The organism is Corynebacterium antarcticum (genome assembly GCF_016595285.2).
Taxonomy (GTDB): Bacteria; Actinomycetota; Actinomycetes; order Mycobacteriales; family Mycobacteriaceae; genus Corynebacterium; species Corynebacterium antarcticum.
The window spans coordinates 230,686-692,058 of record NZ_JAENIP020000001.1 but is presented as its reverse complement, the minus strand read 5'-3'; the positions used below and the strand labels follow the sequence as shown (position 1 = coordinate 692,058).

Sequence of the window (461,373 nt, the reverse complement as noted above, 5' to 3'; positions counted from 1 at the left end):
ACCGAGCATCAACGAACCGTACATCTTCCCTTTAGGAGTACTGAAGAATCGTGGCACAGAAAACCACCATCGAAACCGTCGTGAACCTCTGTAAACGACGCGGACTGGTCTACCCCTGCGGCGAGATCTACGGCGGTACCCGCTCCGCGTGGGACTACGGCCCGCTCGGTGTCGAGCTGAAGGAGAACATCAAGAAGCAGTGGTGGCGGTCCATGGTGACCTCGCGTCCCGACGTCGTCGGCCTGGATTCCTCGGTCATCCTGCCCCGTCAGGTCTGGGTCTCCTCCGGCCACCTCGAGGTGTTCACCGACCCGCTCGTGGAGTCACTCCACACCCACAAGCGCTACCGCGCCGACCACCTGCTGGAGGCCTACGAGGAGAAGCACGGTCACCCGCCGGCAAACGGTCTCGCCGACATCAACGACCCTGAGACCGGTCAGCCCGGCAACTGGACCGAACCCCGTGAGTTCTCCGGCATGCTCAAGACGTTCCTCGGCCCCGTGGATGACGAGGAGGGGCTGCACTACCTGCGCCCGGAGACCGCACAGGGCATCTTCGTCAACTTCAAGAACGTCATGACCTCGGCCCGGATGAAGCCGCCGTTCGGTATCGCGCAGATCGGCAAGTCCTTCCGCAACGAGATCACCCCGGGCAACTTCATCTTCCGGACCCGCGAGTTCGAGCAGATGGAGATGGAGTTCTTCGTCAAGCCCGGCGAGGACGAGGAGTGGCACCAGTACTGGATCGACCACCGGTTCAACTGGTACGTCGATCTCGGCATCGATCCGGAGAACCTGCGCCTCTACGAGCACCCGCAGGAGAAGCTGTCGCACTACTCCAAGCGCACCGTCGACGTGGAGTACGCGTTCCACTTCGCCAACGGCAAGTGGGGTGAGCTCGAGGGTGTGGCCAACCGCACCGACTTCGACCTGTCCACCCACGCGAAGGGTTCCGGCGAGGACCTCTCCTTCTTCGACCAGGAGTCCGGTGAGCGCTGGATCCCCTATGTCATCGAGCCCGCGGCCGGTCTCGGTCGGTCCATGATGGCGTTCCTCGTCGACGCCTACCACGAGGATGAGGCCCCGAACTCGAAGGGCGGCGTGGACAAGCGCGTCGTGCTGAAGCTCGACCGCCGCCTCGCGCCGGTCAAGGTCGCGGTTCTGCCGCTGTCCAAGAAGGACACGCTCACCCCGACCGCGGAGAAGGTCGCCGAGACCCTCCGTCAGCACTGGAACATCGAGTACGACACCTCCGGCGCCATCGGCCGCCGCTACCGTCGCCAGGACGAGATCGGCACCCCGTTCTGCGTGACCGTCGACTTCGACACGCTCGAGGACAATGCGGTCACCGTGCGCGAGCGTGACACGATGGAGCAGGAGCGGGTCGCCATCGATGAGCTGGAGAGCTACCTCGCCGCACGACTGATCGGCTGCTGACCCCGCCGAGGGCACCGGGCCCCGGATCCGGGGCCCGTTCACCGGAAGAAAGGCTGACACACCGCCATGGAGAACCTGACCTGGGGACCACGGGAAACGAACGACGGGCAGACGACCCTGTCCCTCGCGCTGGGGGACCGGGACGTCGCCGTGTTCGGCACCGAGCCCGTGGACGACCACCGCGCCACGGTCGAGGGTGAGGAATGGCGGTTGTCGGCCCCGAGATCCGGCCCGCTGCGCGCGACCCTCGCCGACGGCCGGGTGTTCACCGCGACGCCCGACCGACCCCGACTGGCCCGCGCGAAGAAGATCACGGTCGACTTCGCCGGCGACGGGGAGGCCGTGTTCGTGAACGAGGCCCGCACCGACTGGGTCATCGAGGCCGCCGACGGCACCAAGCTGGGCCAGTTCTCCGGCGCGAACCACGGGGTCCGGAAGGTCATCGTGGAGATGGAGCCCGACGCGGATCTACCGCTCGACCGTGCGGTGTTCAACGCGTGGGTGTCCCGGATGGCGCTCGAGGCGAAGATGATCAGCTCCACCGTGGTGCTCACGGTGAGCCTGCTGATCCTGACCCCGCTGATCATCTGGTTCTTCCTGAATTGAGCGCCGGAGGAACGATGCCTGCCGGGGACGAGGACAAGGCGGGACTGTTCGCCGACGAGTCACCCGACCGCTGGGTCTGGGCGGACGGGTACCTGAGGGACGGTCACGGGGACGTCATCGCGATGATGTCCGCCGGCGTGATACACACCGCGGACGACCGGATCCTGGTGGAGCGTTCCGCTCCCGGACTCCGTTTCCGCTGTCGGGCTACGCTGTCCGGCGGTGACGTCTACACCGTGGCCCAGCAGGGCCTCACCGTCCGCCGGCTGACGGGCTACTGCGCGGGTACCCGGTACACCCTGCGCCGGCGTTCCCTGTTCGGCACCCACCGCGACATCATCGGACCCACGGGGATCGTCGCCTCGACGCATCCGGACCTCCGGGGAGGGCTGGAGATCTTCGACGGCCCCCGGCACACCGACCTGCCCACGGTCCACGGCGTCGTGCTGTCCTGGGCGTGCGTCCTCGTGGACGCCGCGGAACGGAACACCAGGGTCTGAACCCCGCGGGGCGGGGTCAGAACTTGCCGCCGAAGGACCCACCGAGGTTCCCGCCGCCACCGCCGCCGCCGAATCCGCCGCCACCGAAACCACCGCCGAATCCGCCACCGCGGCCACCGTTGCTGAGGATCGAGTTGAGCACCATACCCGCGATGAACGCACCGTTCCCGCCGCCGCTGCGGCGATTCATCCGTCGCTCGTAGTCGCGGATGTCCCGCTGCGCGGCGGAGAGGGCCGCATTCGACGCGGTGACGCACTGCCCGGCGGCCCGGGTCGCGGCCCGGAGATCCCCGTCCCGTTCATTGAGCGCCGTGGCGTGCAGCCGCTTGGCTGCGGCGAGGTGGGTCCGTGCGGTCCCCCCGATGACCCTGCCGCGGGTGGAGATGAGGTCCTCCGCGGCCTGCAGGGTCGTGCTCGCGGTTCCCATCGCCCGGTTGAACAGCTCCCGCCGCCGGCCGGCGTCGGCCGCCTCGGTGCGGAAGGAGTCGAGGTGGTCGTCGAGCTCGGCGTCGAGGGCGAGCAGCGCCTCCCAGGTGCCCAGCGGGTCACTGTCGGCCCGGGACATTGCCTCGGAGGTCTCCCGCTCCGCTCGTGCGGTGATGTCGGCGAGCGCGGAGTGATCGACGCGGAGGTTGTCCCTCTCGGCGGCGGAGATGATCTGCCTCGCCTCAGCGATCTCCGCCCGGATCTCCTCGGCGAGGGGGCCGAGATTGGCGCGGGCGGCGCGGATGTTCGATTCCCCGTGCTCCACGCCGTCGAGGAGCTTCTCCGCCTGCTGGAGAGCGGACTCGATGTGCCGGATGTCGTCCACGAGGCCGCCCTGCTGTCCGGCCGGTTTCGCGGCCAGGGAACGGGCCCGGTCCATGGTGGACTCGGCCTCGTCCAGGTGCGCCTCGGCCAGATCCGGGTTGTCGTCCAGCGTGGACACCCACCCGGCGTCGAAGCGGTCGTGCAACTGGGTGAGGGATCCGCGGGCCAGCGGGAGACGGGTGCGGAGACCGATGGTCTTCTGCGTGAGCTCGTCCAGGCGGCTGTCCGCGTTGATCAGCAGGTTCCGCATGGAACTGAACTCGTCGGCTCGGGCCTCGAGTGCCTGATCGGCCTTCTTGCAGCTGGTGATGATGTCGATCAGCATCCCCCGGCGGGTCCCGGTGTCCTCGGGCACCGCGTCATCGAGACGCCGCTTCATCGTGAAGGCCCGTTGCAGCGTCCCCGTCGAGTCGTTCATCGCGCGGGTGAACGGGCGCGTGCGTTCCGCACCGAACTCGGCCACCGCTAGATCGAGCTCCTCACGGGCCCCCCGGATCGACTCGTCGGTGCTCACGAGTTCCTCCTGCGCCAGCTCCTCGAGGACGTCGAGGGGCATGTCCTCCAGCCGGTCCGACTGCTCCGGCGGCAGTTCCCGGGCACCGGTGACCAGGGCGGCGCGCTTCTTCCGGGAGTTCTTCTTCGCGGATCGCTTCACACCGACGAACGTCGCCGCGGCAGCGCCACCGCCACCGAGGAGGAACAGCCAGCCCGTGCCCGACATCCCGCCTCCGGAGCCGGAGGCCGCGTCGACGAGCGCGAAGGCGGAACCCGGGAAGTCGGAGTCCACCAGGTGGTCGTACGCCGCGTCGCGCATGCGCTCGACCTCGGAGGAGGAGAACTCCTTCCCGTAGCTCAGTCCGTAATCCCGGGACTCCACCGCCACCGCGTACACGAGCACATTGGCGCCGTCATTCGCGCGGAACTCCCTCTCGGCCCATTCGGAGCCCTCGGTGCCGCCGAAGTCGCGCTCGAAGACGATGTAGATCTTCTTCGCCGAGGACTTCTGGTAGTCCCGGATCCTCGCCTCCAAGTCGGCGATCTGCCCGGCATCCAGGACCCCGGCGTTGTCGGTCACCGTCGAGGTCAGCACCCCCGGCTGCTGCGCGACGACGGAGACCGCCTGATCAGCCCATGCGGCCGGCGCGCCGGTACCGAGGAGCGCCAGCATCCCGATGGCGCCAGCCCCCGCCAGACGGACGGGGAGCCTGCTGAACAGCGGTGGGTGCGCCGGTCGGGCGGCGCGGCGCGGACGGGGGAACGGTGCTGCGGTACTCATGGCCCAAGAGTACCGCGACGACGTACCGGAGGGATGGCAGACTGACATCCATGAAGCACGTGAACACCATCTGGATCGCCGCCGCCATGGTGATGATCTGGCCGGCGCGGGTGATCCTGCAGGCCGCCTGCCCGGCACCCGATCCGCGGTCGGCGCAGACCCTCATCGTCCCGGGAACCGCCCAGTACGACGGTCGCCCCAGCGCCCAGTTCGCGGCCCGGCTCGATCAGGCTGCGGATCTCTGGCGGGCCAATCCGTCCCTCCGCGTCATCACCGTGGGTGGGAATCTGCCGGGGGACCGGTTCACGGAGGCGGGCGTCGGGGCGGACCAGCTCCGCCGCGCGGGAGTCGACCCCGGGGCGATCACCGCGGTGGCGCAGGGCAACGACACCAGGGGTTCCCTCGCCGCCGCGTTGGCCGCCTGCCCGGATCCGGGCAGGGTCATCATCGTCACCGACCCGAACCACCGGTCCCGTGCCCGGTTGATCGCCCGGGAGGTCGGATTCTCCGGAGTGGACACCGTCGGGGCGGCCGGGACTCCGACCCGGTTCCCCGGGACGCACTGGGCGTGGACACTCCTCCACGAATCCGCGGGACTCGCCGTAGCTGACCTGCGCCGCCTACCCGCACCGGCCGGGGTGGCCGATATGCTGGAAAAGGCACTGCGCACCGCCGCGGGCCGACTGAGGCCGTCGAGAAGCACCCGCTACCGTCACCTCGACCGCGACGGAGCCTGAGACCCTGAGACACAGCGAGCCAGAGCCCGACCGACCACACCCGACCAGGAGACGCCGACCAACCGTGGAGAGCCCCGCCCGATACCGCTACACCGCCGAAGACAGGGCGCGCTTCTGCGACGAGACCCCGAAGGGCAGCCGGATGGACGCCACATCGGTGGACAACCGCAGTGCCTTCTCACGCGACCGGGCCCGGGTCCTCCACTCCGCGGCACTCCGCCGACTCGCCGACAAGACCCAGGTCGTCGGGCCGCGGGACGGGGACACCCCCAGGACCCGGCTCACGCACTCCCTCGAGGTGGCCCAGATCGCCCGCGGCATCGCCTCCGGCATCGGCGTGAACCCGGATCTGGCGGATCTCGCGGGACTCTGCCACGACATCGGACACCCGCCCTACGGGCACAACGGTGAGGTGGCCCTCGACGAGCTGGCCGCCGACTGCGGGGGCTTCGAGGGAAACGCCCAGACGCTGCGGATCATCTCGCGCCTGGAACCGAAGATCCTCGCACCGGACGGGTCCCCCCACGGCCTCAACCTGACACGCGCCTCGCTCGACGCCGCCTGCAAGTACCCGTGGACACGGATCGCACCCGACGGCACACCGCGCCGCAAGTACGGAGCCTACGACGAGGAGGCGGAGCTGCTCGCCTGGATCCGCGAGGGTCACGACCCACAGGACACCAGGCCCTCCATCGAGGGGCAGGTGATGGACTGGTCCGATGACGTCGCCTACTCGGTGCACGACGTCGAGGACGGGATCTGCTCGGGACGCATCAGCCTGCGGGTCCTGTGGGATCTCTTCGAGCTCGCGGAACTCGCGGAGAAGGGGGCCGAGGCCTTCGGCGGCGACCCGGAGGAGATGATCGCCGCGGCGGATTCCCTGCGCCAGCTCCCCGTCGTCGCGGCGGCGGCGGACTACGACGGTTCACTCTCGTCCCTCGTCGCGCTCAAGGCGCTGACCAGTGAACTGGTCGGCCGTTACGTGGGGGCCACCGTCGGTGCGACCCTCGAGGCCGCTGGGGACGAGTGGTTGGGCAGGATGCACGGGCGTCTCGTCGTCCCACCGGCCGCAGCCGCTGAGGTTCAGATGCTCAAGACCATCGCCGTTCTCTACGTCATGGAGGAGACCCGCCACCAGCAACGGCAGAACCGGCAGCGGGAGCGAATTGCGCGGGTCCACGACTACCTGACCTTCGGCGCCCCCGGCACGCTGGACCCGATCTTCGCGGCCTGGTGGGCCGACGCCGACAGTGACGCCGCACGGGCCCGGGTGATCATCGACCAGATCGCCTCGATGACGGAGTCCCGACTCGAGCGCACCGCGAAACAGGCCAGCGGAGTGGCGGGGTACTACATCTGACGTTTTCACCCGGCCCGGGGGAGTGCGTGGTTGCGGAGACCCGTGAAGGCAGCCTAATCTGCATACACGTGCGCACCTGTGCACATGTATGCAGATTTCCGCGACGACAGAAACGAGCCCGGAGTGTCCGCACCCGCCGCCCCACCACTGCTGAGTGTCCTCCGGCATCGGACCTACCGCAGGCTCTTCACCGCCCAGGTCGTAGCACTGGTGGGCACAGGTCTGCTCACGGTCGCCCTCGGGCTCCTCGCCTACGACATCGCGGGCGGTGACGCCGGGCTCGTGCTCGGCACCGCGTTGACCATCAAGATCCTCGTCTACGTGGTCGGGGCCCCGACCGTCACGGCGGTCGCGGCGAAGCTGCCCGTCAAGCCCGTCCTGATCACCGCGGACCTCGTCCGCGCCTCCATCGCGGTCTGCCTGCCGTTCGTCCACTCCGAGTGGCAGCTCTACGTCGCGATCTTCCTGCTGCAGGCCGCGTCGGCCACCTTCACCCCGACCTTCCAGTCGGTCATACCGCAGGTGCTCCCAGACGAGGACGAGTACACCAACGCCCTGTCCCTGTCCCGGATGGCGTACGACGTCGAGCAGATCACCAGTCCCGCCGTCGCGGCGCTGTTCCTCGCGGTGATGAGCTACCACAACCTGTTCATCGGGACGATGCTCGGTTTCCTCGTCTCCGCGGCGCTGGTGATCGGGACGCGGCTGCCGGCCCGTCCCGAACCGGAGTCGGAACAGTCCGGGTTCCTGTCCCGGGTGTTCCGTGGGGCGAGGATCATGGCGGCGGAACCGGAACTCCGGGGAGTTCTCTGGCTCAACCTCGCGGTGGCCGCACCGATGGCGACGGTCATGATCAACACCGTCGTGATCGTCCGCGGGGAGATGGACAGGAACGACACCGCGCTCGCGATCACCCTCGCCGGATTCGGCCTCGGGTCGATGCTGACCGCTCTCGCCCTTCCCCGGATCCTCACCCTGGTGTCCGACCTCGCCGTGATGACGGCCGGCGCCCTCGCGGGAGCCGCGGCGCTCGCGGGACTCATCCTGCTGCTGACCGTCGGCGACCGGCTCGACGGTGCCGGCGCCTGGTTCACGCTCATCGTCCTGTGGCTCGTCCTCGGTTCCGCGACGTCGGCGCTGCAGACCCCCATGTCCCGGGTGCTGCGGCGGAACGTCGAACCCGAGAGCTACAGCTACATATTCGCGGCCCAGTTCTCACTGTCCCACGCCTGCTATCTCGCGACGTATCCGGCGGCCGGATTCCTCGGGGTCTGGTTCGGGCTGCCCGCGGCCACAGGGGTACTTCTTGCGATGACCATCCTGGCGGTCGGCGCGGGATTCAGGGCATTCAGCTTCCGGCAGCCGGTAGCGTGAGGGATCATGAAGATCAAACCGCGTGATCCCGCCGCCTCCCTGGTGCACGATCCGCCGGTGTCGGCCGAGCTTCTGGACACCGGCGCCGCCACCCTGAAACTCCTGGCTGAACCGACGCGTCTCCACCTCCTGTGGTTGCTCAGTGGTGCCGAGTACTCGGTCGGTGATCTGGTGGAGGCCACGGGAATCTCCCGGACGGCCGTCTCCCAGCACCTGGCCAAGCTCCGGTCCGGAAACCTGGTGCAGACCCGGAGGGACGGGCGCCGCGTGATCTACCGGATGGACGACGGGCACCTGGTACGGCTCGTGACCGAGGCCGTCAACCACGCTGATCACGTCATCAGCGGTGAGCCCCGACACTCCTAGGTCAGTTGGTCCCCGGCACCGGGGGAAGAATGCAGCTGCAGATCGACCCGGGCGCCGAGGAACACCCGGCACAGCAGGATCCGCCGTTCCCGGGGCCAGTGCGACAGGTCGGGGCTCACCACCTTCCGTAGCCTGGTCCGCTCGCCGAGGAAGTCCGCGAGAGCATCGAGATTCTTCGGGACGGGGCTCTCGGGGTCTGCGTCGCAGGCGTGGAACAGGGCGGCGAACCACGTGGTCTCGTTGGCCGCGGCGGCCGCTCCGAGAGTCACCGTTCGTGCGGTCATCGGTTCTCCTCCGCATCCGGGATCAGGCAGAAACTGTCGTAGTGGTCGTCCGTGTAGTACCAGACGTCCGGGTCCCGGTCGGAGCCGCCGCCGGTGATGATGCGGCGTTCACCGCGGTGTCTGAGGCCCGGTGTCTCCACCGTGTACTCGCGGTAGTAGCTGTTGTTCTCCCGTGGCAGTCGGCGTTCGTAGTTTCCGAAGTGCTTTCCGTCGTGCGCGGGATGGTCGAACGGGCCACCGGCGAGGATGTCCTCCACCACCAGTTCGGCCTGCTCCGGGAGGGTGTCGAGGGGACAGGTCCGCTCCGTTTCCGCGGACGGGGTCCGGGTCGTCGATCGCGCGGGCGGGGACTGTGTCGTCGATGGGCGGGTGGATTCCCGAGTCGGGGCCGAAGGTGGTGCGGGATCCCCGCTCAGATCGATACCGAACCACGCCGCACCGAGCAGAAGAACGGCTCCGGCGACGGCACCCAGCAGGCGGCGATTGTCCATTGCCCCATGATCGCATGAACACCGCGGCCTACCGGGACCCGGGTGGTGCGACGGCCCGTGGTCACTCCTCCGGTCCGCTGCTCCGGCACTACAGTGGTGGGCATGGCTAAGGGACGTATTCCGGAGAGTGACATCGCGGCGATCCGTGAGCGCACCCCGATCGAGGAGATCGTCGGGGAGTACGTCCAGCTCAAGCCCGCCGGCAGCGACTCCATGAAGGGCCTTTCCCCATTCAAGGACGAGAAGACCCCGTCGTTCCACGTCCGGCCGAACCGGGGCTACTTCCACTGCTTCTCCACCGGCGAGGGAGGGGACGTATTCAGCTTCCTGATGAAGATGGAGCAGATCCCCTTCCCGGAGGCCGTGGAGATCTGCGCCGAGAAGATCGGCTACCACATCAACTACGAGGGGGGCGGCCCCGGGCGCCGTGAGGAGCCCGGAACCAGACAACGGCTCGTCGCCGCGAACAAGGCCGCCCACGCCTTCTACCGGGAACAGCTCGAGACCCCGGAGGCAGCGACCGCCCGCGCGTTCCTCACCGACCGGGGTTTCTCCGCCGAGCACGCCCGGAGCTTCGGCTGCGGCTACGCGCCCGGCGGATGGGACACCACGACGAAGCATCTGCTGCGGAAGGGCTTCGACGTCAAGGAGCTGACCGCGGCGGGAGTGACCACGATGGGCAAACGCGGCCCCATCGACCGGTTCCACCGCCGGCTGCTCTGGCCCATCCGCAACCTCGCGGGCGACGTCATCGGCTTCGGTGCGCGCAAGCTCTTCGACGACGACCAGATGGGCAAGTACATGAACACCCCCGACACGCTGCTCTACCACAAGTCGAAGGTGCTGTTCGGGCTCGACCACGCGAAGAAGGCCATCGCCTCCGGACACCAGGCCGTCGTCGTCGAGGGATACACCGACGTCATGGCCATGCACGCGGCCGGGGTGACGACGGCCGTCGCGGCCTGCGGCACCGCGTTCGGTGAGGAGCACCTGCAGATACTGCGTCGCCTGATGCTGGACGACAACTACTTCCGCGGCGAGTTGATCTACACCTTCGACGGGGACGAGGCCGGACAGAAGGCCGCCATGCGCGCCTTCGAGGGGGATCAGCAGTTCACCGGCCAGTCCTACGTCTCGGTGGCACCCGACGGCATGGACCCGTGCGATCTCCGCCTGGAGCGCGGCGATGCCGCGGTCCGCGATCTCGTCGCCAGGCGGGTGCCCATGTTCGAGTTCGTCGTCCGGACGATGATCGCCGATTACCCGCTCGATTCCGCGGACGGGCGGCTCCAGGCACTCCGACGGGGGGTACCCGTCGTGGCGGGGATCAGGGACGAGACGCTCCGCAACGAGTACGCCCGACAACTCGCCGGATGGGTCGGCTGGGCGGATCCGACCGAGGTGCTCGAGCAGGTCCGTGCGGAGGCCAGGCGGCCGAAGAAGAAGCAGGAACCACGGCGGGCCCGCCGGTTCGACAACGCGGAGACGCCCTCCGCCACCGCCCCGGTGACACCGGCACTCGAGCTACCGGATCAGCGCACGCCCCGGCTCTGGCCGGAACGCGAGAGCCTCAAACTCGCCCTGCAGTACCCGGAGCATGCGGGGGAGTACTTCGACGGTCTGCCCGTGGACGCGTTCACGCATCCCACCTATCAGGCGATCAGGCGCGCCATCAGCGAGGCCGGCGGTTGCGCAAACGCCCACGACGGTGTCGACTGGTTGTCGAGGGTCGCCGGGGAAATGGACGATCTGGTCGGGCAGCATCTGGTCTCCGGGCTGGCGGTGGAGCCGATCCACTGCGATGACGGGGAACTGGGCCGGTACACCGACAGCGTGCTCTCCAGGCTGCAGGAGGTCCGTGTCGGAAACCAGATCGCGCAGCTCAAGGGACAGCTGCAGCGGATGCGTCCGTCGGATGACGAGCTGGCGTACAACTCGATGTTCGCCGATCTCGTCGCGCTCGAGCAGGCGCGCCGAGAGCTCCTGGACCGGGCATTCAGGACCGGCTGATCCCGCCACCTGCCCGCTGCCTCATCCGTGGTTCGGCAACTCGATGGTCTTGATCCCGTAGAGGACACCACCGCGGAGCATCCGGAACACTCCGGACGCGATCCTCATGCCGAATCCGATCGGGCTGCATGTGTCGTCGTCCCCGACCGCCCGCCAGCCCGGTGCCAGCGCGGCCAGATGGCGGGAGTCCTCGATACCGAAGGTGTAGACGGCGCCGGTTCGTCTGGTGATCTGGGACCTGGTCGGACGCCGGATGATGCTCGCGTGGTGGGAGTCGCAGATGAACCGCGCCGGGGCGGACATGTGCCGCCCGATGTCGGTGAGGATCTGTGTGACATCGTCGAGGGTCAGGTACATGAGCAACCCTTCCGCGACGAACACGGTGGGTACCGCGGCGTCGACACCGTCGATCCACCCGGGTTCGGTGACGGAGGCGTCGATGAGCCGTGTGTCGTCCTCCGGGATCAGCCTGGACCGGAGCTCCAGGACCTTCGTCCTGTCGATCCCGAGCCACCACGCGTCGAGGTCCGCTAGCCGGGAGGCGCGGTTGCACAGCCCGATGCCGAGCGTGACCACCTGGATCTCCGTACCCTCGTGCTCGGCGGCGAACTGCCGGACGCGGGCGTCCATGGCCATCGACCGCCACACGGTTCCCGCGACGTTCGATTTACCGGTCAGCACGAGTTCGTTGGGGTCGGACCCGGCGGCGCGCCCGACCTCGACCAGCCTCTCCCACACCTCCCGGGCCTGATCGTCGTGCCACCCGGGTATGCGGTAGCGTTCACCCGCCGTGGCGCGCGAGTACACCGTGGTCGCCAGCGTGGCTCCGACGTTGTCCCCGTAGAGGTCAGCTGTCGAGGTCATTTTCGTCCGCCTCTCACCTGGTTCCGACGGCCCCGGGCCCGGGGCCGCCACAGGAAAAAAGCCACCGTGGCCGCATCCTGCACCAGCGAGAATACGCCGTTTTGCAGCAGTGCGGAACGGTGGCTCGAATGATTTTTTCGGGCGGCCGAAGCCCGGGTCAGTCCTCGTCGGGCTCGAGGATCGTCTGACCGGAACCCGTGGTGCCCCTGCGGAGGTCCTTGACCTCCTTCATCCGGGGCTCCGGATCGAGTTTGTTGGCGACGGCCTTCCGGGTCGCGGTGACGGCGGCTCGGGCAACCGGAGACTCGACCGCCATGGTGTACCCCTTCTTGAGCTGATGGTACCGCTTCCGGCCGGCCTTCGTGCCGAAGACGTAACCTGCGGCCGCACCGACGACGAACTGGATCATGTGAGGGGGATACTCCTTGATTGGGGGGCTGGGGTCGTTGTCCTCACTCTACCGAAGGTGTCGACCATGGGCATCGGCCCGGGCCGGCGGTCCACCGCAGCCGGAGGGCGGCTCCGGGCGGCCACCGGTCGCCACGGGGAATGTTGTTAGTCTGGGGTCGGTTCCGTGCCCCGGGGACCGGTGGAGCGTCGGGGCGGTGCACGGCACACGATCCTCCACCGCTACCACGAGGAGGACATGTGGCACCGTCCCGTACCATCTGGTTCGACGCCGAGCAGCTGCGCGCGGCCGTCGACATGGGCACCGTCGTCGACCGGGTCCGTGAGGCCCTGATCGGCCTGCACCGGGGTGAATTCGAGATCCCGTTGCGTTTCGCCCCGGGCGAGGGGAACTTCCTCGTCATGCCGGTCCGGCACATCGCGAGTGAGACGCTCGCGGTGAAGTCGTTGTCGGCCAATTTCACGGGACGACGCCCGGCGCTGTCCGGGACGCTGACGTGGGAGGAGTGGCACACCGAACGGCACGTCGGGGCGGACGCCGCGGAGGCCACCGCGATGCGCACCGGGGCCGTCAGCGGTGTCGCGGCGGATCTGCTCGCGGCACCCGACGCCGATGCCCTGACGGTCATCGGTGCCGGGGGACAGGCCCCCGACCAGATCCGCGCGGTGCTCGCGGTCCGCGCCGTCAGCTCGGTCACCGTGGCCTCACTGACCCGGGAATCGGCGGAGGCGTGCATCGCACGCGTCGCCGGTGAATTCCCGGACGTGCGGTTCACCGCCTCCGACGATCCGCGCGCCGCCGTCGCCGGCGCGGACATCATCTGCTGCGTCACACCCTCGACCGGGGAACTGTTCTCCCTCGGAGACCTCAAGCCAGGAGCGCACGTCAATCTCATCGGGTCCTACCGCCCGGAGATGCGGGAGATGTCGGGATCGGACGTCGCCCGCACGGTGCTGTTCGTCGACGATGTCGAGGCCGTGACCGCTGAAGCGGGGGAGATCATCGAGGCGGTGGAGAATGGCGAACTGGACCCGGGGGAGCTGCGTACCCTCGGCTCCGCTCTCGCCACCGGAGACGTGTCCCACGATCCGGAGAGGATCACCGTCTTCAAATCCGTGGGCGTCGCCGTCCAGGACTGGGCCGTGATGCGCGCACTCGTGGACACGGTGGACATCGACGGATCCGACTGAGACCCGGACGGTGGACACAAGAAAGGCCGGGCGGTGGAAACCGTCCGGCCTTCTCTGTGGCTCCCCCAACTGGACTCGAACCAGTAACCCTTCGATTAACAGTCGAATGCTCTGCCAATTGAGCTATGGGGGAATGATCTCATTGCGTCCCGGAGCGCGCCCCGGGCAACGGAAAGTTACTATATCGGCGCCTGTGGGGGATGGCAAATTGCCACTTCAGACATCTTTTCCGGGGGTCGACCCAGGGTCGGTGACGCCGGTGTGACCGGGAGGTGGCGCCGCGGTTATACTGTGAAACGGTCGACGGTCACCGAGCGTCGGCGCGGGGCTGTAGCTCAGTCGGTTAGAGCCGCGGACTCATAATCCGCTGGTCCCGGGTTCGAGCCCCGGCGGCCCCACCGTGATGCCCCGCTGCGCGCGCAGCGGGGCATCACGCATTCTCCGGGGGCCCCGGGATGCGGATGTGAGCTCCCGCGGTTCCGTGATGTCGGGTGGGTGTGCCCGGTTGTCGGGGGTGATTGCCCGACCGCCCCCGGTGGGTGGGATGACATGCGGGGTGGATTCGTGGTCCGATAAGGCACATGCTCACTGTCGACCCCTCCATCCTGGGGATCTACCGCAGTCTCGACCTGATCGGCGTCCTGCTCAACGGGGCCATCGGCGGGACGATAGCCCGGCAACGGAACTTCGACATCATCGGGTTCTCCGTGCTGGCGCTGCTGTCCGCGCTCGGCGGCGGCATGGTCCGGGACACCCTGCTCCAGCAGGGACCGCCGGCGGCGATCGCCGAACCGATGTACATGGGTGTCGCCGTCGCCGGTGGCGTGCTGGCCATGGTCATCCACCTGAAGGGGCGCGCGTGGGAGCTGTTCCGGGTGCACGGGGACGCGGTGATCCTCGGGGTGTGGGCGGTCACCGGGTCGACCAAGGCGCTCAGCTACGGGCTCCCGGCGGCCTCCGCCGTATTCATGGGCGTTCTGACTGCGGTCGGCGGGGGGATGATCCGGGATGTGGCCTGCGGGGACATCCCGTCGATCTTCGGGGGGAACACGCTGTACGCCACCCCGGCCATCACCGCCGCGACGACGATGGTCGTCTTCAACTGGGCGGGCCATGACGGTGTGGGCATGATCGCGGCGACGGTCTGTGGCGCCGGCTTCGCGATCCTCGCCTACTGGCGTGGCTGGGTGCTGCCCGCCAACCCGGAGTGGGCGCCGGTCAACATGACGGCGGCGCAGCTGATGAAGGCGTTGAAGCGTGCCGAGCGTCGCGGGGAGCGCGACGGTATCGCTGAGGGACGTCGCGAGGGGCACGCTGAAGGCGTCGCCGAGGAGCGCAGGAGATGGCGGGCTTCGGGCGCTGAGGATCCCGACCTGCCGGACTGACGTTCCATCGAAAAGTGTCGTGAGCTGGATTCACCCACTCTTCTGAAAATAGACAGAGTGGTATGTATTGACCGAACAGATCGGTTCGGAGTAGGGTCTTCGGCATGAGCCTCCGCCAGTCCGCGAACATCACCCCCGGAACCGTGACCTGTCCGGTCGCCGGCTGCTGTCCGGGCATGTGGATGTCGCGCCACTGTCGCTGACCCACCTCATGGAGCGTGGCGGGCGAGCCGTCACCACGACCGGCCCCGCTGCCCTGCGCCGGCACACCGTGAAGCCACGGAACGCAGGCCACGCGCCGGCGTGCAGGGGAAACTGCGCCCCTCGAATCAACGCACTCATCTTCAGCTAAGGACTATTTGACGTGTCTACTTCCATATCCGGTTCCCGGACCCGCTCCGACGATATCCGGGACCCCGACGCGGCGGCGAAGCCCGGGAAGCGGGCCAACCCGCTGACGAGTTTCGGCGCCCAGATCATCTACGGCCTGATCATCGGTCTCATTCTCGGCCTCGTCTCCCGTTCCCTGGGGGGCGAGAACTGGCTCGCCGCGACGCTCACCGCCGTCGGTTCGGCCTATGTCGGACTGCTCAAGGTGCTCATTCCGCCGCTCGTCATCACCGCGGTGGTGACCTCGATCGCGAACCTCCGACAGGTCACCGATGCGGCTCGTCTCGCCTGGCAGACCCTGCTGTGGTTCGCCGTCACGGCGCTCGCCGCCGTCCTCGTCGGCATCGGGGTCGGGCTCCTGATCCATCCGGGACGGGGCGCCAGCATCGACGTCGCCTCAGCGGCCGATCCCGGATTCGTGGGAAGCTGGTCCGCCTTCATCCAGTCCCTGGTGCCAAGCAACATTCTCGGACTCGATGTCCGTCTCTACGGCTCCGGAGATGCGCTGGAGGCCAGCCCCAACTTCAACGTGCTGCAGCTGCTGCTCATCTCGATCGCATTCGGCATCGCCGCGGTCAAGGTCGGCAAGGACGCGGAGCCGGTGATCGGCTTCGCCCGCTCCCTGCTCGCGATCGTGCAGAAGGTCCTCTGGTGGATCATCCGCCTCGCCCCGATCGGCACCGCCGCGCTCATCGGTAAGGCCGTCGCGGTCTACGGCTGGGAGGCCATCGGTTCCCTCGGCAGCTTCGTGCTCGCGATCTACATCGGACTGGCCATAGTCATCGGCGTCATCTACCCGCTGGTACTGAAGTTCAACGGGCTGTCCATCGCGCAGTTCTACCGCAAGGTCTGGCCCGCGACCTCGCTGGGCTTCGCCACCCGTTCCTCGATGGGCACCATGCCGGTCACGGAGCGCACCGCCGTCGGTGCACTCGGTGTCCCCCGCGCCTACGGTTCCTTCGCGGTCCCGCTCGGTGCCACGACGAAGATGGACGGCTGTGCCTCGATCTACCCCGCCATCGCGGCGATCTTCGTCGCCGAGTTCTACGGCATCGATCTCCAGCTGACCGACTACCTCCTCATCGTCTTCGTCTCTGTCATCGGCTCCGCCGCAACGGCGGGAACCACGGGAGCCATCGTCATGCTGACGCTGACGCTCTCCACTCTCGGCCTTCCGCTCGAGGGCGTCGGACTGCTCCTCGCGGTCGATCCGATCCTCGACATGGGCCGCACCGCGGTCAACGTCACCGGCCAGGCGCTCGTTCCGACCGTCGTGTCGAAGCGCGAGGGAATCCTCGACGAGGAACTGTTCGCCTCGGACCGCACTGCGGCCAGCGCCGAGCGCTGACCGGTGGTCCCGGCCCCGGCGGCAACCGGGGGAGAAACGGCCGATCCGACGGACATCACGTGTCCGTCGGATCGGCCGTTCGCCGTGGGAGCCGGCCCGACGCCCGGGGGCCCGCCGGTGCAACGGTCTGCCTGGCTCCGCACCGGGACGGGGTGCGGACCGGCACCCGATAGAATCCCGTGCATGGACCTCAACGCTCTCGCTTCCCTGGATTCCTGGCCCGTCGACAACGCCGCTGCCGCGGTCGTGTCGGGCGGAGAGCTGACGACCGTGGGGGACACCGGGCGGTGCTACCAGCTGGCCAGCGTCACCAAGCTGCTGTCGGCGTGGGGGGTCCTTCTCGCGGTGGAGGAGGGTGTGTTCGACCTTGGTTCCGGGGTCGGTCCCCACGGGGCGACGGTCCGACAGCTCCTCTCCCACGCGGGTGGTGTGGGATTCGCCTCCCGGGAGCCGGAGCGGGATCCGGGCACGAGGCGCATCTACTCCTCGGCGGGCTTCGAGATTCTCGCCGATGTGGTGGCGGGGGAGGCGGAGATGGAGTTCTCCGAGTATCTCCGGGAGGGGGTCCTTGAACCCCTCGGGATGAGCCGCACTCGATTGACCGGATCCGCCGGGCACGGCGCGGAATCGACCGTCCGTGATCTGACGGTCTTCGCCCGGGAGGTGCTCAGTCCGACCCTGCTGCACCCGGAGACCGTTGACGCCGCCATGCAGGTGCAGTTCCCGGATCTCGACGGGGTGGTTCCCGGGTACGGGATGCAGAAGCCCTGTCCGTGGGGACTCGGATTCGAGATCCGTGGACGGAAGGACCCGCACTGGACCGGGGCCGGGATGCCCGCCGACACGGTGGGGCATTTCGGGCAGTCGGGCACGTATCTCTGGGTGCACCGCCCCACGGAACGGGCGATGGTGGTACTGACGGACAGGAACTTCGGCGAATGGGCGAAGCCGCTCTGGTCGGAAACGAACGATGCGGTCTGGGCGGAGCTGGCCACCTTCTGATCCTCAAGTTGAGGTTCAGAAAATGGGGGGATCAAGTTGTCGTCGAGAGTTGCCGGTGTGATCTGTGTTGCCTGACACTTGGGTCAGGATAGCCCGCCGTTACCTTTCTGTTATCGCCCGCCGTCACCTGATCGATGATCACCGTGACCGGGGAGACGGACAGGGGCGGGGGAGCGCAGACCGAGGCCGTTGGGGAAGACGACCCTCGTCTTGCACCGTCCACCGTGGGCGCACGGACGATGGAGACATCGTGCGACCGCTCACGCTGGGATGGTGTTCACAGTGCTGCCCATTGCGAGGACATCCGTGACACAGCGATCAACATGCTCCACCGCGCCTGCCCTGCGCGACGGTTCCGGCGCCGGACAACCGGACCGTGCCGCTGGCGCGCGCACGAACACCACCCACGCACGCCTGACCATCACCGGACTTCCGGTGGCCCTCCGTCCAGTGGTGGAGACCGCCATGGCCGTGTGCCTGCCGACTCCGGGCCTCCAGGCCCCGCCCGGTACCGATCCGCTGACCGCGGACTGGTGCACCGGCTGGAGCCGGTCGTGCGCCGTTCCGCGCGGAGTCGACTGCAACCAGCCCCTCAGCGGGGCACGGAACGAACTGCTCCGGCTGGCCAGGCTCCTGGACGGTCTGGGCGACACCCACGGCTTCGACGTCGAACTGACCGTGTTCGACGGCACTCCAGCGGATGACCGGTGGACGGCGGGGTGGGTCTGAGTCCCGCGGCGGGATACCGGAACGGGGAATCCCGCTACTGACCGGAGGCGTCCTCCGCGGCGCGTTCGTCGACCAGCGCCACGATGTCGGCGACCGTGCCGAAACGGTCCATGTCGGTGTCGACGATACGGATGCCGAAGGCATCCTCGAGGCGCACGGCGATCTCCACCAGAGACAGTGAATCGATGGCCAGATCCGAGATCCGGGAGTCGCCCGAGATCTCCTCCGGTTCGAGCCCCGAGGCGGTGCCGATGACGTCCACGACGGTTGTCAGTGTGCCGGTACCCGGTTCGGCGGCGTGGGTGATGGGTTCGGTGAGCGACATCTCGGGCGGTGTCCTTCGCTGTTGATCGGACGGTTCGGGGGCGGCGGTGCCACTGTCCAGGCTACCGGCACGCGACCGTGTCATACCAACGGGCGCCGAGACGGTATTGTGTGATCGATCGAAAGCGTCAACCCCTCAATCAGGAAGGCCACCATGGTCCTGGATCCCGGCCGCGCGGCCAACGCACTGCGCCGCATCTCCCACCGGATCACCCCGTGGGGGCGCTCCGGTCTGCGCACCGTCCGTGCCGGCATCCAGACGGAGGGGATCCGTCCCGGACTCACCGACATCGACCGTCGCGGGACCGTGACCAACGACGGGATCGACCTCCACTACTACGAGGTCGGCCCGGAACACGCGGACACCACCGTCGTCTTCGTGCACGGGTTCACACTGACCGCGGAAGCCTGGTTCTTCCAGGTGGATCACCTGCGCCACAGTCACCCCGACATCCGGTCCGTGCTGCTCGATCTCCGCGGGCACGGCGCCACCGGAATGGTCGCACCCGAACGGTGCACGATCGACGGCGCGGCGGACGACGTCCTCGCCGTGATCGCCGCGCGGGTCCCCACCGGTCGGATCATCCTCGTCGGACACTCCATGGGGGGAATGATCCTGATGAGCCTCGTGCGCCGCTGCGGCGACACCCTACGCGACCGGATCTCCGCCGTGATCACGGTCTCCACCGCGATGGAACCGATGGCCTCCGGGGGGATCGCCCAGATCATCGACAATCCTGTCGCGGACCGGGTCCACGGGGTGATCTCCCGGAACCCCGAGGAATCCGACCGGATCCGGAAGGAACTGATGGAGATGCTCGCGCCGGTGCTGGCGGTGACGATCTTCCAGCGTAACGGCACCGACTACGACGTCATCGAGTTCCACGCCGACCAGATCCACGAGACCCCGGCCGAGACGTACATCGGCTTCTTCCCGGAACTGCAGAGCCACCAGGAACTCGCCGCCGTCGCCTACCTGAGTGAGATCCCCGGCTACGTCGTCGTCGGGGACAAGGACAACGTCACGCCGGTAGAGCAGGCGGAGCGCACCGTCGAACTGTGGCCGCGGGCGAAACTGCGGGTCATCCCCGACGCGGGGCACATGGTGGTGCTGGAGGCCCCGGACGCGGTCAACGCGATCATCGACGAGGCGATTCTCGCCACCCGCCCGGCGGTTCCGCACGCGAACTGACGGTCATCGGCGAACGCTGAATCAGAGGCCCGTGACCGAAGTCCACCCCGGAGTCGTGGTCACCACGTTGAGATCACCGCAGAAACTGAACCCCCGATCTCGATCTCGGGGCCGGTGGGCCTGCCCGCAGCTGCGGTGCGGAAATTCCCGAGGACCGTCGTCGCGGTCACCGTCACAGACACCCCCTCCGGGATGATCAGGGTGCAGTCCCCGAGCAGGCTCATCAACGTGATCCGACAGCGGTCCGATGCCATCGTGGCTTCCCGCAGATCGAGTGTGACATCACCGGTGAGCGAATGGATGCGCAGCTCCCGGGGCAGGTGCCAGACGCCCCGGCTGGAGATGTCCCCGAGCACCATGTTCATGGTTCTCCGGTCGGGGTCCGGGACAGCGGCGCGGTTCGGGACCGGGGCCGGAACCCGCTGCACCGTCTCACGGAATTCGTCGGGGGTCTCAGCCACCCAGACCGCCGTGGACAACTCACTGAACATACCGAGATCGAGCTGACCCCGTCCCACGGCCCTGATCAGTTCCGCCTCGGTCTCCTCGCGCAACCGGCGGTGCGGGATCCCGACCGGCTCCCCGGTTTCTCCTGGCCCGCCAGATGTTGAGTCCATGGTCCCGATACTAGCGGGAAGCTCCCCGTGTCGATCCTGCAGGCCGGTCGGGGGACGTACCGTAGGTCGACGGAATAAACGGGCTGTGTGCCCCGGAAACCAGGTTTCCGGGGCACACAGCCCGTGAGTGAGAAGCGTCGACGATCCGGTCAGACCACCGTCGGATCCGTGATCTCGAACTTCGTGGCGGCGTTGTCCGCCACGGAGACGTCGATCTTCCCTTCACGGGCGAGACCGGCGAGAACCGCCACAACGACGGACTCGGCGTCCGTGTTGAAGAAACGGCGGGCGGCCGGACGCGTGTCGGAGAAACCGAAGCCGTCGGTACCGAGGGTGGTGTAGTCACCGGGCACCCACTTGCGGATCTGTTCCGGCAGCGCGGTGGCGAAGTCTGAGACCGCGACGAACGGGCCGGAGACGTCAGCCAGCTTGCGCTGGACGTACGGGTCCTCGATCTCCTCCGCGGGGTGGCGGAGCTGCTCGAGATCGCGGGCCTGGCCGTCACGGGCGAGCTCGTTCCACGAGGTGACGGAGAAGATGTTGGACCGGACGCCGTACTCCTCGGCCAGGATCCCCTTCGCCTTGAGCGCCGCCTGCATCCCGATGCCGGAGGCGAGGATGGAGGCCTCGTGGCCCTCGCCCTCACCGGCCGGATCGTAGAGGTAGATGCCCTTGTGCAGACCCTCCACATCGAGGTTCTCCGGCTCCTTCGGCTGCGGGGTCGGCTCGTTGTAGATGGTGAGGTAGTAGATCACGTTCTCACCGCGACCCGGGCCGTACATGCGGTCGATGCCTTCCCGGATGAGGTGCGCGAGCTCGAACGCGAACGCCGGGTCGTAGGTGACGACGGCGGGGTTGGTCGAGGCCAGGATCGGCGAGTGGCCGTCCATGTGCTGCAGACCCTCACCGGTCAGTGTGGTGCGACCCGCGGTCGCACCGAGGAGGAAGCCACGGGCCATCTGGTCCGCTGCGGCCCAGATGGAGTCACCGGTGCGCTGGAACCCGAACATCGAGTAGAAGATGTAGAGCGGGATCATCGGTTCGCCGTGCGTGGCGTACGAGGTGCCGGCGGCCATGAACTCGCCCATGGAACCGGCCTCGTTGATGCCCTCGTGCATGATCTGCCCGTCGACGGCCTCCCGGTAGGAGAGCATCAGGTCGTGGTCGACAGGGGTGTAGTTCTGGCCGTGCGGGTTGTAGATCTTCAGGGTCGGGAACCAGGAGTCCATGCCGAAGGTGCGTGCCTCGTCCGGGATGATCGGGACGAAGCGGCGGCGCAGTTCCTTGTCGCGCATGAGTTCCTTGAAGGTGCGCACGAGCGCCATGGTGGTGGCGACCTCCTGCTTGCCGGAACCCTTGCGCAGGGACTTCAGCGCGTCGATGTCCGGGACCTCGAGCGGCGTGTATGAGGAACGGCGTTCGGGCACGAAGCCGCCGAGCTCGTGCCGGCGCTCCAACATGTACCGGATCTCCTCGGAATCCTCGCCGGGGTGGTAGTACGGCGGCAGGTAGGGGTCCTTCTCGAGCTCCTCGTCGGAGATCGGGATCTGCTGCTTGTCGCGGAACAGCTTCAGGTCGTCGAGGGTGAGCTTCTTCATCTGGTGGGTCGCGTTACGGCCCTCGAAGTTGTGGCCCAGCCCGTAGCCCTTGATGGTGTGGGCCAGGATGACCGTCGGGCGGTCCTTGGTCTCCATCGCACGCTGGTAGGCGGCGTAGATCTTGCGGTAGTCGTGGCCACCGCGCTTCAGCTTCCAGATCTCCTCGTCGGTCATGTCCTCGACGAGCTTCTTCGTCTCCGGCGTCCGGTTGAAGAACTCCTCCCGGACGAACTTCCCGTCGTTCGCACGGAACGTCTGGAAGTCGCCGTCCGGGGTGGTGTTCATCAGGTGGACGAGCTCGCCGGTCTTGTCGCGCTCGAACAGGTCGTCCCATTCGCGGCCCCACACGACCTTGATGACGGACCAGCCGGCACCCCGGAAGAAGGACTCGAGCTCCTGGATGATCTTGGTGTTGCCGCGGACGGGCCCGTCGAGACGCTGCAGGTTGCAGTTGATCACGAAGGTCAGGTTGTCCAGGTTATTCAGCGCGGCGAGCTGGATCAGGCCACGGGATTCCGGCTCGTCCATCTCACCGTCACCGAGGAACGCCCACACGTGCTGCTGGGAGGTGTCCTTGATTCCGCGGTTGTGCAGGTAGCGGTTGAACCGGGCCTGGTAGATGGCGTCCATCGGGCCGAGCCCCATGGACACGGTGGGGAACTCCCAGAAATCGGGCATGCCGTGCGGGTGCGGGTAGCTGGGCATACCCCCCTGGGGGCGGGAGACCTCCTGACGGAAACCGTCCATGTCGTCCTCGCTGAGTCGACCTTCGAGGAACGCGCGGGCGTACATGCCGGGGGAGGCGTGGCCCTGGAAGAAGACCTGGTCGCCGCCACCGGGGTGGTCCTTGCCGCGGAAGAAGTAGTTGAAGCCGACCTCGTACAGCGGGGCCGAGGAGGCGTACGTGGAGATGTGGCCGCCCACACCGATGCCCGGCCGCTGGGCGCGGTGCACCATGATCGCCGCGTTCCAGCGCATCCACTTGCGGTAGCGGCGCTCGATGGCCTCGTCGCCGGGGAACTCGGGTTCCATCTCCGTCGGGATGGTGTTGACGTAGTCCGTGGAGGTGAGCGGCGGAAGGGGGACACGCTTGGCCGTGGCGCGTTCCAGGAGCCGGAGCATGAGGAATCGTGCCCGATCGGGGGTGGCTTCCTTGAGGAGGCCGTCCAGCGACTCCATCCACTCGCGGGTCTCCTCGGGGTCCGAGTCGTTCAGATACGACGCGACACCGTCCCGGATCAGCGCGAAGTTGCTGTCATCGGGTGGCGTGGCAGTGGTGTCCTGGTTCTGGGACATACCGAATCCTCCTGTGGATCAATCATCTGGTGCCTGTGTTCGGGCTGCCCGGCTCGGGAGCCCCTGTTCGGGGTTTTCCTCCGGAAGGTGTGCCCGTTCCCACGATCAGTGGGAAACGCACGTGTGTACACAAGGATACGGGTCCGACGGCGGTATGGGTGCCCCGGGCGATATCCCCGCGGAATGCACCCGCCGCGAGCACGGCTTTTGGCCGGGGCGGCGTGGCGGACAACGACCGGGATATTGTTTCGGGGGCGACACCGGTGTGGTTTGTGGCTGAAATACCCCGGGTGATGGACCACTGCGACGAGAAACCCGGTAGCGTGTACTAGCGAGATCACATCACCCGGGTAGTCTCCGGACTCCCAGCATCCGGTCCCACGGGCCGGGAGTGGAGAACGGTGCACGTTCCCGGATCTATTTTAGGAGGAAACACACAGTGAGCGACGCTCCGGGCGCGGCCAAGGAAAGCGCCCAGGATTACGCCATGCTTCTCGGGGTCGAGCCGGACCACATCGTTCAGGAGGTCGGCTGGGACGAGGACTGCGACACCGACATCAGTGAAGCGGTCGAGGACGTCATCGGGGAGGCCCTTCTCGAGGAAGACACCGACGAAATCTGCGACATCGTTCTGCTGTGGTGGCGCGAGGAAGACGGCGATCTGGTGGACGGCCTGGTCGATTCGATCCGCCCCATCGCCGAGAACGGTCGCATCTGGCTGTTGACCCCCGGCGCCGGTAGGCCGGGCCATGTCGAACCCGGCCTGATCGCGGAATCCGCGCAGCTCGCGGGTCTCGTCCAGACCTCCGCCGAGCGTCTCGGGACATGGCAGGGCTCCTGCCTGGTGCAGAGCGGAAAGAAGCGTTAGCTTCGGTGTTCCGACGGCGCTCGTGCTAGAGTGACCGTCGTTGTTGACCGTGTCCGCGAGCGCTCGCGAGTGGACCCGGTGCGCGCGCCTTTAGCTCAGCTGGAAGAGCAGCTGGTTTACACCCAGCAGGTCGGCGGTTCGAGCCCGTCAGGGCGCACCACGACGGGAGGGGCCCTGACGGCGGGAGCCGGACGGGCCCCTCCCGCCTCTCTTCTGTGCGTCAAATGTGCAGGTTGTGGGGTGTTTTCACGGGCGGTGAAAAGGGTGGTGGAGCAGCGCTACGATGGCGGATATGTTCCTCGATGTTCCTCCGGTCTCCGGTCTCAGTGCCCCGTTCCCGATCCGTGTCTCGGACGTGTCGCCGGGTGCGGTGGTGCGGATCGGGGTCCGGGCCACCGATGCAGCTGGGGTCGTGTGGTCCTCGACGACCGAGTTCACGGCGGACGGGGAGGGGCGGGTCGACACCGGCTCTTCCCTGCCCGGGGCCGCTGAATGGGGGCCCGCGAACAGTATGGGGCCCTTGTGGACGCTGCGGTCGGAACACGCGACCCCCGGCCACGGATTCGCGCTCGAGCCTTCCGGCGCGGTCAGCCTGGATGTCCGGGTCAGGAGCACGGATGCGGCCCTCGGTGCCGGCGCGTCGCGCACGATCGGACGCCGCGCCCACGAGGTCGACGCACCGCCGGTGCCGGGGATCAGGTCGGCGCGTCTCTTCGTTCCCGACGATGCCGCCCCACATCCCGGAGTGGTGCTGCTCGGCGGTGCCGAGGGCGGCGTCCCGGCCGCTGCGGCGGCGGAGCTCGCGGACGGTGGCTGGTCCACCGTCGCCTGGGACTGGTTCCCCGGGGAATCCGGTGGGGTCGACGTGGGTGAACTCCGTGCGGCTCTCCGCGCGTTCGTGGACCACCCACTGGTCGCCGGCGACCACGTCGCACTGATCGGTCGGGGACGGGGGGCGGAACTCGCGTTGCTCCTCGCGGTGGCGGAACCGGATCTCGTCGGCCCCGTCGTCGCGCACTCGCCCACCGACGTCCGCACGAACGATCCCCACGCGGACCCCTCGGCCACGACGTACCTCGGGGACGCCGGCCCGGCTGTGGATCTGCCCGCCCCGGAACTCGGTTCAGCCTTCGCGCGCTTCCGGTCGAGGCTTCGGCCGGCACTGGCCCACAAGCCAACGGAACTGGCCGGCTACTACGCGGACGCGCGCCGGAAGGCGGGGGAGGAGGCCGTGGCCGCGGCCCGGATTCCGGTCGAGAACATCCGCGGTCCGCTGCTCGTGACCGCCGGGACCGATGACGCGGTGTGGGACTCGGAGACCATGGCCGGAGCACTGGCCCAGCGGGCCGCCGAGGCCGGGATCGACGCCTACGCTGTCGTGTATCCCGGCGCCGGGCACGGGGTCGGGTGGCCGTTCACCCCGGCGGGACTGCCCGTCCCCGACACGATCACCGCCTACGGTTCCATGGTGGCCCTCGGCGGGAACCGGACCTCATCGGGCGCAGCGGCCGCCGGGTCACGGGACGTCGTTCTCGAGTTTCTGGGCGAATTCCACGGCGGGGAGGCGCCGTGATCTCCGGGATCCTCGCCGGAGTGGTCGCAGACCGGGTGATCCCGGATCCCCGGCGTGGACACCCCGTTGCGCTGTTCGGGAGCTGGGCCGCCCGGCTGGAGGACCTCTGCTACCGGGACACCAGGGTCGCCGGCTGTCTGCACCTCGTGCTTTCTGTGGCTCCGCCGGTCGCGGCGACGGTTGTCGCGGCGCACCGCGCGCCCCGGTTGACCACCGCGGTGTGCCTGTGGGCGGCTCTCGGTGGCACGATGCTGGAGCGGACCGGGACCCGCATGGGGGATGCTCTCGAAACCGGGGACACGACCGCGGCCCGGGCACTGGTGCCGTGGCTGTGCTCCCGGGATCCGGAGCTTCTCGACGCCGCCGGGATGGCCAGGGCCGCGGTTGAGTCGCTCGCGGAGAACACCTCCGACGCGGCCATCGCGCCGCTCGTGTGGGCGGCGGTCGGCGGAGCTCCGGCGGTGGTCGCCCACCGCGCTGTCAACACGCTCGACGCGATGGTCGGGTACCGCAACGACCGCTACGGCAACTTCGGGTGGGCGGCCGCCCGAACGGATGACGTACTGGCGTGGTTGCCCGCCCGGGTGACCGCCCTGGTACACACGGGCCTGGCGTGCGCCGTGGGGCGGGGCGGGGACGCCGTGCGCGCCTGGCGGGAGGATGCGCCGTCCCACCCGAGCCCCAATGCAGGCATCGTGGAGGCGACCGCGGCGGCTGCACTGGGCGTGCGGCTCGGGGGGCCCACCGTCTATGCGCACGGCGTCGAGGACCGTCCCGTCCTCGGCACGGGGCGGGCACCGGACGTGGCTGCGATCCGGGACGCCGTCAGGCTGTCCGGAAGGACCCAGGCCATCGCCACCGGCGTCGCCGTCGCCACGGCGGCGGTGCTGTCGCGCTGCGGGTGGGGCGGTCTGTGTACTCCCCGGGAGGACGGCTGAGCCGACCGCTCTACGTCGGCATCCGCAGGACGGCGGTGTAGAAGCCGTCCTCCCGCCTGCCTGAGTGCAGCAGCCCGGTTCCGGGCCCCTCCAGGAAACTGAGCGAGGAATCCCCGGCCACGCGGTCACCCGACATGGCGAGAGCGGCGAGGAGCGACTGCATGGAGTCGACGCCCCCCGACGCGAATTCGACGTCGCCGTCCTTGAGTCCGGTGATGCGCCAGCGGGTCTCCCAGAAATCCTCGCCGCGGTTGACGGGGGCAGCGATCTCCACGGTGACGGAACTTCCGTCCTCGCGGTGCAGGGTGCGACTGACCAGGGGCTGGATGGTGTTGTCCACGGCTAGAACCTCTCTTCATTCTTCTCGGCGATGGTGCGGTAGTGATCGGTGTGCCCGGAACCGTAGCGGGCGCGTCTGCGGCGTCGCTTCCGGGGCGGCCCGGGTGACGGGGCGTTCGAGATCTCCTCGTCCTCCCGTGTGCCGCCGGCGTGGCGCGGTGGGTCGGGATCGTCCCCTGGCCCGTTAGGACCTCCGGCCGGTGCCGGGGTGGTCGCCACGGCGGCCGCCTCCTCTTCCCGTTCCCGGCGGCGTTCCCGGATCTCGGCCCAGATGAAGTAGCCGAGTCCCAGTGGAGCCATGATCCCGAAGGCGATCCACTGGACCCCGTACGAGAGATAGGGGCCGGCGTCGAGTTTCGGCAGCGGGACGGGATCGAGCTCCCCGGGGGAACCCTCGGAGAGCTGGACGTAGTCCCGCCCGAGCGGAACCCCGGTGAGATCGGCGATCTGCTCGGTGGAGATCCCGTGGACCTGGGTGTGGTCCTGTTCGGTGACGGGGGCACGCTCGGGGACCGACTCGTTCCGGCGGAGATACCCCGAGATGGTGACCTCCCGGGTGGGTGGCGGGGGAACCTCCGGGATCTGTCCGGCCTCGACCGGGAGCCAGCCGCGGTTGACCAGGAGGACGCTACCGTCGTCCAGTTCGAAGGGGACGAGCCCCTGAACCGCCGGCCGGTGATCGACGGGCCGCAGCCGCAGGAGCACTTCGGAGTCCGGCAGGTAGTGCCCGTCGAGGGTCACCCGGCGCCACTCCAGGTCGGGGTCGACAACCCCGTCGCGTCCCACGAGGGTGCCTACGGGGACCGGGTCTGTGTTGAAGGCCTGCTCGATGCGCTGGTTCCGGGCGCTGGTGGCCTCATTCTTCCCGAGCTGCCAGGGGGCGAGAACGGTGAAGGCGGTGTAGGCGAAGATGATCACCACGACCGCGGTGATGACCCAGCCGGGGGTGAGAAACACCCGGAGCAGCGACAGGGGACCCTTGGATCCTCCGGGGCGTGCTGCGTCGGCGTTCACACCGGCCAGTCTAGTGCCCGGCGGCTGGACTACCGAAAATCACCGTTCCGACATATCCGCGCAGGTCTCGCGCACCCAGTCGATCAGTCCGGGAACGGCGGCGTCGATCTGCTCGCGGACCACGGTGAAATCGTCGGAGGTTCCGTAGTAGGGGTCGGCGCAGTCGACCTCGCCGGCGGCGGGGTCGAAGCTGCGCAGCAACCTGATCCGCTCGCGGGGCACGCCTGCGCCCCGGAGTGCACGCACGTGCCCGGAATCGAGGGCGATGAGCAGATCGGCGTCGCGGTGCTCGTCACCGAACTGGCTGGCGCGGTGGTCCGCGCCATCGTGGCCCGCAGCCTTCAGCTCGGCGAGTGCCCGCTCATCGGCGGGTTGGCCGACGTGCCAACCGCCCATTCCGCAGGACCGGAGGAGAACCCGGTCGCCGAGACCGGCGTCCTCCACGGCGTCGCGCACGATGACCTCGGCCATGGGGGAGCGGCAGATGTTGCCGGTGCACACGAAGACGACGTACACGTCCTCGGTGCGTTCACTGACTCTGCTCGTTCCACTCATCGACTATGTCCTCCAGGTGTCGGGTGCTGGTCGCGGTCCAGCGGGCCTTCGCGTGTTCCTCGGCGTCACCGTACCCCCAGGCACAGGCCACTGCATCGATTCCGAAAGTGGCCGCACCGTCGAAATCATGGATGCGGTCGCCGATCATGAGGATATCGGACTCTGTCCCCCGCAGGTCCAGGGAGTCGAGGACGTACGCGATGACCGACTCCTTGGAACGACGCGGACCGTTCTCCTCCGCCGCGCCGAGAAAATCGATGGAATCGTACATCCCGTACCGTTCGAGGGATTTCCGGGCGAAGTGCTCGCCCTTCGAGGTGGCGGTGCAGACCCGGTAGCCCTTCTCCCGCCAGCGGGCGAGGAGCTCCCGCATGCCGGGATAGGGCTCCGCATTCGCCCAGGACCCCTCACCGTAGTGACGGAGGTAGACGCGCACCCCCTCCCGCGCCTCCTCGGGGGTCATGCCGATGGAGCGCATCGTCAGCTCCATCGGGGGCCCGGCGATCCGGGAGAGCACCTCCTCGCCCGGACGCGGGTGCCCCATGGCGTCGAGGGCGTGCAGGAAGCTGGCCCGGATCCCCGGGTAGGAGTCGATGAGTGTGCCGTCCACGTCAATCAGCAGAGTTTTCACGCCCTCCAGTGTGGCAGAACGTAATCTGGTCCGTGTGAATGAGGACGACCTGCTGCGCTACCACGGCGATCTCGCGACCGCCGGTGTGGTGGACCCCGGCTCCGGGATCGTGGACTTCGCCGTGAACGTGCGTGCCCCGGGGCCCCCGGAGTGGCTGGCCGCAGCACTGCGGGAGGAGATTCCGGGCCTCGGGTCCTATCCGCCGGAGGCGGTCATCGACTCCGCGAGGGCCGCCGTGGCGGAGCACCACGGGGTCGATCCGGGGTGTGTTCTGCTGCTGGCCGGCGCCGCCGAGGGATTCTCCCTCATCGCCGGACTCGGTGCCCGGCACCCGGTCATGGTGCATCCCGGATTCACCGAACCGGAGGCGGCCCTGCGGGCCGCCGGTGCACGGGTGGAACGCATCGTGCTGGACGCGCCGTTCACCCTGGCCGGCCGCACGCCACCCGAGGCCGCCGACCTGGTTGTCATCGGCAACCCGACCAACCCGACCGGGGTGCTGCACCCGCCGGCGGCCATCCGCGGATGGTGCAGACCCGGGCGGACCACCGTCGTCGACGAGGCCTTCATGGATCTGACGGACGAGAGCCGTTCCCTCGTCGCCGAGGTCGCACGGCACCCGGGTCTGGTGGTGCTGCGCAGCCTCACCAAGACCTTCTCCCTCGCCGGGCTCCGGTGCGGCTATCTGCTGGCCGCACCGGAGCTGGTGCACGAACTCGCCGCCCGCCGACCCCACTGGCCGCTGGGGACACTCCAGGCGGTCGCGATCCGCACCGCCCTCCGGGAGGGCGCCGGATTCGTCGCCGCGGAGACACGGACCGTCGCCCGCCAGCGCGCGGAGATGATCGGCGCGTTGCGCGCCGCGGGCTTCACGGTGCACACCCGGTCGCAGGCGCCGTACCTCCTCGTCTCGCCCCCCGTCGACGATCCGGAGGCCACCCGTGTCGCCCTCGCGCGGCGGGGGATCGCCGTCCGCCGCTGCGACACATTCCCGGGCCTGGACCGAAGCTACTGGCGGCTCGCCGTGCGCGGTGCACGGGAAGTTGCCACACTGGTGGAGGCAGTCACCGGACACACCCCGAACAACGTCAAGGAAAGAGAACGACAATGACCAGCACCGTCGCCGAGATCCGCCGGATCATGGATACCGCCTACCCGCCGTACCTCGCGGAGAGCTGGGACAGCGTCGGACTGATCTGCGGGGATCCCGACGCCCCCGTGGACAGGGTCGTGTTCGCCCTCGACTGCACCGACGAGGTCGCCCGTGCCGCGGTCGACGCCGGCGCCGACATGCTCATCGTCCACCACCCGCTCCTCCTGCGCGGCGTGGACAGCGTCGCGGCCGACACCCCGAAGGGCCGCGTCCTCCACACCCTGATCCGCGGGGGAGTGGCTCTGTTCGCCGCGCACACCAACGCTGACTCCGCCCGCCCCGGCGTCAACGACGCCCTCGCCGAGACCATCGGCATCACCCCGGACCGCGCGGTCGCCCCGAAACACGGCGCAGGCCCCGACAAGTGGGGCGTCCACATTCCCGCCCCCGACGCCGAGACCGTCAAGCAGGCGTTGTTCGACGCCGGCGCCGGGGCGATCGGGGACTACCGCGAATGCTCGTTCCAGTTCCCGGGGAAGGGCCAGTTCCGGCCCGTCGACGGGGCGAATCCGACACTCGGCTCCGTCGGAGAACTCGAACACGTCGACGAGGTCCGGGTGGAGTTCGTCGCACCGCGGTCACGCCGCGGAGCGATCACCGCCGCGTTGCGCGCCGCCCACCCGTACGAGGAACCCGCCTTCGACATCACCACCACCGAGGACGCCGGTGACCCGGACACCGCGCCGGGTCTCGGACGGATCGGGGATCTGCCGGAGCCGATGCGCTTCGCCGACTTCGTGCAGCAGGTCGCCGACCGGCTCCCGGTCACCGAATGGGGCGTCCGCGCCGCCGGCGACCCGGACCGGATGGTCCGGAGGGTCGCGGTGTGCTCGGGTTCCGGTGACAGCTTCCTCGACACTGTCGCGGCGATGGGGGACATCGACGTGTTCCTCACCTCGGATCTCAGGCACCACCCCGTGGACGAGCACCTGCGCGCCGGTGGCCCCGCCGTGATCGACACCGCCCACTGGGCGAGCGAATCGCCCTGGTGCGCCCGCGCCGCGGAACTCATCGCCGACGAGGCCGGTGTCGACACCCGTGTCCTCGACATCCGCACCGATCCGTGGACCATCTCCCGGCACGCCCGCGATGCCCGGCACGCCCTCGATGAAGGGTAACGTGAACTCTCCCGTACCGTGATCACGGCCCGGCACCGTGAAAATCCGGGAAACCACCGCACCGACCGAAGAACAGAAAGCACCACCGTGAAACTCGCCCCCGACCACCAGCGTCTCCTCCTCGAGCTCGCCGACACCGACGCGGCACTCACCGTCGACCGCGCGGAACCGACCCTCGAGGAACAGAAGGAGCTCGACGCCCTCATCGCGGAGCGGGCGAAGCTCCGGGACGGCGCGGCGGTGTCCAAGATGGGTGTCGAGGATCTGCGCCGCGATCTCGGCCGCCTCGACCATGACCTGGCGAAACTCGAGCGCAGACAGAAGGCCGACCTCGACGGCCTCGGTGCCGCCACCGACATGGAGGACCGGCGCGATCTGGAGCACGATCTCGCGTCAACCCGCCGCCGGATCCGGAAGATCACGGAGGAGCGGGAGAACATGCGCCTCCGGATCGAGGCGACCGACCTCAACCACGACTCCGACGGCGCGCTGTTCGACGAGATCGAGGAGAGGATCGCCGCCGCCACCCGCGCCCGCGATGCTGCCCTGGATGGACGCCGCTCCTCGCGTGCCGACCTCGAGGTGAAACGCGACAATCTCCGGTCCCGCCTCGCCGAGACCGCCCCTGACGCCCTCGACGCCTACGACGAACAGTACGAGTCCTTCGGCGTGGGAGCAGCCCGTTTCACCGGAAACTCGTGCACCGCCTGCTACCTCGTTCTGCCCGCCGCGGGGATCTCCCGGATCCGGGCGACCGCCGGGGACACCGTCCCCCGGTGCCCGGAGTGCGGGACCTGGCTGATCCGAGGCTGACCCGGTACCGGAAGAGACGTGGAGGACATGACGTGAAGGTGATCATCGAAGCCGACGGAGGTTCCCGCGGCAACCCCGGAATCGCGGGCAGCGGAACCCTGCTGCTCGACGAACGGGGCGAGAGGATCCTCCGCAGGATCTCCGAGTTCGTGGGCAAGACGACCAACAACGTCGCCGAGTACCGCGGCCTGATCAACGGGCTGGTCGCCGCCCACGAACTCGGGGCCACGCGCGTCGAGGTCCGGCTGGACTCCAAACTCGTCGTCGAACAGATGTCGGGGCGCTGGAAGGTCAAGCACCCCGACATGAAGAGACTCGCCCTCGAAGCTCGCGACCTCGCGTCCCGGTTCGAGGAGATCAACTACACCTGGATCCCGCGGAAGAAGAACAGCCGGGCCGACGAACTGGCGAACATCGCGATGGACGCCGGCGCCGACGGTGCGGCACCCGGGAAGATCGACCTCGGGGAGCGCGCCGGCGGGACACCGGAGCCCATCTCCGGGCCCGGGGAGCCCGACACGAAGGACAGTGCCGCCACGCCCACCGCGGCACCCACCTCCTGGACCGGCGCGGTCTCCCGCCCCACCCGCATGATCCTGCTCCGCCACGGGCAGACGGAGATGTCGGCGGAGCGCCGCTACTCCGGGCGGGGCAACCCGCCCCTCACCGCCGTGGGACGACGGCAGGCGGAGCTCGCCGCAGCCATGCTCTCGGCACGCGGCGGTATCGACGCGATCGTGTCCTCCCCGCTGGCGCGCACGCGCGAAACCGCGGAGTCGTGTGCCGCGGCCCTCGGGCTCGACGTCGACATCCTCGACGACCTCACCGAGCTCGACTTCGGCGACTGGGACGGCCTGACCTTCGCGCAGGCGCGGGAGGCGGACCCGGAGCTGCACGCCAAATGGCTGGCCGACACCTCGGTGTCGCCACCCGGCGGGGAGTCGCTCCAGGCGGCGTACCGCCGCATCAGGCGTGCGAAGAAGCACATCGTGGACACCTACGGTGAGGCCAACATCCTCGTCGTCAGTCACGTCACCCCGATCAAGGGCATCCTCCGGCTCGCCCTCGACGCCGGTCCCGGTATCTTCCACCGCATGCACCTGGATCTCGCGTCCCTGTCCGTCGCCGAGTTCTACGCCGACGGGCCGACGACCGTCCGGCTCGTCAACGAGACCGCCCACCTGCGCTGATCCTCCCCGGAAACCGGGCGGATCATGCGGCCGGGCCGGGGCACGGTACAGTGACGGATGCGAATGAGTCGACCGGGCGGTCGCGGCCGGTGAAACGGCGGGCGGGTTCATCCCGCCCGTGCAGACACCGTGCCGAGGAAAGTCCGGACTCCACAGTGGCAGGGTGGTTGTCAACGGCAACCCAGGGTGACCTGCGGGACAGTGCCACAGAAAACAAACCGCCCCGCACCCCGGGAGACCGGGTGCGCGGGGTAAGGGTGAAACGGTGCGGTAAGAGCGCACCAGCACCGCAGGTGACTGCGGTGGCTAGGTAAACCCCACCCGGAGCAAGGTAAGAGGGCGCACCGGCGGATCCTCACGGAGACACCGGTGTGCCTGCGCGGACGATCGAGGGCTGCCCGCCCGAGTCCGCGGGTCAACCGCTCGAGGCGCCCAGCGATGGTGCGTCCAGATGGATGACCGCCACCGCGCCGGTCACACGGCGCGGTACAGAATCCGGCTTACAGGTCGGCTCATTCGCCCCCAAACCTCCCCGGTCACGGGACCACGTGTGAATCCCCGGGTGCCGCGCAGACCTCGGAACGACTCGTCGACCACGACCGGCTCACCGCGTGCGCGGAGACATTCGGGGTGCACCGGCACACCGTCCGCACCCGACTGACCCGGATCAGCGAGGTCACCGGGGTGGATCGGCCGGATCCGGTGACGTGCGCGGAGCCGCTGCCGGTTATCGTCACGCGAACAGGTGGTGAATGACCGTATCCATGATCGCCGGATGTGCCAGAATCGGACCCCATGAGACTCTATGCGGCAGCACTGGACTTCAGCGGTATCGCCGAGGAGTTCGGGATCATCCGCGACTTCGACGGGGAGGTCAGCCGGGAGGCCGCCACCGCCCGTGACCGGTACGCGGAACAGCGCGTCGACAGGCGGGACATCGAACTGGTCACCATCGATCCCGAGGGATCCATGGACCTCGACCAGGCGGTGTGCATCCTGCCCGACGGCGAGGGATACCTCGTGCACTACGCGATCGCCGATGTCGCCGCGTTCGTCGACCCCGCCGGGTCGGTCGCCGCGGAATCACTGCGCCGGGGGCAGACCATCTACCTGCCGGACGGTCCCGCACGCCTGCACCCGCCGGCACTGTCCGAGGGATCCGCGAGCCTCCTGCCCGGGGTCGACCGCCCGGCGGTGCTGTGGAGCATGCACCTCGACGCCCGCGGCGAGGTGACGGGCCATGAGCTCACCCGCGCACTGGTGCGGAGCCGGGCCCGGTTCAACTACGTCGAGACCACGACCGACATGGAGAACGGGACGCTGCACCCGGCGATCCGACTGCTCCCCGACGTCGGTGAGCTGCGGTCCCGGACGGCGCTGCGCCGCAGGGCGGTCTCCCTGAGCACACCCGCCCAGAGCGTCGGCAGGCAACCCGACGGCCGCTACCGGCTCGATGTCGAGCCGCGACTGGCGATGATGGAGTACAACTCCGAGATCTCGCTGCTCACGGGGATGATCGCCGGACGGATGATGGCCTCCGCGGGCATCGGAATTCTCCGCACCCTCGCACCGGCGGACCCCGCCGATCTCTGGGAATTCGCCGCCGAGGTCGCCGCCCTCGGCTACGACTACGACCCGGCCGATCCGATCGGCACATTCCTCGACGGGGTCGACGTCACCGGGCCGAAGGGAATGGCCGTCATGCGTGAGGCCCAGAAACTCCTGCGCGGCGCCGGATACGAGATCCTCACCGGCGAGGACGGAGAGACTCCCGAGGGGTTCACCCACGCCGGTGTCGGAGGCCACTACGCCCACGTCACCGCGCCGCTGCGCCGTCTGGTCGACCGCTACGCCACCGAGTTCTGCCTCGCGATCCACAACGGCACGCCGGTCCCGGACTGGACCGAGGACGGCGCCGCCGACGTCCTGGAGACGATGCACAGGACGGCCCCGCTGGCCAATGGGGTGGACCGGGCGTGCCTCAACCTCGTGGAGGCCACCGTCCTCGAACCGTGGGTGGGGGAGACCTTCAGCGCCGTCGTCCTCGCGACGTCGGAATCCTCGGGAAGCGCGCGGATATTCATCGCCGAACCACCCGTGGTCGCCCGCTGCACCGGGACACCGGAGCAGGGAACGCGGGTCACCGTCCGTCTCGACGGCGTCGACACCGCCAAACGTGAGGTCTCGTTCTCCTGGCTTCCCTGACCGTCAGGGAGGCCCGGTCAGCTCCAGTTGTCCGGATCGTCGGCGACCTCCGCCGGTCGGCCACCGGCCAGCGGGATGACCAACAGACCGTCGTCGGCCAGCCGCAGCGCCGCATCTTCGGCACCCCGCCCCTCCGCTCCGGCCGGGAACCAGGCGATCACCGCGCCGGACGCGCCCGCGTGCGCGGCTCTGGCCGCGGTCGCCCCGCGGCTCCGGCACAGCTTCACCAGGGCGTCCGTGTCGGAGCCGAGCCCGAACGCGGCGCAGGTCTGCACCTGTGAATCGGTCAGTCGGGCGAGTGCCTCGGCGGTCCGGCGCGACCGCAGGAGGGCCGCGCAGTCGGACGCCCTCCGGGTCTCGGCGGTGAGATAGGACATCCATCCGGAGGCTTCAGCGACCGGGGGGTGCGCACCGTCCCCCTTCACCTCGTGCACGGTCTCCAGCCAGTCGATCACCCGCTCCTCGGAATCGGGCAGCAGGCGGAGTGACGGAACCCCGTAGGTCCGTGAGGCGAGCGCGATGAAGTCACCCCGTCGACGGAGCTCCGGGATCGCGTTGTCCGGGAGATCGGTGGTACGGCCCGGAACCGCGACGAGATAGGGGCGGTGGCTGCGGGGAGCGGGCGAGGGGGCCTGGGTGACGGACCCGTCCGAGTAGTCGATGACCGACAGGTTCCTCTCGGTGCCACCCCGGAGCGCCGTGGTGTGCCTGGCCCGCAGCGGGGGAGTGGCTCCGAAGAGGGCCGTGGCCTGGGTGCAGATGTCCGCCACCCGGGTCCGTAGCGGGGCATCCGGCTGATGGCCCGCGAGATCCGCCAGGCCGAGCGCGAACGCCGCTTCCGCGGACGATCGGCCCCCGAGACCACAGTGCGGGGGAATGTCCGAGGCCACCGTGATGTCGAAGCCCGGGGTCTCACGGCTGATCAGCTGCCGGTGGATCATCATCCAGGCCACGCCCCCGAGCCGGTTCGCCCAGTCGGAACCGCCGTCTCCGCCGCCGGGCGGCGGTGACGGGCACGCCCCGTCGCCGGGATCGTCCTGCTCGGCCTGGTGCCGGGTCGCGTGGGCCGCGAGCTGCGCCATCGTCACCTCACCCGTGACCGGCACGGTCCGCCCGTCGGCGTCGGTACGCAGCACCCGGATCCGGACCCGGTCGTCGGTCCGTCTGGACGCCGTGACGACGACCTGCCTGGCGGAGACACCGGTCAGGACGACCCCCCCGTAGGCGTCGGTGTGTTCACCGATCACCGGGAAGGTGGCGGGCGCTGCGGCGACGAGACCCGGTTCGGTCCCGTAGCTGCTCCGGTGCTCGTCGAGCGCGGTGTTCCGGACGGAATCGTCCGCGATCGGCCACATCAGGTTGGTCAAGAAATCGGCTCCTCGGATCGGTGACGGACACTCCCACTGTAGTCGGCGGGCGGTTCACCGGCGGGTCGGGTGCGTCCCGCACCCGACGGCGGGCCCGCCGGTAATCTTGGGATACGTCACCGCCGCGCTGACGGGTCCCGCCCGTCACCGGTGCAGCGTACCCCCGGCGGACCGTCGGGGGCTGGACAACCGCGCCGGCATCCCGCCGGACCGATGTGAGGAGTGACCGACCATGGATCCCGTGACCCCCGAGGACCGGAAGTGGTACTACAACCCCGAGACAGGCGAGGTGTCGGCCGGTAAGCAGGGCAGCTGGGCCAGCCGCATGGGCCCCTACGACTCCGAGGAGGAGGCCCGGCACGCCATGGACATCGCGAGGCGACGCAACCGCGAGGCGGACTCCCTCGACCGGGAGGACGACTCGTGGGGCGAGGCTCCCTCCTGGGAGCGGGGCACGGGCGACTGACCGGCGGGAGGGGAAGGGGATCAGTGCTTCCTCTTCCCTTCCTTCTTCCCTGATTTACCCGATTTCCCCGACTTGCCCTCGGCCTTCCGGCGGGCCTTCCTGCGCTGGTTGTCCAGCTCCGAATACGCGTCGACGACGCTGTCCATCGTCTTCCGGTACCCGGCCAGAGCCTGCTCGCCGTTGCTCATCTCCCGCTGGTACAGAAGTCCGTGGAGGAAGGTGTCCGCACCACCCTCGGCACGTGCCTGCTCCGCCTTGGCCAGGAGCATGTCGCGTGAGGTGACCGCGTCCTGGAAATCACCCAGGACGGACTGCATCCTGCTGCACGCCTTGTACAGGTGCTTCGTCCTGAGCCCCGTGGCCGCACCGACGGCCTCGGCCGAGTAGCGCAGCTTCTTCGCCGCCTTCCGGATCCGGTGGATGTTCTCCTCCCTTTCACGCAGCGGGACGGACGGGTCCTCCCAGACCGACATCGCGTGGTCGTGGCGGGCGAGCAGCTTCCGGTACGCACGTCCGAGATGATCCAGCAGCACCTCCGCCGCCGGGTCCGTGGCCCCGCGGTTCTTCTTCGCGCCGACGTCTCCGCGGAACGGTGGATCGGCGAGCAGATCCTCCAGCTCGCCGAGCAGACGCAGGTAGTCCGGGGAGTTCAGGTACTCCACCACCCGGGCGTGCGCGTCGCGATAGTCGGCGTGGACGGAGTCGACGAGAGCGGCCGCCGCTTCGGGGGCCATGACCTCCGGCTCCCCGTCGGAGGTCAGCTCCCGGAAACGCTCGGCGACGACCTCCGCATCGCGGGCGACGCCGAGCACCGAGGCCAGTTCCCGGAGCCCACGTGCGGTACCCCGGTAGATCTCACCGTCCATCACCCCGTCGAAGGTCTCGAGATGGCTGCGGAGTTCCCGTGTGGCGATGCGCATCTGGTGCACCGAGTCCCACTCGTCCCCCCGGACCCGGGGGTCGTAGTCCAGCAGTCTGCGGTAGTTGTGCTCCAGTGCCGCGAGTACACCGGCCTCCGCCGAATTCGGGGCCAGCTCCGCGACGCCCGGCAGGCGTGGGGCGTCGTCGATGGAGTCGCCGAGCGCTGCGACCAGCTTCGACGGGCTCCCGGAGGGATCCGCACCGGCGGCCCCGAACAGCTCGGTCGCGGATTCGATCAGTTGCGCTCCGGCGTCGGTGCCGGCGTAGTCGTCCGAGAGCTCGATCTCCCATTCCCGCCAGGTCGTCCTGTCCCCGCCGGGGAGCAGTGACCACGCGGTGACGTGGTCGTCGCAGAACTCGGCGCACACGGTCCCCCCGGCGTCCGTCAACGTCGACTCGTGGCGTTCGTTGTCCACCCGCGCGATCGGGATGAGCGGCAGATCCCGGACGATCGCCCGCACCGGATCGATGAGCGGCTCCGGAACGGTGTTCGCGTCAGCGTCATCGTCGGTCAGATCGTGGTGGAGCTCCCGGCGGCCGCCGTCCCCCGGAAGTTTCGCGTGCCACCCGGCGTCGGTTCCCCCGGTCCGGCGGCGCAGGGTGATCCTCGAACGGGTGAGCCGCAGGTCCCCGGTGTCGTAGTAGACGGCGGACAGTTCGTGTACCGCGGTATCCGCGACCCCCTCCACACCGGAGACACCGGTCAGATCCGGGACCTCCGTGTCGTCGGCGACGGCGAATTTCGCTTCGACCTCAAAAAACTCACGAGTGGACATGTGTCCGTTTCTACCAGCTTTACCTCCCCTGCATAGGGGAGCGGAAGGAGCGGGGGCGGCGCAGATCAGCAGCCCTCCGGCGCGGCGTCCGCGAATCGGTCCGTGGCGGCGGTGAGAGCACGGGATATCTCCCGCTCCATCTGCGAGTGACCGGAGGTCGGGCAGATGGTCAGATCCGCCTCCGGCCAGGCCCGGTGCAGGTCCCAGGCGCTCCGTGCGGGGCACACCACGTCGTAGCGTCCCTGGACGATCACCGCCGGGATGTGCCGGATCCGGTCGATGTTGGCTTTCTCCAGCAGCTGCCCGTCCCGCATGAACGCACCGTTGACGAAGTAGTGGTTCTCGATCCGCGCGAAGGCGAGCGCGTAGTCGTCGGGCAGGTTCCCGTCGACGTCCTCCGGGACCACCAGCGCGGAGGTCGACTTCTCCCAGGTCGTCCAGGCGCGGGCCGCCCGAAGTGCGGTCTCCCGGTCCGGATCGGACAGCAGCCGGTGATACTCCGCGATCAGGTCGAGGCCCGCGACATCGCCACCGCCGTGGGCACGCCGCACCGGCTCGAGATACCCCTCCCAGAGATCCGGGAAGAGGTGGTCCGCACCGCCGTTGTAGAACCAGTCCAGTTCGCTGCGCCGGAGCAGGAAGACACCCCGCAGGACGAGTTCCCGGACCCGGTCCGGGTGCGCCTGGGCGTAGGCCAGTGAGAGCGTCGATCCCCAGGACCCGCCGAACACCTGCCACCCGGACACCCCGAGGTGCTCGCGCAGCTTCTCCATGTCCGCGATGAGGTGCGCGGTGGTGTTCGTCGCCAGGGCACGGTCCAGGTCGGTGGCCGGATCCGCGAGATGCGGCGTCGATCGCCCGCAGCCCCGCTGATCGAACATGATCACGCGGTAGCGTTCCGGGTCGAAGAACCGGGACACGGCGGGATCACTCGCCCCGCCGGGTCCGCCGTGCACGACGACCACGGGGCGGCCCTCCGGATTGCCGTGCACCTCGTAGTGGATCAGCTGTCCGTCCCCGACGTCGAGACGCCCGGTCTCGTGGGCTTCGGTCACAGGGTGAAATTCGGTGGGCACCGGTGTCCTCCTGGCGGTGTTCTCGCGGTGTTCTCGGGTGGTGCTCCGCCCCGGATCCGGCAGGGACCCCGGGTGGTCGGCGAGTATACCCCTGCCCCGCGGAAGTCCGACCGCTACAGTTGGATGTCATGAACAGCCAACAGGAATTCGTCCTGCGCACCGTCGAAGAGCGGGAGATCCGCTTCGTCCGGCTCTGGTTCACCGACGTCCTCGGCTACCTGAAGTCCGTCGCGGTCGCGCCCGCCGAGCTCGAGACCGCGTTCGCGGACGGCATCGGATTCGACGGTTCGGCCATCGAGGGATTCTCCCGCGTCAGCGAGGCAGACACCATCGCCCGCCCGGACCCCTCGACGTTCCAGGTGCTGCCGTTCGACCGGGACGAGAGTTCCCCCAAGCAGGCGCGGATGTTCTGCGACATCACGATGCCCGACGGTCAGCCGTCGTGGGCCGACCCGCGGCAGGTGCTGCGCCGCCAGATGACCGCCGCGGCCGATGACGGATTCGTGTGCAACATCCACCCGGAGATCGAGTTCTTCCTGGTCAAATCCCTCGACACCGACGGTCAGCCACCGGTGCCGACCGACAACGGCGGCTATTTCGACCAGGCGGTGCACGATGACGCCCCGAACTTCCGCCGCGACGCGATCGAGGCCCTGGAATACATGGGCATCTCCGTGGAGTTCTCCCACCACGAGACCGCCCCGGGCCAGCAGGAGATCGACCTCCGGTACGCCGATGCGCTGACGATGAGCGACAACATCATGAGCTTCCGCTACCTGATCAAGCAGGTCGCACTGCTCAACAACGTGCGCGCCACGTTCATGCCGAAACCCTTCACCGACCACGCCGGTTCCGGAATGCACACCCACATGTCCCTCTTCGAGGGGGACACCAACGCCTTCCACGATCCGGACGACCCGTACAACCTCTCCCGGACCGCGCGCAGCTTCATCGCGGGAATCATCGAACACGCACCCGAACTCTCCGCCGTCACCAACCAGTGGGTGAATTCCTACAAGCGGATCGTCTTCGGATCCGAGGCGCCCACCTCCGCCACCTGGGGCCTGTCCAACCGGTCCGCGCTGATCCGCGTCCCGAACTACCGGCCCGGCAACGTGGAATCCAGGCGCGTCGAGGTCCGCAACCTCGACTCCGGGTGCAACCCGTACCTCGCCTACTCGGTGCTTCTGGCGGCCGGGCTCAAGGGCATCCGCGAAGGCTATGAGCTCGGGGAGCCCGCGGAGGACGACATCTCCTCACTGACCCGCCGCGAACGCCGCGCCCTGGGCTACAAGGACCTGCCCACCTCACTCGACCAGGCGTTGCGGCTCATGGAGCAGTCGGAACTCGTCGCCGAGACCCTCGGGGAGCACGTCTTCGAGTTCTTCCTGCGCAACAAGTGGCGGGAATGGCACGAATACCAGGCGCAGATCACCCAGTGGGAGCTGCGCACCAACCTCGACTACTGACCCGCCGATGTCTCCGGGGGCCAGGGACAGGCCCCCAGTCAGGATCCTGACCCAGCATGAAACACGCCCGATCGACCCGCAGAACACTGCCCACCCCGGCGGGCCTCAGCCTCAACGGCCCCGGTGCCGCGCGGGACCTCGACTGGCTCGGGTGGATGAACCCCGAGTCCGTCGACCTCCTCTGGGCTCTCTCCGGCGCAGGTGACCCGGACCTCGCGTTGAACACCCTGATCCGGCTCATGGAGGCCCTCGACGCCGCCGACGGGACGCCGAAAGGGGAGATGGGGGCATCCCGCCGCGAACTCGACCGGCAACTGCGTGAGGACATCCCCCTCCGCGTGCGGCTGATCTCCCTGCTCGGCGCGTCCACTGCACTCGGTGACCACCTCGTCGCCAATCCCGGTCTCTGGTGCCTCCTCGCGAAACCGGCACCTGACCGCGCCGAGATGATGCAGGCGATGCTCGGCTGTGTCGATGCCACCCCGGCCGTCTTCGATCTCCCCGACGGCGCGGAATCCGATGACGCGGCCAACGGGTACCTCTCTGCGGCGGGCACCTACCGGGCGCGGATGACCGGGAGGGAGGCCGAGCAGGAACTGCGCCGCACCTACCGGACACTGCTCATGCGGATCGCCGCCCACGACCTCGCGGGAACCTACCCCGAATCACCCCGCCGCGTCGGACAACCCGAGGTCCCCTTCACGGTCGTCGCGGGCCTGCTCACCGACCTCGCCGACGCTGCTCTGACAGCCGCGCTCGCCGTCGCCGTCGGTGGGGTCTACGACGACAGACCCCTCGACACCCGCATCTCCGTCATGGCGATGGGCAAGTGCGGTGCCCGCGAGCTGAACTACATCTCCGACGTCGACGTCATCTTCATCGCCGAACCGGCGCACAGCCGCGCGACCCGTCTCGCCGGCGAGTTCATCCGCATAGGCTGCCGCGCCTTCTTCGAGGTCGACGCGGCCCTCCGGCCGGAAGGCAAGCACGGAGCTCTCGTCCGCACCCTCGAATCCCACATCGCGTACTACAAACGGTGGGCCCACACCTGGGAGTTCCAGGCGCTGCTCAAGGCCCGCCCCATGACCGGTGACCGGGGACTCGGCCACGCCTACCTCGATGCGCTGAACCCGATGGTCTGGGACGCCAGTCGACGCGAGAGCTTCGTCGATGATGTCCAGGCGATGCGCCGTCGCGTGATCGACAACGTCCCGGAGAACCTCCGCGACCGCGAACTCAAACTCGGACGCGGTGGACTCCGGGACGTGGAATTCGCCGTGCAACTGCTGCAGATGGTGCACGGCAGGTCCGACGAGACACTCCGGGTCACCTCCACCGTCGATGCACTCGGTGCACTCATCGAGGCCGGCTACATCGGCCGTGAGGACGGACAGACCCTGATCGGCGCATATGAATTCATGCGGCTGCTCGAGCACAGGCTCCAGCTGCAGCGTGTGCGACGCACGCACACCATGCCCGAACCCGATGACGAAGCGGCCCTGCGCTGGCTCGCACGCACCTCCGGGATCCGTGGATCCGGGCACACATCGCTCCCGGTCGCCATGCTCGAGGAGCACCGCCGCGTCGTCCGCCAGATCTCGTCGTTGCACGCCAAACTGTTCTACCGGCCGCTGCTCAACTCCGTGGTCAATCTGCCCGTCGAGACCCTCCGGCTCTCCGCGGAATCCGCGAGACTCCAGCTCGCCGCTCTCCGTTACAAGTTCCCCGACCGCGCCTACGAACATCTGCAGGCACTGGCGTCCGGGGGCTCGCGCCGGGCGAAGATCCAGGCGATGCTGTTGCCCACCCTCATGGAGTGGCTGTCGACCACCGCGGATCCGGATGCGGGGCTCCTCAACTACCGGAAGTTGTCCGAGGCCGTCACCGACAGGCAGTGGTTCCTGCGCATGCTGCGGGATGAGGGGATCGTCGGTCAGCGGCTGATGAGGATTCTCGGTAACTCCCCCTACGTCTCCGATCTGATCCTGTCGACCCCGGACACCGTCAAACGGCTGGGGGACGGCGCGAACGGGCCGAAACTCCTGGACACCAACCCGGACACGGTGTCCAGGTCACTCGTCAGCGCGGCCTGCCGGCACTCCAACCCCGACAAGGCGATCGCGACCGCCCGCTCCCTCCGTCGCGCCGAACTCGCCCGCGTGGCCGCCGCCGACCTGCTCGGCATGATGGACGTCAAGGAGGTCTGCCGGAGCCTGTCCCTCGTCTGGGACGCAGTTCTGGAAGCTGCATTGCGGGTCGAGGTGGCCGCGGCTGACGCCGACTCCGGCGACGGACCCCTCGCGCGGATCGCCGTCATCGGAATGGGACGTCTCGGCGGTGCCGAACTCGGATACGGATCCGACGCGGACGTGATGTTCGTGTGCGAACCGACGGACGGGGTGAGTGACTCCGACGCGGTCAAATGGTCCATCGGGATCTGCGACCGCCTCCGGAGACGCCTGTCGAAGCCGAGTGACGATCCGCCACTGGAGGTAGACCTGGGCCTCCGCCCGGAGGGGCGGTCCGGGGCGATCGTCCGCACCATCGAGTCCTACGAGAGGTACTACGGGAAGTGGGGGGAGACCTGGGAGATCCAGGCGCTCCTGCGCGCCACCGCCATCGCCGGTGACCCCGACGTCGGGAAGCGGTTCCTGACCACCATCGACCGGTTCCGCTACCCACCGGAGGGCATCAGCGCGGACACCGTCCGTGAGGTCCGCCGGATGAAGGCCAGGGTGGACAACGAACGGCTCCCACGTGGTGCGGACCGGAAGACCCACACCAAGCTCGGCCGTGGGGCCCTCACGGACATCGAGTGGACCGTCCAGCTCCTCACGATGCTGCACTCACACGAGGTCCCGGAGCTGCACAACACCTCGACCCTCGAGGTCCTCGACGTCATCGAGGACCACGACATCCTCGATGACGTGAAGGTGGAACGGCTCCGGACCGCGTGGCTGACGGCCACCCGTGCCCGCAACGCACTGGTCCTCGTGCGCGGGAAACGGACCGATCAGCTTCCCCCGGCGGGGCCGCAGCTGGCGCAGGTGGCCGGGGCCGCGGGCTGGGAACCGAGCCGCTACCAGGAGTTCCTCGAGTACTACCTGAAGGTCACCCGCCGGGCCCGGCAGGTCGTCGACGAGGTGTTCTGGGGTGAACCCACCTTCGAACCGTAGAATCCCGGTCGGACACGGATCCCCGACATCGGGGTCACCGTGGCGGGCTGCCTGCCCGGTTGCCCGGACCAGGGCCTCTCACCGTCGGTCGCCCGACCCGGAGCGAGGTGGTGGAGGAACGCTCCAGCCGTTGGGGAGACCCCGGGCCACTGAATGATCAGGCATGGTGAATGAACCGGACCGTTGACCCGGTCGCGGTCGAGGTGGGGAACGATCAAGCCCGATCCGCCATGCGGATGCAACCCGGGGCTCCAGCCGCGGACGGCGGGGGTATCCGGGACACAGATCCGGAAGGACGGCGGATGCACAGATGGCGCCGGTGCAGATTTCGCCACGGGACCCCGGCGAAACCCCGCTCCGGACATCACCGGAGGGAGAATGCACCGGTGATGTTCCGGGGGGCGAGATCCCGGGCGTGGTGAGAGGCCGGTCATCCGGACACCGGCGACGACTCCCGTGAGAAACACCGATGCGCCCCTGATCCGTCCGCCCATCGTGGCACAGCGACAGGATCGTCGGTGGACGCTGGTTCCCCGCACGGATGGAACTTCGGGAGTCTGTTAGTCAGCTGGGGACGGAGCGACGGAATACCCACGGACGTGACCGCCACAACCCTGGTGCAGCGGTCGTGCACCGGAAGCAGTGTCCGGAGATCATCCCTGACCGTGTGCCAGGCGGCTCCATCACGGTTCCCCTGGTGAGCAGGAGTGACAGTGAGATGAGCAGGACGGCGTGGATCGGGGCCGGCACACCACGGAAGACGGTCGGGAATGCCATTCATGTCGGTGGTGGAGCTACGCCGGAGCATAAGCGACATCGACGGGATGTCCGGGAAAACCGGAGTGGATTCCCTGCGGCTGATCATCTGACTGATCATCCGGACCGGAATATCCGTGGCTACTCGAGCGTCCCAGGGCACGGAACCGACACCGATGTCCGAGGGACGTGGGTGACCGTGGCAGTCGGTGGGGAACCGTCACGGATCCGGGAGCAGGGAAGATGCCCGTCCCCGATGTCCCGGCAGCCGATGCCGGGGGTCACGCCACGTTCGGAGCACCGTTTCTCGGTCCGGCGGCGGGCGAACGGGCGAAGACCCCGCCTCAACGGTGGGACGGGGCCGGCGGACAGTGGCGGGGTCCGGTGAGCCGGCTCCCGGGGCATGGATCCAACGCGGGTTATTCCTTCGCGGTCTCCCGGACGTACATCCGACGTGCGACCCAGATGGAGGGCATCAGCATGACGAGGAGAATCGCCGCTGTGAGGAGCGGCATGTCGGGAGTGGGGCCGGACGGAGGATTCGTGAACAACGCACTGACACCGCCCAGCATGTTGAACCCGGCGTGGAGCAGAATCACCGTCACCAGATCACGTGTGAAGTAGTAGATGACACCCAGCAGCAGCCCGATCGCGAACGCGTAGAGAACCTGGGTTGTCGTGGTCACCACGAGGTGCGGATCGGTGATGAGGCGTACGAAGTGCATCACGGCGAAAATCGCTGATGACGCGACGATCGACCACCATGTCCGACGCCGGTCGGTTCCGAAGGCGTCGACGAGGGTGTTCTGGATCAGTCCCCGGCACAGGAGTTCCTCCCAGATACCGGTCATGAGGCAACCCAGCACGAAGAACACCACCGGCCCCACCGAGGGCGTCATGATTCCTTCGGAAGTGGGGAAGATGAAGAACACGGAACTGAGGATCACTCCGGCGAACAGCAGATAGCCGCCACGTCGGATGTTCGCGACGCGAAAGGTGGCGTCCCGGAGCACGGAGACCCGCCCGAGGATGACATACAGCAGACCGGTGACAAGGAGCGGAATGCCATAAGTGGCCACTGCATTTGGTGAGGTGGGTTGTTTGCTTCCGAATAGAAGGGAAGACACCCAGAGGCTCGCCAGGCCTACCACCGTGATGAGGACGGCCAGTGGTGCCGCCCAGCGGTGCTGCCAGTGAGTTTGACGCAACATCGTTCCTTTCTCTTGAACGGCACCGGTTTGGTGCCGCAGAAAATGCTAACCGGGCATACCTGACAGAAACGTGTCGCCGGGGGTTCCGCCGGACAGCTCGCCGCGAACTCGCAGGTTCCGCACAGGCGGTGTCGAGGGGTCGTCCGTCGGGGCGGAGCCGAGAGGTGGGACGGGGTGCGAACGGCGGGGCCATCGCCCACCGGCGGAAAAACTGGGGACCTCCGTCGGTGGAGATATCCCGAGGTGGAGGGCCGGCGGGGTTAGTAGGTTCGATACGACATCAACAATTCGTACTATAGATCGATCAGGGTGCCCTTAGTTACAGTTGAGCCATCGAACGGAGCGCGGTACGGCGCACGTGATCCGCAGAAGAGACACAGTCGGAGTGCACGACGCTCCACAACCGAGAAGGCGAACGACATGACCACAGCAATCCAGTCGCGACAGGAATCAGACTTCCTCCCGCTCTCCAAGGCCCTCAAGTCATCCACCGCGGATGCCCACAAGTCGGCGGAGTACTCCACCTTCACGCAGGATCTGATGGCGGGCAAGCTCACGGTGGCGGACTTCATCGCCCTGCAGGAGCAGTCCTGGTTATTCTACCGGGCACTCGAGAACGCTGCCCGCGCGGTCGCAGATGATCCCATCGCCGCAGCCATCGTGGATCCCGCGCTCGAGCGTGTTCCCTCCATCGAGGCCGACCTCGATGCCCTCCACGGAACCACGGACTGGAGGGAGAAGGTCACCGCGCTGCCCGCGACCGAGGCATACGTCGCCAGGCTCAACGAGATCGCCGATGACGCCGACGCCCCCGGGCTGATCGCGCACCACTACGTCCGCTACCTCGGGGACCTCTCCGGGGGACAGGTCATCGCCCGCATGATGCAGCGCCACTACGGTCTCGGGCCCGAGGTGCTCTCCTTCTACCGCTTCGCCGGGATCCCGAAGGTCAAGCCGTACAAGGACAGCTACCGTGCGGCGCTAGATTCCCTGCCTCTCGAAGCGAGCGACCGCGAGCGTCTGCTCGATGAGGCGTGCGCGGCGTTCCTGTTCAACTTCAACCTCTTCGCCGACCTCGGGCGCACCAGCCGGTAAACAGGTCCGGGCAGGTAGCTCAGTTCCTTCTCACCCAGCATGACCCCGGCCCGTCACCGGTCCCGAATCCGCATTGATCCCGCTTCAGCCCGGCGGCAGTCTCAGCGGCACCGGGGACATCGCACGGCGGCACACGGGAGTGGATATCCAGAGTCACCGAAGTGGTTGCACGCCCCAACCGCTTCGCCATGGTGGACACGGCAGCACCGGACCGCAGCGGTTTCACCGCGCGGAAGCGCCGGAAGGTGTGGACGTGCCCCCCCGTCGGCGGGGATCCCACCCTTGACCCCGTGGGTGTGCACCGACGCGTATTAGGCCGCGTCGCCCGCACCATGCACCCGGAAGATCCGCGACGCTCACCCGCCGCATAATCAACCGGTCAACGCGCCAGCCCGTGTTGACTGAAACGGTCCGGCGGACATCCCCGTCTTTCAACGGCGCACCGCCGGCCTGCCGGGCCGGCCCGGTGCCTGCCGACCAGCGGTGTGAAGGTCCACTGGGACGGTGACGAACACGCTGCCGTCATCCCCGCGAACGTGTTTCGACCTGCGCTCATCGACGCCGGGCGTCCGCACACCTTTCGAGGTGACGCCCGCCGCCGTAGACCGGGGCCAGCACGGCGCTGACTGCGAGGTCGTCGACCGGGGTCCAACCCACGCCGGGTGTTGCCGCGACCGTGGAAAACTCTGGCGCGGTCGACCACCGAACCGCTGCAGGATCCACTTCGTGCACCGGCGGGTGGTCGTGGTCCTCGGTTCGGCCGGAGGCGGTGACTGCTGTCGGATGATCCTCGTGCCGCGGTCGTGGTTGCTGCAGGCGGACCGGGGTAACCGTGCGTGCCGGGTGGGCTGTCCGACAATCGGTGAATCGGGGAGCGTGCGCTGGAGGTGATCACACAACCGGCCCGCGACCTTGTGATCCGGGAATGCCGGGTCGACGGTGAGCGGGGCACAGAAACGGGTGCGTCCGGTCGTCGTCGGCCGCGGCATCGGTGATCGTCGTCCCGCAACTCCACGGTGCGGCACACCGTCTCAGTGGGCAGACCGGCGGTGGCGTTCGGGGCAGGTCCCGGTGGTGTGGGATACAGGCGTGGACAACCTCCATCTTCACACTCCGAGATCGCCTCCCCGCACCGCGGTCACCACCATGGCCCTTCCGCCCATGACGCACTCTCAGCTTGGGTCAGTTGTATGAGTTCCTCTTGCTCATGTGTCAGTACCGAGATTGTCTCTCGAATAGAGAAGAGTGAGGTTATGCACAAAAAGACGGTTCCGTCTCTGTGTGATCAAGGACATGCTCTCAGGGTCGGATCGTGAGCTTATTCATCGACTCGTGCGGGAAGGACTGCCTGGCAGTCGCTGTCTTGGGCGACGCCGCAACCCGCAGGCGATGGGAGGGCCGGCAGGTTGTCGGTGATGACGCACCTGCGGGGAGCTGCGGGTCGCGATCGTGATCTGGATCGGGGAGACCGACCACCGCCGGCGACGGCACGAGGTGACCCGGACGGTTGTTCGCCGTCGGATTCGAGATGGTCACGGGGTGGACAGTCACCGGGGCTGGACAACCACTGTCAGCGGATCCTGAGAAGGGACTCCGACCGCAGGTCAACCTCGGTTGCCCAGTGATCCCGGTCCCACGGGAACGTGCCACCGGCGATGAGCCGGCCCTCCGTCATCGATGTCGGGCCGGCCCACGGATGATCGGGCGCCCCGGGCGCACGCGTCGACGACGGGAACATCCGACAGGGACCCGGTGCATCCGGTCGCCGGGCCCGGGATCGTGGGTAGCGGGCAAGTGTGTGCCCTGTCTCCGGGTGCGGAACCGGACGGAGGCGTGAGCGATGTCTCTTTCCCGGAACTTTGGGGCGGTGGATGTCCTCGCCGGTGTCGGCTCGGCCGGGTGCCGCCGCCACAACGGATGGGGTCCGCAGCCGCTCGCGCGTGCTGGGCAATCGCAGATCTATCGAGGGTGGACGAGTGGCCCTATGGTCCATATATTGTGCCTGTGACCCATTCTGTGTGTGCATATCGTGTTTCTCACAATGGCGTTCGAATAATGACACCAGTGTCATTACAGGCTTAGAGTGACGGGCATGAGCACACTTCTCCCTCCCAACGTGAGCCACGCCGCCGACATGGTCGATCCCGTGAGCACCGTCACCGAGTACCTCTCCCGCGCTGACTGGCGGGTGAACGCGAACGCCAACCAGGACTACTCCCTGGGCGGGCTGATGCTGAATGCCACCGGGAAGGTGGTGGCGAACTACTGGCTGAGCGAGGTGTTCAGCACCGATGCCGCAGCGGCGCACCGCGACGGCGACATCCACATCCACGACCTCGACATGCTCGCCGGTTACTGCGCGGGATGGTCGCTCCGGCAGCTGCTGGAACAGGGGTTCGGGGGAGTACCCGGCTCGGTGAGCTCCGCACCGCCGAAGCACTTCTCATCGGCCTGTGGACAGATCGTCAACTTCCTCGGCACGCTCCAGAATGAGTGGGCCGGTGCCCAGGCGTTCAGTTCCTTCGACACCTACATGGCACCGTTCGTGCGGATCGACGGCCTCGATTACCCGCAGCTGAAGCAACTCCTGCAGGAGTTCGTCTTCAACCTCAACGTGCCGAGCCGGTGGGGGATGCAGACCCCTTTCACCAACCTCACCTTCGACTGGACCTGCCCCGGAGATCTCGCCGAGGACCATCCGTTCATCGGTGGAGAGGTCATGGACTTCACCTACGGTGAACTCGGTGCGGAGATGGATCTGATCAACCGCGCCTTCGTCGAGGTGATGGCGGAGGGGGACGCCGACGACCGGGTGTTCACTTTCCCGATCCCCACCTACAACATCACCCGCGACTTCGACTGGGACAGCGACAACGCCCGTCGGCTGTTCGACATGACCGCGCGTTACGGCCTGCCCTACTTCCAGAACTTCATCAACTCCGAGCTTGATCCCGGCCAGATCCGCTCCATGTGCTGTCGGCTCCAACTGGATCTGCGCGAGCTCCTCGCCCGTGGCAACGGACTCTTCGGATCCGCCGAGCAGACGGGGTCCATCGGCGTGGTCACCCTCAACTGCGCGCGCCTCGGACACCGGTTTGCCGGCGACGAGGAAGCACTCCTCACCGAGGTGGAGCGCCTGGTCGATCTCGGCGTCGACACGCTCGAGCGGCGCCGCGCGACGATCGCGGAGCTCATCGACGCCGGCCTGTACCCCCACACCCGACGCTGGCTGCCGAGCCTGGACAACCACTTCTCGACCATCGGCGTCAACGGGTGCAACGAGATGATCCGGAACTTCACCGGTGATGCCTACGACATCACCGATCCGCAGGGGCACGCCCAGGTCGCACGCCTCCTCGATCACATCAACTCCCTTCTGGTGAAGGCGCAGGAGGCGACCGGGCACCTCTACAACCTCGAGGCCACGCCCGCGGAAGGGGCGACCCACCGGTTCGCACGGGAGGACATCCGGCGGTTCGGCGACGGGATCATCCACGCCGGAACAGCCGCCGAGCCCTACTACACCAACTCATCCCAACTGCCGGTCGATCACACACCGGACCCGTTCGCCGCCCTCTCCCAGCAGGAGGATCTGCAGGTCAAGTACACCGGAGGCACCGTCCTGCACCTCTACATGGGGGCCGAGATGAGCTCCGGGGACGCCTGCTCCACCCTTGTACGGCGGGCGCTGGAGACGTTCCGGCTGCCGTACATCACCATCACGCCGACCTTCTCCATCTGCCCGAACGACGGCTACCTGTCCGGTGAACACCCGACGTGTGGGCACTGCGGGGAGACAACCGAGATGTGGACCCGCGTCATGGGCTACTTCCGCCCGGTGTCGAGCTTCAACACGGGGAAGAAGGGGGAGTTCCGCGAGCGGACGTACTTCGCGGAACCGGCGCTGTGACCAAGGAGCCGGAGGGCGAGGGGCCAGGGTTGCCGGTCGCGGGGATCATCCCGTTCTCCGCGACGGACTGGCCCGGCCGTCTCACCGCGACGGTGTTCACGCAGGGATGTCCGTGGAGGTGCGTCTACTGCCACAACCCGTCCCTGCAGGACGTGGGCACCGGTTCACATGAGTTCGGGGAGGCACTGGAGTTGATGGAGTGCCGCCGCGGTCTGCTCGACGGTCTGGTCATCAGTGGTGGAGAACCCACCATGCACCGGGCGCTTCCCGGGGCGATCAGGGAGGCACACCGCCGCGGATTTCCGGTCGGGTTGCACACCTGCGGATACGCACCGGCACGACTCGCGGCGCTCCTGGACGATGAGCTGACCCGGCCGGAATGGATCGGACTGGACGTCAAGGCGCTTCCGGCGGATCTGCCTTCCGTCGTCGGCTGCACCTCCGCTGTGGCGGAGCGGTCCGCCACAGCGCTCGGTCTGGTCGCTGAGACGGCGCTCCGAACCGGTATGGAGGTGCAGGTACGTACCACTGTCTGGCGGGGTGGAGTCGTGGACCGGAACCTCGGTGAATTGAGGGAACTGGTCGCGGCACACGGGTTCGATCTGGTTGTGCAGCAGGCCCGGAACGTCGACCCTGAGGGCGTCTACCGGCTGCCGGCGTGACCGATCCTAGAACAGGGAGACGACGAGATTGACCGTCGTCGCAGTGACCGCCGTTCCGAAATAGAAGGAATAGAAGGCGTGAACGAGTGCGGTTCGCCGAATCTCCGGTGCCGTGAATGAGGTGTCTGACGCCGCGTAGGTCATTCCGAATGTGAAGGCGGTGTACGCGAAATCCGTGTACCGGGGAGCCTCGGGCTGATTGAAGTCGATTCCCCGACCGGGTGTCCCCGTCAGCGTGATCCGAGTAGTGCTGAGCGGCATACTGCAGCATGAACAGCAGATGGACGAATGTCCACGTGGAACACACCGCGATCAATCCGAACAGGGACAACAGGATCCGCTCGTCACCGTGAACACGGGTCGAGTCGTAGATCAACAGACCCACGGTCGCCGTGGCGGCGATGGTCGCCGCATTGAGCAGGATCGTGTGGACTCTGTGGGGGACACCTCTGGCTCGGGCATGCTCCCGGGAACCGGCGGGGTCGAGTCGTCCGACCGAGCGCCAGACCATCAGGTCCCAGACCGTCGCTGCGGTGGCCCAGCCTATCGCGGGACCACGCCACGCGGAGGTGAGAACCGTCGCTGCGGCGGTGGCCAGGACGAACACCACCGTGAGAACGATGATCCGGTCGGTTGATTCGCGCTGTCCGAGGGAACCCATGTCACGTACATCCATCCTTCCGCCGCTCCGGGAGACGGCCGGCGTGGGGTCTAGTCCTCCACCGCAGTGACGGTGACCTCGATGTTCCCGCTCGTCGCCCGGGAGTACGGGCAGACCGTGTGCGCGGTGTCGGCGAGCTTCTGAGCGGAGTCGAGGTCCATGTCCGGGATGTGGACCTCGATCTCGACGGCGAGGGCGAACCCCTCGTCGTCCTTGCCGAGGCTGACCCGTGAGCCGACGGAGGACCCGTCTATGGACGCGCCCTCGTTCCCCGCGACGAGCTGGAGGGCACCGTGGAAGCAGGCGGCGTAGCCGGCGGCGAAAAGGAGCTCCGGGTTCGGGGCGTTCTCCGCACCACCCATCGCCCTCGGAAGAGCGAGATCCGTGTCGACGATTCCGTCGGTGGTGCGGACGTGACCGTCGCGCCCGCCACCGGTCGCGAGTGCTTCTGCGGTGTAGATGGTCTCCATGTGATGTCTCCTTGTCGGCGATGAACGGAAAGTACTGCCCACCGTAGAGGAATTGCCGTTGACGTGTTCCCGGGAGTGGAAACGGGGTGCCACCCGGAACACTCACCGGATGCGTGGACCGGACGCACCTGCGGCATCCGGGAAGACGCGGTTCAACGACCCGGGGCGCGACGTTTCTGCAGCTTACGGCGGCTCATGAGGAAACCCCCTATTCCCGCGGTCCACACGATGAGCGCCGCCCAGCCCGCAACCTGAAAATCCGACCACACGTAGTCCGGTTCACCACCCGTGTGGGCGATGTCGAGCAGTACCCCGATACCCTGTGTCGCGATCATTCCCCCGGTGAAACCGCCCATGTTCGCAAGCCCCGTACCCGCCGCCAGTACCCGTCGGTCGACATGCTCACGCACCGTGTCAAAGGCGAAGTTCCCTGCCGGGCTGACTAGCGCCATCGTCAGGTTCACCGCCATCAGTGCGATGTATCCGCGTGGTTCGGAGTGGGAGAGGAACCACACCCAGATACCGGAGAGGATCACCGCGGAGGTCAACACGAGATAATCCCGGCTCCGCCCCGCACGTCCGGAGACAAGCCCGGCCAGGGGGCTGGCGAGCATGATGACCACCATGTTGGCCACCAGGGCGGTGCTGACCTGCGACTGGCTCAGACCGAGCCCCAGGGACATCAACGGAACGCCCCAGATGAGCGTGAACACTATCTGGGGGAAGACGCAGGTGAAGTGGGTGAAGAACCCCTGCCAGCAGGCCGGGTGGGTGACGACGCTACGCAGCGCCGCCGCGAGATGCACGGGAGTGTCCGCCTGCACGGTCCGGGTCGGTTCCGGGACATCGCGGATGACGAGGGAGGCCGCGACCGCAACGATCAGACCGGACGCCCCGAGGGAGACGAACGCCGTCGACCAGCCTCTCGAGTACAGGATCGCGGCGAACGGGACCGCGGACAGCACCTGCCCCAGCTGGCCGAGGGCGGAGGTCAGCTGCATCATCAACGGTGCTCTGCGCAGCGGGAACCAATTCGGCAGCATCCGGAGCACTGAGAGAAACGCCGTCGCGTCACCCGCCCCGATCAACACCCGTGCCGACACCGCGACGGTGAAGGAACCGGTGGAACCGAGGATGATCTGGCCTACGGCCATGATGAGCGCCCCGACCACGAGCATCCGCCGCGGCCCGAAGCGATCGACCGCGAGCCCCATCGGAATCTGCGCCAGGGAGTAGACGCCGATCTGCACCGCGGTGAAGACCGCGACCCGGGACGCATCGATCTGGAAATGCTCCAGGGCGGCGACACCGGCGACCCCGAAGGACGTCCGGCCCGTCGTCGCCGTGATGTAGACGGCGACCGCCGCCAACCAGACCACGAGCGCGCGTCTGGTCACCCGGGTCGTCTCATCTCCGCTGCCAGCCATAGGGAAGACAATAGGACGTGGTGCAGTCGATCACTGATCCCGGACAACCCGGGAGGGGGAGTGTCCGGGGGAAACCGGAACTGCTATCCGACCGCGGCGACCGCGGCGATCACGAGGTCCCAGAACCGCCGGTGGTCTAGCTCCACCGCGACCCTGGTCGAGCAGCCCTCCGGTACCGGTGCCCGGAAATCGGCGACGGTCATGCCGGCGGTCAATGACCCGTTCAACTCCACGTCGACGGGCGCGGTGCGGGTCGTCATCACCCCGGGGTCGATGAGGTACGCGACCGCGCAGGGGTCGTGCACCGGCGGATCATCGAAGCCCTGGTTGTCCCTGTACGCCCGACGGAAGAAGCCGAACAGCCCCAGCAGAAAAGGGCCGCGTCGCTGTCGAGAGCCCGGAGTTCCTCCTCGACCTCCGCGGTGGCGAGCGCCTGGTGGGTGAGATCCAGTCCAACCATCGTCACCGGCCAGTCCTCGTTGAACACGATGTGGGCGGCCTCCGGGTCGGTGTGCACGTTGAACTCGGCGACCGCCGTGCAGTTGCCGGTCCTGTAACCACCACCCATCAGGACCACCTCACGGACACGCTCCACGATGCGGGGCTCCTTGCGTACCGCCAGGGCGATGTTGGTCAGTGGCCCGACGGGGACCAGCGTGATCGTTTTCGGTTCGGCGGACATGACCGTGTCGATGATGAAGTCGACGGCGTGCCCGTCCGCGACCTCGCCCGTGATCTCGGGCAGCTCGACCCCGTCCAGGCCGGATTCACCGTGGACGTGCGCCGCCACCGCACCCTCGCGGACGAGCGGTCGCCCACAGCCTGCGTGGACGGGGATCTCCGGATGCCCTGCCACCCGGAGCACGGCGAGCGCATTCCGGGTCACCTTCTCCAACGTCTGGTTGCCGCCCACCGTCGTCACCCCGACCAGATCAATCTCGGGGTTGCCGGCCGCGAGTATCAGCGCCACCGCGTCATCGTGTCCCGGATCGCAGTCGAGGATGATCTTCCGTGCCATGGTGTTTAGCCCTGCCTGTCCGTGCTCGACGTCGTCGGGGAGTACCCCGGTTCCTTCTCCCGATGGTACGTGGCCCGGATCGCTCAGCGGTCGGAAACCGAGAGGATGCCCCGCTCGTCCTCGGCCCAGGCCGTGACCCGGACCAACTCACCGAGAGGATGGGCCGCAGTCAGATCGAGGGATGCCACGGTGGGCGCGCCGGGCACGTCCGCGAAGACCCGCCACCGCACGCGACCGTTGTCGAGCATCCCGAACGCCACCGCCTGATCGTCGCCGATCTGGGCCAGACAATCGGACAGACGGTCATCGGGAAGCGCCATGGTGACGATGAGTTCACCGTCCCCGGCGGTCGTGGCACCGCGCAGTGCGCGGACCAGATCCCGGTCAGCGGCGAGCGCCTTCGTGAGGCGGGGAACCATGAGGTTCCGCAGATCCAGGTGATCGTCCTCCGGATCGCGGTAGACGCGGACCACCACAGAACCCGAGTCGTCGAGGGGAGTCTCGTCGTGGACCTTGAGAGCCACCTCCGATGGTGCGACACCCCGGGCGGCGGCGGCCGCTGCGGTGGCGTCCCTCAGTGCGGCGGCCCGGTCGCGGGTCTCGGTGGTGAAGTCGAAGTCGATGCCGCGGGTGGCGCATTCTTCCCCGGAAATCCGCTGGGTGACATGCGCTTCGTGGGTGTTCATGTCGTCATCAATCCTTGAACCTGGGGTGTGTGGGTCGGTGCGCCCGTGTCGGGCACACCCCCAGGATACGACACCGTAGGTTAGGTGAGGGTGGTGCAGGGGCGCCAGCCCCTCGAATGAAGCGGACCACCGCCGACCGGTCTCTGAATTCGTGGCTGATGAGTCGGGGATGTCCGGCAGCGTCAGATGACGGACGGAGACCGGAGATCCGTTTCTCCGCGCGGTGCCACGTGGATCCGGGTGGTGTCATTGTCACGGATGTTCAGGGTCGGCTCGCCGGCGGCAGTGGGACGGGCCTCCGCAATGCACGTCTTCGGAGACATGCGGAATGAACGCAGGCTGAAGACCGGTTACAACGGTGGCCATCTCCCGGGTCCGATGATCTACCAGGTCGTGCCGGGCACGCCTACCGCGGCACTCATGTCGTCGCGCCTGGAGAAGCGGGGTAACTTCGCCCCTTCCGGGTCGTCATTTTCCAGTTCATCGATGATCGAGACCAGTTCGTCCCCGGCGCCGGCCTGCACCCGGTCGAAGAGCTCCGGGTAGGTGAGCGCCCCGAGTAGTTCGACGATCCGGCTCATGCCGTCGGTGCACGCGGAGACCCGCGACACCGATCCAGTCGGGAACGTGCGCACCGTGATCCGCGCGGCGATGTCTTCCGCGGGCGTGAAGTCCGAGATGATCCACCGTCCCCCGCGGGTGTTCCGGGCCGCCCTGTCAGCGGCCAGGGGCGGTCGCGCCGACGTGTACGCCCGGGAAGCAGGCAGGCCTTGGTCCAGTGCCTCTCTGACCCGGGTGAGAGCCGCATCCTCGTGGCCGTCATAGGCGGGGTCGGTGATGATCACCGTGGCGTGCTCCCCGGTCGGCTCGATGACGACCGGGCTGTCGCCGATGACCGCCACCGCGAGGTTCTCCGCGTCCCAGACGGCGAGCGCCAGAGTGGCGGTCACCCCGTGGTTGCCGCATCGCTTCTGCGTGTTCTGCAGGGCCGTCGCGATCTGACCGCGGACATGGCCCGGATCCGACACGCTGGCTGCGAGATCCTCCGCGAAGGTAGCCGCGAAATCGGAGACCCGTTCACCGGAGCCATCCGCCGACGAAATGGGGGAGCACCCGTCGATCGCCGCGATCATCCGGTCGGTGGCGATGACGGCATCCTGGTTCCGTGCTTTCCACGAGTGTGTGTAGGTCACCATGCTTTGTCAGGCTACCGGTACCCGGCTCACCGCCGGGAACAACCGGAGTTCACCCGATCGGTCCGGGGCCGCAGCCCACGGGAGCCCACCTCCGCCTCGTCCCGGTGCAGGACCAGACGCAGAAGGCGGGCCAGAGAACAACGCTCTGGCCCACCTTCTGTCCGCATCAATCCGGGGAGACGGGGATGTGAACTACACGGGTGGCCCCTGACCGGCGGAAACGCAACGGTCAGGGGCCACTCAAATCAGCAGTCGTAGTACATCTCGAATTCCTGCGGGGTGGGGCGCAGGCGGACCGGGGTGATCTCGTTGTCGTACTTGAACTTGATGTACGTGTCGATGAGATCCTCGGTGAACACGTCACCCTCGGTGAGGAAGTCGTGGTCTCGCTCCAGCTCCTTCAGGGAGGCCTCGAGGGAGGTCGGTGCCTGCGGGATGCTGGCGGCCTCCTCCGGGGGTAGCTCGTAGAGGTCCTTGTCCACGGGCGCGTGTGGTTCGATGCGGTTCTTGATGCCGTCGAGACCGGCGAGCATCATCGCAGCGAAGCCCAGGTAGGGGTTGCCGGACGGGTCCGGTGCGCGGAACTCGATGCGCTTGGCCTTCGGGTTCGAACCGGTGATCGGGATGCGTACGGCCGCGGAACGGTTGCGCTGCGAGTAGACGAGGTTGATCGGCGCCTCGAATCCCGGTACCAGGCGGTGGTAGGAGTTCAGCGTCGGGTTGGTGAACGCGAGAACCGCGCCGGCGTGGTGCAGGATGCCGCCGATGTAGTAGCGGGCCATGTCCGACAGCCCGGCGTAGCCGGACTCGTCGTGGAACAGCGGCTTGCCGTCCTTCCACAGGGACTGGTGGGCGTGCATGCCGGAGCCGTTGTCGCCGGCGATGGGCTTCGGCATGAAGGTGACCGACTTGCCCTGCTGGAACGCGGTGTTCTTGATGATGTACTTGAAACTCTGCAGGTCGTCCGCGGCGTGCAGCAGGGTGTTGAACTTGTAGTTGATCTCCTGCTGGCCGCCGGTGCCGACCTCGTGGTGCGCACGCTCGAGGGAGAACCCGCAGTTCGCCAGGTTACGGCACATGTCGTCGCGCAGATCCTGTGCGTGATCGTACGGGGCGACGGGGAAGTAGCCGCCCTTCATGCGGTTCTTGTATCCGAGGTTCGGGCTGCCGTCGAGGTTCTCCTCCTCACCGCGGTTCCACCAGCCCTCGACGGAGTCGAGGTGGTAGAAGCCGGAGTTGGTGTCGGTCGCGTAGGAGACCTTGTCGAAGATGTAGAACTCGGCCTCGGCACCGAAGAAGCAGGTGTCGGCGATACCGGTGGAGGTGAGGTACTCCTCCGCCTTGCGGGCGACGTTGCGCGGGTCCCTGGAGAAGGGTTCGCGGGTGAAGGGGTCGTGGACGAAGAACTTCATGTTCAGCGTCTTCGCCTTGCGGAACGGGTCCACCACCGCCGTCGCGAGATCCGGGAGCAGGTTCATGTCGGATTCGTCGATCGTGGTGAAGCCACGGATGGAGGAACCGTCGAATGCGAGCCCCTCCTCGACCGCATCTTCGTCGAACATCGACGCCGGAATGGTGAAGTGCTGTTCAATTCCGGGAACGTCGGTGAATCGGATGTCGACGAACTCGATGTTCTCGTCGGCGATGAACTTGGTGACGTCTTCTGTGGTTTCAAATGCCACGGTGACTCCTAATAGCGGGCCGGTCTCGGGGTGCCGGGTGCATGATCGTCTCGGATGATCTCGGATGCGAACGGAATCCGTTGCGGCTGTCGTGGCGCGCGATGGACGACGGTCCCCGTCGGAAACTGTTCACATATACCAACCACTGTACCCAGTATCTGTCGCGCGACCATAACCCACGCCCCGTGCGCAGGGGCACCGCGCGGACGCTAAGTTAGGGGACATGGCACGCGACAAACACAGTTGGCTCGATGGACCGCAGATCCCCGCCGAGAATGAGGACCCGCTCGCACCCGCGAAATGGCCCGGTGAGCGACTCGGTCTGCCCGAAGAGGGCTACGGTGCGCTGGCCAGCGTCATGCGCCGTGTCGGAGGGATCGCCCTCGACTGGGTCGTGGCCTCGCTCGCCACCGTGACCGTCACCTCGATGACGGATGCGCTCGGAGGATCCGCAGCCGTCAGGCTGCTGATGTTCTTCATCATCAGCGTCATCTCTGTGACGCTGTTCGCCCGCACCCCGGGCCAGGCGATGATGAAGATGGGGGTGGCGCGGATCGACCGTCCCGACCAGCGCGTCGGATTCGTCCGGGCTCTGGTCCGGGCCGTTCTGACCGTATTCATCTTCCCGCCGGTGCTCGTCGATTCCGACGGCCGCGGCCTCCACGACAGGGTGACCGGGACAGCGGTGATTCTCGGCTGACCACGGAGTCCGGAAGATGACAGGAAGGGCGCGTACCCACCCGGGGTACGCGCCCCTCCCGCCACGGGTCGACGACCCGTGACAGGATCACAACAGGGTGAACAGGACAGCCTGGGCGGCGATGATCTTCACCATCATCGACATCGGATACACCGTGGTGTAACCCATTGAGGGCAGCTCGTTCCTGGTCTGGTCGGAGACGTAGCTCAGGATCGCGGGGTGCGTCTGTAGCCCCGCGACGATACCGGCGGCCTGTCCGAACGGTATCCCCATCACACGGTGACCGATGATCAGGGTGAACAGGGAGAGTACGAAGGTCAGGACGGCACCACCGGCGATGATCTTCAGCGTCGCGGGGTCGCCGAGAGCAGCCTTGAATCCGGCCCCCGCTGTGGTGCCGATGCCGGCGAGGAACAGTGTGATCCCGAACTGCCGTAGTGCGAGGTTCGCGCCGTAGGGGACCTGCCAGACGATCCTTCCGGTGCGGCCGAGAGCTCCGAGCGTCAGCGCCACGACGAGCGGGCCGCCTGCGCTGCCGAGGCGGAGCGTGATGCCACCGGGTAGCGGCAGGGGGATCATGCCGACGAGGACACCGATCGCCATTCCGGCGAGCAGCGGGAGGAGGTTGATGTCGGAGAGCCGCTTGTAGGAGTCACCGAACAGCCGGGTCGCCTGGTCGATCCGGTCATGGGTGCTCACGACCCGGACGCGGTCACCGAGCTGGAGCACCGTGTCCGGGGTGGCGACCATGTCGACGTCACCCCGACGCACGCGGGTGACCAGTATTCCGGGAATACGGGAATTCAGTTTCGACAGGGGGATGCCGACCATTGAACTCGTGGAGACGAAGATTCGGCGGTAATCGAGGCGTTCATCGTGGGTCGGATCTCCCGGGAGAAGTTCGCCTATCTCGGCGGCGGCCCGTTCGATCTCCTCGGCCGTTCCCACGATCGAGAGGATGTCCCCGGGTTCCACCGTGTCACCGGGTTCGGGAAGGAAGAGCTTGCCGTTGTGCTCGATCCGGGAGACGATGATCTGGAGGTGGAGACCGTTCCGGAGGTTGACGACCTCGGCGAGATCGTCCCGCTCGACGCGGATCCGGCGGGTGATGAGCTTCTGTGGGGCGACTCCGGCCTTCCGTGCCTCGGCATCGTGGTCTATCTTCCACACCTTGCCCAGGATCGCGACCGACACGATCACCCCGAGAACACCGATGGGGTAGGCGAGGGAGTAGGCGACGACGGGGAGTTCGACGATCTCGGCCAACCGGGCGGGATCATTGACCAGTCCCGGGATGGCGTCGACGACGGCGGCCATGGCGGGCGTGTTGGTCATCGCTCCGGTGAACATGCCGGCACCGGAGGCGCCGCCGATCCCCAGCAGCGGGATGATGACGAGTGCCGTCAGGGTGGCCAGCAGTATCGCGCCGGCGCCGAGGAGGTTGTGGCGGACACCGGTGGTGCGCATCGAGCGGAAGAATCCGGGGCCCGCCTCGAGTCCGATCGTGTACACGAACAGGGAGAGCCCGATGATGAAGACGATCGGAGGGAGCTGGATCTCGGGCTCGGCGGTCGAGAAACCGATGCCGACGAAGAGGACGGCGGCGACACCGAGACTGAATCCGCCGATCCGGAGCCGGCCGATGACCAGACCGATCGACATGATGACGAGGAGGGCCAGGAGCTGATTGTCGACGAGTAGTTGCACATCTCCATGATCCCGCCGGTCACGCCCGGTTTGCAAACGGGTTCACTAGGGGAATCATCACATTAAGGTGCAGGTGGGCGGACATAATGGAGATACCCGGAAAACAGAGATCTCCTGGGGTTGTGCCCGAGGGGGTCCGATCGGGCACATTCAGACAATGGCGATCGGCCACCTGTTGGTCCTGTCTCCTGAAAGAGGGCGGTTTCCGGTGTGTCGTGCGAACGGTGCAGAAATCCGGGAAACGAAAAGCCCTCCCGGGAGGAGTCCGGGAGGGGGCAGCTACGTTGAGGTGCTACTTCTTCTTGCGGTCGGCGGCGCGACGGGCACGTCGGTTGAGACCCGACATGGAACCGCCCTTCGGGATGGGACCCTTCGGCAGACCGGGAGTGCCCTGCTGCGTGTCCATCGCCTCCAGGCGGGCGTACAGCGAGTGGACCTCGTCCTTCTTGATGTTCCTCGGGAGCCGGACCATGGCCCGTTGCAGTTTCGCCACCGGGACCTCGTCCTCCCCGTCGCCGACGTAGATCTCGTACACCGGATACTGGCTGGCGATACGCTGGAGCCGACGGCGCTGCTGCGCCATCAGCGGCTTCAACCGGCGTTGCTCGCCTTCCCCGACCAGGACGATGCCGCAGACGCCGACGACGCGGTGCACGGCATCCATCTGTGTCGTCGCGGCGACTGCGGTGTGGGTCTTCCACACCATCCCGACACCGCTCCGCAGGTTCTCCAGGGCCCAGCCGGCGGCTCCCGGTTGTCCCTCGGCGCGGGTGTAGACCGACTTCTGCAGTCGGTTGGTGAAGATCCACAGGGCGGCCAGCACACCGAAGATGAGCCCGATGGGCAGCATGAACCACTCGCCGCCCCAGAGCAGTCCGATGAGAAATCCGACGAGGCCGAGTCCGAGAATGGCCAGCAGGACCAGTGGCAGGAACATCTTGTCCTGCTTCCGCAGCATGTTGAATGCCTGCCACAGTTGGGTGCGCGTCTCCTTGCGTCGGGCGCGTTTCGCGGCTTTCTCTTCCTTCATCGCGGCCTTTGCGGCCGCCTTCTTCTCGTCTGCCATGGCCTCAACAATAGGCGATGTCGGCGGAAACCCGACCACCGGCCCCGTGGCCCGTCGGACCCTGCGGTCAGCAGCCGGTGCGCTGGAAGGGCGCGAAGCTCTGTACGGGGGTGTCCTGCGAGGCGCCGTACTTGCCGAGGAGACTGGACGCCTCCTGTGCGGTGGTGCCCTCCGTCGTCTCCTTGAGATGCGCGAGATTCTCCGGCAGTTCCTCACCCCGGGCCTCGATGGTCTGGGCGTACAGCCGTCCGGCCCGGTACGAGGACCGGACGAGGGGACCGGACATGACCCCGGTGAAGCCCATCTCCTTGGCGGCCTCGGCGTGCTCCAGGAATTCCTCCGGCTTCACCCAGCGGGCGATGGGGTGGTACATCGGTCCGGGGCGGAGGTACTGGGTGATGGTGAGGATGTCACAGCCCGCGTCGTGCAGGTCGTGCATCGCCTGCGTGATCTCCTCGTAGGTCTCCCCCATACCGAGGATCAGGTTCGACTTGGTCACCAGGCCGAAGTCTCGGGCCTGCCGGATGACGTCCAGGGAACGGTCGTAGCGGAAGGCGGGGCGGATGCGCTTGAAGATCCGGGGCACCGTCTCCACGTTGTGGGCGAACACCTCCGGTCGGGCCTCGAAGACCTCCTGGAGCAGATCCGGCTTTCCGGAGAAGTCCGGGGTGAGGTTCTCGACACCGGTGTTCGGGTTGAGTTCGTGGATCTTGCGCACGACCTCCGCGTACAGCCAGGCACCCTCATCGGCGAGATCGTCACGGGTGACACCGGTGATGGTCGCGTAGTTGAGTTTCATCTCCCGGATGGACTCCGCGACGCGGCGGGGTTCGTCCTTGTCGAGGGGGTCGGGTTTGCCGGACGAGATCTGGCAGAAGTCACACCTCCGGGAGCACTGCGAACCGCCGATGAGGAAGGTGGCCTCGCGGGATTCCCAGCACTCGTGCAGGTTCGGGCAGCCCGCCTCCTGGCACACGGTGTGGAGGGAGGCCCCCGCAACCCGCTTCTTCATGTCCTTGAACTCGGGACCGGTTTTCGCGGTGGTGCGGATCCACCGGGGCTTGGTCTCGATCGGGGTCTGTGCGTTGCGGGCCTCGACCCTGAGCAGCTTGCGTCCTTCTGGTGCGACAGTCACGGCCCCCACCCTACCCGGGGGAGGGGACACGGTGAAAAGTCCCGTCAGCGCTCCGACGATCCGGATGTCGCATTCGGGCTACACGTCGGGGCGCAGGGGTCCGGAGCGCTCCCCAGCGTGTGGTCCGCGACGGTGAGCCTGCCGGAAAAGGCGTCGTCCAGTGCCGCCGCCAGCGGGGAGATCATCTCTTCCGGGGTCACCTCTCTCCCCAGCTCCGCCGTGAGTGTGGTGACGCCCGCATCGGATATGCCGCAGGGGACGATGTGTTCGTAGTACTCGAGCGTGTTGCAGCAGTTGAGGGCGAGTCCGTGCATCGTCACCCCGCGTGTCACGCGGATGCCCAACGCGGCCACCTTCCTGTCCGGGAGATCGTCGGCTGCGGGTAGCCAGACCCCCGACCGGCCGTCGATGCGCCCCGCCTCCGCCAGTCCGATCTGTCGGATGACCTGGATCAACGCCTCCTCGACACGCCGGACGTAGTCGACGACGTCGATGGGTTCGGCGAGTTTGATGATCGGGTAGCAGACGAGCTGCCCCGGGCCGTGCCACGTGATCCGTCCACCCCGGTCCACGTTGACGCAGGGGATCCCGTTTGTCGGGCGGTCTGACGGCTGGGTCCGCTTTCCCGCCGTGTACGTCGACGGATGGGTCAGCATCAGCAGCTGGTCGGGCACTTCGCCGGCCGCCCGCGCAGCGGCGATCTCGGCCTGCTCGTGCCACATCCGCAGGTATTCCACCTCCCCGAGCTCCCTGGTGAGGAGTGGGATTCCGCAATCTCGGATCGGTGCATCGGCCGGGGTGAATGGGGGACGTGGCGCAGTCATAGTGGATTCAACAGTACAACCGCCCCGGGATGCCCGGGTCAGGGGCGGGGAGGCGTCGCAGCCGTCGCGCACTGTCGGGAGCAGTACGGCCCGAAGGTTGCCACCAGGGTCTCCCAGATGGTGTCGGCGACTGCGGGGTCCGGGTAGCGGCCGTCCGTCTCCATGCTGGCGATTCCGTGTGCGGAGGACCAGAGTGTGATCGCGACGAGTTCCGTGTCCGCGATCGAGGTGACCGGGGTGCCCGCCCATTTCTGCATGTCCGCGAGGAGCTGGCGCCAGGGTTCCGAACGGAGGGTCAGACAGTGGGTGGTTCCGGTGGCCACCAGGCGGTAGAGCTCGGGTTGCTCGGTCGCCACCCGCCGGAACGCGGCCATGAGGTCTGACAGGTGAAACTGCCCGTCATCGTCGCGCGTCGCCCAGAGGACGTTGCCGATGATCTCGACCGCGTCAATCGTGAGCATCGCCCGGAGCTCGTCCTTGTTTGCGGTGTGCTTGTAGAGCGACGGTGCCTTGATCCCGATTCTCTCCGCCAGACCCCGCATGGTCAGGGATTCCCACCCCTCGGATTCCGTCATCTCGCGGGCGGTCGCGATGATCTGCTCGGCGCGAGCGGTGCGGGAGGGGAGCGTGGGGGCGGGAATATTCACGGGGCTAAATGTATCACCGTTGAGGTATTTGAGATGCAGAATCGAAGCCTTGTCCGACAGGTCCGTCCGAGTGTCCTCAAACATCGTTCACCGTCACATTTGGCGGTTGCGTCCGTGGACGACCGCTTTCACCTGCTGGAGCTGCTACTGAGGGCAACCTAAAATGGGGGTGAGTCTATGCCGTGAATGGCCGACGTCCCACCGTGCTGCTGGGCGCGGTGGGGCGTCGGTGGTAAGTGTCGGGAACTAGAGTTCCAGATCTTCCACGAAGTTGCCGGTCTCCAGGCGGTCACGGACCGTCGTCATGAAGCGGCCGGCGTCTGCGCCGTCGATGACCTGGTGGTCGTACGTCATCGGGAGGAACACCATCTGTCGGACGGCGATCGCGTCAACACCCTCATCCGTGACGACGACCGGACGCTTGACGATCGCACCGGTGCCGATCATGGCGGCCTGCGGCGGAACGAGGATCGGAGTATCCGTGAGTGCACCCTCGGAGCCGATGTTCGTGATCGTGAAGGTGCCGCCGGTGAGGTCGCTCGGCTTGAGCTTGTTGTCCCGGGCGCGCTCGGCCAGGTCCACGATCGCCTTGGCCAGCTCGGGCAGCGACATGTCCTGGGCCTTGTGGATGACCGGGGAGAGCAGTCCGCGCGGCGTATCCACGGCGATGCCGAGGTTCACGTCCTCGTGGTAGGTCATCTCCTTGGTCTCGGCGTTGTAGCTCGCGTTGACGTTCGGGTGTGACACCAGTGCCTCGACCATCGCCTTCGCGAAGAACGGGAGGTAAGTGAGGTTGATGCCGTGCGCCGACTGGAACGCGGCCTTGTTCGCCTTTCGCAGCTCTGCGACGCGGGACATGTCCACCTCGTGCACCTGCGTCAGCTGGGCAGCCGAGTGCAGGGACTCGAGGGTCTTCTTCGCGGTGATCTCGCGGATCCGGTTGACGCGCTGGGTGGTGCCGCGCAGCTTCGCCTTCTCCGGATCGACGGACTTGGTCGAAGCCCGGGACGCCTTCTCCTGGGGAGCGGAGTCGCCGGATCCGCCTTCCGCGGCGGCCAGGACATCCTGCTTGCGGATACGGCCACCGACGCCGGTGCCCTCGACGGAATTGAGGTCGACCCCGTGCTTGTCCGCGAGCTTCCGCACCAGCGGGGTCACGTAGGGGACGGATTCGTTGCCGGAGGACTTCTTCTCCTGCTTCGGTTCCGGCTTCTTCTCTTCGGCCTTCTCCTGCTTGGGCTCCGGCTTCTTCTCTTCGGCCTTCTCCTGCTTGGGCTCATCCTTCTTACCGGATGACGCGGAGCCGTCGCCGATGCGGACGATGACCTCGCCGACGTCGACGGTGTCGTCCTCTTCGGCGAGGATCTCGATGATGGTGCCCGCGACGGGGGAGGGGACCTCGGTGTCGACCTTGTCGGTGGAGACCTCGAGCAGTGCCTCGTCGACCTCGACGGTGTCGCCGACGGACTTCAGCCAGCGGGTGATGGTGCCTTCGGTGACCGACTCGCCGAGTTCGGGCATCTCGACATCGGTGGACTCACCGGAACCGGAGTCATCGCCGGAAGCGTTGTCCGCGGCCTCATCGACGGTGTCGTCCTCATCCTTGGACTCGGACGCCTCGATCTCCTCCTCGGAGGGGACCTCGTCGTCGGAGCCGGAGTCGTCCCGGTCATCCGAACCACCGGATGACGCGGAGCCGTCGCCGATGCGGACGATGACCTCGCCGACGTCGACGGTGTCGTCCTCTTCGGCGAGGATCTCGATGATGGTGCCCGCGACGGGGGAGGGGACCTCGGTGTCGACCTTGTCGGTGGAGACCTCGAGCAGTGCCTCGTCGACCTCGACGGTGTCGCCGACGGACTTCAGCCAGCGGGTGATGGTGCCTTCGGTGACCGACTCGCCGAGTTCGGGCATCTCGACATCGGTGGACTCACCGGAACCGGAGTTCTTCTCCTCATACTTCCCGGACTCTTCAGCATCGTCAGCGTCAGAATCATCGGAGGAATCGGAGTCGGAATCATCCGCGTCGACGGCGGAGTCGCCGATCTCGGCGATCACCGCACCGACATCCACGGTGTCGTCCTCCTCCGCGAGGATCTTGGTCAGGACACCGGATGTCGGGGACGGGATCTCGGTGTCGACCTTGTCTGTGGAGACTTCCAGCAACGGCTCATCGGTTTCGACCGTGTCACCGACTTCTTTGAGCCAGCGGGTGATTGTGCCCTCGGTGACGGATTCACCAAGCTCGGGCATCTCTACAGAGAACGCCATTGTGTCAGACTCCTCAAAAACGTCGTGTCGGGTAAAGCTCTTAGTAACTTGAGAGTACCGGTTCCACCCGTCAGGTGTGGCCTCCGGGCCACAGAGAATCGGATTTTCCCCCTACAATCGTTGATTGTGTTCAACTTATTCGGTCGCAGCAAGTCAAAACCGGGGCTGAAACCTCCGAGGGCCCCCGGGGACACGATCCGGGACGGCGATCTCACGGATCTCGTGAGATGGGCTGAGGGCAGGACCCTGATCGAGGGATTCGTCGAACCCGAGACCGTCGTCAACGAGATGTCGGTGGTCCTGGTGGACGGGGACGGGGACTTCATCCGCCGGAGCATCGGCGGACCCAAAGGCATCGACGTGGTCGCGAAACGGCTCGGCGTCCCGGTCTACGACGTCGAGGAGACGGGCTATCCCCAACGGATGCGCGAGCGGATCGAACGTGAGCGGCTGCTGCGGAAACGGCGTGAGCAGCAGGAACGGAGGGCCAGGTTCGAGCGGGGGGAGAACCCGCACACCTGAGTCCGACGGTGTCGGACGGCCGTTCCGTCCGCTGACCTCAGGGCCCGATCACACACCGTGGTCGGGCCCTGAGGTATCCCCGGTCAGTGCTCCCGTTCCGGGTCGATGGACTATTCGTCCGCGATCCCGGTGAGCGCGTCCACGATCGTCCGGACGGGAACCCCGGTCGCCCGCTTCGGCGTGCAACCCCAGACCTCGTCGGTGTTGAACGCCGGACCGGCGACATCGATGTGCGCCCACTCCACGCCCCCGGTGACGAAGGTGCTGAGGTAGTGGGCGGCACCGAGCATCCCGCCGTTCCGGGAGGGGTTGACGTTCCGGAGATCGGCCACGGTGGATTTCATGCCGTCGGCCACGTCCTCCGGGATCGGCATCGCCCAGGCCTCCTCGCCCACCGTGCGACCGTGCGCGGCGATCCGGTCCCGGAACTCCGGGGAACCCATGACCCCGGCGGTACGGGCGCCGAGGGCCACCAGCTGTGCGCCGGTGAGGGTCGCGGTCTCGATGAGGTAGTCCGGGTCATCCTCGCAGGCTCGGGCGATGGCGTCCGCCAGGATCATGCGGCCCTCCGCGTCGGTGTTGATGATCTCCGAGGTCGTTCCTCCGTAGTGGGTGACCACGTCACCCGGGCGGTAGGCGCCGCCACCGGGCATGTTCTCCGCCAGCGGGACGGTGGCGGTGACATTGACCCGCAGATTCAGGCGGGCCGCGGCGATGACGGAGGCGATGACGGCCGCTGATCCACCCATGTCGGAGATCATGTGGTCCATGTTCGAGGACGGCTTGATCGAGATGCCACCGGTGTCGAAGGTGATTCCCTTGCCCACCAGCGCCACCGACTTCGAGGCCTTCCGGGTGGACCAGGTCAGACGCAGCAGACGCGGCTTCCGGGTCGAGCCCTGACCGACCGCCATGATGCCGCCGTATCCGTCCTTCAGCAGACGTTTGTCGTCGAGGATCTCAACCTTGACACCGTGCTCCCCGGCCTCCTTCGCGGCGATCTCCGCGTAGGACTCCGGATAGAGGTGCGAGGACGGGGTGTTGACGAGGTCGCGGGCGAGGATGACCGCTTCAGCGGTGATCTGTGCGGCGACGAACTCCTTCTTGTCGCCACCGAGGAACACGACCTCGCCGACGGTCCGCTTTCGTTCGGGCACCTCATCGGTCTTCAATCCCCGGTAGTCGTAGGCACCGAGAGACACCCCCTCGACCGCGGCACGCAGACCGAAGGCACCGATGGTCGTCGCCACGCGGTTGAACCCCCGGAGGCTACGGGCGGCGACACCCGCGGCCCGGCGGAGACGATCGTCGCTCAGGTCGTCCGGATCGCCGAGACCGACGGCGACGACGGTGCCGACACCCGTGGCCTTGAGCCCCGGGACCCTGGTGATCTCCTCCTTCGCGCCGGTGGCACCGACGGCGGCGAGCTGCTGCCACACGGCGATCTCGACCTCATCGTCGAACAGGCCGGTGGCCGCCAGCTCAAGTCCCTCCTCGCCCTCGAAGACAGCGACGAGCAGTGCGTCGGTGTCGTCGGAGATCTTCTTCGCGAGGCTGAGGACAGGGGTGCTGCCCCTGGCGGGAAGCGTGAAAGTGGCACTCACAGTGATATTCCTCCAGAGATAACTCGGTCGTACCTGAACGCCCGGGTGCACCGGAACACACGTTTCCGGTGCCGCTCGGGCTCGGGGACAAGCCTAGTCCGACCGGGACCCGGGTGCCTGGCGGGTAAGGCGCAGGAACGGGGCGGAACACCGCAGGACCCCGGATAACGGAGGTGTAACCTTGGGTCCATGAGTTCCCTGACATTCGAAGTGACCCCGACCGATACCCCGACCAGTGCCGAACGACGTGCCGAGATCCTCGCGGATCCCGGATTCGGCCGCTACTTCACCGACCACATGGTCACCATCGAGTGGACCGCGGACAAGGGCTGGCATGACGCCCGGGTCCGGCCCTACGGCCCCCTGACCCTCGATCCCTCGACCTCGGTGCTGCACTACGGTCAGGCGATCTTCGAGGGACTCAAGGCCTACCGACACGCGGACGGATCGATCCGTACCTTCCGCCCCGACGCCAACGGTGAGCGCATGCAGCAGTCCGCCGCCCGGATGGCCATGCCGGAACTTCCCGTCGACGTGTTCATCGAGTCCATCCGCCAGCTGGTCGACATCGACCGTGACTGGGTTCCCGCCGCCGGGAGCGAGGAGGCCCTCTATCTCCGCCCGTTCATGATCGCGACCGAGAGCACCCTCGGCGTGCATCCCTCGACCAGCTACACCTATGCGGTCATCGCCTCGCCCGCCGGCGCGTACTTCAGCGGCGGCGTCAATCCCGTCTCCGTGTGGCTCTGCGAGGACTTCGTCCGTGCCTGCCCCGGTGGCACCGGTGCTGCGAAGTTCGCCGGAAACTACGCCGCCTCCCTGAAAGCTCAGGCGCAGGCCGCGGAGAAGGGCTGCGACCAGGTCGTGTGGCTCGACGCCATCGAGCATTCCTATGTGGAGGAGATGGGTGGCATGAACCTGTTCTTCGTCTACGGTGACGGCGACCCCGACACCGCGCCCGGTGAGGTGACCGTCGCGACCCCGGCGCTCTCCGGGTCGCTGCTTCCCGGTGTCACCCGCCGGTCCCTGCTGCAGGTCGCCGAGGACCAGGGTTTCCGGACCGAGGAGTTCCGGATCTCCACGGATCAGTGGCGCGAAGATGCGGCCTCCGGCAAGCTCAGGGAGGCCTTCGCCTGCGGCACCGCCGCCGTGATCACCCCGGTCGGGCACGTCAAGAGCCGGCACGGGGACTTCGACATCGCCGACGGCGGTTCCGGTGACATCACGATGAAACTCCGCGGGATCCTCACCGGGATCCAGAAGGGTGAGATCGAGGACACCCACGGCTGGCTGCACACCCTCGTCGACTAGAGGCGCGGCGGTCGGGCGACAGGGCTCCGGGCGCACACCGTTTCTCCGCACGGGGAACGGTGTGCGCCTTTCTGTTCTGCGAACGGTGCCACCGGAAGCCGCAGCGCCCGGACGTCACGGAGCCGGAACGGACCGGACGATGATCAGTGCCGTCAGTGCGCACACAGCCGTCGTCATCTCGATCAGTGCACCCATGCAGTCTCCGTTGAGCCCTCCGAGTCTGTGGTCGAGGTGCCGGGCGATCAGTAGCGCGAATCCCACACCACCGGCCCCACCGGCGGCGACGCCGACCGTGACGGCCACCGCGGTGGGGCCGGACAGGAGAAGTGCTGCGGTACCGCCGGTGGCGACGGTGATCGCCAGCCACCAGAAGCCGACCCAGCGAAGTGGGACCGTCCCGATGATCATCGCGCCGAAGCCACCCGTCGAGAACGGGCGGAACAACCGGCTGCACCCGATCATCGCCGACATCCTGGCCAGCGCCGGCGCCACCCCGACGATCAGGATTCCGGCGGTCGTGGACGGCGACGCGAGGAGATCTGAGAGCGTGGCGACCTGGATCCCCAGCGTGAGGAGGACGGCGCCCATACCGAGCGCGCCCGTGTAGCGGTCCGCGATGATCTCCCGGGCCCTCTCCCGTGCGGCGTAGGAGCCCAGGGCATCGCCGACATCCGCGAGGCCGTCTATGTGCATCATCCGCGTCAGCAACTCCCAGGAGACGACGCAGAGCACGGCCGTGAGCAGCGGGCTGAAGCCCAGGAACACGGCCACCGATGCGATGGCGGCTGCGACGGCCCCCAGGAACAGGCCGGGAACCGGGAGCGCGGCCATGGCGCGGCGACCGGTGGCGCGGTCGAACACGGTCGCCCCGGCGACCGGGAGAACGGTCAGCCAGCTCAGCGCGGTGGACAGACCCTCGCGGAACGCCGGACCGTGTTCCCCGGTCGTCTCGACGGCTTTACCGGACAACGTCAGTGCGCCCCGGAGACGCCGGCGGACTCGAACGTCGTCATGTCCCGCATGATGTCCACGGCGACCCGGACCAGCGGCAGAGCAGCGGCGGCCCCCGACCCCTCGCCGAGGCGCATGCCGAGTTCGACGATCGGTTGCTTGCCGAGGTGCGCGAGCGCGATGCTGTGCGCGGGCTCGACGCTGCGGTGACCAGCCATCCACCATGCCGCGGATCCGGGCGCGAGGCGGTCGGCCCACAGGGCGGCTGCGGTCACGACGACCCCGTCCAGCAGCACCGGCGTACGGCGTACGGCGGCCTGTGCGAGAAACGCCGCCATCGCCGTCATGTCGGGGGAGGAGACCGCACGCAGGACCGCGACCGGGTCATGTCGGAGATCCCGGGCCCGGAACATCGCGTCCCGGACGACCGCCGTCTTCCGCTTCCAGCCTTCATCATCGATACCGCTGCCTCTCCCGACGACGACGACGGGCTCCGTTCCGGTGGCCAGGCCGATCAGGACGGCTGACGGAGTGGTGTTGCCGATGCCGAGATCGCCCGCGATGAGAAGGTCCGCACCGGAATCGACCTCCCGGTCGGCGAGTCGCTTGCCCACCTCGATCGCGCGGAGCGTCTCCTCCTGCGTCATCGCGTCCTCGATGTTGATTGCCCCGCAGCCGCGGCGTACCCGGTCCGGGCCGGTGACGTCATGATCGAGGGAAATGTCGGCGACCTGCACCCGTGCTCCCGCAGCCCGGGCCAGGACGTTCACCCCGGCGCCCCCGACCTCACCGATGTTGTGGGCCATCTGCAGCGACACCTCCGCGGGGAACGCGGAGACGCCGTGGGCCGCGACTCCGTGATCGCCGGCGAAGACGACGACGGACGGGTCCGTGATCCTGTTCGGCGGGCAGCAGCCCTGACACGCGGAGAGCCATGCGCCGATCTCCTCGAGTCGGCCGAGGGAACCTGCGGGCTTGGTGAGGGTCAGCTGGTGGTCGAACGCGGCCCGGTGCACGTCGGCGTCCGGAGGTGTCACGGGCGGGAACAGATCGGTTTCAGACATGAGGCCTTCTCTTTGGTGGTGGTGTCGACCGGGTGGGGCCCGGTGGGGAGTGTGGCTGGGGTGCCCGGGTTCCCGGCGGGTCGGGTGGCCGGTAGCTATCCCAAGCGTAGCGGGAGGCCGGCGACGACCAGGACCGTTTCATCGCAGACCTGGGCGAGGTCCCCGTTGAGTTTCCCGATCTCGTCGCGGAACAGGCGCGCCGAGCGATGCTCCGGGATCACGCCCATGCCCACTTCTGGGGAGACGAGGATGAGGTTGGAGCTCCCGGGGAACTGCGCGACCGCGGAGACCAGCTCCCGGCACCGGGGACCGACGGTACCCCGGGGGCCGTCCCAGGCCTGCGCGGTGTCGATGGTGTGCGTCAACCACGTGCCGAGGTCGTCGACGATGATCCAGCCCGGCGGGGGATCCGCGAGAACCTCGACCGCGTCGACGGTGTCGACGGTGTTCCAGTGGTCGGGGCGCCTGCTGGTGTGCTCCCGGATCCGTTCCGAGAAGTCGTCGTCGCCGGGCCACGGACGTGCGGTCGCTACGTAGGTGACTGCGGTGGCGTCTGCGGGGACCAGCCCCTCGGCGTGGGTCGACTTCCCTGACCTGGCCCCGCCGAGAACGAGTGTGCGCACGGGTGCGACGCCGTCTCTAGATGTCGTCGCCGACGTTGACGCGGGGCTTCGGGGTGCGCAGTTTCCGGGGCTGTGTGGACCGGGAGTACGCGTAGAAGCCGAGCGAGAACCCGGGGGCGGTGCTGCCCGGGAAACGCTCCCGCGTGGCCCGGTTCACCCGACGGCCGATGAGGACACCCTCGATGAAGAACATCAGGATGACGGCCATCGCGATCAGGGTCAGGACGTTGGCCACCACGGGATAGTACTGCGAGGTGAACATCACGACCAGGAGGATGAGGGCCACGGGCATGAACAGGGAGTTGAAGAACCGACGGCTGTCGATCCAGTCCCGGGCGAAACGCCGTTCCTCGCCCTTGTCCCGGTCCTGCAGATAGCGTTCGTCACCGGCGTCGATCCGCTTCTGCGCCTCGCGTCTGCGCGCGGCGCGCTCGTCGCGTTCGCGCTTCTTGTACGCCTTGTATTCCTCTTTCGACATTGACGCCTTCAGCGCCTTCTTCCGCTCCCTCATCTGGCGGAAGGTCTGCGGGGTGTCCGCGGGTTCCCGGATGATCCCCTTCTCGCGTTCGACCTCACGGCGCTTCGGTGTCGGTCGTCCCTTGGGCGGGGTATACCCCTTCGGGAGGGAGGCGTCCCGGGAATCGGACGGGGATGCGTCGTGCCCGTCGGCGGCACCGGCCCCGGTGGGACCGGAGCGCGTCGTGTCGTCGGCGGCGTCGGTACTCGAGGATTTCTGCCAGGGTAGTTTCACGCACTCAAGGGTACAGGGGGCCTCTCTCGAGCGGGAATACCGGGATGGGCCCGTGCGTTGCGCCCGATGTCCCCCGGAAACCGGAATCCGTCGGACGGTGCCGTCCCGGTAACCCCACGCGTGTGACGCCTGCGGCACCCGGTAGGTGCACCACTGCCCGGCGCAGTAGTACGGTGGTGCACACGAGTTCTACGTCACCCGTCAAAGGGTGCCACTTATCAAGGAGAGACACCGACATGACCGCACCCGAGACAAGCACCGGTGTGATCCTCACTGACGCTGCGGCGGCCAAGGCCAAGGCACTGCTCGATCAGGAGGGTCGCGACGACCTGTCCCTGCGCATCGCCGTGCAGCCAGGTGGCTGCGCCGGCCTGCGCTACCAGCTCTACTTCGATGACCGTGACCTCGACGGCGACAAAGTCGACGTCATCGGTGGTGTCCGTCTCGTTGTCGACAAGATGAGTGTCCCGTACCTCAACGGTGCGCGGATCGACTTCGCCGACACCATCGAGTCCCAGGGATTCACCATCGACAATCCGAATGCATCCGGTTCCTGTGCTTGCGGGGACTCTTTCAACTGACACCGAAGATCGGCCCCGGCGCGTCAGTGCCGGGGCCTCCCGGCGGAGAGACGGTCGCTGAACCGCAGAGGTTCAGCGGCCGTCTCATCTGTGCGGGCAGGTTGCTGCAGGGGGGATTTCCCGGGGTCCGCTAGGCTCTGCAGGCGTGTAGCCCACTGGTTGACCGCACGTACGGGTCGTCTGTCCCGGGAAGGATTCCACCGCCATGTCCGTACTGGATCGTCTGCTCGAGTTGTTCAACCGGAAGATGACGTCTCTCCGGGAGCAGCTCGTTGGACGCGAAGAAAGGGAGCGGATCGATGCTCTCGCGGTTGCGGGCCTGTCGGCGGACGGGGTCACCCCGACCACTCCCCGGCGGCGGCCACACTTCGCCCGGGTCGAGGGGCTCCTCGTTCTCGTGGTGTTGATCGTCCCGGGGGTGTTCTCCCGGGACGAAATGATCATGCCGGCATCCTGGCTCGCCGGAACGCTGCTGTGTGCCCTGTTCTGGAACCTCATCCTCGGTCTCTGGCGGGATTTCGCGTCCGTGCACCTGCCGACGGTGCGCAGTGCGTGGTACGAGATCGCCGTTGGAGCATTGTTCACCGTGCTGCTCGGCTATGCCGCGGTCCGGCTCGTCGACGTCACGGAGATGTCGAAGGTGATGACCGTCGCCATGGTCCCCGCGGGTCTCACGGTGACCGCGACGATCAGCCTCCTGCTCCGCAGGTTCGTGCCGTACACCCCCCAGACCAGGTGGTGGCTGTACTCCTAGCACGGTACCGGTGGGGTGCCCCGTGGCGTCAGATCTCCACGGGGTAGTCCCTGTCCTCGATGTCCGGATGGATGCGGTCCTCGACGAAGATCCCGTGCCAGATCATGAATGCCAGGACGGTCCACAGGCGGCGCGAGTGGTCGGATGCGCCCTTGCGGTGTTCCGCGAGCATCTCGCGGATCGCCGGGATGTTGAAGATGTGCTCCGTGCCCGATTCGTTGATCGTCGCGAGCGCCCAGTCGTGGAGTTCCTCTCCGGCGAGCCAGTGCCGCATCGGGACGGGGAAACCGAGCTTCCTCCGGTGGAGGACGTGCGGGGGAACGATCTGTTCGAGAGCTTTGCGCAGGGCGTACTTCGTGGTGCCCTCGGCGATCTTCAGGTCGTACGGGATCGTCTCGGCGACGGCGAACACCTCCCGGTCGAGGAACGGGACGCGGAGTTCCAGCGAATTGGCCATGGTGATCTTGTCTGCCTTGACGAGGATGTCGCCGCGCATCCAGGTGAAGAGATCGAGATGCTGCATCCGCGCGACCGGGTCCATGTCCACGGATTCGGCATAGATGGGTGCGGTCACGTCGGTGTGGTCCCAGTCGCGCCGGGCATCGGGAAGTACGCGCTGCAGTTGTTCCCAGTTGAAAGAACGCGCGTTGCCGTAGTAGCGCTGCTCCATGGGCGTTGTTCCGCGTTCGAGGAGGGACTTCCCCTTCATTCCCTCGGGAAGTGAGCGGGAGAACATCGCCAGAGCCTTCTTGAGCGGATCCGGGATCCGGTTGAAAGGTGCCAGCGACAGCGGTTCCCTGTAGATGGTGTAGCCGCCGAACAACTCGTCCGCGCCTTCGCCCGAGAGGACCACCTTGACGTGTTTTCTGGCTTCGGCGGCGACGAAGTAGAGGGGGACCAGCGACGGATCCGCGACCGGGTCGTCGAGGTACCACATGATCTTGGGGACGGCTTCGACGTACTCCTCCGGGGAGACGATCTTCACTATGTGCTCCGCACCGATCGCCTCGGCGGACTCCGCCGCGACATCGACCTCGGAGTACCCGTCGCGTTCGAAGCCTGTCGTGAAGGTGAGGAGATTCGGGTTGTGGCGCTTCGCCAGGGCGGCGATGGCGGTCGAGTCGATTCCACCGGAGAGGAAGGAACCGACGGTCACGTCGGCGCGCATGTGCTTGGCGACGGAGTCCTCGAGAGCCGCGGCGATCCGGTCGAACAGATCCTGCTCGCGTCCCTTCGTGACGGGGCGGGCCGGGAACCGGGGGCGGAAGTACCGACGCTGGGTGACGTCACCACCGGGGGACACGGTGGCGGTGCACCCCGACTCGAGCCGCCGGATCCCGGAGTGCAGTGTCTCCGGTTCCGGCACGTACTGCAGATCGACGTAGTGCTCGATGGCGCGGTCGTCCAGGGCCGGGTCCAGACCGATCGCGGGCCCCATCTCGAGGATGCACTTCTTCTCGCTGGCGAACACGGTTCCGCGGTCCGTGGTCGCGTAGAAGAGCGGCTTGATCCCGAACGGATCCCTGGCGAGAAAGAGCTGCCGTTCGGTCGTGTCCCAGATCGCGAACGCGAACATCCCCCGCAGGTGTTCCACCACCTCGGCTCCCCAGTGGTGGAATCCGACCAGGATGGGTTCACCGTCCCCGGAGGTGGAGAACGTGTACCCGGCCTCCTCGAGCTCCCCGCGGAGTTCGAGGTAGTTGTAGATCTCGCCGTTGAACGTCATCGTGTAGCGGTCGGGCTCGCCCTCGGGGCCCCAGGAGATGGGCTGGTGGGAGTGGGCGATGTCGATGATCGAGAGCCGGTTGAATCCGAAGACAGCCGAATCATCGTGCCAGGTGCCGTCCTCGTCCGGGCCGCGGTGCCGCATGCAGGGCAGGGCCTGCTCGACAGCTGCCACGTACGACGCGGCGTCACCGCCGGACGTGAGCATTCCTAGTAGACCGCACATTGCCGGGTGTCCTTCTTCCTGTCGGGGTCGGGTACTTGGGACGGTCCGGATCTGAACCGGACTCATTGGGATCACTGTACTTGGGTCGTTCCCGCGGTGGCTCGGGTAGCCGCCCGGCCGTGTCGTCGTCGGGGACCGGGATCCGTACCGTGCCCGTCGGTTGCAGCGGACGGGGGTGACTTCGGGGGCAACGGTAGGAGCCTGCCGGTGGGGGTGACGGAAACGTGATACTCCAAAGCGCCATGCGACTCAATAGACGCTCGGTCGATCCATTCGCCCATTTGAGGGTAGCCACAAGATTGATCTGCTGTGAGTTGCCTAACAGGAGAAGGGGTTCGCGTTGGGTCTGACCATGGCGCATGCAGTAAAATCCTCACTGTTTTATCAGGCGCGCGATGATCGCGCAGGGGCAGCGACAGCGAACGGCGTGGATTACCGTGCCGGATGCGATAGTCTGCGAAGTTAGGAAGGGCGTTAACGTCCTTACATATTTAGTGTGGACAGGAAGGCAGACACACGTGGAACAGCGAAACAAGCGTGGCTTCAGGCGCAAGGCGATGCTCGCCGGCACCATCGGTGCGGGCAGTCTTGCCCTGGCCGGCTGTGATGTCGCGGCACCCGGCGGCACCATCGGTCATCTCCTCCGTTTCGGGTGGCCGGAGGGAATCACCCCCGAAGCGACGGCCATGGGGAACTTCTGGGTCTGGATCTGGGTCGCGGCCTGGATCATTGGCGCCGTGATGTGGGGCCTCATGCTCTACTCGCTCTTCGTGTTCTCCGCGAAGCGTGCCGAGAAGCAGGGCAAGGGTGAGTTCCCGAAGCAGGTCGGGTACAACGTGCCCGTCGAGCTCGTGCTGACGGTCATGCCCATTCTGATCGTGCTGACCATCTTCTTCTTCACCGTCCAGACGCAGGACAAGGTCACCGCCCTGGACAAGGACCCGAAGGTCACCGTCGACGTCACCGCGTTCCAGTGGAACTGGAAGTTCGGTTACGGCGAGGTCGCGCCGGAGCTCTCCCCGACGGGCAGCCTGTACGACGGGACCGACCGGGAGCGCCAGGCTGCCGCCGAGCAGCATGAGGGATTCGACACCACCCGCGGTGCTGAGGGGGAGGCGCACCACGCCACCGAGGCCGGTCCGATCCACGGCAAGCCCGCCTCGGACCTCAGCTACCTCCACTTCAACAAGATCGAGACCATCGGTTCCACCGAGGAGGTCCCGGTGCTGGTTCTGCCCTCGCAGACGGCCATCGAGTTCGATCTCGCTTCGGCGGACGTCGTGCACTCCTTCTGGATCCCCGAGTTCCTGTTCAAGCGTGACGCATTCCCGCATCCGGAGGCCAACCTCTCCGAGCGTCGCTTCCAGGTCGCCGCGATCGAGGAGGAGGGAGCCTTCGTCGGACGCTGCGCCGAGATGTGCGGTACCTACCACGCGATGATGAACCTGGAGATCCGGGTCGTTTCCCCGGAGCGGTTCACCGAGTACCTGAGGTACCGGATGGACAATCCGGACGTCCCGAACTCGGAGGCGCTGAAGGCCATCGGTGAGGCTCCCTACGCCACCAGCACCAGCCCGTTCCTTCCCGGCCGCACGGACACCCGGTCCGTCAGCCCCGGAAGCAACACCGTCGACCTCAACAAGACCGCACTGTAAGGGAGCTGACCAACAATGAGGAACGCCTCCAAGATCTTCTACGGGATCACCGTATTCATGGCGGTCATGGCCATCATCTACACCGTGACCACGATGCACCTCAACGACTCCGGAAACATCCGGGGACTTGAGTGGGCGGGCGCCACCGGACTCGCGCTCTCCGCGGGCCTCGCGCTCATGCTCGGCGCCTACTTCCACTTCACCGAGCGCCGGATGGACATCCTCCCGCAGGACTGGGAGGAGGCCGAGATCGAGGACGGTTCCGGGATGCTCGGCTTCTTCAGCCCGTCGTCGATCTGGCCGTTCGCTATGACCTGCGCGATCGCAGTACTCGGTTACGGAATCGTCTTCATGGCCTACTGGCTCATCGCCATCGGCGCCGTCCTGCTGATCCTCTTCGCGACCCTGCTCAATCTCCAGTACGGAGTTCCGCGCGAGAAGCACTGACGAAGAAGATTTGTCCGGCCCCCAGCCTTCCGGGGGAAAGGTGGTGCCCCGTCCGTCATACGGACGGGGCACCACCTTTTCGGGTGGGTGCCGGAGTCCTGGACTGCTCGGTCCGGCCTCCGGATCGGGGTTTCCTGAGAACCGCGGAACGCCGGAACGGACCGGATTCACGCAGCCGGGGGTCGGGATCCCGGTCCGTCTGTCGTCTCCCGCCGTTGCCACGGGTGTCCGGTGGTGTGTACGTCGAGCCTGTTTCCGGGCGGGAACGGGGGCTCTGTTACGGGGGGAATGCCTGAGCGCGTCAGCTGAAACAACTCCGGCTCCCCGAAGCGGGTTCCGTGGGTGTCGAAGCTGCTCCCCGCGGCCTGTCGGGCCGATCGTGAGGCTCAAAAAGCCAGGTTATCGGGGGTCAAACTAAAGTTGTAGACGGCGCTTTCAGGGGGTCGGCAAAATGTGAGAAGGCACACAGTTGATTTGCGAGACAGGGAGCCGCAACGCGGTCGGGGGTGCCCAGGCTCGTCTGTGATCGGCGCACGGCGGGGGAGGCGTTTCGGGGGGTCGGCCCCACTACCTGCGGAAACCCTGCGTCGGATGAAAGAGCCCTAAAGTTCCACGGGATCGGGAAAATTTCTGAAAATTTAAGGCGCCGCCCGCGACACCTGCATCTTTTTATGTGTAGCTAAATGTACCGGGGGGCGTGAGGTGACTTGAACCTGAAAACCGACCATACTGGTTCACGTGACGAGCGCAGTAGGAAACCCAGGAATGGCAGCAACGCAACGTGTTGCGGCACTGAACCGACCCAACATGGTCAGTGTCGGCACCATTGTGTTCCTGTCGCAGGAATTGATGTTCTTCGCTGGCCTGTTCGCGATGTACTTCGTGTCTCGCGCCAACGGCCAGGGGGAGAGCTGGGACCACTGGACCAGCTTTCTCAACGTCCCGTACGCGTTGGTGTTCACCACCATTCTGGTGGCGTCATCCTTCACCGCGCAGTGGGGCGTCTTCGCCGCTGAAAGGGGTGACGTATTCAGCCTCCGGATCTGGTACACGATCTCGACACTCATGGGTCTGACCTTCCTCGGGGGTCAGATGTACGAGTACACCCACGCGGTGCACGAGGGCATGACCATCCAGAGCAGCGTGTACGGTTCGGTCTTCTACATCACGACCGGATTCCACGCGGCCCACGTTCTCGCCGGTGTTCTCGCCTTCGTGGTGGTTCTCATCCGCGTGAGCAAGTCGAAGTTCACGCCCGCCCAGGCTACCGCTGCGATGGTGGTGTCGTACTACTGGCACTTCGTCGACGTCGTCTGGATCGCGCTGTTCATCACCATTTACTTCATTAAGTAGGCCGTAGCTGCCGACGCGATCACGGACTCACCCCCGGGTATCCGCGCACAGGCCTACAGCCCTTCACTTTCCGAGCACACGTAATAAGGAAAATGATGGAAACCAACCCACAGACCACCGGGAACGCTGCTCCGGCAGCGGACTCGGCCAAGAAGGTCAAGAATCGCCGCAAGGTCCGGCGCACCGTAGCCGGTGCAGTCGCACTGACCGTCGGTCTGACCGGTACCGGCCTCCTGGCCGGCGCTCTGACGCCCGATGTTCAGACCGCCACCGCGGCCAAGGATGAACAGGCCCTGATCCAGGAGGGCAAGGACATCTACGACACCGCCTGCATCACCTGCCACGGAGCCAACCTCCAGGGTGTTAAGGACCGCGGTCCCTCGCTGATCGGTGTCGGTGAAGGCGCCGTCTACTTCCAGGTTCACAGCGGCCGTATGCCGATGATGTCGAACAACGCCCAGGCTGAGCGCAAGCCCGCCCGGTACAACGAGGAACAGACCCTCGCCCTCGCGGCGTACGTCAACGCGAACGGTGGCGGCCCCGGGATCGTGCGGAACGAGGACGGCTCCGTCGCGCTCGAGAGCCTCCGCGGTGCGAACTACAACGGGAACATCGACCCGGCGGACGTCGCCAGGGGCTCGGAGCTCTTCCGCCTGAACTGTGCATCGTGCCACAACTTCACCGGTAAGGGCGGCGCGCTGTCATCCGGTAAGTTCGCGCCCCCGCTGGCTCCGGCGAACGAGCAGGAGATCTACCAGGCCATGCTCACCGGACCCCAGAACATGCCGAAGTTCTCGGACCGGCAGCTCTCTCCGGACGAGAAGAAGGACATCATCGCCTTCCTGAAGTCCGTCAAGGAAACCCCCGACCAGGGTGGTTACGGTCTCGGCGGTGTCGGACCGGTCGCTGAAGGTCTCCTGATGTGGCTGTTCGGCATCGTGGTTCTCGTCGCCGCCGCTCTGTGGATTGGATCGCGCTCATGAGCAATACCGACAAAAAGTACACGACCCAGGAACTCAACGCGATGTCCAACGAGGAGCTCGCGCGTCTGGGCACCGAGCTCGACGACGTCACCGTCGCGTACCGCAAGGAACGGTTCCCGCTCGACAACGACCCGGCCGAGAAGCGCGCGGTGCGCACGGTCGGCTTCTGGTTCGCCCTCGGCGGCATCATGGCGCTCGCCTGCATCGTCATCTACATCGCGTGGCCGTGGGAGTACAAGTACCTGGGCCAGGACGGCCTGTGGCTCTACTCGCTCTACACGCCGCTCGTGGGTCTTACGCTCGGGCTTTCCGTGCTGTCCCTCGGATTCGGTGCGGTCGAGTTCGTCAAGCGCTTCATTCCGGAGGAGGTCGCGGTACAGCGACGTCACGACGGTCCGTCCGACGAGGTCGACCGGAAAACGATCGTCGCTCTGCTGAACGATTCCTGGGAGACCTCGACGCTGGGGCGTCGTAAGGTTCTCATGGGGATCATGGGCGGCAGCGCCGTTCTCGCCGGTATCGCCATGTTCGTCCCGCTCGGTGGGATGATCAAGAACCCGTGGAAGAAGGGCCCGCTCGGGATCCAGGGCGACGGAACCCTGTGGACCTCCGGCTGGACGCTGTTCGACCACGGCGAGAAGCTCTACCTCGGCCGGGACACCGGCGCGATCGCCGAGGAGCACGACGGTCACATGTCGACCCAGGGTGTCACCCGACTGGTGCGGATGCGTCCCGAGGACATGCAGGCCGGCGGCATGGAGACGGTCTACCCGCTGCCCGTGCACTACGTGAACGACGGCGACTCCTACGATCCCAAGCTGGACGTGTACGAGGAGCAGATGCACTCGATCCACGGTCCCCGCAACCCGGTCATGCTCATCCGGCTCCGCAGTGCGGATGCGGCCCGCGCCATCCAGCGGGCGGGCCAGGAGGCCTTCCACTACGGTGACTACTACGCGTACTCCAAGATCTGTACCCACATCGGTTGTCCCACCTCGCTGTACGAACAGCAGACCAACCGCATTCTCTGTCCGTGCCACCAGTCGCAGTTCGACGCTCTGCAGTACGGTAAGCCGGTGTTCGGCCCCGCCGCCCGCGCACTGCCTCAGCTGCCGATCACCGTCGACGACGAGGGCTACCTCGTCGCGGCTGGCAACTTCATCGAGCCGGTTGGTCCGGCCTTCTGGGAGCGTCGCTCATGAGTAACAAGAAAATGGCCCAAGTAGCCGACAACCTCGATTCAAGGCTGACGATCTCGGGTGTCATGCGCACCCAGATCAACAAGGTCTTCCCGACGCACTGGTCCTTCCTCCTCGGTGAGATCGCGCTGTACAGCTTCGTGATCCTGCTGATGTCGGGCATCTACCTCACCCTCTTCTTCGACCCGTCGATCACCAAGGTGATCTACGACGGCACCTACGCGCCGCTCCGCGGAATGGAGATGTCCCGCGCCTACGAGACCGCGCTGAACATCTCCTTCGAGGTCCGGGGCGGCCTGTTCATCCGGCAGCTGCACCACTGGGCCGCGCTGATGTTCGCCGTCTCCATCATGGTCCACATGATGCGCATCTTCTTCACCGGTGCGTTCCGCCGGCCGCGCGAGGCGAACTGGATCATCGGCTGTATCCTGCTGCTCCTCTCCGTGGCCGAGGGCTTCTTCGGATACTCGCTCCCGGACGACCTGCTCTCCGGCGTCGGCCTCCGCATCATGTCCGCCATCGTGATCTCGCTGCCCGTCATCGGCACCTGGATGCACTGGCTGATCTTCGGTGGCGACTTCCCGTCCGATCTGATGCTCGACCGTTTCTACATCGCGCACGTGCTGCTGATCCCGGGCATCCTCCTCGCGCTGATCGCCGCGCACCTCGCACTGGTCTGGTTCCAGAAGCACACCCAGTTCCCCGGACCGGGTCGTGCGGAGAACAATGTCGTCGGCGTCCGGATCCTGCCGGTGTTCGCGGTCAAGTCCGTCGCCTTCGGTCTCATCACCTTCGGCCTGCTCGCGCTGCTCGCCGGTGTCACCCAGATCAACGCGATCTGGAACCTCGGTCCGTACAACCCCTCGCAGGTTTCCGCCGGTTCGCAGCCCGACATCTACATGCTGTGGACGGACGGCGCTGCGCGTGTCATGCCGGCCTGGGAACTCTACTTCGGTAACCACACCATCCCCGCGGTCTTCTGGGTGGCGATCATGCTCGGCATACTCGTGGCACTGCTGTTCACCTACCCGTTCATCGAGAAGAAGATCACCGGCGACGACGCACACCACAACCTCCTGCAGCGTCCCCGCGACGTTCCGGTCCGTACCTCGATCGGTGTCATGGCCATGGTGTTCTACTTCCTCCTGACGCTGTCCGGCGGTAACGACCTCTTCGCCCTCCACTTCCACATCTCGTTGAATGCGATGACGTGGATCGGTCGAATCGGTCTGGTCGTCCTTCCGCCTCTGGCCTACTTCCTCACCTACCGTCTCTGCATCGGCCTCCAGCGTTCGGACCGTGAGGTCCTGGAGCACGGTATCGAGACCGGCGTCATCAACCAGATGCCGAACGGTGCATTCGTCGAGGTCCACCAGCCGCTCGGCCCGGTCGACGAGCACGGTCACCCGATCCCGCTCGAGTACGCCGGCGCGAAGGTACCGAAGCAGATGAACGAGCTCGGCTACGGCGGACAGCCCGGCCGAGGCGGATTCTTCAAGGCGGATCCCGAGGAGCTCGCAGCGAAGGCCCGGGAGATCGAGGAAGCCAACCACCACGAGGAAACCGAGATGTTCCGTCGTCTGCAGGATTCGATCCGTGCAGAGGACAGGGCCCGCGGTTTCGACAACTGACGGCGGTACTCAGACCCCGCGCTCCGTACCCCGCTTCGCCGACCGAAAACCGGTCGGGGAAGCGGGGTACCGCGCATTCAAGGGCGATTCTCCGGCCACCTCCGCTCATCGGGCGAGATGCCAGTGGAGCTTGTTGCACACCTATATATAGGTGTGCAGGCCAGTTCGAACGGCCGCGGGGTGCGGTGGGCGGTCGACCGTGAAGAGAGATCCGGAGAGTCGTGGGGTCTCCGGACGACACGATTGGTTCCCCGGACCTGAATCCGGGCCCGGCGTCCCGCACAGAGGCTTCCCGACCTCGATTCCGGTTGATGCGGGATCGCCGCACACCGCAGGCGGCTTTCCGGCGCGATCCCGCACCGGGGTGTCACTCTCCGGGCGATCCGCGCAGCCGTTGCCGCGTGTGCCGTCGCCCGGGCCGGTGACGGTCCGAGACCAAAGGGGGCCGGAGACGCATGTGATGGGTGATGCGCATGAGAACACGGCACCGGCTTCTGATCCTGTCCGTTTCTGCAGTATTCGGCCTGGTTCGGCAAAGTGTGACGAGGAACACGTTTATGGTCGGTGGCAGATCACCGTCCGCCCGCCCCTGCGGGTCGGGCGATCTTCCGAGATTTGTGGGGGCTGGGGAATGTGCAGGTCAGAATGATTTCTGGGTGGCGGTTGCCATGAAGGAGATTGGTGGGTCCTCCGCGATGTGGATCGGTTCAGGAATGATGTAGAAACGATAACGGACGGATAACGACCCTTGCCCCGGGGTTCGAGTGGACATGTTGTTATCCGTTTCGTAATCTGATCGAGACATTGCGGCAGGCGACGGGAACTTCCCGGGAGCACCGCCAATGAGAACCGAAAAATGCGCCTTTTCGCACCCTCGGTCGGAGACGGAACCACCGTCCGCGACCGGGACCGCGAGCCGGGGACCCGACAACCAAGCTTTCTGGGGTGAGTCCTGCACTAGAACGGCTGCCGTCACACGTGGCGTCCGTGGAGTGGGGTAGGAGCCTTCCGCTTCCGAACCCGACAGCTAACCCGGCAGGTAGACAACACTGGAAGATTTGGAGATTCATTCGTGGGTAAGCACAGCCGCCGTAGTAACAAGACGGTCCAGCGCACAGCAATTGCATCCGTCGTGACTTTTGGTGCCACCGCCGCTCTGGCGGGCCCGGCACAGGCCGCACAGGTTCACGTTCCCAACACCGACATCACGTTCGAGGTCGCGGGACTGGAGAACATCCCCAACATCGCGTCGGTCCCGGGTATCACCGAGTGGGTTCCCTCGCTCGCGGGACAGGCCGCCCAAGCCGATTACTCGGCCATCGCCGCGGCACCCGTCGCTCAGCCGGCGAGCCAGGGTCAGCAGGTCGTCGACGCAGCCCGTTCCAAGATCGGTTCCCCCTACGTCTGGGGTGCAACCGGTCCGAACGCCTTCGACTGCTCCGGCCTGACCTCCTGGGCGTACGCTCAGGTCGGTAAGAGCATCCCCCGCACGTCCTACGCGCAGGCCGCCGGAGGAACCCCGGTCTCCTACAACAACCTGCAGGCCGGCGACATCGTCGCGTTCTACTCGGGTGCCTCCCACGTCGGGATCTACTCCGGTCATGGAACGGTCATCCACGCCATCCAGTCCGGGACCCCGTTGTCCGAGACCTCCCTGGACTACATGCCGTTCCACTCGGCGGTCCGCTACTGATCTTTCAGTGACCATTCTCTGAGGCCGCCATCCGGGTAATCCCCGGATGGCGGCCTCAGTTCTGTCGATCCCCGGAACATCAGAAACAACTGTCACAACCTCCGGTTCTGCCGGAGGAATCAGCGGATCACCCGTTTACCGGATGCCGTTCCACGTTCTATAGTCAAGGGGTGCAGCGCTCCGAGGAGATCTGCCCCTCCCAGTTCGTTCTCCCCGAAGGTGAGTCTTTCCGTGCAACTCCGCAGGTCCCGTCGTCTCCGTCCGGTGCTCGCAGGCATCGCCGTTGTCGGTATCTCGCTCTCGCCGATCTCGCAGGCGACAGCGGACCCGGTGGACACGCGGGTGGCCGCGCCTGGGTCCGATGACCTCGGCTCCCTCATCGATGAGCTCGACCGTCTCTCCCACGAGGCAGAGGCCCACACTGAGGAGGTCAAGGCGCTCGAGGAACAGCTGATCGAACGGGAGCGCGAACTCGACGAGCTCGGGAAACGCGCGGCAGAGGCTCTGGAGCAGGCTGACGCGGCCGATGATGCGGTGGATGACGCCCGTGTGGAGGTGGACCGGATCGCCCAGTCCCGCTACCGCGGAGTGACCGTCGATCCGTTGACCATGCTCATCGATGCCACGGGCCCCCAGGAGGCCATCGACCGGTCCGCGTACATGAATGCGCTGTCCCGCCGGTACTCCGAATCCCTGCGTGTTCTGGAGGATGCCCGGGCCCGGGCCGGAGAGGCACGTGGTGCGGTGTCACGCGCCCAGGCCCAGGCGGAGTTCCAGGCGGGCGACCTCCGCGTACGGCGTGAGAAACTCGAGAAGGAGCGCACGGAGCTGGATCAGCGAACCTCCGAGATCCGCGAACGGGTCGAGAGCATGTCCGCGGCGGAGAAGCTCGCGTGGATCAACAAGAACGGTCCCGTCGACCACTCGCTGGACGGGATCATGGGGCTGAATCCGTCCGGTATGTCGGCGCTCGAGCAGGCCATGACCAAGATCGGCGCCCCCTATGTCTGGGGAGCCACCGGCCCCAACGCCTTCGACTGCTCGGGTCTGGTCGTCTGGGCGTACGCCCAGCAGGGCAAGCATCTCCCGAGGACCTCCCAGGCACAGATGGCCGGGGGTGTTCCGGTGAGCCGGGACCAGCTGCAGCCGGGTGACGTCATCGGGTACTACCCGGGGGCGACACACGTCGGTATCTACGCCGGCGACGGCATGGTCATCCACGCCTCGGATTACGGGATCCCGGTCCAGGTGGTCCCGATGGACTCCATGCCTTTCGTCGGCGCGCGCCGCTACTGACCGCGGGCGACCCTGTCGATGACCCGGACGCTCCTCGTCACCAACGATTTCCCGCCCACCCTCGGAGGCATACAGTCCTACCTCAGGGACTACGTCGACACCCTGGACCCCGGGGAAACGGTCGTCTTCGCCTCGACCCAGGACCGGGTCGCCGCAGCGGAGCACGATGCCGGGGTCCGGTACCGGGTGTACCGGTGGGACCGCAGGGTCATGCTGCCCACCCCGGCGACGTCCCGTGAGATGGAACGGATCATCCGGGAGGAGGGCATAGAGACCGTGTGGTTCGGTGCTGCGGCGCCGCTCGCGCTGATGGCGCCTTCTGCACGGCGTGCGGGTGCGCGGAGGATCGTGGCCTCGACCCACGGACACGAGGTCGGGTGGTCGATGCTCCCGGGGGCCAGATCCGCTCTCCGCAGGATCGGCGCGGGCTGCGATCACGTCACCTACATCTCCGACTACACCCTGGGGAGGTTCCGGAGCGCCTTCGGAGAGGACGTCACCTTCAGCCCGCTGCCCTCCGGAGTGGACACGACGCTGTTCCGGCCCGCCCCGGCGGCGGAGCGAATGGAGACGAGACGCGGGTTCGGGATTCCCCCGGCGGCGTCGCTGATCGTCTGCATCTCCCGCCTTGTCCCGCGGAAAGGACAGGACCAGCTCATCCGTGCGATGCCGGCGGTGGTGTCGCGGCACCCTGACGCGCGGCTGCTCATCGTCGGGGAGGGGAGCTACCGCCGCAGGCTCGCCTCGATGATCCCGGAAGCCATCGCGGACAACGTCCGGTTGACCGGAAAACTCGACTTCTCCGCCATGCGACGGCTTCTCGCCGCAGCGGACGTCTTCGCCATGCCGTGCAGGACCCGGGGCGGCGGTCTCGATGTGGAGGGCCTCGGGATCGTGTACCTCGAAGCCCAGGCGAGCGGCGTGCCGGTCATCGCGGGTGATTCCGGTGGGGCACCCGAGACGGTGACACCGGAGACCGGGATCGTCGTCGGAGGGCGTGACACGGCCGCTCTGGCGGATTCGTTGATCCGGTTGCTGGACGGCGACCGACTGAGGGAACGGATGGCTGAAGCGGGGAGGAGACACGTCCTCGGGAACTGGACATGGGACATCATGGGCGGGCGTCTGCGGAACGTGCTGTCCGGAACTGCATCGATTTAGTGGCCCGGGCGTCGGGCCGCAAGTGGGGAGTTTCGGTTACCTCCCGATATAATGGCCAGGTTGTTGATCAGGACGTCAAAGAAGCAAGGTGCGCACATGCCACTCCCATCGGGTTCGGTCACCGTCGGTTTCGATATCGGTGGGACCAACCTCCGGGGTGCTGCGGTGGACGCCACGGGCCGCATCATCGACTCCGCCCAGGTGCCCACACCGGCCACCGCGGATGAACTCGAATCCGCGGTGGCGGAGATTGTCGCCCACCACGGCCGTCGGTACGAGGTGGGCGGCGTCGGTCTCGCGGTGGCGGGATTCCTCGATCCCGACTGCACCACGGTCCGTTTCGCACCGCACCTACCGTGGCGGGACGCACCGGTCCGGGACACGCTGCAGGAGCAGCTCGGTATTCCGGTGACCCTCGAGCACGACGCGAACGCCGCGGCATGGGGGGAGTACCGCTTCGGGGCGGCACGGGGGGCGCGGGTGTGGACCCTGTTCGCGGTGGGCACCGGGATCGGTGGTGCGCTCATGATCGACGGCAGGCTCTACCGTGGCGCCTACGGAACGGCCCCCGAGTTCGGACACCTGACGGTCGTCCGGGACGGACGACCGTGTTCCTGCGGTAAATCCGGTTGCCTCGAACGCTACTGTTCGGGCACCGCACTCGTCGAGACCGCCAGAGAGATCATCGACCGGGGTGCCGACGGTACATACGGACTGTCGGCCGCCTACCGGGAGAACGGTGGCGGCGAACTCACCGGGCGCGCCATCATGGCTGCCGCCAGGGGTGGAGATCCGGTCGCGACAGCCGCGGTGGCCGACTACACAGGCTGGTTGGGGCAGGGTCTGAGCATCGTCGCGGACATCCTCGATCCGGAGTTGATAGTGATCGGCGGAGGCGTCTCCACCGACTCGGATCTCTGGCTCGAGGAGGCGCGCCTGCGGTTCGAGGAATCCATCGTCGGAGCCGGACACCGTCCGGTGGCACGCCTGGCCACCGCGGAGTTGGGTGCCGACGCAGGTATGATCGGCGTGGCGGATCTCGCCCGTAGCGGTGGCTGCTGAGCCCGGTGGCTTCGGGAGACACCCGTCGCATGCGGACATCGGCCGCAACGGTCGCCGTACAGGTTTCGAGTCATCTCGTTGAAGGAGCGTATGACGCCATGAAGATCAAGTGGTACTGGCTGTTCAAGCAGGTGGTGATCGGGCCGTTCCTGCGGCTCTACAACCGCCCCGAGGTCCGGGGCGTCGAGAACGTCCCCGCCGAGGGAGGCGCCATCATGGCCTCCAACCACCAGACGGTCATGGACTCGTTCTTCCTTCCGCTGCTCATCCCCAGGCGGGTGACCTTCCTCGCCAAACAGGAGTACTTCACCGGCAGGGGAATCGTCGGGAAGCTGCAGCGTGCCTTCTTCCTCTCCGTCGGTCAGGTTCCGATAGACCGAAGTTCGGGTAACGCGGCACGCTCGGCCATCGAGACCGGCATCAAACTCGTCCGCGAGGGAAAGATCCTGGGAATCTACCCGGAGGGCACGCGGTCGCCGGACGGGCGGATCTACCGGGGGAAGACGGGCGTCGCCCGGATGGCCCTGGCCACCGGAGCACCCGTGATACCCGTAGCCATGTTCGGCACACGGCGGGCGAACCCGATCGGGACCTGGATACCCCGGCCCGCGAAAGTCGGTATGCACATCGGTTCGCCCATCGACCCGATGGAGTTCATCACCTCCCGGGGACTCGACAAGAACAGCTACGAAGCAGCGAGAGCCCTGACCGACAGAATCATCGAGGTTCTCGTGGAGATGACCGGCAACGAATACGTCGACTGCTATGCCGCGGACGTCAAGCAGTCGCTGGCTGCAGGACACGGGTATCCCGAGGGCATCGAACCCGTCTACAACCGGGTACGGTGAACATGGTGGACGATACTCGGGAGAGGCCATATCCCCGGAAGATCCACACCCGACCCGCTTGGGCGACTCATCCCGGCCGTGCCGTGGACGTCTTCTTCTTCATCGTCGCCACACTCGCAGCCGTCATGCTGGCGGTCGACATCTTCCGTGCATCGTTCAGTACCCGGATACTCCACCTCGTGCTGCTGCTCCCGTTCTGGGGGGTCGTCGCATACCTGGTGCTTCCGCGCATCCACAGCCTCCTGACCGCGATCTACGTACCGGACTACTTCATCGGTCGAGCGCGTACCTCCGACGGCCTGCTGGGGGATCCGATCAATCTCGCCCTGGACGGGACCGCCCGGGAGATTCACCGGGCCATGACGAAGGCGGGGTGGATTCTCGCCGACGACGTCACGCTGCGCAGTTCACTCGGGATCATCCGCTCGGCGCTGCTCCGGAAGAGCTACCCGCAGGCGCCGGTGAGTCCACTCCTGGTGTTCGGGAGGAAGCAGTGCCTCGCCTATCAGCAGGAGGTCGACGGCAACGCATCACAACGGCACCACGTGCGGTTCTGGCGTTGCCCCGACGGCTGGTACCTGCCAGGTGGCATCCGGGCGCAGTGGGTGGCCGCCGGTACGTACGACCGAGCTGTGGGGCTCTCCCTGTTCACTCTGCAGATCACCCACAAGATCGACGCCGACATCGACGTCGAACGTGATCACATCGTGAGTTCCCTGGAGGGCGCCGACCCCGGGATCCGGCACCGGGTGATCGAGAAATTCTCCACCGGTTACCACTCCCGCAACGGTGGCGGTGACGAGGTGCACACGGACGGAGATCTCCCGGTCATCGATCTGACAGGTTGTGCCTCGGCCACGGATTACGGTGACCTTCCACCTGCGGTGGTCCGGGCCGCGCGCGGATACCCCGACATCCGGGACCCCGCGGCTGGCGCCGCCGCGAGTGCCGATCCCGATCTGCCGGCCCGGTACGCACCGGATTCGGGGGTGAAACGACCATCTTCCGTCATCGCCGGAGTGCTGCTCGCTCTCGTCGGCGTCGTCGCCGACATCATCGTTGACGTCCAGACGCTGGAACAGTTCATCGGAGAAGCCGGGACGGGACCGGGTGTCGCGCTGGAGGTTCTCCGCGGGATCAGTTACCTGGGGCTCCTCTACTGCGCGTGGCGCACCTGGTGGGGAAGCGGCGGTGCGAGAATCTGTCTTCTCGGTTTCGCTCTGTTCAATCTCCTCGTCGACGGCGCGATCATCGAGCTCGCCGGTGATCAGTTCAACGGGTTGGGCGCGGCGACGGCGGTCGGAGCGAACATCGTGCTGCTGCTCGCCCTGTCCGGTGACGCCGCCCGTGTGTGGAGCACCCGGGTGAGCGGCCGTGAGCCGCTGCCCCGGCATCACCGGGGTCCGGAGGTGGGCTGACTCGGAGGCGGTGATGGGGGAGGTTGCGGTGTGACGTGGTTGGATGGACATCATGACCGACACCGCAACACCCCCGTGCCCCGAATGCGCCTGTGAGTACACCTATCCGCTGGACGCCCTGATCATCTGTCCCGAATGCGCCCACGAGTGGGCACCCGGCGAGGAGACCCCGGATCCGGCCGGCGGCGGGGACACGGTGATCGTCGATTCCGTCGGCAACCCGTTGCACGACGGGGACACCGTCACAGTCATCAAGACGATGAAGGTGAAGGGTTCCGCTCAGCCGATCAAAGCCGGGACGAAGGTCAAGGGAATCCGGTTGGTGGATGGGGTCGGTGACCACGACATCGACTGCAGGATCGAAGGATTCGGCGCCATGCAGCTCAAGTCATCGGTCGTCCGGAAGGCGTAACCGGGCGGTGCATCGACGCCCGGTGCCGTCGATCATCGGCGCGGGCGTCAGACCAGGTGCCCGGAGACGATCACGTTGTAGTCCAGGTCGCGGCCGCCGCCCACGGAGCAGGCGATGAGGATGATGCGTCCGGGGATGTCCGTGGAGTTGAGCTCGATGTCGTTGATGGCGTCCGACTTCGGGACGAGCCACGTGTTGTCCACCGACCATTCCCGCGTCCGTCCACCGGCATCGGACATGGTGATCCGGGAGCCGTTGAGGACCGGGGTCGACCAGCGCCGCACGGTTCCGCCACCGTAGGCCGGAACCTGCTGTGGTGGGGCGCCGAGGTCGACCGACCGCGTGGCCAGTTCGGAGAAACCGTTGAAGACGAGCCACTGCTGGGCCCAGGCGTGCCCGAGGACGTAGACGGTGCCCCGGTCCGCCGCTCCGGGGGAGACCCCCATCCCGTCGACCCAGCGGACCATGCTGTTCTGCGGCCCCGGGGGGTTGAGTGGCAGGACGTAGGCCATCGGGCCGTAATCGGCACGGTCGACCGGTGCCGGTCCGGTCATCCGGAACACGCCGTTCGCCCCGAGACCCGAGCCACCGACGACGGCCGCGGGAGAGGCGATCTGCGCTGCGGGAGGCTGCGGAGCGACAGGCTCCCCGGCCGCCGTATCAGCGGGTTCGGGGGCCGCCGGAGGAACCTGCGTCGTGCTCTCTGAAGTGATCGGGTCGGACGTGGCCGGGGAGGTCGACGGCGTCGGCGAGGCTTCCGTTGAGCCGACCATCGTCGTGGACGGCGGATTCGGGTCCGCCTGGCCCCGGGATGACCCGGCGGTACTGGCGGCCACCAGCACGACGGTGGCGATGGTGAGCAGAACCACTCCGAGTACGGAGAGGACTGTACGGAGGTGGGGACGGACACCGGTGGGGGCTTCGTTCATGTTGCCCATGGTACGCAGGCATGACGGGTCTCCACCAGCACCGGGGTGGAGGAGGTCGTGGTACGGCTACGGGTTAGACAGACCGGTCCGTCGAATGGCGCGGCGGTGAGGTGGAGCGCGTGTTTTCCGGGGGTGGGCATCGTGGGGAGAGGGTGATCTCCGACGGGCGCGTGCCGTGGAACGCCGTCAGGTGATCGTCTGTGCAGTTGAACGGCATTTTGCGGCCGCGACGTGATGAACCCCCGGTCTTTCCGGCGTAGCCCGGGACGGGAGTGGGAGCGGTCCCACTTGACAGACAAAGCGGTCTAGTATTGGCTTGTTTTCACGGCCGCAGGCCATCACGGGCCGCCCCCGGCGGTCGAAACCGATCTGTTCAAGACGAACACAAAGGACCCTCCACCCATCATGAGCAACTCGATTACCGCCACCGTCGCAGGTGTGCCCCGCATCGGACCGAAGCGCGAGCTGAAAAAGGCACTGGAAACCTACTGGCGCGACTCCTCGACAGGCACCGCTCTCGCGGAGACCGCCCGTGTTCTGGCCCGCAACTCAGCGGCGGACCTCGTCGACGCCGGTCTCGACTCCGTCCCCACCATCGGACGCAGCTTCTACGACCAGATCCTCGACACCTCGGCGCTGCTCGGAGTGCTCCCCGCCCGGGTCCGCGACATCGCGGACCACGAGAGCACCGGTGACGGCGACGATCTGCCGGCCTACATCGACCGCTACTTCGCCGCGGCGCGCGGAACCGCCGAGCTCCCCGCGTCGGCCATGACCAAGTGGTTCGACACCAACTACCACTACATCGTCCCCGAACTCGCCGCGGACACCCGGTTCGAGCTCGACGACGCGGCGTTCGTCGCCGACGTGAAGGAACTGGCCGCGGGCGGGTTCCCGGTCCGCCCCGTGATCGTCGGTCCGCTGACCTACCTGGCGCTCGCGCGCACCACTGACGGTTCCGACGCGCTGGACCACCTGGACACGGTCACCGAGGCCTACGTCACCCTCATCGGTGACCTCGCCGAGGCGGGCGTCTCCTGGATCCAGTTCGACGAGCCCTGGCTGGTCACCGACATCGCGGGCGATGTCGCCCGCCGTGAGGAACTGCTCGCCCGCACCCGCGCCGCATACGAGCGTCTCGCCGCCGCCGCGGCCGCCGCCCCCGGCGCGCCCGAGCTGCTGGTCCAGACCTACTTCGGTGACGGCGATGTCGCCGTCCGCACCCTCACCGGAACAGGTGTCGCAGCCATCGGCGTCGACCTCGTCACCGGTCGCACCGACGAGCGTCGCTCCGACGCCACCGCCACCCCGGACACGGAACTCCTCCCGTCCTGGAAGGGCGAGGAGCTGCTCGTCGCCGGAGTCGTCGACGGCCGCAACATCTGGCGCACGGACCTCAGCGCCGCGCTGAACACCCTGAAGGCACTGAAGGCCCGTGGTCCCGTCGCCGTGTCCACCTCGAGCTCCCTGCTCCACGTCCCCTACTCCCTCGCCCAGGAGACCTCCCTCGACGACGATGCCGAGCTGCGTTCCTGGCTCGCCTTCGGCGCGGAGAAGGCCGCCGAGGTCGCACTTCTCGCCCGCACCCTGACCGGTGCGGACGACGATGCCGACCGCGCGACGGTCGAGGAATCCGCCAAGGCCGTCGCCTCCCGCCGAGGATCCGCCCGCACCCACAACGAGCAGCTGCGCTCCCGTACCGCGGCCGTCACGGACGCCGACCGCGACCGCGACGACTATGACACCCGTGTCGCCGCCCAGCGCGAGGCGCTCGGCCTGCCGCCGCTGCCCACCACCACCATCGGTTCCTTCCCCCAGACGACCGAGATCCGGCGTGCCCGCGCGGCCCACAAGAAGGGCGAGCTCACCGACGAGCAGTACACGCAGGCGATGAAGGACGAGATCGCCGACGTCATCCGCCGCCAGGAGGAACTGGGTCTCGACGTTCTGGTCCACGGTGAACCGGAGCGCAACGACATGGTGCAGTACTTCTCCGAGCAGCTCGAGGGCTACCACTCCACCGATCTCGCGTGGGTCCAGTCCTACGGTTCCCGCTGCGTCCGCCCGCCGATCCTCTTCGGCGACGTCACGCGCCCGACCGCGATGACCGTCGACTGGTTCCGCGTCGCGCAGGACCTCACCGACAAGCCCGTCAAGGGGATGCTGACCGGCCCGGTCACCATGCTCGCCTGGTCCTTCGTCCGTGACGATCAGCCGCTCGGTGAGACCGCCGACCAGGTGGCGCTCGCGCTCCGCGACGAGATCGACGACCTCGTCGACGCCGGCGCGAAGATCATCCAGGTCGACGAGCCCGCCATCCGCGAGCTCCTCCCGCTGAAGGCCGAGCAGCAGGCCGACTACCTCCGTTGGGCCGTCGGATCCTTCCGGCTCGCAACCTCCGGTGTCGCCGCCGACATCCAGATCCACACCCACATGTGCTACTCGGAGTTCAACGAGCTCATCGGCACCGTCAGCGACCTCAACGCCGACGTCACCTCCATCGAAGCCGCCCGCAACGGCATGCAGGTGCTCTCCGCGCTGAAGGACTCCGGTTTCCACGCCGGCGTCGGCCCCGGCGTCTGGGACATCCACTCGCCGCGCGTCCCCGACCGGGGCGAGGTCGACGAGCTGCTCGCCGCCGCTCTCGACTCCGTCGATCCCCGCCAGCTCTGGGTCAACCCGGACTGTGGTCTGAAGACCCGCGCCTGGCCCGAGACGACCGCGAGCATCGAGGTTCTCGTCGCCGCGGCGAAGAACGCCCGCTCCGCCGTCTGATCCACGGTCGGTACCCCACCCGAACAGACCCCCGTGGCCGTCGACACACACGACGACGACCGCGGGGGTTCCCCTTTCCCGCACACCCTTCCGAGGACACACCATGACCGACAACAATTCCCTCTGGGAACTCGCCACCCGGCTCCGCTCCGGACACCGCTACGTGGATCTCACGCACGCGTTCCACGCCGGACAACCGAAATTCTCCGCGCTACCCGACGAGGAGCGCGCCAGACTGTTCACCGTCACCGATCACGGCTTCACGGTCGACGAGTACCGCTTCGTCGGTCAGTGGGGCACCCACGTCGACCCCCCGATCCACTTCGTCAACGGCGCCCGTACCCTCGACGAGCTGCCCGTCAACGAGATGATCCTTCCGCTGGCCGTCCTCGACGTCACCGAACAGGTCGCCGGAAACCCGGACTACACCCCGACCGTGGACGACGTGCTCGCGTGGGAGGAACGCAACAGCCGCATCCCCGAGGGCGGATTCGTCGCGCTGCGGACCGGTTGGTCGAAACGCTGGCCCGACGCGGACGCCATGTTCAACGCCGACGCCGACGGCGTGTTCCACTACCCGGCCTGGAACATCGAGGTCGTCCGGTTCCTCCTCGAGGAACGCGGCATCACCGCCATCGGTCACGAGACCACGGACACCGACCCCGGCGTGGTGGTCAGTGGGGGAGCACTGCCGACCGAACTGTTCCTGCTCCAGCAGGACCGGTGGCAGATCGAGCTGCTCACCAACCTCGACCAGCTCCCCGAGACAGGGGCACTCGTCGTCGCCACCTGGGCGAAGCCGAAGGACGGCACCGGGTTCCCGGCCCGGGTCTTCGCTATCCTCCCGTGATCCGCCGGGATCCGCGGGACAGCAGAACCAGGGTGACCACGAGGTAGAGCACCGGGGTCAGGGCGAGGAGCTCGGTCAACGGATTCCCGCCCCCGGCGTACCCGGGCAGGGATGATTCGAGTGCGGTGGGCGGCCAGAACGACACCAACAACCAGGCACCGAACGCGGCCGCCCCGGTGATCCGGGCGTCCCCGCTTCCGCGCCCGGACCACACCCTCATCAGCAGCACCACGATCAGTGGTGCCGCGAGGGCCCACCGTTGCACCGGGACCATGGGCAGAACCAGCAGCGGCACGGTCAGCCACGCGGACATCTGTTCGGCCGTCGTGGCACCGGAGTTCCGCAACCGGTGCAGGACCCAGGCCAGGAACACCGCGGCGACCACCGCCGGAACCACCGTCACCAACGGGCTGCCGCTCCCCGTGACACGGGCGAAGAGCCCTGCCGGGGAAGCGTTCAGGGCGGAATCGAGCGGCAGACCCGTCAATCCGGGAAGCGGACCCGCGACAGGCCACGCCGCGACCAGGATGACGGCCCCCGACACCAGCGCCACAGACACGGCACGTCGACCACCCCGGAGCGCCACCGCACCGAGGGCGAGCACCGGCCACCCGGAAAGTCCCACCGCCACCCCGGACAGCACCCCGCGCGGGAGTCTCCCGATCCTGGGCGCGAAGGCGTCCGCGGAGAGCAGTCCCACCGCCAGGAGCGTCAGGGGGGCGGCAGAGAGCCCGAGCCGTACGGGCAGCGCCAGCATGATGACCGGAGCTGCGAACCCGATCACGCGCCACCCCGTCACGGGCACGACCACGAGAAGCCCGAGCAGTGCCAGCACCACGACGACGGCGAGCCCGGGCCACGCGTGTGCGGTCCCCCCGCCCGCCGCGAGCACTGCTTCGATCACCGCCGCCGACTCCTGGCTGACGTCGTTCGGGACGACCCCCGGGGTGGACCCGCCGACGACTCCGGAGGAGATGACGGCGACGACGGCGGCCAGTGCCGCACCCGGCCACGCGGGAAGTCGGGCAGGGGTTGATCCGAGCCGACCCGGGCCGCCCCCGAGAATCTCCGGGGCGACCGTGGCCGCGCCGATCAGGATCACCGCGAGAAGGACGTAGGTCCCGCCGACGAGAAGGGCCACCGGCGACCAGTCCTCCTCGGCGCCCCGGTAGGGGAGGGTCCAGTGCGGTGCTACGACCGCTGCGGTGAAGAAGGACGCCGCCAGCCAGAAGGCCAACCCGCCCGCGCGGGTGCCCCGCAGATCCAGCGCGCGGACCCCGAGGACCACGATCACCGGGGCGATCCACACCCAGTGGTGGGTCCACGACACCGGGGAACACAGCAGCGCCACCGTCGCATTCAGAAGGATCGCGCCGAGGAACGCCCCGTGCGCCACCGCCCGGCGCATGGCCACGATCACCGCGGCGAGGACGGTGAGGACGGCGAGGAACCAGAGCGGCGTCTGGAGTCCCTCCCCGACGATGCGTGCGAGCACTCCGCGGATCGACTGGTTGCCGCTGTAGGACAGTTGCCCGATCCGGTCGGGGTCGGACAGGGTGTGCAGCCAGTACTCGGCGGAGTTGGCCGGGGTGATCAACCACGCGAGGGTGGTGAATCCCACTCCGGAGAGCACACACATCCCCGCGGAGCGCCAGTCCCGCCGCACCAGGAAGTAGAGGCCGAACACCGCGGGGGTCAGTTTGATCGCCGCCGCCAGGCCGATGAGTGTGCCCCGGGGAATCCGGGTGCGCCGCGCCAGGACATCGAGTATGACGGCGGCCATCAGGAGTATGTTGACCTGCGCGAAGTTGAGCGTCTCCGTCACCGGTTCGAGGCGCAGCAGGAGTGCGAGGAGCACGAGCGCCACCGTTCTGCCCGTCGCCGGTCCCCAGTTCGGGCGGAGCCGGTCGAGGACGACGACGAGACACCACCACAGTGCGGCGACGCTCACGACATTCATCAGCGCGGCACCGAGATCCCTGTCCACGAGTGCGGTTGGAGCGAAGAAGATGGCCGCGATCGGCGGATAGGTGAAGGGCAGTTCTATGCCGCCGACCGGAAACGACACGGTGTACAGCGGAACGCCGTCGATCAGCGCACGCCCGCCGCTCCGGTAGACATCGAAGTCTATGTGGTAGCGGAGCAGTCGCCCGTTGTCCGGGCGGGACATGTTGAACACCATCGGAATCACCGAGACGATGACCGCGAGAAGTGCGGTGGCCCGGAGGGCGACAGGTACCGTTTCGAACCTGTGGCCGGAGGAGGTGCCGGGGGCGGAATCAGACATGACCCGGGATTCTATCCGCCCCGGCCCGTCGGCGGAACGGGGCAGCCCGATAGTCTGGGTCGGGTGGCGCTGCGGTCCGGGCGTCGCCGCCGATCCGGCCGGGCCATCGACGAACAGTGAGGTGCTCTCCCGTGCGTTTCTTCTACGACACCGAATTCATCGAGGACGGTCGCACCATAGAACTGGTCTCCATCGGGATCGTCGCGGAGGACGGTCGCGAGTACTACGCGGTGTCGACCGAGTTCGATCCACGGCGCGCGAACGACTGGGTGAAGCGCCACGTGCTGTCGCAACTGCCGAACATCAGCTCCCCGGTGTGGCGGAACCTGGCCACCATCAGGGATGAGGTGGAGGAGTTCCTCACCGGGGGACCGGGGGCGCCGGAGCTCTGGGCGTGGGTGGGCGCCTACGACCACGTCGTTCTGGCGCAGCTGTTCGGGGACATGAGGGCACTGCCCCGCTCGCTGCCCCGATTCACCCATGAACTGCGCCAGTACTGGGAGGCCGCGGGACGGCCCACACTGCCGGATCTCCCCGAGGGGAACCATGACGCCCTCGTCGACGCCCGGCACAACCTGGACAAGTTCCGGCTGTGCGAACGCCATCTCCCGATGGACAACCGGAATCGGGTGCGCTCCGCGTACTGATGCGCTGTCGCGCCCGTCGGATGCGGGTACTTTCAGGGGGCTAAGGCACGGTGGGTGCTGCGTACATGGTATGAATGTAGCGTGAGTTGGACAGTAGACCTCCCAGTAGATGAACTTCCCGATCTTCCCCCGTTGCCTGACGGCATCCGGCAGCGCTTCGACAGCGTTGTCGCGAGGGACGCGAAACAGCAGCCGACCTGGGATCAGCGCCAGGCCGACAATGTTCGCAAGATCCTGGAATCCGTTCCCCCCGTCGTTGTCGCGCCCGAGATCCGCAGGCTGAAGAAGCAGCTCGCCGACGTGGCGCTGGGCAAGGCGTTTCTCCTGCAGGGAGGTGACTGCGCGGAGACGTTCGAATCGAACACCGAGCCGCACATCCGCGCCAACGTCAAGACCCTGCTGCAGATGGCCGTCGTCCTGACCTACGGCGCCTCCACCCCGGTGGTCAAGATGGCCAGGATCGCCGGCCAGTACGCCAAACCCCGGTCCTCCGATCTCGACGAGAACGGGCTGCCGAACTACCGCGGCGACATCGTCAACGCCGTCGAGGCCACCCCCGAGGCCCGTCGCCACGACCCGGCCCGCATGATCCGTGCCTACGCCAACGCGTCCGCCGCGCTGAACCTCGTCCGTGCGCTCGCCGCCTCCGGCACCGCGGACCTGCACAAGCTGCACGAGTGGAACCGTGAGTTCGTCGCGAACTCACCGGCCGGCGCCCGCTACGAGCAGCTCGGTCGCGAGATCGAGGCGGGCCTCAAGTTCATGGCCGCCTGCGGTGTCAACGATCAGAACCTGCATTCCGCGAACATCTACTGCTCCCACGAGGCGCTGCTCGTCGACTACGAGCGCGCGATGCTGCGACTGGCGGAGGACGAGAACGGGCAGACCGAGCTCTACGATCTCTCCGCGCACCAGCTGTGGATCGGCGAGCGCACCCGCGGAATCGACGACTTCCACGTCAATTTCGCCGCTCTGATCGCGAACCCGATCGGCCTGAAGATCGGCCCCGGCTGCACCCCGGAGGAGGCCGTCGCCTACGCCGAGCGCATCGACCCCGACCGCGAGCCAGGTCGCCTCACCCTTGTCGCCCGCATGGGCCACGACAAGGTCCGCACCGTGCTGCCGGACATCATCCGCGCCGTCGAGGAGTCCGGTCACCGGATCATCTGGCAGTGCGACCCCATGCACGGGAACACCACGACCTCATCGAACGGTTACAAGACCCGCCACTTCGACCACGTCATCGACGAGGTCCAAGGGTTCTTCGAGGTGCACCGGGAACTGGGTACCCACCCCGGCGGCATCCACATCGAGCTCACCGGTGAGAACGTCACCGAGTGCCTCGGCGGCGCCGAGGACATCACGGACATCGACCTCCCGGGCCGCTACGAGTCCGCCTGCGACCCGCGCCTGAACACCCAGCAGTCGCTGGAGCTGGCGTTCCTCGTCGCGGAGATGCTCCGTAACCAGTAGCATTCCCCGGCTGAATCGACAGACACGGAGGGCCCGGGCGGGAAACCGCCCGGGCCCTCCGTCTGCGTCTGCGGTCGATCGAGGGGCGGGGAGAGGATTCTCCTCTCCGGCACTACCCGACCGTTCTGACCTTCACCGTCGTCCCGGGGGAGACGTTCCGGTTCCCGGCCGGGGACTGGGTCACGACGCGGGCCCCGTCCGAGGTTCCGTCGAGCCCCGTGTACGGCAACCCCGCGTCCTCCAGCAGCTTGCGGGCCTCGTCCGCGCGCTTGCCGATGACGAACGGAACGTTGACCTTTTTGGCGACCAGGAGGTTCACCCTGGGGTCCGCGGGGTCCACCCGCACGCCCGGTTTCGGGGATACGTCCATGACCGCGTTGGCGGTGGCGCCCACCAGATCGGAGCGGGCGGTCTCGCCCACGGAGAGCCCCGCGTCGGAGAGCTCGCCGAGGGCCTCGTCTTCGGCCATCCCGACGATGTCGGGCACGGTCAGTGCGTTGGAGACGATGAGGGTCACGTCGGACCCGCGCTTCAGGGTCTTCCCCGCGGGTGGGTCCGTCGTGACGGCATCTCCCGCGTCGACCTCGGGATCGAAGCGTTCATCCGTTGCGGACACCGTGAATCCGGCCCGCTCCAGGGCGGTACGTGCCTCGTCCCCGGACATTCCGGTGACCTTGGGGATCTTCACCGGGGCCGGCCCCCTGCTGAGGTGGACCGTGACCGCTCCGTCGACCGGTACGGTCGCGCCCGACGGGGGTTCGGTGTTGACCACACCCCCGGCCGGCACATCATCGGAGTAGACGGATTCGCCGTCCTTCCATCTGAGGGTCCGCTCGCTGAGCGCGGCCCTGAACCGCCCGGGGTCGCGATCGGTGGGGAGCGCCGGTACCGTGGGCGCACCCAGCGAGATCAGGACCGAGACCGGTTCACCCCGGGGGACCCGTTGATCACCCGGGGGATCGGTTCCGACCACCTGATCGAAAGGGACGGTGTCGTCGTAGACGTTGCGGGACACGGGCTCGAATCCGGCTTCGGTGACCGTGGCCGTCGCCGTCGCCGGATCCATCCCGAGGACCTGCGGGACCTCGCCGTACCGGCCGGAGCCGTACCACCACGCACCCACGGCGATCATCACGGTCACGACGGCGACAACCGCCAGCCAGGTGATGAGACCGAGCTTCGATCCACTGGTCACAGCGGGTCTGAAGGAGACGTCGTCGAGGTGATCCGGGTCCCCGCCACCGTAGTGCGGTTCCTCCGCCGCGGCGGCCCGGTTCGTGGCAGGGGGCTCGGCGGGCGGAAGAGGGACCGCGGCGCGCAGCCCGTCCTGCTCCGGAAGGACGGTGGTCTCATCGGCTCCGGTGGGCGTCCCCGGGGTCACAGGGAGCATACGGGTCTCCTCCGTCCCGGACTCCTGTTCCGGGAACCGGGTCGTCTCCGTACCGGAGCCGGATGGCCCGGTGGTCACGGTGGATTCCGCAGCGCCGGGAGCCGGGATGGCTCCGGTGAGCATGTCCGTGGGCATGTCGACGAAACCGGTCGCGCGGTGAGCCGCGGAGTCCCGCGGGGCGGGAACCCGGAAGGCGGCGAGCCCGAGTTCGGCCGCGACGTCCTCCAGTGCCTCGAGGAATTCCCCGGCGTCCGCGAACCGGTCCCCGGGCTCACGGGCGGTGGCCGTGGCCACCAGCTCGTCGAACAACGGCGGAACGCCGTCGATCCAGGCACTCGGCGGCGGGACATCCTCGGTGAGCCGCGCGTAGGCCCGGGCGGTGTCGTCCTCCCCGGTGAACGGGGTGCGTCCGGTCAACAACTCGAACAGGACGATGCCCGCGGAATAGACGTCACTGGCGGGGCCCATGCCGGCGTTCTCCACCTGTTCCGGGGAGAGATAGCTCGCCGTTCCGATGATCCTGTCTCCCGCGGCGGGGGAGGCCGCGGCGGCCCGGACCAGGCCGAAATCGGCGAGTTTCACCTGGCCGTCGACGTTGATGAGGATGTTGTCCGGTTTGATGTCCCGGTGCACCATGCCGGCCTTGTGCGCCACCGACAGTCCGGTCAGCGCACTGCGCATCACCGCGGTCGCCGCGTGCGGCGGCATGGGACCCCGTTCGGCGAGGAGTTCGCGGAGCGTCCCCCCGGTGATGAGTTCCATGATGAGGAACACGTGGCCGCCGTCGGCGCTGGTGTCGTAGACGTTGACGAGACACGGATCGGACAGCTGTGCCATGGAACGTGCTTCCCTCCGGAAGCGGTTCCGGAACACCGGGTCCCCGGCGTAGCGCTCGTCCATCACCTTCGCGGCCACGCTCCGTCCCAGCCGCAGATCCACGCACCGGTAGACGGTGGACATGCCACCTCGGGCGATCGGGGTGTCGATCCGGTAGCGGTCCTCAAGGACCTCGCCGATGTCCAGCTGTGTCATGGCCCCAGTATGGACGATCCGGGTCCCCGGTTCCAGCTGGCGGATCCCGTCTCCGGGCGGGGAGAAGGCCGTTCGTCCGCGAAGGTGCAGCAGACCCCGCCCGTACTCGCGCCGTCACCGGTGTCCCCGACGCGCTAGATTGTGTGGTGTGAGTTACCCAGAATCCCACGAAGTCCCGCCCGCCGATGAACCCCTGCTGAGTGTCCCGGAAGCCGCCGAGAGGATGGGGGTCGTGGTCACCCGCGTCCATGATCTTCTGGGGGAGCACAGACTCATCGCCGTCACCGTGGACGGGCGCCGGATGATCCCCGCCGTGTTCCTCGACGAGGGGGGCCGCGTCAACCGCTTCGTTCCCGGGGTGATCGCGCTCCTGTCCGACGGCGGCTACGACGACCGGGAGATCCTCGACTGGTTGTTCACCCCGGACGAGTCCCTTCCCGGCCGCCCGGTGGACGGCCTCCACGGGCACCTAGCCCGGGAGGTCATGCGCCGGGCGCAGGCCGCCGGGCTCTGACCTGACGGGCTTCGCCACCGGCGTCGTCGGCGGCGCGGTGCGGCGCGGTGTGACCGTCCGCCATCAGCCACCGGGTGAGGTACCAGGCGACCAGTGCCAGCACGCCCATCCAGACGAGGTTGTACATCTGGTGGTTCCCGCTCCCGGTGAATGACATCGCCACGACGACGGAGCACCACACCGTGATCCCGACGATCCTCCGGGTGGGCCCGAACGTCCCGAGGAGCACCACGAGGCTGACGTAGTACCAGGGGAGCGTGACCGTATTGAGGGTTACGACGACGGTGTAGGCCGCGGCGATCCCCATGATGTTTCTGCGGTCATCGCCGCGGAAGACCCACCACGCGACCGCCAGACCGATGAGCATGCCGACCATGCCGATCTCGCGCATGATCGCGAGTACCGCGTTGTAGCTGACCTCCGTCCCGGTCAGCCCGAGAACCGGGGTCACGATTCCCGCGAACAACGACGGAAGCGCCAGCGGGTTGATCACCTTCGAGTTTCCGGACAGCTGGGCTATCCAACCCCATCCCGCACCGGACAACCAGGTGCAGCCGCTGACCACGACGAGGGTCGTGGCGACCGCCCAGAAGCCGGCGGCGATGAATGCGCCCGCCGAGCCCAGGGGCAGGCCCCGTCTCCGGAGGTGGCGGTGCATCATCCAGACCAGGAACGGTAGCGCGATGACCGCGGTCGCCTTGAATGCGACGGACACGGCGACGAGTGCCATCGCGGCGGTGAACCGTCCGTCCAGGGCCAGGAGGATGCCCAGTGACACCAGCGCGACCATCACGGACTCGTTGTGCATGCCTCCGATGAGGTGGAGCACCGTCACCGGATTCGCGACACCCAACCACAGGGCGACGGCGGCATCGCCGTTGATCCGCGCCGCGATCCGGGGCACGCACCAGACGATCCCCCAGAAGCCGACGAGCGAGATGAGTTTGTAGAGGAAGACGCCCAGGGTGACGCTGTCGCCCGCGAGGGTGGTCACCCCGTCACCCAGCCAGAGGTGCAGCGGACCGTACGGGGTTGTGGTGTTGCGCCAGTCGTGGGATACCTCGAGCAGCATCGGTCCGGGGTTGACCGCGGCGCCCTGCGAATAGGGATCGAATCCATCCCGGACCATCGCCCCCTGCATCAGGTAGGAGTAGACGTCCCTGGAGAGGATCGGGGCGGCGAGAATGAGCGGCGAGACCCACCAGACGAGCGTGCGGATGACGTCCCGGTCGCCGACCCCCCCGGCCAGGACCCCGCGACCCAGGAGGACCCAGGCGAGTGTCATCAGGGCGAGCCCGAGCCACATCGCGACATTCGAGATCGCGGCACCGTGACCGTAGGAGAGGAAGGACAGCCCGATCGAGTCGAGGACACCGCCCCGGTAGCGGATCGCGCCGCCGCCGAAGGAGGAGAGGGTGATGATCACGGCAGCCAGAGTTCCGGCCGGTCGGGCGTCCGGGTGACGCGTGGAGAGTCGGTCCAGGGTGCGGAGCGGATGAATGGTCACGGCGTCACATTCGACGTGCGGTGGATCGGACCGCGAGATCGTGGAGCATCGCCCGGACCACGGGTGTGATCTCCACCCTGTCCAGCTCGGCGAGTCCCGCCGCCGTCAGCTCACTTATCCGGTTCTCGACCTGCTCCGGGGCACCCGTGGACCGGATGAGCTCGGTGAGCGCGGCGATCTCCGTGGGAGACGTCACCGTGCCGATACCGCGGCGCAGCTGTTCGGCGCCCTCCGGATCGCGGGCGTCGAGGTGCCGCAGAGCCTCCGCGACGAGAACCGTCCTCTTCCCCTCCCGGAGATCGTCTCCCGCGGGTTTCCCGGTGACCTCGGGGTTCCCGAACACCCCCAGCAGGTCGTCCCGCAGCTGGAACGCGATACCGATCTTGTGGCCGAAGCCGCGGTACGCGGAGATGAGCTCGGGGGCCGCCCCACCCAGGGTTGCCCCGAGGTGGAGCGGGCGTTCGATGGTGTACGCCGCGGACTTGTAGCGGTTGATCTTCTCGGCGACGTCGATACGTTCGTCCCGGGACGACTCGACGTAGATGTCGAGCATCTGGCCCGCGATGACCTCCGTCCGCATCGCCCACCAGGGTTCCATGGCCGCGCGGAGTCGCTCGGGCGGCAGGTTCGCGCCGAGCAGCATCTCGTCCGACCAGGCGAGGGCGAGATCCCCGAGCAGCGTGGCGGTGGATATCCCGAAATGGCCGGAATCGCCCGCCCAGCCGGCGTTCCGGTGGCGTTGCTCGACGATCCGGTGCACCGTCGGCCGCCCGCGCCGGGTGTCGGAGGAATCGATGATGTCGTCGTGGATCAGCGCGCACGCCTGGATGAATTCCAGGGAGCTCACGGCCTCCAGGACCGCGGCGGGGTCCTCGGTCCGTGATTCCGTGCCGAGCCAGCCCACCCAGGCGAAGAGCGGCCGGATCCGTTTCCCGCCACCGAGGACGAACTCCTCGAGGAGATCGGTCGCCGCGGCGACGTGATCGTCGATCTCCGCGAGCCGGTCTCGGCGGGTTGCGAAGAATGTGGCGAGATGGTCCCGGACGAGGTCTGGGACGGCGCTCAGTTCGTGGTGGGTGTCTACGCTGGTCATGCTTATCCTCGGGGGGTTCTTGAGGGGGGATGATAGACCGTGCTGTGAACAGAGCGGTCTATTTCGAGGTAGGTTCGTTGGGCAACCGTTCCTGTCACACCAACAAGATACCCAGAGATGTCTTCCTCACATACACCTGCCGTCAACCAGACCTCGGTCACCGAAGCGATCGCCCGCTCGACCTCGGGACGTATACCGTTCTCGGTTGAGTTCATGCCGCCCCGCGATGACGCCGCGGAGCAGCGCATGTGGCATGCGGTGGAGACCTTCGACGCGCTCGGGGCCGCCTTCGTCTCGGTCACCTACGGTGCGGGTGGGTCCACCCGCTCGCGGACCAGCAGGATCGCCCGGCAGCTGGCGCGCCGCCCGCTCCCGACCCTGGTCCACCTGACCCTGGTCAACCACACGGTCGAAGAACTGGAGGACATCCTCTGGACGTATGCCGGGGTCGGTCTGACCAACCTTCTCGCGCTGCGGGGGGATCCGCCCGGGGATCCGACGGGGGAGTGGAAGCCCACCCCGGGAGGCCTCACCTACGCCATCGACCTCATCGAGATGACGCGTGCTCTCCCCGAGACCCGACACTTCCAGATCGGTGTCGCGTCCTTCCCTGAGCGCCACTACCGGGCGGTGTCCGAGGAATCGGACACCCTCCACACCCTGAACAAGCTGCGGGCCGGCGCCGAATACTCGATCACCCAGATGTTCCTCGACTGCGACCACTACCTCCGCCTCCGGGACCGGCTGGTCGCCGCCGATCCGGAACAGGGCGCCAAGCCCGTGATCCCGGGGCTGATGCCGATCACCTCGCTGCGGTCACTGCGGCGGCAGATCGAGCTGTCCAGCGCCCGGTTGCCGGAGGAGCTCGAGCGGCGGATGGTGAAGGCCGCGGACGGGGACGAGAAGGCCAACGCCGAAGCCGTGCGCGAGGTCGGCATCGAGTGGACCACGAACATGGCCGAACGTCTCATAGCGGAGGGGGCACCGGACCTGCACTTCATGACGCTCAACAACGCCCGGGCGACGCAGGAGGTCCTGCACAATCTGGGGATGGCCCCCGAATGGACCCCGGTGTCGACTAGCTCCCTTTCGGTCGGTTGACGGTCGCTCGATCGCGGATGGGGAGCTCGGCGGCGAGGACCGCGAAGAGCCGTGGGTCCGAGAAGAACGTGAAGTACCGGATCACGTCGGTGAAGCCCAGCGCGCGGTAGAGACTGAAGGCACGGTTGGCTTCGTCTGGCACCTCGGGGGTGGACAGTAGCGCCCAGCGCTGGGGTACGCCGTCGAGCAGCGTCGTCAGGAGCTTCCTCCCGGTTCCCCTGCCCTGCATTCCGGGGAGGACGTGGAGCTCGCTGATCTCGAAATAGTCGGAGAGGATCTCCGGCCACCGTGGGTCCCGTCCTCCGGACCTGGCGAGCCCGTCGGCGATCGCTCTGGTCCAGTTTCTGCGGAGCTCGCCGTCCATGCCGTAGGCGATGCCGGTGATCCTGCCGTCGGTGACCGCGCAGATGGCGCGGAAGCCCGGATTGTGCACCAGGCTCCGCCAGTGCCGCACGCGGCTCTGGCGCGAATGGCCGCCGAGGCCCCTGGCGTCGAGGTCCATCGCGGCCCAGTAGAGGTCGACCAGCTCGGGGCAGTGGTTCACGAACTCCAGGGGGGTCATGGCTCGGATGACGGTACTCACGTGATCCATCGAACCACAGCTCGGCCGGTTCGGTGTACGGCCCGGGGTGGGCTGGTGGCGCGTCGACGGGTGCGTCCGGTCCGTGCGTGGCCCAACGGTGGCGGGGAACGGCCACCCGAAGATCTCGTTAGAATATATGTTCTAACGAGTCGGGGTCGTGTCCGCAGGGTCCCCTATCGTGCGGAGGTAGTTGAAGGGCGGCTGCCGCCGACGTCCCGTAACCGGGGCGAGGAGCACGAGGAAGGTGATCGGATCATGTCGAACGTCATTTCCGCGACCACGCGGTTCAACCGGGCCGGAGGACGTCGGGCCGAGTACCTCCGTCGTGCGGTTCTCCTGCTCGCGGAGGCTCGTGCCCTGCAGTCCGCGGGAGCCCACGATGCGGCGGTGGAGGAGGGGTACCGGGCGGCCCTGCGGACGGCCGGAGCCCTGGTCGCCGGGAGCCCGGTCTCCCGGAGACGTCGCCTGCCCACCGGTGCCTGGGATCAACTCGCTCTGCTCGACGCCGACGGTGTGCGGTGGGCGGAAAGAATGTCCGGGTACTCGCGTCTGCGGGACCGCGCGATGCGGGCGGGGGGATGTCCGGACGCGGACAGCGTCAGGACCTTCCTGGACGATGTGGACCGGTTCATCGATGCCGCGGAACGTCGGGAGGGGATCCTGCCTTCGGCGGCCTGACGGCGGTGTGGTCCGGTCCCGTGGGTGGAGTGCGGGAAGATCGGCCCGCGGCGGCGACACGGCGGGAACTTTCCGGATAATCTGGACGTTATTGTTGATGACAGCACGACACAGAAGTCTGGCGCCACATCCCGGGAGGATCACCATGTCGCTTTCTGAGCAGGAACAGAGGATGTTCCGAGAGATCGAAGAGTCTCTTATGGCCGACCCCAAGTTCGGGGCGGGGCTCGGCGCTGGTGTATCCGGAGGGCCCCGCCGTCCCACCGTCTCGCTGCGGGGTATCGCGATCGGCGCGGTGGGCCTGCTTCTCCTCATCGGGGGAGTCGCCTTCAGTCTGCAGAGCCTGTGGTTCGTCGCGCTCAGCGTGCTCGGTTTCCTCGTCATGTTCGGCGCCGGGGTCTGGATGCTCAACGGCGGTGACGGTTCGGAAGGGCTGAATCTCGACCGAACCGGGGGGTCATCGCGCGGGATGCGTCCGGGGGGATCCGGCCGTTCCGGTCTCGGATCCGCCATGGAGGAACGGTTCCGCAGACGCTTCGAGGATTAGGGGAGACACCCGGGGGCGGCATCCCGGCCCGGTATTCGAGGAAGGGCCCCACCGGCTAGCGCCGGTGGGGCCCTTCCCGTCTGTCCGGGTGTGCTGTGGAGGCCCGCCCACCGTGTCTCCCGGCGTCCCCCACTTTCTCCCACCATCTTCCCCCACTCTCTCCCACCGTCGGAGTCAGTGGTGGAGGTGGTGGTAAAAATGCTGGTCAGACCCGAGTCTGTGAAATGTGTAGCTGTTGTGATTCGAGGGGTGGGAGTGCACTTCTGTAATTTCTGGGGTAGTTGATGGGGTGGGGTCGTCAATATCCCCCACCTCGGAAAGCTGGATAAAAGGCCTGTTCAAAGCGGTTTCAGCGTTTTTCGGATGGGTGAATTCAGGTTGTGAGGTGTTGTAGGTGGGAGAAAGTGGGGTAGTGTGGTGCTCGGTGGTGGGAGATCCGGGGACACGTGTCCCGGTTGGACCACCCGAGACGGATTGATCTCCCTTCAGTGACACGCGGGCGAAAGGCGGTGCCGATCATGTTCCTCGGCACCTATACGCCGAAGCTCGATGACAAGGGGAGGTTGACCCTTCCGGCGAAGTTCCGTGAGGAACTGGCCGGAGGTCTCGTCGTCTCCATGGGGCAGGACCACTCTCTGGCGGTCTTTCCCAAGGAGGAGTTCGAGGCGCGCACCCGTCGTGCCGCCGAGATCTCGCGCACCAACCCGAGGGCCCGCGCCTTCATCCGCAACCTCGCAGCCAGCGCGGTCGAGCAGCGGCCCGACGGTCACGGCCGGATCACGCTTTCTCCGGCGCACCGCGAATACGCGGGGCTCACCAGGGAGTGTGTGGTCATCGGCGCGGTCGAGTCCCTCGAGATCTGGGACGCCGAGTCCTGGGACGAGTACCAGAAGCAGACCGAGGAGATGTTCTCATCTGCCGCCGACCCGGATCTCAGCGGTCTCCTCTGACCGCGGGGACGGGACGTGGACACCACAACTGAATCGAGCGGAGTGCGTGCACGGACTCTGTCCGGAGTGTCGCTCTGGTGTACTTCCCCGACATCAGATAGGCGCCCCGGACAGGGCCCTGTATTCACCCCCTCGAAGACAATGACAGCAATTCCCGGGCCCGGAGCCCTACACGATCGACCAGGAGGGGCGATGACGATGACCGGAAACGGCACCCACGGCCACGTCCCCGTCCTGCGGGAACGGGTCGCGGAACTACTCCGTCCGGCGGTCACCGACGCCGGAGACGACGCGGTGATCATCGACGGAACGCTCGGTGCCGGGGGCCACAGCGAGTATCTTCTGACGGTCTTCCCCCGGGTGCGGGTCATCGGACTCGACCGGGATCCGCTGGCTCTGGAGCAGGCGACCGAGCGCCTGAAACCCTTCGGGGACCGTTTCCGCGGCCTCCACACGCGGTTCGACCGGTTCATCTCCGCCGTCGGGGCCGATGACAGTGAGCCCTGCTCCATCGTCAGGGAACACGGCGTCTCGGGCGCCCTGTTCGACCTCGGTGTCTCCTCCATGCAGCTGGACCAGGCGGAGCGGGGTTTCGCCTACTCGCAGGATGCACCACTCGACATGCGGATGGACCCCACCTCGGGTATCACCGCCGCGGACATCCTCAACACCTACGGGCACGGTGAGCTCGCGCACGTGCTGAAGACCTACGGCGACGAGCGCTTCGCCGGGAAGATCGCCTCCGCGGTTCTCCGTGAGCGCGAGAAGGAACCCTTCACGACCTCCGGGCGGCTGGTGGAACTGCTCTACTCCACCATTCCGGCCGCGGCCCGGCGCACGGGGGGACATCCGGCCAAGAGAACCTTCCAGGCCCTGCGCGTGGAAGTCAACGGTGAGCTCGACTCGGTCGCCGCGATGGTGCCCGCCATCACCGGTGAACTGCGTGTCGGCGGACGGGCGGTCTTCATGGCCTACCAGTCGCTCGAGGACCGCATCGTCAAGAAGGCGCTCGCGGAGATCACCACGTCGAGGACGCCGAAGGGGTTGCCGGTTGACCTACCCGGAACGGCCCCGGAGTTCCGGTTGGTGACCCGGGGGGCCGAGAAGGCCCCGCAACACGAGATCGAAGACAATCCCAGGGCTGCACCGGTGCGGGTCCGCGCCGTGGAACGGATAGCCCAGTCGAACGGAGAAACCCGATGAGCACCACAGCACGCCTCCGGGCGACCCCCGAACCGAGCTACGCCGCAGCACCGGACGCCCGCACACGCCGTCCCGCAGCCGTTCGCGCACCGGGGCAGACTGAGGGCCCCCGGCGCGGAGCGGCACGGCCGGCGACGTCCGGGGCTCCTATCGTCGACCTCCGCCCTGCTCCGCGTACGCGTCCGACGAGACAGGCCCCCGCGGGACCGGCGCCGCAGCGGCGTCGGTTCCAGTGGACCCCCGGATCCAGGCAGGTCGTGTCGGTCCGCGGGCGCCGGATCGTCGCACCCAAGGCCGATCCCGTCCGGGTCCGGTTCGCGGCGGCCCTCGTCGCCACCCTCCTCACCGGCGTCATGCTCACCATGTACCTCTCCGGGGTCACCACACAGCAGACTTTCCGCCTCCACGAGCTGTCCAGGACCGACAGTATGCTGGGCAACCAGCTGGAGACGCTGAACCGGGACAGCCAGTCCGCGAGGTCGTCCGCCGAGATCGCCCGCCGCGCAGCGGAACTCGGCATGGTCGTCCCAGACCAGCCGGGTGTGCTCTCCGTCGGACCCGATGGCGCGGTCGATGAGGTCCGCGCCGCGGATCCCGCTGCGGTCCGCCCGATCATCGACGTCAACGGCTCGCGGGTGCTCCCGCGTCCGGCGAGCAGCGATCCGGCCGAGACTGACGCCGTGGCGGAACAGGTCCAGCCCCTCCCGCAGGGTGGGATCCCGGTTCCCGGTCAGGTACCCGACCAGGTTGAGCCGGTGGTGGGGGCGAACAGTCAGGTCCCCGCCGTAGCACCCTACGCACCCAATGTCCGTTCGGACCGGACGGGCGGGAGCGGGCAGTGACCCCCCGGGACCGTGGGAGGGGGAACCGCAGGCCGATGCCCCGGAACCCACGGCCCGCTGGATCCGCCGGGTCGGCGGTCCCGGCGTCCGCAGTTCCGGGTGCCGGGCCCACCCGTCCCGCCCCGACGCCGACGAACGACCCGGAGCAGATGCACCGGCGGATGCGGATAGTCCGTACGCTCGTCATCGTCGGTGTCGTTCTGCTGACTCTCCGTCTGGCCTGCGTCCAACTCGTCTGGGGTCCGGAGCTCGCGGCCCAGGCCCAGAACCAGCGCACCCGGGAGTACACCGACTTCGCGCGCCGTGGCACGGTCACCGACCGGGACGGCGCGCAGCTCGCGTACACCATGCAGGCACGCTCACTGACCGTCGCCCCACTCGTTCTCCGCAGGGAGATCCAGGAGCGGCACGACATCGCCGTCGACTCGGGCGATCCGGAACAGATCGAGAAGTTCCCGCCGGTCGAGGATGTCCTGGATGAGATGGCGAACGTCATTCCCCAGATGGTCCGGGAATCGGGCGCATCCGCGCAGAAGGTCAAGCCCGACGAGATCCTCCGGAAGCTGAAGGCCGACAACTCCTACACCGTTCTCGTCCGCAATGTCGATCCCGACGTCGCGGTCGAGATCGCGGAGCGTTTCCCGGGTGTCGCGGCGGACCGCCAGGACATCCGGCAATACCCCAACGGAGCCATCGCGGAGAACGTGATCGGCAAGATCTCGATCGACGGGGAGGGGCAGTTCGGCCTCGAGGCCTCGTCCGACGGGGTGCTGTCGGGGATCAACGGCAAGTCGACCGAGGACGTGTCCACCAACGGTCAGATCATCCCGGGAACACTCCGGGACCAGGTGCCCGTCGTCCACGGATCCGACATAGAACTGACCCTCGATCTGGACCTCCAGACCTACGTTCAGCAGCAGCTGGAACAGGCGAAGCAGAACTCCCTCGCGAAATCCGCCTCCGCCGTGGTCCTGGATTCGACCACCGGGGAGGTGCTGGCGATGGCCAACACGGACACGATCGACCCCACCGGTGACATCGAACGACAGCTGGCGAAGGGCAGGTTCTTCGGCAACCCCGCGGTGCAGGCCCCGTTCGAACCCGGATCGGTCGCCAAGATCATCACCGCCTCCGCCGCGATCGAGGACGGTGTGACGACCCCGGACGAGGTCCTCCAGGTGCCCGGATCCATCGACATGGCGGGGGTGACCGTGAAGGACGCCTGGCCGCACGGCGTCGTCCCATTCACCACCACCGGTGTCTTCGGCAAGTCCTCCAACGTCGGCACCCTGATGCTGGCCGACCGCGTCGGTCAGGACCGGTTCGCCGAGATGCTCGACAGATTCGGCGTCGGCCGGTACACGGGAATCGAACTGCCCGGAGAATCTCCGGGACTGCTCCTCGATCGGTCGCAGTGGTCCGGCGGAACGTTCGCCAATCTGCCGATCGGGCAGGGCATGTCGCTGACCCTGCTGCAGATGGCCGGTGTCTACCAGGCCGTGGCCAACGACGGCGAGCGCATCCAGCCGCGGATCATCCGCTCGGTCACCACCCCCGACGGCGAGGTCATCGAGCAGCCGGAACCGGAGCGGATCCGGGTCGTCAGCCCGGAGACCGCGCGTACCGTCCGGGGCATGTTCCAGGCCGTCACCCAGCGGGATCCGTCGGGTGTTCAGCAGGGTACAGGGCCGCAGGCGGCGATCGAGGGGTACCGGATCGCCGGCAAGACGGGCACCGCCCAGCAGGTCAACCCCGACTGCAACTGCTACTCGAACTCCGATTACTGGATCACCTTCGCCGGGATCGCGCCCGCGGACGACCCCCGGTTCGTCATCGCACTCATGCTGGACGATCCGGAGCGGGGTGTCCACGGTGAGGGCGGGCAGTCCGCCGCTCCGCTCTTCCACGACATCGCCGCGTGGTTGCTGAACCGCGACAACGTACCGTTGTCGCCGCCGCGGGAGGGGGACCTCATCCTCCAGGCACAGTGATCAGGTTCGGGCGGGGCATCACCCGGTCACCGGCCCGGGACTCCCGTCCACCCGGGACCACAGATACAATCACGTTCCGCCCCGTAACCGAGGCAGTACCGATCCGAAAGTAATAAGGAGTGTGCCAGAATCGTGGCCATCACACTGGATACCATCGCCGAGTTGAGTGGCGGCAACCTGAGCCAGGGCGCCGACACCTCGGTGCGCATCGGCACGATCGGGATCAACGCCCAGGACCTGCCGGAGGGTGGACTGTTCGCCGCGGTTCCCGGAACCCGCACCCACGGCGCGAGATTCGCCCGTGACTCCTCCGCATCAGCGATCCTCACGGACGCGGAGGGCGAGAAGATACTGAACGACAGGCATGAGAAACGCCCCGTCATCGTCGTCGATGATGTGCGGGCGGTTCTGGGCACGGTCGCTTCCGCCGTCCACGGACACCCCTCCCGCGACATGACGGTGTTCGGCGTGACCGGTACATCGGGGAAGACGACGACCAGCTACCTCCTCGAGGCCGCTCTCCTCGGGGCGGGGCACAGCGTCGGGGTGATCGGCACCAACGGCACCCGGATCAACGGTGAAACCGTTCCGACCCAGCTGACGACACCCGAGGCGACGGTTCTGCAGGAGGTCCTCGCCCGCATGCGGACGAAGGGCGTCACCCACGTGGTCATGGAGGTCTCCTCGCACGCCATCGCACTCGGCCGGATCGTCGGGACCGAGTTCGACGTCGCCGGTTTCACGAACCTCTCCCAGGACCACCTCGACTTCCACGACACGATGGAGGAGTACTTCGCGACCAAGGCGCGGTTCTTCCGTCCCGGCTCCCCGATCCGTGCGAAGCGCTCGGTCATCTGCGTCGACGACGACTTCGGACAGAAGCTGTCGCGACTCGCCGGACCAGCGGCGATAACCGTCTCCACGGGTCCCCGTCCCGCCTCGGTGACCGTCGGTGCGCCGGAGATCGGCGCCACCGGAACACAACGATTCGATGTGGCCATCAACGGCCTCGACGTCACCTGCGAGATACCTCTTCCCGGCGGCTTCAACGTGGCGAACGCCGTGCTCGCACTCACCATGGCGGTCACCGCGGGCGAGGACCCGAAAACCATCGCCGGTGGGCTCCGTGAGGTGGTGGTCCCTGGCCGGATGCAGAACATCGACCGCGGACAGGACTTCCTCGCGGTCGTCGACTACGCACACAAGCCGGCGGCCGTGTCCGCCGTGCTGAAGACGCTCCGGAGCCAGGCCGAGGGGAGGGTCGGTGTCGTCATCGGCGCCGGCGGTGACCGGGACTCGGCGAAGCGGCCGCTGATGGGATCGGCGGCGGCACGCGCCGCTGACCTCGTGATCATCACCGACGACAATCCCCGGAGTGAGGACCCCGCGGAGATCCGGGCCGCGGTCCTCCGCGGAGCCCGGGAGGCCGTCCGTGAGCGGAAGAGCGTCGGCAAGAAGAAGCGGGTGGCGGACATCCGGGAGATCGGTTCCCGGGAGGAGGCGATCCGGGCGGCCGTCGACTGGGCCCGTACCGGAGACGCCGTCATCATCGCAGGCAAGGGCCACGAGACCGGCCAACTGGTCGGCGACGTCCGGCACCCGTTCGATGACGCGGAGTGCCTGACCCGCGCGATCGACGACCGGCTGAGTGCGGAAACGGAAACGGAGGAACAGTCATGATCCGGATGTCTGTCAGTGACATCGTCGGCGTGACCGGCGGGTATCTCGCCGACGGGGCCGACCCGGATGCCATCGTCACCGGCGCCGTCGAGTTCGATTCGCGCCGGATCGGGCCCGGTGGACTGTTCGTCTGCCTGCCCGGCGCCCAGGTCGACGGGCACGACTACGCCGTCGGCGCGGTCGATTCCGGTGCGACGGTGACCCTGGCCGCCCGGGAGACCGGCGCCCCGTCGATCATCGTCCCGGAGGTCCCGGTACCGGACAGCAACGCCGCCGCCTACGAGCACGATCCGGCCGGCCACGGCGCCGCGGTGATCGCCGCCCTCGGCAGACTCGCCCGGCACAACGTCGATGTCGCGACGGGTCACGGCATGCGCGTCGTCGGGGTGACCGGCTCCGCGGGCAAGACCACGGTCAAGGACCTCATCGCATCGGTGCTCCGCGAGGACGGGGAAGTCGTGGCGCCCCCCGGCTCCTTCAACAACGAGATCGGCCACCCGTACACGGCATTGCGGTGCTCCACCGACACCGACTACCTGGTGGCGGAGCTCTCCGCCCGCGGTGTCGGCCACATCGCTGAGCTCGCCGCCATCGCGCCTCCGGTCGTCGGGGTCGTCCTCAACGTAGGGACCGCGCACATAGGCGAGTTCGGGGACCGCGACACCATCGCCCGTGCGAAGGGCGAACTGGTGGAGGTGCTCCCGGCCGCCGGCGACGGAGGGGTGGCCGTGCTCAACGCGGATGACCCGCTCGTCGCAGCGATGGCCGGACGGACCCGCGCCCGGGTGGTCACGTTCAGCGCCACCGGTGACCCGAACGCCGACTACCGCGCCACCGGAATCGAGCTCGACGACGTGTGCCGTGCGACCTTCACACTCGAGGGGCCCGGCGGACTCGCGGAGCGGGTGGCCCTGAATCTCGTCGGGGACCACCAGGTCGCCAACGCGCTCGCGGCGGCCGCCGCGGCCGTCGGGGTCGGCCTCGACCCCCACGTGGTCTGTGCCGCTATCTCCGCACACGAGCCCGTGTCGGGACGGCGGATGGAGGTCACCCGGAGAGGCGACGGAGTCACCGTGATCAACGACTCGTACAACGCCAACCCGGACTCGATGGCGGCGGGGATCAGGACACTCGCACACAGTGCGGCGGCGAGCGGCGGCACCGCGTGGGCCGTGCTCGGGCAGATGAACGAGCTCGGACCCGACTCCGCCGACCGCCACGCGGAGATCGGTTCCCTCCTCGGGGAGAGCGGGATCCCCCGCCTCGTCGTGGTCGGTACCGGCGTCAACACCCACTCGCTTGCACAGGCGGCGGAAGCCGCGGGCACCCGGGTCGTGACCGCCGACTCCGTCGATGCGGCGATCAACTTCGTGCAGCCGGCGCTCGAACCGGAGGACGTGGTGCTCGTCAAGGCCTCATCCTCCGAGCAGCTCTGGCGGGTGGCCGATGCGTTGCTCGCCCTACCGGTACCGGAATCTCTAGAGGAGCAGGATCCAGAACAGTGACCCAGATAATCATCAGCGGAGCCATCGCCTTCCTCGTCGCGATCTTCCTCACCCCGGCACTCATCCGCTGGTTCAGCGATGAGGGACTCGGACAGCAGATCCGCGAGGACGGGCCCGCGTCACACATGCGCAAGCGCGGCACCCCGACCATGGGCGGCGTCGCGATCATCGCGGGGATCGTCGTCGCCTACATCATCACCTCCCTCGTCGGGATCGCGCGCGGCTTCGGGGGGTTCACCGTCTCCGGGCTCCTGGTTCTCGGCCTGACCCTCGGTATGGGTCTGCTCGGGTTCGCGGACGACTACATCAAACTCGCCAAGGGACGGAACCTGGGGCTGAACAAGAAGGCCAAACTCATCGGACAGCTGGCACTCGCCCTCGTCTTCGGTTGGCTCGTCCTCCAGTTCGCCAACCGGGACGGGCTCACCCCGGGGACGACCAACCTGAGCTTCATCCGGGACATCGACACCTTCAACATCGCGCTCGGGGGAGGCGCCGTCGGCCTCGTCCTGTTCCTCGCGTTCATGTTCATCCTGATCTCAGCCTGGTCGAACGCGGTGAATCTCACCGACGGCCTCGATGGCCTGGCCGCAGGCACGACCGCGATGGTCATGGGCGCCTACACCCTGGTCACCTTCTGGCAGTTCCGGAACTCCTGCTCCGTCTCCGTCGAACCCGGCTGCTATTCGGTCCGTGACCCGCTGGATCTCGCCATCCTCGCGTCGGCTGGCCTCGGTGCGTGCCTCGGGTTCCTCTGGTGGAACGCCGCACCGGCCAAGATCTTCATGGGGGACACCGGATCCCTCGCACTCGGTGGTCTCGTCGCCGCGATCTCCGTCGTCTCCCGGACTGAACTGCTCATGATCGTGATCGGGGCGCTCTTCGTCATCGAGGCGGCCTCCGTCGTGATCCAGGTCGTGGTGTTCCGGACCCGGGGGACACGGTTCTTCCGGATGGCCCCCTTCCACCACCACTTCGAGAACGGCGGCTGGGCCGAGACCACCGTCGTCATCCGGTTCTGGCTGCTCACCGCGATGGCGTGCATGGCCGGCATCGCCCTGTTCTACGGCGAGTGGCTCACGACGGCGGGGGTGTAGACCATGATCCGCCTCGACGCCCCCGTCCTCGTCACCGGTGCCGGCGTGTCCGGCGCCGGATGCGCCCGCATGCTCTGTGATCTCGGGGCCGGCGTCACCGTCGCCGACGACGATGAGACAGCCCGCCTCCGCGTCGCGGAGGCCACCGGGTGCAGAACCACCGATGTCGCGACCGCGCTCGACCGGATCGCGGACTACCGCATGGTCGTCACCTCGCCCGGCTGGCGTCCCGACACCCCGATCCTCCGGCGGGCCGTCGACACCGGCGTCGAGGTGATCGGCGACGTCGAACTCGCCTGGCGCCTCGACCGGGCCGGGTACTTCGGCGAGCCCCGCACCTGGATCGTCATCACCGGGACCAACGGCAAGACCACCACGACCGCGATGTGTGCGGCGATGATGTCCCGGGGGCCGGAGACCGCCGCCGCGGTCGGGAACATCGGGGTCGCGGTCGGCGACGCACTCACCGCCGAGCCCCGCATCGACGTGCTCGTCGCCGAACTCTCCAGCTTCCAGCTCCACTGGGCGCCGACCCTCACCCCGGACGCCGGAGCGCTGCTCAACCTCGCCGAGGACCACATCGACTGGCACGGGTCCTTCGACGCCTACGCGGGCGCGAAGCTCCGGGCTCTGCGTGGACGCTACGCCGTGATCGGTGTCGACGACGCCGAGGTGGTCGCCCGGACATCCGGACAGGTCGACGCGGCCACGGAAACCGTCGGCTTCACCCTCGGGACACCGGCCCGCGGTCAGCTCGGTGTCGTCGACGGTCATCTGGTCGACAACGCCTTCGGGGACGATCTCGTCCTCGCCCCGGCGGACGGAATCTCGCCCGCAGGCCCGGCCGGTATCCTCGACGCGCTGGCCGCCGCCGCGCTCGCACGTTCGCAGGGGGTGGGGCCGTCGGCCATCCGGGAGGCCCTCGCGACGTACGAGGTCTCCGGCCACCGGGGACAGGTGGTGCACAGCCATGCCGGCATCGACTACATCGACAACTCCAAGGCCACCAACCCGCACGCCGCCGATGCGGCGCTGACCGGTCACGACTCGGTCATCTGGATCGCCGGCGGACAACTCAAGGGGGCCGACGTCGATGACCTCGTCGCGCGGCACGCTCCGCGACTGAAGGCGGCTCTACTTCTCGGCGCCGACCGTGACGTCCTCGCCCGCGCCGTCCGGGATCACGCCCCACACGCGGTCATCCACAGCACCGACTCCACGGATCCCGAGGAGGCGATGACCCGACTTGTGACCCTCGCCGTCGACATCGCCGAGGAGGGCGACGTCGTCCTGCTCGCCCCGGCCGCGGCATCCCTCGACATGTACCGCGGCATGGGGCACCGCGGTGACTGTTTCGCCCGGGTCGCCCGGGAACTGACCGAATGACCCGAAGAGAGGCCGGAAGACCATGACCCACGACACCACGCCACGCAGCCAGTCGGCACCCGACCGATTCCGCGCCCGCTTCCGTGACTATCTCTCGCGCCCGTTCTTCGACTACTTCGTGATCCTCTCCGTCGTCGTCCTGATCACCGCGGTCGGCGCGGTGATGGTCCTGTCGTCCTCCACCACGTGGTCCGCACTCGACAGCGGGGTCTGGACCCAGGGGGTACGGCACATCATCTTCCTCGGTCTCGGATACATGGTCCTGTGGCTCACGCTCTGGATGCGTCCGACGTTGATCCGCCGGTTCGCCACGCCCCTTCTCGTCGTCACCGTCGTGCTGCTCGTCGCGGTACTCATACCCGGCATCGGTACCGGGCTCGTCGAATCGGGTGCCCGTTCCTGGCTGTCCCTCGGCCCCTTCACCTTCCAGCCCTCGGAGCTCGCCAAGGTCACGCTCGCGGTGTGGGGTGCCCACCACCTGAGTGACCGCGGGCCCGTCCGGCACTGGCTGAACAACCCCTTCATGCACTACAGCGCGGTGACCGTCCTGATCGTGGGCCTCATTCTCCGGCAACCCGACTTCGGCATGGCCGCCGTATGTCTCTCCGTCGCAGGCCTCGTCCTCATCTTCGCGGGAATCCCCGGCCGCTTCATCATCGGTATCGGGGGTGGTTTCGGGCTTCTCGCCCTCGGCACGGCTCTCTTCTCCATGCTCCGCGGCAACGGTGAAGGCAGCTACCGGACCCACCGGATCGAGGTGTACCGCGACGCACTCCTGGGTGACTTCGACGATGTCCGGGGTAAGGCGTTCCAGTCCTACCAGGGCTTCCTCTCCCTCGCGGAGGGAGGGACCGGTGGTGTCGGGCCCGGTCAGTCCCGTGCGAAGTGGTTCTACCTTCCCGAGGCGAAGAACGACTTCATCTTCGCGATCATCGGTGAGGAGACGGGGCTCGTGGGCGGCACCATCGTCATTCTCCTGTTCGGTGCCCTGGGCATCGTCGGCCTACGCTGCGCGATGCGGTCGGCCGATCCCTTCCTGAAACTGCTCGCGGCCACCCTCACCGCGGGCGTCGTCTCCCAGGCGTTCGTCAACATCGGATACGTCGTCGGACTGCTGCCCGTGACCGGTATCCAGCTGCCGATGATCTCCTCCGGAGGCAGCTCCGCCATCATCACCGTGGGCTCCATGGGCCTGCTCGCGAGCGCGGCCCGGCACGAACCCGAGGCGGTGTCGACGATGCAGTCCTACGGGCGCCCCGCGATCGACAGGTTCCTCCGGCTCCGGGAACCGGACCCCGCCGGGTCTCGGGGATCGTCGGTGGTGCGGCAGACCCGCCCGGCCCGCCGGCCGGCTGAACCGGTGACCCGACGCACGCGCCCCGGTTCACCGGCCCCCTCGGACGGTCGACCGGCACCCCGTTCCTCCACACCGGCCGGTGGTAGCGTCACTGGCGGAGCGACCCCGCGCCGCAGACCCCGCACCGGGGGACCCTCGCGTCCCACCGACCGTCACCACACCCGCAGAAGAGGCTGATCACACATGAACACCCCCCTGTCCGTCGTCGTCGCCGGTGGCGGGACCGCCGGTCACATCGAACCGGCACTCGCCGTCGCCGACGCCCTGCGGACCCGCCACGACGCCCGCGTCACCGCACTGGGGACCGCCCGTGGGCTGGAGCGCGAGCTCGTTCCGGCGCGTGGGTACGAGCTCGCGCTCATCGACCCCGTGCCCGTGCCCCGGAAGCCGGGGATGGACCTGCTCCGGCTGCCCCTGCGGGTGCGCCGCGCCGTCGGCCAGACCGTCGACATCCTCCGCGAGGTGGACGCGGACGTGCTCATCGGTTTCGGGGGATACGTGTCGGCGCCGGCCTATCTCGCCGCCCGGAGGCTCGGGATACCGTTCTTCGTGCACGAGGCCAACGCCCGCGCCGGACTCGCGAACAAGCTCGGGGTGTGGTGCGGCGGAACCGGCCTCAACGCCGTCGCCGACTCGGGACTGCGCGGAGAGGTCGTGGGCGTGCCCATCCGGCCGGGACTGGCCGGTGCGGAACTCAGCGAATCCGGACAGGCCGCACGGCGGGCCCAGGCCGTCGCCAGGTTCGGGCTCGACCCGGAGAAGCGGACACTCCTCGTCACCGGCGGATCGCAGGGGTCCGCCTCCATCAACAGGGCACTGGCCGAGGCCGCGCCGGCGATCACCGGGGCGGGGCACCAGATCCTCCACGCCCACGGCCGGAAGAACCCCGCGCCGGACACCTGTGAGGACTGGCACACACTGCCGTACATCGAGGCCATGGATCTCGCCCTCGCGGTCGCCGATCTCGTCGTGTGCAGGGCGGGGGCGATGACCGTCGCGGAGGTCACCGCCTCCGGTCTGCCGGCGATCTACGTACCCCTCCCGCACGGAAACGGGGAGCAGGAACTCAACGCCCGCCCCGTCATCGACGCCGGGGGAGCGGAACTCATCCGCGACGCCGACCTCACCGGTGACATCCTCGCCGACCGGGTCACGGCCATCCTCGGCGACGACGACTCCCTCGCACGCCTGGCGGCGGCGACCCGGGGCAACGGCCTCGGGCAGGCGGCGGAGAAGATCGCGGACCTCGTGGCCGACGCCGCCCACTCGAACTGACCTTCCCGACCCAAGAACAACGAGGTAGACGATGACTGATCTTTCCCGTGTCCATCTGATCGGCATCGGGGGAGCCGGGATGTCCGGCGTCGCCCGCATCCTGCTCTCCCGTGGCATGCAGGTGTCCGGATCCGACGTGAAGGATTCCCGTATAGTCCTCGCACTGCGGGCGATGGGGGCCAGGATCGCGATCGGCCACGACGCCGGGAACCTGGCGCTGCTCGACGAGCCTCCGACCGTGGTCGTCACCTCCTTCGCCGCCATCCCGGAGGACAATCCGGAGCTCGCCGGTGCACGGGCCGCCGGCATCGAGGTCATCCGCAGGTCCGATCTGCTCGCGGAGCTGATGGCCGACCACCGGCAGCTGCTGCTCGCCGGAACCCACGGCAAGACCTCCACGACATCGATGGCCGTCGTCGCTCTCCAGTCCGCCGGCTGCGACCCGAGCTTCGCCATCGGCGGCCAACTCAACAAGGCCGGAACGAACGCCCACCACGGGACCGGGGACATCTTCGTGGCCGAGGCCGACGAATCCGACGCGTCGCTGCTCCGCTACGAGCCGACCGTGGCCGTGGTCACCAACATCGAGCCCGACCACCTGGACTACTTCGGCACCCCCGAGGCCTACTTCCGGGTGTTCGACGACTTCGCCGGCAGGCTGACCCCCGACGGAACCCTGGTGGTGTGTCTCGACGACGACCACGCCGCGGCCCTCGGCGAGCGGTGCGCGGCCTCCGGTATCCGCGTCCTCGGCTACGGCACCACCGCGGCGGCCTCGGCACATCCGGGCGTCGAGTGCGGTGCGGAGATCACCGGGATCGTCACCGAGTCATTCGGCTCGCGCGCGACCATCTCGGTCAGGGGACGGTCGCTGAGCGTCAACATGCACACCCCCGGGGCACACATGGTGCTCAACGCCACCGCGGCCCTGCTCGCGGGCACACTCCTCGGCGCCGACGCCGACAAGCTCGCCGTGGGGCTCTCCGGCTTCACCGGGGTACGCCGCAGGTTCGAGCTCAAGGGTGAGATACCGGCCGGTTCGGGCGGCACCCATGCCGGTGTCCGGGTCTACGACGACTACGCCCACCACCCGACGGAGGTCACCGCGGTGCTCCGCGCGACACGGGGGAAGCTCGACAGCGAGGCCGGGGACGGGCGGATAGTCGTCGTGTTCCAACCCCACCTGTACTCCCGCACCGTCGAGTTCGCCGGGGAGTTCGCGGCCGCGCTGTCCCTGGCGGACCGGGTCGTGGTGCTCGACATCTTCGGCGCCAGGGAGAAACCCGTCGAGGGGGTCGACGGACGGATCATCGCCGACCTGGTCCGCGCGGAGCGTTGCGTCTACGTTCCGGAATTCAACCGGGTACCCGCCGTGGTCGCGGAACTCGCCGGACCCGGTGACATCGTGCTCACCATGGGGGCCGGCAGCGTGACGGTGCTCGCCGACGAGATCCTCGCGGAGCTGGAACAGTGAGGGGACGGCTCTCCTGGGTCGTCGGCGGTGCGGCACTCATCATCTGCCTCGGGCTGCTGCTCTGGTTCGTCCCCGTGGTGAAGGTCGGGGAGATCACCGTCACCGGCGCGCAGCAGACCGCCGAGGAGGACATCATCACCGCCACGGGTGTGGTTCCGGGGGCGAACATGGCGCGGGTCGACGCCGGGCGGGCGGCCCGGAACGTGGCCGCACTGCCGTGGATCGAGCGGGCCCACGTGGAGCGGCACCTTCCCGGCACAGTGTCGGTCGAGGTCACCGAGAGGACCGCCGTGCTGTACGCGGCGCGATCCGACGGGGAACACCTGATCGACGCCTCCGGGGTCCCATTCATCATCGGGGCCCCACCCGCCGGCGCGGTGGAGATCACCGACACCCGCGAGGACGACCGCGAGCTGTTCGCCGGTGCCGCCGCCGTCGTCGGGAGCCTCGACGGGCCGCTGCGGGAACAGGTGGCCCGGATCCGGGTTTCCGGACCGTACGAGATCACGCTCATTCTCCTCGACGGCCGCGAGATCTACTGGGGTGCCCCCGAGGACAACCACGACAAGGCGCGGGCGGCGTCCGCCGCGCTGAGCCGGGAGGGTCGGGTCTACAACGTGTCCGATCCGGTGCAGGTCACCGTGCGCCAGTAGCGGACAAGAAGCCGTCGTTTCCCCACGTCAGAAACTGTGAAGTTGAGGTTTAGGGTACCGACACGCCGCGCAGATGTCCGCCACATCCGGCCGTCTTTCGCACATTATGGAAGTCGACAACCCCCGTACGCACGGTCCCCCAACTGTGTGGCCTTCTCCAACTGTTCCAACAATCTGAAAGGCGAGTGCCTAAGACCATGACCTCACCGAAAAACTTCCTCGCCGTCATCAAAGTCGTCGGTGTCGGCGGTGGCGGCGTCAACGCCGTCAACCGCATGATCGAGGAGGGGCTCAAGGGCGTCGAGTTCATCGCCGTCAACACCGACTCGCAGGCACTGATGTTCTCCGAGGCGGACGTCAAGCTCGACATCGGGCGCGAAGCCACGCGGGGGCTCGGGGCGGGCGCGAACCCCGATGTCGGGCGCACCTCCGCCGAGGACCACAAGTCCGAGATCGAGGACTGCCTCAAGGGTGCCGACATGGTCTTCGTCACCGCTGGTGAGGGCGGTGGAACCGGTACCGGAGCCGCTCCCGTCGTGGCCAATATCGCGAAGAAGGCCGGGGCGCTGACCGTCGGCGTCGTCACCCGCCCGTTCCGCTTCGAGGGACGCCGCCGCACCAAGCAGGCCATGGAGGGGATCGAGGCCCTGCGTGCCGTCTGTGACACCCTCATCGTCATCCCGAACGACCGGCTGCTGCAGCTCGGCGATCTCAACCTGTCCATGATGGAGGCGTTCCGCACGGCCGATGAGGTCCTGCACAACGGCGTCCAGGGCATCACCAACCTCATCACCACGCCCGGTGTGGTCAACGTCGACTTCGCGGACGTCCGCTCCGTCATGGCCGACGCCGGTTCCGCACTCATGGGCATCGGCTCCGCCAGCGGGGACAACCGCGCGGTCGAGGCCACCGAGCAGGCCATCAACTCCCCGCTCCTCGAGTCCACGATGGAAGGGGCCCAGGGCGTTCTGCTGAGCTTCGCCGGTGGCTCCGACCTGGGCCTCCAGGAGGTCAACGAGGCGGCCGCGCTCGTCGAGGAGAAGGCGGACGAGGACGCCAACATCATCTGGGGAACCATCATCGACGACAACCTCGGCGACGAGGTCCGGGTCACCGTCATCGCCGCGGGTTTCGACTTCGACCAGTCCTCCGCGGAGAAGAACGGCCAGCCCGCGACCCAGTCCCGCGCCGCCCAGACCCCGGCGACACCGGCTCCGGAGCCGAGCCGTGGCCAGTCACTGTTCGGCGGTGACGACCGCGAGGAGGAACGCCCCGTGGACCGCGAGCCGGCCGACCACGTCGAGAGCTCCAACTATGACCAGCGGGCGGACTCCGCCCGACACCGGCTCGGCTCCGAGCGCGCCGCGACGGACCGTCCCGGACACGGCATGTTCACCAGCTCGCGTGGTCGCCGTGACGACATCGACGACGTCGACGACCTGGACGTGCCGGACTTCCTCCGCTGACGGGTCCGGAGCATGGAGCAGAAACCCGGCGACACCGGCGCCGACATCGCGCGGCGCCCGGTGCGCAAGGTCTTCACGACCCGCACCGGTGGCGCCTCGGGAGGGGCGTACGCGTCATTCAACCTCGCCGAGCACGTCGGCGACGACCCCGCGGCCGTGACGGCCAACCGGGAGCGTCTCGCACGATCCATCGGGCTGCCGCCCACCCGGATCATCTGGATGGAGCAGCTGCACACCCCGACCGTCACGGTCGTGCGGGGGCCGTGGGAGGAACCGGTGCCCGCCACCGACGCACTGGTGACCACGGTCCGGGGCCTCGCACTCGCGGTCCTCACCGCCGACTGCGTCCCGCTGCTCATCAGCGACCATGACGCGGGTGTCATCGCCGCGGTCCACGCCGGCCGGATCGGTGCGCGCAACGGTATCGTCCCCCGGGCCATCCGGCGCATGACCGATCTCGGCGCGCGACCCGGACACCTCCACGTGTGGATGGGGGCCGCCGCGAGCGGCGTGAACTATGAACTGCCGGAACCGATGCTGGCGGACCTCGAATCGAGGCTTCCCGGGGTCCGTACACGTACGGCGAAGGGAACCTGGGGGGCGGACCTGAGGATCGGCATCTCCCGCCAGCTGGAGGAGCTCGGCGTGACCCACATCGACGCCGATCTCCGGTGCACGGTCGCCGACCGTGCGTTCTTCTCCCACCGCAGGGAGGGGACGACCGGTCGTCAGGCCGGCGTCATCTGGATGCCGGAGGAGGACCGGTGACGCGTGCTGAAGACCTGGCACACCGGCTCACCTCGGTCCGCGCGGCGATCCGCTCGGCCGCCCGTGACTCAGGACGTGATCCGGAGGAGATACGGCTGCTGCCGGTGACGAAGTTCCACCCGGCCTCCGATGTCGGGATCCTGCGCGACCTCGGTGTCGACGCCGTGGGGGAGAACCGGGTCCAGGACGCCGTGGAGAAGGCCACCCGGTTTCCGGATGTTGCCGTCCACCTCATCGGACAGATACAGACCAACAAGGCCAACGCCGCCTGCCGGGTCGCCGCCGCGGTCCACTCACTCGACAGTGTCCGGCTGGCCCGTGCCCTCGAACGCGGCACGGCGCTGGCGATCGACCGCGGCCAACGCCGCGACGCGCCGCTGCCTGTACTCGTCCAGTTCAGCTTCGACGGGGACCCGGCCCGTGGGGGAGTGCCCGAATCCGGGCTCCCCGAGCTCCTCGACGCATTGTCGGGATGTCCGAATCTGGTGCTCTCCGGGGTCATGTGTGTACCACCGCTGGGACGTGAGCCCGCCGAGGTGTTCGCCGCGGCCGCGGACCTCCGGGACCGTTTCGCCGCCGAGGCGAAGCGGCCGATGGAGCTGTCCGCGGGTATGTCGGGGGATCTCGCCGAAGCCGTCGCCGCGGGTTCGACAATCGTGCGTGTCGGTACCGCCATTCTCGGACCCCGTGGATAGGGTGGGGACAAACCGCAGTGGGAGATGACCCGGAGGACGTGCGAACCGGCGTCCCTTGAGAAGCAAAGGAAAGTACATGTCGAGTGTCAAGAAGTTCAAGGAGTTCTTCGGACTGGCGCCCTACGAGGAGGGGCCGCACGACGCGGCGTACTACCGCGACGAAGCCGACTACGATGACACCGCCGCGCCCGGGGACGGCTACGCTCCCGCGAACCGTGGAACCGGTCGTGGCTACGGCTACACGCCGTCCCGGACCAGCTACGAGCCCAGGTCCTACGCCCCGACCATCGTCCCCGTCCGCCTCGTCAGCTTCAAGCAGTGCACCCGGGTGGGCGAGCCCTTCCGTGCCGGCGACGCCGTGGTGATCGACCTGAATGCGATGGACCGTGATGAGGCGCGTCGCGTCATCGACTTCGCGGCCGGACTCGTCTTCGCTCTCCGTGGAGAGATGCGCAAGCTCTCGCCGCTGACCTTCGCGCTGATCCCCGACGATGTCGAGGTCACGATCGCTGAGCTCGAGGACGCCGCGGGCCTCCGCTGATTCCAGTTCCCCCAACCCGATCGGCACCTCCCGGTCGGGACCCGGCGCCCTCCGCGGCCGATGCACCCCCGCACTCCCGGTGAACCCGCCCGGATGCGGGGGTGTCGCGTGTCCGACCCCTGATCCGATAGGCTCGTACCGGTGAACCCAATCATCCTTCTTCTCCTGTTGCTTCTCCGGATCTACAGCTACATTCTCGTGCTGCGGATCATCGTCGAGATGATTCACTCGTTCTCCCGGAATTTCCGGCCACCGAGCTGGTTCGCCTATGTCGCCGAACCCCTGTTCGTCCTGACCGATCCGCCGGTCAAGGCATTGCGCCGGGTGATCCCTCCACTCCGCATGGGCAATGTCGCCCTCGACATGTCGATCATCGTCCTCTTCCTCATCATCTGGCTGGCGGCATTGGCTCTCCGGCTGATGCTGAGCTGACCGTCCCGGAATTCCGTGTCGGGGTAATTCCCGCCGGGAGAGAATCCCGGTTGATTCCGACACGGTGAAGTGTCCAGGTACACTTTCGCGATAATTAGAAGTAATATCGGGTCAGTCAATGAACCGCAGATGACCACTGTGGGCACCAGGGGCCCGATACAACGAAGTTTCACCAGGGTCCACCAACGAGCGAAGGGAACCGTCCATGCCGCTGACTCCAGCCGACGTGCACAATGTCGCTTTCAGCAAACCGCCGATCGGAAAGCGTGGCTACAACGAGGACGAGGTCGACCAGTTCCTCGACATGGTCGAAGACACCCTCGGTCGTCTGATCGACGAGAAGGAAGACCTGCAGCAGCGGGTCGAGGAAGCGAACAACGAACTGAAGCAGGCCGGTTCCGGTTCTGCCGGCGTGGATGAGAACGCGCTCCGTTTGAAGATCGAGAACGAGCTCCGGGCAGACTACGAGCGCAAGCTCTCGGAAGCGAACGAAGCCACCAGGAAGGCCCGTAGCGAAGCGGAGCAGGCCCGCAAGGCCGCCGCGGACGCCCGGGCTGAGGCCGACAAGGCCGCCAAGGCTTCGTCTGCGGCCGCTCCGGCAGCGGCTCCCGCCGCGTCCAGCGCCGACAGCCAGGTGCAGGCGGCCCGGGTTCTCGGACTCGCGCAGGAGGTCGCGGATCGCATCCAGGCGGACGCCCGTGCCGAGTCGAAGTCCATGCTCGACGAGGCGCACGCCGCCGCCGAGAAGGAACTCTCCGAGGCGACGCAGAAGTCGAAGGCACTGGTAGCCAACGCCGAGAAGCAGGCCTCCGAGAAGCTCTCGAAGGCCAACACCGAGGCCGAGCAGAAGGTCAGCCAGGCCAACTCCCGCGCGGAATCGCTCGTGAGCGAGGCCACGAAGAAGGCCGACACCATGGTCGCCGATGCGAAGCGGACCTCCGAGTCCATGGTCTCCGACGCCAACGCACAGGCCGAGGCACAGCTCAAGCAGGCCAAGGACAAGGCCGACGCCCTGCAGTCCGACGCCGAGCGGAAGCACACCGAGATCATGGCCACGGTGAAGAACAAGCAGTCCGTCCTCGAAGCCCGCATCGCCGAGCTCCGGACCTTCGAGCGGGAGTACCGTACCCGCATGAAGACCTTCCTCGAGAGCCAGCTCGAGGAACTGTCGAGCCGGGGCTTCGCGGCCCCCAACGGTGGCGACAACGAGGGCAAGGCCCAGTAGCCCACCACGCGTTTCACCCAGACGACAGGTCTCTCCCGGACGATGAACGCTCGGGAGAGGGCTGTCGTCTTTCGCTTGTCCGCCCAACCCGTCGAGAAGGAAAACCATGCTGATCGCCGCCCTCATCACCGCCCTGATCGGGTTCGGGCTCCTCGTGATGACCGTCCAGTCAGGGTCGGACGTCTACTCCTGGCTCCTCATCGTCGACGCCGCGGTGGGACTCGGATTCCTCGTCGCGGACATCGTGATCAAACGCCGACGGCGGCAGGACCCGCCGGAGGATTGATCGGAGGACCCGGTGGGTTATACTGTCCCCACGCTGTGTTCCCCTCACCCGGGAGCACGCCAGGCAACGATCCGGCCATCACCGGGGAGCCATCCGGAAGAACAGATCCCGCGGTCACGGCACCGCGGGTCCCAGTAGAACCGGACGGGTGGGACCGTGACAGACCTTCTCGAAGACAATCAAGTGGGGCACCCCAGAGGTGTCCAAGCAGGGTGGTACCGCGTGCCGGTTGATCCGGGGCGTCCCCGCACACGATGAGCACCTTTCACTGATTGTCCTCGAACGCAAGGAGCGTTGAACGCCCATGAATAACCCAGTTGGCGGTGTCTACCCGAAGGTGGATCTCACCGGAGGCTCCACCCGTTTCCCCGACATGGAGAAGTCGGTACTCGACTTCTGGCGTGCCGACGGAACCTTCCGCCAGTCCATCGATCAGCGGGACGGCGCGCCCGAGTACGTCTTCTACGACGGACCGCCCTTCGCCAACGGACTCCCGCACTACGGACACCTGCTCACCGGCTATGTCAAGGACATCGTCCCCCGGTTCCGGACGATGCGCGGAAAGCGCGTCGACCGGGTCTTCGGCTGGGACTGCCACGGTCTGCCCGCCGAGCTCGAGGCCGAGAAGCAGCTCGGCATCAAGGACAAGGGCGAGATCGAGTCCATGGGACTCGAGAAGTTCAACGAGTACTGCGCCTCCTCCGTCCTGCGCTACACCGAGGAGTGGAAGGACTACGTCACCCGGCAGGCTAGGTGGGTGGACTTCGACAACGGCTACAAGACCATGGACTCGGACTTCATGGAGTCCGTCATGTGGGCGTTCAAGGAGCTCTACGACAAGGGCCTGATCTACCAGGGCTTCCGCGTTCTGCCGTATTCCTGGGCTGAGCACACGCCCCTGTCCAACCAGGAGACCCGTCTCGACGACTCCTACAAGATGCGGCAGGACCCGACCCTGACGGTCACGATGCCGCTCACCGGTGCGCTCGAGGGATCGGCCGCGGAGAAGACCCTGGCCGAGCACCCTGAGCTCGCCGACGCCGCGGCTATCGCCTGGACGACCACTCCCTGGACGCTGCCCTCCAACGCGGCACTGGCCGTCAACCCCGGCGTCGACTACGTCCTGGTCCGCATCGGGGAGACCGGTCACGCCGATTTCACCGGCCGGACGATCCTCCTCGCCGAGGCTCTCGTCGGCGCGTACGCCAAGGAGCTCGGCGAGGACCACGAGGTGCTGGAGACCTTCCCGGGCTCGGACCTGGTCGGCTTCACCTACGAGCCCATCTTCACGTTCTTCCCCGTGGAGAACGGATTCCGGATCCTCGAGGCCGAGTACGTCACCACCGAGGACGGCACCGGAATCGTCCACCAGGCGCCCGCCTTCGGTGAGGACGACATGATGATCTGCCAGGCCAATGACGTCGAGGTCGTCGTCCCGGTCGACATGGACGGTAAGTTCACCGCCCAGGTGCCCGACTACGAGGGCATGCTCGTCTTCGACGCGAACAAGGACATCATCCGGGATCTCAAGGCCCGGGGCAGGGTCCTGCGGCACCAGACCATCGAGCACTCCTACCCGCACTCCTGGCGCTCCGGCGAGCCGCTGATCTACATGGCGCTGCCGAGCTGGTTCGTCGCGGTCACCAAGTTCCGCGACCGGATGGTCGAGCTGAACCGCGAGGAGATCGAGTGGATGCCGTCCCACATCCGGGACGGACAGTTCGGCAAGTGGCTCGAGGGTGCGCGCGACTGGAACATCTCCCGCAACCGTTACTGGGGCTCCCCGATCCCCGTGTGGGTGTCCGACTCCGAGGAATATCCCCGCGTCGACGTGTACGGCTCACTCGACGAACTCGAGCGCGACTTCGGTCGTCGACCCGAGTCCCTGCACCGCCCGCACATCGACGAACTCACCCGCCCGAACCCCGACGACCCCACGGGGAAATCCACCATGCGCCGCGTACCCGAGGTGCTGGACTGCTGGTTCGAGTCCGGTTCCATGAGCTTCGCGCAGAAGCACTACCCCTTCGAGAACAAGGACTGGGTGGAGACCCACTGGCCGGCGGACTTCATCGTCGAGTACTCGGGACAGACCCGCGGCTGGTTCTACACCATGCACGTCCTGTCCACCGCGCTGTTCGACAAGCCCGCCTTCCGGAAGTGCGTCGCCCACGGCATCGTGCTCGGCGACGACGGACTGAAGATGAGCAAGTCGAAGGGCAACTACCCGAACGTCAACGAGGTCTTCGACCGTGACGGATCCGACGCGATGCGCTGGTTCCTGATGAGCTCGCCGATCCTGCGCGGCGGCAACCTCATCGTCACCGAGCAGGGCATCCGCGAGGGTGTACGGCAGGCGCTGCTGCCGATGTGGAACGCCTACAGCTTCCTGCAGCTGTACTCCTCGAAGCCCGCGGAGTGGTCCACCGGCTCCGACAACGTCCTCGACCGGTACATCCTGGCCAAGCTGCACAACCTCGTCGCGAACGTCCGGGACGCCCTCGACGGCACGGACATCGCCCGCGCCTGCGACGAGGTCCGCTGGTTCTGTGACGCCCTCACCAACTGGTACGTGCGCCGCTCCAGGGAGCGGTTCTGGGCCGGTGACACCGAGCACCCCGAGGCGTTCAACACCCTCTACACCGTGCTCGAGACACTGACCCGTGTCGCCGCCCCGCTGCTCCCCATGGTCACCGAGGTCATCTGGCGGGGTCTCACCGGAGGCCGCTCCGTCCACCTCACCGACTACCCGGACCCGGCCGACTTCCCCGTCGACGAGGACCTCGTCCGCGCCATGGACCAGATCCGGGGAGTGTGCTCCGCGGCGAGCTCCGTGCGCAAGTCCCACAAGCTGCGCAACCGGCTGCCGCTGCCGAAGCTCACGGTGGCGATGCCGGAGTCCGATCTGCTCGCACCGTTCACCTCCATCCTGCGGGATGAGGTCAACGTCAAGGAGGTCGCCCTCACCGACGACGTCGACTCCGTCGGCCGCTTCGAGGTTGTCGTCAACGCCCGTGAGGCCGGGCCGCGTCTCGGGAGGGACGTCCAGCGCGTGATCAAGGCGGTCAAGTCCGGTAACTACACCAGGGAGGGGGACACCGTCGTCGCGGACGGCGTCGAGCTGAAGGCCAACGAGTACACCGAGCGCCTCAAGGCCGCCGACCCGGAGTCCACCGCCCAGGTCGACGGAGCCGAGGGCCTGGTCGTCCTCGACCTGACGGTCACCCCGGAGCTCGAGGCCGAGGGCTGGGCGGCGGACATCGTCCGTGGCCTGCAGGACGCCCGCAAAGCCAGCGGGTTCGAGGTCTCCGACCGGATCACCGTCGAGCTCTCGGTCCCCGCGGACAAGCTGGAATGGGCGGAGCGTCACCGCGAGCTCATCGCCGGAGAGGTTCTCGCCACCGGCTTCGAGGTCCGCACCGGGGATCTCGCCGGCGACGTGCACGACATCATCGCCGGGGTCACCGCGGTGGTGGCGAAGGCCTGATCCACCCACCCACGACAGAGCGGGCGCCCGGGGTCATTCCCCGGGCGCCCGGCCCGTTCCACGGCGTCGGACGGGAAGTGGACCCGGCCGGTCATTCGCCCACATGTTCGTTTCGCGATACGCTGATCCCCATGCAACGGTGGGTGCTGCACGTCGACATGGATGCGTTCTACGCCTCCGTCGAACAGCTGACCCGTCCCACGCTCCGGGGCCGTCCCGTGCTGGTCGGCGGGGTCTCGGGAAGGGGAGTGGTGGCCGGTGCGTCCTATCAGGCGCGCGCCTTCGGGGCGCACTCCGCGATGCCCATGCACCAGGCGAAGAAGCTAGTTGGTTTCGGGGCGGTGGTGATCACGCCGCGGGGCAAGGTCTATTCGGCCGCCTCACGACGGGTGTTCGAGGTGATCCGGCGGCACGCGGGGGTCATCGAGCAGCTCTCCATCGACGAGGCATTCATGGAGCCCCCGGACCTGGTGGGCGCGACCCCGGACGAGGTCCGGGACTGGGCGGAGAATCTCCGCGCGGAGGTGAAGGCCGAGACCGGCCTGCCGTGCTCGATCGGTGCGGGCTCCGGCAAGCAGTACGCGAAGATCGGCTCGGGGGAGGCGAAACCCGACGGCGTCTACGTCATCCCCGTCGAGCGGCAGCGCGAGATGCTCGATCCACTGCCCGTCCGGAAGCTGTGGGGGATCGGGCCGGTCGCCGAAGCCAAACTCCACCAGCTCGGGGTGGACACCATCGCGGACTTCGCCGCGATGACGGAGGCCGAGGTCCGGATCAGCCTCGGTTCGACGGTGGGGGTCGCCCTGTGGCACCTCGCGCGCGGCCGTGACGACCGTCCGGTGGCCCCCCGCGCCGTCGCTAAACAGATCTCCTCCGAGCACACCTACCCGAAGGACCTGACCATGGTCGCGGAGGTGGACGATGCCATCGACCGGGCTGCGGCGGGTGCCCACCGTCGGCTCCTCGCCGACGGGCGCGGCGCCCGGACGGTCACCGTGAAGCTGAAGATGGCCGACTTCCGGACGGAGTCCCGCTCGCAGTCGCTGCCGTACACGACCGACGAGAAGGCGACCCTCGTGGCCGTGGCCCACAACCTGGCCCGTTACCCGGACGAGGTCGGCCCGATCCGGTTGGTCGGGGTGAGCTTCTCAGGGCTCGAGCACGCCCGCCAGAACGTCCTCTTCCCCGAACTCGACCAGCGGATCACGGCGCCCGAACCGGACGCCGACTACGAGGTCGGCGTGCGCGGTTCCGCCAATGAGCCACCGGTGCTGACCGTGACGGAACCCGCTCCCGAATCGAGGTGGAAGGCGACCCAGGACGTCCACCACCCCGAGTACGGGCACGGCTGGGTGCAGGGGGCGGGACACGGGATCGTCTCGGTCCGCTTCGAGACCCGGACCACCGAACGGGGAAGGACCCGGAACTTCGACGAGAACGATCCATGTCTCCGCGCGGCGGACCCCCTCGACTCCCTGGACTGGGATGACTGGTTCGCGGCCACGGACACCGACGACGCCGTCGCCGGGTGACAGCTGCAGGGTTGTGACTCACCTGCTGTGGAAATGAAGTAGAGTTTTCCGCATACTCGGCCGGGTGGACCGTGATCCGACCGGTGGCGCCCGAGGCAACGCGCACATGAGGAGATCCGATGACTGACAAAGACCCGTCCCGACCCGAATACGGGCAGCCTTCCGGCGAAGGATCCTCCGCGGAGGGCGCGGCAGAGTCGAACGCACACTCCCCACTGGGGTGGGAGGATTCCCACACCTCGGATCCGGGTGCCGGGGAGACGTCGCAGTCGGGGGACTGGTGGGCCGCCGGATATGACCCGCAGGCGTCGGGATACGAGCAGCTGTCCGGGGGATGGGACGCCGCGGCGTCAGGCTCCTCCCCGTCGGCCGCGGCTCCCGTGGAGACACCATCGTCGTACGGCGGGGGGTATTCGCCGTACGACGCGCAGGCGCAGACCGCCGACCCGCGGGATACGGCGTACGGCGGACAGATCAGCGCGTACGAACCGCCGAACCCCGGGTACGGGGCCCAGGACATGGGGTACGACCAGTTCGGTGTGGAGCAGAAATCCTGGGTGGTGGCTGTCCTGCTCTGTCTGTTCTTCGGGGAGCTCGGCATCCACAACTTCTACATCGGGCAGAAACAGACCGGGATCGTACAGCTCGCGCTGTACGGCGGCGCCTTCCTGATCTTCCTGATCACCTTCGGATTCGGGTTCTTCCTCCTGATTCCGTCCGTCATCTGGAAGTTCGTCGACCTGATCAAGCTGTTGACCGGGTCGATCTCCACGGACGCGCAGGGGATCCCGTTGAAGCGGTGACCGGCCGGGGCCGGATCAGAACAGGGTCGCCGGATGGCGTCCGGAGGCGATCGCGATCGCGAGCAGGACCCTCGCCTGTGCGGAACGGAAGTAGGTTGAGCCGACCGCGCCGAGGGAATTCAACGTCGCCCCGCCGCCGGCGCCGCCGTAGCTTCCGCAGACCTCGCCGCGGGGCACCCGGGTGCTGATCACGACGGGGAGCCCGTCGCGCAGCGCGTCGCCCACCGCGGCGGCGAGTCCCGTCCCGATGTTCCCCGATCCCATCGCCTCGATGACGAGGCCGTCCGCGCCCGCGGAGCGTGCGGAGTCGACGAGCTCCCGCGGTGCGCCGGGGTAGGCGTGGATGATGTGGACGACCACGTCCGCGAGATCCACCGCCGGAACCACGTCCGCCCGGGTGGGCTCCTCGGGTGCGTTCGTCGCGAACGCGAGCTCGTCGGTGGTGTGCCACTTCACCGCACCGCGTGCGGGCAGAACCGCCCGGCCGAACACGATGAGGACCCCGATCCCGCGGGCGGTCGGGGAGGTGACGACGTTGACCGCGTCCAGCAGATTCAGCGGGCCGTCCGCATCGGGATGGTCGTGGGGGAGCTGCGCCCCGGTGAGCACCACCGGCCGGTCGTCCGCGTGGAACGTGTCGAGGGCGACCGCGGTCTCCTCCATCGAGTCCGTGCCGTGGGTGACCACGACGCCGGCGACCTCCGGATCGGCCAGCGCCTCCTCCACCGCGCGCCGGATCTCGTCGATGTCGGCGAAGGTCATCGAGGAGGAGTCCAGCCGGTTGAGTTCGCGGACGTCGAACGCCGCGTCCGAGGCCTCGAAGCGGGCGGCGACCGGTGCGAGGAGCTCGGATCCCGCCACCGTGGGGAGCAGGACCCCGTCCGGGTCGGCGGTGCACGCGATCGTCCCGCCGGTCGTGATCACCACGATCCGCTTCGGGGAACTGTCGGGGGAACCTGGGTGTTCGTGCTGCTCGTTCATGGGAACAAGACTGCCACATCCGATGGGCAAAACCCGCAGAGTGCAGAGGCGGGAGGTGAGACATACGCAACTACGGTAACTTGCGTAACTTCTGTTTACATCAGGCACACTGTTAGGATCAGTGTCGCGTACGCCCGCCACGGAATCCGCCGCGCGCGCAGTCACGGCTGGTGCAGTCACGACTGCCGGCCCCGCCGCGTCCGACCGTGGACACTGAACGAGGTACCGGGCGTCCTACCCCACGAGGAGACAACGTGAAAACTCTCAAGCATCTGGCCCCCGCAGCAGCGGTGGTCGCGGCCCTGTCGCTCGTCGCATGTTCCGGCGACGACGAGGCGCCGGACACCACCTCCGCTCCGGCATCCTCCAGCGCGGCACCGAGTTCCGCCGCCGCAGCGACCCCGGAGCAGCCGACCGCCGAGGAACTCAACGCCATTCTCGCCACGGCAACCGACCCCGACGCCTCCGTCGAGGACAAGATCCGCACCGTCCAGGGAGGGGAGAACGCCCCCGAACTGTTCGAGACGATGACCCGTTCCAAGCAGGAGTCGGGCGCCGACTTCCAGGTGGTTCCCCCAGTCCTCCCGGGCTACGAGAACGGTACCGTCCTCGCCACCGTGAACTTCACCCTCCCGGACCGGCCGAGCCAGGTCGCCGAGAACGTCGAGTTCGTCTACGTCGACGGTACGTGGCAGCTCTCCCAGAGCTGGGCGTGCACCCTGATCACCAATACCGTTTCCCCGGAGCAGGTCCCGCCGATGTGCATCGAGACCGGCTCCGAAGAGGTGCCCCCGCTCGACCCGGCCGCTCCCGCCGAGGCTCCGGCTGAGGCACCGGCCGGAGAAGCCCCGGCTCAGTAGCCGATCATTGGAGCCGCCCCACCGGCGGCGACACCACCGCGCCCGGCCCCACCTTCGGAGGAAGGGGGACCGGGCGCGGTGGTGTCCGGGCTCAGTCGAAGTGGATCGCGGAGTGGCTGTCCTGGACCACCCGGACGTCCGACCCGTCCCCTGCGTAGATGATCCGGGTGGTGAAGGCGATGCCGCCGGCCCGCGGCAGCGGGTCGTCGAGATCGATCTCCAGATGCCCGGCGGACGAGGTCTCCGCGCTCTCGACGCGCAACTCGCCGGCGGCGCCATCGGAGTCCCCCTGCGGTGCCAGCGCGTCGAGGGACAGCGCACCGATGCTGGGACGCTGATCCACCTCGACATCCAGCCCCACTCTCCGGCCGTCGAGCTCGGTGAGCGTGTAGGTCACCGTCTGCAGCATGGTGGTCGAGCCGGTGATCCGGCTCTCGACGGTCCACCTGGCCCCCGTCCCCACCGGCTCGTCTGGGAACACCACCGCGAGGGTGACGAGATTGCCCAACCTGGATTCCATCCCCGCGCGCCCGGTGTCCGATGCCGAATCCGGGGCGTGCAGGGACATCGTGACCGGCTTACCCGATGGGGTCGTCGCGTAGCTCACGGTGAACCCGTCAGCTCCCGCGAGTTCCGCGTCCCAGTCGACGTCGGGGTTCTCCCCGGAACGCAGCGTCGTCGCGTCACCGGAGAACCGGGGCGACCCGGCGATCACCGTGACCTGACGGGTCGCACCCGTCTCACCCGCCGTGACCTCGACGCCGTCCACCGCGCGCACCGTGGCCTTCGCGTCGATGTTGAGCACGGGGAGCCCGTCCGGTTCCGCGGAAGGGTGGGGCTGTGTCCCGGTCCCGGAGTCGACGAGCGTGGTGAAGCCACCGCCGAACCTCACCGGGAGTTCCTGGGTCGGAGCGTCCGCGTCCGGGACCCCGTAGGAGAGAACCTGCTGGGCGGATCCCGGATCGAGGAGGGTGACGCGGGGCGGGTCGAGGTCGATGCGGACGGTGTCTCCGCTGGTTCGGCCGCCCGACCGCGTCGCCTGCTCCGGGGTGCCGTCGCCGCCGGAGCAGGCGACGAGTGCGGTCGCCGCCGCGGCGGCGACGCAGAGCATGCGGATACGGCGTTTCGTCTTGCTGGGGGAGAGTCTCACCCCGTCAACGGTACCGCTCGCCGGGACGGCGGGCGATCGAGTGGGTTTTGCGACGGTTTTGGGGGAAGATGGTCACCGTGACTGACAAGGCGACTGACAAGGTGAGGCGAGACAGGGGTTATCTGGTGTTCACGATCGTGGTGATCGTCGTCGCCGCTGCCGTGGACCAACTCTCCAAGGCCCTGATCCTCGCCGGGATGGAACCCGGTGGGGTCGTGCCACTCATCGGTGACTGGTTCCGGTTCCACCTGGTGTTCAATCCCGGGGCCGCATTCTCCTTCGGTACCTCGTTCACGTGGGTCTTCACCGCCATCCAGCTCATCTTCGTCGTGGGGATCCTCTGGCACTCGCCCCGGGTGGACGGGCGACTCGCGGCCCTCGGCCTCGCACTCGTCGCCGGTGGTGCGGCCGGCAACCTCACCGACCGGCTGTTCCGGGACCCGGGATTCTTCGTCGGGCATGTCGTCGACTTCATCTCGGTGGGGGACTTCGCGGTGTTCAACGTGGCGGACTCCTGCATCACCGTCGGGGTGCTCGTGTTCCTCCTGTCCGCGCTGCTGGACGCCCGCGCCGGGTCGCGGGACACGGAGGTGGCCGCATGACCCGCCCCTCCCGTCAGCTCCCCGTACCCGACGGCCTCGCCGGCATGCGTGTCGATGCCGGACTGGCGAAGCTTCTCGGCCTGTCCCGCACCACGGTCGCCGATCTGGCCGCCTCCGGTGACGTACTCGTCGGTGGCCGTGCGGTCGGGAAATCCGACCGGTTGACCGCCGGGGACTGGCTCGACGTCACGCTGCCCGAACCCGAGCGCCCCCTGCTGCCCAGGGAGGAACTCGTCGAGGGCATGGACATCCTCTACTCCGACGACGACGTCATCGCCGTGAACAAGCCCGTCGGCGTCGCCGCGCACCCGACCGTCGGCTGGGAGGGGCCGACCGTGGTGGGCGGGCTGGCCGCCGCCGGTTTCCGGATCTCCACCTCGGGCCCACCGGAACGTAAGGGCATCGTGCAGCGTCTCGACGTCGGTACCTCCGGTGTCATGGTCGTCGCCGCCAGTGAGCGGGCGTACACCCACCTGAAACGCGCGTTCCGGGACCGCACCGTGACCAAGACCTACCACGCGCTCGTACAGGGGCACCCCGATCCGTCGACGGGCACCATTGAGGCTCCCATCGGCCGGCATCCGTCGGCGGGCTGGCGGTTCTGCGTGCGCAGCGACGGCAAGCACTCGGTGACCCACTACTCGACGATCGAGGCGTTCCGTGAGGCCTCGCTCCTCGACGTCCACCTGGAGACCGGTCGCACCCACCAGATCCGTGTCCACTTCTCCGCGCTGCACCATCCCTGCTGCGGAGACCCGATGTACGGCTCGGACCCGAACCTCAGCAGACGGCTCGGTCTCGACCGCCAGTGGCTGCACGCCGTCTCCCTCGGCTTCACGCATCCGGCTGACGGTCGGGCGATGGAGATCGTCTCGCCGTACCCGGATGACCTGCAGCAGGCGCTGGACATCCTGCGGCAGGCATAGGACACGGGAACGGGGGAACTGGCATGAGCATGGACGTGGACCGGATCCGGACGGGCGTCGCGGTGGTCAGCATTGCCGCACTCGTCGGTGCCGTCGCCTGGCTGTCCACCTCGGACCGGGTGGCGAAACCGATGCCCGTCAACGGGGACGTCCTCGGCCGGGAACACGGTGAGTCCCTGGACGAATACCTGGCCCGGGCCGCAGACACCCTCGCGGTGGCCCCCGACCACGACGAGGGGTTCGCGCTCGTGACGTTCCGGGAACCGCAGCCCGCCGCGGATGCGGCACGGGTCCTGGAGCAGGCCGACATCGGGCGGGTCAACGCGCTCGTCCTGGATGGTGCGGTCCCCGTGGCGCTGCCCGAACCCACCGGTGCGGAAGGGCGGGAAGAGGTGTTCGACCGCACCCTGAACCTCATCGGACACTCCCTCGGCGACGGCGGCACTCTGCCGGACCGGCGGTTACGTGGCGTGGTCGTCTGGGACGACGGGACCGCGCTCCACGTCCTCGCCGGGGAGTCGGAGGTGCTCGCCGTCGAGGTGCTGCCCCCGGATGCGGCGTGGGGGCGGATCGGGGTTCAGCCGGTGGTCAGACCGGAGTGACATCCTCCACGGCGGCAGCCCCGCGGCGCCTGGACCGCTGCTGCGCCACGAGGTCACCGAGGTAGATCGCCACCGAGACCCAGATGATGCAGAATCCCACCCACCGGACGGGGGAGAGCGTCTCATCGACGATGAGCACCGCCCACAGCATCTGGATCGACGGGGTCATGTACTGGAGCATGCCGATCGTCGCCAGCGGGATGCGGCTGGCCGCCATACCGAACAGCAGCAGCGGCACGGCGGTGACGATCCCGGTGCTCATCAGCATCAGCGTGTGGCCGGTGCCGTACCCGGTGAAGGTGCCCCCACCGCGGACACCGAGGACGACGAGGTACCCGACCGCGAGGGGGAGGAGCACGAGGGTCTCCCCGGCGAGGGAGGCCGTCGCCGGGACACCGACCCGCTTCTTCAGCAGGCCGTACGCGCCGAAGGTCACCGCGAGTGTCAGCCCGAGCAGCGGCGGCTCACCGCCGACGACCGTGAGGATGAGCACCGCGACGACCGCGATCGCCACCGAGACCTTCTGCGCCGGGCGCAGCCGCTCCTTCAGGAAGATCATGCCCATCGCCACACTCACGAGGGGATTGATGAAGTAGCCGAGTGCCGCCTCCGAGACGTGGCCCGTGTTGACCGCGATGACGTAGACCAGCCAGTTCAACGCGATGAGCACCGCTGCGCCGGCGATCGTCCCCCAGGTCCTGCGGTCCGCCCGGCGCAGGACCGGGATGCCGCGGGTCACGCCGAGGACGAGGAACATCACGAGCGCGGTCCACACGATGCGGTGCGCCAGGATCTCCAGCGGCGAGGCGGGTTTCAGCAGCGGAAAGTAGGCGGCGAAGGAACCCCAGAGCAGGTAGGCGAGAACCCCGAATATCATTCGGAACACACTACCCGTGTCGGCCCCGGTGACCCACCGGCGTTCCACGGACACATGAACGACACCGTTGTCACCCACGGGGTGGGGCGTGACCTGCGCCCTCGCCGGGGGTCCGTCCGGCGGATAGACTAAGCGGCCATGAGCGGCTCCTCCTTCGTCCACCTGCACAACCACACGGAATACTCCATGCTCGACGGCATGGCCAAGGTGGACCTGCTCGCCGAGGAGGTCGCCCGGCAGAAGATGTCCGCGGTCGGAATGACCGACCACGGCAACATGTTCGGCTCGGACGCGTTCTACCACGCCATGACCGACGCCGGCATCAAACCGATCATCGGCATCGAGGCCTATCTCGCCCCCGAATCCCGGTTCAACAAGCAGCGCATCCGCTGGGGCGAGCCCCACCAGAAATCCGACGACGTCTCGGCCTCCGGCGCGTACCTGCACCAGACGATGATCGCGGAGAACGCCACCGGACTGCGCAACCTCTTCTACCTGTCGTCGATGGCGTCCTACGAGGGGCAGCTCGGCAAGTGGCCCCGCATGGACGCCGACCTCATCGCGGAGAACGCCACCGGCATCATCGCCACCACCGGCTGCCCTTCCGGTGACGTCCAGACCCGCCTGCGCCTGGGGCAGTTCGACCAGGCTCTCGAGGCCGCGGCGATGTGGCAGGACATCTACGGCCGGGACAACTACTTCCTCGAGCTGATGGACCACGGGATCGACATCGAGACCCGGGTGCGCCGCGAACTGCTGGAGATCGGCAAGCGCCTCGACCTGCCGCCGTTGGTGACCAACGACTGCCACTACGTCGTCAAGGATCAGGCCAAGGCCCACGAGGCCATGCTCTGCGTGCAGACCGGCAAGACCCTGCACGACGAGGACCGGTTCAAGTTCGGCGGCGACGGCTACTACATCAAGTCCGCCGCGGAGATGCGCTCCATGTGGGATGACACCGTCCCGGGGGCCTGCGACAACACCCTGCTCATCGCGGAGCGGGTGCAGGACTACAGCGAACTGTGGGCGCCGCACACCCATGACCGCATGCCCATCGCCACCGTCCCCGACGGATACACCCCCACCTCCTGGCTCACCCACGAGGTGATGGAGGGGCTAAAGGACCGGTTCGACGGCGGTCAGGTGCCGCAGGCCTATCTCGACCGCGCGACGTACGAGATCGACGTCATCGACGGCAAGGGTTACCCCTCCTACTTCCTCATCGTCGCGGAGCTGATCAAGCACGCCCGCTCCGTCGGGATCCGGGTCGGCCCGGGCCGTGGTTCCGCGGCCGGTTCGCTCGTCGCCTACGCCCTGACGATCACCAACATCGACCCCATCGAGCACGACCTGCTCTTCGAGAGGTTCCTCAATCCGGAACGCCCCTCCGCCCCCGACATCGACATCGACTTCGACGACCGCCGCCGGGGCGAGATGATCCGCTACGCGGCGGACAAGTGGGGCGAGGACAAGGTCGCCCAGGTGATCACCTTCGGAACGGTGAAGACCAAGCAGGCGCTGAAGGACTCCGCACGGGTGCAGTTCGGGCAGCCCGGCTACCAGATCGCCGACCGCATCACCAAGGCCCTGCCGCCGGCGCAGCAGGCCAAGGACATCCCGCTGTCCGGGATCATGGATCCCTCGCACGAACGCTACGGGGAGGCGCAGGAGGTGCGCACCCTCATCGAGAACGACCCTGACGTGCGCGCCATCTACGACACCGCACGCGGTCTCGAGGGCGTCATCCGCCAGGCCGGCGTCCACGCCTGCGCCGTGATCATGGCGAGTGTCCCGCTGCTCGACTGCATCCCGATGTGGAAACGCGCCCAGGACGGCGCGATCATCACCGGCTGGCCCTACCCCTCCTGCGAGGCCATCGGCCTGTTGAAGATGGACTTCCTGGGCCTGCGCAACCTCACCGTCATCGGCGACTGCATCGAGAACATCAAGGCCAACCGGGGCATCGACATCGACCTCGAGGCACTGACCACGGACGACGAAGAGACCTACAAGTTGCTCGCCCGCGGTGACACCCTCGGGGTGTTCCAGCTCGACTCCGGCGGCATGCGTGAGCTGCTGAAGCGGATGGAGCCCACCGGCTTCGACGACATCGTCGCCGCTCTCGCGCTCTACCGTCCGGGTCCGATGGGAATGAACGCGCACTGGGACTACGCGGACCGGAAGAACGGCCGTCAGCCGATCACCCCGATCCACCCGGAGCTGGAGGAGCCGCTCAGGGAGATCCTGGAGGACACCTACGGTCTGATCGTGTACCAGGAGCAGATCATGCGTATCTCCCAGAAACTGGCGAACTACACCGCCGGCCAGGCCGACGGATTCCGGAAGGCGATGGGCAAGAAGAAGCCCGAGGTGCTCGCCAAGGAGTTCGTGAACTTCCAGGCCGGCATGCGCTCCAACGGCTACTCGGACGAGGCGATCAAGAAGCTCTGGGACACCATCGAACCGTTCGCCGCGTACGCGTTCAACAAATCGCACGCCGCCGGCTACGGATTGGTCAGCTTCTGGACGGGCTACCTCAAGGCGAACTACACCGCCGAGTACATGGCGGCCCTCCTGACCTCCGTCGCGGACAACAAGGACAAGTCCGCGATCTACCTCTCCGACTGCCGGCACCTCGGAATCCGCGTGCTGTCCCCGGACGTCAACGAGTCCCAGCTGACCTTCCAGTCCGTGGGCGATGACATCCGCTTCGGACTCGGAGCGGTCCGCAACGTCGGCGCCGACGTCGTCGAGTCCATCGTGAAAACCCGCAAGGAGAAGGGTACGTTCGCCAACTTCTCCGACTACCTGGACAAGATCGAAACAGGCCCCTGCTCCAAGCGGGTCACCGAGTCCCTCATCAAGGCCGGTGCCTTCGACTCCCTCGGGCATCCCCGCAAGGGGCTGATGCTGATCCACGAAGAGGCCGTGGACTCCGTCATCACCACGAAGAAAGCGGCGGACAAGGGTCAGTTCGATCTCTTCGCCGGCCTCGGGAGAGAGGACGAGACCTTCGCCAACGCGTTCGCGGTGCAGGTTCCGGACGAGAAGTGGGAACGCAAGCACGAGCTAGCCCTCGAACGCGAGATGCTGGGCCTCTACGTCTCCGGCCATCCGCTCGACGGATTCGAGCAGGCACTGGCCGCACAGACCGACACCCCGATCACGACGATCCTCGCCGGGGAACTGAAGAACAAGGCCGAGGTCAAGATCGGCGGGATCATCTCCGCCGTCGACCGACGCTTCTCGAAGAAGGACGGTTCCCCGTGGGCGATCGTCACCGTGGAGGACCACAACGGCGCCTCCGTGGAGCTGCTCGTGTTCAACAAGGTCTACGCACTGGTCGCACCTCAGATCGTGGAGGACAACATCATCCTCGCCAAGGCCCACATCTCGATCAGGGACGACCGCACCAGCCTGTTCTGCGACGATCTGAAGACCCCGGATCTCGGGCCGGGCAACGGCGCCGGACTTCCCCTGCGGCTCACGCTCCGCACCGACCAGTGCACCATGCCCACCATCGCGAAGCTCAAGCAGGTGCTCATGGCGAACAAGGGCGACTCGGACGTGTACCTGAACCTGGTCGACGGCGATGAATCGACGGTGATGATCCTCGGGGAGCATCTGCGGGTCAACCGGGACGGCAACCTCATGGGCGACCTGAAGGCCACGATGGGGCCGGGGATCCTGGGTTAGCCGGCGGTGGTCCGTGGGACCGCCGGAGCCACGCACACCACCCGATCGGCGAGTTCCAGCAGCTTCGGATCGTGGCTGGCCGCGACCACGCAGGCGCCCCGCTCACTGTAGTGGCGCAGCGCGGTGAGAACCAGCTCGGCGCTCGCACCGTCGAGAGCTGACGTCGGCTCGTCGGCCACGAGGACGTCCGGCCGGGCGAGCAGCGCCGCCGCCACGCAGACCCGCTGTCTCATGCCTCCCGACAGGTCACCGGGTTTCACCCGTGTGACATCGACGTCTCCGAGATCGAGCATGGCGAGGACAGCGTCGATCTCCGCTCGTGGTGCCCCGGTGACACGAAGTGCCCGGGCGACTGGCACAGAGGGATTCAGGGCGAGTTCCGCCTCCTGCGGTATCCAGGCGAAACACCTCCGAACCGATCGTGGTCGTCGCCTCAACACGGGAGCGAGCGGTCTGCCGTCGAGGTCCAGGGATCCGGTCCGGGGAGGGAGCAGACCGAGCAGCGTGCGCAACAGCGTCGATTTCCCGGATCCTGACGGGCCGGAGATGACTGTGAGACATCCGCGCGGTGCGGTGAAATCGACGGGTACGGTCACCGGCCCTCCGGCCCATCCGACGGAGAGACCGGTGGCGTGGAGACCACAGTGGAGGGTCGTCGGGGAATCAGTGGCCGTGGTTGTCTGATCCATCAGATGCGGCAGGTCTCTGGTGGATGTGACGGCTGGAGATGCCGGCCCGACACGGATGATGCCCCGTTCGAGGTGCACCGTGCGGTCCGCCAGCGCCGCGGCCACCTCGGTGTCGTGGGTGATGATCAGTGACGTGGCTCCGGTGCGGGCGATGGCCTTCCGGATGGTGTCGATGACGGCGGTGACGGAGGCCTTGTCGACGCCGGCGGTGGGTTCATCGACGATGAGCAGCTCCGGTCCGGAGACTATTCCCGCGGCCACCCCCACCCGGCGCCGTTGTCCACCCGACAGCTGGCCGGGTGTCCGGTCGAGGATCTCCGCGGTGTCGCCGAGCCCCATGTCGGACAGCAGTTCGCGGATCCGGTCATCTCCCGGGCGGGTGCTTCCGGATCCCGATGCACGTCGTTGGCGGATGATGTCGCGGACGGACATCGTGGGAGGGAGTGCCGCCCCCGGGTCCTGGTCGACGTAAGCGGCACGTCGCAGGAAAGCCCGTCGATTGCGTCCGGACAGTTTCAGGGGGTTCGTGCCGCCACAGGAGATGTCACCGGCTGTCACGGTCAGTCCCCGGGGTATGTGCCCGAGAAGTGCGTGGGCGAGTGTTGTCTTCCCGGTCCCTGATCCACCGAGCAGCGCCGTGGTTTCCCCTGCGTCCATCCGGAGGTCCACCCCGTCGAGCACCGTGCCGGCCCGTACGCTGACGGTCAGCCCGGAAACGATGATGTCCATCAGCGTCCACCTCCGGTGACGATGTCGATCAGGATCGCCGGTGGGGCGGTGAGAGCGATGATCAGCAGGACCGGGGCCGCCGCCGCCCACGGGTTCAACGCCAGCCCGGCCAAGGCCTCCGGAACCATCGATGCCCAGGTACGGGTGCCGGTACCGACCGTCGCACCGAGGAATGCCGTGGTCGCCGTCAGGAACACCACGCCCACATAACGGATGCCGAGATCGGCGAACAGGGCGCGACGCATCGCGGGGAGGACGTCACCGATGACGACCACGGGAAACGGTACCCCGGCGGCCCGCCGGACTTCGACGTACCCGGATGAGACGACGGGTTTCGCCGCAGCTTCCAGATACCGCGAGGACAGTGGAAGAGAGAGAATCACGGCCATGAGGGTGACACCGGGAAGTCCGACTCCGTTCGCCGAGATGACCGCCAGGAGCATGATCATCGGCGGGATGACGAGCAGCGTGTCCGTCAGGAATCTGATCCAGGGTCTCAGCCGGGGACACAGAGCAGTCGTCAGCCCGACCGCGGTGCCGGAGACGGTCGACGCCGCGGCAGCCAGGGCGGGGGGTATCACCAGGACCATATTGCCCATGCAGAGTCGTGCGAGGACATCTCTGCCCACCCGGTCGGTACCCAACGGATGCCCCGGTCCCGGGGCGGTGAAGGGGCGGGCGACGGGCTCCGCGGGATCAGGAAGTCCGAGAACAGGGGCGATCAGAGGACCGGCGAGCGCGGTGAGCACCGCACCCGCCCACACCGCCAGCAGGAGAACGGAGAACATCACCGTGGAGGTCCGGCGGTCAGCTCCGCGGGGACCGTACGGCACCGGTGATCTCATGGTGCCCCCACATCCGTGATCTTCCGGTCCGCGACCAGGAAAGCGGCCATCGTGATCACCGCGAGGAGCACGGTCACGGTTGCCGTGGCTTCGGTCTCCCGGTTCGCTATGAGGTTCGCCACCAGCGTTCCGATTCCCGGGAATCCGACCACGTTCTCCACCACGACGGTCCCTGTCACCGCGTACGGAACGGTCGCCGCGCAGGCTTGGGCCACCGGTGCGGACGCCGCGGGCAGCGTGTGACGCACCAATACCGCGAGTGGGTGCATTCCGGAGAGCCGTGCCGCGGCGACGTGGGGGAGCACGTGCGCGTCGGCGACCGCAGCACGGACCATGCGTTGCAGCCAGGCGCCGCCTGTGACGGCGATACCCAGTGCCGGCACGAACAGTCCCTCGGGTCTGTCCAACGGGGTCCCGCCCGGTGGCACCAGCGATACGGCGGGGACGAGATGCAGGATGCCCGACAAGATGACGAGGAGAAGGGTCGTGGTGGCGAACTCGGGTACCGCGAGTGTCGCCTGTGCACCCGTGGACAGCCCCATGTCCCTGGCTGATCCGACGGCTGTCCCTGCAGCGATGCCCAGGGTACATCCCAGGATGACGAGCAGTGGCCAGGCGAACGCCACGAGAATCGCAGAGTTGCGGACGGGGATCTCGATCGCCGACCACACTGAGCGCCCGGACCCGTGGAGTGTCCCGCCCTCACCGTGCAGAAGTCCCCTCCACCAGGAAAGGAGCCGGTGGAGTGTCGGTTGGTCGATTCCCATCTGTGCGCGTAATTCCGCGATCCGTTCGGGGTCCGGTGTGTGCACCGCGACCGTCGCCGTATCTCCCGGTAGCCACACCATGATCAGGAAGACGACTGACCCGGAACACAGAACCACAGCGGCGAAGCGGACCACGGTGCGCACCGCGGTGGGTGGTCGCCGGATCACGCCGTGAATACGGGAACTGAGTAGGACACCGGCACGGGCGGGCCCCCCTCCCCGAGACCGTTGACGGAGTTGGCGAACGCCCAGATGAGGTCGCCGCCTTCCTGACTGACGGTTGTGGCCAGGGTCGTCAGCATCCGCCGGCGCTCCGATTCGTCGGTCTCCGCGAGTGTCGCCGAGAGTTTCTCATCCCACTCTCGGTCGGTCCCGAAACCGGACAGGTTGAACACCGCCCGGGAGCCGGTGATGAACGTGAGGGATGCGAGGACGGAGCGGTTGACGAGGTAGCTCGCGAACATGGGGAGTTCCTGCAGTGCAGGTACGTCGGCGTAGTAGGAGACGGGATCACGTTTGTCGACGGTGACGGTCACACCGGCGTCCCCGAGCTGGCGGGCGATGAGATCGGCTCCGTCGTTCATACCGGGAACCAGGTCCGCGGTGAACAGCGTCAGTTCACTGATGCCCTTCTCCGCGAATATGGCGGCGGCTTTCCCGACGTCCCGCTTCGGCGGGGTGAGTTTCTCCGGGTAATCCGCGAATCCCAGTCCCGGAACGTCGGCGCCCGGCTCACCGGCGCCGTCGAGTGCCTGCGCGACGAGTTCCTCACGGTCGATCGCGATCTTCACGGCATGCCGCACCTCGGGGTCGTCAAAGGGGGCCACCCGGGTGTTGAGCACGACCACGAGCGGACGCGAATCGTATGGGCCGGGTATCCAGACCATGCTTTCGTCGAGTGTGCGTGCCGCGGTGGGAGGAAGGTTCAGGGCCATGTCCACGGCACCGGACTCGAGAGCCCGGGTGCGTGCCGCCGGATCCGTGATGACCTGTATCTCGAGGGTCTCCGACACCCGTCTGTCGGCGGGGAAGTGTGGGTTGGCGTCGAGTGTCCATCCCTGCGCGGAATCCCCGGCGCCGAGAACATACGGACCGGAACCGATACCGGTGCCGGGGTCGCCGTCCTTGAACACGAGGCTCGCCATCCCGAGCACCGACTCGATGAAGTCAGCGCGCGGGCGGGCCAGCCTGAGTGTGACCGTCCGGGCATCGACGATCGTGGAGGCTTCTGTGTCGATGTCCTCGACGATCGCCGCCTTCATCGGGTCTCGGGTGGTGAATGTCACGGATTTCATCACGTCACCTGCGGTGACGGGGCTGCCGTCGGAGAAGGTCGCGCCTTCGCGGATTGTCACGGTCCACTCGGTGGCGTCATCGTTTGACTCGACGGTGTCGGCGAGCTGGTACCGCGCGTCGGATTCCGTGTGGATCACCAGGGGCTCGAACACCGCGTAGATCGCGGCCCAGGTCGCGGTCTGCAGTGCCTTGCTCGGGTCGACTTCTTCACCGGGGCCACCTGTCGCAGCGACCCGCAGGGTCTTCAGGACAGCCTCACCGGTTGCACCGGAATCCGTCGGATCACCACCGTTGGCGTTGTTGCCGTTGTCCGAGCATCCGGCGAGCCAGAAACCGGTTGTGGCGGTCGCCGTTGCTGTGGCGAGAAACTTGAGGAAGGTACGTCTGTGCACGTGATTCTCCTTGTGGGGTCGGGTCGTGGGAGGTGCGGTCATTCGGTGGATTCGTGGAGGCTGAGGGGCATTGTGCCGGCGGCTGTCGGGCGGGTGGGAGACGCCTCGGGGAGGGCGGAAGGGGTCGGGATACCGGGTCCGGCGAGGAACAGGTCCTGGTCGGCCCAGATCGCCGCGAGCTGCCCCTGTGCGGCTGCCTGGGTGACGAAGGTCATCGGCTCGGGTTCGCCCCGGCGCACAGCGCCGTCGCCTGCGGCGAACACCTGTGGGACCGAGGACCGTTGACGGGTATCGGTGAGGATGCACGTTCCCTGCATCTGCAGTCCCAGCATTTCCCCGAGCGAGGATCCGGCTGTCGTCGGTGGTGTGGCGAAAATCGTGTCGGCGCGGATGGTGCGCCCACCCGTCGTTCGCACGCTCACCGCATCCGGGTAACCACTCATCGTGCTGACGGTGTCATCGATGAGGCTCACCCCGGCATCCGCCAACGCTCCTCGGAATACGTCCGGCACTTCCGCGCCGTCGATGATGATCCGGACACGGTCGGATATCCGGTCCCGCAGGTACAGGGCCTGGTAGACGGTCCGGATGACCGGGACTCCCGGAACCGGCACCACCAGTATGTCCTTGTCCCTGTTCTCCCATCCGTGGCAGTAGGGGCAGTGTCGGGTCCAGATACCGTGTCCCCGGTCGAGGCCATTGATCAGGGGGACGCCGTCGGCGTCCCGGGTGACGTTCCGTTGGCCGGTCGCGATGATGAGGCGTCGTGCGGTGACCCGTCGGCCGTCGGAGAGTGTCAGCGCCACCGCGGGCTCCGTGCGACCCTCGCCGTCTTCCGTGTCGAGGTGTGCCGCTGTGACGGTCGAACGGAGATAGATGACGGTGTTCAGGCCGGCGATGTCGGCGAGCGCTCGGTCACGGATCTCCGTCGGCGGGGTGCCGTCGAGTCCGAGCAACATGTGTGCCCCGGTGGAGCGGGCGTTGCGGTAGTCACCTGAGTCGATGAGGAGGGCGCGTCGACGTTGCCGACCCAGCACCAGCGCGGCTTCGAGTCCGGCGGCTCCGGCCCCGACGACCGCGACCTCGGTGCGGTCGTCCGCGGAGAGACGGGTACGGGACGGTGTGTTCATCGGGGACTCCTGAAATTGAAGAGTGTGATGGAGAGACGGAGGAATGCAGGTGGCCCCGGCTCCGTGATCGGGTGTCTTCCGGCTCCGTGGCGGATGGGGACACACGGCACACCAAGCTCAGGCGAGGCCCGGCCATGGTCGGGGCTGATCTCAATCCGAGCTTTGATGGAATACATTACCATTAGTTGCTGGTAGGGATTTTCAACTAGGTCCCGCAAAATCCATCAGTTGATCCGTGGTCGCGTTCGGGGCAACCGGAGTGGCGGCGTCCGGCCGGGGTGCCCGCCGCCGGTTGCCATCGCCACGGGGACACACACGAAGAACGACATGGAACACACGGAAAGAGCATGACGTCATGAGTATCGAGAAAGATCGGTCCCCCCGACGGCGACAACAGGGTGGACTCGACTACTGGGCCGCGCCCCTGCTTCTCGCCCGGTACCTCGGCGGGCGGACCGCTCAGCTTCTCGGCGCGGTCGCGCTGGGGATCGCCGCGGGATTCGGTGAACTGCTGTCGGTGTGGGCGATCTGGCGGGTCGTGGTCGTCATCGTCGACGGTGACGGGGACCCGGTGACCGTGTGGCGCCACGTGGTGCTGTGTGGGGTCGGGGTCCTGGGGCGGGCGGTGGCCTACTCCGCTGCGACAGCTCTGGCGCACCTGGTGGCGTTCCACACGATCGCCGAAATCAGGCACGCCCTCGGCGGAGCGTGGGTGAGACGTCCGGTCGGTGAGCTCCGACGGAGACACTCTTCGACGGCCAAAACCCTCGCGTTGGACAGCTGCGAGAAAATGGAGTTGTTCATCGCGCACGTCATTCCGGAGACTGCTGCGGCCGTGACCGTGTGGATCAGTGTGACCGTGTGGCTGTTCACCGTCGACTGGCGGATGACCGTGGCTGCGGTGGCGCTCGTACCCGTGGCTTTCGCGACGATGTTGCGGGCGATTCGCAGCAATGGACACCGCATGGGTCGGTGGCTCGAGGCGAGAACCGCAATGGAGGCCGCGGTGCTGGACCTGTTGACCGCACTGCCCGTCATCAGGGTATTCAACAGGACCGGGGCGGAACACCGCCGGACCACAGACACAGTGCGTGAAAACGCCCGGCTGCAGTCCGAGTGGGGTGCCGCCTTCGTCAGGTGGGGCTCCCCGTTCTCGAGCCTCGTGGCATCCACCGTCCTGGTCATCACCCCGGTGGGCACGTGGCTGTTGTACACCGGCGACCTCACCGTCTCCGGGTTTCTGCTGTTCGTCGTCATCGGACCGGCCTACCCGGTCCCCCTCGTCACGGTCTTCCATCGCATGGTCGCGCTGCCGATGCTCGCCGCCGGTGCGACCGCCATAGAAACCGAATTCGCCGCCGGCCCGGACACCGGCAGCCACCGCGGCACAGGGGCCCCAGCCCGGGTACCGGGAGACCTCCGGCCGGTCGCCGTCGATTTCGATTCGGTGTCCTTCTCCCACGAACCCGGATCGGAGGTGCTCCACAACCTCTCATTCCACATTCCCGCAGGTTCGGTCACCGCCATCGTCGGTGACTCCGGAGCCGGAAAATCGACGGTCATCGAGCTGATGGCGGGCTTCCACACCCCGGATTCCGGAAAGATCCGACTCGGTGGCCGCGCAGTCGACGAGATGGAACCCGGCGAACTGTCCCGCCATGTCGCGGCGGTGTTCCAGAAGCCGTACCTCATCGCCGGTTCCATCCGCGACAACATCTGCCTCGCCCGGCCCGATGCCGATGACGCCACCATCGCCGCGGTGGCACACGCTGCCGCCGTCGACGGATTCGTGGAAGGCCTACCGGAAGGGTTGGAGACCGTACTCGGTGAATCAGGTGCCGGGCTGTCCGGGGGACAACGCCAACGCATCGCCATCGCCCGCGCACTGCTCGCCGACCGGCCCGTACTCCTTCTGGATGAGGCGACGGCGGCCACCGACCCGGACAACGAGGCCGCCGTGCACCGTGGTCTGAACGAGCTCACCCGTGGGCGCACCGTCATCGTCGTCGCACACCGGCTACACACGATCCGCCACGCGGACAACATCATCGTCCTCGACGGGGGCACCGTCGCGGAACAGGGCACCCACGATGAACTCATCGCGCGTGGCGGTAGATACGCCGTCCTGTGGGGCGCACACACCGTTCCGGCCGATGCCGCCGCCGGGCGCGCCGGAACGACGCGCCCGGACCACGGCCCTGGTATGCACCGGGAGGATCAGCTGTGAGCGGGGCGGCGATTCTCTGGAGGTGCGCCGGCGGCGCGAGGTGGCGGGTTCTCGGTGGAGTTGCGGCCCGAATCGCGCAGTCGCTGTTCCTGACCCTCGGGTTCTATGCGGCGGTCACAGTCATCATGGTTCTCACCACGGGCGGGACCGTGCATCGTGATCACGTGACGCAGGTCGCGGTGCTGTCGATCCTCTCATTGTCCGGGCAACTGGTCATGGGGTGGCTCGCCGCACGATTGTCCTGGCTCGCGGCCTACGAGGTGGTCGCTGAACTGCGGATCGCGGTACTCAACCATCTCGTGACCCTCCCACAGACTTCACTCGGCGGTCGTACGCGTGCGGACATCTCCGCCCTGGTGACGAGTGACACCCAGACCGTCGAGGAGTTCCTCTCCGATGCGCTACCCCGTGCCGGGCAGGTGCTCGGCTTTCCGCTGGCGGTGATCGTCGTCGTGTCATTCCACGACCCGGTTCTCGGACTGGCGCTCGCCGCTCCGATCGTCGCCGTCTGGCCCGTCATGGCAGTGAGTGGCAGGCGGCTCGCCGAGCTCGGTGATGAGCGACAGGGGAAACAAGCTCATGCTGCTGCGGCGATGATCGATCTCGTGGCCTCGGCACCGGCGCTGTGGCTCTACTCGGGTGAACAGCGGAGCTTGTCCTACTACAGCCGTGCGGTGAATGCCTTCCGTGAGGTTTCCGTGAAAATGGTGCACCGATTGGTCGTGCCCTCCGGTGCCGCCGGGTTCGTCGTCCAGACCGGGCTTCCCCTGATCCTCGCGGTCGGAGGTTGGCGGCTGGCCAACGGGGAGGTAACCGACACCCGTGTCGTCGTCGCAGTGGTGGCGACACTCGCGGTCGGCGTCTACCAGCCGGTGCACGGGGTCCTGGCCGCCGGCGAGTCCTGGCAACTCACCCAGGCTGCGATCAGGCGGGCGGTGGACGTTCTGCGGCTCCCGCAGCTCCCCGCACCCCGGCACCCCCGACAGCCCTCCGACAACGGTGTCGAACTCTCCGGGGTGAGCTACACCTACGCAGACGGTGTCCCGGCCCTCCGGGAGGTGAGCTTCCGTGCCGCCCCGGGATCGACCACCGCCCTCGTCGGACGCTCAGGTAGTGGCAAATCGACCCTGCTGTCCCTGATCGACAGAGGGGACGATCCAGGAGAAGGCGTGATCCTGATCGGCGGAGTCGATGTCAGAGACATGGACACAGCCACCCGGTGCAGGACGATCACCCAGGTGTTCCAGGACATCCATCTGTTCCCGGGCACCGTTGCGGACAATATAGCGGTCGGCAACCCGGGGGCCTCGCGGGACCAGATCATCGCCGCCGCCCGCACCGCGCAGGCCCACCGGTTCATCACCTCACTCGATGACGGGTACGACACCGTCCTCGGGGAAGACGGTGCAGGACTGTCCGGTGGGCAACGTCAACGACTGTCCATCGCGCGAGCTGTCGTCAGTGACGCGCCCGTCGTCCTGCTCGATGAGGCGACGGCCTCCCTCGACCCGGTGAGTGAAGCTGCCGTCCTGCGTGCGCTCGACGAGCTGTGCCGGGAACGGACGGCGATCATCGTCACACACCGACTGTCCACCATCGTCAGGGCTGATGACATCGTCGTCCTCGATGGCGGTTGTTGTGTCCAGCGGGGAACCCACCGGGAGCTGTTGGCGGCAGGTGGGACATACGCACAACTGTGGGCGACGCTCCGCGAATCCGAGACCTGGGCACTGAACCGGGGGAGTGGAGACGCGGATCCGGCTGATGGTGCCGCCGTCGCGCACTGAAACCCTGGACGCCGGTGCACCGGACGCGGTGACGGCGGGAGAAGTGCCTTTCCGGGAGAATGACGCACCCGACCGTCCTCATTTGTGGATTGAGGGAGACGGGGATTAAACGGAGGTGAGTGATCCGCAAGACGGTGGAGATGGAGTTTCACCATGACCGACAATCAGACACTGGCGTTCCGACGACCACCCCGGTCGAACAGGAAAGCCGTTTTCTCCTGGATCGCCGTGGGCCTCGGATTGTGCGGCCTGCTGTCGTCGTTCGGTGATTCCGGTGTAGTGGACGTTCTGTCCTCGATCATCTTCTCCGCAGGTATCGCGCTGCCGGGTGCCATGTGGCTGTGGTACGAAGAACAGGACAAGAAAGCCTGCGAGCGAGCCCGCAGGGACCGGGAACTCGACCGGTATCTGACCGAAACCGACCGACTCCTGCTCGGCCGGGTGGGGCCGAGAGAACCCGAACTTGTCCACCGACGGTGGGGACCGTTCTGGATCGCGGCCCTGGTTCTGCTTTCCGTCGGCGGTTCCCTGGATCCGTCACCGTCCACGGGTGACCCGGGAAGCGGACACTCCGTGACCGTCGATCACGGGACCGTCGACAACTGAACCACCGCTGTCCCGCGACGGACGCGGAACACCCGTCGCCCCGGTGCTGTCGGGTCGGTTCATCAGCGGGATCATGCGCCGGGGCGTTGTGGGGCACACCACGTCGGATGGGGCTGGGGCGTCATGGTCCGGTTCCTCGTGCTGGTGTCCGCCGCTGTGGTCGTCACACCTGTACAGCTGGTTCGGATCAGACCCCGGACGGGAAGATGGACGACCACCACCCCGGGGTACGTCGTGCCGCCCAGGATGCCCCGCGTGACATCGACCGTGGCCGGGTCGGTGTCGGGCCCCGGTTTCCACCGGTCCGGTACATCCGTCGGCTGCCGGTTGTCCGGTACATCTCCGCCTTCCAGCGCTGGTGCGGTAGGAGGGGCCGCAGTGCGGCGTACAGGTGACCGCCGAGGACCGGGATGGCCCCGAACAACAGGCCGGGGATCGCGCCGAGATGATCCCGCCCCCGGACGAACCGTGGGAGGATCCTCCGGGGAAGGGGAGCTGTTCTCCGTTGTCTCGCCGGATTCCCCGTCGGTCCCGGTTGTGATCTTCCGGATCGTCGTGGTGCCCGATACCTCGTCGGCCACGGCCAGCAGATTCTCCGGCCGTTGGGTGATTCGGCGGCCGGCATGAACGTCAGCCCCTCGGGTCCGGTGTCACCCGTGACCGGGCCGTCGGCCGGCTGGTTGAGGTCACGGTTGTTCACGTGGGTGACGAATGCGGGGGGATCGGGGGGGGGGGCGGTGATGTCGTGGACCATGATCCCGCCGGCACGCTCCAGCCCGATGAAGGCGTAGGTGTCCGTCGATCTCGCTGAGCGTGACGCCCTCGGACTCCGCGCCCTTGTTGTCCGGGCGGCCGCCGATGTCGGCGACGAGCTCCGGGAACCGCGTGACCGTGCGGAGGAAGTCATCACCTGAGTTGTAGACGCGTGCCCCCGTCGTCGGTGAAGATGCTGAACCCACGTCCGCCGAAGGTGTACAGCTCGTCGTGGCAGGATCCGTCCGGGTTGTACCCCGGGGCACCGTGAGATGGCCGACCGATTCATCTGCAGCTTGTCTGTCGCGTCAGCGTCGAGACCCTCGAATCCGGGGCACAGAGTGGGGTCACGATCCCGGCCTCCTCGAAATCGCGGACGTCCCCCTCGTTCGCGGTGACGATGTACGGTGCTCCGGCCACCTCGTGGGAGGCGATCGCGTGGGCTGCAGGAATCCCTTCACCGGCCAGTTACCGAGCTTCAGTTCGTCGTTCCTGTAGGAGACGTCGGTGGGCGCATTCCGGAAGGCCACGGTTCCGGGTGGAAGCAGCTCGGTGACGGTCGCGGAGGGGATGTCGATGACCGCGAACGTGTTGTTCTCGTGCAGGCTGACCCAGGCGGTGTGCCCGTGGGTGGTGATTGATGTACTCAGGTTCGAGATTCTGCGCGACGGTGCCCGTGACGCCCTCCGGGTTGAACACCCGGCCCCGCGAGGAGATTGTCCGCGGTGAATCCGGTGGAATCCGCGGCCCGGACATCGGCATCGGTGGCCGCCGCGAGTCCGTCCGGCAGTGCGGTGACGCTGATGCTGCCCTCGGGGTCATCGACATGGTCCTCGTTCGGTCTGCCCTCGCTGTCGGACGGGGGGCGTGGTGTCCGTCGTCGGTGATGGTCACCATGTCGGGCGTGCACCGACACCGACGGACCCGGGGATCGTTCCGTCGCCGGCGACGTCGAAGAACACCGCGGCTCCCGGATCCGTGACGGTCGAGGGCTCGACCGTGGTGACGGTCAGCCTGTCCGCGCGGACGACGACGGAGTTGATTGTGGTGTCCGCTCCGGGCTGACGGAGAACAGGATGACGGGATTCGACGGATCCGCGGCATCGATGACGTCGATGGCTCCGGCGTGGGCGTTGACCGTGAGCAGGCGTTTGCTCACCGTGTGGTAGGAGGATTCCTCGGCGGCTGATTCGCCGATCGGACCGCTCTCATAGGTTCCGAGGGGTGCCGGGGACAGTGCTGCGTCGGGCGCCTGCGCGCTGATCTGCTCCCCGACGATCGACGCCCCCCGATGTTGGGCCACAGGAAGTCGGCGGTCAGCGCTGCCGTGGTGCGGTGGGCGGCGGAACACGGTGAATCTCCTGTGCCCGGGACGGATCGCCACCACTTCTACGGGATCGTGTTGCACGGAAACTGGAGGCGCCGAAAACGGCGTCACGTGTTCCGGTGCCCGGGACCCGGAGATACGGAGATGGTGCAGGGCGCACTACAATCAACGCCTATGACCGATCACCGCACAGACACCGTCTCATCCGACTCCGCAGCAATGGCCCCACTGCCGATCCACGCGGCGGACATCCAGATGGCGCAGGCGCGGATTTCCACGGTGATCGCCCCGACCCCGCTCCAGTACTGCCCCAGGTTGAGTGAGGAATCCGGTGCAGAGGTTTATCTCAAGCGGGAGGATCTGCAGGACGTCCGTTCGTACAAGATCCGGGGTGCCTACAATAATGTGGCGCAACTCACCCCCGAGCAGCGTGCCGCCGGGATCGTCGCCGCATCCGCCGGAAACCACGCACAGGGGGTGGCGTACGTCTGCCGGACCCTCGGGATCGACGGCCGGATCTTCGTCCCCGACCAGACCCCGAAACAGAAACTCGACCGGATCCGCGTCCACGGCGGCGACCGCATCGAGGTCGTCGTGACCGGCCGCAACTTCGATGAGGCATCCGCGGCCGCGCGTGCCGCCGCAGCGGAGACCGGGGCGACCGTCGTGGAACCCTTCGACGCGAGGGACACAATCATCGGTCAGGGAACCGTGGCCGCTGAGATCCTCGCCCAGCTGACGTCACTGGGTAAGACGGCCGACACCATCTTCATACCCGTCGGGGGTGGTGGTCTCATCGCCGGTGTCACGAGCTACCTCGCGGACATGGCCCCCCGGACAGCTGTCGTCGGCGTGGAACCAGCCGGTGCGGCCTCCATGCAGGCCGCGCTCGCCGCAGACGCCCCCGTTGCACTCGAGTCGATCGATCCCTTCGTCGATGGTGCGGCGGTCAAGCGGGTCGGCGATCTGAACTACCGGGTGATCGACCGGAACCGGTCCCGGGTGCACATGATGAGTGTCAGTGAAGGTGCCGTGTGCACAGAGATGCTCGGTCTCTACCAGAACGAGGGCATCGTCGCGGAACCCGCCGGGGCGCTCTCCGTCGCGGGACTCAAGGAGTTCCGGAGCCGCCCGGGCGACGCCGTCGTCTGCATCATCTCGGGCGGTAACAACGATGTGCTGCGCTACAACGAGATCGTGGAGCGCTCCCTCGTCCATCGCGGACTCAAGCACTACTTCCTGGTCGACTTCCCGCAGGAACCCGGCCAGCTGCGCATGTTCCTCGAGGAGATCCTCGGGCCCGACGACGACATCACTCTGTTCGAGTACCTGAAGCGCAACAACCGGGAGACCGGTACCGCGCTGGTCGGTCTCCAGCTCGGTTCCGCCACGGATCTCGACCCGCTGCTCGAGCGCATGGCGCAGTCCCGGATCGGGTGCCGTCAACTGCAGCCCGGGACCCCCGAGTACCACTTCCTGACGTAGCAGTTCCACGGCTTGTCGGGGCCGGAAACGATCGTGTTATCTGATGGACGTGACACACCCGTACCGATCCCGGAAGACCCCGTGACAGATACCGTTCAGGCCCACCCGCGCCGCTGGTGGGGGCTCACCGTCCTCTGCTTCGCCATCGCGATCCTGGCCATCGACACCACCGTGCTCAACTTCGCCGTGCCGGCGATCTCCGCGGACCTCGATCCGTCCGCGACGCAGCTGCTGTGGATCATCGACGTCTACGCCTTCGTGCTCGCCGCGCTCCTCATCACGATGGGGACGCTCGGGGACCGCGTCGGGCGCCGGAAGGTGCTGCTCATCGGGGCGGGACTGTTCGGTGCGGCCTCGGTGCTCGCCGCCACCGCTCAGACACCCGAATGGTTGATCGTCGGGAGGGCGCTGCAGGGAGCTGCCGGGGCGACGCTCATGCCGTCGACGCTGTCGCTCATCCGGGCGATGTTCACCGACGCCCGGGAACGGGCGCGGGCCGTGTCGGTGTGGGTGTCGGTGTACGCCGTGGGTGCCGCCGTCGGCCCGGTTCTGGGCGGCTATCTGCTCGGGCACTTCCACTGGGGTTCCGTGTTCCTCATCAACGTGCCGCTCGTCGCGGTGATCATCATCGGGGGACTGGTGACACTCCCGGCGTCCGCGGGCAAGAGCGGAGCGGCATTCGACGGTCCCGGTGCCGTGCTGAGCATCCTCGCGCTGTTCACCCTCGTCTACGTGGTGAAGGTCGTGCCCGTCGAAGGGATCGACGTCTGGGTCATCGCGTGCGCGGTGGTGTGCGTCGTCTCCGCCCGCCTGCTCGTCCGGCACCTCCGGACCACGGGGACACCGCTGATCGACGTCGAACTCCTGCGCAACCGCGTCTACGCGACGGTCGTCGTCATCAACGGGGTGTCGATGTTCCTCTACATCGGTGTGCTGTTCTACCTCTCCCAGTACCTGCAGACCGTGCTCGGATACACCCCGCTCGCCGCAGGCCTGCTCATGTTCCCGGGGCTCATCGCCTCGGTCGTCGCGACGCTGATCACCGGCCGGCTCATGGTACGGATCCCGCCCCGCCCGCTGCTCGTCGCCGCGCTGATCCTCGCCGCCGTGGCGAGCGTCATCTTCGCCGCCGACGCCCTGGGCATGGGGGAGCACCTCGGTGGGTCGGGCCCGTGGCTCGCCATCGGATTCACGGTCCTCGGCGTCGGCTGCGGCATGATCGACCCCGTCAGCAACGACTACATCCTCACCGCCGCGCCCCCGAGGCGCACCGGTGCCGCGGCCTCACTGTCCGAGACCGGTTACGAGCTCGGCGGGGCGTTCGGTACCGCGGTGCTCGGCGCGACGGTGATGGGTGTGTTCGGCCACCGGCTGGCCGCGACGACCGATCTCCCCGAGGGAGCCGGAGATTCCCTCGTGCGCGCCCATCAGCTGGCCGGCGGGGACGCCGACCTCGTCGCCGCGGCGGACCTGGCGTTCCGGCACGGGGTCGTCGCCGCCAGCGTCGTGGCTGCGCTCGTGGCGCTCCTGACCGTTCTCGTGGCGAACCGGACCCTGCGTACCCGGGACTGAGCCGCGCACGGGGCACGGCTCAGTCCCGGGGTGGTGCGGTCACCGTCGGATCAGCGCGAAGCCCCAGGGATCCAGTGTCGTGCTGTCCGCACCGACCTCAGGGTCCGTGAACGAGTAGATCAGCTCGCCGCCGAAACCGACCTCGACCGGTCGGTCGGAGTAGTTGCCGACGAACACGACGTCTCCCCGGTCCACCGCCACCCACCGCTCACCGTGGGTGACGTCGATGTCGTACAGCCACGGGCGCGCGAGACGCTGCTCCCGGCGCAACCGGAGCAGTGTGCGGTAGGCGTCGAGGATGTCCCGCTGCCCGTCTGTGAAGTCCCAGTCCAGCTTCGAGGCCTCGAACGTGGCGGGATCGGAGGGCTCCGGGATCTCCTGCTCGTCCCAGCCCCAGCGGGTGAACTCCCGCTTCCGGCCCTCACCGGTGAGCCGGTTCAGCTCCTCGTCGGTGTGGGAGCAGAAGAACGCGAACGGGGTCGTCGCACCGAACTCCTCACCCATGAACAGCATCGGGGTGTACGGCGAGGTGAGGATCGTCGCCGCCTTGAGCACCTGCTGGGCGGGGGAGAGGTGCATGCTCGGGCGGTCGCCGGTCGCCCGGTTGCCCACCTGGTCGTGCGTGGTGGTGTAGGTGACGAAGCTGCTGGCCGGCGTGAATTCCCGGTTCACGGGGCGACCGTGCCGCTTGCCGCGGAACGTCGACATCGTCCCGTCGTGGAGGAACACCTCCCGCAGTGTCTTCGCAAGGACCTCCGTGGTGCCGAAGTCCGCGTAGTAGGCGTGCCGTTCCCCGGAGACGAGGGTGTGCAGCGCGTGGTGGATGTCATCGTCCCACTGGCCGGCGATACCGTAGCCGCCGGCCCGGCGGGCGGCGACCAGACGGGGGTCGTTCTGGTCCGACTCCGCGATGAGGCTGCGCGGGATCCCCGTCGCGGCGGAGACCTCGGTGGCCATGATCTGCAGCTCCTCCAGCAGGTGCAGCGCACCGGGATCGTGGTAGGCCTGCACCGCGTCGAGGCGCAGCCCGTCGACGTGGAAGTCCTCGAACCAGGCGCGCGCGGCATCGATGATGTACCGGCGCACCTCGTTGCTGTCGGGGCCGTTGAGGTTGACCACATCCCCCCAGCCGGTGGAGCCACCGGCGGTGTAGGGGCCGAAGAAACCGTTGTAGTTCCCGTCGGGTCCGAAGTGGTTGTAGACGACGTCGAGGATGACGGCGACACCGCGGGCGTGGGCGGCGTCGACGAGTTTCCGCAGTCCCTCGGGGCCTCCGTATCCGGCGTGCACCGCGTGCCAGAGCACCCCGTCGTAGCCCCAGTTGCGGTTCCCGCCGAAGGGCTGCACCGGCATGAGCTCGATGGTGGTCACACCCAGGCCGACGAGGTGGTCGAGCCGGTCGACGACACCGGCGAAGTCGCCGGAGGGGGAGAAGGTGCCCACGTGGAGTTCGTAGATGACCTGCCCGGGGAGGTCGCGGCCGGTCCAGGCGTCATCGGACCAGTGGTACCCGTCGTCCGGGACCCGGGACAGTCCGTGGATTCCGTCCGGCTGCTCCACGGAACGCGGATCCGGCCACGGACCCACCCACTGCCCCTCCTTCAGCACCCGGTACCCGTAGCGCATACCGGGCTCCGGGGTCAGGGGCTCGTCCGTTGCCCACCAACCGTCGTCGGTGTGCCGCATGGTGTGTGTGGTGTCATCGACGATGAGCTGGAGGTCGTCGGCGTGGGGTGCCCAGACTGAGAAATTTCGCATGCACCCAAGGCTAGGCGAGGACGCGGCTTCCGGCACAATGGTGTGCATGTACCGCCTTCCCGCGCCCGACGTGGTCACCACGACAGAACTGGAGATCAAGCGCTCCAGGTTCATCACCCTGGTCACCAGGGCGGCGGACGAGGAGCAGGCCCGCAGCTTCATCGCCGAGGTCCGGGGCAGATACCCCGACGCCCGCCACCACTGCAGCGCCTACATCCACCACGTCGACGGCGCGAACCCGGTCGAACGGTCCAGTGACGACGGGGAACCGTCGGGCACCGCCGGCGCCCCGATGCTGGAGGTGCTGCGGGGCTCGGGGCTGCTCGATGTCGCGGTGGTCGTCGTCCGCTATTTCGGCGGTGTGAAGCTGGGCACCGGCGGTCTGGTGCGCGCGTACTCGGACGCCGTCTCCGGGGCGCTGAGCCGGGTCCCGGTGGTGACCCGGGCGCGACGCGAGTTGTACGCGGTCACCGTCGGGCACGCCGACGCGGGCCGACTGGAGTCGGAGCTGCGCAACCGGGGGGTCGATGTGACGGGCACCGACTACGGGGCCAGGGCCACGATCCACGTCGCGGTGGAGCCCGGCGGCGGTGCCGGTCTGACCGGGACCCTGGCGTCCGTGACGCAGGGGACCGTGGAGCCGGAGCGGCTGGGCACGGAGTGGATCGAACTCCCCTGATCGGCCCGTCCCGATAGACTTGTTCCCCATGAGCATCGAAAAATTCCCCAGGAATCCGATTGAGCAGCGGAAGCACGCGGTCCGCAGGCACGCCCGGGCGGGTGTGATCTGCGTCGGCGGTGGTGTCGTCGGTGGTGCCGTGCTGGCGCTCGTCGCATGGAGCTGGTTCTGGTTGATCCTGGGGCTCGTCGTCGCGGTCGCCGGTGGCTTCTACAACTGGCGGCGTATCCAGGCCATCACGGGCCACCGGGACGACTGATGACGGTGACCGGCGACGCACGCTCCGTTGAGGAGACCGGTCCGGTCCGCGTCGATGCGTGGGTCTGGGCCGTCCGACTGCTGAAGACCCGCCAGGCCGCCGGTCAGGCGTGCAAGGCGGGCCATGTGAAGGTCAACGGTGGGGCGGTCAAGCCCGCCCAGCAGATCGTGCCCGGAGACCGTGTCCGGGTGTGGGTGAACCACCGGCTGCACGAGGTGGAGGTGACGCGGACGATCCGGAAACGGGTCGGTGCCGCCGTCGCCCGCACCTGCTACATCGACCATTCCCCGCCGCCGCCACCGAAGGAGGTGCTCGCGTCGGTGCCGCGGCGGGATCGCGGGGCGGGGCGTCCCACCAAACGCGAACGGCGGGAGACGGACCGGTTACTCGGTCGGGCTCCCTGACCGCCTCACGTCGCAGCTCACATGCTGGAGCCCGCGGGCGGGAAGTTGACCCCGAATCCGCGGAAGAAGTCCGCGACGGAGAGCGCCCAGACGTGGACGGCGTCGGCGAGGTCGGGGAAGATCTGGATGGAACTCATGGTATTCATCAACTCCTGGTATCCGATGCCGCAGGGGGCCTGCGGTGTCGTCGTGGCAGCGGGTGCCGGTGTCAGCCGACGATGTGGTCGGCTTCCATAACCTTAAGCCGTTGTCTGAGTCGAGCGGCCCGGCTCGCCGCGCGGGTACCCGTCTTTTTCGTCCTCTCGATGTGCTCCCCGCCGAAACGGCGCAGGAGCAGGTCGTCGATGATCCGGACCTGGCCGGGGGTGAACCGGTACCGCATGGACCGCTGGACCGCGTCGATGTCGGCGTCATCGAGCAGGCGTTTGAGCTCCCCGACGGTGGTGATGCCGTTGGCCGCGAGGATCTCCTCCAACCATACGTAGTACTCGGACTTGGAGCGGGGGAACCGGTTTCCGACGAGGACCGCGAGGACGCCGGGGAGCGTCTCGGCGGACAACTCGACGTCGCCGGTCTCCGCCGGGGCGTCCCCCTGTATCGAGGCGATCAGGTCGAACTGCTGGTCGGCGAGCTCGATCAGCCCCGCGGTCAGTGTGAACGCCCGGTCGACCCTGGGGTCGAGGGGGACGCCGCCGCCCTTGTACCGGATGTCGTGCTCGAACTCCGCCCAGGCGTGCTGCAGCACGGTCCGGACCTGCACCTCGAAGCGCAGCCCCGAATAGGCGGCGAGCTCGGCCGCCGCGTCGCTGGTTCCCTCGACCCCGACGACCAGGTGATGGGAGCCGTACCCGAAGGATCCGGACACCCGGGTCTCCGCGGTCTTGTCCACCGAACGGTGGACGGTGAACGCCTCCCGGAGCACGCTGATCACCTGAGGGATCTCCATGGAGTGGTAGACGGTGACCCGGACGCCGAGGATGTCGTGGATGTCCTCCCACGGGTCGGGGTAGACGGGGTTACCGGACCCGTCGGTCTTGTAGGCCTTCGCCTTCAGTGAACGCCACTCCTTGACCCGCACGGACACCCGGTCGTAGGTGACGCCGGCTTCCGCGAGCAGTTCCTCGATGACGTCGCGGAACTCGTTCGCGACCCGTGGGTGGGCACGCACCCATTCGGCGTACCGCTGGCCCAGTACGGAGATCCGTCTGTTCTTCTCGGCCATCAGCGCTCCTCGTCGACCCTGACGAGCAGCGCCGCGGGGAGGAGGGCGAACAGATCGGCGGCCTCCTGGACCCCGGAGAACGTCCTTCCGGTCAGTCGTTCCGTCCAGGTTCCCTCCGGCAGGGTCACCGTCGTGTGCTGCCAGCCCCCCTCGGCGGCCAGACGGAGGGGCCGGCGGACCGCGAGGGCGATGACGTGGACGTCGCGCTCCTCCGGGCCGCGGGCGATACCGACGACGTGTGATTCAGCGGGGCCCACCGCGAAGACGGCCTGGTAGTCGCCGCCGACGAAGGAGGCCGGCTCGTCCCGCCGGACACCGAGCGCCGCGTGGACGACTGCCTGCTTCGCCATGTCCGCACGCACCCGCAGGTGCGGGTACGTGTCCTCGGCCTCCTCCGGGGTGAGCTCGAGATCGGCGCCGCCCGCGTGGGCGGGGACCGCCACGCCGGCGGCGATCGCCGACTCGCAGACCGCGGCGACCGGGCTCGGGGCCGCCGACAACAGCTCGAGGGTCTGGTTGCGGGCCGTGTAGTCGACGAAACGCCGGTTGTCCGGGTCGACCAGGGAATCGTCGACGAACTCGGTGCCCTGGTAGACGTCCGGGACACCCGGGCCGATCAGGTGCAGGAGCTTCCGTCCGAGCGTGATCTGCACGGCGGCTGCGGCGACGGGGCCGACGTACGCAGCGATCCGGTCGGTCGCGGGGCCGGAGCAGAGCGCGTCGATCCAGTCGGAGACGGACTTCTCGAAGCCCTCGTCGACGTCGGTCCAGGTCGTGTGCACACCGGCCTCACGGACCGCTTTGGTGGCGTAGGCGTGGAAGCGGTCCCGGACGGAATCGGTCATCTGACCGTCGGCGGGCCACACACCGATGAGGTTCTGCAGCAGGAAGTGCCCGGTGGCGCCGTCCGGGGGAGGTGTGATGGCCGTGACCTCGCGGACCATCTCGGCGAAGTCACCCGGGATGTCGGTGACCTCGATGATCCGGGCCCGGACGTCCTCGCTGCGCTTGGTGTCGTGGGTGGACAGGGTCGTCATCGTCCGGGGCCACAGCACGCTGCGTTCCTGCTGGAGCAGGTGGAACTCGGCGGGGCCGACGCCGAACCGGCCCGGCGCTCCACCCACCTCCTGGAGGGCGACCAGGCGGCAAGCCCGGTAGAACGTCGTGTCCTCGACGCCCTTGGCCATCACGGCACCACAGACCTGGGCGAAACGGACGGCCGCCTCACCGTCGGCGAGCAGCCCCGCCGTGATGAGGTCGAGTGCGTCCCGCCTCGACGGGAAGCGGCGCGTCATCTCCGCGACGACCGTGGCGGTGACGCGGGACAGTGAGATGTAGTCGGCCCGGTAGACGGGCATCGCGGCGACGAGTTCGACGATCGTGTCCGTCAACATCCGCTCACTGACCCCGTCACCGGCGGTGGAGAAGTTGTCCCGGCGCACTGCCCGTGCAAGTCGGCGTACCTCGGCGGCGAGCTCGTCGGCCGCGACGGACCGCTTCAGCGCCTGCTCGGTGGCGGTGACGGCGGCATCGTCCCAGGCGGAGCCCGACTGCTGCATCGCGAGCATGGACAGGGTGTCCTCCGCATCGCGGGAGATGAACACGCCGTCCAGTTCGCGGAGCGCGTCGTATCCGGTCGTGCCGTCGACCGCGAGGCGCGGATCGAGGGGCTCGTCCACACCGAGGATCTTCTCGACGACGAGCCACCGGTCGTCTCCGATGAGGGCACGGAGCCGACCGAGATAGGAGAAGGGGTCCGACAGTCCGTCCGGATGATCGACCCGGACCCCGTCGATGAGGTCCTCGGCGATCAGCCGCGACAGCACCCGGTGGGTGTGCTCGAACACCACCGGGTCCTCCTGCCTGATACCGGCCAGCCCGTTGACGGAGAAGAAACGCCGGTAGCCGATGATGCCGGACTTCCAGTACATCAGCCGGTAGCTCTGGGCGTCGTGGACGGCCACCGGGTCGCCGGCGTCCTGGGTTCCGGGGCGGACGGGGAAGACGTTGTCGTAGTAGCGGAGTACGGGTTCACCGTCGATCTCGTCGAGGGTGAGCTTGTCCTCGTCGCCCTCCGCGCCGAGGACCGGGAGACCGAGTTTGCCGCCCGCGCCGTTGTCGTCGTGCCAGTCGATGTCGAAGTAGCTCTCGTACTCACTGTCCCGGCCGAGTTTCAGCACATCCCACCACCACGGGTTCTGACGCGGGTCGTCGACACCGAGGTGATTCGGGACGATGTCGATGATGATGCCGAGGCCGTGTCCGCGGGCGGTCTCCGCGAGACTCCGCAGCCCGGCGATGCCCCCGAAGGCCGGATTTACCTCGGTGGGGTCGATCACGTCATAGGAGTGGGCCGAGTCCGCCGGTGCGGTGAGGATGGGGGAGAGGTAGAGGTGGCTGACGCCCAGTTCCGCCAGGTAGGGGACGACCGCCTCGGCCTCGGCGAAGCCGAACGCCCTGCCTGAGGGATCGGCCTCGGGTCCACGCAGCTGCAGACGGTAGGTGGCGGTGATGGGACGGCGGGTCATGATTCTCCTGGGTTGGTCATCGGGGTGGGCGGCGGGCCCGTGCGTCCACCACTGTAGCCCGCGCGGCGGGCGGAACACGTGCGGCGGGAGTGTCGCGGTCGGGCAGGGGGCGGGGGACAGTGCGGAGGTCAGCGGTCAACCGGACCCGGTGCGGTGTCCGCGACGGGGAAACCTCCCACCCAGCGGACGGGATCGGGGCAGATCGCGTCGAGTCCGGCTCCCCGGAACCGGTTTTCTACCCAGGCCAGCAGGCCGTCGTCGGCACGGGTTCCCGCGTACAACTCGCCCACACGCGGTGCGAACCACACGGGCCGGCGACCGAGAATCGTGGAGAGGTGGGCGTCGATCGTGGTGAAGGTGTCCGGGTGGGCCAGCCAGTCGGTCGCGGCCGACCCGGGGACCGCGACCTGGAGCACATCGTCCGGGTACCGGGGCACCGTACGGTTGCGGATGTACACCCGGAAGCCGTCACCCGTACGCGCGGAGTCCAGGGCCCCGGCCGCCGCCGCGTCCCAGGCGGTCGCGGCGGGGACCCCGGAGCGCCGCAGATCCTCCTCCGTGAGAAAGCGGTCCCCGGAACAGAGCCCGGCCGCGAACCCCGTCGACAGGGCGATTCCCACGGGACCGGTGGGGTGGAACCGGGAGACCGGGACGGGCAGCAGCCGCAGGCACCAGGGCAGCCGCGGTGAAACGCGGCAGCTCGCGCGGTGCGAACCGGTGGTGGCACTCATGTCTCTCCGACCCGGCCGCCCGTCGATCCGGTTCCGTGAGCCTCAGAACGGCGGCTGGAGATCTTCTTCCGCGTCAGGGTCGAGCCCCAGGGTGGTGAAGAGCTGCCCGGCGGACCAGAGCGAGATGTCCTGGCCCCTGGCGATGAGTTCCTCCGCGCGCTTCTGCTTGGAGGTCGGTTTACCCCACTCGCCGCAGACGAGGATGGTCGTCTTCTTCGTCACGTTCTTGCCGATGGTAGCCCCCGCGTCGGCGAGCTCGTGCCAGAGCCGTCCCTTGTCGAAGGGCTCGAAATCGCCCGACAGGGTCACGTTCTGCCCGAAGAGCAGACCATCGGGATCGGCGTCGGGGTTCGGATCCGGGACGGTGTCGGGTACGGCGACCTTGGCCCAGGGGACGGTTCGGGGGGACTTCCTCCTCCCGCCACCGGCGCCGGGCGGGGCGGTGCGGGGCGGGGCCTCGGGGACCGTGTCCAGTACCGGCCACACCCGTTCACCGTCGATCCGACCGAGATCGAGGCCCGCCCCGGCGAGCACCTCATCGACGGTGTGCCGGTTGGTGGCGTCCCCGTTGAGGAGGACGAACATCCTGGCCGTGGCCTCCGCCGCGGCCGCCGGTGAGTCGGGTACGGGAAGGCCCAGGCTCCGGCACAGTCCGGTCAGCGAGTGGTCGGTGTCGTCGGGCCGCTCCCGGCGGGCCAGTGCGAGTGTGCAGGCGAGGGAATGGGGCGGCAGAGCGGCGGATCCCGAGGCACGCAGGACCCGGGAGAGGACGGTGACCTGGCGGTAGACGTTGTGCGCGACCAGGATCTCGCCGTCATCACCGAGATGGTCGAGGAGTGCGCCGACCGCGGTCTGCCCGGTTCCGTCGTCACCGGGGAACTCCCGGGAGGCGCCGTCGACGACGACTCCGTCCCGGACCCGTGCGACACCGATGGCGGAGACCGTGTCCCAGCCGGTGTCGTGGTCGACGTGGAGGGCGGTGAAATCGAGACCGGGGATCTCGACGTCCGATGCACCACCATCACGGGCCGCCGCCAGCGCATCGACGAGCTGCTGCAGTTCAGCCGTCTGGTTCGGGCTGAACACGATCTCCGTGCCCGGCCCCTCCAGGATCACCCGGCCGCAGGTGACGGGATCACCGGGCACGGGCGTGACCCCCGTGATCGAGTCCAACGGGATCTCGGGGCCGGGGCCCCGGAGCGCCGTCAACAGTGGATCGTTGTGCACCGTCACCTTGCGGGGAGTGACGGTGACCGTGCTGCCGTGGGCTGCGATCACGTCGGGTTCACCTCTCGATGCTGGCGTCGTGCCGGTTCAGGTCGGGCTCACACCCGGATCAGATGTAGTCCCCGGTCCGGTCGCGGTAGTCGTCTTCGGTGGCACCGGTGCGCAGGGGACCGGCGGCCGGGGTCTTCGACTCCGGCATTTCGTCGTCCGTCCCGTGGACGCAACCCGGGGCGCTGCGGTCGTTGCCGGGCTCCTCGTCCGGTTCCTCCGCCGGGGGCTCCATCTGCTTGAGGATCATCGTCGAGCGGGCGGGGACGGTGATCTTCCCTCCGGCCTCGATGACCTCCTCCTCCAGCGGGTACCCGGTCTCCTCGACCGTGTCGACGATCAGACGCCAGCGCACGCCGAAGCGCTTCCCGGGGAGCGTGAACTCCAACGGTTCGTGGTACGCGTTGAAGCACATGATGAAGGAGTCGTCGGTGATCCGCTCCCCGCGTTCACCGGGCTCCGCGATGGCGTCGCCGTTGAGGTAGACCATCAGGGATTTGCCGAAGGTGAAGTCCCAGTCGGCCTGGGTCATCAGCTTGCCGGAGGGAACGAGCCAGGCGATGTCGCGCTGGCGGACGTCATCGTCACCCAGCGGTCCACCCGCGAGGAAACGACGCCGCCGGAACACGGGGTGGTTCGCCCGGATCCGCAGGAGTCGGCGGGTGAAGTTCACCAGCGTCTTGTTGTCCTCCGCCTGGTCCCAGTCGATCCAGGACAGTTCGGAGTCCTGGCAGTAGACGTTGTTGTTCCCCTCCTGGGTGCGGCCCATCTCGTCGCCGTGGGCGATCATCGGGGTGCCCTGGCTCAGCAGGAGTGTGGTGAGGAAGTTCCGGCGCTGCTGTGCGCGGAGCTGCCTGACCTCCGGATCGGAGCTCGGGCCCTCCACACCGCAGTTCCAGGACCGGTTGTGGCTCTCGCCGTCGCGGCCGTCCTCACCGTTGGCGTCGTTGTGCTTCTCGTTGTAGCTGACCAGGTCGTTGAGGGTGAAGCCGTCGTGGGCTGTGACGAAGTTGATGGACGCCGTGGGGCGGCGGCCGTTGTTCGCGTAGAGGTCCGAGGAACCGGTCAGCCGCGAAGCGAACTCGCCGAGGGTCGCGGGTTCGCCGCGCCAGAAGTCACGCACGGTGTCCCGGTACTTGCCGTTCCATTCGGTCCACAGCGGCGGGAAGTTGCCCACCTGGTAGCCACCCTCGCCGATGTCCCACGGCTCGGCGATGAGTTTGACCTGGCTGACCACCGGATCCTGCTGGACGAGATCGAAGAACGCGGACAGCCGGTCCACGTCGTGGAGCTCGCGCGCGAGGGTCGAGGCGAGGTCGAAGCGGAAACCGTCGACGTGCATCTCGGTCACCCAGTAGCGGAGGGAGTCCATGATCAGCTGCAGGGTGTGCGGGTGCCGGACATTCAGGCTGTTGCCCGTGCCCGTGTAGTCCATGTAGTGCCGCTTGTCGTCCTCGACGAGTCGGTAGTAGGCGGCGTTGTCGATTCCGCGGAACACGATGGTCGGTCCCATGTGGTTGCCCTCGGCGGTGTGGTTGTAGACCACGTCGAGGATGACCTCGATACCCGCGTCGTGGAACGCCCGGACCATTCCCTTGAACTCGCTGACGGCCCCACCCGGCTTCGTTGCCGCCGCGTAATCCTGGTGCGGCGCGAGGAAACCGAACGTGTTGTATCCCCAGTAGTTCCGCAGGCCGAGCTCGCGGAGCCGGTCGTCCTGGAGGAACTGGTGGACGGGCATCAGTTCGATGGCGGTCACACCGAGATCCTGCAGGTACTCGATGATGGACGGGTGCGCGAGCCCCGCGTACGTGCCGCGGAGGTTCTCCGGGACATCCGGGTGCGTCATCGTCATTCCCTTGACGTGGGCCTCGTAGATGACGGTCTCGTGGTACGGGGTCTTCGGGGCCCGGTCGTTGGCCCAGTCGAAGAAGGGGTTGATGACCACGGAAGTCATCGTGTGACCGAGGGAATCCTCTGTGTTGCGCTTGGTGAGGTCCTCGGGATCGTTGATGTCGTAGGAGAACAGGGAGGGGTGGCCGTCGAACTCCCCGTCGAAGGCCTTGGCGTAGGGATCGACGAGCAGCTTGTTGGGGTCACACCTGTGGCCGTTGTCGGGATCGTAGGGGCCGTAGACCCGGTAGCCGTAGCGCTGGCCGGGCTGGATCCCGGGGAGGTAGCAGTGCCAGGTGTGGGCGTCCACCTCCTCGATCGGGATTCGGGTCTCGTTGTTGTCCTCGTCGAGCAGGCAGAGCTCGACCTTTTCCGCGACGTCGGAGAAGAGGGCGAAATTGGTGCCGGCTCCGTCGTACGTGGAGCCGAGCGGGTAGGCGTCGCCGGGCCAAACCTCGTGGGCGTCTGCGGTGGAACTAGTCATGGTGAGCAATCATATATCCCGCGGGGCGCCAAGTCCCTTCAGCACGAGCGCCACACCCCGCCGGAACGTGGTTTCGCCGGTCGTGGTGGACGTCCCGGAAGAATCCGCGCCCTCCGCGATCCTGAGGGCCGCGACCGACTGCTCGTGGAGTGTCTCCCCCATGATGAAGTGCAGCAGTGTCACGGCGCCGGCCTCCCTGTGCACCGCGCTCAACTCACTTCCAGCGTCGAGAGCTGCGGAAATAGTGGCCGTGAGCCGGTTCCGGAGGTCGGGGTCAGACAGAGCCGCTGAGACGATCTCCGCTCCGTCGCGGTGGTCGAGGAGCGCGTTCCGGAGGCGGCTGCACATCGCGACGGTGGCCTCCGTCCATGTGGCGCCGGCGACAGTCGCGGCATCGTCGAGGACCGGAGCACAGATGGCCCGTCCGATGGCCGCGATGAGTGCCTGCTTGCTGGGGAAGTGCCAGTAGAGGGCGCCCGGGGCGACCCCGAGCTGCCGTGCCACACGGCGCATGGTCATGTCCGCCAACCCGTACGTGTCTGCGATATCGAGGCTGGCGGTGATGATGGACTCGCGGGTCAGTTGCACACCGTCACGATAGCTCGGCCCGGCGTCACCGGAGGTGTTTCCGGTGCAGATCGGGCCGGTGGTGGATCGGGAGGGCGCGGTGCAGTAGATTTGCGGACCATGGAGTTCGTGCCGTGATGGCGCACATCCGACGCCGGTCGGGGATTGCCCCGGTTTATTGCCCAAGTTTAAGGAAAAACAACGGGGAATCTGGGATGCGGTTGTTAGTGTTGGAGCGCCAGGCCACATGAAACTTCAGATCAGGGCGCGGTCGCCGCGCTGTCCGAATAAACTAGTCAGGAGTACCCCGTGCCGAGTCTCAGTCTCGCGAAGAAGACCATTGCAGCAGCCGCACTGATCGCCCCGCTCTCCATGAGCGTGGTGTCGTGCAGCTCCAACGGAGATGACGCGGCCGATGCCACGTCAACCACCTCCACGTCCGCGTCGACCTCGACGTTGACCTCGACCGAGACCTCCACTTCGACCACGAGCAGCACCACGACGACCGCATCGGGGGAGACCTTGATGTCCGAGACGACCTCTGCGCCGGCCCCCGCGCCGGTACCGGATCAGGAGGCTGCGGCTGCGGTGGCGGCGGCCGCAGCCAATCTCCCGTCCCCGAAGCCGGCGTCCCCGGTTCAGGGTGGCCGTCCGGCGACCCCTGAAGAGGCCCGGGCCATCGAGGATCTGGCACGTCGGGTCGCGTGGGCGCCGACCCTGAGGGGTTACCTGGGGGGCATCCTCGACAACACCTGCAATTCGGTGCTCCAGGCCAACGGTGGTCGCGAGGCGTACGACCTCAACCAGATCCCCGATGTCCCGATGGACATGATCCCCGAACTGCAGGGGCGCAGGGCCGAGGTGCAGAGTGTGACCGACATCATGGTCGAGGGTAACACCGCCTCCGCCACGGTGACCGCCAACGCGGGCAACGAGGTCGAGACCGGTACGATGCGGTTCCTCAAGGAGGACGGCGTCTGGAAGCTCTGCGACTGATCGGAGTCCGTCACCGGCGCAGGGTGACGGTGGCGACAGGCGGAACCGAAAACCCCCGCCCGGGAACCCCGATAGGGGTTCGGGCGGGGGTTTCGGCATTTCTGCAGCTCTCGTGCAGCTCCCCCCCGGATCGGGTTAGCCGGTCGTTTACGTCCCCCATTTTTTGAACAGCGTTCAACTGAGTCGGTATCGTGGTTTTCCAATGACCACCAGCACGACCTTTAGGGTACCCGGGACAAGAGCCCGGAGCCCCATCCCCGGGAGGACCGACAAATGACCAACGCAACCATCGACAGTGATGTGTCAGAGCGAGCGCAGGACGACATTCTCGCGTTTGCCCGGAAGAAGGTCCTCGAAGGCGGGGTCGGGCTGGACAAGGAGGAGACCCTCGCCGTACTGAATCTGCCGGACGACCGCCTCCCGGAACTTCTCGAGCTGGCGCACGAGGTCCGTCTGAAGTGGTGCGGCGAAGAGGTGGAGATGGAGGGGATCATCTCCCTGAAGACCGGCGGGTGTCCCGAGGACTGCCACTTCTGCTCGCAGTCCGGTCTCTTCGAGTCGCCCGTCCGTTCCGCGTGGCTGGACATTCCCGCACTCGTCGAGGCCGCGAAGCAGACCCAGAAGACCGGAGCGACGGAGTTCTGCATCGTCGCCGCCGTCAAGGGGCCCGATGAGCGCCTCCTGTCCCAGCTCGAGCAGGCCGTCGCGGCGATCAAGTCCGAGGTCGACATCGAGGTGGCGGCGTCCGTGGGCATCCTGACCCAGGACCAGGTCGACCGCCTGGCCGCCGCCGGCGTGCACCGCTACAACCACAACCTCGAGACCGCCCGTTCCTACTTTCCCCAGGTCGTCACGACCCACTCGTGGGAGACCCGCCGGGACACGCTCCGGATGGTCAAGGAGGCGGGCATGGAGGTGTGCTGCGGCGGCATCCTCGGCATGGGGGAGTCTCTCGAACAGCGGGCCGAGTTCGCCCAGGATCTGGCGGTGCTCGATCCGACTGAGGTGCCGATGAACTTCCTCGACCCGCGCCCCGGGACGCCATTCGCCGACTACGAGGTCATGCCCGCCCAGGACGCGCTCCGCGCGATCGGCGCCTTCCGTCTCGCGCTGCCGAAGACGATCCTCCGCTTCGCCGGTGGCAGGGAGCTCACACTCGGCGACCTGGGCGCTGAGCAGGGGCTCCTCGGCGGCATCAACGCGATCATCGTCGGCAACTACCTCACCACCCTCGGACGGCCCCAGGAGCAGGATCTCGAGATGATGGGTAAGCTGCGACTGCCCATCAAGGCGCTCAACTCCACCTGCTAGAGAATCCGGAGACCTGGACCCATGGCCCGCATCGCGGACAACACCGACCTCCTCGAGGCACTGATCACGGGGGCGGCCCCCGTGTACCACCCGAACACCGGCCAGTGCCTGGCCGACGGGGAGACGGTCCGGTTGTCCCCCTCGGCGCGTGCCGGGTTGGAGGCGCCCCGCTACTGCCAGCTCTGCGGTCGCAGGATGGTGGTGCAGATCCGGCCCGACGGATGGGACGCCTCGTGCTCCCGGCACGGACGGGTCGACTCCGCCTACCTCGGCCGGCGCTGACCGTTCGCCGGTACTCCCCGGCACTAGGTGACGGCGGGTTCTCCGCGTAGATTGGACGTCCATGAACCATCCTGACCACGCAGACGGGCATCCGGACGCGCCAGAGACCGTCGACGTGCACGCCGGTGACGGCCCGGGAGATTCGCCGTCGGCCGGCGTGACACCGGTTCGACGGCTGCTGCCCAGGGTCAGGCGGTCCACGGGATCCTATGCCGGGATCCTCGCGCTCTCACTCATTCTGGCCCTGGTCGCGGGCGTTCTCTCCGGGCTGTTCCGACCCGTCTACATGGGGAGGGTCATGGAGGACGCCGCCGTGGTGACGGTCGCGCCCGGGTCCCAGGAGTTCGACACGTGGCTGGGGATGATCACCGGAAGCTCGATCCTCGGGATCGTCGTCGCGTTGATCGCGTTCTTCCGCGCTCCCGAACTCCTCGGGCCGAGGATGCTCGCGTGGGTGACGTTCTGCTCGCTCATCGGTGCATTCACCATCGTCGGCATCAGTGATGCCGTGGCACATCTCGTGCATCCGGTGCCCGCCGAGGATGCGCTGCAGATCAGCCAGGACTACGCCTTCATCCCCCAGGTGACGCTCCACTGGGGTGTGGTCATCGCTCCGTACCTCGCGCTGCTGACCTACTGGTCCGCGGCGGTCCTGGTCCGGCCGGACCGCACCCCGGTCTACGACGACGCCGACCGCCCGCCGTCAATTCCGGGCAGTGCCTAGCGGGGCCGGGACAGTGCCCCCGGATCACGGTGACCGCCTCCACGACGCCCGTGATCCCGCATCCGATCGCCGCCTCGAGTTGTGCGTCGGTCGCCCCGACCGCGACTGGGAACACCGCCACCGCGCAGACGACCACACGGTCCCGGGCGCCGTCCGATCCGTCGTCCACGAGTGCCGCCCGGGCGTTGACGGTCTGACAGCGGCGGTCGAACGCGGCACACGCCGTCGAAGCCTCCCCGAACACCCCGGTGGCGGGGCCCTCCACGGGGACCTCCCACCGGGAGATGACGATGAGATCGCCTCCGGCGACTCCCGCGGCATCGGTGGTCACGGTGATCTGGACCTCGACCTCGTCGACCGTCAGGGTGAGGGCCCGGAACCTGGGGTGGGGTTCCGCGTCCCCGCGGATCCGTTCCAGGATGATCCGGAGGCGGTACATGTCGAGTGGTTCCGGTATCCCGGGTTCCACCGGGTGCGATCCCGGCCGGAGGATGACGGTCCCCGGCACCGGCCGCGTGGCCTCCACCGCATCGGTGCGCAGCAGTTCCGGGGGATTGATCCTGGGACCGGCCAGGGACGGGATCTCGTCGATGAGTGCGAGGCACCCCGTGATCACGAGGATGAGGGATCTCTCCAGGAACGTACGCAACTGATCGTCGGAGATCCCCGCGTCGACGCACAGGGACGCGTGGAACCGGACGCTGAGGGTCCCGTCCGCCGCAACCGACGGGTAGAAGCACACCGGCAGGGAACGCTGCTCACCCAGCGCGAGGGCGTCCTGCAGGACGGGCAGGTGACCCACTCCGGTCCGCCCCCGGAGCCGTCCCCGGAACACGAGGTGCAGTCCACCGTTGTCGCGGATCACGAGGAACTCACCGCGGACGCTCGGCCAGGCGACCATGATCCGGTCCGCGGCCGTCGAGTACCGCACCCCGAACTCCTCCAGTGCGGCCTCGACCATGTCGAAGGTCAGGGGCCGGGTCGAGCGGCGGCCGGAACGCCGGCGGCGGCGCAGCATCCGGAGTGGTGCCGGTCCGGACACCCGGAGGAGAGTCAGCCTCAGTCCACGGTTGAGTTCGCCGGTAGGTGGAGCCCCGGGGAACAGACCGGAAGGGTCATCCGGGACACGACCGGTGGGGTCCCGTCCGTGGTCGGTGGAGGGCACCGGGTCACTCATCGGGCCATTCCACCACCGACACCCCGGTGACATCCTCGCTGATGGATCCGACCGCGATCAGGACGCGACGGAGCCCGAGGGAGAGCGTGTGCCGGAGCTGGGTGGGGGTCAGTCCGGCGGCCGTCGGGACCGACATCTCCACGCGGACCTGGAGACCGTCGTCGTCGGTGTGACAGTAGGCCTTGGTCAGCGCGGACTTCTCGTTCCAGGTGTTGCAGCAGAGGAAGATCCGCATGAAGTCCCGCTCCGGATCGAGGTTCGGGTCCCACAGACCGCGGAGAATGAGTGACGGGCCGTTGTCCAGGTGGAGCCCGATGAGAACACTGTTGACCGTCGTCGCGAGCCAGTTCTCCCCTCTGTGCATCCCGTGGATGCCGAGGTCCTTCAACGTCGCCTCCAGCCGGGCCAGATCCACCGGGGACGGTGGATCCGGGTCCGGGACACCGGTGTCCCCGTTGGCGTTGGAGTTGACCCCGTCGCTGATGTCGCGGTCCTCGTCCGGATCATCCGGTTCAGTCACGGTGGGTGTCCCCTCGTCCGGGTCATGGTTGCTGTCCTCCGGGTCCGTCTGGAGCCGGAGCGGTCCGTGCAGGGCGTCCGCGTCGAGGCCGTCGCCGTGGCCCTCCGTCGACTCAGTGGGCTTCAACTGCGGAAACTCGGTGAGTACACGGTCGGCGGCCAGCTCCGTCGCCTGCATCGCGGACCGGATGAAGGTGCGCAGTTGCTCGCCGGTGGCCCCCGCCCCGATGGGCAGCGCGGTACGGAAGTGGACCGAGACCGCCCCGTCGTCGGTGATCTCCAGCATCGCGGTCGGATTGATCCGCTCCGCGTTCCAGGTCGTGATGGCGTGTGCCAGGGCGTTGATGTCCGAGAGATCGAGGGTTCCGCGCAGTTGCCCCTCCGCGATGAGCACCGGGGCGTCGATCCGGCCGATGTAGACGAGCACCCTGTGAGTCTCCCAGGGCAGCAGCAGTCGCCGGGTGCCGGACAGGAAGCGGTAGTCACACGCGCTGACGGCCGCAGACACGTCAGCGAGGCTGACTCTCGTGGGGCCCGTGTGTCCCCCGGTGCGGTCGCCCATGATCTGCTTCCCTCCTCACCGTGTGGCCTTCGAACCTCTCCCGAACCTCTCCGCCAATATACGCGGTGGCCGGGGGTCACGCCCCGGTCCGGTGCACCCGTGACATCCGCGGAACCGGAGCCGAATACAATGGCGCAGACAGGACCGCCGTTTCCCGGTGTCGTACCGGGGGCCGGGGACCGCCACCACCAACGCAGACACATGAACGGGATGATGCAGGAAATGCCCATGCTCACGCTCACCGACCTCACCGGCCAGACTCCGACCGGTAGTCATCTGCGGCGCACCCTGCCCAGAGGGGGCACGGACGTCGACTCCGTCCTCGACGTCGTCGCGCTGCTGGTCGCGGATGTCCGTGACAACGGTGCCACCGCGGCGCTCGCCTACGGGCGGAAGTTCGACGGGGTGACCCCGGACAGCGTCCGGGTGCCGGATGACGTCATCCACGCAGCGGTGGACACCCTCGATCCGCAGGTCCGCGCCGCCCTGGAGGAGTCCATCGACCGGATCCGGAAGGTGCACCGGGCACAGGTCCCGGAGGGGCACACCGTCGAACTCGCCCCCGGGGGGACCGTCGAGGAGCGGTTCATCCCGGTCGAACGCGTCGGGCTCTACGTCCCCGGCGGGAACGCCGTCTACCCGTCCAGCGTTCTCATGAACGTGATCCCCGCGCAGGAGGCCGGCGTGGACACCCTCGTCGTCGCCTCGCCGCCCCAGGCGGCGCACGGAGGCTGGCCGCACCCCACCATCCTCGCGGCCTGTTCGCTGCTCGGCGTGGACGAGGTGTGGGCCGTCGGAGGGGCGCAGGCGGTCGCCCTGCTGGCCTACGGTGATGAGGAGACCGCAGCTCTCGCCCCGGTCGACATGATCACCGGCCCCGGAAACATCTTCGTCACCGCGGCCAAGCGACTGTGCCGCTCCGTCGTCGGCATCGACTCGGAGGCAGGGCCGACGGAGATCGCCATCCTCGCGGACAGGACCGCCGACCCGGTCCACCTGGCGTACGACCTGATCAGTCAGGCGGAACACGACGTCATGGCCGCCAGCGTCCTGGTCACCGACTCCCGGGAACTCGCCGAGGCGGTCGACCGTGAGGTCGCCGCGCGGTACGGGGTGACCCGCAACTCCGAGCGGGTCGCACAGGCGCTCACGGGGCCCCAGTCCGGCATCATCCTCGTCGACGACCTCGAGACCGGGATCCGCGTCGTCGACGCCTACGGTGCCGAGCACCTGGAGATCCACACCGAGAACGCCACGGCCGTCGCCCGGCGCGTCCGGAACGCCGGCGCCATCTTCGTCGGCCCGTATGCGCCGGTACCGCTCGGCGACTACTCCGCCGGCTCCAACCACGTCCTGCCGACCTCGGGCACCGCGCGCCACTCGTCCGGTCTGAACACCCGGACGTTCCTCAAGGCCGTCCACCTCATCGAGTACGACGAGACCGCCCTGAAGGGTGTCGCGGACACCGTCGTCGCACTGGCGGACGCCGAGGATCTGCCCGCCCACGGCGAGGCCATCCGCGCCCGCTTCGAGAACCTGCCCACCGACTCAACCACCGAGGACAACCGATGACTGACGCCCCCACTCCGCTGGCAGCGGACACGACCCTCGCGGATCTTCCCCTCCGGGAGGCCCTGCGCGGCGAACACGCCTACGGTGCGCCGCAGCTCGACGTCCCCGTCCGGCTGAACACCAACGAGAACCCGTACCCCCCGTCGGACGCCCTCGTCGAGGAACTCGTGGACACGGTGCGCCAGCTCGCCGTGGACCTGAACAGGTACCCCGAACGCGACTGTGTCGAACTGCGGGACCAGCTCGCCGCGTACATCTCGGAGCAGACCGGGGTCGCCGTCACGCGGGAGAACCTCTGGGCTGCCAACGGCTCCAACGAGGTACTCCAGCAGCTGCTCCAGGCCTTCGGCGGCCCGGGCCGAACGGCCCTGGGATTCGTCCCCAGCTACTCCATGCACCCCATCCTCTCCACGAGTACGCACACCGAGTTCCTCCGCTGCGCACGGGGCTCCGACTTCAGCATCGACATGGACCTGGCTCTGGCCGAGATCGAGCGGCTCCGGCCGGATGTTGTCTTCGTGACCACCCCGAACAACCCCACGGGGGATGTGACCTCCCTCGACGACATCCGCCGGATCGTCGGGGCCGCGCCGGGCATCGTCATCATCGACGAGGCTTACGCCGAGTTCAACGACGGACCCTCCGCCGTGGAGCTCATCGAGGAGTTCCCCGCGCGACTCGTGGTGTCGCGGACGATGAGCAAGGCCTTCGACTTCGCCGGTGGCAGACTCGGTTACTTCGTCGCGGCCCCCGCATTCATCGACGCGGTCATGCTCGTGCGCCTGCCGTACCACCTGTCGACGCTGTCGCAGGCCGCGGCGATCGTGGCACTGAAGCACTCCCGGGACACCCTGGCGACGGTCGCCCGGATCGCCGCGGAGCGCGAGCGCGTCGTCGCGGCCCTGGAGGAACTGGGATACGACGTCGTGCCCAGCAGGTCGAACTTCATCTTCTTCGGGCATTTCGACGACGCGGCGGCCGTCTGGCGCCGCTTCCTCGACGCCGGTGTACTCATCCGGGACGTGGGTGTGCCGCACCGGTTGCGCGCCACGGTCGGTCTCGACGAGGAGAACGATGCCTTCATCGCGGCGGCCCGGGACATCGCGGCCGCAGCCGGTATCACCCCCGGTGGCGCGTCCACCACGTAGAACCATCCCAGCACCCGCCACCGAGTCACGAGGAACGAGACGACAAGTCATGGCTGACCTGAATCACACCATCAGCAACGAATCCGAGGGCACCGACGCAAGCCGTCGGGCCCGCGTGGAACGCGCCACCCGCGAGTCGACCATCGCGGTGGAGATCGACCTGGACGGCACCGGAAACTGCGAGATCAGCACCGGGCTGCCGTTCTTCGACCACATGCTCACCGCGTTCGGCACGCACGGCAGCTTCGACCTCACCGTCCACGCCTCGGGGGACACCGACGTCGATGCGCACCACACCGTCGAGGACACCGCGATCGTGCTGGGAGGGGCGATCCGGGAGGCGCTGGGGGACAAGTCCGGCATCCGCCGCTTCGGGTCGTGCCAGCTGCCGATGGACGAGACGCTGTGCGAGGCGATCGTGGACGTCTCGGGCCGTCCCTACTTCGTCATGGACGGCGAACCGGACCAGATGATCACCGCCGTGATCGGCGGCCACTACGCCACCGTCATCAACCGGCACTTCTTCGAGTCGCTCGCCTTCAACGCGCAGATCGCCCTCCACGTGCGGTGCCACTACGGGCGCGACCCGCACCACATCACCGAGGCCGAGTACAAGGCCGTGGCGCGGGCACTGAGAGCTGCGACGGAACCGGATCCCCGGGTCTCGGGAATCCCATCCACCAAGGGGTCGCTGTAACCGATGCCGGACCTTGTTAGAGTGGCAGCCGGACAGCAGGACGGTTCCGCACACTGGTTCATCTACCTGCTGTTCCTCATCGCCGGCCTCCTGGTCGGCGGAACCTGGGCGGCTTACCAGGCCGAGAACCGGGTCATGACATTCATCGGCGCTCTGGCGGCGGCCGCGGCGTTCGCCGCAGCGCTGCTGTGGCTACTGGGAGAGGTGGGTTAGATAGGTGAAGACGTCGGCGCGGCTGCTGTCACGCGATGAACTCGAGAAGCTCGACAACATGTGGAGCAGCCCGGCGCTGAAGACGACGCTGACCGCCGTCGCCGCCGCCTTCGCCTCCTGGTCGCTGATGCTCCCGGTGGTCCCGCTCGCGGTGATCAGTTCGGGCGGCTCCGACAGTCTCGCCGGTTCCGTCACCGGTGTATTCATGGCGGGTACCGTTCTCACCCAGATGTTCACCCCGAAGGCGCTGCGCCGGTTCGGCTACATCCCGGTGATGGTCGTCTCGGCCTTCCTCCTGTGCGTGCCCTCCGCGTTGTACGCCTTCTCCGTGGACGCGATCCCGGTGCTCACGATCTCCGCGGTCCGTGGCGTCGGCTTCGGCGCACTGACGGTCGCCCAGTCCGCGCTGATGGCCGAACTCGTGGCCCGGAGGTTCCTCGGAAAGGCGTCCGGGGCGCTGGGGCTCGTCGTCGGGCTCCTGCAGATGCTCTTCCTGCCGGCGGGGCTCTATCTCGCGGAGACGATCGGATTCACCTCGGTCTACATCATCTCCTCGGTCATCGGCATCGGTGCCACCGCACTGTGCTGGTCCCTTCCGCGGCTGTCCCCGGAGAAGCGAGAGTCCCTGCGCGGCACCGGCTCCATCACGGAGAGCGGGTACTCCGTCGCGACCTGGAAGCTCATCACCGTCCCGGCGCTCGCGATCTCCACCATCGCGATGGGCTACGGCGCCATCTCATCCTTCCTCCCCGCCGCGGTGAAGGAACTCGACCCGGCCAGCGGCGCCGTGGTCGGAGGACTCGTGCTGGCGGTCGTCGGGGGATCCCAGATGCTCAGCCGCTACGGCGCCGGCGTCATCGCGGACCGCCGTGGCGAGGCCGGGCGACTGGTCATCCCGTCGCTCGTCGCCGGGGTCGTCGGTCTGGCGCTCGCGACCCTCGTCCTCGCCGCGGGGCTCAACCCGTGGCTGCTGCTCCTCTCCGCCCTGCTGTTCGGCGCCGGTTTCGGTGCCGTCCAGAATGAGGCGCTGCTGATGATGTTCGCCCGGCTGCCCCGGTCGAAGGTCACCGAGGCATCCGCGATGTGGAACATCGCCTTCGACTCCGGCACCGGCCTCGGCTCCGTGGTTCTCGGTGTCGTGGCCGCGCGCGCCGCCTACTCCGGGTCCTTCGGGACGGCGGCCGGTCTCGTGGTTCTCGGTCTCGCCGTCGTGGTCGCGGACCGGGTCATCGGCCGGCACCGCATCGCGGAGTACAACAACACGCGCGCCACCCTCCGGCGCGTGCCGATGGCCCGCACCGCGGTACGCAGTGCCCGGGCCATCGGCCGGGCGGGCATGAAACCCGTGCACGTGGCCGAACTACTCGCCAAGAACACCCCGCGCCCGCATGTCCGGCGCCGCCCGGAGGGCATGAGCCGTGAGGAGTTCAACGCCGAACTCCGTGCGGAGGCGGCCGAGCGCCGCGCCCTCAAGGCCGAGCGGAAATCCGACCAGCGGGAGTACAGGATCCAGGTCCGGGAGATCCGGGCGGACGCCCGCGCGCACGTCGAGCGTGCCCGAAGGGAGGCCCAGGAGCACATCGAACGCGCCCGGGCGGAAGCCCGGGAGATGGAGTGCAGGAGACTGGCGGAACTCCGTTCCCCGGACCGTCCCGGCCAGGGCGGACAGGAGCGGACCCCGAAGACGTCCTCTGTCACGCCCGTGGACCCCAGCCCGGGTGGCACCGGACGGACCACGCCCGCGCCGGAGAAGCCGCGGGCTGGCGGGGAAGACGCCGCCCGCCGGACAACCGACGACCCCACCACCGACCCCGACACCGACACACAATCCACCGGGAGCACAAGATGACCAGCCGCAAGACCCCCACCGTGGCCCTCCTCGACTACGGCTCCGGAAACCTCCGGTCCGCCCACCGCGCGCTCGAGCGCGCCGGTGCCGAGGTGACCGTGACCAGCGACCCGGGGACCGTGCTCGCGGCGGACGGCCTCCTCGTCCCCGGCGTCGGGGCGTTCGCCGCGTGCATGGACGGTCTGCGCAACGTTCACGGTGCCCGGCTCATCGGCGAGCGGCTGGCCGGGTCGCGTCCGGTCCTCGGCATCTGCGTCGGTATGCAGATCCTGTTCGAACGCGGTGTGGAACACGGCACCGCGGCTGAAGGCTGCGGTGAGTGGCCGGGAACGGTGGAGAAGCTCCGGGCGAACATCCTGCCGCACATGGGCTGGAACACGGTCGACGTCCCGGCGGACTCCCGGATGTTCCGCGGTATCGCCGACGAGCGTTTCTACTTCGTCCACTCCTACGCGGTCCGGAGCTGGGACATGCCGGAGGATGACGCCCTCACGCCGCCGACGCTCACCTGGGCGCAGCACGAGGGGGACCGGTTCCTCGCCGCAGTGGAGAACGGCCCGCTGTGGGCAACCCAGTTCCACCCCGAGAAGTCCGGGGACGCCGGGGCCGAGCTCCTGCGCAACTGGATCGATACACTCTGACCACCGACCCACCGACGGGGTGTCGCACCTTGTCCCGGCATCGCTAGGATTGGCCCCATGAGCCTCACACTTCTACCCGCAGTCGACGTCGTGGACGGCAGAGCCGTCCGCCTGCACCAGGGGGAGGCGGGCAGTGAGAAGAGCTACGGCAGCCCGCTGGACGCCGCACTCAACTGGCAGGACCAGGGGGCGGAGTGGCTGCACTTCGTCGACCTTGACGCCGCCTTCGGTCGGGGATCCAACCACGGGATGATGGCCGAGGTCGTGCGCCGACTCGACATCGACGTGGAGCTGACCGGTGGCATCCGGGATGACGCGTCCCTCGAACGGGCGCTCGCGACCGGTGCCCGCCGCGTGAACATCGGCACCGCAGCGCTGGAGAACCCGGAATGGGCCGAGAAGATCATCGGCACCCACGGTGACCGCGTCGCGATCGGCCTCGATGTCCGCCTCATCGACGGCGAGTGGCGGACGCGCGGTCGTGGATGGGTGTCCGACGGCGGCGATCTCTGGGAGATCCTCGAGCGCTTCGACCGGGCGGGGTGCAGCCGGTTCGTCGTCACCGACGTCTCCCGGGACGGCACCTTGACCGGACCGAACATCGACCTCCTGCGCGACGTGGCCGCTGCCACGGACGCACCCGTCACCGCGTCCGGTGGAATCGCGGAGCTCTCCGACGTCACCGGACTGATGCCCCACGTGGACGAGGGAATCGACTCCGTCATCATCGGCAAGGCCCTCTACGAGGGACGTTTCACCCTCCCCGAGGCGCTCGCCGCCGTCGCCGGGAAGCCGACCGACGATCCGACCGGGCGCGGCTGACCGTGTCCGGAGATCTGGATGCCCGCGGGCTGCTCGCGGTGGCTGAGGCCGTCGCCGATGACGCGGAGCGGATGATCCGCTCGTCGCTCGGCGAGGCACGCGTCATGGAGAAGGGCGAGGGGGACATCGCCACCGAGGTCGACCTCGCCGTCGAGGCGACCGTCCGCCGCCAGCTCACGCTGCTCACCGGTATCCCCGTGTTCGGGGAGGAGGCGGGGGGAGATCTCGGCGCCGGCGCCGTCTGGGTCGTCGATCCCGTTGACGGAACCTCCAACTTCGCCGTGGGAAACCCGATGTGCGCGTTCCTGCTGAGCCTCCTCGTGGACGGACAGCCCGTGTGCGCCCTGACCTCGCAGCCCGCTACGGGTCAGCGCTTCACCGCCTACACCGGCTCGCCGCTGATGCGCAACGGACGGCCGCAGCGCCCCGTCACCGAGCGCGACCCCTGGCTGAGCCACATCGGTTTCGGTTCGATCATCTCTCCCGTGCACTCCTCGTTCCCGACCTGGGCGCGGCACGAACTCCTGGACCGACTGGGTGCGAAGCACCCCCGGCTCCGGGTGACGGGATCGGTGGGCCTCGATCTCGCGTTCACCGCGGCCGGAATATTCGGCGGTACCGTCACCTTCAGCCCCCACGTCTGGGACAACGCCGCGGGCGTCCTGCTCGTCCGCGCCGCCGGGGGTGTGGTGACCGATCTCGCGGGAAACGAGTGGCACCCGGACTCCTTCGGTGTCGTCGCCGGGGCGAAGGGCGTGCACGACGTCATCCTCGGTACGATCAGTGAGACCCTCGGCACCGACCGTTGAAATCGCTTCACCCGATCTGAGAAGGAGGCGGACGGAACTTGTCCGTAGCTGTCCGTATCATTCCCTGCCTGGACGTGGCCGACGGCCGCGTCGTCAAAGGCGTCAACTTCGCCAACCTGCGTGACGCTGGCGATCCCGTGGAACTCGCCGCCCGCTACGACGCCGAGGGTGCCGATGAGCTGACGTTCCTGGATGTCTCCGCGTCGAAGGACGGGCGGGGGACGATGCTCGACGTCGTCCGGAGGACCGCCGAACAGGTGTTCATCCCCCTGACGGTCGGCGGTGGGGTCCGTTCCATCGAGGACGTCGACCAGCTGCTCCGTGCGGGGGCGGACAAGGTCAGCGTCAACACCTCGGCCATCGCCCGGCCGGAGCTGCTCCGCGAACTGTCCGAACGCTTCGGCGCGCAGTGCATCGTGCTGTCCGTCGACGCCCGCCGCGTACCCGAGGGCGGAACTCCCCAGCCCTCCGGCTTCGAGGTGACCACCCACGGTGGTTCCAGGTCCGCGGGTATCGACGCGATCGAGTGGGCGCGCCGCGGTGAGGAGCTCGGGGTGGGGGAGATCCTGCTGAATTCCATGGACGGTGACGGCACCCGGGACGGCTTCGACCTCGAGCTTCTGGAGGCGGTCCGCGAGGCGGTCACCGTCCCGGTGATCGCCTCCGGCGGTGCCGGTGCCGTGGAGCACTTCCCGCCGGCGGTCGCCGCCGGTGCCGACGCGGTGCTCGCGGCCACGATCTTCCACTTCAAGGAGATCACCATCGACGAGGTCAAGGAAGCGCTCGCCGACGCCGGATTCGAGGTCCGACGATGAGCGTCGATCCGACCTCAGACACGGGCCACACCGATGACCCCTCCCGGTACGAATTGGATCCGGCGGTGGCGCAGCGCCTGAAACTCAACGATGCCGGGCTCCTGCCCGCCGTCGTCCGGGAGGACGGGACCGGGGACGTGCTGATGCTCGCATGGATGGATACCCATGCGTTGGCCTACACCCTCGCGACCCGCCGGGGCACCTACTACTCCCGGTCGCGTCGGGAGTACTGGATCAAGGGACTGACCTCGGGCCACGTCCAGGAGGTCACGGGTGTGCGACTGGACTGCGACGGGGACACGGTTCTGCTCACGGTCCGGCAGACCGGTGGGGCGTGCCACACCGGGGACCACACCTGCTTCGACGCGGATGAGCTGCTGTGAGGACCCCGCGTCTACCGCAGGTAGCGGCACTCTCGGTCGGCACGGGCGCGGCCCTGCTGTGGCTGTCCTCCCGGCTGGTCTGGGTGACGGTCAGGGCGTTCGACGACAAATCCGGGGATGCGGTCCGCGAACTTCCGGGTGCCGTGTGGGCCTCGCAGGTCACCGTGATCACCCTCGTGCTGGTCGCCGGCACCCTCGGGGCCCTCGCACTACGGAGGAACGTTCGCAGGGTGATCGGCGTGCTGACGGCGATCGCGGCCGTCGGCGCCAGCTGGGCACCGTTGTCGCTCCTCGCGGGCACACCGGATCCCGAACGGGCCCGGATGCTGCTCACCTCGGGGGCCGCGACCCAGAAGGCCAGCTCCCCGGTGACATTGAGCGACTGGGCGACGGTCACCGGCCTGGACATCCACCACACCGGTCCCACGGTCGCGTTCGTGGGGTGCGCTCTGGCCCTCGTCGGGGGAGTGCTGCTCGTCCTGCGCCCCGGTGGCGCCGCCCAGCAGGCATCCAGCAGATACGTCACGCCGGGGGCCCGCCAGGCCCGGCTGGAGAAGGACCTCGAGGAGTCACCCGATTCCGGACGGGTGCTCTGGGACGCACTCGACGCGGACATGGACCCCACGGACGATCGGGGGGAGGGGGCAGGGGGTGGTCCGGTGCGGTGATTCCGTGTCCTCACGCCGTAGCGGAGGGGTGACACGGGGGCACGTCGTCGCGGTGCGGTGCCGACACAATTTCACCGGACACCCGGAAAGCCGTTAGCCTTGTCCCTGAACACCGGCGGGCTGACCGCCGGGTACCGCACGCGGACGGATCAGACATGACCACGGTTTTCGACCAGATCATCGCAGGCGTCGTCGAGGACGTCGCCGCGCGTGAGGCTGTCGTGCCGTTCAAGGAGATGAAGGCCCTTTCCCGTGACGTCGAACCGGCGCGGGACGCGATCGCGGCGCTCACCCAGCCCGGATGCAGCGTCATCGCCGAGCTGAAACGGGCGAATCCCGTCCAGGGGCCGATCGCATTGATCGAATCACCGGCGGAACTCGCGTGCGCCTTCGAGGCGGGAGGTGCCCGACTCATCGGATGTCAGACGGAGCGACGCCGTTTCCACGGTTCCCTGGAGGATGTCCGCGCGGTGCGCAGCGCGGTCACGGTGCCGGTGATGTGCCGCGACTTCATCCTCGACCCGTACCAGATCCACGAGGCCCGCTACTACGGAGTCGACATGGTGCCTCTGCTGGTCAGTGCGCTGGACCAGGCGCGGCTCGAATCACTGCTCGACCGGGTCCAGTCGCTCGGAATGACCGCCATGGTCGAGGTCCGCACCCCGGAGGAGGCGTCCCGGGCGATCCAGGCCGGTGCCCGGGTCGTGGGGGTCAACGCCCGGGACCTGCGGACGCTGACGATCAACCGGGAGGCGTTCGCGGAGATCGCACCGGGACTGCCCCGTGGCACCATCCGGGTGGCACTGTCCGGGGTCCGGACGACCCGGGACCTGATGAGCTACGCGGGATCCGGCGCGGACGCCGTCGTCATCGGTGAGGAACTCGTCACAGCGGAGGACCCCGCAGGCATGTGCCGCACACTCGTCACCGCTGGACAACACCCCGCCTGTCCGTCCACGTGGTGACCCTGATTCACACCTGAAGTTGCCGCCGGGTCTCGGGACAGTCACACTGGAGCCCATGACAAACTCACCCGAACACCCCAGATCTCCCCGTAGGCGCGCCACGGTGCTCCGTACCTCCGTCGCCACGCTCTCGGCGGCGGCCCTCGTCCTGACCGGTTGCTCCGGTTCAGACTCCGGAGAGCAGAAGGACGACACCGTCATCGGTGCGCTGTGCAACGCCTTCTACAGCCTCGCCGCGGCCCAGACCGACGCGGGCAACGGGCGCCTGCTGGTGGGCACACACGAGTACCTCGTCTCCGCGCAGGACAAGCTGCGGGCCATCGAGGATGACGCCGAAGGTGACGTCGAAGGGCAGTACGCCACCGCGAAGCGGCTCATCGACGCCGCCGTGGACACCACTCCGGACATGACCATCCAGGAACAGCTGACCTCCGATGCCGAAATCCCGCAGCTGACGATCGAGGGTGGGGCCGAGGGCGTCGAGAGCTTCTTCTCCTTCACGGAGGGGCTCGAGGGCGAACAGCGTGAGCAGTTCGACGCCGCGCCCGTGTGCGGTGCCTTCGCCGCCGACGTGGACGTGCCCGAGGACAAGGTCGTGACGGCCTACATCGACTTCATGAATCTCACCCAGGGTGAGAGCCTCCGGGACAACGAGGAGTTCGGTCGGGTCATCGAGATTCTGCCGCTGGAGAACCCGCCGCTCCCGGGCACGGAACTCCCCGACATCAGTTCCGACGACTACCGCGTGATCGCCGACGCGATCGGTGGGATCGCGGACGGCTTCGAGGAGTGGAAGATCCCGGAGGACGTGACGGACGCGGAACGCCGCGCGCTCGATCCGCTGGTCTGGCACCGTCCGAAGCTCGCCGAGACCTACCGCGCGGCGGCGGACGCCGCGGCGGCGATGGCCGAGAACCCCACCGAGGACAGCTTCTACGCCCTCATCAGCGCCGCGCTCGAGTCGGGCACGGCCTCGACCCGCGCGGTGCGCATGGTGCCGCCGCCGAACAACGCGACGGTGGAGGAACTCGTCGCCCAGCAGGCGGCGGCGAACGGCGACCGGGCACCGGAGAACCCTGAGGCCGAGACCACCGGGGACGCTTCCGCGGAAGCACCGGAGGGTCAGGATCCGGATATCGCGGAGGTCGCTCCCCAGATTCCGGAGCAGGCACCGGAGATCCAGGATCCCGGGTACGCCGGGCAGGAGTCCACGGAACAGTAGTCCGATCGTTTCGGCCGGGAGTCGGAGGGGCACATCGGTGACGGTGTGCCCCTCCCTTCTTGGGTGGTCGGGCCGTGATGGGGCACACTGGTCTGGTCAGTTCGACGGGACACCGCCCACCCCGGGGGTGCCCCGTCGCCACCGCTACCGCACCGGCAGACAGGTTCCCATCTCGTGACCACCACACTTCTCGCCTCCATCCCCTCACCACCCCAGGGTGTCTGGCACCTCGGATTCCTCCCGATCAGGGCCTACGCGCTGTGCATCGTCGCCGGTATCATCGCCGCCATCTTTCTCACGCGCGCCCGCTACGCGGCGAGGGGCGGCAACCCCGAGATCGTCATGGACGCCGCGGTCATCTCCGTCATCCTCGGGATCATCGGAGGCAGGCTCTACCACGTCATCACCGACTATGACTCGTACTTCTGCTCCGACTGCGACCCGCTCCAGGTTTTCATGGTGACCAACGGGGGCCTCGGCATCATGGGGGCGGTCACCCTCGGCGCGCTCGGCGTCTGGATCATGATGTGGCGCAGAGGTCTGCCCTTCGCCCCGCTGGCCGACGCGGCGGCCCCGGGCATCATCCTCGCCCAGGCCATCGGCAGGCTCGGCAACTGGTTCAACCAGGAACTCTACGGTCGCCCCACCGACGTGCCGTGGGGGCTCAAGATCTACCGGAGGGTCGACGAGACCGGTGCCGCCGCGCCGCTCACCGGGCACTCCACGGGGGAGGTTCTCACGGTGGTGCACCCGACGTTCCTGTACGAACTGCTGTGGAACCTCGGGGTGGTCGTGCTGCTGCTCTGGGCCGACCGACGCTTCCGGATGGGACACGGCCGGGTCTTCGCCCTCTACGTCGCGGCCTACGCGGCGGGACGGTTCTGGGTCGAGCTCATGCGCTCTGACCCGGCGAACCACATCCTCGGGTTCCGGGTGAACACGGTGACGTCGACACTGCTGTTCATCGGGGGAGTCCTGTTCCTGCTCCTGATCCGGGGGAAGAGGGAGGAGCCGGAGGTCGTCGATCCGCGGGGGGACGGCTCCCGCACGGAGGGGACCGACTCCGCGGGAGTCGACCCCGTCTCCGGTACGGGAGATACGGTCACAGGCGACCGTCGCGGTGGCTCCCGTGTGTCGGGACCCGGGCCGGAAGCTGACGGACCAGCGACGGGACGGTGAATTCTCGACTCGGCCGAGCGGTGTGAGCAGTATCGCGAACACCGCGTGACGGACCGCCACCCCTGACTGTTTGCGCCCGAACGTGTCTGTTTGTGCCTGGTTGTGGGAGTTTCGTGCGGGTTCCGGGAGGACTGTGTCGGGCTTCACAGACAGCCCGTGACGTGCGACGGAGGTGGCCGACCGGCCTCGACCGGCGGCGTTTCCGGAGCCGGGGGACTACAGTCGGGGACGTGGATAGACGAACCAAGATTGTATGCACCCTCGGACCTGCCGTTGCGAGCAAAGAAGGGATCGAATCCCTGGTTGACGCGGGCATGAATGTCGCCCGCCTCAACTTCTCGCACGGTGACTACCCAGACCATGAACAGAACTACAGGTGGGTACGCGAAGCGACCGACGCCTCCGGGCGCGCCATCGGTATCCTCGCCGACCTGCAGGGGCCGAAGATCCGTCTCGGCCGCTTCGCCGACGGTCCGCAGATGTGGGCCACCGGCGAAACCGTGCGCATCACGGTCGACGACGTGGTCGGCACCCACGACCGCGTGTCCACCACCTACAAGAACCTGGCCAAGGACGCCCAGCCCGGCGACCGGCTCCTGGTGGACGACGGCAAGGTCGGTCTCGTGTGCGTCGAGGTCGACGGCAACGACGTCGTCTGCGAGGTCATCGAGGGCGGTGAGGTGTCCAACAACAAGGGCGTCTCGCTGCCCGGCATGGACATCTCCGTCCCCGCGCTCTCCGAGAAGGACATCGCGGACCTCAAGTTCGCGCTGAAACTCGGCGTCGACTTCATCGCGCTCTCCTTCGTCCGTTCCCCGGCCGACATCGAGCTCGTGCACGAGGTGATGGACGAGGTCGGACGCCGCGTCCCGGTCATCGCCAAGCTCGAGAAGCCGGAGGCCATCGACGCGCTCGAATCGATCATCCTCGCCTTCGACGCCATCATGGTCGCCCGCGGTGACCTCGGCGTCGAGGTGCCGCTGGAGGAGGTGCCGCTCATGCAGAAGCGCGCCATCCAGATCGCCCGCGAGAACGCCAAGCCGGTCATCGTGGCCACCCAGATGCTCGACTCCATGATCGAGAACTCCCGACCGACCCGCGCGGAAGCCTCCGACGTCGCCAACGCCGTCCTCGACGGCGCGGACGCCGTCATGCTCTCCGGAGAGACCTCCGTCGGCCGCGACCCGCAGAACACCGTGCGCACCATGGCCCGGATCGTGCGGACCGCGGAGTCCGCGGGCAGCGTCCCGCCGCTCAGCCACATTCCGCGCACCAAGCGTGGCGTGATCAGCTACTCCGCCCGCGACATCGCCGAGCGCCTCAACGCGAAGGCCCTCGTGGCGTTCACCTCCTCCGGTGACACCGCGAAGCGGGTCGCCCGGCTCCATTCGCAGCTGCCGCTGCTGGTGTTCACCCCGGATCCGGCTGTCCGCTCGCAGCTCGCGCTGACCTGGGGTGCCGAGACCTTCCTCTGCCCGCAGGTCGAGGACACCGACGGCATGATGCGGGAGGTCGACAAGGCTCTCCTGGCGATGCCCGAGTACAAGCGCGACGACATGATGGTCGTCGTCGCGGGTACCCCGCCCGGAATCCGCGGCAACACCAACATGATCCAGGTGCACCTGCTCGGCGAGAACACCTCCTCCGGATCCTGACCGACCGAAAGCCATCCCTGCTCAACAACGAGAACCCGGCCCGCAGACCGCGAGCCGGGTTCTCGTCGTCACAAGGGGTGGAAAAGCACACCGGGTACACCCTCGCCCCCCGGTCACCCATGGAAACACGAACGCTAACGTAAGGTTGAACGAGTGATTTCTTCAGGAAACGTCCATATATCCCACAACACCCCGACGGCGCTGCTGCCCCTGCGTCGTCTCGCACTGAATCTGCGCTGGTCCTGGCGGGATTCCACCCGCGAGCTCTTCGAGTCCATCGATCCTCTCCTCTGGGAGGAACTGGGGGAGAACCCCAAGATGATGCTGCACCGGGTGAGCAATTCCCGGCTGCAGGAACTTGCCGCCGACAAGGACTTCATCGACCGGATGAAGGCTGAGGTCGAGGATCTCGACGACTACCTGGGCGGCAACTTCTGGTACCAGAAGACCCACTCGGCCGAGGCGGCCGCGACCTCCACGGACCCCGTGGCGGCGTACTTCTCCATGGAATTCGGCATCCACCCCTCGCTGCCCATCTACTCGGGCGGACTCGGCGTTCTCGCGGGCGACCACATGAAGTCCGCCTCCGACCTCGGCGTCCCGCTGATCGGTGTCGGTCTGCTGTATTCCTTCGGGTACTTCACCCAGTCGCTGTCCGCGGACGGCTGGCAGCAGGAACGGTACGAGTACCACAACCCCGAGGACCTGCCCATCGAGCGCGTCACTGACGCCGACGGTGAGCAGATCAAGGTGACCGTCGCCTACCCCGACGGGCGCGACATCGTCATCGCCCTGTGGATCGCCCACGTGGGACGGATCCCGCTGCTGCTGCTGGACACGAACATCGACGACAACCCGCCCGGCATGCAGGAGGTCACCGACCGCCTCTACGGCGGCGACAGTGAGCACCGGATCAAGCAGGAGCTCGTCCTCGGCGTCGGCGGCGTGCGCGCCGTCAACGCATTCTGTGCCGTCCGTGGCCTCTCCCGTCCCCGTGTCGCGCACCTCAACGAGGGACACGCCGGTTTCCTCGGTCTCGAGCGGATCCGGGAGCGCATGGAGGAGGGGCAGTCCTTCGACGCCGCCCTCGCCCAGGTCCGTGCCGCCAACATCTTCACCACCCACACCCCTGTCCCGGCCGGAATCGACCGTTTCTCCGTCGATCTCGTGCGCCGCTACCTCGGTGAGGGACAGGATCCCTCCCGTCACCTGTGCCCGGGTGTCCCGATCGGTCGCGCGCTGGAGCTCGGCGCGGAGGCCACCCCGGGAATGTTCAACATGGCGCACCTCGGTCTGCGCCTGTCGCAGCACGCGAACGGCGTGGCGAAGCTGCACGGTGAGGTCTCCCGAGGCATGTTCGCCTCCCTCTACCCGGGCTGGCACGGCGACGAGGTCCCGATCGGATCCGTGACAAACGGCGTCCATCTCCCGACGTGGGTGAAGCCCGAGATGGCCGAGATCATCGCGAAGATCTCCGGCGACGCCGACCTCACCTCCACCGACGTCTGGGACCACCCGGACGCCGTGAGCGACGATGAGCTGTGGGCGGCACGCAACGGTCTGCGCCACGACCTCGTAGCCGTGGCGAGGGAAGCGGTCCACTCCTCGTGCCTGATCCGTGGGCAGCAGGAGGCCCAGCTGTACTGGACCCGCAACGTCCTCGACCCCGAGGTGCTCACCGTCGGCTTCGCACGTCGCGTGTCCACCTACAAGCGGCTCACCCTGATGCTCCGCAACCCGGAGCGGCTGCGCCGGATCCTGACCAACCCGGAGCGGCCCGTCCAGTTCGTGATCGCCGGAAAGGCGCACCCGCACGACGAGGGCGGCAAGCAACTCATGCAGCAGGTCATCCAGTTCGCCGATGACGCCGGCCTGCGGGACAAGTTCATCTTCCTGCCCGACTACGACATCGGACTAGCCGGCTACCTGATCTCCGGCGCGGACATCTGGCTGAATAACCCGGTCCGCCCGCAGGAGGCCTCCGGAACATCGGGCATGAAGGCCGTCATGAACGGCTGCCTCACCCTGTCGGTCTCCGACGGCTGGTGGGACGAGATGCCGCAGGAGGGCTACGGCTGGACGATCCCGACGGTGCACACCCAGGACCTCGACCACCGGGACAATCTGGAGGCCCAGGCCCTCTACGACCTGCTCGAGTACGAGATCGCGCCGCTGTTCTACGACCGCGACGACGAGGGCATCCCGCGCCGCTGGCTCGAGATGGTGCGCCGTTCGCTGACCACCCTGTCCCCGATGGTCACCTCCTTCCGCATGGTCCGCGACTACACGGAGGGGTACTACCGCCCGGCCGACACCTCCGCGCGGCTCATCATGGAGAACGACGGCGACGCTTCGGCGTTCGTCGACTGGATGGAGCGGGTCCGCGGGAACTGGAACGCCGTCCAGCTGCACGACCTCAGGGTCAACGGCGTTTCCACCCAGTCGGACTGCCGGCTCCTCGCCGGTGAGCCGATGACGTTCACCGTCTCCGCAGACCTGGGTGGACTGAACCCGGATGATGTGACCGTGCAACTGGTCAAGGGCCTCCGCACACCGGTCGGCACCCTCGAGTCCCCCGAGGTGTTCGACATGGCCCGCGCGGATGACGGCTACACCGTCACCCTGCCCAGCGACCGTCCCGGAGACATCGGTTTCACCGCCCGGGTGATCCCCTCCCACCCGTTGCTCGTCAGCCCCGCGGAACTCGGTCTCATCACCTACCACCCCTGATCGGCTCCGCCGTGCGGCAGGAGTGACCCGCCGCACGCGGACGGCGCCCCACGACCTTTCCTCCGGTGAATCCGGAACAGGTCGTGGGGCGCCGTTGTCGTTCGCCGGTCGGGCCCGCGGTACGGGTCAGCGGCCCAGGTAACTCAGCACAGCCGCCGCTGCCGCCCGGGTCGAGGCGTCGACAGAGGGGGCGTAGTCGGGCAGGAACGTGCCGGAGTGGTTCGTCGGGATGTCCCGGCTGATCCGGCCCGCCGCCTCAGCCGCGGCCCACTGCTCGCGGGGGGTGACCCCGACCGTCCAGAACAGGTAGGGGACCTCGAACGCGTTCGGGATGTCGCAGAAGTCCTCTGATGCCGTCCACCGCCGGGCGTCGACGGAATCCTCACCGAACACCGCGTCGAAGGTCGCCCGGACCCGCCGGAACACCGCCGGATCGTTGTCGGTGAGGTCCCCGTGCGCCGAGTAGACGAACTCCGGGTCCCGCTCGCAGCCACTCGCCGCGCACTCCGCGCGCACCACCCGTTCGATGGCCCGGTAGACTCGGTGCTTGACGTCGTTGTCGTAGAAGCGGCAGTTGAGCACCAGGGTCGCGGTGTCCGGAATCGTGTTGTTCGAGTGCCCGGAACTCAGCGTGCCCACGGTGATCACGGCGAAATCCTCCGGGGAGACCTCCCTGCCGACGATGCCCTGGAGCCGCACCACGACCATCGCCGCGATGAAGGTCGGGTCGATCGAGTTGTGGGGCATGGAACCGTGGGCACTGCGCCCGTGGATCGTCACCGTGATGGTGTCGCAGGCTGCCAGGGCCGCACCGGGCATCGACATCACGGTTCCGGCGGGCCCCGGGACTATGTGCTGCCCCAGGCAGACCTGGGGACGGGGGATGATGTCCATGAGCCCGTCGTTGACCATGGCGATCGCACCGTCGGAGTTCTCCTCCGCGGGCTGGAACAGGGCGATGAAGGTGCCGCGCCACGCGTCACGGTGCTCGTCGAGGATCTGGCAGGCACCCAGCAGAGCGGTGGTGTGCATGTCGTGCCCGCACGCGTGCATCACCGGGCTGACGTAGCCGTTGTCCTGCGTGTGGATGTCCGTCGAGGCGAACTCGACACCCGTCTCCTCCTTGACGGGCAGTCCGTCGAAATCCGCGCGCATGAGCACGCACGGCCCCTCACCGTTCGTGAAGACGGCGACGATGCCGTAGCCGCCGATGTGGGTGGTCACCTCCGCGTCGAAGCGGGTCAGCTGGGCCGCGATTCGGCCGGCGGTCTCCTTCTCGTGCCCGGAGAGTTCGGGATGTGCGTGCATCTCACGGTAGAAGTCGCGCTGCCAGGACAGGTCACTGCCGTGGGCCTCGAGGAGCGCCGCCACCGTGGTCGGGGCCGCGGTGGTGGTGGGGAAGTCTGTCTCCGTGTTCTCCGCCATGTGGAGTGCTCCTATCGAAAATCTGTCGGTATCGGTTTGTTTATCCGTATCAGTGGACGGGTGGGGAACCCGTCCCGGCGGGGATCGCGTACCCCGCGCCGGTCCGGAAACCCGTCCGTGCCACTCCGGGTACCGTGCCGCATACACGACGGCACCCAATACTCCAGATATACCGGAAGAAGGGGCGCCGGGCGTGGAGATTCAGCACCCGAACGGGTGTCTCCGCAAGGATCGCGGCGTGAATGGTCGGTGAACTCCCGTCCTGCTCCGGGGGACGTGGAGCCGGATCAGTGCCCGCTGAGGAACGGGTTGTACCGGAGGCTGTTGCGTTCCAGGCGGCACTCGGTGGCGATCCTCAGGTCCGGGGCGATGGCGCCATCGTCACGCAGGCGGTACATCGCCGCCACCATCCGGTCCCTGATCGACTGGGGGGAGATGGTGTTGAGGTAGATCTTCGTGCCACCCTCGAAGCCCGCGAGGGTGGACACCCTCCACTTGATGACGACACGCCACGGCATCGGCATGTCCAGGTCGATGGGCTTGTGGTGCCACTCCTCGTTGCACGGGACGTCGGGGCCCGCGGCGGCGTGGCACGCGTGGATGAGGTCACTCATCGCGCGGACCTCCTCCTCGGACTGCAGCCAGGGCTCCGGAGTGGCGGACTTCGAGTAGATCTCCAGGGTCGGATAGCGGTGTCCGATACCGGCGAAGCAGATCGCGTGGTCGTTCTCCGCGATGGTGAGGTTGTGGTAGGCGGCGTAGTCCACCGCCAGCTCGTTGTACATGTTCGGGTTGGCGCGCAGCTGCGCGATCTCCGTGTCCGCCTGCACGCCACGCTCGTCGATGGCGACGAGCTGCTTGTGCAGATGGTCGAAGGAGGCACCCGCCGGCTTGAGCCAGTTCTGGAACACGGCCACGTAAGGCGTGTAGCGGTTGCGGTTGTAGAGGTCGGCGGCCGCGGCGATCGTGAACCGGATGAGGGCGGCGTGCTCGTCCGGGGTGAGCGTGCCCGAGGACGCGAGCTGGCCCGTGTCCGTGGCCCCCGGCGCAAAGTGGTTGCGGGCGATGATGATGTCGTGCCCGCCGGCGAAGAACCCGCCCGCACGTTCCAGGAGATCGGATTCGGTCAGGTCGGCGACCTCGTCGGCGCCGAGCGTCCCGGATGCGCGGAGCCTGGTCTCGACGGTCCGGCGCACGTGCTCCCGCCCTTCGGCGTCCGCGATGTAGGCGGCCATGCGGGCGGAGGTCGCGGAGTCCATGATGAATCCGTAGTTCGCCCGCCAGTAGTCGTAGGACACGATCTCGAAGAGATTGGGAACCCGGCGGAACTCCGCGGTGGTGTCGTGCAGCTGGTGTGGGAGCAGTCCGGTGACGATCTCCCACCCATCGCCGTCACCGGCGGTGTGGTCCGCGTGTGTACCCCCGGTACGCACCATGCGTGCCTTTTCCGGGGGAGTCAGCAGCAGGTTGCCGGGGCAGAACGCGCAGTGGTGGTCGGTGTCGATCTCCGAGAGGGGTGTTGTGCCTGCCGCGGGAACTGACAGGGGTCGGTTTCCGCGCCCTGGGACCGTCCACACCTCCGTGCCGGTGAACGGGTTGACCTGCTTGATCGTGCCGTCCGCCATTGTCGTGAGCGGCGTCTGTCGGGTGGGAAAATAGGGGCTCATAATTCTCCAGGATATTCGCTAGTGTGGCGGCATGCCCACGATAGTTTTTGACTGCCTGGTTCCCGATACGGATGTCGAAGGTCTGTCCGAGCGCTTCAGTCGCGCGACCGACGAGCTCGTCGAGGCCGGTGAGATCGAGGCCGCGAGCGTCGTCTTCGACCCTTCCCCGCGTGTGGGGCCGGATCTGGAGGCGGAGCTCCGGAGGATCTACCGTGTGGAACATGCGGACCTCGACATGGCCGATGCCTCGGTCTGCCGCTACCGGATCCAGCTGAACGGGGTCCGCGGATCCGTGAATCAGCTGGCGATGACCCTGTCCCGGATTCTGACTCCGCCCGCCGTTCTGCCGCGGGACCGCGTGCTGCTGGAACAGGAGGCGCTGTACGAGCGTCCCGCCACCTACCCCTGGTCGGTCCGGGTCGCCAGGTAACGTTCCGCCAGCTGGCGACCCGCCTCCCGCAACCGGGTCTCGGTCCGGTGTGGATCCTCGACGCCGTCCCGCGGGCCGAGTTCGATGCCGATCACTCCCTCGGGCAGGTCGGTACGGATCGCTCCGGCGACGACCGCGGCCGGGGTCCCGGTCCGGCCCGCGATGTCGAGGACCGTGCCCACGACCTTGCCGGTGAAGCTCTGCCCGTCGACCCGCCCCTCGCCGGTGACGACGAGATCGGCGTCGGCGGCGAAGCCGGGTAGTCCCACGGCGTCGGCGACGGTCCGCGCTCCCGGGCGGAGCCGCACGCGCGGTTCGCCGCCGGTGACGGCGGAACTCAACCAGTGCAGACCCACGGGGACCCCTCCGGCGGCACCGTAGCCGGGGGTCCCCGGGTCGATGCCCGCGAAGTCACAGAAGTGGTGGAGTCCGGCGTCGAGCCGCCCGATCAGTTCGGCGTCCGCGCCCTTCTGCGGACCGAACACCGCGGCGGCTCCCTCTGGGCCGGTGACCGGTGCGGTCACGTCGGCGAGGAGGGTCCACTCGACGGCGGCGGCCCGCACATTCAGCTGGGCCGTGTCGATGTCCGCCAGCTCCGCGAGGTGCTCACCCCCCTGGGGCAGTGCCCGCCCCGAGGCGTCTAGTGGCTGCGCGCCCAGAGCGATGAGGATCCCCGTCCCGCCGTCCACGGTCGCGGATCCACCGAGCCCCAGGACGATGTGCACCGCACCGCGGGAGACCGCGTCCGCTATGAGCACGCCCGTCCCGAAGGTGTCGCCGGTGCCGGGCACCGGGGTGTCCGCGACCGCGGGGAGCCCGGAGGCTGCCGCGACGTCGATGTAGGCCTGCGGGACCCCGGTCCCTCCGCCGGTGGCGTCGAAGACGTAGGAGGCCTCCGTGAGGCGTCCGGCGGCGGTGACCGTCGGAAGCGTGCACACCTCGCCACTGAAGCAGGATGCCGTACCCTCACCGCCGTCGGCCATCGGCACGAGGACGATCTCCGCGTCGGGGCAGACCCCGGTGAACCCGGCGGCGATCCACTCCGCGGCCTGGGCACCGGTCGCGGTTCCCTTGAAGGAGTCTGGGGCCAGGACGACGGTCGGTCCCGGGTCGGTGCCGGCTGGTGCGTTCGCTTCGGTCACGGGGGCTCTCCACCTGTTCGGGTCTGTCCGGTCCGGCATCACGGACGCTACTGTGGGGTCATGGAATTCAGCTGGATCGCATCCGGTTCACGGATGGTCGCCGCGCTACTGCTCGCCGGTGTGGTCAGTCTAACGGGTGGGGGAGTCGGGGCGGCCGGGGTGCCCGACTCCCCGGTGGGGGGCAACGGGATACCCGGACCCCGGAACACGGATCTGGCCGCGGCCCGGATCGTGGAACGGACACTCGGGTACCCGCCCCTGGTCCCGGAGGGGGTCAACGATCCCGGGTGCCGGGTCTCCCCGGGGCGGGAGCAGGCGGTGGTGCTCGTCCACGGCACGGATTCAACGCTCTACGCCGACTACTCACTTCTCGGTGCCGAACTGGCCGATGAAGGTTGGTGCGTCTACGGGATGGACTACGGACTCGGTCCCGGACGTGACGACGGGTTCGGGTGGCGCCCGATCACCGAATCGGCGGCCGAGCTGGATGCCACGGTCACCGCGGCGCTCCGTTCCTCCGGCGCGCGGCAGGTCTCCCTGATCGGTTTCTCCCAGGGGGCGACCGTGGCGCGGTACTGGACGAACGTCATCGACGGCGGGGAACGGACCGCCACCTGGATCGGCCTGGCGTCCCCCACCAGGGGAGGCGGGCCGGACGGACTGGCCCACGTGCTCCACCTGATCCCGCGCCCGTTCCGGGACGCGGTGCTGTCCCCGGCGCTGCAGGACCTGCTCGTCGGGTCGACGTTCCTGACGGAGCTCAATGCGGCGGGGGAGACGGTTCCGGGGCCCGCGTACGTGACCGTGTCCACCCGTTTCGACGAGATGATGTGGCGCGATGACCTGCAGGCGATACGGGGCGACCGGACCCGGAGCATCGTGCTGCAGGATCTCTGTCCGGCGAACCTCGGCGGGCACATGTTCATGCCCTACAACCCCACCGTGGTGGCCCTCGTCAAATACCTGTTGGTCGATTGGCAGGCCGGGGGTGGGGAGGGGGAGGTTTCCTGCGTTCCGGTGCCTCTCGGGGCGACGATCCTGCCCATCGCGGTGGAGTCGAATCTCGGAAAACTGCAGGGTATGCCACATAATCGAGATGGTGTGATCTATGACACACAATTTTGAGTTGCGCGACAGGTATTGCCGGTCAAGACTGGAGTAAACCCCGTCGCAACACCGCGACCCACGGGGTCCCGGACATCCCCGTCCCGCCGCACGGCGAAACGGGGCACCGGTCTCGGGACGGCGCAGTCCGTCCCCTGTCGTAACCGGGTCGCGGAGACAAGGAATATAGCCACATGAACGTTGACGAACAGGTTTCCCAGTACTACAACACGGTGCTCAACCGAAACCCCGGTGAGGCTGAGTTCCATCAGGCCGTCGCAGAGGTCCTCGACTCCCTGAAGATCATCCTGGAGAAGGATCCGCACTACGCGGCGGAGGGCCTCATCGAGCGTCTCTGCGAGCCCGAGCGTCAGCTCATCTTCCGTGTGCCGTGGACCGATGACCAGGGCAAGGTTCGCGTCAACCGCGGTTTCCGCGTCCAGTTCAACTCGGCGCTCGGCCCGTACAAGGGCGGCCTGCGGTTCCACCCGTCGGTCAACGTCGGCATCATCAAGTTCCTCGGCTTCGAGCAGATCTTCAAGAACTCCCTCACCGGTCTCCCCATCGGTGGCGGCAAGGGCGGCTCCGACTTCGATCCCAAGGGCAAGTCCGACGCCGAGATCATGCGCTTCTGCCAGTCCTTCATGACTGAGCTGCACCGCCACATCGGCGAGTACCGCGACGTCCCCGCCGGTGACATCGGGGTCGGCGGCCGCGAGATCGGCTACCTCTTCGGTCAGTACCGTCGCCTCGCCAACCAGCACGAGTCCGGTGTCCTCACCGGCAAGGGCCTGACCTGGGGCGGCTCCCTCGTCCGTACCGAGGCCACCGGCTACGGTCTGGTGTACTTCACCAAGGAGATGCTCGCCGCCCACGGTGAGTCCTTCGAGGGCAAGAAGGTCATCGTCTCCGGTTCCGGAAACGTCGCCATCTACGCCATCGAGAAGGCCCAGGAGCTCGGCGCGACCGTCATCGCGTTCTCCGACTCCTCCGGCTGGGTCGAGACCCCCAACGGTGTCGATGTCGCCAAGCTGAAGGACGTCAAGGAGGTCCGCCGCGAGCGCATCTCCGCGTACGTCGACGAGGTCGAGGGAGCGACCCTGCACACCGACGGTTCCATCTGGGATCTCCCGTGCGACGTGGCCCTGCCCTGCGCCACCCAGAACGAGCTGGACGGCGAGCACGCCGCCAAGCTCGCCGACAACGGCTGCAAGTTCGTCGCCGAGGGTGCCAACATGCCCTCCACCGCGGACGCCGTCGAGGTCTACCGCGAGCGCGGCGTGCACTTCGGCCCCGGCAAGGCGGCCAACGCCGGTGGTGTCGCCACCTCCGCTCTGGAGATGCAGCAGAACGCCTGCCGCGACTCCTGGACCTTCGAGTACACCGACAAGCGTCTGCACGAGATCATGAGCAACATCTTCCGTCTCTGCGACGAGACCGCCCGCGAGTACGGCCACGAGGGTGACTACGTCATCGGCGCCAACATCGCCGGCTTCAAGAAGGTCGCCGACGCGATGATCGCCCAGGGCGTCATCTAGTCCGGACCCCGTCGGGATCACGCCCGTGATCACCGCGACGACCCCGTTCACCGGCCCGCCAGTCATGGCGGGGATCCGGGAACGGGGTCGTTTCACGTCCGTGGGTGGGCGGGCTGCAGGAACCGTACTGTGTCCTCACTCCCCGGCGTCGATTGTTGGGTACCGTATGTGGCATGTACCGCGTATTTGAATCCCTTGACGAGCTCAACGCCACCGTGGAGCAGGCCTACGGCGTGCCGATGTCCTCGAACTGCCTCGTGCCCCGGACGGAGATGCTCCGGCTCCTCGATGACCTCCGCGAGGCCCTGCCGCAGGAGGTCGACGACGCCCAGGACGTCCTGGACAAGCGGGATGACCTCATCCGCGGTGCCGAGGAACAGGCGGAGTACCTGGTCACCGAGGCGGAGAACGAGGCCTCCGCACTCGTGTCCACGGCACGCACGGACGCCGACGCCATGGTCGCCGACGCGGAGAACCACGCCAACCTCCTCGTCGCCCGCGCGGAGGAGGAGGCCGAGCGTCTCGTGACTGATGCGCGGCGTGAAGCTGAGGCGACGGTCGACCGCGCCAACGCCGAGGCGGAACGTCTCGTGGCCAAGGGCAACGAGACCTACCAGCGCAGCGTCGACGAGGGACTCGCGGAGCAGCACCGGCTGGTCAGCGAGTCCGAGGTCGTCCGCAGGGCGAACGAGGAGGCCCACCGGATCGTCGACTCCGCCCACGCCGACTCCAACCGGCTGCGCGGAGAATGCGACGCCTTCGTCGACACGAAGCTCGCCGAGTTCGAGGAATCACTGTCCGCGACGCTGCGGAGCGTGTCCAAGGACCGCGCCGCGCTGCGCCGCGGAGCCGGTGCCGCCGGCCGCGGTGAGCGTCCCGAGCACCGGGACCGGCCCGAGCGCCCCGAACGCGGCACCCGCTACTCCGCCCGCGGCTACGAGGAGTAGCTCCGGCCCGGTGGCCCGCGGGTTCCGGCGATCTGGGCGGTTGTCCGCCCAGAGGGTAGGCTGTGGGACGTCATGAACTCACCATTTGTATTTGATGTCGCAGCACTGCTGCGCTCCTCGGCCACCCCGACACAGTGCACCCAGACCGGCCCGAGTCCGTTGCGGATCGGGCTACCTCTGGTCGCCATCGCCGAAGGCGCCGACGTCACCGTCGACGCCTTCCTCTCACCCCTCGGTGACGCCGTCCTCGTCGACGCCACGGTCACCGCACCACTCACCGGCGAATGCGCCCGGTGCCTCCGCCCCCTGGACGTCGAGCACTTCTTCCACGTGAACGAGGTGTTCGCGGCCTCCGACAACTTCGTCAGGGGCGATTCAGCGGACGATGACGCGGAGGAGAATCCGCCGCGCATCGAGGGAACGGAACTCGACATCCAGCAGGCGCTCACCGATGTCGTCGGACTGAACCTGCCCTTCTCACCGACCTGCGACTACTTCGGCATCGGCGAATGCGACTCCGAGCGCACCCCGGAACCCGACGGAGTGTCGGGGAGGGACGAGAAGACCCTCCCGGATCCCCGCTGGGCCGGGTTGGAGAAGTTCCTGTGACCCCCAGAAAACGGCTCACCGGTGTGGAGGCGCTCCAGAGATCCTTCGCCGCCGTCGACCACGCGCCTCTGCTGGCGAGCTTCGGCGTCGACCTCCCGGAGGAGCTGCTGCGGCTCGCGCTGACGCACAGGTCCTTCGCCAACGAGAATGGGCACCTGCCCAACAATGAGCGCCTCGAGTTCCTCGGTGACTCGGTCCTGGGACTCTCCGTCGCGGCGAGGCTCTACCAGCTGCACCCGACGCGTTCGGAGAGTGACATCTCGAAGATGCGCGCCTCCATTGTGAGCCGGTACGGACTCGCCGAGGTCGCCCGCGACATCGGCCTCGGTCGGTTCATCCTCCTCGGCAAGGGGGAACGGGCCAGCGGTGGCGACGACAAGGACTCGATCCTCGCCGACACGACCGAGGCACTGCTGGGCGCGATCTACCTCGAGCACGGGTTCGAGGTCGCCCGCTCCGTGGTGCTCCGGCTGTTCTCCCACCTCATCGAGACGGCCGCCGCCACGGGCATGCACAACGACTGGAAGACCTCCCTGCAGGAACGCCTCGCGGAGCGGAAGCTGCCCATGGCGGAGTACTCCGTCACCTCCGAGGGCCCGGACCACGACCGCCAGTTCACCGCGCGGATCACCGTGGCCGGCAGGGATCTCGGTGCCGGACACGGGTCGAGCAAGAAGACCGCCGAGCAGGACGCCGCGGCGATCGCGTACGCGCGGCTGCGCGACGAGCTCGACTTCGGGCCCGATTCGCCCGAGACCGTCGCCCGGGAGGCGGCGTCCGGACGGAAGCATTCCTGAGCACCGTCCATGCCTGAGTTACCCGAGGTGGAGACGGTCCGGTCCGGGCTGGCTCGCCTGATCACCGGTTCCCGCATCGACAGGGCCGAGATCCTCCACCCGCGCGCGGCGCGGAACAATCCCGGCGGCGCGGCGGAGGTGTCCGCGGCGCTCACCGGGCGCACCGTCGCATCCGTCGAACGCCGGGGCAAGTTCCTGTGGCTGGTCCTCACACCGGGGGAGACCGCACTCCTGGTGCATCTCGGCATGAGTGGACAGATGCTGATCAAGGATCCAGGTGCGGGAACCGACGATCCGAACCGGAGACACCTGCGGGCCCATGTCGGACTCGATGACGGGCGTGAGGTCTGGTTCGTCGATCAGCGGACCTTCGGCTACTGGTCCACCGGGCCCCTCGTGCGGGGTCGGAGCACCACCGCCGGTACGGAAGCCAGGAGGGTCCCGCACCGTGTCGCCCACATCGCCCCGGACCTGCTCGAACCCGCTCTCGATCCCGGTGCCGTGGCGCGAACCCTGAAAGCCCGCGACACCGAGATCAAACGACTGCTGCTCGCCCAGGAGACCGTCTCCGGGATCGGCAACATCTACGCCGACGAGATGCTGTGGCGGGCCCGGGTCCACCCCCGGCAGCGCGCCTCACGCATGTCGGTGACGCGGATCGGTGACCTGTTGTCCGCCGGAATCGACGTCATGCGCGACGCACTCGCCCAGGGCGGAACCTCGTTCGATGCGTTGTACGTGAACGTGAACGGCGACTCAGGATACTTCGACCGTTCCCTCAAGGTCTACGGACAGACCGGAAAAGATTGCGTGCGCTGCGGGTTCACGATCCAGCGCGAGCACTTCATGAACCGCTCCAGCCACTTCTGCGGAAACTGCCAACGCAGATACTGACTTTTTCCCGAGTTTTGGGTTAACGTTTCTCCGCATGGAACAACTTCAGAAATTCGTCGGTGAGTTCAACGACTTCTACTGGCAATTCGTGCTCGTCCTGCTCATCGGAGCGGGGCTCTACTTCTGTTGGACCACCCTCGTGGTCCAGATCCGGTTCATCCCGGACATGTTCCGCTCGATCGTGGAGCGGACCCCCTCCGAGAAGGGGGAGAAGAACATCTCCGCCTTCAAGGCGTTCACCGTCTCGGCCGCCTCGCGCGTCGGCACCGGAAACGTCGCGGGCGTCGCAATCGCCATCGCGATGGGTGGCCCCGGTGCGGTGTTCTGGATGTGGACGCTCGCCGTCGTCGGCGGGGCGACCTCGTTCGTCGAGTCGACGCTGGCGCAGGTGTACAAGGTGCGGGACAGGGACTCCTTCCGGGGTGGCCCCGCCTACTACATCACCAGGGCCCTCGGATGGCGCTGGCTGGCGGTCATCTTCGCCGTACTCATCACCCTGACCTACGGCTTCGTGTTCAACGCCGTGCAGTCCAACTCCATCGCCGACTCGATGACCACGTCCTTCGAGGCGTCCAACCCGGTGGTCGTCAAGATCATCGTCGGTGCCGTACTCGCGCTGGTCACCGCCGCGGTCATCTTCGGCGGGATCCAGCGCATCGGCGCGGTCACCCAGGTCATCGTCCCCGTCATGGCGGTCGCCTACATCATCGTCGGCATCATCGTCGTGGTCATCCACATCGGGCAGGTTCCCGGAATGGTCGCCAACATCTGGGCGGAGGCCTTCGGATTCCGGTCGGTGACCGGTGCCGCGATCGGTACCGTCATCATGAACGGCGTCCGACGGGGCCTGTTCTCCAACGAAGCCGGTATGGGTTCGGTGCCGAACGCGGCGGCCACCGCGACGGTCTCGCACCCGGCGAAGCAGGGCCTCATCCAGACCCTGGGCGTCTACTTCGACACCATCGTCGTCTGCTCCGTCACCGCGTTCATCATCCTGCTGTCCAAGCCCGACTACGACGACACGCGCGGCGGCATGGAGCTCACGCAGAAAGCCCTCGCCGACAGCGTCGGTACCTGGGGCATCCACTTCCTCACCGTGATCATCATCTTCCTCGCGTTCTCCTCCGTGATCGGCAACTACTACTACGGGGAGACGAACATCGAGTTCCTCACCGGGTCGAAGACCGTGCTCAACGGTTTCCGGGCTCTCGTGGTCCTCTGCGTGTTCGGTGGCGCACTCGGATCCGTCCCGCTCGTGTGGGCGCTCGCGGACACGTTCTCCGGGCTGATGGCCACCGCCAACCTCATCGCCATCATCCCGCTCGGTGGCGTCGCCGTCGCGCTGCTCAGGCACTTCTCGGAGCAGCGGGCGAGGGGCCTCAACCCCGTGTTCCACCGCGATGACCTTCCCCGCCTCCGTGGCTGGGAGAACATGGAGTGCTGGGACGGCAGCGACGCGGTCCTCCAGCGCGACGAGCGCTACGACGAGGTCTCCCGCCGTGTGAGGTAGCCGCAGCGATCTCCGTCAGAGGGGCGCCGTCCGGCAGTCGGGTGGTGCCCCTCTCCGCGTCCCACCGCCCGGTACAGTGATCCGCAGGACAGATCTTCACCACGATGATGGTCACGGAGGACGGAAACGATGGGTGCAGGAGATCGGACGAGGCTGACGGCGTGGGTTCACGGGCATGTCCAGGGGGTGGGGTTCCGCTGGTGGACCCGCTGCCAGGCGAAGGAGCTCGGGCTGGCCGGTTCCGCGAGCAACTATCCGGACGGGCGCGTGCTCGTCGTCGCGGAGGGGGAGGAACAGGCGTGCGTCGCCCTCCTCGGTCGGCTCGCCGAGCAGCCCAGCACCACCCGACGCCCCGGCCGGGTCGACAAGGTGATCGACCAGTGGTCCGAACCCCGGGGAGAATCGGGATTCACCGAACGATGAGTCGGCTGACGGTGTCACTCACGGCCGCCGCGGTTGCGGCAGCCGCAGCCGCGCTCTGCGGATGCTCGCCGCGCGCCGACGGCACCGCTCCTTCCGGCCCCGCCCCCTCGACCGGTCCGGTCGCCGACCTCCCGGCTGAAGACGACGACCCGGGAACCGGTGTGGTGCCCCTCGCGGAGTACCCCGTGGACACCCCGTCCGACGGGATGCACGACGAGCACGTCGCCCGCATCGAGGACCATCCGGATCGCCGGGATGACCGGGGCCACGCGCTGCTTCGGGGTCCGACCCGTCGTGCAGGAGACCGGGACCGAGGTCCGGCTCGCGCTCGTCGCCGGAATCCTCCCGGGAACGGACGGCCCCTGCACTCTGGAGGTGCGGTTGGCCGCAGTCGACGCCCCGCTCGCCCGCGATCTGGGGGACCGGACGATCGTGCTCCTCGACGAGCTGGACCCGGGGGAACTCACCCGAAATCCCTGACCGAGGCCGGTGTTACTATTTTCCGGTGCACCTGAAATCGCTGACGCTCAAGGGATTCAAGTCCTTCGCGTCTGCGACGACCCTGAAATTCGAACCCGGCATCTGCGCCGTCGTCGGCCCGAACGGATCCGGTAAGTCCAACGTCGTCGACGCGCTGGCGTGGGTGATGGGGGAGCAGGGCGCGAAGACCCTGCGCGGCGGGAAGATGGAGGACGTCATCTTCGCCGGCGCAGGCGACCGCAAACCGCTGGGCCGCGCCGAGGTCACCCTCACCATCGACAACGCCGACGGTGCCCTCGACATCGACTACTCCGAGGTCTCCGTCACCAGGCGGATGTTCCGAGACGGGGCGAGCGAGTACGAGATCAACGGGACGAGAGCCCGCCTGATGGACATCCAGGAGCTGCTGTCCGACTCGGGTATCGGCCGCGAGATGCACGTCATCGTCGGGCAGGGGCGTCTCGCCCAGATCCTCGAGGCGAGGCCCGAGGAGCGGCGCGCCTTCATCGAGGAGGCGGCCGGCGTGCTCAAGCACCGGCGGCGCAAGGAGAAGGCACACCGCAAGCTCGTCGGCATGCAGGCGAACCTCGACCGGCTCACCGACCTCACCGGCGAACTCAGACGTCAGCTGAAGCCACTGGCCAGGCAGGCGGAGGCGGCGAAGCGCGCGGCGACGGTGCAGGCCGAACTGCGGGACGCCCGCCTCCGGCTCGCCGGTGACCAGCTTGTGCGGCTGCGCGCCGACGCCGAGGACGCGGAGGCGAAGGCGGAGCTGCTCGCGGCCCGGGTCCGCGACGTCACCGAACAACTGGAGGAGGCCACCGGCGGGCAACTCGAACTGGAGGAGGAACTCGCCCGGCTCACGCCCGAGGTCGAGGCCGCCCAGAACCTGTGGTTCACCCTGTCGGCACTGGCCGAACGCGTCTCCGCGACGGTGCGCATCGCCGCCGATCGCGCCGCGAACCAGGTCTCCGACATCCGATACTCCGGACCCGACCCCGATGACCTGATACGCCGCGCCGAGCACGCCGACGAGGAACTCGCCGGTCTCGAGGAGGCCGTGGAGATGGCGGCCGAGCGCCTCGAGTCCATCCGGGAGGAGGTCGAGGAGCGCGAACAGACCGCCCGCGAACTCGAACGTGAGCACCTCGCCCAGATGCGCGCCATCGCCGACCGGCGGGAGGGCGTGGTCAGGCTGCTCGCCGCGGAGGAATCCCAGCGCAGCCGGATCGAGGCCGCCGACGCCGACATTGAACGGCTCACCGAGCAGCTCGAGGAGACCCTCGGGCGGGCGGACGCCGTCCGCGCGGAGGCCGAGGCCATCGCCTCCCGGATCGAGAGCTCGTCGACCGACCGCGAACCACTGGAACAGGCGCACACCCGCGCAGCCGCCGAGGCACAGGCCGCCGAGGCGAGGCTCAACCAGCTGCGCGACGCCGAACGCGCCCTGGAACGCCGGGTGTCGTCCCTGACCTCCCGGATCGACACCCTCGAATCCACCGTGCCCACCGTCGACGCAGCCGAGATACTCGGGGACGGCTTCGCACCTCTGGCCACCCTCATCCGCCCGAAACCGGGAACGGAGAAGGCCGTCGCCGCGGCCCTCGGCCCCGTGGCGGAGGCCGTCGCCGGTGACATCGACGACACCGTTCTCGGGGAACTCGACGGCGCGGACATCCCCCGGACCACACTCATCGACACGACCGGTGCCGGGAGCGGGGACTGGCGCCTCGACACCGATCTGCCGGCCGGATGCACCTGGCTGCTCGACCACCTGGACCTCGACCCGGGCGTGCGCACCGCCGTCGTGAGGCTCCTTGTCGACGTCGTCCTCGCCGACGACGACACCGCGGCCCGGAAGGCCGTCGGCGACGACCCCAGGCTGAAGGCCGTCACCGGCGCCGGCACGCTGCGCGGACACGGGTGGCTGACCCTCGGACAGGGGGCCGGAACCGCGGTGGAGATCACCGCGCAGATCGACGCCGCCCGCGGGGAACTCGCCACCGCGGAGGCGGAACTCTCCGAGCTCGCAGGCACCCTCTCCGGCGCCGCGACCGCGGACGAGGAGGCGCGGGTCGACGCCGCGGCGGCGAAGGCCGCGCTCCGTGAGCACGACCGCGACCTCGAGACCCTCAACCGGGATGCGACCCGATTGGCCAGGAGCCACGAAGTGGCGCGCGCCGAACACCAGCGCATGGCCTCGCGCGTCACCGCAGCGGAACTCCGCCGGAACGAACTGGCCGGACAGCTCGAGGAGACCCTCGACCGCCTGACCCGCGTCGAGGACACCGATGAACCCGACGAACCCTCCACCGCGGCCCGGGACGAGGCCGCCTCCGCGCTCGCACAGGTCAAGGCCATGGAGGTCGAGGCCCGCCTCGCGCTGCGGACGGCCGAGGAACGCGCCGGGCAGCTGCGGGGGAGAGGCGACGCGCTGCGCCGTCAGGCCGAGCACGAACGGCAGGCCAAGGCCCGGCACGAGAGGGCGATGGCCGCCCGTCGGGCGGCGGCCGAACTCGCAGCCGCCGTGGAACGCGGTGCCCGGGAGGTCGCGGATCGCACCGCGGATGCCACCGCTCGGGCCGCGGCCCGGCGGGACGAACTCAACACGGCCCGGGCCGACGTCACAACACGGCTCGCCCGTGCCAAGGATGCGGTGAACGCCGCACGGATGGAACTCAACCGGCTGACCGACACGGCACACGCCTCCGACATCGCCCGCAGCCAGGCACAGGTGCGCATCGAACAGGCCGAGGAACAGATCACCGGGCAGCTGGGTCTGACGGTGGAGGTCATCCTCGCTGACTACACCCCGGGCGAGGACTTCGACCGCGCCGCGGAGAAGAAGCGCCTCAAGCGCGCGGAGAAGGATCTCGCCTCCCTCGGCAAGGTCAACCCGCTCGCCCTCGAGGAGTTCAAGGCCCTGGAGGAGCGCTACGAGTACCTCGCCACGCAGCTGGCCGACGTGGAGCAGGCCCGACGGGATCTCACCGGGGTCATCGAGGAGGTCGACGCGAAGATCCTCCAGCTGTTCACCGACGCCTGGCGCGATGTCGAGGACGAGTTCCCCCGCGTGTTCTCCACCCTGTTCCCGGGCGGGGAGGGGAGGCTGGTGCTCACCGACCCGGACGACATGCTCACCACCGGCATCGAGGTCGAGGCCCGGCCCCCCGGAAAGCGCGTCAAGCGGCTGTCGCTGCTCTCCGGCGGGGAGAAGTCCCTCACCGCACTCGCCATGCTCGTGGCGATCTTCCGGGCACGCCCCAGCCCGTTCTACGTCATGGACGAGGTCGAGGCCGCCCTCGACGACGTCAACCTGCGTCGCCTGATCAACCTGTTCGAGGAACTCCGCGAGTCCAGTCAGCTCATCGTCATCACCCACCAGAAACCCACGATGGACGTCGCCAACGTGCTCTACGGCGTGACCATGCGCGGCGACGGCGTCACCCGCGTGATCAGCCAGCGGATGTCGCCCGCCACCCGTGCGCGGGACGACACCGATGAGACCTGACCGACCCCAGGTCGGGCATCGAACCTGCTGCTCAGGGGCGTGGGCCATGGGCTTCAATGGTGTCCGCGCGTGCCGCGGACGGGGGCGCTAGAATCGAACAGTCTGCTCGGCAGGCCAACCATCCACCGGCACACTCCAAGGGGCACACACGACGTCATGAGCGGCAGCGCCAATCCGATCGCGGACCTGAACGACCCCCTCCTCGGCTGGGCATCCCAGACCGAACTGAAACTCGCACAGGTCCTCGCCGACCGGGACCGGGTCACCGGAACGGGGCTGAAATCCGATGACATCGAGTGCATCGAACGCTTCTACGGGACGTTCCTCTCCCGCCAGATGGCGGCCGGCGCGACGATCACCGGTCTCGTCGACGTCACCCCGACCGTCGCCGTGGTCACCCTCGTCGCGCGTGCCGCACGGATGACCGACCGCTCCAGCTTCTTCGACGAGTACCTGCACGGCCTCGGTCTGGCCCCCACGGACGGCCTCACCGCAGAACTCGCCGGGGTCACCGTCGATCTCGTCCGCCGGGTCGGGCTCCGGATCCCGGACGGTCTCGGGGCCCCGGTGCTGCTGCTCGCGACCCACGCCGGCGTCACCGGCAACGAGGTGCCCGGTCTGCTCGAACTCCTCGACGCGCTCGATGATTCCGGGCGGGAACTCACCGGCCCGGACACGGTGTCGATGCTCGCCGACGGCAGCTACGCGGAGAATCTCCCCGCAGACGACGAGGACGATGATCCGGAGACCCCGCTGCCGGTCACCGCAGACGTCGCCGCGGCGGCCCCGGAGATCCTCGCCGATGTTATGGCCGGTGTCATCGAACTCAGGGAACTCACCCGCACCGATCCCCGCGGTTGGCGCGCGGCCCTCGCCGGACAGGACAATCGCGGAAAGGTGACGCTGCCGGTGCTTCTGCGCGGTGCGGTCGCCGCTGAACTGCGGGAACGCCCCGTCGGAACCGCGGGCCGGGGCTCCGCCGTCGGCGTCGCGACCCGGGAACACACCCCGCGCATCATCTTCGACGCCCACCGCGGCAAGGTGTGCCTCCGGCTGCCCGAACAGGCGCTGCCCGAGGGCCAGGACGCCGAGGTCCAGTGGCGTGTGTCCGTCGAGGGCACCACCCGGATCTACCGCACCGGCCGGAGCTGGGGAGAGACCGGCGGATTCTCCGAGCTGCTCGACCTCCACGTCGAACGCCAGCTCCGCGAGATCACCGTCGCCGACATCACGAACGACGCCACCTGGGTCGTCCCGGTCGTCGACTCCGACGATCCGGTCCTGGTGTTCTCCGTCAAGGGGCAGAACCTCACCGATCTCGCATCCCTGCACCACCCCGCGCTGATCGTCGTCACCCCGGACGACTCCCGCCTCGTCGACGTGGTCACCGGCGAGGACATCCCCGTCGTCTCCTCCCGCGCCGTCGACGGCTGGGCCGGGTGGACCGCCCGCCGCGTCGACTCCTCGCAGGCCGCGTCCCTCCAGGTCCTGCGCCCGGGTCAGACCCCGTCACCGATGCACAACGTCCGCTGTGTCGACCCCCGGCAGCGCGTCATGTTCCGCGACCCCGGGGACCCCGTCGCGGACCTCCGCAGCCTCGGCGGACTACCCATCCACTCCGCCTCACTGCTGGCCGAGTTCCCGCCGACGGTCTCCGGCGCCGAGGAGACCTGGTGGCTGTCCATCTCCGCGTACGCCGGAACCGGGCACGCCGGCGAGGAGGTCGCCCCCGCCGAACCGCTCATCATCCCCGCCGAGGGTGGGGTCTTCGACATCTTCGACCCCGAGCTCTACGATGCGCCGTGGGTGGGGGAGTACCTCGTGCGCCTCCGCGGTCCCCGCAACGAGTCCTTCCGCCACGAGTACGCCATCGTCGAGGGACTCGACACCACCACCGACATCCACGGTGCCTGCCGGTCCGTCCGGATCCCCGCCACCGGCGGACTCAGCGAGGCGAGCTGCACCATCCGGCCCGGGGTCAAGCCCTTCACCGCGCAGCCGCGCACCATCCACGTCGCCCCGGACGAGGCCGGAGGCGACGTCGTCATCACCACCGACGAAGGTGACGCGATGCCGCTGCGGTTCACCCCGCCCCGGCTCACCTTCGAGGTACCCCTGACCACCCAGCCCCCGATGTGGCGGACCACCCGGCTCGTCTGCGGTCCCCGTCAGTTCGACGCCGGCGGCGTACTCCGTATCCGCGCCACCGGGGAACTCGGTGACCCGAAGGTCACCGTCCGCAACCATCACGGCGCGCCACTGCGCACCGTGCGGCTCACCGCCGAGGACGGGATCACCTACACCGCGCCCATGGCGCAGCTCGCCGCATCCACCGCCGTTCTGCCCGGCGGACGGATGGAGTTCGAGTGGACCGACCCCCGCAGTGACCGCCGGGTGTCGGTGAACCTCGCGCTCATCGATCCCGCACCCCACGCCACCGGTGTCGCGGTGGAGGACGGACACCTCGTGTTCGAGGGGCTCGCCCGGGACCGTGCCCTGGGTGCGTGGGTGTGGCCCGCGACCGCCCCGTGGGTGTTCGCTCGCACGATCCCCGTCACCGGTGAGCGCACCGAGCTCCCCGCCGATTTCATCGGTGCCGGTGAACTCACCGTCCAGCTCCACTCCGCGGACTCCTTCTCGGTGCTGCGCGCGCCGATCGTGCCCGGCGCCACCGCGCTCACCGCGCCCCAACCCGGTCACTACACCGGCAGCAGTGGGCCGCTGAACGAACTCTCGGCGTTCCTCTCCGGTGATTCCGAGACCGCGCCCACCGACTCCTCCGTCATGCCGGTGCTCTGGGATTTCCTCGCCGGATTCACCCCGGACACGGGCGTGACCACCGAACCGGGCAGTGATGCCGCGGTCGGTGCGGTCCAGCTCCGAAAAGCGGTCAGCACCGCGCTCGCCGCGAACCCGGCGGCCGCGCTCGCCGGGCTGTCGGCATCCCTCGTCCCCGGCGAAGCGCAGCCCGGGAAGGTCGTCGTCGCCGGACTCGTCCACGGCCCGTTCGCCGCACTCGCCGTTGATCCCGGTGCAGACGACGGTGACGCGGGGGAGCACGGCACCGCGCCCGTGCCCGACCCGCGGGACGCCGCCGTCGCGATCCACCGCACCGCGTGGATCGGCACCCTGGAACTCCTGGCGCAGCTCCCCGCCGTCCACGCCGCCGTCGAGGTTGGCGAACCCCGTACCCGGCTCCGTGCGCTGCTCGACCGGCTCGAGGATGTCGCCGGAAAGCGGCTCGTGGAGACCCTGTCCACGGGACGCGACGCGACCCTCGACACCGCGTGCATCGATCAGTCCACCGTCCAGATCGCCCGGATGGACGAGGCCCAGCAGGAATCACTGCTCAAGATGTTCTTCGCTCAGGCGGAGATCGTTCCCGGCCCCATCATGGACGACAGTGCCCGGCTCCTCGCAGTGTTCGAGACGTTCAACAAACGCCACGAACTCAACGACCTGCTCGCCGACCGCGAGATGGTGACCTCCGCCGCGGCGCTGATGAAGGCGATGCGCGGCGCGAACCGGCGTCTGTACTCCTCGGCCCGAGTCCGCTTCGACAAGCTCGAGGGCGTGGACACCGACTCCGGTGCGAACACCTGGGCACTCGCCCCCGTCGTGTCCCTCGTCTTCGCGCTCGCCGCCCGGATGCACGCCCACGGGCTGATGGGCAAATCCAAGCTGCTCACCGCGGCGACCCCCGGATGGAGCCGTCTCGCCGACCTCACCCCGGAACTCGTCACCGGAGACCTCATCGCCGCCGAGGCGATGGTCCTCGCCGTCACGAACCCCGGGATCGGGGACTAGGGGCAGGGAACACGGACCCCGCGGAACCGGGCATCCGGCTTCGCGGGGTGCACACGGAGATGTGCCAGAGTTGCCGGCCCGGGTGTCCCGGTGCGCCCGGACGGCGTGGGGAACCATCCGCCGCCGGAATCACGGTGATCTCCGTGAGATGAGCGAGGCCCCGGGAGCGCACGCCTCCCGGATGTGAAACCATGTACGCATGGACAACCTGCAGAACGTGATGGATCAGTTCGCCACGAACCCGACCTACCAGATCATCGCCGGCATCGTGCTGGTGTCGCTCATCGTCATACTCCTTATCGTGTGGGGGCTGAAGCGCAAGAAGGCCAAGACGATCAGCTTCGGTGAGAGGGATGAGCTCGAAGAGCCGAAGGAGCTCACCCAGGCCGAGAAATCCGGCAACTACACCGCACAGGGAGGCTTCAATTTCGCCCCCGCCGTCAAGGACAGGGCGGCTGAACCGGAGCCGGTTCTGCGTGATGGCGCCGTGGCGCCGGAGAAGCCCGGCGGGGAGCGGGCGGCGACTGCCCCGACCCGACGGGAACCCGCCACCGGGGACCAGGTGAATCAGACACCTCAAGCCGGGGAACCTGCACCTCAGGTCAGCCCCATACCGGCTCCGGCGCCCGAAGCGAAACCAGAATCCGGATCGAAGCCCGCGCCCGAACCCGGGCCGGAGGTCGCACCGGAACAGAACGTCGACGAACCGCAGCGCACACCGGCTCCGCCCGTCGGTGCTGAGTCTGTCTCCGACGCCCACCCCGTGCAACAGCACGCCGTCGCTCCGGAGACCCCGGCACAGACCCCTCAGCACGGCGACTCCGTGACCCCGATCCCGGCACCGGTGGAGCCGGAACCCGTGGATGAGAAGGCCGACGTCGAGCAGGCTGTCTCCCACGACGAGCCGGAGCCGGTCAACCCGGAGGACACGACCCCGCAACCCGACCGGACCGGTTTCGCCGCGACCGCACCCGAAGGTGCCGCGGACACCACCGACGAGCCGTCCGACGCTGAACCGGCAGCCCCGATCTTCCGGGATCTGGCCGACGACACCGATGTCGTCGACGCCGACACCTACGCAGCCGAGGACGAGAAGGCCGACGTCACGGAGGAACCGGAGAGTGTCGAGGACGCCACCGACGATGATCCGCGCGTGATCGAGGCCGCGGAGGCCGCAGAGTCCGCACAGGCCGCCGCCGAGGCCGCGCGCGCCGAGACGCCCGCCCCCGCGGAACCCGCGCAGTCGGAGTCCGTGGACGCCGCCACGCAGCGCAACATCGACGAGATCGCCCCCGCGGAGGGGCGGCTCGGCAAACTGCGCGGCAAGCTGTCCCGGTCGCAGAACGTCATCGGCCAGGGCGTGCTCGGCATCCTCACCGCCGGTGACCTGGACGAGGACGCGTGGGAGGAGATCGAGGACACGCTGCTCATGGCTGACCTCGGCACCCCGACCACGATGCGGGTCGTCGACCAGCTCCGCGACAAGATCGCCGCGCGCGGCGTGTCCAGCGAGGCGGAGGCCCGCGCCATGCTGCGCGAGACCCTCATCGAGGCCTGTAAGCCAGAACTGGACCGCTCGATCCGCGCGATGCCCGCCGACGGAAAACCCGCCGTGGTTCTCGTCGTCGGCGTCAACGGCACGGGCAAGACCACCACGACCGGCAAGCTCGCCCGCGTGCTCGTGGCGATGGGCCACAACGTGCTGCTCGGAGCCGCGGACACCTTCCGTGCCGCAGCAGCGGACCAGCTCGAGACCTGGGGGCGCCGGGTCGGTGCACGCACGGTGCGCGGCAAGGAAGGTGCGGACCCGGCATCCGTCGCCTTCGACGCCGTCGCCCGTGGCGTCGACGAGGGCGTCGACGTGGTGCTCATCGACACCGCCGGCCGCCTGCACACCTCCACCGGCCTGATGGACCAGCTCGGCAAGGTCAAGCGCGTCGTGGAGAAGAAGACCCACGTCGACGAGGTCCTGCTCGTTCTGGACGCGACGGTCGGACAGAACGGCCTGACCCAGGCCCGGATCTTCCGCGACGTCGTCGACATCACCGGTGTGGTGCTGACGAAGCTGGACGGAACCGCCAAGGGAGGCATCGTGTTCCAGGTCCAGGAGGAGCTCGGCGTTCCGGTCAAGCTCGTCGGACTCGGTGAGGGCGCGGACCATCTGGCCCCGTTCGAGCCGGAGAGCTTCGTCGACGCCCTGCTCGGCTGACCACCGCTGCTTCAGACGAACGAGAACCGCCCCGGGACAATCCCGGGGCGGTTCTCGGTGTTCAAGGTGGCCGCCGGTGGTGGCGGAGGTGCCTGCTCCCAGGGCGTGTCTCCTACTGAAGGGTCCTGCGAATCCTCGCGAGACCCTTCACATCTCGTAATTTCCGAAGCGAAAAGAGATTATCGGCTCACTCTTGAAGATCGGCCCCTGAATAAGGTGATTGCCCGAGCACTCAGCGTCGTCCGTATATGTCAAGTCCATCAGCTCGAGCCGCAATGCTCCTGGAAATCACCGGCCCTGCCAGCATCAGACCCCACCGCCACGACCTCCAACCACTCCACCGGCATCCACACAGGTGCCACAGACACTGCAGAAAAATCCGGAAACACCCCGGTTCGGGTTTCGCCCCGCAACCCTCCCATGGGGAAGGCACCGGGACGCATGATCCCCGCGCTCACCCACAGGACAACCCCCGCGGCCAAAGCAGCCCACGCCACAGCTTGACCATGACGAGCTTTCCGCGCGAGCTGACCCACGACAAAGACAACACCCGCCAGCACAACCGGGACGATGACCTGGACAGCAACCGGCCCGACACCAAACACCAGAGGCACACTCGCACTCAAGTTGGTCGGTGCATCCACAGCGAGCACAGCAACAGCGACGCCGACAACCACCGCAGAAGCACTACACGCCAGCAGAGCGGGGATAACGCGTCGGCGCGCCCACATTCCCCAGAGGATGCCGATACATGCGGCATTGGCCACACCATAAAACATCCGGTATTCGTGGGTACCCGCATAATTGCGCTGATTCCGCTCGAACCCGAAGCTGGCCGCCCACCTGACATGAGCCACCGCAATCACTGTGGCGGCTATCCACGCAACCTCGCCGACGATGACTCACGCACGTCGCGGCATCCGCCAGGACAGCTCGTGTGTCCATGGGGCGAGGATGCCGGCGACTGCCAAGCCACCAGCTGCGGACAAGCCGTATCTACTGACAACGGTGTGATCCTGCATCGGCGGTGCACCCCACCAGCCTGCGGGTAGGTGCAGGTCTGTCGGCCGCGAATGGGTGAGCGCCATGTGAATGCCGACGATCCCCACAGGCCCCACCAGGTTCAGACGCGCATACATCGGCAACTCTTTGGGATGAGAGGGGTGCCGGACGCATTTTTCTGGTCAGATGCGTTTTCCATGAGTTCTTCCCTCCTGGAGAGTGGCACGATCGCCGCGCGAAGGCGCCGGGGCAGCAGACCCCCGGTCTTCGACGCCGACCTCCACAAGGGACGAAACATCGTCGAGCGGTCCTCTGCACCGGTCAAACAACGGAGAGGTCTGGCCACCCGCTACGACAGGAATGCCATCATCTAACGCGGCGCCGTCATCCTCTGCGCCACACTGACCCGGCTACGCCGAACGGGAGACACGCCCTAGCCGAGGAGCTTGAGGAAGGCGCCCATCCACGGGCCGTTGTCGTTCCAGGCCCGTGCGGTGACGAGGTTCCCGGAGGTGACGTCGGCGGCGTCGACGTAGGTGGCGCCGGCGTCGGTGACATCGGGTTCACACATGCCGAATGCCGCGCACTCGCGGCCGTCGAGGACGCCGGCACGGGCGAGGATGAGGGGGCCGTGGCAGGTCGCGGCGACCGGCTTGTCGGCGTCGAAGAACGCGCGGACGATGTTCAGGACGTTTTCGTTGAGTCGGAGGTACTCGGGCGCGCGACCGCCGGGGATGATGAGTCCGGCGTACTCGGCGGGGTCGACGTCGTCGATGGCGACGTCGGCGGGCCACATGTGGGCGAGCTTTTCGGTGTACGTGTCGAAGTCGTCGGCGAAGTCGTGGACGACGAGCTGGATCTTGCGGTCCGTGCTCTGGGCCGCGATGACCGGGGTGTATCCGGCTTCGCGGAGCCGTTCGTGGGGGTAGAGGACCTCGAGGGTCTCTCCGCCGTCGCCGGTGATGATCAGGATCTTCTCGCTCATGGGGTAACCCTCCCGGGGCTGGTTGTGGGGGTCGGGGCCGGTTTCCCGGCCCGATGAGCCTCAACGTAGCAGCGCGGGGGAGCGGATGTGTCGGGTTCCGCATTCTCGGAGGTCGTGCATCGGGTGGAGAGGGGGACGGGGGTAAAACCTGTCCAGTTATAGAAAACTAAACCTGTCGGACTATAGTTAGAGCTGTGGTGAAGGGGAAATCATCTTCCCCTCACACGTGGAGGGTCCCGAAAACCGATGGGGCCCGCGTACGACCAGGAGGCCCACCGTGACCCCAGACATGACAATGGCAGCATCAGGGAACGCCTCGTGGATCCTCATCTCCGCATCCCTCGTCCTGCTCATGACACCGGCGCTGTCGTTGTTCTACGGCGGCATGTCGAGTCAGAAATCCGTGCTCAACATGATGATGATGTCCTTCGGCGCACTCGCCGTGGTCACCGTCATCTACATTCTCGTCGGCTGGTCGATGTCCTACGGCACCCACTCCTTCGGTGGATTCGTGGCCGATCCGTTCGAGTTCTTCGGACTCCGGGACTCGATCGTGAACCCGGACGGCACCTATGTCGTCGGCGCGGCCGGCTACGCCAACGTGATCGACATCGGGTTCCAGCTCACCTTCGCGGTCATCTCCTGCGCCCTGATCTCCGGCGCACTCGCGGACCGGGTGAAGTTCAACTCCTGGCTGATCTTCATCGGGGTGTGGGTCACCCTGGCCTACTTCCCGCTCGCACACATGGTGTGGGGCGGGGGACTGCTCAGCCACCATGACGGCAGCATCTCCGCCCGGATCTTCGGCACCGTCGTCGAGGAGGGCGAGCGGATCGCCCGGATCGCCCCGATCGACTTCGCCGGCGGCACCGTCGTGCACATTTCCGCCGGCACCGCGGCTCTGGTCCTCGCCGTCATCGTCGGACACCGGCGCACCTTCCTCAAGAGCGTCCAGCGTCCGCACAACCTGCCGATGGTCATGCTCGGCGCCGGGTTGCTCTGGTTCGGCTGGTGCGGATTCAACGGCGGTTCCGCCTTCGCCGCCAACGGAATCGCGGGTCTGGCCTGGCTCAACACCACGGCCGCCGCGGCAGCCGGCATCGGCGGCTGGCTCATCGTCGAGCGCATCCGGGACGGCCGCGCCACCTCCCTCGGCGCCGCCTCCGGTGTTGTCGCGGGTCTGGTCGCCATCACCCCGGCCGCAGGCGCCCTGACCCCGGTCACCTCTCTGATCCTGGGGGCGGTCGGCGGTGGACTCGCAGCACTGGGCGTCGGACTCAAGTACCGCTTCCGGTTCGACGACTCCCTCGACGTCGTCGGCGTCCACCTCGTCGCCGGGCTCTGGGGCACCGTGGGTGTCGGACTGCTCGCCACGGACACCGGGTGGTTCACCGGAGGCGGTTGGGCCGGATTCCAGCTCTTCATCATCCAGATCCTCGTCGCTCTCGTCGCGATGGTGCTCTCCGGTGTGGCCACCGCGGTGATCGCCCTCGCGATCAAGTCCACCATCGGTTGGCGGATCGACCCGGAGGCCGAGCACAACGGCATCGACTTCGCTCTGCACGGCGAGTCAGCCTACGAGCAGGCCGGTGGCGCGATCCGCTGATCCCCACCGGCCCCGACTACCCCGGGCGGTAGAGTGGCCGGGAGAACCCGCTCCCGGCCCCTCCAAACGCTCCCCAGCGATCCCCAGGAGAAACAGATGAAACTCGTCACCGCCATCGTCAAACCCTTCACACTCAACGACATCAAGCAGGCCCTCGAGCAGATCGGTGTGCACGGCATGACCGTCACCGAGACCCAGGGCTTCGGACAGCAGAAGGGGCATACTGAGGTCTACCGCGGAGCGGAGTACGCCGTCGACTTCGTCCCGAAGATCCGCATCGAGATCGTCACCACCGACGACCGCGCCGAGGAGGCCGTCACAGCCATCGTCGACGCCGCCCGCACCGGCAAGATCGGCGACGGGAAGGTCTGGGTCACCACCGTCGACGAGATCATCCGCGTCCGCACCGGCGAACGCGGAACCGACGCGGTCTAGCCCCGTGCAGGACAGTCCCGCGGACACCTCCGCCCCGCCCAGCGCCCCCGAACTCCGGGAGACCGCGTTCACGCGGGCGCTGGGCATCATCGCGGACATCGACATCCCCGCGGGATGCGCCCTCGCCGCCACGGGATCGCTGGCCCGTGGCGAACTCACCCCGCAGTCGGACATCGACCTGATGCTCCTGCACACCGGCCCGGCGCCGGCCGAGGCCGCCGACATCTGGTACCCCGTCTGGGACGCCCACATCCGCCTAGACCACTCCGTCCGCACCCCGGACGACTGCGTGAGCATCGTCGCGGAGGACACCACCGCGGCACTCGGCCTGCTGGATCTGTGCCACCTCGCGGGCGACGAGGACCTCGTCGCCGACGCCCGCAGCCGGGTCCTCCAGCAGTGGCGTCGTACCCTGCCGAAACGCTTCAACCACATCACCGACACCGCCATCGACAGGTGGCGCAGGTCCGGATCCGTGGTCGCCATGACCCACCCGGACCTCAAGCACGGGCGGGGCGGACTGCGGGACGGGGAACTCATCGCGGCCCTCGCGCTGGGCAACCTGTGCGACGCCCCGCCACTGGCCGAGCAGCGCGGCCTGCTGCTCGACATCCGCACCCTCCTCCACGACGAGGCCCGCCGCCCGCGGGACGTCCTCGACCCCGAGTTTGCCCACGACATCGCGCTCCGGCTCGGCTATCCCGACCGCTACGAACTCGCCCGCGCCATCGCGCGTGACGCCCGCGCCACCGATGACGCCCTGACCGATGCCCTGGCCACAGCGCGCTCGATCCTCCCGACCCCGGGCGGCATCCGCCGGACCCCGCGCCGCCCACTGGACGTGGACGTCGTCGACGGGGGCGGATACATCACCCTCTCCCGCGACCCGGACATGGACGATCCCTGTCTGGTGCTGAGGGTCGCGGCGGCCGCCGCCCGGACCGGGCTGACCGTCCCGGACGCGGTCTGGGGCCGGCTGCGACGGGTTCCCGCGCTCCCGGACCCCTGGCCGGCCCACGCCGCCGACGACTTCGTGGCGCTGCTCGCGTCCCCCGAGCACACGGAAACCATCATCGACGGCATGGACCGGCACGGCCTGTGGACCCCCCTCGTCCCCGAGTGGTCGCGGATCAGGGGGCTGATGCCCCGGGAGCGCAGTCACGTCCACACCATCGACCGGCACCTGATCGCCACGGTCCGCCGGTGCGCCGAATCCACGGTGGACGTACCGCGGCCGGACCTCCTGCTGCTCACCGCACTCATCCACGACATCGGCAAGGGAGCCTCCCGGCCGCACTCACAGGTGGGTGCGGAGATCATCACCCGGATGACCGCGCGGATGGGCCTCGGGTTCCGGGACCGGTGCTGCGCCCAGACCGTCGTCGCCCAGCACACGACACTGATGAAGTTCGCGCTGCGCCGGGACCCCACCGATCCGGAGACGGTCCGCGCGCTGCTCGACGCGGTCGGCTACGACCTGCTCACCCTCGATCTGCTGCAGCAGCTCACCCGCGCCGACGCCCTGTCCACCGGTCCCGGTGTGTGGACCGCGCGCGTGGAACAGGCCGTGAACCTCCTCGCGGCAGGTGCGCGCCGGGCCCTGACCGCGGTCGTCCCGACCCGTCCCTTCGTCACCGCCCCGACACCGCTCGGGCTGACGGCACGGGACAACGGTGAACTCCGGGTGCACTGGCGTGGCGCCTACCAGCGGGAGATCGTCCGGGTGCTCGCGCTCATCGCCGCGAAGGAATGGAACATCCAGGGCTCCCGCATGGTGACCGACGCCTCCGACGGCACCTGCCGGGCGGAATTCGACGTCCGGCCCCGGGCGATGAAACGCCCCGACGACATCGATGAACGGGCTTTCATCCAGGCCTACGCCTCAGGTGTGTTCTCCACCCTGCCGGAGGTCCGCCCCGCGGCGACGGCGACCGCATGGACCGGCCGGACCCTCGAGGTCCGCACCATCGACCGGCCCGGCGTGATCGGTGCGGTGATGAGTGTCCTGCCCGACATCGACTGGATGGAGGCCGCCACACCCGGGGCGACGATGGTCGCCCGCTTCCGGCTGCGGGGCGGTGCCGCCGACCGTGCCAGGATCGAACGGGACGTCAACCGGGTGCTCAACGCCGCCTGACGCGGCCCACCGTGACCGGTCACCTGCAGGTAGGGTGCCGTGGTCGCGTGGGCTACCATGGTGAAACTACCAGTGTTGTCGAGCCGCCCAATAGGGGAGTGGAACGTGTTTGAGTCTCTGTCTGACCGGTTGACCGGAGCCCTGAAGGGGCTGCGGGGCAAAGGCAAGCTGAGTGAAGCCGACATCGCCGCCACCGCGCGCGAGATCCGGCTCGCCCTGCTCGAGGCCGACGTCTCCCTGCCCGTCGTCCGCGGCTTCGTCAGGCGCATCAAGGAACGCGCCGCGGGTGCGGAGGTCTCCGAGGCCCTCAACCCGGCGCAGCAGGTCATCAAGATCGTCAACGAGGAGCTCGTCGGCATCCTCGGCGGTGAGACCCGTCGTCTCCAGCTGGCGAAGACCCCGCCGACCGTCATCATGCTCGCCGGTCTGCAGGGTGCCGGTAAGACCACCCTCGCCGGCAAGCTCGCCCACCACCTCGGCAAGCAGGGGCACACCCCGATACTCGTGGCCTGCGACCTCCAGCGCCCGGGCGCCGTCCAGCAGCTGCAGATCGTCGCCGAGCGCGCCGGGGTGCCCTGTTTCGCCCCGGACCCCGGGACCGCCGTGGACTCCTCCGACCACGAGATGGGCACCTCCCACGGTGATCCCGTCGACGTCGCCCGTCGCGGTATCGAGGAAGCCCGGGCGAAGCAGCACGACATCGTCATCGTCGACACCGCCGGTCGCCTCGGCATCGACGAGACCCTGATGACGCAGGCCCGCGACATCCGCGACGCCGTCGACCCGGACGAGGTCCTCTTCGTCATCGACGCCATGATCGGTCAGGACGCCGTCCAGACCGCCGAAGCCTTCCGCGACGGTGTCGACTTCACCGGTGTCGTGCTCACCAAGCTCGACGGCGACGCCCGCGGCGGCGCCGCGCTGTCGATCCGTGAGGTCACCGGCAAGCCCATCATGTTCGCCTCCACGGGCGAGAAGCTCGAGGACTTCGACGTCTTCCACCCCGAGCGCATGGCCAGCCGGATCCTCGGCATGGGCGACATGCTCACCCTCATCGAGCAGGCCGAGTCCATGCTCGACCACTCCAAGGCGGAGGCCACGGCCGCGAAGCTCGGCTCCGGGGAACTCACCCTCGAGGATTTCCTCGACCAGATGCTGATGATCCGCCGGATGGGCCCCATCGGAAACCTGCTGAAGATGCTGCCCGGCGGCAAGCAGATGAATGAGATGGCCGACATGGTCGACGAGAAGCAGCTCGACCGCATCCAGGCCATCATCCGGGGCATGACGCCCGCGGAGCGCGCCAACCCGAAGATCCTCAACGCCTCCCGGCGCAAGCGCATCGCCGCCGGCTCCGGTGTCACCGTCTCCGAGGTGAACCAGCTCGTCGAGCGCTTCTTCGAAGCGAAGAAGATGATGGGCCAGATGGCCGGCCAGTTCGGAATGCCGGGCATGGGCCGGAAGGCGACGAAGAAGAAGCCCAAGGGCCGCAGGAAGAAGAACGGCAAGCGCAAGCCCCCGAAGAAGGGGCCCTCGCAGCCGCAGATGCCGGGCGGGATGCCCGGTGGCATGCCGGGTATGCCCGGGATGGGTGGCGCCGGCATGCCGAGCATGGAGGAACTGCAGGGGCTGCAGGAGCAGATGGGCGGCGGTGGCAAGCTGCCCGGGCTCGGTGGGCTGGGTAAACTCCCCGGAATGCCGAAGATGCCCAAGGGGATGGAGAACATCGACCTGGACAACCTGGATTTCGGTCAGGGCGGGAAGAAGAAGTAGGGCACCGGCCCACCCGGGATCAGAACAGGGTGGTCTGGTCCTCCGGTGCGGGCGGGGAACCGAAACGGCGTCTCGCCGCGCGTTCGGCCACCCCGAGGTGCGCGGCGATCTGCGCCCAGGACGCTCCGGACCGCACCGCACGGCTGACGGACTGCCGCAGTCGCTCGACGGCCTCGACCTCCTCGATACTGGCCTGCTGGACCCGGAGGAGATCCCGGACCGCACGTTCACTGGTGTTCATGTCACCCAACCCTGCCAGATATTCGGGCGGACGCCGGGGAGACGCGCTCGGTCCGGGCCCTGATCGTTGGATCCTTCCCCGGACAGCTGGTACAATTTTCCAGGTTGTCGAAGCGGCGGACTCCGTCGCTGAACCGCCGGTGAACCGGTACCCGGATCTTTTGCGGGTGACTCGGCGAAGTTCCCGGTTGGCCGGGGATTTCACCGGCCGTCCACGGCAACGAGCAAGAAACTTTCCTGCGTAGCACCGTCCCCGACCCCGGTCGGCCGGTGGTCACGCGCAGGTTAAATCCAAGGGTTGAACCGGCCCGCCGATCCGGCGGGCGTCTGTACTGCCCGGTGACCGAACAACAAGAAGGAGCCTCACATGGCCGTCAAGATCAAGCTGCAGCGTCTCGGTAAGATCCGCACCCCGCACTACCGCATCGTCGTCGCCGACGCCCGCACCCGCCGTTCCGGCAAGGTCATCGAGAACATCGGCATCTACGAGCCGAAGTCCGATCCCTCCGTCATCAAGATCGACTCCGAGCGTGCACAGTACTGGCTCTCCGTCGGCGCTCAGCCGACCGAGCCGGTTCTCGCACTGCTCAAGGTGACCGGCGACTGGCAGAAGTTCAAGGGCCTGCCGGGTGCCGAGGGTACCCTGCGCGTCGCCGAGCCGAAGCCCAGCAAACTGGACCTGTTCAACGCCGCGCTCGCCGAGGCCAACGAGGGCCCCTCCGCCGAGGCCATCACGGAGAAGAAGCGCAAGTCCCGCGCAGAGAAGGAAGAGGCAGCCAAGAAGGCCGCCGCTGACGAGGTCAAGGCCGAGGACGAGGCCGAGGAGAAGTCCGAGGAAGCCTCAGCCGAGTAGTTCTGCTCGAGTCCTCTGTTCCGCTCCGGCGGGATCCGGAAAAGCCCGTGGTCACCGATGTTCGGTGACCACGGGCTTTTCGGTGTATCCGGGCTATGGCCGGGGATCTGCCGCGACTCCAGCGGCAGATCCGCCGTGGGAACCTCCGGGGTGCAACCATCGTGGGCGAGGGTCACGGGATCGGACCGACACGTCCCCGGGAAGCCGCTGACCGAACCGTGGTGGGCGCCGACGGTGCCCGGAATTCCGTTCACGCGGGGATGCGGTCCGACGACCGGTTACCACCCGACTCGCCGCGGGAGGACCGAACCCTGTTCTCCGGCCCGCTGGGATGTGCCCCGTACACCCGCGCAGGGTGTCGTCCGGGCCGCAGACGAATTTCCCGTGGTGTCGTCCGGGGCCGTTCGCCCACTCCCCGGGGCTCCGGGGAGTCAGGTGTACTCGGGAAACATCAGACGGTGGACAGCCTGCGGGGTTTGTTGCCGGTGCGGTGGATTCAGCGGACGTCGACGAACTTCGCCGTGATCCACTTCTTCGCCGTGATCAGCAGGACACCGAGGATCACCGAGACGACACCGATGACGATGAAGAAGGTGCGTTCAGAGGAGGCGTCCTCAGGGTGGTAGTAGCCGGCGAGGCTACCGGCCAGAGCCGTGCCGGTCGCGAGGGACATCATCCAGACGGCGAACATCCGGGACGGATAGGCCTCCGGTGCGAGCTTGGTGGCCAGTGAGTTACCGATGGGGGACAGGAGGAGTTCCGCCATGGTGAACAGGAACAGGATCCAGATGATGGCGTAGAGGGGTGTGGAGTTCGCTCCACCGCCGGCGAACGGCAGGAAGAAGAACAGGGAGAGACCGATGATGACGTTGGCGACACCGAACTTCACGGGACTCGACCACTGCCGGTCGCCCAGTTTCGTCCATACGGTGGCGAAGACGACGGAGAACAGGATGATGAAGGCCGGGTTGATGGACTGGACCGTTTCGGGTGCGAGCTCGACACCGAAGATCGTCCGGTTGAGCCGCGTCTCGGAGAAGATGGCGATGACGGTGAACTGCTGCTGGAAGATTCCGAAGAACAGCGATCCCGAGATGAAGATCGGGATGAAGCCGATGAGCCGGGATTTCTCTGTGGCGGTGGTGAGCGGGGAGAAGTACATCTGGCACCAGAGCACGACAGCCGCGATGAGGGCGACGACCGTGACGATGTTGGACAGCCACTGGACCTTCACGGTTCCGGTGCTGACGAGCAGGACACAGGCGCCGACGAGAACGACGGCACCCCCGAACCACAGGGGATACTTCCGACTGGGCAGCGGATTCGGGACATCGTGACCGGCGGCACCGATGGTCATTCCCCGCATGAGCATGTACTGGGTCAGACCGACGGCCATACCCACCGCGGCGAGACCGAAGCCCCAGTGGAACCCGTTGGTGACGCGCAACCATCCGGTGAGAATCGGCCCCGCGAGAGCACCGATGTTGACGCCGAGGTAGAAGATCGAGAAACCGGCGTCACGGCGTGTGTCGGTCCGGGAGTACAACTGCCCCAGCACCACCGATGCATTGGTCTTGACGCCACCGGATCCCAGCGCGATGGCGATGAGACCGATGGCGAGGCCGATGACGCCGGGGAGCACCGCGAGGGAGATGTGCCCCAGCATGACCAGTACCGCGGACCAGAAGAGTGTCCGTTCGGATCCGAGGAAACGGTCGGCCACCAGAGCTGCGGCGAGGGCGGCCATGTACACGAGACCGCCGTAGGCGCCGATGATGGACGTGGCCTGGGCCTTGTCCATGCCGAGCCCGCCTTCGCCCACGGAGAAGTACATATAGTATACGAGGATGGCCTGCATGCCGTAGAAGCTGAAACGCTCCCACATCTCCACACCGAAGAGGTTGGCCAGGCCCCATGGCTGGCCGAAGAAGGTCTTCTCTCTTGCCGGTCCGCCGACCTGCTGTGAGCTAGTCATGTTCCCCATTATGCGTGTTACCTCGCTTTCCCCACTAGGTGGGCCGTGTGTCGCCGCCTGCTCGCCTGACCTGAGGCGCCCCGGACGATCCCCGTTCCTTCCCCACGTACCCGATACACCGGTGGAGCGACGCAGTGGTGGCTGAAGACATCTACCCGGTCATCACCGGGGAACAGCGCTCCTCGGTCATCCGCGCGTGTCCACGGCTGTACCCTGTCTGCATGACCATACTCACCCTGCGTGATCTCGGCGCCGCCCATGGCGCGCGTTCCCTGTTCGAGCATCTCGACCTCGTGGTCGCGGACGGGCAGCGGTGGGGGCTGACGGGACCGAACGGAGCCGGTAAATCCACTCTCCTCGCCGTCTGCGCGGATATGGACACCGGTGCCGAGATCACCGGTGAGCGCCTGCTCTCACCGCCCGATGCGACCGTGGGGCTCCTCGAGCAGGAGGTGGAACGTGAGGAGGAGGGCGTTCGCGCCTTCATCGCCAGGCGCACCGGTGTGACCGGTGCCCTGGAACGGATGGACGCTCTCGCCGAGGCGCTGGCCACCGGGGACGACGCCACCGGTGACGCCTACAGTGCCGCACTCCAGGAATGGCTCGATCTCGGGGGTGCGGACTTCGACGAAAGGTACGAGCGCGTCGCGGAGCGCCTCGGGCTGGATGTCGCCCCCGACCTTCCCATGACGGCACTTTCCGGAGGTCAGGCGGCGCGCGCCAATCTGGCGGTGATCCTGCTCGCCGGACACGACATCCTGCTGCTCGATGAACCCACCAACGACCTCGATCTCGCGGGTCTGGAGATCCTGGAGGACTTCGTCGCTTCCGATCACCGGCCCATGATGATAGTCAGCCACGACCGTGAGTTCCTCTCCCGCACCGTGACCGGCGTGGTGGAACTGGACTCGGTGCAGCGCCAGATCACCGTCTACGACGGCGGTTGGGAGTCCTTCCTCGTCGAACGTGAGCGGGCGCGGGAGCGTGCCCGGGAGGAATACGAGGAATACGCCGACAAGGTCGGGGCCCTGAAGGACCGGGTCCAGACCCAGAAGACCTGGTTGGACAAGGGGACGAAGAACGCGATCCGGAAATCCACCGACAACGACAAACACATCAGACATCGCGCCGGGCAGCGCAGTGAGAAGCAGGCGGGGAAGATCGCCCAGTCCGAACGTGCCCTCGACCGGCTCGAGGAAGTGGAGGAACCGCGGAAGGAATGGGTGCTGCAGATGGACATCGCGGCGGCACCCCGCTCCGGGAACGTCGTGGCGACGCTGGACGGTGCCGTGGTCGATCTCGGTGATTTCCGGCTCGGTCCCGTCGATCTCCAGATCAACTACGGGGACAGGGTCCTCATCACCGGCGTCAACGGTTCGGGTAAATCTACGCTGCTCGGACTGCTCACCGATCCGTCCGCACTGGGATCCGGTGTCCGACTCGGACGCATCGACCAGGCACGCGAGGTGTTCCGCGGTACCGAACCACTCGTCGACGTGTTCGGTGCGCACGAACCCGATCTCGCCACCGCGGAGCTACGGACCCTGCTCGCCAAGTTCGGCCTCACCGGCGACCACGTCCACCGCGCCTGCGACTCCCTCTCTCCGGGGGAGCGGACCCGCGCCGCCCTCGCACTGCTGCAGGTGCGCGGAACCAACCTCCTCGTGCTCGACGAGCCGAGCAACCACCTGGACCTCCCGGCCATCGAACAACTGGAGCAGGCGGTCGAGAGTTTCCCCGGAACCGTCCTGCTCGTGACCCACGACCGCAGGATGCGGGACACGTTCCGGGCGACCCGGGTACTGGAGGTGTCCGGCGGACAGGTCCGGGAACAGCACTGAGCCCCGGCGCGGACACCGGGACTCAGGTGGGGAATGCTCCCGTCGCGGTGGTGGATCAGTGCCGTTCGCCGGTGAGCATGTGGAGCAGGAGGATGCTGCGCTCCTCGGTGGCGTCGGCGGGGCAGTCGACGCGGTGCACGACGTGGTCATCAAGGTGCAGGACGGTCCCGGGTGTCATCCGTACCGTCTCCTCGCCGCAGGTGAAGTCGAGCGTCCCCGTGACGCACTGGACTGTGATGGGGTGGGCGGCCTTGTGGTCGTTGAGCCGCTGACCCGGGGCGAAGCTGAAGGTGATGATGTTCGCCCCGTTGCCCTCGAGAATCCGCTTCACGGCCGGGACCCTGCGGTCCGGATTGGCGGCCGCGGCCTCCTCGACGAGGTCCAGCACCGTCATCGTTCCGGTTGACTCGCGCTCCGGCTCACCGAAGGTATCCGGCTGGTTGACCGGGATCTCCATGTTCCTGTCACTTCCTCTCGAGCACCATACCGATGGCGTTCAGGTTGTCGGCGTAGGTGGTGAACGTGCGGCGCATCGTCATCACCCGCTTACGGATCTCGGGCTGCCGGAGCACGTTGAAGATGATCTTCAGGGTCCGTGGCAGGCCCTCGTCAGCGACCATACGCTTCGGCTCGAGCAGTGCCATCGGTGCGTGGTAGACGTCGACGACGCGGAAGCCGGCCTCCTCCGCCAGCTCGGTCCACTCCGCCGTCGTCAGGGGACGGGCGTTGACCTTGATGGCGCGGGCCAGATCCTTCTGGATGCGGTTCTTGATCACCGGATCCAGGTTGTCCGGGTGCAGACCGAGCTCGTGGATGCCGTACCGGCCGCCGGGGCGCAGGATCCGGTGCGCCTCCCGCATGATCTCCAGCTTGTGCTTGTCGGTCTGCATCGTCAGCATCGCCTCGCCGATGACGACATCGGCAGAACCGGCCTCGAGGTTTGTCTCCTTCGCGGAACCGAGCTGCATCCGGAAGTCGGGGTCATCCTGCGGGAGCTTCGAACCGGTGATCGCGCAGGCGTCCGCGTCCGCGTCGACACCGACGTAGCTGGACGGCTTCCGGGCGAGCAGCTCCGCGGCCGTCACCCCGAGGCCCGGGGCGAACTCCACGACAGCGTGGCCCTCGACGGGCAGGTGGTTGATCACCCACTCCGTGGTCTCACGTCCACCGGGGCGCAGGACCTTCTTCCCGACCCTGGCGAGCAGCCAGTGTCCGGGGGCCTTGCCTGCCTCCCGGTCGCTCGCGGGAAGAGGAGTGCTGGTGTTCTGCGGCTTCTCGGCCGGCTTCTGGGACATGGTGTTCTCCTGACAGCGGGGAAAGAGCGTACACAAGCAAGCCTAATCAAATCTCGTCCACATTCCCGGATGTTCGGGTGCCTGTTCCGGGTCGGTTAGGATCATTGGCCATGGAGAATGTGGAGCTGTTGGTCGGACGCGTGGTGAAGTCCCACGGAATCAGGGGCGAGGTCTCGGTGGAGGTGACCACCGATGAACCGGAGGCACGCTTCGTCGTCGGCGAGGTGCTCACCGGTCGTCAGGGGGGACGCGAGCACCGACTGACCATTGATTCGGTGCGCGGGCACCAGAACCGGCTGCTGATCAAGTTCGCGGAGATCGCCGACCGGAACGCCGCCGACTCGCTGCGCGGCACCCGGTTCTTCGGGGCTCCCCGCGAATCGGAGCCCGGTGAGGAGGGCTTCTACGACCACGAGCTCGAGGGCCTGCGCATCGTGCAGGACGGAGCGGAGATCGGCGAGGTCACCGGCGTCCTGCACGGCCCCGCCGGGGAGACGCTCGAGGTCCGCCTGGACACGGGCAAGGACGTGCTCATCCCCTTCGTCCACGCCATCGTCCCCGACGTCGACCTCGGGGCGGGCACCGCCACGATCACCCCACCGGAAGGACTGCTGGACCTGTGAGCGGGCTGCGCATCGACGTCGTGACGATCTTCCCCGCCTATCTCGATCCCCTGCGGCACGCCCTGCTGGGCAAGGCCATCGAGCGCGGCATCCTCTCCGTCGGCGTCCACGATCTGCGCGACTGGGCCACGGACGTGCACCGCTCCGTCGACGGCCCGCCCTACGGCGGTGGCCCCGGAATGGTGATGAAACCCACTGTGTGGGGTCCGGCACTCGACGACATCGCGGCCGGAACCGGCCCCGCCGCGGTCGCCGACAGACTCGACTCCGCCCAGCCCCACGTCGACCGACCCCGGCACGACGACCTGTCGGGCGCGGACTTCACCGGCTACGACACCCGGCGCGACGTCCGCGACGGGGAGGATGGGACCGCCCCGCTGCTCATCGTCCCGACCCCGGCCGGTGTGCCCTTCACCCAGGAGATGGCTCGCGCCTGGTCCCACGAGGACCACATCGTCTTCGCCTGCGGCAGGTACGAGGGCATTGACCAGCGCGTGGTGGATGACGCCGCCCACCGCTACCGCGTGCGTGAGGTCTCCATCGGTGACTACGTGCTCATCGGCGGTGAGGTCGCGGTCCTCGTCATGGCGGAGGCCATCGTCCGGCTGATCCCCGGGGTCCTCGGCAACGCCGCGAGCCACGTGGACGACAGCTTCTCCGACGGGCTGCTCGAGGGCCCGAGTTACACGAAACCCCGCGAGTGGCGCGGCCTCGAGGTCCCGGAGGCGCTGATCGGCGGCAACCACGCCCACATCGACGCCTGGCGACGGGAGCGGTCGCTGCTCCGTACCGCGGCACGACGGCCCGAACTCATCGAGAAACTACGACTGGAGGACGCCCTGAACACCGACGACGAGAAGATCCTCGCGGACGCCGCACCGCGACCTGTGTCCACCGACCTGAATCTGCTGATCACACCGGGGGAGTGGCGGAAAATCTCGCGGAAGCTGGGCCGGGGTCTCGAGCGGGCCGGCTACCTGGAGGCCACCGTGCACGCCGAGGAGATCTCGCTGTCCTGCGAGCCGGAGAACATGCTCGTCGCCCAGTTCATGCAGGCCGAGGGTCACGCACCGACCTCCGAGGTACTGCACCGCGTGATCGTCAACGGGGTCTCGGCCCTCGATCTCCGGGCCGTCACGAAGGCCGTCGTCGCCCAACTGCCGGAGGACACCTACTGGTACGGCACCTCCGAGGAAGGACACGCCGAGCCCGGCTCGGGCGCCGCCTGCGCCTGGAGACCCTAGCTCTCCTTCTCCTCCCGGAGAGCGTCGAGGTATCCCTGGACGAGCCCCGCCCCGGTGTCGGCGTCATCGACGGTGACGGCGAAATCGGTAGCGGTCCGGCGGGAGAGCACGATCGCCGGCCCACCGCGCAGGACGAGGGCGGTACCGCGTACGCTCAGGCGCCAGCCCCAGCCGCCCCATTCGCGGGGGTCGAGGTCGATCGCGCGGACCCCGGTGATCTTCTCGTGGGGGATCGTGGAACGGATGAGTCCCGGCCACAGCGACCAGGTCAGACCACGGTGGTCGACGCGCACCCGGACCCGGGTGAACATCAGTCCGACGACGACGAGAACGACGCCCGAGCCGACCATCACCCGGTCCGCCCCACCGGTGTCGTCCGGGAACAGCAGGCCGATGACGGTGAACACGGCGCCGATGCCCACCGTCACCGCGATCAGCCACGGGCGGGCGGTCGCGTGGCCGAACCACACGGCGCGCCGGGACGCGGAGACCGGCACCACCGCGGCGACCCGCTCCCCGTCGGATTCCTTCGGCACGGGCGTCGCGGCCCAAGCCAGCAGCGCCCCGACCGCCACAGACAGCACCAGGAACAGCAGGCCCTCGATCGCGGGCAGCCGGGCATCCTGCGGTGAGGGGGCCGCGAGATTGACGTGGACGGTCCGGATCTCCAGTGCGCCCAGGAAGGTCGCGGTGAATCCCGCGCAGCCGGCGAGGAACCGCTGGCGGCTTCCGGCCAACGCGCCCATCAGTGCCGCGGTTCCGATGGTCGTAACGCCGACCACCAGGAGGAACGCGGTGGGGGATTCGAAGCCGTCGGGGGTTCCGTCGGAGGAGAAGTGCGTCGCCAGTTCGCCCCGGTGTCCCTGCGCCATGACGGCGGCGATCACGGTGAGGGTGACGGCGATGAGCAGCGGTACCCCGAGGGCGAGGATCCGGAAGCGGGTCGCGGGATTCATGGGTGGGCTCCGTTTCAGGTTCATCCGGTGACGCCGCGCGCGGCGAGGGACGCGGTGAGCTGGTCGAGGGAGACACCCGACTCCCGGGCGAGGCGGGCGAGGGTGTCCAGGGCGTTCTCCACGGCGGTGGTTCGCTCGGGCGGTCGGAGCACCGTGGCGCCCTTTCCCCGGCGCAGCTCCACCAGGCCCCGGTCGCGGAGCTGGCGGTAGGCGCGCAGCACCGTGTTCCGGTTGAGATCGAGGGCCTCGGCGAGCTCCCCCGCCGACGGCAGCCTCGCGCCCGCGGGTGTCTCTCCGTCGGTGATCGACCGGGTCAGTGCCGCGACGAGCTGGGTGTAGACCGGCACCGGTGATGAGGTGTCCAGGGTGATCAGCACGCGGTCCTCCCGAAAGAATGAAGAACTTATAGTGCTAATTAAACTAGCACTACCCGAAGGGGTGTCAAGAGCCCCGTCGCCGGCCACTAGACTGAAGCGAATGATCATCTCCACCATCGCCCGTGAACTCGGCGTCCCGGAGGCCCACGTCCGGGCCACCGTCGCCCTCCTCGACGAAGGCAACACCGTGCCCTTCATCGCCCGCTACCGGAAGGAGGCCACCGGCGGTCTGGACGACACCCAGCTCCGGCAACTGGAGGAGCGGATCGGCTACCTGCGAGAGCTCGAGGACCGCAAAGCCACCATCCTCGCCGCGATCGAGGAGCAGGGGAAGCTCACCGACGATCTCCGGGCGCTCATCGCCGCCTGCGAATCAAAGGCCCGCCTCGAGGACCTCTACCTACCGTTCAAGAAGCGCCGCAAGACCAAGGCCGACACCGCGCGGGAAGCCGGCCTCGAACCCCTCGTCGACACGCTCACCACCGAACAGGGCACCGACGCCGAGACAGTCGCCTCCGGCTACATCTGCGAGGGCTTCGAGGACACGAAGAAGGTGCTCGACGGGGCGCGCGCCATCCTCATCGACCGGTTCGCCACCGACGCCGACCTCGTCGGCGAGGTCCGCGAGGAGATGTACCGCCGCGGACGCATGTCCGCCACCGTCGTCGAGGGCAGGGAACAGGAGGGCGCGAAGTTCAAGGACTACTTCGAGTTCTCCGAGCCCTTCACCCGGCTGCCCAGCCACCGGATCCTCGCCCTGCTGCGCGGGGAGAAGGAGGGCGTGCTGCACCTCGACCTCGACGCCGGCGACGACGAGTTCTATCAGGGACTCATCGCCGACCGCTTCGACCTCGACGTCACCGCCTCCACCTGGCTCGCCGACGCCGTCCGCTGGGGCTGGCGCACCAAGCTCTACGTCTCCTCCGGACTCGACGTCCGCATGCGCCTCAAGGAACATGCCGAAGCCGGCGCCCTCGATGTCTTCGCCACCAACCTCCGCGACGTCCTGCTCGCCGCGCCCGCCGGTCAACGCGCCACCCTCGGTCTCGACCCCGGCTACCGCAACGGCGTGAAGACCGCCGTCGTGGACCCCACCGGAAAGGTCCTGGCCACCACCATCATCCACCCGCACCAGCCGCAGAACCGGTGGGACAGCGCCGTGCGCGAACTCGCCGACCTGTGCGCCACCCACGGCGTCGAACTCATCGCCGTCGGCAACGGCACCGCCAGCCGGGAGACCGAGAAACTCTCCCACCAGGTCGCGGACCTCCTGGCCAGGGCCGGTGGGCGCAAGCCCACCACCGTCGTCGTCAGTGAATCAGGCGCCTCCGTCTACTCCGCGAGCAGCCTCGCCGCCGCCGAGTTCCCCGACATGGACGTCTCATTGCGTGGCGCGGTGTCCATCGCCCGCAGGCTCCAGGACCCGCTCGCCGAGCTCGTCAAGATCGACCCCAAATCCATCGGTGTCGGCCAGTACCAGCACGACGTCAACCAGACGCAGCTCGCCCGCACCCTCGACGGAGTCGTCGAGGACGCGGTCAACGCCGTCGGCGTGGACCTCAACACCGCCTCCGCGCCGCTGCTCACCCGCGTCGCCGGAATCAGTTCCACGCTGGCCGACAACATCGTCGGCTGGCGCGACGAGCACGGACGATTCCCCTCCCGCCGCGCCCTCAAGGACGTTCCCAGGCTCGGCCCCAAGGCCTTCCAGCAGTGCGCCGGCTTCCTCCGCATCACCGGCGGTGAGGACCCCGTCGACGCCTCCGCCGTCCATCCCGAGGCATACCCCGTCGTCCGCCGCATCGCGAAAGCGACCGGACTCGGCGTCGCCGACCTCATCGGCAACTCCCGGGTCCTCGGGTCCCTGAACCCGGCCGACTTCACCGACGACAATTTCGGCCTGCCCACCGTCACGGACATCATCGCCGAACTCGACAAACCGGGTCGCGACCCCCGGCCCGAGTTCACCACGGCGACATTCAGGGAGGGGGTGGAGAAGATCTCCGACCTGACCCCGGGCATGATCCTCGAGGGCACCGTCACCAACGTCGCGGCCTTCGGCGCATTCGTCGACGTCGGCGTCCACCAGGACGGACTCGTCCACGTCTCCGCCATGTCCACGAAGTTCGTCGAGGACCCGCACACCGTCGTCCGCTCCGGACAGGTCGTCAAGGTCAAGGTGATGGAGGTCGATGTCGACCGTAAACGCATCGGGCTCTCCCTGCGGCTCGACGACGAACCAGGTGCCCCCGCACCGAAACCGCAGCGTGGCGGCGGAGGCGGCGGCACCCGGAACAGTGGCAACCGTGGCGGCCGGAAGGGGCGCGGCGGGGGAGACGGCACCCGCAGCAATGCCAACGGCAGGCCCGCCCCCGGTGGGTCACTCGCGGACGCGCTGAAAAAGGCCGGCTTCGGGAACTGACGGGGCCCAGACTGGTTTGGCGGCTAGCTCGGCTCGCCCGGGATCACGTCACCCGGCCACGCATTCATCCCGCCGTCCAACCCGACGGTCCGCCGGATCCCGGCCTTTCGCAGGCGTTTGATCGCCTCGCGGGAACGGGATCCGCTGCGGCAGTAGACGGCGTAGTCGGTGTCCTCGTTCAGATGCCCGGCCAGCGCATCGAAATCATCCGCGTTGACGTCGAGGAGCAGGGCCCCCGGGATGTGCCCCTCGCGGTACTCCTCCGGGGTCCGCACATCGAGGACCGTCGCACCGGAATCAACGGCGGCCGCGAACTCGGCGGGGGAGACGTGCGCGCCGTCGAACTCCGGGACCCGGGTGGCCGACGTCGATGCGCCCGCCGATCCGGTCGACGTGACCGTCGTGGCGGCGTCGTTCTCCGGGGCATCGTCCCCTCCGGCACAGGACGCCAGCAGTGTCGAGCCGAGGACGAGAACGCAGATCATCTTCTTCATGCATCCGATCATGCCCCATGTGCTCCCGCACCGGTGTGCCGCGCGCCCGGCAGGAGCCGTGGACCGGCGCGGACGGTGCCCGTCGCGGGTTTGTGAACGCGCGCCGATGGTGGCATACTTGGGCAGTTGTCATACCGGGTGTGTCCCGGTGACGACGCACATGTACCGGGCACGAACCGGCCGAGCGCCCGACCTGAGTGGGAAGAGCCGCCAGGGTCCTCTGTCCAGCACCAGAAGCTAAGGAATCAACACATGAATATTCTCGACAAGGTCGATGCCGCACAGTTGCGCGACGACATCCCGGCCTTCCGCGCCGGCGACACGGTCAACGTGCACGTGAAGGTCATCGAGGGCGAAAAGTCCCGTATCCAGGTCTTCAAGGGTGTCGTCATCCGTCGCCAGAACGGTGGCATCCGCGAGACCTTCACCGTCCGCAAGGTCTCCTTCGGCATCGGTGTGGAGCGTACCTTCCCGGTCCACTCCCCGAACATCGACCACATCGAGGTACTGACCCGCGGTGACGTGCGTCGTGCCAAGCTGTACTACCTGCGCAACCTGCGCGGCAAGGCAGCCAAGATCAAGGAGAAGCGCTGACCCACACCCGACAGGCGCTGACACGCCGTCGGATGCAGCACCAGGCCACCCCACCTCCCGCCCCGGCGGGAGGCCCGGGGTGGTTTTCCTTTTCCCGGTCCACGATTCCCCTGCTGCGCTGCTCCGATGAATGCGGCGGTGGTGCTGGTAACGTGGTCCGACGTGAACGAACCGACGAACCCCACCCCCGCCGCCGACCGGACCCCGCACGAGATCGAGGAGACGGAAGTACGCGACCACACGGAGGACGCCGCGGATCCCGCAGACGAGCCCCGCGGACAGAAGAAGAACGCCTATCCGTGGTACGTCGAGATCCCCGTGGTCGTCGTCCTCACCCTCGTCGTGGTGGCGATCATGCAGCTGTTCGTCGGCCGGATCTACCTGATCCCCTCGCAGTCCATGGAACCCACCCTGCACGGCTGTGAGGGGTGCACCGGCGACCGGATCGCCGTGGACAAACTGACCTACCGTTTCAGCGACCCCAAACCCGGCGACGTCGTCGTGTTCAAGGGGACGGACTCCTGGAACTCCCAGTTCACCACGCACCGCTCCGAGAACCCCGCCATCCGTGGTCTGCAGAACCTCGGCTCCTACGTCGGGCTCGTCGCCCCCGACGAGAACACGCTGGTCAAGCGGATCATCGCCACCGGCGGACAGACCATCGAATGCCAGGCGGGCGACCCCGGAGTCATGGTCGACGGCAAGAAGGTCGACGACTCCTTCATCCAGCGGCCCCCGACCTACCCCATCGACGAACGAACCGGCTCCGTCGAGTGCGGTGGCGCGTTCTTCGGCCCGATCACCGTCCCCGCGGGCAACATCTTCGTGATGGGTGACAACCGCACCAACTCCGCGGACTCCCGCTACCACCTGGGTGACCAGTTCCAGGGCACCATCCCCGAGGAGAACATCCGCGGCAAGGTGCAGGCCATCATCCTGCCGATCAGCCGCATCGGCCTCGTCGACGATCCCGACATCCAGAACTGACCGTCGTGGCGGCGAACACCGTGCGCCGGATCCGGATCCGGCGGATGCCCTACGCCCGGACCCTCGAGCACACCCTCGACAAACACGGTCTCGGACCCGTCGCCGGTGTCGATGAGGCAGGGCGGGGCGCCTGCGCCGGACCGATCTCCATAGCGGCGTGCGTGCTACCGGACCGGCCCATCCCCGAACTGGAACGCCTCACCGACTCGAAGAAGCTCAGCCCCGCGCTCCGCGCCCGCCTCGCACCGCTGATCAAGGACACCGCACTGGCGTGGTCGGTCGTGCTCATCGACGCCGCCGACATCGACCGCTGGGGCATCCAGCACGCCAACATCTCCGGAATGCGCCGCGCGGTCGCCCAGCTCGCCACCCCGCCCGGATACGTCCTGACCGACGCCATGCGGGTCCCCGGCTTCCGGGCACCCAGCCTGCCCATCATCGGCGGCGACGCCGCCGCCCGCTGCATCGCCGCAGCCAGCGTCCTGGCGAAACAGACCCGCGACGAGATCATGGTCGAACTCGACCGCACACACCCCGGATACGGCTTCGCCGCACACAAGGGATACGGAACTTCCGCGCACATGGACGCGGTGCGCCGCCACGGCGCAAGCCCCGTCCACCGCTACACTTACGCCAATGTGGCCACGGCACACCGACAGTGGTGCGCCGGGTCAGCGTCAGCTGTCACACGCGGCCCCGAGGAGGTCTGGCACAAATGAGCGCCGAGGAACTGGAGAACTACGAGGCAGAGGTCGAACTGTCGCTGTACCGCGAGTACCGGGACGTCGTCAGCCAGTTCTCCTACGTCGTCGAGACCGAGCGCCGCTTCTACCTCGCCAACGCCGTCGAACTCATCCCACGCAACGCCAACGGCGAGGTATACTACGAGGTACGCATGTCCGACGCCTGGGTCTGGGACATGTACCGCTCCGCGCGTTTCGTGCGCTTCGTCCGCGTGATCACCTTCAAGGACGTCAACATCGAGGAACTCGACAAACCGGAGATGATCATCCCGGAGTGATTCGGGGGCGCAGAGATTTGGGGCGGTGGTGATGTCGCGGGCGTAGAGCACCCAAGGGTCGTAGACGAAGTTGTCATCCGAGTACTGCTCCTGTCCGACGAACACCCGATCCGAGCCAGACCACTTTCAGCCATGAACGGATACGTCCCGGCCAGCGTGGCTTCCGCTCTGTGCGCTTGGGGGCGGGCGCCCTTATTCTAGGGCGCTCGATCCTTGTTGATGCAGCGGTTTTCTTCATGTCACTGTCAATGTCGATGCGCACCCGGCTCTTCGCTGGCCAGGAGCACAGTCGCGCCGTCTCGGCGTGGATTGCGGCGGTCGCCCTTGATATTCCTGTATGACCGGTCCTGGGCAGCTTCCTCCTCGATCACTTCTGGTGGTGTTCCGTCTTCCTCCTCAATATCCCGCTCTGCCTTAGAGTGGGGAGAACGAGTGGATCTCCGCTGCTACGGTGGTTCCGCTGGTCGGAGGTGTGGTACTCGGTGCCCTGGTCATCATCCAGCTTCGGAGGGTTTCCTCGCCGCTCATTGACGGCCTTGTGATCACGGTTCCCTTTGGTGAGCTGGCTGTCAAGGCCAGGGACTATCGGCCTGTGGTTGCGGTCACCTTCATCGTCCTGGCCGTTGCGTGCGGCTTGGCTGCGACCACGACCGCATCCTTGACGACGGCAAACTTCATAATGTGGAATGTGATCATGGGCATCGGGATCGACTGTCTCTGCCGAATTGCATGGACCTCTCCATGAGATCTCTCGATGTCGAACGCTGCGGAGTCGGCTCGACCGTCGTGCAGAGTATGCGGCAACTCGGCGGTTCCTTTGGAGTTGCCGTATTCGGTACCGTCCTCACTTCGGCTTATCGTGGTCATCTACGCTTCGATGGCGGCCTTCCCAGCGAACTCATCGAAGGAGCCACAGATTCGCCCTCATGTGGTGCCGTCGTGGCCCGCGAGGTCGGGCCACTCGTTCCTGGTCTTTTCGACCAGATTGAGGACGGATTTGTCGCGGGGATCAAGCAGTTTTCTGGGGGAATGTGTGTTAGGAGGGTTGGCTGCGGTCGTCGCTGCTCTCAGGGCTTCCCGTGGCGCCGGTTCCGGATCGGAGGAGTTCGCTGATGAATGATGAGAACAATGGCATCGCTATCTCGGAGGTGACGACTCGACTACGAGGCCAGACAATCCTCGACGCAGTTACACTCCACATTAAACCTGGTAGCGTCCACGCGCTCGTCGGCATGAATGGGGCAGGAAAGACGACCTTAATGCGCAATTTACTTGGTATACTGCGCATCGACTCGGGACAGATTCGCCTTCTGGGATCCCCTTAACCGGCTCTCAGCTGAGGCTTGGAGCCGGATCGGGCATATGATCGAAGGTCCCGCGCTCTACCCCGAGTTCACGGTGCGCGAGCATCTGAGCAATATGTTCGCTCTGCGTGGTCTGTCGGACACCTGCACGGTCGAGGTGCTCAACCACACCGTCGAGCGCCTAGGGCTCACACCCTGGATCGATGTCCGGACGAACCGGCTTTCTCTCGGCACTCGGCAGAAGGTCGCCCTTGCTGCGGCGCTTGGACCTTGCCCCGAGATTCTCATCTTGGACGAGCCCGCGAATGCCCTTGACCCCATCGCCATTCGTGGGCTGCGTGATCTCATCCGGGAGGTCGCCGACTTCGGCGGGGCGGTACTGATCTCCAGTCATCACCTCGACGAACTCGCTCGGCTTGCAGATCATGTCACCCTGCTGCACCGTGGTTCGATCGTCGGTGACCTTGACACGAGCGGCCACGATCTCGAGAAGGTCTTCTTCGAGACGATTCTACGCGCCGACAAAGCGCGTCAGAGCAAGGAGTCGTAGCCATGAGTCCACTCTTCTTGGTGACCCTGCGGTTCGAGGCCGAGAAGCTGCGCCGATCGAACGTCGTTAGAATAGCGACGCTGATCCTCGTGTTTTTCCCGGTCGCGCTTGCAGCGGGCGGTGTCGCCGCGTTGCGTACCGATCTCCAGGGTGCCTTCGCTGCCAAGGCCTCCCTGCTTGTGCACGGCGAGGGTTGGAACGCTTATCTCGGCCTGTGTGCACAGGTGCTTTCCGTCGCGGTACTCCTCGGAGCTGGATTTGTCTGCGCTTGGACCTTTGGTCGAGAGTTTGAGCAGAACACGATTGTCAACCTCTTCGGTTTGTCCGTAGGCCGCCGCGACTTTGCCTTGGCCAAGTGTCTCACGCTCATCGCATGGGTCCTCATCATTTCGGTCTTCGTCACGATCGTTACCCTTGTCGTGGGCGTGGCGCTCGGCCCCATGAGCGGTTCCCCGAATGGTGTTTGGCTGCCCTTTTTAGTCTCTGTGCTCTCGGGACTAAATGCTCTTCCCCTAGCTTGGGTCGCGACTGTCCGGCGCAGCTATCTGCCTGCCATCGCGGTGCTTCTCGGCATCGTCGTCATGGTACAGCTACTCATGATTATCGGGGTCGGCGCGTGGTTTCCATGGTCAGTCCCCGGCCTGCTGGCGGGTTTTTCGCCCACGTTGCGCCCTACCTTCATACAGTGTCTCCTTCCGTTGGTTGTCGCAGTCATTTCGATCTCGGCTACCTTACTAACTTGGGCCCGTTTGGAACTCGGACGTAGCTGATCTGGACCACCAACCGACGTGTCTCATCAGGCCGTCCACCACCGTGGGGTACGACCCCTGTTGTCTTCGTCTTCGGTGGGCAGGGTACCCAGTACTTCGGGATGGGGCGCCACCACTTCGACCACGACGAGGTCTTCCGGGCATCCGCGCTAGCCATCGGCCCGATCTGCGGCGATTACGGGCATGGAGGTGTCCTCAACGAGACTATGGCCCGCCCACCTGACGTGCGGTTTGCCATGGAGGACTGACGGCTCTCACGCCCGGGTATTGCCATCATCCAACTCGCCTTCGCCGATAGTCTGATGGCACCTGGAACGATCCCAGATGTCGTGGCGGGATCCAGTCGGCGTAACTCATCGCCCCTCAGTGTCGCCGGTGTCTTTGACCGGGAGTGGCGACTCAAGGTGCTCGTCGAGCAGGTCTGTTCGCTTGAGCGGCACCGGCCCGTTGGCGGCTTGCTCGCCAACCTCGCGGATGTCGTGGGCCAGCCGGAGGCCCGGCTGGCGGCGGAGATCGCCGCGGCCGGTGGCCATGACATGTTGATGATCGGTCCACCCGGGTCCGGGAAGTCCATGATCGCGGCACGTCTCCCGGGGATTCTCCCGCCATTGACGGAGCGGGAGTGCTTGGCTGCGACCGCCGTGCACTCTGTGGCCGGGCGGACGTTCACCGGTGTCGTGTCCCGGGCTCCGTTCATCGCGCCCCACTTCAGTCGGCGGTGGTGCAAACCCGCTGCCGGGGGCGGTGAGTCTCGCCCATCACGGTGTCCCCTTCCTCGACAGGGGTCGAGAGATGACTGCTCCACACAGGTGCCGTAAAAGGACTGTGCCACGGTGCTTGTCTGTGAACGTCGTGCCCGAATAGGAGCATTCGGACCGTGAACCCTGCGTGGTTCAGTCGGGGCTGAGGTCATGCAACGCTCACCGGGAGGACCCGGAGTTCGGCTACCGCTACCTCGCCGACGAGGCTCACGCCGCCGGCGAGTCGATGTGTCACCGGACCGCGTGGCGGATCTGTCAGGACAACGGATGGGCCAGCACCATCAGCTGACGTGGGAGGGGCAGGCACAGGCGTTCGGGATCGCCCGTCCACGACGACCTGGTCAACCGCGAGTTCACCGCCGATGTCAGGGGAACGGTGCTGCGCCGGGACCATCCCGCCGACAATGTGGCCATGGCGCTGCTCGCGGCGCATACGGTGCGGGGCCGGATCAGCCAACGGCGCGTCGACCGAACGCTCCGGGTCGCATGGACATTTGCGGACCTGGAATACAGGGACGCACCTGATCTTGAGCGGATCGTCATGCTGTGCAGTAAACATATCTAGACACATTTAGCGCCGGTGTTCTTCTCATGTCGTTTCCGGCCTCCGGTGGACAACCGCCGGTTCCAGCGTGTTGTGCACAGTGCCCGGCGATGTGGAACCTCCGACGCAGGTGTTTCGGGGGACGGTTACGCAACCCACCGCCGCTGTGTCAGACGGGGCGGAGCCCTTGCCACCGATCCTCCGAGAGTCACCCCAGGTCCCGAACGATGGCTGGCCGGGCGGCGGAGCCCTTGCCACCGATCCTCCGGAAGTCGCCCGAATGTCCATTCCCACACCTGCTGAACTAGGTCGTGCCGGTGAAGAAGCCGCCGCCCGGTACTACACGTCCCAAGGCGACCACATCCTCGCCAGGAATGTGTCCTGCCCTCAAGGGGAGGTCGACCTGATAGTCGAGGCTGCTGACGGGACCGTTGTTTTCGTCGAGGTGAAGACCCGCTCCACGGCGTGGTTCGGTGGGATCGAGGCGATCTCGCCCCGTAAGTTCGCCAGGATCAGGCACGCTGCGGCTGTCTGGTTGGCGGAGCATCCGGCGCATTCGGTGCGTTTTGATGCGGTTCTGGTGGCCCCGCACGCGGGTCGCTGGTCGATTGAGTGTTGGGAGGACATCGACCGTGGCGCTCGGTAGGACCCGCACCGCAGCGGTCAGGGGTGTCACAGCCGGCGTCATCGATGTGGAGGTGAGTACGGGGCGTGGGCTGCCCGCGCTCGACCGGTGTCCGACTCGCGGTCACGAGGCAGGATCTGCCCATGGGTGTGGTTCAATGAGGTATGGACCAGTCAAGGGGCGCCCTCATCACCGGTGTTCTCGGCGTCGTGGAATAGGCTTCGCCGTTGCTTCACGATTGGCGGCGCGTGGGTTCGATCTTGTTCTCGCCCATCACGCGCCGCACGATGCCGATCAACCGTGGGGTGCGGATGACGTTGACGCAGTGGTGTCAGCCATTCGCGATCGGCTGGAGCCTGGGCGGCGAGTTGAGGCGTTCGGTGGCGATCTCGCGGAACCCGATGCGCCAGCTCGTCTGGTCGGCGAGGCGCGGACCGCATTTGGTCATGTCGACGTCCTGGTCGCCAACCATGCTCGCTCCGGCGGCGATGGTCCCCTGCTTGAGCAAACGTCTGCGTCCCTGGATGAACATTGGGCCGTCAACGCCCGTTCCACCCTTCTGCTCTGCAAGGAGTTCGCTGCCCAGCACGATGGTCGTCCGGGTGGTCGAATCGTCATGATGACAACAGGCCAGAACCTCGGGCCCATGCCCGGCGAGGTTGCCTACGGGGCCGCCAAGGCCGCCTTGGTTGGCATTCTCGCGACCGTGGCGCACGAGCTCGCTCCGCGCGGCATCACGGTCAATTGCGTCACCCCGGGACCGGTCGATACGGACTCCTATGTGACCGACGAACTCCGCCAGATGCTGGCGGAGCGCTTTCCGTTCGGCCGGTGGGGCGAGCCTGATGATCCGGCGCGCCTGATCGACTGGCTGGTGTCCGACGACGGCAGGTGGGTCACCGGTCAGGTGATCAACAGTGAGGGTGGTTTCATTCGGTGACGATTTCGCCTGGTCAGCGCAAGCCCTCGGCGCGAGAGGTGCGGTATGCAACCCCGGCTGAACTGTCCTGGGTTCAGTTCCGAGTCTTGTGAAGGAGAATCAAGGTGAGTCGGTTGATCGCCGGGTCTATCACGCGATGCTGGTCGGGCCGTGCTTTCGCTTTGCGGTCGCCATGCGTACCAGGCCACTGGTGAGCATGCTGAGGCAGCCGACCGTCAGGACGCCGATTGCGTCGGGGGCGAAGCGGAACAGCCACGGCCACGGTGTTCCGGACGCCCGACGGATACCGAGCATCAGGGCCGTCGGCAGTATGGCGTGGTACAGCAGCGATCCCTCCACTCGTCGGGGTCGCGTGCGAGAGTGCCAGCCGAAGACTCCGACCGTCAGGAATGCGGCATAGGCCAGATTCAGGATATTCTGCCGTATTCGTGCCTTCTGCTTGGCCGGGAGCTCCTTGATCGGCAGGTTGAGCAGCACACGAATGATGTCCCCGCCCAGGTCTTCGAGCAGTGGCGTACGCACCAGGAAGTCACCGAGGTTGGCTACCAGAACGAACGCGATGCCCAGATCAGGTACGAGACCGAAGACGCTCGAGGATTGCGGGACTTTACCACTGTGCGTGTAGACGGCATGACCCGCGATGTCCTTCTTCACCCACCCGAAGCCGTACAAGCCTGAGTCACCGAAGGCGTCGCTGACTGCTGGGCTGCGTCGCACGGTGACACCGGAATTCAGCATCGTGTCGATCGCGCACTGTGAGAGTATCTGTCGACCGCAGAATGTGCCGCCTGACAGGATCATCGACAGGAACCGGCCTGCATCCTCAGATGAGGCAACGACGCCCCCGGACGGCCCCTGTATCCATGATTCTGGGCTGAAGTCGGCCCGCATAGCCGGGCAGTTCTTTCCGAAGACGTTTGTCCGGCCGCGCGTACCGATAACCTCAGGTGCGGACCCACTGTGTCGCATACCCAGCGGCTCCAGTATCCGAGCGGACAGCAGGCGTCCGAACGGGACCCCTGAGGCCGTGCTGAGGACCTGCCCGAGCAGGTTGTAGTTCTGGTTGGCGTAGCTGAAGCTCTGTTCGCGTCGTCGGGTGAGGCGCCCGGGAGTGGCGTCTGTGCGCAGGCCACTGACGTGGCAGGCGAGGTCGCTGAGGGTGATGTCCTCCGGGAGATCCGCCTCTGTCAGGTATCGTGTCGCCGGGTCATCCAACCTGAGCAGTCCTTCGTCGACGTGCTGTAAGAGCAGCGCAGCAGTCATTGACTTGCTGGTCGATCCCAGCATCACCGGGGTCCTCACCGAGAGTTCACCGTGTTCAACGGTGAGCAGGGGCCCGTCGGACGTGACGACATGGAGGACGGCTCCGGGTAGGTCTGCTGCGACGAAATGTGCGCGTGTTACCCGTTCCAGTTCAGAGAGTGTGACGCTGATCGTCATGCGTGATCCCACCGCATCGTGACTTCGACCGGGGTTCGTGCCCCGCACGCCTGGCCGGTGCACGGTCTGTCGTGCACGTCAGGTCCGGTGCCTGCATTCATCGTCACAACGCCCAGTGTTCCCACACTGGTGAGTGGAATGCAACCGTGTTCCGGCAGATGGGCAAAAACCGACACCAGAGTCGATGCCGTCGTCAGGAGGTAGGACGCCGACATGGCCACCGAAATGCGCCGCTCCTGGCGTGATGGACTGCAGACGAAGATCACCCCGAGCATGCGGAACACCATGTGGTGGGTGAAGAAGACTGTGGCGGCGCAGAGTGCGAGCCGGATTTCGGCTGTCTCGTCACGGGTGCTTTTGGGTCGAGGGACTGCCGGGCGCTCGAAAAGCGTGGGCCAGCCTCGGCGCCGATGACTGTCGGTGCTCCGGAGGCCTTCCTTATCAGCATGCGAACGCTATATGAGACCATCATAAAATCTGCCGTGAGTCTCGTGGCCTGACACCCCAACTGTCACCTGATCGTCCATCAGTTCCGTGCGTCGACCGAACGCTCCGGGTCGCATGGACATTCGCGGACCTGGAGGACAGGGACGCACCTGATCTTGAGCGGATCGCCATTCCGTGCGGCAAAACACATCCAGACACATTCAGCGCCGTTTTTCTCATGTCGTTCCCGGCCTCCGGTGGACAACCGCCGGTTCCGGCGTGTTGTACACAGCGACCGGTCATGAGGAGTGTCCGACGCACATGTTTCGGGGACGGTGAGGTCAGCCACCGCCGTTGAATAAGACGGGGGAGGAAACCACATAATCGATCCTCCGGGAGTCGCCCGAATGCCCATTCCCACACCTGCTGAACTAGGTCGTGCCGGTGAAGAAGCCGCCGCCCGGTACTACACGTCCCAAGGCGACCGCATCCTTGCCAGGAATGTGTCCTGCCCTCAAGGGGAGGTCGACCTGATAGTCGAGGCTGCTGACGGGACCGTTGTTTTCGTCGAGGTGAAGACCCGCTCCACGGCGTGGTTCGGTGGGATCGAGGCGATCTCGCCCCGTAAGTTCGCCAGGGTCAGGCGTGCGGCGGCTGTCTGGTTGGCGGAACATCCCGCGCATTCGGTGCGTTTTGATGCGGTTCTGGTGACCCCGCACGCGGGTCGCTGGTCGATTGAGTGTTGGGAGGACATCGACCGTGGCGCTCGGTAGGACCCGCACCGCAGCGGTCAGGGGTGTCACGGCCAGCGTGATTGATGTGGAGGTGAGTACGGGGCGTGGGCTGCCCGGCATCAGTGTCCTGGGGCTCGGGGACACCGCCGTCAGTGAAGCGCGGGACCGGATCCGCACGGCGTGCCAGAACCTAGGGTTGCCGTGGCCTCGCACCCGGATCGTGGTCAGCCTTTCACCGGCGTCACTGCCGAAATCCGGGTCGGGGTTCGACCTCGCGATGGCACTCGCGATCCTGACAGCCGGCGGATCGGTCCTGGCGGCCGCTGACCGGCTGGCCTCAACGCTGGTGTTGGGGGAGATCGGTCTCAACGGGGCGATCCGCACGGTCACGGGTGTCCTGCCGTGTCTACTCGCGGCCCGCGCAGCGGGCCTGACCGGAGCCGTCATTCCCCGGGGCAATGCTGGTGAAGCGGCACTGATTCCGTCGTTTCCCGTCATGATCGCCGACACCCTCGACGAGGTTCTCCGGTGGGCGACCGGTGCCGGTGACCTGACCACAGCAGACGATGTCGGATCCGACGTCGTCGAGCCTCGGGAGAACACGGACTTCGCGGATGTCGTGGGCCAGCCGGAGGCCCGGCTGGCGGCGGAGATCGCCGCGGCCGGTGGCCATGACATGTTGATGATCGGTCCACCCGGGTCCGGGAAGTCCATGATCGCGGCGCGTCTCCCGGGGATTCTCCCGCCGTTGACGGAGCGGGAGTGCTTGGCTGCGACCGCCGTGCACTCTGTGGCCGGGCGGACGTTCACCGGTGTCGTGTCCCGGGCTCCGTTCATCGCTCCCCACCACAGTGTCACGCGCGCGGCGCTGCTCGGCGGTGGAGGGAGTCCGCTGCCGGGGGCGGTGAGTCTCGCCCATCACGGTGTCCTCTTTCTCGACGAGGTCAGTGAGATTCCGGCCCGCATCCTGGACTGTCTCCGGACTCCGCTCGACACCGGTGCGGTGCGGATCCTCCGGTCCAGACAGGACGTGACATTCCCCGCCCGCTTCCAGTTGGTGATGGCCGCCAACCCGTGTCGCTGCGCGTCAGACGATCCCCGTCGATGCCGGTGCCGTTCCGGGGAGCGGTCGCGGTACCTCAACAATCTCTCCGGGCCGCTGCGGGACAGGATCGACCTCCACGTCAGGACCCGGGCCAGGTCAACGGTCATCACACCGGGGGACGGGGAATCTTCGGAAGTGATCGCCGGACGGGTGGCCGCCGCCCGGGAGCGGGCGGCGGACCGGTGGCGGCGTGCCGGGCTGGATACGATGCTCACCGCCGATGTCAGGGGAACGGTGCTGCGCCGGGAACATCCCGCCGACGATGTGGCCATGGAGCTGCTCGCCGCGCACACGGCGCGGGGCCGGATCAGCCAGCGGCGCGTCGACCGGACCCTCCGGGTCGCCTGGACACTCGCGGATCTGGAGGGCAAGGACATCCCTGATCTGGATCACGTCGCCCGTGCCCTGAGCCACTCCGGCGTAGTGGACGGTGGTGAGACCGATGCCTGAGAGAATCACGATCAACGACCGATGGTCGGCCCGGCGACACGCGTGGGCCTACCTCTCGCGGGTGATCGAGGGTCCGTCGGCGCCGCTCCAGCAGCTGCTCGCCGAGGACCGTGACGTCGAGGCCATCGCGTACGGGGTCAGGCGGCGGGAGCCGTGGATCGGGACACTGCTCGGGCAGACGGCTGCCCGGTACCGGACGGACAGCGCCGCGGAGGACCTCCTCACGGCCGACAGGAACGGGGCCCGGCTCATCACCCCGGATGACGCCGAATGGCCGTCTGACCCCCTGGACAGGGCCTTCGGTTTCGTCGATGCCGTGAGTGACCACGTCGGGCGATCCGGTGGTCGGGATGCCGTGGCACCGCACGCGCTGTGGGCCAGGGGCGGATCACCGGCGGAGCTGACGCAGCGGGCGGTCGCCGTCGTCGGCACCCGTGCCATCACCCGATACGGCTGGGAGGTCACCCGCATGCTCGTGGAAGGGCTTGCGGCGTCCCGGTGGACGATCGTGTCCGGAGGGGCGCTCGGGGTGGACACCGTGGCACACGAGACCGCACTGGCGAACGGAACCCCAACCATCGCCGTTGCGGCGTGCGGCCCGGGACGGACCTACCCGGCCCGCAACGCCGCCCTGTTCGACCACATCGCCGGTGACGGCACACGGGGTGCCATCATCTCGGAGTATCCACCCGGTGTCCATCCGACACGGCACCGGTTCCTCACCAGAAACCGGCTCGTCGCGGCGCTCAGCGGCGGAACCGTTGTGGTGGAAGCGGCGTGGCGTTCCGGCGCACTCAACACCCTCACCTGGGCGGCGCGACTCGGCTCGGTGGCGATGGCCGTACCCGGTCCGGTGACGGGGCACGGATCGCTCGGTTGTCACGAGCGGATCCGGAACGGGGACGCGCAACTGGTCACATCGGCTGAACAGGTCCGGGAATTGATCGAGCCGCTCGGGACCGTGGATGCGCAAGCCCAGTACGAGTGTGCTTTCCCACCCGACAGGATTCAGGCGTTGAGTCACACGGAACTGAAGGTTTTCGACGCCACCTCCAGTGAGAGCCGTGTCACAGAAGTTGTGGCCGCGGAGGCGGGCATCACAGTCCCCCTGGCGGTTCACATACTGGTTGACCTGCAGCAGAAGGGTTTGGTGCAGCGGGATGGTGTTTCGTGGCGGCGGTCCGGTTAGTTGATCGGCGGAAGAAATTTCAGTCAGAGGGTTGCATGATGACAAAGCCAACCCTAAAGTTACAGAGGCAAGCCTAAGTTACTGCTTCAAGGTTCGGGCTGGTTCCTTGTAGCAACTGCCTCTGAAGCTTCTCACGCACCGGGCGGTGTCCGCACCTCCAAGTCCTGGATGAGGCTGATGAAGGCGCTAGGGTTATGCATATGGGTGAGTCAGATGCGAAGGCGGCACGGTCAGCGATGATCGTGCCGCCTTCTGCATGTCCTGGGTCCGGCACCACTCACCGACCAGCCACTTACGGAAGGGGAGAGCCGTGAAGGGTCCAACGACACCAACAGGTCCGCTCCCGGAGGCTCTCGAGGACTTCTGTGAGCACCTCTCGCTCGTGGAGAACCGTTCGGACGCCACGGTGCGCGCCTACCGGAGCGACCTCTCGCCACTGCTCGGTTCGATGTCCGGGTGGGGCGACTTCACCCAGGCCGCGTTGCGGACGTGGCTCGCCGACGCGCACCGTTCCGGTCTCGCCCGCGCAACCATGGCCCGGCGCACCGCCGCCGCCCGCTCATTCAGTTCCTGGGCCGCCCGCCAGGGGTATCTCGACACCGATGTCGCCGCCAGGCTGGCGACGCCCAAGACGGCACGACATCTGCCGCGGGTCCTGAACGTCGACGAGGCCGTCGGTGTCGTGGAGGCCGCGGACGCCGCGAGTGAACCGGAGCAGCTCCGGGATGCGGCGATGCTCGAGTTCCTCTACGCCACCGGGGTTCGCATATCCGAGCTCTGCGGCCTCAACGTCGCCGATGTCGATCTCGCCGCACGAACAGCCCGGGTCACAGGTAAGGGCAATAAGCAGCGAATCCTCCCGTTCGGCTCAACTGCCGTGAAAGCGGTCTCCGCCTGGCTGGACCAAGGGCGCGGGCATCTCGCTACGTGCGCGGAGAAGGCCCTGTTCGTTGGCGTCCGGGGTGGGCGGATCAATCCCCGGCAGGTCCGCCGCATCGTGCACGCCGCAGCCGCTGCGGCCGGCGCGGAGGGGCTGACCCCCCACGGGATTCGGCACAGCACCGCCACGCATCTGCTCGACGGCGGGGCGGACATCCGGGAGGTCCAGGAACTGCTGGGACATTCCTCGCTGCAGACAACGCAGATCTACACCCACGTCTCCACCGCGCGCCTGGGGGAGGCGTTCAGGCAGGCCCATCCACGGGCTTGAGCCTGATCAACGGCCGCGGCAGGAGACCGAGCGGATTGACGTACGCCCCGTCCCGGCGGGCGCCCCAGCTCAGGCCGGGCCAGCCGCGCGGATCAGTTCCCAGCGTTCCTATGACCTGCCCCTCCGTGACGGTGTCACCGGCGGTGACCGTGGCGATTACCGGTTGGTAGGTGGTTCGGGTTTCGTCCGGATGATCGATGGACACTGTTGCTGTTCCGGCCACCGCACCGGAGAAGAACACCGTGCCGTCGCCGGCCGCCCGCACCGGCCGGCCGCGGGGGAGCGCCAGATCGACGCCCCGGTGTCCCGGGAGCCAGTCATGTGCGGGCGGGTCGAACGGGCGCAGGACAGTCCCGGGGCTTTCCCCGCCGGTGGTGGGGGAGACCCATGCGCCGGCGGTGGATACGCCGTCGGGGTGGACGGTCGTCAGGAGCACCGGCAGAAGACTCAGAGAAGCGACTGCCGCGATGTGACGTAACCGCGGGGTGTTTTTGGTCCGATTGTTCATGGCCCCGAGCCTGGGCGGTGGTGTGTGGAGGGGTGTGCACGCGGTGGAGGGTCTGTGGATGATGGGGCATCTGTTGCCCGTGGTACCCAGGTGCCGGACTTCGGTGTGTGTTGGACCGCTCTTTTGGTTCAACCGGCAGTTCAGGGCTACAATCACCGGTTAGCAGTGTGCCCGTTCCCGGGTGCGCTGACTACGCGCGGCCGCGTGCCGGACGCACCTGATCGATCCGATCCCGTTCTCCGGGGTCAGCGACCGGTCGGGCCAGCTGCCGGAAACCTGATACAGGCCACTCAAGGTCCCGCTCAACGCCCCTGCTCACGCGGGGGACGGTGTGCGGGTGAGGGGCCGGGTGTCGGTCGCCAGGGTGCGGGACAAAAACCCGCACAATCAAAAACCGAAACTCCGAGCACAGAAAGGGAGCATCACCATGGCAGTTGTGACCATGCGCGAGCTTCTCGACGCCGGTGTCCACTTCGGACACCAGACCCGCCGTTGGAACCCGAAAATGAAGCGTTTCATTTTCACCGACCGTAACGGCATCTACATCATCGATCTGCAGCAGACGCTGACCTACATCGACCAGGCCTACGAGTTCGTCAAGGAGACCGTCGCCCACGGCGGCACCATCCTCTTCGTCGGCACGAAGAAGCAGGCCCAGGAAGCTGTGGCCACCGAGGCCGAGCGCGTCGGCATGCCCTTCGTCAACCACCGTTGGCTGGGCGGCATGCTCACCAACTTCCAGACCGTCTCCAAGCGTCTGCACCGCATGAAGGAACTGCAGGCGATGGACGCGGCCGAGGACGGCTACGAGGGCCGTACCAAGAAGGAAATCCTCATGCTGACCCGCGAGCGCACCAAGCTCGAGCGCGTCCTGGGTGGTATCTCCGACATGACCCGCGTGCCCTCCGCACTGTGGATCGTCGACACCAACAAGGAGCACATCGCCGTCAGCGAGGCCCACAAGCTGAACATCCCGGTCGTCGCCGTGCTGGACACGAACTGCGACCCCGATGTCGTCAACTTCCCGATCCCGGGCAACGACGATGCGATCCGCTCCATCTCCGTGCTGAGCCGCATCATCTCCTCCGCCGTCGAGGCAGGCAAGAAGGCCCGCTCCGACCGTGAGCTGGCCGCAGCCAAGGAGAACGCAGGCGAGAGCAAGGCCGAGGAAACCGAGGAGACCGCCAAGGTCGAGGTCGCAGCCAAGGTCGAGGCCACCGAGGCCGTCGCGGAATCCGCTCCGAAGGAAGAGACTGCCGCAACCGAGCAGTCCACCGAGGAAACCACCGCCGCGGAGTAGTCACCACCTCCGCCTGATCACACCCCCTCGCCGCGACCCAGCCACCGTGCGGTGACGGAGAGTACTCCGCCACCGCACAGCGACCACCCACCGACCGTGGGTGGGGGCCGGGGAGGACACGGGCGCGGGGGTTTCGTGTCCCGCACGGTACCTCCGGTCGCACACCTGCGTCGCGAAGCGGCCAACGGTCAGGCACATTGGAAACCCAATGGGATTCCACGCGTCGCGGATGCCCCACGTCCGGCACACAGCGCGCCGGCGTTTGGCTAAGCTCGTCCACGACGAACGTCACCGCACAGATTTCTACTTTCACAACCAATCAAGGAGGATCGCCCCATAATGGCGAACTACACCGCTGCAGACGTCAAGAAGCTCCGTGACATCACCGGCTCCGGAATGATGGCCTGCAAGAAGGCCCTCGCGGAACACGACGGCGACTTCGACAAGGCCATCGAGTTCCTGCGCATCAAGGGCGCCAAGGACGTCGGCAAGCGCGCCGAGCGCACCGCCGCCGAGGGCCTCATCGCCGTCTCCGGCAACACCATGATCGAGGTCAACTCCGAGACCGACTTCGTCGCCAAGAACGACGAGTTCAAGGACTTCGCCGCCAAGATCGCCGAGGCCGCCGCCTCCGTCAAAGCCAACAGCCCGGAGGAGCTCAAGAACGCCCCGGTCGACGGTGGTACCGCCGAGGAGGCCATCCAGCAGCTGTCCGCCAAGATCGGTGAGAAGCTCGAGCTGCGCCGTGCCGTCACCGCCGAGGGCGACAACGTCGCCGTCTACCTGCACCACCGCGCCGCCGACCTGCCGCCCGCAGTCGGCGTCCTCGTCGCCTACACCGGCGAGGGCGAGGCGGCCGGTGCGGCCGCTCACGCGGCCGCGATGCAGGTCGCCGCGATGAAGGCCACCTACCTCAACCGCGAGGACGTCCCCGCCGACGTCGTCGAGAAGGAGCGCAACATCGCCGAGACCATCTCCCGCGAGGAGGGCAAGCCCGAGAAGGCGCTGCCCAAGATCGTCGAGGGTCGTCTCAACGGCTTCTTCAAGGACGTCTGCCTCAACGAGCAGGCCTCCGTGACGGACAACAAGAAGACCGTCAAGGCCATCATGGAGGAGGCCGGCGTCACACTGACCGGTTTCGTCCGCTACGAGGTCGGCCAGCACTAGAGCTGCCCCTCCATGCTCACGTGAAGCCCCCGCCCCGGGATACCCGGGACGGGGGCTCTCCCGTTGTGGGTGCTGGCCCACGGAACGGAACCGCGGACCGCGGGGGCACCTGCGCCGTGTACCTGCGGCTGTCGGGTTGTCCCACCGGGCTCAGGTAAGATCGGCCGGTGGTAGAACATCGAGAACGTGAACCACAACGGAAGGACTGTGCGGCATGGCCGACGAAGCGGGCGTCAGACGTCAGGGATTCAAACGGGTGATGTTGAAGCTCGGGGGGGAGATGTTCGGCGGCGGCAACGTCGGCATCGATCCGGACGTCGTTGAGAACGTGGCCCGGCAGCTCGCCGGGGTCGTGCAGAACGGCACCGAGGTGGCCGTGGTGATCGGTGGCGGCAACTTCTTCCGGGGGGCCCAGCTCCAGCAGCGGGGCATGGACCGTGCCCGCTCCGACTACATGGGCATGCTCGGGACCGTGATGAACTGTCTCGCCCTCCAGGACTTCCTGGTCCAGCTCGGAATCGACTGCCGCGTCCAGACCGCGATCAACATGGCGCAGGTCGCCGAGCCCTATCTTCCGCTGCGGGCGAAGCGCCACCTGGAGAAGGGCCGGGTCGTCATCTTCGGTGCGGGCATGGGCATGCCCTACTTCTCCACCGACACGACCGCCGCCCAGCGCGCCCTCGAGATCGACTGCGACGTGCTGCTCATGGCGAAGGCCGTCGACGGCGTCTACGACTCCGATCCGCGGAAGAACCCGGACGCCGAGCTGTTCGACCGGATCACCCCGAGAGACTGCATCGAGAAGGGGCTGAAGGTCGCCGACGCCACGGCGTTCTCCCTGTGCATGGACAACAACATGCCCATCCTGGTGTTCAATCTGCTCACCGAGGGAAACATCGCACGCGCCGTCACCGGCGAACGTATCGGAACCCTCGTCCAGTCCTGATAGATTTATCGGGAGCAACAGAATAAATCAGTCCAGGCCAGTCCTCATTCCCCGCACAGTCAACGATTGCGCTGGTCCGCAGTCTTCGACGTGGTGCAGACCGGAGGGGGATGGGCCGACCGAGTCCCAAAGGAACAGTCGAACCCACCATGATCGATGACACTCTCCTCGAAGCCGAGGAACGCATGACCAGCTCCGTCGAGCACGCCCGGGATGATCTCACCACCATCCGAACCGGTCGCGCCAACCCCGGTATGTTCAACGGCATCGTCGCCGAGTACTACGGTGTGCCGACCCCCATCACCCAGATGGCGACGATCTCGGTGCCGGAACCCCGGATGCTCATCATCCGGCCCTACGAGCAGAACGTGATGAACGAGATCGAGAACGCCATCCGCAACTCGGATCTCGGTGTCAACCCCACCAACGACGGGCAGGTCCTCCGGGTCACCGTTCCCCAGCTCACCGAGGAACGCCGCCGGGACATGGTCAAACTGGCCAAGTCCAAGGGTGAGGACGCGAAGATCGCCATCCGCAACGTACGCCGCAAGCACATGGAGATCCTGAAGAAGATCCAGAAGGACGGCGAGGCCGGCGAGGACGAGGTGATCGCCGCCGAGAAGGAACTGGACAAGACGACCCAGAAGTACGTCGGCCAGATCGACGAGCTCGTCGAGAAGAAGGAGAAGGAGTTGATGGAGGTCTAGATGGCCGCCATCGAATCCGGTCCACGACCCCTGCCCGCGCCCACGGGCACCCCGGAGCGGGCGTCGGCAGCGTCCGGCGGGGCCACAGTGCGGATGAGTCATGTCTGAAAACCACCTCTCACCCCGGAAACACGGCGGGGACGATTCCCGGGAAGCCGGGCACCCCGACCTGTGGTTGTCCGCTGACCCCGTTGACTCCGACCCGGAGGACCTGGCCGATTCGGATGAGTCGGTCAGACGGCTGTTCTCGGGAGGACTCCGCGGGGGCAGCGGCGACGTCACCGACTCCCTGCGCGCGCTGGGCCTCGACCACCTCCCCAAACCCCGTAACTCCGCCGGACGGGACCTGAAGAAGGCGGTCGGGGTCGGTGCGGGACTCGGTGCTCTCGTCCTCCTGATGATCTTCGTCGTGCCCTTCGGCTGGTATCCGCTCGTGGCGGCCGCCGTGGCTGTCGCGACCTGGGAGGTTCACTCGCGGCTGAAGGAGAGCGGGTACGTCATCCCACGTGTGATCCTCCTGGTCGGGGGACAACTGATGCTCTGGCTCTCGTGGCCCTTCGGGACGAAGGGCCTGGTCGCGGGATTCGTGGTGAGTGTCCTCGTACTGATGTTCGGCAGGCTGTTCCACCACGGAGCGAACACCGCTCCGCAGAACTATCTCCGCGACACCTCGCTCGGGATCTTTGTCCTCACCTGGATCCCGTTGTTCGCCTCCTTCGCCGCGATGCTCTCCCTGATCACGCGGGAGGGGGTGCCGGGGCCGCTGTTCATCGTCACCTTCATGGTGTGCGTGATCTCCTCGGACATCGGCGGCTTCATCTTCGGGGTCCTGTTCGGGGCGCACCCCATGGCGCCCGCGGTGAGTCCGAAGAAGTCCTGGGAGGGCTTCGCCGGTTCCCTGCTCCTCGGCACCGTCTCCGGAGTGCTCCTCGTCCACTTCCTCCTGGACGACATCTGGTGGCGGGGACTGATCCTGGGCCCCGGTCTCGTCATCTGTGCGACGCTCGGTGATCTGGTGGAGAGCCAGTTCAAGCGCGAGCTCGGCGTCAAGGACATGTCGAACCTGCTGCCGGGTCACGGCGGGCTGATGGACCGGCTGGACGGACTGCTCCCGTCGGCGATGGTCACCTGGCTCGTGCTGAGTTTCCTGCAGACCTGAGCCGCCCGCGTCCGTGACCCGGAAAACGCCTCCGCCCGTAGAACGATCGGGCGGAGGCGTTTTTCTGCTTTTCATCGGTGGGGCTCAGCGCAGCTTCTTCAGCTCACGACGCAGTTCGAGCATCCGGACACCGCCGACCAGGGCCATGATGAGGGCTCCGGCGATCGCGGCGAGGAGAACCCCGATGCCGGCTGGAACGGTGAATGTCCAGGCGAACAGTGTGAGTTCGACGGCCTGCTGGTTCTGCATGATGAAGATGAGCAGCAGGATCAGCAGGAGAGCACCGACGATCATCGCGACCCAGGTGCTTCCGGCGAGCGTACGGCGCTTCACGGTGGTGGGCTTCGGTGATTCCGGCGTCGTCTCCGCACCGGAATCCGGGTATGCGGGGACCTGGGTTGAAGCGTCAGGTGTCGGGGTGGCGCCGGCGGTGTGCTCGGGCTCGTTGTTTCGGGTCATACCCCCATTCAACGGCTCCGGCGCGGGATGCACAACCCACCGGTTCCAACCTTCGGCCGCTGACGTGTAATGATGGGGGAATTATGACGAAGGAACTACCCCTGGTTTTCGCCGCCCCCAAAAGGGGAATGCCGCCCACCCATTTCGCCGACCTCGACGCCGAACGCCGTATCGAGACCCTGAAAGACCTGGGGCTACCCAGATTCCGGGCCGATCAGCTCGCCCGCCACTACTACGGCAGACTCGAAGCCGACCCCCGCACGATGACGGATCTCCCGGCCGCGCAACGCGACACGGTCCGGGAGGCTCTCTTCCCGGACATGATGACGTGTGTGCGGAGCATCAGCTGTGACGCCGGCCAGACCAGCAAGACCCTCTGGCGCCTGCATGACGGCACACTCCTCGAGTCGGTGCTCATGCGCTACCCCGATCGCGCGACGCTGTGCATCTCCTCGCAGGCCGGGTGCGGTATGGCCTGCCCGTTCTGTGCCACCGGTCAGGGCGGACTGGACCGCAACCTCTCCACCGGGGAGATCGTGGACCAGGTCCGCGCGGCGGCGGCGACGATGCGGGACGAGGGCGGCCGGCTCTCCAACGTCGTATTCATGGGGATGGGGGAGCCGCTCGCGAACTACAAGCGGGTGGTCCACGCCGTCCGGCAGATCACGGAACCCAATCCCCACGGATTCGGGATCTCCCAGCGCAACGTGACGGTGTCCACCGTGGGACTGGCACCCGCCATCCGCCGGCTGGCCGACGAAGGACTGTCCGTCACTCTCGCGGTCTCGCTGCACACGCCGGACGACGAACTCCGTGACTCGCTCGTACCGGTGAACAACAGGTGGTCCGTGGAGGAGGTCCTGGACGCCGCCCGGTACTACGCGGACCGGACGGGGCGCCGGGTGTCCATCGAGTACGCGCTGATCCGGGACATCAACGACCAGGACTGGCGTGCGGACATGCTCGGGAAGAAGCTCAGGAACGCACTGGGCGCACGGGTGCACGTGAACCTCATCCCGCTGAACCCGACCCCCGGATCGAAGTGGGACGCCTCACCGAAGGACCGGCAAAACGAGTTCGTCCGCCGCGTCGCCGCACAGGGCGTGGCCTGTACCGTCCGGGACACCCGCGGCCAGGAGATCGCCGCCGCGTGCGGCCAGCTCGCCGCCGAGGAACGCTGACACCTGCGCGACTCCGAAAGACACCCGCGGCCGTCCGCGGATTGACCGACCTCGGGACGTCCGCTCGGAGTCGCGCCGCACGGTCGGCCGGCGCGCAACGCCCGGAACGGATGAGCACCCGGCCAGCGTCCGGGACAGAAGAAGACCCGCGATCCGGGGTGGATCGCGGGTCCTTCTCTATCTACGCGGAGAGAATCAGGCGTCGATGGCGTGGTTCCCGGAACGTCCGCGGACGGTGGCCGGATCGATGTTCAGGGAACGGAGCTGCGAATCGGTGAGATCGGCGTAGACGCCGCTGAGGGTGTGCTGATCGTGGGCCCAGTCGGGTTCGACGTGGTCGATGGGCTTGTTGTGCGCGGTGACCGTGCGGACCTGGTTCAGCTTCGGCTGGAACAGGTTCAGCAGGAGCCCGACCACGATCAGTGCGGTGATGGCGAACAGCCAGATCGTCTCCACGTGTCCGTGGTGGTTGCCGAAGTGGTAGGCGAGGAGGAACGCGACGGAAATCCAGCCGGAGATCTGGATGGCCTGACGGCTGAGACCGTGCCAGCCCCAGGCTGCCGAGGGCTCATCGAGGGTCGACACTCCGTTGTGGACCTGGGGAACGTTGTGGTCGGAACCAGACACGTCAAACTCCTTATGGGATAAAGCGCACGTACCGAAATCGCATTCTGTTGCCGCAATCATCTCATATCGTGCCGCCGACAGCGACTCGAACTGCCCCACACGGTGGCGGGATGTGACAAAACCGTGCAAAAAGCGGGTGGAGAACCGGGTTTTGGTCCGCTCTCCGCGGTGGTGAGCCGCAGATCCCGCCCCTTTCGGGTGTAGTGGAAAGTTTGATGCGGGCCGCCGGGTCCGGTTCCGCGCCCGCAACAGATCAGTGGAAGAATGGGACAGGTGAGTAAACGCGTTCTAATTTTGGGAAGCACCGGGTCCATCGGGACCCAGGCCATCGAGGTCATCGACGCCAATCCGGAGGCCTTCGAGGTCGTGGGGATCGCCGCCGGCGGGTCCGACCCGGCGCGGATCATCGCCCAGGCCCGGCAACTGGGTCTCGAGGCGGGACAGGTGGCCGTCGCCGACGCCGTGGCAGCGGACGAGGTCTCCCGCGCCCTCGGGGCGGCGGTGATCAGTGGTCCGGACGCCGCCCGGGATCTCGTCGGCGCCGTGCCGGCGGACACCGTGCTCAACGCCCTCGTGGGATCCATGGGGCTCGCGGCGACGCTCGCCGCCCTGGAATCCGGGGCGGTCCTCGCGCTGGCGAACAAGGAGTCCCTGGTGGCCGGCGGTGAACTCGTGCTGCGGGCCGCCCGGCCCGGACGACTCGTCCCCGTCGACTCCGAGCACTCGGCGATGGCGCAGTGCCTGATGGCGGGGAACAGCCGGGAGGTGTCCCGGCTGGTGCTCACCGCGTCCGGTGGCCCGTTCCGGGGGTGGACGAGGCCGCGGATGATGGACGTCACCCCGCAGCAGGCCGCCGCCCACCCGACGTGGTCCATGGGGCAGATGAACACCCTGAACTCCGCGACGCTGGTGAACAAGGGACTCGAATTCATCGAGGCCTCGCTCCTCTTCGGGATACCCGGGGACCGGATAGACGTCGTCGTCCACCCGCAGTCCATCGTGCACTCGATGGTCACGTTCACCGACGGTGCGACCATCGCGCAGGCGTCGCCGCCGTCGATGAAGCTCCCGATCTCCCTGGCCCTGGACTGGCCCAGGCGGGTCCCGGACGCGCAGCCCGCGCTCGACTTCTCCGGCGCGTTCTCCTGGGACTTCGAACCTGTCGACCACGCCGCGTTCCCTGCGGTACAGCTCGCCGCACGGGCGGTGGACGCCGGTGGCACCTGGCCCGCGGTCTACAACGCCGCCAACGAGGAGGCCGCCGCCGCGTTCCTCGCCGGGGACATCCGGTTCCCGCAGATCGTCGACACCGTCGCAGAGGTCATGGACCGGGCCCAGGGATTCGTCCGACCGGCCGGGACCGTGGATGATGTCCTCGACGTGGAGAAGCGCGCCCGCCGGCTGGCCGGGGAGATCCTCGCCGCGAAACGCTGAACCATCCACCGGTGTGCGAGACTTGAGCCCGCACCACCGGCCGCCGGCCCGGACCGGGACACCGACAGACATGCAAGGGGAGTGACCTCACCGTGGGTTATCTGCTGGGCGTCATTCTTTTCGCCCTCGGTATCGCGCTGACCATCGCACTGCACGAGGCGGGGCACATGGGTGTCGCCCGGCTGCTCGGGATGCGGGTCCGCCGCTACTTCATCGGATTCGGTCCGACGGTCGGCCAGTTCACCCGTGGACACACCACCTACGGGCTCAAGGCGGTCCCACTCGGGGGCTTCTGCGACATCGCGGGGATGACCGCCAACGATCCGCTCACCCCGGAGGAGGAGCCGCTCGCGATGTGGCGGCGTCCCGCGTGGCAGCGCATCGCGGTCCTCGCCGGTGGCGTGGTCATGAATGTCTTCGTCGGTCTCGTCCTGATCTACACCGTCGCGGTGAGCGCCGGCATCCCGGATCCCGACATCGACCTCACACCGACCGTCGACGGCACCGCCTGCGTCGCCCCGGCCCAGAACCCCGACGGAACGCTGTCTCCCTGCTCCGGTGCGGGGCCGGCCGCGGAGGCCGGCATAGTCTCCGGTGACCGGATCACCGCCGTCGACGGCCGCGCCATGCACACCTTCATCGAGCTCCGGGACACCGTCATGGCGAAACCCGGGGAGACGGTGGAGCTCACCGTCGAACGCGACGGGACCACCCGCGAGGTACCGGTCACCGTCGCCGAGGCCACCCGGATCAACTCAGCGGGCGAGGAGGTCACCGTCGGCGCCATCGGCGTGTCGCGGGCACCGGTCGGGAACGTGTTCCGGTCCTACGGCCCCGTCGAGGGCATCGGCGCCTCGCTCCGTTTCGCCGGCCTGATGTTCTCCGGCACCGTCGAGGGACTGAAGTCCTTCCCCGCCAAGATCCCGGGCGTCGCCGCGGCGGTATTCGGTGGGGAGCGTGCCCAGGACTCGCCGGTGAGCGTCGTCGGCGCGACCAGGATCGGCGGGGAACTGGCTGAGCGCAGTGAATGGGCCACGTTCCTGATGATGCTCGCCAGCCTGAATTTCTTCCTCGCGCTGTTCAACGTCGTGCCGCTTCCACCGCTCGACGGCGGACACATCGCCGTCGTCCTCTGGGAGAAGCTCCGGGACGCCGTCCGGAGGCTCCGTGGGCTGCCGCCGGCGGGGCCCGCGGACTACCGGGGCCTCATGCCGCTGACCTACACGGTTGCCGCGCTCCTGTTGACGGTGGGGATGGTCGTCATCGCCGCCGACGTGGTGAACCCGATCCGGTTGCCCGGCTGAGGTCCGCCGCCCGCGGATCCCCGCACCGGACGAGTGCCGGAGCCGGTGCTACCATCGACCACGACGGCCCGCCAGAATCTCACCCACGAGCACCGACCTGCAGGCGGTGCGCGACAAGGAGTTCTTTCACAGTGACTATCCCCATCGGACTCGGCATGCCTGAGGCACCGCCGCCGGTGCTCGCCCCGAGACGCAAGACCAGGCAGTTCATGGTCGGCAACGTCGGTGTCGGATCGGACCACCCGATCTCGGTGCAGTCGATGACGAACACGAAGACCCACGACATCAACGCCACCCTGCAGCAGATCGCCCAGCTCACAGCCACGGGCTGCGACATCGTGCGCGTGGCGTGCCCCAAGCCGATCGACGCGGAAGCCCTGCCGATCATCGCGAAGAAGTCCCCGATCCCCGTGATCGCCGACATCCACTTCCAGCCCAAGTACATCTTCGCGGCCATAGACGCCGGATGCGCTGCGGTCCGCGTGAACCCTGGCAACATCAAGGAGTTCGACGGCCGGGTCAAGGAGGTCGCGCTCGCCGCCGGATCCGCCGGTATCCCCATCCGCATCGGCGTCAACGCCGGTTCGCTGGACAAGCGGATCATGGAGAAGCACGGCAAGGCCACCCCGGAGGCCCTCGTCGAGTCGGCGCTCTGGGAGGCAAGCCTCTTCGAGGAACACGGTTTCGGGGACATCAAGATCTCCGTGAAGCACCACGACCCTGTCATCATGGTCGAGGCCTACCGTCAGCTCGCCGCACAGTGCGACTACCCGCTGCACCTCGGCGTCACCGAGGCCGGCCCGATGTTCCAGGGCACCATCAAGTCCTCCGTGGCCTTCTCCGCGCTGCTGGCGGAGGGCATCGGCGACACCATCCGGGTCTCCCTGTCCGCGCCGCCGGAGGAGGAGGTCAAGGTCGGTGACATGATCCTGCAGTCGCTGAACTTGCGGCCCCGCAAGCTCGAGATCGTGTCCTGTCCGTCCTGCGGCCGCGCCCAGGTCGACGTGTACAAGCTCGCCGAGGAGGTCACCGCGGCTCTCGACGGGATGGAGTTCCCGCTGCGTGTCGCCGTCATGGGCTGCGTCGTCAACGGGCCCGGGGAGGCCCGCGACGCGGACATCGGCGTGGCCTCCGGCAACGGCAAGGGACAGATCTTCGTCAAGGGCGAGGTCATCAAGACAGTGCCCGAGTCGCAGATCGTCGAGACCCTGATCGAGGAGGCGATGAAGATCGCCGAGGAACTCGGTCTGGAGGAGGGCAGCGTGAGCGGTTCCCCCGAGGTGAAGGTCACCACCTGATCCACCCGTGTGTCTCGGGCATGCACCGACTCCCCACCAGTCTCATCCGTCACAAGTTGCCGGTTCCGGTCACGGCACGCCGCGCGGTTCCGCGGGTGTGCCCGTTCCGGTTGCTACCTTGAACCCCATGAAGAAGACGTCTGCGCTGCTCACGGCGATCATGCTGGTCGCCGCGGGGCTGGTGGGCTGCACCCCGAAGCCGCCGCCCGCCGACGGTACCGTCGGGGCATTCTTCGCGGCCGTCTCCGACGGCGACTTCGACGCCGCAGGTGCGCTGACCGATGATCCGTCCGCCGCGTCCGGCATGCTCCGTGAATCCTTCGAGGGGCTCCAGGCGGAACAGGTGGACGTGGAACTCGACGGTCTGTCCACCCGGGACAACACCGCCACCGCGGAGTTCACGGTCGACTGGTCTCTGCCGCGCGACCGGGAGGTCCGCTACCCGTCGAGGATGTCGCTGAGCAAGGTCGGCGGCGAGTGGCTCATCCGGTGGCGGCCGAACCTCCTGCACCCCAGGCTGGGCGCGAACCAGCATCTCGAGCTGCGGGGGATCAATGCTGAGCGCGCCAGGGTGATCAGCAACGACGGCGTCGCGCTCCTGGAACCCGGAACCACCTACCGGGTTCTGGTCAACACGAAGGACCTGCGGGACCCGGAAGCGACGGCCCGGACCGTCGCCCGGGCACTCGACGCGGCCCATTCCCGCGACCGCAGTGTGGCCACGGTCAACGCCAACGAACTGGCGGACAACCTCCGCCGCGCGAAGGGCATGTACTCGGTCGGTCTGGTGAACGAGATCGAGGGCCCGAAGGTCGTGGAGGCGCTCGACGGCGTCGAAGCCGTGACCGTGAACCCGGAGGCGGCGATGGTCCGCACCGACCGGGACTTCGCGCCGGACATCATCTCCCGCGTCGAACGCATCGTCAACGACGACCTCGACGGGGAGCGGGGCTGGCAGATCGCCGTCGTCAACTCGTACGGCGCCCAGATCGACACGCTGGAGACCCACGCCCCGACACCCGCGCCAGCGGTGCGGGTCAGTCTCGACACCAACGTCCAGCGTGCCGCGCAGGCGGCGGTGGATCTCCGCTCGGATATGAAGGCGGTGATGGTGGTGATGCGCCCCTCCACCGGGGAGGTGCTCGCCATCGCGCAGACCGCTGAGGCCGACCGAGACGGGGCGATCGCCCTCATGGGCCAGTATCCGCCCGGGTCGACCTTCAAGATCATCACCGCCACCGCCGGCATGATGGACGAGGACCTCACACCCGACAGCATCGTCCCCTGTCCCGGAGCAATGGAGATCGGGCACCGCATCGTCACCAACTACAACGGCTTCTCCCTCGGATCGGTGCCGCTCGAGCGGGCGTTCGCCGCATCCTGCAACACCAGCTTCGCCGACATCTCCTCACGCCTGAATCCCGGCGAACTCGAGCAGGTCGGCAAACGGTTCGGTCTCGGCCTCGACTACACCATCGAGGGGCTGGGCACCGTCACCGGCTCCATCCCCCACGGCGACGAACTGGTCGACCGCACCGAGGCCGGATTCGGTCAGGGCAAGGATCTCGCCAGCCCCTTCGGGATGGCGCTCGTCGCCTCCACCGCGGCCGCGGGACGCACCCCCGTCCCGGTGCTCATCAACGGCCGGGAGACCACGGTCAGTGAGCACGTCGATCCGCCCACCCCCCAGGCGATCGAGGGGCTGCGACGCATGATGCGCCAGGTGGTGACCACCGGTACGGCCCGCGGTATGCAGGCCGGTGGGGCGATCCACGGGAAGACCGGTGAGGCCGAGATCGCGGGTGGCTCCCACGCCTGGTTCGCCGGTTTCCGCGACGACGACATCGCCTTCGCCACCCTCGTCGTGCTCGGCGGTGGATCGGAGACCTCCGTCGCCATCACCGACCACTTCTTCCGCGCCCTCGATGATCCGTCACTCCTGCCTCCGAGGGATGAGCCCCGACCACCGGCGCCGGAGGAGGCCGACTCCGGCGCGACGGTGGTACCCGCCGCCCCCGCACAGCCGGAGGAGGCTGCGGCGGTGCCGCCGCCGTACCTGTAGTGACACGGCGCCACCGACGGGAACCACCGGGAACGCCGGGAAGTTCGGTGCACCGGCACCTCCGCGTCGTGGTGCCGGTGGGCAGCGCTACGATGGTGTCCATGTCTAACGCACGCGCACGCCTGACCCCCGGAAAACAGAGCCCCGTCCGCACGGTACCCAAGCACATCGAGCGCCCGGAGTACGTCTGGAAGGACACCGTCAGGGAGGCGTGCGGTGAGCCGCTCATCCAGACCCCGGAGACCATCGATGCCATGCGCGAGGCCAGCCGCATCGCCGCCAACGCCCTCGCCGTCGCCGGCCGGGCGGTCGCGCCCGGTGTCACCACCGATGAACTGGACCGGATCGCGCACGAGTACATGTGCGACCACGGCGCCTACCCCTCGACCCTCGGCTACCGCGGTTTCCCGAAGTCGTGCTGCACCTCGCTCAACGAAATCGTCTGCCACGGCATCCCGGACTCGACGGTGATCCGGGACGGCGACATCGTCAACATCGACGTCACCGCCTACAAGAACGGCGTCCACGGCGACACCAACCGCACCTTCCTCGCCGGGGAGGTCAGCGAGGAACACCGACTGCTGGTGGAGCGAACCTACACCGCCACGATGCGGGGCATCCGGGCGGCGAAGGCCGGCCGCGAGATCAACGTCATCGGCCGCGTCATCGAGTCCTACGCGAAACGCTTCGGGTACTCCGTCGTCCGTGACTTCACCGGCCACGGTGTCGGCCCGACGTTCCACAACGGTCTCGTCGTCGTGCACTACGACAACCCGGAGGACCACACCCTCCTCGAGCCCGGCATGACGCTCACGGTGGAGCCGATGATCAACATCGGCGACCTGCCCTACGACATCTGGGACGACGGTTGGACCGTGGCCAACCGGGACGGGAAGTTCACCGCCCAGTTCGAGCACACCCTCGTCATCACCGAGGACGGTCCGGAGATCCTGACCATCCCCGACGCCGAGATCGACTCCTACGGCCACGACAGCTGATCCGGCGCGACCGTGTCCGCAATCCTCATCGCCGGAACCACCTCCGACGCCGGTAAATCCGTCATCGTCGCGGGGATCTGCCGGGCACTGGCCCGTCGCGGTGTCTCCGTCGCGCCGTTCAAGGCGCAGAACATGTCGAACAACTCGGCCGTCTGCCCCGACGGCGGGGAGATCGGCCGGGCCCAGGCGCTGCAGGCCACGGCCTGCGGGCTGGAACCGAGCGTGGACTTCAACCCGGTGCTCCTCAAACCCGGCAGTGACCGCACGAGCCAACTCGTGGTCCGGGGGCGCGCCACCGGCTCGGTCAGCGCCCGGAACTACATCGAGCACCGGACCCACCTCAGGAAGGTCGCGGCCGAGTGCCTCGGTGATCTGCGCCGCCGGTTCGACGTCGTCATCTGCGAGGGGGCGGGGTCGCCGGCGGAGATCAACCTCCGGGCCACCGACGTCGCCAACTTCGGCCTCGCCGAGGCCTGCGAACTGCCCGTCTACATCGTCGGGGACATCGACCGTGGGGGAGTGCTCGCCCATCTCTACGGCACCCACCAGATCGTCGACGCCGGGGACCGGGCGCGGATCCGCGGGTTCATCATCAACAAGTTCCGTGGCGACCAGACCATCCTCGATCCGGGCCTCGTCCAGCTCGAGGAGCTGACCGGGGTGCCCACCGTCGGGGTACTGCCGTTCATCGACGGGCTGTGGATCGACGCCGAGGATTCGCTCCAGTCGCCACTCGGGGCGAGCGTCGGTCCCGCCACACCTGCCCTGGGCACCCAGCGCCTCCGGGTCGCGGCGGTCCGCCTGCCGCGGATCTCGAACGCCACCGATGTCGAGGCACTCGCCTGCGAACCGGGGGTGAGTGTGGTCTGGTCGGCTGACGCCGACCAGATCGCTGACGCCGACCTCGTCGTCCTGCCCGGGACCCGCGCGACCGTCGACGATCTCGCCTGGCTGCGACGGACGGGGATCGCCGGAGCCGTCACCGCGCGCGTCCGGGAGAACCAGCCGGTGCTCGGGATCTGCGGCGGATACCAGATGTTGTGCCGCAGCATCACGGACCCCGTGGAGTCCGGTTCCACCGACCCCGTCGAGGGCCTCGGGGTGTTCGACACCGACATCGTGTTCCACCCGGACAAGACACTCATCCGGCACGAGGAGGGAGCCTACGAGGTGCACCACGGGCGGGTGGTGCGATCCACCGAACAACCCTGGATCGGTGATGAGGGGGCCAGACGCGGCGTCGTCTTCGGGACCCACCGGCACGGCCATCTGGAGCACGACGGCCACCGCCGCGCCTTCCTCCGGGACATCGCCGCGGCCGTTGGTCGGAGTGGGTTCGTCCTCGCGACGGACACCTCCTTCCACGCCGAACGTCTCCGCCAGCTGGATCTGATCGCCGATGCGGTGGAACAGGCACTGGACCTGGACACCATCATCCGGCACCACTGACCCCGTCGGCCGCGGTGTGCCCGTCGCGCGCCGTGGCGCCGCCGGCGATCCGGTCCCTCCGCGCCCGGCCCGGAGCTGCCCGTCCGGTTCCCCGGGGCTGCGCCGCGACATGACCCGGCAGCCCGGGACCGGCGGTAACTCCGGGAGCCCGGGGACCTCCGCCCGCACCGTGCTCGAGGACGATCAGCTGGATGGACCGGACATCTCGGGGTGGGACGGTGGATCGCGGTACGTGACGCCCGCCACCACGGGCAGGGCCGCGGCGACGATGTACGCCCACGCCAGCACGATGCTCGGGGCGTGGGCCGGCCACCAGGTTATCGGGGTGGCGGCCACGATCACCGCGTAGATCATCGTCGTCGCGAGGACCGCGGCCGCGACGGCGACCGCCACGGACCTCCATCCACGGTTGCGTGAGCCTCCGCGCCGGGCGTCCGCGAGCACCGGGACGCATCCCAGGAGCGCGAGTACCGAGGACGTGATCACCAGCGCCCGGGTCGGAATCGTGTCCGGTCCGAGCGCGAACCAGCCGGCCGCCGCCGCACCCACCACGCTGAACCCCACCCGGGGAACCCACCGTGCCGGCAACTGTCCGAGTCCACCCACCAGGCAGGCGATGACAGCGGGCGGGGTGAGGTACACCGTGGACAGCGTCGTCATCGTGAACACCACGTCGAGAGTGGTGAACCTGCTCACCGCCACCAGCACCCCCAGCATGAGCAGTGCGATGCCGCCCGCGGCGGACGACGCCCGGAACACCGTCATCCGGCCCGATCGGTACAGCTGCGCGAGGGCGCTCGCCGCACCGAATGCCACCGTCGCGGCCGCCAGCCCCGCGTATCCGACGTGACTCCGCGTGTAGTTCACCCCAAGTGTCGCCAGCAGGAGGGCCACGGCAGCGGCGATCGAGGCCGTTGCGGCGGGCACATCACGGTGGCGCGGGGACGGTCGTTGCGGAGTCACGGTGCAGACGTGCGGCTTTCGTCATCGTCGGGTCAGCGGCGGTTGAGGTCCCTCATTCTATCCCGTCCGCGGCCCGCCACTCCGCCGAGATCCTGTCGGTGGCTTCCACCGCCATGTACCGGGACCGTCCTTACCCGTCGATCACATCCTCGAGGGAGTGAGGTCACCCGGGCCGGTGTCGCAGACCGTGAGGATCAACCCCCTGCTCGGGACGGTCCCGCCGTCGGGCTCCCCGTGAACGGTCGCCGACGGTGCGGGTGACTGATCCGGCGCGGCCGCTCCCGCACCGTGCCGGGTGCCGGAGAATATACGGTGGCCGTCTTCCGCCCAGTCGGCCCGCGTGATCTCATCTCGCGCACCCGCGGACCTGAGTGTGCGCGTGAGGCCCTTCATCGCCGAGAGGTGGGTCCCCGGATCGGTGGCCGTGAGGGCGACGGCCGGGGAGACGGGATCATTGTCCGGGTGCCCGAAGACCACCGGTTCCTTCAGGACGATCAGGGACATGCCGGTGCGGTGCACTGCGGAGGAAGGCCAGCCCCGGTGCGATGACGATGTACGGGGCGTTGTCCCGGATCTCGGACATCATGGTCCCGGTGTGTTCCGCGGTGCAGCTCCCAGAGCCGACGGGGATCTGCCCGGCCTGTCCGACCGCGGACTTCCGGTCATCGGCGGAGACTCCGACGGAGGTGGTGACAGGGTCGGGGGATCGATGAGTCCGGTCATGACCGGACTCCGGGATATGTGGTGGTTGCTGCGCCAGCGGTCCGGACGTGTTTCCCTTCTCCAGCTCGCGTGCTGTCACCGGACCCGGAGGGACTCGGGGGACGGCTCCTCGACTCCCGGCCGCCAGAGCCAGATGAACGGCAGGACGCCCGCAGCCAGCACCAGATAGGTGGTCAGGAACCGCCAGTGCACGTCCAGGCCCGCCGTGAGCGCCAGGGTGAGTGCTCCGACGGCGACCGCGACGGTCATGCCGGTGATACCCGCGACCTGGAGGGCGGAACCGATGAAGCCGGTGCGTTCCGGGGGACTCAACTCGAGGGCGTCACTGGAGATCCTGGGGTAGACGAAGCCGATGCCGAAGGCCGACAGCCCCCACCCCGCCACGGCGAACGCCCAGTGGATTCCGGACACCGCGGTGAGGGCCACGATGATCAGCCCCGGGGCCATCCCGGCGGCGGCGAGCCGGCAGACCACCGGGGTGGACAGGTGTGCCGCGTGGCGGGCCTGAATGTGCGAACCGATGAACCAGGTGACGCCGCTGACGGTGAGCCCCAGGCCGGTGAGCGTCGGGCCGAGTCCGTACACCTCGGCGAGGAGGAGCGGGATGTAGATCTCCGCGGCGAGAACCATGTCCGTCAGCACCCTGGAGGAGACGAGACGTGGCACCCCGGGATGGCCACGCAACGTACCGGCCGGCACGAGTGGACGGATGGATACCGCGATGACCGGGAGCACGAGGACGAATCCGAGGAACGCGGCCCCCAGCGCCAGCTGGGACGAGTAGTTGAGGATCCCGGCGGCGGCGGACAGGGCGAGAGCCGCGAGGAGCATGCGGGTGCTTCTCGGCGACAACGTGCCCCGGGTGACCGGCAGCCGCCGGACCGAGGACCACAGCAGGCCCGCCGCGACGAGAAGGAGGACCAGGGTGAACAGGAACACCGAGTGCCAGGAGAACGTCTCCGTCAGGACCCCCGCGAGTGCGGGGCCGACCAGTGACGGGATCACCCAGGCCCCGGAAAATGCGGCGAACACCGGTGCCCGGAGGCGTGCGGGGTAGACCTGTGCGATCAACGCGTAGATGGCGACGATGACGGCCCCGATCCCGAACCCCTGGATACCGCGGGAGATCAGGAACACGGTCATGTCCGGCGCCACGACCGACAGTGCCAACCCCACCGCCAGGATCCCGGTCCCGGACAGCAGGGAAAGCCTCACGCCGGCGACATCCGTGGCGATACCGGCGGCGACCATCGCGACGATTGACACGGCGAACGGGATCGCGAACGCCAGTGAGTAGGACCGGGTGTCACCGAGTACCTCGGTGATGCGGGGCATCACCGCCGTCACCGCGGTGTTGTCGAAGGCGCAGGCCGTGATGGCCATCAGCAGACCGACGGTGGTCGCGAGATAGGTGGGGGAGAAGATGCCGCCCCCGTCCGGACGATCTCCCGGGGTGTTGGCTGAACCGCGCTGCATAGCGGGCGATCCTACCTCAGGGCGGCTGTCCGTCCCGCGACCACCGCCGGACCGTGCGGGTCCGGTCGGTGGCGGCGGGGATGCGGGGAGTCAGAACTCCAGACCGAGGAGTGCGTTCTCGATGAGCTCGGGTAGTGCCGGGTGGATCCAGTACTGGTCGCGGGCCACCTCGCGGACGTCGAGGTCGAAGGCCATCACTGTGATCAGCTGCTGGATCAGGGTGGATGCCTGTGGCCCGATGATGTGGGCGCCGAGCAACCGCCCGGTGGAACGGTCGGCGATGAGCTTGGCGAACCCGGTGCTGTCCTCCATCGCCCAGCCGAACGCCACATCGCCGTAGTCCTGCACCTTGACGGTGACGTCGTGTCCGGCGTCGCGGGCCTCATCCTCGGTGAGCCCCACGCTGGCGATCTGGGGGTGCGTGAAGATCGCGGCGGGGACGTTCTCGTGCGGCATGGGCCTGAGGTCCTCCGGGTGGAGCAGGTTGTGCCGCACCGCGCGCATCTCCGCGTTGGCGACATGCTTGAGCTGGTACGGCGAGCTGACGTCACCGAGCGCCCAGACCCCATCGGCGGTCGTCCGCCCGTACTCGTCGACCCTGATGCGTGGGCCGTCCATCTCGATGCCGGCGGCGTCTAGATTCAGCTGATCGCCGTTCGGCGTGCGTCCCGTCGCAGCGAGCAGTACCTCGGAGGTGACCTCGGACCCGTCGTCGAGCTTCAGCGTCACGCCGTGCTCGTCCTCGGTTGCCCCGGTCGGGGTCACACCGAGTCGGAGGTTGAATCGCTTCGCGGCGAGTTCGGTGTAGCGGTCGGAGATGGCGGCGTCTGTCTTGCGCAGCAGCCGCTCCGATCGGTTGACCAGGGTGACGTCGACGCCGAGGGACGCGAAGACGTGGGCGAACTCGACGGCGATGAATCCGCCTCCGAGGACCGTCATCGTCTCCGGCAGCTTCTCTAGGCGCATGATGTTCTCGTTGGTGTAGTACGTCACACCCGATTCCGCTATCGCCGGGAGAATCGTGGGCCGCGCGCCGGCTGCGATGACGATCGTGTCGCCGGTGATGGTGACGACCTCATCTCCGGACCCGGTCTCTACGGTCCTCGGGCCGATGAAGCGGGCGGCGCGGTCGTAGACGTCGATGTTCGGGGTCTCGTCCCCGCGGCGGTACGCCTCGCCGCCGTCGGCGATGGGGTCGATGCGACGACCGAAGACGCGCTCGCGGATCGACGCCCAGTCCACGCTGTTCAGTTGCGCGTCCAGCCCGTAGGTGGCGGCGTTGCGGATCTCCTCCGCGACATCCGCGGTGTAGACGTACATCTTCGTGGGTATGCATCCCACGTTGAGGCAGGTGCCGCCGAAACGGCCCTTCTCGATGACGGCGATCTTCCGGTCGTCGAACTCGGGACCCGGGATTGAGTTGCCGGATCCGGTTCCGATGATGATGAGGTCGTAGTGGGTGGGGGAGGAGATGGTCATGGCAGCTGGTTCACAGTTCCTTGTCGTGTCGGGGTTGCGTCTGGATCATGTCTGGATCGGTCGCCGGAATACGTCTCACCGCCGGTCGGTCAGGGTCTCGGACAACCAGTTGACCGCCCCGGTGAAGGCATGTTCCCTCGGGTGAGGGAGGGAGAGCCACACGTCGTGGCGGGCCCCCTCCACCGGGATCACGGTGACATCGGCTCCGAGCGACGGTGCCCACCGTCGGATCTGACCGACATCGAGTACCGCGTCCGAGGTGTCCGTCTCCGCGGAGTACGGCTTGTTGATCCAGGACCGTGTAGAGCACAACACCAGAACCGGGGTTCCGCATTCCACGCCCCCGGCCTGGATCGTCTCCTGCGCCCGGACGACGGCCGCCAACCAGCCCGCGTTCTTCGCGTGACCGGCGATCGGTTTGATCCGGATGTCGAAATCCCACTCGCCATGGTGATCGACGTGGATCGACTCGCCGTAGCCGGCGAGTCCACCCGGGAGGTTGGTCTCCGGTGCCCGGCCCCCCAACGCCCGGATCAGCGGACGGGTCCACCGGTCGAGCGGGGCGGGGAACATGAGGTCGAGCCAGGGGCTGTTGAGAACCGTCGCCGCGACCACGGAGTGTCGTGCCGCGGCCACGGGATCCCCGGTGACCGCCGTCCGCCGGAGATTGTCGAGCCAGAGAGGAACGATGAGTCCGCCCGTGGAATGCGCCTGGACGATGACCCGGTGGTGGTCCCGCCGCACCGCATCCAGGGTCACGTCGAGATCCTCGAAATACCGCCGGAGGTCCCGTACGTCATGCCACAGCTGTCCCGCCAGGTGGGAACGTCCGCACTTGCGCAGGTCCACCCCGTACACGGCGTAGCCCTCCCGGTGGAAGCGCTCGGCGACGTGCCGGTGGAAGAAGTAGTCGCTCATTCCGTGGACGAAGAGCATCGCGGGCCGCGAGTCGAAGTCCCTGCAGTCGCGTGGAAGGTACCTGACCAGTGTCGCCACCACCGGTCCGCCGCCTTCCGGGTCTTCGCCCAGGCGCAGGGACCGTCTGGTGAATCCGTCCCCCAGGATGTCGTCCGTGTACGTCTCGGAGATCGGCAGATCGCTCATGTCGACCACACTATCCCGGGGTGCCGTGCCGTGCCGGGCGTGCGCCACCGGTGTGCGGGACAGCGGGGTTCCCCGGGGTCGGGAAAAGGGTTGTTACAGGTTGCGCCAGGAGCGGATCGCGGCCAGCAACGCCTCGAGTGCTCCTCCGTTGAACTTGGGGAGGAAGAGGTGGTCGGTGTTGTTACCGCTGGACAGTCCGCCCAGAGTGGTCGGGAGATTGAGGTTGGTCAGGACCGCGAGGATCGAGCGCAGGATCGCGACGATTCCCGTGACCGCGGGAACGGAATCAGTGGGCCGGGGACTTTCGGTGGTGGTGACCGTGGCCGTCGGTTCCGCGGTCACGGTGGTGGTTCCCGGTGCAACGGTCTCGGCCACCGTCACGGTACCCGTGGCAGGCGCCGGAGTGGCGGTCACCGTGGTCGGCTCGGGTCGTACCGTCGTCGTCGTCAGGACGGTCGTGGTTTCCGTGACCGTCGTCGGTACCGTCGCGGGGGTCCCGGTGACGGTCGGGGGTGTCAGTGTCTGTGTCTCCGTGACCGTGGTGGGGGACGGTTGCACCGTCACCGTGACCGGTTCCCGGGTCGTGGTCACCGTGGTCGTGACCGGGGAGGGGGTCGTGGTCACCGTGCCGGTGACCGGATCCGGGACCTCGGTGGTCACGCTGGTGACCGGTTCAGGTGTCTCGGTGACCGTGACCGGGTCGGCGATCTCCGTGACGATGCTGGTGCTGGTGACCGTGGTGGTGGAGGTCTCGGTCGAGCACTTCACGACGCTGACGGGAACGGTGAGCTTCCCGGTCTCGGCACCGGGAACCGTCACGTTGACCTGCTGTTCCTTCTCGCCGGCCGTGCTGGTGTCCGCCGGTGTCACGACCTCGACGGTGGCGTCGTCCGACAGTCCGGTGATCCCGGCCCTCGGATCGAGGGGCTCACCCTCGCAGACGGAGACCGGTTTCGTCGAGAGCCCGGGTGCCCAGATGGCTGCGGGGCGGGCCTCGGAGTGGTCGGAGACGGAGTCCAACGGAACGCAGGCATTCAGTTCGTTGAGTGTGTAGAAGGGGGAACCGTCGGCGATGGACTGGCACTTCGGTCCGAAGGGTGTCTCCTTCTCGTTGAACAGCATCCGCACCAGAGTGATCCCGGCCTTGTTGCGGAATGCGTCCCACTGGATGTTGGCGGCCATCGGAACGGTCACCGACGAATTCCACGCGTTGTCCTTGTCGAAGAAACTCCCGGGAGGCGTGGGGTGGTTCGCCTGCGGGATTTGGAGGTAGCTCTCGACGGGGCCGAGGGTCTCGCCGTGGGTGAAGTAGAAGTTGCCCGCGACCTCGGATGCTCCGTTCGCACGGTCGTCGACGTCCTTGAGCATCAGTCGGATGAGGGGGTCGTAGATCCGGTACGAGTCCGAGGATCCCTCGCGTCCGGGGCCGAAGGTGTAGAAGTCGTGGACCTCGTACAGGTACCGCATCTCCCGGGCGGTCCGCTGCGTCATGTACTTCTCGGTGTCCCAACCTTCCGCCGGTGCACCGGCTTCTTCGGTGAGCAGCCGGGCGTAGCCGTTGACGGAGTAGAACTGGTGTGCCTGCGAGATGGCGTCCTCGTCGTCCAGCGTCGCCAGGTACTCGGGTGAGTAGAGATGCCCCAGGATCTCCCGGGCGGCGCTGATGACGGCCGGATCATTGTGGGACGCCTCACCGGCCTGCTTCTCGTCGGGAAGATCCTGGGAGGCCTTGTACGCCGGGTAATCGAGGCTCTCCTTGTTCTTGTACTCGATCATCAGCTTCGACTGGGGGGTCTGTTCACCGTCTGGCCCGAACACACCGGTGTCGATGGGTACCGGTGCGGATGCGTCGTAGCCCATCAACGGGTCGAGTGCCGCGTCCGAGTCGTGCAGGCCGATGGCGAAGTTCACGCCGGAGAACTGGGACCGTCCCCTCGGTGAACTGTGGTATCTGAGTCTGTCGTTCTCCCCGGCAGCCGCGATCCGGGTGTAGAAGTTGCGGTTGCGCTCGTAGTTGCGCTGTCCGATGGCCTGCCATTCGCGTGCTCCGAGGGTGGTGAGCGTTCCGTATCCCCCCTCCTCCGGAGGCGTCAGATGATCGTTGGCCGGCAGGTTCCTCGTCATCTGCAGTATCTGGTCGATCTCGGCGAGCACCTGCTCACCGAGAGGGGTCAGTGCGCTGGGCTGATCCTGCGCCTTCCTGAGGTACTTCATGGTGTTCTTGAAGCGGGAGGAGGAGCTCGCTCCACGGGATCCGTGACGGCCCAGCACCATGGTGTAGACCTGCTCGAACCCGTCCGGAGGGGTCGTGGCTTCAGCCGGCGTGCCCATCGGGATGTACTGATTCTTGAATCCGTACTGCGGAACCGTCGTCTCGTCGGCGGCAGCGGGGCCGGCACCGAGGATCGTGGCGGCGGCGACGAGCAGTGCGGTCGTGCGTCTTCTGAGTGGGGATCGGAACATGCGTGTGGTCATCCTTCATCCGGGGATCGGGCCCCGGTGCGGCGGTACCGGGGTGTTCAGGATGAAACGTAACTCTCCGATCACGGTTCTCCGCTCCTGATCACCGACTGTTCACCAGGTCTTCAGATGTGTGACGTGGAGGTGCCGCACGGTTGACGGGCGACGGAACAACGGCGGTAAGGGCGATCTCGCCCGACGGGGGTGAGTGTGGGGGTGGTGACGGTATGGTCTCCTCTCCCCTCGACTTTCCGTCCCCGGCGGGATTTGCGCGCTTCCTGCGGGTTTTTCGAGGTAGGTGGCGTGATGTCGCAGGGGTCGGGGGTGTCGGTGGGTGGGGAAGTGGACATCGAAATCGGGGCTGTGCTGATACCCCCGGGGTGCGGGGCGTAAGGTGTTACAGCGATAGGCCAGTCCGGGAATCCTTTCTTGGGCCACGCCGGTGCTGGTGAAGGCATCATCGGTCAGTGGTGGTCGATCGGGATGCTCTGCAGGGGTCCGTCGGTGTCGTGTCATGTCGCGCGTGCCATCCCATCGTTGTCGAGGGATGGGCGGACAGATGAGCGGGCACAGGGCGGCCGGTCAGGGTGGAACGGTGGATGATGCCGTGATGGTGGTGGGTCTGGAGAGGATCCGCGTACCGGGACTGGGACGAATGCACAATTCAGAGAACTAGCGAAGGTTGAATACAGTGTCTGACTCCAAGGTTTCCGCAGCTCATGTGACAGATGAGGTCGACGTCTGTCTGATCGGCGCAGGCATCATGTCCGCCACCCTCGGCGCGATGCTCAGGCAGCTTGAGCCGGGCTGGTCGCAGCTCGTCTTCGAACGCCTCGACGGCCCCGCCGAGGAGTCGTCCTCGCCGTGGAACAACGCCGGTACCGGACACTCCGCGCTGTGCGAGCTGAATTACACCCCGGAGGTCAACGGTGAGATCCAGACCACCAAGGCCGTCGCCGTCAACGAGAAGTTCCAGGTTTCCCGTCAGTTCTGGTCCTACCTCCTTGAGAACAACGAGCTGGACAACGCACGTGATTTCATCAACCAGGTCCCCCACGTCTCCTTCGCCCAGGGCGACGACCAGGTCCGGTACCTGCGCAAGCGTTATGACGCGTTGTCCGTCCACCCGCTGTTCCCGGACATGCAGTTCACCGACGACCGGCAGAAGTTCGCGGAGTTCCTCCCGCTCATGGCGGAAGGCCGCGACTTCGACAGGCAGAAGGTCGCCATCTCCTGGACCGACGCCGGAACGGACATCAACTACGGTGCACTGACCCGCCAGTTCCTGCGTAACGCGGAAGAGGCCGGAACCGAGATCCGGTACGGCCACGAGGTCGCCGACATCATCCGGGACGGGTCGAAGTGGAAGATCAAGGTCAAGAACGTCCACACCGGTGACACCAGCGTGGTGCGGGCGAACTTCGTGTTCGTCGGCGCCGGTGGAATGGCCCTGCCGCTGCTCCAGAAGTCCGGTATCCCCGAGATCCGCGGCTTCGGTGGGTTCCCCGTCTCCGGTGAGTGGCTGCGCTGCACCAACGAGGACGTCATCGCCCAGCACCACGCCAAGGTCTACGGCAAGGCCTCCGTCGGTGCGCCCCCGATGAGCGTCCCCCACCTGGACACCCGCGTCATCGACGGCAAGACGGGGCTGCTCTTCGGCCCCTACGCGGGCTGGACCCCGAAGTTCCTGAAGCAGGGTTCCTGGCTGGACCTGGCCAAGTCCCTGCGCCCGACCAACATCCCCTCCATGGCGGCCGTCGGTCTGCAGGAGCTGGGCCTGACCAAGTACCTCATCACCGAGGTGATGAAGGACGCCGAGGCCCGCATGGAGTCGCTGCGTGAGTACATGCCGAGCGCCCGTTCCGAGGACTGGGAGCTGGTCACCGCCGGACAGCGTGTGCAGGTCATCAAGCCCGTCGCGGGACCGCGGTTCGGCTCGCTCGAATTCGGTACCGCACTGATCAACAACGCGGAAGGCTCCATCGCGGGCATCCTCGGGGCATCTCCCGGAGCCTCCATCGCGCCTGCCGCGATGCTCGAACTCCTGGAACGCTGCTTCGGTTCCCACCTGGTCTCGTGGGGTCCGAAGATCAAGGAGATGGTGCCCACCTACGGCACCAAGCTCGCCTTGGACGAGAAGCTGTTCCACGAGACCTGGGAGCGCACCCAGAAGACCCTCAAGCTGGAGGACCGGGACTAACAGTGACGCACTCCACCCCCGACGCCGGTTACCCGTTCGCTGCGGTCGTGGGTCAGGACCAGCTGCGGCTGGCCCTGACCCTCAACGCGGTCTCGCCCCGGATCGGGGGTGTGGTCGTGCGTGGGGAGAAGGGCACCGCGAAGACGACCACGGTCCGGGCCTTCGCGGCCCTCCTCGGTGGGGCGCCGCTGGTCAACCTGCCCATCGGCGCCACCGAGGACCGGGTGGTCGGTTCGCTCGACGTCGAGACGGTGCTGACCACCGGCCGTGCCGAGTATCATCCCGGCCTGCTGGCGCAGGCCGACGGCGGTGTGCTCTACGTCGACGAGGTGAACCTCCTCGCCGATCACCTCGTGGACACGCTCCTCGATGCGGCCGCCACCGGCCGCGTCACCATCGAGAGGGACGGCATCTCGCACAGCTCGCCCGCGAACTTCGTGCTCGTCGGGACGATGAACCCGGAGGAGGGGGAGCTGCGTCCCCAGTTGCTCGACCGATTCGGTCTGGCCGTCGATGTCGCCGCATCACGCGATGTCGCGATCCGCACCGAGATCATCCGGCGGCGTCTGGCCTACGAGGCGGATCCCGCGGGATTCGCGTCTGTGTGGGCGGAGGAGGACGCCGATCTCTCCGCCCGCATAGCCCGGGCGCGGGAGATTCTCCCCCGGGTCGAGCTCACGGGGACGAATCTGGCCCGCATCGCGCACATCTGCGCCAGCTTCGATGTCGACGGAATGCGCGCCGACCTCGTCATCGCTCGCGCCGCGGTGGCCTGCGCCGCCTACCGCGGGGACACCGCCGTCACCGATGAGGACATCCGGACCGCGGCGCAGCTCGCGCTACCGCACCGGCGCCGCCGTGACCCCTTCGACGAGCCCGGTCTCGACGAGGACAAGCTCGACGAGACCATGGACGAGGCCCGCGACCAGCACCCGGAGCAGCCGGAGGACAACGCCCCGGAACCCGAGGACAACGCGCCAGAACCCGAGGACCGGGACACGGAGGACAACACCCCCCAGGACCCTCCCGGGCAGAGCGATGAACCGTCCGAACAGCCGACCTCCGACGGGAAGGCAGGTCGCGCCGAACAGGGCGCCCCCTTTCGTTCCGCGGGTACTGAGGCGTAAGGGGGCCGGGGACGAGGGAATCCCCGGGCGACGCTCCAAGGCGTGGTCGGCCCAGGGACAGAACGTCCGGGCGATACCGGGCGGTCGCGGGCTGAACGTCGTCGGTTCGGTGCTCGCGGCCGCTGAGCGGGGCGCCGGGATCGTGGACGGCATGATCGACTTCCGGCCCGAGGATCTCCGCGGTTCACTCCGGCGAGGCATGGAGTCCAACCTCATCGTCTTCGTCGTCGACGCCTCGGGGTCGATGGCGGGCAGGGACAGGCTCGCTGCCGTGACCGGTGCCGTCGTCTCGATGCTCCGGGACGCCTATCAGCGCCGGGACAGGATCGCGGTGATCTCGGTCAGGGGATCGGCCCCCGAGATCCTGCTTCCCCCGACCGGATCAACCGTGACCGCTGTGCGTCGGCTCGAGGGAGCTCCGACCGGCGGGCGCACGCCTCTCGGGGAGGGCCTGATGATGGCCCACGACCTGATCGAACGGGAACACCGCAGGGAACCGGGACGCCGGGCCCTGCTCGTCGTGCTCTCCGACGGGCGCGCCACCGGGGCATCCGGGACCGCCGGGGTCCGCCGGGCCGCCGCCGTGATCCGGGAGCGCGGATTAGCGGGAAGTCTGGTGATCGACTGTGAGCGGGCGGGTCGCATCCGACTCGGCCTGGCTGCGGACCTCGCCAAACGGCTCGAGGGGGTCTGTGTCCGCCTCGATGAGGTGTCGGCGGATTCGGTGGCCGGCGTCATCGAGGCTGTCTGAGTGGCCGTCGAAGACTGAGGAGTGCCTCACAGTTTGTCCGGAAACATCAGTATTAGCTGAGCCTAAACTAAGATTCCGGTCAAGGCGGCACCACTCCGTCCGGGCCGGCCCCGGGTTCACGGTGCGGTACCGCACCTTCCGAGGACCCCGAGGACACCCCATGGCCAGAAGAATCCACCGAATCCACCGGGCGGGAATCGGCGCACTCGCATGTGTCGCACTGACCGCCTCCCCGCTGATCGTGTCGCCGGCCGCGGCGGACGCGACCGACCCCATCGGGATCAGGCACACGGCTGAAGTCACCGAGTACCCCGATGACACTCCGGCGATGTACTGGAACATCCGCGACCTGTTCATGCAGATTGCGGGAGGTGCCGACACCACCCTCGACGGAGCGCGGCAGGGGAGCAGCGACATCATCTGGCCCTTCGTGGGGCGGGAGACCACCCCGGACGGACAGGTGCTCCTGAAGTACCACGGGACGGCGAACATCCGGAGCTTCTGCGAGACCCCCGAGGAAGTGCGCGGCCAGTGCCAGCTCGACCTGACCTTCTCCCGCCCGTGGGTCACCTACGACCCGGCCACGGGCAGGGGAATGTTCAGCGCCGTCGTTCACACCGTCAACCGGAACTCCGGTGAGTGGGAGGGGCCGGGACGACTGGACCTGGCCACCTTCGACCTGAAGAACGGCCGCTACAACACCTCGGGCGACCTGACCACGTGGGCGGATGTCCCCTCGGCGTTGACCGTCGCCGGGGCGCACGCGTTCAGTGACATCCTCGACGAGGGCGACGCGCTGTCCCTCCTGGACTTCACCTTCACGGGTGACCCCGGGTTCACGGGCGCCGGGGACGGCGGCTACTCGACGACAGTCGCCGAACACACGGGTATCGTCCTCGAGCACGCGGTGCGGCTCTTCCCGCGGAGCGACGGATCACTGGTGCTGGTCGCGGGGGACCATGAGGCCAACACCGCCGTCCTGATCGGGCGGGACATGAAGCCGATCGGCGAGAAACGCACGATCGATCTCGACTCGGACAACCCCTCCGCCTACGACCCGACGGAGAACGTGCTCTACTTCGCCGGATACAACGAGCCCGCGGGGTTCCTGGATCCGGTCGTGGACACCCCGGTCTACAGGGCCACGGTCACGGCGGCGGGTGTGGGTGAACCGGAACTCATCACCCGTCTCCCGCACCGTGTGACCTCGATGGGCTTCAACTCGGCGACCGGCGAGGTGGGCATCATTCACCAGGCCCGCAAGGGGGAGGACCAGTTCACCACCATCGCCCCGGGTGGGGAGCGCACGACCGTCGACCTGCCCAGTGGCAGCCAGCTGTTCGGTATCCCCGTCGATGACAGGTACTACTCGGACGGCGCGTACGGCGAGTCCATCCCGAACGGGCGCGCATCGAAGCTCCTCGGCCTGCCGGACGGGACCTGGCTGTCCGTGAATGATCACGGAACGACACCGGTCGAGGGGACCGACGACGGGTTCGGCGGACCCCGGAAACGCGGGGCCGTCCCGATCCACGTCACTCCGAAGGGGGATGTCACCGCGACCCTGGTCACCGAAGCGTGGCCGCAGTACGAGTTCGTCGCATCCAATGACGGCGTCGCGGTCCGTGGTGGCCGGATAGCGATCTGGAACGACTACGCGGACCAGGAAGGGCAGGGGGTGGCCACCTACACCTACGAGAACGGCACCTTCACACAGGTTCACGGTCGGGACAAGGTCGTCGTGGACGGGGTGAACCTCGCGAATCTCGCCGGTGGCACGTTCACCGATGACGGCAATCTCGTCCTCACCGACGCCGACAGATCCACCCTGGCCATCATCGATCCCGTCACCTTCGAGGTGGTGGATTCGGCGACCCTGTCGAGTTTCATGAAGGGAACCGAACGCAATCAGAATGACGGGGTCATCGCCACCGGTGGACGGATCATCGTCCTCGACGGCCGGCCGAGTACCGAAAACCCGGACACCGATCTCAACACCTACATCGGACTCCAGGTGCTCGAGGAGGCCACCGCTGCGGGCAAGCTCGACCCCTCGATCACCCCGTTCCACATGGATGAGTCGCTCAACGGGGGGCCGGTGACCCCGGTGACCGATGCCCGCGATCTCACCCCGGTCTATCCGGTGACACCGGCGGTACCGGGGCGGAAGGCCAGTTCCCCGGAACCGACCTTCACCTCAGACAGCGACCGGGTTCCCGGCACGGTGATTTACTCGCTGGACGGCGAACGGCCGCGGGAAGCGGTGGTGGATCCCGGCACCGGTGTGGTCACACTGACACCCACGGCCGCTGATGCCGGGCAGACCATCGGTGTCGTCGTGACGGTCACCTACACCGACGGAAGCGTGGACAAAGCGATCGCCGCCTTCTCTGTCGGTGATGTTGACGGAGACGGCGATGATGACGGGAACGGTACCGGGGATGGCGACGGGAACGGTACCGGGGATGGCGACGGCGGAACACCGCCCGGATCGACGCTGTTCGGCGGATCCGGCGACGCTGACCCGGTCGATGCGCCCGGGCTGCTTCCATTCCTGAACATCAGTGGCTTCCTGGCGCTCGTTGTGGGCCTGATCCACTTCCTCCGTACCCAGGTGCTGGGCGGCCTCCACCTGTCCGTCATGTCCCGCTAGATCATCGGATCCCGGCGAGCCGATCGGTCACGAGCTCCAGGAACCGGTCGACCCGCCCCGCGCAGGAGTCCAGGTCGGCCGGAGTGAGGAGAATGCGGTCGCGGTCTCCGCCCAGATACACGACGACCGGGCTGTTGCCGCCTGCGACCCGGGCTGTCGCTGGGTCCATTTCGTTGAGATGGACCGTCTCCAGGGGGAGCGGAAGTTGGTCGAGTGCGTTGGTCCAGTCCTTCCGTTCCCGGACCGATCTGCCGTGGCTGATATCGCAGAGGCTGCAGTGGGCGGTTCCCCGTAGCTTTCCGATGACATATGACATTTCGCCGAGTACGCCCCCGTTGGCGTTGTAGACACCGACCAGGCGGGCGGCCTCCGGGATGTCGGGGATGTGGGATGCGGTAGACACGGTGGGTGTTCCTTCGGGATCGGGTGTGGCGTGCGGACGGGACATCCGGATCAACGGTCGCGGTGTCGCAGATATTCCGGAAGCTTGGAACCGGAAACATTTAGGCGAAGATTTACCTGATAGAAACATGAAGATATTTTCAGAACCCGATTTTAAATGAGGCATGCCTAAGGTATGTTAGGGAACGTGCTGTGGCCCGGAAGCCGGTACTCGAACATCAATGAGCCGAGCAGGGTCCCTGAACCACCGATATCCCCCTGAAACCCAGAAAGTAACGCACCATGACTCAGTCCACCCGTCGTCTCTCCCGGACCGGCCTCGCCGCCGTAGCCTGCCTGACCATGTCGATCTCCCTGATCACCCCCGCTGTCTCGGGCGCTGACGAGAACGCGAAGATCGGCATCGAGCACGTCGCCTCAACCACCAGCTACGCGGACGACACCCCGGCCCTCGCCTGGGGTGTACTGGGCATCTTCCGGCAGGCATCCGGAGGTTTCGACCGCGTCTTCGACGGAGCGACGCTCCACTCGGGTGTGCCGTCCTTCGCCTTCATCTCCCGCACCGACTCCGATGACGGGATCGTGGTGCTGAATTACGCCGGTACCGCCAACGTCATGAACTTCTGCGGTCCGACCTACATGGACCAGGATGAGCGCGGAAACTGCAAACTCGACCTGACCATCAGTGAGCCCACCGTGACGATCAACCCGGCCGATGGCACCGGGAACATCTCGATGATCGTGCACACCCTCGACAAGAATACCAAGGAGTGGTTCGGTCCCAGCCGCGTCGTGATGGCCGATCTGGACCTCTCGAATGCCAGGTACAAGTCCGGTGAGGTCTCCACCGTCCGGGACATCGCGGTCACCGTCACCGAAGAGGGACGTGCCGCGCTCAGTGGAAACCCGAAGGGCTACGACGCCCTGGACGCCCTGGATCTCTCCTTCGACGATCCCATCTCCTTCGGCACCTCCACCGGTGCCACGGAAGACCTCACCCTGGTGAAGGAAGCCGTGACCTCGTACTCCAGGGGTGATGCCAACCGGTTGTTCGGTCTGAAGGACGGGTCCGTCCTCCACATCACCCGCGGCAAGGAGGCGAGTGACTCCCAGATCGTCATCGCGGACAACGATCTCAGTGAGTTCACCGCCGTTGACGACATCACCGTCAACCTCGGCAACCCCTCCGCGCTGAAGTCGGCCACCGACACGCTCTACTGGGCCGACGGAAACACGATCCGCTACGCCGACGCGACCGCAGCAGGTCTCGGTGCCGTCATGGAACTCGGTACCGTGCCGAACTCGAACGTGACCGGTCTCGCCTACTCGGAGGGTACGGACACCCTCGGCGTCCTCACCTCCGACCCCGGCACGCGTGAGGGCGTGTTCACCGTGTTCAACCTCGCGGACGGAACCTCCAGTCAGACGGCACTGCCTCCCATGAGCGAGGTCCGCGGAACCCCGGCCTCAGAGGACGGCGGGAGCTTCGACAGCACCTACGGCTACAGGAGTCCCACCGGTAACGCCGTCGGCCTCCGTGCCCTTCCCGACGGCACGTTCGTCTACATCCTCGACGACATCCTCGATGGGCCCGATGGGCGCACGGGCAGCACGCCGCTCCACATCCGCCCGGGGCAGACCCCGGCGGCCGTCGAGATCGAGGCGGCCAAGGAGCAGTTCAAGTCGGTGCTGTACGGAGGCGGACGACGTACCGCCAGCATCGTCGGCGGTAACGTCGTGTTCTACAACGGCGTGAACAGTGACTTCGAGTCAGTCGGCGTCTACACCTACTCCGACGGCACGTTCACCAAGAAGAGCACCGCCGACGAGGTCGCCGCCTTCGACTTCATCACCGGTGCGACCTTCGACTCCGAGGGCAACCTCGTGATGGCCAGCGCCAGCGACGGCAACGAACTCGCCGTCCTCGATCCGACCACACTCGAGTTCATCTCGAGCACCACCGTCGGTTCCACCCTCCAGTACACCAACGGCCAGGCCGCGGACACACTGAAGTTCGTCGGCGACGACATCTTCATCTCCGGTGTCCACGACTTCGGTGGCGAAGAGACCCTCACCTTCATCAAGGTCTCCACCGGCGGCGACGCCGTCACCGTCGGCACCGCCGATGACACCCTCGAGGCCATCGAGCTCGGGACATCCGACGGCAACGAGCCGCTGAAGAGCACTGAAACGCCGGCCACCATCACGCCGGCCACCTCGAGTCCGGCGACTTCCACGCCGGCGATCTCCACGCCGGTTCTCACCACGCTGGAGACCTCCACCCCGGAGACCACCACGACAGAGACCTCCACGCCCGTGACCACCACGACGGAGACCCCTGACGGCAACGACGACATGTCCTCCGGGTCCGGCGGAAAGCTCCTCATCGGTTTCGGTGGCCTGAGCCTGCTGTCTCTCCTGAACATCGGTGGAATCGCCGCGATGATCGCGGCATTGTTCCACTTCATCAAGTTCAGCATTCTGGGCCTGTACCGCTAGATCGGTGCCCACACGCCCGGGATGATCCCGGGTGACCGGCGTCACCGAAAAAACCGTTCCCCGTCTCTCCCAACAGGAGGGTCGGGGAACGGTCATTCAGGGGGGACTCCGGAGCCACCGGAGAACCGATACCCGTCGGCGGCGACACCCGTCACGATAGGATGATCCCGACCAGCTGCAACCGACGCACCGAAGGATTCTCCCCATGCCCAAGGGAAAACTAGACCCAGCCAGCATCCCCGATGACGGTCTGACCACCCGGCAGCGCCGGATGCTCCCCGTCACGGCGGTGCACACCGGTCCGGGGAAGGGAAAATCGACGGCGGCCTTCGGGATGGCCATGCGTGCCTGGAACCAGGGGATGAACATCGGGGTGTTCCAGTTCGTGAAGTCCGCGAAATGGAAGGTCGGGGAGGAAGCCGTGCTCCGACGCCTGGGCCAGCTCCACGAGGAGACGGGTGAAGGTGGTCCCGTCGAGTGGCACAAGATGGGCGAAGGGTGGTCCTGGGCGCGCAAGGCCGGGACCGAGGAGGATCACGCCCGCGACGCAGCGGAGGGATGGGCGGAGATCCGTCGCCGGATTGAGGCGGAGACCCACGACTTCTACGTCCTAGATGAGTTCACCTACCCGATCAAATGGGGCTGGATCGACGTTGACGAGGTCGTGGCGACCCTGGTGGACCGGCCGGGACGCCAGCACATCGTCATGACCGGCCGGGACGCGGACCCGAAACTCATCGAGGTCGCCGATCTCGTCACCGAGATGACGAAGATCAAGCACCCGATGGACCAGGGGCGCAAGGGACAGAGAGGAATCGAGTGGTAGTACCGGGCCTGTGCATCGCGGCGCCCGCGTCCGGCACCGGCAAAACCACGATCGCCACGGGCCTGATCAGGGCGTTGGCGCGTCGGATGGAGGTCGCCCCGTTCAAGGTCGGGCCAGACTACATCGACCCCGGGTATCACGGTCTCGCCGCGGGCAGGGTCGGAAGGAACCTCGACTCGGTGATGTGCGGTGGCCAACGGATCGGTCCGCTCTACGCCCACGGTTCCGCAGGCTGCGACATCTCCGTAGTCGAGGGTGTGATGGGGCTCTTCGACGGCCGCATCGCGGCCGGTTCGGATCCGGTCTGCGCACCCGGTTCCACCGCGGAGATCGCCCGCACCCTGGGCATGCCGGTCATCCTCGTGGTCGATGTCCGGGGAATGAGCCAGTCGATCGGAGCGATGGTCCGCGGATTCGCGACGGCCGTCGACGGCGTGCGACTGGCCGGGGTGATCCTGAACCGGGCGGGAACCGGACGCCACGACGCGGTCTGCCGCCGCGCGTGCGATGCCGTCGGCGTGCCCGTCCTCGGTTCCCTGCCCCGCTTCGCCGACATCGAGGTGCCCTCCCGCCACCTGGGGCTGGTGACCGCGGTCGAGCGGGGCGGTGCCGCGGTCACCGCCGTCGAGCGGATGGCCGATCTCGTCGAGGAGCACCTCGACCTGGACGGCCTCGTCTCCGTCGCCGACTGCACGTGGGACGGGGAGGCGTGGAATCCGCGCACCGAGGTCGCGCCGGTGGGCAGCCCGACGATCGCAGTCGCCGGTGGACCCGCCTTCACCTTCGCCTACGCGGAACACACCGAGCTCCTCGGTGCGGCGGGCGCCCGGGTCGTGCGCTTCGACCCGCTCACCGATGACCTGCCGGACTGCGACGGACTCATCATTCCCGGCGGGTTCCCCGAGGAGCATGTGGAGGATCTCGCGGGCCGGACCGGGCTCCGACAGCGGGTTCGGGAACGGATCGCCGACGGTATGCCCGTCCACGGGGAGTGCGCGGGCCTGCTGTGGCTGACCGCGAGCCTCGACGCGCATCCGATGCTCGGGGTGATCGACACCCACGCGGCCATGGGCCGGCGGCTCACCCTCGGCTACCGGGAAGCCGTCGCGCTGTCTGACTCGGTGCTCCACAGGGAGGGGGAGCGACTCACGGGCCACGAGTTCCACCACACAGCCCTCACCGACACCTCCGTGGCCGGTTGGTCACCCGCCTGGGGCTGGCGTGGCTGGGACGGGCGGGGTGTCCGGGAGGGATTCGCGGGCGACACCGTGCACGCGTCCTATCTGCACTGCCATCCGGCCGCGACACCGAGAGCCATCGAACGGTTCGTGGCCGCCTGCGTCTAGCCGCCGACGAGCGCCCGGCGATCCTCGGTGAGTTTCCCGTCCACCATCGTGCACCGGCGGTCGGCGCGCCGGGCGGCCTCCTCGTCGTGGGTGACCAGGAGGGTCCCGACCTTCTCCTCCGTGACGAGTTCCAGGAGCAGGTCCATCACGTCCGCGGAACGCCCGGAATCGAGCGCCGAGGTCGGTTCGTCGACGACGAGGAGTGCCGGGGAGTTCATCAGGGCGCGGGCGATGTTGACGCGCTGCCGCTGACCACCGGACAGTGCACCGACGTTCCGGTCGCGGGCATCGGCTAGGCCGAGACGTTCGAAGAGCTCGAGGGCGCGGCCCCGCGTCGCGGCTTTGGAGGCACGTCTCCGCCACGGGGACTCCAGGTGCCGGGTCATCATCAACTGTTCGGTGGCGGTGAGTGATCCGATCAGGTTCGGTTGCTGGAAGACGATCCCGATGTCGTTCCGTCGGACGGCGGCCGCCTCCCGGGAGGAGAGACCGGCGAGTTCCCGGTCGCCCAGCCGGATCGACCCGGAGGTCGGGGGCTGCAGCGTGGAGGCGACGGCCAGGAGCGAGGACTTGCCGGAACCGGAGGGGCCGGTGATGGCGATGAGTTCACCGGCGTCGAGGGACAGCGACGCGCGATCGACCGCGGTGATCTCACCGGCGCCGTCGGGGAAGGTCAGGGTGACGTCGTCGAGGGTGAGGACTGGACGGGAGTTCATCGGTTACCTCCGAGAGCGGAAAGCGGGGAAGCGGATTTCAGGAAGGACAGTGCGGCCGCGGCACCGACCAGGCCGAGCGCGAACATGGCGAGCGCCGGGTAGAGCGTCGTCGAGGTCGACACCACGAACGGCAGTCCATCACCGATCAACGACGCCGAGATCAGGGTCAGCGCGAGCCCCGCGCCGACGCCCACCGCGAGGATCACGGCGGCCTGACCGAGAGCGTCGACGACGAGTGCCGCGCCCGTGGCTCCGAGGGCCTTCAGGGTGGCGATGTCGGGCTTCCGTTGGATGGTCCACACGGTGAAGAAGGCACCGGTGACCAACGCGGTGATGATCAGCAGCATCACGTTGATCATGGTGAGGGAGGTCGACTCCGCCTTGTGTGACGCCATCGTGCCGGGCAGGTTCCCGGCGGAGATACCCAGCGTGCCGGGTTCCCCGTCGATCGGGGCGCCCGACGCGATGAATGTGGCCGGCGCATCCGCGTCGAGATGGGCCCAGACGACCGGTTGGTGCGAGTAGTGGTCGTCGCCGCGCACGGCGTCGACCGTCACCGTGCCGTAGCGGCCGAGGTCCGCCGAATCCCCGGCGGCCAGCCCCGTGGCCTTCGCCGCGGCCTCGGAGAGGACGACGTGACCCGGTCCGGGCAGGGGAGTGGACGCATCCGCCGGGCCGTCGGCCGCGGGCCGGGTCGCCAGTACCGACACGGATTCCTCGCCGAGCAGGCTCCGGTCGATCCCCACGGCGGTGGCGGGGGTTCCGGCCGCTGCAGCAGCGTCCAGAAGTGCGGTGGTGGATTCCGGATCGAGCCGTGACCGGTCCAGGCTGGCCTCTCCGGTGTCGGACAGGGTCGCGGAGGCACCTCCGATGGTGGACAGGGCGGAGATGCTCCGGTGGGTCAGACCTCCCGTGAGGCCGGAGAGGAAACTGACCAGCAGGGCCATCATCGCCACGGTGACGGTGATCAGGGCGAACCGGCCACGGGCGGCCCGCAGGTCGCGGAGAGCGAGGAACATGATCGGGGAAACTCCTCCTTCAGGGCGGACTGGTGGGAACTGTCCTCCAGTGTGCGCGGATCAGATGCGTGTGGAATCGGAAAACCGGACAGAAACGGACAGTTCGTTTAGTCATTTGACGAATCAAACGTTCGGTTGGGTGCTCTCCACCGACCGGACTCCAACCCAGGTGGGCCTGAATCGAACGACTACACTCGACATCTATGAGTTCACCCACCAGCACCGGTACCGGACAGCCCTCATCCGGCCACGTCACCCTCATCGGCGGCGGGCCGGGCGCCCACGACCTCATCACCGTCCGGGGAATGAACCGCCTCCGGGCCGCCGATGTCATCGTCGCCGACCATCTCGGACCGACCGACCAGCTGGACCAGCTCTGCGATCTCACAGGCAAGGAGGTCATCGACGCATCCAAGCTGCCCTACGGCAGACAGATGGCGCAGGAGAAGATCAATGAACTGCTGATCACCCATGCCCGCGCCGGGCGCGCCGTCGCCCGACTCAAGGGTGGGGATCCCTACGTCTTCGGCCGTGGATTCGAGGAACTCGTGGCCTGCCGCGAGGCAGGAATCGAGTGCGAGGTCGTCCCCGGGGTGACCAGTGCGGTGTCTGTGCCCGCCGCCGCCGACGTCCCGGTCACGCAGCGCGGCGTCGTGCACTCCTTCACCGTCATCTCCGGACATGTGCCACCCGGGCACCCCAAATCACTCGTCGACTACGACGCCCTGGCCCGCACCGGCGGAACCCTCGTCGTGATCATGGGGGTGAAGAACTCACCGGCCATCGCGACCGCCCTCATCGCCGCCGGGCGCAGCCCGGAGACCCCGGTGGCCGTGATCCAGGAGGGCACCACGGACCGGGAGAGAAGCTTCCGTGGTGTCCTCGGTGACCTCGGTACCCTGATCACCACCAACGGGGTGACCCCACCCGCCGTCATCGTCATCGGAGAGGTGGCGGGTCTGTGACCGCCCGCGGAACCGGGCCCGGCGCCCGGGAGATCACCCCACCGGTGGCCGCCTCCGCACTCGGCTTGCCGCTCGCGGTGCTCTCGGCGTTGCAGCTGATGGTGGTTCTCGACGGCACGGTGGTCAACCTCGCGCTCGCGCGTATCCAGATCGAGCTTGGCCTCACGGACAACCTCCGATCCTGGGTCGTGACGTCCTACGCCCTGGCCTACGGCGGCCTGCTCCTGCTCGGTGGTCGGCTCGGCGACACCTTCGGCCGGAAGCGGGTGTTCCTGACCGGTGTCGGGTTGTTCACCCTCGCCTCCCTGGCCTGCGGTCTGTCGACCACACCGGTGATCCTGCTCGCCGCGCGGGTCATCCAGGGGATCGGTGCGGCCATTGCGTCACCCACCGCGATGGCGCTCATCGTGGTCACCTTCGCCCCGGGCAAAGCGCGGAACCAGGCGTTCTCCGTGTTCGCGATGATGACGGGCCTGGGCAGTGTCCTCGGCCTCGTCGCCGGCGGCGCTCTCACCGAAGCGAGCTGGCGGTGGATCTTCCTCATCAACGTCCCCATCGGGTTGCTGATCCTCGCCGTCGGTGTGAAGGTGCTCGCCCGCACACCCGCATTCGAGCGGATCCGGCTCGACGTCCGGGGTGCGATCCTCGCCACCGGCGCGTCCACCCTCCTGGTGTTCGGCCTCGCGGAGGGCGGCACCGGGTACTCGCCCGTCGTCATCGGCGCCCTGATCCTCGGCGCAGCCACCCTCGTCACGTTCTTCCTCTCCCAGCGTCGGGTCCCCAACCCGGTGCTGCCGCTGCACATGTTCGGCGATCGCTCCCGCGCCGTTGTGTTCATCTGTCTGCTGCTCGTCGGCGCTCTCATGATGGCGATGACCGTGCAGGTCGCGCTGTTCGTCCAGGAGGTCGTCGGCTACGGCCCGCTCCAGGCGGGACTGGCGTTCATTCCCTTCGCCTTCGCGCTCGGGGCGGGAAGCTGGATCGCCGGGCTCGTCGTGGAGCGGACCGCGCCCCGGTTCATCATCGCCGCGGGCGGACTCATCCTCGTCGCGGGATTCGTGTTCGGCTCCACGCTAGGTGTGGACACCACCTACATCCCTGACCTCCTTCTGCCGATCCTCGTCATCGGGTTCGGTATCGGTGTCGTGCTCATCCCGCTGACCCTGTCCGTCGTCGCAGGCGTCAAACCCATGGATGTCGGGCCGCTGACCGCCACGTCGCTGGTGTCGCAGACCCTCGGTGGCCCCCTCGGGCTCGCCGCGGTGACCGCATTCGCGGAATACCGTGCCAGGTCGGTTCTCGGTTCCACCTTCGACCGGATCGACCGGGCGGCCCTCGATGACACGGCGCGTGCCGCGCTCGGAACGGGGTACACCTCATCACTGCTGATCTGCGCCGGTCTGGCGATCGCGGTCGTGGTGATATCCCTGGTGTTCGTGCGTTTCACCCCGGAGCAGATCCGCGAGGGCCGCGAAGCGGAGAAGGCCAGCACGCTCGGCTAGCGCGGTGCATCGACCGCACCGTGGGCGCCCGGTACGCCGGTGGGGATTCGCCGGAATGAAGCCCCTCCGAGGATGGATCGTGGACCCGGCAGGCGACTGAGAGCGCCCCTGCTTCCGGTCCGATCCACAAGTCATCCCTGAGGCTGATTTCCTCCCGCCCGCGGGGTCCTACGATTGGCGGGTGGACCTGCACCCGATCCGAGAGACCTGCCCGATGCCGCCACCCGTCACCTGTTCCGGAGCCACCGCCGCGCTTCTGGAGCGTGTCCGCACCGCCGTCGGCGGGACGGGTCACGCGTTCTGCTACGTGTTCTGCGCGTCCGGGGTCATCCTCCTGGACGCCGGTGGGCACACCGACACACTCTCCTCGGTCCTCTATCTCATCATCGCCTGCGTGTTGCTCGTCGCGCCTGGGTACCCGGCGGTCGCCGTCGGGACCACGGGCATCGTGTTGTCGGCGATCCTGTTTCGCGGTCTACCCGGCGGACCGGGCGCCGGCGCGGTGATCGTGGCGTATTGTGCGTTCCTCACCGCCGCGCGCATCACATCGCGTGTCCGCTTCGTGTACCTCGGCGCGATGCTGCTCGGCGCCACCGTGGCCCTGTTGGTGCTGTGGAACATCTCTCTCCTCCCCGAAGGAGACAGATGGCCGGTGGTGATGCTGGTGGCGGGCCTCTTCTCCTCGTGGACCTGGGTGGCGTTCTTCTGGTTGCTCGGTGATATCGCGCGCCGCAGACGGCGCGATCTCGAGGCGCTCCGCCAGCGCGCGGAACTCGCCGGTGTGGTGGAACGAACGCGCATCGCCCGCGAGATGCACGACATCGTGGCGCACTCCCTGGCCGCGGTCACCTCACTGGCCGACGGTGCCAGGTTCGCGGCGCGCAAGGATCCTCAGGTGGCGGTGCACACCCTGGAGCTGATCGCGGAGACCTCCAGGGAGTCACTGGTTCAGATGCGGGGCCTGCTGAGCGTCCTGCGGGAGGATGAGGGACGTTCAGAGACCGCCCCACCCGGTACCGCGGACATCCCCGGCCTGATCGCGGATGCACGGCGAAGCGGATTGGCGCTGCGTGCAGAGGGGCTGGAAAAGATCCCGACGGACCTGTCCCAGCTGTCGCAGATGACGCTGTACCGGCTGGTCCAGGAGATGCTGACGAACATGCTCCGGCACGGCGACGGCACCGGGGAACTCGCCGCGACCGACACGGGCAGGGCCGTCACCGTCACCGCGACCAACCCGACCGGTCAGACGGGGAATCCCGGGGGAAGCGGCTTCGGCATCACCGGGATGAGGGAACGTCTGAGAGCGGTCGGTGGGCAGCTGGATGTCGTGGACACGGGTGCACGGTTCGTGGTGACGGCGACGGTGCCGAGATGATCCGGGTCGGAATCGTCGACGACCAGCCCCTGGTGCGTGCGGGTTTCGCCATGCTCATCGGCAGCCAGGACGACATGGAGGTCGTCTGGCAGGCGGGCGACGGTGATGAGATCCCCGAAGGGGAATCGAGTGCCGACATCATCCTGATGGATGTCCAGATGGCCCGGACCGGTGGTATTCCGGCGACCAGGCGTGTGCTCTCGAGTGACCGCCATGTCCGCGTCATCATGCTCACCACCTTCGACGATGAGCGCTTCGTCAGCGGTGCGATCGCCGCCGGAGCGTCCGGGTTCCTGTTGAAGGACGCCCAGCCGGAGGAGCTTCTCGACGCCGTGCGCACCGTGCACTCCGGGGCTGCGGTCCTCGCACCGTCGGTGACCGCGGAGCTGCTTGAACGACTGAGGGCACCCGGGCAGACGGGTGTGGATGCGGTCGAAGAGCAGATCCCGGCTCCGGTTCCCCTCATTGACCCGCTCACCCCGCGGGAGACCGAGATTCTGCGACTGGTCGCACTGGGCTACAACAACGACGAGATCGCCGCCCGCGAGTTCGTGTCCATGGCCACGGTGAAGACCCACATCCGGCACATTCTCGCGAAGACGGGATCCCGGGACAGGGTTCACGCGGTTCTCTACGCCTACCGGACCGGCCTGGTGGGTCGCGCGGAGCTGCTCGCTCATCCCGGGGGCTGATTTCCCGGGGATCACCTCGGCGGAGGACGTGGGGACCTCACCCGACGCGGGATCGTGGAGACATGATCACAGTCACCTCACTGACCAGAAGATACGGCGGTACGCCCGCCGTCGACGATCTCTCCTTCACCATGCCCGACGGGCAGGTCACGGGTTTCCTCGGCCCCAATGGCGCCGGAAAATCGACCACCATGCGCATGATCTGCGGACTCGAACGCCCGGATGCGGGCACCGCCTTCATCGATGGGCGTCGCTTCACCGCGCTGCCCGCACCGGCCCGCGTCATCGGCGCGCTGCTCGACGCCTCCTGGTTCCACCCGGGACGCAGCGGACGGGCACATCTGCGCATGATGGCGCGGGCGGGCGGTATCGACGCCGATCGTGTCGATACCGTGCTCGACCGCGTCGGCCTGTACTCCGTCGCGCACAGGAGGGTCGGCGGATACAGTCTCGGCATGCGGCAGCGGCTCGGTCTCGCGTGCGCGCTGCTCGGCGACCCCGGACATGTCATCCTCGACGAACCCGTCAATGGCCTGGACCCGGAGGGGGTGATCTGGATGCGCCGGATGACCCGGCAGCTCGCGGAGGAGGGACGCGGCGTGCTGGTGTCCTCGCACCTGCTCTCCGAGATGTCGGTGACCACGGACCGCCTCGTGATCATCGGACGGGGAAGACTCATCGCCGAGGGGCCGCTGTCGGACTTCGTCGGGGATGCGGTGCACGAGATCAGGTGCACCGATACGGACGCCGCCGTCCGGATCCTCGCCGAGCACGACATCACCGCCGACCGTGCGCCAGACGGGTTGATCACCGTCAATGCGGAGACCACGACCACTGAACGCATCGCCCGGCTGTGCCAGGGGGCGGGAATCGTGATCACACACCTGGCCTCCCGGGAGCAGTCCCTCGAAGACGTCTTCCTCACCGCGACAGCCGACACCACCACCTACAGGAGCGCCTGATCATGACCGCCTCAATCTCAGATTTCCCGACCACCGGAACATACCGGCGTCCCGGGTACGGAGGAATTCTCGCCGCCGTCATCACCGAACTGACCTCGGTGCGCAGCCACCTGGTCTTCCTCGCAGCCGTGATACTGGTGATTCCGGCATTCGCGGTCGGGATACGGCTCGCCGGAGGCGACGAGCCAGTGACACTCCGCGACCTCACGGTCGGCACCGATCTGTCGTTCCTCATCGCGGGCTTCGCCGCCGCGGCGATCATCGGGGGCACCTACCGGCACCACTCCATCGCCTGGATGTGGATGATGGACAACAGGAGGGGCCGGGTTACCGCCCTCCGTGTCGGGGTCGTCCTGATCGGTGCTCTCGCAGGGCTAGCCCTGGGGCTGGTGCTCGCCTGCGGTGCCGTTCTCCTCATCGGCGACACGTTGCCCGCCGATATCCCGGGTGAGCAGCTCCGGGAGTTCCGGTTCGACCTGATCAAGTTCGTCACCGCGGTTGTCCTCGCCGCGCTTCTCGCCGTGATCACCCGTTCCACGGTTCTCGCATCCCTGATCTTCGCCGCCGATGTCTTCGTCATCGAGGCGATGGTCTACGCGCTGCCCGTCCAGGCGCTCAAGGACGTCGGATGGGTACTGCCCTTCCTCTCGGGACAGATAGCCAACGGAAGCTCCATCCCGGGTTTCACGGCTACGCCGCTCCAGGGCGGTGTCGCGTTGGCCTGCTGGGTGGTCGTTCTGGGGGCTATCGCGTGGTGGTCCGACACCAGACGCGCGATCCGCTGACCGGAGCCGGTACCGGGAGGCCGGGGTCCTCCCGGGCACCGGCGAAACGAAGCCCGGTCACCGCGTGGAGTGCACGGGTGACCGGGCTTCAGAATCAGGAATTCCGGTTCAGATGGAGGTGTTCGGGACGATCAGGCCTTGACCGGACCGTCCCACTTCGCACCGTTCTCCCAGTAGCTCTGGATGTCCTCCAGCTTGCGGCCCTTCGTTTCGGGGGCGTAGCGGAACACCGCGATGAAGGCGACGAAGGCCAGTACACCGAAGATCCCGAAGACTCCGGCACCACCGACCGCCTCCAGCAGCGACGGGAAGAGCTGTGCGACGATCGCGTTGGCGATCAGGTCAGCGGTCAGCACCAGTGACGCACCGAGGGCGCGGTAACGGGTGGGGAACAGTTCGCCCGCGTAGACCCAGACGATGGCACCGAAGCCACCGGTGAAGCCCATCGTGAACAGGACGATACCGATGAATCCGAGGACCAGGAACGCGGTCGAGGAGTCCGCGCTCATGCGGTAGACCAGAACCAGCAGGATGTCGGCGAAGATCATGGTGCCGATGCCGCTGAGCAGGACCTTCCGGCGACCGAAGGAGTCGATGACGACCATGGAGACGAGGACGGCGGCCAGTCCGAAGGTCTGCACCACAGCGGGGAGGAGGAGCTGTTGGGCGGTTCCGTGGAAGCCCATCTGCTCGAAGATCCGGGGTGCGTAGTAGATGGTGGCGTTGATGCCGGTGATCTGGATGAAGAAGCCGAGGGCGATGGCGAAGATCGTGGCCCGGGAGATCGGTCCACGGAACATCTCGCCCAGACGTTTGAGGTCGTTTCCGCCACGGTTCTGGTTGACGGATTCGGATATGGACCGGAGCTCCTCCTCGGCTTCCTCCGGGGGATTGATGTTCAGCAGGACCGCCCGTGCTTCCGAGACCCGTCCCTTCAGGACGAGCCACTGCGGGGTCTCACTGATCTTCAACAGTGCGACGAACACGATGGCGGCCGGGATCGCGGCGGCGCCGAGCATCCAGCGCCAGCTCTCGAAGAAGGACAGGCCCCAGCCGACGAGATATCCGACGATGATACCGAGGACCGTGGTCACCTGGTAGGCGGTCAGGAGACCGCCACGGATCCTGTTGGGGGAGGATTCCGCGATGAACACGGGAACGACGGTGATCGACAGGCCGATGGTCAGGCCGAGCAGTGCTCGGAGGAACACCAGGATGCCGGCGGTGGGGGCGAAGGCGCTCGCCACGGAGAACACCACGTATCCGGCTGCGACGATGAGCATCGTCTTCTTTCGGCCGATGGCGTTCGCGAGCGGGCCGCCGGCGACGGCTCCGAAGATCTGACCGATGACGACTGCGGTGGCCATGGTCGCCTGTCCGGTGGTGTCCAGACCGAAGTCTTTCTCGAGGTACAGCAGCGCGGCGGCGATGTTGGAGATGTCGTAGCCGTAGGTGATTCCGAGGGCCGCCGCGGTGAGCGCGATGGCGCGCCCGACCGGGGGAGCGGACTTGAGATCACTGATGAAGGACATGACTGGCCTTTCAGGGTTCGTTTGCGGGTAACCGCAGGAAGAAGTGGTGGGTGAAGCTTGATCAGGCTGACGGCGATTGAAGAGCGCACGGGCATCGAATCCGGGTGGAGTCCGGCGTCGATGAACTCATCCGCCCACTGTCACCGGTTGAAGCGCCCGTTTCAGGGATCGGGGCGGGCGGTTTTCTAGGGGGATGGGTGGGTACCCGTGTCGGCTGCCCTCGGACGGATCTCGCACCCGGAGGAATCGAAAGCCCTCAGCGCGGCGCCCCTGACCTGCGCATCTATGCCTAGCTTCGCGGATTCTATGCGCCCCGGTGCCGGGACCACCCCGAGGTATCTGGTCAACGCCTCCCGGATGGGGGCGAGCAGTTTCTCACCGCGGGCGACCATGCCGCCGCTGATGACGATCGGGATTGGGCCGAGGGTCGCGACGACCGGAGCGAGGAACCTGCCGAGTGTCTCGCAGGCGAAGTCCGTGATTTCGGTCGCCCTGCCGTCGCCCTGGTCCACAAGTTCGAAGACCTCCCGCGAGCCGGAGCCCTCGGGGACGAGACCGAGACTGGCACCCCGCCGTCCGATACCGGCGGCGGAGCACACGTGCTCGAGCGGCACGAGGTCACCGTCGTACCCGGGTACGAGTACCTGGCCGATCTCACCGGCCCACTGCCAGGTGGTGGTGGGCTGATGGCCGCTGATCACGACCGAGGAGATGCCGGTTCCGATGGCGAGGAAGAAGAAATCGGGATAGGCCACGCCCCACCGGGATTCGGCGAAGGCACCACTGCGCACATCGTGTCCGAGAGTCACGGGACGGCGCAGGGCCTCCTCGAGCATCCCGGCGATGGGTTCGTTGCGCCAGCCGAGATTGGCCGAGAACACCGAGATACCGCGAACCTCGTCGATGATTCCCGGGATGTTGACGCCGACCGTGTCGACGAGGTCGACCCCGTTCGACCGTGCCCATCCCGTCAGTTCGGTCGCGGCTCCGGCGGCGGTGTCGGCGAGGCGCCGAGGGTCGGTGGGGGTCGGGATGTTGAGCTGATGGTGTGTGTCACCGGAGGGATCGACGACCGCGGCCTTGATCGCGGTGCCCCCGACATCGATTCCCAGTGCCCATGGTGTTCTTGTGTTCTCTTCGCGGGTTGTTGCTGACATTGTGGCTCCCGGGGTTGGGCTGAATCTATCTGCTGATTTCTGTGTGCCCATGTTGTCCCCGGCCACCGCAGCACATTCCGGGCGGCCGCCTGTTGATCATCCCGAAGAACATCAGGGCCAAGCGCAAGAGTATTACCAACTGATTCCCTCTGGTGGTCATGCAGCGGAATTAAGGCCCTAGAACGGGGGTGGAGGTGGCGGTGAGCTGTGAAAACAGTGAATGTGAAGCATGGTGTGCTGATCGGTGGCTGTGATGGGCCGGGCGAATTGTTTGATTCTGCTGTGGTGCCACTGAACGGTCGTTCGGATGGCACGGGTCGCTCTGGGTGGGATGGGCGGATAGTTCTTGCACCCTGGGCGGGTGGTTGCGTGATCGGCGGGGGCGGTCACACGACCAGCGTGAGAGACGATCTTCCGGTGACCTCGACGGTGAGCCCGGTGGTCCCGGCAACGTCCGCGACCTCGTCTATGCCGGTGCCGGGTCCGAGGTCGTGCCCGGTCAGTGCGAGTGACCGGGCGAGGATCCCCTTGTAGTGCTTGTTGAAATGGCTGACCACCTTCCGGGTTCCGTCCTCCCGCAGGGACTCCACACGGACGGTGATGGCCCCCGGTTGGGGGCCGAGGGCGAGATATGCGCCGGAACGCAGATCCACGACCGGCCCCTCTACCGGGGCCACACCCTTGAGGGCCGCGGTGATGCCTCCTCCCCACCGGGCCTTCATCGTCGGTGCTTTGGCGGTTCCGGGATCCGGGATCTTCGAGCCGGCCGAGAGCCGGTACCGGGGAATCGGGTCCGTGGCCCGGACGATCCCGAAGAGTGCCGATCCGACGGCGAGCCGGGACAGGGCGGCGGCATCCAGGGTGTCGGCGTCGAGAGCGTCGTAGAGCACGCCGGTGTACCGCCGGATCGCGGGCATTGTCGGAGAGGTCCACAGCCGCCGGTTCGCGGCGATCTCACCACCCAGCTTCTCGCTGATCTTCAGGACCTCGCGCATCGTCGCATCATCGAGCGCGAGCAGTGCCTCGGCGATCTCGTGGCGGACGGGGTTGAGCTCGGGGAACGACAGACGATCGAGGTCGAGTGGGGCGCCGTCGCCGCCGTCAGCCTTGGTCTCGGAAGGGGGCAGCACAATGAGCATGGTCACCACCCTAACCCGCGGGACCGGGCGGGTATATTGGCGCTCATGATCACACGCATGTCCACTCTGTTCCTGCGCACTCTGCGCGACGACCCGGCCGAGGCCGAGGTCCCCAGCCACAAGCTCCTGGTCCGTGCCGGGTACATCCGACGCGCGGCTCCCGGTGTGTACTCCTGGCTCCCGCTCGGCCTGCGCACGCTCCGGAAGATCGAGGGCATCGTCCGCGAGGAGATGGAGAACATCGGCGGGCAGGAGATCTGTCTGCCCGCGCTGCTTCCCCGCGAACCCTACGAGCAGACCGGTCGCTGGACCGAGTACGGGGACAACCTGTTCCGGCTCAAGGACCGCAAGGGCGGTGACTACCTGCTCGGACCGACGCACGAGGAGATGTTCACCGGACTGGTCAAGGACATGTACTCCTCCTACAAGGATTTCCCCGCGGTCCTCTTCCAGATCCAGACGAAGTACCGCGACGAGGAGCGCCCGCGTGCGGGAATCCTCCGCGGGCGCGAGTTCACCATGAAGGACTCCTACTCCTTCGACATGGATGACGCGGGACTGGACGCCGCCTACCGGAGGCACCGCCAGGCGTACATCAACTCCTTCGACCGCATGGGCATCGAGTACGTCATCTGCGCCGCCACGTCGGGCGCCATGGGGGGATCGGCCTCCGAGGAGTTCCTCGCAGTCTGCGAGAACGGTGAGGACACCTTCGTCCGCGCCACGGAGGGCGACTACGCGGCGAACGCGGAAGCCGTGATCACTCCGCCGGCCGAGGAGAAGCCCATCGACGCTCAGCCCGCCGCACTGGAATACGACAGCCCCGCCTGCGAGACCATCGACAAGCTGGTCGACTGGGCCAACGGCGCGGGAATCAAGGTCGACGGACGCGAGGTCACCGCCGCGGACACCCTGAAGTGCATCGTGGTGAAGATCACCCGCCCCGGTGAGGAGGCCGAACTGACCGGCATCCTTGTGCCGGGTGACCGCGAGGTCGACATGAAGCGGCTCGAGGCGTCCGTCGAGCCGGCCGCCGTGGAACTCGCCTCGGACAAGGATTTCGCCACTACGCCGTTCCTGGTCAAGGGGTACGTCGGCCCGCGTGGACTGGCCGCCAACGACGTGCCGATTCTCGCCGACCCACGGGTCGTCTCCGGGACGTCCTGGATCACGGGTGCCGACGCCGAGGGGCGCCACGTGGTCAACTGTGTCGCCGGCCGGGACTTCACCCCGGACGGTCACATCGAGGCCGCCGAGATCCGCGAGGGGGACCCCGCACCGGACGGCCAGGGCACACTGCGGCTCGCCCGGGGCATCGAGATCGGCCACATCTTCCAGCTCGGGCGGAAGTACTCCGAGGCCCTGGAGCTGCAGATCCTGGATGAGAACGGCAAGCGTTCCGTACCCACCATGGGATCCTACGGAATCGGCGTCTCCCGGCTGGTCGCGGTCATCGCCGAGCAGCGTTACGACGACAAGGGCCTGAACTGGCCGGTGTCGGTCGCCCCGTACCAGGTGCACGTAGTCGTGGCGAACAAGAACGCCGAGGCCGCCGAGGCCGCCGAGAAGCTCGCGGGTGAGCTCTCGGATTCCGGCATCGAGGTGCTCTTCGACGACCGCCCGAAGGTGAGCCCCGGTGTGAAGTTCAAGGACTCCGAGCTGCTGGGCATGCCGTTCGTCGTCGTGCTCGGCCGCAGCTTCGCCGACGGCGTCGTGGAACTGCGGATCCGGGAGACCGGTGAGATCCGGGAGGTTCCCGTGGCTGACATTCTCGATGAAGTCAGGAATCTTGTCTGACAACTAGAGAGCTGGCGGGGCTCAACCTGAAAAAACGGCGGAAGAATCTCTCTTCCGCCGTTTTCCTGTCTGACACGCGGGCACTAGTGTTGAATTGAAGAGTGTCGCCACTGGGCGGCTCTTCCCACCGGTCTCCGACCGGTGATCAGGATCCCCGAGGAGAAAGGACGGCCCCCGCCATGGAGGTCATCATCCAGCCTGACGCCGAGTCCGTCGCGCGCGTCGCCGCCGACGTTTTCACCGACTACGCCCGTCGTGATTCCGCCACCCTGGGGCTGGCCACCGGCTCCACGCCGCTGGCCATGTACGGGGAACTCATCCGCAGGCACCGCGATGAAGGCCTGAGCTTCGCGCACTGTCGTGCCTTCCTCCTCGACGAGTACGTCGGACTGCCCCGTACCCACGAACAGAGCTACTACCGTTTCATCAGGGACAACTTCACCTCGCACATCGACATCCCCGACGGGGACGTCCACAGCCCCGACGGACTGGCCGATGATCCGACAGCGGCGGGTCTCGCCTACGACCGGGCGATTGCGGACGCCGGCGGAGTGGACGTCCAGCTTCTCGGGATCGGTACCGACGGACACATCGGGTTCAATGAGCCCGGTTCATCCCTCCGCTCACGGACCCGGTTGAAGACCCTCCATCCGCAGACGATCGCGGACAACGCCCGGTTCTTCGGTGACGACGAGAGCTTGGTCCCGCACCACGTACTCACCCAGGGGCTGGGGACCATCAGCGATGCGGGCCATCTGCTCCTGCTGGCCACCGGATCGGGCAAGGCCGACGCCGTGGCGGCGACGGTCGAGGGGCCGGTCTCCGCCCTGTGCCCGGCATCGATCCTCCAGTTCCACCGGCACGCGACCGTCATCGTCGATGAGGAGGCCGCGAGTGGACTGACCAACGCGGAGTACTACCGCTACGCGTTCGACAACAAACCCGACTGGCAGCGGATCTGACGGGTCCCGGGACCCGTCACCCGAGATCGAACAGGCCCTCAGCGGCGGGATCCGTTCCCGCAGCCGCCAGGACCGGTACCGACCGCAGCGCCGCGGTTGAACCCGCGAGGATGCACCACACGCGCCAGGCCGGCTGTTCAGCGGTCGCGGCGTCCGCCTGCCACATGAGTACGGAGTCGGTCTCGATGCGGACAGCTGTCGCGAGAGCGGACCCCGCATCGGCGGGGGCCCGGTCCTCAGGCATCCCGTAGCCGGCCGCAGGCAGGGGCAGGCGGGACTCCGGGATTCCGGACAACAGTTCCCGCAGCTGCGTCGCCAGTTCCCGGTGCCCCTCCACCGACCTTCCGATTGATGCCGCCACCTCGGTATCGGCCCACGACTGCGCGACCTCGAGGCCGTAGATCGCCGAGTACTGCCACTCCAAGGCCTTCAGAGCCGCTTCCAGGTCTGCCGGATCCGGTTCGAACTCCGCTTCGCCGACGAGATCTCCGACGGTCGACGACTCCGGCTCGGGCGTCGTCCCGGTGAGCACGGCGAGTTCGCCGTGCATGCGGGCCAGCTTCAGCACTGACTCCCGCGGCGCGGAGGCCGCTTCACGGGCGATCTGCTCCGCGGACTCAGGGAGAACGTCCGCGGATCCGGTTCCGGTCGGCACCGTTGCACCCGTAGCGGTGGGTACCGTGCAGGAATCGGGGACCGTCCCGTCCTCCAGGACGCCGCACAGCCGCCGGATCTCGGCGTCAAGGGCCTCTGCATGCCGTTCCCGTACCTCCGCACCCCGGGGGTCTGAACCGGAGAGCTCCGCCGCGTCCGCGTGCGCGTCGGCGGAGAGCGAGAACAGCGCCGGGTCGGCTTCCGGTTCCGGACTGATCGCACAGGCGGTGAGGACCCCGGCGAGAAACAGCGCGGTGACGGGGGTGATCGTGGTGCTGCGGAGGCTACGGCGTTTCACGGCGCATAAGTGTACCCGGGCGGGGGGCCGGGCACGGTAGGGTTGGCCGCATGGCATTTCCAACTGAACAGACCCTGACCGATCTGGTCGCGCCCGTCGCGGAGGCACACGCTCTCGATGTCGAGAGGGTCCGCGTGAATCGGGCCGGATCGAAGTCCTCCGTCACGGTCGCCCTCGACGGCGACGAGCGCCCCGATCTTGAACTCCTGGAGGACGTCTCCCGGGAGATCTCCGACGCGTTCGACGCTGCAGAGGAACGCGGCGATGTCGAGTTCGGGGGGCAGGGCTACACGCTCGAGGTTGGAACACCTGGCGTCGACCACCCGCTGACCCATCCCCGGCACTGGCGCCGGAACCGTGGCCGCCTCGTCGCACTCACCAGGGACGGACAGACCGAGTTCGGGAGGGTCGGGGCGCTCGACGAGGCCGGTGACTCGGTCATCTTCATCCGCAGGCCGGAGAAGGGGCGCAGGGACGTCCGGATCGACGTCCTGCCGCTCGCGGAGATTGGAACCGGTACGACCGCGGTGGTAGAAATTGAATTCTCACAACCGCCGGCGGCAGAAGCCGCACTGGCGGATCTCAGTTACGGAGACGCGCTGACCAAGCGGGAGGAAGACAAGTGAATATTGATGTTGCGGCACTGAGGAGCATCGAGAAGGAACGCGGTATCAGCGTCAACGACATGCTGACCACGATCGGCCGGGCGCTTCTGCAGGCGTATCACGCGCACACCGGGGAGACCGCCGGAGAGAACACCCGGGCCCGGATCGACATCGACCCGGCCACCGGGTCCGTCGCCGTCATCGTCACCGAGTTCGACGATGAGGGAACGGTCGTCTCCGAGTTCGACGACACGCCGAACAACTTCGCCAGGGTGTCCGCCGGAGCCGTGCGCGAGGCGATCATCCGCCGTATGCGGGAAGCGGAGAACGAACGCGCCTTCGGGGAGTACGCGGAGTTCGAGGGAAAGGTCATCAGCGGTATCGTGCAGGCCGACGCGCGGGCGAACGAGCGCGGGATCGTCGTCGTGCGCCTCGGTACCGAGGTGGACGGTCAGGACGGTGTCCTGCTGCCGGCGGAGCAGATTCCGGGGGAGAAGCTGAAGCACGGTGACCGGGTGAAGTGCTACATCGTCGGGGTCACGAAAGGACAGCGGAACCTGCAGATCAACCTCTCTCGCACCCATCCTGAACTGGTCCGGCGCCTGTTCGAGCTGGAGGTGCCGGAGGTCGCCGACGGTTCGGTCGAGATCACCGGAATCGCCCGCGAGGCCGGGCACCGCTCCAAGATCGCCGTCCGCGCGACCGTCAGGGGGCTCAACGCCAAGGGTGCCTGCATCGGGCCGCGCGGCCAGCGGGTCTCCAACGTGATGGGTGAACTGGCCGGCGAGAAGCTCGACATCATCGACTACTCCGAGGATCCCGCCGAGTTCGTCGGAAACGCCCTCGCACCGTCGAAGGTCGTCCGCGTCGAGGTGATCGACCCCGAGATGCAGGTCGCCCGGGTCACCGTGCCGGACTACCAGCTCTCGCTGGCCATCGGCAAGGAGGGGCAGAACGCGCGTCTCGCGGCCCGCCTCACCGGCTGGAAGATCGACATCCACTCGGACGCGGACACCGACGGACGCTGACAGGACGAACGCTGGCAGACGGTCCGTCCGACCACCCGCGGTGAACCACATCGGTGTCGTTCAGCGGGCTCCGTTCCGCTGATCCCGCCGGCCTCCCTCGTCACGGGGTGAGCCGGCGGGTTCACATTTGCGGGGGTTTTCGCGTAGGCTTGTACAAGGCCCGTGCCGACGAATGCGCATGACCTCGGGATTTCCCGGCCGCACCTGTCTCCTTCGGGGACTCGGCGGCCTGTGGTTCCCTGGACATGCCATCGTCACCATCGGAGAATCATCATCCGAGGGAAGCTCGAGGCGACATCAACGTAGGCCGCGGTAGATGACTGGCTCCCCGTGGGGCGCCGGTCACCTGCACGGCACACCGCCGGGACACACCGGCGGTGACGAGTGCAACGAGGAGACGAATGCGGGTGACCGGAAGCAGTGCCCAGGCACCGACCGGCATTCGCGTACGCACCTGTATAGCGACCCGTGACCGTAAAGCGGACACGCAGCTGCTGCGGATAGTCGTCGACCCTTCCCGATCCGATCGCCTCATTCCTGATCCGGCCCGCCGGAAACCGGGACGGGGCGCCTGGCTCACCCCGAGCCTGGAGGCACTGGAGCTGGCAGAGAAGAGGCGCGCGTTCAACCGCGCGCTGCGGGTGTCCACCCCCGTGGACACCGAGGCGGTGCGAACCTGGTTACGGGAACGCTCCGCTGAACCACCTACCCCAGGAAAGACACGAACACTGATGAGCACACGATGAAGCATCAGCGATGAACGTCACACGCTACATCTTCAGGCGCTCGGAGAACCCGGCAGCCTGCTGATCTGAAGAACGCGCGGTCCGCCGGCCTTCGATCCGCCTGGAGCTAAACCTACAAGGAGAGAAGTGCCCGGAAAGCTACGTGTACATGAGCTCGCTAAGAAGCTCGGTATTACAAGCAAGGAACTGCTTGCCTCGCTCAAAGAGCAGGGTGAGTTCGTCAAGACAGCATCCTCGACCGTCGAATCACCGGTCGTGAAGAAGATGCAGGCCTACTACGCCGAGAAGGGGATAGGCGTCGAGAAGGACGGTGGTGGCAAGCCCGCCGCCGCCACCGAGACCTCCACCGGATCCAAGCCCGGTGCGAAGCCCGGTCCCGCGCCGAAGCCCGCCGCCAAGCCCGCAGCGGACAAGCCGGCCGAACCGAAGTCTGTGCCGACGCCGGCCGAAGCCGTCGGCAAGGTGGACGAGGAGGCCCCGGCGGCAAAGAAGTCCTCTGTGCCGACGCCGGCCGATGCTGCCCCCGCGGCAGCCGGGCCCACTCCGGCCTCGGCCGCCCCGAAGAAGAGCGAACCGGAGAAGCCCAAGTCCGAGGGACGCGCCCCGATGCCGCGTCCCATGGCGAAGCCCGGCCCCAAGCCCGGTGCACGTGCACCGCGTGTCGCCAACAACCCCTTCTCCACCGGTACCGAGCGCACCCAGCCCCGCCCCGGAGGCGGCCCGCGTCCCGGTGGTCCGCGTCCCGGTGGTGCGCAGGGCGGACGCCCGGGCGCCGCAGGCCCGCGTCCGGGTGGTGGACCCCGTCCCGGTGGTCCGCGTCCCGGTGGTGCCCAGGGCGGACGCCCCGGTACCGGATCCTCTCCCGAGCGTCAGGGCGGCGGACGCCGTCCCACTCCCGCGATGATGCCGGAACGCCCGAGCCCCGGTGCGATGCCGCAGAAGTCCGCCGGTGGCGGACGCTCCGGTGGCCGCGGTCCCGGTGGTCCCGGCGGCTTCGGTCGCGGCGGCGGTGGTCGCGGCGGACGGCGCGGTGGTACCGCGGGTGCCTTCGGACGTCCCGGTGGAGCTCCGCGTCGCGGACGCAAGTCCAAGCGCCAGAAGCGCAACGAGTACGAGGCGATGCAGGCCCCGAACGTCGTCAGCGGCGTTCGCCTGCCGGACGGTCGCGGCGCCAAGCTGCGCCTCGCCCGCGGTGCCTCGCTCGCGGATTTCGCGGACAAGATCGACACCGATGCGTCGAGCCTGGTCCAGGTCCTGTTCAATCTCGGCGAGATGGTCACCGCGACCCAGTCCGTGTCGGACGAGATCCTGGTGCTGCTCGGCGAGGAGATGAACTTCAAGATCGAGGTCGTCTCCCCCGAGGATGAGGACCGGGAGCTGCTCGAGTCCTTCGACCTGCAGTTCGGTGAGGATGAGGGCGACGAGGAAGAGCTCGCCAAGCGTCCCCCGGTGGTCACCGTCATGGGTCACGTCGACCACGGTAAGACCCGGCTGCTCGACACGATCCGGAAGACCAACGTGGGCGGTGACGAGGCCGGCGGAATCACGCAGGGCATCGGCGCCTACCAGGTGACGGTCACCCTCGAGGATCAGCCGCGAACGCTGACCCTGCTGGACACCCCCGGTCACGAGGCGTTCACCGCCATGCGTGCCCGCGGTGCCAAGGCCACCGACATCGCGATCCTCGTGGTCGCGGCCGACGACGGCGTCATGCCGCAGACGGTCGAGGCGATCAACCACGCCAAGGCCGCCGACGTCCCCGTCGTCGTCGCGGTGAACAAGATCGACAAGGAGGGTGCGTCCCCGGAGAAGATCCGCGGCCAGCTCACCGAGTACGGTCTCGTTCCCGAGGAGTACGGCGGCGACACCCAGTTCGTCGACATCTCCGCGAAGCAGGGCACGAACATCGAGGCACTCCTCGAGGCCGTGCTGTTGACCGCCGACGCCGAACTCGAACTCGTCGCCAACCCCGACATGGACGCCCAGGGTGTCGCCATCGAGGCCCACCTCGACCGTGGCCGCGGCCCCGTCGCCACCGTCATCGTCCACCGCGGTACCCTCCGCGTCGGCGACTCCATCGTGGCCGGTGACGCCCACGGTCGTGTCCGTCGCATGGTCGACGAGTACGGCAACGACGTCGAGGAGGCCGGCCCGTCGAGGCCGGTCCAGGTGCAGGGACTCAACGCCGTCTGCGGCGCCGGGGACAACCTGCTCGTGGTCGAGGACGACCGCATCGCCCGACAGATCGCCGACAAGCGGGCCGCCCGCAAGCGCAACGCGCTCGCCGCGCGGAGCCGCAAGCGCGTCTCGCTCGAGGATCTGGATGCGGTGCTCAAGGAGACCTCGACCCTCAACCTCATCCTCAAGGGCGACAACGCCGGCTCCGTCGAGGCGCTGGAGGAGGCCCTCCTCAAGATCGAGGTCGACGACGAGGTCCAGCTGAACATCATCGACCGTGGCGTCGGTGCAATCACGCAGACCAACGTCTCGCTGGCCGCCGCCTCCGACGCGGTGATCATCGGCTTCAACGTCCGCGCCGAAGGCAAGGCCACGGAAGAGGCGAACACCGAAGGTGTCGAGATCCGCTACTACTCGGTCATCTACCGGGTCATCGAGGAGATCGAGCAGGCCCTGAAGGGCATGCTGAAGCCGGTCTACGAGGAGAAGGAGATCGGCCGAGCCGAGATCCGCGCGCTGTTCAAGGCATCCGCTGTCGGCCTCATCGCCGGTTGCATGGTCGAATCGGGCAAGGTCCGCCGCAACGCGTCGGTCCGGCTCATCCGCGACGGCAACGTCGTCGCCGAGAAGGCCACGATCGTCTCACTGCGCCGCGAGAAGGACGACGCCACCGAGGTGTCCGCAGGCTACGAGTGCGGCATGGTGCTGTCCTACCCGGACATCTCCGTCGGTGACATCGTCGAGGCCTACGAGCAGGTCGAGGTCCCCCGCGACTAGTCGGTTGACACTCCTGAAGAGACACCCCGGCACGGGAAGCACCCCGTGCCGGGGTGTCTTCCGTTCGTCGTCCCCGCCTGCTCCCGACAGCTGCCTGCGGGTGTCCCGCACGCGGCCCCGTCGGATCGGCGGTCGAATCGACAGCGTGGGGTCGGCAACGGAGACGTCCGCCCGGGCGGGTAGGATCGGGCACCGTACATCCGCCGGACCGGGCTCTCACAGTGATGCCCGTCCGGTGACCCCCGGGACGTTACGCGTCCCTTGAAACCGTGAGGAGTCCCGACCATGGTCGACCACGCCCGCGCCGCCCGCATGGCCAAGCGCATCCAGATGATCGTCGCGACCGCGATCGAGAACGAGATCAACGACCGGAAGCTGGAACTGATCACGATCACGGACTGCAAGGTGACCGGGGACCTGCACGAGGCGACCGTCTACTACACCGTTCGCGGCGCGACCATCGACGAGGAACCGGATGTCCCCACGGCGGCGGAGGCTCTCAAGCGCCACCGGGGTCAGCTCCGCAAGATCGTCGGTGACGATCTCGGGGTCCGGTTCACACCGACCCTCGTCTTCGCGCACGACACCGTGCCGCAGGCCGCCAGCCACATGGAACAGCTGCTCGCCAAGGCCCGGGCGCGCGACGAGGAACTGGCGAAACTCCGCGAGAACGCGAAGCCCGTGGGCGACGAGAATCCGTACCGCACCGAGGAGAGCTGATACCGTGGCGGACCCGTTCTTCACAGCCGCCGAGGAACTGATCGATCCGGGGACGGTCTCCACCGCGGTCGTCGTCGGCCACATCCGGCCCGACGCCGACGCGATCGGGAGCGTGTACGCCACCGTCGCGGTGCTCCGGCGGCGCGGTATCGACGCACGTGGTGTCATCGGCCAGGTCGAACCCATCGCCTCCAATCTCCGCACCATCCCGGGATGTGACGACATTCAGCTGGTGGATCGGCTTCCCGCCGCGGATCTCGTGGTGACGGTGGACTGCGGTGACCTCGGACGCACCGGTACCTGCGCGGAGGGTATCCGCGGTCATGACCGGGTGCTCGTCATCGACCACCACTCATCGAACGAGGGCTTCGGGACCGTCGACGTCATCGACCCGACAGCGGAATCGACGACGGCCATCCTCCACCGGTGGTTCACCCGGTCCGGGGACAGGATCGACCGGGACGTGGCGCACGCCCTCTACGCGGGTCTGGTCACGGATACCGGGAGTTTCCGCTGGGGAGGCCCCGCGATGCATCTCATGGCGGCTGACCTGATTGAACGAGGTGTCGACACGCGGGCCGTCGCCGTTGACCTCATGGACGCGACCACACCGGATTCCCTGAGGATCATCGGCAGAGTTCTGGCCGGTGTGGAGACCCACCCCGACGGCCCGGGTCTGACGGTCCTCACCGCCGACCACGCCACCATCACGGAAACGAATCCCGAGACGATCGAATCGCTCACCGAGTTCATCCGTGCCACCGGGCAGGGGGTGGGGGTGCTGCTCAAGGAGAATCAGCCCGGCATCTGGTCCGTCTCACTGCGCTCCACGGACCACGACGTCGCCTCAGTGGCGACGTCACTCGGTGGTGGGGGCCACCTGCTGGCCGCCGGCGCGACGGTCCGGGGAAACAGGGACACGGTCCTCGCGACGGTGCGGGAAGCGGTGGCGGGACACTCCCGGTCCCTGTCCGCGCGGGAGAACGGGGCGTGACGGAGACGCAGTCCCGGAAACTGGAGAGGGTCAGCCTGGGTCAGATTCTCGGTCTGGCGCTGCCCGCGCTCGGTGTCCTCGCCGCCACACCGCTCTATCTTCTCCTCGACACGGCGGTCGTCGGACGTCTCGGGCAACACGAACTCGCGGCACTCGGTGCGGCAACCACGATCCAGGCGATGGTCACCACACAACTGACGTTCCTCAGCTACGGAACCACCGCGCGCTCGGCCCGGCTCTACGGTGCCGGAAGGAGACCGGAGGCCGTCGGCGAGGGTGTCCAGGCGACGTGGGTGGCGCTCGCGGTCGGTGCCGTGATCGCGATGGTGATCCTCGCTGGTGCGCCGCGGCTGACCATGTGGCTCGCGGGGGACGAGGTCGTGGCCGCGGAAGCGACGATCTGGCTGAGGGTCGCGGGTGCGGGTATCCCGCTGATCCTGGTGACGATGGCGGGAAACGGGTGGCTGAGGGGGATCCAGAACACGCGGCTGCCGTTGTGGTTCACACTCGCGGGAGTGCTGCCCTCCGCGGCGCTCGTGCCTTACCTGGTCGGTCACCTCGGCATCGTCGGCTCCGCGTGGGCGAATCTCACCGGCGAATCGATCACCGCCGTTCTCTTCCTCATATGTCTCGCCCGGATGCACGGGGGAAACTGGCGCCCGGAGCCGGGGATCATGCGCAAACAGCTGGTGATGGGGCGTGATCTCATCGCCCGCTCCCTGTCCTTCCAGGTCGCGTTCATCTCCGCGGCGGCGGTGGCGGCCCGGTTCGGGGCGGCGTCTCTCGCCGCGCACCAGGTGCTGCTGCAGCTGTGGAACTTCATCTCCCTCGTCCTGGATTCCCTCGCGATCGCGGCCCAGGCCCTGACGGGCGCCGCCCTCGGAGCCGGAACCTCCGGGCTCGCGCGACGGGTGGGTACCCGGGTGACCGTGTTCTCCTGCGGTCTCGCGGCGGTACTGGCCGTGGTGTTCGCTCTCGGGCACTCCATCATCCCGGGGCTATTCACCACCGACGGTGAAACCCTCGCGACCATGGTCGGGCCGTGGTGGCTGATGGTCGGGATGATCGTCGCCGGGGGCGTGGTGTTCGCGCTCGACGGGGTCCTGCTCGGTGCCGGGGATGTCGCCTATCTGCGGAACGCGACGATCGCCTCGGTGATGGCCGGTTTCGTTCCCGGGGTCTGGCTCGCGCTGTTCACGGGAACCGGACTCACCGGAGTCTGGTGCGGACTCGCCGCCTTCATGGTGCTGCGCCTCGGGTTCGTCGCGTGGCGGTTCCGTTCGATGCGCTGGGCCCGGGGGAGTGCCCCAGCGGGCCGCGAAGAAGGGGACCGTGCCAGCACGGGTGCGGCATAATGAATCGCATGTCCCAGACCCCCAGTGCGCCCGGCGTCCCCGACGCCCCGGGAAGAGTGACGCAGACACTGTGGGCCGTCGCTGATCTGCACGGCGCGGTGAAGGACAACGGGGAGATGATCGAGTCCATCCAGCCACGGGACTCCTCCGACTGGCTGATCGTCGCCGGTGACGTGGCCGAACGCACCGAGCTCGTGCTGCAGATCCTCAACCGGCTCCGGAAACGCTTCGCGTGCGTGATCTGGGTTCCGGGGAACCACGAGTTGTTCTCCCGTTCCACCGACAGGCACCAGGGGCGGGCCAAGTACGAGGAGCTGGTGGCCGGATGCCGGAAGATCGACGTCCTCACCCCGGAGGATCCGTACCCGGTGTTCGACGGCGTCACCGTCGTTCCCCTGTTCACCCTCTACGACTACTCGTTCCGCAAGACCGGGTACACGGTGGAACAGGCGGTGCAGGCCGCCCACGACCGCCAGGTCGTGATGACCGATCAGTTCGCCATCGCCCCCTTCGTCGATGTCCGGGCGTGGTGCTGGGACCGCCTGGCCTACTCGATCAAACGGCTCAGCAAGGTCGATGGTCCGACCGTCCTGGTCAACCACTGGCCCCTGATCATCGAACCGGTGAAGAAGATGGCCTTCCCGGAACTGTCACTCTGGTGCGGTACCCGGCACACCCGCACCTGGGCACAGAGGTACGGCGCCCGGGCCGTGGTCTACGGACATCTCCACACCCCCGGGATCACGGTCGTCGACGGGATCCCGCACATAGAGGTCTCACTCGGCTACCCACGGGAGTGGAACCGACACCTGTCGGGGGAGTGGACCTGGCCCTATCCGGTGCTGGAGGTGCGGGATGCTTGACGGTGCCCTGTTCCCGAACTCCGCGAGATTCTGCTGGGTCAAGACCGAGGTGGGGGTGAATGACCTCACCAACTTCAACGGACTGCATCCCCTCGAGAAAGCCCTGGTGGCACACGCTCTCGATGTCCGGAAAGCTGAGTTCGGTGACGCCCGCTGGTGCGCGCACCGCGCGCTCGAACAACTCGGGCGGGAGACGGGGGCGCCGATCCTGCGTGGCGAGCGTGGTATGCCCCTCCTCCCGCCTGCTGTCTCCGGTTCCCTCACTCACACCGGAGGGTTCCGTGCTGCGGTGGTCGCGCCGTCCCTGCTCATCCGGTCGATGGGAATCGACGCGGAACCCGCCGAGGCGCTCCCGGAGGGGGTTCTCGGATCGATCGCCCGCGAGGGTGAGCTGCCCCAGCTGGAGAAGTTCCGCGACGCGGGAATCGAGGGTGCGGACCGCCTGCTGTTCTGTGCGAAGGAAGCCACCTACAAGGCGTGGTTCCCGCTGACGCACCGGTGGCTGGGTTTCGAGCAGGCGGAGGTCGATCTGCGCCTCGACGGCACCTTCGTGTCCTACCTGCTGGTCCGTCCGACGCCGGTGCCATTCATCTCCGGACGATGGTTGATGCGGGACGGCTACGTCATCGCGACGACGGCGATCACCTAGGTGGAGGTCAGAGGGTCGACGGACGCGCGACGAACACCGTGGCCAGGCGTCTGCGGCTCTCCTTCACCAGTGCCACCGACCGTCCGTCGGGCGTGACCGCCGCGTGCACGCCCACCAGACCGCGGGGCTCCAGCCATTTGCCCATCGCGAGTGCGGCGCCCTCGTCATCGGACACCTCGAGGACCGGGAAGGATGCGGCGAGCGCCTCGTCGAGGCTCAGGGACAACTCCGGCCGGTCCATGATCTCCGCCAGGGGCCGTGCACGAGAGATGTCGAACGGCCCCACCGACGTACGGCGGAGGGCGGTGAGGTGACCCCCGACCCCGAGCGCCTCCCCGAGGTCGCGAGCCAGGGAACGGATGTAGGTACCGGAGGAACAGAGGACGTCGATGTCGATGTCCACGTGGTCCGCACCACGGCGGAGGTCCGTGACCTCGAGTCTGTGGACGGTCACCGGGCGGGCCGGGATGTCGACCTTCTCTCCCGCGCGGACCCGTTCGTGCGCCCGTTTCCCGTCGATCTTGATCGCGCTCACCGCGCTCGGCTTCTGCATGATCTCCCCCCGCAGGTCACCGAGCGCCGCGGTGATCGCCGTGTCATCGAGCCGGGCGACCGCACCTGCCGGAGCGGATGAGATCACCTCGCCCTCGGCGTCGTCCGTCGACGTCGAGGCACCGAGCCGTACCGTGCCCGTGTAGGATTTCGTCTCGGCAACCAGGTGGGCCAGAAAACGGGTGCCGCGCCCGATGCCGACGACCAGTACCCCCGTGGCCATCGGATCCAGGGTTCCCGCGTGCCCGACCTTCCTGGTGCCGAAGGCCCGACGGAGTCGGGCGATCACGTCATGTGAGGTCAGACCGGAGGGCTTGTCCACGACAACGAGTCCGGATGTGGCGAGGGGATCAGTCATGCGGACAGTTTAGGCGATCGCGTACGCTGTACCGGTGGACATTTGGCACGGACTGGAGCAGATACCCGCGGACCTCGAGGGCTCGGTGGTCACCATCGGTGTGTTCGACGGAGTTCACCGGGGACACCGCAGACTCATCGGAGCGGCCACCCGGCGGGCCCGGGAGCTCGGAGTTCCCGCGGTCCTCATGACGTTCGATCCCCATCCGATGTCGGTTTTCGCGCCCGAGAAGCTTCCCCCGAGGCTCGGCACGGTGACCACCCGAGCCGATCTCGCCCGGGAGCTCGGTGTGGACCACATGCTCGTCGTCCCGTTCACGGCGAGCATGGCGAAGCAGTCACCGGCGGACTTCGTCGACCGCGTCCTCGCCGGGAAGCTGAAGGCCGTCGCAGTCGTGGTGGGGGAGAACTTCACCTTCGGGTACCGGGCCGCAGGCAACACCGGCACCCTCCGCGAACTCGGCTCCGTACACGGTATCGAGGTTGACGTCCAGGACCTTCTCACCGACGAAGGGACGACCATCTCGTCCTCGGTGATCCGGGGGCTGTTGCGCGACGGTGACGTGGCTCGGGCGAACTGGGCTCTCGGGCGTCCGTTCCGGCTGTCCGGCGAGGTCGTCCGGGGCGCGGGGCGGGGCGGTCGCGAGCTCGGCTACCCGACCGCCAACCTCTACTTCCCGGACACCGTCGCCGTTCCCGCCGATGGTGTGTACTGCGGCTGGTTCACGGTCACCGAAGATCCTGACGCAGGTCCGGTGGACGGCGACATGGTGCCCGGAATCCGGTACATCACCGCCATCTCCGTCGGCACGAATCCGACATTCGGTGATGAACGCCGCAGCGTCGAGGCATTCGTTCTGGATCGGGAGGCCGACCTCTACGGCAGGCACTGCGAAATCGAGTTCATCGAGCATCTGCGGGGGATGGAGAAGTTCGACGGAGTCGACGATCTCCTGACCGCCATGGACCGTGACGTCCGGCGGACCCGCCGGATCATGGCACAGCACCAGCCGGCTGAGTGAGGTCGACGGAGTTCGTGCTATAGTGTCCCGAGGTTTGCGACTGCGGTCCACAGCAGTCGCTCCCCGTGTGCGGGACACCCCCGTGATCCGGTCAATCCCGGAGATGGACGAGGTCGAGGTCGGGCACGCGGAATTTTCATGTGGACTGAAATTATGTAAGAGGAGAATACTCCGTGGCACTTTCCACCGAGAAGAAGAAGGCGATCCTGGCCGAGTTCGGCCTGCACGAGTCGGACACCGGCTCGCCGGAGGCACAGATCGCCCTGCTGACCACCCGCATCCGCGAGCTCACCGAACACCTCAAGTTCCACAAGCACGATCACCACTCCCGCCGGGGACTGCTCCTCATGGTCGGCCGTCGCCGTGGTCTGCTGAAGTACCTGAAGGAGAACAACGTCGATCGTTACCGCGATCTGATCTCCCGCCTGGGCCTGCGCCGCTAAGGCCCTTCTCCACGAAACAGCCGTTCTCCGATCCCGGAGGACGGCTTTTCGCGTTCCCCGGATCCTCGTGCCACGCCCCACGGGGCGTGGCACGGGCGGTGGTGCACCCGGGGTTTTCCGGCTCGCCGAAAAATATTTTCTGCGGTCCCAAAAGGTGCCGGGCCTGCGGTGCAGCTCCGGTCCGCCTCCGCCGGGTGCCTTGCGTCACCGGTGTTGACGCACGTGAGCTGGTACTCTGGTGCGGAGCCTTCCACGAAGAAGACATGAACGGCGGCACCGAAGATCGCCGAGCAGAAGGCTGAGAAAAGGAGAACTCGCTTGCGCGACGTTACTATCAACAACGACACCGAATTCGGAATCGTCGAGGCCACCGCCACGATCGATAACGGCGATTTCGGTACCCGCACCATTCGCCTCGAGACGGGCCAGCTGGCCCGCCAGGCAGGTGGATCAGTCACCGCGTACCTTGATGAGGGCACGATGCTGCTGGCCACCACCACCGCCTCCAGTAATCCCCGTGAGGGATTCGACTTCTTCCCGCTGACGGTCGATGTCGAGGAGCGCATGTACGCCGCCGGGCGGATTCCCGGCTCTTTCTTCCGCAGGGAGGGGCGCCCCTCCACCGAGGCCGTCCTGGCCTGCCGTCTGATCGACCGCCCGCTGCGCCCGACCTTCGTCAAGGGACTGCGCAACGAGGTCCAGTGCGTGATCACCGTCCTGTCGATGGACCCGAAGGACATGTACGACGTCGTGGCGATCAACGCCGCGTCCGCCGCCACCCAGCTCTCCGGCCTGCCGGTGTCCGGCCCCGTCGGTGGTGTCCGGATGGCGCTCGTCGTGGACGAGAAGCACCCGAAGGGTCAGTGGGTCGCGTTCCCGACCCACGAGCAGCACGCCCAGGCATTGTTCGAGATCGTCGTCGCGGGACGCATCGTCCCCGGCAGGAAGGGCGGCGAGAAGGGCGACGATGTGGCGATCATGATGGTCGAGGCCGGCGCCACCGAGAACGTCATCGCCCGGATCGCCGAGGGTGCACCCGCCCCGACCGAGTCAGTCGTGGCCGAGGGACTCGATGCTGCGAAGCCCTTCATCGAGAAGCTCTGCGAGGCCCAGCGCCTGCTGGCCAGGGAAGCGGCCAAGGAGACCCAGCAGTTCCCGCTCTTCCCGCCCTACACCGATGACGTGTACGCCGCGGTGGAGAAGAAGGCCAAGTCCAAGCTGACGAAGCTGATGTCCATCGCCGGCAAGCAGGACCGCGACGACGCCACGAACGAGCACATGGCCGAGATCGAGGCCGCGCTCATCGAGGAGTTCCCGGAGCGCGGCAAGGAGATCCGCAACGCCTACAACGCGGTGATGAAGGCCGTCGTCCGGCACCGTATTCTCACGGACCACTTCCGCATCGACGGTCGCGGCATCACCGACATCCGCGATCTCGGTGTTGAGGTCGATCTCATCCCCCGCGCGCACGGTTCCTCGCTCTTCGAGCGCGGTGAGACCCAGATCCTCGGTGTCACCACCCTGGACATGCTGAAGATGGAGCAGCAGATCGACTCGCTGTCGCCCGTCGACCACAAGCGCTACATGCACCACTACAACTTCCCGCCGTACTCCGTCGGTGAGACCGGGCGCGTCGGTTCCCCGAAGCGCCGCGAGATCGGCCACGGCGCGCTCGCCGAGCGCGCCGTCCTGCCGGTGCTCCCGACCCGTGAGGAGTTCCCGTACTCGATCCGTCAGGTGTCCGAGGCCCTCGGTTCCAACGGCTCGACCTCGATGGGTTCCGTCTGTGCGTCGACGCTGTCGCTCTACAACGCCGGTGTCCCGCTGAAGGCGCCCGTCGCCGGTATCGCCATGGGGCTCGTGTCCGACGAGGTCGACGGAGAGACCCGCTACGTGGCGCTCACCGACATCCTCGGTGCCGAGGACGCGTTCGGCGACATGGACTTCAAGGTCGCCGGCACGGAGGACTTCATCACGGCCCTCCAGCTCGACACGAAGCTTGACGGCATCCCGTCCGAGGTTCTCGCCGGTGCGCTGTCGCAGGCGCGGGACGCCCGCCTTGCGATCCTCGAGACCATGTCCGAGGTCATCGACGGCCCCGACGAGATGAGCGCACTCGCGCCCCGTATCGTCACGGTGACCGTGCCGCAGTCCAAGATCGGTGAGGTCATCGGCCCGAAGGGCAAGACCATCAACTCGATCACCGAGGACACCGGAGCGAACATCTCCATCGAGGACGACGGAACCATCTACGTGTCCGCGTTCTCCGGGGAGGCAGCGGACGCCGCGATCGAGAAGATCAACTCGATCGCGAACCCGCAGATGCCGAAGGTCGGGGAGCGGTTCCTCGGAACCGTCGTAAAGACCACCAACTTCGGTGCCTTCGTCTCCCTGCTCCCGGGCCGTGACGGGCTCGTCCACATCTCCAAGCTGGGCGGCAAGAAGCGGATCGAACGTGTCGAGGACGTCGTCAACGTCGGCGACAAGATCCAGGTCGAGATCCTGGACATCGACAACCGCGGGAAGATCTCCCTCGCACCCGTCGAGGAAGACGCCGCGGAGTAGTCACCACCCCGGCGGACACGCCGACCTGAGCCACCGTCCCGGGCGGGGGATTCCCGACGGAATCCGCTCCGCCCGGGACGGTGGCTCAGTGCATTTCCGGAGATCCCGGCCGGAACCCGGATCCGGCGGTACCGGTGTCGACCACAGTGGTGCACCCCGGCAGGAAGCGGCCGGCCGGGGTGCCTACACTGGACCGGGGAGCACGGCGTGCCGGCGCCGGGGGACAACGTCGCCGCCGCCGGACCGCCCCTCCGGACATTGGGAACAGGACTTGAGGAGCAGATATGGCAGACAGCGGATTCAGCAGAGTGGGAGTTCTCGGAGCCGGCGGTCGCGTCGGACAGGCGGTCGTCGAGGGGATCCGGGACGCGGCGGACCTCGAACTCGTCGCGGAGATCGACCGGGATGACGATCTCGGTGCACTCGTCGACGCCGGGGCGGAGGTCATCGTCGACTTCACCGCGCCCTCGGCCGTGATGGCGAACCTCGAGTTCTGCATCGGCAACGGCATCTCGTGTGTCGTCGGGACGACGGGTTTCACCCCGGAGCGTCTGGATCAGGTGCGCACGTGGATCGCCGATTCGGAGCACGAGGGCGTCGGTGTCCTCATCGCCCCGAACTTCGCGATCTCCGCCGTACTGACCATGGAGTTCGCGAAACAGGCGGCCAGGTTCTTCGAATCCGCGGAGGTCGTCGAGTACCACCACCCGAACAAGCTCGACGCCCCCTCCGGTACCGCTATCCACACGGCCGAGGGGATCGCCGCAGCCCGCCGCGACGCGGGCCTGGGCGCGCAGCCCGACGCCACCGACCAGTCCCTGGACGGTGCCCGGGGAGCGGATGTCGACGGGGTCAGGGTCCACGCGGTGAGGATGACCGGAATGGTCGCCCACGAGGAGGTCATCTTCGGTTCCCGGGGGCAGTCGCTGACCATCCGACAGGACTCCTACGACCGGACGAGCTTCGTTCCCGGCGTTCTGGTCGGTGTCCGGCGGATCCACGAGTTCCCCGGCCTGACCGTCGGGCTCGAGCACTACCTCGATCTCTGATCCCGCGCCGTACACCGACACATCCGAATCAACCGAGGAGACACGTTCCGTGGCCCGACCCGTGGACCTGAAGGTGCAGTTGATCGCGCACACCACCTTCACACCGCCCGAGGACATCGACTGGGAGACAGACGCCGCCGACGGTGAGGCCCTCGCCGAGTTCGCCGGGCGCGCCTGCTACGAGACGTTCGACAAACCGAACCCACGCACCGCGTCCAACGCCGCGTACCTCCGGCACATCATGGAGGTCGGGCACACCGCCCTGTTCGAGCATTCGAGTGCCACCATCTACATCCGGGGTATCTCGCGCTCCGCCACCCATGAGCTCGTGCGGCACAGGCACTTCTCCTTCTCGCAGCTCTCTCAGCGCTTCGTGCACTCGGAGCAGAGCGAGGTCGTGGTCCCTCCCCTCATCGCCGAGGATGAGGAACTCACCCGACTGTTCATGCAGGGAGTCGACGATGCGCGCTTCACCTTCAACGAACTGCTCACCGCGCTCGAGGAGAAACTCAGCGACGAACCGAATGCCCTGCTCCGCCGCAAACAGGCCCGGCAGGCCGCCCGTGCGGTCCTCCCGAACGCCACGGAGTCCCGCATAGTCGTGACCGGTAACCACCGGGCCTGGCGGCACTTCATCGGCATGCGGGCGACCGAACACGCCGACATCGAGATCCGTACCGTCGCCGTCGAATGCCTGCGGCTGCTCCAGGGGATCGCGCCGACCATCTTCGGTGACTTCGACATCGCCACGCTCTCGGACGGCTCCGAAATGGCGGTCAGTCCCTACGTCACCGACTTCTGAGGCGGCGTGCGCAGCGCCGGGGTCCGGGGGCGAGGTGGCGACGACACGCGCCGGAGGCACCGCAATGTCCGGCACCCCGGCCAGACCGGGTACCCTCGTACAACATGAGCACAGGTATGACAGTCAGCACCGGGGCCGAGCACTTCGGCACCGTCGCCGTCGCCATGGTCACCCCGTTCGACCGCAACGGTGATCTCGACACCGCCGCGGGCCGCCGGCTCGCGGCACACCTCGTCGACGAGGGATGCGACGCCCTCGTACTGGCCGGTACGACCGGGGAGTCCCCGACGACGACCACCGACGAGAAGCTCACTCTGCTGCGTGAGGTCAAGGCCGAGGTCGGTGACCGCGCGAAGATCATCGCCGGCGCCGGCACCTACGACACCGCGGCGTCCGTCGCACTCGCGAAGGCATCCGCGGATGCCGGGGCTGACTCCCTGCTCGTGGTCACGCCGTACTATTCGAAGCCGACGCAGGAGGGCATCTACCGCCACTTCACCGCCGTCGCCGACGCCACCGATCTGCCGGTGTGCCTGTACGACATTCCTCCCCGTTCGGTTATCCCGATTGAATCTGATACCATTCAGCGTCTGGCTGAACATCGCACGATCGTGGCCGTCAAGGACGCCAAGGGCGACCTTGCCGCGGCCACACCCCTGATCGCCGAGACAGGTCTCGCCTGGTACTCGGGAGACGACCCGCTCAACCTTCCCTGGCTGTCGCTGGGGGCCACCGGTTTCATCTCCGTGATCGGGCATGCTGCAGCACGCCGACTGCGTGAGCTGCACACGAGTTTCACCGAAGGTGATCTCGTTCGTGCGCGCGCTATCAACAACAAACTTTCCCCGCTGATCAGAGCCCAGGCACGCCTGGGCGGAGTCAGCTTCTCGAAGGGGGCTCTGCGACTGCAGGGCCTCGACGCCGGAGAACCCCGGCTGCCGCAGATCCCCGTGGATCAGGCGCAGCTCGAGGAACTCCGCACCGATCTAGAACAGGCTGGAGTCCTATAAATATGTCTGACACCCGTAATCGATCCCGGAAGGTCACCCGCAAGGCGGGTCCGCCGGAGGCCCCCGAGTTCAAGGCCCCTGAGCAGCCCAACCCCGTAGCCGAAGGCACGGACGGCGACACCGGAACCGACAACCGGGGCACGAAGAAGTCGGGAGCGAAGTCTCCGAACGGCGACCGTGGCGACCGTGACAACAACCGTGGCGGCGGCAATGACCGGAATTCCGGTGGAAACCGCCGCGGCCGGGGCGGCAACTCCGGCGGCGGAAACCGTGGCGGCAACGACCGTTCGCAGGGTAACCGCGGCGGCAACAACGACCGTGGTGGCAACAACGACCGTGGCCGCAACGTCGTCAAATCCATGCAGGGCGCTGACCTGACCCGACGTCTCCCGGAACCCCCGAAGGCCCCGAAGAACGGTCTGCGCGTCATCGCGCTCGGCGGAATCTCGGAGATCGGCCGCAACATGACGGTCTTCGAGTACAACGACCGCATCCTCATCGTGGACTGCGGCGTGCTCTTCCCGTCCTCCGGTGAACCCGGCGTCGACCTCATCCTGCCCGACTTCTCGTACCTCGAGGACAAGCTCGACCGCATCGACGCCCTGGTGATCACCCACGGGCACGAGGACCACATCGGTGCGATCCCGTGGCTGCTCAAGATGCGCCCCGACCTGCCGATCGTGGGCTCGAAGTTCACGCTCGCGCTCATCGCCGCGAAATGCCGCGAACACCGGCTGCGCCCGAAGCTCATCGAGGTCGACCAGACCTCGGAGAAGGATTACGGTCCGTTCAACGTCCGCTTCTTCGCGGTGAACCACTCGATCCCGGACTGCCTCGGTATCGTCCTGAAGACGAAGGCCGGTACGGTTCTGCTCACCGGTGACATCAAACTGGATCAGACGCCGACCGACGGCCGTCCGACCGACCTGCCGGCGATCTCCCGCTACGGCGACGAGGGCATCGATCTGTTCCTCTGCGATTCGACGAACGCGACGACGCCCGGCATGTCCGGCTCCGAATCCGACATCGCCCCGACCCTGCGCCGTCTGATCGGGGAGGCGAAGCAGCGGGTCATCCTCGCGTCCTTCGCCTCGAACGTCTACCGGGTCCAGGCGGCCGTGGATGCCGCCGTCGCCACCGGCCGCAAGGTCGCCTTCAACGGTCGTTCGATGATCCGCAACATGGAGATCGCCGAGAAGCTCGGATACCTGAAGGCACCCAAGGGCACCTTCATCAGCATGGATGAAGCGGGCCGCATGGCCCCGCACAAGGTCATGCTGATCACCACCGGCACCCAGGGCGAGCCCATGGCCGCGCTGTCCCGCATGGCGCGTCGTGAGCACCGTCAGGTCACCGTCCGCGACGGCGACCTGATCATCCTCTCGTCCTCGCTGGTCCCCGGTAACGAGGAAGCCGTCTTCGGCGTCATCAACATGCTCGCGCAGATCGGGGCGACCGTCATCACCGGCAAGGACGCTAAGGTCCACACCTCCGGCCACGGCTACGCGGGGGAGCTGCTCTTCCTCTACAACGCCGTCCGTCCGAAGAACGCTATGCCGGTTCACGGTGAGTGGAGGCACCTCCGTGCCAACAAGGAACTGGCCGTCTCCACCGGCGTCGACCGCGAGCGTGTCATGCTCGCCCAGAACGGCGTCGTCGTCGACCTCGCCGACGGCAAGGCCGAGGTCGTCGGTCAGATCCCGATCGGTAACCTCTACGTCGACGGTGTCACCATGGGTGACATCGACGACGAGGTCCTCGCCGACCGCACCGAGATGGGCGAAGGTGGCCTCATCTCCATCACCGTCGTCATCGACAACCGCACCGGCCGACCGCTGGAGCGCCCGACGGTCCAGGCCAAGGGCTTCTCCGAGGACGCGAAGGCGATGATGCCGGAGATCACCGAACTGGTCGACAACACGATGCGTCAGCTCGCCGGCGAAGGGGAGAACGACCCCTACCGCATGGTCCGCCAGCTGCGCCGCAAGGTGTCGCGCTTCGTCGAACAGAAGTGGCGCCGTAAGCCGATGGTCATCCCGACCGTCGTGCCGATGAGCTCGGACAGCCACAATCCGGTCCCGGATGAGGCTGTACGCCGGGCCCGCGAGACCCGCTGACCCCCACCCGCATCAACGACATGGCCCCGGCCCGGTCGAATCGGTTCACTGAGCCGGTACGACTAGGCTGGGGCCATGACTTTCGCCGCATCCGAAAGGGCCGCACTCGGCTCGCTCCTCCTCGAACTCGGCTCTGACGCTCCAACCCTCTGCGAGGGCTGGAGCACGAGAGACATGGCGGTCCATCTGCTCGTCCGGGAGACCCGGCCCGATGCGGCGGCGGGGATGTTCCTCCCCGCTCTCCGCGGCCATCTCCGTTCCGTCAGCGAGCAGGTCGGATCACGTGACTACGTGGACATCGTTCGGGCGTGGGCTTCGGGACCGCCACGATTCAGCCCACTACGGTTTCTCGACGCCCAGCTGAATGCCGGGGAGCACTTCATCCACCACGAGGATGTGCGGCGTGCCCGTGAAGGCTGGGAGCCGCGCACATTCGGGACCGATGACACGGAGACTCTGCTGGCCGTTCTACGTCGGTTCGGTGCCCGACTGCTCCGGGGTTCGGAATGCCCGGTGATCCTCGATCCCGACGGAGCCCCTTCCATCGTCGCCGTGGAACGCCGTGGTGTCACCGGCCACGGATCGGACGTCGTCCGTGTATCCGGTACCGCGGGCGAGCTCCTGCTGTTCTGTTTCGGCAGAACTGAGTCGGTTGTGACGGTCACCGGTGACCGGGACAGGATACGGTTCACGAGTATCTGAGGGGGCTGCGGTGTGACGGGGGAGAGGAGCGGTGTTCTTCTCGACCGTATCCCGGTGTGGCATCTGTGACTGGAGTGTCGGATGCGTCTATCCTTTCAGTCATGCCAGCCAAAAGTCGCCCCGGAACCACACGACGAGACAGCAAGCGCCCCGGTACCTCCCGCAGTCAGCGGAATGTGCCCCGCGCCGCTCAGACACGTCCGGCGCAGCGCGCGGCAGTGACCTCCGAGGAACGCACCGGAAGCGCCTTCCGGGCCGTCGGCGGAGGTATCCGGGGAATGTTCGGCGCGGCGGCCAGGGGAATCGGAGACGCCACCCGGTCGATGGGCTCCCGGGATGAGGCGGTGCCGGAGGAACCCGGGTCCGAGGCGACTGAGGAGATCACGTACCCGGGAGACCGGAAGAGACGGAAGATGGGCGCGGAGACCGACGGAGGCGGCCGGCGGGGCGGTCGCGGCCCGCAGCGTCGCGAAGCGGGACTCGACGGGGATGATTCTCCGGACCCCGACACCGGGAATCCGCAGAGCTCCCCGCACGATGGTCTCGGCCTGGCGCTCATCGCACTGGCCGTCGTTCTCGGCGGTGCCGTCTGGCTCGACGTGGCGGGGCCCGTCGGGCGTGCGGTCGACGACGCTGTCCGGTGGCTCATCGGGGCGGGTGCGCTCGTCCTTCCGATCGTTCTCCTCGTCGGTGCGGTATCCCTCATGGCCGGGAGGGGCACAGAGAGAAGTGGGACGTCGTCGGTGACACCCCGTGTTCCGGTCGGTGTCACCCTCATCGTCGTGTCGATGCTGGGGCTGATCCACATCTTCGCCGGGCTACCCACCGACATCGCCGGACGGCGGAACGCCGGCGGTGCGGTCGGCGTCCTCGTCGGAGACGTCGCGGCACGGGGATTCACCCCCTACATCGCGGTTCCGCTGCTCTTCCTCGTCATCGTCTACGGGGCGCTCAAGGTCACCGGTATCACGGTCCGGGAGTTCACCGACCATCTCGGTGGTCTGCTCGAGCGGAGCAGTCGCGACGAACTGACGAGCGGACGCCCCTCATTCCTCGGGGGCATCGCCGACTTCTTCGGATTCGGCGCATCGTCCGACGGCACGGTCCCCGGTCCGGACACCGACGGTCTCGACGACGACGCGGATTTCACGGAGTACGAGGAGACCTACCGGCCCGCGCGGACGAAGGCCTCCCGTCGCCGACCCGTCACCCCCATGGAGGCGTACCCGCTGCCCGAGGAGGAGGACGACGGTGAGCACACCCTGTTCTCCACGTCGTCCGTGGAGGAGCCCTCCCGTTCCGTGCGCAAGCAGCCCCCGTCCGCTTCGGACACCAATGAGCTGCCCGTGGTTCCGGACACCCCTCAACCCGTGGCGGAACGGCACCGTAAAGGTGCGGCGGGTGCCGGTGCGGCGGGCGCCGCGTCCGCTGCGGGAGCCGCTGCGCGGACGGAATCCCGTGCGGCCGAGACGGCGGCCGTGACCGGTGGTGCCGCGACCGCCTCGGCTGCCGGGACCGCCGCCAAAGGCGTGGACGACGCCGTGTCCGCCTCGAGGAAGGCGATGCGCGACGCGATCATCGCCCGCTCCGGGGTCGATGCCGCGGCGGTGCCCGCAGCCGTTCCCGCCAGCGAAAGAAACAGCACCGCGCGGAAGTCGCCGGACACGCCGGAACAGGCGACCGCGGTAGCCGGGTCCGACGACTACGTCATCCCCAGCGCCGACATGCTGATCCCCGGAAACCGGCCGAAGACCCGCTCCGAGGCCAACGACCGGATGATCGAGGCGATCACCGAGGTATTCAGCGAATTCAATGTCGATGCCTCGGTCGTCGGATTCTCCCGTGGACCGACGGTCACCCGGTACGAGGTCCAGCTCGGCCCCGGTGTGAAGGTCTCGAAGATCACCAACCTCCAGTCGAACCTCGCGTACGCCGCCGCCACCGACAACGTCCGGATCCTGGCGCCCATCCCGGGCAAGTCACTCGTCGGTATCGAGGTTCCGAACACCGACCGGGAGATGGTCCGACTGGGGGATGTGCTCAATGCCCCCGCGACCGTCGACAACCACGACCCGATGCTCATCGGACTCGGAAAGGACATCGAGGGCGAGTTCGTGTCGCACTCGATGCAGAAGATGCCCCACCTTCTCGTCGCAGGTGCGACAGGTTCCGGTAAGTCGGCCTTCGTCAACTCACTGCTCGTCTCCCTGCTCACCAGGGCGACACCCGAGCAGGTGCGGCTCATCCTCGTCGACCCCAAGATGGTGGAACTCACCCCCTACGAGGGCATCCCGCACCTGATCACGCCGATCATCACGCAGCCGAAGAAGGCGGCGTCGGCGTTGCAGTGGCTCGTCGAGGAGATGGAGCAGCGCTACATGGACATGAAGTCCGCGCGCGTCCGGCACATCAAGGACTTCAACCGGAAGGTTCTCTCCGGTGAGGTCGCCGCCCCGCAGGGCTCTCAGCGGGAGTACCGTCCGTACCCGTACATCGTGTGCGTCGTCGATGAGCTCGCCGACCTGATGATGACCGCGCCGAAGGAGATCGAGGACTCGATCGTCCGGATCACCCAGAAGGCGCGTGCCGCGGGCATCCACCTCGTGCTCGCCACGCAGCGTCCGTCCGTCGACGTGGTCACCGGACTGATCAAGACGAACGTTCCCTCCAGGCTCGCGTTCGCCACCTCGTCTCTCACCGATTCCCGCGTCATCCTGGACCAGGCGGGCGCCGAGAAACTGATCGGGATGGGCGACGCGCTGTTCATCCCGCAGGGCGCAGGCAAGCCGCAGCGGATCCAGGGCGCCTTCGTCACCGACGAGGAGGTTCAGGCCGTCGTCGATGCGGCGAAGGCACAGGCCGAGCCGGACTACACGGAGGGCGTCACCGAGGACAAGGCCGCAGAGGCGAAGAAGGACATCGACGACGACATCGGGGACGATCTCGAGGATCTGCTCCAGGCGGTCGAACTCGTCGTCACGAGCCAGTTCGGTTCCACGTCGATGCTGCAGCGCAAGCTCCGTATCGGCTTCGCGAAGGCCGGCCGCCTCATGGACCTGATGGAGACGCGGGGCGTCGTCGGCCCCTCCGAGGGGTCCAAGGCCCGCGAAGTGCTCGTCAAGCCGGAGGAACTGGACACCGTCATCTGGATGATCAAGGGGGCCGACCCGGCGGAGGCCCCGAAGGAAGACGACTTCGGGGAAGACACCCCCGACGACAGTGATGACGGCACAACGACGGTGACCACCAGTCCCACCGGTGGAGTGTTCTGACGAGGGGCCGCAGGTGCCGGTGTCAAGCACCGTTGGCGTCGCCGCGTCACACCGCTGTAGAGTGGTCTCGTTCATGGAGGGGAGTACCCCACCCAACGGCACCGGTCGTCAACACGGTGGCCGTTCCGTACCGCTCCCGGCGGTGTCGGCGCGGTTCCCCGGCCGTGTCGGCTGCACCATCCACGCAGCGGGGGAGACCTCCGGTTTTCACGTCACACCCTGAGACCGGAGGTCTTTTTCCAAGTGGAAGTCAACACCCTCACCTGGGTCATCACCGTCGTCGTTCTGCTCGGCTTCATCGCGTTCGACTTCGTCAGTCACGTGCGCAGCCCCCACGAGCCCACCATGAAGGAGGCCGCGGGATGGATGATCTTCTACGTGCTGCTGGCTTGCCTGTTCGGCGGTTTTCTCTGGCTCACCTGGGGCGGCCCGGACGGCAACCATCAGCACGGCATCGAGTTCTTCGCCGGATACATCACCGAGCTCTCGCTGAGCGTGGACAACCTGTTCATCTTCGCCCTGATCATCGGTTCCTTCCGGGTTCCACGGGCGTACCAGCAGAAGGTACTGCTCATCGGCATCGCCCTCGCGCTGCTCTTCCGGGGCATCTTCATCGGGTTGGGTGCGGCGGCGATCAACGCGGCCAGCTGGGTCTTCTACCTCTTCGGCGTATTCCTGCTCTACACGGCCATCAAGCTCATCGTCGACGAGATTCGCGGCGCCGAGGAGACCGAGGTCGATGACATGCTCGTGGTGAGGACCGTACGCCGTGCGGTACCCGTGTCGAGCGGGTTCGACCGGGACAGGCTGTTCACCAGAGTGGGCGGGCGCCAGATGGTGACCCCACTCATGATCTGCCTGGTGTGCATCGGTTTCATCGATCTGATGTTCGCGTTCGACTCCATCCCCGCCATCTTCGGGCTCACGCGGGAGCCCTACATCGTCTTCACCGCGAACGCCTTCGCGCTGATGGGGCTCCGCCAGATGTACTTCCTGCTGGACGGTCTTCTGGACCGGCTCGTGTTCCTGCCCTACGGTCTCGGTGCAATCCTCGCCTTCATCGGTGTGAAACTCACTCTGCACGCCATGCACGAGAACAGCCTGCCGTTCCTCAACGGGGGAGAGTCGATCCACGTCCCCGAGGTGTCGACGGCGTTCTCGCTGGTGTTCATCGTCGTCACACTGGTGCTCACCACGGTCGCGTCGGTGATCAAGACGAAACGGGATGAGGCGCAGGGCGCCGTCGCCCCGAAGTGGAACAGGGCGAAGGACATCCACGACGACGCAGCGACGAACTGACGGTTCCTCCTCCGGGAAACGACGAGCCCGATCTCCGGGGAGGGGCTTCCGGGGATCGGGCTCTCCCGTACGGAACGGAGATCCGGGACGGGATCAGTCGTTGAAGACGTTGAGCACCGGGTTCCAGGTGTGGAAGACCCGTGCGGTGAGCGCCCCCTCGGTGTGGAAGGGATCCCGGTCCATCAGTGCGCGCGCATCATCGAGTGACGCCGGTTCAGGGAGGCGGATCACGATGAGCGCGCCGCCGTCACCGTCGGTGTACGGGCCGGATCCGATCAGCTGCCCCTTCTCCTTGAGGGCCGCGAGAAACTCCCGGTGGCGTGGGCGGACCTCGGTGATCAGATCGGAATCGGCGGGATACGAGTACTCAACGACGAAGGTATTCATGTCCACCGATTGTAGTGGCCGTGGGCCCCGACGGCGCCAGCCACCGATGTGAGTACTGTAGAGGACTGTGAGTGGTCCCATGAGTAAATCCAGCGGTACGGCGGAGTCGCCGTCGAACCTCAACCTGCCCAACGTGCTCACCTCGCTGCGGATCATCGCCATTCCGCTGTTCGCCTGGTTGGTACTGCGGAGCGGCAGCGAACACGCGGGGTGGATGTGGGCTTCCTTCGCGCTGTTCATCGCACTGATGATCACCGACAAACTCGACGGGGACATAGCCCGTGCCCGCGGGCTGGTGACGAACTTCGGGAAGATCGCGGATCCCATCGCTGACAAGGCGCTGATGATCGCCGCGCTGGTGTGTCTGAACATCACGGGGGCACTGTGGTGGTGGGTCACCGTCGTGATCGTCTTCCGTGAGCTCGGCATCACCTTCTGGCGCATGGGGCAGCTCCGTGCAGGCCGGGTCGTACCCGCCTCCCGGGGTGGAAAGCTCAAGACCGTTCTGCAGTCGGTCGCCGTCGCCCTCTACCTCCTTCCGCTGCCGGGGTTCCTCCACCCGGTCATCGTGCTCGTGATGCTCGCGGCGTTGGCGGTGACCGTCGCGACCGGTGTCCAGTACCTGTTGGTCTCACGACGCCGGTGAGAGTTCGGTCATGAAGGCAGCGGATCTGGAGGCACTGGCCGCTGAAGTCGTCGCGGCACTGTCGGCCCGGGGGCAGACCGTCGCCTTCTGTGAATCCCTGACCGCCGGCCTGGCATCCGCCTCGCTGGCCCGTGTGCCCGGCGCATCCGCCGTGCTCCGGGGAGGTCTCGTCACCTACGCCACCGATCTGAAGATCAGCCTCGCGGGCGTTCCGCAGGATCTCGTCGCGCGGCACGGCGTCATTTCGCCGGACTGCGCGGAGGCGATGGCGGTGGGGGCGAGGGACCGCTGCTCGGCCAGTTGGGGTGTCGGGTTGACGGGGGTCGCCGGCCCCGACTCCCAGGAAGGTCATCCGGTCGGTGAGGTCTGGATCGGGCTGGCCTTCCCCGATGGTGGAGTTGCGGCGAGCCGCGCTGCCGGGAGCGGCCCGGAAGGCGGTCTTCTTTCAGGGAACCGCGAGGCCATCCGCGCCGCGGCGGTTTCGGAGGCGCTGCGCGGGTTGCTCCGCGCCGCGGTTTCGGGTGACACGGGAATACCGGGTCCTGAAAGGCCAGTTCAGCGTCCTGTCGGCACGGTACCGGAGGAGAGGGAACAAAATCGGTAGCTGTGACGTTGTCTATAGTGATGGCTACTTACACTGTTCTTCTCGACCAGCCGGTCCACGCACCGGCGCGCGCCGGCGAAACCCGTGAGCCGCTGCTCCGCGAGGCACTCGGTTCTGCTTTGCGTGCGTTTCGGGCGGACCGCGGTATAACGCTCCGGGAGCTCGCCGAGACGGCACGGGTGTCCCCCGGGTATCTGTCGGAACTGGAACGCGGCAGGAAAGAGGTGTCCTCCGAACTGCTCGCCGCCGTCTGTCATGCACTCGGTGCGACGGTGTCCGACGTTCTCATCGAGGCGGCCGGATCGATGGCGGTGCACACCGCGGAGGCGGACCTCGCTGCAGTGTAGGGTCATAGCGGCTAGATTGGTGACAGTACCGAGCCGCAACGGCCCGGCCAGGTCCGCAGTTTCCCGGCACGCACCGTGCCTCACCCCGCATCATCAGCCCACTGTCGTAGCGACCGCGGGCGTAAAGTCAATGAACGGAAGGCTCGACTCTCACAATGGCTAACCCCTTCGTCAAAGCATGGAAGTACTTCATCGCGCTGTTCGACTCGAAGATCGAGGAGCACGCTGATCCGAAGATCCAGATTCAGCAGGCGATCGAGGACGCGCAGCGCCAGCACCAGGCGCTGTCCCAGCAGGCTGCGACCGTCATCGGCAATCAGCGGCAGCTCGAGATGCAGCTGAATCGCCGTCTGGCCGAGATCGAGAAGCTCCAGGCGAACACGCGTCAGGCCCTCCAGCTGGCGGACAAGGCCGCAGCCGAAGGAGACACCGCGAAGGCCACCGAGTACACGAATGCCGCCGAGGCGTTCTCCGCACAGCTCGTCACTGCGGAGCAGTCGGTCGAGGACACGAAGCAGCTTCACGACCAGGCCCTGCAGCAGGCGGCTCAGGCGAAGAAGGCCGTTGAACGGAATGCGATGATGCTGCAGCAGAAGGTCGGCGAGCGCACCAAACTGCTGAGCCAGCTCGAGCAGGCCAAGATGCAGGAGAAGGTCTCAGAGTCCCTGCGCTCCATGAACTCGATGACCGCCTCGGGAAGCACCCCGAATCTGGACCAGGTCCGGGAGAAGATCGAGCGACGCTACGCCAACGCACTCGGCCAGGCGGAACTGGCCGAGAATTCGGTCGAGAACCGGATGGCGGAGGTCGAGCAGGCCGGTGTCCAGCTCGCCGGGCACAGCCGCCTCGAGCAGATCCGCGCACAGATGGCCGCAGAGAAGCTCGAGAGCGGCAGCCCCGACAAAGCGTTGGAGTGGGACACCCGGTCGAACACCCCGAACATCGCCGATGCCGCAGTCGAGGAGAAGATGCGTCAGCTGCGCGAAGAGAACTAGCACCTCAGATTCCCGCATAGGAGGGCGGCCCCGCCGGGTGGTGGGGCCGCCCTCGTGTCAGTTGCGCCGGACTTCTCAGTCGTCGACCCCTCGGGCGAGCAGCGCATCGGAGATGTGTTGCGCCCGACGGATCGAACGGACGATGACGGGCGTTCCGAAAGCTGTGATGGACATGGTCGCCCCCCGTGCCTTCCTGGCGTCGAGGACCTCCCGGACCGTGGCGAGCTGCAAGGGGATCAGCCTTATCGTCAGGGACATCGCCAGGCTCACCTTGTCCGCGGGAACACCGAACCGTTGCAGGGGACGGAGACTGTCCTCGAGCGCATCCATCATGGCGGACACCCGCGTCGTCAGGGTGAGCAGTGTCGCGGCCATGATCGATGAGGAGATCAGCAGGAAGACGACCGCGGCGGGTTCGAAGCCCTGTTGCCACCACTGGAACGCCGCGAAGAACCCCAGCAGGGGGAGGGCCGGCCACACCTGCCCCCAGGCGGTTCGGGCGGGTATTCGCGCGACCGCGACCAGTGCGACGACCCCGAGTACGCAGGCAACCGCGCCCGGGAGTGAATCGATGAGCATCGTGGAAGCGATGATGTAGGTGATGAGCAGGACGAACTTCCATGTGGGGTTCATCCGGTGAACCGGCGTGTCGCCGGGTACGTACACCCCCATCGGAATCGATGACATGACGACCCGTGCCATCAGTGTGCCTCCCGGGACATGAGATCGCGGTAGAAGGAGACGACATCATCCGGGGCGCCGTCGGCGACCACCCGACGGTCGTGGACGCAGATGACCCGATCGAATCCGGTCAGGAAGCCGAGATCGTGGGTGACCACGATCAGCTGCTGCTCGAGACGATCGAACTCCTGTCTGATCCGTAGCCGGTTCCGCAGATCCAGCAGGGTCGTCGGCTCATCGGCGATGATCACGTCGGGATCGATGATCAGGACCGCCGCGAGGGCGAGGAGCTGTTTCTCGCCCCCGGAGAGCACGTGTGGCGACGAATCCGCCAGATGGCCGATGCCGAACCGGTCGAGCATCGCCTGCACGCAGGCGTCACGGTCCCGCCGGTCGAGCTTCATCCGCCGCAGGGAGAACGCCACATCCTCCCGGACCGTGGGCATGATGATCTGGTTTTCCGCGTCCGAGAACACGAAACCGACCCTCCGGCGGATGTCGCGTCCGTGGGTGGAGGGATCGACGCCGTCGACGGTGACCGTTCCGGCCGTCGGCTCGCCCAGACCGTTGATCATCCGTATCAGGGTGGATTTTCCGCCCCCGTTGGCGCCGATGACCCCGATCCGGGATTCGGTGAGTTCCAGTGAGACGGAATCGAGGACGGTCCTGCCGTCGAAGACGGCCGAGACCTCGTTGAAGACTATCCGGGGCATTCGTCGTCGGCCTTTCGTGCTCGGCCCGCAGCCCCGGGGAGAAACGGATCATGGTCCCGCCAGCGGGACGTGTGTGCACGTGTGCTCGGACGGGGTGGGACAGCGACCCGGTACCGGCGGGTGCCGGCGGTCGGTACCGGGGCTGCGGTACCGGGGACGCCCGGGGGGATGTGGCGACTACTCCTGCTTCGGATTCGCCGCACCACCGGCCCCGGATTCCGTGCGGGAGCCGAACCCGCGGAGGTCCGGGAGCGCCGCGTGGACGCCCACCGCGATGAGCACACCGACGATGAGTTTGACGATCGCACCCGGGATGAACGGAATCTGGACCTCGAGGGCGGCGCTCAGCGTCATGTCGAGGCGCCACATGAGGCCGAGGATCCCGAAGAAGTACTGGACCAGCATCGCGGCGAGGAACGCGAGGGTGAAGTTGATCGCCATGCCGCTGCGGTTGCGCGGTGCCCGTGCACTCAACCCGCCGGCGATGAGCGGCGCGAGGAGGTAGCCGAGCAGATATCCGACGGTGGGACCGCTCAGTGCCGTGAGGACACTTTTGCCCTGGGAGAGGACGGGCAGCCCCACGATTCCGAGCAGGAACACGATCACCAGTGCGAGGAAACCGCGGCGTGGTCCGAGGATGAGGCCGGCCATGATGCAGGCGGCGTTCTGGAGGACGATCGGTACACCTGCACCTCCCACGGGTATGGAGATGTACCCGAGGACGATGATGAGGGCGGCGAAGACCGCAGAGTAAGCGAGGTCACGGACGTTAAAAATACTTTTGTCATTCACATGTGAAGACAGTACCCGGATGTGCAGCAATTGAACAGTGTTCATGTGGCAACGGGGCTGCATGCCCGGGCATGGGTGGCGTGGGGCGACTGTAGGATTGCCGTCATGCGCCTGCACCAGTTCGATCGACTCATTGACGCTGAATTCGGCCATGCCCACGGTATGTGGATCATGCGGTCGCACGTTCTGTCGCGCCGCGGCAGGACGGCGGTCGAACTCATCGAGGACGGTGTCGATCCACGGGACGTCTGGTGGGAGATCTGCCGCGATTTCGAGATACCGGAGGAGCGGCGCCTTGGGCCCGACGAATGACCTCTGGCGAGGGGAAAGGCCATGGTTCCGGACGTCCGTGTCGCATTGATATCGAACACGTGTGCGTGTACGCTCAAACCGTGTCGCGGACGCCGGATACGGTATGGTCTGACTCCCGGACATCCACGAACGTGTCCGTCCGTCGGTCCACGATCGGGGGTGGAGCGGATCCCGCGGGATCCCATTTGCCGGTACCGCGGTCCCATCCCTTGTAGGGCAGATTCCCCACCGCGGTGACGCGGGCAGGGGACAGGCGTTCCACTCGTCCGCGGGGCCCGGAGGTTTTCCGCTCACCCGAACATTCCAGTACCACCGAGAACAGAGCACGAGGTTCCCACCGCAATGGCAACGAAGAAGAAGACCAATGCAGCGTCCACCGGCGATGAGCGTCGCAAGGCCCTTGATGTGGCCATGTCGCGGATCGAGAAGGACTTCGGCAAGGGTGCGGTGATGCGCCTCGGCGACGACAACCGGCCACCCGTGAAGGCGATCTCCTCGGGAAACACCGCCATCGACATCGCTCTCGGTGTCGGCGGCTTTCCCAGGGGACGCATCATCGAGATCTACGGTCCGGAATCCTCCGGTAAGACCACCGTTGCGCTTCATGCCGTTGCGCAGGCGCAGAAGGAGGGGGGCATCGCCGCGTTCATCGACGCCGAGCACGCCCTCGACCCCGACTACGCCCGCAAGCTGGGCGTCGACACGGACAACCTGCTGGTGAGCCAACCGGACACCGGCGAACAGGCGCTGGAGATCACGGACATGCTGGTACGTTCCGGCGCGATCGACATCATCGTCATCGACTCGGTGGCCGCCCTGACCCCGAAGGCCGAGATCGAGGGCGAGATGGGTGACTCCCACGTGGGACTCCAGGCGAGGCTGATGAGTCAGGCGCTGCGGAAGATGACCGGTGCCCTGCACAACTCGGGGACCACGGCGATCTTCATCAACCAGCTCCGCGAGAAGATCGGTGTCATGTTCGGATCCCCGGAGACCACCACGGGCGGCAAGGCACTGAAGTTCTATGCTTCGGTCCGGTGCGACGTCCGCCGCATCCAGACGCTCAAGGACGGCCAGGACGCGATCGGCAACCGCACCCGGTTGAAGGTCGCGAAGAACAAGGTCGCTCCGCCGTTCAAACTCGCCGAGTTCGACATCATCTACGGCGAGGGCATCTCGCGGGAGTCCTCGATCATCGATCTCGGGGTGGAGAACGGGATCGTCAAGAAGTCCGGATCGTGGTTCACCTACAACGGTGATCAGCTCGGTCAGGGCAAGGAGAAGGTCCGGCTGTATCTGAAGGACAACCCGGAGATCTCCGACGAGATCGAACACAAGATCTTCGCCAAGTTGGGGGTCGCGGGTCACACCGACGATGATGCGTTGAGTGATGACCCGGTGGATGTCATCCCGAACGTCGATTTCGATGACATCGACGACGACTCCGACGACAGATAGACGGGGGATCAGCCCCCGATCCGCACGGTGGACGGAGGAGGACTGCAGCACCATGACGGGAGAGGAATGCACCGCCGGCGGTGACCGGGGGGAACGGAAGGCGACCGTGGACCGGCTCCGGGAGGCGGTCCACGCCGTCGAATCCGGGGATTCCGGGTTCATGGACATCGAGGCGGAGAAGGACAGGGCCGCCGTCCGTCACCGGGCTCTGCTTCTTCTGGACCACCGGTCACGGTCGCGGCGGGAACTCGACCGGCGACTCGGGGATCTCGGGTTCCCGGCCGGACTGATCTCCGATGTGCTGGACGATCTGGAGCGGGTCGGTCTCATCGACGACGAGACCTTCGCACATGAGTGGGTCCGCCAGCGTCACAGGCGGCGGGGGAAATCACGGGACGTCCTGGACCTGGAGCTGCGGGACAAGGGTGTCGCGCCCGAGCTGCGGAGCCGTGCGCTCGCCCAGATCGCGGAGTCGGACGAGCGGGCCATGGCTCTTCAGCTGGCCCGGAAGAAGGCCCGGACCACGGTGACGCGGGAACCGCGGGACCGCACGGACCGGGATCGCGCCCTGAGACGCATACTCGGTGTGCTCGGGCGTCGGGGCTTCCCCCAGGGAATGTCCATGGAACTGGCGCGGGAGGCTCTTGACGAGAGGATCTCCGAGGTCTCCTGACCGTGGGGGTGAAGCGGAAGGAAAGTGGGCCGTCGTCGCGGGCGACAACCTTCCGGGGCGACGGCCCCGATTCCAGGGCTCCGGCAGGTCGACTCGATGTCGCCGGCCGGGGTCAGCTTCGTGTTCGGGGCCTCATTCTCCCTGCGTCTGCGTGCGCAGGTCGCGGTGGGACGGCTCGTGCCAGTCGACGACGGCGCGGTCCTTGGTTTCCACGCCCTGGTCGGGATGCTCCGGAACCTTCGCCACGATCAGCTTGCGGGCGCGTCCCGCCCGTAACTGCCGCTCGATCCGCTCGGCCAGGCGCGTCAGGGCGTAGTTGATCATGATCATGACGACGGCGACCATGATGAGTGCCGGGAAGTAGTTGCGGTAGGCGGACGCCGACTGCAGACCGGAACGGACGATCTCGATGTAGCCGATCTGGTAGCCGAGTGCCGCGTCCTTGAGCGAGATCACCATCTGCGAGATCAGCGCCGGCAGCATGGCGGCGACCGACTGGGGAAGAAGGATCGACCAGGTCGCCTTGCGGTGTGACAGTCCCAGCGCCCGCGCGGCCTCCATCTGGCCCTTGGGCAGTGACCTGATGCCGGAACGGAGGATCTCGGCGATCACCGAGCCGTTGTACATCGTCAGACCGAAGACCACGGCGGAGAACGCCAGCTGGGAGGACGGCACGAGGTTGTAGAGCGCGAACATCTGATAGGCGAAGATCATGAGGATCAGCACCGGGATCGCGCGGAAGAACTCCACGATGATCCCGCAGAACACCGAGATCAGCCGGTTGGGGGAGAGGCGTCCCAGTCCGAGGAGGGTGCCGAGGACGAGTGCGAGGATGATCGAGCAGAACGCCGACTTCAGTGTTCCCCACAGGCCGGGAAGGAGATAGGTCGTCCAGGTCGTGGACTTCAGGAACGGATTCCACTTCTCTCCTTCGAGCTGACCGTTGTCGTTGAGAACCTGGAGTATCCAGAACCCGATCGCCAGCGCCCCCAGGAGAGTGATGGCCGTCAGGATCCGGTTCATCCGCCGGCCCCTCGGACCGGGTGCATCGTAGAGAACCGTTGCGCGTACGCTGCTGCTCATCTAGTTCTTCACCGCCAATGTCGTCGAGTAGTGGCTGACCAGGAGACCCATGGGCAGCGTGAGGATGAGGAACCCGAGGGCGAAGATCCCGAATATCAGGAACCCCTGCGCAGCGTGGTTCTCGATGGTGGCCTTCATCAGCAGCGATGCTTCGGCGACACCGATCACCGAGGCGACCGTCGTGTTCTTCGTCAGGGCGATCAGGGTGTTGCCGAGCGGGACGATCGCCGCTCTGAGCGCCTGGGGGAAGATCACCGACCCGAAGATCTGCGGGAAGGTCAGGCCCAGTGACCGTGCGGCCTCGGACTGTCCGAAGTGGACGGTGTTGATTCCGGAACGCAGGGATTCCGCGACGAAGGCCGAGGTGTAGAGGACGAAACCCAGGACCGCGAGCCGGAAGTTGTTCGACTCGATGAAATGGGAGTTGTCCGGGGCGAGCGTCAGCCCGAGATTCCCGTACAGACCGATCGAACAGAACAGGACGATCAGCGTCAGTGGCGTGTTCCGTACCGTGTTGATGTAGAGGACGGACAGTCGGCGCATGATCGAGACCGGGGAGACCCGCATCGCGGTGAGCACCGTACCGAGCAGAAAACTGCCGATGGCCGACAGGACCGTCAGTTGAATGGTGACCCAGAACGCGGGCCAGAGGGCCGGCGCCAGGTCGTTCCACATGGCGTTCATAAGCGGAGCAGACTCCTTATCGGTGTCGAGGAGGGGGCCGGTGTGTACCGACCCCCTCCCGGTGTTCGTGCTACTTTGCGGTCAGGAAGGAGAGGTCGCCGGGGGTTCCCTCTTCGACCACGGAGGCATCGTCGCCGAGGTTCTTGTTGAGGAGTTTGATGAACTCGCCGGAGGAGTACATCTCGCTCAGCGCCTCGTTGACGGCGTCGGTCGCGGCTGCGTCGTCCTTCATCATCCCGATGCCGTAGTACTCGTCGGTGAAAGCCTCGCCGTCGGGCTTGACCATCTCGATGACGCTGAACTGGCCTTCGTACTGGGAGGCGTAGCCGTACAGAATCGTCGCGTCGGTGCTCACCGCGTCGACCTTGCCCTGGCTGAGCGCCTCGACACAGGATGCGTAGGTGTCGTATTCCTGCAGCTGGACGCCGGGCAGAGCGTCCTTGACCTTCTGCGCGGGGGTGGAACCGGAGACGGAGCAGAGCTTTCCGCCGCGATCCAGGTCCTCGAGCGATGAGATCTTGTCGTCGTCCTTGCGCACCAGGAGCGCCTGGTGGGTGATCAGGTACGGGCCGGCGAAGTTCACGGCCTCGGCGCGGGACGCGTTGATCGAGTAGGTGGCGGCGATCATGTCGACCTCGCCGTTCTTGATCATGGTCTCACGCTGCGCGGAAGGGGTCTCCTTCCAGGTGATCTCCGGGGTGTTCCAGCTGTTCTCCTCGGCGATGTGGTTGACGACGTAGGTCGCGACGTCGACGTCGAGTCCCGTGAAGGTGCCGTCAGGCGTGCGCAGGCCGAGACCGGGCTGATCGAACTTGGTCCCGATGTTGACCTTGCCCGACTCGATGGCCCCGAGGAGACCGGCGCTGTCGGAGTCGCTGCTGTCGCCGCACGCCGCGAGGGAGAGAGCCATGGCGCCGGCGGCGGTGATGGCGAGGGTGTTTCTGATGAACTTGTTCATGAGTGTCCTTAACTGTTCGTGGAGCGGGATTCCCGCTCCGGCCCAGGAGCGTCGGTGATGCCGTGGGAAGAATGTGGGTGGGATGGGCCCCGGAGCCTCAGTGTCCGAGGATCTTCCCGAGGAAGTCCTTGGCCCGGTCTGATTCGGGGCTGTCGAAGAAGGTTGCGGGATCGGTGTCCTCGACGATCGTTCCGTCGTCCATGAAGAGCACCCGGTCCGCGGCCTTTCGTGCGAAACCCATCTCGTGGGTGACGACGACCATCGTCATGCCGCCGCTGGCGAGGTCGGTCATGACGTCGAGGACCTCGTTGACCATTTCCGGATCGAGTGCCGAGGTCGGTTCATCGAAGAGCATGACCTTCGGATTCATCGCCAACGCCCGCGCGATGGCGACGCGCTGCTGCTGGCCGCCCGACAGCTGTGCCGGATACTTGTCGGCCTGTTCGGCGATGCCCACTCTCTCGAGCAGGCGCATCGCCTCGGCGTCTGCCTCCTCCCGCTTCATACCGCGGACCTTCATCGGGGCAAGTGTCACGTTGCGTTTGATGGTCAGGTGGGGAAACAGGTTGAAGGACTGGAAACACATACCGACGTCCGCACGCAGACGGGCGAGGTCCTTCCCCTCCTCGGGGAGGAGTTCGCCGTCGATGTGGATCTCGCCGGAGTCGATCGTCTCCAGACGGTTGATCGTGCGGCACAGCGTGGATTTACCCGAACCGGACGGGCCCAGTACAACGACGACCTGCCCTCTGGGGACGTCGAGGTTGATGTCCTTCAGCGCGTGGAAGTCATCGAAGTACTTTTCCACGTTCCGCATGCGGATCATGGTGTCGGTAGTGTTGTTCGCCATAGATCAAGCTTAATGTAATACAGACCACATATCCTCTCCGGGGGGTGGTCGCCATTTCGACGGACGCGGCGTTTTCAGCGCTTTTGGTGAATCGGGGGTATTCTTCTTCCCGCTGTCCAGCCCTGTTTCAGGCGTTCGCCGCCGGGATCATCCGTGGTTGCGTACGGGGTGTGCCGGGGATCGGTCTATGGGGGTACTAGGGGTTATGATTGGCCATTGTGTTGCAGCAGAATCTGACATCCCAGCCCAGTCGCACGTACGAGGTCCGTACTTTCGGCTGCCAGATGAACGTCCACGATTCGGAACGGTTGGCGGGACTCCTCGAGGAGGCCGGCTACGAACGGGCCCGGACCGGCGCCGACCCGGACCTCGTCGTATTCAACACCTGCGCGGTCCGGGAGAACGCCGATCAGCGTCTCTACGGCAGCCTCGGTGCGCTGCGTGCGGTCAAGCGCACCAGGCCGGACATGCAGATCGCGGTCGGTGGTTGCCTGGCGCAGAAGGACAGACAGGTCGTGGTCGAGAAGGCTCCCTGGGTCGACGTCGTCTTCGGTACCCACAACATCGGCTCGCTCCCCGCGCTGCTGGACCGGGCGGCCCACAACCGGGAGGCGGCGGTCGAGATCGTCGACTCCCTGGAGCAGTTCCCCTCCGTGCTGCCGGCGAAACGGGAGTCCGCGTACGCAGGGTGGGTCAGCGTCTCGGTCGGGTGCAACAACACCTGCACCTTCTGCATCGTCCCGTCACTCCGTGGCAGGGAGGCCGACCGCCGCCCGGGGGACATCCTCGCCGAGGTGCAGGCCCTGGTCGACCAAGGTGTCGTCGAGGTGACGCTCCTCGGTCAGAACGTCAACGCCTATGGCGTGCACTTCGCGGATCCGGAGCTCGAACGTGATCGCTCGGCGTTCTCGAAACTGCTGCGGGCCTGCGGTGACATCGAGGGGCTCGAGCGTGTGCGCTTCACCTCCCCGCACCCCGCGGAGTTCACCTCCGACGTGATCGACGCGATGGCGGAGACCCCGAACATCTGCCCGCAGCTGCACATGCCGCTCCAGTCCGGTTCCGACCGGGTGCTGAAGGCCATGCGGCGTAGTTACCGGTCGAGGAAGTTCCTCGGGATTCTCGAGGAGGTCCGGTCCAAGATCCCGCACGCCGCGATCACGACCGACATCATCGTCGGATTCCCCGGCGAGACCGAGGAGGATTTCCAGGCGACCCTGGATGTGGTGGAGGCCAGCCGCTTCAGCTCCGCGTTCACCTTCCAGTACAGCCCCCGCCCCGGAACCCCGGCGGCCGAATACGAGGACCAGATTCCGAAGGAGGTCGTCCAGGAGCGCTTCGAGCGCCTCATGGCGCTCCAGGAGCGCATCTGCGCCGAGGAGAACGCCGCCCTCGTCGGCACCGACGTGGAACTGCTGATCCAGGCTGACGGAGGACGGAAGAACGACCGGACCAATCGGATATCCGGGAGGGCACGGGACGGTCGCCTCGTCCACCTCAACCCGGTCGCGGCCCCGGAGGCGCCCGGAGCGATCGACCGCACCATCCGGCCCGGTGACATCGTCACCGCGACGGTGACGTCCTCGGCGCCGCACTACCTGATAGCGGACGACGGGGTGCTCACGCACCGCCGGACCATCGCCGGTGACATGTCCGAGGCGGGGAGGACCCCCACCACCGGGCCGACGGGCGTCGGCCTGGGGCTGCCCGCGTTCGGACGACCCGCCGAGCGGATCGCGCCGCAGTCCGACACAGGTTGTGGGTGCTGAAAACCGCTGTTCCGCACACGGGTGGCATAGTTGAATGTGTCCACCGCATGAATCAGATCACCGAATGAAGGAGCATCCCGACGCCGTGAGTGACAACAACCCCTCCCGGGAGCACTCCGTTGCCGGAGACCCGGAAGAGTCCGCGGTCGAGAAACGTCGACGTCTGCGGGCCGAGAAGCTCGCCCCCTACATGGACGATCTGCCGAACGCCGAGAAGCAGGCGGCCCAGACCCTGTATCTCGGGCCGCAGCAGGTGTTCCTCGGACTCGGTATGCTCGGATTCCTCATGTCGCTCTTCCTGCCGCACTCCGGTCAGGTGCTCGGACTGGATGTGCTGTTCTTCTCGGACACCGCGAAGGCCTTCGTCACCACGTGGCCGGAACGCATCTACGTCTGGACCGGGGTCACAGGTGTCCTGCTGCTCACCGGTGCGACGATCCTCACCCGGTCGTCGTTGATCGCCTACCTGTCGTGGTTCTGCTCCGGCGCCTCCATGTTCTACTCGCTGTTCGCGATCTGGATGCGCCAGTCCCGGCCCCCGACGGAGCCCGGGGTCGGGCCGTCCCACGGACTGGTTCTCGGCGCGGTCAGCGTGACGGTGGTGGCGCTGAGTCTGACCCGCATCGTGCTCCGGCGTTCCAGCTTCCAGAGTGCGCTTGCGGAGGCCCGGAGGCAGACGCCGCAGGCCAGTGCGGTGCACAAGGTCCAGGAGGAGCTGCTGGCGGCCCAGGTGGACCGCGACAGTCACGACGTCTACGCGGATGATCGGCGTTCGCGTGCGGCGAAGCGGCGCCGGGCCAATCGGGACCGGGCGCGCCGTGAGGGCCGGGACCACCCCGAGGGGCCCGTCGAGGGAACCGTCTGATCCGCCCTAGCTTTCGCGGGCTCCGAGGCGTTTCTGCCAGTAGACGTCACGGGCCCTCGGGTCCGCGCCGTATTCCGCGTTGAGCGCACGGATCCTCCTCGATCCGGTGGCCGTGGCCGTGTGGATGCGCCGGATCCCCCTGTCCCGGGCGGCGCCGAGCAGGACGTTCTTCACCGCCCGGGCGAGGCCCCGGCCGCGGTGCTCGCGGTGGACCACGGTCATCATCTGTGCGGCGACATCGGGGGAGTCCGCGGGGTCCCGGGAGAACGCTGATGCCGCCACGGGCGTCCCGGATCCGTCGAACACCATCGCCCAGACGACCGTCCGCCCGGTGCAGCGGGTGTCGGCGTCCACCCGTTCCAGTCGGGCACCGTCCCAGTGTTGCGGCTCAGAGACCAGATCCTCCAGCGGCAGATCGGCGGAGAACATCTCGAGCAGCCTGCACAGGCCGTCCGTGACACCCGGTTCCGCGTCCACCGGGGCCATCCCTTCGAGAATCCTGCCCGAATATCCGGCCGGGAGGTAGCACGTCTGCGGCCGCGCAGGCACCGGCACCGCAGTCTGTTCCTCGACCAGTGCGGGAACGAATCCACGGGTGCGGTAGAGGGCATCCAGGGGATCCCCGGCGGTCGGATCCGCATCCGTCAACTGCCGTATCTGGATCACACTCCTGCCGAGGAACCCGCAGATCTCCGCGACCTCGGTGATGATCGCGTCGACCGCATCCCGCCCCTCGTCGCCCAGTCGTTCACCGGGAAGCGGCAGGTACGGGACGTCGAGGGTGATCTCCACACCGCACACCGACAGGTTCTCCCGGAGCGGAACCGAGATCACGGCCCACGCGTAGGCCACCGGCGCGGGATCGTCACCGGTGGAGGGAATGAGCGGGTACCCGAGATCGGAGATGTCGGCCGTCGCGATGGCGTGGGCTGTCACGGGGTCGTCATCGTCGACGACGGCGAGACCGATCACCCGGACGTCCGGGCCACCGGACAGGGTGTTCAGGACCGAGTTCACCGACACGGACGCGTCCGTGGTTCCGGTGACCTGTTGCCCGTGGACACCGAGCATCAGCGCCCAGTGGCGGAGGGATATCGACGCCGTATCCGGGGGCGAACTGAGCGGGGGCGTGGTGAATTGGACGGGGCGCATGGGAGGACAGTCTATCGTCCGACCATGCGCCCCCGCGTCGTGGCGTCTAGCGTTCCCCGATGGCGGCCCGGGCCGTTTCCGCCCATTCGGACCACTGGGCCGCCTGGGCCCGGAGTTTCTCCGCCTTCTTCGCGTTGCCACGGGCCTCCGCGGCCTCCGCCTGTGCGGTGAAGTCGCGCACCTTCTCCTCGAACTGCGCCGCACGGGCCTCAGCCGCCGGATCGGTGCGACGCCACTGATCGTCGGCGGCGTCGGCGACCCGCCGTTCGACGGCACCGATCTTGTCCTCGAACTCCCGGATCCGTCCCCGGGGGACGAACCCGATCTCCTCCCACTTCTCCTGGAGCTCGCGCAGCTTCGCCCGCGCCCCCTCGAGATCCCGCTCCGGCTGGATCTGGGGCCCGTACTCGGCGAGCAGCGCCTCCTTCCGCGCGGCATTCTCCTCGAATTCGCGGTCCCGCTCCTCGTTGAGGGCGTTGCGCGCCTCGAAGAAGTGGTCCTGTGCGGCCTTGAATGCGGCCCAGAGCTTGTCGTCGACGTCGCGGGGAGCGCGTCCGGCCGCCTTCCACTCGGTCATGAGATCGCGGAAGGCACGGGCCGTCTCATTCCAGTCCGTCGAGTCCTTGAGTGCCTCCGCGCGCTCGACGAGGGCTTCCTTCGCCCGCCGTGCCGCGGCCCGACCACGGTCCAGCTCGGCGAAATGCGAACCCCGGCGCCGGTTGAAGGCGTCGCGGGCACGTGAGTACCGCTTCCAGAGGGCGTCATCGGTTTTCCGGTCGATCCCGCGGATCGACTTCCATTCGGTGAGGATGTCCCGGAGCCGGTCCCCGGCGGCCTTCCACTCCGTCGACTTCTCCCCGATGTCCTCCGCTTCGGCGGCGAGCTCCTCCTTGCGGGCGATGGCCTTCGCCCGTCGCTGCTCCTTCTCGGCCTTCACCTGCTCGCCGGCCTCCTCGGACTCACGGATGATCTCCCCGAGCCGGCGATCGAGTCCATCGAGGTCCCCGACGACGGCCGCGGTCGGCAGGCCCTCCCGGAGCTGCACCGCGGTCTCCCGGATGTTCTGGGCTTCATCGGGGTGAGCTTTGAGGCGGGTCTCCAAAAGCTCCACCTCGGTGGCCAGGTCATCGAACCGGACGCCGTAGTGGGCCAGTCCCTCCTCCGGGGTGCCCGCCTGCCAGGAGCCGACGAGTCGTTCGCCGTCGCCGGTGGTGACGTACACGTTCCCACTCTCATCGACCCTGCCCCACTTGGCCGGGTCACTCCGCGAGATCAGCGGAGCCGCCGGCTTCTGCGGGCGGACGGCGGGCATGGCGCCGGGCCGGGGACCCGGTCGGGGACCGGGCTTGGGGGTGGGGTTCGTGCTCATGGTCAGCGTCCTTAGGGAGTCATCGCCGCGCGACACGGCAGCCGTGAAAGGTGGGGAGTACCGGAAGTTAGGAACTCTCCCATCGAGAATACAGCCCCGGGGTTAGCAGCGTGAAGATACGGCGGACGGGGGTCGGTGAAACCGGTGGTTTAGTCTGGTTCCGTGACTGAAACAGCAGCCTCCGGCCCCGGCAATCCGACGAGCCCCGTGATCGTCGTGCCGGCGAGTCCGGCGCTCGTTCTGTCCGGCGACGCCGATCCCGCCGGTGTCCGGCTGCGGACCGCGGCGGAGCGGATCCTCTCCCGCCACGGTGACCTCCCCGTGCACCTCGTCGGATCCCGGGACCCACGGTGGTGGACCAGCCACCGGGGTTCGTTCGCCGCGTGGGGTGATGCCACGGTGAACGTCGGGGAGGGGAACCACCTCGCGGAGCTGGTCCAGCGCTTCCTGCTGGGGCCGGACAACCGGGAGCGGGTCGTCGACGTCCGCGGGGAGCTCGGTCACCCCGACGCCGGGGTTCTCACGGTGGTCGCGGTGGACGGATCCGCGGGACTGACCGAGAGGGCGCCGTTGGCGCTGATCGACGGGGCGGAATCCGTCGACGCCTGGTGCAGGGCACTGCTGGCGGGAGGCCCGCCGGCGGCGATGACCTCCGATGAGTTGCGTGAGGCCGGGATCATCGAACCGGATCTCTGGATCGAACTCGCCGACGCCCGTCCGGTCCGGGCGGAACTCGTCGCCGCGGATACGACGACCGGAGTCGGCCGCTATGTCGCGGAATGGGGGATCGGCGCATGAAGAACCCGGTTCCGGTCGCCGTCGTGGGACCCACCGCCTCGGGAAAGTCAGCGCTCGGGATAGCTCTCGCGCACGCGCTCGACGGCGAGGTGGTCAACGTCGATTCGATGCAGCTCTACCGGGGGATGGACATCGGTACCGCCAAACTGCCGATCTCGGAGCGGGAGGGCGTCCCGCACCACCAGATCGACGTGCTCGACGTCACCGAGAATGCCAGCGTCGCCCGCTACCAGAGGGAGGCGGTCGCCGACGTCGAGGAGATCCTCGGGCGGGGAAAGACCCCTGTTCTCGTCGGTGGATCGATGCTCTACGTGCAGGCGCTGGTCGACGACTGGAGCTTTCCGCCCACTGATCCCGAGGTCCGCGCGAGGTACGTGACGCGGCTCGAAGAGATCGGTGTCACCGCGCTCCATGCGGAACTCGCGGCGGTGGATCCTGCGGCCGCCGCCGTGATCGAGGCGAATGATCCGCGCCGGACGGTCCGGGCGCTCGAGGTCATCGAACTGACGGGTCGACCGTTCGCCGCCTCGCAGCCCCCCATCGACGCGCCGCCCCGGTGGGGGACCCGGATCCTGGGCCTGGCGACGGAACCCGACTGGCTGAATCCCAGGATCGAGCTCAGGACCCGCCGGATGTTCGACGAGGGCCTCGTCGAAGAGGTCGACCGACTGCGGGAATCGGGCCTCATCGCGGACTCCACGGCCGGGCGGGCAATCGGATACGCACAGGTGTTCGCCCACCGCCGGGGTGAGCTCACGGCCGGGGAGATGGTGGAACGGACGATCACCGGAACCAGGCGTTACGTGCGACGCCAACGGAGCTGGTTCCGGCGTGACCCGAGGACCGTCTGGTTGGACGCGGCGGAGGACACGGTGGCGCAGGCGCTCGAATCGCTAGACTCGTGACCCATGACGAACCAGCGACGACAGCTCTCCTTCGCGAAGGGCCACGGTACGGGCAACGACTTCATCATCCTGCCCGATCCCGGGGCTCGGACAGATCTTTCACCCGGGCTCATCCGCGCGCTCTGTGACCGGCACCGGGGTATCGGTGCCGACGGCGTCCTGCGGGTCGCCCGTGCCGGGGATCTGGTGGACAGAGGTGTCCTCGGAGGCCTGCCCGACGGGGTCGCCGCCGGAGACTGGTTCATGGACTACCGCAACGCCGACGGAACCACGGCGGAGATGTGCGGCAACGGCGTGCGGGTGTTCGCCCACTGGCTCCGGTCGAGCGGGACGGTCGAGGGGGACGCCGTGCGGGTCGGCACCAGGGCCGGACTCCGGCAGGTCCGGATCGAGAACTGCTCGGGCACCTCAGCGGAGATCACCGTGGAGATGGGCGTGCCTGAGGTGACCGGTGTGAGTACCTGCACCGTCTCTGAACAGCGCTTCGCCGGCATCGGGGTCGACATGGGCAACCCCCATCTCGCCTGCGTGTTGCCCGGCCTGGACCCGGCGGCACTGGCGGCACTCCCCGTGGACCGCTCCTTCGATCTGGATCCCGAGTTCTTCCCGGCCGGGGCCAACGTGGAGATTCTCACCGAGCTCACCGACGGTCGCGTCCACATGCGGGTCCATGAACGTGGTGCGGGGGAGACCCTCTCCTGTGGCACCGGTACGGTGGCGGCTGCGGTCGCGGCGCTCGCCGACGCCGGTGAGGTCACCGGGGAGGTCACCGTCGTCGTCCCCGGTGGGGAGATCACGGTCGTCATCCGTGAGGACGGATCGACGCTCACCGGGCCGTCTTCGATCGTCGCGGAGGGAACCATCGACCGGGACGCGCTCGCCGTCGCCGGAGCGGGGGGCTAGGGGCCGGCCCCGGAGGTGGTTCGGAAACGACTCCCCGTGTTCCCGCGGTGCCCGGGGTCAGGCCTGCCCCGGTACCGTCACGAACTGTTCGAGGCCCGGGATCGGGTTGCCGCCGCGGATGACGTAGAACTCCAGCCAGACGGTGAAGCACAGCATGAACAGTGAGATGAGTACGGCCGCGACCGACATGACGAGTCTTCGACCGTGCTGACCGCGGGGTAGCTGCAGCGCCCGGCGTACCGCGAGCAGTCCCAGCAGTGTCGAGAGGCTGAACAGGATCCACTGGAGCACCGGATGCTCCTGGTAGAGCGGGAAACCGACACCCAGGAGACCGGCCACGCACAGGGCGAGGATCGCCATGCCGTTGCCGTCCGGAATGTGGGCGAGGGCGTCGGGGGTCGAACCACGCGCTGGTTCGGTTCCGGGGGCACCGGTGGTGGGACGTGGATCAACGGGATGGGACATGGTGGTCATCCTAGGCGTGATTGCGCGGTCATTCGTAGTCGACGCCGAGTCTGAGGGCGGCACGTCGCGCCTGCGCCCAGGCATCCCTGAGATCGAGTGCCCTCCGGTCGGTGACCCCGAGCAGTGTCTCCAGCTGGGGGATGCTCAGGTCACCGGTGAGTCGTTCGTCGAGACGCCCGATGAATCGGCGGGCCTTCCCGTACTCGAAGTAGAAGGTCTCGATGTCGGGGTGGCTGCAGTCCGGATCCGCGAGTGCGGGACGCTTCTGCGAGCGGTCGGCCACCGAATCCGCGTCGGTCCCGCTGCGGAACCGCTCGAACTCCTCGATGACGTCGGTGATGTCCTCGGCGGACAACCGGATGGAGGTTGCCAGGGACTCCGCCTCCGCACCGTCCGGCCTGTGGCGGAGCACGAAGTAGACCATCGACATGATCAGTGCACCGAGGATGATGCCCTCGAGCTTCAGCCACGCCGTGAGGACGACGCAGAGTAGACCGGTGGCCACCAGCGGCCACGCGGAGACGGGACTGCCGTTGGCGCTCCGTTCCGGGAGTGCGTCATCATCCATGGTCGGTCACATCCTCAGTGTTCGGGAGAGTGCCGGTCGAATCGTCCGTCTGTTCTCGTCCGGGTGGCGCGGCTATCCGCATCCGCCGGATCCGCAGCCGCAGCCGCCGCCCCCGGATCCGCAACCGGCGGGCATCCTGACCGCGGCGGTGAGCATGACGGTACCTGCGACGACCGCCCCCGGGGCGGGTAGATCCGGCGCATCCGGGAGGCAGAGATCCATCGGGAACGGTGCCTCGATGTCACAGTGGATGAAGCGCTGGCCGGAAAGTGCCGTCGTCCGGTAGTCGGCGGAGCGGATCTCGGCGGTGAGCGTCGCCCCGGCATCCGGGGCACGTGATCCGTCCCCCGAGAGGACCACAGCTGCTCCGTGGCTCACCAGCATCCCGACCTCGCCGCTCTTCTCCGCGGTGAAGTCGTCGGCGGAGGGGTACACGGTGGTGTCGACGCCCAGAGCGGTGATCGCGAGTTGCTGCCACTGCTGGACAGTCTCGTCGACGAGCAGGGGGCCCTGCGCGAGGTTCGTGGTGATGGAGGCGATCTGTTCGCCGTCCCCGGTCACGACGTCACAGAACGCCAGCACATCGGTGATCATGTTGACGTGCCCGAGGGCTTCCGTGGTGGATTCGAATCCGGCCCAGGTGGCGAACGGCTCCACCGCGAGGATGTTGATGCAGGCTCCCGAGGGGTCGGCGAACTGTATCAGTTGGCCTCCCCGGACCTCTCCCGTCACCGAGAGTCGTCCGGAGGCGATGGCGGCTTCGACGGCGTCCTGCCATCGGTCGTACCGGAGGCCGATGCTTGCGAGATCTTCACTCATGACACCGATTCTAGGTGCTGCTGTTCCGATCGGTTGTGTCGGGGACCCACGCTCCCGGGAGACCGGTTGACGCGGCAACGGGTGCGGCGCCCCGGAACGGCCCCGGTCCCTGCCCACCGGGGTTTGTGCCACAATGGACGACAATGACTCAGAGAAACAACGATGACCTGCTCGCCGCCGCCTTCAGGGACCACGTCGCCGGCTACGGCCCGGAGGACTCCGCTGGCCGGACCGGCGACCGTGCCGCGGTCGAGACCGAATTCGAGTCCGTCGGGCAGGCACCTCCCGCAACGGACCGGGGCGCGCAGACGCAGGATCCGACGACAGGTGAACTCGATCTGGAGGAACGCGCCAGTCTCCGGAAGTTGACCCGCGGTGCCAACACCCACACCACCGAGCAGTCCGACGGCTACGACGTCGAGTACCGGAAGCTGCGGCTCGAGCGGGTCGTTCTGGTCGGTGTCTGGACGGAGGGCACGACCGCGGAGATCGAGGCGACGATGGCCGAGCTGAAGGCGCTCGCCGAGACCGCGGGCTCCGAGGTGGTCGAGATGATCTACCAGAAGCGGGACCGCCCGGACGCCGGGACCTACATCGGATCCGGCAAGGTTCGCGAGCTCAGGGAGATCGTGGCCGCCACCGGAGCCGACACCGTGGTGTGCGACGGTGAGCTGTCCTCGGGCCAGCTCATCGCCCTCGAGAAGGCCCTCGACGTCAAGGTCATCGACCGGACCATGCTCATCCTGGATATCTTCGCCCAGCACGCGAAATCCAAGGAGGGCAAGGCGCAGGTTTCACTGGCGCAGATGGAGTACCTCATCACGCGGGTCCGTGGCTGGGGCTCCGCCCTGTCCCGGCAGGCCGGTGGCCGCGCCGGTTCCAACGGTGGCGTGGGGTTGCGTGGACCCGGTGAGACGAAGATCGAGGCCGATCGCCGGCGGCTCCGTCAGGACATGGCGCGGCTGCGCCGTGAACTGTCCGGGATGAAGACCTCGCGGGACATCAAGAGGTCCAGGCGCAGGAACTCGACCATCCCCCAGATCGCCATCGCCGGATACACCAACGCCGGAAAATCCTCGCTCATCAACGCGATGACAGGTGCGGGGGTGCTGGTGGAAGACGCCCTGTTCGCGACCCTGGACCCCACCACCAGGCGTGCGGAACTCGCCGACGGCCGTGCGGTCGTGTTCACCGACACCGTCGGATTCGTCCGGCATCTGCCCACGCAGCTCGTCGAGGCGTTCCGGTCCACCCTCGAGGAGGTCGTCGAGGCGGATCTAGTCCTCCACGTCGTGGACGGATCGGATCCGTTCCCGCTCAAGCAGATCGAGGCGGTGAACGGGGTGATCACCGACATCGTCCGAGAACTCGATGTTCCGGCTCCGCCGGAGCTCATCGTCGTCAACAAGATCGACGCCGCAGACCCGCTGGTCCTCGCGGAACTCCGGCACGCCATCGACGACGTCGTCTTCGTCTCCGCACTCACCGGGGAGGGAATACCCGAGCTGGAGCAGCGGGTCGAGGCGTTCCTCAACTCGCTCGACGTCCACGTCCATCTCGAGATCCCCTTCAGCCGCGGTGACATCGTCGCCAGGCTCCATGAGCAGGGAACCGTGCTGTCGGAGAGCTACGGTGAGGGTGGTGCACTGGTGGACGTCCGACTCCCGCAATCGGTTGCCGCCGAACTGGCGGACTTCGCCGTGCAGCCGGATCCCGACGGCGAATGATCCATCGGTTCCGGGGGCGTGAGGCTCCGGAACACCCGACCCGGCCCCGCCCGGACGGGGTGGAAACGGTGTAGAAATGTCAGGGATCACCGGTGGCCGGGTTCCGCCCTCCGTGGCGGTGTTCTCTTCACCGCACAACCAAGCCGCACAAAAGAAACGAGCCGGATCATGCGCACGATAACCAGATTCGTCACCGCGCTTGTCGCGATCGGCGTCATCGCCGTCAGTGGCGTCATCACGTACAACACCCTGAGCAGTCGGGACGGTTCTCTCCAGCGGCACGCGGACGGTGATTTCACCCTCGATGAGGAGGTGAACACCTATGCCGGCCAGACGGAGATCGACTACGCGCCCTACGACGGCATTCTCTCGGACCTGAGCCCGGAGCGGCGCCACCAGATCTCCGTCGCCTTCGAGGGACGTGACCTAGTCGGACGGGCACAGGCACGCCGGGAGCTCGGTGTGACGAACACCGAGGCGCTGGCCTACTACGTGGCGAACATGCGGGAGTCGAACAGCTACTACCGTTCTGTCCTGCAGCTCGACCCCGACGCGATCGCGGCTGCCGCGGAGTTGGATGCCCGCGGTGTCGGCCCCAGCCCGGATCAGCCCCTCCGTGGTGCCGTCGTCCTCGTCAAGGGGAACATCGCCGTCAAGGGACTGCCGAACGACGCCGGTTCGAGGGCACTGCATTCCGCTGAGGCGGATGCGGACTCGTCGGTCGTCGAGGGACTCCGTGCAGCCGGAGCCATCGTCGCGGGTCGGACCAACCTCAGTGAATTGGCCAACTTCCTGACCTTCGACGCACCCAACGGATTCAGTGCCGTCGGCGGTCAGGCCCTCGACGCGCGGGATCCTCTGAATCGCGATCCCTCCGGAAGCTCAACGGGATCGGCCACCGCCATCGCCCTCGACTACGCCGATCTGACCTTCGGTACCGAGACCCAGGGATCGGTGATCTCGCCCGCCGTGGCTGCGGGGGTCTACGGGGCGAAAGCCGGATACGGTGAGTGCGACATCAGCGGAATCGTCCCGATCGATGATCGCGTTGATTCGCCCGGTGTATTTGGGCGGAGCACCGCTGACCTCGCCGTCGGTTTCCGGGCCGCCTGCGGGATCGACCCGGTGAGAGCGACGGACGCCGGACTCACGGTCATTGACATGGGGCTCGACCCGGTACTGGTGGCGGCACTCGGTCGTGCCCGCATCACCGTGGTGGAACCCGGTACCGAGCTCCAGCAGACCATCGGGGAACTCAGGGATCTGCCGTTCATCGACGCTCTCGTGGCGGGTGTCGGCCCGTCCATGGAGACGTACTTCTCCGGGAACCCCTCCGGTCGCCTCGAGAACCTCCATGATCTCGTGGAGTTCTACCGGCAGCATCCCGAAGCGGCCCCCTACGGAATCGATCTGATCGAACAGGGGCTGACTACCGGTATGAGTCTCTCGGAGTCCGGTGAAGTCCTCGATCGTGGTAGAGATCTCGTCGACAAGATCAATGAACTGATGGCGGAGCAGGGGGCCGTCGCGTTGGTCGGCAGGGCCGACGGACTGCCGGAGATCACCGCGGGTGGTTCAGCCCGGGCCACTGTTCCGCTGATTCCGGTGACCCAGAATCTCGCTGTGGACGTGTACGGGAAGTACGCGGTGACCATTGAGGCCGCGGACGGTGACACGGCGGCATTGCTCGAGATCGCGCGCAGGGTCGAGGCGGCGCGCCCCTTCGACGGATAGCGGAGGACGAGGCGTGCATCGACCTGAAAGCACGCTCAACGGCCCTCGATGAGTGGTGGATTGCCCGCAACGCCCCGAGGGGCGGATAATGGCACGCTGTGAGTCAAATATTCGGATGGACCGTCCACGGTGACGGCAAGAAGATCAGTCCCGGTGCGGTCGTCAATCCTGAGGAAAGGCTGAGCTGGCCGCGAACCATCGGAATCGGTATGCAACACGTCATAGCGATGTTCGGTGCCACTCTGCTGGTCCCGACGCTCACCGGGTTCCCCGTCAACACGACCCTGCTGTTCTCGGGCCTCGGAACGATGCTGTTCCTCGTGATCACGAGGAACAGGCTCCCCAGCTACCTCGGCAGTTCCTTCGCGTTCATCGCGCCCCTCATCGCGACCCAGGGGGAGGGGCTGGCTGTGCAGCTCGGTGGGGTGGTCGCCGCGGGTCTGGTTCTGGTGGGCGTCGGCGTGCTGGTCAAACTCGCGGGCAAGCGGGTCCTCGACGCCGTGATGCCGCCGGCCGTGACCGGCGCCATCGTGGCACTCATCGGACTGAACCTCGCTCCCGTGGCCGCATCGGATTTCGCCGCGCAACCCGGTGTCGCCGCCGTGACGCTCGCGGTGATCCTGCTGTGTTCGGTGGCCGGTCGGGGAATGGTCGCAAGACTCGGAATTCTCATCGGGGTCATCTTCGGCTGGGTGTTCGCCGCGGTCAGCGGGCAGCTCCGCGAGGGCGCCACTGAAGCTGTCGCCACCGCCGACTGGATCGGTCTTCCCGCGTTCCACGCACCGTCGTTCCAGGTGTCCGCTGTGCTCGTGACCCTTCCGGTCGTCATCGTCCTCATCGCGGAGAACGTCGGTCACGTGAAGGCGGTTTCCGCAATGACCGGAAGGGACCTCGATGATGTCGCCGGTGACGCACTCATCGCGGACGGCCTGGCGACGACCCTCGCCGGTGGATTCGGAGGTTCCGGAACGACGACGTACGCCGAGAACATCGGTGTCATGGCGGCGACCCGGGTCTACTCGACCGCAGCCTACTGGGTGGCTGCATCGACCGCGGTGGCACTGGCCTTCGTGCCGAAGTTCGGGGCACTCATCAACACCGTTCCCGGGGGCGTCATGGGCGGTGCGACCATCGTGCTCTACGGTCTCATCGGGATGCTGGGCGTGCGGATCTGGCAGGACAACCGGGTCGACTTCAGTAACCCGGTCAATCTGATGGCGGCGGCGGTCGCGATGATCGCGGGGATCGGGAACCTGACGCTGACGGTTTTCGGTCTGGAACTCCAGGGGATCGCCTGGGGCTCCGCGGGCATCATCATCGTGTATCCGATCCTGAATCGGCTCTACCGGCACATCGGCGAAGGACAGTTTCTCTGAGCCGGACAGGAGTTCGGTTCGTTCCGGAGCGGACGGCAGAGGGCCCCGGCACCGCTCTCGCGATGCCGGGGCCCTCTGCCGTCCGGTGCGCCGGCTACGGTGCCGGGCGGTACGGGAGGATCAGGCGTCGAGGTCCTTCTCGATCAGTGCAGCGATCTTCTCGACGGCCTCCGCGTTCTCCGAGGTGACGGTGACCCGGTCGCCGGAGTTCGCGCCCATCGCCATGATCATCATGGACGATGCAGCCTCTGTGGGGTCGTCGTCCGCGTCCTCACCCTCGAGGGAGAGGAAGATGTCCTCGTCGTACTCGGCGGCCGCTTCAGCGACGATGGTTGCGGGGCGGGCGTGGAGGCCGACGGAGGAGCCGACGGTAACGGTCTTGGAAGCCATGTGGCAGTCCTTTCTTTCCTCGTGCTGGGCACGGGCGAAGTGATTCCTTTTAGCTGTCTACGAACCTCTGCCGCCCACTGGGGTACCGGAATCAGCCCGGTCCGTCAGACGGTGAGGTACCACCCTCAACTCTACGCACCAACCGGCGACAGCCGCCACACCGGGGATCCGGGAGTTGTCCGGGACACAGTCTCCTCCCCGTGGATCACCCTGTTCAGCGGCGGCTTCACGGTTCCGGAGAACGGCGGGGTCCACCGCTCAGGCGGTTCGGGGCGGCCGGTCCCGGATGTGGCGGCGCCGCCGGAGAATCAGTGGTGTTTCCGGACGAGAGCTGAATCCGGGATGACCATTCCCGGACGGGGTATCGATGTTCCGGGCAGACTCGCCGCGGCCGCCCCCAGAGCGACCGCCTCGGCCAGTGCCACCGCCGGTACCGCGCCCCGGGAGTCGGCCATGAGATATCCGGCCAGGGTGCAGTCACCCGCGCCGACCGTGGAGATCGGGCGGATCGGATGCGCCGGTGTCGTCCAGGCCCCTTCATCGGTGACGAGGGCGGCCCCGGCGGCGCCCAGGGTCACGAGGACCCTCTGTACCCCGTGCCGGAGAATCCGACGGGCGCCATCCACGGCCGGGGAGAAATCACCGTCAAGCGCGGCACGTTCCAGCGATGCGCCGTCGATCCCGGTGATCTGCCCGAGCTCGAGGCCGTTGGGTTTGATGAGTGTGGGGGCTGGCGCCCCGTCGCGGATCCGGTCCACCAGCTCCAGGAGTGGGCCGTCCGACGTGTCCACCGCCACCGGAACATCGGGGAAGGTGTCGTGGACGAGGGCGAGCAGATCCTGGTACCAGCCGTGTGGGGCGCCGGGAGGGAGGGAACCACTCATGACGACCCACTCCGCCGCACCCGCGGCGATGATGAGCGCCTCCTCGACCGCTTTGACCGCGCTGGGGGACAACGGATTTCCGGGACCGTTGAGCTTCGTCGTCGTCCCGTCCGGTTCGGTTACCGTCGTGTTGGTCCGAACCGAGACCCCTCCCGGGATGATCCGGTACGGGACCCCCGTTTCCGCCATCAGCCTGACGAAGGTTCCCTGGCTCGGGGCCGGAAACAACGCCAGGGTGTCAACCCCGGCGGAATGGCATGCGTGGGCGACGTTGATTCCTTTTCCGCCCGGAGACTGGGCGACCGACGTGAGGCGCTGTACACCGCCCGGCCGGAGGGCGACCGGGAGGCTCAGACTCAGATCAATGCTCGGGTTCGGGGTCAGGGTGAGAATCAAGGGCGGGTCCTCAGATTCGATCGGTGGTGCGGAGGGGACCGCGGGGAATGCCTCGGGAGGGTGAACCCCCGCCTCGCACCGTTTGAGCGAGGGACCCGACCATCCCGGGAGCGTTGCCCGGGGTCCCGGGATCCCCGGCTCCGGCTGGGGGACTGTGCCGGGATCGCTGCGTTGGTTGCGACAACCGTAGCAGGCGTCCGCGGGCGTGTCGGGCAGGGGACCCGGTGGGGTTCAGTCCGTCGTGCCCCCGGTCACGGCATGCTCCGAGGGTGACGGCCGGGGCGGGCGCAGGTGACGGTGGGTGGGAGAGGGGAGTGTGGACCTCGAGTGATCCTTACCATCCACCCCTCGAAGTTTTGTTTCTGTCCGAGTTTCCCCGTTCCCGTGTGGGAAATGTGGGAACCCAAAGCGGTGACTGATTGCGGGTGGTATCTTCGGAACCACTGAAGCGATAGTGAGGGCAGGGACTGAATTATGGAAAATGTGACGCAGGACACCAGGGGTTCCGTACTTCACGGAACCGCTGTCGTACCGGGAATCCGCTACGCCAAGGCTGTGTGGATCAAGCCGCGACCGAAGCTCCCGCAGGCCGGGGCACAGGTCGACGAGGCCCAGCGCGACGCCGAGTACGAGCGTTTCGTGGCCGCCGCCGACACCGTGGCCGAACGGCTCTCCTCGCGGGGCGAAAGAGCGGTCGGGGCCGCGAGTGAGGTGCTCAACGCGACGGCTGGTCTGGTCCGCGACCGCGGCTGGCGCAAGGCCGTGAAGAAGAACACCGCCGCCGGGCACCCCGCGGACTACGCTGTGGTCGCCGCAACGACGAAGTTCATCTCGATGTTCGAGGCCGCCGGCGGGATCATGGCAGAGCGTGTCACCGACCTGAGGGACATCCGGGACCGGACAATCGCCGAGATCCGCGGTGAGGACGAACCCGGACTTCCCGAGGTCGACGGCGAGGTCGTGCTGTTCGCGGACGACCTTTCCCCCGCTGACACGGCTGCGTTGGACACCACCCAGTTCACGGCTCTCGTCACCGAACTCGGTGGACCGACGAGCCACACGGCCATCATCGCCCGTCAGCTGAATGTTCCCTGCATCGTCGCCGTCGGCGCCGAAGTCAACAAGATCCCCGCCGGCGAGATGGTCCTGGTCGACGGGAGTGAGGGGAGCATCGAGATCGGTGCAGATCCCGAGGACGCGGAGCGTCAGGTATCCGAATCCAAGGCTCTCGCCGAGAAGGTGGCGCTCTGGCGTGGCCCGGCGCAGACGAGTGACGGACACCGGGTCCAGCTGCTCGCCAACGTCCAGGACGGCAAGGCCGCTGCGACCGCTGCGGAGACGGAAGCCGAGGGAATCGGCCTGTTCCGTACCGAGATGTGCTTCCTGTCCGCGACCTCGGAGCCCTCCGTCGAGGAGCAGGCGAAGGTCTACACCAAGGTTCTGGAGGCGTTCCCGGACTCCAAGGTCGTCGTCCGCTCCCTGGACGCCGGATCGGACAAGCCGGTCGCGTTCGCCACTCTCGCCGATGAGATGAACCCGGCCCTCGGTGTGCGCGGACTGCGCATCGCCCGGGCCAACGAGGGTCTGCTGATCAGGCAGCTCGACGCGATCGCGAAGGCCGCCGAGGACCTGGGTCGTGGAGAAGACTCTCCCACCTGGGTCATGGCGCCCATGGTCGCCACAGCACGGGAAGCCAAGTGGTTCGCGGGGCTCTGCGCCGAACGCGGTCTCACCGCCGGTGCGATGATCGAGGTTCCCGCCGCGGCCCTCATGGCCGACAAGATCATGCCGCACCTCGACTTCGTCTCGATCGGGACCAACGACCTCACCCAGTACGCCATGGCGGCGGACCGGATGTCGCCGCAGCTCGCCTACCTCACCGATCCGTGGCAGCCCGCGGTGCTCCGCCTCATCAAGATGACCTGTGAGCAGGGCCGGAAGACCGATACCCCTGTCGGTGTCTGCGGTGAGGCGGCCGCTGACCCGCTGCTCGCCTGCGTGCTGACGGGTCTCGGCGTGAACTCGCTCTCCGCGGCATCGACGGCGTTGGCCGCGGTCGGGGCGCAGCTGGCCGAGGTCGATCTCGCCACCTGTGTCCGTGCCGCGGAAGCAGCGCTCGACGCGGAGGGTGCCATCGCCGCCCGGGAGGCGGTCCGGGAGATCATCCCACTGCCCCAGGCGTAGGTTGACCCCACCACTTGAGAAGGCGGGGCCCGGAACCAAAGAAGGTTCCGGGCCCCGCCCCCTGTGTTTCCACGGGCTCCGACGGGGACGGGTCAGTATCGCAGACCGGTGCAGGTCACGGCTTCGGGATGGACCAGATCCGGGGTGGGTAGTGCGCCGTCGCGGAGCGGGGCATCGGCGGTTGCGTAGGCGAGGGAACCGGACAACCGTTCCTGCCGACTTCCGGAACCGTCACCCATGAGGTGTCCGGCGAGGAGAACATCCCTGAACCGGTCTGGCCCCGATCCCGAACCCGATGACGACCGGGCGACGACGCCCGATTCCGCGCTGAAGATCGCAGCGGTATCCGGTGGGCAGCTGACGAGGACCTCGGAAACCCCCGCCCCCAGCAGGTTGCGGACGGCGGGTGCGGTCGATGACGCGTCGCCGGACCTGAGGTCAGACTCGAGAGTTGCTGCGTCGGTGTCGGGGAGGAGCTCGGCGATGTCAGCGGTGGTGAGTGCCAGCAGGGTCGGGGTGATCGCGGAAAGCTGCCGGACCACCGCGCGCAGAGGGCCACCGGAGGTTGCGACCGCGACCCTGACATCCGGATGGTAGAGGGAGAGCGCCCTGATGACCTCGACGTACCAACCGTTGGGAGCGACATCGGGCAGCGGACCTCCCAGCACGACCCAGGTCGCGTCCTCGGCTTTCGTGACGGCCAGATCGCGGAGCTGTGCGAGTTGAACCGGGTCCAGTGGCATCGGGGGATCGAGGAACTGCGTGGACTCGCCGGTGCTGTCCGTGACGAGGAACCTCGTCTGGATCGGTCCGGCGACGGGTACGTAGTCGTGCGGGAGTCCCAGGAGACCGATCATGCGGAGGTACTGGCTGATCTCGGGCGCCGGAAAAATGGCGTGTGTCCTGTTCCCCGCGAGGTACGCGAGTCGGGACACCGTGACCCCGCACCCCGCCGGGAAGGTGTCGACCTGTCCCAGACGGAGAACGGTCCCACCGGTTAGCGGGGTGTCGATCGATCCGGACCGTTCGAGTACCGGGGTCGGGGTCACCGTGAGGATCATTGGGCTATCACGACCTCTATGTTGCGCTCGCGGAGGGCATCGACGAAGGATTGGGGTGCCGCGGAGTCGGTGATCACGACATCGATGTCGTCGACACTGGCGAAGCTAACCATGTAGTCGCAGCCCATCTTGGTGGCGTCGCACAGTACGATGACCTTCCGCGCGTTGATGATCATCGACCGCTTGACGGCGGCTTCCTGACTGTCCGCGGTGGACAATCCGTGATCGAGGGTCAGGGCGTTGGTTCCGATGAACGCTACGTCCGCCCGCATGAGGGCCAGGGTCCGCAGTGCCGTGTCGCCCACGACCGCCTGCGTGATGGATCGGACGGAGCCGCCCAGCAGCTGTACCTCGTCCAGCCCCGCCGAGGCCATCTTGAGGGCGATGGGCAGGCAGTTCGTCACGATGGACCAGCGGGGACCCGTCGGATGCGCGGCAATGAGATCGGCCAGTGCAGCGAGGGTCGTGCCGGCGTCCAGGAACATTCCGCCCTGCGGATCCGGAAGATAGTCGACCGCCGCGCGGGCGATCGCGGATTTGGCCGATGAAGCGCTCTTCGCCCTGACGTCGACCGCGAGCTCCGCTGTCTGGAAGTTCTGGCTGGCGACCGCACCACCGTGAACCCTGTGGACGGTACCCTCGCTGTCGAGTACCGCAAGATCACGCCGGATGGTCTCGGCGGTCACCTCAAAACGCTCGGCGAGTTCGGTGACATTGACACGGCCCTCCACTGCGGTCAGTGACGCGATCTGCCTGCGGCGTTCCTCTGCGTACATGGGTCCTCCTCGGTACACGGCAGGAACCAGTCGTGGCGGGGACAACGGTCCACCTCCGGAAACAACGGCTTGATGAACCGTGCGTCGCAGGGGAACCGTGGTTGCCTCAATGTGACGCAGGGGAAGGATCATCGACCGCCGGTGCCTCGGCCTGCTTTTCCAGTTAACTGTTCCAGTGTCCCACAAAAGCGAAACAAACGGGCGGAAAGGGGCGCCCGGAGGAGACCAAAACCACAAATCCACAGGCGTACCACGGGTCACCGTCCGGCGGATTGTGACGGCATCACGCAGATAAGTGCTGGGCAAAGGCTATTTGTGGGGTTTCACTGCCGGATCCGGTGTTCGGACGGGCGTTACCTGAGAAACAGACAGTCACCCCCCGATAGTGTGTGGATGCCGGGGTGTGTGGCCGCGGTGGCGGCATCAGAGCTTGCGGATCACGGAGACGACCTTGCCCATGATCTCGGCGTTGTCTCCGTTGATCGGGGAGAAAGCGTCATTGCGGGGAAGCAGCCAGACTCCGGATGAATCGCGGTGGAACTCTTTGACGGTGGCTTCGCCGTCGATCATCGCCGCGACGAACTCGCCCTGCTCGGCGACCGGTTGACTCCTGATGATGACCCAGTCCCCGTCGAGGATCGCGGCATCGCGCATCGATTCGCCCACGACCTCCAGCATGAACAACTCGCCGTCCCCGACGAACTCCGTCGGGAGCGCGTAGTACTCCTGGACGTTCTGTTCGGCGAGAATCGGACTGCCCGCGGCGATCGCCCCCAGCGCCGGGATCATGCTCGTCTGTGCCTGATCGGCCTCATCCGGCTGTGCGGGCTTCTTCCCCCGACGAGGTGCCGGCTCCGGCATGTTCCTGACGTCCACCGCACGGGGCTTGTTCGGGTCCCGGCGAAGGAATCCCTTCTTCTCCAGTTCCTTCAACTGGTAGGCCACCGAGGAGGTGGACTGGAGGCCGGCGGCGTCGCCGATCTCCCTGATGCTCGGTGGATAGCCCCGGAGGACAACCGCATCCCGGATGACCTCCAGGATCCGGCGTTGTCTCGGGGACAGTTCGGAAGGGTCGTGCTTGTTCGCGGTCGCCATCGGGATCTCCTGAGTTTCGTCGTCGTTTGTTCTGGGCGGTGCGGCTGGGCCGTGTGGTCGTCGGATGATCGTCGGATACGTGTTGTCCGTGGTGCGACTGTCGTTCGGATGGGGACTGCCGGCGTTCGAAAAATCGGGTGCAGAGGCGTGGATGAAGCACTCCACCACACATATTCTTGTTCGATCCTAACACGGGTGTTCGAAGATTTCAGCCGCACTCTGGACAATGTCCCGACAGGGTGTTATAAATCGAACATACAGACGGATTCGAACATGTGGACGATAAACGTGTTCGAGGGGTCCGGTGACCGAGGTAGTCTCCATCCACATGACGAAGGAACAGAACATGACGATCACGAACAACAACGTATCCGCACTTCAGGATAACTTCCGGCCTCGTGCCGCGGTTGTTCCCGCGGCATCGGTCTGGAACGGTCACTGTCGACCCGTGTCACCGGTGGGCGGCACCGGTGTTCGAAAGATGGGGTCGGTGTGTAGAACACCCGGGCCAATTCCTCCCGGCTCCGGTCATGCTCATGTCGAGGATTCCGACTGGGCCACCGGTCGCCACGCACGCCGCGGCGCGGCACTGCGCACGTACATCGCCGGGGCACTCATCGGTGGCGCATTGTTCGCCGGTTTCTTCATCGCCGCGCCCTCAGACGACGCGCCTGTCGGCCAGGGGGTGAACCACACGATGAGTTCGGTGGCCCTGTCTCGGTAGCCCGGGCGGGGTTCCCCGGTGAACTCCCACCCGATTAGGATGGATTCCCCGCGGTCCGCACGCGGACCGCCCGACCAGACGAGGATGAATCCGTGCACTGTCCCTTCTGCCACCAGTCAACCTCCAGGGTGATCGACTCCCGTACCGTCGACGGTGGCTCGGCGGTGCGGCGCCGGAGGGAGTGCAGTAGCTGCCACGGACGCTTCACGACGGTGGAGAAGGCCGTGCTGATGGTGGTCAAACGCAATGGCGTCTCCGAGCCCTTCAGTCGGGAGAAGGTCATCACCGGAGTCCGGCGTGCCTGTCAAGGCAGGGATGTCTCGGATGACGCGCTCAAGCGGCTCGCACAGCAGGTCGAGGAGACCGTCCGCCAGCACGGAAGCTCGCAGGTGCCCGCGAACACGATCGGTCTGGCAATTCTGAAACCGCTGCGGGAACTCGATGAGGTCGCCTACCTGCGCTTCGCCTCCGTCTACAAGTCCTTCGAATCAGCGGCCGACTTCGAGTCGGAGATACGCCTCATGCGACGCCGTTCCCGCGAACCGTAGCAACCATGGCCGGGCCCGGGTTCACCGGAGTGCGTCGACCGCTTTCTGAATCCGTTTCAGGCTCACGGGCCGGGGTGTCCCCAGACGCTGCGCGAAGAGGCTCACGCGGAGCTCCTCGACCATCCACCGGATCTCCTTGACCTCTCCGGTCTTCGAACGACCCGCGGGCAGCTTACGCAGCTTGTCCTCGAGGTAGTCCCGCGCGGCCTGAACCGTTTCCTGGTTGTCCGCGTCCCTGTCCGGATCATGTTCCATGGAATCCAGCCGGATCACCATTGCCTCAAGATACCGCGGGAGGTGCCTGAGGTGGTTGACGCCGTGGACCGAGACGGCGTGCTCCGGAAGCAGGAACTCCAGCTGTCCGCGCATGTCCTCGATGGCATCGCCGGTCCATCGGGACAGTTCATCCGCCACGCGGTGGTAGTCCACGAGGCCGGGTGCCAGCGCGGTCACCGTCCGGCGTACCCGCCGAGGCACCTCCGGTTTGATCCGGGCGACGAGCTCGCGGAAGGCCTCCGGAGTGCGTACCGGACCCCCGGCCTCGATGAGAGCGTCCCGTATCGCGGCGATCCGGGCGTCATCGACCAGACCCTCGCCGCCGCCGTGCGGGTAGTTCTCGACCGCGACCCGTTGCTTGAGGGGGAGACCATTCAGCATCTGCTTCGTCGGGACCTCGATCTCGCGCATGAGAAGGGTGAGTGTCGCGGTCAGCATCGAGGAGTCGGCCGACTGTTTCGTCGGCATGACCCGTACGGCGACGCCTTCCGGCGTCGCCACCAGCGCGGGATACGCCGTGACCTCCTGTCCGTCGACCCGGGTCAGAACCTCCGTCTCGATGTCCCCGATCTTCTCCTTGTCCCACTTCTTCGCCGCCGCCCGCTGGAGCCCTCCGCTGGCACGGTTGACGGAGGCGTTGATCTGTTCGATGTTGCGCTTCTTCAGCGCACCCAGGTTCCGGTCGCGGTCGACCACCGCTCCGCGCTTGTCCACGGCCGCGAAGCTGATCCGGAGGTGGTCGGGAAGATTCCTCGGCCGGAAATCCGTGTCATTGATACCGGTTCCGCCGAGACTGCGCAGTGCGTCGGCGAGTTGACCGCAGAGCGTTCCGGAATAGGGGCGTAGCAGCGGAAGTGCGCGTACTGCGAAATCCGGGGCCGGTACCACCGATCGGCGGAGTGCCTTCGGGAGGGTCCGGATGAGCTCGGTCACCAGCTCCTGACGCAACCCGGGGACCAGCCAGTCGAATCCCTCGTCGGACACACCCGCGAGCAGGGGAATCGGGATCCGGACGGTGACCCCGTCGTCATCGGCGCCGGGCTCGAAGTGGTACGTCAGCGAGTAATCCAGACTGCCCTGCCGCCAGAGGTCCGGGAACGCCTCCTCGTCGATGCCGTGCTTCCCCTCGTTGATGAGGGCGTCGGGATCGAAGTTGAGGAGTTCGGGGTCGCTCCGGCGCGTCTTCTTCCACCAGGAATCGAAGGTCCGGCCGGTGGTAACGGTCTCCGGAAGGCGGGCATCGTAGAAATCGAAGAGTGTGTCCTCGTCGACGACGATGTCGCGGCGACGTGCCTTGTCCTCGAGCCCCGCGGCATCCTCGAGCATCGCTCGATTCTCGTGGAAGAAACTGTGGTGGGTCGTCCAGTCACCTTCGATGAGCGCGTGCCGGATGAACAGGTCCCTGGCGGCGGTCGGATCAACCCGGTGGTACGGCACGGTCCGGTCCGCGATGATGGTGACCCCGTAGAGCGTCGACTTCTGGTGGACCATCGCCGCCGTCCTCTTGGCCGACCAGAACGGTTCCGAATAGGAGTGACGCAGAAGGTGCGGCGCGATCCGCTCGACCGCCTCGGGTTCGATGCTCGCCACATCCCGGGCCCATAGTCGCGAGGTCTCGACGAGCTCCGCGGCCATGACGAACTGCGGCGGTTTCTTGGCGAGTGCGGAACCGGGGAACACCATGAACTTTGTCCCGCGGGCACCCTGGAACTCCCGGGAATCACCGATCTTCATCCCGATGTGTGAGAGGAGACCGGAGAGCAACGCGGTATGAACGGAACGGGGATCGGTTTTCGTCGCCACGTCTTCGCTCGCCGACCACCCGAGCTGTTTCGCCACACCCCGCAGCTGCCTGACCAGATCGAACCATTCACGGATCCGGACGTAGTGGAGGAACTCCTTCTTCATCCGTTTCCGGAACGCGTTTCCGCTCATCTCGTCACGGGTGTCGTGGAGGTACCCCCAGAGCTTGAGATATCCGAGGAAGTCCGAGGTGGTGTCCTTGAACCGGGCGTGCGCCTGATCCGCCTGCGCCTGATGGTCGAGAGGTCGTTCCCGGACGTCCTGGATCGTGAGTGCCGCGACGATGACGACGACCTCGTGCAGGCAGCCGAGCTTCTCCGCCTCGACGAGCATTCGGGCCATGCGTGGATCGACCGGGATGCGGGCGAGTTGCCGGCCCACCGGAGTGAGCTCGGGCGCGCTGTTGTCCTCGCCCTCGGCCAGCGCCCCGAGTTCGTGGAGCAGGAGAAGCCCGTCGCGGACCGATCTGTCGTCGGGTGCCTGGATGAACGGGAACTCGGTGATGTCCCCGAGTCGGAGGGATGCCATCTGCAGGATGACGCTCGCCAGGTTCGTCCGGAGTATCTCCGGATCCGTGAATTCCGGCCGGGTGGTGAAGTCGTCCTCCGGGTAGAGACGGATGGCGACGCCGTCGGCGACTCGTCCACAACGGCCGGACCGTTGGTTGGCTGAGGCCTGCGAGATCGGTTCGATGGGAAGGCGCTGGACCTTGGTCCGGACGGAGTACCGCGATATCCGGGCCAACCCGGTGTCGACGACATAGTGGATACCGGGGACGGTCAGTGAAGTCTCGGCGATGTTGGTGGCGAGGACGATCCTGCGGCCCCGGTGGCTCGAGAAAACCCGGTGCTGTTCGGCGTTGGAGAGCCGGCCGAACAGTGGGGTGACCTCCACACCCCGCCACCGTCGCCCCTCGATGGCCTCCATCGCGTCCCGGATGTCACTCTCCCCGGCGAAGAAGCAGAGGATGTCACCGGGGCCGATGGCCATGAGCTCCTCGATGGCCTCGAGGAGGCCGTCGAGCGGATCCCGGTCGACGGCCTTGCCGTCCGCCTCGAGTTCGAGGGGCCGGTACCGGATCTCGACGGGGAAGGTGCGACCCGACACCTCGATGATCGGGGCCGGGTTCCCGTCGGCGTCGTGGAAGTGCTCCGCGAAGGCCTCGGGGTCGATCGTCGCGGAGGTGACGATCACCTTGAGATCCGGACGTCGGGGGAGCAGCTGTTTCAGGTATCCGAGAAGGAAGTCGATGTTGAGGCTGCGTTCGTGGGCCTCGTCGATGATGATCGTGTCGTAGGCGTTGAGATCCCGGTCCCGCTGCATCTCGGCGAGGAGTATGCCGTCCGTCATGAGCTTGACCGACGTCGATGCCGAGACGCGGTCGTCGAAACGGATGGCGTAGCCGACGGACTCACCGACGCGTTGGCCGAGTTCGTCGGCGATCCGCTCCGCCACGGTCCGCGCGGCCAGTCGTCGTGGCTGCGTGTGTCCGATGAGTCCACGACGGCCGCGCCCCAGCTCGAGGCAGATCTTCGGGATCTGGGTGGTCTTGCCGGACCCCGTCTCCCCGGCGATGATGACGACCTGATTGTCCCTGATGGCTTCCGCGATGTCCCCGCGCCGCGCGGTGACCGGAAGCTGCTCCGGGAAGGTGACCGCGGGAACCGCGGCTTCACGGGTCGCCAGTTTCACCCGGGCGGTGTCGATGTCGCGCGCGATGGCCGTCAGCGTCTTGGGGGAGCGTGCCTTGCGGAGCCGTCGACGGAGAGCCCGTTCGTCGGCGATCGTCACGCCGTCGAGCCTGTCGGTGAGGTCCTTCTTCGACGGGGGAGCGGAGTGGGGGCTGGAGTCAGTCTGTGTCATCACTAGGCGTTCATCTTAACCGGGTTGGGGGCTGCGGGCGCCGTCGCCGTGGGGCCGTCCTTCAGTCGACGTCCGTCGATCGGGGGAGTGAGGTGCCGTTGAGTCCGGACACGGTCTCGGCGAACGCGGCGCGGATGAGTTCGCCGAGCTGCTGGAACTCCTCCCGACGTGCCGATGAGGCGCGGTAGGCGAGTCCTATGGTCCGTTGTGCGTCGACGCCCGGGGCGAAACGCGCGACGGCGAGGCCCGGGCGGTCGCACTCGGAGGGGATCGCACTGACCGGAACCAGCGTGGTGCCCAGTCCACCGGCCACGCACTGCATCACCGTCGCCAGGCTCGCGGCACGGGTCGTCGCTTTCCCGGGGCCGGAGGGGGCGGGGGTGAAGTCCTGGCTCTGGCAGAGGTCGATGATCTGGTCCCGCAGGCAGTGTCCGTCGTCGAGGAGCAGGAGGTTGAGCTGCTTGAGCTCCGAGAGGGTGACATCCTCCCGACCGGCCATCGGCGAGGTGTCCGGCACGACGATCGCGAACTCCTCCTCGTAGAGGGGCATGGTGGTCAGTCCCGTGCCGGACACGGGCAGCGCCACGACGGCGCAGTCGATCTGGCCGTCACGGAGCTGCTCCAGCAGGTGTCTGGTCTGGTCCTCGATGATGCACGGTTGCAGATCCGGAAGGTCCGAGGCCGTCCGGTGGAGCATGGTCGGCAGGATGTACGGGGCGACGGTCGGGATCATGCCCAGAGCCAGAGGTCCGGTGAGGCTCCCGCAGGCGCCGCGGGCCATGGCGAGGAACGTCTCGGCGGCGTCGAGTGTCGCCTTGGCCGAGGGGAGCAGCTCCTCGCCGGTGGGAGTGACGATGACGCGTCTGGTGGAGCGTTCGATCAGCTGCACCCCCAGACCGGTTTCGAGGGCCACCAGCGCCTGGGACAGACTCGGCTGGGAGATGGACAGCTTCGCTGCAGCCGTCCCGAAGTGGCGGTTCTCGGCGATGGTGACGAAGGTGCGCAGCTGGGCGAGTGTCGGACGATACTCTTTATTGCTCATGCCTATTACTATATAACACACCCTAAAGTTAAACCTTTTGACGTCACCGTCGGTTGTAGGCATACTCGGAAGTGTCCGACGGCGGCGCCGCGAGGTCGCGGTCCGGACACGACGAAAGAACAGACAATCTGCACGACGATCACCATCAGGAGGCACAACATGGCACTGCTCACCATCGGCGACAGGTTCCCGGAGTTCTCGCTCACCGCGCTCAAGGGCGGCTCGCTCCACGACGTGAAGGCCAACCAGCCCGAGGATTACTTCGAGACCGTCACCAACGACTCCTACGAGGGCAAGTGGAAGGTGTTCTTCTTCTACCCGAAGGACTTCACCTTCGTCTGCCCCACCGAGATCGCCGCCTTCGGCAAGCTGGACGAAGAGTTCCAGGACCGCGACACCCAGATCCTCGGTGGTTCCGGCGACAACGAGTTCTCCCACTTCAACTGGCGTGCGACCCACCCCGAGCTGAAGACCGTTCCGTTCCCCATGTTCGCCGACATCCGCCACGACCTGATGCGTGCACTCGGTGTCGAGAACGCCGACGGTGTCGCCGACCGCGCGACCTTCATCGTCGATCCCGACGGCATCATCCAGTTCGTCTCGGTCACCCCGGACGCCGTCGGCCGTAACGTCGACGAGGTCCTCCGCGTCCTCGACGCACTCCAGTCCGAAGAGGTCTGCGCCTGCAACTGGCAGAAGAACGATCCCACGAAGAACATCGACAAGATGGATGTCCTGAAGGAGGAACTCAAGTAAATGTCGATCGACAACCTGAAGTCCGGACTCCCCGAGTACGCCAAGGACCTGAAGCTCAACCTGAGCAGCCTCGCCCGCAGCACCGAGCTCAGCGAGCAGCAGCTCTGGGGCACCTTCCTCGCCTGCGCCGCGGCCACCCGCAACGACACCGTCTTCTCCGAGATCTCCGAGGAAGCCTCGGGCCACCTCTCGGATGAGGCTGTGGAGGCTGCACTCGGTGCGGCGTCCATCATGGCGATGAACAACGTCGCCTACCGCGCCAAGGACTTCCTCGGCGACGACTACGCCCAGGTCAAGATGGGCCTGCGGATGAACATCATCGGCAAGCCCGGTGTCGACAAGGTCGATTTCGAGCTGTGGTCCCTGGCGGTCTCCACGATCAACGGCTGCCCGGACTGCACCATGGCACACGACAAGACCGTCCGCGGTGAGGGACTGACCAAGGAGCAGGTCTTCGAGGCGGTCAAGATCGCCGCGACGATCTCCGGTGTCGCTCAGGCGGTCCAGATCGAGGCCGCACGCTGACGATCCGCCAGCCGGTCCCGGTTCGCCGGAACCGCACCTGAACCCCTCTCTCTTCCCGGGAATCACGGGTGGGGGAGGGGTTTCGCCGTGTCCGCGCGTCTGTGGACCTTCCGTGGGCCGTGGACCGGGAAATACCCGTGCGGGGGTACCCGTCGGTATAACGGTAATTTTCTGCAGCGAATCAACTACTGTTGTTTCGCATGTCTATCAATGTCGTCGCAGTCGATGACCACGATGTCGCACTTGTGGGTATCCGGAGCGTGCTGGAGGGGTCGGAGGTGTGCAACCTCGTCGGCGGATTCTCCGACGTCGACACTCTCGCGGAGTTCCTCGACGGGCCCGGGGCGCCGAAGGTGGACCTCGCCCTCCTGGATCTCCGGCTGGGGGACGACTCGGACCCGTACGTGAACGTCACCCGCCTTCGGGAACTCGGTCTCAAGGTCCTGGTGTTCTCCGCGATGGAGAGCCCCTTCTACATGCGTCGGGCGTTGTTGGCCGATGTCAACGGCATGGTGCAGAAGTCCGTGGACGTGTCCGAGCTCATCGGCGCGATCAGGACAGCCGCAGCCGGGAACACGTACGCCACCAGCGACTGGGCGTCGCTGATCGACTCGGATCCACTCGCTGAGGCGATCGATCTCACCGAGCGGCAGCAGGAGATTCTCGTCCTCTACGCGAGCGGAATGACGGCGGATTCCGTGGCCCGGGCCACAGGGCTGAAGGATCCCACGGTCCAGGACCACCTGAACCGGATCCGACGGAAATACGTCGATGCCGGACGCCGGGCGAACACGAAGGTCGAGCTCTACCGCCGCGCTCAGCAGGACGGCTACGTCCGCGGACCACTGGACCACTGACGCCGGCCATGCCGCAAACGTCCTCCGACAGCACGACACGAATCTCCCGGAGTGTCACTCCACCGCCGGTCCGGGATCCGGACGACGAATCTCCTGCGGGGTGCAGGGCGCTCTTCTCCTCCGCGCCTGCTCGTGGCGGGGGCAGGATCCCCGAGGACCTGCTCGCCCGTCTCGCCCGCCACCGGGACGCGGAGGTGTCCGTCCTGCGGATAACCGCACTGGTGACCGGTATCTCGCTGCTGCTGCACCTGGTGTCCTCCTACACGACCCGCTCGACGGCCGCCTCCGGAGGTGGTGGCGATGATCCGGTCGTTGTGGCGGCGTTCGCGATCCTGGTGGGCTGCGCCCTGCTCCAGCTGATGGCCTGCTTCTCCGCGAGGGCTTTCGTCTACCGGCTCGCCATGGCGGTCGGGGGAGGAACCTACCTGCTGATGCTGGTCGTCGACGTGACCCTGTTCTTCTCCCGGGGCGAGTCACGGCTGGGGCCCGTGCACCTGGGGGACTACTGCGCGATTCCGGCGGTCATGGTGGCGGCGGCCATCGGCCCCCCGCTGGGGCTCATCCTCGCCGTCGCCATGACCGCGGTGGCAGCGATCACCAACAACCACGCCAGCAGTCCCGTTTCCCAGCTGTTGTCCGTCGGGCACGGCCTGATCGTTCCCCTGCCCTTCTTCATCGCCTTCACCATGGGGCTCAGCGCGGCCCGGCGTCTGGATGCCCGGATCAGCCGCGCGCACCGGGAGATCCTGTGCGAGATCCGTTCCCGGGAACTGCGGGAGACCGAGGCACGGTTTCTCGCTCACATCCATGACACCGTTCTCACACTCCTGCGTGCGGTGGCGTCCGGTGGCATTCCCCCGGACAAGGATCTCATCCTGTCCCATCTGACCCCGTCAGAGGTACCGACCCCGGACACCTGGATACCGGTGGCTGATGCAGTACGGATGGTGCGAGAGGTTGTTGCGGACGCTGCCCCGGGAACGAGGATCATCGTGACCGGAAAACCGGCTCCCTCCGGAGTGGGACCACCGGGGCAGGTGGTCACGGCCTTCTGTGGTGCGGTCGGCGAAGCCGCCCTGAACTCGATCCGCCACGCGCGGACCGATGACCGGCGCTGCGTGATCAGCTGGACGGGAAGCGGTGAGATCACCGGGTTCCGGGTGCAGTTCACCGACGGCGGCATCGGTTTCGATCCCGCTTCTGTTCCGGAGAACCGCGCCGGCGTCAGGGTGTCCATCACCGGGCGTGTCGCCGCGACCCCCGGATGCTCCGTCGACGTCCGTTCCAGGCCCGGATCGGGTACCCGGGTCACGCTCAGCTGGCGGCGCCCGGCGGACGCGGGGAACCGGGAGGACGCCGCTCTACCGTCCCTGTACCGGTTGACCGGCATGCACATCACCCACAGTCCGTGGTTCGCCCTCGCGGCCGTCACGGTACTCACCGGTGTCTCACTCGTCGACGAGGACTGCACACATGGCCTGGCGTGGGGTATCGGAATAGCCGCGCTGGCCGCATCGGTGTTCGCGGTGACCTCCGGGACGACCGAGAGACTGGGGCGCCGACCCACCGCCGTCGTCGTCGTCTCCGTCGTGCTGATGATCGTGGCGGGCGCACTGACCGGCACCATGTCGACCGACGCGTGGCCGGCCGGATGGTGGATGTACGCCACGCAGGTTTCACTGCCGCTGTTGGCGATCAGGTGTCGTACCGTGGTGGCACTGGCCACGACCTTCGTCTGCGCCGCCCTCGTCCGTGTCCTGATGCTGGTGGGTGTCGACGTGCAGGGAGCGGACACGGGGATCCTCATGTTCGCGGCCACGACCATCACCGGGGCGTTGGTGCCGTTGCTCGTCCGGCGGGCGACCGCGGGGTTCCCGGTCGCGGTCGAGGCGACCCGGATCCGGAGCGCGGAACTCTCCCGGGTCACCACCCGGACCAGCTTCCTCGGGGAGAGCTGCGGATGGGTCGGTGACCTCGTCCGCGCCGTCCTGGACGATGCACGCCCGGAGACCGACAGGCGGAGGGACGCGAAGCTCCTCGAGCTACGGCTGCGGGACGCGATCAGATCTCCGCTGCTCGATCGTCCGCGGATGAACAGGGCCGTCTGGGAGGCCAGAGCGAGGGGGGTACGGGTCGTACTCCTCGACGAGCGGTCCGAGTCGTCCGCTCTCCGGGGCGTCTCCGGTGGGAACCCGGATCCGGCGTCCGTCGCGCTCACGGGGGTTCGATCGGCTGCGGCCGGCATCATCGACGCCGCCGTGGACGGACAGGTCACGGTCCGGCTGCTGCCGGAGGGGAGGACGAATCTCGCGACGGTGGTCTCGGAGGTCCGCGGCGAGGTCCACTACGCCACGTTCGACCACGAGGGGCGCGCCGCAACACGCCACATGCGGTCGGATGACTAGTTGTGCTCGAGGGTGAGCTCTGCGAAGCGGACCTCGCCGGCGGTGTCCGAGGCATCCAGGTCGACGGTCGCGACAAAGGCGAACGCGTTGTCGCCCTCGGGATCCTTGAGGATCTGCCGGACCTTCCACAACCGACCCTCCTGCGCCAACCGGAAGAACTCGGGTCCACGGGCCGCGGGACCGGTGTCCATGTCCGCGTACTCCTCGAAGTAGGCGTCCATGCCCGCCCCGAAGTCCGGCGGGACGTCGAGATACTCCGTGAACTCCGCGAGCTGATCCTCCTTCTCGAGGGCGAACAGCTCCACCAGCCGGAACATGGCGTTGCGAACCATGATCGTGAAGGCCCGACGGTTCGCGGTGAGTGCCGTCGGGTCCTCGACACCGTAGGCCAGCTCCCGCTCGAGGGTCTCCTTCGACACCGGGGCATCCGGGTCGGCCATCTGCGCCCACTCGTCGACGAGTGACGAATCGACCTGCCGGATCATCTCGCCGAGCCAGACGATGATGTCCTCCAGCTCCTCCGGTGTGTGCTCCGGTGGAACGGACTGCCGGAGTGTGCGCCACGCATCCGTCAGGTAGCGCAGTACGACACCTTCGCTCCGGGCGAGACCGTAGGTGGCGATCACGTCGGAGAAGGTCATGCCGTGCTCGATCATGTCGCGGACCACCGACTTCGGGCGCAGCTCGAACTCCCTGACCCAGGGGTGGCCCTCCGCATAGGACTCGTAGCCCGCCTCGAGCAGGTCCTCGAGAGGTTTGGGCCACGTGATGTCCTCGACGATCGCCATCCGCTCCGTGTAGTCCACGCCCTCGGATTTCAGGGCCGCGATCTCCTCACCGCGTTCGGCGCGCTGCTGTGCCACCAGAAGCTGGCGGGGATTGTCGAGGATCGCCTCGAAGACACTGATGATATCGAGGACGTAGGTGTCGGATTCGGGGTCGAGCAGGTCGAGTGCGGCCAGAGCGAACGGGGCCAACGGCTGGTTGAGCGCGAAGTCCCGCTGGAGATCCTCGGTCAGGTGCCAGTGACGCCCGGTGGCATCCGGCCCGTCGGGTACCCGCTCGACGATTCCCGCGGACACCAGACCGCGGAACAGCTCGATCGCGGTCAGGATGTCCCTGTTCTGTTTCCGGCGGGTGTCGTGGTTGTCCCGCAGCAGGTGGCGCATGTGCGCGAATCCGTCGCCCGGGCGTGCGATGACGTTGAGCAGCATCGAGGTGGAGATCCGGAACTGACTGCTCAGCGCCTCCGGCTCCGCGGTGGTCAGACGCTGGTACGTCTTCTCCGTCCAGCTCACCTCACCCGGACGGGCCGCCTTCTTGCGCAGTTTCTTGAGCTTCCTGGGGTCGCTCCCGGCACGCTCGCGGAGGCGGTAGTTCTCTATCTCGTGTTCCGGGGCCTCGACGACGACGTGGCCGACCGTGTCGTATCCGGCGCGCCCCGCACGCCCGGCGATCTGGTGGAACTCCCGGGACTTGATCATCCGCTGGTTCGTCCCGTCGAACTTCGACAGTCCGGTGAGCAGGACGGTCCGGATCGGGACGTTGATTCCCACTCCCAGGGTGTCGGTCCCGCAGATCACCTTGAGGAGACCTGTCTGTGAGAGCTTCTCCACGAGACGCCGGTACTTCGGCAGCATCCCGGCGTGGTGGACGCCGATGCCTCTGCGGAGCAGCTTCGACAGCGTGCGTCCGAACGTTGTGGTGAAACGGAAGTCACCGATCTCGGCGACGATCCGCTCCTTGGTCTCCTTGTCGATGATGGACATCGACGTCAGGGCCTGCGCACGCTCGATGGCCTCGCGCTGGGCGAAATGGACGACGTAGACGGGCGCCTTGTTCTCCTCGATGAGTGCCTCGATGGTCTCGTGGACCGGCGTGTACACATAGGAGAAATCCAGTGGGACGGGGCGTTCGCTGCCCGACACGAGTTCGGTGTCCCGGCCGGTACGTCGGCTCAGGTCCTCCTCCAGCCAGGTGGTGTCGCCGAGTGTCGCGGACATCAGGAGAAACTGGGCGCGGGGAAGCTCGAGCAGCGGCACCTGCCACGCCCAGCCTCGGTCCGGCTCCGAGTAGTAGTGGAATTCGTCCATGACCACCTGGTCGATGTCGGCGTCGGCGCCGTCACGCAGCGCGATGTTGGCGACGATCTCCGCCGTCGCACAGATGATCGGGGCGCCGCCGTTGACGGTGGCGTCGCCGGTCATCATGCCCACGGACTCGGGGCCGAAGATGTCGCAGAGGGCGAAGAACTTCTCGCTCACCAGTGCCTTGATCGGCGCGGTGTAGAAGGTCCGTTGTCCCCGGGCGAGGGCGATGAAGTGCGCGGCTGTCGCCACCAGGGATTTACCGGAGCCGGTGGGCGTGGCCAGGATGACGTTGTTACCGGCCAGGATCCCGAGCGCTGCCTCCTCCTGCGCCGGATACAGCTGTATCCCCTTCTCCCTGGTCCATCCGGTGAAGGAATCCCAGACGCAGTCGTCTATGAGGGAGTCGGGGACATCGGTCAGGTCGGGGAGAATCTGGGTCAGGGTCACGTTCCCCAGCGTAACCGGCGGGCCCGGACCGACGCCATCTGCTGCACCGGTCAGGGATGCTGATCGTCGGGGCCCGGTGCCGGACCGCCGTCGTCGCCGGGGGAATCCGCTTCTCCGTCCCCGGGATCTCCCCGGTCGTCGACGGAGGCGAGGAACCTCTCGAACTCCTCGGCGAGGGCATCCGGGTCGGTGGCCTCCGTCTCACCGGGGAGGAGCGCCTCGGGATTGTCCTCCCGGTAGGACTCGAGTTCCTCGTCGTAGCTCTGCTCGAGGGAACGGACCATGGCCGCGATCTCCCCGGAATCGTCGACCTGGTCGCGGAGCAGGGTCATCATCTTCGCGGAGTCCCGTTCGAGGCTCCCCAGCGGGAGGGACAGGGAACCGGCGGTCTCGACCGCGCGCAGGAGTTTCAGCGTCGCCTCGGGGTAGTTGGAGGCGGCGATGTAGTGGGGGACGTGCGCGGTGAATCCCGCGACCGAGCGTCCCCTGGACCCCAGCGTGTACTCGAGTTGGAGGGACGCAGACCCGGGCAACGACATGTTGCTGTTGACCCGGAAGTGCCTGCGGGTGATCTCATCGGAGGTGCCGTGTGCGGTGACGAGAAGCGGCCTGGTGTGCGGAACCGTCATCGGCGCGGAGTAGAGGCAGATCGTCCGACTGACGTTGAACCGCTCGGAGAGATCGATGACTGCGTCGGTGAATGCGTTCCACCGCATGTCGGGTTCTGGACCGGCGAGCAGCAGGAACGGATGTCCCGCCGAATCCCGCATCGCGTAGAGGCCGAGGGTGAGATCGTCCATGTCGACGACCTCGTGATCGGTGATCCGGACGGCGGGACGGCGCGAACGGTAGTCGATCAGTTCGTCGTTGTTGAATGCCGCGACGGGACTGTTCTCCAGGGAACTGAGGAGGTGGCTCGCCGAGGAATCGACGGCGTGGCCCGCGTCCGCGTAGCCCTGGAGCGCGACCACGAGGGTGGTGCCGTTCTTGGGTTTCATCTCGGGCGCGGGGTACTCCAGCTCATACATGCGGCGACTGTTGTCCTGCATGTGCGTTCCTCCTTCGTCCGTCTGTTGCGCTCGCTCTCCGGCTCCGGGGACCGGTCTCCACCGCCGGGTACCGCCGGGGGCACCCATATCCGTCAACACGGACCGGAGGGTGAATATTCCGGGTGGAATTACCCCTCTGTCGTTCGGTCCGGGCCGTCGTGATGCCGGTGCTGGGGCCGGTGGTCGTCCCCGCGCCGGGAACCGGTGCCGGGGATCAACCGGATGATGGAGGCTGACCCACAAGGATACACCGTTGAACTCATCATCTGCCACGATCATCGCCACCACCCGTGGAAGAGCCGCCGGTCGGCTCCGTGGTGTGCCCTGCGGGGACCGGTGCCGAAACCCCGGTCCCGTGTCCTGGGCCACGGTGTGAGCCATGACGGAAACCCTCTCTCTTCCCGCCGATCTGATCGCGAGCATTCCCGCGTTCCTGGGCTTCTACCCGGCCGACTCTCTGGTGATGGTGGCTCTCGACCCCGGCCACACGGGTTCGGGGCGATCCCGGATCGGGCCCGTCACCCGGGCGGATCTCTCCGACGGAGACGCGGTCGCGGACACTCTCGGTGTCCTCGCCGATGTCGGTGTCACGGCCGCATTCGCGTTCTTCGTCGGCGAAGGTCGGGCCGGGGAGGTACCCCACAGCGGCACCGCGGCCGCGCTGCACCTGGGAGCGGCCGATCGGGGTATCCGCCTCCTCGGTGCATGGTGGGTGCCGCGGGTCATCTCGGGGGCTCCCTACCGGATCCTCACCGACACCTCCGGAGAGGACCCGGGTTCGACGGTGCACGGTGAGGGGGATCCGTGGCGGTGCGGTGTCATCCCGGACATCGCCACCGCGGCGGCGATGCGTGAGCTGGTGTCGTCCGGAGGGATGCTGCCCGAGCTCACCAGGCGGGAAGCCCTGGACTTCTTCGCGCGGAGCTCCTCCGATCTCCAGGAGGACATGGTCCGGCGCATCACGGAGAGCACCGGATCACCGGGACCGGAGGTCGTGGAACGACTGTGCCCGGGTGCGGGTGAGAGCGTTCCCGGGGGTCATCCGGACAGCTGCGTGTCGCGCCTGGTCGGGGAGAGTCGGCGTCTGCTGGAGTCCGGGGGAAACCCGGCGTCCGATCCCGCTCTTCTCTCCGGTGCCGCGGGACTCGTGGCGCACAGCCGGATCAGGGACCTGATTCTGGGGTGCGCGGTGGACCCGGCGGATGCGGAGCCGTTGGCCGTTCTGATGCTCGCCGTGGCGCGGACGTTCAGCGGGGAGATCCGGTGCAATGCACTGTGCGTCTACGCGGTCGCGTTGATCGCCCGAGGCCGGACCGCCCGGGTCTGGCCCGCCCTGAGGAGTTCCTACGACGAGAACCCGGACCACCGGCTGACCGGGTTGCTGCTCTCCGCGTACGGGCGCGGCCGCCTCGATCTCATACTCGAATGCTGCCGGTGAACCGCCGGCGGGCCCGCGACAGGGGGAGTGGTCAACCCAACAACCCAACCGACGGTCCGGCGGAGTCAGCTGAGGCGTTCCAGGCGGACGGCGTGGGCGAGGTCCTGGTCGACGGTGACGCTGTTGCCGTTCCGGCTGAGGGTGACGGCTCCGTCGACGTTGGTGACCTCGACCTCGGCACCGATGGTCATGCCGGCGTCGATGAGGGCCTTCAGCTGCGCCACATCGACCTGGAGGATCTCGTTGTACTGCAGGACACGGCACCGCAGGTTCTCTTCGTGGGGGAGATCGACGGCGCGCTCCCCGAACTTCACCTGTTCCGCGTCCTCGACCCCGAGCTCGGCGAGACCGGGGATCGGGTTCCCGAACGGGCTCGAGCAGATGTCGTCGAGGACCTCGACGAGACGTTGCTCGACCTCGACGCTCATGACGTGTTCCCAACGGCACGCCTCTGCGTGCACCTTGAGGATGTCGAGCCCGATCTTGTCGGCGAGCAGACGCTCCGCGAGCCGGTGCTTCCGCATGACGGCGATGGCCGTCGACCGGCCGGTGTCGGTCATCTTGAGACTCCGGTCGGAGGCGACGTGGACCAGACCGTCACGTTCCATGCGCGCCACCGTCTGGCTGACCGTGGGACCCGACTGTTCGAGACGCTCCGCGATGCGGGCACGCAGCGGGACGACGCCTTCCTCCTCCAACTCGTAGATGGTGCGGAGATACATCTCGGTGGTGTCGACCAGATCCTTCACGGGGATAACGCCTTTCCTCAGTTTTTGTGCGCTCGATAAATATGGGTGTGTTCGCGTTCACTTCGTCGAGCACCGGTAATCCGGCGGGCCGGCCACACCCGGAGTGCCCCGGACGTCCACTACCGCCGCATAGGGAGCAACGGGGGAAGAGCTGATCTTGTTCCCGTCGAGCGCCGGGTTCACCCCCGCTCCACCCCGGGTGTACCGGGTTCGCCGGGGGCCGGGACGGAAAGAACGGGGTCTCTCCCGGTACAGAGTGGGGAAACGGAGGTGGTTGAGCCCCTGATTCCCGGAATGTGGCCGTTACCGAACAAGCGTACCGTTTCAGCGACCGGAGCGGTTCAAACACGCGGAGAATCGATGGTGGCGGGACACGACACGTCGCGGAAATCAGTTCGCGTAGGCACGGAGCTTGTCCGCGCGTTCACCGTCGCGGAGTTTGCTCATCACCTCGCGTTCGATCTGGCGGACCCGCTCCCGGGACAGGCCGAAGCGCCGACCGATCTGGTCGAGGGTGCGCGGTACACCGTCATCGAGTCCGTAGCGGAGTCGGATGACCTCCTGCTCGCGGACCTCGAGGGAAGCGAGCACGGCGCGCACGTCCGAGTGCCTGAGGGAGGCGACCACAGCGGCCTCCGCATCCGTTGCGTCGGAGTCCTCGATGAAATCCCCGAGCGGAGCCTCCTCGTCGGCCCCCACCGGCATGTCCAGGCTCACCGGATCCCGGGACTGGCGCAGCAGCATCTCGATCTTCGACTCGTCGATACCGCTCTCCTCGGCGAGTTCCTCGTTCGTGGCCTCACGACCGAGGCTCTGATACAGCTCCCGCTTGATCCGGGAGAGCTTGTTGACCTGTTCGACCAGATGAACGGGGAGGCGGATGGTACGCGACTGGTCCGCCATGCCGCGTGTGATGGCCTGGCGGATCCACCAGGTGGCGTAGGTGGAGAACTTGAAACCCTTGGTGTAGTCGAACTTCTCCATCGCGCGGATCAGTCCGAGGTTGCCCTCCTGGATGAGGTCGAGCAGGGGCATTCCCCGGCCCGTGTAGCGCTTCGCAAGGCTGACCACCAGACGCAGGTTCGCCTCCAGCAGATGAGAGCGGGCCTGTTTTCCCTGCTTCGACAGGACCTTCAGGTCCCGTTTCATCGCCCGGGTCAGCTTCTTGTCGGGATCCGCGAGGAGGTGGTCGGCGTACAGGCCGATCTCGATCGTCTGGGCCAGATGAACCTCGTCCTCAGCGGTGAGCAGTGCCGTCTTGCCGATACCGTTCAGGTAGACGCGGACCAGATCGGCTGACGGATTGTCATTGGTCTGGCCCCGGCGTGACCCCCGGTCCGGCTCCTCGACTTCGATGCCCTGCTGGGACGTGGTCGTCATACTGGCCTCCTGCTTTCATCGGGTTGTCACACCGTTAAACGGGCGATGCGACGGGAAAGTTCCCGGGGCGGTACCGTCATCCATCTTCGCAGGTCGACTGCGGAGACCGCCGGTTTCAGCAGTCGACGAGAACGGTGAATGGCCCCTCGTTGACCGAGGAGACCCGCATCATCGCCCCGAACCGGCCCTCGGCGACGCTGATCCCGCGGGCGCGGAGGCCTTCCGCGACGGCGGCGATCACCGGCTCGGCCTCGCCACCGGGAGCGGCGTCGGACCAGCTCGGCCGGCGCCCCTTCGCCGTGCGCCCCTGGAGCGTGAACTGGCTGACGAGGAGGACCGGAGCGCCGACCGACTCCACGGATTGCTCATCCGGCAGGATCCGCAGCTCGGCGATCTTGCGCACCATGGTCTCCACCCGGGAGGGATCCTCGCCGTCGCCGCGGGCCACACCGACGAGAGCGAGCAGTCCGCAGGTGTCCGGGCAGTTGATCTCACCCACCACCTCATCGTCGACGGCGACGCTGGCACGGGAAACTCGGGTCAGAACAGCTTTCAAGGAATCCTCCTTCGAACTACCGGGGCACCTCGTGTGCCCCGTCGTCGCTGACGGTGATGTCCGCGGGCAACACGATACCGTGACGGATGAGATCCACGACCGCGGTGGTGGCCTCGGGCAGGACCCCGGTGGGATCCAACCCCCGTGCGGCGCAGTAGAGCTCCACCGTTTCCGCGAGGCTGAGGCCCTCCGGGTGGAGCCCGGAGAGGATCGCCAGCAGGTGTCCGTCGATGTCGTGGGTGAACCGTGGCCCCTCGGTCCGGCTGACGCGGAGGGCCGCCGGGCGGAAACCCTGACCCTCTTCGTCGTCGGTGGTGCGGACATCCTCCACGGCGACCCCGGGACGCACCAGGAACCGGGCGTCCGCCACCTCTTCGGCTGTCCTGCCCCGGAGCCACGCGGAGCGGGTGAAGAACTCGGCCACCTCGTCGCCCAGTCCTGAGGTGTCGTTGCTCCGGAAGTCCTCCGCGGTGACCTCGGAGGGGAGGTCGTCGTCGATCCGCTGGAGGGCGACGAACCCGAACCCGACGCCGGTCACGCCGTTGTCCGCGAAGTGGTCCAGCCACTCGACCGTCCTCCGCGCTCCTTCCGGGGACCGGGGATCGACGGAGCCGTCCCGCAGCCAGGTGCCGACGTACAGCTCCGGATCCGCGACATCCCGCTGGAGTACCCACGCGGCCACGCCGGTGTCCGGGATCCATGACGCCACGCGCTGGGTCCAGGAGCTCTCAGTGGTGTGCACCCACGAGGCCAGCAGGTGGGCTGTACCACCGGGTTTCAGGTGTTCCACAGCGCCTGACACGACGAGCTGACTCGCGGCATCCAGATCCAGACCGGAGTCCCGGTAGACGAATCCGCCACCGGGGCTGACCACGAACGGCGGGTTCGCGATGATCCGGTCGAAACGCATCCCGGACACCGGTTCGAACCACGACCCACGGCGCAGATCCACCATCGCCACACCGCCGCCGCTGGACTCGGTGCGGCTCACCCGCCGTCCCTCCCGGGTCACCGGAACCCCGGTGCCCGCGAGAGTCGCCTCCGCGAAATCGAGGGCACGACCGTGGATGTCGGTGGCGGTCATCCGCTGCGCGCAGTTCAGCTGCCCGAGCAACTGGATCCCGCACCCCGTTCCGAGGTCGAGAACGCTGTCCACCGGTGTGGTCGGTGTCGCCTGCAGGAGAGAGAGTGACGCCGCGCCGACACCCGGGACGTGGTCCGGACCGGGGGCCCGGTCGCTCACCGCCGGATCCGGGTCCGCGAATACCCACCGGTCGGCGCCGTCGATCGACCGGGGGCGGACGTCCACGGCGATCCGGACCCCGCCGGTCCCGGCTTCATGCTCCAGGACCCCGGCGTCATCGAGGAGGCCGACCGTTCTCGTGCCGAGAAGCTCGGTGAGTTCCCGGAGCCCGGTCGGCCGCCGGAGCAGGAACACCCGGATGAGTTCGGCCCGACCGGGGTCGCCGGGGCCGTCCGTCGCCCGCAGCACCGCGGCGGATTCGCCGCGGAACAGGGCCGCGGTCGTGGCAGCGCCCAACTGGGCCGAGACGCCGCTCTCGGTGAAACCATGTTCGCCGAAGACCCGGACGAGGTGGGGCACAGCTGCGGAAAGGGCGTCGGGCAAGGGAAACTCCTCGGAAGAACGGTGGGTTGCCTCCGCCGGGACTGCTCCGGCGGGTCAGTCGTGATCGATGACGGGTCCACCGGGGTCCGCGGACCCGGAGGGTGTCGTTCCGTCGTCGTCGGCATCCAGGATGGTGGGCCCCAGTTCGGGGGTTCTGTCGGTCTGCAGTATATGTTGGGCGTTCCGTTCGCGGATCACGGCCGGTTTGTAGACCTGTTTCACCCTGGGATCCCGGGGTTCACCGGCGCCGTTGCCGATGACGACCGCTATCCACGGCAGCGGGACCGAGATGACGAAGAGAATCGCCGAGATCCAGGTGTTCTCCCACCAGACCCAGGTCGCAGCACTCGCGAGGAGAAACGGGATCCGGGAACCCTGCAGGATCGCGTACTTTCTGCGTCTCGCGTTCAGGTTGTCCAGCGGGGTCTGGCGGGCGTCGGTGATGAGCTCGACCCGGCCGCGCCGGGGGAGCAACCGGCGCAGTCCCCGGCGCCGCGCGGGCGCCGATGCCGCGGCGGTGACACTGTCCCGGGAGGATCGGTCGGCGGACGTGTGACCACCGGAATCACCTCCGGGCTCGTCATCGCTCCGTTGCTGCACCATGATCCCACGATAACCCTGTTGTGCCCGGGGAGCCGGGATTGGGGCATGATGGGTTCCGTGAACACCACGACGAAAACCATTGAACGTCCCGATGTCCGGGAAGACACGACGACGTCCGACGACACCCCGAAGTTCTTCCACTACGTCAAGAAGAACAAGATCGTCGAGTCGGCCGTCTCCGGCCGCATGGTGGTTGCGCTGTGCGGAGAGATCTTTCCCGTGACCAAGCAGGCCAAGCCCGGATCGCCGGTATGCCCCGACTGTGAGCGTGTCTACCGGTCCCTGCGCAAGAAGTGAGCGGCGGCAGACTACGCGCCTGGCAGCGCGCGGCGCTGGACAAGTACATGTCCGCCCAGCCGAAGGACTTCCTCGCCGTCGCGACCCCGGGCGCAGGCAAGACGACCTTCGCGCTGCGGCTCGCCACCGAACTCGTGGGGAACAGGACCGTCGACCGGGTCATCGTGGTCGTGCCGACCGAGCACCTCAAGGTGCAATGGTCCCAGGCGGCCGCGCGGGTGGGGCTCTCGCTGGATCCGCACTTCACCAACACAGCCGGGGTGGTCAATCCCGAGTACCACGGCATCGTGGTCACCTACGCGCAGGTGGCGATGCACCCGTACAAGCACCGCGCCGTCGCGACGGCGCACAGGTCCCTGGTGATCCTCGACGAGATCCACCACGGTGGTGACGCGAAGAGCTGGGGCGACGGTATCCGGGAAGCCTACGACGACGCCGAACGCCGGCTCGCGCTGACCGGAACCCCGTTCCGTTCGGATGATGCGGCGATCCCGTTCGTCCGGTACACCGACGACGGGGAGGGCTACCTCAAGTCCCGCGCCGACCACACCTACGGGTACGCCGACGCGCTCGCCGACGGAGTGGTGCGTCCGGTCGTGTTCCTCGCCTATTCCGGTGAGGCCCGCTGGCGTACCTCGGCGGGGGAGGAGTTCGCCGCGCGGCTCGGGGAACCACTCAACGCCGAGCAGACCGCCCGTGCCTGGAAGACCGCCCTCGACCCCAGGGGTGACTGGATTCCGGCGGTCCTCCGTGGTGCGCACACGCGGTTGATGCAGCTGCGTGAGCGGATGCCGGATGCCGGTGGGCTGGTCATCGCCACGGATAAGACCACGGCACGGGCCTACGCGAAGATCCTCGGGACCATGTCCTCGACCCCCGTTACGGTTGTGCTCTCCGACGAGATCGGGGCGTCGCAGCGGATCGAGGACTTCTCCAACTCGACCGACGAGTGGATGGTCGCGGTCCGGATGGTCTCGGAGGGCGTCGACGTGCCGCGTCTCGCAGTCGGCGTCTACGCCACCTCCGCATCGACCCCGCTGTTCTTCGCACAGGCCATCGGGCGGTTCGTGCGTTCCCGGATGCCCGGGGAGACTGCGTCGGTGTTCCTGCCGTCGGTCCCCGTTCTCCTGGACCTCGCCTCCCGGCTGGAGACCCAGCGGGACCACGTTCTCGGGAAACCGGACCGGGTGAAGGAGGGCTGGGACGACGAGCTTCTCGCCGAGGCGAACAGGGAGAAGAATGAGCCGGACGACACGAAGTCCTACGAGTCGATCGGCGCGGAGGCGGAACTCGATTCGCTGATCTACGACGGCTCGACCTACGGAACCGGCACGATCGCCGGTTCCGCCGAAGAAGCCGACTACCTCGGTCTTCCCGGGCTGCTCGATGCGGAGCAGATGCGCCAGCTGCTGAAGCAGCGCCAGGCTGAACAGGTGGAGGCACGCGCCGGGGAACACCGCCACGAGCAGGAGATGAAGGCCGTCCAGTGGAACCAGTCGGCGGAGGAGACGAAATCCACGGCGTCGGACGAGATTCCCCGGCTGCGTAAAGAACTGAACACGCTGGTGTCCATCACGTCCGGCAGGACCGGGCGCCCGCACGGAGCCATCCACAACGAGGTCCGGCAGAACTGCGGCGGCCCGCCGACCGCACTGTGCACGGCGGAACAGCTTCGTGACCGGATCGCCTACCTGCGGGACTGGTGAGAAGTCCGCGCCACCGGGGTGCGTGGAACGGGCGTAGGCTCGGCACCTCGTGAGAACAACGTCCCCGACATCCCTACCAGGAGAACAGTGAGCACATCCCCCTCGCACAGACCGCCGGAGAAGTCCGGAGATGACTCACACAGCGCGACCGGCGCATCAACGGTGCCCCCGCGGGCACGGCTCGTGAGCCCGGACCTCGCCCGGGGACTCATGCTCCTCGGGATCGCGATCGCGAACATCACCAGTACCTGGCTGGCCCCGGTCGGCGACGAACCCGATCTGGCGTCGGCGGCGGGTGGAATCGCGGACGGCAGCCTCTACGACCGTCTCGCCGTGGTGTTCGGGGCACTGTTCATCCACGTCCGCGGTATCGCGATGTTCTCCACGCTCCTCGGCTACGGATTCGGGCTCCTCGCCCTCAGTCTGTGGCGTCGGGGTTTCCCGGTCAATGGGGCGCGGTCGGTCCTCGCCCGGCGCTACGGTTTCCTCGCCGCGTTCGGTGCCGTGCACATGCTGGTGCTCTACTACGGCGACATCATGACCTTCTACGGGCTGACGGGTGTGATCCTCGCCTTCCTCATCCCTCTCAGGGACCGGACGATGCTGATCATCGCCGCGGTGCTCCAGGCGATCGCGCTGCTGTTCCTTATCCCGATGATCATGTTCAGCTCGGAATTCGACATGCACGGATCGTTGGACTTCGGCAGCTACGGTGAATACGTCGCATTCGGTGGGATGACCCTCATCGGCTCCCTGTTCATGTTTCCCGTGGAGGCCGCCACGGTCGCGCCCGTGATCATCGTCGGGTTCGTCGCCGCGAGAAAGGGCGTTCTCACGCATCCGGAGAGGCATCTTCGGGTGTTGTGGACCGCTGTCGGGGTCGCGGTCGCCGTCATGGTCCTCGTCGGGCTTCCGTGGGGCCTGTCGATGGCGGGTTGGGCTCCGGCCGGCTGGGCGCCACGACTGGGGTCGATCAACATGATCGTCGGGATGTTCACCGGTCCCGGACTCGTCGCGGCGATCGCCCTGGGCACCCTGCCCCTCCAGAGGATGATCGATGCCGCGCGTGCATCGGGGGAGGAGTATCGACCGGGCTTCTGCACGAGGGCACTGATCGCCCTCGGGCGGCGGTCGATGACCGGCTACGTCCTCCAGTCGGTGCTGTGCGTGGTATTCCTCTCCTCCTTCGGGCTCCATCTGGTCGCCCCGGGCAGCGCTGCCGCGGGAACCACGGCAGGAATCGTCGTCTGGCTCGTGACGGTGGTGATCGCCGTGGTACTCGAACGTCTCGGTCGTCCCGGCCCGCTGGAGTGGCTGCACCGCAGGCTCGCCTACGGGAGAGCCGGGCTCCCACGGCGTTGGAGCCCGCCGGTGTCCGGCCGTGCCCCGATCGTCGACGACCGGGGAGAGTCGGGCGAGGTCGAGCGCTGAACCCTTCCCCGTGGAACCCGGTCAGGGGAGGAGGGCGCCGACACAACGGCCCGGGTCCGCGATACCTGTGATCGCGGACCCGGGCCGTGTCGACGGGTGCTCGGGCGGAGTGCCGGTCTAGTCGAGGTAGTCCCGCAGAACCTGGGACCGTGACGGGTGGCGGAGTTTCGACATCGTCTTGGACTCGATCTGCCGGATCCGCTCGCGGGTCACGCCGTACACCTGACCGATCTCGTCGAGGGTCCGGGGCATACCGTCGGTCAGGCCGAAGCGCAGTTTGACCACGCCCGCCTCACGTTCGGACAGCGTCTGCAGGACATCCTGCAGCTGGTCCTGGAGCAGGGTGAAACTCACGGCGTCGACCGCGACGACAGCCTCGGAATCCTCGATGAAGTCGCCCAGCTGGCTGTCGCCCTCGTCCCCGATCGTCTGGTCGAGCGAGATGGGTTCGCGAGCGTACTGCTGGATCTCGAGAACCTTGTCCTCCGAGATGTCCATCTCCTTCGCGAGCTCCTCCGGGGTGGGCTCACGGCCCAGGTCCTGGAGCAACTCACGCTGGATACGACCGAGCTTGTTGATGACCTCGACCATGTGGACCGGAATGCGGATCGTCCGCGCCTGGTCCGCCATCGCGCGGGTGATCGCCTGGCGGATCCACCAGGTGGCGTAGGTGGAGAACTTGTAGCCCTTGGTGTAGTCGAACTTCTCGACCGCGCGGATCAGACCGAGGTTGCCTTCCTGGATCAGGTCGAGGAAGGCCATGCCTCGTCCGGTGTAGCGCTTGGCCAGGCTGACCACGAGGCGGAGGTTCGCCTCCAGCAGGTGGTTCTTCGCCTTCCTGCCGTCGCGGGCGATCGCGCGGAGATCCCGTTTGACGGCGGGGGTGAGCTTCGCGTCCTTGTCGCCGGCGGCGAACGCCTCCTGCATCTGCTCGATACGGTAGGTGGCGTAGAGTCCCGCCTCGATCCGCTTCGCGAGGGAGACCTCCTGCTCGGCGTTGAGCAGGGCGACCTTACCGATCTGCTTGAGATATGCGCGGACCGAGTCGGCGGACGCCGTCAGCTCCGCGTCCTTGCGGGCCTGACGGAGTGCCGCTGATTCATCCTCGTCCCAGACGGACGAACCGTCCTCGTCATCGTCGTCGTCGGTATCGACGACATCGTCGGCGTCGGTGTCCTCGTTGTCCTCGTCCGCGGGGAGATCGGCTGCCGTGAAGTCGTCGTCCTCGTCAGAGGGATCGGTGGTGATGAACACCTCATCCGCGTCGTCCGGAGGTGTACCCGGGTCCGAGCCGGACTTCTTCGTCGCAGCTTTCCCGGTGGTCTTCTTCGCCGCCGATTTCTTGGCCGGGGCCTTGCGGGCCGTCTTCTTCGCCGTCTTCTTGGCCGGGGCCTTGCGGGCGGTCTTCCTCGTACTTTTCGCGGGTGCGGTCTTCTCCCCGTCGTCGGCGGCATCGGCGGTGGAGTCGGTGCCGGTCGTGGCCGGGGAAGTGGTCTTCTTCGGTGCGGCTTTCCGGGTGGTCTTCCGTGCCGTTTTCCTGGCGGTCTTCTTCGCCGGGGTGGTGGAGGCGGTTTCCTGGGCTTCCCCGGCGTCGTCGTTCCCGGAGGTGGACGCCGCTGACGCCGCCCGGGCGGTCCGGGGGGCGGCCTTCCTGGCCGATGCCTTGCGTGCGGTCTTCCGGGCTGTCTTCTTTGCCGTCTTGCGTGCTGCGGGTGTGTCCGAGGAGGGGATGTCGGTGTCCTCCGGTCGGGCCAGGTCTGAAGAATCAGTGGCTGCCACGTGCGCCCTTTCGCCTTGAGATCGTGTTCTGTGTCCGGTGCCGGATGATCATCCGGAGCTGGGTTCCGTCGGGAGGTCAGCTCCGGAACGGCGGACCGCGGAACAATGGGTTCCACGGGCGCCCGCGCCGGTCACATGGGTGAATCAGGTGACCTCACTGTGCTCCCACCCGAAACAGCGGGCTGTACTACCACCGGTTGGGAGCCGGTTTCCTGGTCGGGTTGGACGGGTACAGTGAGACGAAGTTAATTCACGGTCAACTCGCCAGTATAGATCAACTGAGGGGTGTACGCCGCCGACGGTACACCCGCGACCACGACGCCCGCCGTCCGGAACCTGGTTCCGGACGGCGGGATGGACCGGGCCGCACGAGCGCTACGGGGTGAGGTCGCGGTCCACGGCCATCGCCGCCCCGACGATTCCGGCCCGGTTCCGCAGCTCCGCCGGGACGACCCGGGTGGAGCAGTCCAGTTTCGGTACCCACTTGTGGGCCTTCCGGGAGATTCCGCCGCCCACTATGAAGAGTGACGGCCAGAACAACCGCTCGAATTCCCTCAGTACCGGCGAGACGCGCTCGCGGGCCCACTGTCCGTAACCGAGGTCCTCCCGCTCCTTGACCGCGGAGGACGCGAGGTGCTCGACCTCGACTCCGTCGATCAGCAGGTGCCCGAGCTCGGTGTTCGGGAACAGTTCCCCGTCCATCAGGAACGCACTGCCGATACCGGTCCCGAAGGTCAGCAGGATCACCGATCCCGTCCGGGCCTCGGGATTGCCGAAGGAGACCTCGGCGAGACCCGCGGCGTCCGCGTCATTGAGGACACTGATGCGGCGGCGACCGAGAGTTTCGTGGAATAGGGCGTTGACATCGGTGTCGACCCAGGACGGGTCGATGTTGGCTGCGGTCAGGGCCCGCTGATCCCTGATGACGGAGGGAAGCGTTATCCCGACCGGGCCATCCCAGTCAGCGAGACGAACGATCTCCTCCACTGTCGCGGCGACGGCCTCGGGCGTCGCGGGTTTGGGCGTGGGTATCTTGATCCGGTCGTCGATGAACTCGCCGGTGTCCAGGTCGACCCGGGCACCCTTGATACCTGAGCCGCCGACGTCTATTCCAAAACCGATGTTCGTCATGGCGCCATTGTACAAAGCCGACCGGTCGTGCCCTCCGGATCCTCCGTTGTGACGTCCGGCGTCCCCGGCGGCACAATGGAACCATGACTGAAACCAACGCTTCCGCAGACGGACAGACACAGCGCAGCACGGACCCGGAGATTCTCCGGGACCTGGCCGTGGACTGGGCCCGTCAGGCCCACCGGCTCATCGTCGACGAACTCTCCCGGATCGACGACCTCAGTGCGTCCGTCACGCTCAAATCCTCGGAGGTCGACCCTGTCACCGTGGTGGACCGGGCCGTCGAGGAGCTGGTGACGGGCCTCATCGCCGAAGAACGGCCGGGGGACGGTCTCATCGGTGAAGAGGGCGCGCACCGTGTATCCTCGACCTCCGTCGACTGGGTGGTCGACCCCATCGACGGCACGGTCAACTTCCTCTACGGCGTGCCGATGTACGCGGTGTCGATCGCCGCGGCCGTCGACGGGACGCCCGTGGCCGGTGTCATCCTGAATGCGGCGACCGGTGAGCTCTACTCCGCGGCCACCGGTCACGGTTCGTTCCTCACCACCGGTGACGGCCGGACCCGGCGACTCCGGTGCAACGGGATCAGTGAGACGAACCTGGCTCTCGTCGCCACCGGCTTCTCCTACGATTCCGGACTACGCGGGAAGCAGGCGGAGATGCTCACCCGGATGCTCCCCCGGGTGCGGGACATCCGGCGGATGGGCAGCGCCGCACTCGATCTCTGCCAGCTTGCAGCCGGTCGGGTGGACGCCTACTACGAGCACGCGCTCAACGGATGGGACTTCGCGGCGGGAACCGTGATCGCCCGAGAGGCGGGTGCCCGCGTCGAGGCCCCTGCACTCGGGTCCAGGTCGGCGGACGGAGAACTGATCTGGGCGGCGGCGGGCCCCCTGGCGGACGACTTCGGCGCACTCCTCGGGCGCTGCGGGGTCACGGGGACGGTCCGGCGCGCGGAGTGACGACCCCGCACCCCGTCGGGATCGGGTAGGGGCTCCGCTTCCGTGCCCGTGAACTGCTGAAACCCTGTCGTGGACGGCTGAATATGACAAGGGCGGTTTTAGGGCTTAATATGCGCGTCGACATGCAATACGACCGCGGGTCAGGTCCCGCTGCCTGATCTGCCCCGCCCGACCCCATTGTGAGACAAAGGAGCCGACATCATGGCTACCGATTACGACGCCCCGAGGCTGCGGCCCGACGATGACATCGAGACAGATTCCCTCGAGGGGCTGAAGGCCTCCGAGAGCGCACAGACGGTTCTCGACGATGACGGAGAGATCGTTGAGCCCTTCGAACTGCCCGCCATGGATCTCTCGGGCGAGGAACTCAACATCCAGGTCGTTCCCCGCCGGGCGGACGAGTTCACCTGCGGCAGTTGTTTCCTCGTGCAACGACAGAACCGGCTCTCCCACGTCGAGGACAACGGCGACGAGATCTGCCTCGACTGCGCCTGATTCCCGACATCGGTCGGAGTGCCGCCCAACGACAGAGGGCCCGGACGATCACGTCCGGGCCCTCTGTCGTTGGGGACGGTGCGCGGTGGACCTGGGGGACCTGACTCAGGCGGCGGGTTGGTGGCCGTGGTCACCCGGCAGGAGCGCGGCGATCAACGCCTCCGGGTCCCTGGACCCGATGAGCCAGTACGGAGTCGGATCCTCCGGATCATCGAGAACGAACATCGCCATCTCGGGGACCCATCCGTGGGAGACGACGAATGCCGCCGGGTCGAGCTGTCTTCCCATCGCGTTTCTCTTCGCGGACGCGGGGACGGCCAACGTCCGGGAGATCGCGTCGTCGGGCAGTACCGCATCACCGGCGTGCAGCCAACGAACGCCCTCCTCGTCCTGTTCGACCGAGATGACGGTCCCCGACAGCGAGAGCAGTACCCAGATCGCCGTTCCCGTCAGAACGATCCCGGGGGCCCACAGCCAGATCTCGGATCGGTTGTGGGCCAGCTGGCCGGTGAGGAGTGCGACGATCAGGGCACCGAAGATCCACCACGACCACGGCACCCACTGCCGCTCGCGGTAGACGACCCTGGTGGCGTTCGATACGGATTCACTCACGCGGGCCATTCTACTGCACCCGGTGGGCCGGTCGGGCCGGGTGCCGGGCGCGAGTGACCGCCGCATGTTGCGTAGTGTTGGGGTGTGACTGATACGACCCACGCCGCCCCGACCATCCGTTTCCTCAAGCTCGACCCGAGCGCCGTCAGCCCCCGTCGCGCGCACCGGGGCGATGCGGGGGTGGATCTCGCCGCGCTGCGGCGGACCGTCATCGAACCAGGTGAACGTGCGTTGGTCGGTACCGGGCTGGCGCTGGCGCTTCCCCTCGGTTTCGTGGGCCTCATCCATCCCCGGAGCGGTCTGGCGCTGCGCCGCGGACTGTCGATCGTCAACACCCCCGGAACGATCGACGCCGACTACAGGGGTGAGATCAAGGTCTGTCTGATAAATCTCGATCCGCGTGAGGCGATCACGATCGAGCCAGGCGACCGTATCGCGCAACTGCTGATCCAACGCGTGGAGCTCTGCGATTTCGTCGAGACGGACACGCTGGATGAAACGGTGCGGGGTGCATCCGGGTACGGTTCCACCGGTGTCGGGGAAATCCCCGGAGACCACTAGGGGGTCAAGGGCCATCCCGCCCGACGACGGACACCTCTCCGGTGGCTGCATAATGGAACCGGTACCGTTGGCCCGGGCGCGACCGCGACACCGTCCGGTCGGCAGACCGGAACACGACGACAAACAACTAGACCCGTGACCGATCCAGCGTGCCACCGGCACCGGAACTCGGGAGACACGGGGAAGGAGACTGAAAAGCACATGGCGCTATTCGGATTCGGAAAGAAGAAGGAACACCGGGACGATCCCTCGGACGGAGAGCTCAGGGACACCACCGTGCCCCGGGAGGATTCCGCCGGTGACGGCGGGGCCCCGGCGGAGCAGCCGGCCGACTCCCCGGAGCCTGCCGGCGCCGATCCCGACGGTCCGGACCCGCTCCACGATGCGGTCACCGGCGAGGTCGGACCGTTCGACGGCGACTCCGTCGACATCCGGCAGTTCGACTTCTCCGATTTCGCCGATGGTGTGCTCAATCTCGGTTCGCTCGGGGTTCCGCTGCCACGTGGTTCCGAGGTGCAGGTGGAGATGGGGCCGAACGGCCCGCGGATGCTGCACATCATCACGGCGCACGGCCGGATCACCCCGGTGGCTTTCGCGGCTCCCCGGTCAGCCGGTCAGTGGAGGGAATCCACCAGGGAGATCGCCGAGGGGATGCGGAAGGACGGTCTCACGGTTCACATCGAGCACGGCCCCTGGGGCCGTGAGGTGGTCGGGGCCGCAGGAGAGGCGGCAATCCGGATCATCGGCGTCGACGGGCCCAGGTGGATGCTCCGGATGACCCTCGCGGCACCCACCGGATCGGCCGACGAGTTGGCTCAGTTGGGGAGGGACGTCACCGCACGGACATTCGTCTACCGCGGTGACGGGCCGATGCCCGCCGGGCAGTCGCTCCCCGTCGCGCTTCCGGAGACGCTGGCCAAGCAGGTCACCCAGGCGATGCAGGAGCGACTGAAGAAGGCGCAGGAGACCGGAAAGATGGACACCCGCGATCTCCGGGCGCGCACCGCCACCCCGGCGGAGGCCGCGCAGCAGCAGGCCGCCGAGGCCGCAGCGTCCGGGGAACAGCGTGACGACGTCGCCGGTCAGCCAGCGGCGGATACGTTCCCGGATCGAGGAGCTGAGGCATCGGCGATGCAGCAGATCCGGAAGTCGGGGCGCTAGTGTCCGTCGACGGCGACCGCCTCGAGGGGCAGGACGTGGTGGACGGGGCCGGGACAGACGAACCCCCGGCCCCGACGCTGCTCGAGCAGATGGGTGGGCTCGGGGGGCTGGTGTCATCGACACTCCCGATTCTCGTCCTGATTCCGGTGAACAACCGGTTCGGGCTGACCTGGGCTCTCATCGCCTCGCTCATGGTCGCCACCACGATCTTCACCTGGCGGCTCGCCCGGAGGGAGAACCTCCAGCCGGCGATCTCCGGTCTGCTCGGAGTGGCGATCGGTGCGGCGTTCGCACTGTTCACCGGTGAGGCGAAGGCCTACTTCCTCTACGGCATCTGGATGTCCCTGCTCTTCGCTGTCGTATTCATCACCTCCGTGGTGGTGCGCTGGCCCATGGTCGGCGTCGCCTGGCGCGGCGTGAACGGGCACGACATGTCCTGGCGCACGATCCCCGGCGCGCGACGGGCCTACTCCTGGGCGACGATCGCCTGGTCCCTTGTGTTTCTCGCGAGATTCCTGGTGCAGAGGAATCTCTACGATGCGGATGCGACGAGCGCGCTCGCGATCGCCCGCATCGCCATGGGGTGGCCGCTCACCGGCGTCGCGGCCCTCCTGACCGTGTGGGCGGTGCGACACGCCTCGAAGGCCATCGAGTCCGCCTCGCCGGATCCCGCGGATCCCGTGGAGTCCGCGCCTTCCGAATCCGCCTGACGTCACCGCTCACGTGCCCGGGCCCCGGACACGACCGACGCTTCCCCCCAACCCTGAACCGACCCGAACCGATTGGATCTCCAGTGACCGAGAACAACTCCCCCGACAGCTCCGCCGGAGCGGAACAGAGCAGCGTCGAGGTCGGTGACCGCGTCACCGTGGGTGTCGACCGCCCGGCCCACGGCGGCGAGGGGATCGCACAACTGCCGGACGGCCGCATCGTGTTCGTCCGTGGTGGGCTCCCCGGGGACGTCCTGCGTGTGGAGATCACCAAGGTGAAGAAGCGCTTCACCGCGGCGCGGATCATTGATGTGGTCCAGTCGTCACCGCACCGTGTCGGACAGCGTTGTCCGGCTGCGGCACGGGGCGCCGGCTGCTGTGACTACGGCCATGTCGCCCCCGCGTCCGAGGACGAACTCAAACGCGCGGTGCTACTCGACCAGCTACGTCGGATCGGGCGTCTCGGGGACGACCTCCCCGCCGTCGAGAGCATTCCCCTCGAGCCCGTCACGGGTTGGCGGACGCGGGTCCGGCTCGGCGTGGACGCCACGGGACATGCGGGGACGAGAATCGCGGGCAGTCACTATCTGCTCTCGATCCCCTGCATGCAGGCGTTGCCGGGCATGCTCGACGGCATCGTCGGTCCCGGTTCCGCGCGTTTCACCCCCGGCGCCGAACTCATCGTCGCCGTCGACTCCACCGGTGCCCGGCACGTGGTCGAGTCGCGGCGGGCCGCCCGCGGACGCCGGACGGAGGCGATCCGGCGCACCCTGGAGGGAAGTGGCGTCTGCACCGAGAAGGTCGGTGAACACACCTACCATCTGCCGGCCACCGCCTTCTGGCAGGCACACGAGAAAGCCCCGGAGACATTCACCGCCACGGTCAGGTCCTGGCTCACGGGCGCCCTGGACCACGCCGCCGATGCGGAGACCGACGCCCCCGCGGCATCCGTCGGGTGGGATCTCTACGGTGGCGCCGGCCTGTTCGCTCCCGCGCTGCTCGATGTCCTGCGGGACAGCTCCGGTCGCGCCGATGCCTCGGTCATCTCCGTCGAGCAGTCGAGGATGGCCGCCGAATGCGGTCGTGCGGCGCTCGCGGAACTGCCGGTGGAATTCAGGACGGGGGAGGTAGCCGCGGAAGTACCGCAGCTTCCGGCGCCCAGCGCTGTGGTGCTCGATCCGCCGCGGATCGGTGCGGGCACGGAAACCGTGTCAGCCATCGCCGCCGCGCACCCCGCCGCGGTGATCCACGTGGGATGCGACCCCGCCACGTTCGCCCGGGACATCGCCGCCTGGTACTCGAGCGGTTACCACCTGTCCAGGCTGGCCGTCGCCGGAGCCTTCCCCGGAACCCACCACCTCGAGGCCTTCGGTCTGCTCGTCCCGGACGCCCGCTGAGGCGTCCGTTCCCCGACCTGCGCAACCGATTCCCGGGCCCGGCAGCCCTGTCCCTGATGGCAGCTGCCGACGGCCGCGGGGTAGGATTGACGGAACGATCGCACCCGGGTTGTCCCGCCGCATTCTGACGTTCACGGGCCGGACTGACTCCCGCCACCACGGCGTGGGTCCGTGCCGGATCACGTCACGAGCACCGGCGGGGACACACCGCGTCCCCTGATCGGAGGAGGCGACACGAGTGCGAACGAGTTGCCCGACGACCGCGCCGTTCCCAGCCGGACGGCACTCCCGAACAGGGGCTCCCGGCGACCCACCGGCCGAGCCCGATGAAAGAAAAGGTGTCTGACTCACGCCAATGGAGATCCTCAACCGCATCCACACTCCCGCTGACCTCCGTACTCTCAGTGATCTCGAGTTGGAGGGACTCGCGGAGGAGATTCGCGAGTTCCTCGTGGAGAAGGTCTCCGCAACCGGTGGGCACCTCGGGCCCAACCTCGGTGTCATAGAACTGACCATCGCGCTGCACCGGGTGTTCGACTCCCCGGCTGATCCGATGATCTTCGACACGAGCCACCAGTCCTACGTGCACAAGATCCTCACCGGGCGCGCGGACCGCTTCGACTCTCTGCGGCAGAAGGGTGGTTTGTCGGGTTACACCAGCCGGAGCGAGAGTGAGCACGACTGGACGGAGTCATCCCATGCCTCGGCGTCGCTGAGTTACGCCGATGGATTGGCCAAGGCCTTCGAGATCACCGGTCAGACCGATCGCACGGTTGTCGCTGTGGTCGGTGACGGGGCGCTCACCGGAGGCATGTGCTGGGAGGCTCTCAACAACATCGCGGCGGGTCACGATCGCCGCGTGGTGATCGTGGTCAACGACAACGGTCGCAGCTACTCGCCGACCATCGGTGGTCTCGCGGAGAACCTCGCGTCACTGCGGATGCAGCCCTTCTACGACCGCGTCATGGAACAGGGGAAGACCACCCTGAATTCGATGGGGTGGGTCGGCCGACGCACGTTCGAGGCGCTCCGGGCGGTCAAGGAGGGCGTCAGGCACTCCGTCATTCCCAGCGAGATGTTCCCCGAACTGGGGATGAAGTACATCGGCCCGGTCGACGGCCACGATCTGGAGAGTCTGGAGAACGCTTTCCGCTACGCCCGGGAACACCAGGGGCCGATCATCGTGCACTGCGTGACCGAGAAGGGGCGTGGATACGCCCCCGCGGAGAACAACGTGGCCGATCTGATGCACTCCACCGGAGTCATGGACCCCGCCACGGGCCGTGCCGTGGGGATCCCGGCTCCCGGTTGGACGGGGCTGTTCTCCACCGATCTGGTCGAGATAGGCGCGGAGCGCGACGACGTCGTCGCCATCACCGCGGCCATGGCCGGCCCCACGGGCCTGTCCCGGTTCGGGGAGGCGTATCCGGACCGTTTCTTCGATGTCGGTATAGCGGAGCAGCATGCGCTGACCTCGGCCGCCGGTCTGGCACTGGGCGGCCTGCATCCGGTGGTGGCGGTGTACTCCACCTTCCTCAACCGGGCGTTCGACCAGCTGCTGATGGATGTGGCCCTCCTCGGACTCCCGGTCACGCTGGTGCTCGACCGCGCCGGTGTCACAGGATCAGACGGCGCGAGCCACAACGGTGTGTGGGACATGGTGGTCACCGGGATCGTCCCCGGAATCAGGGTCGCGGCGCCCCGCGACGGTCGGCGCCTGTCCGAGCTGCTCCGCGAGGCGACGGACATCGATGACGGTCCAACCGTCGTCCGTTTCCCGAAGGGGCCGCTGCCCGATGAGCTCACTGCCTCATTCACCCTCGGCGACGGGGTCGATGTCCTCGTCTACTCGGACTGCGTCCACCCCGGTGAGGACTCAGGCGGGGCCGACGGGGAGGACCCGGAAGAGTCCGGCGCGCCCTCCGTTCTCATCGTCTCCGTCGGGGCGATGGCGCATATCGCGGTCGCAGCGGCGACGGAGCTGGGGGATCGCGGGGTCGACGTGACCGTCATCGATCCCCGGTGGGTGATCCCCGTTGCGCCGTCGGTCCTCGCACTCGCCGCCGACCATGATCTCGTCGTCACCCTCGAAGACGGGGTCATTCACGGGGGAATCGGATCCCTGATCTCCGAGGCGCTCGACGCCAGCGAGATCGACACCCCGCTCCGGCGCCTCGCCGTCCCGGAACGGTTCCTCGACCACGCCTCCCGGGGAGAGATTCTGCGGGAACTCGGACTGGACGCGGACGGTGTCGCCACGCAGGTCGACTCCTGGCTCCGCACCATCGGCTTCGGCGGCCCCCAGACGGAACCGGACGGACGGGGCGGCGACGCCTGATCCGCGGACCGCTCAGAGCAACTCGCGGGCCAGAACCGGTACGGTGAGTTCGACCTGCCAGGGGCGGGCCTCCAGCGACTCCAGGTGGTCCACCAGCTGTCCGGTCGACCGGATCAGTCCGGTCTCCACCGTGTGCCACACCACCGCCCGCAGGGTGGCGGGGGCGAGGATGTTCTCCAGCGGCACCTCGACCTCACGGGATATCTCCGACAGCGCGTCCCGGACCCGGGACAGGGTTTCCCTGACCTCCGGGTAGGAGGCCAGAGCCGACCTCCCCGGTACATGGTCGGAATCGTGTCGCGGGGGTTCAGGCCAGGAGGAACGGGGGCTTCGACGTGCCCTGTCGATGACGGACATCCACCGTGTCCGCGCCCGCTCGTCGCGCCGCGGGAAACCACTGATGGTGGCGAGGTCCCCGCTCGATCCGGGGAGTCTGCGCGCGATCTCGATCATGGTCCGCGTCTTGAGGATCCGGTGGACGGCACAGTCGCGCTGTCTCGCGATCCGGTCCCGCTCGAGCCACAGCTCCCGCACGACGGCCCGCTGCTCGGGGCGGTTCAGGCCGTTGACCCCCTTGGCTTGCGCCCAGGTCGCAGGTTTCGCGGGAGCGTTTCGTCCGTGGGTGTCCCGGATGTACCGGAACTCCTGGACGGCCCAGTCCAGTTTTCCGTCGGCATCGAGTATCTCCGCCATGGCCTCGGCGAGTTCGTTGAGCAGCTCGACGTCCAGGGCCGCGTAATCCAGCCATTCGGCGGGCAGCGGTCTCGTTGACCAGTCCTCCTGCCCGTGGCCCTTGGACAGCGTGTAGCCGAGGATGTCCTCGACCATTGCGGCCAGGTTGACGCGGTCCATTCCCGCGAGTCGGCCGGCGAGTTCGGTGTCGAAGAGATCGGCGGGGTACAGCCCGAGCCGGGCCAGACAGGGCAGATCACTGGGGGCCGCGTGGATGACCCAACCCGCGGAGTTGAGGACCGGGGCGAGTGCCTCCCGGAGTTCGGCGCGTCGCCCCTCCGGGTCGATGAGTACGGTTCCGGTGTCGCGGCGACGGAGCTGGACCAGGAAGGCCCGTTCGTCGTAGCGGTATCCGGAGGCGCGTTCGGTGTCGACGGCGATCGGGCCACGTCCCGAGGCCAACGCGTCCGCGACGCCGCTGAGTGCTGCGGCGGAGTCGATCAGGACCGGAGTTCCCCCGGTCGGCGAGATCAGCGGTACAGGCATGACACCCAAGTGTAGTGGGTGAGATGTCGTTCATGGTCCGTACAGGCAACGGTACGGCTCAACCCCCAACCTTTAATTCGTAGTTTAGGCTCAAATAAGGAAGGTGAACGTTCGGGGGTGGTTGTGACAGGTGCGGTTTCCCTCGGTGGAGAGATCAGGGGAGCCTGGGCTATCCTGGCACGGCCGTCCACAAATGGATTGATGCCACGTCGGTCGTTCGGCTGTGTTTCGCGTGTCCGACGACGGCTCTCCTCCGGTGTCCGGCAGGAACATGGGTCGCCCGTTGATACCCGACACCGGTTGAATCCGGTGCCGTCCAATGGTGTGAGGAGGGCGGCCCCTACAACGCGATCAGCTGAAGGAAAAGGAAGAACATGACAATCAGGACCCGTGTCACCGCTGCTGCTGTGGTCGCGGCATTCGCACTCGCGGGCTGCTCGTCCGCCGGCGATGACGCAGACCGGAACGCCACCACCGGATCCAGCACCACCAGCTCGGCCGCCGCGAAGGCGGACGACGGAAAGGTCGCGGCCCAGTACCCCGTCACGGTGAAGCACCGCCAGGGCGAGACCGAGATCACCGCTGAGCCGCAGAAGATCGTCGTCATGAACTACGCCGGCGTCGACTTCCTTGATGCACTCGGTTTCGGTGACCGGATCGTGGCGGTCGCCTCCGGCGGCGCGAATCCGGAAGTTCTCGAGGGGTACGAGGACAGGCAGACCATCGGCTCCTTCTTCGAACCCGACTACGAGGCGATCGCATCACTCGAACCGGACCTCATTGTCATCGGGACCCGTTCCGCCGGCACGTACGCGCAGATGTCCGAGATCGCCCCCACCATCGACATGAGTGTTGAGTTCGGTGACTTCCTCGAGTCGAACGCCGAGTCCGCCGAGATCATCGGGTCAGCCTTCGGTGCCGGGGAGAAGGCGGAGAGAAAGGGAGAGGAGATCGAGGAGAAGGCGGCCGCCTACAGGGAGAAGATCTCCGCCGCTGAGCCGACCGCCCTCGTCATCATGACCAACGGCGGTGAATTGTCGACCTTCTCGGAGGATTCACGCTTCGGCCTGGTTTTCGACCTGGGCTTCGTTCCCGCCGCAAGTCTGGAGAACGCCGGTCCCCACGGTGATCCCGTGAGCTTCGAGTTCGTCGCGGACGCCGATCCCGACTACCTCTTCGTCATCGACCGCGACGCTGCGGTCGGACGTGACGGGAGCACCGCCGAGGCCACCCTGGACAACGAACTGATCAACAACACGAAGGCCGCCAAGAACGGCAACATCGTCTACCTCGATCCGACCGATTGGTACCTGGTTCCCGGCGGGCTGCACACCGTGGACCAGATGGTCGAGTCGGTCGGAAGCGCATACAGGGGATAGCCGGCCGGGATGAGATTCAACTCAACGACCCTGCTGCTTCCCGCGGTACTGACGCTGGCGGCACTGTCCGCCGTCAGTCTGCTGGTGGGCGTCGCCGACTCCGACTGGCGGATCATGGTGGTCTCGCGGATACCGCGGACCGTCGCCATCCTGCTCTCGGGCGCGACCATCGCCGTGGCCGGGCTGCTCATGCAGCTGCTGGCGCGCAACCGGTTCGTCGAACCGTCGACGGTCGGTACGACGGAGTCCGCGGCACTCGGCCTGCTCCTGGTCAGCCTCTTCTTCCCGGCCGCGCCCATCGGGTGGAAGATGGCGGCGGCGTCGTTGACCGCTCTCGCCGGAACCACCCTCTTCCTCGGGGCCATCCGGCGGATACCGAACCCCGGCCTGTTCACCGTCCCGCTGGTGGGCATCATGCTCGGCAGTGTCATCGGGGCGGTGGCCACCTTCATCGCCTACAACTACGGGCTGCTCCAGTCCCTCGGCTCCTGGCAGTTGGGTAGCTACGCGGGCGTGCTCCGGGGCCGCTACGAACTGCTGTGGATCATCGGGATCCTGGTGATCGTCAGCTACGTGGCAGCCGACCGATTCACGATCCTCGGTCTCGGCCACTCCTACGCCGTCAACGCCGGCATCAACGCCCGCGCAGTGGAGACGTTCGGCCTGGCCGTCGTCGCCGTCGTTTCCGCGGTGACGGTCACCGTCGTCGGTGCGATCCCGTTCCTCGGGCTCGTCGTCCCGAACCTGGTGAGTGCCGTGATGGGGGACAACACCAGGCGTTCGCTTCCCTGGGTCGCCCTGATCGGCGCGATGATGTGCATGGTCTGCGACATCCTCGGCCGGATGATCCGTTTCCCCTACGAGATGCCCGTAGGCACCGTCATGGGTGTCATCGGAGCCGCCATCTTCCTGGCGATCCTTTACCGGAGGAACTCCCGTGTCCGCTGCTGAAACCGCGAGCCCCGACTCCCTCGCCGAGGCCAGACGCGTCCGGCGCCGCAGGGCCGACAGATTCCGCGCACTCCTCGTCACCGTACTGGTCCTGCTGTCCGTGCTCGGGGTCGTCTTCTTCCTGACCTGGGAGCTTCCCTCTGCGTGGAAGTTCGCGCTCAAACTGCGTGTCTCCACCGTCGCCGGTCTCGTGATCGTCGGCGTTGCGATCGGGGCGTCGACGGTGGTGTTCCAGACGATCACCGCGAACAGAATCCTGACACCCGCGCTGATGGGCTTCGACAGCCTCTACCTGCTCATCCAGACGATCATCGTCTACTGGCTCGGATCGCTGTACTTCTCGACGGTGCCGTCGGCCGTGCTGTTCCTCGTCAACACTGTCATCATGGTGGGGTTCTCGCTCCTGTTGTTCGGGACGGTGTTCGCCGGCGGCCGGACCTCGATCGACCTGCTCCTACTCATCGGGATCGTGGTCGGCGTGTTCTTCCGCTCGCTGTCCGCGCTGCTGCAGCGCATGCTGGATCCGGGCGAGTACCAGGTCCTGCAGGACGTGTTCTTCGCGACGTTCTCGGTGGTCGACAAGAACCTGCTGCCCTGGGCGGGGTTGGTGACCCTCGTGTGCGTCGGGATCTTCCTGCGTCGCCGCAGGCAACTGGATGTGCTCCTCCTCGGGCGGGACACCGCGGTCTCCCTGGGGGTGAACCACCGTCGTGAGGTGATCACGGCCCTCGTGCTGTGCTCCGTGCTGGTCAGTGTCTCCACGTCGCTCGTCGGTCCGGTGACCTTCTTCGGGCTTCTCGTCGCCAACCTCGCCTACCTGCTGGTCCGGAGCGACCGGCACGGGTGGACGATTCCCGTGGCATCCGCGCTGGGCGTCGTGTTCCTCGTCGTCGGCCAGTGGGTGCTCGGCCGACTCTTCTCCTTCGACACCTCACTGTCGGTGATCATCGAGTTCGCCGGCGGACTGCTGTTCCTCTACCTGCTGCTGTCAAAGAAAGGCCTGGGCCGTTGATCCGGATTTCCGGTGTGACCAAGACATACGACTCCGAGAAGGTCGTCGACGACGTCAGCGTGGACATCCCCGCCGGCGGAGTGACCAGTGTCATCGGTCCCAACGGCGCCGGCAAGTCGACCCTGCTGGGGATAATCAGCCGGCTGATCCAGTCCGACGGTGGATCGGTGAGCGTCGACGGACACGATGTGTCGACCACTCCGTCGAAGAAGCTCGCCCGGATCCTCTCCGTCCTCCGTCAGGACAACCGGGTCGCCGTACGACTGACCGTGCGGGAACTCGTCGCCTTCGGTCGCTTCCCGCACAGCGCCGGGCGGCTGACACGGGAGGATGAGGAAGCGATCGACCGGGCGATGGCGTACCTGGAACTCGAGGAGTTCTCGGAGCGCAACCTCGATGAACTGTCCGGTGGTCAGCGGCAGCGCGCCTTCGTCGCGATGGTGCTCGCCCAGGAGACCGACTACATCCTGCTCGACGAGCCCCTGAACAACCTCGACATCAAGCACTCGCTCGCGATGATGAAGCTGCTCCGCCGGACTGCGGAGGACCTGGGGCGCACCGTCGTCGTGGTGATCCACGACATCAACTTCGCGGCCGCGTACTCGGACCGGATTCTCGCCATGAAGAACGGCCGGCTGGTGCACAGCTGCACGCCCGCCGAGCTGATGACCACGGAGAATCTGGCCTCCCTCTATGACGTCGATCTGACTGTCACGGAGGTGGCCGGCCGGCCGGTGGCCGTCTACTTCTGAGCCGGGGAAACGCCGCTCAGGACCGGGTTGTCACCGGGACGTTCCGCGGAGATTGGCGAGCGGGATGACCCCCTCCGGCGGTAGGCCGGCGACATGGCCGAGCAACTCGCCGAAAGCGGTGACGTGGCCGGAGAGATCGTCGTCGACGGCCGTCCACGAGGCCCGCATCTCCACCTGGAAGGCGCGGGGTGGGCCGCCGATGTCCCCGAACCGCACCGAGGCGGTCGAGGTGACCGTACCGCCGAGGTTCGTGTACGCGGCACCTGAATGGCCCAGTGACTCTTTCAGCCAGTCCCAGGCGACGTCGGGGAGAAGGGGATCAGCCGCGACGGAGTCATCCATGTCCGCCTGGATGTAGGCGACGAGCCGCATCCGGCCCTCCCACGTCTCCTCGGCACCGGGATCATGGAGAAGGATGAGCCGACCGAATGCATCGCCCTCGCTGTCCGTCGCGACACCGTCCCCGTCAGTGGGGCGTTCGACCTCGAGACCGACAGCATGGCTGTACGGGGCGAGCCGCTGCGGTGGACGGATCGTTCCCAGTGTCACCTCGGGGCGGAGCCGTGCGCGGTGCATCGACTCGACAGCCTCATTGAACAGCTGCGGTGCGTCGGTGTCGGCCGATGTCCCGGCGGCCGCGGGATGCTTGGGGGCTTCGGATTCGGTCACGGGTCCAAACCTAACCCCGGCCCGCGCGATGAGCGGGGAGGCGCGCCGACCGGGGTGGTGGCGGCCGTGGACGGACATCCAACTTATGATGGAGGACAGCAGTCGCCGACGGGACACACCCGCGGGCGGCGTCTCCCGGAGGTCCCGTGACGGGGGCCACCCCACCATGAAAGGAGCCCGAACACTGTGGCCCAGCGCAAGGATTTCGAGAAACTCAACTCGATGCAGCAGTACTCCCAGTTCGCCACCTTCCGGATCATTCCCGGGGCACTCGGCGACGACCGGGAGCAGGCGGTCGCCGATACCAGAGAGTTCTTCCGCGGGCTCGCGGACGGTCCCGTGACGGTCCGGGGAATCTACGACATCTCCGGCCTCCGCGCGGAGGCCGACGTGATGATCTGGTGGCACGCCGAGGAGATCGAGGACATCCAGCGGGCGTACAACGACTTCCGCCGCACCACGACACTCGGTCGGTGCTCCGAGCCGTTCTGGACCGGCACCGCGCTGCACCGCCCCGCTGAATTCAACAAGTCCCATCTCCCGAGCTTCATCATGGGGGAGGAGCCGGGGCGCTGGATCTCGGTCTACCCTTTCGTCCGTTCCTACGACTGGTACCTGCTCGACGACGCCGAGCGCCGGAAGATCCTCGTCGAGCACGGCATGGCCGCCCGGGACTTCCCGGACGTACGGGCGAACACGGTGCCCGCGTTCTCCCTCGGAGACTACGAGTGGATCCTCGCGTTCGAGGCCCCCGAGATGCACCGCATCGTCGACCTGATGTACCGGATGCGCTACACCGAGGCGCGTCGGCATGTCCGCGAGGAGATCCCGTTCTTCTCCGGCCGTCGCGTCGATGACGTCGAGGAGATCATCTCGGTCCTCCCGTGACCGTGAACTGAACCGGACGGGCGACTGTTCTGCACGGTGCTAGGTGACGGGCATCTCCTCGAGGGTGAGGCAGATGGAGTTGATGCAGTAGCGCTGGTCCGTGGGGGTGTCGTAGCCCTCGCCGGTGAACACGTGTCCGAGATGTGACCCGCAGGCCGCGCAGAGAACCTCGACGCGGGGCCGCCCGGGCAGCGACGTGTCCCGACGTTCGATGACGCGGTCCTCGGCCAACGGGGAGAAGAACGCGGGCCAGCCGCAGTGTGCCGCGAACTTCTCCGTGGAACGGAACAGCTCCGTTCCACACGCGCGGCAGGAGTACACGCCCTCGGTGAACGTGTCGGTGTACTCACCGGTGTGGGGTGCCTCGGTTCCGGCACGCCTGAGTACACGGAACTCCTCGGCGCTCAGTCGCCGGCGCCACTCGTCGTCACCGATCAGTCTGAAGTTGGTCATCGTCGTCCTTCCGGTTGCGGGTCTGGGTTGGGGTGGTCGGTCTCCCGGGACGGGGACGGGGGCTCTGAGGCGGTGGCCGCGACGCCCTTGCGCTCCTGCCACCACCAGACCATCGCGGAGACGGTGATCGTCAGAACGATCAGTGCCCAGCCCACCGTGGGCTTGAGATAGTGCATCGCCCGGCCGAGATCGAGCCATTCGTCGGAGAACCACACGTCGGCGGAGAGGAAACAGTAGACGGCGATCCAGGCGACGGGGGAGTGCATCGCGGAGCGTCGGAGCAGTACCGTGAACAGCAGGGGGAACAGGAGCATCGAGTAGTACATCTGCCCGAGGGAGGAGAGCAGGAACACGCCCGCGAGCAGCAGCCCGCTCGTGGTGCTCACCCAGAGCAGGGGATCGGTGTACCGCCAGCGCAGGAGAACGATCACCCCCGCCACGACCACTGCGGCGAAGAAGGCGAACCAGAACTTCTCCTGCCACCACGGCATGCCGTAGTAGGTGGCGATGCCGGGCAGGGAGCTGTTGGCGTAGTCGCGAACCTCGCCCAGGTAGGGCATGGTCCGGGTGACGTAGTCGCCGGCACCGGGGACGATGGGCCAGGCGACGGCGTTCACGACGACGGGGACCAGCACGCCGGTGCAGACGGTGCGCCAGTTGAGTTTCACGAAGGGGAGGAAGAGCAGAGGAGCGAAGATCGGTTTGATGAGGATCGCGAGACCGATGAGGATTCCCGCCGCCCACCGCCGATCGTGGAGCAGGCAGTGGAGGTATCCGGCGAGGGCGAGGAGGAGGATGCCGTTGATGTTCGAGAACACCAGGGTGTTCCGGACCGCCTCGGTGAGGAACGCGAAGCACACCGCCGAAGGGAACACGGCCGAGGACAGGGCGTAGCCGAACATCCGGGTCAGTATGCCGAGACCCGCCACTATCGCGGCCGCGTTGAGGCAGATGAACCACATCCGGGCGGAATCGAAGTCCGTCAGCAGACCCAGTGGCGACAGCGCGAGCGTGGCACCCGGGGAGTAGAGATAGTGGGGATCAACGTGGTGGTAGGTCTCGTTGTAGATCGGCACACCGTCGTGGAAACGGCGCAGGGCGTAGTAGACCGTGGAGAAATCGTCGGTCACCGACCCGTTGACCGAGAGAACCAGGACGCGGTGGACGATCAGCATGAGCGACAGGGGCCAGAGCACCATTCTCGCCACGCGGTCGAAATCGGTGGTCCTGGGCGTCGGCGGCGCCGGGACAACCCGGGGGCCGGGCGAGGTCCAGAGCGTGGTCAAACGGGAGCTGGTCAGGTCGGTCACCGCCCCACCATACCGCGGAAAGTTCCCTGATCAGGGAGTGAGGTCGGTGTGTTTCCGGCTGTACCGGAGAAAAACACACCCGTCGGACGTCGCCTGAATTCCACTGAGGCTCAGGGGGTGTCGTTCCGGGGTTTCGCCTGGTCCGGAATCGGGGTTGACGATCAATGGTGGATGCGCGGGCAGGGTGAGACTGGGGTCGATGGTGATGTGGTGCACGTCGATCAACCCGGCCCGCACCAGCTGGCCGAGCAGGTGCGCTCCACCCTCGCAGACGATTCTCCGGTATCCGAGCCGCCGGAGGCGTCGGACGATCTCGGCGGGTGCACCGCTTCCCGTCGACACGATCCGCCCACCGGCGGCGGCGACCGCCTTCCGCGCGTCGGACAACGCCCGGTCCCCGCACGCGGACTCCGGTGCGAGAACGATCGGGTCCACCTCGGTGTCGTGGAACAGGCGGGAATCCGGCGGCAGATTGAAGGATCGGGTGACGACCGCGATCGGTGGCACCGGCGCCCGACCGTCGGATACCCGCCCGGCCCGGGTGTCGGAGGTGACCGAGGCGCCCCCGTAGTTCTCGGCACGGACGGTCTCCGCGCCGACGAGGACGACGTCGCTCCAGGCTCGTAGGGCGCGGAGCAGGGCCGCGTCGGTGGAGTTGCCCAGCGGCCCGGATGTCCCGGTCACCGCGGTCGCCCCGGTCAGCGTGATGGCGGACACGGCCCGGATCTGTCCGTGTCCGACCGGCTCAACCGGGCCGACCAGGACCTCCGGCGGGATCGTGCGGGGAAAGTCGCTCATGAGGTGCGAGGGTAGTCGGCCCGGCCGGTGTCCTGAAAGAGAGAGGGACGGGGTGGGGGACGACATGGAAAAGCGGCCCGACGATGAACGCCGGGCCGCTGTGGGGGAGAGCGGATGACGAGACTCGAACTCGCGACCCTCACCTTGGCAAGGTGATGCGCTACCAACTGCGCTACATCCGCACGCACTGTTTTAGGGAGCTGTGCTACTCCGGTGCGCGATACTGGGATCGAACCAGTGACCTCTTCCGTGTCAGGGAAGCGCTCTCCCGCTGAGCTAAACGCGCGGGAAGGGAGACCGTGAACGGTATCCCCGGAGCGGATGACGAGACTCGAACTCGCGACCCTCACCTTGGCAAGGTGATGCGCTACCAACTGCGCTACATCCGCACGCACTGTTTTAGGGAGCTGTGCTACTCCGGTGCGCGATACTGGGATCGAACCAGTGACCTCTTCCGTGTCAGGGAAGCGCTCTCCCGCTGAGCTAAACGCGCAGGACTGTGAAACTGGAGGTGGAAACGGGAATCGAACCCGTGTGCACGGTTTTGCAGACCGTTGCCTCACCACTCGGCCATTCCACCGTGGCTGTGCAGGTACGAAAACCATACCAGAGCGGATGACGAGACTCGAACTCGCGACCCTCACCTTGGCAAGGTGATGCGCTACCAACTGCGCTACATCCGCATCGCAACAATATGTGGGTCCGTGGACCCGATGTGGTGCGAGACCAAACTCTAGCCCTATTCGGGACCGGGGCACAAATCGGCTGCTGGGGTGCGCCTGGCCGGCGCCCCCGGAGTCGTCTCCCGGTGCCCCGTGGCCGGGGTTCTCCCGGCACGGGTCCTCCACTCCGCGGAGGATCGGGTCCGGTATCCACCGTGGGGTGCGTGATCGGGAGAGTTACAGGTGCACCGGCGGGTCACCAGCGGATTAGGTGGGAGTACGGTGACCGTGTTAACTTACTGGGCGGACGAGATGCACTCGCCCGAGGTCCCATGGCTCAGTGGAAGAGCGTTCCGTTCACACCGGAAAGGTCGCTGGTTCGATCCCAGCTGGGACCACGTTATCGGCCCGGACACCGCAAGGTGTCCGGGCCTTCGTGTGTTCGTGCTGATGGCAGGCTTCCCCCGTCATCCGTTCCTCCGCACACGCGGCGTACCATGGGGGATGACGGAGATCCGCCGCCGTGGCCACCGCGAAAGGCCACCGGGCCGCGGAGGCCACGGTGTGGTGGAGATGCTGAGGTGGATTCCCGTTTCCGGGAACTTTTCCGGGTCCGTGGCCGACTACTGTGGGAGGCTCTCACGGGACGGGAACCCCACGGTGTCCCACGCTTCCGGCCGGGGTAGGCCGCCATCCGACGATCATGGAGTTGATTGTGACCCGACATTACGGACATCGGCACCGCAGACGTGCGGCTCTGGTCGTGACTGCGCTGTGTACCCCCGTCGTGGTGTTCGGGTGCCAGTCAGGACTGGGTCCGTCCTGGTCCGGGGGTGTCGCGGTCGCGCATGACGTTGTCCTGGACTCCACGCCTGCCGACGGTGCCACGGTCGATGAGTTCCCCCGCGAGATCGTCCTCGAGTTCTCGGGGATTCCCCGGGACAGCTTCAACACAGTTGCGGTGAGTGACACCGACACCTCCACCGTCCTGTTCAGCGATGAACCTGCGCTGGACAACCAGGTCGTCTCGGTCACAGTGCCTGACGACATCCATCCTGGGCCGGGGCATTACACGGTCGGTTTCCAGATCACGTCCTCCGACGGTCACGCCACCCGGGGACGGACCACCTTCACAGTGTCGGACGGTGCGGCGTCCCCCTCGGAGCCGTCCGGTTCATCACCGGCAACCAGTTCGGGGGATTCCACTGACCGGTCAGGTTCAGCGGAGTCCCCGTCACCAGTTCCAGCCGTCGCCGTCGGTGGCGGTCTGCTCCTGCTTCTTCTCATGGTCGCAGGCATGATCATCAAAAAGAGAAAGTGAGTCCCACATGACCACCCGTACACTCAGCCGTATCTCCATCGCCACCCTCGCCGTTGCGGCGTTCGCGCTCGCCGGCTGCTCGGATTCCACCAAGGACTCCGTCGATGACGCGGCATCCGCTGTCACCTCGGCGGCCGCCGAGGCCGGTGACGACGCCAAGGATGCAGCCAAGGACGCGGGCGACAAGGTGAAGGAGGGGGCCGAGGACGCCAAGGATGCAGCCAAGGACGCGGGCGACAAGGTGAAGGAGGGGGCCGAGGACGCCAGGGACGCCGCCGAGGGAACACTCACGGCGGAGACCGTCCACCTCCACGACGGTTTCGTGAAGGCCATGCCCGCCGGCGCCGGTATGACCGCGATCTTCGGCATGCTGGAGAACCACACGGATCACGAGATCAACCTGACCGGGTTCACCACGTCGCTCGGTAAGTCCGACTACGAGATCCATGAGGTGGTCGACGGAAAGATGCAGGAGAAGAAGGGCGGCATCACCATCAAGGCCGGCGGTAAGCACGTCCTCGAACCCGGTGCCGACCACCTGATGATCCTGAATTACGACGGGGCAGTCGAGGCAGGTTCGACCGTCGACGTCACCCTGGAGTTCTCCGATGGGTCGAAGGTCGTCGTCAAGGATGTGCCGGTTCGTGCCATCGCGGCAGGAGAAGAGGAGTACGGATCGGACTCCGCACACGGTGACCACGACATGCATCACGACAACGACAAGTGAGTCCGCTCCGGTGCGGGGCCACGGTCCGCCGAAGGCGGAGCCGTGGCCTTCGGCCGGGACGATGATCCGGCATTCGACGCGCAGGGTGTCGGGCCCACCAGACCACCAGTTCCAACCCGCAACCGTTCCACTCTGAAAGACCGGCGATATCTCATGCCTCACGAGAGCAGATCCTGTTCCGTCCCGCACTCACTGTCCCGCCGCGGTTTTCTGGCGGGGCTGTCCGCGGGTGCCGCCGGGGCCGGGCTCGCCGCCTGTGCCTCGGGCGCCGCGCGCGATCTGGAACCGGGGGTCGAGGTGCCCGGCGACCGCGAAGGGGAGGCCTCAAGGCTCGGGAGTGAGAAGGTCCCGTTCGGCGGCGAACACCAGGCCGGCATAGCGACCCCGTTCCAGGCCCACCTCAACCTCGTGGCCTTCAGCTTCCGGGGGGAGGCGGACAGGGGGGCGGCCCGCCGGCTCATGCGGCTGTGGACGGAGGACGCGCGCAGATTGTGCGAGGGCAGGGCACCGCTCGGCGACCTTGAACCGGAGATGGTCGACGCCCCCGCCAATCTCACCGTCACCTGTGGTTTCGGGGCCACCTTCTTCGACATTATCGGACGCGCCGACGCCCGGCCGGAATGGCTGGGACCGCTTCCGGCGTTCTCCCGCGACAGGCTCGATGACCGGTGGGGAGGGGCCGATGTGGTGCTCCAGTTGTGCTCTGACGATCCCGTCACGTTGTCCCACGCCACCCGCCACATGATCAGGGCCGGTGTCGACTACGTCTCGGTGCGCTGGTTCCAGCAGGGATTCCTCAATTCCGACGGAACCCGCCCGGACAACGCGACACCACGGAATCTGTTCGGTCAGAAGGACGGTACGGTCAATCCGCGGACACGGGAGGAGTTCGACGACATCGTCTGGATCGACGAGGGGCCCGACTGGCTCCGCGGCGGTACCGCTCTCGTCGTCCGTCGTGTCGCTATGGACCTCGATGAGTGGGAGATGCTCGACCGCACGTCACGGGAGGTCGTCATGGGGCGGACCCTGGACAGCGGGGCGCCGTTGACGGGCGAGCGGGAGTTCGACACGCCCGACTTCGAGGCGACCGACTCCTACGGTCTACCGGTGATCGATCCGGCGAGCCACGTCGCCCGCTCCACGAATCCGAAGGACGCGCCGCACCAGAAGATCCGGAGGCGTGCCTTCAACTACGACCTTCCTCCGGAACCGGAGAGCGGACAGACGTCGAACGCGGGACTCATCTTCATCTGTTTCCAGAAGAATCCCCTCGATCAGTTCGTCCCGATCCAGCGCCGGCTGGACGAGAAGGACAGGCTCAATCAGTGGATCACCCACATCGGTTCGGCGGTGTTCGCCTGCCCGCCCGGGGTGGCGGATGAGGAACGTGGAACAGCCCGGAACGACACCGGACGCGACGCCTACTGGGGAGCCACGCTGCTCGAGGATTGATCGGGCGGGCTAAGATGATGGCTGACAGTTCGGCCGGTCCGGTCCAACCGCCGTGACGCATCGCGCATCCCGGAGGTGAATCGGGTCGGCGTCGGTCCACCTGACGCCCTGGCGCGGGGACCGTTCGCACGCGGTGTACGCCGTTGCCGGACGGGACTGTCCCACCACCGTGAACGGGAGCCGGCCAGGTATGCCGGTCCCGCCGAGCGCAAGAAGGAGCGCGACCAGCATCGTGTGCACGACAGATAATTCTCAACCCGGATCCCACCCGTCATTCCGAGTTCCCGCTGGCACCGCCGTCGGTGCGGCGATGCGGGAACTGGAGCTCCCGAACAAGGGTGAGGGCGCGATCGTCTGTGTCGCGGACGCGGACGGGACCCTGTTCGACCTCTCGCACGTTCCCGACGCGGATTCCGCATTCTTCCCCGTCCCCGCGAACACCGAGGCCGGACGGTCGGTCATCCGGCACTCCTGCGCCCACGTTCTCGCCCAGGCGGTCCAGGCCGAGTTCCCCGGAACGAAGCTCGGGATCGGTCCCGCCATCGACGGTGGTTTCTACTACGACTTCGATGCCGCGGAACCGTTCACCCCGGAGGATCTCCGCACGCTGGAGAAGCGGATGAAGAAGATCATCAAGTCGGGGCAGAAGTTCGAGCGCCGGGTCTACCCGAGCCTCGACGCCGCGCGCGAGGAGCTCGCCGGTGAACCCTACAAACTCGAGTTGATCCAGGACAAGGGTTCCGTGGACCCCGATTCGGATGAGGCGACGGAGGTCGGTGCGGGCGAGCTGACCGGCTACTACAACGTCAACCCACGCACCGGGGAACCCGAGTGGTATGACCTCTGTCGTGGGCCCCACGTCCCGACGACGCGGTACATCCCGGCCTTCGCCCTGACCCGCAGCTCCGCGGCCTACTGGCGCGGCGACCAGCGCAACGCCGGTCTCCAGCGGATCTACGGGACGGCCTGGGAGACCAAGGAGGCCCTCGAGGAGTACCAGACGATGCTCGCCGAGGCGGAGAAGCGCGACCACCGGCGTCTGGGCACCGAGCTCGACCTGTTCAGTTTCCCCGACGAGATCGGATCCGGATTCCCGGTGTTCCACCCGAACGGCGGCATCGTCCGCCTGGAGATGGAGGAGCACTCCCGCAGGCGGCACATCAACGGCGGCTACAGCTTCGTCAACACGCCGCACCTGACCAAGGGCGAGCTCTTCGCGAAGTCCGGTCACCTCGACTTCTACGCCGACGGCATGTTCCCGCCGATGCAGCTCGACGGCGAGACGGACACCGACGGCAACGTGACCAGGCAGGCGCAGGACTACTACGCCAAGCCCATGAACTGCCCGATGCACAACCTGATCTTCGCGTCCCGCGGGCGGAGCTACCGCGAACTGCCGTTGCGCCTGTTCGAGTTCGGAACCGTCTACCGCTACGAGAAGTCAGGCGTGATCCACGGACTCACCCGCGCCCGGGGATTCACCCAGGACGACGCCCACATCTACTGCACCGACGATCAGCTCGAGACCGAATTGACGACGGTCCTGGAGTTCGTCATCTCGCTGCTCCGGGACTACGGTCTCGACGACTTCTACCTGGAGCTGTCGACCCGTGACGACGAGAAGAGCGTCGGATCCGACGAGATCTGGGAGCGATCCACCGCGATTCTCGAGCGGGTCGCGCACAACTCGGGGCTGGAGCTCGTCCCGGACCCGGGCGGGGCCGCGTTCTACGGGCCGAAGATCTCCGTCCAGGCGAAGGACGCCATCGGGAGGACCTGGCAGATGTCGACCGTGCAGCTCGACTTCAACCTGCCCGAAAGGTTCAACCTCGAGTACACGGCCTCCGACGGGACGAAGAAGCGCCCGATCATGATCCACCGGGCCCTGTTCGGCTCGATCGAGCGGTTCTTCGGTGTTCTCCTCGAGCACTACGCCGGTGCGTTCCCCGCATGGCTCGCACCGCACCAGGTGGTCGGCATCCCCGTCGCCGATGACTTCGCGCCGCACCTCGAGTCGGTCTGCGAGCGGCTCCGTCGCGCAGGCATCCGCGCGGAGGTCGACACCTCCGACGACAGGATGCAGAAGAAGATCCGCAACCACACCACCGGCAAGGTCCCCTTCATGCTCCTCGCCGGAGCCCGGGATGTCGAAGCAGGGGCGGTGAGTTTCCGGTTCCTGGACGGCAGCCAGGTCAACGGGGTCCCGATCGACGAGGCGGTCGAACTGATCACCGCCTGGGTGCGGGACCGGATCAACGATCAGCCGAATGAGGATCACCTTGCGGAACGCCGCTGACGACGGAGGGCTGCCCGAAGGGGCCGTGGTCGACCGGGGCGCAGGGGTTCCCGACCGCCTCGTCCGGCTCTGGGCGCCGTACCGGATGAGTTACATCGCCGATTCCGGTGCGGAGGGCCGGCCGGATGGCGGTGGCTCCACCGACCGGAGAGATCCCTTCCTGAGGATTCCCGAGCTCGACGATGAGGAGGGACTCATCGTCGCCCGGGGTGAGTCGGTCTACTGCGTCCTCAATCTGTACCCGTACAACTCCGGGCACATGATGGTCGTCCCCTACCGCAAGGTGGCGAACCTCGAGGACCTCACCGCCGAGGAGTCCGGAGAGTTGATGGCGTTCGCACAGATTGCGGTGCGGGCCGTGAAATCGGTGTCGAACCCGGACGCCATCAACGTCGGCCTGAATCTCGGTAAGGCCTCCGGAGGCTCCGTCGGGGATCATCTGCACCTGCACATCGTCCCACGGTGGGCCGGCGACGCCAGCTTCATGACGGTCATCAGCGGCACCAAGGTGCTGCCGCAGCTGCTGCGTGACACCAGGAAGCTGCTGGCGGATGCGTGGGTGGCACTGGAGAACACATCGGGAGAGACGAATGCTTAGTGCACGAGGCCGGCGTCCGGCGGCGGTTGTGGTGGAACCCGTCGCGCGGGCGATGCTCAGGCTGGGGCTGTCCCCGAACACCATCACGGTGGCGTCGGCGTCGCTGACGATCGCCCTCGCCGTGACCCTCATTCCCACTGGGCACCTGTTCGCCGCGGCTGTGCTGACCGGTCTGTTCTCCGCGTTCGACATGATCGACGGGACGATGGCCCGGATGCGTGGCGGCGGTACGAAGTACGGCGCCACCCTGGACGCCACATGCGACCGGATCACCGACGGCGCGCTGTTCGGGGCGATCACCTGGTGGCTCATCTACACACACCGGGCCGCGGCGCCCGTGGTCGTCGCCGCGCTGATCGTTCTGGTGGGCTCCCAGGTCATCTCCTACGTGAAGGCCCGCGGCGAAGCCTCGGGGCTCAAGATCGTCGGTGGGCTCATCGAACGCCCGGAACGGCTTATACTCGGTCTCCTCGGGATCGGGCTCACCGGTCTGGGGGTACCGTGGGCCATCGAGATCGCCCTGTCCGCCCTCGCGGTGGGCACGGTCCTCACCGTCATCCAGCGACTCAGATTCGCGGCACGGTCACAGGGCGCCTCGGAGCGAACCGCTCCACCGGCCGGCGCCCGAAGCTACAAAACCTAGGAGACACCTGTTCATGGACTGCAACCACAATGATCCGGACCCCCGCGGGTGGGTCTCCGAGTTCGGGGGAGCGGTCCGTTCCGGGGACCCTGCAGCGGTCGGGTACCTCCTGGGGTGGCGTGTGGTCCGGTGGCTGCCGGCTCCGGTCGCACGGATGCTGTTCACCATCGGTGCCGACCTCGCCTCGGACCGGGGGCGGGGCATGGAGCAGCTCCGCGCGAACCTCAGCAGGGTGGTCGGTCCCGAGAACGTGACCCGCAGCCTGGTTCGGGCCTCGGTCCGTTCCTACGCGCGCTACTGGTTGGAGGCATTCAGACTGCCTATCCTGGCGAAGGACGATGATCTTCTGGGGCGGCTCGCGCCGAACGTGGTCGGGCTGTCGACCCTCGACGCGGCGGTGGCATCCGGTCGGGGTCTGATCCTGGTTCTCCCGCACACCGGAAACTGGGACATGGCGGGGGTTCTGATGGCCCAACGCTACGGGAGCTTCACGACGGTGGCGGAGCGGCTGCGGCCCGAGGTTCTCTACGATGCGTTCGTCCGCTTCCGGACCGGACTCGGATTCGAGGTGCTCCCGCTGACCGGCGGACCCGCCCCCTTCCCGATACTCCGTGAGCGCCTGGAGTCAGGGGGTACCGTGTGCCTGATGGGGGAACGGGACCTCAGGAAGACCGGTGTGCCGGTCGAGTTCTTCGGTGAAATCGCGCGGATGCCCAGCGGGGCGGTCCGCCTCGCCAGGGACACCGGTGCCGCCCTGCACGTCGCCCACAGCTACTTCACCCCTGATGGATGGGGTTTCAGCGTGTCGGATGAGATCAGCGTGGGATCCGACATCACCGCAGGCGTGCAGAAGATGGCCGACATCTTCGCCGCCAACATCGCTGCCTATCCGGCCGACTGGCACATGCTGCAGCCGTTGTGGCTCGCGGATCTCGATGCGGACCGCCTCGAGCGGGGTCTGGATCGGCGGGAAGGGGACGCCGGATGAGGATAGGTGTCGTCTGTCCGTACTCCTTCGACGAACCCGGCGGTGTGCAGGCCCACATCATCGATGTGGCCCGCAGATTCATCGAGGCCGGCCACCACGTCGAGGTCATCGGCCCCTGCTCACCGGACACCGAGGTCCCGGACTTCGTGGTCCGGGGCGGGCGCAGTGTTCCGTTCCGGTACAACGGTTCCGTCGCCAGACTGTCCTTCGGTCCGTGGGTCGACCGTCGGCTCCGGAAGTTCATCCGGGAGGGGAACTTCGACGTTCTGCACATCCACGAGCCGAACTCACCGAGTTTCTCGATGGCGGCGTTGCGGCTCGCGGAGGGCCCCATCGTCGCGACGTATCACGCCTCATCCAGCGGGTCGCGGCTGCTCCGCCTGGCACTTCCGGTGCTCCGTCCGATGCTGGAGAAGATCCGGGGAGGGATAGCCGTCTCCGAGATGGCGCGGCGATGGCAGGTCGAACAACTGGGGGGTGACCCGATCCTGATCCCCAACGGGGTCGACACCGGGTTCTTCGCGGCCGCCCGTGCCGACCATGAACGCGCCGTGGCTGCGGGACGATCATCCGGTCCCGACGACAGGAGACCCGAGATCGTCTTCCTGGGGCGCATCGACGAACCCCGGAAGGGCCTCGACATCCTCCTCCGGGCGCTCGCGAAGCTGGACCGGGACGTCCACTGCACCGTCATCGGCGGAGGGACGCCGAGGTCCATGGAATCAGTCAGCTTCGTGGGCCGGGTGAGCGACGCGGATAAGGCGGCGATACTCGGAGCCGCGGACATCTACGTCGCCCCCAACACCGGCGGGGAGTCCTTCGGGATCGTCCTCGTGGAGGCGATGGCCGCCGGCGCCGCTGTCATCGCCAGCGACCTTGAGGCATTCGCCGCGGTCTGCGACGTGGAGGCCGAGCAGCCGGCCGGACTGCTGTTCGCCGTCGGATCAGACGGCGACCTGGCAGAGAAGCTGGGAACGCTCCTGGACGACGGGAACCGCCGGCGTGCCCTGATCGACGCGGGACACCGGCGAGCCGCGAAGTACGACTGCCGGGCGGTCGCCGACAAGGTTCTCGAGGTCTACCGGACCGTCGACGACGGCACGGGGGTGCGGTTGTGCTGATCATCTGGATCGTCATCGCGGTGCTGGTCACCGCGTTCGTGTGCTGGTGCTACTTCACCGCTCAACGGCTCAACCGGCTGCACATCGGTACGGACGCCGCATTGTCGAGTCTCCAGGCGGCCCTGGACAGGCGAGCCGATCTCGTCGGGGTCCTGGCTCCGGGGGCTGTGGAGGACACCCGCCGTGCCATCGACGTCCCCCTGGCTCCGGGACGGTTCACCGAGCGCGTCCAACTGGAACACCGGATCAGTTCCCACCTCCGGGACATGGAGGGCGACCCCCCGGAACTCTTGGAGCGCGCCGTCTTCCGCGTGGACACTTCCTACCGATTCTACAACGACTACGTCACCAGGACCCGGGCGCTACGGACCCGCCCTCTCGTCCGGGTTCTGCGGCTCGGTGGAACCGCCCAGCTCCCGGAGTATTTCGCACTGTCACTCGACGACGGGGAGAACTGAAGTCCCGCCCGATGGGGGCGTGGGCGTGAAACTAAGTCCACCTGTTGTGTGCCTTCGGGGGCGGGCCGTTCTACTATGAGCGGGTACTTTCCAGGACCCACCGACGCACACAGGAGACGGAAAACGCAGTGAGCAACAACGAACCCACCCGAGGCACCGCCAGAGTCAAGCGCGGACTCGCAGAAATGCTCAAGGGCGGCGTGATCATGGACGTCGTGACCCCGGAGCAGGCAAAGATCGCCGAGGACGCCGGCGCCACCGCGGTGATGGCGCTCGAGCGGGTGCCCGCGGACATCCGCGCGCAGGGCGGCGTGTCCCGCATGTCGGACCCGGACATGATCGAGGGAATCATCGAGGCCGTGTCCATCCCGGTCATGGCGAAGGCGCGCATCGGACACTTCGTCGAGGCACAGGTCCTGCAGTCCCTCGGAGTGGACTTCATCGACGAGTCCGAGGTGCTCACACCCGCGGACTACGCGAACCACATCGACAAGTTCGGGTTCACCGTCCCGTTCGTCTGCGGTGCAACCAACCTCGGTGAGGCACTCCGCCGGATCAACGAGGGTGCCGCGATGATCCGCTCCAAGGGAGAGGCCGGAACCGGGGACGTCTCCAACGCCGTCACCCACATGCGTACGATCCGTGCCGAGATCAAGCGCCTGTCCTCCATGGCGGAGGACGAACTCTACGTCGCCGCGAAGGAGCTTCAGGCGCCGTACGAGCTGGTCCGCGAGGTCGCGGAGACCGGCACCCTGCCCGTGGTGCTGTTCACCGCCGGCGGGATCGCGACGCCCGCGGATGCCGCTATGATGATGCAACTCGGTGCGGACGGGGTGTTCGTGGGATCCGGGATCTTCAAGTCGGGCAACCCCGCCGAGCGCGCCAGGGCTATCGTCCAGGCCACACAGAACTTCGAGGATCCGGCCACCATCGCGAAGGTGTCGCGTGGACTGGGCGAGGCGATGGTCGGCATCAACGTTGACGACATCCCCCAGCCGCATCGGCTCGCCGAACGCGGCTGGTGATCCGGTCGGGGGCGGGTGTGTGACCACCTGCCCCCCGGCTGAATCGGGTAGGACTACACTGGCAACAACGCACGTTCATCTTCAGCAGGAGGTTTCATCCATGGCCAACCGCAGCTACATCTACGCCGCGACAGAAGCTGAGGGCGGTGACCGTATTCTGCTGGGTCAGCACGAAGGCAGTGTTCCGCTCATATTCAAGATTCTCCTGAGCGCCGACGCCGAGAAGCACACCGAGGCTGACTCGGACACAACGTTCATCTCCGGTGACTTCGACGGGGGTGTGCAGCGCCTGGAACTGTTCTTCGACGATCTGGGCCCGGGATCCGGTGCCGGCCTCAACCGGAAGGAGTTCCGGCGCAGCGCCGAGAACGCCCTGATGGTGCTGAAGAGCAAGCGCCTCCGGAACTGCCGCTACATCGTCCTCGACTCGACCGAGGTGGTCGACGGAGCCGACACGGACACCCTGCTCTCCGAGGTCCGGAACATCAACGACACGATCGACTCGGATCCGGTCCTCGTCGGGGACAAGGCGTCCAGTCTGTCCGAGCTCCTCCACAACCAGTCACTCGTCGCACCGGACGATGAGGCCGGCGTCCGGAGGATCGCCGAGATCGGACTGACGAGCATCGGAGCCGGAAGGTAGCTTTTCCGCACCCGGACCCGCTGGAACAGGCACTGTGTTCCGGTGGGTCCGACCTGTATCCAACCGCGGTCGGGATCGCCTCCCGCAGGCCGGACGACACCAGAACGAAGGAGTGGGAGCTTTCCCGTGGCCAGAATCAACAGGGTACTGGACCTCGAGCAGGTCGACCGGGACTTCTTCCGGGGGACCGTCATCGAATCGACACTGCTCCGCACATTCGGCGGCCAGGTCGCCGCTCAGGCACTCGTCGCGGCGACGCGGACCGTCGATCCCGGGCTCTCGGTGCATTCGCTCCACGGCTACTTCATCGCCGCCGGGAAATCGGACCGACCCACCGTCTTCATCGTCGACCGGCTCCGGGACGGCAGGAGCTTCTCCTCCCGGCAGGTCAAGGCGATCCAGGACGGCAAGAATCTGTTCACGATGTCCGCCTCCTTCCACCGGTCCGGGGACCACGGTGTCGAGCACTCCGACCGGATGCGGGAGGTACCCGATCCCGAGGACATCGTCATGGACACCTCCGGGATGCGTGAATCATTCCGGGCGCTGCTCGACGAGTGGAGTGACTTCGACATCAGGGTCGTCGATCCGTCGCAGTACCGGCAGAATCCCTACACCGCCAGCCAGCAGGTCGTCTGGCTCCGTTCCCGAACACCGCTCCCGGATGACGAGACCGCACACGTGTGCACGCTCGCCTACATGTCGGACATGACGCTCCTCCAGTCCGCACTCGTGCCCCACGCCGGCGTCGAGGTCCAGGAGGCGTCCCTCGACCACGCGATGTGGTTCCTCCGTCCGTTCCGCGCGGATGATTGGCTGCTCTACGACCAGGTGTCGCCCTCCGCGTCGGGCGGGCGGGCGCTGACCCACGGACGGATATTCGACAGGTCCGGCAGTCTCGTCGCCGTTGTCACCCAGGAGGGTCTGGCGCGTACCTTGAGACCGGGAACCCAGTCGATTCCCATGTCCACACTGGCACCCAAGGAAAGGACGCGACAGCGTTGATGATCGGGATTCTGGCACTGCAGGGCGGTGTCAGGGAACATGAACAGGCCCTCGACAGGATCGGCGTCGAACACCGTCAGGTGCGCAGGATCGAACATCTCGGGGGAATCGACGGGCTGATCCTGCCCGGTGGTGAGTCCACCACGATGTCGAAGCTGCTGGAGCTCGGGGGGCTCCTCGAGCCGCTGCGGGAACTGCTCTCCGGGGGCCTTCCTGTGTACGGCACGTGCGCCGGAATGATCCTGCTCGCGCGGGAGGTCCTCGACACGCGTGCCGACGCCCACTGCTTCGGTGTCCTCGACGTGACCGTGCGCCGCAACGCGTTCGGGCGTCAGGTCGATTCCTTCGAGACGGACCTCGACTTCTCGGGGATCGCCGATCCGGTCCACGCGGTGTTCATCCGGGCACCGTGGGTGGAGCGGGTCGGGTCGGGCGTGGAGGTTCTCGCGGTCGTCCCCGACGGTCCCGCGGAGGGCGCGGTCGTCGCGGTCCGTTCGGGCAACGCGCTCGCGACGTCCTTCCATCCCGAATGCACCGGCGACACACGGGTGCACGAGTTGTTCCGGGACATGGTCGCGGCGACCATCTGATCCGCCGGAGACCCGGGGGCGCGGTGGGTCCCGCCGCCGCCCCGCGTATAATCGGGACACAATCCAACGACGTACTTCAGTGGTGCCGCCGTGTCATGAGAGACATCGGAGGGAGCGGGTGAGAACTCCGCACCGTCGTCCGTGGTCCGAAGTTCCGGGCACCGGGCGGATGGTACCGCGCAGAGGAAAGGGTAGACGATGTCCGGCCACTCCAAATGGGCGACCACCAAGCACAAGAAGGCCGCCAACGACGCGAAGCGCGGCAAGGAATTCGCCAAGCTCATCAAGAACATCGAGGTGGCGGCGCGGACCGGAGGTGGCGATCCGTCGGCGAATCCGACCCTCGACGACATGATCAAGAAGGCCAAGAAGGCCTCGGTTCCGAACGACAACATCGAGCGTGCCCGCAAGCGTGGTTCCGGCGAGGAGGCCGGCGGCGCCGACTGGCAGACGATCATGTACGAGGGCTACGGGCCGAACGGTGTGGCGGTGCTCATCGAGTGCCTCACCGACAACCGGAACCGGGCCGCCACCGAGGTCCGGACCCGCATGACCAAGAACGGTGGTTCGATGGCCGACTCCGGTGCGGTGAGCTACCTGTTCAGCCGGAAGGGCGTCGTCACCGTGAGCGCCGACGGCCGCACCGAGGACGATGTGCTGATGGCCGTCCTGGAGGCCGGAGTGGACGCCGAGGAAGTCAACAAGGTCGGTGACCTCTTCGAGGTCGTGTCCGCCCCGGGCGACATCCCGGCCGTGAAGGAGGCCCTCGCGGTGGCGGACATCCCCGTCGATGACTCGGACAGCGATTTCCGCGCCTCCGTCGAGGTGCCGTTGGAGGCCGCGGACGCGCGCCGAATCTTCAGGCTCATCGATGGTCTGGAGGACTCGGATGACGTCCAGAACGTCTACACGAACATGGATCTGTCCGATGAGGTCCTCGCGGAGCTCGAGGAGGACTGAATCAGCCACCCACCGGCCGCCGGAGATCGACCCCGATTAGAAAATCTGTGCTAATCTGGATCGGTGTCCGGCGGTTTTCCGGTGCAGAACACCCGTCCGGCGGCCGCCGCCTGTCCCAGCTGGCGGCTCCGGGGTCGGACCTTCACATTTCTCCAACTTGTCCCGGGGCCTTCTCGGCGGAAAGGATCGGTGCCGCGGATGAATCTCGAGGGACTGCGGGTCATGGGTATCGATCCGGGGCTGACCCGGTGCGGGCTGTCCGTCGTCCAGGCGGGGCGGGGGCGCGTGGTGCTGCCGGTCGCGGTCGGCGTCGTCCGCACGCCCTCCGGCGACGACCTGGCACTGCGGCTCCTCAGGTTGTCGCGTGCCGTCCGTGAGTGGATGGACGAGTACCGTCCGGACGTCGTCGCCGTCGAGCGCGTCTTCGAACGGGGCAATGTCTCCACCGTCATGCACACCGCCCACGCCGTCGGGGTGCTGGTGCTCGCGGCCGCGGAACGGGAGGTACCCGTCCACATGTACACCCCCAGTGAGGTCAAGAAGGCGGTGTCCGGGAACGGGCGCGCGGACAAGAAGCAGATGACCGCGATGATCACACGCATCCTCGGCCTGTCGGAACCGCCCAAACCGGCCGACGCCGCGGACGCACTCGCACTGGCCGTCTGCCACTGCTGGCGCGCCCCCATGATCTTCCGCCAACGGAACGGACTCATCGACGGTGCCCGGCCGACCATCACCCGTGCCGCGACACCGCCGCACCACAACGACAGGAGTTTGCCCTCATGATCGCCTCACTGCACGGTGAAGTCATCGACATCGGGTTGAACACGGCGGTCATCGAGTGCGCCGGTGTCGGCTACGCCTTCACGGCTGCGCCCCAGACGCTCGCGACCCTCCGCCGGGGCGAGCGCGCCCGTGTGCTGACCACCCTGGTCGTCCGCGAGGACGCGATGAGCCTCTACGGATTCACGGACGCGTCCAGCCGGGAGATGTTCGCTCTCCTCCAGAGCGTGTCGGGTCTCGGGCCCAGGCTTGCGCTCGCCGCGCAGTCCGTCTTCGACCCCGCCGAGCTCGCCACGTCGATCGCGGGGGGCGACGCGAAGAGTCTCCAGCGGATCCCCGGGGTGGGGAAGCGGATGGCGGAACGCATGATCGTGGATCTGCGGGACAAGGTCGGCGCTTACGCGGCCGAACCCGGCCCGGAGACCCCGGCCCCGACGGTGGACTCCGTGGTTCCGGAGCAGGTCATCGAGGCGTTGGTCGGTCTCGGCTTCCCCGAGCGCACCGCGGCCGCGACCGTCGCCACGGTTTCCTCGGAGAATCCCGGGTTGGACACCGCGGGTACGCTCCGCGCGGCCCTCGCCCACCTGGGGCGTGGATGATGGAGCAGCGGGTGCGTGAGGAAACCCCCGACGGGGGAACCGTCGGCGGGGGATTAGGGTGAGTGCCATGTCCGACATCGAGAAGACCGAGTTCCGGCTGCCCGACGGCACGCGACCGGGACAGGGTGCGGGTCGCCCGGCGGACGCCCCGGTCGCCCCCGACCGGCAGCCCGCCGACGGTGACGTCGAAACGACACTCCGTCCACGGTCCCTCGAGGAATTCATCGGCCAGCCGAAGGTCAGGAACCAGCTCGATCTGGTGCTCACCGGTGCGCGGAAGAGAGGCGTGGCACCCGATCACGTCCTGCTGTCCGGGCCCCCCGGCCTCGGCAAGACGACGATGGCGATGATCATCGCCCAGGAGCTCGGCAGTTCACTGCGGATGACCTCCGGCCCGGCCCTCGAACGCGCCGGCGATCTCGCCGCGATGCTGTCCAACCTGATGGAGGGGGACGTGCTCTTCATCGATGAGATCCACCGCATGGCCCGGCCGGCGGAGGAGATGCTCTACATGGCGATGGAGGACTTCCGCATCGACGTCATCGTCGGGAAGGGGCCGGGAGCGACCTCGATCCCCCTGGAACTCGCGCCCTTCACCCTCGTGGCCGCGACCACCCGGTCGGGCATGCTGACCGGGCCGTTGCGCGACCGCTTCGGTTTCACCGCGCAGATGGAGTTCTACGGTACCGCAGACCTCACCCGGGTCGTCACCCGCGCAGCGCGGATCCTCGGGGTCACCGTCGACGCGGACGCCGCGGCGGAGATCGCCTCCAGGTCACGCGGCACCCCCCGCATCGCGAACCGCCTCCTGCGACGGGTCAGGGACTTCGCTGAGGTCCACGGCGACGGCCACATAGACATGGAGTCCGCCCGCGCGGCCCTGGTCGTCTTCGACGTGGACTCGATGGGGCTCGACCGTATCGACCGGGCCGTTCTCGACGCACTCATCCGGGGCCACGGCGGTGGTCCGGTCGGCCTGAATACCCTCGCCGTCGCCGTCGGCGAGGAACCGGCGACGATCGAGGAGGTCTGCGAACCGTACCTCGTCCGCGCCGGCATGATCGCCCGCACCGGGCGGGGACGGGTGGCCACCGTGGGCGCCTGGCGGCATCTCGGACTCGCCCCTCCGGAGGGAACCCCCGGCGTGGAGCCCGGCTCATTGCGGGGCTGAGCCGGGGCCCGGGGCGGTGGTCCGGGGGGCCGGGAGGCGTCTGGCATAGTGGTGCGCATGGAACTACTACTTCTCGCCGCAATCGCCGCAATCTTCATCGTGCCCACCACCATCCAGGCCCGCCGCCAGCGTCGCCGCATAGTGGAGATCCAGGAGCTGCAGGATTCCCTGCACGACGGCGACCGGGTCGTGACCACCTCCGGTGTCCACGGTGTCGTCCGGGGGATGTCGGACGAGCTCGTCGATCTCGAGATCGCTGTCGGGGTCAACATGACCTGGGAGCGGAGCGCCATCATCCGGAAGGTCGATCCCACCGCCGCCGCGCCCGCAGCCACCGGCGACGAGCGGTTCTGGGAGGACGGCGACGTGCAGTCCGACGAGTCTGCGACCACCGCCCCGGAAACCGACGACAGCACCGACCGGAAGTGACTCTGGCCACACGGATGTGGGTTGGCTGACCTCATCCACGGTCGCTACGGTGCGGTTACCGTCCGCCGGTCGGCCGCGGCCACCGGTGCCGAGCCGGGGTGTAGCCGTACAGCTGCCACCCATGCCGTACTATAACCGTGACACCGGGCCGATTCGCCGTACGACAGTGCGGTAGATCGGCCCCTCGGAATCGGAGTCCGGGATTCACCCCGGTGATCCGGTCTCCGTCCCGGAACACTGAACAGACACACCGTCACAGTTGCCCGCCGCCTCCCACTCAACAGGGAGGCGGCCCGTCAACCGTGCAAGACCCCGACCAGCACTCCCCGGCGCCAGCCGCCGGAACGCGGTAGATCCGCAGAGTCGCTGAGACACAAGGAGACACTCCATTGGCTTCGCAATCTGGGCGCAGACGCGTCGGGCAGAAGAACTGGCCGGTGATCGCGCTCGCCCTCTACCTGGTGATCCTGATCTTCGTCTACTCACTGGTCCTGTTGACCGGTGACCACTCGGCGAAGCCCAAGCTCGGCATCGACCTCCAGGGCGGCACCAGGGTCACCCTGGTGCCCCAGGGTGAGGAACCGACGAAGGACCAGCTCGACCAGGCGCGGAACATCCTGCAGAACCGTGTCAACGGCATGGGCGTCTCCGGTGCCGAGGTCGTGACGGACGGCAACACCCTCGTCATCACCGTTCCCGGTGAGGACACCTCGCAGGCCCGCGCCCTGGGCCAGACCTCCCAGCTGCTGTTCCGTCCGGTCTCCGAACCGGGTCAACCCGATCCGGAGAAGCTGCTCACCGAGCAGACGGAGATGGCGCAGCGGTGGGTCTCCCTCGGAGTGATCTCGCTGGACGAAGCCCAGATCGCGGTCAACGACCTGACCGAACAGCTCAACCTGAACGCGCAACAGCAGGCCGAGGCCATCGCGGACATGCAGGCCCAGGCCGAGGGCGAGAACGGGGGCGGCACCGAGTCGGAGGCCGCGAAGCCCGAGATCGACGTCGAGAAGATCGAGGCCCCGACGGTCGACGCGACCGCGCCCGAGCCGCCCGCCAACTCGATCGAGGCGGCGGACCGGCGCGCCGAGGTGACCTCGATGCTCCGCGCGGACCGGCAGTCCGAGGATCCGACGACGCAGCTCGCCGCCGCATCCCTCCTGGTCTGCAACGAGGAACTCGATCCCATCGCCGGTACAGACGATCCGGCTAAGCCTCTCGTGGCCTGCGACGTCGAGAACGGCGCCAAGTACATTCTCGGTCCGTCACCCCTCCTCGTCGGGGAGACCGACCCGGTCGACGGACTGCGGCTCAGCGGAAACGAGATCGACACCAACCGCCCCATCAACGGCGGCCTGAACTCCCAGACCGGGCAGATGGAGATCAACTTCTCCTTCAAGTCCGGCCCCGGCGAGCAGGGCGGCGCCACCTGGGCGGCCCTCACCCAGGAATACCTCAAGCGACAGGTCGCCATCACCCTCGACTCCGAGGTCATCTCCGCGCCGGTGATCCAGTCGCCGACCCCGGTCGGCTCCGGAACCTCCATCACCGGGTCCTTTACCCAGCAGGAGGCGATGGACCTCGCCAGCAACCTCCGCTACGGCGCGCTCCCGCTGTCCTTCGCCGGAGAGAACGGTGAACGCGGTGGAACCGCGACGACCATCCCCGCGACACTCGGTTTCGCCTCCCTGAAGGCCGGACTCATCGCCGGCATCATCGGGCTGATCCTGGTGAGCATCTTCTGCCTCGCCTACTACCGGGTGTTCGGATTCCTCACCGTGTTCACCCTGTTCGCCGCGGGCTCACTCATCTACGGTTCGCTCGTGCTCCTCGGCCGGTGGATCGGCTACTCCCTCGATCTCGCGGGGGTCGCCGGCCTGATCATCGGCATCGGCACCACGGCGGACTCCTTCGTGGTGTTCTACGAGAGGATCAAGGATGAGGTCAGGGAGGGGAGGACCTTCCGCTCCGCGGTACCCCGCGCGTGGGCCCGGGCGAAGCACACCATCCTGTCCGGTAACTTCGTCTCGCTGATCGCTGCGGTCGTGCTCTACGTCCTCGCCGTCGGCGACGTCAAGGGCTTCGCGTTCACTCTCGGCCTGACCACCGTGTTCGACCTCCTGGTGATCTTCCTGGTCACCTCACCGCTCGTCATCCTGGCCTCCCGGAGGGCGTCCTTCGCCGACCCGAGGATCAACGGCCTCGCGGGCGTGATGAAGGTCGCCGGGCAGCGTCGCGAGCGCGGGGAGTGGCTCGCCGGGGACCACGCGGAGAACGCTCTCGACGGAGAGACCGATGCACAGACAACCGCACGGCTTACGGACGGACACCGGGACACCGCCGGTTCCGGTTCGGTCGCCCCATCAACCTCCGGTGCCGAGTCCGGCGAGAACGAGGAGAAGTAACCCATGAGCTCTTCCATCTTCAGACGTCTCTACACCGGTGAGGGCGGCATCGACTTCGTCGGTCGTCGCCGGCTGTGGTACTCGATCACCGGCGTGGTCCTCGTGATCTGCCTGCTCGGAATCATCGTCCGTGGTTTCACCCTCGGCATCGACTTCGAGGGCGGCACCAAGATGAACATGCCCGCCGAGGGAATCTCCACCGAGGCGGCCGCGGAGGTGTTCACCGACGCGACCGGCGTGACCCCGCAGAAGGTCCAGGTCGTCGGCGCCGGCGATTCCCGCATCCTCGAGATCAACTCCGAGCGGCTCGACGAGCAGCAGATCGGGGAAGCCCGTGAGCAGCTCTTCGACACGTTCCAGCCGGTGGACGCGACCGGGGAACCGAACCCCGACGTCGTCGGCGACTCCACGGTGTCCGAATCCTGGGGATCGACGATCACCAACCGTATGCTGCTGGCCCTCGGCGTCTTTCTCGTGCTGATCTTCGGCTACATCACGGTCCGTTTCGAACGGGACATGGCGATCGCCGCGATGGGCGGACTGTTCGTCGACGGTGCGGTCGTCGCGGGCATCTACGCCCTGATCGGTTTCGAGGTCACCCCGGCCACCGTCATCGGTCTCCTGACCGTCCTCGCGTTCTCCCTCTACGACACCGTCGTCGTCTTCGACAAGGTCAAGGAGAACACCGCGGGATTCCTCAACACCTCCCGGCGCACCTACGCCGAGCAGGCCAACCTCGCCGTCAACCAGACGGTCATGCGGTCCATCGCCACGACCGTGATCTCAGCCCTGCCCATCGCGGCGCTGATGGTCGTGGCGGTCTGGCTGATGGGTGTCGGCACCCTGAAGGACCTCGCGCTCGTCCAGTTCATCGGCGTCATCGAGGGAACCTTCTCCTCGGTGTTCCTCGCGACGCCCATCCTCGTCTCCCTGAAGAACCGGCAGCGCAAGGTACGGGAGCACAACGACCGGGTGCTGGCCGAACGGGAGGGCCGGCAGGTCACCTCCGAGGCGTCCACCCACGACGACGGCCCCTCCGCACGACGGACCGTGTCGACCCCCGTCACCCCGGTGAACCCGGGCCACGGATCCGCCGGAGCGAGCTGGCGCCCGGGGCGCTAGCCCGGAACCGACCGAACCTGCCCACGGAACCGGCCATCCGACGTCCACCACGTCGGGCGGCCGGTTCCCGTTGCGCGGCGACGACCGCTCGATGAGGGGAACCGGCGCACCGTTGCCTATACTGTGATGAGTTCCACGTGGAGCGATCCCCGGCCCCTCCATCCGGGGGTCAGAGAACGGGATGGTCCGTCGGACGTATCCGACGTGGCGGAATCCCCGACGACCGACAAGGACTGCCTCCAATGGCCGACGTGCTGCTCCGAAAAACGGGCCCATCCGTCAGAATTCCCGCGCGCCTGTGCGCGGCGCTGTGCGGAGCCCTGCTGTTCATCGCGGCGTGCGCCACGTCCCCCGACGGCGCGCCCGACGATTCCCCGCCAGCGGAACCCAGACGCCTCACCCTCGCGACCTCCTCGCCGCTCGCGACGACGAACGCCGCGGGATTGCTCGGTGCCTCCACGAGCGCGGACACTCTCGCCGGTCGCCTCTACCCGCCGGCCTTCGTGCACGGCCCGTCCGGGCAGCAGATCCCGAACCGTGACCTGGTGACCGCCCAACCCCTGCCCGGACCGGAACCCAGGGTGGTCTACACCATCAACCCGGAGGCGACGTACTCGGACGGAGCTCCGGTCACCTGCACGGACTTCCTGCTCTCCTACAAGGCGGGAACCCTGCCGGGCCTGTTCGACGCATTCCTGCCGCTCACGGCTCAGGTGAAGAACCTCGAGTGCGCCGCCGGGTCGAGGGAATTCACCGTCATCTTCAACGAGGGGACGGGGTCCAGGTGGCGGTACCTCTTCGGGCCGGGAACCGTCCTGCCCGCCCACGCCATAGCGGCGAAGGCCGACCTGACGGAGGAGGAGCTCGTCACCGCGCTCACCACGGAGGATGTCGCGACTCTGCGCCCGGTCGCGGAGGTGTGGAACACCGGGTTCGATCTCGACAACTTCGATCCCGCCCTCCAGGTCTCCTCCGGCCCGTTCACCATCGACCGCGTCGACGGGGACGGCACGGTGCTGCTGCGCCGCAACGAACGCTTCAACGGTGATCCCGCGGAGCCGGAGTCGGTGCTGGTCTGGCCCCGGGAAACCGACGTCGCGGCCCGGCGGGACGAGGCCTCCGCCATCCTGGCCGACTTCACCGGGGGCACCCCGGTGGGTTGGATCCAGAGGGATGAACCCGGTAACACCGCGGAGGTCGAGTACGTGACCGGTGTCCGGATCGAACAGCTGGTTCTCGGCGACGGTGGCGTGCTGTCGACCCCGCAGAACCGCGCGGCGTTCGCCGCGTGCATCTCGCAACCCGAGGTCGCCGAGGCGTCCTCGAAGGTGGCCGGACAGCCGGTCCCGCCGATGGGGGTTCGCCTCTCGCCCGCGGGCAGTCCCGCCACCGACCACGACCGACCGGTGGCTGACGCGCACCTGGGCGTCGATCTCACCGTGGCCCGGGCGCTGTCCGGGACGACGATCCGGATCGGATACCTCGGTCCGGATCCGAGGTTCGCGGCCATGGTCGAGGCGATCCGGATGTCCTGCGAACCTGCGGGAATCACGGTCATCGACGCGAGCTCGGACGGTTCCACCCTGGGCGACCTCGTCCGGTCCTCCTACGACGAGTGGTGGAATCCCCGGGTCACGGAAGGCACCCTCGACGCTCTGCTGGTCGCTCTCGTTCCGGAGGGGGAGTACGGGTCGATCAACGTGACCAGTGATGATCTCGAGGAGTTCCGCGCCGCGGAGGAACGGCTCTGGCAGGATGTCCCGACGATTCCGTTGGCTGCGGAGCCCCGAACATTTGTGGTGGACCGCAACGTAGGTAACGTTGTGGTGAATACCGGGAATTCCGGAATCGGGTGGAACATGGACCGGTGGCAGGAGAGTGAAGGACAATGACCTACGACAATGCCCGTGAAGCGCTCGCGGCGAAGATCCGATACGTGAAGGACTTCCCGGAGGAGGGGATCCTCTTCGAGGATCTCACTCCGGTGCTCGCGGACGCGGAGGCATTCCAGCTGGTCGTCGATGAACTCGCCGATGCCTGCGAACGCTTCGGCGCACAACTGATCGGTGGGCTCGACGCGCGGGGATTCCTCCTCGGATCAGCTGTCGCGTACCGACTGGGGCTGGGAATCCTCGCGATCCGCAAGCAGGGCAAGCTGCCACCGCCCGTGCACACCGAGGAATACCAGCTCGAGTACGGCACGGCCGCGCTGGAGGTGCCGGCGGGCACGGGCACGGACCTGGACGGGGTACGCGTCGTCCTCGTCGATGACGTCCTGGCCACCGGCGGCACACTCGTTGCGGCCCGGAAGCTGCTCGAGAACTGCGGGGCCACCGTCGCCGGGCATGCGGTCGTCCTGGAGGTACCCGGACTGGGGGGCCGCGACCGGCTCGGCGACAGTCCACTCGTCGTGGTCAACGAACCGGCAGCCGGTGACCGGTGATGAACCAGGGGCGCAACAGCAGGCAGCAGGTCAACATGCGGAGCATGTCGGCCCGACTCGCGCGGAGTCTCACCGGTACCCGGACGAAGGTGGACCCGGTCCTCGACCCGCTGGTCAGCATCCACCGGAAGATCCACCCCAAAGCCGACATCGACACGCTGCAGCACGCCTACCGCACCGCCGAGCGGCTCCACGAAGGCGTGTACCGCAAGTCCGGTGACCCCTACATCACCCACCCCCTCGCAGTCGCGACGATCGCCGCCGAGATCGGGATGGACACCACGACGCTGGTCGCCGCACTCCTGCACGACACCGTCGAGGACACGGATTACAGCCTCGAGGACCTCACCGCCGAGTTCGGCGAGGAGGTGGCACGACTCGTCGACGGTGTCACCAAGCTCGACAAGGTCGCGCTGGGCGCCGCCGCCGAGGCGGAGACGATCCGGAAGATGATCGTCGCCATGAGCCAGGACCCCAGGGTCCTCGTGATCAAGGTCGCCGACCGCCTGCACAACATGCGGACGATGCGCTTCCTGCCGCCGGAGAAGCAGGCGAAGAAAGCCAGGCAGACACTCGAGGTCATCGCCCCGTTGGCGCACCGTCTCGGAATGGCGACCATCAAGTGGGAACTGGAGGACCTCTCCTTCGCGATCCTCTATCCCAAGAAGTACGACGAGATCGTCCGTCTCGTCGCGGATAGGGCACCGTCCCGCGACCGGTATCTGGCCGAGATCATCGCCGACGTCCAGTCGACGATGCGGGAGAACTCCATCGCCGCGAGTGTCATGGGCCGGCCGAAACACTACTGGTCGATCTACCAGAAGATGATCGTGCGGGGCAGGGACTTCGACGAGATCTTCGATCTTGTCGGTATCCGCATCCTCGTCGACAACCTGAACGACTGCTACGCCGCCATCGGCGCCGTGCACTCGCTCTACTCGGCGCTGCCGGGCCGCTTCAAGGACTACATCTCCGCGCCACGCTTCGGCGTCTACCAGTCGCTGCACACCACCGTGATGGGGCCGGGCGGCAAAGCCCTCGAGGTGCAGGTGCGCACACACGAGATGCACTACAACGCCGAGTTCGGTATCGCCGCCCACTGGCGGTACAAGGAGACCAAGGGGTCCCACTCCGGTGAGCAGTCCGAGGTCGACCAGATGGCGTGGATGCGTCAGCTGCTGGACTGGCAGAAGGAGGCCGCCGACCCCAACGAGTTCCTCGACTCGCTGCGCTACGACCTCCAGGCCACCCAGATCTTCGTGTTCACCCCGAAGGGCGACGTGGTCAATCTCCCGGTCGACGCCACACCGGTGGACTTCGCCTACGCCGTCCACACGGAGGTGGGGCACAGGTGCATCGGGGCGAAGGTCAACGGCAGACTCGTCGCCCTCGAATCGAAGCTGAAATCCGGTGACCGTGTCGAGGTATTCACCTCGAAGGATCCGGGAGCGGGACCGAGTGCGGACTGGCAGAAGTTCGTCGTCTCACCCCGTGCGAAGGCGAAGATCCGGCAGTGGTTCGCGAAGGAGCGCAGGGAGGAGTCCCTCGAACTCGGACGCGACGCCCTCGCCGCGGAGGTGCAGCGCGGCGGACTGCCCATGCACAGGCTCTTCACCGCACAGTCGATGAAGACCGTCGCCACGGAACTCCACTACCCGGACGTCGACGCGCTGTACACGGCCATCGGTTCCGGCGCAGTCTCCGCCAAGCACGTGGCGTCCCGGCTCATGGCGAACTTCGGTTCGCCGGACGAGGCCGAGGACGCTCTCGCCGCCCGGACCCCGTTCAGTGAGCTCGTCAGTTCCCGGCCCCAGGCGTCCGTGGACGGGGCGGGAATCCTCGTCGAGGGTAGCCCCGATGTCATGGCGAAGCTGTCCAAGTGCTGCGGCCCGGTACCGGGGGACGCGATCTTCGGTTTCGTCACCCGGGGCGGGGGCGTCAGCGTCCACCGCACGGACTGCACGAATGCGTCCAAGCTGCACGAGGAACCTGAACGTCTCATCTCGGTGGCCTGGGCCTCTGAGGGATCGGGCAGCGTGTTCGCCGCGACACTGCAGCTGGAGGCGCTGGACCGGAGCGGGCTGCTGTTCGAACTCACCCGCGTCATCAACGAGCAGCGGGTGACGGTCACCGCGATGAACTCCTACTCGGCCGAGGACCACGTCGCGGTCTGCCGCTTCACGTTCGAGGTGTCGGACACCAAGCAGCTCGGTTCGCTGATGACCCAGCTGCGGAACACGGAGGGCGTGTTCGACGTCTACCGCGTCTCCACCGACTGACGTCGCGGTCGCGGCCAGCAACAGCGAAGGAGGCCCCACCACCCATCGGCGGGGCCTCCTTCGCGTTGAGGTGACGGTCGGTAGATTCCTGCGACCATCGGCCAGCTCGACGGCTGAAACCAGAGGCCCCGAGGTTCCACCAGGGAGCCCCGAGAAGGGGAGACGCTCGAGGGAGGCACCGCAGGGGGAATATTCTGCCGCTCCGACCGCGGTACACGTGGGGGGTATAGCCAGGTCCGGGGTCAGCTCCGGGACCTCAGCATCGCGTGTACACCGATGACGACGGTCCTTCATCCGTCTCGGTACGAAGGGGAGCGTACCGGATTCCCCTGATGACCTCTCCAACGGTCCGGTGGGCACAAGTGAGAACATCAACGGACGCACGCAGCACGTCAAGGTTGTTCGGGCCACGCCGGTGGTGGCGCACGACGAGGGTGTCTACAGCTCCGAGAGATCCTCAGAATCGGCATGAGAGTACGGATGCCGCGGGTATCTCCGTTCCGGTGGGAATCACAGCTCGTCGTCCGGGAAGACGACCAACGTAGGCCGGTAGGACACTGCGGAAAACACCGAGGCCGGGTGATCCGTGTGTTTGGGAGCGACCTCCGGAGTGCTGCAGTGCTGCTTTTCGCGACCGGGCGGTGGGGCACAACCGTGATCATCACCGGTGTGATGCCGGGCCGGCTCTAACCGGGGTGTGATCGAGCCGTGGCGTACGAGGGGAGCTGCTGAATTCAGGTGCTTTTTTGCGGTGGAGCGGTCCTGCTGGCAGAGACGGTGTCAGTACGTCACCGTGTCTGCGACCGGTGCGGAGAGGATGACCACGGCTGCGGGTTGTCGAATGGACTGGGGCGCATGGCGTGTAAGGGCCTGGCGATGACCACACGGAACACTCGGGCCCGTTATCCGTGGGGAGAAAGTTGTGAGGAATTCCTCCGAAGCTTGAGGAGGGGGACAGGTACAGCAAGAGGGGGCAAACCACCGGGATAAGGTGGGTTGCCCCCTCAAACAAACTCGACCGATGAACCGGTCGGGCCGTCACACGATGGTGACTAGAGGCCGAGAACCTTCTTGACGGCGTTACCGACCGTGATGATGGCGCCGAAGAAGGAGGCGACGGCCGTGAGGATCTGGACCCAGCTCTTGATCTCAGAAGCTGCCTCCGAAGAACCCTTGGCGTCGTCCTTCTTGGCGTCGTCCTTTTTGGCGTTGTCCTCCTTGGCGTCGTTCTTCTTGGCGTTGTCCTTGTTGAACAGTGCCGAGGACCCGACTGCCTGGTTCTTGGCAGGCGTTTCTGCGGCCATGGCCGGTGCGGCGAGGCCGGAGACGGAGACAGCGACGACGGTTGCGGCGGTGACGAGGGACTTGCGGGACAGAAGCTTCATGGAGATTCCTTTTTTGATATCGATTAGCACTGGGACTGATCAACAGCCTAACCGCTCTCGTGGAGCATGCACCACACCTGATCTGTCTCACGCCATGAATTCATGGTTAACACAGCCTTTGCCCGGAATTGTCAAGCTCTCAGGGTTGACAGTGGGTGTGGTTTTCGGGGTGTTTGGCGGGTAAAAGTACTGGTACGCCGTGTCGTCCCGGTGATCGGGTTGACAAAGTGGCCGCGGGATTCACCGAACCCGCGGCCGCTTTCCGTCCGAATCCACCCGGCGGCGGTTAACCGAGTTCCGCGGTGGTGATCCGGACCTCCTCGGCGGGGGTTTCGCCGCCGCCGCCACCGGAGACCCCGGCTTCGGCGATCGTGTCCAGAGTGGCGAGCCCTTCCTCGCCGATCGTGCCGAAGTAGGTGTACTGCGCCGGCAGCGTCGAGTCCTCGTAGTTCAGGAAGAACTGTGAACCGTTGGTGCCGGGGCCGGAGTTCGCCATCGCGATGGAACCGCGGGGATAGACGACGGGGGCGTTCGGATCATCGACATCGTCGGTGGGGTACTCGTTGGGGAAGACGAAGCCCGGGCCTCCGGTGCCGGTTCCCGTGGGATCGCCGCACTGGAGCACGTGGATGCCGGCGGTGACCAGGCGGTGGCAGATCGTGTCGTCGTAGTACTTGTGGTAGGCGAGATGCTCGATGGCATTCACCGTGCAGGGTGACGCGGCCCGGTCGAGCGTCAGCGGGATCGGGCCCCTGTTGGTGTTCAACGTCAGGTTGACCGTGCCGGTGGCGGGGACGTCCGTGGTGTGGGTCGGGGTGTCGATCTCGCGCGCCGCCGGCTGACCCGCCGAATCGTAGGTGCAGGACACGGTCTCGCCGAGGGCGGTCGACCGGGCACCGGTGAGGGTGACGGGCTCCTCGTTAGCCGCCGACGTCTGCGTCGTCTGTTCCGAGGCGTCCAGGGTGGAGTCATCTGAGCCAGTTTGGGTGTTCAGGAACCAAATTCCGCCGACGATGAGCGCGATGACCGCCAGAGAGGCGAGCGCCACCGTCAGGGGTTTAGTCTTCTCGGAGCGGTCGCGGCTCTTCAGCTCCTGCTCCAGCTTCTTCATCGCTTCTGTTCGGCGGGTTCTGTTACTGCTCAACGTTGTGTCCCCTGGTCGGATCGGGTCGGCCGGCAACCGATGTCGTGGTTGTCCGGTGGTGGTGGTGAACTATCCCGCCCATCCTAGCCCGAGTGCTTCACGCGGCCGCACTCACGGGTCCGGGTGTCCGGCCGCGCGTTGAGCCGTTACGATGACGCCATGGAGATTCTCGGATTCGCCGCCGGCCCGTACCAGACCAACACGTGGTTGCTCGTGGAGGAGGATCGGTGCGTCGTCATCGACCCGGGAATGCACGCGGCGCAGCGCGTCCTCGAGATCCTGGAGGAGCGCGGGCTCACCCTGGAGTCCGTGGTCCTCACCCACGGGCACATCGACCACACCCGCGACTCGGGAACCCTGGCGAACCGTTCCGGTGTTCCCGTCTACATCCACCCGGAGGACCGCATGATGCTCGACGATCCGTCGGCGGGTGTGTCAGCGGCGTCGGTCCAGCTGTTCGCCGCGGACCAGATGATCCGCCCGGCGACGGTCCGGGACCTCAACCACAGAACCCGACTGAGTCTCGCGGGAACCGAGTTCACCGTGCGTCACGCCCCGGGGCATTCACCGGGGAGCACCCTGTTAATCGGTGCGGGGATATGTTTGTCCGGCGACGTGCTGTTCCGCGGCGCGATCGGACGCACCGACCTCCCGGCCTCGGACCCGGCGGCCATGGACCGCACCCTCCGTGAGGAGGTTCTCGCCCTCGATGACCGACTGCAGGTTCTCCCCGGGCACGGAGCGGTGACGACGATGCGCGCGGAGCGCCGTACGAACCCCTTCCTCCTCGCGCTGAATCGGAACTGAAGTCACCGGGTTCCGGGGCCTGAGGTCGGTCCGGCCGAATCGGGTGCGGGGAACCGGATCCTCTATACTCTGGATCCGTGAAGGATTCCCCTAAAATTCAGCCGTTTTCCGCCCCGAAAGGTGTACCGGACTATGTTCCGCCCGTCTCCCCCGAGTTTCTGACGGTGCGTGAGACGTTCACGGAGCAGACCCGACTCGCGGGCTACGAGCACATCGAGCTGCCGGTGTTCGAGGACACGGGTCTGTTCGCCCGGGGCGTCGGGGAATCCACCGATGTCGTGAGCAAGGAGATGTACACCTTCGAGGATCGGGGTGGCCGTTCCGTGACGCTGCGCCCGGAGGGGACCGCGGGCGTCATGCGCGCGGTGATCGAACACAACCTCGATCGCGGTCAGCTACCGGTGAAGCTGTCCTACGCCGGGCCCTTCTTCCGCTACGAACGCCCGCAGGCCGGTCGGTACCGTCAGCTGCAGCAGGTCGGGGTCGAGGCGATCGGTGTGGACGACCCGGCGCTCGACGCCGAGACCGTCGCGCTGGCGGACCGCTGCTTCCGGAGCATCGGCCTGACCGGGTTCCGGCTCGAGATCACCAGTCTCGGTGACGGGGCCTGTCGCCCGGCGTACCGGCGGAAACTGCAGGAGTTCCTCCTCGGGCTGCCCCTGGACGAGGCGACGCGGCAGCGGGCTGAACTCAATCCGCTGCGGGTCCTCGACGACAAGCGGACCGAGGTGAAGGAGATGACCGCGGACGCGCCGCTCATGCCGGACCATCTGTGCCCCGACTGCCTCGAGCACTTCGAGACGGTCACGGGCCTGCTCGACGACATGGGTGTGCCCTACACCCCGGCCCCGCGCCTGGTTCGTGGCCTGGACTACTACACCCGCACCTGCTTCGAGTTCGTGCACGACGGCCTCGGCGCGCAGTCGGGTATCGGCGGCGGCGGCAGATACGACGGCCTCATGGCGCAGCTCGGGGGACAGGAGCTCTCCGGCATCGGATTCGGGCTCGGCGTCGACCGTGCCCTGCTCGCACTCCAGGCCGAGAACATCAGTGTCTCCGACGGATCCCGCGTGGCGGTCTACGGTGTCGCGATGGGGGCCGCTGCGCGCAGGAGGATGGCCGTGGAGATCGACCGTCTCCGGGTCGCCGGGATCAGTGCCGACATGTCCTTCGGGGACCGCGGCCTCAAAGGTGCGATGAAGGGCGCGGACAGGGCCGGAGCCCGGTTCGCACTCGTTCTCGGGGACCGGGAACTCGGGGCGGGCACGGTCGCGGTCAAGGACCTCGCCGCCCACGAGCAGATCGATGTCCCCCTGGCGGAGCTGGTGACCCACCTGCGGGAGCGGCTCAGCGCCTAGCCGCCGGGACCGGCCATCCGGTGCCGTGGATCAGAACGCCACGGCATCGAGGAGGGTGGGTATGTCCGCCGCGACCACGATGAGGATCGGCAGCTGATCCCGGTTACCGTGCTCGGTCACGATCGCGGCATCGGGCAGCCGGCCCCCGGAATCCCGGGTGCCGAGAATTTCCAGCATCTCCGGGACGGTTGTCGTCCTGGGCACCAGGACGGCCCGGTCCCGTGGCTCGGCGAAGCGGAGGACCTCGCCGACGGTCACGGCGTCCAGGCGGCCGTTGTCCGCGAGGTCGTGGGCGACCCACCGGGCCACGGATCGCGCGGTGAGCAGTCGGTGGTAGCCGCCCCCGTCGTAGATCGGGAACTGGGCGTAGCCGTGCTCCCGGATCGCGGAGAGCACCTCCGTCACCCGGGACTCCGGGGAGAAACGGATGATGTGGTCCTGCTTCACGACTCCGGTCACGGTCGGTGCCGCCAGGAGGACATCCCGCAGGCGGCGGATCTCCGCCACGGTGTCGGGGCGGGGATCGGCGATCGGGCGTCCGTCGCGGAACTCACCGTGGCTGATCGCGTTGCGCAGATCCGCGAAGGCGTGGAGCGCGTCGGACTGGGACCGGGTCAACCGGTTCCGCTTCACCAGCTGGCTGACCATCCAGGTGAAGGAGTCCGATTTCCGCGCGTCGAGTGCGTCGCGGAGGAAGGCCTCGATCTGGTTGAAGGCGGCGAGGAACTCCGTGGCGGGGGACTGGTCCCCCTCCGTCGGGGAGAGCGTTCTACTGGTGGACTCAGGGGCGTCGGACACGATCACCACTGTAGCTGGACTGCGGTCCGCCCGCCTTTCGGGCACCGGGAGCGGAACTGTAGAATCAGCCCGATCAACGGCGCCGTGTTCTTCCGGCCCGGCCCCTGATCCCGTGAGGAGCGTGTCAATGAGCGGAAACCGTGGAACGGTCCCGGCGATGGTGTTTCTGGCCGCGATCGGGCTGATCGCGGGCTGTGGTACGGCGGGAACCGGTGCACCGGAGGAGACGTCCGCGCCCACCGCACGGACCTCGGGGTCGGTGGCGGCCACCACGACGCCGGACACGACGAGCCCGGCCCCGGTGACCGCGGAGACCTCGGATCCGGTGCGGACCGGGGAGGCGACCGGAGACGCCACGGCAGCCACCGGTGACGCCGGGGGAGCCGGCGTCGTCCGGGACTCCGCGAACCTCGAGGCGAAGCGGTGGGGCGGAGCCGACTACGACCCCGGGCTGGCCGCGAAGATGCCCGCGGATCCGTTGTACCCGGGCGACCGGACCGAGGTGCTCGGACAGGCTGCCGTCATCTGTGCCGCCGGTGGTTTCTACGGGGTGCACTACGTCGCCGCCCCGGATCCCGGGAGCTGCGGGTCCGCCGAAGCGGCGCTGGCTGCGGCGTTCGGGGACGAGGACGCGATGGACAACGTCCATTTCGCGGAGCCGCGGACCGTGGACGTCGGGGACGGGCGGGCCGTCCGGTGCGTGGAGAAGGGGAACATCCTGTTCGACTGCAGAGGTCCGGAGGGCGCCCCGGTGGCCTGGTTCTGGTGATTCCGGTGTCAGTACCTGAGCGGACGGAGGGTTCCGTGTCGTAGCCCGGAGAGGAAGATCTCCACGAGATTCGTGGTGATGTTCGGTTCGAGGGACAGGACACCGGGAACCGGGGGACGGGCGACGGTCAGCAGACCGATGATGAAGGTGTCGTGCTGGATCGACGCCTCGACGAGTCCGTGTCTCTTCGCCTCCTCGAGGATCGTGTTCCCGAGTTTCGCGGTGCGCTGGCGGAGGTCCATCACATCCGACGGCAGGAGGGTCAGATCGTCGGGGGCGAAGGCGGCGACCAGGGTGCCCAGGCCCATGTCCACCAGGGAGTCCACGTAGCGCAGCCACTGGCCCTCCGGATCCCGGTCGAACTGCCCGAGGACCGAATGCTGCAGTTCGATCGCCCGGGTGAAGAGCCGGGCGCCGCACGCGTGCAGCAGCGACTCCCGGTCCGGAAAGTTCCGGTACAGCGTCGCGATACCGACGTCGGCCCGCTCCGCGATGACCTCCAGGGGGACTGTCTCGGGCTGACGGCGGAAGAGTTCACACGCGGTGTCGATGATTCGGTTCCGGCGTTCGAGTGCGTCGGCGCGCAACGGTTTCTCCAACTGTGGGGGACGGTGGTGCGGCCCGTGGATGGGGACCCTTCTTAAAGTGATAGTCGCCACTACCGGTTCTGTCCAGTTCCGGTGCAGCCCGACTTTCCGGTACGACGACGAGCGGGCAGGATGGTCCCATGGACAGAACCCAGCTGCGGGCCCTCCTGCGAGACACCGATGACATCAGATCCCTCGCCACCCGGGCCGTGCGCCTCCTCGACGCGGTCCAGGAGGAGGAACCGTCGGTGGATCCGGGAGCCGGTGCGCACTGTGAGACACCCGCCGGTACCGTCGACATTCTCCCGCCGCACTCCCCGGAGTGGCCGCGGGACCTCTACACCCGTGCCACCGTCGAGCACGATCACCCGGGGTTCGCCCAACTCGTCCGTGAGCTCGTGTCGGTCGTCGTGCGCATCGATGCCCTGCGGGAGCCGGCGTCCCGGGCGGGAACCGGGGTGCTGGGCAGACTGTTCGGTCTGGGCAGACCCGATCCCGCCGCGGAGAACGCCGCCACCGACCTCCTCTTTCTCCTCGCCGACACCCGGACCAGCTGGGTGGTGACCGCGGTCCGGGACGTTCTGTCCGGCGCGCAGCGTGCCGCGGATCAGCAGCGGCGGGACGGGGTGCGCCTCAACCCGGGCCCCGGTGCACCCGGCGACCACTGCATCGAGGCCGCGCGGCGCGCGGTGATCAGGGGCGCCGGAACCGGCTACGGGGGCGTCGAGTTCGGTCGGATCGAACCGGCCGCATTGTCGGGAGCCCGAACCGCCGTCGACCGGGTGCTCCGCCACCCGGACTCCGAACCGGCCCTCCGGGCGGAGGCGGACGAGGCTCTGGCCGCCCTGGGGCGCCGTCACACCCGGGAACTGATGGAGCAGCTTCCCCCGGAGGCGCTCAAGCGGGTCACCGACGACCGACTCCGGTTCACGGGGCTGGCCGAGGCCGGCATCACGTCCGTCGCGGACGTCCTCGACACGCCGGTTGACAGGTTGATGGCGGTCAACGGTATCGGCCGCCGGACCGCCGACCGCCTGCTGGCGGCGGCGCGCACCCTGGAATCCGAGGCCGCGACGACGAACCCGACCTTGCACATCGGCGCGGACCCGGTCCCGGAGGCGGTGGCGCTGACCCGTGTCCTGTCACGGTACGAGCAGGTCGCCGTGCTCGACGAGACCGAGCGCTCCCGCAGGGACCGCCTCATCAGTTTCTTCCGGGAGCTACCGGTCGGACCGGCCCCGGACGGATTCGACGTCATCGTCCGGGGGAGTGGCGCCCTGGACCAGCTCCTCGACGATCTCCGGTGGGCGGCGGCCGGCCCGGCTCTGCTGCTGCCGGATCACGTCACCGATCCGGGCTCCGCCGCGTGGGACGACTACCTCTCCCGTCCGGCCCGGTATCAGGCACTCCTCGCCGATCTCCTCCGGCTCGACACCGTCACCGGGGAGGATCCGGCGCTGCTTGACGCGGCACTCATCGAGCGGATCCGGGAGGTCCGGCTGAATCGGGACTTCCTCCGCGATCTCCACCTCCGGGGCTACCAGTCCTACGGTGCGCGGTTCGCGGTCGTCCAGCGCCGGATCATCCTCGGTGATGAGATGGGGCTGGGCAAGACCATTCAGGCGATCGCTGTCGCGGCACACCTCGCCGCGGAACTCGCAGCCGGGGGAGGTGGACCGGGTCACACCGCCGTGGTGTGCCCCGCCTCCGTCGTCGTGAACTGGTCGCGGGAGCTCGGCACCTTCTGCACGCTGGAGGTCTTCGTCGCGCACGGACCGGACAAACGGGTCGCAGCGGCGGCGTGGCGGGAGCGGGGAGGGGTGCTGGTCTGCACCTACGATGGTGCACGGACCCTGGACCTCGGGGGACCGGATGTGCTCATCATCGATGAGGCGCACATGATCAAGAATCCGCGGGCGAAGAGGACGATCGCGTGCTCCGCTCTCGCGCAGGCCTCGGGGACGGTCATGCTGTTGACCGGAACGCCACTGGAGAACCGCGTCAGTGAGTTCGTCAATCTCATCCGCATCGTCCGGCCCGATCTGGTCACGCGGGGGATGGCCGAGCTGGAGGCGGAGCCGTTCCGCCGGTTGATCGCGCCGGCGTACCTGCGGAGAAACGTCATCCAGGTACTCGATCAGCTCCCGGAGCGGGTGGACGAGACGGAGTGGGTCGAGCTGACCGACAACGACCAGCGGTTCTACCGGGAGAACGTGGCCGAGGGATCGTGGATGGGGATGCGCCGTGCATCGTGGCTCACCCCCGCGGGCGAACCGGCGAAGCTGGCCCGACTCGCGGAGATCATCGCGGATGCCCGCACCGCCGGGAGACGGGTCCTGGTTTTCAGCTTCTTCCTCGACGTACTCGAGATCATCGCCGGCGCCTTCGGGGAGTCGGTCGTCGGGGTCATCGACGGTTCGGTTCCCCCGCAACGCAGACAGGAGCTCGTCGACGCCTTCGGCTCCGCACCCGGCGGCAGTATCCTCCTCGCGCAGGTCCTCGCCGGTGGGCAGGGGCTGAACATCCAGGCGGCATCAGTGGTCGTGCTGGCTGAACCCCAGGTCAAACCCACCCTGGAGGATCAGGCGATCGCCCGGGCGTACCGCATGGGCCAGACCGGGACGGTCCACGTGCACCGCCTCATCGGAACAGACACCGTCGACGAGAGGATGCTCGAGATACTCGCGGGCAAGCGCGGGGTGTTCGATTCATTCGCGCGCACCTCGGACGCGGCCGAGGTGTCCGACGCGGTGGACATCTCCGAGCCGGAGCTCGCCAGGCAGATCATCGCCGAGGAGCGCCGCAGGCTGGGGCTGACGGACGGGGAACCGGCGCGTCCTGCACCGGAGACGGACACCGCGTCGGAGATCCGGCGGAGCTAGCTTCCGGATGCTCCGGTGTCCGATGGGGGGACACCGAAATCCCGGAGGAGCCGCCGGACCCGCTCCGCGATGTTGTCGCGGATCAGCCGCATGCGTTCGGTTCCCTCGATCCCCCTGTGGGAGGGCTCGTCGGTCACCCAGACCTCGGGCTCGCTCCGCATGCCGGGCACGGATTCCACGGTGGCCTCGGTGCCGAGGACGATGACGCGGTCGGCACGCCGGAGAGTGTCGGGGTCGACGCCGGTGGAGACCGCCCCCTCCATGGACGCGCCGATCTCGGCGACCGTCGCCGCCGACGTCCGGTTGATGGACCCCTTCGGCATCGTGCCGGCCGAGTGGACCTCAACCCGGTCCCCGGCGTAGAGCCGGGTTATCGCCTCGGCCATCTGCGATTTTCCGGCGTTCCGGGTGCAGATGAACAGGACCAGCGGATGAGTCCGGGCATCGGGTGAACCTCCGGTGTGTGCATGCGTCAGCGGACCCGTGTGCGGACGGCGGTTCCGGGCGGCGAAGTCGGGTCGCCGGGGAAGAGGCGTGGTGCCCACCACATCGCCACGTAGACCAGCGCCAGGAGAACGGGGACCTCGATGAGGGGGCCGATCGTACCCGCCAGTGCCTGCCCGGACATCGCACCGAAGGTTCCGATCGACACGGCGATGGCCAGTTCGAAGTTGTTGCCCGCGGCCGTGAACGCGATCGTCGTGGAGGTGGCGTAGCCGAAACCCGCGGTCCGGGACACGACCGTGGCGAGGATGAACATGATGAAGAAGTAGAGGACGAGGGGAACCGCGATCCGGGTGACCGCCCACGGGTTCGCCGTGAGCTGCCCTCCCTGCAGGCTGAACAGCACGACGATGGTGTAGAGCAGGCCGCCGAGGGCGAGTGGGGAGATCCTGGGGAGGAACCTCGTTTCGTACCACCGGCGGGACCGGATCCTCTCGCCGAGGACACGGGACAGAAAACCCGCCAGCAGGGGGATCCCGAGGAACACGAGGACGGAGACGAGGATCGCGGTGAAGGAGAACTCGGCGCTGGTCGTCTCGAGGCCGAGCCAGGAGGGGAGCACCTGGAGGTAGAACCAGCCGAGCACCGAGAACATCACGACCTGGAAGACCGAGTTGATGGCGACCAGCACGGCGGCGGTCTCGCGGTCGCCGCAGGCGAGGTCGTTCCAGATCAGCACCATGGCGATGCACCGGGCCAGGCCGATGATCACGAGCCCGGTGCGGTACTCGGGGAGATCGGGGAGCAGCAGCCACGCCAGGGCGAACATCAAAGCCGGGCCGAGAATCCAGTTCAGCGCGATGGTCATCGTCATCAGCCGGCGGTCCGCGGCGATCTCGCCCGTCTTGTCGTAGCGCACCTTCGCCAACGGCGGGTACATCATCACCAGCAGGCCCAGCGCGATGGGGACCGATATCCCGCCCACCGACCAGGAATCGAGGAGCCGCCCGAGTGACGGGATGAACCGACCGAGGAGGATTCCGAGGACCATCGCGGCGATGATCCACACCGGCAGCCATCTGTCGAGGAAACTCAATCGTGCGGGAACGGGAGCGCTCGGGGAGGTGCTCATTGTGTGACGGAACCTGTCTGTTCGGTGAGCTGGCCGCTAGACAACTCTAGGTAGGAGACCTTCTATGGTCAACAGTCTATGTCGTGGAAGACACCGGACCTACATCCGGTACCCGCCGCGGTCCAGGGTGTCGCAGGAGTTCATCGACCCCGACCGGTAACCGGCGAGGAAAGCCCGTTCGCGCTGCTCGGATGACCCGTGGGTGAATGCATCCGGCCGGACCTCGCCCTGGCTGCGTTTCTGTATGTTGTCGTCGCCGACGGCACGCGCGGTCTGGACCGCGTCCCGGACCTGCTCGTCGGTGATCGGTTCGAGGAAGGCTCCCTCGCCGTCATCGGCGTAGTGCGCCCAGACCCCGGCGTAGCAGTCGGCCTGGAGCTCGATCTTCACCGCGTTCGAATCGGCGCCCGGGTTCTTGTAGTCGCTCAGCCCCAGTGTCCCCTCCAGATTCTGCAGGTGGTGACCGAACTCGTGGGCGACGATGTACTCCTGCGCGAGTGGTGCGTTCTCCCCACCGAGCTGGACGATCTGATCGAAGAAGCTGACGTCGAAGTAGGCGGTCTGGTCGACGGGGCAGTAGAACGGTCCCGTCGCGGTGGAGGCCATGCCGCAGCCGGACCGGGTGGAGTTGTCGAAGATGACGAGGCCCGGCTGCGAGTACTCGATACCGGCCTGTTCCGGGAGATTGGTCGCCCACACCGCATCGAGCGACTGTGCGGTCGCGGACACCCGGCAGTCGGCGTACCGGTTGGCGTCGGCACCGGTGCGGCAGTGCTCGAGGGTCTCGTTTCCGGTCGAGCCGTCACCGGGCGTCTGCGCCTGCTGCTGGTTCAGCACCTCGTTGAGCTCCGCCGGATCGCCTCCGAGGAGGAAGAAGGCCACGGCCACGATTATGGTGCCGATACCGCCACCCGCGGCGAGTTTCATCCCACCGCCGGAGCGTCGGGCGCGGGATGAACTCAGGTCCACATCATCACGAAAGGTCATGCGACGATCATGCCACACCGGTGCGGGGCCGGATCCCGGTTGATCGTGGCTCGTCAGCGGCCCGGTTCCCGCGGGGTCGGAGCCCGGGTCGCGGGAATCTCCGCCCGGGAGGACGGGGCGCCGTGGGGTGGGGGTAGACTCGCAGGTCGATCGGAATTTCTCTGTTACCTAGTGGAAGGACACCAGACACGTGTTGCGCACTCATCTTGCCGGCGACCTGCGGAAGGAATCAGCGGGACAGACGGTGACGCTGACCGGATGGGTGGCGCGCCGCCGCGATCACGGAGGTGTCATCTTCATCGATCTGCGGGACCGCTCCGGTGTCGCCCAGGTCGTCTTCCGGGAATCCGAGGTCGCCGAGAAGGCGCACCACCTGCGCAGCGAGTTCTGCGTCCGGGTCAGCGGTGTGGTCGAGCCCCGCCCCGAGGGATCGGAGAACCCGAACCTGGCGTCCGGTGACGTCGAGGTCAACGTCACCGAGCTGGAGATCCTGAACGAGTCCGCACCACTCCCGTTCCAGATCGAGGACTCGGCCGCCTCCGGGGAGGTCGGCGAGGAGGCCCGACTCCGGTACCGCTACCTCGATCTGCGTCGTCCGAGCCAGGCCAAGGCGATGCGCCTCCGCGCCGCCGCCAACCAGGCGGCACGCCGGGTACTCGACGCCAACGGCTTCACCGAGGTGGAGACGCCGACCCTGACCCGGGCCACGCCCGAGGGTGCCCGTGACTTCCTCGTTCCCGCCCGCCTCAAGCCGGGAACCTTCTACGCGCTGCCGCAGTCGCCGCAGCTGTTCAAGCAGCTGCTCATGGTCGCAGGTCTCGAGCGCTACTACCAGATCGCCCGCTGCTACCGGGACGAGGACTTCCGCGCGGACCGCCAGCCCGAGTTCACGCAGCTCGACGTGGAGATGAGCTTCGTCGACGAGAATGACGTCATCGAGCTCGCCGAGCAGGTCCTGGTCGAGCTGTGGAAGCTGATCGGATACGAGATCACCACCCCGATCCCGCGCATGACCTACGCGGAGGCGATGCGCCGGTACGGATCGGACAAGCCCGATCTCCGCTTCGACATCGAGATCACCGAGTGCACCGAGTTCTTCTCCGACACCACGTTCCGGGTGTTCCAGAACGAGTACGTCGGTGCCGTCGTGATGGAGGGGGGCGCGAGCCAGCCCCGCCGTCAGCTGGACGCCTGGCAGGACTGGGCCCGCCAGCGCGGAGCCAAGGGCCTCGCCTACATCCTCGTCGGGGAGGACGGGGAGCTCGGTGGGCCCGTCGCGAAGAACATCACGGAGCAGGAGCGCGCCGGTATCGCCGGACACGTCGGCGCGAAGCCCGGCGACTGCATCTTCTTCGCCGCCGGAGACACCAAGTCCTCCCGGGCACTGCTCGGTGCGGCACGCGGTGAGATCGCCCGCAAGCTCGACCTCATCAAGGACGGGGACTGGGCCTTCACCTGGGTCGTCGACGCGCCGATGTTCGAACCGTCCGCCGACGCCACCGCGTCCGGCGATGTCGCCCTCGGCCACTCCAAGTGGACCGCGGTCCACCACGCCTTCACTTCTCCGAAGCCGGAGTTCCTCGAGTCCTTCGACGAGGATCCGGGTTCCGCACTGTCGTACGCCTACGACATCGTGTGCAACGGCAACGAGATCGGTGGCGGATCGATCCGCATCCACCGCCGGGACGTCCAGGAGCGGGTGTTCAAGGTCATGGGGATCACGGATGAGGAGGCCCAGGAGAAGTTCGGCTTCCTGCTCGATGCCTTCGCCTTCGGTGCTCCGCCGCACGGCGGGATCGCCTTCGGCTGGGACCGGATCATGAGCCTGCTCGGAGGATTCGACTCGATCCGCGACGTGATCGCATTCCCGAAGTCGGGTGGCGGAGTCGATCCGCTCACCGACGCCCCGGCGCCGATCACCCCTGAGCAGCGCAAGGAATCCGGGATCGACGCCAAGCCGAAGAAGCAGGGTCAGACCAACCGGAGCTGACACCCGCCCGACCGCCCCGCCGACCGGGTGGGGAGACCGGGTCACCATCGGTCATAGGCCGGCCGCAGGTTGACCGGCCCGATGGTGGTTCCGCACCCCCGGTTACCGTATCGCCCGGCTCCGCGGGAACCGTGTCCCCGCTTTCCCTGTGCCTCCGATGCTGTTCAGGTGCTGTTTCCGGGGATTTCGCGGAGCCGGATCCGCGGTACCGGCGCCCGGAGGGCCGACGCCTGTTCCTCCCGCCGGATACAGTGAGGGGGAGTATCGAGGGAGCGATCGTGTGGTCACGCGCTCCCTCACCACGCCGGTTCACCGGCGAATGAACCATGAAGGAGTTTTCCCATGCTCGCGACCGAAGAGATCGTCGAGGTGGCCCAGGAGCTGCTGTCCGAACGTTTCGGAGGTACCCAGAAACTCGGGGACGTCGTGTCCCTCGGGGGATCCGGGAACGCGGTGGTGCTCCGGGCCCGTGTCGCTGTGTCGCCGTTCCTCCAGCAACGCTCGGTCGTCCTCAAGTACACGCCCCCGACGGGGGACAGGATCGACGACGCGGCCCTGATCCGCGAGGTCGTGTCCTACCAGTTCACCACCTCCCTGCCCGCGGACGTCCGCCCTGGTCCGGTCCTCCTGGCCTACGACATCGACCGCAGGATCCTGGTCATCAGCGATTCCGGGGACGGCCAGACCTACGCCGATCTGCTGGCTGATGCCGAGGGCGAGAAGCGGCTCCCGCTGATCCGCAGTCTCGGACGGGCGATCGGTAGGATGCACGCCGGAACCGCGGACCGAGAGGCCGGATTCGACATTCTCCTGAAACGCATGCTGCGGACGTACCCGGACACCGAGGAACTCCAGTACGCACGGGAACGGGGTCTGCCCGCCTCGATCGACCGGGGGCTCGAGCTCCTGGACGCCGCGGGGATCGAGATCCCGGCCAGCGTGCGGCACTTCGCCTCCGACGCGAAACGCCGTCTGGTCAGCGGTAGGCACCGGGCGTTCACCCCGTTCGACCTGTCCCCGGACAACATCATCCTCGCCGACCGTACCCAGTTCCTCGACTACGAATGGGCCGGGTTCCGGGATGCGACCTTCGACATCGCCTGCGTCATCGCGGGATTCCCGCAGTTCCTCTTCACCCGTCCGATCACCGACGACGAGGCGGACGCACTGACGGAATCGTGGGTCGAGGAGGTCCGGGAGATCTGGCCCAACGTCACCAACGAGGCGCGCCTGCAGGCCAGGATCGTCACCGCGATGATCGGATGGGCGATGTCGAGCGTCTGCTATCTCTACTACGGTTCCATGAACCAGGTCATCAGCGAGTACGGCGAGCGGGCAGAGGCACAGAACGCCGAGATCCCGGATCCCGAGGTGGAGGCCGCCGCCACCGCCGAGGCCGTGGGCATCGATGAGGGCTATGACGTCCTCGCCGATGCGTTGGGCGACATCTCGGAGAACAGCGGGCTGGCCCGTGACGACCTCCACGAGACGTTCACCGCCCTCGCCCACTACGCCGAACGCGGACAGGATCCCCGGTTCCCGGATGTCCACCGCTTCGCCGCCTCCGTGGTGGAACGACTCGACGCACTGGACCGGGGCTGACGCACCCCCGCGGGAGGACCGGTCACCCCGGCCGGCCTCCGGCGTACCCGAAGAGTAAGGAAGAGCCACCCTCCATGGCACAGGCCACCCTGTTTCCCGGCGGAGACGATGACGACGGCGCGGCCGACACCGGCACCGGGTACTTCCACCCCGGGGAACATGCGCCGCTCGCCGCGCGAATGCGTCCCCGCAACCTCGATGAGGTCGTCGGTCAGGAGCACATCCTCGGCCCCGGTAGGCCGCTGCGCCGGCTCGTCGAGGGCTCCGGTGCCGCATCGGTCATCCTCTACGGGCCTCCGGGAACCGGGAAGACCACGATCGCGTCCCTCGTGAGCGCGGAAACGGAGCGTCGCTTCGTCGGGCTCTCCGCGCTCAATGCGGGGGTCAAGGAGGTCCGCACGGTCATCGACCGGGCCCGGCGAGACCTCATCGACGGGCGCCGCACGGTGCTGTTCATCGACGAGGTGCACCGGTTCTCCAAGACCCAGCAGGACGCCCTGCTGGGGGCCGTCGAGAACCGGATCGTCCTGCTGGTGGCGGCGACGACGGAGAACCCGTCCTTCTCGGTCGTCGCGCCACTGCTGTCGCGGTCGCTCATCCTCCAGCTGCAGCCACTGGAGGACGACGATGTCGCGACGGTGGTCCGGCGGGCGCTCGTCGACGAGCGTGGTCTCGGTGGGCGCGTCACGGCCACCGACGAGGCCGTCGACCAGTTGGTCGCGCTGGCGGGTGGCGACGCCCGTCGGGCCCTGACCTACACGGAGGCGGCCGCGGAATCGGTGCCCGACGGTGGAGAACTCACCGTCGGGACGGTCCGGGAGAACGTCGATCGCGCCATCGTCCGCTACGACCGCGACGGTGACCAGCACTACGACGTCACGAGCGCATTCATCAAGTCGGTGCGCGGTTCCGACGTCGATGCCGCGCTCCACTACCTCGCCCGCATGATCGAGGCGGGGGAGGACCCCAGGTTCATCGCCCGGCGCCTGGTCATCCTCGCCTCCGAGGACATCGGGATGGCCGACCCCGGAGCTCTCCCGATGGCGGTCGCCGCTGCACAGACGGTGGCACTGATCGGGCTGCCCGAGGCACGTCTCACCCTCGCCCAGGCGACGATCCATCTGGCGACCTCGCCCAAGTCCAATGCCGTGATCACCGCTATCGACGCCGCGCTCCGGGACGTCCGGGAGGGACGATCTGGGCACGTTCCGCCGCATCTCCGGGACGGGCACTACGCCGGGGCGAAGAAGCTCGGCAACGCCGTCGGCTACCGCTATCCGCACGATGATCCCCGCGGCATCCTGGATCAGCAGTATCTTCCGGATTCGCTGGCGGACGCGTGCTACTACCGGCCCACCGGGCACGGCGGCGAGCAACGGCTCGGTGACGTCGTCGGGCGTCTGCGCCGGATCATCCGCGGGAACCGGAAGTGACCCGGTGGCGTTGACCGCCACGCACGTTCCGGGGCAGGGGCCGCGGCCAGGTCCGGTGACCTCCGCCGGACCCCGGGGTGGGACCGGAAGGCGGGGACGGAGCGGGTAAGGTTGTCCGGGACCGATCCCAAAACATGACAGCGAGGATTCTAGAACCGTGCAGACCCACGAGATCCGGGAGCGCTTCATCGCGCACTTCGTCAAAGCTGGACACGTCGAGGTACCCAGTGCCCCGTTGATCCTCGACGACCCCAACCTCCTGTTCGTCAACGCCGGGATGGTGCCGTTCAAGCCGTACTTCCTGGGGCAGCAGAACCCGCCCTTCCCGTCCGGTACCGCAACCTCGATCCAGAAGTGCGTCCGCACCCTGGACATCGAGGAAGTCGGTATCACGACCCGGCACAACACCTTCTTCCAGATGGCGGGCAACTTCTCCTTCGGCCGGTACTTCAAGGAAGGTGCGATCACCCACGCGTGGAACCTGCTCACCGGTTCCGTCGCAGACGGCGGCTTCGGGATGGATCCCGACCGTCTGTGGGTCACCGTCTACCTCGATGACGATGAGGCGGCGGACATCTGGGAGAACAAGATCGGACTGCCGAAGGAACGCATCCAGCGGCTCGGCATGGCGGACAACTACTGGTCCATGGGAATCCCCGGCCCCTGCGGTCCCTGCTCGGAGATCTACTACGACCGTGGTCCGGAGTACGGTGCCGACGGTGGTCCGGAGGCCGACGACAACCGCTACATGGAGATCTGGAACCTGGTCTTCATGCAGAACGAGCGGGGGGAGGGCATCGGCAAGGACAACTTCGAGATCCTCGGCCCGCTGCCGAAGAAGAACATCGACACCGGTCTCGGCATCGAACGCGTCGCCTGCCTGCTGCAGGGCGTCGAGAACGTCTACGAGACCGATCTCCTGCGACCCGTGATCGACGTCGCCGAGCAGCTGACCGGCGCGACCTACGGGGCGAAGCACGCCGATGACATCCGGTTCCGGGTCATCGCCGATCATTCCCGGACCGCGATGATGCTGATCCTCGACGGCGTCACCCCGGGTAACGAGGGACGTGGCTACATCCTGCGCCGCCTGCTGCGCCGGATCATCCGGTCCGCGCGGTTGCTCGGTGCCACAGGTGAGACGATGGAACGATTCATCTCCACCATCATGGACACGATGACCCCCTCCTACCCGGAGATCGCGGAGTCCCGGGGCCGGATCCTCGACACAGCGGTGACGGAGGAGAAGGCCTTCCTCCGGACCCTGGAGTCGGGTACCCACCTGTTCGAGCGTGCCGCCGAGAGCGTCCGTTCGTCGGGTGCGAAGACGCTGGCCGGTGACCAGGCTTTCGCGCTGCACGACACCTACGGTTTCCCGATCGACCTGACGATGGAGATGGCCGCTGAAGCCGGCCTCGAGGTCGACCGCGCCGGATTCGACGCCCTCATGGCGGAACAGCGGGACCGCGCGAAGGCCGACAACCGTGCAAAGAAGCACGGTCACGCCGACCTCTCCGTCTACCGGGAGTTCGTCGACGAACACCCCACGGTGTTCGTCGGCTACGACAACCTCGAGGCCGAGGGCCGGGTTCTGGGGCTGCTGCAGGGTGGTGCGACCGTCACCCGCGCGGCTGAGGGCGAGGACGTCGAGGTGATCCTCGACGTGACGCCGATGTACGCGGAGGCCGGCGGACAGTTGGGCGACCGGGGCGCGATCACCCTCGGCGACACCAGGCTGCGCGTCAACGACGTCCAGAAGATCGGCAAGAAGCTCTGGGTGCACAAGGCCACCGTGGAGAGCGGCGAGATCGGCGTCGGTGAACAGGCACTCGCCGCAGTCGACGAAGGCTGGCGGCACGCCGCCCGTCAGGCGCACTCCGGTACCCACCTCATCCACGCCGCCCTGCGTCAGGTTCTCGGACCCAACGCCGTCCAGGCCGGATCGATGAACAAGCCGGGCTACCTCCGCTTCGACTTCAACTCCGCGCGGGCGCTCACCCCGGAGCAGCTCACCGAGATCGAGACCATCACCAACCAGGCGGTGGACGCCGACTGGGCGGTCAACACCTTCGAGACGAGCCTCGACGAGGCCAAGGCCATGGGGGCGCTGGCCCTGTTCGGCGAGAACTACGGCGACCGGGTCCGCGTCGTCGAGATCGGCGGACCGTTCTCGATGGAGCTCTGTGGCGGCACCCATGTCGGCCACTCCTCCCAGATCGGACCGGTGTCGGTCCTCGGTGAGGCGTCGGTCGGTTCCGGTGTCCGGCGGATCGAGGCTTACTCGGGTCTGGATTCGTTCCGGTACCTGTCCCGTGAGCGCGCCCTGGTGGAAGGCCTCGCGACCTCCCTGAAGGCGCCCAGCAACGAGCTGCCGGACCGTATCGCACAGCTCACCGAGAAGCTGAAGGCGGCGGAGAAGGAGATCGCCGCGCTGCACCGCAGGCAGCTCGCGGCCGCCACCGCCGACTACCTGAAGCAGGCCCGCCAGGTCGGCGACTTCACCCTGCTCACCGTGCGTCTTCCGGAAGGTACCGCCGGTGGCGACCTGCGTACCGTCGGCACTGATCTGAGGAATCGGATCGGGACCGAACCCGCGGTGATCGTGCTCGCGACAGCTGATGACCGGGGCAAGGTACCGTTCCTCGTCGCAGCCACCGACGGCGCCGTGGAACGAGGTGTCTGTGCCGGTGATCTCATCAGGGTCTTCGGCGGGCCGGTCGGTGGCCGCGGAGGTGGCAAGCCGGACATGGCCCAGGGATCGGGTTCGGACGCCTCCGGCATCGACGCGGGCTTCAGCGCCGTGGAGGACGACCTCCGCCACCGCTGACGGCCACGGTCGCTCAGCGATCCGCGGTCGCGGTGCCCCCACCCGGATCCGGTTCCGGAGTGCCGCCGGACGGGGCCCGGGGACACGCCACACCCACCGCCCCACCGGGCGCAGGCCTGTGGCGGAGCCGAAATGCTATAGATTTGGGGTTGCGTGTCCGACGCGCCGCTGTGACGGTTCTGTTACGGTCGGTGCCTGGTGGGGTGCGCACCCCACCGGAGCGCACGGCCATCTCCACGAAGCACACGCGCAGGTGTGAATGCCCCGTCCCAGTGCCCATACTCCCGAGACGAAAGACGAAGCCGAGAGCATGCCCATACAGCCAGACAAACCCGGAGTCGATGACCCCGGTAGGGGACGGCGTCTCGGGATCGACGTCGGAACAGTACGGATCGGCGTCGCGGTGTCTGACTCGGACGGTCGGCTGGCGACCCCGGTGGAGACCGTTCCCCGGGTGACGGGCCTGAAGGACCGCGACGGTTCCGACATCGACCGGCTCATCGAGCTGATCACCGAATACGGTGTCGTCGAGGTCGTCGTCGGATTGCCGCGGGATCTCCACGGCAACGGTTCGTCCTCCGTCAAGCACGCGAAGGAGTTCGCCTTCCGCATCGACCGGCGGCTGACCGGATGGGACGATCAGGGTAGGAAGATCCCCGTCAGACTCGCCGACGAGCGGCTGACCTCTGTCCTGGCCACCAGGGCACTGCACATGTCGGGACGAACGACCAGGAACGGACGCAGTGTGATCGACCAGGCCGCTGCCGTCGAAATTCTCCAATCATGGCTCGACGCCCGGGCGAATGCCCTGTCGGCCACCGACGTTGAGGACGGTTCATAGATGAACAGAGCACGCCCCAGGCGCAGCCCGAAGGGGCGCCGGATGGAACCCAGGTACGTCCGTCGGCGGCAGTCCGGCATGGCCATCGTCATAGCCAGTGTCCTCATCATCATCGGGACGGTCGTGTACATCGTGGGATCACGCAGCGGTTCTAACGCGCCGGAGGACTTCAACGGCACCGGCAACGAGATCGTACAACTCGTCCAGATCAAGGAGGGGTCGTCCGTGTCCGCGCTCGGCCCCGAACTCGTGGAGAGGGGGATCGTCAAATCCAACGGTGCGTTCCAGGCCGCGGCCGGGGCGAACCCGGACGCGGCCCGGGTCCAGCCGGGGTTCTACCGGCTCCAGGGGGAGATGAGCGCGAAGTCCGCGGTCGCCGCCCTCGTGGATCCCGCGAACAAGGTGGAGATGCTGGAGATCCCGGGAGGGGCGACCCTGATGGATGTCCGGGTCATCGGCGGCGAGACCCGTCCCGGCATCTACACGAAGATCGCCGGGGTGACCTGCACCCTGGGCTCCCCGAACTGCGTCACGGCGGAGGAGCTCGAGAGAGTGGCCGCCACCACCGATCCGGCTGAGTTCGGGGCACCCGAGTGGGCTCTCGAACAGGTTCGTGCCCGCAACGGCGACCCGAAGCGTCTCGAGGGGCTCATCACCCCGGGCAGCTACGTGATCAATCCGGAACAGGATGCCACCGGCATCCTGCGGGAACTCGTCAGTGCGGGTACCGATGAATACAACTCCACCGGAATCGTCGACCGTGCGAACGCCATGCACCTCACACCCTACGAGCTGCTGACCGCTGCGTCCCTGGTGGAACGGGAGGCGCCGGCCGGTGACTTCGACAAGGTCGCCCGGGTCATTCTCAACCGGCTCGCCGAGCCCATGCGGCTCGAGTTCGACTCGACGGTCAACTACGACCTCACCGACGTCGAGGTGGCGACCACCGACGAGGACCGTGCCCGCAGGACCCCGTGGAACACGTATGCCATGGACGGACTTCCCGAGACCCCCATCGCGGCACCGTCCATCGAGGCGATCGAGGCCATGGAGAATCCGGCCGACGGAAACTGGCTCTTCTTCGTCACCATCGACAGTGACGGCACGACCGTATTCAACGACACCTTCGAGGACCACCTGCGGGACACCCAGCAGTCGGTGGACAACGGGGTCCTCGACTCCAACCGCTGACAGCCTCCGTCGGCGGTGTACCGGAGTCCGTTACGCCCGATCCGGAGCACCCGTGGGGCGCCGACTCCAGTGAAAGGAAGAACCATCCGTGAGTGATCCCATCCGTCACCGGGCCGCTGTTCTCGGCCGTCCGGTCGAGCACAGTCTCTCGCCCGTCATCCACATGGCCGGATACCGGGCGATCGGACTCGACGACTGGTGCTACACCCGGATCGACTGCGGTGCGGACGACGTGCGGCGGATCGTGTCGGACGCCCCGGCCGAGTTCGCCGGTTTCTCGGTCACGATGCCCGGAAAATTCGCGGCCCTCGACGTCGCCCGGGAGGTCACACCCCGGGCCGCCGCGATCGGATCCGCGAACACCCTGGTCCGGATCGCCGGTGGCTGGCGCGCGGACAACACGGACTGCGAGGGAGTGTCGGCCGCGCTCGGGGATCTGGGAGTCCGGAACCCCGCGGCCGGGGAACGTGCCGTGCTCGTCGGAGCCGGGGGGACCGCGAGACCCGCGCTCTGGGCACTGGGCCAGTCGGGGTACCGGGCCGTGACCGTGATCAACCGGTCTGACCGCAGCGCTGAACTCGCGCCGCTCGCGGAGACCCTCGGGATCGAGCTCCACTGGACGGTTCCGGACCGCGACCGGGTCAGAGCGGCCGTGCGCGACGCGGCGGTGGTCATCTCGACCGTTCCCGCGGCGGCACTGGACGGGATCGAGGGGGATCTCGCACGGGTACCGGTGCTGGACGTCATCTACGATCCGTGGCCGACACCGCTGGCCCGGGCGGCAGCGGGCAACGGTGTCCCCGTGGTCGGCGGTGACGTGATGCTGGCGGGCCAGGCGTTGAGCCAGTTCGAGCAGTTCACCGGGGAACCGGCGCCCCGCGACGCGATGCGCGCGGCACTGACGGACGCACTCCGCGACCGGAGCTCCGGATCATGAACAGCGGGAGACGCCGCGGAAACAGCCCCTGGTTCGGGCATCTCCTGATCGCGCTGCTCGTTCCGGTCGGCTACCTCCCGGTGGTCTTTCTGTCCGGGTTCAATCCCCCGGAGCGACCGTTCGCGGAGCTGAGCTATCTCACGCTCGCCACGATCGCACTGGTCGTCAACGCCGTCATCTACGCCTGTCACCTGGAGAGATTTGACACGAATCGCCCGCCTACCTGGATGAACCTCACCTTCGCGTGCTATCACCTCGCCGTGCTCCCGTTGCTGATCTTCGGTGTCGTGACGTTCGTGGGTGCGATCTTCTGATCCTCCGGGTCGGTGGTTCACAGCTGCACCGCACTGCCCGCGGACCGTGGTGCCCCGGGAGATTAGATTCCCGTGGATGACTCTGCTGCCGTCGATCCCCGTCCTCGTCATCTGGGCCGGTCTCCTCGTGCGCTCCGATCTCCGTCACCGCAGGCTCCCCGACGGTCTGACCGTGCCCCCGGCGGTGTCCGCACTCCTGGTGACGTGCTGGTTCGCACCGGTTTTTCTCGTCCCCGGTCTCGCCTGGTCCCTGATCTACCTGCTCCTGGCCGGATTGACCGGTGGCGGTATCGGGGGAGGGGACATCAAACTCGCGGTGCCGCTCGGCATCCTGGCCACGGTCATCGGCGGGATCTCCGGTGGTCTCCTGGCGGCGGCGTTGTCCGGGTTGCTCACCTCGGTGGTTCTCGTCGGAACCGGGCGCAGCTCCATTCCACACGGTCCGGCCATGTTCGCGGGCACCCTCATCGTGTTGGTCTCCGCGGTTCCCGGCTCCGTGTGACCGTGACCGGGGGCGTTTCGGGGACCCTGGTGTTCCGGTGAACTGATCGCATGGAAGAATGAGCGCATGCTTCGATGGACTACAGCAGGGGAATCCCACGGTCAGGCTCTCATCGCACTGGTGGAGCACATGCCCGCGGGGGTTCCACTGACGACTGATCAGATCTCCACCCAACTCGCCCGCCGTCGACTGGGCTACGGTCGCGGGGCCCGGATGAAGTTCGAGGCCGATGAGGTGACGATGCTCACCGGCGTCCGCCACGGGCAGACGATCGGTGGTCCGGTGGCGATCATGATCGGAAACACCGAGTGGCCGAAGTGGACGACGATCATGTCCGCCGACCCGGTCGACCTCGACGACGAGGAGGTCGCACGTGCGATGGACTCCGGGCGTGGGGCGAAACTGACCCGACCCCGTCCCGGGCACGCGGACTTCGCGGGAATGCTCAAGTACGACTTCGACGAGGCACGGCCCGTTCTCGAGCGCGCCTCCGCCCGGGAAACCGCGTCCAGGGTCGCCGCTGCGACCCTGGCACGGAACTTCCTCCGCGAGACACTCGGCGTGGAGGTGCTCTCTCACGTCATCTCCATCGGTGACTCGAAGGTCGTCGACGGCGCACCGGTTCCGGCGTTCAGTGACCTCGACGCGATCGACGAGTCACCGGTGCGTGCCTTCAACGCCGAGGCCGAGGAATCGATGATCGCCGAGATCGAGGCCGCCAAGAAGGCCGGCGACACCCTCGGTGGCGTCGTCGAGGTCGTGGTCCACGGGCTACCCGTCGGATTGGGGAGCCACATCTCCGGGGAGGACCGCCTCGACGCTCAGCTCGCCGCGGCTCTCATGGGGATCCAGGCCATCAAGGGCGTGGAGATCGGGGACGGATTCGCCGAAGCGCGCCGCCGCGGTTCCGCCGCGCACGACGAGATGATCCGGACCGACGACGGTGTCACCCGGACCACGAACAGGGCCGGTGGGCTGGAGGGCGGAATGACCAACGGACAGACCCTCGTGGTCCGGGCCGCGATGAAACCCATCTCCACCGTTCCACGCGCGTTGAAGACCGTGGACATGACGAGCGGGGCGGCCGCCAGTGCCATCCACCAGCGCAGTGACGTCTGCGCGGTCCCGGCGGCGGGCGTCGTCGCTGAGGCGATGGTCGCGCTAGTCCTCGCCCGCGCTGTTCTCGCCAAGTTCGGGGGCGACAGCCTCGGTGAGACCTCCCGTAACATCACCAGCTACCTGTACCGTGTCGCCGAGCGTCTGGAGTTCGATAACTGATGTCCAAACCCCGTGTCGTACTCGTCGGTCCGCCCGGCGCCGGGAAATCCACCATCGGTCGCAGACTGGCCAGTGCGCTGAATACGACGGTCATCGACACCGATCAGATGATGGAGCAGGAGCAGGGGAAACCCTGCGGTGACATCTACGCGGACCTGGGCGAGGAGTCCTTCCGTGAACTCGAGGCCCGCATCGTGGCGGAAGCCCTGGACCACAACGGGGTGGTCAGCCTGGGCGGCGGCGCGGTGGTCACACGCTCGACCAGGGAACTGCTAGACCAGCACGAGGTCATCTGGCTCGACGTGTCAGCGGAGGAGGGGGTTCGCCGCACGGCGGGCGGGAACCGTCCGGTGCTCGACGGCGACGACGCCCTCGCGCGCTACACGGAACTCCTCGACGGCCGCCGTGAATTCTACCGTGAGGTGGCGAGCTTCCGCGCCCGAACCGACGAACGTACCCCTCAGCAGGTGGTCGCCGACGTTCTGGGCTACCTCGACTCCGAGGTCTAGGCACCCCCCACCCGCAACCTCACGTATCCAGCGCGAAAGGCACCACAGTGAGTACCTCCGGATCTTTTGAATCGACCATCGCCGTCACCGGCCCCGCCCCGTACACCGTCCGGATCGGACACGGTCTGGACGGAGCGGTCGCGGAGTTCGCCGCCGGTTCGCCCGGCGCACGGAAAGCCGCCATCCTCCACCAGGAGGCTCTCAGCGCAGTGGCGGAGGGACTGACGGAGGCCCTCTCGAACGCCGGACTCGAGGTCGTCCGGCACGTCATACCGGACGCCGAGTCGGGGAAGACCCTGGAGAGCGCAGGCGAATGCTGGGACGCACTCGGCCGCGCGGGGCTCGGACGTCGGGACGTCGTCATCG

401 protein-coding genes, 10 tRNA genes, 1 other RNA gene, 6 pseudogenes and 1 riboswitch (1 of these 419 only partly in view) are annotated in these 461,373 nt (G+C 67.4%); of the genes and pseudogenes, 277 read left to right on the top strand and 141 right to left on the bottom strand.

Translation table 11 applies throughout. The features are described 5' to 3' along the window. Positions 1–50: 50 nt before the first annotated feature. The 3 genes from JIM95_RS03050 to JIM95_RS03040 all read left to right on the top strand — a co-directional run bounded on the left by JIM95_RS03050 (position 51) and on the right by JIM95_RS03040 (position 2,542). Positions 51–1,436 carry a glycine--tRNA ligase gene (locus JIM95_RS03050; RefSeq protein WP_200253150.1) on the top strand — a complete coding sequence of 462 codons (1,386 nt, stop codon included), beginning with the start codon at positions 51–53 and terminating at the stop codon, positions 1,434–1,436. 66 nt (positions 1,437–1,502) lie between these two features. Next, entirely contained in the window at positions 1,503–2,042 is a 540-nt protein-coding gene (locus JIM95_RS03045; protein WP_200260923.1) for a hypothetical protein, read from the top strand. Between the two features lie 14 nt (positions 2,043–2,056). Next, complete coding sequence (locus JIM95_RS03040; protein ID WP_200260926.1) at positions 2,057–2,542, top strand: hypothetical protein; 486 nt, start codon at positions 2,057–2,059, stop codon at positions 2,540–2,542. A 16-nt stretch (positions 2,543–2,558) separates the two neighbouring features. On the opposite strand, the gene JIM95_RS03035 is transcribed toward JIM95_RS03040, so the two are convergent. Beyond that, positions 2,559–4,628 (bottom strand): TPM domain-containing protein, encoded by a 2,070-nt coding sequence (locus tag JIM95_RS03035; RefSeq protein ID WP_200260929.1) that lies wholly within the window; start codon positions 4,626–4,628, stop codon positions 2,559–2,561. 50 nt (positions 4,629–4,678) lie between these two features. Between JIM95_RS03035 and JIM95_RS03030 the strand changes: the two genes are divergently transcribed. The 4 genes from JIM95_RS03030 to JIM95_RS03015 all read left to right on the top strand — a co-directional run bounded on the left by JIM95_RS03030 (position 4,679) and on the right by JIM95_RS03015 (position 8,465). After that, a complete protein-coding gene (locus JIM95_RS03030; RefSeq protein WP_234034766.1) occupies positions 4,679–5,365 on the top strand; it encodes a YdcF family protein in 687 nt (228 codons plus the stop codon). Positions 5,366–5,429: 64 nt separating this feature from the next. Then, entirely contained in the window at positions 5,430–6,725 is a 1,296-nt protein-coding gene (locus JIM95_RS03025) for a deoxyguanosinetriphosphate triphosphohydrolase (protein WP_200260932.1), read from the top strand. A gap of 84 nt (positions 6,726–6,809) precedes the next feature. Then, entirely contained in the window at positions 6,810–8,099 is a 1,290-nt protein-coding gene (locus JIM95_RS03020) for an MFS transporter (RefSeq protein ID WP_200260934.1), read from the top strand. A gap of 6 nt (positions 8,100–8,105) precedes the next feature. Beyond that, positions 8,106–8,465, top strand: coding sequence for an ArsR/SmtB family transcription factor (locus JIM95_RS03015; protein WP_200260937.1), 360 nt, complete (start codon positions 8,106–8,108; stop codon positions 8,463–8,465). Here the strand turns inward: JIM95_RS03015 and JIM95_RS03010 are convergent. Both JIM95_RS03010 and JIM95_RS03005 read right to left on the bottom strand, forming a co-directional pair. Continuing rightward, complete coding sequence (locus JIM95_RS03010; RefSeq protein ID WP_200260940.1) at positions 8,462–8,749, bottom strand: hypothetical protein; 288 nt, start codon at positions 8,747–8,749, stop codon at positions 8,462–8,464. The genes JIM95_RS03015 and JIM95_RS03010 overlap by 4 nt on opposite strands. Beyond that, positions 8,746–9,240 carry a guanyl-specific ribonuclease gene (locus JIM95_RS03005; RefSeq protein WP_200260943.1) on the bottom strand — a complete coding sequence of 165 codons (495 nt, stop codon included), beginning with the start codon at positions 9,238–9,240 and terminating at the stop codon, positions 8,746–8,748. Before JIM95_RS03005 ends, JIM95_RS03010 begins: the two co-directional genes overlap by 4 nt. A 102-nt stretch (positions 9,241–9,342) precedes the next feature. On the opposite strand from JIM95_RS03005, the gene dnaG reads away from it, so the two are divergent. Then, entirely contained in the window at positions 9,343–11,250 is a 1,908-nt protein-coding gene (dnaG, locus tag JIM95_RS03000) for a DNA primase (protein ID WP_200260945.1), read from the top strand. A gap of 21 nt (positions 11,251–11,271) precedes the next feature. Here the strand turns inward: dnaG and JIM95_RS02995 are convergent, their stop codons facing one another. Beyond that, positions 11,272–12,114 (bottom strand): class I SAM-dependent methyltransferase, encoded by an 843-nt coding sequence (locus JIM95_RS02995; RefSeq protein WP_200260948.1) that lies wholly within the window; start codon positions 12,112–12,114, stop codon positions 11,272–11,274. A 157-nt stretch (positions 12,115–12,271) separates the two neighbouring features. Next, positions 12,272–12,523, bottom strand: coding sequence for a hypothetical protein (locus tag JIM95_RS02990; protein WP_200253125.1), 252 nt, complete (start codon positions 12,521–12,523; stop codon positions 12,272–12,274). A gap of 239 nt (positions 12,524–12,762) precedes the next feature. On the opposite strand from JIM95_RS02990, the gene JIM95_RS02985 reads away from it, so the two are divergent. Continuing rightward, positions 12,763–13,713: an ornithine cyclodeaminase family protein gene (locus JIM95_RS02985; protein WP_200260951.1), complete on the top strand. Its 951-nt coding sequence runs from the start codon at positions 12,763–12,765 to the stop codon at positions 13,711–13,713. Between the two features lie 57 nt (positions 13,714–13,770). On the opposite strand, the gene JIM95_RS02980 is transcribed toward JIM95_RS02985, so the two are convergent. Continuing rightward, positions 13,771–13,846 (bottom strand) — tRNA-Asn (locus JIM95_RS02980). A gap of 191 nt (positions 13,847–14,037) precedes the next feature. On the opposite strand from JIM95_RS02980, the gene JIM95_RS02975 reads away from it, so the two are divergent. From JIM95_RS02975 to JIM95_RS02955, 5 genes are all read left to right on the top strand, one after another. Then, positions 14,038–14,111, top strand: a tRNA-Ile gene (locus tag JIM95_RS02975). A gap of 183 nt (positions 14,112–14,294) precedes the next feature. Then, complete coding sequence (locus JIM95_RS02970; RefSeq protein ID WP_200260953.1) at positions 14,295–15,098, top strand: trimeric intracellular cation channel family protein; 804 nt, start codon at positions 14,295–14,297, stop codon at positions 15,096–15,098. 406 nt (positions 15,099–15,504) lie between these two features. Next, complete coding sequence (locus JIM95_RS02965) at positions 15,505–16,836, top strand: dicarboxylate/amino acid:cation symporter (protein ID WP_410170738.1); 1,332 nt, start codon at positions 15,505–15,507, stop codon at positions 16,834–16,836. Between the two features lie 183 nt (positions 16,837–17,019). Then, positions 17,020–17,838, top strand: a complete 819-nt coding sequence (locus JIM95_RS02960) for a serine hydrolase domain-containing protein (protein ID WP_200260956.1) — start codon at positions 17,020–17,022, stop codon at positions 17,836–17,838. 306 nt (positions 17,839–18,144) lie between these two features. After that, the gene (locus JIM95_RS02955) at positions 18,145–18,567 is read left to right on the top strand and encodes a hypothetical protein (protein WP_200260959.1); all 423 of its coding nucleotides are present in this window, start codon (positions 18,145–18,147) and stop codon (positions 18,565–18,567) included. Positions 18,568–18,601: 34 nt separating this feature from the next. Here the strand turns inward: JIM95_RS02955 and JIM95_RS02950 are convergent, their stop codons facing one another. Beyond that, the gene (locus tag JIM95_RS02950) at positions 18,602–18,892 is read right to left on the bottom strand and encodes an acyl carrier protein (RefSeq protein WP_200260961.1); all 291 of its coding nucleotides are present in this window, start codon (positions 18,890–18,892) and stop codon (positions 18,602–18,604) included. A 153-nt stretch (positions 18,893–19,045) separates the two neighbouring features. Here JIM95_RS02950 and JIM95_RS02945 point away from each other — a divergent pair, with 153 nt between their 5' ends. After that, positions 19,046–20,083: an alpha/beta fold hydrolase gene (locus tag JIM95_RS02945; RefSeq protein ID WP_200260964.1), complete on the top strand. Its 1,038-nt coding sequence runs from the start codon at positions 19,046–19,048 to the stop codon at positions 20,081–20,083. Between the two features lie 59 nt (positions 20,084–20,142). Here JIM95_RS02945 and JIM95_RS02940 read toward each other — a convergent pair whose 3' ends face one another. Together JIM95_RS02940 and aceE are read right to left on the bottom strand one after the other, a co-directional pair. Continuing rightward, positions 20,143–20,700 (bottom strand): LiaF domain-containing protein, encoded by a 558-nt coding sequence (locus JIM95_RS02940; protein WP_200260967.1) that lies wholly within the window; start codon positions 20,698–20,700, stop codon positions 20,143–20,145. Positions 20,701–20,849: 149 nt separating this feature from the next. Beyond that, on the bottom strand, positions 20,850–23,594 hold the full coding sequence (gene aceE / locus JIM95_RS02935; protein WP_200260970.1) for a pyruvate dehydrogenase (acetyl-transferring), homodimeric type: 2,745 nt from the start codon (positions 23,592–23,594) through the stop codon (positions 20,850–20,852). 487 nt (positions 23,595–24,081) lie between these two features. Between aceE and JIM95_RS02930 the strand changes: the two genes are divergently transcribed. The 4 genes from JIM95_RS02930 (at position 24,082) to JIM95_RS02915 (ending at position 26,973) form a co-directional block, all read left to right on the top strand. Continuing rightward, entirely contained in the window at positions 24,082–24,462 is a 381-nt protein-coding gene (locus tag JIM95_RS02930; RefSeq protein WP_200261114.1) for a DUF3052 domain-containing protein, read from the top strand. 84 nt (positions 24,463–24,546) lie between these two features. Further along, a tRNA-Val gene (locus JIM95_RS02925) sits at positions 24,547–24,622 on the top strand. 123 nt (positions 24,623–24,745) lie between these two features. After that, positions 24,746–26,035 carry an acyl-CoA thioesterase/bile acid-CoA:amino acid N-acyltransferase family protein gene (locus JIM95_RS02920; RefSeq protein ID WP_200260973.1) on the top strand — a complete coding sequence of 430 codons (1,290 nt, stop codon included), beginning with the start codon at positions 24,746–24,748 and terminating at the stop codon, positions 26,033–26,035. Next, complete coding sequence (locus JIM95_RS02915; protein ID WP_200260976.1) at positions 26,032–26,973, top strand: cobalamin biosynthesis protein; 942 nt, start codon at positions 26,032–26,034, stop codon at positions 26,971–26,973. The genes JIM95_RS02920 and JIM95_RS02915 overlap by 4 nt, the downstream gene beginning before the upstream one ends. 10 nt (positions 26,974–26,983) lie before the next feature. Here the strand turns inward: JIM95_RS02915 and JIM95_RS02910 are convergent, their stop codons facing one another. From JIM95_RS02910 to JIM95_RS02895, 4 genes are read right to left on the bottom strand one after another with little or no spacing between them, the layout of a single operon-like run. Then, the gene (locus JIM95_RS02910) at positions 26,984–27,313 is read right to left on the bottom strand and encodes a DUF6968 family protein (protein ID WP_200260979.1); all 330 of its coding nucleotides are present in this window, start codon (positions 27,311–27,313) and stop codon (positions 26,984–26,986) included. Positions 27,314–27,315: 2 nt separating this feature from the next. Continuing rightward, positions 27,316–28,326, bottom strand: coding sequence for an SURF1 family cytochrome oxidase biogenesis protein (locus tag JIM95_RS02905; protein ID WP_248702932.1), 1,011 nt, complete (start codon positions 28,324–28,326; stop codon positions 27,316–27,318). A 39-nt stretch (positions 28,327–28,365) separates the two neighbouring features. Continuing rightward, positions 28,366–28,881, bottom strand: coding sequence for a low molecular weight protein-tyrosine-phosphatase (locus JIM95_RS02900; protein WP_200260982.1), 516 nt, complete (start codon positions 28,879–28,881; stop codon positions 28,366–28,368). Beyond that, on the bottom strand, positions 28,856–29,512 hold the full coding sequence (locus JIM95_RS02895; protein ID WP_410170726.1) for an HAD-IA family hydrolase: 657 nt from the start codon (positions 29,510–29,512) through the stop codon (positions 28,856–28,858). Before JIM95_RS02895 ends, JIM95_RS02900 begins: the two co-directional genes overlap by 26 nt. A gap of 34 nt (positions 29,513–29,546) precedes the next feature. Here JIM95_RS02895 and cobC point away from each other — a divergent pair, with 34 nt between their 5' ends. The 7 genes and pseudogenes from cobC to JIM95_RS02860 all read left to right on the top strand — a co-directional run bounded on the left by cobC (position 29,547) and on the right by JIM95_RS02860 (position 35,991). After that, positions 29,547–30,623 carry an Rv2231c family histidinol phosphate aminotransferase CobC gene (gene cobC / locus JIM95_RS02890; protein WP_248702931.1) on the top strand — a complete coding sequence of 359 codons (1,077 nt, stop codon included), beginning with the start codon at positions 29,547–29,549 and terminating at the stop codon, positions 30,621–30,623. After that, positions 30,620–31,783, top strand: coding sequence for a Nif3-like dinuclear metal center hexameric protein (locus JIM95_RS02885; RefSeq protein ID WP_200260988.1), 1,164 nt, complete (start codon positions 30,620–30,622; stop codon positions 31,781–31,783). The genes cobC and JIM95_RS02885 overlap by 4 nt, the downstream gene beginning before the upstream one ends. Positions 31,784–31,870: 87 nt before the next feature. Beyond that, positions 31,871–32,596: a zinc ribbon domain-containing protein gene (locus JIM95_RS11470; RefSeq protein ID WP_200260991.1), complete on the top strand. Its 726-nt coding sequence runs from the start codon at positions 31,871–31,873 to the stop codon at positions 32,594–32,596. A gap of 32 nt (positions 32,597–32,628) precedes the next feature. Next, positions 32,629–33,786, top strand: a complete 1,158-nt coding sequence (locus tag JIM95_RS02875; protein WP_200260994.1) for a bifunctional RNase H/acid phosphatase — start codon at positions 32,629–32,631, stop codon at positions 33,784–33,786. Between the two features lie 64 nt (positions 33,787–33,850). Next, positions 33,851–34,305: RNase P RNA component class A (rnpB, locus tag JIM95_RS02870), an RNA gene on the top strand. A gap of 90 nt (positions 34,306–34,395) precedes the next feature. Further along, a pseudogene (locus JIM95_RS02865) lies at positions 34,396–34,542 on the top strand (helix-turn-helix domain-containing protein); the annotation flags it as partial. Between the two features lie 39 nt (positions 34,543–34,581). Next, positions 34,582–35,991 carry an RNB domain-containing ribonuclease gene (locus JIM95_RS02860; RefSeq protein ID WP_200261000.1) on the top strand — a complete coding sequence of 470 codons (1,410 nt, stop codon included), beginning with the start codon at positions 34,582–34,584 and terminating at the stop codon, positions 35,989–35,991. Between the two features lie 17 nt (positions 35,992–36,008). Here JIM95_RS02860 and JIM95_RS02855 read toward each other — a convergent pair whose 3' ends face one another. Beyond that, positions 36,009–37,358, bottom strand: coding sequence for a galactokinase family protein (locus JIM95_RS02855; protein WP_200261003.1), 1,350 nt, complete (start codon positions 37,356–37,358; stop codon positions 36,009–36,011). A 232-nt stretch (positions 37,359–37,590) separates the two neighbouring features. On the opposite strand from JIM95_RS02855, the gene JIM95_RS02850 reads away from it, so the two are divergent. Continuing rightward, complete coding sequence (locus JIM95_RS02850; protein ID WP_200261006.1) at positions 37,591–37,824, top strand: hypothetical protein; 234 nt, start codon at positions 37,591–37,593, stop codon at positions 37,822–37,824. A gap of 20 nt (positions 37,825–37,844) precedes the next feature. Here the strand turns inward: JIM95_RS02850 and JIM95_RS02845 are convergent, their stop codons facing one another. Together JIM95_RS02845 and pip are read right to left on the bottom strand one after the other, a co-directional pair. Then, entirely contained in the window at positions 37,845–39,521 is a 1,677-nt protein-coding gene (locus JIM95_RS02845; RefSeq protein WP_200261009.1) for a CYTH and CHAD domain-containing protein, read from the bottom strand. A 65-nt stretch (positions 39,522–39,586) separates the two neighbouring features. Further along, positions 39,587–40,576 carry a prolyl aminopeptidase gene (gene pip, locus JIM95_RS02840; protein WP_248231769.1) on the bottom strand — a complete coding sequence of 330 codons (990 nt, stop codon included), beginning with the start codon at positions 40,574–40,576 and terminating at the stop codon, positions 39,587–39,589. 149 nt (positions 40,577–40,725) lie between these two features. Here pip and JIM95_RS02835 point away from each other — a divergent pair, with 149 nt between their 5' ends. Beyond that, complete coding sequence (locus JIM95_RS02835; protein WP_200261015.1) at positions 40,726–42,066, top strand: glutamine synthetase family protein; 1,341 nt, start codon at positions 40,726–40,728, stop codon at positions 42,064–42,066. Positions 42,067–42,122: 56 nt separating this feature from the next. Beyond that, a complete protein-coding gene (locus JIM95_RS02830; protein WP_200261018.1) occupies positions 42,123–45,242 on the top strand; it encodes a bifunctional [glutamine synthetase] adenylyltransferase/[glutamine synthetase]-adenylyl-L-tyrosine phosphorylase in 3,120 nt (1,039 codons plus the stop codon). A 1,175-nt stretch (positions 45,243–46,417) separates the two neighbouring features. Here JIM95_RS02830 and JIM95_RS02825 read toward each other — a convergent pair. Beyond that, positions 46,418–47,077 carry a CPBP family intramembrane glutamic endopeptidase gene (locus JIM95_RS02825; protein WP_200261022.1) on the bottom strand — a complete coding sequence of 220 codons (660 nt, stop codon included), beginning with the start codon at positions 47,075–47,077 and terminating at the stop codon, positions 46,418–46,420. A gap of 552 nt (positions 47,078–47,629) precedes the next feature. Between JIM95_RS02825 and JIM95_RS02820 the strand changes: the two genes are divergently transcribed. The 3 genes from JIM95_RS02820 to JIM95_RS02810 all read left to right on the top strand — a co-directional run bounded on the left by JIM95_RS02820 (position 47,630) and on the right by JIM95_RS02810 (position 52,876). After that, positions 47,630–48,304 carry a biliverdin-producing heme oxygenase gene (locus JIM95_RS02820; RefSeq protein ID WP_200261025.1) on the top strand — a complete coding sequence of 225 codons (675 nt, stop codon included), beginning with the start codon at positions 47,630–47,632 and terminating at the stop codon, positions 48,302–48,304. Positions 48,305–50,438: 2,134 nt separating this feature from the next. Continuing rightward, positions 50,439–52,214 carry a ribonucleoside triphosphate reductase gene (locus tag JIM95_RS02815; RefSeq protein WP_200261123.1) on the top strand — a complete coding sequence of 592 codons (1,776 nt, stop codon included), beginning with the start codon at positions 50,439–50,441 and terminating at the stop codon, positions 52,212–52,214. Then, positions 52,211–52,876, top strand: coding sequence for an anaerobic ribonucleoside-triphosphate reductase activating protein (locus tag JIM95_RS02810; RefSeq protein WP_198738340.1), 666 nt, complete (start codon positions 52,211–52,213; stop codon positions 52,874–52,876). The genes JIM95_RS02815 and JIM95_RS02810 overlap by 4 nt, the downstream gene beginning before the upstream one ends. 6 nt (positions 52,877–52,882) lie before the next feature. Here the strand turns inward: JIM95_RS02810 and JIM95_RS02805 are convergent, their stop codons facing one another. From JIM95_RS02805 to glnA, 8 genes and pseudogenes are all read right to left on the bottom strand, one after another. Then, on the bottom strand, positions 52,883–53,137 hold the full coding sequence (locus tag JIM95_RS02805; protein WP_200261027.1) for a DUF1345 domain-containing protein: 255 nt from the start codon (positions 53,135–53,137) through the stop codon (positions 52,883–52,885). A gap of 34 nt (positions 53,138–53,171) precedes the next feature. Continuing rightward, positions 53,172–53,387 (bottom strand): annotated as a pseudogene (locus JIM95_RS11555) (hypothetical protein); the annotation flags it as partial. A 200-nt stretch (positions 53,388–53,587) separates the two neighbouring features. Further along, positions 53,588–54,007, bottom strand: coding sequence for an organic hydroperoxide resistance protein (locus JIM95_RS02800; RefSeq protein ID WP_200261030.1), 420 nt, complete (start codon positions 54,005–54,007; stop codon positions 53,588–53,590). Between the two features lie 152 nt (positions 54,008–54,159). Then, positions 54,160–55,434: an MFS transporter gene (locus JIM95_RS02795; RefSeq protein WP_200261033.1), complete on the bottom strand. Its 1,275-nt coding sequence runs from the start codon at positions 55,432–55,434 to the stop codon at positions 54,160–54,162. Between the two features lie 83 nt (positions 55,435–55,517). Next, positions 55,518–56,452, bottom strand: a pseudogene (uriH, locus tag JIM95_RS02790) (uridine-preferring nucleoside hydrolase UriH). Positions 56,453–56,535: 83 nt separating this feature from the next. Continuing rightward, entirely contained in the window at positions 56,536–57,138 is a 603-nt protein-coding gene (locus JIM95_RS02785) for a hypothetical protein (RefSeq protein ID WP_200261036.1), read from the bottom strand. A 383-nt stretch (positions 57,139–57,521) separates the two neighbouring features. Beyond that, positions 57,522–58,334, bottom strand: coding sequence for a hypothetical protein (locus JIM95_RS02780; protein ID WP_200261038.1), 813 nt, complete (start codon positions 58,332–58,334; stop codon positions 57,522–57,524). 245 nt (positions 58,335–58,579) lie between these two features. Beyond that, positions 58,580–60,016: a type I glutamate--ammonia ligase gene (glnA, locus tag JIM95_RS02775; RefSeq protein ID WP_198738332.1), complete on the bottom strand. Its 1,437-nt coding sequence runs from the start codon at positions 60,014–60,016 to the stop codon at positions 58,580–58,582. Positions 60,017–60,239: 223 nt separating this feature from the next. Between glnA and JIM95_RS02770 the strand changes: the two genes are divergently transcribed. Next, positions 60,240–60,716, top strand: a complete 477-nt coding sequence (locus JIM95_RS02770; RefSeq protein WP_200261041.1) for an RDD family protein — start codon at positions 60,240–60,242, stop codon at positions 60,714–60,716. Positions 60,717–60,803: 87 nt separating this feature from the next. Here JIM95_RS02770 and JIM95_RS02765 read toward each other — a convergent pair whose 3' ends face one another. From JIM95_RS02765 to sucB, 6 genes are all read right to left on the bottom strand, one after another. Further along, entirely contained in the window at positions 60,804–62,423 is a 1,620-nt protein-coding gene (locus JIM95_RS02765) for an aspartate:alanine exchanger family transporter (protein ID WP_200261044.1), read from the bottom strand. 292 nt (positions 62,424–62,715) lie between these two features. After that, on the bottom strand, positions 62,716–63,489 hold the full coding sequence (locus tag JIM95_RS02760; RefSeq protein ID WP_200261047.1) for a DUF4191 domain-containing protein: 774 nt from the start codon (positions 63,487–63,489) through the stop codon (positions 62,716–62,718). A gap of 67 nt (positions 63,490–63,556) precedes the next feature. Further along, positions 63,557–64,624, bottom strand: coding sequence for a lipoyl synthase (lipA, locus tag JIM95_RS02755; RefSeq protein WP_198738328.1), 1,068 nt, complete (start codon positions 64,622–64,624; stop codon positions 63,557–63,559). Between the two features lie 44 nt (positions 64,625–64,668). Continuing rightward, entirely contained in the window at positions 64,669–65,448 is a 780-nt protein-coding gene (gene lipB, locus JIM95_RS02750; protein ID WP_200261050.1) for a lipoyl(octanoyl) transferase LipB, read from the bottom strand. Positions 65,449–65,486: 38 nt separating this feature from the next. Then, complete coding sequence (locus tag JIM95_RS02745; protein WP_200261053.1) at positions 65,487–66,095, bottom strand: TetR/AcrR family transcriptional regulator; 609 nt, start codon at positions 66,093–66,095, stop codon at positions 65,487–65,489. A gap of 246 nt (positions 66,096–66,341) precedes the next feature. Beyond that, positions 66,342–68,366, bottom strand: a complete 2,025-nt coding sequence (gene sucB / locus JIM95_RS02740; RefSeq protein WP_248702930.1) for a 2-oxoglutarate dehydrogenase, E2 component, dihydrolipoamide succinyltransferase — start codon at positions 68,364–68,366, stop codon at positions 66,342–66,344. 126 nt (positions 68,367–68,492) lie between these two features. On the opposite strand from sucB, the gene JIM95_RS02735 reads away from it, so the two are divergent. After that, positions 68,493–68,888: an oxidoreductase gene (locus JIM95_RS02735; protein WP_200256769.1), complete on the top strand. Its 396-nt coding sequence runs from the start codon at positions 68,493–68,495 to the stop codon at positions 68,886–68,888. Positions 68,889–68,998: 110 nt separating this feature from the next. Here JIM95_RS02735 and JIM95_RS02730 read toward each other — a convergent pair whose 3' ends face one another. Further along, positions 68,999–70,492: a leucyl aminopeptidase gene (locus JIM95_RS02730; RefSeq protein ID WP_200256771.1), complete on the bottom strand. Its 1,494-nt coding sequence runs from the start codon at positions 70,490–70,492 to the stop codon at positions 68,999–69,001. Between the two features lie 189 nt (positions 70,493–70,681). Here JIM95_RS02730 and JIM95_RS02725 point away from each other — a divergent pair, with 189 nt between their 5' ends. Beyond that, a complete protein-coding gene (locus JIM95_RS02725) occupies positions 70,682–71,803 on the top strand; it encodes a branched-chain amino acid aminotransferase (protein ID WP_200256773.1) in 1,122 nt (373 codons plus the stop codon). 114 nt (positions 71,804–71,917) lie between these two features. On the opposite strand, the gene JIM95_RS02720 is transcribed toward JIM95_RS02725, so the two are convergent. The 4 genes from JIM95_RS02720 to JIM95_RS02705 form a co-directional block, all read right to left on the bottom strand. Then, positions 71,918–72,772 carry an adenosylcobinamide-GDP ribazoletransferase gene (locus JIM95_RS02720; protein WP_200256774.1) on the bottom strand — a complete coding sequence of 285 codons (855 nt, stop codon included), beginning with the start codon at positions 72,770–72,772 and terminating at the stop codon, positions 71,918–71,920. A 2-nt stretch (positions 72,773–72,774) separates the two neighbouring features. Further along, positions 72,775–73,818 (bottom strand): nicotinate-nucleotide--dimethylbenzimidazole phosphoribosyltransferase, encoded by a 1,044-nt coding sequence (cobT, locus tag JIM95_RS02715; protein WP_200256775.1) that lies wholly within the window; start codon positions 73,816–73,818, stop codon positions 72,775–72,777. A gap of 95 nt (positions 73,819–73,913) precedes the next feature. Continuing rightward, positions 73,914–74,441 carry a bifunctional adenosylcobinamide kinase/adenosylcobinamide-phosphate guanylyltransferase gene (locus JIM95_RS02710; RefSeq protein ID WP_200256776.1) on the bottom strand — a complete coding sequence of 176 codons (528 nt, stop codon included), beginning with the start codon at positions 74,439–74,441 and terminating at the stop codon, positions 73,914–73,916. Positions 74,442–74,457: 16 nt separating this feature from the next. Then, complete coding sequence (locus JIM95_RS02705) at positions 74,458–75,192, bottom strand: DUF3043 domain-containing protein (RefSeq protein ID WP_200256777.1); 735 nt, start codon at positions 75,190–75,192, stop codon at positions 74,458–74,460. Between the two features lie 236 nt (positions 75,193–75,428). Between JIM95_RS02705 and JIM95_RS02700 the strand changes: the two genes are divergently transcribed. Both JIM95_RS02700 and JIM95_RS02695 read left to right on the top strand, forming a co-directional pair. Then, positions 75,429–75,773: a HesB/IscA family protein gene (locus tag JIM95_RS02700; RefSeq protein WP_198736308.1), complete on the top strand. Its 345-nt coding sequence runs from the start codon at positions 75,429–75,431 to the stop codon at positions 75,771–75,773. A gap of 205 nt (positions 75,774–75,978) precedes the next feature. Beyond that, the gene (locus JIM95_RS02695) at positions 75,979–76,527 is read left to right on the top strand and encodes a hypothetical protein (RefSeq protein WP_200256778.1); all 549 of its coding nucleotides are present in this window, start codon (positions 75,979–75,981) and stop codon (positions 76,525–76,527) included. 28 nt (positions 76,528–76,555) lie between these two features. On the opposite strand, the gene asnB is transcribed toward JIM95_RS02695, so the two are convergent. Continuing rightward, on the bottom strand, positions 76,556–78,478 hold the full coding sequence (asnB, locus tag JIM95_RS02690) for an asparagine synthase (glutamine-hydrolyzing) (protein ID WP_200256780.1): 1,923 nt from the start codon (positions 78,476–78,478) through the stop codon (positions 76,556–76,558). Positions 78,479–78,996: 518 nt separating this feature from the next. Here asnB and ctaC point away from each other — a divergent pair. The 13 genes from ctaC to JIM95_RS02625 all read left to right on the top strand — a co-directional run bounded on the left by ctaC (position 78,997) and on the right by JIM95_RS02625 (position 93,636). Next, positions 78,997–80,133: an aa3-type cytochrome oxidase subunit II gene (gene ctaC, locus JIM95_RS02685; protein WP_200256781.1), complete on the top strand. Its 1,137-nt coding sequence runs from the start codon at positions 78,997–78,999 to the stop codon at positions 80,131–80,133. Between the two features lie 15 nt (positions 80,134–80,148). Further along, a complete protein-coding gene (gene ctaF, locus JIM95_RS02680) occupies positions 80,149–80,580 on the top strand; it encodes an aa3-type cytochrome oxidase subunit IV (protein WP_200256782.1) in 432 nt (143 codons plus the stop codon). A gap of 738 nt (positions 80,581–81,318) precedes the next feature. After that, on the top strand, positions 81,319–81,933 hold the full coding sequence (gene ctaE, locus JIM95_RS02675) for an aa3-type cytochrome oxidase subunit III (protein ID WP_198736303.1): 615 nt from the start codon (positions 81,319–81,321) through the stop codon (positions 81,931–81,933). Between the two features lie 92 nt (positions 81,934–82,025). After that, complete coding sequence (gene qcrC, locus JIM95_RS02670; protein WP_200256783.1) at positions 82,026–82,916, top strand: cytochrome bc1 complex diheme cytochrome c subunit; 891 nt, start codon at positions 82,026–82,028, stop codon at positions 82,914–82,916. After that, positions 82,913–84,118: a cytochrome bc1 complex Rieske iron-sulfur subunit gene (qcrA, locus tag JIM95_RS02665; RefSeq protein ID WP_200256784.1), complete on the top strand. Its 1,206-nt coding sequence runs from the start codon at positions 82,913–82,915 to the stop codon at positions 84,116–84,118. Before qcrC ends, qcrA begins: the two co-directional genes overlap by 4 nt. Continuing rightward, on the top strand, positions 84,115–85,746 hold the full coding sequence (gene qcrB, locus JIM95_RS02660) for a cytochrome bc1 complex cytochrome b subunit (RefSeq protein WP_200256785.1): 1,632 nt from the start codon (positions 84,115–84,117) through the stop codon (positions 85,744–85,746). The genes qcrA and qcrB overlap by 4 nt, the downstream gene beginning before the upstream one ends. An 881-nt stretch (positions 85,747–86,627) precedes the next feature. Next, a riboswitch (cyclic di-AMP (ydaO/yuaA leader) is annotated at positions 86,628–86,803 on the top strand. 15 nt (positions 86,804–86,818) lie between these two features. Continuing rightward, positions 86,819–87,439, top strand: a complete 621-nt coding sequence (locus JIM95_RS02655; RefSeq protein WP_200256786.1) for a C40 family peptidase — start codon at positions 86,819–86,821, stop codon at positions 87,437–87,439. A 231-nt stretch (positions 87,440–87,670) separates the two neighbouring features. Next, positions 87,671–88,735 carry a C40 family peptidase gene (locus tag JIM95_RS11465; protein WP_200256788.1) on the top strand — a complete coding sequence of 355 codons (1,065 nt, stop codon included), beginning with the start codon at positions 87,671–87,673 and terminating at the stop codon, positions 88,733–88,735. Positions 88,736–88,753: 18 nt separating this feature from the next. Next, the gene (locus JIM95_RS02645) at positions 88,754–89,896 is read left to right on the top strand and encodes a glycosyltransferase family 4 protein (protein ID WP_200256789.1); all 1,143 of its coding nucleotides are present in this window, start codon (positions 88,754–88,756) and stop codon (positions 89,894–89,896) included. 96 nt (positions 89,897–89,992) lie between these two features. Beyond that, the gene (locus JIM95_RS02640) at positions 89,993–90,958 is read left to right on the top strand and encodes an ROK family protein (RefSeq protein WP_200256790.1); all 966 of its coding nucleotides are present in this window, start codon (positions 89,993–89,995) and stop codon (positions 90,956–90,958) included. Between the two features lie 98 nt (positions 90,959–91,056). Continuing rightward, positions 91,057–91,806: a lysophospholipid acyltransferase family protein gene (locus tag JIM95_RS02635; RefSeq protein WP_200256791.1), complete on the top strand. Its 750-nt coding sequence runs from the start codon at positions 91,057–91,059 to the stop codon at positions 91,804–91,806. 83 nt (positions 91,807–91,889) lie between these two features. Continuing rightward, entirely contained in the window at positions 91,890–93,224 is a 1,335-nt protein-coding gene (locus JIM95_RS02630) for an LssY C-terminal domain-containing protein (protein WP_248702929.1), read from the top strand. Positions 93,225–93,276: 52 nt separating this feature from the next. After that, positions 93,277–93,636 carry a zinc ribbon domain-containing protein YjdM gene (locus tag JIM95_RS02625; RefSeq protein WP_200256793.1) on the top strand — a complete coding sequence of 120 codons (360 nt, stop codon included), beginning with the start codon at positions 93,277–93,279 and terminating at the stop codon, positions 93,634–93,636. A gap of 47 nt (positions 93,637–93,683) precedes the next feature. On the opposite strand, the gene JIM95_RS02620 is transcribed toward JIM95_RS02625, so the two are convergent. Continuing rightward, on the bottom strand, positions 93,684–94,565 hold the full coding sequence (locus JIM95_RS02620) for a sortase family protein (protein WP_200256795.1): 882 nt from the start codon (positions 94,563–94,565) through the stop codon (positions 93,684–93,686). A gap of 405 nt (positions 94,566–94,970) precedes the next feature. Here JIM95_RS02620 and metE point away from each other — a divergent pair, with 405 nt between their 5' ends. Beyond that, positions 94,971–97,340: a 5-methyltetrahydropteroyltriglutamate--homocysteine S-methyltransferase gene (gene metE / locus JIM95_RS02615; RefSeq protein ID WP_200256796.1), complete on the top strand. Its 2,370-nt coding sequence runs from the start codon at positions 94,971–94,973 to the stop codon at positions 97,338–97,340. A gap of 103 nt (positions 97,341–97,443) precedes the next feature. Continuing rightward, on the top strand, positions 97,444–98,190 hold the full coding sequence (locus JIM95_RS02610; protein WP_200256797.1) for a cyclase family protein: 747 nt from the start codon (positions 97,444–97,446) through the stop codon (positions 98,188–98,190). Here the strand turns inward: JIM95_RS02610 and JIM95_RS02605 are convergent. Further along, positions 98,177–100,477 carry a glycosyltransferase 87 family protein gene (locus tag JIM95_RS02605; protein ID WP_200256801.1) on the bottom strand — a complete coding sequence of 767 codons (2,301 nt, stop codon included), beginning with the start codon at positions 100,475–100,477 and terminating at the stop codon, positions 98,177–98,179. The two genes, JIM95_RS02610 and JIM95_RS02605, sit on opposite strands and share 14 nt — an antisense overlap. Before the next feature lie 131 nt (positions 100,478–100,608). On the opposite strand from JIM95_RS02605, the gene JIM95_RS02600 reads away from it, so the two are divergent. Both JIM95_RS02600 and JIM95_RS02595 read left to right on the top strand, forming a co-directional pair. Continuing rightward, positions 100,609–101,124: a polyadenylate-specific 3'-exoribonuclease AS gene (locus JIM95_RS02600; protein ID WP_200256810.1), complete on the top strand. Its 516-nt coding sequence runs from the start codon at positions 100,609–100,611 to the stop codon at positions 101,122–101,124. A gap of 81 nt (positions 101,125–101,205) precedes the next feature. Then, the gene (locus JIM95_RS02595; RefSeq protein WP_200256812.1) at positions 101,206–102,597 is read left to right on the top strand and encodes a class II 3-deoxy-7-phosphoheptulonate synthase; all 1,392 of its coding nucleotides are present in this window, start codon (positions 101,206–101,208) and stop codon (positions 102,595–102,597) included. A gap of 112 nt (positions 102,598–102,709) precedes the next feature. On the opposite strand, the gene pknB is transcribed toward JIM95_RS02595, so the two are convergent. Beyond that, positions 102,710–105,019: a Stk1 family PASTA domain-containing Ser/Thr kinase gene (pknB, locus tag JIM95_RS02590; RefSeq protein WP_200256814.1), complete on the bottom strand. Its 2,310-nt coding sequence runs from the start codon at positions 105,017–105,019 to the stop codon at positions 102,710–102,712. Positions 105,020–105,167: 148 nt separating this feature from the next. Here pknB and JIM95_RS02585 point away from each other — a divergent pair, with 148 nt between their 5' ends. After that, positions 105,168–105,533: an Rv2175c family DNA-binding protein gene (locus JIM95_RS02585; RefSeq protein ID WP_248112668.1), complete on the top strand. Its 366-nt coding sequence runs from the start codon at positions 105,168–105,170 to the stop codon at positions 105,531–105,533. On the opposite strand, the gene JIM95_RS02580 is transcribed toward JIM95_RS02585, so the two are convergent. Next, positions 105,502–107,034 (bottom strand): alpha-(1->6)-mannopyranosyltransferase A, encoded by a 1,533-nt coding sequence (locus tag JIM95_RS02580; RefSeq protein WP_248112991.1) that lies wholly within the window; start codon positions 107,032–107,034, stop codon positions 105,502–105,504. The genes JIM95_RS02585 and JIM95_RS02580 overlap by 32 nt on opposite strands. A 10-nt stretch (positions 107,035–107,044) precedes the next feature. Further along, positions 107,045–108,133, bottom strand: coding sequence for a polyprenyl synthetase family protein (locus JIM95_RS02575; protein ID WP_200256821.1), 1,089 nt, complete (start codon positions 108,131–108,133; stop codon positions 107,045–107,047). A gap of 117 nt (positions 108,134–108,250) precedes the next feature. Between JIM95_RS02575 and JIM95_RS02570 the strand changes: the two genes are divergently transcribed. Beyond that, positions 108,251–109,234, top strand: coding sequence for a methylenetetrahydrofolate reductase (locus tag JIM95_RS02570; protein WP_200256823.1), 984 nt, complete (start codon positions 108,251–108,253; stop codon positions 109,232–109,234). On the opposite strand, the gene JIM95_RS02565 is transcribed toward JIM95_RS02570, so the two are convergent. Continuing rightward, a complete protein-coding gene (locus JIM95_RS02565; RefSeq protein WP_410170727.1) occupies positions 109,212–109,817 on the bottom strand; it encodes a GNAT family N-acetyltransferase in 606 nt (201 codons plus the stop codon). The genes JIM95_RS02570 and JIM95_RS02565 overlap by 23 nt on opposite strands. A 255-nt stretch (positions 109,818–110,072) precedes the next feature. Between JIM95_RS02565 and JIM95_RS02560 the strand changes: the two genes are divergently transcribed. The 24 genes from JIM95_RS02560 (at position 110,073) to JIM95_RS02445 (ending at position 137,690) form a co-directional block, all read left to right on the top strand. Continuing rightward, entirely contained in the window at positions 110,073–110,495 is a 423-nt protein-coding gene (locus JIM95_RS02560) for an SAV_6107 family HEPN domain-containing protein (protein ID WP_200256826.1), read from the top strand. A gap of 145 nt (positions 110,496–110,640) precedes the next feature. After that, complete coding sequence (locus JIM95_RS02555) at positions 110,641–111,042, top strand: DUF3040 domain-containing protein (RefSeq protein WP_200256827.1); 402 nt, start codon at positions 110,641–110,643, stop codon at positions 111,040–111,042. Between the two features lie 518 nt (positions 111,043–111,560). After that, positions 111,561–111,992 carry a division/cell wall cluster transcriptional repressor MraZ gene (mraZ, locus tag JIM95_RS02550; RefSeq protein WP_200257282.1) on the top strand — a complete coding sequence of 144 codons (432 nt, stop codon included), beginning with the start codon at positions 111,561–111,563 and terminating at the stop codon, positions 111,990–111,992. A gap of 192 nt (positions 111,993–112,184) precedes the next feature. Continuing rightward, a complete protein-coding gene (rsmH, locus tag JIM95_RS02545; protein ID WP_200256828.1) occupies positions 112,185–113,195 on the top strand; it encodes a 16S rRNA (cytosine(1402)-N(4))-methyltransferase RsmH in 1,011 nt (336 codons plus the stop codon). Then, on the top strand, positions 113,192–114,037 hold the full coding sequence (gene ftsL / locus JIM95_RS02540; RefSeq protein ID WP_200256829.1) for a cell division protein FtsL: 846 nt from the start codon (positions 113,192–113,194) through the stop codon (positions 114,035–114,037). The genes rsmH and ftsL overlap by 4 nt, the downstream gene beginning before the upstream one ends. A gap of 149 nt (positions 114,038–114,186) precedes the next feature. Next, the gene (locus tag JIM95_RS02535; protein ID WP_200257283.1) at positions 114,187–116,028 is read left to right on the top strand and encodes a peptidoglycan D,D-transpeptidase FtsI family protein; all 1,842 of its coding nucleotides are present in this window, start codon (positions 114,187–114,189) and stop codon (positions 116,026–116,028) included. Positions 116,029–116,160: 132 nt separating this feature from the next. Then, positions 116,161–117,708 carry a UDP-N-acetylmuramoyl-L-alanyl-D-glutamate--2,6-diaminopimelate ligase gene (locus JIM95_RS02530; protein ID WP_200256830.1) on the top strand — a complete coding sequence of 516 codons (1,548 nt, stop codon included), beginning with the start codon at positions 116,161–116,163 and terminating at the stop codon, positions 117,706–117,708. Beyond that, a complete protein-coding gene (locus JIM95_RS02525; RefSeq protein ID WP_200256832.1) occupies positions 117,705–119,213 on the top strand; it encodes a UDP-N-acetylmuramoyl-tripeptide--D-alanyl-D-alanine ligase in 1,509 nt (502 codons plus the stop codon). Before JIM95_RS02530 ends, JIM95_RS02525 begins: the two co-directional genes overlap by 4 nt. Next, positions 119,210–120,310 carry a phospho-N-acetylmuramoyl-pentapeptide-transferase gene (gene mraY / locus JIM95_RS02520; RefSeq protein ID WP_200256834.1) on the top strand — a complete coding sequence of 367 codons (1,101 nt, stop codon included), beginning with the start codon at positions 119,210–119,212 and terminating at the stop codon, positions 120,308–120,310. The genes JIM95_RS02525 and mraY overlap by 4 nt, the downstream gene beginning before the upstream one ends. Positions 120,311–120,313: 3 nt before the next feature. Then, positions 120,314–121,696, top strand: a complete 1,383-nt coding sequence (gene murD, locus JIM95_RS02515) for a UDP-N-acetylmuramoyl-L-alanine--D-glutamate ligase (RefSeq protein ID WP_200256836.1) — start codon at positions 120,314–120,316, stop codon at positions 121,694–121,696. A 22-nt stretch (positions 121,697–121,718) separates the two neighbouring features. Continuing rightward, complete coding sequence (locus JIM95_RS02510) at positions 121,719–123,230, top strand: peptidoglycan glycosyltransferase FtsW (RefSeq protein WP_200256838.1); 1,512 nt, start codon at positions 121,719–121,721, stop codon at positions 123,228–123,230. A 6-nt stretch (positions 123,231–123,236) separates the two neighbouring features. Continuing rightward, positions 123,237–124,328, top strand: coding sequence for a UDP-N-acetylglucosamine--N-acetylmuramyl-(pentapeptide) pyrophosphoryl-undecaprenol N-acetylglucosamine transferase (locus JIM95_RS02505; RefSeq protein WP_200256840.1), 1,092 nt, complete (start codon positions 123,237–123,239; stop codon positions 124,326–124,328). Between the two features lie 31 nt (positions 124,329–124,359). Then, positions 124,360–125,802 (top strand): UDP-N-acetylmuramate--L-alanine ligase, encoded by a 1,443-nt coding sequence (gene murC, locus JIM95_RS02500; RefSeq protein ID WP_200256842.1) that lies wholly within the window; start codon positions 124,360–124,362, stop codon positions 125,800–125,802. Further along, entirely contained in the window at positions 125,799–126,455 is a 657-nt protein-coding gene (locus JIM95_RS02495; protein WP_200256844.1) for a cell division protein FtsQ/DivIB, read from the top strand. Before murC ends, JIM95_RS02495 begins: the two co-directional genes overlap by 4 nt. A 197-nt stretch (positions 126,456–126,652) precedes the next feature. Beyond that, on the top strand, positions 126,653–127,921 hold the full coding sequence (gene ftsZ / locus JIM95_RS02490) for a cell division protein FtsZ (protein ID WP_200256845.1): 1,269 nt from the start codon (positions 126,653–126,655) through the stop codon (positions 127,919–127,921). A gap of 12 nt (positions 127,922–127,933) precedes the next feature. After that, positions 127,934–128,689, top strand: a complete 756-nt coding sequence (gene pgeF / locus JIM95_RS02485) for a peptidoglycan editing factor PgeF (RefSeq protein ID WP_200256847.1) — start codon at positions 127,934–127,936, stop codon at positions 128,687–128,689. Next, on the top strand, positions 128,686–129,384 hold the full coding sequence (locus JIM95_RS02480; RefSeq protein WP_200256849.1) for a YggS family pyridoxal phosphate-dependent enzyme: 699 nt from the start codon (positions 128,686–128,688) through the stop codon (positions 129,382–129,384). The genes pgeF and JIM95_RS02480 overlap by 4 nt, the downstream gene beginning before the upstream one ends. A 76-nt stretch (positions 129,385–129,460) precedes the next feature. Then, positions 129,461–129,925: a cell division protein SepF gene (locus JIM95_RS02475; RefSeq protein WP_200256851.1), complete on the top strand. Its 465-nt coding sequence runs from the start codon at positions 129,461–129,463 to the stop codon at positions 129,923–129,925. A gap of 141 nt (positions 129,926–130,066) precedes the next feature. Next, complete coding sequence (locus JIM95_RS02470) at positions 130,067–130,357, top strand: YggT family protein (RefSeq protein ID WP_200256853.1); 291 nt, start codon at positions 130,067–130,069, stop codon at positions 130,355–130,357. A gap of 205 nt (positions 130,358–130,562) precedes the next feature. Beyond that, positions 130,563–131,582 (top strand): DivIVA domain-containing protein, encoded by a 1,020-nt coding sequence (locus JIM95_RS02465; RefSeq protein ID WP_200256855.1) that lies wholly within the window; start codon positions 130,563–130,565, stop codon positions 131,580–131,582. A gap of 106 nt (positions 131,583–131,688) precedes the next feature. Beyond that, positions 131,689–131,868: a hypothetical protein gene (locus JIM95_RS02460; RefSeq protein ID WP_200256857.1), complete on the top strand. Its 180-nt coding sequence runs from the start codon at positions 131,689–131,691 to the stop codon at positions 131,866–131,868. A gap of 304 nt (positions 131,869–132,172) precedes the next feature. Then, complete coding sequence (gene ileS / locus JIM95_RS02455) at positions 132,173–135,355, top strand: isoleucine--tRNA ligase (RefSeq protein ID WP_200256866.1); 3,183 nt, start codon at positions 132,173–132,175, stop codon at positions 135,353–135,355. Between the two features lie 131 nt (positions 135,356–135,486). Continuing rightward, entirely contained in the window at positions 135,487–136,887 is a 1,401-nt protein-coding gene (locus tag JIM95_RS02450; protein WP_200256868.1) for a DNA polymerase IV, read from the top strand. Positions 136,888–137,006: 119 nt separating this feature from the next. Continuing rightward, entirely contained in the window at positions 137,007–137,690 is a 684-nt protein-coding gene (locus JIM95_RS02445; protein WP_200256870.1) for a TM2 domain-containing protein, read from the top strand. Between the two features lie 15 nt (positions 137,691–137,705). Here JIM95_RS02445 and JIM95_RS02440 read toward each other — a convergent pair whose 3' ends face one another. Next, complete coding sequence (locus JIM95_RS02440) at positions 137,706–138,671, bottom strand: asparaginase (RefSeq protein WP_200256872.1); 966 nt, start codon at positions 138,669–138,671, stop codon at positions 137,706–137,708. A gap of 254 nt (positions 138,672–138,925) precedes the next feature. Here JIM95_RS02440 and JIM95_RS02435 point away from each other — a divergent pair, with 254 nt between their 5' ends. Next, on the top strand, positions 138,926–139,531 hold the full coding sequence (locus JIM95_RS02435; RefSeq protein WP_200256874.1) for a WKL family lipoprotein: 606 nt from the start codon (positions 138,926–138,928) through the stop codon (positions 139,529–139,531). Positions 139,532–139,622: 91 nt separating this feature from the next. On the opposite strand, the gene JIM95_RS02430 is transcribed toward JIM95_RS02435, so the two are convergent. Further along, a complete protein-coding gene (locus tag JIM95_RS02430; RefSeq protein WP_200256876.1) occupies positions 139,623–140,681 on the bottom strand; it encodes a hypothetical protein in 1,059 nt (352 codons plus the stop codon). A gap of 68 nt (positions 140,682–140,749) precedes the next feature. Here JIM95_RS02430 and lspA point away from each other — a divergent pair, with 68 nt between their 5' ends. The 3 genes from lspA to JIM95_RS02415 are packed head-to-tail and all read left to right on the top strand — an operon-like array spanning position 140,750 to position 142,811. Then, positions 140,750–141,283, top strand: coding sequence for a signal peptidase II (lspA, locus tag JIM95_RS02425; RefSeq protein ID WP_200256878.1), 534 nt, complete (start codon positions 140,750–140,752; stop codon positions 141,281–141,283). Continuing rightward, on the top strand, positions 141,280–142,209 hold the full coding sequence (locus JIM95_RS02420; RefSeq protein WP_200256879.1) for an RluA family pseudouridine synthase: 930 nt from the start codon (positions 141,280–141,282) through the stop codon (positions 142,207–142,209). Before lspA ends, JIM95_RS02420 begins: the two co-directional genes overlap by 4 nt. 23 nt (positions 142,210–142,232) lie before the next feature. Further along, positions 142,233–142,811, top strand: a complete 579-nt coding sequence (locus tag JIM95_RS02415) for a hypothetical protein (RefSeq protein WP_200256881.1) — start codon at positions 142,233–142,235, stop codon at positions 142,809–142,811. On the opposite strand, the gene rarD is transcribed toward JIM95_RS02415, so the two are convergent. Continuing rightward, a complete protein-coding gene (rarD, locus tag JIM95_RS02410) occupies positions 142,798–143,688 on the bottom strand; it encodes an EamA family transporter RarD (protein WP_200256882.1) in 891 nt (296 codons plus the stop codon). The genes JIM95_RS02415 and rarD overlap by 14 nt on opposite strands. A gap of 138 nt (positions 143,689–143,826) precedes the next feature. On the opposite strand from rarD, the gene dnaE reads away from it, so the two are divergent. Continuing rightward, on the top strand, positions 143,827–147,384 hold the full coding sequence (gene dnaE / locus JIM95_RS02405; RefSeq protein WP_200256883.1) for a DNA polymerase III subunit alpha: 3,558 nt from the start codon (positions 143,827–143,829) through the stop codon (positions 147,382–147,384). Here dnaE and JIM95_RS02400 read toward each other — a convergent pair. The 5 genes from JIM95_RS02400 to JIM95_RS02380 are packed head-to-tail and all read right to left on the bottom strand — an operon-like array spanning position 147,381 to position 153,232. Continuing rightward, positions 147,381–148,802: an ABC transporter ATP-binding protein gene (locus tag JIM95_RS02400; protein ID WP_200256887.1), complete on the bottom strand. Its 1,422-nt coding sequence runs from the start codon at positions 148,800–148,802 to the stop codon at positions 147,381–147,383. The genes dnaE and JIM95_RS02400 overlap by 4 nt on opposite strands. Then, complete coding sequence (locus tag JIM95_RS02395; RefSeq protein WP_200256888.1) at positions 148,802–149,647, bottom strand: ABC transporter permease; 846 nt, start codon at positions 149,645–149,647, stop codon at positions 148,802–148,804. Before JIM95_RS02395 ends, JIM95_RS02400 begins: the two co-directional genes overlap by 1 nt. Next, positions 149,644–150,582, bottom strand: coding sequence for an ABC transporter permease (locus JIM95_RS02390; protein WP_248112690.1), 939 nt, complete (start codon positions 150,580–150,582; stop codon positions 149,644–149,646). Before JIM95_RS02390 ends, JIM95_RS02395 begins: the two co-directional genes overlap by 4 nt. Next, on the bottom strand, positions 150,579–152,102 hold the full coding sequence (locus JIM95_RS02385) for an ABC transporter substrate-binding protein (protein ID WP_200256889.1): 1,524 nt from the start codon (positions 152,100–152,102) through the stop codon (positions 150,579–150,581). Before JIM95_RS02385 ends, JIM95_RS02390 begins: the two co-directional genes overlap by 4 nt. A 38-nt stretch (positions 152,103–152,140) precedes the next feature. Beyond that, complete coding sequence (locus tag JIM95_RS02380; RefSeq protein ID WP_200256890.1) at positions 152,141–153,232, bottom strand: FAD-dependent oxidoreductase; 1,092 nt, start codon at positions 153,230–153,232, stop codon at positions 152,141–152,143. Positions 153,233–153,587: 355 nt separating this feature from the next. Here JIM95_RS02380 and JIM95_RS02375 point away from each other — a divergent pair, with 355 nt between their 5' ends. The 4 genes from JIM95_RS02375 to JIM95_RS11320 all read left to right on the top strand — a co-directional run bounded on the left by JIM95_RS02375 (position 153,588) and on the right by JIM95_RS11320 (position 158,766). Beyond that, entirely contained in the window at positions 153,588–155,459 is a 1,872-nt protein-coding gene (locus JIM95_RS02375) for an ABC transporter ATP-binding protein (RefSeq protein WP_200256892.1), read from the top strand. Beyond that, positions 155,456–157,246, top strand: coding sequence for an ABC transporter ATP-binding protein (locus JIM95_RS02370; protein WP_200256894.1), 1,791 nt, complete (start codon positions 155,456–155,458; stop codon positions 157,244–157,246). The genes JIM95_RS02375 and JIM95_RS02370 overlap by 4 nt, the downstream gene beginning before the upstream one ends. 153 nt (positions 157,247–157,399) lie before the next feature. Continuing rightward, complete coding sequence (locus JIM95_RS02365) at positions 157,400–157,852, top strand: hypothetical protein (protein WP_200256896.1); 453 nt, start codon at positions 157,400–157,402, stop codon at positions 157,850–157,852. A gap of 791 nt (positions 157,853–158,643) precedes the next feature. Continuing rightward, on the top strand, positions 158,644–158,766 hold the full coding sequence (locus tag JIM95_RS11320) for a hypothetical protein (RefSeq protein WP_267164612.1): 123 nt from the start codon (positions 158,644–158,646) through the stop codon (positions 158,764–158,766). Between the two features lie 848 nt (positions 158,767–159,614). Here the strand turns inward: JIM95_RS11320 and JIM95_RS02360 are convergent. Then, on the bottom strand, positions 159,615–159,908 hold the full coding sequence (locus JIM95_RS02360) for a hypothetical protein (RefSeq protein WP_200256898.1): 294 nt from the start codon (positions 159,906–159,908) through the stop codon (positions 159,615–159,617). 198 nt (positions 159,909–160,106) lie between these two features. On the opposite strand from JIM95_RS02360, the gene ilvA reads away from it, so the two are divergent. Both ilvA and JIM95_RS02350 read left to right on the top strand, forming a co-directional pair. Further along, positions 160,107–161,417 carry a threonine ammonia-lyase IlvA gene (gene ilvA, locus JIM95_RS02355; RefSeq protein WP_200256905.1) on the top strand — a complete coding sequence of 437 codons (1,311 nt, stop codon included), beginning with the start codon at positions 160,107–160,109 and terminating at the stop codon, positions 161,415–161,417. Positions 161,418–161,498: 81 nt separating this feature from the next. Beyond that, positions 161,499–162,989: an MFS transporter gene (locus JIM95_RS02350; protein ID WP_200256906.1), complete on the top strand. Its 1,491-nt coding sequence runs from the start codon at positions 161,499–161,501 to the stop codon at positions 162,987–162,989. A gap of 39 nt (positions 162,990–163,028) precedes the next feature. On the opposite strand, the gene treZ is transcribed toward JIM95_RS02350, so the two are convergent. Further along, positions 163,029–164,747, bottom strand: coding sequence for a malto-oligosyltrehalose trehalohydrolase (gene treZ, locus JIM95_RS02345; protein ID WP_234034453.1), 1,719 nt, complete (start codon positions 164,745–164,747; stop codon positions 163,029–163,031). Positions 164,748–164,793: 46 nt separating this feature from the next. Here treZ and JIM95_RS02340 point away from each other — a divergent pair, with 46 nt between their 5' ends. From JIM95_RS02340 to JIM95_RS02330, 3 genes are read left to right on the top strand one after another with little or no spacing between them, the layout of a single operon-like run. After that, positions 164,794–165,426, top strand: coding sequence for an IMPACT family protein (locus tag JIM95_RS02340; protein ID WP_200256917.1), 633 nt, complete (start codon positions 164,794–164,796; stop codon positions 165,424–165,426). Between the two features lie 28 nt (positions 165,427–165,454). Beyond that, entirely contained in the window at positions 165,455–165,685 is a 231-nt protein-coding gene (locus tag JIM95_RS02335) for a hypothetical protein (RefSeq protein WP_200256919.1), read from the top strand. Positions 165,686–165,690: 5 nt separating this feature from the next. Then, entirely contained in the window at positions 165,691–166,089 is a 399-nt protein-coding gene (locus JIM95_RS02330; protein ID WP_248112698.1) for an RNA-binding S4 domain-containing protein, read from the top strand. A 208-nt stretch (positions 166,090–166,297) separates the two neighbouring features. Here the strand turns inward: JIM95_RS02330 and JIM95_RS02325 are convergent, their stop codons facing one another. From JIM95_RS02325 to JIM95_RS02300, 6 genes are all read right to left on the bottom strand, one after another. Then, positions 166,298–167,311 carry a GTP pyrophosphokinase gene (locus JIM95_RS02325; RefSeq protein WP_200256923.1) on the bottom strand — a complete coding sequence of 338 codons (1,014 nt, stop codon included), beginning with the start codon at positions 167,309–167,311 and terminating at the stop codon, positions 166,298–166,300. Next, positions 167,311–169,839, bottom strand: a complete 2,529-nt coding sequence (treY, locus tag JIM95_RS02320) for a malto-oligosyltrehalose synthase (protein WP_200256926.1) — start codon at positions 169,837–169,839, stop codon at positions 167,311–167,313. Before treY ends, JIM95_RS02325 begins: the two co-directional genes overlap by 1 nt. A gap of 128 nt (positions 169,840–169,967) precedes the next feature. Continuing rightward, positions 169,968–170,570 carry a hypothetical protein gene (locus JIM95_RS02315; protein ID WP_200256928.1) on the bottom strand — a complete coding sequence of 201 codons (603 nt, stop codon included), beginning with the start codon at positions 170,568–170,570 and terminating at the stop codon, positions 169,968–169,970. A gap of 42 nt (positions 170,571–170,612) precedes the next feature. Continuing rightward, on the bottom strand, positions 170,613–171,848 hold the full coding sequence (locus JIM95_RS02310; RefSeq protein WP_200256930.1) for a hypothetical protein: 1,236 nt from the start codon (positions 171,846–171,848) through the stop codon (positions 170,613–170,615). Positions 171,849–171,906: 58 nt separating this feature from the next. Beyond that, complete coding sequence (glgX, locus tag JIM95_RS02305) at positions 171,907–174,222, bottom strand: glycogen debranching protein GlgX (protein WP_200256932.1); 2,316 nt, start codon at positions 174,220–174,222, stop codon at positions 171,907–171,909. Between the two features lie 9 nt (positions 174,223–174,231). Beyond that, positions 174,232–174,810: a TetR family transcriptional regulator gene (locus JIM95_RS02300; RefSeq protein ID WP_200256934.1), complete on the bottom strand. Its 579-nt coding sequence runs from the start codon at positions 174,808–174,810 to the stop codon at positions 174,232–174,234. Positions 174,811–175,098: 288 nt separating this feature from the next. Here JIM95_RS02300 and JIM95_RS02295 point away from each other — a divergent pair, with 288 nt between their 5' ends. From JIM95_RS02295 to JIM95_RS02280, 4 genes are all read left to right on the top strand, one after another. Continuing rightward, the gene (locus JIM95_RS02295) at positions 175,099–175,785 is read left to right on the top strand and encodes a hypothetical protein (RefSeq protein WP_200256936.1); all 687 of its coding nucleotides are present in this window, start codon (positions 175,099–175,101) and stop codon (positions 175,783–175,785) included. 273 nt (positions 175,786–176,058) lie between these two features. Continuing rightward, positions 176,059–177,096 (top strand): biotin synthase BioB, encoded by a 1,038-nt coding sequence (gene bioB / locus JIM95_RS02290; RefSeq protein ID WP_200256939.1) that lies wholly within the window; start codon positions 176,059–176,061, stop codon positions 177,094–177,096. 21 nt (positions 177,097–177,117) lie between these two features. Continuing rightward, positions 177,118–177,378, top strand: coding sequence for a biotin synthase auxiliary protein BsaP (bsaP, locus tag JIM95_RS02285; protein ID WP_200256940.1), 261 nt, complete (start codon positions 177,118–177,120; stop codon positions 177,376–177,378). A 61-nt stretch (positions 177,379–177,439) separates the two neighbouring features. After that, positions 177,440–178,102, top strand: a complete 663-nt coding sequence (locus JIM95_RS02280; RefSeq protein WP_200256942.1) for a hypothetical protein — start codon at positions 177,440–177,442, stop codon at positions 178,100–178,102. On the opposite strand, the gene JIM95_RS02275 is transcribed toward JIM95_RS02280, so the two are convergent. Then, a complete protein-coding gene (locus JIM95_RS02275; RefSeq protein ID WP_200256950.1) occupies positions 177,984–179,279 on the bottom strand; it encodes a type III secretion system chaperone family protein in 1,296 nt (431 codons plus the stop codon). The two genes, JIM95_RS02280 and JIM95_RS02275, sit on opposite strands and share 119 nt — an antisense overlap. Continuing rightward, complete coding sequence (locus JIM95_RS02270) at positions 179,272–180,360, bottom strand: YbjN domain-containing protein (protein WP_200256957.1); 1,089 nt, start codon at positions 180,358–180,360, stop codon at positions 179,272–179,274. The genes JIM95_RS02275 and JIM95_RS02270 overlap by 8 nt, the downstream gene beginning before the upstream one ends. Before the next feature lie 228 nt (positions 180,361–180,588). On the opposite strand from JIM95_RS02270, the gene hisD reads away from it, so the two are divergent. From hisD to glgP, 16 genes and pseudogenes are all read left to right on the top strand, one after another. Continuing rightward, a complete protein-coding gene (hisD, locus tag JIM95_RS02265; RefSeq protein ID WP_200256960.1) occupies positions 180,589–181,932 on the top strand; it encodes a histidinol dehydrogenase in 1,344 nt (447 codons plus the stop codon). Continuing rightward, positions 181,929–183,080: a histidinol-phosphate transaminase gene (locus tag JIM95_RS02260; protein WP_200256962.1), complete on the top strand. Its 1,152-nt coding sequence runs from the start codon at positions 181,929–181,931 to the stop codon at positions 183,078–183,080. The genes hisD and JIM95_RS02260 overlap by 4 nt, the downstream gene beginning before the upstream one ends. Before the next feature lie 49 nt (positions 183,081–183,129). Next, on the top strand, positions 183,130–183,777 hold the full coding sequence (gene hisB / locus JIM95_RS02255; protein WP_200256964.1) for an imidazoleglycerol-phosphate dehydratase HisB: 648 nt from the start codon (positions 183,130–183,132) through the stop codon (positions 183,775–183,777). A gap of 21 nt (positions 183,778–183,798) precedes the next feature. Then, complete coding sequence (locus tag JIM95_RS02250; protein ID WP_234034514.1) at positions 183,799–183,990, top strand: hypothetical protein; 192 nt, start codon at positions 183,799–183,801, stop codon at positions 183,988–183,990. A 58-nt stretch (positions 183,991–184,048) separates the two neighbouring features. Beyond that, positions 184,049–185,308, top strand: a pseudogene (locus tag JIM95_RS02245) (MFS transporter); the annotation flags it as partial. Between the two features lie 527 nt (positions 185,309–185,835). Then, positions 185,836–186,480 (top strand): imidazole glycerol phosphate synthase subunit HisH, encoded by a 645-nt coding sequence (gene hisH / locus JIM95_RS02240; protein WP_200256968.1) that lies wholly within the window; start codon positions 185,836–185,838, stop codon positions 186,478–186,480. A 57-nt stretch (positions 186,481–186,537) separates the two neighbouring features. After that, on the top strand, positions 186,538–187,302 hold the full coding sequence (gene priA, locus JIM95_RS02235) for a bifunctional 1-(5-phosphoribosyl)-5-((5-phosphoribosylamino)methylideneamino)imidazole-4-carboxamide isomerase/phosphoribosylanthranilate isomerase PriA (RefSeq protein ID WP_200256970.1): 765 nt from the start codon (positions 186,538–186,540) through the stop codon (positions 187,300–187,302). Between the two features lie 14 nt (positions 187,303–187,316). After that, positions 187,317–188,111 (top strand): inositol monophosphatase family protein, encoded by a 795-nt coding sequence (locus tag JIM95_RS02230; RefSeq protein WP_200257286.1) that lies wholly within the window; start codon positions 187,317–187,319, stop codon positions 188,109–188,111. 38 nt (positions 188,112–188,149) lie between these two features. Then, the gene (hisF, locus tag JIM95_RS02225) at positions 188,150–188,926 is read left to right on the top strand and encodes an imidazole glycerol phosphate synthase subunit HisF (RefSeq protein WP_200256973.1); all 777 of its coding nucleotides are present in this window, start codon (positions 188,150–188,152) and stop codon (positions 188,924–188,926) included. Then, on the top strand, positions 188,923–189,309 hold the full coding sequence (gene hisI / locus JIM95_RS02220) for a phosphoribosyl-AMP cyclohydrolase (protein ID WP_200256980.1): 387 nt from the start codon (positions 188,923–188,925) through the stop codon (positions 189,307–189,309). Before hisF ends, hisI begins: the two co-directional genes overlap by 4 nt. Then, positions 189,306–189,977, top strand: coding sequence for a TIGR02234 family membrane protein (locus tag JIM95_RS02215; RefSeq protein ID WP_200256981.1), 672 nt, complete (start codon positions 189,306–189,308; stop codon positions 189,975–189,977). Before hisI ends, JIM95_RS02215 begins: the two co-directional genes overlap by 4 nt. Positions 189,978–190,132: 155 nt before the next feature. After that, entirely contained in the window at positions 190,133–190,942 is an 810-nt protein-coding gene (gene trpC / locus JIM95_RS02210; RefSeq protein WP_200256982.1) for an indole-3-glycerol phosphate synthase TrpC, read from the top strand. Between the two features lie 55 nt (positions 190,943–190,997). Continuing rightward, entirely contained in the window at positions 190,998–192,164 is a 1,167-nt protein-coding gene (locus tag JIM95_RS02205; RefSeq protein ID WP_200256983.1) for a hypothetical protein, read from the top strand. Between the two features lie 174 nt (positions 192,165–192,338). Further along, positions 192,339–193,343 carry a prolipoprotein diacylglyceryl transferase gene (gene lgt, locus JIM95_RS02200; RefSeq protein ID WP_200256984.1) on the top strand — a complete coding sequence of 335 codons (1,005 nt, stop codon included), beginning with the start codon at positions 192,339–192,341 and terminating at the stop codon, positions 193,341–193,343. A 230-nt stretch (positions 193,344–193,573) separates the two neighbouring features. After that, the gene (gene pyk, locus JIM95_RS02195; RefSeq protein WP_198738226.1) at positions 193,574–194,998 is read left to right on the top strand and encodes a pyruvate kinase; all 1,425 of its coding nucleotides are present in this window, start codon (positions 193,574–193,576) and stop codon (positions 194,996–194,998) included. 153 nt (positions 194,999–195,151) lie between these two features. Then, positions 195,152–197,728, top strand: coding sequence for an alpha-glucan family phosphorylase (gene glgP / locus JIM95_RS02190; protein ID WP_198738225.1), 2,577 nt, complete (start codon positions 195,152–195,154; stop codon positions 197,726–197,728). 126 nt (positions 197,729–197,854) lie between these two features. Here the strand turns inward: glgP and JIM95_RS02185 are convergent, their stop codons facing one another. Together JIM95_RS02185 and JIM95_RS02180 are read right to left on the bottom strand one after the other, a co-directional pair. After that, on the bottom strand, positions 197,855–199,153 hold the full coding sequence (locus JIM95_RS02185; protein WP_200256985.1) for an amidohydrolase: 1,299 nt from the start codon (positions 199,151–199,153) through the stop codon (positions 197,855–197,857). Between the two features lie 287 nt (positions 199,154–199,440). Beyond that, on the bottom strand, positions 199,441–200,820 hold the full coding sequence (locus JIM95_RS02180) for a DUF4921 family protein (RefSeq protein ID WP_200256987.1): 1,380 nt from the start codon (positions 200,818–200,820) through the stop codon (positions 199,441–199,443). 31 nt (positions 200,821–200,851) lie between these two features. Here JIM95_RS02180 and JIM95_RS02175 point away from each other — a divergent pair, with 31 nt between their 5' ends. After that, a complete protein-coding gene (locus JIM95_RS02175; protein ID WP_200256989.1) occupies positions 200,852–201,250 on the top strand; it encodes a hypothetical protein in 399 nt (132 codons plus the stop codon). Here JIM95_RS02175 and JIM95_RS02170 read toward each other — a convergent pair. After that, complete coding sequence (locus JIM95_RS02170; RefSeq protein ID WP_248112713.1) at positions 201,220–202,392, bottom strand: glycerate kinase; 1,173 nt, start codon at positions 202,390–202,392, stop codon at positions 201,220–201,222. The two genes, JIM95_RS02175 and JIM95_RS02170, sit on opposite strands and share 31 nt — an antisense overlap. A gap of 60 nt (positions 202,393–202,452) precedes the next feature. Between JIM95_RS02170 and JIM95_RS02165 the strand changes: the two genes are divergently transcribed. The 8 genes from JIM95_RS02165 to JIM95_RS02130 all read left to right on the top strand — a co-directional run bounded on the left by JIM95_RS02165 (position 202,453) and on the right by JIM95_RS02130 (position 210,214). Beyond that, positions 202,453–203,517: an esterase/lipase family protein gene (locus tag JIM95_RS02165; RefSeq protein WP_200256993.1), complete on the top strand. Its 1,065-nt coding sequence runs from the start codon at positions 202,453–202,455 to the stop codon at positions 203,515–203,517. Between the two features lie 173 nt (positions 203,518–203,690). After that, positions 203,691–205,034, top strand: coding sequence for an NADP-specific glutamate dehydrogenase (gene gdhA, locus JIM95_RS02160; protein WP_200256995.1), 1,344 nt, complete (start codon positions 203,691–203,693; stop codon positions 205,032–205,034). A gap of 173 nt (positions 205,035–205,207) precedes the next feature. Continuing rightward, a complete protein-coding gene (locus tag JIM95_RS02155) occupies positions 205,208–205,981 on the top strand; it encodes an SPFH domain-containing protein (protein ID WP_200256997.1) in 774 nt (257 codons plus the stop codon). Between the two features lie 72 nt (positions 205,982–206,053). Further along, positions 206,054–206,590, top strand: coding sequence for a YceD family protein (locus JIM95_RS02150; protein WP_200256999.1), 537 nt, complete (start codon positions 206,054–206,056; stop codon positions 206,588–206,590). Then, the gene (gene rnc / locus JIM95_RS02145) at positions 206,587–207,387 is read left to right on the top strand and encodes a ribonuclease III (RefSeq protein WP_248231659.1); all 801 of its coding nucleotides are present in this window, start codon (positions 206,587–206,589) and stop codon (positions 207,385–207,387) included. The genes JIM95_RS02150 and rnc overlap by 4 nt, the downstream gene beginning before the upstream one ends. A 9-nt stretch (positions 207,388–207,396) precedes the next feature. After that, positions 207,397–208,281 (top strand): bifunctional DNA-formamidopyrimidine glycosylase/DNA-(apurinic or apyrimidinic site) lyase, encoded by an 885-nt coding sequence (gene mutM, locus JIM95_RS02140; RefSeq protein WP_200257002.1) that lies wholly within the window; start codon positions 207,397–207,399, stop codon positions 208,279–208,281. 34 nt (positions 208,282–208,315) lie between these two features. Continuing rightward, positions 208,316–209,791 (top strand): alanine/glycine:cation symporter family protein, encoded by a 1,476-nt coding sequence (locus tag JIM95_RS02135; RefSeq protein ID WP_200257004.1) that lies wholly within the window; start codon positions 208,316–208,318, stop codon positions 209,789–209,791. A gap of 129 nt (positions 209,792–209,920) precedes the next feature. Beyond that, positions 209,921–210,214, top strand: coding sequence for an acylphosphatase (locus JIM95_RS02130; RefSeq protein ID WP_200257005.1), 294 nt, complete (start codon positions 209,921–209,923; stop codon positions 210,212–210,214). Between the two features lie 14 nt (positions 210,215–210,228). Here JIM95_RS02130 and JIM95_RS02125 read toward each other — a convergent pair whose 3' ends face one another. Continuing rightward, a complete protein-coding gene (locus tag JIM95_RS02125; protein WP_200257006.1) occupies positions 210,229–210,483 on the bottom strand; it encodes a hypothetical protein in 255 nt (84 codons plus the stop codon). Here JIM95_RS02125 and JIM95_RS02120 point away from each other — a divergent pair. The 4 genes from JIM95_RS02120 (at position 210,470) to ftsY (ending at position 220,221) form a co-directional block, all read left to right on the top strand. Beyond that, positions 210,470–210,694, top strand: coding sequence for a hypothetical protein (locus JIM95_RS02120; RefSeq protein ID WP_200257007.1), 225 nt, complete (start codon positions 210,470–210,472; stop codon positions 210,692–210,694). The two genes, JIM95_RS02125 and JIM95_RS02120, sit on opposite strands and share 14 nt — an antisense overlap. A 25-nt stretch (positions 210,695–210,719) precedes the next feature. Further along, positions 210,720–214,205 (top strand): chromosome segregation protein SMC, encoded by a 3,486-nt coding sequence (gene smc, locus JIM95_RS02115; protein ID WP_200257010.1) that lies wholly within the window; start codon positions 210,720–210,722, stop codon positions 214,203–214,205. 156 nt (positions 214,206–214,361) lie between these two features. Beyond that, positions 214,362–218,012 carry a hypothetical protein gene (locus JIM95_RS02110; RefSeq protein WP_200257011.1) on the top strand — a complete coding sequence of 1,217 codons (3,651 nt, stop codon included), beginning with the start codon at positions 214,362–214,364 and terminating at the stop codon, positions 218,010–218,012. Between the two features lie 199 nt (positions 218,013–218,211). Continuing rightward, positions 218,212–220,221 (top strand): signal recognition particle-docking protein FtsY, encoded by a 2,010-nt coding sequence (gene ftsY / locus JIM95_RS02105; RefSeq protein WP_234034454.1) that lies wholly within the window; start codon positions 218,212–218,214, stop codon positions 220,219–220,221. Between the two features lie 260 nt (positions 220,222–220,481). Here ftsY and JIM95_RS02100 read toward each other — a convergent pair whose 3' ends face one another. Then, on the bottom strand, positions 220,482–221,078 hold the full coding sequence (locus tag JIM95_RS02100) for a hypothetical protein (protein WP_200257012.1): 597 nt from the start codon (positions 221,076–221,078) through the stop codon (positions 220,482–220,484). Positions 221,079–221,420: 342 nt separating this feature from the next. Here JIM95_RS02100 and JIM95_RS02095 point away from each other — a divergent pair, with 342 nt between their 5' ends. Then, on the top strand, positions 221,421–221,597 hold the full coding sequence (locus tag JIM95_RS02095; RefSeq protein ID WP_200257013.1) for a transposase: 177 nt from the start codon (positions 221,421–221,423) through the stop codon (positions 221,595–221,597). 59 nt (positions 221,598–221,656) lie between these two features. Here JIM95_RS02095 and JIM95_RS02090 read toward each other — a convergent pair whose 3' ends face one another. Continuing rightward, positions 221,657–222,208 (bottom strand): DJ-1/PfpI family protein, encoded by a 552-nt coding sequence (locus JIM95_RS02090; protein ID WP_200257014.1) that lies wholly within the window; start codon positions 222,206–222,208, stop codon positions 221,657–221,659. Positions 222,209–222,485: 277 nt separating this feature from the next. Between JIM95_RS02090 and JIM95_RS02085 the strand changes: the two genes are divergently transcribed. The 4 genes from JIM95_RS02085 to ffh all read left to right on the top strand — a co-directional run bounded on the left by JIM95_RS02085 (position 222,486) and on the right by ffh (position 228,159). After that, on the top strand, positions 222,486–223,814 hold the full coding sequence (locus JIM95_RS02085; RefSeq protein WP_410170728.1) for an ammonium transporter: 1,329 nt from the start codon (positions 222,486–222,488) through the stop codon (positions 223,812–223,814). Positions 223,815–223,910: 96 nt separating this feature from the next. Then, positions 223,911–224,249: a P-II family nitrogen regulator gene (locus JIM95_RS02080; protein WP_198738207.1), complete on the top strand. Its 339-nt coding sequence runs from the start codon at positions 223,911–223,913 to the stop codon at positions 224,247–224,249. 4 nt (positions 224,250–224,253) lie between these two features. Next, the gene (locus JIM95_RS02075; RefSeq protein ID WP_200257017.1) at positions 224,254–226,386 is read left to right on the top strand and encodes a [protein-PII] uridylyltransferase; all 2,133 of its coding nucleotides are present in this window, start codon (positions 224,254–224,256) and stop codon (positions 226,384–226,386) included. Between the two features lie 105 nt (positions 226,387–226,491). Continuing rightward, positions 226,492–228,159 carry a signal recognition particle protein gene (gene ffh / locus JIM95_RS02070; protein ID WP_200257019.1) on the top strand — a complete coding sequence of 556 codons (1,668 nt, stop codon included), beginning with the start codon at positions 226,492–226,494 and terminating at the stop codon, positions 228,157–228,159. Positions 228,160–228,178: 19 nt separating this feature from the next. On the opposite strand, the gene JIM95_RS02065 is transcribed toward ffh, so the two are convergent. After that, positions 228,179–228,400 carry a hypothetical protein gene (locus tag JIM95_RS02065; protein WP_200257021.1) on the bottom strand — a complete coding sequence of 74 codons (222 nt, stop codon included), beginning with the start codon at positions 228,398–228,400 and terminating at the stop codon, positions 228,179–228,181. Positions 228,401–228,766: 366 nt separating this feature from the next. Here JIM95_RS02065 and rpsP point away from each other — a divergent pair, with 366 nt between their 5' ends. Further along, entirely contained in the window at positions 228,767–229,252 is a 486-nt protein-coding gene (gene rpsP, locus JIM95_RS02060) for a 30S ribosomal protein S16 (RefSeq protein WP_200257023.1), read from the top strand. Positions 229,253–229,748: 496 nt separating this feature from the next. On the opposite strand, the gene JIM95_RS02055 is transcribed toward rpsP, so the two are convergent. Then, complete coding sequence (locus JIM95_RS02055) at positions 229,749–231,227, bottom strand: peptide MFS transporter (protein ID WP_234034456.1); 1,479 nt, start codon at positions 231,225–231,227, stop codon at positions 229,749–229,751. Positions 231,228–231,448: 221 nt separating this feature from the next. Here JIM95_RS02055 and JIM95_RS02050 point away from each other — a divergent pair, with 221 nt between their 5' ends. Beyond that, positions 231,449–233,068, top strand: a complete 1,620-nt coding sequence (locus JIM95_RS02050; protein ID WP_200257025.1) for an ABC-F family ATP-binding cassette domain-containing protein — start codon at positions 231,449–231,451, stop codon at positions 233,066–233,068. Positions 233,069–233,123: 55 nt separating this feature from the next. On the opposite strand, the gene JIM95_RS02045 is transcribed toward JIM95_RS02050, so the two are convergent. Continuing rightward, positions 233,124–233,525, bottom strand: coding sequence for a cupin domain-containing protein (locus JIM95_RS02045; protein WP_234034457.1), 402 nt, complete (start codon positions 233,523–233,525; stop codon positions 233,124–233,126). A gap of 7 nt (positions 233,526–233,532) precedes the next feature. Next, positions 233,533–234,363 carry a class I SAM-dependent methyltransferase gene (locus JIM95_RS02040; protein WP_200257026.1) on the bottom strand — a complete coding sequence of 277 codons (831 nt, stop codon included), beginning with the start codon at positions 234,361–234,363 and terminating at the stop codon, positions 233,533–233,535. A 110-nt stretch (positions 234,364–234,473) separates the two neighbouring features. On the opposite strand from JIM95_RS02040, the gene rimM reads away from it, so the two are divergent. Continuing rightward, positions 234,474–234,986, top strand: a complete 513-nt coding sequence (rimM, locus tag JIM95_RS02035; protein ID WP_200257027.1) for a ribosome maturation factor RimM — start codon at positions 234,474–234,476, stop codon at positions 234,984–234,986. 5 nt (positions 234,987–234,991) lie between these two features. Beyond that, positions 234,992–236,230 (top strand): tRNA (guanosine(37)-N1)-methyltransferase TrmD, encoded by a 1,239-nt coding sequence (gene trmD, locus JIM95_RS02030; RefSeq protein ID WP_200257289.1) that lies wholly within the window; start codon positions 234,992–234,994, stop codon positions 236,228–236,230. On the opposite strand, the gene JIM95_RS02025 is transcribed toward trmD, so the two are convergent. Both JIM95_RS02025 and JIM95_RS02020 read right to left on the bottom strand, forming a co-directional pair. Next, positions 236,227–237,186, bottom strand: coding sequence for an SdpI family protein (locus JIM95_RS02025; RefSeq protein WP_200257028.1), 960 nt, complete (start codon positions 237,184–237,186; stop codon positions 236,227–236,229). The two genes, trmD and JIM95_RS02025, sit on opposite strands and share 4 nt — an antisense overlap. A gap of 20 nt (positions 237,187–237,206) precedes the next feature. Continuing rightward, positions 237,207–237,563 (bottom strand): GntR family transcriptional regulator, encoded by a 357-nt coding sequence (locus tag JIM95_RS02020; RefSeq protein WP_200257037.1) that lies wholly within the window; start codon positions 237,561–237,563, stop codon positions 237,207–237,209. Positions 237,564–237,663: 100 nt separating this feature from the next. Here JIM95_RS02020 and JIM95_RS02015 point away from each other — a divergent pair, with 100 nt between their 5' ends. Then, a complete protein-coding gene (locus JIM95_RS02015; protein ID WP_200257039.1) occupies positions 237,664–239,985 on the top strand; it encodes a Tex family protein in 2,322 nt (773 codons plus the stop codon). A 23-nt stretch (positions 239,986–240,008) separates the two neighbouring features. On the opposite strand, the gene JIM95_RS02010 is transcribed toward JIM95_RS02015, so the two are convergent. Further along, positions 240,009–240,479, bottom strand: coding sequence for a rhodanese-like domain-containing protein (locus JIM95_RS02010; protein ID WP_200257041.1), 471 nt, complete (start codon positions 240,477–240,479; stop codon positions 240,009–240,011). Between the two features lie 252 nt (positions 240,480–240,731). Here JIM95_RS02010 and rplS point away from each other — a divergent pair, with 252 nt between their 5' ends. From rplS to JIM95_RS01980, 7 genes are all read left to right on the top strand, one after another. Further along, positions 240,732–241,073 carry a 50S ribosomal protein L19 gene (rplS, locus tag JIM95_RS02005; protein WP_198738190.1) on the top strand — a complete coding sequence of 114 codons (342 nt, stop codon included), beginning with the start codon at positions 240,732–240,734 and terminating at the stop codon, positions 241,071–241,073. Positions 241,074–241,235: 162 nt separating this feature from the next. Next, positions 241,236–242,060 (top strand): signal peptidase I, encoded by an 825-nt coding sequence (lepB, locus tag JIM95_RS02000; protein ID WP_248112723.1) that lies wholly within the window; start codon positions 241,236–241,238, stop codon positions 242,058–242,060. A 44-nt stretch (positions 242,061–242,104) separates the two neighbouring features. Next, positions 242,105–242,779, top strand: a complete 675-nt coding sequence (locus JIM95_RS01995; RefSeq protein WP_200257291.1) for a ribonuclease HII — start codon at positions 242,105–242,107, stop codon at positions 242,777–242,779. Then, positions 242,776–243,081 carry a DUF2469 domain-containing protein gene (locus JIM95_RS01990; protein WP_198736179.1) on the top strand — a complete coding sequence of 102 codons (306 nt, stop codon included), beginning with the start codon at positions 242,776–242,778 and terminating at the stop codon, positions 243,079–243,081. The genes JIM95_RS01995 and JIM95_RS01990 overlap by 4 nt, the downstream gene beginning before the upstream one ends. Before the next feature lie 1,112 nt (positions 243,082–244,193). Then, a complete protein-coding gene (locus JIM95_RS11550) occupies positions 244,194–244,406 on the top strand; it encodes an ATP-binding cassette domain-containing protein (protein WP_200257045.1) in 213 nt (70 codons plus the stop codon). Further along, positions 244,354–244,935, top strand: coding sequence for an AAA family ATPase (locus JIM95_RS01985; RefSeq protein WP_272493639.1), 582 nt, complete (start codon positions 244,354–244,356; stop codon positions 244,933–244,935). The genes JIM95_RS11550 and JIM95_RS01985 overlap by 53 nt, the downstream gene beginning before the upstream one ends. 2 nt (positions 244,936–244,937) lie before the next feature. Beyond that, positions 244,938–245,705 carry an ABC transporter permease gene (locus JIM95_RS01980; protein WP_200257047.1) on the top strand — a complete coding sequence of 256 codons (768 nt, stop codon included), beginning with the start codon at positions 244,938–244,940 and terminating at the stop codon, positions 245,703–245,705. 353 nt (positions 245,706–246,058) lie between these two features. Here the strand turns inward: JIM95_RS01980 and JIM95_RS01975 are convergent, their stop codons facing one another. Further along, positions 246,059–246,238, bottom strand: coding sequence for a hypothetical protein (locus tag JIM95_RS01975; RefSeq protein WP_234034515.1), 180 nt, complete (start codon positions 246,236–246,238; stop codon positions 246,059–246,061). On the opposite strand from JIM95_RS01975, the gene JIM95_RS01970 reads away from it, so the two are divergent. The 4 genes from JIM95_RS01970 to JIM95_RS01955 all read left to right on the top strand — a co-directional run bounded on the left by JIM95_RS01970 (position 246,185) and on the right by JIM95_RS01955 (position 248,575). Next, positions 246,185–246,523, top strand: coding sequence for an ATP-binding protein (locus tag JIM95_RS01970; RefSeq protein WP_410170868.1), 339 nt, complete (start codon positions 246,185–246,187; stop codon positions 246,521–246,523). The genes JIM95_RS01975 and JIM95_RS01970 overlap by 54 nt on opposite strands. A 280-nt stretch (positions 246,524–246,803) precedes the next feature. Then, positions 246,804–247,031, top strand: a complete 228-nt coding sequence (locus JIM95_RS01965) for a magnesium chelatase subunit ChlI family protein (protein ID WP_200257293.1) — start codon at positions 246,804–246,806, stop codon at positions 247,029–247,031. A 259-nt stretch (positions 247,032–247,290) separates the two neighbouring features. Beyond that, complete coding sequence (locus JIM95_RS01960; RefSeq protein WP_200257048.1) at positions 247,291–247,656, top strand: YraN family protein; 366 nt, start codon at positions 247,291–247,293, stop codon at positions 247,654–247,656. Continuing rightward, on the top strand, positions 247,580–248,575 hold the full coding sequence (locus JIM95_RS01955) for an SDR family oxidoreductase (RefSeq protein WP_336296545.1): 996 nt from the start codon (positions 247,580–247,582) through the stop codon (positions 248,573–248,575). The genes JIM95_RS01960 and JIM95_RS01955 overlap by 77 nt, the downstream gene beginning before the upstream one ends. A 129-nt stretch (positions 248,576–248,704) precedes the next feature. Here the strand turns inward: JIM95_RS01955 and JIM95_RS01950 are convergent, their stop codons facing one another. Next, positions 248,705–250,015 (bottom strand): serine hydrolase domain-containing protein, encoded by a 1,311-nt coding sequence (locus tag JIM95_RS01950; RefSeq protein WP_200257051.1) that lies wholly within the window; start codon positions 250,013–250,015, stop codon positions 248,705–248,707. Between the two features lie 833 nt (positions 250,016–250,848). On the opposite strand from JIM95_RS01950, the gene JIM95_RS01945 reads away from it, so the two are divergent. The 4 genes from JIM95_RS01945 (at position 250,849) to JIM95_RS01930 (ending at position 255,129) form a co-directional block, all read left to right on the top strand. Next, the gene (locus JIM95_RS01945) at positions 250,849–251,214 is read left to right on the top strand and encodes a YraN family protein (protein WP_200257052.1); all 366 of its coding nucleotides are present in this window, start codon (positions 250,849–250,851) and stop codon (positions 251,212–251,214) included. Next, positions 251,201–252,730: a YifB family Mg chelatase-like AAA ATPase gene (locus JIM95_RS01940; protein ID WP_200257054.1), complete on the top strand. Its 1,530-nt coding sequence runs from the start codon at positions 251,201–251,203 to the stop codon at positions 252,728–252,730. Before JIM95_RS01945 ends, JIM95_RS01940 begins: the two co-directional genes overlap by 14 nt. Beyond that, positions 252,723–253,919 carry a DNA-processing protein DprA gene (gene dprA, locus JIM95_RS01935; protein WP_200257058.1) on the top strand — a complete coding sequence of 399 codons (1,197 nt, stop codon included), beginning with the start codon at positions 252,723–252,725 and terminating at the stop codon, positions 253,917–253,919. Before JIM95_RS01940 ends, dprA begins: the two co-directional genes overlap by 8 nt. Before the next feature lie 310 nt (positions 253,920–254,229). After that, positions 254,230–255,129 (top strand): tyrosine recombinase XerC, encoded by a 900-nt coding sequence (locus JIM95_RS01930; RefSeq protein WP_248112727.1) that lies wholly within the window; start codon positions 254,230–254,232, stop codon positions 255,127–255,129. Here JIM95_RS01930 and JIM95_RS01925 read toward each other — a convergent pair. Continuing rightward, the gene (locus tag JIM95_RS01925; RefSeq protein ID WP_200257059.1) at positions 255,104–255,637 is read right to left on the bottom strand and encodes a murein hydrolase activator EnvC family protein; all 534 of its coding nucleotides are present in this window, start codon (positions 255,635–255,637) and stop codon (positions 255,104–255,106) included. The genes JIM95_RS01930 and JIM95_RS01925 overlap by 26 nt on opposite strands. Before the next feature lie 427 nt (positions 255,638–256,064). On the opposite strand from JIM95_RS01925, the gene rpsB reads away from it, so the two are divergent. The 5 genes from rpsB (at position 256,065) to JIM95_RS01900 (ending at position 260,916) form a co-directional block, all read left to right on the top strand. Next, complete coding sequence (gene rpsB / locus JIM95_RS01920) at positions 256,065–256,937, top strand: 30S ribosomal protein S2 (protein WP_200257062.1); 873 nt, start codon at positions 256,065–256,067, stop codon at positions 256,935–256,937. A 339-nt stretch (positions 256,938–257,276) separates the two neighbouring features. After that, positions 257,277–258,104: a translation elongation factor Ts gene (tsf, locus tag JIM95_RS01915; RefSeq protein ID WP_200257064.1), complete on the top strand. Its 828-nt coding sequence runs from the start codon at positions 257,277–257,279 to the stop codon at positions 258,102–258,104. Between the two features lie 214 nt (positions 258,105–258,318). Further along, on the top strand, positions 258,319–259,050 hold the full coding sequence (pyrH, locus tag JIM95_RS01910) for a UMP kinase (protein WP_200257071.1): 732 nt from the start codon (positions 258,319–258,321) through the stop codon (positions 259,048–259,050). A gap of 149 nt (positions 259,051–259,199) precedes the next feature. Beyond that, positions 259,200–259,757, top strand: a complete 558-nt coding sequence (gene frr, locus JIM95_RS01905; RefSeq protein WP_200257073.1) for a ribosome recycling factor — start codon at positions 259,200–259,202, stop codon at positions 259,755–259,757. Positions 259,758–259,857: 100 nt separating this feature from the next. After that, on the top strand, positions 259,858–260,916 hold the full coding sequence (locus JIM95_RS01900; protein WP_200257075.1) for a phosphatidate cytidylyltransferase: 1,059 nt from the start codon (positions 259,858–259,860) through the stop codon (positions 260,914–260,916). Between the two features lie 84 nt (positions 260,917–261,000). Here JIM95_RS01900 and JIM95_RS01895 read toward each other — a convergent pair whose 3' ends face one another. Then, a complete protein-coding gene (locus tag JIM95_RS01895; RefSeq protein ID WP_200257077.1) occupies positions 261,001–261,375 on the bottom strand; it encodes a LapA family protein in 375 nt (124 codons plus the stop codon). 83 nt (positions 261,376–261,458) lie between these two features. On the opposite strand from JIM95_RS01895, the gene rlmN reads away from it, so the two are divergent. Beyond that, positions 261,459–262,556 (top strand): dual-specificity RNA methyltransferase RlmN, encoded by a 1,098-nt coding sequence (gene rlmN, locus JIM95_RS01890; RefSeq protein WP_200257079.1) that lies wholly within the window; start codon positions 261,459–261,461, stop codon positions 262,554–262,556. A gap of 195 nt (positions 262,557–262,751) precedes the next feature. On the opposite strand, the gene JIM95_RS01885 is transcribed toward rlmN, so the two are convergent. Further along, positions 262,752–263,183, bottom strand: coding sequence for a DUF2631 domain-containing protein (locus tag JIM95_RS01885; protein WP_200257081.1), 432 nt, complete (start codon positions 263,181–263,183; stop codon positions 262,752–262,754). 264 nt (positions 263,184–263,447) lie between these two features. Between JIM95_RS01885 and dxr the strand changes: the two genes are divergently transcribed. The 6 genes from dxr to JIM95_RS01855 all read left to right on the top strand — a co-directional run bounded on the left by dxr (position 263,448) and on the right by JIM95_RS01855 (position 271,728). Beyond that, the gene (dxr, locus tag JIM95_RS01880) at positions 263,448–264,617 is read left to right on the top strand and encodes a 1-deoxy-D-xylulose-5-phosphate reductoisomerase (protein ID WP_200257083.1); all 1,170 of its coding nucleotides are present in this window, start codon (positions 263,448–263,450) and stop codon (positions 264,615–264,617) included. A 92-nt stretch (positions 264,618–264,709) separates the two neighbouring features. Continuing rightward, the gene (locus tag JIM95_RS01875; protein WP_200257085.1) at positions 264,710–265,921 is read left to right on the top strand and encodes a M50 family metallopeptidase; all 1,212 of its coding nucleotides are present in this window, start codon (positions 264,710–264,712) and stop codon (positions 265,919–265,921) included. A 155-nt stretch (positions 265,922–266,076) separates the two neighbouring features. Beyond that, positions 266,077–267,219 (top strand): flavodoxin-dependent (E)-4-hydroxy-3-methylbut-2-enyl-diphosphate synthase, encoded by a 1,143-nt coding sequence (ispG, locus tag JIM95_RS01870; protein ID WP_198738463.1) that lies wholly within the window; start codon positions 266,077–266,079, stop codon positions 267,217–267,219. Between the two features lie 127 nt (positions 267,220–267,346). Beyond that, positions 267,347–269,281: a penicillin-binding transpeptidase domain-containing protein gene (locus JIM95_RS01865; RefSeq protein ID WP_200257087.1), complete on the top strand. Its 1,935-nt coding sequence runs from the start codon at positions 267,347–267,349 to the stop codon at positions 269,279–269,281. A 92-nt stretch (positions 269,282–269,373) separates the two neighbouring features. Beyond that, positions 269,374–270,279: a type I methionyl aminopeptidase gene (map, locus tag JIM95_RS01860; protein WP_200257094.1), complete on the top strand. Its 906-nt coding sequence runs from the start codon at positions 269,374–269,376 to the stop codon at positions 270,277–270,279. Positions 270,280–270,291: 12 nt separating this feature from the next. Continuing rightward, entirely contained in the window at positions 270,292–271,728 is a 1,437-nt protein-coding gene (locus JIM95_RS01855; protein ID WP_200257096.1) for a cobyric acid synthase, read from the top strand. A gap of 183 nt (positions 271,729–271,911) precedes the next feature. Here the strand turns inward: JIM95_RS01855 and JIM95_RS01850 are convergent, their stop codons facing one another. From JIM95_RS01850 to JIM95_RS01825, 6 genes are all read right to left on the bottom strand, one after another. Further along, a complete protein-coding gene (locus tag JIM95_RS01850; RefSeq protein WP_200257098.1) occupies positions 271,912–272,655 on the bottom strand; it encodes a hypothetical protein in 744 nt (247 codons plus the stop codon). A 177-nt stretch (positions 272,656–272,832) separates the two neighbouring features. Next, entirely contained in the window at positions 272,833–273,210 is a 378-nt protein-coding gene (locus JIM95_RS01845; protein ID WP_267185582.1) for a PTS sugar transporter subunit IIA, read from the bottom strand. 279 nt (positions 273,211–273,489) lie between these two features. Then, positions 273,490–274,890 (bottom strand): MFS transporter, encoded by a 1,401-nt coding sequence (locus tag JIM95_RS01840; RefSeq protein ID WP_200257102.1) that lies wholly within the window; start codon positions 274,888–274,890, stop codon positions 273,490–273,492. A gap of 90 nt (positions 274,891–274,980) precedes the next feature. Continuing rightward, positions 274,981–276,369 carry a mycothione reductase gene (mtr, locus tag JIM95_RS01835; protein WP_200257104.1) on the bottom strand — a complete coding sequence of 463 codons (1,389 nt, stop codon included), beginning with the start codon at positions 276,367–276,369 and terminating at the stop codon, positions 274,981–274,983. 75 nt (positions 276,370–276,444) lie between these two features. After that, positions 276,445–277,473 carry an alpha/beta hydrolase gene (locus tag JIM95_RS01830; protein ID WP_200257105.1) on the bottom strand — a complete coding sequence of 343 codons (1,029 nt, stop codon included), beginning with the start codon at positions 277,471–277,473 and terminating at the stop codon, positions 276,445–276,447. Positions 277,474–277,566: 93 nt separating this feature from the next. Then, positions 277,567–279,936: a histidine-type phosphatase gene (locus JIM95_RS01825; protein WP_200257107.1), complete on the bottom strand. Its 2,370-nt coding sequence runs from the start codon at positions 279,934–279,936 to the stop codon at positions 277,567–277,569. Positions 279,937–280,624: 688 nt separating this feature from the next. Between JIM95_RS01825 and mqo the strand changes: the two genes are divergently transcribed. The 4 genes from mqo to JIM95_RS01805 all read left to right on the top strand — a co-directional run bounded on the left by mqo (position 280,625) and on the right by JIM95_RS01805 (position 286,664). Continuing rightward, positions 280,625–282,133 (top strand): malate dehydrogenase (quinone), encoded by a 1,509-nt coding sequence (mqo, locus tag JIM95_RS01820; protein WP_200257109.1) that lies wholly within the window; start codon positions 280,625–280,627, stop codon positions 282,131–282,133. A gap of 2 nt (positions 282,134–282,135) precedes the next feature. Further along, entirely contained in the window at positions 282,136–283,260 is a 1,125-nt protein-coding gene (locus JIM95_RS01815; protein ID WP_200257113.1) for an AAA family ATPase, read from the top strand. Continuing rightward, positions 283,172–284,011 (top strand): vWA domain-containing protein, encoded by an 840-nt coding sequence (locus JIM95_RS01810; protein WP_234034460.1) that lies wholly within the window; start codon positions 283,172–283,174, stop codon positions 284,009–284,011. Before JIM95_RS01815 ends, JIM95_RS01810 begins: the two co-directional genes overlap by 89 nt. A 160-nt stretch (positions 284,012–284,171) precedes the next feature. Continuing rightward, positions 284,172–286,664, top strand: coding sequence for an HtaA domain-containing protein (locus JIM95_RS01805; RefSeq protein ID WP_200257116.1), 2,493 nt, complete (start codon positions 284,172–284,174; stop codon positions 286,662–286,664). A gap of 1 nt (position 286,665) precedes the next feature. Here JIM95_RS01805 and JIM95_RS01800 read toward each other — a convergent pair whose 3' ends face one another. Next, positions 286,666–287,067 carry a hypothetical protein gene (locus JIM95_RS01800; RefSeq protein WP_200257117.1) on the bottom strand — a complete coding sequence of 134 codons (402 nt, stop codon included), beginning with the start codon at positions 287,065–287,067 and terminating at the stop codon, positions 286,666–286,668. A gap of 281 nt (positions 287,068–287,348) precedes the next feature. On the opposite strand from JIM95_RS01800, the gene JIM95_RS01795 reads away from it, so the two are divergent. The 3 genes from JIM95_RS01795 to JIM95_RS01785 all read left to right on the top strand — a co-directional run bounded on the left by JIM95_RS01795 (position 287,349) and on the right by JIM95_RS01785 (position 291,737). Next, positions 287,349–289,565, top strand: coding sequence for an HtaA domain-containing protein (locus JIM95_RS01795; protein ID WP_200257118.1), 2,217 nt, complete (start codon positions 287,349–287,351; stop codon positions 289,563–289,565). A 205-nt stretch (positions 289,566–289,770) separates the two neighbouring features. After that, positions 289,771–290,391 carry a cob(I)yrinic acid a,c-diamide adenosyltransferase gene (cobO, locus tag JIM95_RS01790; protein WP_200257119.1) on the top strand — a complete coding sequence of 207 codons (621 nt, stop codon included), beginning with the start codon at positions 289,771–289,773 and terminating at the stop codon, positions 290,389–290,391. Continuing rightward, the gene (locus JIM95_RS01785; protein ID WP_200257120.1) at positions 290,385–291,737 is read left to right on the top strand and encodes a cobyrinic acid a,c-diamide synthase CobB; all 1,353 of its coding nucleotides are present in this window, start codon (positions 290,385–290,387) and stop codon (positions 291,735–291,737) included. The genes cobO and JIM95_RS01785 overlap by 7 nt, the downstream gene beginning before the upstream one ends. Here JIM95_RS01785 and JIM95_RS01780 read toward each other — a convergent pair. Continuing rightward, positions 291,734–292,453, bottom strand: a complete 720-nt coding sequence (locus tag JIM95_RS01780; protein WP_200257121.1) for an ABC transporter ATP-binding protein — start codon at positions 292,451–292,453, stop codon at positions 291,734–291,736. The genes JIM95_RS01785 and JIM95_RS01780 overlap by 4 nt on opposite strands. Then, positions 292,450–293,472, bottom strand: a complete 1,023-nt coding sequence (locus JIM95_RS01775; RefSeq protein ID WP_200257123.1) for an ABC transporter permease — start codon at positions 293,470–293,472, stop codon at positions 292,450–292,452. The genes JIM95_RS01780 and JIM95_RS01775 overlap by 4 nt, the downstream gene beginning before the upstream one ends. Positions 293,473–293,675: 203 nt before the next feature. Here JIM95_RS01775 and cobA point away from each other — a divergent pair, with 203 nt between their 5' ends. The 6 genes from cobA to JIM95_RS01745 all read left to right on the top strand — a co-directional run bounded on the left by cobA (position 293,676) and on the right by JIM95_RS01745 (position 299,756). Next, positions 293,676–294,437, top strand: a complete 762-nt coding sequence (gene cobA / locus JIM95_RS01770; protein ID WP_200257125.1) for a uroporphyrinogen-III C-methyltransferase — start codon at positions 293,676–293,678, stop codon at positions 294,435–294,437. Continuing rightward, entirely contained in the window at positions 294,434–295,939 is a 1,506-nt protein-coding gene (locus tag JIM95_RS01765) for an MFS transporter (RefSeq protein ID WP_323373203.1), read from the top strand. The genes cobA and JIM95_RS01765 overlap by 4 nt, the downstream gene beginning before the upstream one ends. 181 nt (positions 295,940–296,120) lie before the next feature. Beyond that, positions 296,121–297,317: a sensor histidine kinase gene (locus JIM95_RS01760; protein WP_200257127.1), complete on the top strand. Its 1,197-nt coding sequence runs from the start codon at positions 296,121–296,123 to the stop codon at positions 297,315–297,317. After that, entirely contained in the window at positions 297,314–298,009 is a 696-nt protein-coding gene (locus tag JIM95_RS01755) for a response regulator (RefSeq protein ID WP_200257129.1), read from the top strand. The genes JIM95_RS01760 and JIM95_RS01755 overlap by 4 nt, the downstream gene beginning before the upstream one ends. 62 nt (positions 298,010–298,071) lie before the next feature. Continuing rightward, entirely contained in the window at positions 298,072–298,971 is a 900-nt protein-coding gene (locus JIM95_RS01750; RefSeq protein WP_200257131.1) for an ABC transporter ATP-binding protein, read from the top strand. A 2-nt stretch (positions 298,972–298,973) separates the two neighbouring features. After that, on the top strand, positions 298,974–299,756 hold the full coding sequence (locus JIM95_RS01745; RefSeq protein WP_200257133.1) for a hypothetical protein: 783 nt from the start codon (positions 298,974–298,976) through the stop codon (positions 299,754–299,756). Between the two features lie 131 nt (positions 299,757–299,887). Here JIM95_RS01745 and JIM95_RS01740 read toward each other — a convergent pair whose 3' ends face one another. The 3 genes from JIM95_RS01740 to yaaA all read right to left on the bottom strand — a co-directional run bounded on the left by JIM95_RS01740 (position 299,888) and on the right by yaaA (position 303,584). Then, positions 299,888–301,288, bottom strand: a complete 1,401-nt coding sequence (locus JIM95_RS01740) for a sugar porter family MFS transporter (protein WP_200257135.1) — start codon at positions 301,286–301,288, stop codon at positions 299,888–299,890. A 185-nt stretch (positions 301,289–301,473) separates the two neighbouring features. Beyond that, positions 301,474–302,445, bottom strand: coding sequence for an ROK family protein (locus JIM95_RS01735; protein ID WP_200257136.1), 972 nt, complete (start codon positions 302,443–302,445; stop codon positions 301,474–301,476). 386 nt (positions 302,446–302,831) lie between these two features. Further along, entirely contained in the window at positions 302,832–303,584 is a 753-nt protein-coding gene (gene yaaA / locus JIM95_RS01730) for a peroxide stress protein YaaA (protein ID WP_200257137.1), read from the bottom strand. 45 nt (positions 303,585–303,629) lie between these two features. Here yaaA and JIM95_RS01725 point away from each other — a divergent pair, with 45 nt between their 5' ends. Both JIM95_RS01725 and nagB read left to right on the top strand, forming a co-directional pair. Next, positions 303,630–305,381, top strand: a complete 1,752-nt coding sequence (locus JIM95_RS01725; protein ID WP_200257138.1) for a proline--tRNA ligase — start codon at positions 303,630–303,632, stop codon at positions 305,379–305,381. A 179-nt stretch (positions 305,382–305,560) separates the two neighbouring features. Continuing rightward, complete coding sequence (nagB, locus tag JIM95_RS01720) at positions 305,561–306,343, top strand: glucosamine-6-phosphate deaminase (RefSeq protein ID WP_200257139.1); 783 nt, start codon at positions 305,561–305,563, stop codon at positions 306,341–306,343. Positions 306,344–306,359: 16 nt separating this feature from the next. Here nagB and JIM95_RS11460 read toward each other — a convergent pair whose 3' ends face one another. Beyond that, positions 306,360–307,295 carry a DUF4439 domain-containing protein gene (locus JIM95_RS11460; protein ID WP_200257140.1) on the bottom strand — a complete coding sequence of 312 codons (936 nt, stop codon included), beginning with the start codon at positions 307,293–307,295 and terminating at the stop codon, positions 306,360–306,362. A 50-nt stretch (positions 307,296–307,345) separates the two neighbouring features. Here JIM95_RS11460 and rimP point away from each other — a divergent pair, with 50 nt between their 5' ends. From rimP to JIM95_RS01670, 9 genes are all read left to right on the top strand, one after another. After that, positions 307,346–307,921: a ribosome maturation factor RimP gene (gene rimP / locus JIM95_RS01710; RefSeq protein WP_200257141.1), complete on the top strand. Its 576-nt coding sequence runs from the start codon at positions 307,346–307,348 to the stop codon at positions 307,919–307,921. Next, positions 307,918–308,928 (top strand): transcription termination factor NusA, encoded by a 1,011-nt coding sequence (gene nusA / locus JIM95_RS01705; protein WP_200257142.1) that lies wholly within the window; start codon positions 307,918–307,920, stop codon positions 308,926–308,928. Before rimP ends, nusA begins: the two co-directional genes overlap by 4 nt. A 401-nt stretch (positions 308,929–309,329) precedes the next feature. Beyond that, positions 309,330–309,674, top strand: a complete 345-nt coding sequence (locus JIM95_RS01700) for a YlxR family protein (RefSeq protein WP_200257143.1) — start codon at positions 309,330–309,332, stop codon at positions 309,672–309,674. A gap of 126 nt (positions 309,675–309,800) precedes the next feature. Beyond that, complete coding sequence (gene infB / locus JIM95_RS01695) at positions 309,801–312,629, top strand: translation initiation factor IF-2 (RefSeq protein WP_200257144.1); 2,829 nt, start codon at positions 309,801–309,803, stop codon at positions 312,627–312,629. Positions 312,630–312,914: 285 nt separating this feature from the next. Continuing rightward, on the top strand, positions 312,915–313,349 hold the full coding sequence (gene rbfA, locus JIM95_RS01690) for a 30S ribosome-binding factor RbfA (RefSeq protein WP_200257145.1): 435 nt from the start codon (positions 312,915–312,917) through the stop codon (positions 313,347–313,349). 4 nt (positions 313,350–313,353) lie between these two features. Beyond that, a complete protein-coding gene (locus tag JIM95_RS01685) occupies positions 313,354–314,343 on the top strand; it encodes a DHH family phosphoesterase (RefSeq protein ID WP_248702928.1) in 990 nt (329 codons plus the stop codon). Continuing rightward, on the top strand, positions 314,340–315,698 hold the full coding sequence (locus JIM95_RS01680; protein ID WP_200257146.1) for an MATE family efflux transporter: 1,359 nt from the start codon (positions 314,340–314,342) through the stop codon (positions 315,696–315,698). The genes JIM95_RS01685 and JIM95_RS01680 overlap by 4 nt, the downstream gene beginning before the upstream one ends. Before the next feature lie 56 nt (positions 315,699–315,754). After that, positions 315,755–316,561, top strand: coding sequence for a metallophosphoesterase (locus JIM95_RS01675; protein WP_200257296.1), 807 nt, complete (start codon positions 315,755–315,757; stop codon positions 316,559–316,561). Then, positions 316,554–317,210 carry a 4'-phosphopantetheinyl transferase family protein gene (locus tag JIM95_RS01670; protein WP_200257150.1) on the top strand — a complete coding sequence of 219 codons (657 nt, stop codon included), beginning with the start codon at positions 316,554–316,556 and terminating at the stop codon, positions 317,208–317,210. Before JIM95_RS01675 ends, JIM95_RS01670 begins: the two co-directional genes overlap by 8 nt. 7 nt (positions 317,211–317,217) lie before the next feature. Here the strand turns inward: JIM95_RS01670 and truB are convergent, their stop codons facing one another. Then, the gene (gene truB, locus JIM95_RS01665; RefSeq protein ID WP_200257152.1) at positions 317,218–318,120 is read right to left on the bottom strand and encodes a tRNA pseudouridine(55) synthase TruB; all 903 of its coding nucleotides are present in this window, start codon (positions 318,118–318,120) and stop codon (positions 317,218–317,220) included. A 16-nt stretch (positions 318,121–318,136) separates the two neighbouring features. Here truB and JIM95_RS01660 point away from each other — a divergent pair, with 16 nt between their 5' ends. The 10 genes from JIM95_RS01660 (at position 318,137) to JIM95_RS01615 (ending at position 332,400) form a co-directional block, all read left to right on the top strand. After that, positions 318,137–319,141, top strand: coding sequence for a bifunctional riboflavin kinase/FAD synthetase (locus JIM95_RS01660; RefSeq protein ID WP_410170741.1), 1,005 nt, complete (start codon positions 318,137–318,139; stop codon positions 319,139–319,141). Positions 319,142–319,314: 173 nt separating this feature from the next. Further along, positions 319,315–319,584: a 30S ribosomal protein S15 gene (gene rpsO, locus JIM95_RS01655; protein ID WP_200257156.1), complete on the top strand. Its 270-nt coding sequence runs from the start codon at positions 319,315–319,317 to the stop codon at positions 319,582–319,584. Positions 319,585–319,902: 318 nt separating this feature from the next. Continuing rightward, entirely contained in the window at positions 319,903–322,149 is a 2,247-nt protein-coding gene (locus JIM95_RS01650; RefSeq protein WP_234034462.1) for a polyribonucleotide nucleotidyltransferase, read from the top strand. Between the two features lie 284 nt (positions 322,150–322,433). Further along, positions 322,434–323,198, top strand: coding sequence for a 4-hydroxy-tetrahydrodipicolinate reductase (gene dapB, locus JIM95_RS01645; RefSeq protein ID WP_200257158.1), 765 nt, complete (start codon positions 322,434–322,436; stop codon positions 323,196–323,198). 49 nt (positions 323,199–323,247) lie between these two features. Continuing rightward, positions 323,248–324,000, top strand: coding sequence for an FAD-dependent thymidylate synthase (thyX, locus tag JIM95_RS01640; RefSeq protein ID WP_200257160.1), 753 nt, complete (start codon positions 323,248–323,250; stop codon positions 323,998–324,000). A 104-nt stretch (positions 324,001–324,104) separates the two neighbouring features. Further along, complete coding sequence (gene dapA / locus JIM95_RS01635; protein WP_200257162.1) at positions 324,105–325,010, top strand: 4-hydroxy-tetrahydrodipicolinate synthase; 906 nt, start codon at positions 324,105–324,107, stop codon at positions 325,008–325,010. Positions 325,011–325,012: 2 nt separating this feature from the next. Next, entirely contained in the window at positions 325,013–327,127 is a 2,115-nt protein-coding gene (locus JIM95_RS01630) for a ribonuclease J (protein ID WP_200257164.1), read from the top strand. A gap of 75 nt (positions 327,128–327,202) precedes the next feature. Next, entirely contained in the window at positions 327,203–327,829 is a 627-nt protein-coding gene (locus JIM95_RS01625; RefSeq protein ID WP_200257166.1) for a TIGR03085 family metal-binding protein, read from the top strand. Positions 327,830–327,930: 101 nt separating this feature from the next. Further along, entirely contained in the window at positions 327,931–331,101 is a 3,171-nt protein-coding gene (locus tag JIM95_RS01620) for an FtsK/SpoIIIE family DNA translocase (protein WP_200257167.1), read from the top strand. 243 nt (positions 331,102–331,344) lie between these two features. Then, positions 331,345–332,400, top strand: a complete 1,056-nt coding sequence (locus JIM95_RS01615) for a TerC/Alx family metal homeostasis membrane protein (RefSeq protein ID WP_200257169.1) — start codon at positions 331,345–331,347, stop codon at positions 332,398–332,400. A gap of 93 nt (positions 332,401–332,493) precedes the next feature. Here the strand turns inward: JIM95_RS01615 and JIM95_RS01610 are convergent, their stop codons facing one another. After that, positions 332,494–332,787: a YciI family protein gene (locus JIM95_RS01610; RefSeq protein ID WP_200257171.1), complete on the bottom strand. Its 294-nt coding sequence runs from the start codon at positions 332,785–332,787 to the stop codon at positions 332,494–332,496. A 79-nt stretch (positions 332,788–332,866) separates the two neighbouring features. Between JIM95_RS01610 and pgsA (JIM95_RS01605) the strand changes: the two genes are divergently transcribed. From pgsA (JIM95_RS01605) to JIM95_RS01590, 4 genes are all read left to right on the top strand, one after another. Beyond that, a complete protein-coding gene (gene pgsA, locus JIM95_RS01605; protein WP_200257173.1) occupies positions 332,867–333,433 on the top strand; it encodes a CDP-diacylglycerol--glycerol-3-phosphate 3-phosphatidyltransferase in 567 nt (188 codons plus the stop codon). Between the two features lie 10 nt (positions 333,434–333,443). Next, positions 333,444–334,037: a CinA family protein gene (locus JIM95_RS01600; RefSeq protein WP_200257174.1), complete on the top strand. Its 594-nt coding sequence runs from the start codon at positions 333,444–333,446 to the stop codon at positions 334,035–334,037. Positions 334,038–334,057: 20 nt separating this feature from the next. Next, complete coding sequence (locus JIM95_RS01595; protein WP_200257175.1) at positions 334,058–334,384, top strand: helix-turn-helix domain-containing protein; 327 nt, start codon at positions 334,058–334,060, stop codon at positions 334,382–334,384. Positions 334,385–334,539: 155 nt separating this feature from the next. After that, positions 334,540–335,379, top strand: coding sequence for a PspA/IM30 family protein (locus JIM95_RS01590; protein ID WP_200257176.1), 840 nt, complete (start codon positions 334,540–334,542; stop codon positions 335,377–335,379). A gap of 75 nt (positions 335,380–335,454) precedes the next feature. On the opposite strand, the gene JIM95_RS01585 is transcribed toward JIM95_RS01590, so the two are convergent. The 3 genes from JIM95_RS01585 to JIM95_RS01575 form a co-directional block, all read right to left on the bottom strand. Beyond that, entirely contained in the window at positions 335,455–336,066 is a 612-nt protein-coding gene (locus JIM95_RS01585) for an energy-coupling factor transporter transmembrane component T family protein (RefSeq protein ID WP_200257177.1), read from the bottom strand. 14 nt (positions 336,067–336,080) lie between these two features. Beyond that, a complete protein-coding gene (locus JIM95_RS01580) occupies positions 336,081–336,773 on the bottom strand; it encodes an energy-coupling factor ABC transporter ATP-binding protein (RefSeq protein WP_200257178.1) in 693 nt (230 codons plus the stop codon). Positions 336,774–336,950: 177 nt separating this feature from the next. After that, positions 336,951–337,565, bottom strand: coding sequence for a biotin transporter BioY (locus JIM95_RS01575; RefSeq protein WP_248112769.1), 615 nt, complete (start codon positions 337,563–337,565; stop codon positions 336,951–336,953). A 105-nt stretch (positions 337,566–337,670) separates the two neighbouring features. On the opposite strand from JIM95_RS01575, the gene JIM95_RS01570 reads away from it, so the two are divergent. From JIM95_RS01570 to JIM95_RS01560, 3 genes are all read left to right on the top strand, one after another. After that, complete coding sequence (locus JIM95_RS01570) at positions 337,671–337,877, top strand: DUF3046 domain-containing protein (RefSeq protein WP_200257181.1); 207 nt, start codon at positions 337,671–337,673, stop codon at positions 337,875–337,877. Between the two features lie 342 nt (positions 337,878–338,219). Continuing rightward, positions 338,220–339,335 (top strand): recombinase RecA, encoded by a 1,116-nt coding sequence (gene recA / locus JIM95_RS01565; protein WP_200257182.1) that lies wholly within the window; start codon positions 338,220–338,222, stop codon positions 339,333–339,335. A gap of 52 nt (positions 339,336–339,387) precedes the next feature. Then, the gene (locus tag JIM95_RS01560) at positions 339,388–340,008 is read left to right on the top strand and encodes a regulatory protein RecX (protein WP_200257183.1); all 621 of its coding nucleotides are present in this window, start codon (positions 339,388–339,390) and stop codon (positions 340,006–340,008) included. Positions 340,009–340,140: 132 nt separating this feature from the next. Here the strand turns inward: JIM95_RS01560 and JIM95_RS01555 are convergent, their stop codons facing one another. From JIM95_RS01555 to gluA, 4 genes are all read right to left on the bottom strand, one after another. Further along, complete coding sequence (locus JIM95_RS01555; protein ID WP_200257184.1) at positions 340,141–341,091, bottom strand: amino acid ABC transporter permease; 951 nt, start codon at positions 341,089–341,091, stop codon at positions 340,141–340,143. Then, positions 341,092–341,775 (bottom strand): amino acid ABC transporter permease, encoded by a 684-nt coding sequence (locus JIM95_RS01550; RefSeq protein ID WP_200257185.1) that lies wholly within the window; start codon positions 341,773–341,775, stop codon positions 341,092–341,094. 70 nt (positions 341,776–341,845) lie between these two features. Then, positions 341,846–342,733, bottom strand: coding sequence for a glutamate ABC transporter substrate-binding protein (locus JIM95_RS01545; RefSeq protein WP_200257186.1), 888 nt, complete (start codon positions 342,731–342,733; stop codon positions 341,846–341,848). 97 nt (positions 342,734–342,830) lie between these two features. Beyond that, positions 342,831–343,559, bottom strand: coding sequence for an amino acid ABC transporter ATP-binding protein (gene gluA, locus JIM95_RS01540; protein ID WP_200257298.1), 729 nt, complete (start codon positions 343,557–343,559; stop codon positions 342,831–342,833). 242 nt (positions 343,560–343,801) lie between these two features. Here gluA and miaB point away from each other — a divergent pair, with 242 nt between their 5' ends. Together miaB and JIM95_RS01530 are read left to right on the top strand one after the other, a co-directional pair. Next, positions 343,802–345,352, top strand: coding sequence for a tRNA (N6-isopentenyl adenosine(37)-C2)-methylthiotransferase MiaB (miaB, locus tag JIM95_RS01535; protein ID WP_200257187.1), 1,551 nt, complete (start codon positions 343,802–343,804; stop codon positions 345,350–345,352). 85 nt (positions 345,353–345,437) lie between these two features. Beyond that, positions 345,438–346,217, top strand: coding sequence for an Rv2732c family membrane protein (locus JIM95_RS01530; RefSeq protein WP_200257188.1), 780 nt, complete (start codon positions 345,438–345,440; stop codon positions 346,215–346,217). Positions 346,218–346,223: 6 nt separating this feature from the next. Here the strand turns inward: JIM95_RS01530 and JIM95_RS01525 are convergent, their stop codons facing one another. Beyond that, positions 346,224–347,369 carry a GNAT family N-acetyltransferase gene (locus JIM95_RS01525; RefSeq protein ID WP_200257190.1) on the bottom strand — a complete coding sequence of 382 codons (1,146 nt, stop codon included), beginning with the start codon at positions 347,367–347,369 and terminating at the stop codon, positions 346,224–346,226. 46 nt (positions 347,370–347,415) lie between these two features. Further along, positions 347,416–348,738 (bottom strand): DUF349 domain-containing protein, encoded by a 1,323-nt coding sequence (locus JIM95_RS01520; protein WP_200257191.1) that lies wholly within the window; start codon positions 348,736–348,738, stop codon positions 347,416–347,418. Positions 348,739–348,900: 162 nt separating this feature from the next. Between JIM95_RS01520 and JIM95_RS01515 the strand changes: the two genes are divergently transcribed. Genes JIM95_RS01515 through dapF form a run of 3 tightly spaced genes read left to right on the top strand, consistent with a single transcriptional unit; the run spans position 348,901 to position 351,344 of the window. Beyond that, positions 348,901–349,536 carry a class III extradiol ring-cleavage dioxygenase family protein gene (locus JIM95_RS01515; RefSeq protein WP_248112779.1) on the top strand — a complete coding sequence of 212 codons (636 nt, stop codon included), beginning with the start codon at positions 348,901–348,903 and terminating at the stop codon, positions 349,534–349,536. After that, positions 349,533–350,441, top strand: a complete 909-nt coding sequence (gene miaA / locus JIM95_RS01510; RefSeq protein WP_200257192.1) for a tRNA (adenosine(37)-N6)-dimethylallyltransferase MiaA — start codon at positions 349,533–349,535, stop codon at positions 350,439–350,441. Before JIM95_RS01515 ends, miaA begins: the two co-directional genes overlap by 4 nt. Before the next feature lie 3 nt (positions 350,442–350,444). Further along, the gene (dapF, locus tag JIM95_RS01505; protein ID WP_200257193.1) at positions 350,445–351,344 is read left to right on the top strand and encodes a diaminopimelate epimerase; all 900 of its coding nucleotides are present in this window, start codon (positions 350,445–350,447) and stop codon (positions 351,342–351,344) included. A gap of 57 nt (positions 351,345–351,401) precedes the next feature. Here dapF and JIM95_RS01500 read toward each other — a convergent pair whose 3' ends face one another. From JIM95_RS01500 to JIM95_RS01490, 3 genes are all read right to left on the bottom strand, one after another. Then, complete coding sequence (locus JIM95_RS01500; protein WP_200257194.1) at positions 351,402–351,809, bottom strand: hypothetical protein; 408 nt, start codon at positions 351,807–351,809, stop codon at positions 351,402–351,404. Between the two features lie 28 nt (positions 351,810–351,837). Continuing rightward, positions 351,838–352,377 carry a hypothetical protein gene (locus JIM95_RS01495; RefSeq protein ID WP_200257195.1) on the bottom strand — a complete coding sequence of 180 codons (540 nt, stop codon included), beginning with the start codon at positions 352,375–352,377 and terminating at the stop codon, positions 351,838–351,840. A gap of 72 nt (positions 352,378–352,449) precedes the next feature. After that, positions 352,450–353,196: a hypothetical protein gene (locus JIM95_RS01490; protein WP_200257196.1), complete on the bottom strand. Its 747-nt coding sequence runs from the start codon at positions 353,194–353,196 to the stop codon at positions 352,450–352,452. A 143-nt stretch (positions 353,197–353,339) separates the two neighbouring features. On the opposite strand from JIM95_RS01490, the gene hflX reads away from it, so the two are divergent. From hflX to JIM95_RS01475, 3 genes are all read left to right on the top strand, one after another. Next, positions 353,340–354,923 carry a GTPase HflX gene (gene hflX / locus JIM95_RS01485; protein WP_200257204.1) on the top strand — a complete coding sequence of 528 codons (1,584 nt, stop codon included), beginning with the start codon at positions 353,340–353,342 and terminating at the stop codon, positions 354,921–354,923. Between the two features lie 168 nt (positions 354,924–355,091). Then, on the top strand, positions 355,092–356,657 hold the full coding sequence (locus JIM95_RS01480) for an amidase family protein (RefSeq protein WP_200257205.1): 1,566 nt from the start codon (positions 355,092–355,094) through the stop codon (positions 356,655–356,657). 98 nt (positions 356,658–356,755) lie between these two features. Then, complete coding sequence (locus JIM95_RS01475; protein WP_200257206.1) at positions 356,756–358,033, top strand: uracil-xanthine permease family protein; 1,278 nt, start codon at positions 356,756–356,758, stop codon at positions 358,031–358,033. Between the two features lie 120 nt (positions 358,034–358,153). Here the strand turns inward: JIM95_RS01475 and JIM95_RS01470 are convergent, their stop codons facing one another. Together JIM95_RS01470 and JIM95_RS01465 are read right to left on the bottom strand one after the other, a co-directional pair. Then, positions 358,154–358,423, bottom strand: coding sequence for an HPr family phosphocarrier protein (locus JIM95_RS01470; protein ID WP_200257207.1), 270 nt, complete (start codon positions 358,421–358,423; stop codon positions 358,154–358,156). A gap of 308 nt (positions 358,424–358,731) precedes the next feature. Continuing rightward, complete coding sequence (locus tag JIM95_RS01465) at positions 358,732–359,703, bottom strand: 1-phosphofructokinase family hexose kinase (protein WP_200257208.1); 972 nt, start codon at positions 359,701–359,703, stop codon at positions 358,732–358,734. Positions 359,704–360,177: 474 nt separating this feature from the next. Between JIM95_RS01465 and ptsP the strand changes: the two genes are divergently transcribed. After that, a complete protein-coding gene (gene ptsP, locus JIM95_RS01460; RefSeq protein WP_200257209.1) occupies positions 360,178–361,887 on the top strand; it encodes a phosphoenolpyruvate--protein phosphotransferase in 1,710 nt (569 codons plus the stop codon). A gap of 92 nt (positions 361,888–361,979) precedes the next feature. Here the strand turns inward: ptsP and JIM95_RS01455 are convergent, their stop codons facing one another. The 3 genes from JIM95_RS01455 to lexA all read right to left on the bottom strand — a co-directional run bounded on the left by JIM95_RS01455 (position 361,980) and on the right by lexA (position 364,819). Beyond that, the gene (locus tag JIM95_RS01455; RefSeq protein WP_200257210.1) at positions 361,980–362,948 is read right to left on the bottom strand and encodes a carbohydrate kinase family protein; all 969 of its coding nucleotides are present in this window, start codon (positions 362,946–362,948) and stop codon (positions 361,980–361,982) included. Continuing rightward, entirely contained in the window at positions 362,945–363,724 is a 780-nt protein-coding gene (locus JIM95_RS01450; RefSeq protein WP_200257211.1) for a DeoR/GlpR family DNA-binding transcription regulator, read from the bottom strand. The genes JIM95_RS01455 and JIM95_RS01450 overlap by 4 nt, the downstream gene beginning before the upstream one ends. 423 nt (positions 363,725–364,147) lie before the next feature. Continuing rightward, positions 364,148–364,819, bottom strand: a complete 672-nt coding sequence (lexA, locus tag JIM95_RS01445) for a transcriptional repressor LexA (protein WP_200257213.1) — start codon at positions 364,817–364,819, stop codon at positions 364,148–364,150. Between the two features lie 490 nt (positions 364,820–365,309). Here lexA and JIM95_RS01440 point away from each other — a divergent pair, with 490 nt between their 5' ends. Both JIM95_RS01440 and nrdR read left to right on the top strand, forming a co-directional pair. Next, a complete protein-coding gene (locus tag JIM95_RS01440) occupies positions 365,310–365,543 on the top strand; it encodes a hypothetical protein (RefSeq protein WP_200257215.1) in 234 nt (77 codons plus the stop codon). A 92-nt stretch (positions 365,544–365,635) separates the two neighbouring features. After that, positions 365,636–366,091 carry a transcriptional regulator NrdR gene (gene nrdR / locus JIM95_RS01435; RefSeq protein WP_200257217.1) on the top strand — a complete coding sequence of 152 codons (456 nt, stop codon included), beginning with the start codon at positions 365,636–365,638 and terminating at the stop codon, positions 366,089–366,091. A gap of 21 nt (positions 366,092–366,112) precedes the next feature. Here the strand turns inward: nrdR and hrpA are convergent, their stop codons facing one another. Both hrpA and JIM95_RS01425 read right to left on the bottom strand, forming a co-directional pair. After that, on the bottom strand, positions 366,113–370,033 hold the full coding sequence (gene hrpA, locus JIM95_RS01430) for an ATP-dependent RNA helicase HrpA (protein WP_200257221.1): 3,921 nt from the start codon (positions 370,031–370,033) through the stop codon (positions 366,113–366,115). Between the two features lie 61 nt (positions 370,034–370,094). Further along, complete coding sequence (locus JIM95_RS01425; protein ID WP_200257222.1) at positions 370,095–371,075, bottom strand: hydrogen peroxide-inducible genes activator; 981 nt, start codon at positions 371,073–371,075, stop codon at positions 370,095–370,097. A gap of 159 nt (positions 371,076–371,234) precedes the next feature. Here JIM95_RS01425 and JIM95_RS01420 point away from each other — a divergent pair, with 159 nt between their 5' ends. From JIM95_RS01420 to JIM95_RS01405, 4 genes are all read left to right on the top strand, one after another. Further along, positions 371,235–371,831, top strand: coding sequence for a peroxiredoxin (locus JIM95_RS01420; protein ID WP_200257223.1), 597 nt, complete (start codon positions 371,235–371,237; stop codon positions 371,829–371,831). Continuing rightward, the gene (gene ahpD / locus JIM95_RS01415) at positions 371,832–372,356 is read left to right on the top strand and encodes an alkylhydroperoxidase, AhpD family (RefSeq protein ID WP_200257231.1); all 525 of its coding nucleotides are present in this window, start codon (positions 371,832–371,834) and stop codon (positions 372,354–372,356) included. Between the two features lie 200 nt (positions 372,357–372,556). Continuing rightward, positions 372,557–373,213, top strand: coding sequence for a response regulator transcription factor (locus JIM95_RS01410; protein ID WP_200257233.1), 657 nt, complete (start codon positions 372,557–372,559; stop codon positions 373,211–373,213). 8 nt (positions 373,214–373,221) lie between these two features. Next, positions 373,222–375,618: a hypothetical protein gene (locus tag JIM95_RS01405; RefSeq protein ID WP_200257235.1), complete on the top strand. Its 2,397-nt coding sequence runs from the start codon at positions 373,222–373,224 to the stop codon at positions 375,616–375,618. Here JIM95_RS01405 and JIM95_RS01400 read toward each other — a convergent pair. Then, on the bottom strand, positions 375,615–378,155 hold the full coding sequence (locus JIM95_RS01400) for a DEAD/DEAH box helicase (RefSeq protein WP_200257237.1): 2,541 nt from the start codon (positions 378,153–378,155) through the stop codon (positions 375,615–375,617). The two genes, JIM95_RS01405 and JIM95_RS01400, sit on opposite strands and share 4 nt — an antisense overlap. A 50-nt stretch (positions 378,156–378,205) precedes the next feature. After that, on the bottom strand, positions 378,206–379,204 hold the full coding sequence (locus JIM95_RS01395; RefSeq protein WP_200257238.1) for a PAC2 family protein: 999 nt from the start codon (positions 379,202–379,204) through the stop codon (positions 378,206–378,208). Positions 379,205–379,583: 379 nt separating this feature from the next. On the opposite strand from JIM95_RS01395, the gene JIM95_RS01390 reads away from it, so the two are divergent. Continuing rightward, positions 379,584–380,642, top strand: a complete 1,059-nt coding sequence (locus JIM95_RS01390) for a DUF4192 domain-containing protein (protein ID WP_200257241.1) — start codon at positions 379,584–379,586, stop codon at positions 380,640–380,642. 65 nt (positions 380,643–380,707) lie between these two features. On the opposite strand, the gene JIM95_RS01385 is transcribed toward JIM95_RS01390, so the two are convergent. The 5 genes from JIM95_RS01385 to JIM95_RS01365 all read right to left on the bottom strand — a co-directional run bounded on the left by JIM95_RS01385 (position 380,708) and on the right by JIM95_RS01365 (position 385,557). Then, positions 380,708–381,391: a metal-dependent transcriptional regulator gene (locus JIM95_RS01385; RefSeq protein WP_200257243.1), complete on the bottom strand. Its 684-nt coding sequence runs from the start codon at positions 381,389–381,391 to the stop codon at positions 380,708–380,710. A gap of 390 nt (positions 381,392–381,781) precedes the next feature. Next, complete coding sequence (locus tag JIM95_RS01380; protein ID WP_234034463.1) at positions 381,782–382,771, bottom strand: sigma-70 family RNA polymerase sigma factor; 990 nt, start codon at positions 382,769–382,771, stop codon at positions 381,782–381,784. A gap of 115 nt (positions 382,772–382,886) precedes the next feature. After that, on the bottom strand, positions 382,887–383,327 hold the full coding sequence (dtd, locus tag JIM95_RS01375; protein ID WP_200257245.1) for a D-aminoacyl-tRNA deacylase: 441 nt from the start codon (positions 383,325–383,327) through the stop codon (positions 382,887–382,889). Between the two features lie 16 nt (positions 383,328–383,343). Next, positions 383,344–384,954 carry a DUF7782 domain-containing protein gene (locus JIM95_RS01370; protein ID WP_200257247.1) on the bottom strand — a complete coding sequence of 537 codons (1,611 nt, stop codon included), beginning with the start codon at positions 384,952–384,954 and terminating at the stop codon, positions 383,344–383,346. Positions 384,955–385,008: 54 nt separating this feature from the next. Continuing rightward, complete coding sequence (locus tag JIM95_RS01365) at positions 385,009–385,557, bottom strand: DUF3099 domain-containing protein (RefSeq protein WP_200257249.1); 549 nt, start codon at positions 385,555–385,557, stop codon at positions 385,009–385,011. A 57-nt stretch (positions 385,558–385,614) separates the two neighbouring features. On the opposite strand from JIM95_RS01365, the gene JIM95_RS01360 reads away from it, so the two are divergent. The 4 genes and pseudogenes from JIM95_RS01360 (at position 385,615) to JIM95_RS11455 (ending at position 388,991) form a co-directional block, all read left to right on the top strand. Next, the gene (locus JIM95_RS01360; protein WP_200257250.1) at positions 385,615–385,854 is read left to right on the top strand and encodes a DUF3039 domain-containing protein; all 240 of its coding nucleotides are present in this window, start codon (positions 385,615–385,617) and stop codon (positions 385,852–385,854) included. A gap of 47 nt (positions 385,855–385,901) precedes the next feature. Beyond that, positions 385,902–387,309: pseudogene (locus JIM95_RS01355) on the top strand (DEAD/DEAH box helicase); the annotation flags it as partial. 65 nt (positions 387,310–387,374) lie between these two features. Continuing rightward, positions 387,375–387,560: pseudogene (locus JIM95_RS11545) on the top strand (ATP-dependent helicase); the annotation flags it as partial. Positions 387,561–387,647: 87 nt separating this feature from the next. Further along, on the top strand, positions 387,648–388,991 hold the full coding sequence (locus JIM95_RS11455; protein ID WP_200257254.1) for a DUF418 domain-containing protein: 1,344 nt from the start codon (positions 387,648–387,650) through the stop codon (positions 388,989–388,991). Between the two features lie 117 nt (positions 388,992–389,108). Here JIM95_RS11455 and JIM95_RS01345 read toward each other — a convergent pair whose 3' ends face one another. Together JIM95_RS01345 and ppgK are read right to left on the bottom strand one after the other, a co-directional pair. After that, positions 389,109–390,770, bottom strand: coding sequence for an RNA polymerase sigma factor (locus tag JIM95_RS01345; RefSeq protein ID WP_410170729.1), 1,662 nt, complete (start codon positions 390,768–390,770; stop codon positions 389,109–389,111). A 375-nt stretch (positions 390,771–391,145) separates the two neighbouring features. Then, a complete protein-coding gene (gene ppgK / locus JIM95_RS01340; protein ID WP_200257255.1) occupies positions 391,146–391,901 on the bottom strand; it encodes a polyphosphate--glucose phosphotransferase in 756 nt (251 codons plus the stop codon). Positions 391,902–391,984: 83 nt separating this feature from the next. Here ppgK and JIM95_RS01335 point away from each other — a divergent pair, with 83 nt between their 5' ends. After that, positions 391,985–392,866: an inositol monophosphatase family protein gene (locus JIM95_RS01335; protein ID WP_200257256.1), complete on the top strand. Its 882-nt coding sequence runs from the start codon at positions 391,985–391,987 to the stop codon at positions 392,864–392,866. Between the two features lie 201 nt (positions 392,867–393,067). Then, complete coding sequence (locus JIM95_RS01330; protein WP_198738065.1) at positions 393,068–393,361, top strand: DUF4193 domain-containing protein; 294 nt, start codon at positions 393,068–393,070, stop codon at positions 393,359–393,361. Positions 393,362–393,466: 105 nt separating this feature from the next. Here JIM95_RS01330 and JIM95_RS01325 read toward each other — a convergent pair whose 3' ends face one another. After that, positions 393,467–393,982, bottom strand: a complete 516-nt coding sequence (locus JIM95_RS01325; protein ID WP_200257257.1) for a DUF3093 domain-containing protein — start codon at positions 393,980–393,982, stop codon at positions 393,467–393,469. A gap of 105 nt (positions 393,983–394,087) precedes the next feature. Between JIM95_RS01325 and dut the strand changes: the two genes are divergently transcribed. From dut to dxs, 5 genes are all read left to right on the top strand, one after another. Beyond that, on the top strand, positions 394,088–394,534 hold the full coding sequence (gene dut / locus JIM95_RS01320; RefSeq protein ID WP_248112996.1) for a dUTP diphosphatase: 447 nt from the start codon (positions 394,088–394,090) through the stop codon (positions 394,532–394,534). A gap of 201 nt (positions 394,535–394,735) precedes the next feature. Next, positions 394,736–395,695: a DUF3710 domain-containing protein gene (locus JIM95_RS01315; RefSeq protein WP_200257260.1), complete on the top strand. Its 960-nt coding sequence runs from the start codon at positions 394,736–394,738 to the stop codon at positions 395,693–395,695. A 35-nt stretch (positions 395,696–395,730) separates the two neighbouring features. Next, positions 395,731–396,405 carry a DUF3159 domain-containing protein gene (locus JIM95_RS01310; protein WP_248112997.1) on the top strand — a complete coding sequence of 225 codons (675 nt, stop codon included), beginning with the start codon at positions 395,731–395,733 and terminating at the stop codon, positions 396,403–396,405. An 83-nt stretch (positions 396,406–396,488) separates the two neighbouring features. After that, a complete protein-coding gene (locus tag JIM95_RS01305) occupies positions 396,489–397,802 on the top strand; it encodes a class I SAM-dependent RNA methyltransferase (protein ID WP_200257262.1) in 1,314 nt (437 codons plus the stop codon). 355 nt (positions 397,803–398,157) lie between these two features. After that, a complete protein-coding gene (gene dxs / locus JIM95_RS01300; protein WP_200257264.1) occupies positions 398,158–400,140 on the top strand; it encodes a 1-deoxy-D-xylulose-5-phosphate synthase in 1,983 nt (660 codons plus the stop codon). 12 nt (positions 400,141–400,152) lie between these two features. Here dxs and JIM95_RS01295 read toward each other — a convergent pair whose 3' ends face one another. Beyond that, complete coding sequence (locus JIM95_RS01295; RefSeq protein ID WP_200257265.1) at positions 400,153–401,358, bottom strand: ribonuclease D; 1,206 nt, start codon at positions 401,356–401,358, stop codon at positions 400,153–400,155. A 374-nt stretch (positions 401,359–401,732) separates the two neighbouring features. Here JIM95_RS01295 and JIM95_RS01290 point away from each other — a divergent pair, with 374 nt between their 5' ends. Genes JIM95_RS01290 through JIM95_RS01275 form a run of 4 tightly spaced genes read left to right on the top strand, consistent with a single transcriptional unit; the run spans position 401,733 to position 405,452 of the window. Beyond that, positions 401,733–402,737: a siderophore ABC transporter substrate-binding protein gene (locus JIM95_RS01290; protein WP_200257266.1), complete on the top strand. Its 1,005-nt coding sequence runs from the start codon at positions 401,733–401,735 to the stop codon at positions 402,735–402,737. A 9-nt stretch (positions 402,738–402,746) separates the two neighbouring features. Beyond that, complete coding sequence (locus JIM95_RS01285; RefSeq protein WP_200257267.1) at positions 402,747–403,688, top strand: ABC transporter permease; 942 nt, start codon at positions 402,747–402,749, stop codon at positions 403,686–403,688. Beyond that, a complete protein-coding gene (locus JIM95_RS01280; RefSeq protein ID WP_200257268.1) occupies positions 403,675–404,700 on the top strand; it encodes an iron chelate uptake ABC transporter family permease subunit in 1,026 nt (341 codons plus the stop codon). The genes JIM95_RS01285 and JIM95_RS01280 overlap by 14 nt, the downstream gene beginning before the upstream one ends. Beyond that, a complete protein-coding gene (locus JIM95_RS01275; RefSeq protein WP_200257273.1) occupies positions 404,697–405,452 on the top strand; it encodes an iron ABC transporter ATP-binding protein in 756 nt (251 codons plus the stop codon). The genes JIM95_RS01280 and JIM95_RS01275 overlap by 4 nt, the downstream gene beginning before the upstream one ends. A gap of 30 nt (positions 405,453–405,482) precedes the next feature. Here the strand turns inward: JIM95_RS01275 and JIM95_RS01270 are convergent, their stop codons facing one another. Further along, the gene (locus JIM95_RS01270) at positions 405,483–406,121 is read right to left on the bottom strand and encodes a DUF3000 domain-containing protein (protein WP_248112806.1); all 639 of its coding nucleotides are present in this window, start codon (positions 406,119–406,121) and stop codon (positions 405,483–405,485) included. Positions 406,122–406,307: 186 nt separating this feature from the next. Between JIM95_RS01270 and hemQ the strand changes: the two genes are divergently transcribed. Next, a complete protein-coding gene (hemQ, locus tag JIM95_RS01265; protein WP_323373205.1) occupies positions 406,308–407,009 on the top strand; it encodes a hydrogen peroxide-dependent heme synthase in 702 nt (233 codons plus the stop codon). A gap of 39 nt (positions 407,010–407,048) precedes the next feature. Here hemQ and msrB read toward each other — a convergent pair whose 3' ends face one another. The 9 genes from msrB to JIM95_RS01220 form a co-directional block, all read right to left on the bottom strand. After that, positions 407,049–407,462: a peptide-methionine (R)-S-oxide reductase MsrB gene (msrB, locus tag JIM95_RS01260; protein WP_200257275.1), complete on the bottom strand. Its 414-nt coding sequence runs from the start codon at positions 407,460–407,462 to the stop codon at positions 407,049–407,051. Then, positions 407,459–408,772, bottom strand: coding sequence for a glycosyltransferase family 87 protein (locus tag JIM95_RS01255; RefSeq protein WP_248112808.1), 1,314 nt, complete (start codon positions 408,770–408,772; stop codon positions 407,459–407,461). The genes msrB and JIM95_RS01255 overlap by 4 nt, the downstream gene beginning before the upstream one ends. Positions 408,773–408,802: 30 nt before the next feature. After that, positions 408,803–409,570, bottom strand: coding sequence for a pyrimidine reductase family protein (locus JIM95_RS01250; RefSeq protein WP_200257276.1), 768 nt, complete (start codon positions 409,568–409,570; stop codon positions 408,803–408,805). Positions 409,571–409,679: 109 nt separating this feature from the next. After that, positions 409,680–409,752 (bottom strand) — tRNA-Gly (locus tag JIM95_RS01245). A 32-nt stretch (positions 409,753–409,784) separates the two neighbouring features. After that, positions 409,785–409,856, bottom strand: a tRNA-Val gene (locus JIM95_RS01240). Positions 409,857–409,886: 30 nt separating this feature from the next. Further along, positions 409,887–409,959, bottom strand: a tRNA-Gly gene (locus JIM95_RS01235). Positions 409,960–409,991: 32 nt separating this feature from the next. Further along, positions 409,992–410,063: transfer RNA gene (locus tag JIM95_RS01230), tRNA-Val, on the bottom strand. A 13-nt stretch (positions 410,064–410,076) separates the two neighbouring features. Next, positions 410,077–410,150, bottom strand: a tRNA-Cys gene (locus JIM95_RS01225). A gap of 30 nt (positions 410,151–410,180) precedes the next feature. Continuing rightward, positions 410,181–410,253 (bottom strand) — tRNA-Gly (locus JIM95_RS01220). 305 nt (positions 410,254–410,558) lie between these two features. On the opposite strand from JIM95_RS01220, the gene JIM95_RS01215 reads away from it, so the two are divergent. From JIM95_RS01215 to JIM95_RS01100, 24 genes are all read left to right on the top strand, one after another. Continuing rightward, positions 410,559–410,630 (top strand) — tRNA-Val (locus JIM95_RS01215). A 317-nt stretch (positions 410,631–410,947) separates the two neighbouring features. Then, complete coding sequence (locus JIM95_RS01210; RefSeq protein ID WP_248702927.1) at positions 410,948–411,553, top strand: copper resistance CopC family protein; 606 nt, start codon at positions 410,948–410,950, stop codon at positions 411,551–411,553. Positions 411,554–411,560: 7 nt separating this feature from the next. Continuing rightward, entirely contained in the window at positions 411,561–412,280 is a 720-nt protein-coding gene (locus JIM95_RS01205; protein ID WP_200257753.1) for a copper chaperone PCu(A)C, read from the top strand. 153 nt (positions 412,281–412,433) lie between these two features. Further along, entirely contained in the window at positions 412,434–413,735 is a 1,302-nt protein-coding gene (locus JIM95_RS01200; protein WP_200257751.1) for a Dyp-type peroxidase, read from the top strand. A gap of 310 nt (positions 413,736–414,045) precedes the next feature. After that, positions 414,046–416,031 (top strand): threonine--tRNA ligase, encoded by a 1,986-nt coding sequence (gene thrS, locus JIM95_RS01195; protein WP_234034570.1) that lies wholly within the window; start codon positions 414,046–414,048, stop codon positions 416,029–416,031. Beyond that, entirely contained in the window at positions 416,003–416,629 is a 627-nt protein-coding gene (locus tag JIM95_RS01190; RefSeq protein ID WP_200257747.1) for an ATP adenylyltransferase, read from the top strand. Before thrS ends, JIM95_RS01190 begins: the two co-directional genes overlap by 29 nt. Next, the gene (gene pgsA / locus JIM95_RS01185) at positions 416,622–417,272 is read left to right on the top strand and encodes a phosphatidylinositol phosphate synthase (RefSeq protein WP_200257745.1); all 651 of its coding nucleotides are present in this window, start codon (positions 416,622–416,624) and stop codon (positions 417,270–417,272) included. Before JIM95_RS01190 ends, pgsA (JIM95_RS01185) begins: the two co-directional genes overlap by 8 nt. A 13-nt stretch (positions 417,273–417,285) precedes the next feature. Next, entirely contained in the window at positions 417,286–418,260 is a 975-nt protein-coding gene (locus JIM95_RS01180; RefSeq protein WP_200257743.1) for a phosphatidylinositol mannoside acyltransferase, read from the top strand. Continuing rightward, entirely contained in the window at positions 418,257–419,381 is a 1,125-nt protein-coding gene (locus JIM95_RS01175; protein WP_200257742.1) for a glycosyltransferase family 4 protein, read from the top strand. The genes JIM95_RS01180 and JIM95_RS01175 overlap by 4 nt, the downstream gene beginning before the upstream one ends. Further along, positions 419,375–419,839 carry a LemA family protein gene (locus JIM95_RS01170; RefSeq protein ID WP_200257741.1) on the top strand — a complete coding sequence of 155 codons (465 nt, stop codon included), beginning with the start codon at positions 419,375–419,377 and terminating at the stop codon, positions 419,837–419,839. Before JIM95_RS01175 ends, JIM95_RS01170 begins: the two co-directional genes overlap by 7 nt. Positions 419,840–419,967: 128 nt before the next feature. Then, the gene (pdxS, locus tag JIM95_RS01165) at positions 419,968–420,864 is read left to right on the top strand and encodes a pyridoxal 5'-phosphate synthase lyase subunit PdxS (protein ID WP_200257740.1); all 897 of its coding nucleotides are present in this window, start codon (positions 419,968–419,970) and stop codon (positions 420,862–420,864) included. Between the two features lie 100 nt (positions 420,865–420,964). Next, on the top strand, positions 420,965–421,507 hold the full coding sequence (locus tag JIM95_RS01160; RefSeq protein WP_200257739.1) for a DUF7822 domain-containing protein: 543 nt from the start codon (positions 420,965–420,967) through the stop codon (positions 421,505–421,507). Positions 421,508–421,633: 126 nt separating this feature from the next. Beyond that, complete coding sequence (locus JIM95_RS01155; RefSeq protein WP_200257738.1) at positions 421,634–422,512, top strand: acyl-CoA thioesterase; 879 nt, start codon at positions 421,634–421,636, stop codon at positions 422,510–422,512. Beyond that, positions 422,512–423,102 (top strand): pyridoxal 5'-phosphate synthase glutaminase subunit PdxT, encoded by a 591-nt coding sequence (gene pdxT, locus JIM95_RS01150; protein ID WP_200257736.1) that lies wholly within the window; start codon positions 422,512–422,514, stop codon positions 423,100–423,102. Before JIM95_RS01155 ends, pdxT begins: the two co-directional genes overlap by 1 nt. A gap of 198 nt (positions 423,103–423,300) precedes the next feature. Continuing rightward, positions 423,301–424,062, top strand: a complete 762-nt coding sequence (locus tag JIM95_RS01145) for a YebC/PmpR family DNA-binding transcriptional regulator (protein ID WP_200257734.1) — start codon at positions 423,301–423,303, stop codon at positions 424,060–424,062. 198 nt (positions 424,063–424,260) lie between these two features. Beyond that, positions 424,261–424,848, top strand: a complete 588-nt coding sequence (gene ruvC, locus JIM95_RS01140; protein ID WP_200257732.1) for a crossover junction endodeoxyribonuclease RuvC — start codon at positions 424,261–424,263, stop codon at positions 424,846–424,848. Beyond that, positions 424,845–425,444: a Holliday junction branch migration protein RuvA gene (gene ruvA, locus JIM95_RS01135; RefSeq protein WP_200257730.1), complete on the top strand. Its 600-nt coding sequence runs from the start codon at positions 424,845–424,847 to the stop codon at positions 425,442–425,444. Before ruvC ends, ruvA begins: the two co-directional genes overlap by 4 nt. 67 nt (positions 425,445–425,511) lie before the next feature. After that, on the top strand, positions 425,512–426,615 hold the full coding sequence (ruvB, locus tag JIM95_RS01130) for a Holliday junction branch migration DNA helicase RuvB (RefSeq protein ID WP_200257728.1): 1,104 nt from the start codon (positions 425,512–425,514) through the stop codon (positions 426,613–426,615). 57 nt (positions 426,616–426,672) lie between these two features. Next, entirely contained in the window at positions 426,673–427,044 is a 372-nt protein-coding gene (gene yajC / locus JIM95_RS01125; protein ID WP_200257720.1) for a preprotein translocase subunit YajC, read from the top strand. Positions 427,045–427,433: 389 nt separating this feature from the next. Next, positions 427,434–429,446 carry a protein translocase subunit SecD gene (gene secD / locus JIM95_RS01120; protein WP_200257717.1) on the top strand — a complete coding sequence of 671 codons (2,013 nt, stop codon included), beginning with the start codon at positions 427,434–427,436 and terminating at the stop codon, positions 429,444–429,446. Between the two features lie 3 nt (positions 429,447–429,449). Then, complete coding sequence (gene secF / locus JIM95_RS01115) at positions 429,450–430,568, top strand: protein translocase subunit SecF (protein ID WP_200257716.1); 1,119 nt, start codon at positions 429,450–429,452, stop codon at positions 430,566–430,568. Between the two features lie 242 nt (positions 430,569–430,810). Then, positions 430,811–432,460 carry an ABC transporter substrate-binding protein gene (locus JIM95_RS01110; protein WP_200257715.1) on the top strand — a complete coding sequence of 550 codons (1,650 nt, stop codon included), beginning with the start codon at positions 430,811–430,813 and terminating at the stop codon, positions 432,458–432,460. Then, positions 432,457–433,011 (top strand): adenine phosphoribosyltransferase, encoded by a 555-nt coding sequence (locus JIM95_RS01105; protein ID WP_200257714.1) that lies wholly within the window; start codon positions 432,457–432,459, stop codon positions 433,009–433,011. Before JIM95_RS01110 ends, JIM95_RS01105 begins: the two co-directional genes overlap by 4 nt. After that, on the top strand, positions 433,011–435,290 hold the full coding sequence (locus JIM95_RS01100; protein ID WP_200257713.1) for a RelA/SpoT family protein: 2,280 nt from the start codon (positions 433,011–433,013) through the stop codon (positions 435,288–435,290). Before JIM95_RS01105 ends, JIM95_RS01100 begins: the two co-directional genes overlap by 1 nt. A gap of 1,052 nt (positions 435,291–436,342) precedes the next feature. Here the strand turns inward: JIM95_RS01100 and JIM95_RS01095 are convergent. After that, positions 436,343–436,675 carry a hypothetical protein gene (locus JIM95_RS01095; protein WP_200257712.1) on the bottom strand — a complete coding sequence of 111 codons (333 nt, stop codon included), beginning with the start codon at positions 436,673–436,675 and terminating at the stop codon, positions 436,343–436,345. Positions 436,676–436,961: 286 nt separating this feature from the next. Further along, positions 436,962–437,819, bottom strand: a complete 858-nt coding sequence (locus JIM95_RS01090; RefSeq protein ID WP_200257711.1) for a peptidylprolyl isomerase — start codon at positions 437,817–437,819, stop codon at positions 436,962–436,964. 159 nt (positions 437,820–437,978) lie between these two features. Here JIM95_RS01090 and JIM95_RS01085 point away from each other — a divergent pair, with 159 nt between their 5' ends. Together JIM95_RS01085 and hisS are read left to right on the top strand one after the other, a co-directional pair. Continuing rightward, the gene (locus tag JIM95_RS01085; RefSeq protein ID WP_200257709.1) at positions 437,979–438,626 is read left to right on the top strand and encodes an MBL fold metallo-hydrolase; all 648 of its coding nucleotides are present in this window, start codon (positions 437,979–437,981) and stop codon (positions 438,624–438,626) included. A gap of 77 nt (positions 438,627–438,703) precedes the next feature. Beyond that, complete coding sequence (hisS, locus tag JIM95_RS01080; RefSeq protein WP_200257707.1) at positions 438,704–439,984, top strand: histidine--tRNA ligase; 1,281 nt, start codon at positions 438,704–438,706, stop codon at positions 439,982–439,984. 30 nt (positions 439,985–440,014) lie between these two features. Here the strand turns inward: hisS and JIM95_RS01075 are convergent, their stop codons facing one another. Then, on the bottom strand, positions 440,015–440,782 hold the full coding sequence (locus tag JIM95_RS01075; protein WP_200257705.1) for a CBS domain-containing protein: 768 nt from the start codon (positions 440,780–440,782) through the stop codon (positions 440,015–440,017). 127 nt (positions 440,783–440,909) lie between these two features. Here JIM95_RS01075 and JIM95_RS01070 point away from each other — a divergent pair, with 127 nt between their 5' ends. Continuing rightward, entirely contained in the window at positions 440,910–441,551 is a 642-nt protein-coding gene (locus JIM95_RS01070) for a hypothetical protein (protein WP_200257703.1), read from the top strand. 8 nt (positions 441,552–441,559) lie between these two features. On the opposite strand, the gene JIM95_RS01065 is transcribed toward JIM95_RS01070, so the two are convergent. Beyond that, positions 441,560–442,138: a TetR/AcrR family transcriptional regulator gene (locus JIM95_RS01065; RefSeq protein ID WP_200257701.1), complete on the bottom strand. Its 579-nt coding sequence runs from the start codon at positions 442,136–442,138 to the stop codon at positions 441,560–441,562. Between the two features lie 140 nt (positions 442,139–442,278). Here JIM95_RS01065 and JIM95_RS01060 point away from each other — a divergent pair, with 140 nt between their 5' ends. After that, on the top strand, positions 442,279–445,020 hold the full coding sequence (locus JIM95_RS01060) for a DEAD/DEAH box helicase (RefSeq protein ID WP_234034530.1): 2,742 nt from the start codon (positions 442,279–442,281) through the stop codon (positions 445,018–445,020). On the opposite strand, the gene JIM95_RS01055 is transcribed toward JIM95_RS01060, so the two are convergent. The 3 genes from JIM95_RS01055 to ypfJ form a co-directional block, all read right to left on the bottom strand. Further along, positions 445,017–445,496, bottom strand: a complete 480-nt coding sequence (locus tag JIM95_RS01055; protein WP_272493646.1) for an arsenate-mycothiol transferase ArsC — start codon at positions 445,494–445,496, stop codon at positions 445,017–445,019. The two genes, JIM95_RS01060 and JIM95_RS01055, sit on opposite strands and share 4 nt — an antisense overlap. Then, complete coding sequence (arsB, locus tag JIM95_RS01050) at positions 445,493–446,596, bottom strand: ACR3 family arsenite efflux transporter (RefSeq protein WP_200257697.1); 1,104 nt, start codon at positions 446,594–446,596, stop codon at positions 445,493–445,495. The genes JIM95_RS01055 and arsB overlap by 4 nt, the downstream gene beginning before the upstream one ends. A gap of 99 nt (positions 446,597–446,695) precedes the next feature. Beyond that, positions 446,696–447,583 carry a KPN_02809 family neutral zinc metallopeptidase gene (gene ypfJ, locus JIM95_RS01045; RefSeq protein ID WP_200257695.1) on the bottom strand — a complete coding sequence of 296 codons (888 nt, stop codon included), beginning with the start codon at positions 447,581–447,583 and terminating at the stop codon, positions 446,696–446,698. 190 nt (positions 447,584–447,773) lie between these two features. Between ypfJ and aspS the strand changes: the two genes are divergently transcribed. From aspS to aroB, 12 genes are all read left to right on the top strand, one after another. Continuing rightward, positions 447,774–449,573, top strand: a complete 1,800-nt coding sequence (gene aspS / locus JIM95_RS01040; RefSeq protein ID WP_200257693.1) for an aspartate--tRNA ligase — start codon at positions 447,774–447,776, stop codon at positions 449,571–449,573. Positions 449,574–449,915: 342 nt separating this feature from the next. Continuing rightward, positions 449,916–451,175 (top strand): phosphotransferase, encoded by a 1,260-nt coding sequence (locus JIM95_RS01035; protein ID WP_200257691.1) that lies wholly within the window; start codon positions 449,916–449,918, stop codon positions 451,173–451,175. Positions 451,176–451,249: 74 nt separating this feature from the next. Next, the gene (locus JIM95_RS01030; protein WP_200257688.1) at positions 451,250–452,608 is read left to right on the top strand and encodes a replication-associated recombination protein A; all 1,359 of its coding nucleotides are present in this window, start codon (positions 451,250–451,252) and stop codon (positions 452,606–452,608) included. 157 nt (positions 452,609–452,765) lie between these two features. After that, positions 452,766–455,435, top strand: a complete 2,670-nt coding sequence (gene alaS / locus JIM95_RS01025) for an alanine--tRNA ligase (RefSeq protein WP_200257686.1) — start codon at positions 452,766–452,768, stop codon at positions 455,433–455,435. Positions 455,436–455,745: 310 nt separating this feature from the next. Continuing rightward, positions 455,746–456,276: a Holliday junction resolvase RuvX gene (gene ruvX, locus JIM95_RS01020; protein WP_200257684.1), complete on the top strand. Its 531-nt coding sequence runs from the start codon at positions 455,746–455,748 to the stop codon at positions 456,274–456,276. After that, positions 456,277–457,467 (top strand): endolytic transglycosylase MltG, encoded by a 1,191-nt coding sequence (gene mltG / locus JIM95_RS01015; protein ID WP_234034528.1) that lies wholly within the window; start codon positions 456,277–456,279, stop codon positions 457,465–457,467. A gap of 88 nt (positions 457,468–457,555) precedes the next feature. Then, positions 457,556–458,404: a shikimate dehydrogenase gene (locus tag JIM95_RS01010; protein WP_200257683.1), complete on the top strand. Its 849-nt coding sequence runs from the start codon at positions 457,556–457,558 to the stop codon at positions 458,402–458,404. Further along, the gene (locus JIM95_RS01005) at positions 458,401–458,718 is read left to right on the top strand and encodes a hypothetical protein (protein ID WP_200257681.1); all 318 of its coding nucleotides are present in this window, start codon (positions 458,401–458,403) and stop codon (positions 458,716–458,718) included. The genes JIM95_RS01010 and JIM95_RS01005 overlap by 4 nt, the downstream gene beginning before the upstream one ends. Before the next feature lie 76 nt (positions 458,719–458,794). Then, complete coding sequence (locus tag JIM95_RS01000) at positions 458,795–459,220, top strand: prepilin peptidase (protein ID WP_200257679.1); 426 nt, start codon at positions 458,795–458,797, stop codon at positions 459,218–459,220. Positions 459,221–459,286: 66 nt separating this feature from the next. Continuing rightward, complete coding sequence (aroC, locus tag JIM95_RS00995) at positions 459,287–460,498, top strand: chorismate synthase (RefSeq protein ID WP_200257671.1); 1,212 nt, start codon at positions 459,287–459,289, stop codon at positions 460,496–460,498. Then, positions 460,498–461,007 carry a shikimate kinase gene (locus JIM95_RS00990; protein ID WP_200257669.1) on the top strand — a complete coding sequence of 170 codons (510 nt, stop codon included), beginning with the start codon at positions 460,498–460,500 and terminating at the stop codon, positions 461,005–461,007. The genes aroC and JIM95_RS00990 overlap by 1 nt, the downstream gene beginning before the upstream one ends. A gap of 47 nt (positions 461,008–461,054) precedes the next feature. Further along, a protein-coding gene (aroB, locus tag JIM95_RS00985; RefSeq protein WP_200257667.1) for a 3-dehydroquinate synthase crosses the window boundary here: on the top strand, positions 461,055–461,373 show its 5' end (the start). It continues 776 nt past the right edge of the window; only the first 319 of its 1,095 coding nucleotides appear in the window; its start codon is at positions 461,055–461,057; the stop codon falls past the right edge of the window.

Coding starts and splice junctions, on each gene's coding strand:
- JIM95_RS03045 (WP_200260923.1), top strand. CDS start 1,503: ATGGAGAACCTGACCTGGGGACCACGGGAAACGAACGACGGGCAGACG.
- JIM95_RS03040 (WP_200260926.1), top strand. CDS start 2,057: ATGCCTGCCGGGGACGAGGACAAGGCGGGACTGTTCGCCGACGAGTCA.
- JIM95_RS03035 (WP_200260929.1), bottom strand. CDS start 4,628: ATGAGTACCGCAGCACCGTTCCCCCGTCCGCGCCGCGCCGCCCGACCG.
- JIM95_RS03030 (WP_234034766.1), top strand. CDS start 4,679: ATGAAGCACGTGAACACCATCTGGATCGCCGCCGCCATGGTGATGATC.
- JIM95_RS03020 (WP_200260934.1), top strand. CDS start 6,810: ATGTATGCAGATTTCCGCGACGACAGAAACGAGCCCGGAGTGTCCGCA.
- JIM95_RS03015 (WP_200260937.1), top strand. CDS start 8,106: ATGAAGATCAAACCGCGTGATCCCGCCGCCTCCCTGGTGCACGATCCG.
- JIM95_RS03010 (WP_200260940.1), bottom strand. CDS start 8,749: ATGACCGCACGAACGGTGACTCTCGGAGCGGCCGCCGCGGCCAACGAG.
- JIM95_RS03005 (WP_200260943.1), bottom strand. CDS start 9,240: ATGGACAATCGCCGCCTGCTGGGTGCCGTCGCCGGAGCCGTTCTTCTG.
- dnaG (WP_200260945.1), top strand. CDS start 9,343: ATGGCTAAGGGACGTATTCCGGAGAGTGACATCGCGGCGATCCGTGAG.
- JIM95_RS02995 (WP_200260948.1), bottom strand. CDS start 12,114: ATGACCTCGACAGCTGACCTCTACGGGGACAACGTCGGAGCCACGCTG.
- JIM95_RS02990 (WP_200253125.1), bottom strand. CDS start 12,523: ATGATCCAGTTCGTCGTCGGTGCGGCCGCAGGTTACGTCTTCGGCACG.
- JIM95_RS02970 (WP_200260953.1), top strand. CDS start 14,295: ATGCTCACTGTCGACCCCTCCATCCTGGGGATCTACCGCAGTCTCGAC.
- JIM95_RS02960 (WP_200260956.1), top strand. CDS start 17,020: ATGGACCTCAACGCTCTCGCTTCCCTGGATTCCTGGCCCGTCGACAAC.
- JIM95_RS02950 (WP_200260961.1), bottom strand. CDS start 18,892: ATGTCGCTCACCGAACCCATCACCCACGCCGCCGAACCGGGTACCGGC.
- JIM95_RS02945 (WP_200260964.1), top strand. CDS start 19,046: ATGGTCCTGGATCCCGGCCGCGCGGCCAACGCACTGCGCCGCATCTCC.
- JIM95_RS02940 (WP_200260967.1), bottom strand. CDS start 20,700: ATGGACTCAACATCTGGCGGGCCAGGAGAAACCGGGGAGCCGGTCGGG.
- aceE (WP_200260970.1), bottom strand. CDS start 23,594: ATGTCCCAGAACCAGGACACCACTGCCACGCCACCCGATGACAGCAAC.
- JIM95_RS02930 (WP_200261114.1), top strand. CDS start 24,082: ATGCTTCTCGGGGTCGAGCCGGACCACATCGTTCAGGAGGTCGGCTGG.
- JIM95_RS02920 (WP_200260973.1), top strand. CDS start 24,746: ATGGCGGATATGTTCCTCGATGTTCCTCCGGTCTCCGGTCTCAGTGCC.
- JIM95_RS02900 (WP_200260982.1), bottom strand. CDS start 28,881: ATGAGTGGAACGAGCAGAGTCAGTGAACGCACCGAGGACGTGTACGTC.
- JIM95_RS02885 (WP_200260988.1), top strand. CDS start 30,620: ATGACCAGCACCGTCGCCGAGATCCGCCGGATCATGGATACCGCCTAC.
- JIM95_RS02860 (WP_200261000.1), top strand. CDS start 34,582: ATGAGACTCTATGCGGCAGCACTGGACTTCAGCGGTATCGCCGAGGAG.
- JIM95_RS02850 (WP_200261006.1), top strand. CDS start 37,591: ATGGATCCCGTGACCCCCGAGGACCGGAAGTGGTACTACAACCCCGAG.
- JIM95_RS02845 (WP_200261009.1), bottom strand. CDS start 39,521: ATGTCCACTCGTGAGTTTTTTGAGGTCGAAGCGAAATTCGCCGTCGCC.
- JIM95_RS02835 (WP_200261015.1), top strand. CDS start 40,726: ATGAACAGCCAACAGGAATTCGTCCTGCGCACCGTCGAAGAGCGGGAG.
- JIM95_RS02830 (WP_200261018.1), top strand. CDS start 42,123: ATGAAACACGCCCGATCGACCCGCAGAACACTGCCCACCCCGGCGGGC.
- JIM95_RS02820 (WP_200261025.1), top strand. CDS start 47,630: ATGACCACAGCAATCCAGTCGCGACAGGAATCAGACTTCCTCCCGCTC.
- JIM95_RS02815 (WP_200261123.1), top strand. CDS start 50,439: ATGGTCGATCCCGTGAGCACCGTCACCGAGTACCTCTCCCGCGCTGAC.
- JIM95_RS02805 (WP_200261027.1), bottom strand. CDS start 53,137: ATGCCGCTCAGCACTACTCGGATCACGCTGACGGGGACACCCGGTCGG.
- JIM95_RS02800 (WP_200261030.1), bottom strand. CDS start 54,007: ATGGAGACCATCTACACCGCAGAAGCACTCGCGACCGGTGGCGGGCGC.
- JIM95_RS02795 (WP_200261033.1), bottom strand. CDS start 55,434: ATGGCTGGCAGCGGAGATGAGACGACCCGGGTGACCAGACGCGCGCTC.
- JIM95_RS02785 (WP_200261036.1), bottom strand. CDS start 57,138: ATGAACACCCACGAAGCGCATGTCACCCAGCGGATTTCCGGGGAAGAA.
- JIM95_RS02780 (WP_200261038.1), bottom strand. CDS start 58,334: ATGGTGACCTACACACACTCGTGGAAAGCACGGAACCAGGATGCCGTC.
- JIM95_RS02770 (WP_200261041.1), top strand. CDS start 60,240: ATGGCACGCGACAAACACAGTTGGCTCGATGGACCGCAGATCCCCGCC.
- JIM95_RS02760 (WP_200261047.1), bottom strand. CDS start 63,489: ATGGCAGACGAGAAGAAGGCGGCCGCAAAGGCCGCGATGAAGGAAGAG.
- lipB (WP_200261050.1), bottom strand. CDS start 65,448: ATGACTGCGCCACGTCCCCCATTCACCCCGGCCGATGCACCGATCCGA.
- sucB (WP_248702930.1), bottom strand. CDS start 68,366: ATGGCGTTCTCTGTAGAGATGCCCGAGCTTGGTGAATCCGTCACCGAG.
- JIM95_RS02725 (WP_200256773.1), top strand. CDS start 70,682: ATGAGTTCCCTGACATTCGAAGTGACCCCGACCGATACCCCGACCAGT.
- cobT (WP_200256775.1), bottom strand. CDS start 73,818: ATGTCTGAAACCGATCTGTTCCCGCCCGTGACACCTCCGGACGCCGAC.
- JIM95_RS02700 (WP_198736308.1), top strand. CDS start 75,429: ATGACCGCACCCGAGACAAGCACCGGTGTGATCCTCACTGACGCTGCG.
- JIM95_RS02695 (WP_200256778.1), top strand. CDS start 75,979: ATGTCCGTACTGGATCGTCTGCTCGAGTTGTTCAACCGGAAGATGACG.
- asnB (WP_200256780.1), bottom strand. CDS start 78,478: ATGTGCGGTCTACTAGGAATGCTCACGTCCGGCGGTGACGCCGCGTCG.
- ctaF (WP_200256782.1), top strand. CDS start 80,149: ATGAGGAACGCCTCCAAGATCTTCTACGGGATCACCGTATTCATGGCG.
- qcrC (WP_200256783.1), top strand. CDS start 82,026: ATGATGGAAACCAACCCACAGACCACCGGGAACGCTGCTCCGGCAGCG.
- qcrA (WP_200256784.1), top strand. CDS start 82,913: ATGAGCAATACCGACAAAAAGTACACGACCCAGGAACTCAACGCGATG.
- qcrB (WP_200256785.1), top strand. CDS start 84,115: ATGAGTAACAAGAAAATGGCCCAAGTAGCCGACAACCTCGATTCAAGG.
- JIM95_RS02645 (WP_200256789.1), top strand. CDS start 88,754: ATGACCCGGACGCTCCTCGTCACCAACGATTTCCCGCCCACCCTCGGA.
- JIM95_RS02640 (WP_200256790.1), top strand. CDS start 89,993: ATGCCACTCCCATCGGGTTCGGTCACCGTCGGTTTCGATATCGGTGGG.
- JIM95_RS02635 (WP_200256791.1), top strand. CDS start 91,057: ATGAAGATCAAGTGGTACTGGCTGTTCAAGCAGGTGGTGATCGGGCCG.
- JIM95_RS02625 (WP_200256793.1), top strand. CDS start 93,277: ATGACCGACACCGCAACACCCCCGTGCCCCGAATGCGCCTGTGAGTAC.
- JIM95_RS02620 (WP_200256795.1), bottom strand. CDS start 94,565: ATGAACGAAGCCCCCACCGGTGTCCGTCCCCACCTCCGTACAGTCCTC.
- metE (WP_200256796.1), top strand. CDS start 94,971: ATGAGCAACTCGATTACCGCCACCGTCGCAGGTGTGCCCCGCATCGGA.
- JIM95_RS02610 (WP_200256797.1), top strand. CDS start 97,444: ATGACCGACAACAATTCCCTCTGGGAACTCGCCACCCGGCTCCGCTCC.
- JIM95_RS02605 (WP_200256801.1), bottom strand. CDS start 100,477: ATGTCTGATTCCGCCCCCGGCACCTCCTCCGGCCACAGGTTCGAAACG.
- pknB (WP_200256814.1), bottom strand. CDS start 105,019: ATGACACAGCTGGACATCGGCGAGGTCCTTGAGGACCGCTACCGGATC.
- JIM95_RS02575 (WP_200256821.1), bottom strand. CDS start 108,133: ATGACCAGCGTAGACACCCACCACGAACTGAGCGCCGTCCCAGACCTC.
- JIM95_RS02570 (WP_200256823.1), top strand. CDS start 108,251: ATGTCTTCCTCACATACACCTGCCGTCAACCAGACCTCGGTCACCGAA.
- JIM95_RS02560 (WP_200256826.1), top strand. CDS start 110,073: ATGTCGAACGTCATTTCCGCGACCACGCGGTTCAACCGGGCCGGAGGA.
- JIM95_RS02555 (WP_200256827.1), top strand. CDS start 110,641: ATGTCGCTTTCTGAGCAGGAACAGAGGATGTTCCGAGAGATCGAAGAG.
- mraZ (WP_200257282.1), top strand. CDS start 111,561: ATGTTCCTCGGCACCTATACGCCGAAGCTCGATGACAAGGGGAGGTTG.
- rsmH (WP_200256828.1), top strand. CDS start 112,185: ATGACGATGACCGGAAACGGCACCCACGGCCACGTCCCCGTCCTGCGG.
- ftsL (WP_200256829.1), top strand. CDS start 113,192: ATGAGCACCACAGCACGCCTCCGGGCGACCCCCGAACCGAGCTACGCC.
- JIM95_RS02535 (WP_200257283.1), top strand. CDS start 114,187: ATGCACCGGCGGATGCGGATAGTCCGTACGCTCGTCATCGTCGGTGTC.
- JIM95_RS02525 (WP_200256832.1), top strand. CDS start 117,705: ATGATCCGGATGTCTGTCAGTGACATCGTCGGCGTGACCGGCGGGTAT.
- murD (WP_200256836.1), top strand. CDS start 120,314: ATGATCCGCCTCGACGCCCCCGTCCTCGTCACCGGTGCCGGCGTGTCC.
- JIM95_RS02510 (WP_200256838.1), top strand. CDS start 121,719: ATGACCCACGACACCACGCCACGCAGCCAGTCGGCACCCGACCGATTC.
- JIM95_RS02505 (WP_200256840.1), top strand. CDS start 123,237: ATGAACACCCCCCTGTCCGTCGTCGTCGCCGGTGGCGGGACCGCCGGT.
- murC (WP_200256842.1), top strand. CDS start 124,360: ATGACTGATCTTTCCCGTGTCCATCTGATCGGCATCGGGGGAGCCGGG.
- ftsZ (WP_200256845.1), top strand. CDS start 126,653: ATGACCTCACCGAAAAACTTCCTCGCCGTCATCAAAGTCGTCGGTGTC.
- pgeF (WP_200256847.1), top strand. CDS start 127,934: ATGGAGCAGAAACCCGGCGACACCGGCGCCGACATCGCGCGGCGCCCG.
- JIM95_RS02475 (WP_200256851.1), top strand. CDS start 129,461: ATGTCGAGTGTCAAGAAGTTCAAGGAGTTCTTCGGACTGGCGCCCTAC.
- JIM95_RS02465 (WP_200256855.1), top strand. CDS start 130,563: ATGCCGCTGACTCCAGCCGACGTGCACAATGTCGCTTTCAGCAAACCG.
- JIM95_RS02460 (WP_200256857.1), top strand. CDS start 131,689: ATGCTGATCGCCGCCCTCATCACCGCCCTGATCGGGTTCGGGCTCCTC.
- ileS (WP_200256866.1), top strand. CDS start 132,173: ATGAATAACCCAGTTGGCGGTGTCTACCCGAAGGTGGATCTCACCGGA.
- JIM95_RS02450 (WP_200256868.1), top strand. CDS start 135,487: ATGCAACGGTGGGTGCTGCACGTCGACATGGATGCGTTCTACGCCTCC.
- JIM95_RS02445 (WP_200256870.1), top strand. CDS start 137,007: ATGACTGACAAAGACCCGTCCCGACCCGAATACGGGCAGCCTTCCGGC.
- JIM95_RS02440 (WP_200256872.1), bottom strand. CDS start 138,671: ATGAACGAGCAGCACGAACACCCAGGTTCCCCCGACAGTTCCCCGAAG.
- lspA (WP_200256878.1), top strand. CDS start 140,750: ATGGTCACCGTGACTGACAAGGCGACTGACAAGGTGAGGCGAGACAGG.
- JIM95_RS02420 (WP_200256879.1), top strand. CDS start 141,280: ATGACCCGCCCCTCCCGTCAGCTCCCCGTACCCGACGGCCTCGCCGGC.
- JIM95_RS02415 (WP_200256881.1), top strand. CDS start 142,233: ATGAGCATGGACGTGGACCGGATCCGGACGGGCGTCGCGGTGGTCAGC.
- rarD (WP_200256882.1), bottom strand. CDS start 143,688: ATGATATTCGGGGTTCTCGCCTACCTGCTCTGGGGTTCCTTCGCCGCC.
- dnaE (WP_200256883.1), top strand. CDS start 143,827: ATGAGCGGCTCCTCCTTCGTCCACCTGCACAACCACACGGAATACTCC.
- JIM95_RS02400 (WP_200256887.1), bottom strand. CDS start 148,802: ATGGACATCATCGTTTCCGGGCTGACCGTCAGCGTACGGGCCGGCACG.
- JIM95_RS02395 (WP_200256888.1), bottom strand. CDS start 149,647: ATGAGATCACCGGTGCCGTACGGTCCCCGCGGAGCTGACCGCCGGACC.
- JIM95_RS02380 (WP_200256890.1), bottom strand. CDS start 153,232: ATGAACACACCGTCCCGTACCCGTCTCTCCGCGGACGACCGCACCGAG.
- JIM95_RS02375 (WP_200256892.1), top strand. CDS start 153,588: ATGAGTATCGAGAAAGATCGGTCCCCCCGACGGCGACAACAGGGTGGA.
- JIM95_RS02365 (WP_200256896.1), top strand. CDS start 157,400: ATGACCGACAATCAGACACTGGCGTTCCGACGACCACCCCGGTCGAAC.
- ilvA (WP_200256905.1), top strand. CDS start 160,107: ATGACCGATCACCGCACAGACACCGTCTCATCCGACTCCGCAGCAATG.
- treZ (WP_234034453.1), bottom strand. CDS start 164,747: ATGCGAAATTTCTCAGTCTGGGCACCCCACGCCGACGACCTCCAGCTC.
- JIM95_RS02340 (WP_200256917.1), top strand. CDS start 164,794: ATGTACCGCCTTCCCGCGCCCGACGTGGTCACCACGACAGAACTGGAG.
- JIM95_RS02335 (WP_200256919.1), top strand. CDS start 165,455: ATGAGCATCGAAAAATTCCCCAGGAATCCGATTGAGCAGCGGAAGCAC.
- JIM95_RS02325 (WP_200256923.1), bottom strand. CDS start 167,311: ATGGCCGAGAAGAACAGACGGATCTCCGTACTGGGCCAGCGGTACGCC.
- treY (WP_200256926.1), bottom strand. CDS start 169,839: ATGACCCGCCGTCCCATCACCGCCACCTACCGTCTGCAGCTGCGTGGA.
- JIM95_RS02315 (WP_200256928.1), bottom strand. CDS start 170,570: ATGAGTGCCACCACCGGTTCGCACCGCGCGAGCTGCCGCGTTTCACCG.
- glgX (WP_200256932.1), bottom strand. CDS start 174,222: ATGACTAGTTCCACCGCAGACGCCCACGAGGTTTGGCCCGGCGACGCC.
- bioB (WP_200256939.1), top strand. CDS start 176,059: ATGACCAACGCAACCATCGACAGTGATGTGTCAGAGCGAGCGCAGGAC.
- bsaP (WP_200256940.1), top strand. CDS start 177,118: ATGGCCCGCATCGCGGACAACACCGACCTCCTCGAGGCACTGATCACG.
- JIM95_RS02280 (WP_200256942.1), top strand. CDS start 177,440: ATGAACCATCCTGACCACGCAGACGGGCATCCGGACGCGCCAGAGACC.
- JIM95_RS02275 (WP_200256950.1), bottom strand. CDS start 179,279: ATGAGTGACCCGGTGCCCTCCACCGACCACGGACGGGACCCCACCGGT.
- JIM95_RS02270 (WP_200256957.1), bottom strand. CDS start 180,360: ATGGGCGACCGCACCGGGGGACACACGGGCCCCACGAGAGTCAGCCTC.
- hisD (WP_200256960.1), top strand. CDS start 180,589: ATGCTCACGCTCACCGACCTCACCGGCCAGACTCCGACCGGTAGTCAT.
- JIM95_RS02260 (WP_200256962.1), top strand. CDS start 181,929: ATGACTGACGCCCCCACTCCGCTGGCAGCGGACACGACCCTCGCGGAT.
- hisB (WP_200256964.1), top strand. CDS start 183,130: ATGGCTGACCTGAATCACACCATCAGCAACGAATCCGAGGGCACCGAC.
- hisH (WP_200256968.1), top strand. CDS start 185,836: ATGACCAGCCGCAAGACCCCCACCGTGGCCCTCCTCGACTACGGCTCC.
- priA (WP_200256970.1), top strand. CDS start 186,538: ATGAGCCTCACACTTCTACCCGCAGTCGACGTCGTGGACGGCAGAGCC.
- hisI (WP_200256980.1), top strand. CDS start 188,923: ATGAGCGTCGATCCGACCTCAGACACGGGCCACACCGATGACCCCTCC.
- trpC (WP_200256982.1), top strand. CDS start 190,133: ATGACCACGGTTTTCGACCAGATCATCGCAGGCGTCGTCGAGGACGTC.
- JIM95_RS02205 (WP_200256983.1), top strand. CDS start 190,998: ATGACAAACTCACCCGAACACCCCAGATCTCCCCGTAGGCGCGCCACG.
- JIM95_RS02185 (WP_200256985.1), bottom strand. CDS start 199,153: ATGGCGGAGAACACGGAGACAGACTTCCCCACCACCACCGCGGCCCCG.
- JIM95_RS02180 (WP_200256987.1), bottom strand. CDS start 200,820: ATGAGCCCCTATTTTCCCACCCGACAGACGCCGCTCACGACAATGGCG.
- JIM95_RS02175 (WP_200256989.1), top strand. CDS start 200,852: ATGCCCACGATAGTTTTTGACTGCCTGGTTCCCGATACGGATGTCGAA.
- JIM95_RS02165 (WP_200256993.1), top strand. CDS start 202,453: ATGGAATTCAGCTGGATCGCATCCGGTTCACGGATGGTCGCCGCGCTA.
- gdhA (WP_200256995.1), top strand. CDS start 203,691: ATGAACGTTGACGAACAGGTTTCCCAGTACTACAACACGGTGCTCAAC.
- JIM95_RS02155 (WP_200256997.1), top strand. CDS start 205,208: ATGTACCGCGTATTTGAATCCCTTGACGAGCTCAACGCCACCGTGGAG.
- JIM95_RS02150 (WP_200256999.1), top strand. CDS start 206,054: ATGAACTCACCATTTGTATTTGATGTCGCAGCACTGCTGCGCTCCTCG.
- mutM (WP_200257002.1), top strand. CDS start 207,397: ATGCCTGAGTTACCCGAGGTGGAGACGGTCCGGTCCGGGCTGGCTCGC.
- JIM95_RS02135 (WP_200257004.1), top strand. CDS start 208,316: ATGGAACAACTTCAGAAATTCGTCGGTGAGTTCAACGACTTCTACTGG.
- JIM95_RS02130 (WP_200257005.1), top strand. CDS start 209,921: ATGGGTGCAGGAGATCGGACGAGGCTGACGGCGTGGGTTCACGGGCAT.
- JIM95_RS02120 (WP_200257007.1), top strand. CDS start 210,470: ATGACCGGGGCCACGCGCTGCTTCGGGGTCCGACCCGTCGTGCAGGAG.
- JIM95_RS02110 (WP_200257011.1), top strand. CDS start 214,362: ATGAGCGGCAGCGCCAATCCGATCGCGGACCTGAACGACCCCCTCCTC.
- ftsY (WP_234034454.1), top strand. CDS start 218,212: ATGGACAACCTGCAGAACGTGATGGATCAGTTCGCCACGAACCCGACC.
- JIM95_RS02095 (WP_200257013.1), top strand. CDS start 221,421: ATGAGTTCTTCCCTCCTGGAGAGTGGCACGATCGCCGCGCGAAGGCGC.
- JIM95_RS02090 (WP_200257014.1), bottom strand. CDS start 222,208: ATGAGCGAGAAGATCCTGATCATCACCGGCGACGGCGGAGAGACCCTC.
- JIM95_RS02080 (WP_198738207.1), top strand. CDS start 223,911: ATGAAACTCGTCACCGCCATCGTCAAACCCTTCACACTCAACGACATC.
- JIM95_RS02065 (WP_200257021.1), bottom strand. CDS start 228,400: ATGAACACCAGTGAACGTGCGGTCCGGGATCTCCTCCGGGTCCAGCAG.
- rpsP (WP_200257023.1), top strand. CDS start 228,767: ATGGCCGTCAAGATCAAGCTGCAGCGTCTCGGTAAGATCCGCACCCCG.
- JIM95_RS02055 (WP_234034456.1), bottom strand. CDS start 231,227: ATGACTAGCTCACAGCAGGTCGGCGGACCGGCAAGAGAGAAGACCTTC.
- JIM95_RS02050 (WP_200257025.1), top strand. CDS start 231,449: ATGACCATACTCACCCTGCGTGATCTCGGCGCCGCCCATGGCGCGCGT.
- JIM95_RS02045 (WP_234034457.1), bottom strand. CDS start 233,525: ATGGAGATCCCGGTCAACCAGCCGGATACCTTCGGTGAGCCGGAGCGC.
- JIM95_RS02040 (WP_200257026.1), bottom strand. CDS start 234,363: ATGTCCCAGAAGCCGGCCGAGAAGCCGCAGAACACCAGCACTCCTCTT.
- rimM (WP_200257027.1), top strand. CDS start 234,474: ATGGAGAATGTGGAGCTGTTGGTCGGACGCGTGGTGAAGTCCCACGGA.
- JIM95_RS02025 (WP_200257028.1), bottom strand. CDS start 237,186: ATGAATCCCGCGACCCGCTTCCGGATCCTCGCCCTCGGGGTACCGCTG.
- JIM95_RS02015 (WP_200257039.1), top strand. CDS start 237,664: ATGATCATCTCCACCATCGCCCGTGAACTCGGCGTCCCGGAGGCCCAC.
- JIM95_RS02010 (WP_200257041.1), bottom strand. CDS start 240,479: ATGAAGAAGATGATCTGCGTTCTCGTCCTCGGCTCGACACTGCTGGCG.
- rplS (WP_198738190.1), top strand. CDS start 240,732: ATGAATATTCTCGACAAGGTCGATGCCGCACAGTTGCGCGACGACATC.
- JIM95_RS01995 (WP_200257291.1), top strand. CDS start 242,105: ATGCCCTACGCCCGGACCCTCGAGCACACCCTCGACAAACACGGTCTC.
- JIM95_RS01990 (WP_198736179.1), top strand. CDS start 242,776: ATGAGCGCCGAGGAACTGGAGAACTACGAGGCAGAGGTCGAACTGTCG.
- JIM95_RS11550 (WP_200257045.1), top strand. CDS start 244,194: ATGAATGATGAGAACAATGGCATCGCTATCTCGGAGGTGACGACTCGA.
- JIM95_RS01980 (WP_200257047.1), top strand. CDS start 244,938: ATGAGTCCACTCTTCTTGGTGACCCTGCGGTTCGAGGCCGAGAAGCTG.
- JIM95_RS01975 (WP_234034515.1), bottom strand. CDS start 246,238: ATGGCCACCGGCCGCGGCGATCTCCGCCGCCAGCCGGGCCTCCGGCTG.
- JIM95_RS01960 (WP_200257048.1), top strand. CDS start 247,291: ATGTCCATTCCCACACCTGCTGAACTAGGTCGTGCCGGTGAAGAAGCC.
- JIM95_RS01955 (WP_336296545.1), top strand. CDS start 247,580: ATGCGGTTCTGGTGGCCCCGCACGCGGGTCGCTGGTCGATTGAGTGTT.
- JIM95_RS01950 (WP_200257051.1), bottom strand. CDS start 250,015: ATGACGATCAGCGTCACACTCTCTGAACTGGAACGGGTAACACGCGCA.
- JIM95_RS01945 (WP_200257052.1), top strand. CDS start 250,849: ATGCCCATTCCCACACCTGCTGAACTAGGTCGTGCCGGTGAAGAAGCC.
- dprA (WP_200257058.1), top strand. CDS start 252,723: ATGCCTGAGAGAATCACGATCAACGACCGATGGTCGGCCCGGCGACAC.
- JIM95_RS01925 (WP_200257059.1), bottom strand. CDS start 255,637: ATGAACAATCGGACCAAAAACACCCCGCGGTTACGTCACATCGCGGCA.
- rpsB (WP_200257062.1), top strand. CDS start 256,065: ATGGCAGTTGTGACCATGCGCGAGCTTCTCGACGCCGGTGTCCACTTC.
- tsf (WP_200257064.1), top strand. CDS start 257,277: ATGGCGAACTACACCGCTGCAGACGTCAAGAAGCTCCGTGACATCACC.
- pyrH (WP_200257071.1), top strand. CDS start 258,319: ATGGCCGACGAAGCGGGCGTCAGACGTCAGGGATTCAAACGGGTGATG.
- frr (WP_200257073.1), top strand. CDS start 259,200: ATGATCGATGACACTCTCCTCGAAGCCGAGGAACGCATGACCAGCTCC.
- JIM95_RS01900 (WP_200257075.1), top strand. CDS start 259,858: ATGTCTGAAAACCACCTCTCACCCCGGAAACACGGCGGGGACGATTCC.
- JIM95_RS01895 (WP_200257077.1), bottom strand. CDS start 261,375: ATGACCCGAAACAACGAGCCCGAGCACACCGCCGGCGCCACCCCGACA.
- rlmN (WP_200257079.1), top strand. CDS start 261,459: ATGACGAAGGAACTACCCCTGGTTTTCGCCGCCCCCAAAAGGGGAATG.
- dxr (WP_200257083.1), top strand. CDS start 263,448: ATGGGACAGGTGAGTAAACGCGTTCTAATTTTGGGAAGCACCGGGTCC.
- ispG (WP_198738463.1), top strand. CDS start 266,077: ATGCCTGAGGCACCGCCGCCGGTGCTCGCCCCGAGACGCAAGACCAGG.
- JIM95_RS01865 (WP_200257087.1), top strand. CDS start 267,347: ATGAAGAAGACGTCTGCGCTGCTCACGGCGATCATGCTGGTCGCCGCG.
- map (WP_200257094.1), top strand. CDS start 269,374: ATGGTGTCCATGTCTAACGCACGCGCACGCCTGACCCCCGGAAAACAG.
- JIM95_RS01840 (WP_200257102.1), bottom strand. CDS start 274,890: ATGCAGCGCGGTTCAGCCAACACCCCGGGAGATCGTCCGGACGGGGGC.
- mtr (WP_200257104.1), bottom strand. CDS start 276,369: ATGACCATCTCCTCCCCCACCCACTACGACCTCATCATCATCGGAACC.
- JIM95_RS01830 (WP_200257105.1), bottom strand. CDS start 277,473: ATGAGCGATCTGCCGATCTCCGAGACGTACACGGACGACATCCTGGGG.
- JIM95_RS01825 (WP_200257107.1), bottom strand. CDS start 279,936: ATGTTCCGATCCCCACTCAGAAGACGCACGACCGCACTGCTCGTCGCC.
- JIM95_RS01810 (WP_234034460.1), top strand. CDS start 283,172: ATGAACCGTCCGAACAGCCGACCTCCGACGGGAAGGCAGGTCGCGCCG.
- JIM95_RS01805 (WP_200257116.1), top strand. CDS start 284,172: ATGGCCAGAAGAATCCACCGAATCCACCGGGCGGGAATCGGCGCACTC.
- JIM95_RS01795 (WP_200257118.1), top strand. CDS start 287,349: ATGACTCAGTCCACCCGTCGTCTCTCCCGGACCGGCCTCGCCGCCGTA.
- cobO (WP_200257119.1), top strand. CDS start 289,771: ATGCCCAAGGGAAAACTAGACCCAGCCAGCATCCCCGATGACGGTCTG.
- JIM95_RS01780 (WP_200257121.1), bottom strand. CDS start 292,453: ATGAACTCCCGTCCAGTCCTCACCCTCGACGACGTCACCCTGACCTTC.
- JIM95_RS01775 (WP_200257123.1), bottom strand. CDS start 293,472: ATGTTCCTCGCTCTCCGCGACCTGCGGGCCGCCCGTGGCCGGTTCGCC.
- cobA (WP_200257125.1), top strand. CDS start 293,676: ATGAGTTCACCCACCAGCACCGGTACCGGACAGCCCTCATCCGGCCAC.
- JIM95_RS01755 (WP_200257129.1), top strand. CDS start 297,314: ATGATCCGGGTCGGAATCGTCGACGACCAGCCCCTGGTGCGTGCGGGT.
- JIM95_RS01750 (WP_200257131.1), top strand. CDS start 298,072: ATGATCACAGTCACCTCACTGACCAGAAGATACGGCGGTACGCCCGCC.
- JIM95_RS01745 (WP_200257133.1), top strand. CDS start 298,974: ATGACCGCCTCAATCTCAGATTTCCCGACCACCGGAACATACCGGCGT.
- JIM95_RS01740 (WP_200257135.1), bottom strand. CDS start 301,288: ATGTCCTTCATCAGTGATCTCAAGTCCGCTCCCCCGGTCGGGCGCGCC.
- JIM95_RS01735 (WP_200257136.1), bottom strand. CDS start 302,445: ATGTCAGCAACAACCCGCGAAGAGAACACAAGAACACCATGGGCACTG.
- yaaA (WP_200257137.1), bottom strand. CDS start 303,584: ATGCTCATTGTGCTGCCCCCTTCCGAGACCAAGGCTGACGGCGGCGAC.
- JIM95_RS01725 (WP_200257138.1), top strand. CDS start 303,630: ATGATCACACGCATGTCCACTCTGTTCCTGCGCACTCTGCGCGACGAC.
- nagB (WP_200257139.1), top strand. CDS start 305,561: ATGGAGGTCATCATCCAGCCTGACGCCGAGTCCGTCGCGCGCGTCGCC.
- rimP (WP_200257141.1), top strand. CDS start 307,346: ATGGCATTTCCAACTGAACAGACCCTGACCGATCTGGTCGCGCCCGTC.
- JIM95_RS01700 (WP_200257143.1), top strand. CDS start 309,330: ATGCGGGTGACCGGAAGCAGTGCCCAGGCACCGACCGGCATTCGCGTA.
- rbfA (WP_200257145.1), top strand. CDS start 312,915: ATGGTCGACCACGCCCGCGCCGCCCGCATGGCCAAGCGCATCCAGATG.
- JIM95_RS01670 (WP_200257150.1), top strand. CDS start 316,554: ATGCTTGACGGTGCCCTGTTCCCGAACTCCGCGAGATTCTGCTGGGTC.
- truB (WP_200257152.1), bottom strand. CDS start 318,120: ATGACTGATCCCCTCGCCACATCCGGACTCGTTGTCGTGGACAAGCCC.
- dapB (WP_200257158.1), top strand. CDS start 322,434: ATGGCAGACAGCGGATTCAGCAGAGTGGGAGTTCTCGGAGCCGGCGGT.
- dapA (WP_200257162.1), top strand. CDS start 324,105: ATGAGCACAGGTATGACAGTCAGCACCGGGGCCGAGCACTTCGGCACC.
- JIM95_RS01630 (WP_200257164.1), top strand. CDS start 325,013: ATGTCTGACACCCGTAATCGATCCCGGAAGGTCACCCGCAAGGCGGGT.
- JIM95_RS01625 (WP_200257166.1), top strand. CDS start 327,203: ATGACTTTCGCCGCATCCGAAAGGGCCGCACTCGGCTCGCTCCTCCTC.
- JIM95_RS01620 (WP_200257167.1), top strand. CDS start 327,931: ATGCCAGCCAAAAGTCGCCCCGGAACCACACGACGAGACAGCAAGCGC.
- JIM95_RS01610 (WP_200257171.1), bottom strand. CDS start 332,787: ATGAATACCTTCGTCGTTGAGTACTCGTATCCCGCCGATTCCGATCTG.
- pgsA (WP_200257173.1), top strand. CDS start 332,867: ATGAGTAAATCCAGCGGTACGGCGGAGTCGCCGTCGAACCTCAACCTG.
- JIM95_RS01600 (WP_200257174.1), top strand. CDS start 333,444: ATGAAGGCAGCGGATCTGGAGGCACTGGCCGCTGAAGTCGTCGCGGCA.
- JIM95_RS01595 (WP_200257175.1), top strand. CDS start 334,058: ATGGCTACTTACACTGTTCTTCTCGACCAGCCGGTCCACGCACCGGCG.
- JIM95_RS01590 (WP_200257176.1), top strand. CDS start 334,540: ATGGCTAACCCCTTCGTCAAAGCATGGAAGTACTTCATCGCGCTGTTC.
- JIM95_RS01585 (WP_200257177.1), bottom strand. CDS start 336,066: ATGTCATCGATTCCGATGGGGGTGTACGTACCCGGCGACACGCCGGTT.
- JIM95_RS01580 (WP_200257178.1), bottom strand. CDS start 336,773: ATGCCCCGGATAGTCTTCAACGAGGTCTCGGCCGTCTTCGACGGCAGG.
- JIM95_RS01570 (WP_200257181.1), top strand. CDS start 337,671: ATGCGCCTGCACCAGTTCGATCGACTCATTGACGCTGAATTCGGCCAT.
- recA (WP_200257182.1), top strand. CDS start 338,220: ATGGCAACGAAGAAGAAGACCAATGCAGCGTCCACCGGCGATGAGCGT.
- JIM95_RS01560 (WP_200257183.1), top strand. CDS start 339,388: ATGACGGGAGAGGAATGCACCGCCGGCGGTGACCGGGGGGAACGGAAG.
- JIM95_RS01555 (WP_200257184.1), bottom strand. CDS start 341,091: ATGAGCAGCAGCGTACGCGCAACGGTTCTCTACGATGCACCCGGTCCG.
- JIM95_RS01550 (WP_200257185.1), bottom strand. CDS start 341,775: ATGAACGCCATGTGGAACGACCTGGCGCCGGCCCTCTGGCCCGCGTTC.
- JIM95_RS01545 (WP_200257186.1), bottom strand. CDS start 342,733: ATGAACAAGTTCATCAGAAACACCCTCGCCATCACCGCCGCCGGCGCC.
- gluA (WP_200257298.1), bottom strand. CDS start 343,559: ATGATCCGCATGCGGAACGTGGAAAAGTACTTCGATGACTTCCACGCG.
- JIM95_RS01525 (WP_200257190.1), bottom strand. CDS start 347,369: ATGCGCCCCGTCCAATTCACCACGCCCCCGCTCAGTTCGCCCCCGGAT.
- JIM95_RS01520 (WP_200257191.1), bottom strand. CDS start 348,738: ATGAGCACGAACCCCACCCCCAAGCCCGGTCCCCGACCGGGTCCCCGG.
- miaA (WP_200257192.1), top strand. CDS start 349,533: ATGAAGAACCCGGTTCCGGTCGCCGTCGTGGGACCCACCGCCTCGGGA.
- dapF (WP_200257193.1), top strand. CDS start 350,445: ATGACGAACCAGCGACGACAGCTCTCCTTCGCGAAGGGCCACGGTACG.
- JIM95_RS01500 (WP_200257194.1), bottom strand. CDS start 351,809: ATGTCCCATCCCGTTGATCCACGTCCCACCACCGGTGCCCCCGGAACC.
- JIM95_RS01495 (WP_200257195.1), bottom strand. CDS start 352,377: ATGGATGATGACGCACTCCCGGAACGGAGCGCCAACGGCAGTCCCGTC.
- JIM95_RS01490 (WP_200257196.1), bottom strand. CDS start 353,196: ATGAGTGAAGATCTCGCAAGCATCGGCCTCCGGTACGACCGATGGCAG.
- hflX (WP_200257204.1), top strand. CDS start 353,340: ATGACTCAGAGAAACAACGATGACCTGCTCGCCGCCGCCTTCAGGGAC.
- JIM95_RS01480 (WP_200257205.1), top strand. CDS start 355,092: ATGCGCACGATAACCAGATTCGTCACCGCGCTTGTCGCGATCGGCGTC.
- JIM95_RS01470 (WP_200257207.1), bottom strand. CDS start 358,423: ATGGCTTCCAAGACCGTTACCGTCGGCTCCTCCGTCGGCCTCCACGCC.
- ptsP (WP_200257209.1), top strand. CDS start 360,178: ATGGAAAATGTGACGCAGGACACCAGGGGTTCCGTACTTCACGGAACC.
- JIM95_RS01455 (WP_200257210.1), bottom strand. CDS start 362,948: ATGATCCTCACGGTGACCCCGACCCCGGTACTCGAACGGTCCGGATCG.
- JIM95_RS01450 (WP_200257211.1), bottom strand. CDS start 363,724: ATGTACGCAGAGGAACGCCGCAGGCAGATCGCGTCACTGACCGCAGTG.
- lexA (WP_200257213.1), bottom strand. CDS start 364,819: ATGGCGACCGCGAACAAGCACGACCCTTCCGAACTGTCCCCGAGACAA.
- hrpA (WP_200257221.1), bottom strand. CDS start 370,033: ATGACACAGACTGACTCCAGCCCCCACTCCGCTCCCCCGTCGAAGAAG.
- JIM95_RS01425 (WP_200257222.1), bottom strand. CDS start 371,075: ATGAGCAATAAAGAGTATCGTCCGACACTCGCCCAGCTGCGCACCTTC.
- JIM95_RS01420 (WP_200257223.1), top strand. CDS start 371,235: ATGGCACTGCTCACCATCGGCGACAGGTTCCCGGAGTTCTCGCTCACC.
- ahpD (WP_200257231.1), top strand. CDS start 371,832: ATGTCGATCGACAACCTGAAGTCCGGACTCCCCGAGTACGCCAAGGAC.
- JIM95_RS01410 (WP_200257233.1), top strand. CDS start 372,557: ATGTCTATCAATGTCGTCGCAGTCGATGACCACGATGTCGCACTTGTG.
- JIM95_RS01405 (WP_200257235.1), top strand. CDS start 373,222: ATGCCGCAAACGTCCTCCGACAGCACGACACGAATCTCCCGGAGTGTC.
- JIM95_RS01395 (WP_200257238.1), bottom strand. CDS start 379,204: ATGCAGGACAACAGTCGCCGCATGTATGAGCTGGAGTACCCCGCGCCC.
- JIM95_RS01390 (WP_200257241.1), top strand. CDS start 379,584: ATGACGGAAACCCTCTCTCTTCCCGCCGATCTGATCGCGAGCATTCCC.
- JIM95_RS01380 (WP_234034463.1), bottom strand. CDS start 382,771: ATGACGACCACGTCCCAGCAGGGCATCGAAGTCGAGGAGCCGGACCGG.
- JIM95_RS01365 (WP_200257249.1), bottom strand. CDS start 385,557: ATGGTGCAGCAACGGAGCGATGACGAGCCCGGAGGTGATTCCGGTGGT.
- ppgK (WP_200257255.1), bottom strand. CDS start 391,901: ATGACGAACATCGGTTTTGGAATAGACGTCGGCGGCTCAGGTATCAAG.
- JIM95_RS01335 (WP_200257256.1), top strand. CDS start 391,985: ATGACTGAAACCAACGCTTCCGCAGACGGACAGACACAGCGCAGCACG.
- JIM95_RS01330 (WP_198738065.1), top strand. CDS start 393,068: ATGGCTACCGATTACGACGCCCCGAGGCTGCGGCCCGACGATGACATC.
- JIM95_RS01325 (WP_200257257.1), bottom strand. CDS start 393,982: ATGGCCCGCGTGAGTGAATCCGTATCGAACGCCACCAGGGTCGTCTAC.
- JIM95_RS01315 (WP_200257260.1), top strand. CDS start 394,736: ATGGCGCTATTCGGATTCGGAAAGAAGAAGGAACACCGGGACGATCCC.
- dxs (WP_200257264.1), top strand. CDS start 398,158: ATGGAGATCCTCAACCGCATCCACACTCCCGCTGACCTCCGTACTCTC.
- JIM95_RS01295 (WP_200257265.1), bottom strand. CDS start 401,358: ATGCCTGTACCGCTGATCTCGCCGACCGGGGGAACTCCGGTCCTGATC.
- JIM95_RS01290 (WP_200257266.1), top strand. CDS start 401,733: ATGACAATCAGGACCCGTGTCACCGCTGCTGCTGTGGTCGCGGCATTC.
- JIM95_RS01285 (WP_200257267.1), top strand. CDS start 402,747: ATGAGATTCAACTCAACGACCCTGCTGCTTCCCGCGGTACTGACGCTG.
- msrB (WP_200257275.1), bottom strand. CDS start 407,462: ATGACCAACTTCAGACTGATCGGTGACGACGAGTGGCGCCGGCGACTG.
- JIM95_RS01250 (WP_200257276.1), bottom strand. CDS start 409,570: ATGAGCGACTTTCCCCGCACGATCCCGCCGGAGGTCCTGGTCGGCCCG.
- JIM95_RS01205 (WP_200257753.1), top strand. CDS start 411,561: ATGACCACCCGTACACTCAGCCGTATCTCCATCGCCACCCTCGCCGTT.
- JIM95_RS01200 (WP_200257751.1), top strand. CDS start 412,434: ATGCCTCACGAGAGCAGATCCTGTTCCGTCCCGCACTCACTGTCCCGC.
- thrS (WP_234034570.1), top strand. CDS start 414,046: ATGCGGGAACTGGAGCTCCCGAACAAGGGTGAGGGCGCGATCGTCTGT.
- JIM95_RS01190 (WP_200257747.1), top strand. CDS start 416,003: ATGAGGATCACCTTGCGGAACGCCGCTGACGACGGAGGGCTGCCCGAA.
- pgsA (WP_200257745.1), top strand. CDS start 416,622: ATGCTTAGTGCACGAGGCCGGCGTCCGGCGGCGGTTGTGGTGGAACCC.
- JIM95_RS01180 (WP_200257743.1), top strand. CDS start 417,286: ATGGACTGCAACCACAATGATCCGGACCCCCGCGGGTGGGTCTCCGAG.
- JIM95_RS01175 (WP_200257742.1), top strand. CDS start 418,257: ATGAGGATAGGTGTCGTCTGTCCGTACTCCTTCGACGAACCCGGCGGT.
- JIM95_RS01160 (WP_200257739.1), top strand. CDS start 420,965: ATGGCCAACCGCAGCTACATCTACGCCGCGACAGAAGCTGAGGGCGGT.
- pdxT (WP_200257736.1), top strand. CDS start 422,512: ATGATCGGGATTCTGGCACTGCAGGGCGGTGTCAGGGAACATGAACAG.
- JIM95_RS01145 (WP_200257734.1), top strand. CDS start 423,301: ATGTCCGGCCACTCCAAATGGGCGACCACCAAGCACAAGAAGGCCGCC.
- ruvC (WP_200257732.1), top strand. CDS start 424,261: ATGAATCTCGAGGGACTGCGGGTCATGGGTATCGATCCGGGGCTGACC.
- ruvA (WP_200257730.1), top strand. CDS start 424,845: ATGATCGCCTCACTGCACGGTGAAGTCATCGACATCGGGTTGAACACG.
- ruvB (WP_200257728.1), top strand. CDS start 425,512: ATGTCCGACATCGAGAAGACCGAGTTCCGGCTGCCCGACGGCACGCGA.
- yajC (WP_200257720.1), top strand. CDS start 426,673: ATGGAACTACTACTTCTCGCCGCAATCGCCGCAATCTTCATCGTGCCC.
- secF (WP_200257716.1), top strand. CDS start 429,450: ATGAGCTCTTCCATCTTCAGACGTCTCTACACCGGTGAGGGCGGCATC.
- JIM95_RS01110 (WP_200257715.1), top strand. CDS start 430,811: ATGGCCGACGTGCTGCTCCGAAAAACGGGCCCATCCGTCAGAATTCCC.
- JIM95_RS01105 (WP_200257714.1), top strand. CDS start 432,457: ATGACCTACGACAATGCCCGTGAAGCGCTCGCGGCGAAGATCCGATAC.
- JIM95_RS01100 (WP_200257713.1), top strand. CDS start 433,011: ATGAACCAGGGGCGCAACAGCAGGCAGCAGGTCAACATGCGGAGCATG.
- JIM95_RS01095 (WP_200257712.1), bottom strand. CDS start 436,675: ATGAAGCTTCTGTCCCGCAAGTCCCTCGTCACCGCCGCAACCGTCGTC.
- JIM95_RS01085 (WP_200257709.1), top strand. CDS start 437,979: ATGGAGATTCTCGGATTCGCCGCCGGCCCGTACCAGACCAACACGTGG.
- JIM95_RS01070 (WP_200257703.1), top strand. CDS start 440,910: ATGAGCGGAAACCGTGGAACGGTCCCGGCGATGGTGTTTCTGGCCGCG.
- JIM95_RS01060 (WP_234034530.1), top strand. CDS start 442,279: ATGGACAGAACCCAGCTGCGGGCCCTCCTGCGAGACACCGATGACATC.
- arsB (WP_200257697.1), bottom strand. CDS start 446,596: ATGAGCACCTCCCCGAGCGCTCCCGTTCCCGCACGATTGAGTTTCCTC.
- ypfJ (WP_200257695.1), bottom strand. CDS start 447,583: ATGACCTTTCGTGATGATGTGGACCTGAGTTCATCCCGCGCCCGACGC.
- JIM95_RS01035 (WP_200257691.1), top strand. CDS start 449,916: ATGCTCGCGACCGAAGAGATCGTCGAGGTGGCCCAGGAGCTGCTGTCC.
- JIM95_RS01030 (WP_200257688.1), top strand. CDS start 451,250: ATGGCACAGGCCACCCTGTTTCCCGGCGGAGACGATGACGACGGCGCG.
- ruvX (WP_200257684.1), top strand. CDS start 455,746: ATGCCCATACAGCCAGACAAACCCGGAGTCGATGACCCCGGTAGGGGA.
- mltG (WP_234034528.1), top strand. CDS start 456,277: ATGAACAGAGCACGCCCCAGGCGCAGCCCGAAGGGGCGCCGGATGGAA.
- JIM95_RS01005 (WP_200257681.1), top strand. CDS start 458,401: ATGAACAGCGGGAGACGCCGCGGAAACAGCCCCTGGTTCGGGCATCTC.
- JIM95_RS01000 (WP_200257679.1), top strand. CDS start 458,795: ATGACTCTGCTGCCGTCGATCCCCGTCCTCGTCATCTGGGCCGGTCTC.
- aroC (WP_200257671.1), top strand. CDS start 459,287: ATGCTTCGATGGACTACAGCAGGGGAATCCCACGGTCAGGCTCTCATC.
- JIM95_RS00990 (WP_200257669.1), top strand. CDS start 460,498: ATGTCCAAACCCCGTGTCGTACTCGTCGGTCCGCCCGGCGCCGGGAAA.